This window comes from Hyalangium versicolor (genome assembly GCF_020103695.1).
In the GTDB taxonomy this organism is placed as follows: Bacteria; Myxococcota; Myxococcia; order Myxococcales; family Myxococcaceae; genus Hyalangium; species Hyalangium versicolor.
The window spans coordinates 1-461,373 of record NZ_JAHXBF010000008.1 but is presented as its reverse complement, the minus strand read 5'-3'; the positions used below and the strand labels follow the sequence as shown (position 1 = coordinate 461,373).

Below are 461,373 nucleotides of genomic sequence, written 5' to 3'. Positions count from 1 at the left end.
GCGCTGCCAGTAACGAAAGCCGTAGACCTTGCTGGCCTCGACGCTGAAGGTCGCGGAGTAGACGGAGGAGCCCTTCGAGGTGTTGGCGTCGATCACCCGCAGCCCCTGCAAGCCCTGATGGCTGGCGTCGGGCGACGGCTGGCTCATGCCGTTGTCGTCCGTGCCTTGCGTCCATCCCGCCCAGCCACTCTCGAAGCCAGGGTTGGTGAGGAGGAAGGGAGTGAGCGCATCCACGGTGGTGTTGCCCTGAGCCACGGCGGGAGCCACCGCACCACTGGCTACGTCCTGGCTGGACACCCCGTAGAAGTCATTGCCGGTGAGCTTCACACCCGTGCAATCACTGCTCTCCAGGCGCACGCCCTCGTTGGCCTTCTTGAGGGCGAAGACGTTGCCCGTGATGACGTGATCCCCGCTGTTCTTCCTGGCGGACAAGCCAGCGCCCAGGTCGGCCTGGATGCGGTTGTGCGCGAAGATCCAGCCCCGGTTCATCCCTCCCAACGAGATCCCGACCTCGGGTGACGTCACGTCGCTGTTGTAGACGACGTTGCGCGGACCGTTGGGGCCGTGGTTCGTGTCCTCGGGCGGCGAGGACCACATGCCATTGACATAATTGCCATAACGGTTGAACTCGTTGGTGATCTGTTCGAAGAGGTTCTCGTTCGTCCAGCCGGCGTGCCACTGGGCGTCGCTCTCCAGGAACGTCCCGCGCCTCACCACGTTCCCCGCCGCGGACCACTGGAGCAGCGGCGCGTGACGCATTCCGGTCGTGGTCACTCCATCCATCAAACAGTCGTAGGCGTAATCGAAGCCGACGTACGCGGTGCCGCCTGCTCCCTTGAACCACGCATCGTTGAACACGCTGTCCCGCACCTCGCAGAACTTGGCGGGGCTGAAGTAGAGCGGGAACCGGCCCGCCTTCTTCACCTCCACGTCCTTTGTCCAGCTCCCCCAGGCCCAGGAGAACACGATGCCACTGGTCCAGACGTTGTTCGTCTGCTCCAGAGAGAGCGACTCCACGCCATTGCCCGTCAGCGCGGTGAATTCCAGGAGGTAGCTGCCATCCACCGTGGGGAAATCGATACGCAGGGGCTGGTTGAGCGTGATCGTCCCCCCGTTGACACCGGTGACGCGCGCCTGGTAGCGGCGAAAGTCCTGGATCCCAGTGCAGGCATTGTCCACCTCGGTATTCCAGCGGGGCGTGGCCGGAGCGAAGATCTCCACCATGTCGCCCACCGCCAGCGTGTGTCCGGTGGCGATCGTCACCGTGTTCTGCCCGCGCAGCGCATCCTGGGTCAGGAGGAACGTGCTGCCGGTCTGGCCCGCGCCCACGAAGTTGATGGCGGCCAGGAACTTCGGGCGAGGCATGGCATTGGCGTCGTAGGCGTTGTTGAGCGTGACGGTCAGTGACTGGGTGAGCACCACCCCGTTGGGGTACTCCGCCTCGGCCACGAGCTGTCTGCCGCTGCCATAGCCGGCCTTATCCCCCAGCGTCTTGCCCGTGGCGGACACCGAGAAGGTCGCTCCCCAGGTGTCCGTATTGGAGGCCAGCTTCTCGCTCACGACCACACCATTGGCCTTGAGGGTGAGGCGCTGAAGGTTGGTGGGATCGGCGTGCACCTCCAACCAGTTGTTCTTGGCCAGCGTCGTGGTGTTCGCCCCTGGCGGGAAGTAGAAGGCGACGGTCTGGGCTGGCGGGGCGAACCGGAAGATGAACTTCGTCGAGCTCCGGCTCGCTCCGCGCAGCACCACGTTCGAGCGCTTGATGAAGACGGGCCGGTCCAGGTGGAACGTGCCGGCGGGGATGGAGACGACGCCTCCACCCGCCTGGAAGCACGCCTCCGCCGCTGCCTCGAGGGCCGCGGCGTCATCCAGGTTGTCGTTGGCCACCGCTCCGTAGCTCGTCACCGAGCCACAGGAGGCCAGCTGCGTTGGAATGCCACCGGGCACTCCGGCATAGGTCCAGTCCGGATAGATGATGCCGTCCGGCCCCATCACATCGGCGGCATTCCAGGTCTGCGCGAGCAGGTGCGTGCGCGGTGCGAGCACGAGGACCGCGACCAGAACCTGCATCAGGACGCGGCGAGTACGAGGGTGTGTAGGTGCGAGAAGAAGTGTCATGGCACTCACGGGTACGGGGTTGCGGGCCCACGAAAATGGGCCCTCGGGCCGTATGACAGGCCGCCCCCTGGCCCGTTGCATCACGAAGCGTTTGCCAAGCCAACACCCACAGTGAAGTACCCACGTCCCGGACAGAAAATCCGCGCGGGTAACAAACGCTCACGAGCGCGTTTTTTCAGCGTCCGCCGCGAGAGCCAGCCCCTGAGCAGGCACACCGCAGCGGAGCATCCGCACCCCATCGTGGAGAACACATCGTGAAGCGATCCTTGAAGTTTGGAGCCCTTGCGCTGCTGCTGACCGGCGGCTGCATGGACTCGAGTTCCCAGCAGACCGCGGAGCCCGCGGCCTCGCTGATCACCCCGAAGACCCAGGCCCAGGCCATCGGGTCCGTGACCACGTCGAGCGAGACCGGCTGGACGCGGACGAGCAACCTGGCCTCGGCCCACCTGCAGCAGACCGCCACCCGGCTCCAGGACGGCCGCGTCCTCGTCCTCGGTGGCTACAACTCGACGGCCGAACTCTACGATCCCGCTACCGGGACCTGGAGCAGCACGGGCAACGCCCCCGCCAACTACCGCGGCGCTGCCGCCACGCTCCTGCCCTCGGGACAGGTGCTCGTCACCGGTGGCAACGATCTGGGCATCACCGCGTCGCTCTTCAATCCCGCCTCGGGCACCTGGACGGCGGCCAGCGCGATGTCCACCTCGCGCTACCACCACACCGCCACCCTGCTCCCGAATGGCAAGGTGCTCGTGACGGGCGGCTCGACGGGTGAGTACGGCGGCAACGTGCTGGCCTCGGCCGAGATCTACGATCCCGCCACCGGCACGTGGACGGCCGCCGCGGGCCTGGGCTCACCGCGCACCCAGCACACGGCCACGCTGCTCGGCTCCGGCAAGGTGCTGATCGCCGGAGGCGACAGCGGCACGGGGGCACTGACCTCGGCCGAGATCTACGATTCCTCCACAGGCGCGTGGACGGCCGTGGGCAGCCTGGGCACGCCCCGCTACCGCCACACGGCGACGCTGCTGAACAACGGGCAGGTACTCGTGGCCGGCGGAGCCGCGGACGGCGAGCCCTCCACCCGCGCCGAGCTGTTCGACCCGGCCACGCAGACCTGGTCCTCGACCAGCCCCCTGCACAGCCCCCGCCACAACCACACGGCCACGCTGCTGGCCAACGGCCGCGTGCTCGTCACTGGCGGCTTCGACGACTTCACGGGCATCCAGGCCTCCGCCGAGCTCTATGATCCGGCGCGCGGCGTATGGGACTCCATGCCCACCATGGCGGTGGGGCGCTACCAACACACAGCCACGCTGCTGAACAACGGCCGCGTGCTCGTGTCCGGCGGTCTCAGCAACGCCGACCAGGCCTCCGCGGAGGTGTTCTCCGCGGCCTATGTCCAGGTCGTCCTCGACTCGGGCGACGGCTGGCAGCTCATGAGCGCCAGCGGCGGCAACACGGACAGCGCGACCGGAGCCTTCGACTCGGATCTGTACGTGGTCAGCGATGACCAGGGCATCGCCAACGCGCCCATGCCCGAGGAGGTGCGCGCGGAGCTGGCCCAGGCGTCCGCCACCGAGACGACGATGTTCTTCCTCGACAAGAAGATCCTCGAGGAGATCCGGCGCTCCCAGGCGCAGGGCTCCCTCACGCCCTACCTGCAGTCGGTCGCCCGTTCGTCGGGCATGCGCATGACGGCGGCTGGCTGCGAAGACGAGCCCGCGACGCTGTCCCACACCTTCGACTTCAAGTCGCTGCTCAAGTACGAGAAGGACCTGGACAACGGCTTCACCGGCAAGATCAAGACGAGCGGCGATCTCACGGCGAACGCGACCGGCAAACTGGAGATGCGGGTGAAGCGCTTCGGCCTGTTCGGCGTGTGCATCCCGTACGGCGCCGGGTTCCACTCCTTCTTCATCGAGGGCAACGGCGCGCTCAACTACGGCGCCACGCTGGAGGGCACGCTCGCCTACGGGAACACGTGGGCGTTCCCCGTGGCCAAGCCGAACCTGGTCACCCTTCCGTTCATGGCCGGCCCCGTGCCGGTAGTCGTCGGCATGAACCTGCCGATCACCGTGGGCATCGATCTGTCCGCGAGCACCACCGGCCAGCTCAGCTACACGGCCAACCAGAGCGCCTCGGTGTACTTCAATACGACGTGCACGCTCGATGGGTGCAGCTCCACGTCCAATGCCAGCGCGCCGCCGGCCTCGGGCACGGACGCGATGGGGAGCATCCAGGGCCGCATCGAGCCGTCCGTGTGGGCCCAGGCCGCCGTGCGCCTCTACCTCTATACGGATGAACTCGCCTACGCCCAGGTGGGTGTGCGCCCCTATATCGATGGCGACCTGTGGGGCTACACCGGCTACAACTGCGGCGACGCGGACGGCGACACGGAAGAGGAGTTCGTCCAGGGGGCGTACTTCGATCTCAACTGGCGCATCAACGTCACGGGCGAAGTCGATATGATCTTCTTCAACCCGAAGCAGTGGAACGAGATCTTCTCCACCGGCAAGCGGCCCATCTACTTCAAGAACCTGGTCACGCAGGTACCCGGCGGCTCCACGCCCTTCGAGCCCATGCTCACCGGCTCGGGCAACCCGGGACAGTGGGACAACACCGGGTACACCGTCCGGATGCGCCCCTGCTTCCCGTTCCCCAAGGACAACGCGAAGGCCGTCCCCGAGTCCAGCCAGCAGGACAACGCCATCACCTACGTGATCGACTGGGGTGACGGCAGCAGTTCGGGCGAGTTCACCGGCGCGAAGTTCGACGAGTCGATCCTCAAGCGCCACGCGTGGCTGACGGACGGGGTGAAGACGGTCCGGGTGACCGCGGTGCGGGACAGCCACGGCCGCAACCTGAACTCGACCTTCGAGCGCCGCATCAACGTCTTCCACCAGAACGATCCCTCGCGGCCTCCGGAGTTCTACCGCCAGGTGTTCGTCAACGGCCGGCTGGACATCAAGGAGGACGACATCGTCAACAAGTTCGCGACCGTGTGGATCGATGAGATTGCCCACCTGGATCCGGACAATCCGACGGCCTCGTATCACTACTCGCAGTGCGTGGAGGACGAGACGCGCGCGGAGGTGACCATCACCCTGACCCTGCTCAGTGACAACGTCACCGTGAAGTCCGAGGCGTTCGGCCAGCTTTATGAGGGATGGGAGTGCGACAACAACGACCTGGATGGCGAGGGCACGGCCGTGACGGACGTGGCGCGGGACGCGACCAACCCGCTGTCCCTCTTCGTGAAGACCGGGGAGACTGGCTCGTCCGACTCGCTCACGCTGAATGTCAACGTGGCGAACACCCAGGAGCCTTAACACTCACGGTTCGCACGTAAACACGGGGACGCGCCGAGAGTTCGGGGAGAGCTTCGGCGCGTCCTTGCCTTTTCAGGGCAGCTCTTCGTCGCCCCACCGCTGACGGGCAAGGTCCAAGACGCGGGCATTCTCGGGCACGTGGCGAAGGAAGCGCTCACGCACAGCCACCTCCGGAATGGCCTCGGCGCGTGAGCGAAGACACTGCAGAGCGCTGCGCAGCGCATCCTCACCAGCGGCGATGTCTCCCTGAGAGAAGCAGGCGTCCGCCAGCACCTGCAGCAGTCCCACCTTGGCCGCCCCTTCATCGCCCGTGGCGGCCACGTCTCGCAGCGCCAGTTCCACTCCCTGACGCGCCTCGGCCACGCGTCCCTGGGCCAGCAACAGCGCGGCGAGGAGCCAGCGCGCCATCCCCACGAAGGGCGCGAACGGCTCCAGCACCTCGCAAGCCTTCTGGGCCTGGGACACGGCCTCATCCACCGCTCCCTGAGTCGCGGCCACCCGCGCCAGCACCAGGTACGCGGTGCCCAGGTGGACCCGATTGGGTGTCTGGGTTTCCACCCACTCTCGGACCAGCTCCCGAGCCTCCTGCTGGTACGACGGCTCGGTGCGGGCCGCCAGGATGAGCGCCAGTGTCTGCCGGGCGTGGGTGACGGGAAAGGGCTGCGCCACCCGCTCGGCCATGGCTACGCTCCGGCGGACGCATGCGAGGGCCTCCTCCGGTTGCCCCAGGGCCAGCAGCGCCTGCGAGGCCCAGGTGAGCGCGGCCACCCCATCGCGGTCCGAGCCCACCTCCTCCAAGACCTGCTCGGCCTGCCGTGCCCAATCGAGCGCCCGCCAGGGCCCATCCGTCAGGCAGAGATCCCGGAAACTATAGGAGATGCCCTGCCAGCCACGAACGATGCCGTCCCGGGCGAGAACATCCTGCCCCGTCCGCTCCAGCCGCTCGAAGCAGGCGGCGGACTCGCGGATGGCGCCCACGTACGCGGTCATGCAGCCCATGAAGCAGAGGGCCAGGAAGTAGGAACTCCGCGCTTCCGGCTCCGGCTCCGCATCCAGCAACTGCCGGCACAGGGGAAGCAGATACTCCTTCTGGCCGCCCAGGGCACACCCCAGGCTCAAGCCGCCGACCAGCTTGTTCCACCGGGAGCTGCCCGCCTTCAAGCTCGGCAGCACGGCGCGGCCGAGCTCGCCCAGGGTGACGAAGTCGTCCATCCAGAAGGCGGCCGTGGCCCGGAGCACGCGCAGCCGCATCCGCGCCTCCTCTCCAGGCCCCAACGCCAGCGCCGCCTCCATGCTCCGCTCCATGCCCTGCATGTCGTGGCGATCGAAGTGCTGCTCGGCGGCCAGGACGTAGAAGTGGATGGCGCGCTCGGACTGCTGCCCGAGCCGATAGTGCTCGGCGAGGATCCGCGGATCGCCATCCCCGGACCGCTCCAGCCACTCCCCCATCAGCCGATGACCCGTGGGCTTGTTGCTGTCGGGCACCAGGCCGTAGGCGGCATCCCGCACCAGTGCGTGCCGGAAGCGGTACTCGCTCTCGTGCGGGAAGCGGCTGACCGCCTGGCGCTCCACCCACTCCTGCTCCACCAGCCGCTGCATCCAATGCTCCAGCTCAGGACGGGAGAACTCATCGCCCAGGAGCGGCATCAGCCCTCCCGCACAGAAGGAGCGACTCGAGAAGCTGGCAGCCAACAGCACCTGGCGGGCCTGCGGCTCCAGGCCTCCGATGCGAGCCTGGATCATGGCCAGCACCGTCTGCGGCGCGCTCTCACCTCGACCCTCGGCTTCGGCTCGGATGAGCTCTTCCAGGAACAGGGGACTGCCCGCCGCCTGCTCCACGAGCCGATCGACGGCGGTGTCCGGCACGTTCGCGCCCAACACCTCTCGCACCAGCCGAGCCTCGGCCTTGCGGTTCAGCCCTCGGAGGGGAATCTCCTGCATCCGCTGTGTCCACGGCTCGGAGAGCAGGTGCTCCACTTCCGGTCGAGCCAAGGCCAACACCATGAAGGGCTGCTCGGCCAGCTCGCGCAGCGCCTCATCCAACAGCCGGAGCGTGAGGCGCTCTCCCCAGTGGAGATCCTCCAGGATCAACAGCACGGGCTGGTGGGCGCACTCGGCACGCAGGAAGGCCACCAGCGCCCTGCCCACGTGCGTGCTCAACAACTGCGGGTTGCCGCGTGCGGTGCTCAACCGGGGATGGTGAGTGTCCGGAAAGGGAATGCCGCAGAGTTCTCCCAGAAAGCTCGTCACCTCCTGGGCCTGCGACGCGGACAGGTGCCTCGCGAGCCCCTGCGACAGGCGCTCCCGGCGAACGTCGAGCGGCTCGACTCCCGTGATGCCGCACAGCCGGCGCAAGGCCTGCCCGAGCAAGCCATCCGCCGAACCCGCGCTCATGGGATCACCCCGACCCATCAACACCAGCACCGGCTGCTCCTGGCGCTTGAGGCGGCGAAGGAATTCGTGACGAAGACGGGACTTGCCCATGCCGGCCGGAGCCTTCACCAGCACCGCCTGCGCGGCGGACTCCTGCACACAGGTGTTGAAAGCCAGCTCCAACAGGGCCAGCTCCTGCTCGCGGCCCACGCAGGGAGTGGGCTTGCCCAGCAGCGGCCGGGTCTCATCCGCGCCCAACTGCTCTCCCTGGAGCAGGAAGAGATCCGAATGGGCGCGTGTCAGTTGGAAGCCGGGCCCGAGCAACCCCGCTGTCACCTCATCCAGGAGCACGCGGGAGGAGGTGTCCGCGGGAAGATGCTGCCACTCATGCATCAGCTCGCCGGCGCGATCCATGGCCTCGCCCACGGGCCGGTGCGGATCGAGCCGACCTCGTCCGGTGGTGAGCACCACGGCGGCGTCGGGCGAGCGCTCCTGGAGCAGGAGGGCACAGCGGGCGGCGAGCGCCGCCGGATCCGTGGCGGAACCATGGGTCGCCACCAACGTCACCACCAGCGCGCCATCGGCCAGCAATTCCACCTGGGCGCCATGAGGGGACAGCAGGTGACGCAGCGTCTCGCGCAGTGACTGCCACGTATCCCCCTGCCCGGCAGATGGCGCGGGAGTGCCACGAGGTGCGGCGAGCAGCACGCTGACGAGCTGTTGCTCACCGCCGATCACTCCGCGAGGAGCCGGGCCCGGAGCCGGAGCAGTAGCCTGTGGCTCCTCGAGCCGAACGGCTCTGATGGACTCCAGCGCCGCCACCAGGCTGGGGGCATCGGCGAGACGCCGCTCGGGTTGCCGGGCCAGCATCCGCGACAGTAACTGCTCCAGGGCCACGGGCAGCTCGGGCCGGAGCGAGCGCAGGGGCTCCGGCTCGGTGAACAGGATCTTCGCCAGGGCGGCGACGAAGTGAGGCGCGGCGAAAGGCGGCTTGCCGGTGAGGCACTCGTAGAGCACGCACCCCAGGGAGAAGATGTCGGCGGCCGGCGTCAGGGGGCCCTGGCTGGAGATCTGCTCGGGCGCCATGTAGCCCGGCGTGCCCAGCACCACCTGGCTGCCCGTCATGGCGGTGGAGGGCAGCACGTGCCGCGCCAGCCCGAAGTCCACGAGCACCACATCCTCGGGGCGGCGGTCTCGCAGGAAAAGATTCGAGGGCTTGAGATCGCGGTGGATGATGCCGCGCTGATGGGCGGCGGCCAGGGCCTGCGCGGCGTGACGCAGCAGCGCGAGGGACTCCTCGGCGCTCAAGGGCTGCCGCGCGATCCGCTGAGCCAGATCCTCACCCTCCAGCCACTGCATGGCCAGGAACGGGCGGCCATCCTCGGCCGTGCCATGGGCCACGTAGGAGACGATGCCTGGGTGGTGCAATCCGGCCAGCACCGAGGCCTCTCGGTGGAAGCGCAGCAGGGCCTCGGAGCTCTCGGCGTGGAGCAGCTTGAGCGCCACGCTCTGGCCGGAGAGGGCATCCGCGGCGCGGTAGATGGAACCCATGCCGCCATGGCCCACGAAGGCCAAGAGCGTGAAGCGCCTGGCGATGACGGTGGCTGGCGGCAGGGACGATGGGGCCGCCCCGGATGGACGGACAGGAGGAGACCGGACGGGGGGACGGTCCATGGCGCGCGGAGTCTAGGTCCTGACCTTCAGCCCGCCTAACGCTGCGTGCTCCACCCACGCACTCGCGTGTCCTCGCCACGCGGTCTCCACTTGACGCGGCAAGCAGAACTTCTCCCTCCTCACAGCCATCCTGGATGAATTCATCCCCTCGCTGCGAAGGCGGCTGTTGCACGCACCTCGCGCACGCGGAGCAGGCCGCTGGCACGGTCGATGCTCATGGCTCGGTCGGTGAACCCATCGACCACGGGCATGAACAGCACACCCAGCATCACGACGGAGTATCAGACTGGAAGCGCCGCGTTCGCCGTGCGGTACAGGAATTGGCTCCTGGCACAGGCGAGGAACGTGTGCGGCGATGCGAATGACGCGGAGGATCTGGCGCAGGAAGTCCTGCTGCGCTTCCTCCAGACGTTCGACAAAAGAGAGGCGCCGCCCAATGGGCCTGCCTGTGAGACGTGGCTGAGCACCACCCTCACCCGCCTCTTCTACGACCAATGCCGGAGACGCAAGGTCCGGGCGCACTGGGCCCGGGATCCGCACCTGCGCGGAGAGTTCAGCGCGAGCGCCGAGCCCGTCATGCGTCCCATCTATGATGGGCTCACGGACGAGCAGTTCGCCCAGGCCCTGCGCGGGCTGAGCCCGAAGCTGCGGGCCACCTTCGAGCTGCACGCAGCCGGACAGAAGTACCAGGACATTGCCCAGTCTCTGGGGCTCCAGGTGGGCACGGTGTCCAAGCGCCTGCACGATGCCCGCGCCAGGCTGCACAAGCTCCTTCGTCCACACACCCGCTCGGACATGAACTAAGGCATTCCTTCCGAGACCTGCCCTGGGACCTGTGGTCACATCCCAGGGCGGCTCCCTCCCGGGGGCTCCGTCTGAAAGGAAGGCGATGTCCGAGCACCTCACATCCCTCGTCACGGGGCTGCATGCCGCCCGGCACTTCGAACAAGCCGCGCTCCTCACGCTGCGGGCGCTGCTGCTGATCGCCGAGGAGGCACTGGAGGCCAGCCGCTTCGCCCGCCAGGGAAGGATTCTGCGAGGAGTGGTGCACCTGCGGCCCGCGGACGCCTACCGACGGCTGGCAGCGCTCGAGCGGGAGGCGGCTGAGACCTGTCCACCGGACGAGAAATCGCTGCTGCTGGCGGATGGGCCCCAGGTGGCGCTGCTGGCCTCCGCCTCCGCGTGGCGCGCCGTGGTGGAGCATGGCTGCGCGGTCTCCATCGACGTGGGCCTGGGCACACTTCAGCCTCATCAGGAGTCCGCTCGCCGGCTCGCCTCGTCGCGCTACACCGCCTCCTTCACCCAGGAGAGTCAGCAGCGGCTGCTCAGCCGCGAGGCCACGCACGTCTGCGTCCTGCCGCTGCGCATGGCCGGCGGGCGCATCGACGGGATGATCGCGCTGGAGGCCAACTGCATGGCCGCGCTGGGCCAGGACTTCATCTGGCGTGAGACGAGCCCTCAGTTGCAACTGGCGGTGGATCTGGCGGCGCCCTACCTCACGGGGCTGGCGCCGCACCCGGGCTCCGCGCCGGAGACGGACGACTTCCTGCCCGTGGTCGGCGCCTCCATGGCCAGCCTCGTGGGGGTGCTGCGCATCTTCTCCCAGCAGGAGGAGACGCTGCTGATCAGCGGTCCCACGGGCGCCGGCAAGTCCCGGCTGGCCCGCTGGTGCCATGAGCGCTCGCAGCGCCATCAGGGGCACTTCGAGAGCCTGGATCTGATGATGGTGCCCGAGGAGCTGCAGATGGGAGAGCTCTTCGGCTGGCGCAAGGGAGCCTTCACGGGAGCGGTGCGAGACAACCCGGGCTTCCTCGCGCGGGCGAACGGCGGCACGTTGTTCATCGACGAGATCGACAAGCTGTCGCTCAAGGCGCAGGCCGGTCTGCTGCACGTACTGGAGGAGCGCACCTACCGTACGCTCGGTGATGCCGCGAGCGAGCACCGCGCCAACGTGCGCTTCATCATCGGCACGAACGCGGACCTGACCGAGTCGGTCCGCCGAGGCACGTTCCGCGAGGATCTGTACTACCGCATCAACGTACTTCCTGTGCGGGTGCCTTCACTGGATGAGCGGCGGGACGAAATCGGCGCCTGGGCGCGCTACATGCTGGCGCGGCACCACAAGGAGAAGAACCCGGCAGGCGTGGTGCGGCTGTCGCCCGAGGCCGAGCAGCGGCTGGAGCAGAGCGCGTGGCCCGGCAACCTGCGGCAGCTCGACAACATCATCCGCCGTGCCTACACGCTGGCCCTCGTGCAGCAAGGGGGCGCCACACAGGAGCTGGAGCTGCGAGAGCCCCACATCCAGCAGGCGCTCACCTACGAGGGAGGCAAGCAGAGCTCGCTGGTGGAGGCGATGAGCCAGGCGGCGCGGGCCTTCGTGCTGGAGGCGCAGCGGCGGCGGGCTCCACTGGACATCGACTTCGCCGAGAGCCTGCGAGGCTTCGTGCTGGCCGAGGCCGTCCAACAGGTGGGGCGGGATGAGGCGTTCCGACTGGTGGGGCGCGAGTCGCTGGTGAAGAGCCGCAACCACCTCAAGGCGCTGCGCCAGGAGTTGAAGAAGGCCGAGGCACTGTGCACCGAAGTGGGGCAGCCCGTCCCCACCGCCTTGACGCATGCGGGCAGCAGCGAGGCTTCCTGAAAGCAAACAGGCAGGAAGCGCCACAGCGATGTCTCGCCTACGTGGCGGCTCCTGTGCCTGCTCATGAGCGGAGCCTAGAGTGCGCGGCACATGCTCCTGAATAGAACCGCGCTGCACCTCCCGCTCTCGCGGAACCCGAAACGAGAGAGAGCAGACGGGAATCCGCCAGCACGGCTGCATGTTCTCCGGAGCGAAACTCCGCCGCTGCGGGGAAGTCTCACGCACGGCTGAGCATCGATATGAACAACCCCCTGCCTCCTACTGCCCCGCCGCCGCTCCTGTCCCAGGCGGCTGCGCTTCCCACGGGCACGGTCCTGGCCAGCCGCTTCACCCTCGAGTCACTCGTGGGCCGAGGCGGCATGGGGTCCATCTATCGCGCCCGAGACACACTGTCGGGACAGATCGTGGCGCTCAAGCTGCTCCACGTCGACAGCGCCGAGGCCCTCCAGCGCTTCTCTCGCGAGGCCGCCGTCCTGGCCGAATTGCGCCACCCGGGCATCGTCTCCTACGTGGCCCACGGCACCACCGCGGACGGCAGGCCTTTCATCGCCATGGAGTGGCTGCAGGGTGAGGACCTGGCCCAGCGTCTCTCTCGGCAGCCGTTGAATCTCGAGGAGTCACTGGCCCTGCTCCGCCAGGCGACCCAGGCACTCGCCCTGGCGCACCAGCGCGGCGTCATCCACCGCGATCTCAAGCCCTCCAATCTCTTCCTGCGCCAGGGCCGCCCCGAGGACGTCGTCCTGCTGGACTTCGGCCTGGCCCGGCATCTCGTGCCCTCGGTGGCTCTCACCGCCAGCCAGATGGTGATCGGCACTCCGGGCTACATGGCTCCGGAGCAGGTCTCCGCCCAATCCCAGCTCACGGCCAGCGCGGACATCTTCTCCCTGGGCTGTGTCCTCTACGAGTGTCTGACCGGGACGGCGCCCTTCTCCGCGCCCCACTTCGTCGCGGCGCTGGGCAAGATCCTCTTCTCGGAGCCCGAGCCCCTACGCGCCCTGCGCCCCGAGCTGCCCGAAGCCCTGGAGGAGCTACTCCAGCACATGCTGGTCAAGGCCCCGGAGAAGCGGCTGCCGGACGCCGCGCGCTTGCTGGAGACCGTGTCCCAACTGCGAATGGGGCTGGCGTCGGAACCCTCCGCCCAGCTGTCCGCCAGCATGCCTCCCCTGAGGCTGACGGGCTCCGAGCAGCACCTGGTCAGCGTGCTGGTGGCCGCGCCCCGTGTCACGGAGACGCAGCCCTTGGAGCTCCGGCCGCATGACTCACGTTGGACCCTGCGAGACACGCTGCGCACCCTGCTCATGCCTCATGGCGCCCAGGTAGAGCTGATGGCCAATGGGTCGCTCGTGGCGACGCTCAAGGCCACCCATGGCTCGGCCACGGACCCAGCCACCCTGGCGGCCCGCTGCGCCCTGCTGATCCAGGAGCGCTGGCCCGAATCCACCGTGGTGCTCACCACCGGCCGCGCCCGGCCCGCGCACCTTCCCGTGGGCGAGGCCATGGATCGAGCCGGCCAGCTGCTGCGACAGCACGAGTCCCTGCCCTCGGGCACCTCGGCCTCGGTCCTGCTGGACGAGGTGACCGCGGGGCTGCTGGGGCCCGGCTTCCAGCTCTCCCGGCCGCAGCCCGATCTGTTCCTGTTGCTCGGCGAGAGCCTCGGCGCGGACGCCTCGCGCCCACTGCTGGGCAAGCCCACTCCCTGCGTGGGCCGCGAGCAGGAGCTGACGCTGCTGGAGCTGGCCTTCAACACCTGCGCGCAGGAGTCCATCGCTCAGGCGGTGCTGGTGACGGCTCCGGCGGGGATGGGCAAGTCCCGCCTGCGCCACGAGTTCCTCCGCCGCCTGGAGCACCAGGGCCATCAGGTGCAGGTGCTGCTGGGCCGAGGCGATCCCATGAGCGCGGGCTCGGCGGATGGACTGCTCGGCCACGCCCTGCGCCAACTGTGCGCCATCTCCAGCACCGAGCCCCTCGAGACGCGCCGGGGCAAGCTGGTCCAGCAGCTCAGCAGGCACCTGCCAACAGGTCAGGCGCAGGAGGTGGCCGGCTTCCTCGGCGAGCTGTGCGGCATCCCCTTCCCGGATGAGCACAACCCTCGGCTCCGGGTGGCCCGGGCCGACCCGCAGCTGATGAGCACGCAGGTGGGCCGAGCCCTGGTCGCCTTCTTCCGTGCGGAGTGCGCCCACCACGCCGTGCTGCTGGTGCTGGAGGATCTGCACTGGGGAGACGCGCTCAGCGTCCGGCTCATCGACGAAGTCCTGCGCGAGCTGACCGAGCAGCCCTTCATGGTGCTGGCCATGGCGCGCCCCGAGGTGCAGGAGATCTTCCCGAACCTGTGGGCGCGGCGGCTGCAGGAAGTGCCGCTGCGAGGACTGAGCCGCAAGGCCGGGGCGCGGTTGGTGCGCGAGGTACTCGGAACGGAGGTGCCCGAGGCGCTGATGGAGCGGCTGGTGGAGCAGGCGGCGGGCAACGCCCTGTTCCTGGAGGAGCTCATCCGGGGCGCGGCGGAGGGGCGCGGAGAGGCGGCGATGCAGACCGTACTCGCCATGCTCCAAGCGCGCCTGGGACGGCTCGAACCCCAGGCCCGGCAGGTGCTGTTGGCCGCCAGCCTGCTCGGCCGAACCTTCTGGCGAGGCGGAGTGCAGGCCGTGCTGGGCGGAGAGCTCACCAGCTCCGAGCTGGACCACTGGCTGCAGCACCTGGTGGAGCTCGAGTGGGTGGAGTTGCAGCCCGCCAGCCGCTTCCCGGGAGAGACCGAGTACCGCTTCCGCCATGCGCTGGTGCGAGATGCGGCGTACGGGCTGGTGCCTGACAGCCATCACCCGGGAGGCCACCAGCTGGCAGGCCAGTGGCTGGAGCAACAGGGAGAGACGGATCCCCGGATCCTTGCCGAACATGCACGGCTCGGGCAGCAGCCGGAGCGAGCCATCCGCTTCTACCTCACGGCGGCCGAGCGGCTCTTCGATCACGACGACATGCAAGGCGCGGAGCGGTGCATCGAGACCGCGCTGGCGCTGGGCCCCACGGGAGAGCCCTGGGTGCAGTTGCGCGCGCTGCGGGCGGCCACGGCCTTCTGGCGCAATGACTTCGCGACGCTGAACACAGTGGGCAAAGCCGTGCAGCAGGAGATGAAGGCGGGCACCGTCCGGTGGTGCAAGCTGATCGACGGCCTGACGCTGGGCTGTGGCTACAGCGCACAGAAGGAATACGTGCTCAGCCTGTGCCGGCTTCTGCTGGACACGGAGCCGGAGCCGGAGGCACGGAGCGCGTACTACCTGTCGCTGTGCTTCATGGGCAACATGATGTCCTACCTGGGTTGCCTGCGAGAGACAGAGGCCTGCTTCGAGCACCTGGAGCGCACCGGAAGCGAAGTGATTGCCCGGGATGGCATGGTGCGAGGCTGGCGAGGAGTCGAATACAGCTTCCAGTCGCTGGTCATCCGGGACGAGGCCTGGAAGGCCCTGGTCTGGGCCGAGCAGTCCGTGGGGGGCTTCCGAGAGGTGGGCTCGGAGCGGGGCGAGGTGGTGGTGCTGGCTCGGACGGCCCAGGCCCTACGGGCACTCGGCGACGTGGCAGGAGCGGTGGAGCGAGCGCGTCAAAGTGTGGCCCTGGCACTGCGAGTGTCTCCGCGCTTCGGCGTCAGCTTCGCCGAGCACAACCTGATCCAGGTGCTGGCAGTCAGTGCCGAGCCGACCCATCAGCAGGAGGCTCGGGCGCTGGCGCTCAAGTGGGTGGAGAACCGCAGTGGCAATCGAGTGCAGCTGGGATTGGCTCACCTGGTGCTAGCCAAGATCTCGGCGGCGAGCGAAGAGCTGGCCGAAGCCGAGGTACAGGCCCGGCAGGCATGCGAGATCCTCGCGCCCTTCGCGATCTTCCTGCCCGAAACGCGCTGGAAGCTGAACGAGATCCTGCTGAGACAAGGGCGCGTGGCCGAAGCTCGGGCAGGAGTGGAGCTGGCCCTGAAAGAGCTGGAGCCCCTGGGGACGGACAGAATGGCCCGGGTGGGACTGCTCCGGGTGCTGGCCGAGTCCTGCTTCGCCGAGGGAGACACCGCCTCGGGAGAGCAGGCGCTGCACAGGGCCCTCGAACACCTGCGCTCTCGTGCTGCCGCCATCCCGGACCTGGCCGTCCGCCAGCGCTTCCTGCACCAGGTGCCTGAGAACGCCCGCGTCCTGGAGCTGGCTCGACAGCGCTGGGGCGAGACCGAGTTCCCGTAACCCGGCTCGACGCCTCGCGGCATCAAGGGGCCGAGGGAGCTGGCCCCTGCCGTGCCCAGATTCGCGTGCGAGATGCCATCAACACCCAGAGCAGGTGCCGCTGCTCGTCGGCGAAGTTGCGATCAAGGAGGGCTCGCGTCTCCGGGTCCCAGTCCTCCTTGAGCACCCACTCGTAGGTCTGGTTGGTGATCTGTTCGCCTTCCACCATGACGGTGAGCAATTCCTCGATGCTCATTCCCTCCCGCACGGGAGTGAAGCCATGGCGCTCACAGCTCTCGACGCTTGGACGGGGCGGCTCGCGTTCGCCGCCCAGCCTCTCGATGCGATCATTGAGCTGCTGAACATGGAGCAGGTGATCGGAGCGGAACTCCATCAGCGCCTGCTCGAGCTGGGGAACGGTGATGCGCTTGAGCACTGCGTCGTAGACGGTGATGGCATCGAGATCAATGTGCACCAGGTCCTTGAGGATGGAGAGCAACCGAGGATCCGTTTGCTGAGCCATGTGGCGTGCCTCCGCGAGAGGGCTGGATGTGTTTGCCTTCGCGGGGAAAAGCTCCGCACGGCCGGAGGAGCGGACCACTGCACACGGGCTTGGGAATGATCGGTGGCGCCCTTGCCTGCCCTCAACGCTCCAGGCAGGCACCCACCTGGCCCTGGCCCGGTCGTACGCCCCCTGCGCAGTGTTCTCCAGCCCCGGTGGCTCGCAATCACTCGCCACGAACGTCAATCCGCATAGAACGTGGCGTCGGCTCGGTCCGTGGCGGTGGAGAGCGTCTGAACGGAGAGCAGGTAGTTGTAATGGCGGATGTACCGGCCGACGTAGTTGTACGACTCGAACGACACGCCGGCGCTGTCCGACAGCCCTGCCCGCTTGTAGAACGACGCTTCATTCTTGAACGTCGTGGAGCCGTCATTCTTCTCCAGCCACAGCTCGGAGCTTCGGTCCCGCAGGTAATACCCCGGATAGTTTGCCGACTCGAGCGACACCGTTCCGGAGCCAGCAAGCCCTGTCACGAGCCTGAACTGTGAATCCGCCAGATTGGTGACATTGGTTTCGAGCTTCGCCCGGAACTCCCAGTGCCGGATGAAATAACTCGGGAAGTTGTAGGACTTGAATCGGAAGGGCGTGGCTCCGTCCGCCAGAGGGATCCCGAAGTTGGGCGTCCCATCCGTATTCCAGTAGAGCTTCTGGACACGCGTGTGACGGTTGGGATCGTAGAGCGGATCCCCGGTGATCGTCTTGTAGTTGCGTGCGTGGTACACGAGGATGTCGCTCTGTCCGTCCTCGGAGACGACAAAGGAATTGTGGCCAGGGCCGTACTGACTCGTGTTCACATTGCTGGCAAGCACGGGAGACGGTGACTTCGTCCAGGACGCCGGATTCAGCAGATCACTCGTGGCGGAGGCCGTCAGCAACCCCATGCAATAGCGATCATCCGTCTTGCTCGCGGAGTAGGAGACGAAGATCTTCCCGTTCTTCTTGATGACCGCAGGGCCTTCATTGACGCGGTAGCCCTGGATCTCCCAACTGTACGTGGGTTGGGTCAGAAGAACGGCGGGCAGCACGAGGGTGGTGGGGCTGCTCATCTTCGCGATGTATACGTTGCTGTCCGGGTTGTACTGCGCCCAGAGGAGATATCGCTGGCCGTTGTGCTCGAAGGTGGTGGCATCGAGCGAGAACGACTCCAGGTCCGTGAAGATGCGCCCCTTCTCCGTCCAGGTGCCGCTCAGCGGATTGGCACTGGAGCTCTCGAGCGCATACATGCGGATCCGCCAGATATCGTCCGAGGATCCCGCCGCGAAGTAGAGGTACCACTTGCCGCTGATGAAGTGGATTTCCGGCGCCCAGATGTGCACGGCCATCTCGCCAGACGCGTGCTTCCGCCAGACAACCGTCTCCGACGCGGTGGACAGTCCCTGGATCGTCGTCGCACGTCGCAGGGTGATCCGGTCGTACTCCGGGACGGAGGCCGTGAAGTAGTAGTAGCCATCCGTGTGCTTGTAGATGTGCGGGTCGGCGCGCTGCTGGATCAGCGGATTGGAGAACTGCGGCGGCGCGGCCCCCGCGGTTGAAGCCACCAGCAACAAGGCGAGGGGCACGACGAATCGCGCGGGCGCGCACTTCCAGTTGAATGAAGAAGAAGCCATCTCGATTCCTACCTTTCGTCCGTTCAGTCCGTGCGTCAGGCCTGGCTCAGGGGGTCACTTCCCGGAACGTGGCATCCGACTGCCCGGTCGTGGTCGTGATGGGCTCGATCCGGAGCACGTAGTTGTAGTGCCGGATATAGGAGTCAGGCTGGTTGTACGACTGGTAGGAGAGCCAGGTCGAGTTGGCCAGTCCAGGGACGTCCACGAACGTGGCGTCCTGCTTGAACTGGGTCGTGCCGTCATTCTTCGCCAGGACCAGCGGCGAGCCGTCATGTCTCAGAAAGTAGCCAGGGAAGTTCACCGACTCGAACGAGATGGCGGTGCTGTCGGCCAACCCGGGGACGATGCGGAAGTGCGAGTCCTCCACGGGAGACACATTCGGGTCGATGCGGGCCTGATAGTTGTAATGGCGGGCGTAGTAGGTCTGGAAGTTGAAGGACTGGATCCGTCGGATGTCTCCGGGCTGCCCCGTCTCCTTCAGGATGGTCAGATGCCGGACGAAGCCCGTGAGGCTCGGCAGCTCCTTCTTGGCCGACCAGGAGCCGAAGGCGTTGGTGGAGTCGCTGTAGTAGTACTTCCCAGCGGAGTACCCGTCGAAGAAGATCCGCCATGCGCCACTGTCCAATTGGATCAGGGCCGGACCTTCCACCCAGTTCCCCCACCCTGCCCAGTCTCCGGTGCCCTTGAAGGTATAGGGGCCCGTCAAGCTGGAGGAGGTCGCGTACTCGATGTACTTGGTCGTCTCGTTCTTGGTGAACGCGTGGTAGGTGCTCCCCTGCTTGACGATGAAGGTGTCGATGTAATTGGGCGACAACCCCGCCAGCGGCACGGGCGAGGACCAGGAGGACAGCGCGCTGTTCTGCGCCTTGATGACGTGAGGGGTGAAGTTGGTGGCGCCCACCGTGCGCAGGGACACGATGATGTTGATGCTGCCGTCGCTGTCCTTGAACCACTCCGGCGCCCAGGTGTTCTGCAGGTTCGTGACGGGAAGCGTGACATCGCGCAGGAAGGTCCAGTTCACGCGATCGGAGCTCCTGGCAAAGCCAATCGTGTTGCCCTCCCAGTTGGTGGTGTAGGTGACGTAGTAGTACCCGTCGCTGTGCTTCATGACGCTGGGGTCCCGAATCAGCCCTGAAGGCGGAGTGAACGCCGGCCCCTTCATCAGCCCGTAATGGGTGCCGTTATAGGACTGGTACACATACATGTTCGATTCACTCGAATTCGTGAACGCAGTCATCGTGTACACGCTCGTGGACGCAGCCGCCGCCCCCGGCTGGAGCGCGAGCAGCGCCAGGGCCGCCCACAGCACCGGCAACAACGAGGAGCGAGCCCGCCCGGATTGGAGGCGCCCGGCCCTGAGAGCACCCGAGCATGTGAGCGCTAACATCGCAGCGCCGCCGATGGCCGCTCCCGCACGAATTCGGGTTACAACTGCGGATGTGAGCGCTAACATGACAGCGGGATTGCTCACCACTTTCGCGTGATGCATGGGAGTTCCTCAGGTTTGGGGTGGACGGGACATCGGGGCGGAGCTCTGCGCCTCGAGTTGCGGCAGGGTGAACTGCTTCCTCATTGTCAGTCAAGACGCATTATTCGGTTTATTCCGACAACGCATTGCATCATCCATGCAACGCATTGCGGCAGAGTGAAATCAACACTCCTCGCCCTTGGGTAGGTTGCGCACATGTCCACCTCGTCTCTCCGAACACTCCTTGCCCGCCTCGGCCCGGACGGCGTGCTCGCCTGCACCTGCGGAAGACAGCACCACATCGCGGTGCGGCAGGTCCTCGTCAGCGAGGACGCGCTGCGCGAATCAGCCGGACTCCTCCGGCGTGAGCGGGGAAACAGCCCCGCCCTCTGGGTCCTCAGCGATGAACACACCGAGGCTGCCGCGGGTCAGCAGTGGAAGACTGCTGTCAGTGCAAGCCGGATCGTCTCCCGCATCCTTCCAGGGGAGCCCAGGCCGATCCCGACCCTGGCGCTCGTGGACGAGCTCACCCAGGAGGTGAAGACGCACTCTCCCGATCTCCTGATCAGCGTGGGCAGCGGTGTCATCAGCGATCTGGTGAAGAAGGTGTCCCTGAATACCGGCATCCCCAACTGGTGTGTCGTCACCGCGCCCTCGGTGGATGCCTACAGCTCGATGACGTCGGCGATCCGCATCGCGGGCTATCACCAGGCTGTCCCCGCCCGGCCCTCCGAGGTCATCGTGTGCGATCTGGGAGTGATCGGGCAGGCTCCACGCCCGTTGTTCCTGGCGGGGCTCGGGGATCTGCTGGCCAAGTATCTGGCTCATCTCGACTGGAGCCTCGCTCGGACAGTGACGCGCGAGCTGCTCTGCGACACCATCGCCGGGCTGGCGCTCAGCTCGGCCCGGGAGGCGCTTGCCGCCGCGCGTGCGTGGGAGAGTCATCCCATCGAGGCAGCCCGATCGCTCACCGAGGCAGCGCTCGTGTCGGGGTTCGCGATGCAGGCCCTGGGCAGTTCGCGGCCCGCCGCCTCAGCCGAGCACACCATCGCGCATTTCTGGGAGATGGCGGGTGCCGTGGCCGAGGAGGAGCACGACCTGCACGGACTGCTGGTCGGCGCTGCTTGCCGGCTCGTCCTGCCCGGGTATGTCGACTGGTACAGGAAGCTGGCCGAGGTGGATTTCGACGTCGAGGAGAGACTCGCGGCGCTGGAGCGCGAGCCGCCATGGGATGCGCGGCTGGAAGCAGAGATAGCCCCCTTCCGGCACAAGATGGCGGAGGAGATGCGAGGCCGGGCGTTCGACCGCGCGGCGCTGGGACAACGCCTGGAGGCATTCGCCCAGAACAGAACGCACCTCCAGACGATGGCGGAGCCCCTGCTGAAGGAGCTCTCCGGCGCGATCGAGCTGCTGACAGGTGCAGGCTTCCCCTTCTCGCTCGGCGAGCTGGGAATACACGAGCGATACCGGCTGCTGCCCGTGCGCCATGTCCGGCTGCTTCGAAACCGCTACACGACGTTCGATCTCGCGCACGAGCTGGGCCGAGAAGACTCTCTCGTCGCCACGATCTCGCGCGGCGCTCTCGGCTGACTACCCTCGCGTCCCTCCCCCGCCGGGCCGGCCTCAGCGGCCGTTGGCGGCGGCGGTGCTCTGGCGAAGGATCAGCTGGGTTGGCACCACCACATGCTCCTGGGTCTGGGAGGAGCCCTCGATCTGCTCCAGGAGATGGTGGATGCAACGCCGGCCGACTTCGGCGAAGTCCTGGCGCACCGTGGTCAGCGGCGGAGTGAAATATGCGGCTTCGGGGATGTCGTCGAACCCAACGAGGCTGATCTGCCGTGGAGTCTCCCGCCCGACCTCATTGAGCAAGCGCAAGAGCCCCAGGGCCATCTGATCATTGGCCACGAAGACAGCCGTGACATCGGGCATCTGCACCAACTGCCGCCCGAGCTCGTAGCCTGAACGGGCGCTCCAATCCCCACGCAGGAGCGGAGGTGCCGCCGCGCGAGCCTCCTTCAGTGCCGCTCGCCAGCCGGCGATCCGCTGCTCGGCCTCGATCCAGTCCGCGGGCCCGGCGAGGTGCCAGACAGTGCGGTGCCCCAGGTCGAGCAGGTGCCGTGTCGCGGCCATCGCCCCGCCCAGCTGGTCGACGGCCACCACCGGCACCGAGTTGGAGGGGCCGGCCTCGACAGCAACCAGCGGCACGCCGGGCGGAAGGCGCCGCAGGGCCTCCACCGCCGCCTTCTGGGGGGCAATGACCACGACGCCATCCACCCCCTGGTCGCGAAGACGCTGCACCGCGTCAAGGACCGAGGTCCGATTCAGTGAGCGCAAGCTGGCGATGCTGACGGCATAGCCCGCGTCATGCGCCGCCTCCTCGATGCCGAGCAGGGTCGAGGCTGGGCCGAAGAGCGCCGTATCGAAGCTGACGACGCCGATGGCCATCGAGCGCCCGGTGACCAGGGCCTGCGCCACCGGGTTGGGCCGGTAATCGAGTTGCCGGATGGCCTCGAGGACGCGCTTGCGCGTGTCTCCTCGCACGTTCGGGCTGTCGTGCAGCACGCGAGAGACTGTCTGATGTGAAACACGCGCCAGCTTCGCGACGTCCGCCATCACAGGCGGACGGCTCCCACGGCTACGGCTCTTACGCACCGGCAAAGCTCCACTCCCCATGGCGACAGCCTATCCTCAAGGCCCTGCTCACTCAGGTACCGCATCGAGGCCTTCTCAGGGCGGACAAAGCGTTGCGCAACGCATCATGCATTACCGCGCCGCATCATGCGCCAGGAATGCCACGGGGTCAGCGCGCGTCGCTTGACGCCTCTGATGTGAGCGCTCACAATCCGCCGCCATCGTCAGGCACTGCTGAGCCTGACCGCTCCCCTCAATCAGGTGCATTGGAGGTCCCCGTGAAGCGCGAGGCGTTTGTCATCGGGATTGATTTCGGGACGGACTCCGTCCGCACAGTGGTGGCGGACGCGGCGGACGGCGCCGTGGTGAGCGTGTCGGTTCAGCACTATCCGCGGTGGGCGAAGGGCCTGTACTGCGATCCCCAGGAGAACCGGTTCCGCCATCATCCCCTCGACTATCTGGAGACGATGCAAGCCTCCATCGCCGAAGCACTGGCACAAGCGGGGGAAGGCGTTGCGGCCAGGGTGCGAGGCATCGCGGCAGACACCACGGGTTCGACTCCTGTCCTCACCGACCGGCGCGGCGTGCCGCTCGCCCTCACGTCTGGGTTCAAGGAAAACCCTGACGCCATGTTCATCTTGTGGAAGGACCACACCGCCGTCGCCCAGGCCGAGCGCATCAACCAGACAGCGAGGACCTGGGGCGGAGCCGACTTCACGAAGTACGAGGGCGGCATCTATTCCAGCGAGTGGTTCTGGGCCAAGGTGCTCCGGGTCGTCGAGACCAACCCTGCCGTCACCCAGGCCGCGGTCAGCGTGGTGGAGCTCTGCGACTGGATCCCCGCGGTGCTGACGGGGTGTGAAGACCTCGGAAAGCTCAAGCGCAGCCGCTGCGCGGCGGGGCACAAGGCCATGTGGCACGCCGAGTTCGGTGGATACCCCTCGGACGAGTTCCTGACCCGGCTCCATCCGCGCCTCGTCGAATTCAAGGGCTCCCTCGGGCGCGAGACGTTCACCTCGGACATCCCCTTTGGCACCCTCTCTGGAGAGTGGGCGGCGAAGCTCGGGCTGCCGCGAGACACCGTCGTGGCCGTGGGCGCCTTCGACGCTCACATGGGCGCGGTGGGCGGCAACATCAGGCCCCATCAGCTCCTGAAGATCCTGGGGACGAGCTGCCTGGACATGGTCGTCGAGCCGAGATCGCAGGAGCCGGAGCGCCTGGTCCCAGGCATCTGCGGGCAGGTGGACGGCTCCATCATCCCCGGAATGGTCGGCTACGAGGCCGGACAGTCGGCCTTCGGCGACGTCTATGCCTGGTTCAAGAAGCTCCTCGCCTGGCCTCTGGAAGCGATCCTCCCTGCCCTTCCCGGCTCGGACGCAGCCACGAAGCAGGCGCTGGCCGACACCCTCATGGAGCGGCTCATCCCCGAGCTCGAGCGCGCGGCGAAGGACCTTCCGCTCGACGACAGCTCGCTCCTGGCGCTCGACTGGATGAACGGGCGGAGGACGCCTGACGCGAACCAACGCCTCAAGGGAGCCCTCACGGGCATCACCCTGGGAACGGACGCTCCGCGCATCTACCGCGCCCTGGTGGAGGCAACGGCCTTCGGCTCGCGCGCCATCGTCGAGCGCTTCAAGTCGGCGGGGATTCGCATCGACAGCGTCATCGCCATCGGCGGTGTGGCCCGCAAGAGCCCCTTCGTCATGCAGACCGTGGCCGATGTGATGGACATGGACATCGCGGTCTCCGCGGGAGACCAGGCCGTGGCGTTGGGCGCGGCGATGTTCGCGGCGACCGCAGCCGGCCTCTATCCCCGGGTCGAGGCAGCGCAGGAAGCCATGTCCGCCGGCGCCGAGCGGACCTACCGCCCCGATCCGGCCCGCGCCAGGCGCTACGCGGCCCTCTACCAGCAATACCTCGAGCTCGGCTCCTTCGTGGAGAAGAAGCTGACGCACCCGGACGAGGCCCACTGAGACACAGGAGCAAGGTCATGATCGATCTGAAGAAGCAGGAAGTGTGGTTCCTCACCGGGAGCCAGCATCTCTACGGGGATGCAGCGCTCAAGACGGTCGCCGAGGATTCGCGGAAGATCGCCGAGTCCCTCGACGCATCAGGGAAGCTCCCTGTCCGCGTGGTCTGGAAGCCGACGCTGACCGATCCCGAGGCCATCCTCAACGTCTGCCTCGAGGCCAATAACTCGCCGAATTGCATCGGCGTCATCACCTGGATGCATACCTTCTCGCCCGCGAAGATGTGGATCGCCGGGCTCTCTCGCCTCCAGAAGCCCATGGCCCATCTCCATACCCAGACCGAGCGGGAGCTCCCCTGGGACAAGATCGACATGGACTTCATGAACCTCAACCAGTCCGCCCACGGCGACCGGGAGTTCGGGTTCATTGGCGCCCGCCTGCGCATGGACCGGAAGATCGTCGTGGGCTACTGGAAGGACGAGGACGTCCTGGCCAAGCTCGACGGCTGGGCGAGAGCGGCCTGCGGCCTCGCTGAGTCGCGGCGCCTGAAGATCGTCCGCTTCGGCGGCATGAACATGCGCGAGGTGGCCGTCACGGGAGGCGACCGCGTCGAGGCGCAGATCCAGTTCGGCTGGTCCGTGAACGGCTACGCCGTGGGCGATCTGGTCGGGCGCATCGCCGACGTGAGCGACTCCGCGATCGACACCCTGATCTCCGAATACGAGGACACGTACTCCCTCGTCCCCGCGCTCCGGAAGGGCGGCGAGCGGCGCTCCGGCCTGCGCGACGCCGCACGGCAGGAGATCGGCATGCGGAGCTTCCTCCAGGAAGGCGGCTTCGGTGCCTTCACCACCACGTTCGAGGATCTCCACGGGCTCAAGCAGCTGCCCGGCCTCGCCTGCCAGCGGCTCATGGCGGAGGGCTATGGCTTCGGCGCGGAGGGTGACTGGAAGACGGCCGCCCTCATCCGCGTCATGAAGGTGATCAGCGCGGGGATCCCCGGCGGCGTCTCCTTCATGGAGGACTACACGTACCACCTCGCCAAGGGGAACGAGCTCGTCCTCGGCGCGCACATGCTCGAGGTCTGCCCCTCGATCGCGGCGGGCAAGCCCTCGCTCGAGGTCCACCCGCTCGACATCGGCGGCAAGACAGACCCCTGCCGCCTCGTGTTCTCGGCCGGGGCCGGCCCCGCGCTCAACGCGACGCTGGTCGACATGGGCGGCCGCATGAGGATGATCGTCAACGAGTTGGACGTCGTGAAGCCCGAGAAGCCCATGCCGAACCTGCCCGTGGCCCATGCCGTCTGGAAGCCGCGGCCCGACTTCAAGCGCAGCTGCGAGGCCTGGATCCTCGCCGGTGGCGCCCACCACGCGGGCTTCAGCCGCGCCGTCACCGTCTCCCAGCTCGAGGACTTCGCGGGGATGGTGGGCATCGAGTTCATCCACATCGGGAGCGGAACGGAGCTCTCCGCCCTCAAGAACCAGCTTCGCTGGAACGAGCTCGCGTACCGGCTGGCCCGGTAGGCGAACGCAGCGCTGGCCTGTCACGGCGAGCCTGGCGCCCGTGACTCGGCCCTTCACACACCAGGACAGCACCACAGTGGGAGAGGCGACCTATGAAGAGGGCCGTATTCAACGTAGCGTCCGCAGTCCTTCTCATCCTCGCGTTCACCCCGGGCCTCGCCATGGCCCAGGGCAAGAAGATCGTGCTTGGCTTCTCCCAGGTAGGTGCGGAGAGCGAGTGGCGCACGGCCAATACCCAGTCCATCAAGGACTCCGCCGCCAAGGAGGGCATCACCCTCAAGTTTTCCGACGCCCAACAGAAGCAGGAGAACCAAATCAAGGCCATCCGCTCCTTCATCGCGCAGAAGGTGGACGTGATTGCCTTCTCGCCCGTCGTGGAGACGGGATGGGAGCCCGTCCTCCGGGAGGCGAAGGCCGCCAAGATCCCCGTCATCCTCACCGACCGCTCCGTCGCGGCGAAGGACGACTCGCTGTGGGTCACCTTCATCGGCTCGGACTTCGTGGAGGAGGGTCGCCGGGCCGCCAACTGGCTGATCAACTACCCGCCCATCAAGGAACTGGCCGCCAAGGGTGACGTGAACATCGTCGAACTCCAGGGCACCGTCGGCTCCGCCCCCGCCATCGACCGCAAGAAGGGCTTCGAGGAGATTCTCAAAGGACAACCCAAGTTCAAGATCATCCGCTCGCAGACGGGCGACTTCACCCGCGCCAAGGGCAAGGAGGTCATGGAGGCCTTCCTCAAGGCCGAGGGCAAGAAGATCAACGTCCTCTATGCGCACAACGATGACATGGCCATCGGCGCCATCCAGGCCATCGAGGAGGCAGGCCTGAAGCCCGGCAAGGACATCGTCATCGTGTCCATCGACGCGGTGAAGGGCGCATTCGAGGCCATGATCGCCGGCAAGCTGAACTGCACGGTAGAGTGTAGCCCGCTGCTGGGGCCTCAGCTGATGGGCCTCGTGAAGGACGTGGTGGCCGGCAAGCAGATTCCCAAGCGCATCGTCACGGAAGAGGGCGTGTTCCCGCAGGACGTGGCCGCCAAGGAGTTCCCGAACCGGAAGTACTAACATCGCAGCCGTTGCCAGGAGATGGGGGCCATGAGCGAAGCCATTCCGGTGCTCGAAGTGAAGGGAATCTCCAAGCGCTTCTCCGGTGTCCAGGCGCTCCGTCACGTCGACTTCCGCCTCCTGCCGGGCGAGGTCCACTCGGTGATGGGCCAGAATGGCGCGGGCAAGTCGACGCTGATCAAGATCCTCACCGGCGTCCACCGTCCGGACTCGGGCCGCATCCTGCTCCAGGGCAACGAGATCAAACCCAAGAGCCCCCTCGAGGCTCGAAAGCTGGGAATCAGCACGGTCTACCAGGAGGTGAACCTCTGCCCGAACCTCTCGGTCGCGGAGAACGTTTGCCTCGGGCACGATCCCTCCGAGGCCTTCGCCCTCCGGTGGAAGCAGATGAACCGGAAGGCGGAGGCGCTCCTCGCGGATCTCAACGTCCACATCGATGTCACTGCCCCGCTCTCCTCGTATTCGATTGCGGTGCAGCAGGTGTGCGCCATCGCCCGCGCGCTGAGCACCCAGGCGAAGATCCTCATCCTCGACGAGCCCACGTCGAGCCTCGCCGAGGATGAGGTGAAGATGCTCCTCTCGGTCATGGGGAAGCTCAAGTCCCAGGGGATGGCGATCCTCTTCGTCACCCACTTCCTCGACCAGACCTTCGAGATCTCCGACCGCATCACCATCCTCCGGAACGGAGAGCTCGTCGGCGAGTACCCCGTCGCCAAGCTGTCACGCATGGACCTCATCACCCGGATGGTGGGCCGCGAGATCGCCGAGACAGGGCCGAGCAGGGCCAAGAGCGCACGAGCTCAAGTCCCGGCGGCGGCGGAGCCCTCTCTCGGCGAGGCGCTTGCAACAGCCGAGCAGCCCTTCCTCACCGCGGAGGGGCTCGGCCGGAGAGGCTCGGTGCAGGACGTGCGCCTGAAGGTGGAGCGCGGCAAGGCCCTGGGCATGGGAGGTCTGCTCGGCTCCGGAAGGACGGAGATCGCCCGGCTGCTCTTCGGCATCGATCGTGCCGAGCAGGGCTCGATCGAAATCGAAGGGAAACCGGTGCGGCTCTCCTCGCCCCTGGATGCCATCCAGCACGGCATCGGCTTCTGCCCGGAGGACCGCAAGCACGAGGGAATCGTGGGCGAGCTGTCGATCCGCGAGAACATCATGCTCGCCCTTCAGGCCAAGAAGGGCATCTTCCACAACCTGTCTCGCAAGCAGCAGGAGGAGCTCGCGGAGCGCTACATCCAGGCCCTGGGCATCAAGACCCCTGATGCGGAGAAGCCCATCTCTCAGCTCTCGGGTGGAAACCAGCAGAAGGCGCTCCTGGCTCGCTGGCTGGCCACCTCCCCTCGGATGCTCATCCTCGACGAGCCCACCCGTGGCATCGACGTGGCCGCGAAGGCCGAGATCATGGAGAAGGTGATGGAGCTGTGCGACAAGGGCATGGCCGTCCTCTTCATCTCCTCGGAGATCGACGAGGTGCTCAGCTACTCGGATCGCATCGCGGTCATGCGCGATCGCCGCAAGGTAGGTGAGATAGAAGCCTCCGACGCCGACGAGCGCACCGTGTTCCGGATCATCGCGGGAGGCCAGGCTTGAGTTCCCTACCCGCGCAAGGCCCGGCGGCCGGGGCCCCCGAGTTCCTGCGAGGCCTGGCCAGGAAGCGCGTCTTCTGGCCGCTGCTCACGCTGACCCTGCTCCTGTTGTTCAACCTGGCCGTCAACCCCCACTTCTTCTCGATCACCCTGCAGGACGGTCACCTCTACGGAAGCCTGATCGACATCCTCAACCGCGCCGCGCCCCTGATGATCATCGCCATGGGGCTCACCCTGGTGATCGCGACGCACGGCATCGACATCTCCGTGGGCGCGGTGGTGGCCATCTCGGCGGCGGTGGCGGCGACGATGATCGGCGGCCAGCTCGATTCGAGCGGCGGCGCTCAGGACGTGACCCGCTATCCCCTGCCGGTCGTCATCCTCGTGTCGCTGGCCGTGGCCATGCTCCTCGGGATGTGGAACGGCATGCTGGTCTCCTTCTTCGGCATGCAGCCCATCATCGCCACGCTGATCCTACTGGTGACGGGGCGCGGCGTGGCGCAGCTCATCACCGATGGCCAGATCATCACCATCTACTACACGCCCTACTTCTTCATCGGGAACGGCTTCCTCGCGGGGATCCCTTTCTCGCTCTTCATCGTGAGCGCCGTGCTCGCGGCCCTCCTGCTCCTCACCCGGAAGACGGCGCTGGGCCTCTTCATCGAAGCGGTGGGGCTCAACCCTGTCGCCGCCCGCTTCTCGGGAGTCCGCGCGCGCGCCATCACATTCTGGGTCTACGCCTTCTGCGGCCTGTGCGCCGGGATCGCGGGCCTGATCGTCAGCTCGAACGTCAAGAGCGCGGACGGCAACAACGCGGGCTTGCTCTTCGAGTTGGATGCCATCCTGGCGGTGGTCCTGGGAGGGACTTCCCTGGGTGGCGGCCGGTTCACCCTGGTGGGCGGCGTGCTGGGCGCCCTCATCATCCAGACGCTCACCACGACCATCTACTCCGTCGGCGTGCCCCCCGAGGTGACGCTCGTCGTGAAGGCGGTCGTCGTCTTCTTCGTCAGCATCCTGCAGTCCGACAAGGTGCGGAATCGCATCGCCACGCTGGGCAAGGTCCGGGAGGCACTGTGATGAACAACGGCAATTCGGCCACGTCCGCCACCGCCCCCTCATCCCGTCCGCGTGCCTCCCTGGATCCGCGCCACCTGTCGCTCGTCGTCACGCTCGGGCTCTTCGTGGCGATGTTCGGAGCAGGTTCCTGGGCGTTCGAGGGATTCTTCTCCCTCCAGGTCTTCCTCAACCTCTTCATCGACAACGCCTTCCTCCTGATCGCGGCCATCGGGATGACCTTCGTCATCATCTCCGGAGGCATTGATCTCTCGGTGGGCTCGGTGATTGCGCTGACCACCATGGTCCTGGCGACCCTGCTCGAGAACCACGGTTGGAGCCCCATGGTGGTCATTCCCCTCGTCCTGGTGATGGGTGCCGTCATCGGACTGGTGCAGGGGTTCGTCATCCACTACTTCGAGATCCAGCCCTTCATCGTCACGCTGGCGGGCATGTTCCTGGCCCGGGGGCTCTGCTACCTCATCAGCATCAACTCCATCGCCATCACGGAGTCGTTCTTCAACGAAGTCTCCGCGATCCGCTTCCCTCTGCCGTTCGAGACCTCCATCTCCGTCAATGTCGTCATCGCGCTGGGAATGCTCGGGGTGGCCATCTACCTGGCCCACTACACGCGCTTCGGACGGACCATCTATGCGATTGGCGGGAACGAGCAGTCCGCCCTGCTGATGGGCCTGCCGGTGGCGAGGACCAAGGTCCTCACGTACACGTTCAGCGGGTTCTGCTCCGCCCTGGCGGGCATCGCCTTCACCTTCTACATGCTCTCCGGCTATGGGCTGCACGCGCAGGGCATGGAGATGGACGCCATCGCGGCCGCCGTGGTGGGTGGCACCCTGCTCACCGGAGGCGCCGGCTATGTCGCGGGCACCCTGGTCGGCGTGCTGATCTACGGCACCATCCAGACCCTCATCATGTTCGAGGGCAGCCTCAGCTCCTGGTGGACGAAGATCGTCATCGGCCTGCTGCTGCTCGTCTTCTGTCTGCTGCAGAAGGTCCTGGGACGGAGCCCCCGGCACGCGGCGCCCTCCAGCGCGGCGCCCAGCAGGAGCGGTCAGCCGCACACAGCGGCCGCTCGCACCGAGCAGCCTGCCCAGGCCAGCGGGTAGGCCGCTCGCGGGGAGTGGCTACTTCTGGCCGTAGTAGGCGTTCTTGCCGTGCTTCCGCTCGAAGTGCTTGCGGATGAGGCTGTCGGGGAGCCGCGGGGCCTGGGGGGAGAGGCCTCGGGTGATGAACGCCATCTTCGCGAGCTCCTCCAAGACCGCGGCGTTGTAGACCGCCTTCTCGGCCGTCTCTCCCCAGGCAAAAGGCGCGTGCCCGGCCACCAGGACCATGGGGGTATGCAGCGGGTCCCGGTTCCGGAAGCACTCGAGGATCTGGTGTCCAGTCTCGGTCTCGTAATCGCGCTCCACCGCCTCGTCGCTCATCACCGCCGTGCAGGGCACGTCCTCGGCCAGGTGATCCGCGTGGGTGGTGCCATAGAGCGGAATGGGCATGCGGGCCTGCGCCCAGCCCGTGGCGTAGGTCGAGTGGGTATGGACGATGCCCCCAAGCCCCTTCAGGTTCCGGTACAGGACGGCATGGGTCCTCGTGTCCGAGGAGGGCCGGAGCGAGCCCTCGACGATCTTTCCCTCAAGATCGATCACCACCATGTCATCTACCGCGAGCTTCTCGTAGGCGACACCGCTCGGCTTGATGGCGAAGACGCCCGCTCCGGCATCCAGCGCGGAGACATTTCCGAAGGTGTAGATGGCGAGCCCACGCCGAGGGATCTCCATGTTTGCTGCCCAGGCTCGCTCCTTCAGCCCTTGGTATTTCGATCCCATGACGCCTCGAGGTGGTCCAGGTCCGTGAGCCAGACTGCCAGCCCATTCTCCTTCGCCCGAGCGCCGAGGGGAACGTCGAACTACCGGCTGAAAACCTCCCAGATCCGTCCCGCCACGAAGACGTAGGCATTGCTCCAGGTGTCTTCACGGAAGAAGCGGGTCGGCATGCCAGGAATTCCGATGAAGGGCCGCAGCAACCAGCCCATCTGGATGCCGACGAAGGCATAGATGACCAGCCAGAGCCGCAGCAGCGCGCGGTGCCGGGCATCCCGCGCGATGAGCGGTTGGTAGAGCCTCCGCAGCAGCATCTGGCCGGAGCTGCTGGCCGCCGCGAAGGTCAGCGCGTTGAAGAGAGTGGCCTCCTCGTAGCCCTGATAGCTCACGTACCAGAAGAGAGTGAACGGGGAGAGCGCACACAGCACGACGGTGAGGCAGGCCTGTGTGGCCAACAGGGCCCGCACCGCGACGCCGAGATCCTCACGCAAGCCCAGCAGGGAGTTGATGACGAAGTAGCTGGGCAGGCTCAGGCCGAACGTCGCCAGCAGCAGGAGCGGCACCTTCACGGCTGCGTACAGCATCTGCAGCGGCCGGGCGCCTCCAAACCCCGCGTCACCGCCGTAGCTCCCCATGGCGGCGCCGTAGCCCGCCCCGAAGAGGACGATGAGAGTCAGGAGCAGGCGCACGCCAGGCGCCTCGGAATGCCGCGAGGTGGGCGTTCCGGTCCGCAGCAAATCGTCCGCCTGGAGGAGCAGTCCGCTCATGCCACCGCCTCGAACCTAGAAGAGGCTCTGGAAGGCCCGCCACACGGCTTCGAAGAAGTTGGAGGTGATGGGACGGAACCACTGGAACGGTTGCTCGGGGTCGCCGATGAAGGGGCGGAGGATCCAGGCCATCTGCGCGCCGACGAGGGCGAACACTCCCACCCAGATGCGGAACAAGGTGCGCACGTTGGCTCCGGGCTCGACGGGCAGCGGTCGCGGAGTTCCAGGACTCGCGGCAGGCGCGGGGAGCGCTGGCTCGGAGGGAGGGCTCTCGCGGACCGGCGTGTCCTCGATCGCCACGGAGAGGCGATGGAGCGTGCGGAGCAGGAAGCCTCCTCCCATCATCCCGGCGATGGTGAACACCGCCACGTTCAGCAGCTTCATGAAGGCATAGCTGGTGGTCGTCACCGCGAAGAAGGCGACGATGGGTCCCAGAGAGGCCAGCACGGTCATCATGATGCCGATGGCGGCCACCAGGAGCTTCAGCACCGAGTAGAGCCCCAGCCTGGAGCCCACCAGGGCATCGAACACGTAGAGCGAAGGGAACGTGACGAAGAGGGTCAGGAAGAAGAGCGCCGGCACCTTCAAGGAGCTGGCGATGACCTGCATCGGCGCGAGCGAACCTGACCCGGTCAGGGAGAACGCTCCCATGCAGATGCCGGCGAAGAAGCCCAGCGGGATCGACATGAGGGCAATGCCCCCGGGCGAGATGTCGATGGTCCCTCGGCGAAGCAGTTCCAGCCGGGTCGCCTCTCCGCGCAGCAACTGGTCCAACTGCAAAAGCAATGTCGGCATGCCGCCCCCCTCCAGGGACTGGGGGGGATTCTACCATCACCTGCCGCGCAGACCCGATCGCCTGCGCGAACACGGCCGCGAGAGTCGTGGAATGTAGAATACGGAGCCAGCGGCCGGCGATTGCGTGGGCCTGCGTCTACCTCAGAGGTAGCGCGTCTCCGCTGGGGGGTTCCACCAGTTGTTGTGGCGCCCATCCATGTACCGGATCGGAATGCTAGCGAGTTCCTCGGGGGTGATGTCATCCAGGGCCGCGAGGCTGATCGAGACGTATTCCCCGCCAATCTGCGGCACGTTGCCTCGGCCGAAGGAGCGCACGCCGCAGTGCTTGCAGAACAGGTGGTGTCCCGCCTTGCTCCCGAACTGGTAGTCGGACAGGGCGTCCTCACCCGAGAGCAGGCGGAAGGCCGCCGGCTTGATGATCGCGCCCCAGTTCCGGGTCTTCGTGCAGATGGAGCAGTTGCACCGGCCCGTGCCCTCGCTCAGGTCGATGTCGGCCTCGAAACGAACCTTGCCGCAGTGACAGCTACCGCTGAATTTCCGGGTGCTCATGGGGTCCTCCTCCGTGAAGTGAAAACCGCTGGGAGCCGCGGCCGCCTCACCAACGTTGGCCACGGTCATGTCCCTACTCTTTGCGGCAGCCGTGACAGCCTTCTGTCAGGTATTGTGCCGACGCCTGACGGAGGCTCTTGGGGATTAAGCCCTCGGCCCGCCTGTTGGGCGCCAGACTTTCGTCCTCACAGGGGCTCTCACATTCCTATGCCATTCCCGTTCCGACACTTCCCGGGGGCCGCGCGCGTCCTCCTCACGGCCAGTGCATCCGCGTGGCTCGCCGCGTGCGCCTCCTCCACGCCGGTGGACAAGACGGCCACGGTGACGCAGCAGGCCAAAACCTCCGATGCTCCCCCCGCCTCCTCCGCGAAGCCCACCTTCGGAAGCTTTGGCGTGGACACCGCGGGGATGGACACCTCCGCGGCTCCTGGCGACAACTTCTACCGCTACGTCAACGGCAAGTGGCTCGACACGACCGAGATCCCCGCGGACCGGCCCGCCTACGGCATGTTCTCCCGACTCGCGGAGGAGGCGGCCCGGCGCACGCGCGAGCTCATCGAGCAGACCGCGCGCTCGGACGCTCCCGCCAACAGCGAGGTCCGCAAGCTGGGGGACTTCTTCAACAGCTACATGGATGAGGCGGCCATCGAGGCCAAGGGCCTGGCTCCGCTCACGCCCGAACTCCAGCGCATCAATGCCATCGCCGACCGGAAGGCACTCTCCGCCGCCCTCGGCGAGACGCTGCGTGCCGACGTCGACCCGCTCAACACGGGGAACGTGACCACGGAGCGGCTGTTCGGCCTGTGGGTGTCCGAGGATCTCAACGAGCCGTCGCGCTATGCCGCCTACCTGCTCCAGGGCGGCCTGCTCATGCCGGATCGGGACTACTACCTGTCCGACGACGCGAAGCTGAAGGATGTCCGCCAGAAGTACCAGCAGCACATCGCCGCCATGCTGCGCCTCGCGGGCCTCTCGGATCCCGAGGGACGTGCCCAGCGCATCTTCGAGCTCGAGCGCAACATCGCGCGCGTCCACTGGAACCAGGTGGACACGCAGGACGTGGTCAAGAGCAACAACCCATGGCCTCGGGAGCAGTTCGCCAAGCGTGCGCCGGGGCTCGACTGGGACGCCTACTTCGGAGCCGCGGGACTGGCCGCGCAGCGCGAGTTCATCGTCTGGCAGCCCAGTGCGATCACGGGCATCTCGAAGCTCGTCGGCAGCGAGCCCCTGCAGTCCTGGAAGGACTACCTGACCTTCCACACCCTCGTGCGCGCCGCGCCCGTCCTGCCCAAGGCCTTCTTCGACGAGAGCTTCGCATTCGGCGGCCGGGTGCTCTCGGGAGCCCAGGAGCCTCGGGAGCGCTGGAAGCGAGGCGTGGACGCCACCAGCGAGGCCTTGGGCGAGGCCATCGGCAAGCTCTACGTCGAGAAGTACTTCCCCGCTGAAGCCAAGGCGGAGGCCGACACGATGGTGCGCAACATCGTCGCGGCCCTCGGCCAGCACATCGACGCGCTGGCGTGGATGACTCCGGCGACGAAGGCTCGCGCCAAGGAGAAGCTGACGACGCTCCAGGTCGGCATCGGCCACCCGTCGAAGTGGCGCGACTACTCCGGGCTGGAGGTCATCCGGGGAGACGCCTACGGCAACGCCTGGCGCGCCTCGCGCTTCGAGTACCAGCGCAACCTGAACAAGCTCGGCAAGCCGGTGGACCGCTCCGAGTGGTTCATGGTGCCCCACCTCGTGAACGCGCTGAACTCACCCCAGCAGAACTCCATCATCTTCCCCGCCGCCATCCTCCAGCCGCCCTTCTTCGATTCGAACGCCGATCCAGCGGTGAACTACGGCGGCATCGGCTCGGTCATCGGACATGAGATCGTCCACAGCTTCGACGACGTGGGAGCCCAGTTCGACGCTCGCGGCAAGCTGGCGAACTGGTGGACGAAGGAGGATGCGGACAAGTTCAAGGCGGCGGGCAAGGCGCTCGCGGCGCAGTTCAGCGCCTACCGCGCACTGCCGGACCTGTCGGTGAATGGCGAGCTGACCCTGGGCGAGAACATCGCCGATGTCGCCGGCGTGTCCATCGCCTACGACGCCTACAAGCGGTCGCTGGAAGGAAAGCAGGCGCCTGTACTCGACGGCTTCACCGGAGACCAGCGCTTCTTCCTCGGCTTCGGCCAGGTCTGGCGCAACAAGTACCGCGAGCCCCTCCTCCGCCGGCTCCTGCTCACGGATGGGCACTCTCCCACCGAGTTCCGCGCCACCACCGTGCGCAACCTGGATGCCTGGTACCAAGCCTTCAGCGTCGCGCCCGGGCAGAAGCTCTACCTCACTCCCGAGCAGCGCGTGCGCATCTGGTAGAGGCGCTACTCGGGTGCTCCGTCGATGATCTTCTTCGCGATGGAGAACGAGAAGCCCGCGCGGGCCAGGGCAGCGAGATCCTTCTGACGGTTCTCCTGCCGGGCCTGCGCATCGCGACGGAAGGGGCCCAGCCGCTTCTTCCGCGCCCAGATGCGGGCCGCCGCGTCCTCGGACACCTCCGCAGTGGCCTCCGCCAGCTTCTGCTCGACGACCTCCGCGGCCACGCCCTTCATCCGCAACTTCTGCGCAATCACGCGGGCGCTGCGCCCCGAGGCCCGCAGCGACTGGGCCTTCAGCCCGGCATAGGCCTGGTCATTGATGAGCCCGTTGCGCAGGAGCTTCTCCACGAGCGCGTCCACCCAGCCGAGCGCCTCGGCGCGATCGCCCCCGTGGACCCGGAGCGAACGGTCCGCCTTCCTCACGAGTACGCGCTTGAGCTGGCTCACGGTGGCCGCGTACCGCTTCAGGTAGTGCAGCGCGGCATTCTCCAGGTAGCGCGGTGACACCTTCCGCGGCCGCTTCCGCGCCCCCGGAGCCCTGTCACCCTGTCCACCCTTTGGCTCGTCCATGGAGCGCCGTGTCTACCACTCCGCTCCGACTCACGGCACGCCCCAGAAAGGCTGCTCGCACGCCCCGCGAGCAGCCCTCACTGTCCGCGCTCAGGCTCGCGCAGGCCCCTTCGAGCTGCCCTCGTCCCGGCCATGCACCGACGCTGGCGGGCTGGTGGCCTCCACCGCGGTGAAGGGCTCGAGGATCTTGTACGTGTGGCTCGCGCCGCGAGGAACCAGCCACGAGTCCCCGGGATTGAGGATGAGGACCTGACCCTCCAGGTGGAGTTCAGCGCGGCCCTTCACCACATAGCCCACGGTCTCGTAGTCCCGAGCCATGGGAGGCGCCGGCTCCGAGGGCTGCTCCTCTTCCCACAGCCGCATGGAGACGCGCGTGCCCGAGGCCAGGTACTTCTGGCCCATCTCTCCTCGCGGAGAGTGGCGTGCCTCAACCTTCTTGACGCTGGTGTCGCCCATGCCTCGCTCCTTCCGGTTCGCGGTGTTGTCCGCTGAACGTCTCTGGAAGGAAGGTAAGGTGAGAAGCGGTGGGGAGTGAGTCCGAGGGAGCCCGGCTGCTCCCTCCCGGAGGAAGGGAGCAGGGACTCGACCTCACGCACTGCGTGTCACTTCAGTAACCCTCGAGCGGCGGCTGCGGCCCGGGGATGATGCCGGCGATATCGGGGTCCACGCCCTCTTCGCCAGGCTGGGTGGCGCGCTCCGCCTTCTCCTTCTTGCGCTGCTCTCGGCGGACGTCCTTCTCCTTGTTCTTCTCTTTTCGGGCCAGTTCTTTCTGGCGTTTCGACATTCCCGGGTGTTGTGGCATGTGCCCTCCTAGAGCCTAGAGCGGCCTACATCGCTGACGAGCAAAACAAAAGGCCCAGCCCCTATAAGGGCCAGGCCTCTGTATGGCGAGATGAATGCGCGTCAGCCGACGACGCGAACGTTCTCTGCCTGAAGGCCCTTCGGGCCTCGCTTCACGTCGAACTCCACCCGCTGCCCCTCGGCAAGCGTGCGGAAGCCGTCCGACTGAATGGCGGTGTGGTGGCAGAACACATCCTCCCCACCCTCCTGCGCGATGAAACCGAAGCCCTTGGCGTCGTTGAACCACTTCACAGTACCAGTTGCCATTACTCTTCTTCTTTCTGCAGATGACGGCTGACGCAGTCAGACACGCCCGTGGCCGGAGCGGACATCGCCTCGGCACCGCCCCCTGTATCACCGGGGCGCCGACAATGTAACCCCCTACGTCCGGCGTTGCATTCCTGAGAACGTTCCCGGCCCCTTCACACTTCTTCACGCCAGCCGGGGCATGGCCTTTACACCCGGTTTCTACCTTCTGCTCCACACAACGCGATACCCGAGCGCTCGGTCGCTCGGTTTCTCAAGGAGCAGGACCATGTTTGGATTCGTTTTTGGAACCGCGTGCCTCGCAGGCCTCATCTTCACCGTGCGCCGGGCGCGCTGGCACCGTTACCACGGCCGGGGCGGCGGGCGCTGGAGCTGGCGCGGGCGGATGCGCTGGCTGTTCGAGCGGCTGGACACCTCGCCCGGCCAGGAGAAGGTCTTCGTCAAGGCGGCGGACGAGCTGACCGAGTCCTTCGAGAAGATGCGGGACGAGTTCCGCACCACTCGGGCCGCCATCGCCCAGGCGCTGCGCGCCGAGCAGTTGGACACCGTCGCGCTGAGCCAGTTGCACGAGAAGCATGACGCGCTGCTGGCCAACATGCGCGAGACGCTGCGCACCTCGCTGGCGCAGATCCACGAGTCGCTGGATCCGCGCCAGCGCCGGGAGCTGGCGGACATCATCGAGCACGGCTGGGGCTACGGCTATCGCGGCCACGGCGGCTGGGGCTGGCACGGCGGGCACCGCTACTGCTGATCGGCTCGGGACACGGAAACCACAGGAGACACTGCCATGCACCGTCGCCGCATCCTCATTGCCCTGCTCGCCCTCGGGACCATCGGGGGCTACGCCTCCGGCTTCTCCAGCCTCCGCCACCACTCGCAGTGCCGCCGGGCCTGGATGGAGGAGCGCTTCAACCGGACGTGCGCGCCCTGCCCCAACACCGCCACTCCCGCAGCCCCCAGCGCCGAGGCTCCCGCGCCCTCGGAGCCGCGCTAGAGTCCCGAGCCGTCCATGCCTACCCGCGTCCTCCTCATCGACGATGACACCCGGATGTACGAGCTGCTCGCGCAGTACCTGGGGCAGAACGGCATCACCGTCACCCACGCAGCGGATGGCGGGCGCGGCCTCGCCGCACTGGAGGCCCATGCGTATGACGCGGTGCTCCTCGACGTGATGATGCCGGGCATGGACGGCCTGGAGGTCTGCAAGCGCATCCGAGCCAAGGGGCAGATTCCCATCCTCATGCTCACCGCCCGGGGCGACGAGACGGATCGCGTGGTGGGCCTGGAGCTGGGCGCGGACGACTATCTGGCCAAGCCGTTCAGCCCGCGCGAGTTGCTGGCGCGTCTACGGGCCGTGCTCCGGCGCGCGCAACCGGCCGCGGTGGAGGATCGGCTGGAGAACAGCGGCATCTCCATCGACGTGTCCGGTCGCGAGGTGAAGGTGGGAGGCCGAGCGGTGGAGCTGACGGGGCTCGAGTTCGATCTGCTCGTGGCGCTGATGCGGCGCGCGGGCCGCGTCATTCCCCGGGATGCCCTGCTGGGTGAGGCCGGCCGCAGCGACACCGTGGTGGGCGAGCGCACCGTGGACGTCCACATCTCCCATCTCCGGCAGAAGCTCGGGGACGAGGGCGGCAAGCTCATCAAGACGGTGCGCGGCGTGGGCTATGTCTTCGCCAAAGAGGGCGCATGATTCCCCCCAAGCTCCCGAGAGGCTCCGAGCCGCAAGGCCCTGACTCCCAGGAGCGCGGCACCGAGGACACCGGCCTCAAACCCGACTGGCGCTTCCGCCACGCGCGTCACCACTGGCCTCGCGGTCACTGGCCCCATGGGCAGAAGTACTACGGCCGCCGCTGGCGGATGACGCGCCTGGGCCGCTACATCTTCGCCCACCTGCACCGGCGGATCTTCATCTGGTTCGGGTTCTCCATCCTCGTCACGGGCCTGGTCGTGTTCACGGTGATGAACCTGGTGGGCGGCTCCATGTGGCGCCAGGAGATGGACAAGGCCCGCACGTTCGCCAGCAACCGCTTCGCCGAGGTGTGGGACTTCCCCGACCGGCGAGAGGCGCTCGTGCAGGGCATCTCTCGCGACCTGGACGTCGATCTGGAGCTGCACGATGCGCACGGAGCCCTGCTGTTACGCGCGGGCAAGCCCTGCGAGGATCCGGACCTCACCGTGCCGGTGATGCGTGCGGGAGCCCTGCTGGGCTCGGCCAAGGCTTGCTACTGGCACACCCGGCCTCGGAATCCCATGCGCAGCGTGCTGCCCCTGGTGCTCGTGGGAGCCATGCTGTGGATTCTCTCGGGCGGCATTGCGCGGCGGCTGACGCGCCCCATGGACGAGCTGGCCCGTGCCGCCAGCGCGCTCGGAGAGGGGAAGCTGGAGGCCCGCGTCACCATGCACCCCTGGGATGCCACGGGCGAGCTGGGCCTGCTCGCCGACGCCTTCAACGACATGGCCACTCGCATCCAGAAGCAGATGGCGGACCAGCGCGAGTTGCTCGCCGCCGTGTCCCACGAGCTGCGCACTCCTCTGGCACACCTGCGCGTCCTCACGGAGATCCTCCGCGATGGTGGTGGGGACCCGAAGACGTTGGACAGCGTGGACCGCGAGGTGGTGGAGCTGGATGCGCTGGTGGGCGAGCTGCTGGCCAGCTCGCGGCTGGACTTCGGCCAGGTGACGCCGCGCTCCCTCGAAGCCACGGAGCTGGCGGCCCGAGCGTTGGATCGAACCGGGATGCCCATGGAGCTGCTCTCGGTCGAGGTCGCGGACACGGCTCTGGTGGCTGATGCGACGCTGCTGGGCCGAGCACTCGCCAACCTGCTGGACAACGCGCGCAAGCACGGCCAGGGAGTCGTGGCGCTGAGGATCCTCGATCGCGACGGCCAGCTGGCCTTCTGCGTGGATGACCAGGGTCCAGGACTGCTCCCCGGCGAGGAGACCCGCATCTTCCAACCCTTCTATCGGAAGGATCGGGGTGGAGAGGCTCGCGAGGCGGGCTCGTTGGGGCTGGGACTGGCGCTGGTGCAACGCATTGCCCGAGCCCATGGCGGCGAGACGTTCGCGGAGAACCGGCCAGGCGGAGGCGCCCGGGTGGGCTTCAGCGTTCAGCGGGCAGGTCCACCCGCCGCAGTTGCCCAGCCTCAAGCGTAAGAGGCGGGCAGTACGGCCCCAATTCGTTCCGAGTCCAGTAGGCGCCCGTGGTCCGCCACGTGGCGAGGTCCGTGAAGCGGTAATCGAAGAAGAGCGTGCGCACGAAGCGCGGCGGGGTTTCGGGGAAGGGGTCCTCGCGGAAGAAGCCTCGTACGGTTGGGTCTCCCTGGAGGAGCTTCTGCTGGAGTTGGAGCAGCCAGGGGTTGTCCGCGCAGCGGGAGAGCGAGGCGAACCACATCTGCCAGTCGAGCCGAGGCTGATGGGGTGCCACGAAGCGCGGCGCCTGGTCCACGAGCCCGGGGCGCCAGTGCAGGAGGTACTCGCGCCAGGTCTGCCCGTCAGTGCTGCCTTCGAGGACGATTTCCCGGCGCTCCGTGGTCATCACCGCGAAGAGGCCATAGGTGTTGATGCTGCGCAGGCCCGCGAGCTGGCGCAGCGTCCATCTCACCGGTGCGGGCAGGGACGCGCCACTCAGGCGCTCCACATCCGATGACAACCCGAGGACAGCGTACACGGCCGCGAAGCCCACGAATGCCGCGGCCCACACACGGGGATGGCGTCCCATCGGAGGGAGCTCAGGAGAGAGACGCTGGAAGATCCGCCAGCGCATCAGCACTCCATCATCGAGCGCGGAGAGACACAGCACGATCGTCAGCAGGTTGAAGAACCCGTAGTTCCCCGTGGTGATGATGCCCACTTGCAGGGCCACGAGCGCTCCCGCTCCCACGAGCCGGACCCGTCGCGGCCCGAAGAGGAGGAACGGCGCGAGGAGCTCGATGACGAGCATCACCGCCACGCTCGCGCGGTGGAGCCCTGCGGGGAGATGATCGACGAAGTACGCGATGACGTTGGGCAGTGGCTGGGTCCAGTAGTGGAACTCGAGCGCCGTGAGGTTGCGCCACGTCGGATCCCCACTGAAGAGCTTCACCAGCCCGGACATGACCATCAGCCGGAGCAGCAGGAAGCACACGAGGAGGAGGGCTCCCCGGCGAGGCTCGGGCACGCTCCGGCGCGGGAAAAGATGTCCGGGCGCGAGCGGCAAGGAGACCAGCGCGGCCTCCAGCAGCAGCACATCCCACTGAAAGCTCAGGAAGTCGCCGCCCACGATTGTGAGCGACAGGTAGCAGGCCCACGCGCCCACCAGGGCCCAGCGGGGCGCCACATTGGCTACGAGCAGTGCGCCACACGCCAGCCCGGCAAGCCCGAGCCCCCAGAGGGCTCCGTTGCTCGCACCAAACAGCCACAGGAGCGTCGGCAGGCGCAGGAAGCGCTCAGGCCCCAACTGCGCCCGAGCCCAGTCGAGCCACGCAGCCGCGGGCTCCAGACCGTCCGGCCCCATCAACCCCGAGAGTTGGGGCAGGAGCGAAGCGAAGGCGAGACAGAAGATGAGCCCGAGCCCGCGCAGGTACAGCCAGCGGACCCGGGCCAGTCCCCTGCCCTCCCCTGAGGAGAGCGGCAGGGAGTCAGCGTGAGCGTCCCCCGAGCTCACACGCGTGCAACTAGCCTGCGGTGAACTCGAACGAAGTCTCCGCCGTCTCTCCGTCCTTCACGGTGACCTCGGCCGTCTTCGTGCCGAGAGTCTCATGCCACGCCTCGATCGTGTACGTGCCCGCGGGCAGGCCGGTGATGTTGAAGGCGCCATCCTCGCCCGTGGTGGAGAAGTATGGGTGCTGGCTGACGACCACGAAGGCCTTCATCCACGGGTGCACGTCGCACTTGAGCTGGACAATCTCTGCCTCGGAGGGCGCGGGCTTGGTCACCGGCGGCATGGACGGCGGCTGCGCCACGTTGAAGATGGGCTTGGTGCCCGCCACGGCGCGGACGTTGTGCAACGTCTGGTCGCTGTTCTTCACCTGGATGGGCTGGCCGGCCTGAGCGCCCAGCACTCGCGGGGTGTAGGTGCACTTCAGCTGGTCGACGACGACCGGCGGGCTGGACGCGCTCGCGGCAGGGGCGCCCGCCACGGTGCCCTTCACCCGCACCAACACATTCTGCAGCTTGCCGTCCTTCACCATCACCGGCTGATCCTTCGTCGCCATGCCCTCGCAGGCCGGATCCGAGCTCGGGGCGATATCGGCCGGAGCCGGGGCGGTGCCGGTGAACTTCACCACGCCGTGGATGGTGCTGTTCCCAGCGGGAGCGGGAGGCGCCTTCGCCTCAGCGGTGGGAGTCGTGGGCTTGGCCTCGGCGGTGGGAGTCGTGGGCGCGGCCGGCGCCTCGTCCTTCTTACAGGCCGGCAGGATCACCAATCCCGCGGCCCCCAGCATGGCGAGGCTGAACGTGCGCAGCTTCATGGGAGATCTCTCCTAGTCGAACAGGGGGTCAGGCTTCGGCGGCAGCGGCCCTTCAGCGGCCTGCTAGACATGCATACCGCTGTCGAGCATCAGCGCGGCGAAGAGGCCCGTGAGGTAGAGCAGCGAGAAGAAGAACGTCTGTCGAGCCCAATGCTTCCCCAACTGGCGGAAGAAACCCCACGCTCCCAGCGCCATGAAGCCCAGGCCGAGCAGCGCGGCCACCACCAGGTACCAAGCCCCGGCGATGTGGAGCTGGTACGGCAGCAGCGTCATCGGCACGAGCGCCACCAGGTAGAGGACGATCTGCGCCCGGCTGGACTCGTCCCCGCGCTCCAGCGGCACGGACTTGAGCCCCGCCGCCGCGTACTCCTCTTTGCGGAACAGCGCGATGGCCAGAAAGTGGGGGATTTGCCACAGGAAGAGGATCGAGAAGAGGACAAAGCCCCCGCTGTCCACCTGTCCCGTCACAGCCGTCCACCCCATGAGCGGAGGCAGCGCTCCCGGCACCGCGCCCACCAACATGGCCGCGGACGTGCGCGCCTTCAGCGGCGTGTACACCAGCACGTAGCTCAGGAAGGCCAGCAGGCCCAGGCCGGCGGTGAGCAGGTTGGCTCCCAGCGCCAGCGCGGGCAGCGACACGGCCGCCAGCGACAGGCCGAACCACAGCGCCACGCCCGGCTCCATGCGCCCCGAGGGCAACGGCCGATTGCGCGTGCGCGCCATGAACCGGTCGCTGTGCCGCTCGATGTAGCAGTTGAGCGTGTTGGCGGCCGCCACCGTGCCAGCGGTGGCCAGCATCGTCACCAGGGCTCTCGGCACGGACAGCTCACCCGGCGCCAGCCATACGCCTCCGGCCGTGGTCGCCAGCACCAGGCTGGAGAGCCTCGGCTTGGTGAGGGACACCAGGTCACTTGCGGTGTTGGACAGGGACACGGCGCGCGCGCTCACGCAGACTCCAGGGGTGGGGCTCGACAGGCTTGCTGCCGGCGCGGTGAAACCCGGGTGGGACATACACCCCCTCCCCGAGCGCCCCCTCCCATACAGCCATCCCGGCCCGGCGGCAAGCAGCGCCTATCAGCGCCGCTTGTCGAAGATACCGGCAGCGCTATCCACCGGACGCCAGGCGCTGCAACTCGGGGGCGTGCTCACCCTTGGGCTCGAGCTTCAGGTACTCCTGCGCCAGCATCCGGACCTTGTCGGTCTGCTTGCGGTCCTTGCTGAGCATGGTGGCGTAGAAGTAGTAGGCCGGCCCGTAGCTGCCATCCGATTCGATGGCCTTCTGGAAGTACTCCTCGGCCTTGGTCGCGTCACCCTTGCCCTGGTACACGCGGCCCAGCTCCGTGAGCGCCAGTGCGGCCCGGTCCGGCTGACCGATGAACTCCTGGATGGCCTTCTCGAGCTGATCCTTGGCCTTGTCCCAGTCGGAGCGCTCCCGGTAGATGGCGCCCATGGCCAGACGCGCCTCGGGGTTCTTGGCCTTCGGATCCTTCACCGCGCGCTGATACTGCGTGAGGGCGTCGTCCAGCTTGCCCTGGCGGCGGTAGGCGTTGCCCAGCATCACCACCAGCTTGGGGCTGTCGCCCATCGTCTTGAGGGCGGTGGTCAGCGCCTCGGCGGCCTCCTTCTCGCCGCCCGGCTTGGCCATGAGCGCCTTGGCCAGCTCCACGTAGAACTGGGCTCGGGTGCTGTCCAGCTTGATGGCCTCGCGAATGGCGGTCACGGCCTGGTCGGGCTGTCCCTCGATCATCAGCCGGCGGCCCTTGATGAGGTTCAGCTCGGGGTTGGTCTTGTCCAGCGCGAAGCCATCCTGCTCGGCCTTCTGCATCTGCTGGCGGGCCTTCTCCTTGTCCGTGGGCACGCCCGTGGCTTCGGAGAGCTTGGTCTGGATCTCCGGCTTCTGGTCGGCCATCGCCAGCGAGACGCGGCTGATCAGCAGCGAGCGCGCCACCTGCGCGGCGGCCAACTGCCGAGGCGACGGCGGCGGATCCGTGTCGAGCAGCTTCTTGAGCATCTTGGCCGCCAGCTCATAGAGATCGAAGCTGGGGTTGTCCTGGTCGAGGATGAGCAGCGACTTGCCGAGCACGGACTCGGGGTGGTCCTTCTCGTAGCGCAGCGCGAAGTCGTACTGCTGGAAGGCGGTGCCGTCCTGGCCGAGCCGGCGGTACACGGCGCCCAGGCCGGCGTAGATGCGCGGATCGTCCGGGGCCAGGTTGTGCGCCTTGTCCAGGCTGTCGCGCGCGTGCTCCAGGTCGCCCGCGTTCATCTGGATGAGGCCCAGCGTCAGGTACAGCAGGGAGCTGGCCTTGCCCTGAGCGTCAAAGGCCTTCACGCGCTCCTCGAGCGCGCCCAGGGCCTCCTTGCCCTTGCCACCGTACGTCTTGATGAGGGCCTCGGCGGCATACAGGTGCGAGCTGACCTCGTTGCCCTTCTTGGCTGCCTCCAGGTGCTCCTCGGCCTTGCGGCGCGCATCGTCGCCGCCACCGTGCTCGCCCCAGCGGATGGCCCAGGCGTAGGCCAGGTAGCCGTGAGCGGCGGTGCCGTCCGAGTAGACCTCGAGGGCCAGGTCCGCCTCCTCGCAGGCCTTCTTATAGGAGGCGAACGAGTCGTGCTTGAGCTGCTCGGTAGCCGCGTCCAGGTGCTTCTTGTACTCGCGGTTGAGCTTCTTGGTGTGGCTCGAGTACCACGCGTAGCCGATGGTGGAGCACACCACCACGACGAAGAGCCCGAGCGTGATGAACTTGCTCGACCCGCTCTGCTTGGCGGGCCGGCGGCGCGAGCTGGCCTCGTCGTCATCATCCTCGTCCACCTCTTCGACGACGACGGGGCGGCGGGGAGCGGGACGGGCAGCACCGGGCTGAGTCCCCGTGGGAATCGGACGAACCGGAGCACCTGCCGCGGGGGCGCGGGCTGCGGGGCTCGCGGTGGCGACAGGGGCCGCGACAGCCTGGGGCGCGGCAACGGGCGCCTGAGGTGCGGCCGCGACGGGCGCAACCGCCACCGGTGCGGCGACCGGAGCCACCGGCGCAACGACCACCGGGGCCACGGGCTTGGGCATCTCCACCTTGTACTGCTGCAGCAGGGTGAGCGTCTCCGCGTCGTTCGGATCCGACTCCCATGCCTTGAGGAGATTGGCCTTGCCGGGGTCGGACTCACCGGTCTTCAGTTGCAGCATGCCCACCATGCGCAGCGACGACTTATCGGTGGGCTGGACCTGGAGGGCGCCGAGCGCCTCCTCGAGGGCCTTCTTGTCCTTACCTTGCTGGAGGTAGACGCGCGCAAGCAGGAGGCGGGGGTCGGCCGCATTCGGGTGCGCCTTGACGCCCTTCTTGCAGACGACCATCGCCTCCATGAAGCGGCCCATACCGAGGTATGCCTCGGCGAGCGGCTTGTAAGCGTCGGATGACGGGTCAGCGGCGAACGAGTGCTCCAGCTTCGCGAGCTCGGCCGGGCTCAACGTCTTCATGGGGAGGGTAGACATTCCGGAAGATGCGCCTGGGAAGGAGAGTTTTTATGACACCCGCCATGCTCTGCGTCAAATGGGAGAAGGAGGATTCCTACCTCTCGCTTGACAGCCTCACAGGGGTCCGGTATCTGCCCGTTCCACTTGATCAGCGCCCAAACTGATCGATTTTGAGCAGCAAGCAGGCGGTTACAGGGTGGTATGGGGGTGTAGCTCAGTTGGGAGAGCGTCGCGTTCGCAATGCGAAGGTCACCGGTTCGATCCCGGTCACCTCCACCAAGAAGTGACGAAGGGCCTCACTGGAGACAGTGAGGCCCTTTGCATTTTGGCCACAACCGAATTGCAAAGGCTCCGGGCTTTGTTATCCGGGGCCGATGACCGAGCAGCCATCACTTTCGTTCTTTGCCCGCTTGTGGCTGGCGTTCCTCTGCTTCTGGAGGGTGCTGGTCTCCGGGCCCTTTGCCCAGGCCGTCCACCCGCTGAGCCAGGCCTATGACGCCGGCACGCTGGGGGCGGGTCCCGCCACCCCGGCCCTGCCCAAACCCGAGCCCAAGCCCGAGCCGCCCCCTGCCCTACCTCCCGAGCGGGAACACGCCTCGGCGCTGGCGCTGTTGTCCATGCTGCAGCGGGAGGGCCGGCTCATCGACTTCCTCCAGGAGAATGTGGCGGGGTTCCCGGACGCGGACGTGGGGGCGGCGGCCCGCATCGTCCACGAGGGGTGCCGGAAGGTGGTGCAGCAGTACCTGGCGCTGAAGCCCATCCTGCCGGAGTCCGAGGGGGCGAGCGTCCCCGTGCCCGCCGGCTTCGATGCGCAGCGCATCCGCCTCACCGGCAACGTGGCCGGGCAGCCTCCTTATACGGGCTCGCTCAAGCACCACGGCTGGGTGACGACGGAGGTGAAGTTCCCCACGGTCAGCCCGGCGCTGGATCCGCGCGTGCTGGCCCCTGCTGAGGTCGAGCTCCCCTGAGCTCGGCAAGGAGCTGACGCCGAGTATGGCCCGCTACGCGATCGGCATCGATCTGGGCACCACGCACTGCGCGGTGTCGTACTTCAACCTGGAGGACGGCAAGCCTCGGGGCTCGACGCAGTCCATGCTGCCCATTCCGCAGCTGACGGCGCCGGGCACGCTGGAGGCTCGCACGTTGCTGCCCTCCTTCCTCTATCTGGCCGGCGAGCAGGAGTTCCCTGCCGGGAGCCTGGGGCTGCCGTGGAAGCCGGACGCCACCACGGTGGTGGGCGAGTTTGCTCGCTCCCACGGGGCGAAGGTGCCCACGCGGCTGGTGTCGTCGGCGAAGAGCTGGCTGAGCCACCCGGGAGTGGACCGGCGCTCGGCGATGCTGCCGTGGCAGGCTCCGCCCGAGGTGCAGCGGGTGTCTCCGCTGGAGGCCTCGGCGCGCTACCTGCGCCACATGCGCGAGGCGTGGGACCACACGTTCGCGCGCACGCGTGAGGAGGCCGGCAATGCGCTGGCCCAGCAGGACGTGATCATCACCGTCCCCGCATCCTTTGATGCGGCGGCGCGCGAGCTGACGCTGGAGGCGGCGCAGGCCGCGGGCATTCCGAACCTGACGCTGCTGGAGGAGCCGCAGGCCGCGCTCTACTCGTGGCTGGAGGCGCAGGGCGAGGGCTTCCGGAAGAAGATGAAGCCCGGCGAGGTGATCCTGGTGGTGGACGTGGGCGGTGGCACCTCGGACTTCTCGGTCATCACCGTGCGTGAGCGGGATGGCGAGGTGGAGCTGGTCCGTGTGGCGGTGGGCGACCACATCCTGCTGGGCGGCGACAACATGGACCTGGCGCTGGCGCACACGCTGAACCAGCGGATGACTGCCGAGGGCAAGAAGCTGGATGCGTGGCAGTTCAACGCGCTGACCTATGGGTGTCGGCAGGCGAAGGAGACGCTGTACGGAGATCCGAAGCTGGCGCGGGCGCCCATCTCCATCCCGGGCCGGGGTTCGTCGCTGATTGGAAGCACACTGCGCACGGAGCTGGCCCGAGAGGAGCTGGACAAGCTGCTCACGGACGGCTTCTTCCCGGCCACGCCGGTGACGGAGTTGCCGCGCACGGCGCGCCGCACGGGTCTGGCGCAGATGGCACTGCCGTACGCGCAGGATGCCGGGGTGACGCGGCACCTGGCTGCGTTCCTCACGCGGCAGGCCCAGGCACTGGCTTCCTCGCCGGATGCTCCGGTGGATGTGGGCGGCAAGACCTTCCTCCACCCGACGGCGGTCCTCTTCAATGGTGGCGTCTTCAAGGCGGGTCCACTCAAGGCCCGTGTCATGGAGGTGCTGAACAGCTGGCTCACCGCGGACGGGGGCGCTCCGGCCAAGGAGTTGGAAGGAGCGGACCTGGACCTCTCGGTAGCGCGCGGCGCGGCGTACTACGGATGGGTGCGCCAGGGGCACGGCCTGCGGATTCGCGGCGGCACGGCTCGGGCGTACTACGTGGGCGTGGAGACGGCGATGCCGGCGGTTCCTGGCATGGAGCCTCCGGTGAAGGCGCTGTGCGTGGCTCCCTTCGGCATGGAGGAAGGCACACAGGCCGACGTTCCTCCACAGGAGTTCGGCCTCGTCACGGGCGAGCCCACCCAGTTCCGGTTCTTCGCCTCGTCGGTCCGCCGCGATGACAAGGTGGGCGCCATGATCGATGACGTGGCCGGCCGGGAGGATCTGGAGGAGCTGGCCCCCATCGAGACGACGCTGCCGGGCCAGCCGCAGCCGTATGGAGACCTGACGCCCGTGAACCTCCAGGCAGCGGTCACCGAGGTGGGCACCCTGGAGTTGCGGTGCCTGGAGAAGAACGGCTCGGGCCGCTGGAAGCTGGAGCTCAACGTGCGCATGAAGGAGTAAGAAGCGCCGCGGTACGGGAGGTTTATGCGCATCATCGGAATCGATCTGGGCACCACCCACTGCGCGGTCGCATCCATCGACCCCGCGCGGGGTCCGAGTGCCCCCATCGAGGACTTTCCCATCCCCCAGCTCGTCCGGCAGGGGGAGGTGGCTCCACGCTCGCTGCTGCCCTCGTGCATCTATGTCCCCGCGGGCCACGAGCTGGCCGGCGAATCGCTGAAGCTCCCCTGGGGCGATGCGGGCCCCAACGTGGTGGGCGAATTCGCCCGGTGGCAGGGCGCGCGAGTTCCCGGCCGTCTCGTCGCCTCCGCGAAGAGCTGGCTGTGCCATCCGGGAGTCGATCGCTCTGCTCCCATCCTTCCGTGGGGCGCTCCCGCGGATGTGGCCAAGGTCTCCCCTGTCGAGGCCAGCGCCCTGTTGCTCTCGCATATGGCTCGAGCGTGGGACTTCGCTCACCCGGAGGCCCCTCTCGCCCAGCAGGAGGTCGTCATCACTGTCCCCGCCTCCTTTGATGAGGCGGCACGCGCCCTCACCGTGAGCGCGGCGCGCAAGGCGGGCCTGGAGAAGTTCACCCTTGTCGAGGAACCCCAGGCGGCCTTCTACGACTACACCGCGCGCCACCGCACGGACCTCGCCAAGGTGCTGGCCAACGTGCGGCTGGTGCTCGTGGTGGACGTGGGCGGCGGCACCACGGACTTCACCCTCGTCCACGCGGGCGTCTCGCCGGAAGGCCCCATGCTGCGGCGGCTCGCAGTGGGCGAGCACCTCATGCTCGGTGGCGACAACATGGACGCCGCCCTCGCCCGCCGGGTCGAGGAGAAGCTCTTCTCCGATGGCCGCCGCCTGTCCGCTACCCAGTGGACCCAGGCCATCCAGGCCGCCCGCACCGCGAAGGAGGCCCTGCTCGGTCCCAACCCTCCGGAGCGCTACGGCATTTCTCTCGTATCCGAGGGCAGCCGACTCCTTGGCGGCGCGCTGTCCACAGAGCTGACGCGCGCAGAGGCCGAAGGACTGGTGCTTGACGGCTTCTTCCCCACTTCCGGCCCGGCGGACAGGCCTCGTCGCGCGGCGCGCATGGCCCTCCAGGAGCTGGGCCTGCCCTATGCCCAGGATGCAGCGGTGACTCGCCACCTGGCCGCCTTCCTCGGACAGCACGCGGCAGCCGGCTTCGCGGCGCTCGGGGAGACTCCCCCCTCCGAGGGCGCCCTCCCCCGCCCCGACGCCATCCTCCTCAATGGAGGCGTCTTCAACTCGCCCCGCATCTCCGAGCGGCTGGTGGACGCGATCTCCGCGTGGTGGCCGGGCACGCCGCGCATCCCCCTGCTGCGCCATGACTCGCTCGAGAAGGCCGTGGCTCGCGGGGCCGCCTACTACGGACTGGTCCGGCGCGGGCACGGCCTGCGCATCGGCGGCGGCGCGGCACGCGCCTACTACGTGGGCCTGGAGCGCCCCGCGGACAGCGGCGATCAGCCTGTCCTCTGCCTCATCCCCCGCGGCTTCGAGGAGGGCCAATCGGTAGACCTGGGCGAACGCCCCTTCACCCTCACGCTCGGGCGCCCGGTGCAGTTCACCCTGTACTCGACCACGAGCGACCGCATCGACAAGCCGGGAGACATCGTCCCGCTCGCCGAGGACCTCAAGCCGCTGCCCCCCATCCACACGCTCCTCAAGGGAGCATCGGGGAAGACGGCGGAAGTCCCCGTGCACCTCCACGCCGCGCTCACGGAGATCGGCACCCTGGAGCTGTTCTGCGTCTCCAACGTCGCGGACGAGCGCTGGCGCCTCGAGTTCGAACTCCGCGGCTCGGGCTCGGGCCAGGACATCACCGTCACCGAGTCCATGCCCGCGCGCTTCGCCGAAGCGAAGGAGAACGTCGAGCGCGTCTACGGCAACAAGCCGCTGCCCATCGGCCCCAAGGACGTGAAGCAGCTGTCGAAGACGCTCGAAAAGGTGCTCGGCCCGCGCGAGACGTGGCGCGTGCCCGTGCTGCGCGAGCTGTGGAGCTCCCTGTTCGCGGGTGCCAGCAAGCGCCGCCGCTCGCCGGATCATGAGCGCGTCTTCTACAGCCTCGCCGGCTACACGCTCCGCCCCGGTTTCGGCTACCCGCTGGATCACTGGCGCGCGGAGCAGACGTTCGGTCTCTTCGATCAACTCGTGCAGTTCCACACGGACAAGGCGGTGTGGATCGAGTTCTGGGTCATGTGGCGGCGCATCTCCGGCGGCCTCACCGAAGCGCAGCAGGCCAAGCTCTGGACCTATCTCGAGCCCCATCTGGCCCGCCGCGTTCCTCCGGATGCCCCGCCCGCCGGCAAGCTCAAGGGCATCCAACCCGAGGGCCTGGAGGAGATGGTGCGCGCGGCCGCCTCGCTGGAGCACCTGCCCGCCGCCGAGAAGGCGAAGCTGGGCGGCTGGGTGGCCTCCCGGCTCCGCGCCGAGGCGAAGTCCGGTGGGCCCTGGGCCTGGTCGCTCGGCCGGCTCGGCGCTCGTGTTCCCCTCTATGGCAGCAGCCACAAGGTCGTCGACATCGCCACCGCTGAGGCCTGGCTCACGCTGTTGCTGGAGCTGGACCTGCGCAAGATCGACGGAGCGCCCTTCGCGGCGGCTCAGCTCGCACGGCTCACCGGCGACCGGACGCGCGACATCGATCCCGCGATCAGGGCTCGCACGGCCCAGGCGCTCGTCGCGGCGAAGGCCGCCGAAACCTGGGTGCGCATGGTGAACGAAGTGCTCGCGCTGGAAGCCGCCGATGAGGCCCGCGCACTCGGAGACACGCTCCCGGCAGGCCTCCGGCTCTCGATGTGAACACCCCGGCGGCTCCGCGCCGCAGGGGGTGCCCTCTCGGGTAGATCCCTCCCCGCAGGGGAGAGCGAACTCTCACCTCAGAGGGAATCCGGGCTCGTGAGCGCTCAGCCCTCGGTGGGGGCGGGAGCGGGCTCGGCCTTCGGCTCTTCCTCGGCCACAGCTTCGGCGAGCGCATCATCCGCCAGCGCGGCATCGGCGACGGCGGACTCCGGAAGCTCGGCCTCGGCAGCCATGACCTGGAGCGCGGCAGCCGTCTCCTCAGTCGCGGAAGCGGGAGCCTCGGCGGACTCGACAGCCTCCGCCGTGGCCTCGGCGGCCTTGCCCTTGGGCTTCTTCGTCCCGGCGCCCGAGCGGCACGTCCGGCACCATGGCTGGTTCCGAATGGCTCCATCCGCCATCTTGCGCAGACCGAACTGCGCCAGCGGCTTGAGCGTGCGGCACTTCAGGCACATCAGCGAGATGAGCACCTCGTGCCCGTCCGCATCATAGACCGCCGACTTGCGCTTCTTGCGCGGCTGACCCGGCTCGCGCGCCTTGACCTTCTCAGGCGCTGGAGGCGCCATCATCGGGGTCACCTTGTAAAGCATGTCCATCCCTCCCGAACGACCTGACCGTGCCCTGGTCTCCCAGGCTCGGACAGAACCCTCCGACCGAGCACGGCATGCCCTAGAGTAAGAAGGAAATCGGGTTTTGGAAACTGCTCCCAGGCCGAAAAATCGGCCCCTGGGGCGATTCCACTGAGATCTCGCCGACTTGCGGGCGTCCCCCTCCCCGCGCCCTCCAGGGGCCCTACCTCCCAGGGAGTGCTGTCCTCAGGGGGTTGGGGCCGGGGGGCACTCGCCCGCACTGTCCACGTAGACGATACGTCCCAGGGAGGGGGCGGTGAGCGACGCCTTGCGGCCCTGCCAGTATGCAATCAGCTCATCCCGGAAGGTCCCCGGACGGCTCAGACCGAGATCAATGCGGCCGGGGGGGAGTTTGTCGAGGGCCGGGGCCAGCCCATCCCCACCCCGTGCCAGGAAGTCCGGCATGGCCAGGCGGTAGAGCTTTGCAGGCTCCAACGGCCGGCCATTGGCCAGCGTGACGCCCTGGAAGCGCTCCGGCCCGGGGCACCGGGCGAGCGTCACCTTGACCCCCGAAACCAGGAAGATGCCCTTCTTCGCGCCGTAGGCCGTCTGGAGCAGACGCTTCAGCTCCTCGCCCGACAGGGTGACAATGGCCACGGTGTTGTCGAAGGGAAGCACCTCGTAGACATCGCCAAAGGTGAGCGGACCCGCGTCAATGTCCGCGCGCAGCCCTCCCGGGTTCACCAGCGCCGCGTCCGCGCGAGCCGCCTCCCGCAGCGAGTCCGCGATGAAGTCCCCGAGCACGCTCTCGTTCGCGTAGTCGCGCTTGAGGGCCACCGGAACGGAGACGCCCAGCTCGCGGTGCTGCTCCTGCTCCACTCGAGCGAGCGCCGGGGCGATGAGCGTCTGGATGTCGGCGTCCGGAACCACCGGGGCACCGAGGAAGGTCGCGGGCACGAGCCGCACCTCCGCCTGGTCCTTCAGCTTGCGAGCGTCACACGTGCCACTGGTCGCATCCACCTGGGCGCAGACGGGAATGCCCGCGTGGATGAGGGTGCGATCGGGCAACACCTTGTGGCTCGTCGGATCCACGAAGATCTCGATGTAACCGAACGAGCGCCCCAGTCCGTAGGTCTCGATGACGGGCACGTCGTGGAGGAAGTGGCCCATGGCCTGGTGGGTGTGCCCGGCAATCACCGCGTCCAGCGTGCCCGGGGGCAACGCGTCCAGGGCGGAGTAGATCTCCCCATCCTTCATGTCACAGCTGGACAGGTCCCTCGGGTTCGCCAGGTTCGGGCACCTGCCGCCCGCGTGCATCACGCCGAGGACGATCTCTGCACCCCGCTCGCGCAGGCTCTTCGCGGCCTCGATGGCGGCGGGAGCCAGCGGCTCGAAGCGCAGGGAGGCGACGTTGGTGGGGTTGGTGGTCGTCGGCGTGGACGGAGTGGAGAGCCCGACGATGCCCACCTGCACGCCGTGGACGGCGACGAGGAGCGTGCCGTCATTGCCGAGCCACGCCGGACGCTGGCCACTGGCAGCCTCGCGGATGTTGGCGGACAGGATGGGGAAGCGGGCCTGTTGGATACGGGCCTTGAGCGCGCCCAGTGGATCATCTCCGGGCTTCGCGGGCACCGGGGAGGGGCCCACAGGGCCATAGTCGAACTCGTGGTTGCCCACGGCCGCGGCCGTGACTCCGAGCCGGTTGTACACGTCGACCACAACGGCGCCCTCGGAGAGATTGGACGCAAGCGTTCCCTGGAAGAGGTCTCCACCGTCGAGCCACAGCACGCCGTTCGGGTTGTCGGCACGCAGCCGGGCGACATAGCCCGCGAGGGTGGCAGCGCCCCCCTCCTGAACCTCCACCCCGTTCTTGAGCGAGGTGCGCAGGGGCGCGATCCAACCATGCAGATCATTGGTGCCGACAATCGTGAGCCGGATGGGCTCGGCGGGAGCGGCGGCCACCGGCGGAGCGCTCGAGGCAGTGGAGGATTCCGCGGGCTGCGGAGCGCTGCGGCACGCGGTGGCCGCGAGGGCCACCAGCACGAGGGCGAGTCGGAGTCGGAGCATGAGGGCGGGCACTTCAGCGCGGAGCCCGCCTGGAGGCAACCGGCTTCAGCTCCGGCGCCGCCGGCTCAGCAGCATGAAGCCCACCATCACGAAGAGGAGGGCGCCAGGCACCGAGGCCGTGGAGCAGCCACACCCGCTGTCATCGGGCGTGTACGTCGTCCCCGGGCCCCCAGGCCCGCTGGGCTGGCCTCCATCCTTCCCTCCATCGGTGGTTCCCCCGTCAGAGGTGCCACCATCGGAGGTTCCACCGTCCGCGCCTGCATCCGTCGAAGACTGGAGCGGAGGGGAGAACGCATTGGCCACGGAGGTCCAGGAGACGAGCTTGTCATTCTGGATGGGATCGTTGATCGCGTCATGCACGGCCACGAGCCCGGCGGGGAAACTCGGCCCCAGCGCCCTGGAGGTGGCCTCCACCGTGGTCGGGCCCGTCACGGCGTCGATGCCGCCATCCTGGACGACGGTGAAGGCCCCCACGGTCCGATGGGGCGGCTGGCGCTCGTAGACGACGACCTGGTCCCCACCCGCGCTCGCGGCCAGGAGGTAGCCCTTGTTGCCGGGGAGCGGATAGAGCCCCAGCCCTCCGAGCGGTGTCGTGAGCGGATCCGTGGCGGTCGCGACGCTGGTGCGAGCAGTGCCCGCATCGGGCTCGGCGGAGTAGCGCCAGATGCCCGCGTTCTGCTCGGCGACGAAGAGGTAGCCCTGCGCATCGTCCGCGACAGCACCCGCGACGGGCCCTCCGACGGGGAAGTTTCGCACGGGGAAGGACTGGACTCCGCCGTCCACGGGACGCAGTTCGAGTTGCTGCATGCTGCCCGCGGAGTCGGCCGTGAAGGCGTAGAGCGTGCCAGTCGCCGCGCTCCGGTACAGCGTCACCGTCCGCGGGGAGAAGTTCTGGACGGTCAGTGTCCCTGTGTCCACGCGGCGCAGTTGGAGCGTGACCGGATCCACGATGTAAGCGGTCAGGGCCTGGAGGGAGCCATTGACCGCCACGACGAGAGGCGCGGAGCCACCGAGCACGGAGAAGCTGTCACGCACGTCCACGCCGTAGGCCACGCCGTCCGACAACAGGGCCTGATTCTCGCTCCCATCCAACCGGAAGGAGATGAGTCCGACGACGGAGTCCGCCACGACGACCAGGCCCTGGCCTCCATCGATCGGGCCCCCATCGATCGCCCCTCCATCGAGCAGGGTGTTGGGGTTGACCCAAAGGGCGACGTCCTGGGAGGAACTGCCTCCCCGAGCCACAGTTCGGGTCTCGACGAGAGGCTGGACAGCAACGGGCTGGGCCGCGGCGGGCAACCCGGCCATGACCGCGAACAGAAAGAGAGGAATGTGTACGCGCATGAGGGCCTCCAGGGGTCGACCCTACGTAGCCACCCCTACCGAGGGGCGCAAGGAATCGTCGACACCAAGGGTTGGCGCAAGGCAGAGCGTCGGGTACAACCGCGCGCCTTTCGTCCAGGGAACACCATGAACACCTCACGCTCGCTCACCATCGGCCCCAGGGAACAGGACGGCAGCAGCCGCACGGCGGGGGGGTGGTAGATGCGCATCCTCGTCACGGGAGCGGATGGGTTCGCGGGGCGGCACCTGTGCGCGCTGCTGCGTGCGGCGGGTGATGAGGTGGTGGAGGCACACGGGCCCCGCGCCGAGGGCGTGAACAGCGATGCGTTGAACTTCGACATCGCGGACGAGGCGGCGGTGCGTGCGGCGGTGGAGAGGGCTCGCCCGGAGGGGGTCATCCACCTTGCGGGGTTCGCCTCGGTGGCGCGCAGCCATGGCAACCCGGCTCGAGTCTTCGCGGTGAACGCGCTGGGGACGGTGAACCTGCTGACGGCGGTGCGCGAGAGTGCCTCGGAGGCCCGCGTGCTGCTGATCAGCTCGGGAGAGGTATACGGCCCGATGCCCGAGGGGATGCGCGCCACGGAGGCCGAGCCGCTCTTCCCGCTGAATCCGTATGCCACCTCGAAGATGGCGGCGGAGATGGCGGGCCTGCAGTTCCACCGGAATTATGGGCTCTCGGTGGTGGTGGCGCGGCCCTTCAACCATGTGGGAGCGGGGCAGGATCCGACCTTCGCGGTGCCCTCCTTCGCGGCGCAACTGCGAGCCATCCGGAAGGGCACGGCGGGCGCGGTGCTGCGCACGGGAAATCTGGAGGCGATCCGCGACTTCTCGCATGTCCAGGATGTGGCGGCCGCCTATCGGCTGTTGCTGACGTCCGGGGTGGCGGGGCAGGCGTACAACGTCTGCAGCGGCACGGGCCGGACCATCCGGTCGGTGCTGGAGGAGATGCTGGTGCTCTCGGGGCTGTCGGTACGCATCGAGCTGGATCCGGCGCGGCTGCGGCCCACGGACAACCCGAGTCAGGTCGGAGTGCCGGACAAGCTGCGCGCCCTGGGCTGGGAGCCGAAGCACACGGTGACGGCGGCACTGCGTGAGGTGCTCAGCCTGGGCACGAAGTGAAGCAGGAAGGCTGTCACTTCCTGCTGCCAACGGGCCCAGCCAATGCCGCCTCATACGCGGCGAGAGTCTTCTCCGCGGCGCGCTTCCAGGTGAAGGCCTCGGCCTGGCGCTTGCCCTTCTCCGCCCAGTTGCGCCGCTCCTCGGGTGAGCGCAGCAGCCGGTCGATGATCTCCGCCAACCCCTCCGCATCATCCGGCCCCACGGCAGGTGCCGCGTCTCCGCATACCTCGGGCAGTGAACTCACGTTGGAGACGATGGTGGCGGTCCCCAGCCGCATGGCCTCCAGCGGTGGCAACCCGAACCCCTCGCCTCGCGACGGGAAGACGAACACGGCCGCGCGCCGCATCAGTTCGTAGAACACGGAGGCGGACTGGTACCCCAGCGGGCGGATGTCGAAGCCCTCGGCACGCATCCGCCCCACGCGGGTCTCCACTGCTCCGGAGCCAAACCAGCTCTGCCCCGCCAGCACGAGCGACGCCGTCCGCCCTCGGGCTCGCAAGCGTTCCAAGGCGTCCAGCACAAGCCCCACGTTCTTCCGCACATCGAGCGAGCCTGCGTACAGCACGAAGTCCTTGGGCAGTGCCAGGGCTCGCACGAAGGCCTCGCCGGTCAGATCCAAGCGCTCGGCATCTACATGGTCCACGCCGTTGTGCACCACCTCCGTGCGCCCGGCGGCCTCGGGAAACCGCGCCAGCAATTCGTTCCGCGTGTGCGCACTGACGCAGAGCACCCGGTCCGCGAGCATCAAGCTGCGCGCCAGCCACAGGCGGAACTGCCACCGGAACGCCGTGGACACTGTCTCCCGCATGGTCAACGGGATGAGATCATGCACGGTGAGGACGTACGCCTTGCCGGGGAGATGCGTGAGCGGGAGGTTGAAGTTGCCGAGCGCGTGGAAGAGCCGAGCCTGAGAGCCTCTGAGGTCCCTCGGCAGGCGGGCCAGCGCATAACCTGTGCGGCCCATCCGTCCTCGCGGGTGCTCGCCCGAGACCCGAGCGCCGAAGCGCTCCAGGTGGACACCCTCCCCTTCCAGAGCCGAGGCCAGACAGCGGGTATACAGGCCAATCCCCGTGGTGGGCTCGTCCCAGAGGGTCGCGTCGAAAGCGATGGGGCCGATGGACACGGGGCGCCTCATACCACGGGCGTCAGGCCCCTGCTGGGCGCGTAGCTGCACCGCTCGGATGGAGTGCACTGGAGCGCCAACGCTCAATCAAGCGCTGGCGCACGGCGGGTGAGATCTCGGCGCCATAGGTGCGGTCGAGCAGCCGCAATTTCCACTCGGCGGAACCCGGTTGTAGACCTTCTGCCCCCAGTGAGACCGCCATGAGCGCCCGAGCGGCAGCAAACATGTCTGCTGCCATCCTGAGACGCTCCTCTCCCGAGCGTTTCGAAAGCAAGGTGCGGACGAGTGCCTCCGCACGTGGGAGCGTATCGTTCATCGCTTCGCCCTCTCCAGCAAAGGCTCAATCCCCAGTTCCCGAGCCCAATGGTCCAGGTATGCCTGTGCCAGGCTGCTTCCCACCAACAAGAGAACTTTGAGGTAGTCGTCCACGACCGCAGCATAGCGGTCATGCCCCCACACGGGGCGCCTCATACCACGGGCGTGTGATAGGCAGGGCACCCCATGGCGGTCCATCAGTTGATTCCCAGCTTCGTCGCGGGTGACGCCTCCGGACAGGCCGCACTGCACCTGCAGCTCCTCCTGCGCCGCATGGGCCACTTCGGCGAACTCTACGCCGGCGAGGTCGGTTCTGGCCTGGAGTCCCTGGCCCACCCCGTCTCCGCGCTGCGACCAGCTCCCGAAGATCTGGTCCTCTACCACCACGGTATCGCCTCGCCCCTGAGCAGCCACCTGATGCACCTGCCCTGCCGCCGAGGGCTCGTCTTCCACAACATCAGCCCCGCGCGCTTCTACGCGGGCACCCCGTTGGCCGAAGCGCTCGTCTCCGGACGGGCCCAACTCGCCGCCATGGCCCCCTTCGTGGAGGTGGCTCTCGGCGTCTCGGACTTCAACTCCGCCGAGCTTCGCGCCGCCGGCTACCGCAACGTCCACACCGTCCCTCTCTTCATCGAACCGGAGCGCTTCGCCCAGTCTCACGCCGACCCGACCCTGCTCCGGCGTCTGGAGGGCGGCGCTCCCACGGTCCTCAGCGTCAGCCGGGTGGCGCCCCACAAGCGCTTCGAGGATCTCCTCCTGCTCCATGCGGAGCTCTTGAGAATCCGCCCCGAGGCCCGCCTCCTGCTGGTCGGTGGCTATGAGGCCGGCAGCCGCTACTTCAAGTCCCTCCAGCGCACCGCCAAAGCGCTGCCAGGGGTGCACTTCCTCGGGCGGCTCAACCACGCGGAGCTGGTGGCCGCCTACCGCTCCGCCGACGTCTTCGTCTCCATGAGCGAACACGAGGGCTTCGGAGTCCCGCTCATCGAGGCCATGGCCGCCGAGGTGCCGGTGCTCGCCTTCGCCGCCGCCGCCGTGCCGGAGACACTCGGAGGCGCGGGCATCGCATTCGACCAGAAGCACTTCTCCTTCCTCGCCGAGCTCGTGGTCGAGATCAGCGAGGACCGGGATCTGCGCCAACGGATCCTCCAGGGCCAGGCCCGGCGCCTCGCCCACTTCTCCGCGGAGAACACCCAGCGCGCCCTGGCGAAGGCCCTCGGAGAGAGGTCATCGCCTCGTCCCAAGCCTCCCCCATCCAGGCGAAAGCCCCGGCGCCCGCGCGTGGGAATCGTGGTGCAGCGCTACGGCCAGGTGACCGGAGGCGCCGAGCGCCATGCCCAGCAGCTCGCCGAGCACCTGTCGCCCCACTTCGAACTCACCGTGCTCACCACCTGCGCGAAGAACCACCTCTCCTGGGAGAACGTCTTCCCTCCAGGGCTGGACCGCCAGGACGATCTGCCCGTGCTGCGCTTCCCGGTGAGACGCACGCGCAACATCCGGCCCTTCAACGCCCTGTCGAACTCCGTGTTCAACCGCAGCCTCGAGCGGATGCGCGAGGAGCACTGGGTCGCCGAGCAGGGCCCGCTGAGCCCAGGGCTTCTCGCGCACCTCGAGACAGCTCGCGACACCTACGACGGCTTCATCTTCTTCACGTACCTCTACGCGCCCACCGTGTGGGGACTCCCCATGGTCGCGGACCGGGCGCTGCTCGTCCCCACCGCGCATGACGAACCGCCCATCCGCTTCGGCGTCTACGCGGACGTCTTCGAGCGGCCCCGCGCGCTCATGTGCAACACCCCCGAGGAGATCTCCCTCATCCAGCGCTACTACCCGAACCACGCGCGCACCCGGGTCGTCGGCGTGGGTGTGGACAGGCCCCCCGCCTCGCCCGAGCGCTTCCGCGAGAAGCACAGCATCCACCACCCCTACCTGCTCTACGTCGGCCGCCTGGAGCCGGGAAAGGGCATCCCCGAACTGCTCTCCCACCACCGGGTGCTGAGACAGCGATACGCGGATGCGCCGGAGCTCGTCCTCGCGGGAGAAGCCCACATGGACCTCAGGGGCGATGGCATCCGCTACGTGGGCCGCATCGACGAGCAGGACAAGCACGACGCCCTGGCCGGTGCACTCGCCGTGGTGGTGCCCTCGCGCTTCGAGAGCCTGTCGCTGCTCACGCTGGAGGCCTTCGCCCAATCCACGCCCGTGCTCGTCAATGGACACTCGGACGTGCTGGTAGGTCAGATCGAGCGCAGCGGCGCCGGCCGGGCGTACAAGGATCTCGACTCGTTCATCACCGGCCTGCAAGAGGTGGGCACCGAGCGAGCCGCTCTGGGCAGGAAGGGTCTTGCCTACGCGAAGCGTTACTCATGGCCGAAGGTCGTGGCTGCCTATCAGCAGGAGATGGATCGCATCCTCCAGGAGAAGCGCCGATGAAGCTGTTGGGACGAGACATCCCCGCGCGCGCGTTGCTCGCCCGCATCGAGGAGCGCCTGCGCGTGCGCGGCCTCCCCACCTCCGAGGCCGCCGAGGTTCCCCAGGAAGGCGTCGAGCCCCGGGTGGATCCGCTGTCCTTCAACCTCCAGGCACTCGAGGAGCACAGCGACCCGACCCGGCCGATGCCGCTGCACACGCACCGCGGCGGCGTGGGCCAGCTCGTCGTGGTGGCCAAATGGGCCTTCCGCAAGACGTGTCAGGTGCTCATCAACGAGACGCTCTCCCGCCAGCGCGTCTTCAACGGGCATGTGCGGGACTCCTACGCCCAGCTCTCCGCCGAGGTCATCCGCCTGCGCCGCGAAGTGGAGGAACTCAGGGCCGCGCAGTCGCCCGCCACCCCTCCACCCGAGCCTCCCGTGGTCCCCGTGCGCCCCCGCCGCCCGAAAAGGCTTCCATGACCGCGCCGTCGAAGCAGCCCCGGCTGCTCATCTTCGTCATCGCCTACTACGCCGAGTCCACCCTTCGCTGGGTGCTGGAGCGCATTCCCACCTCGATCTTCCAGACGTACGACTGCGAGGTGCTCGTCGTCGACGACGCCTCCAAGGATCGAACGTTCGAGATCGGCCGCGAGTACCAGGCGAACCATCCAGACATCCGGATGACCGTCCTGCGCAACGAGCACAACCAGGGCTACGGCGGAAACCAGAAGGTGGGCTACGCCTACGCCCTCTCCGAGGGCTTCGACTTCGTCGCCATGGTGCACGGCGACGGCCAGTACGCCCCCGAGGAACTGCCGCGCCTCATGGAGCCTCTCCACTCCGGCCAGGCGGACGCCGTCTTCGGCAGCCGGATGATGAGCCGCTTCGGAGCGCTCAAGGGCGGCATGCCGCTCTACAAGTACGTGGGGAACAAGATCCTCACCACCGTGCAGAACGCGCTGCTGGGCACACGCCTGTCCGAGTTTCACAGCGGCTACCGCATCTACGCGGTGGAGGCGCTGCGGCGCATCCCCTTCCACCTCAACTCCAACGACTTCCACTTCGACACCGAGATCATCCTCCAGTTGCTCAACTCGGGCGGACGCATCCAGGAGCTGCCCATCCCCACCTACTACGGAGACGAGATCTCCCGGGTGAACGGGATGAAGTACGCCAAGGACGTGGTGCTGGCCACGGCGCGCAACGTGCTCCACCGCGCCGGAGTGCTCTACCAGCGCCGCTACGATCCGATCAGCCACGGCAACCAGCACTATGATCTCAAGCTCGGCTACGCGAGCAGCCACTCGTGGGCCCTGGACGCAGTGCCCGCCGGAGCCCGGGTGCTGGACATTGGCGCCGGCCCGGGAGGCATCGCGCGCGAGCTCGCCAACAAGGGCTGCACCACGGCCGTGGTGGACCAGCACCCGCCTACCGAAACGGATCCGCGCATCCAGGTCTTCGTCCAGAACCTGGACGAGCCCCTGCGCTTCAACGTGCGCGACTATGACCACCTGCTCCTGCTGGATGTCATCGAGCACCTCAAGGATCCCGAGCGCTTCCTCGGGGAGCTGCGCCAGCAGTTCGACTACACGCCTCGGAAGCTGGTGCTGACCACGCCCAATGTGGCCTTCGTCGTCCAGCGCCTCATGCTCCTGGCCGGGCAGTTCAACTACGGCAAGGCCGGCATCCTCGACAGGACCCACACCCGCCTGTTCACCTTCCGCAGCCTGCGCCACCTGCTGCGCGACAACGGCTTCCGCATCAAGGAAATCCGCGGCGTGCCCGCGCCCTTCCCGAAGGTGCTCGGCAACGGCGTACTGGGCCAGGCGGCGCTCGGGGCAAACCTCGCCCTCATCCGCCTGAGCAAGACGCTCTTCTCGTACCAGATCTACGTCGAGGCCGAGACCACACCCGATGTGAGCTTCGTCCTCGAGGACTCGAAGGAAAAAGGCGCCCTGCGGGCCCAGCAACTGAGCAAGGCCCAGCCCAAGAAGCGCTCCAAGGCCAAACCGCGCCGCACGGCCTGAGCCCGAGGCCTCACACCCGCGAAGCAGGCTCCTCGGCGGGAGTCCGGGCCGCCACCGCGATGCACAGCGCGCCCAGCACGAAGTAGTAGTAGTTGGTGAAGGCCTGCTTGTTGAGCGCGAAGAACACGCAGTAGACGAACGCCACGGAAGCAGCGAACCCCGCGGGCGTCCGGGGCGCGCGCCAGAGGGCCAGGGCGATGGCCACTCCGGTCCCGGCGAAGGCAATCCACACCGGCGGCTGCGGGTGCCCCTTCGACACCCACCAGGAGAGATAACTCAGCGCGTCAGTCCTGAAGGGCTGGTGGAACTGGAGCTCCGCCACGCTCCACAGGAACGCCTTGGGGTTGAGGGCGATGAGCGGCAGGCTCACCACCACCGCGGTAACGCCCGCACGCCAGAGCCAGTCCCAGAGCTGGCGCCCTCGCAGCGGCGTGAGCAGCGGGATCAACGGCAGGATGAAGACCGTGTACTGCTTCACGGCCACCAGCAGCCCCAGCACATAAGGCAGCGCCCGAGGGTACCGGCACGCGCAGAACACGGTGGCGGCCAGCAGGCCGATGAGCAGGGGTTCGGTCCATGCCATCTCGAGCACGAACAGCGCGCGCGGCGTCAGCAGCAGCAAGGCCGCCGCCCCCGCCGCCAGCCTCCCGCCCCGCGCATAGGCCATGAATCCGGCCGCCAGGGTGATCGCCACCAGCTGGGCGTAGCGCGGATCGCCTCCGAGCACCTTGCCCAGCACCGAGAAGTAGAGGCTCAGCGGCGGGTAGGGGAAGCCGAACATCAGCCGCCCGTTCTGCACGATCCCCTCACCGTAGAAGTGTGCGTGCCCGTAGATGTTGGGGAACGTCATCGCGTACGGGTTGTGCCCGCGCAGGAGTGCCTCCGAGCCCTGTGCCTGGAAGACGAAGACGTCGATGAAGGGCGACGGAGAAGTCCTCAGCAGCCACACTCCCACCGAGAAGCTCACCATCAACAGCAGCGGCACGAGCCACGGCCGCAAGCGGTCCGAACTGGCCAGGAGCGCCCCCACCACGAGCGCCTGCGCGGCCAGCCCCCAGTAGAACGGCGCATAGGGCCAGGGGCCGTTGAGCTGCAGGTAGAAGCCCGGGTGGTTCATGCACCACTGGTGGAGTTCCACCACCAAGCCCCCCGCCAGGAGCAGCGTCAACCCTCCCTCCACCAGTGAATCCCACCGGCCCACACGCGAGACGAGCACCCCCACCCCACACAACGCGAGCGTCATGCTCAGCCCCTCGAGGGCATCCTCCCGAAGCGTCCCATTGGAGAGCTGGAGCGTCACCCCCAGCACCGTGGCCGCCCCCAGGCAGCAGGCGGCCAGGAACCACCCATCGCTGGCAACGGCCCGGGGCTCGGGAACAACGGTGGCGGGGCTCGGGGTAGACCCTGTAGCGGAGGGAGATTCGGTAGGCACGGCGCGCCTTTGTAGCACCCTCGCCCGCCCTGCTGGCCTCCAGGGGGTGAAAGCCAGCGGAATCGTTCCCATCGTCCCATTGAGAGGGGGGGCTCGATGCCCGCTTGCTTTCCTCTCGGTGGACCGCGAAATAGGCATCTTTTGGGGGCCGTTCCCCCAGGTTGCCCCTTACACACCCCGTGATATGCGCGCTTCGACTGCCTTCTCGACAGACTCCGGCCCCTCCCTGACCCTGGGCCTGCCCGGGTTCACCTTCGAGGACCTCTACCGTCCCCGCGGGCTGCGCCAGCTCTCGGAGCGCTTCGACGCCTGGCTCACCGAGCACGAACTGGAACTCTTCCAGGCCTTCGACACCTACCGGAAGTCCGGGGGCTCGAACCTCTCCGGGCCCGCCGAGTCGGACCTGCTCATCCGCGTCTCCCGCCACGTCAGCCGCTTCCTCGGCCGCCTCTTCAACATCGAGAGCGAGATGGAGAGGCTGGCGCGCGGGCTGGCGGGCGAGCTGCCGCTGTTCGACTTCAAGCGCGACTTCATCACCCGCCGCGTCTTCAAGAAGGGCGCCGCGGACCGCCCCACCCTGGCCGAGTTCCCCTCGCTCGATGGCCGGATGCGCCTGCTGCTGCAGCTCGGCTTCCCCGAGGCCTCCGAGAAGGAGGACCTGGAGCGTCGGCTGGCCGAGTCCATCCTCACCTTGATGGACCTGGAGCGGCTCTTCTCCGGCGCCCTGCCCGCGGACCAGCAGTCTCGCGCGGAGGGGCTGCGCACCCGCTGGGCCACGCTGCGCCCCGCCCTGCTGTCCACCCCCGAGGGCCGTGACGCCTTCGGCTCCAGCCTCGTCACCCACGGAGACGATGCCGCCGAGCTTCAGTCCATTCGCGCGCTCCTCTCGCTGGCGGACCGCTGGACCTTCGCCCGCGCGCTCCACCCGGAGCTGAAGGAGCTGTTCCACGCATGGCCGACGCACCGGCTGCCCAAGCCGCTCGTGTTCGACCAGCTCGTGCAGCTGCACCGCCCGGACGCGAACCTGCCGGAGATCACCGAGGGCCCCGAGCACCACCTGCGCTACCGCGAGGGCTTCAAGCTCACGGACCGTCGCGGCACCCCGCGCGACGTGATGAACGAGGTGGACTACTGCGTCATCTGCCACGAGCGCGAGAAGGACTCGTGCTCCAAGGGCTTCAAGGCGAAGGACCCGGCCGTGGAGGGCCACTCCTTCAAGAAGAACCCGCTGGGCATTCCGCTCACCGGGTGCCCGCTGGACGAGCGCATCTCCGAGGCCCACGCCCTCAAGCGCGAGGGCAACTCGGTGGCCGCGCTGGCCATGGTGGTGCTGGACAACCCCATGTGCCCCGGCACCGGCCACCGCATCTGCAACGACTGCATGAAGGCCTGCATCTTCCAGAAGCAGGAGCCGGTGAACATCCCCCTGGCGGAGACGGCCACCCTCACGGACGTGCTGGCGCTGCCCTGGGGCTTCGAGATCTACGGTCTGCTCACCCGGTGGAACCCGCTCAACGTGCGCCGTCCGTACGCGCTGCCGTACCGGGGCCGCAACGTGCTGGTGGTGGGCCTGGGGCCCGCGGGCTACACGCTGGCGCACTACCTGCTCAACGAGGGCTTCGGCGTCACCGGCGTGGATGGCCTGAAGATCGAGTCCTTCGATGACGAGCTGTTGGGCCGCAACGGCAAGGCGCTCAAGCCCATCCGGGACTGGAGCGCCATCACCCGCGAGCTGGACGAGCGCGTGCTCGAGGGCTTCGGCGGCGTGTCCGAGTACGGCATCACCGTGCGCTGGGACAAGAACTTCCTCACGCTCATCCACCTGACGCTGGCGCGCCGGGAGAACCTGCGCATCTACGGCGGCGTGCGCTTCGGTGGCACCCTGACGATCGACGACGCGTGGAAGCTGGGCTTCGACCACATCGCCATCGCCGCGGGCGCCGGCCGTCCGACGATCATCGGGATGAAGAACAACCTCATCCGGGGCATCCGCAAGGCGAGCGACTTCCTCATGGCGCTGCAGCTCACCGGCGCCTTCAAGCGGGACTCGCTGGCCAACCTCCAGGTGCAGTTGCCGGCCATCGTCATCGGCGGCGGCCTCACCGGCATCGACACGGCCACGGAGCTGATGGCCTACTACCCGGTGCAGGTGGAGCGGACGCTGGAGCGCCACGAGCGGCTGGTGGCCGACATCGGCGAGGAGGCCGTGCTCGCCCGGCTGGACGCGGAGGAGCGCGCCACCTATCAGACGTTCCTGGAGCATGGCCGGGCCGTGCGCGCCGAGCGCGAGCGGGCCCGTGCCGAGGGCCGCAACCCCGACCTCATCAAGCTGGTGCGGAGCTGGGGAGGCGTGAGCCTCGTCTACCGCCGCAGCCTCACCGAGTCCCCCGCCTACCGCCTCAACCACGAGGAGGTGGTGAAGGCGCTCGAGGAGGGCATCCGCTTCATCGAGCGCATGAGCCCGGCGGAGGCCCTGCCGGACGCGAGCGGCGCGGTGAAGGGCATCCGCTTCGAGCGGATGGTGACGAAGGACGGCAAGCTCAAGGGCAGCGGCGAGTTCTTCGAGTTGCCCGCGCGCACCGTCTGCGTGGCGGCGGGCACCTCGCCCAACGTCACCTACGAGAAGGAGTACCCGGGCACCTTCCAGCTCGACGAGAACAAGGAGTACTTCCAGGGCTTCGAGTTGGAGGAGCGCGGAGAGTCCTTCGAGCTGAAGCCCGTGCCGGCCAACGAGGATCTGGCGGCCAAGGTGGGCTTCTTCACCTCGTACCAGAAGGAGGGGCACTTCATCTCCTTCTACGGAGACAACCACCCCACCTACGCGGGCAACGTGGTGAAGGCCATGGCCAGCGCCAAGGATGGGTATTCCGAGGTGTCGCACCTCTTCGCCCGGGAGCTGGCGGGGACGGACTTCTCGGACGAGCTGGCCCAGCGCAAGCGGGACGAGAAGCTGGCCTCGCACTTCGGCCAGTTGGATGACGCGTTCAACGCCACCGTGGTGAGCGTCAACCGGCTGACGCCGACCATCGTCGAGGTGGTGGTGAAGGCGCCCTTCGCGGCGAACCACTTCGAGCCCGGCCAGTTCTACCGCCTGCAGAACTTCGAGCGGCTGGCGACCGTGGTGGACGGCACCCGGCTGACGATGGAGGGCCTGGCCCTCACCGGCGCGTGGGTGGACAAGGAGAAGGGGCTCATGGGGACGATCGTCCTCGAGATGGGCGCCTCCTCGCGGCTGTGCGCGGCGCTCAAGCCGGGCGAGCCCGTGGTCCTCATGGGTCCCACCGGCACGCCCACGGAGATCGGCCACAACGAGACGGTGGTACTCGTGGGCGGCGGTCTGGGCAACGCGGTGCTCTTCTCCATCGCCCGTTCGCTCAAGGCGGCGGGCTGCAAGGTCGTCTACTTCGCCGGCTACCGGACCAAGACGGACAGCTTCAAGCAGGACGAGGTGGAGGCCGGCACGGATCAGATCGTCTGGTCCGTGGACGGGGGCGAGCTCATCCAGGCCCGGCGCCCACAGGACTCCGCCTTCCGAGGCAACGTCGTCCAGGCGATGGTGGCCTACGCTCAGGGCACGCTGGGCCCACAGCCCGTCATCTCGTTCAGCCAGGTGGACCGCATCATCGCCATCGGCTCGGACCGGATGATGCGCGCGGTGCAGGAGGCCCGCCACGGCGTGTTGCAGCCCTTCCTCAAGCCCGAGCACGAGGCCATCGGCTCCATCAACTCGCCGATGCAGTGCATGATGAAGGAGATCTGCGCGCAGTGCCTCCAGAAGCACGTGGACCCGCGCACGGGCAAGGAGACGTGGGTCTTCTCCTGCTTCAACCAGGACCAGAAGCTGGACCAGGTGGACTTCGTGAACCTGAACCAGCGTCTGCGCGGCAACACCGTGCTGGAGAAGGTGTCGGACGTGTTCCTCGCGCGGCTGCTCCAGAAGGTGCCCAACCTCAAACGCGTCTGATCGGGTGCCATTGATGGCGGGAGCATGCGCCGGTTAGCGTCCTCTCGGAATGACGCCCGGGCCCGCCGCTAGCTCCCTCATCTTCGGCAAGTACGCCCTGCTGCGGCGGCTCGCGGCCGGAGGAATGGGGGAGATCTATCTCGCGCGCCAGGTCGGCGTGAGTGGCTTCGATCGCCCCGTCATCCTCAAGAGCCTGCTGCCCGAGCTGCTCGAGCAGGAGGGCTCCGTGGACATGTTCCTCGACGAGGCCCGTGTCGCCGGGAGGCTCAACCACCCCAACGTCGTCGCGGTCTACGAGGTCGGCGAGTGGCAGGGCACCTTCTATATCGCCATGGAGTACATCGAGGGCGAGGATCTCGTGAAGCTGGCTCGGGCTGCCCGGCGTAACGGTGCTCCCCTCTCTCCTCGCATCTGCGCCGAGGTCATCCGCGATGCCGCGCTGGGGCTCGACCACGCCCACCATGCGACGGACCCTCGAGGCGCCCCGCTCCAGATCGTCCACCGGGACATCAGCCCGCAGAACATCATGGTGCGACTGGACGGCGTGACGAAGGTCGTGGACTTCGGTGTGGCCAAGGCCGCCAACCGCGTCACGCGCACCGCCACGGGCATGGTCAAGGGCAAGTTCCGGTACATGTCTCCCGAGCAGATCCGCGGCCTGCAGCTCGATGGGCGCAGCGACCAGTTCGCGCTCGGAGCCGTGCTGTGGGAGCTGTGCACGAACCGGCCACTCTTCGAGGGCGAAGCCCCCGTGGACATCATGCGGCGCATCGTGGGGGCACCCGCGCCACGTCCCTCCCAGGTGCTGACCGACGGGCTCCACCCCATGCTGGAGTCCATCATCCTGCGGATGCTGGACCGGAACCGTGACGCGCGCTTCGCTCGCTGCGCGGACATAGCCCGGGCCCTCCAGACCTATCTGGACGAGACGCCCCTGCCCTCCGGAGACAACGTCTCGTCGGTAGTCACCCGGCATGTGGGCGAGAGCGTGCGGGCGCGGTGGACCGAGGCCATGACGGAGCTGGATCCGAACCTGCCCTCGAAGGCGTCGGACTCCACTCTGCGCTGCCCGCGCTGCGGCCTGGTGACGAGCCGGCTCAACCGGTTCTGCCCTCAGTGCGGCAGCGCCTTCGTGGCAACAGGGATTCCGCAGCAGCCCCTGGGCCAGTCTGACACCTCGCCGACCGTGACCCAGGGGATACGGATCGACGTGGAGACGGCGCCCCCCACGCAGTCACCCATGACGGTGCCAGAGCGTCCGCTCGCCCTCGTCCGGGATGCCAGCCGGGCCACGGACGCGCACCCCCTCAAGCGAAAGCTGGCCATCGTCTCGGTGAAGCTCGAGGGCGTGGAGGCCTTGCGGCAACGGCTCGGCGAGGAGGCGGGACTGGAGGCCGTGAGCCGCCTGCTTGAACTTCCGGCTCTCGCCGCGGATCGCCACTCCGCCGAAGTGCTGTTGCTCACGGAGGAGCGCTGGTGCCTCGCTTTCGGGCTCCCCGCGGCCCAACAGGATGATCCCCTGCGCGCCGTCCGCTGCGCACTCGAGCTCCGGCAGGCTGTCGCGGATCTCGGGCTCGAACCCGCGCCCGTCCTCCGGCTCGGTATCGACTTCGGCATCACTCTGGTGAGCGGCGGGCAGGGACGTTCGCCCTGGCGAGCCACGGGAGCCGGGCTCGATCGAGCCACCGCCGTCGCGAACGCGGCAACGCCAGGAGAACTGCTGGCGGGAGCCGCGCTGCGCACACTCCTGGAATCGAAGGTCCAGTTCGGACAGGCCCGCTCCCTGGGAGGAACAGAGGAGTCCGCCTATCGGATCGAGGCGTTGGGGGGAAAGGCGCGTGCCGCACTGCCATGGGTCGGACGGGCGGAAGCGCTGGCCTCGGCGGAGGCGGTGGTGGAGCGGGCTCGGAAGCGGATGGGCGGAGCGAGGCTCTTCCTGGGGACTCCGGGCATGGGCAAGAGCCGGTTGATGGAGGCGGTTGCCGAGCGCGCCGCACGGGCCACACCACTGCGCGTCCTGAGTGCCAGCGGAGAGGAGGCCGCGGCAGCGGGAGTCATGGGGCTGGTGCGCGTGCTGCTGCTTCGCCTGGCACAACTCCTCGGCCCTGCTCCCACGTCGGAGCCACTGGCCCCCCTGGTGAAGCTTGGCTTCTCCTCCGTCGAGATCTCGGCGGCCTGGCGCAGGCTCTCCCAGGGCGGCGCGGCAGGGCAGCTCCAGGCAGGTAACGCGGCCCTGGCCGATATCCTCCACAAGGCCACCCAGCCCACGGGACTGCTGCTCCTGATCGATGACCTGCATCGCGCGGATGCGTCCTCGCTGGAATTCCTGGGCGCGGTGCTGACGGCTCCAGGCTCGCAGGTGGCGCTGGTGGGCACGACAACACCGGATGCCCTGCCCTCCAGACTCGTGGCCCTGCCAGTCACCCACCTGGAGGGGCTCCCGAGAGGGGAGCTGAGATCGCTCCTCACGGTGGCCTTTGGGGGACCTCTCTCCCCGGAGGTGGAATCGTTGCTGGCGGACCGCTCGCGCGGGAATCCCTCCTTCGCCTTGGAGCTGATGCGCTCGCTGGTGGAGGGAGGAGCCCTCCATCTCCTCGGAGGCCAGTGGCAGGCCACGGCGCCTCTGACCCAGACCACCCTCCCGGACAGCCTGGCCCTCGTCTTGAGCGCCCGGCTGGATCGGCTCCTGCTGGAGGCCCAGCGCTTCCTCTCCCGCGCCGCGGTGGAGGGAAAGTCCTTCTCCTCCGCATTGATTGCAGCCTCCTTACGCGAGGACACCGGTGGACCGAGTGTCGTGGAGGCGCTCATCATGGAAGGGTGGCTGGTGCCCGTCGCGGAGGGAACAGACACCCTGCGCTTCGGCCAGGATCTCACCCGCGAGGTGCTGCTCTCGCGTCTGCCTCAGAGCATGTTGCGCTCCTCCCATCAGGCCCTGGCCGAGGCGCTGGAGCGTGACACCTTCGCCAGCGAGCCCGCCCGGCTGGTGCGCATCGCGGACCACCTGCTCGCAGCGGCCTCTCCCCGGGCTGCTGCCGCCTGTGAGAAGGCGGGAGACTGGCTCGCGGCACGTGGAGAGTGGCGCACGGCCACGGAGTACCTCCGCCGAACCCTCGGAGACGCTCCCGGAGCAACGCCACCCGAGCAGCAGCGGCAGTTGGAGGTATTGGCACGCGCCGCCTCCTGCCTGGCTCAAGTGGATCCGGCCGCCATTGACGCGCTCGTGACGCCGTGGCTGGACCGCATCCCCGCCACACGCGCCCCCTCCGCCTGGGCCGAGGTGGTCCGGAGGCAGGCCACGGCGGAGCTCAAGCTGGGACGCATCCCCGATGCGGAGGCTCGTCTGACGGCGGCCCAGGGGCTGGTGTCCGCGGATCCCGAGCTCGAAGGATGGATCCTGGGAGACCTGGCGCGGGTGCGCGAGGCGCGCGGAGACTTCGCGGGGGCTTCGGCGCTCCTGATCCAGGCCTTCCAGCGCATGGGAGGAAAACCCGCACGCAATCCCGACTTCTATTGGGAGCACCTCAATCTTCTGGGCCGGCTGCAACATCGGCTCGGAAAACCGGACCAGGCCCGGGTCTCCTTCACCCGCGCTCACGAGCAGGCCCGAGGCGCCAGCAGTGCCATGGGCCAGGCCAAGGCGCTGTCCAACCTCGCGGGGCTGAAATCCCTCTCGGGAGAGTCCGCGGCGGCACTCGGCGATCTCGAGCGTGCGCTCGCGCTGGCGCAACAGGCGGGAGACGTCCAGGAGGTCGCGCGCATCCACTACAACGCGGGCCGGATCCTCGTCGCCGTGGGGCGAGCCCCCGAGGGACGGGATCGCCTGGAGAAGGCACGGGACCGGGCGCGGCTGGCGGGCTGGCGCGAAGGAGAGGCGCTGGCCATCCAGTCTCTCGACTCGCTCAGCGCCCGTCCTCCCTCTTGAAGCAGGCAACCTCGCAGGTGATATGAGCTGCCCCGATGCCCCAGCCAGGCAAGACAGTCTCGCCCGAGGAGGCCACCGCGGAGGTCGGTCATGCTCTGACGAAGCTGCTCAACGCGCACCGCTTCTACGCGGAGGGGCATGCCAGCCTCGTGGAGTTCCAGCAGAAGCTGCTGGAAGCCATCCAGCAACACCACTCCCTCGTGGGGCCCGTGGTGCTGCACGTCCGGTCGACCACGGTTCTTCTCGGAGAGCTGCCTCTCCTCGAAGCGCAGTCGGCGAAGGACTCCAGCACCCGCCCCCTGTTCCTGGAGGGCGTCCAGCAGATCCTCTTCCAGCAGGGGCTCGAGCTGCCGGAGCTGAGAGACTTCATCTCCCTGTGGAACCGCGCCCTCCAGCGCGCCCTGCCTCCGGAGTATGACTTCTACACCACGTTCTGGGAGCGGGGCTTCGAGGACATCGAGCTCGTGGTGGCGGAGGTGCCCGCCCAGGACAATGGCGAAGAGAGCGCGCTGGACCTCCAGGCCCTGGCGGACCGCGAGGACCAGCTCTTCGAGCAACTGACGAAGAAGCAGGTGGCGGGCGCGGGACGACGGCTTGCCGCCGGGCATGACGAGTTCCTCTCGCGGCTGGAGGCCGAGGTGCTCACCCCGCTCAAGCCGCAGGATCTGGAGCGGCCGCCAACGCCAGCGGGGTTCTCCGGCGTCAGCCCCGAGGAGCTGGCCACGCTGAGGACTTCGCTCGAACGCCCTACCGAGTCGCTCTCCGAACGAAGCCTGATGACCTTCTGGTCGCTGCTCGCAGTCTGCACCCGGGAGGAACAGCCACTGCTGACCGGGTGGATGGAGGAGTTGCTCATCGGCCTCATCTCCCAGGGCCGCTGGGACAGGATCCTCCTGCTCTTGCAGGCAATGACGCGCGATGCACGCTCCGGAGGGACCCGCACCGCGGACCTGTACGCGATCGGCCGCCTGCTGCTCAGCGAGAAAGGGCGATTCGCGCTCGTCGAGGCCTCGACGAAGCCCGAGGAGTTCGTCCACGTCCAGAAGCTTCTGGACACACTGCCACGCGACGCGCTGCTGTCCTGTGTGGACCTCCTGCTCGAAGTGAAGTCGCCCGAGGCCCGAGGCACCCTCGCGAAGCTGCTCTGGCGCCGTGGCGTCCCCCTCCAGTCGCTCGCCACACGTGCGGCGGCTCTGACGAAGGAGGATCTGGACTGGGTCCAGTCCCTGCGCGAGCAGGTGCCCAACATGCAGCCGCTCACGGCGGCCCTGCTCGCCCATCCCCAGCCCGTGGTGCGCCTGGCCATGATGGCCCGGCTCACCGAGCGCGAAGTCTTGCTCTACCGCTCCGTGCTCCTCCAATCGCTGTCGGACGCGGCCTCCACGGTGCGCCAGGGAGCGCTCACCGTCCTGGTCAAGCACCACATCGAGGCCGCGGTGGGCCCCCTGGTGAACCGACTCCAGGTGCCCATGGACACGCAGGAGCTCAAAACGGTGCTCATGGCGCTGGCGGAGCTGGGAGGACCGGCCGCCGCGGCCGCACTCCGCTCCTTCTTCGAGCGCGAGAAGAACACCGACATCAAGGCCCACTGCGCGCGGTGCATCGGAGTCCTGGGAGACCCTCGGGCCCGACCCCTGCTCGAGGCCGAAGCGCGCAGACTGTTTGCCCCTCGATCACTCCGGGATGCCTGCAAGGAGGCACTCTCCCGGCTGGCCCCTGTCGGCTGATCTCCTGGAGGACCCCTTGGACGACACTTCCACTGCCTCGGACGCCAAGCCTCAGATGGGACTGCTGCTGCTGAGCGCCGTAGTGCGGTGTCTCCACGCGGCATCGCTGCACGACGTGGAGAACGCGTCCACCAAGGAGGCGCTCGAAGAGCTGGGCACGCTGCTGGACAGCGAGTTGAAGGGCCAGAAGTCGGTGGAGCTGCAGTGCATGGGTGGCATCCCCTTCATGAGCGGCAAGCGCATCAAGCTGGGGGAGGAGCACCTGGATACCGCCATCTCGCTCCGGCGCTACCTGGAGCCGCTACAGGTCGAGGAGATTGCCTTCGGGTCCGGGCTCAAGCGCCAGGATCTGCGCAGCTTCCTGCTCGCCTTCCAGAAGCACCGGCGCACTCCGACACCCCAGAAGATCCAACAGGAGCCAATGGGGACCATCCGGCTGCGCGCCACGCTGTCCACGACGCAGACGCTCTCTCCGCGAGAGGTGCTGCTGCGGTACTACGCGCGGCTCGTCGTCCTTTTGAACCACGCCATCGAGAGCAAGCACCCGGTGCGCATCGAGCGCTTCCGCCGTGCCCTCCACCGTCTGGCCGAGGCCTCCCAGGGACTGGAGCCACAGCTCATCGGGTTGACGCGGTTCCGCCGGCCGAAGGGCGAAGGAGGCCACCATGGCGCGGCGGTCGCGGTGCTCACCCTGCTGATGGCCCGCCGCCTGGGAGTCTCTCGCTCCCAGCAGATCGAGATGGCGCTGAACGGGCTCTTCCATGACCTCGGGCGGGGCATGGCGGGACAGGCTCCGGAGCAACAGTTCGACCGCACCACTCACGAGCTGATGACCCGGCGCGGCCCTCTCAAATCGGCGATGCGGCTTCTCCAGCAACCGCTCAACCCCAGCCAGCTCGAGCGGGTCGTGACCGCCCACGAGAGCCTCCAGCCCGCCTGGGGCAACCAGGGCCAGCGGTCCGTGGGAGTCGCCGGACGGCTCATCAGCGTCCCGTGCGCCTTCGATCTGTTGACCTTCCCTGCTCCGCCACATCCGGGGCTGCCCGCGGACCAGGCGCTGCGACTCATCATGAGCCAGGCGGACAGCCGGTTCGATCCGCGCGTCGTGAGGCTCTTCACCACCGTGGCGGGCTTCTACCCCGTGGGAACACTGGTGAAGCTCTCGGGAGGGCAGATTGGCGTGGTGATGGATGTCCCCGCCAATCCGGCCCAGGCCACCCGCCCCCGGGTCCGCGTCATCCAGGGCGCCGGCAAGTCGAAAGCCGACTACGTCATCGATCTCGCCGAGCCAGGCCAGCGGGTCATCATCGTCTCGTCCGTGGCGACGACGGAGAACGATCTCAACGCCCCCCACTTCCTCTTCTCATAAGAAGGAGGAGGCCCTACTTCCGGCTGAAGGTGTTCATCATGTCCTGGTAGTTCTTCGTCAGCTCTTCCTCTCGGGTGAGCACCAGGTCCACGTTGGCGTCCCCGAAGGTGCGGCGCACCTCGGTGAGCTTCTGGAGATCCTCGACGCGCTCGCGCATGGCGGCCAATTGCGGCGCCAGCTCCTCCCGCTGCTCGGGCCGCAGCTTCGCCTGCATCTCCTCCAGCTTCTGCAGCTCCTCGTCGAACTTCATCGCCTGGGTCATCTGCCGCTGGCCGATGACGGCCGTCACGACCTCCGCCAGGCCGTTGACGTCCTCCTCGGAGAGCCCGGCCTCCTTGCGCGCCGCCTCCTCCGCCTTCGCCTTTCCCTCGATGAGCTTCATGGTGGCGTTCACCTCCGCCATGCCGTCCCCCCGCCCGGCGTCCCCCTTCGCCCGCGCCAGGTCCTTCAAGAGGCTCTCGTACGCCTCCAGGAGCTTGCGCTGGTAGCCCACATAGGCCTCCAACTTCTCCTTCGTCATGGTGTACGAGTGCGGTCCGAACTCAGCCCCGCCGTCCTCGTCCAGCGCCTGCTCGTCCTCGGGAGAGGCAGCCGAGGGCCGGGGCACCTCCGAGGCCTGCGGCGCGGACGGCGCCTTTTCCTTCTTGCAAGCCGAGAATCCCAGCACCCAGCACAGCACCCACAACGACCGACGCATGCCCACTCCTCATAGGGACGAAACCGGGCAGGCAGTATATTCTGCCGCCTCATGGGATAGGGTTCAGCGCCCCCTCGACAACCTACCGGGGGGGATCCGGCCACTGAACATTCCCCGCATTACCTTTGACCAACCCGGCCACGGTCGTGTACGAACCGCGGTTCGATTGTCGCGAGCGGTGGAGGGACTTTGAGGATTTTCCTGGTAAGGCACGGCGATGCGGACGCGGAGATCCCCGAGGGTCTTGGCGACGAGGCGCGCGCGCTGACCGCGAAGGCCCGTGCGAACACCGCCCAGCACTTCACCTCGCTGGCGGAGCGCATGGGACCGATTGGGCTCATCCTGACGAGCCCACTGGTGCGCACCGTGCAAACGGCGCAAATCCTCTCGTTCGTCACCAAGCACGAGGGGTTGCTGCGCGTTCACCGCTGCCTGCTGCCGGACATGCCTGTGGGCGCGGTGGAGCCCGTCATCAACGAGCACGCGGACCAGAACCTCGTTCTCGTGGGGCACCAACCGTCCATGGGAGCGCTGGCCGCTCACCTGCTGGGCATGCAGTCGTTCCCCAAGCCGGTGAACCCGGGCACCGTCATCGCCCTGGAGCGCACCGAGGGCGAGTCGCCGCAGCTGAAGTTCCTGTTCTACGCGCCTCCCGGGCAGCAGGTGATCGACGTCATCCAGTGAGCGGGCCCCGCCGATGATGGACGAAGGCCGCTACAACCAGCTCGTCGCCAGCATCTTCAAACGGATGCTCGCGGCGGCGGACGCCATCGATCCGGACATCCTCGAGGCCGAGAGCACGGGTGACATGCTCACCCTCACTGCCCGCTCCCGGGAGAAGTGCATCGTCAACACCCAGCGCGCCGTGAGGCAGATCTGGGTGGCCGGCAAGAGCCAGGGCATCCACTTCTCCTACGACGAGGCCTCCGGCACCTGGCGGGACGACAAGGGCAAGGGCCTGGAACTCTTCGCCTTCGTCGCGGACGTGGTGCGAGACATCAGCGGCGCGGACTTCGGCGCCCAGGCCTGACTCAATCCTCGGGAGGTGGCTCCTCTTCGGGGTTCTCCCGCTCGGTGTACTCCACCCGGTCTCCGCCATCGGACTGGGCCCTGCGCAGCGCCTCGCTGGCGTCCTTCATCAGGTTGCCGAAGCTCACCTGCGTCTGGCCGCGCACGGGCGAGGGCTCGAAGACAGAGAGCCCCATGGACACGGACATGTTCGGCAGGCGCGACAACGTCTTCACCCGCTGCCGCAGCCGCTCGGCCACCACCAGAGCGCCCACCTTCGGGGTGTGCGGCAGGAAGGCCACGAACTTGCCCTCGGTGGTGGGGACGATGACGTCGATGTCCCGCACACCGCCGGAGATGAGCCCCAGCGTCTCCGCCAGCAACGTGGTGCGCTGGGCAGCCCCCAACTGCGCCGTGCGCTCGTTGAGGTGGTCCAGTTCCAGCAGCAGCAGGGCAATGGGGTAGCGGTAGCGCCGGCTGCGCTTCACTTCCATGAGCAACAGCCGCTTGAGGAAGTCGAAGTCCGCCGAGCCTGGCCCCTCCAGGCCCAGCTTGCGGGCCGCCAGGTCATCGGCCTCCGCAGCGGGAGGGGGAGGCGGAGGAGGAGGAGGAGGCTTTGACGCGGCGCGTGCCTCATAGAGCTGAAGCAGCAGCGACACGCTGGTGATGACGGTGGTGCGCTTGAGCGGGCCCACGAGGCAGGCATCCGCGCCAGCGGCGGCCGCCCGATCCTCGGGGTTCTCCTCCTCGGGCATGTAGAGCAGGAGCACCGGCAGTTCCGGCGACTCCTGCTTCACCTCCCGGCACAGCTCCTCGCCATCGAGCGAGGGGGACAACGAGGCCACCAGCACCTCGGGGGGGCTGGTGCGGACTTCCCGGAGTGCCTCGGACGCGGTGCTGACGACAATGACCGCGTAGCCTGCGCTCTCGAGGAACTTGCGCAGGGCTGTGGCAACAGGAATGGCGGGCTCGGCGATGAGGGCGGAGCGCATGGCGCCCCATTAAACCCTCAAATCAGACCGACATGACTTCCTTTTCCTTGGCCGCGATGATCTTGTCCACCTCGGCCACCCCGTTGTCGGTCTCCTTCTGCACCTTCTCCTGGAGACGCTTGTTGTCGTCCTCGGTGATCTTCTTGTCCTTCAACTGAGTCTTCAGTGACTCATTGGAGTCCCGGCGGATGTTGCGGATGGCGACCTTGTGCTCCTCGCCCTTGGACTTCACCTGCTTGGCGATCTCCTTGCGGCGCTCCTCGGTCAGCGGAGGGAACGGCAGGCGGATCATCTCGCCGTCGTTCATGGGGTTGAGCCCCAGGTTCGCCTCGCGGATGGCCTTGTCGATCTCCTTCAGGACGCTCTTGTCCCACGGCTTGATGGTGATGAGCCGGGGCTCGGGGGCCTGCACGCTGGCCACGCCCGAGAGCGGCGTGGGGGTGCCGTAGAAGTCCACGCGGATGCCGTCCAGAAGGCTGGTGCTGGCGCGCCCCGTGCGCACCTTGGTCAGCTCCTTCTTGAGGTCATCGAGCGTCTTGTCGATACGGCTCTTCAACTCCTTGACGACATCCTCGTTCGCCATTGTGTGCTCCCAGGAAAGGAGAAGCTCAGGCCCAGACCGTCTCGGCCGCGCCCACCACTGTACCGATATCCCCGTTGCCCAGCACAGCCCGACCGATGTTCCCGCGAGTCGTCAAGTCGAAGACGATGATGGGCAGCTTGTTGTCCATGCACAGCGAGATGGCCGTCGAATCCATCACGTTCAGGTTCTGCTTCAGCACGTCCATGTACGTGAGCGACCGGTAGCGCCGCGCCGTGGTGTCCTTCTTCGGGTCCGCGTTGTACACGCCGTCCACCTTGGTGGCCTTGAGAATCACCTCGGCGTTGATCTCCATGGCACGCAGGGAGGCGGCGGTGTCCGTGGTGAAGTACGGGTTGCCGGTGCCAGCGGCGAAGATGACGACGCGGCCCTTCTCCAGGTGGCGCACCGCGCGGCGGCGGATGTAGGGCTCGGCGATCTGCTCCATCTTGATGGCCGACAGCACCCGGGTGAAGACGCCCTGCTTCTCCAGCGCGTCCTGCATGGCCATGGAGTTGATGCAGGTGGCGAGCATGCCCATGTAATCGGCGCTCGCGCGGTCCATGCCCTCGGTGGCTCCGGCCACGCCGCGGAAGATGTTGCCGCCGCCGATGACGACGGCCAGCTCGATGCCCGCCTGCACCAGCTCCTTCACCTCGCCGGCGATGCGGGTGAGCGTGGGCGGGTGGATGCCGTACTTGCCATCTCCCATGAGGGCCTCGCCCGAGAGCTTGAGGAGGATGCGCTTGTATCGGAGGGTGCGAGTGGGGTCGGACATGCGGCTCCGCTCATATCCCCCACCCCGCCCTCGATCAACGCTGGAGTCGGCCAGCCCGGCTGGAATCGTTGCTGGTGAACCTCCTGGCCCGGACTCCAGGCAGGCCCTGGAAAACACGAAGGGCCGCGGCCCCGGGTCCTTGATGGACCTGGAGCGCGCGGCCCCCTGTCAGCCCCTTGGGGCCGACACGGTGCGGCTAGGCGTTGCTGGTGCCCAGCGTCTTGGCGACCTCGGCGGCCAGGTCATCCTTCTTCTTCTCGATGCCCTCGCCCACCACGTAGCGCGTGAAGCGGCGGATGGAGACCTTCTCGCCAATCTTCGCGGCGCGCTCGGTCACCATCTCACCGACCTTCTTCTTGTCGTCCTTCACCCAGAGCTGGTCCACCAGGCAGACCGTCTCGTAGAACTTCTCGATCTTGCCCACGAGGATCTTCTCCCACATGGCCTCAGGCTTCTTCTGCTCCTTGAGCTGGGCGCGCTGGATCTCCTTCTCCTTCTCCAGCACGTCGGCGGGGATCTCCTCGCGGCGCACGTACTGCGGGCTGGCCGCGGCGATGTGCATGGCCACGTCCTTGGCCAGGGCCTGGAAGTCCTCGTTGCGAGCCACGAAGTCCGTCTCGCAGTTGACCTCCACCAGCACGCCGATGCGGCTGCTGTGGACGTAGGTGGCGACGATGCCCTCGGCCGCGACGCGGCCCTCCTTGCTGCCGGCCTTGGCGATGCCCTTCTTGCGCAGCCACTCCTCGGCCTTGGCGAAGTCGCCGCCGGTCTCGGTGAGCGCCTTCTTACAGTCCATCATGCCCGCGCCCGTCTTCTCGCGGAGGTCCTTCACCATCGTGGCGCTGATCTCAGCCATGTTCTTCTCCATTAGGGGAAATACAAAGGCCGGGCGGTGAGGAGGCCCCACCACCCGGCCGACTTCAGTTTGGATGCGGGAGTGCGGGACTACTCGGCCTGAGCCTCTTCGCCGCCCTCGGCACCCTCAGCCGCCTCACCCTCGGAGGAAGCAGCCGGAGTACCCTTCATCTCCACGAGGGGGCCCCGGCGCTCGCCACCGCGGTCACCGCCACGGCGGTCGCCGCGATCACCGCGGTCGCCACGGCGCGGGCCCCGGCGATCGTCGCGATCCCGGCGGTCATCACGGCCCTCGCGCTCCTCCTGCTCGTCGCGCTCGGCGGCGCCGGAGGCGCGGTAGCGCGCGGCACCCTCGAGGCACGCGTCGGCGATCTTCGAGGTGAAGAGCTTGATGGAGCGGATGGCGTCGTCGTTGCCCGGAATGACGAAGTCGATGCCGTCCGGGTCGCAGTTGGTGTCCACCACGCCGATCACGGGGATGCCCAGACGGGTGGCCTCGTGGATGGCGATGTGCTCCTTCTTCGGGTCGATGACGAACACGCAGCGCGGCAGCTTCGTCATCTCCTTCACGCCGCCCAGGTTCTTCTCCAGCTTCTCGCGCTCACGCTCCAGCGAGGCGACTTCCTTCTTGGGCAGGCGCTCGAACGTGCCGTCCTCGGCCATCTTCTCGAGGGCCTTGAGGCGGTCGATGCCCTGCTTGATGGTCTTGAAGTTGGTCAGCGTGCCACCCAGCCAGCGGCTGGTGACGAAGAACTGACCGGCGCGAGCGGCCTCCTCGCGGATGACGTCCTGGGCCTGCTTCTTGGTGCCCACGAAGAGCACGTGGCCGCCGCGCGAGGTGATGTCCGCCACGAAGCGGAAGGCCGCGCGGGCCATGACCACGGTCTTCTGCAGGTCGATGATGTAGATGCCGTTACGGGCGCCGAAGATGTAGGGCTTCATCTTCGGGTTCCAGCGCTTGGTCTGGTGGCCGAAGTGAACGCCGGCCTCCAGCAGCTGCTTCATCGTGATGCCGCTCGCGGCGGCCATCGCCTGCGCCTGACTCTCCTGCTGCGTATCCGTCGACATGTGTTTGCTTCTCCGGTTGTTCCGCCACGCTCGATGGAAACTCCGGCCGTTTGCCCCACTGGCGTGGAGCACCGGGTGCCGGACACGAGCGTGTGAGTAGTGGTTTGCTGCGTCCTACCGCCCAGGGTGGAACCCAGGGCGGGCGGGTTCCTAACAAAACCCTCCGGGCCTCCGCAAGCTTTCGCCGCAGGCGGAATGCGCACATCTCCACACCTACGGCTGTCCGCTTGGCTCCCAGGCAGGGCTGCGCACGCCGTAGGTGGCGAGACCCTTCTCGAGGAGATCGAACGCGCGGTGGATCTCCTCGGAGATCCTCTCGGGACTCCTGCGCCCACCGTCGGGCCAGCCGGTGACGTCGCAGAAGGCGAGCCGCCCCACCACCCCGAGCAGTCCCGCGACGATGCTGGGGGCGATGTCGTCCGTGGGCTCCTGCGTCTCCTCAGTGATCAGCCGGGCGAGCGTCTCCTCGCGGCTCCGAAGCAGTTCGCGAAACCGGGCCTGCACCGAGGGAGAGCTCTGCATCACCTTGTGGAACGCGACGCGCCGCTCGGGAGGCACGGCACGGATGCGGGCGGCTGTCTCCAGGGTATGCCACCGGACCGCCGCGAGGACGGACTCCCCGGGCGCGCGTTCGCGTACCGTCCGAAGGAGATCCTCCTCGATCTCCTCGCGGTTGCTGAGCACGAGGTCTTCCTTGGTGGGGAAGTAGTTGAAGACGGTCTTCACGGAGACATCGACGGCCGCCGCGATGTCCGCGACCGTCACCGCGTCGAAGCCTCGCTCGGCGAACAGACGCATCGCGGTGGCGGCGAGCGTGCGCCGCATCTCCAGCTTCTTCCTCTCCCTCAGCCCGAGTTCCTGCGTCATGGCTTCGCCTGATAAATCTTTCATTGACTGAAAAAATTCCCTCACTATATCTTCTTCGCGACGGACGGAAGCACTGGGCTCCGCCGAGCGCGCCCACGAACGATAACCCCCATCGCCACGAGCCGCGCTGGCGTTCCCAGCGAGCGGCGGTGCGTGCGGGGGATTGGGAAAGGAACAGACCGTGATCCTCGTGACCGGAGCCACTGGCTCCATCGGGCAGTACCTCGTGCGTCATCTGAAGAACCAGGGGTCGAAGTTCAAGGCGCTCGTGCGCGACGAAGCCAAGGGGCGGGCGCTGGGCTGCGACTACGTCGTCGGGGACTTCGACAAGCCCGACACGCTCCGCGCGGCTTTCGAGGGCATCGATCGGCTCTTCTTGAACGTCGCTCCGAGCGAATCGATGGCGCGGCAGCTGAACACCGCGATCGATGTCGCGAAGGCTGCGGGGGTCTCGCGGGTCGTCCCCGTGTCCTCTCCGGGTGCCAGCACGACGTCGAAGCTCAAGATCGGACGCTGGCACGGAGAGATCGAGGAGCACCTCCAGGCCTCGGGGCTGGGCTGGTCGATCCTGCGTCCGGGCTCCTTCATGCAGAACCTGCTGGGTGCCGCGCCCCTCATCAAGAGCGAGGGGAAGATCATCGGAGGCTACAAGGACGGGCGCGTCGCGTTCATCGACTGTTACGACATCGCCGCGTGCGGCGCGGTGCTGCTGACCGGCAACGACCACGTGGGCAAGACGTTCGTGCTCACGGGCCGAGAGGCACTGAGCTACCCCGAGGTCGCGCAGAAGTTCTCGGCGAAGTTGGGCAAGCCCGTCACCTATGTCGACCTGCCCGTGGAGCAGGTGGTCGCCTCCGCGAAGGCGAAGGGCACGCCCGCCGCCCTCGCCGAGGAGTTCGGGCAGTTCATGACCGTGATCGCGAGTGGTTACGCCGCCCGGACCACCCAGGGGATCAAGGAGATCACTGGCCGGGAACCTCGGACGCTCGATCAGTTCCTGGACGAGAACCTCCAGGCGTTCCGTTGAACCAGCCTGGCCGGGCGGCACCTGGCCTCCCTTGGTCCTACCAGCATACCAGTGGGACCAGACCGGCCCGGCTGCCCCCACCCCTGCCCTTGCGCAACAAAGGCTTCGGAGCCAACCTGTCAGGGTAGGCACTGGAGACAGGACGCGTAGCGTCAGACTGCGGTGCTATGCCCTCCTGCATGGAAACTGGGATGGGCGTCGAGGAATATGGGGAAGCCATGGGAAGGAAACCGGCCACCTACGCGGATCTGGAGGCACTGCCCGACAATGTCATCGGGGAGCTCATCGCCGGGGAGCTGTATGCCAGCCCTCGGCCAGCGGCCCCCCACATCGTGACGGCCTCGCGATTGGGAGGCGAGCTGATGGGGCCGTTCGACCGGGGACGAGAGGGCCCCGGCGGATGGATTCTCCTCTTCGAGCCAGAACTGCACCTCGGTGACGACGTGCTGGTCCCGGACTTCGCCGGTTGGCGCCGAGAGCGAATGCCCCAGCCTCCACGCACTGCTGCCTTCTCCCTGGCGCCAGACTGGGCATGCGAAGTGCTCTCCCCTTCCACGGCGGTCATGGATCGGGCGGCGAAGCTGCCCGTCTACGCACGAGAAGGAGTCCATCACGTCTGGTTGGTGGACCCCGTCCTCCGCACCCTGGAAATCTTCCGACTCCAGGACGGCCGCTACACGCTGCTCGTCACCCACACTGGCAAAGGCCGTGTGCGCGCTGCCCCCTTCGAGGCCATCGAATTGGAGCTGGCTTATCTCTGGGGCGATCAGTAACTCGGAGCCCTGAAACACCACCGGCGCGGCCCTCGCTCCGTGGGGAGGAGAGACCGCGCCGGTCGGTCCAGCCGGGTGAGCGCCCTGCCTAGACGTTCGCCTCGGCGGCACCGTGGCACTTCTTGTACTTGCGGCCGCTGCCGCAGGGGCACGGATCGTTGCGGCCCACGCGCGGCCCATCCGCCTTGGCCGGAGCCCGAGGCGCTGCCGTGGCCTGCTCGATCTTGCCCTCCTCGTTCGCCCGGCCCTCCAGCGCCTGCTTCTGCCGCTGGGCCATCTGCTTCTGGATGCGGGCCGTCTCCTCGGCCGTGTTGCGCGCCTGCACCCGCATCATCTGGCTGACGAACTGCGTCTTGATGGCTCCCAGCATCTGGATGAAGCCGTTGTAGCCTTCCTTCTTGTACTCCTGCTTCGGGTCCTTCTGGCCGTAGCCGCGCAGGCCGATGCCCTGCCGCAGGTGGTCCATCGCCAGCAGGTGGTCCTTCCACAGCTGGTCGATCGTCGCCAGGTACCGGTACTGCAGGAAGCGCAGGAACTCCTCACCGAACTCCTGCTCGCGCTGGAGGGTGATCTTCTCCGAGGCCTTGTAGATGTCCTCTTCGACGGACTCGCGATCGCCCTTGCTCTCGAAGCCCATCTCCAGGTTGAAGACGTCCTTCACGTTGCGCTGGAGCGCCTCCAGATCCCACGTGCCCGGGTTCTTCGTGGGCATGTACGTGTCCGTCAGCGAGACGATCACGTCCTCGAGCGAGTCCAGCACCATCTCCTTGAAGTCCGCCCAGGACACCATCCGCTCGCTGCGGATCTTCGCCTTGGTCTTCGGATCCTCCTCGTACTCCACCAGCGGCAAGCCCGCGCCCGCGGCCAGCACCTGGCGGCGCAGCTTGTAGATGGTGCGCCGCTGCTGGTTCATCACGTCGTCGTACTCGAGGAGGTTCTTGCGGATGTCGAAGTTGTGGCCTTCGACGCGCTTCTGGGCTCCCTCGATGGCACGGCTGAGCCACTTGTGCTCGATGACCTCGCCCTCCTCCATGCCCATGCGCTCCATCAGGGCCTGGATGCGCTCGGTGCCGAAGATGCGCATCAGGTCATCCTCGAGCGACAGGAAGAAGCGGCTGCCACCCGGATCGCCCTGGCGGCCGGCGCGGCCACGCAGCTGGTTGTCGATGCGCCGCGACTCGTGGCGCTCGGTGCCCAGGATGAACAGGCCGCCCAGCTCCATCACCTCGGCGCGCTCGGCCTTCGTCTGCTCCTGGAACTTCGCCAGTGTCTCGTCGTGCTTCTTCTTCCAATCCGCCAGCTGCTGCTCGAAGGCCACCTTGGCCTCCGCCGCCTGCTCCGGCGTCTGGCCCTCCACGGGCTCGGGAGGCTGGGGCTCGGGGCCCACGGACGCCTTTGTCATCACCTCCGCGTTGCCGCCCAGGAGGATATCCGTACCGCGACCGGCCATGTTCGTGGAGATGGTGACCGCGCCCTTGCGGCCCGCCTGCGCGATGATGTCCGCCTCGCGCTGGTGCTGCTTGGCGTTGAGGACGTTGTGCGGCACGCCGTGCTTCTTGAGGAAGTTGGCCACCACCTCGCTCTTGGCGATCGACACGGTGCCCACCAGCACCGGCTGCCCCTTCTTGTTCAGCTCCTCGATCTCCTTGGCCACCGCCTCGAACTTCTCGCGCTCCGTCTTGTAGACCACGTCCTCCTGGTCCTTGCGGACCATCGCGCGGTTGGTCGGGATGACGCGCACGTCCAGGTTGTAGATCTTCGCGAACTCCTCGGCCTCGGTGTCCGCCGTTCCCGTCATGCCCGAGAGCTTCGAGTACATGCGGAAGTAGTTCTGGAACGAGATCGTCGCCAGCGTCTGGTTCTCGTTCTCGATCTTCACGCCCTCCTTGGCCTCGACGGCCTGGTGGAGGCCATCCGACCAACGGCGGCCGGGCATGAGGCGACCGGTGAACTCGTCGACGATCATCACCTCGCCGTCCTTCACCACGTAGTCCTTGTCGCGCTTGTACAGCGTGTGCGCGCGCAGGGCCTGCTCCACGTGGTGCAGGGTCTCGATCTCGCCCGGATCGTACAGGTTGCCCACACCCAGCCGCTTCTGCAGCTTGTCGATGCCCTCGTCCGTCAGCGACACCGAGCGCGCCTTCTCGTCCAGGGTGTAGTCCTGGTCCGGCACCATGCCCGGGATGACCTGGTCGACGCGGTAGTACTTGTCCGTGCTGTCCTCGGTGGGGCCCGAGATGATGAGCGGCGTACGCGCCTCGTCGATGAGGATGGAGTCCACCTCGTCCACGATGGCGTAGTTGAGCTCGCGCTGGACGTAGTCCTGCAGACGGAACTTCATGTTGTCGCGCAGGTAGTCGAAGCCGAACTCGTTGTTCTGCCCGTAGGTGATGTCCGACCGGTACGCATCCTGGCGCTGCTTGTCCGTCAGCTCGTGGAGGATGCAGCCCGTGGTCATCCCCAGGAAGCGATAGACGCGGCCCATCCACTCGGCGTCACGGCGGGCCAGGTAGTCGTTCACCGTCACCACGTGCACGCCGCGCCCGGACAGCGCGTTGAGGTACGTGGGCAACGTCGCCGTCAGCGTCTTGCCCTCGCCGGTGCGCATCTCGGCGATGTTCCCCTCGTGCAGGAACATGCCGCCGATCAGCTGCACATCGTAGTGGCGCTGGCCAATCACCCGGCGGGCCGCCTCGCGCGTCAGGGCAAAGGCCTCGAACAGCTGGTCGTCCAGCGACTTGCCGTTGGCAACCTCCTGCTTCATCCGGGCCGTGGCGGTAGCGAAGTCCTCATCCTTGAGCTCCCGCATCCGGCTCTCGAGCTCGTTGACGCGGGTCACCTTCATCCGGGCCTTCTTGAGCTCACGCTCGTTCTTGGTCCCGATGAGCTTCTTTAAAGTCCATTCGATCATTCGTTCGGCTCTCTCGCGGCCGGGAGAATCCCCGAAGGGAGGCGGCGAGTGAAGGGAAATCCCAGGAGATGTAAGAGGGAGTCTCGGGAAAACCACGCGCGCCCCCGAGGCATTCCTCTTGCCTGTCTGCCCTGCGCGCGGTCAGGACAGAGTAAAGCGGAACCGAGTCCACGCAATGTCGAGACGCCGAAATCCCCAGAACCGTCGCCCTGCTCACCCTTCGGGGCGGCACCCGCCGCGCGCCCCTGGCCGACCTTCCGAGCGAGCTGCTCCCGCCTCGCCCGGCCTCCGAGTCCCACTCCGGGTGCGGATGCCCCCCATGCCCCCACAGACTCTGGAGGCTCGCCCGGGACGCTGGCTGTGGACGTGCCGCGCGGGCTTCGAGCCCCACCTCTTCGAAGAGCTGGCCTGGGCCTCGGCCGAGCCTCGACTGCTGGGCGAAGCGCTGGTGGAGAGCGAGGGCCAGCAGGAGCTCGCTCCTGCTTTCGCTCGTCAGGGCAGCCGCGTGGTGGCCAGCTTCTCGGACGAGGAACCGGAGGCGCTCGCCACAGCGGTGGCCCAGGCCGTGGCCGCCCTGCCGCCTCCCGCGCCCCTGGTGCTCCAGGCGTTCACTCCGGACACGCCTCAAGGCAATGCGCTCGCGGCCCAGGCGGAGGCACTGCGCGATGCGGTGCGCGGGCTCCTTCCGGCCAGCCGTCTGCTCGAGGACGCGGAGCGGGCCAGGGAAGCGGGGGCTCGGCTCGTCACGCTGTGTGTGGCTCCGGGCGTCACCTTCGTGGGCGTGGTGCATGCACGAGAGGCGCTGTCCCTGGCTCCCGGTGGCCGGCGGCGGATGCGGCGCGCGGGCGAGTCTCCCTCCCGGGCGGCGATGAAGCTGGAGGAGGCGCTCGATGGCCTGCCCTTCGAGCCGGGCCGGGGGGATGTCTGCGTGGATCTCGGCGCCGCGCCCGGGGGGTGGACCCAGCGGCTGGTGACGCGGGGCGCGAAGGTGATCGCCGTGGATCCCGCGCGGCTCATGCCCGAGCTGGCCTCGAATCCCCGCGTGCGGCACGTGCAGGAGAGCGCCTTCGCCTTCGCTCCCGAGGAACCCGCGGACTGGCTCTTCTGCGACATGGCCTGGCGCCCGCTCGAGGTGGCGCAGCTGCTCGCCAAGTGGGGGCGGCGCGGCTGGGCCTCGCACCTGGTGGCCAACATCAAGCTGCCGATGAAGGACAAGAACCCCATCCTGCTGCGAGTGCGCCACACGCTCACCGAGGACGGAGGCTGGAAGGGCTTGACCGTGCGCCAGCTCTACCATGACCGAGACGAGGTGACGGTGACGGCCCACCGGCGCTGAGCCTCGGGCCTGCGCGAGTGCCGCCTCCGCGATACAAGAGCGGCGATGCCCTACGCCATCGACGACGCCACCGCCACCGCCCTCATCGCCCTGCACCCCTGGGCTGTTGCCCGCAGTCCCCAGCCCGTCCAGCTCGCCGTGGAGACCCTGCTCGAGGCAGAGCGCGCTCGCCGGGGGCAGCCGGACAAGCTGGGCGCGCTACAGGCCCTCGCGCTCACCCAGGGCAGCCTGCTCAAGGAGGAGTTCGATCTCTCCACCCACGCCCACCACGATGGATGGAAGGTGGGCGCCGTCATCACGGACGTGCAGGGGATGATCAACGTCAACGCGCGCTTCGGCTTCGGCGTGGGAGACGCCGTGCTCAAGGCCACCGTGGAGTCACTGGCCGCTCAGTACCCGGGAGCCAAGGTGGTGCGCATCCACCCGGATGCCTTCGCCGCGCTGCTCACGCCCACCTCCCAGCTCACCGTCCAGCCCGAGCAGAAGGAGGCCACGCGCACCCGGCTCGCCGAGGACGTGGCAAAGGTGCTCCCCACGGGCACCGCAACGCAGGACGTGCCTCAGCACACGGTGGCGCTGCTGGAGCTGACTGTGGATCAGCCTTCTCACTGGCAGGTTCTGGGGCCACTGCTGTGGGCCGAGTTGGAGCGGGCCCACGTCCTGGAGCGCCAGGAGCGCACGACCGAGGTCGTCCAGCGCCGGCGCATCCGCCTCGACGGCTTCGTCCCCGGGACGCCTACTCCTCAAGGATGAACTTCCGCGGGTTCTGCGCGATGCCGTTCACGCGGACTTCGTAGTGCAGGTGCGGACCGGTGGAGCGGCCCGTGTTGCCCACCGCAGCGATCAGCGCGCCGCGCTTCACGCGCTCTCCCGACTTCACCATCAGCCGGGACAGGTGCCCGTAGCGCGTCTTGATGCCGTACCCATGGTCGATGACGATCACGTTGCCGTAACCGCCCTCGAGCCCCGCGAACACCACCGTGCCGTCCGACGGCGCGAACACTTCCTTGCCGTGCGGGGCCGCGATGTCCAGGCCCTGGTGCATCACCCGGTCCGCCGTGTACGGATCCAGCCGCTGGCCGAAGTCGCTCGTCACCCAGCCGCGCGCCGGCCAGATGGACGGCGTCGAAGCCAACAGCGACTTCTGATCCTGGAAGTACGCCTGCAGTTCCTGCAGGCTCTGCTCCTGCCGCGTCGCCTCGGCCGAGAGCTTGTCCAGCCGCCCGGTCAACGCATTCAGCGCGTTGGGCGAGTCGCTGGTGGTCAGCTGGGTGAACTGGGTGTCCGTCGTCGCCGGAGCCGCGGTGCCGGGCTCCGTCTCCGTGGGGCCCATGGCCAGGTTGCGCTGCGGATCAGACAGCAAGGTGATGGCGCGCAGCTTCTGATCGAACCGCTCCACCCGGTCCAGCGTGGTGCCGATGTGCTCGATGCGCTCACGCACTGACTTCAGCTGCCCGCGCAGGGTGAGGTTCTCGTCCCTCAGGATGCGGTTCTCCGCGGCATCCTGCGCCACGCGGAAATAATGGACCGTCGCGCCCAGCGCCATCCCCGCCAACAGCACCACCCCCACACCCAACTGCACGAGGAAGGACTTCTGGATGTGGAAGCGCTGGACGGGAGCGTTGTGGTCCGAGACCACAATCAGGGTGTAGGACTTTTTCGCCACGCAACAACTCCCTAAGTGCTCACGCTGTGGGCTCTACGGCGCGCAAACCTAAGGCCTCGGCCTGCTCGCCACACCTACCGCCTTCGCCACGCCCCTCGGAGTCCGTCAGTCAGCGGCATTTCGCCAGAACTGGAACAGTTTGCGCAGCTATCATCGCCGTTTCCAAGGTGTCAAGGTGAACAAAACACTCGACACACCTGGAAGGTCCTGCTCCCCGCACAGGATCCATCAAGCCTGCATTTGTACAACAATGACGGTGATGTTGTCGTCACCGCCCCGCTCGTTGGCCATGTCAATGAGGCGCTTGGGTACGTCCTGGAAGTTGGGCGTGTTGAGCACCAACTCCTGGATCTCCCGGTCCTCGAGCATGTTGGCCAGACCGTCGGAACACAGGAGGAACACGTCCTTGGGCTCGGAGATGACGCCCATGACGTCCACCTGGACTTCCTCTTCGAACCCGACCGAGCGGGTGATGATGTTCTTGTAGCGGGAGTGCTTGGCCTCTTCGGGCGTGATCATCCCCGCTTTGATCTGCTCGTTGACGAGCGAGTGGTCCTCGCTGATCTGCTGGATGAGCTCACCGCGGATCAGATAGGCGCGACTGTCGCCCACGTGGGCGAAGAAGACCTGGTCATCTCTCACCACGAGGGAGATGACCGTGGTGCCCATGCCGGAGAGGCGTGGGTCCTCCTGGGCCGCGGTGTAGATGGCCAGGCAGGCCTTCTCCACGGCGGTGCGGAGCGCCTCGGGGATGAGGGCGTCCTGGAGGTTGGGCGTGGAGATGAAGGGATTGTCCCGGCTGTCCCGGGCCCGTCGCATCTCCTTGTCGATCGTCTCGACAGCGATGCGGGAGGCCGTGCCACCACCAGCGTGGCCACCCATGCCATCCGCCACGACGTAGAGCTGAAGCTCGTCGTCGATGAGGAAGCTGTCTTCGTTGTGGTTGCGCTTCCGACCGACGTCGGTGAGGCCCGCCGAGACGACCTTCATCTGAGGTGCCGCGCTTTGTCCTGCGGTTTTGGACACGGCGCCGATGCTATGTGGAGACTTGGAGCGGGGCAAGGACGCGGATCTTCTGTCCGTGCTCAAGCGCTTTGCCGAAGGCGCCCCCGGGCCCCTCCCCCGGGTGCCGGCTCGCGTCTCGGCCGGGGGGCCACCCCCAGGGCCCGGTGGGCCGAACGCACCAGGGCCTCGGCCGCCCCCAGGGCCTCCCGCGTGACCTCCACGCCGGAGAGCATCCGAGCCAGTTCCTGCGTCCGCTCCGTCCCGGCCGCCAGGGGGACGACTTCCGAGAGGGTGCGCCCTCCCTTGATCCCCTTGCGGATGAGCAGGTGAGCGTCCGCATAGGCGGCCACCTGGGGAAGATGCGTGATGCAGAGCACCTGGCGGTGACCGCTGACCTCCTTGATCATCCGTCCCACCACGTCCGCGATGGCCCCACTCACCCCCGAGTCCGCCTCGTCCAGTACGTAACAGCCGCACCCGTCGCTATCGGCCAGGGCCCGCTTGAGGGCCAGCAGGAGCCGGCTGGCCTCACCGCCCGAGGCCACCTTGGCCAGGGGACGCGGCGGCTCGCCGGGGTTGGCGCTGAAGAAGAACTCCACCTCGTCCGTGCCCTCGGACCGCAGCGGGCCGCCGGGCGTCACCCGCACCTCGAAGGCCGCCTTGCCCAGGGCCAACCCCGCCAGCCCCTCCCTCACCTGGAGCGAGAACTCCCCCGCACAGGCAGCACGGGCCCGCGACAGGCCTGTAGCACTCTCTCTCGCCCGCGCCTCGGCCTTCTGACGCTCCTGGGCCAGCCCCTCGAGGATCTCCTGCCGGTTCTCCAGGGTGGACAGCTCCGTCTCCAGCTCACTGCGCTTCTGGAGAACTCCCTCCAGCGCGGCGCCGTGCTTGCGGCACAGACGCTTGATGGCGTCCAGGCGCTCCTCGACCTCTCCCAACCGGGACGGATCGGACTCCAGCCCCTCCGAGTAGCGGTTCAGCCGGCGCTGCGCCTCCTCCAACTCGGCCATGGCCGTGCTCATCGACTGGACGATGGGCCCGAGTGTCGCGTCGCACCGCACCGCGTCGTTGAGCAGCCCCAACGCCCGCCCCACCGTCTCCAGGGCGGAGCTCTCGTCTCCGGAGATGAGCACTTCGGCCTCGGACGCCTGGCGCCGCAGCTTCTCCGCTCCGGCCAGCCGACGCCGCTCCGCATCCAGCTTCGCGTCCTCTCCAGCCGCCGGGTCCAGGCGATTGATCTCGTCCAATTGGAAGCGCAAGAACTCGGCGCGCTCTCGCACGCGGGCCTCATCTCCGCCCAGCGACTCCATCCGCGCCTCCACCTCGCGCAGGGCGGCGTAGTGCTGTCCGTAGACCTGAAGCGCCTCGGTGAGGTTGCCGTACCGATCCAGCAGCGTGCAGTGCAGGCTGGAGTCGAACAGGCTCACGTGCTCGTGCTGGCCGGCGATGTCCACCAGCCCTCGGGTGAGCCGCGCCAGGACGCCCACCGTCACCAACGAGCCGTTCACGTATGCCTTGCCACGTCCGTTGCGCCCCACCACCCGGCGCACCAGGACCTCCTCGCCCAGATCCGGAATCCCCAACTCCTCCAGACGCTCGGCCATCGCGGGGGTGCGCGCGAAGACACCTTCCACGGAAGCATCCTCCCGCCCCGCCCGGATGACGTCCGCATCCGCCCGGCCGCCGAGCAGCAGCCCGAGCGCATCCACGAGGATGGACTTGCCCGCCCCGGTCTCGCCGGTGAGCACCGTCAATCCGGGCCCGAACCCCACCTCCACCTCTTCAATCACCGCCACGTTCGAAATCCGAAGTCCCAGCAGCACACGCCCTCCGATATCCGCTTTGGAGCCCTGGTACTGAACACCCTAGCAGGTAACGAAGGCACTGCACAGACGTTCCGTGCAGGCGCGTGCCTGCCGGTGGGGTGGGAGAGTGGGCGACGTCCGGAAGTCAGCTCTCGGTGAACAGGTCCGCGATGTCCTGTTCTGTCAGCAACCGACCGAAGTCTCCCTCGGTCCCGAGCACCCCGGCGGCCAGGTCCTTCTTCCGCCGCTGGAGTGAGAGGATCTTCTCCTCCACGGTGCCTCGGGTAATGAGCTTGTAGCTGATGACGGCCCGAGTCTGCCCGATGCGGTGGGTTCGGTCCGTGGCCTGGTCCTCCACGGCCGGGTTCCACCACGGATCGTAGTGGATGACGTAGTCCGCGGCCGTGAGGTTGAGGCCCGTGCCGCCCGCCTTGAGGCTGATGAAGAACAGCGGCGGGCCATCCGGCCGGTTGAAGTCATCCACCTTGGACATGCGGTCCTTGGTACGACCGTCCAGGTAGAGGTACTGCAGGCCGCGCTTGTCGGCCTCGCTCTTGAGCAGTTCCAGCATCTCCGTGAACTGGCTGAAGACGAGGGCGCGGTGTCCCTCGGCCACCAGATCGTCCACGAGCTGGCCGAAGCGCTCCAGCTTGGCGCTCGAGGGCAGGAGCGTGTTGGGCGGCAGCTTGAGCAGGCGCGGATCACAACACACCTGCCGCAGCCGCATCAGCGCCGCCAGGATGGACACGCGGCTGCGCTTGAAGCCGACCTTCTCGATGCTCTCGCTCACCTTGCGGCGGCTCTCCTCGAGCACCTCGCGGTAGAGCGCCGCCTGGCCGGGCTCCATCTCGCACCACGCCACGCTCTCCGTCTTCGGAGGCAGATCGCTGGCCACCTCCGTCTTCAGGCGTCGCAGGATGAAGGGCTGGATGCGGCGGCGCAGTCTGTCGCGCGCCGTGGCGTCGTTGGCCACCTGGATGGGCTGCTCGTAGCGATCGCTGAAGCCCTCCGCGCTGCCCAGGAAGCCCGGCATGAGGAAGTCGAAGAGGCTCCACAGCTCGCTGAGCCGGTTCTCCAGTGGCGTGCCCGTGAGGGCCAGGCGCGTGTCGCTCGGCAGCGACTTGCAGGCCTGGGCCGTGGCGCTGTCCGCGTTCTTGATGTTCTGCGCCTCGTCGAGGATGACGTAGCGGAAGCCTACCTGCGAGAGCTGCTCGAGATCCCTCCGCACCAGGGCGTACGAGGTGAGCACCAGATCCACGTCCTTGAGATCTTCGGCGCGCTCCTTGCGGTCCTGGCCGTGCCACACCATCGTCTTCAGGGCCGGAGTGAAGCGCTCGGCCTCGCGCTCCCAGTTGGCGAGCACGCTGGTGGGTGCCACCACGAGCGACGGCTTGTGGCCCTCCTCGTTGTTCACCTTCTGCAGCAGGCTCAGGGACTGGATCGTCTTTCCCAGACCCATGTCGTCCGCGAGGATGCCGGACAGGCCGTGCCGGTGCAGGAACCAGAGCCACGCCAGGCCCGTCTCCTGGTAGTGGCGCAACGTGGCCTGGAGCCCCTCGGGCATGGCCACCTTGGGCACACCGGCCGTGTCGCGCAGCTCCATCATCGCCTGGCGGGCCTTGGCCTCCACCTCGGTGAACTCGCCCAGGTCCGCGAGCAGATCCAGCGCCACGGCCTGATGCAGCGGCAGCCGCGTGCGCGTGCGGCCCGGCATCGCGCCGGCCTCCTCCAGGATGTCCGCCACGCGCTTGAGCTCGGCCGGATCCGCCTCCGCGAAGGTGCCATCCTTGAGCGGCACGAAGCGCCGACCGGACTCCAGCCACATGCGCACCGCGCCCAGGTCCACCGCCTGATCATCGGTGATGAACTCGGCGTCGAGATCGAACCAGTTCACCCCGCTCATGCCCACGCGGATGCGCGGCCGGAGCTTCGGGCGCAGCCGCACCTTGGGCGCCTGCACGCCGAAGCGCTCCCAGTTCTCTGGCAGCGCGCCGAGCCCGCGCGCCCAGAACTCGAGCGCCGCGTCCCCGCTGGCCTCGTAGACGTGGGACTGCCCCTCAAAGCGCAGGCCCATCTCCGTCAACTGCTTGCCCGCCGCGCGCTCCAGCTCCTCGCGGCGCCGGTAGAGCTTGCGGCTCTCGTTGCCCACGCCGCTCGCGTAGCCCAGATGCGTGGCGGTGGGAGACACCGGGACCGTGGTCTGCCCGTACCGCGCCGCGAGCATCACCTTCACCTTGTCCGGAGTGCCCTCCAAGGTGAGCACGAAGCGCGGCTCGATGGACTCGTCCACGTCCAGGTTGTCCGCCTTGAGCACCATGCGGAAGCGCGGCAGGTGCGCGGCGAAGAACGTCAGCACGCGATCCAGCTGCGGAGCCGGGAACGACATGGTCGGCTCCAGCAGCCACTTGCGCAGCAGCCGGGGCGGGAAGTCCGGCTCCACTGGCAACAGCGACTGGGCCTGGATGACGTACGTGCGCCGGCCTGCAAGGAGGATGACGTCCTTGAGCGAATAGCTCACTCCATCCGGGAAGAGCAGTTCGATGCGCGCGGTGGCTCCATCGGGACGGGACTCCAGATGGATCTGCGGACGCACCGGCACTTCCGAGAACATCAGCTGCGTGCCGCGGTAGATGACTCGGCGCTGGCGCAGCAGGTCGAGGATCTCCGAGAGGTCCTCGTCCGACATCACGATGCGCGAGTCATACCGGTGCTCGTGCTTGGCGAGCACGAGGAACACGCGCTCGTCCGCCGGGGAGATGCGCGTGCCCGCCTGGAGCAGCCGCTTGACGTGCACGGGACCCTTCATCTGGGCGTCCTGGCGGCGCACGTCGATGACCCAGTGCCGGCCGCTGGGGCCCGTGTTGGAGGGCGTCAGCCGGTACAGGAACTCATAATCCGGCTGCGAGGAGAGCCCCAGCCAGCTCTCCACCTTGGCCAGCGCCGGCAGGCTCACCGGATCGGCCGCGGGAGGGAGATCCGGAACGGCGATCTCCTCGTCGGACTCCGCCCCGGACTCGGGCTCGAACTCGGGGCCCTGCGGAGCCACCTTCTCCCTGGGGGCCTCACGGGGCGGCTCACGGGGCGCCTCGCGAGCAGCCGTGGGCGGCGGAGGGGGCCGGAACCGCGCTGCATAGATGAGCGCCGCGGCCACCACGTGCTTGCAGTGGGGGCCGTAGGTATTCCAGGACTGGCAGGAGCAGGTGGAGGAGACCTTGCCGTCCTTGGGCTCCAGCACCACTTCGTAGCGCTCGCCGGACGAGCCGGCGACCTGGGCGGTGATGCGGTCCCCTTCGCGTTGCAGACCGAAGACGCGGCGGGTCTCCGCGTACTCGCGGCCCTTCTTGAAGGTGGTGGGCTGGACTTCGGCCTTCAGTGCACGCAGCCACTGGCCGTCCTGCGGTGGAAGAGACTCTCGGGTGTCGACGGTCGATTGCACGGGTCGCTTAGGCCCCTGGCGCGGGGAACCACCTCGCATACCACAGAGAGGGCCCACCGCGTGGACGGGAATGATGGACTCGTTCAGCCCGGAGCAGACCGCGCCCCAGACAGCACGCGGCTGTGAGAGCATGAACGCCTGCCATGGCGCCTCCCGTCCGCCCCCGTGTCCTCGTCACCCGCCAGCTCCCTGGAGAGGCCCTCGGCCGACTGGGCAGCCATGTGGAACTTCGTGTGTGGGAGGAGGAGCTGCCCCCGCCTCGGGAGACGCTCCTGGAGCTCGTACGCGGGGTGGATGGGCTCATCTCCCTCCTGACCGATCGGGTAGATGGGCCCCTGCTGGCCGCCGCGCCCTCCTTGCGGGCTGTCAGCAATGTGGCGGTGGGGTACGACAACATTGATGTATCCGCATGTACGGCACGCCGGATCCCTGTGGGGAACACGCCGGGCGTCTTGACGGAGACCTCCGCCGACTTCGCCTTTGCCCTGCTCATGGGGTTGGCGCGGCGGGTGGCCGAGGCGGATGCGTATGTGCGGGCGGGCCAGTGGCGCACGTGGTCCCCTACCCTGCTGCTGGGCTCGGACATCCATGGGGCGACCTTGGGGCTCGTGGGGCTGGGGCAGATTGGCACTGCGGTGGCCCGGCGCGCCCGCGGGTTCGGCATGCGCGTGCTGTACGTGAGCCGCCATGCTCGCCCGGAATTGGAGGCGGAACTGGGCCTGCGGCGCGTGGACAAGGCCACGTTGCTCGCCGAGTCGGACTTCATCAGCCTGCATGTGCCGCTGAATGCGGAGACCCGGCACTGGTTGGGACGCGCCGAGTTGGCCGCGATGAAGCCCGGCGCCATGGTCATCAATACCGCTCGCGGGCCCGTGGTGGATCAGGCCGCGCTGGTCGAGGCGCTCTCCCAGGGGAAGCTGGGAGGTGCGGCGCTCGACGTCACGGATCCCGAGCCCCTGCCCGTGGATAGCCCGCTGCTGAAGCTGCCCAATGTCCTCATCGCGCCGCACATCGCGAGCGCCAGCCACGCCACCCGGGGCCGCATGGCCTCGATGGCGGTGGACAACCTGCTCGCCGCGCTCGAGGGCCGGCGGCCTCCTCACTGCGTCAACCCGGAGCTCTTCGCATGACCACCGATCTCACCCTGGCCGACGACGTCAAGGCACGCATGCGCGACGTCAAGGACTTCCCCCGCCCGGGCATCGTCTTCAAGGACATCACCCCGCTGCTGGCCGATCCGGTCCTCTTCGGCCGCGTCATCAACGGGATGGCCGCGCCCTTCCGAGGCCAGCACGTCACCAAGGTCATCGGCGTGGAGGCCCGTGGCTTCATCCTCGGTGCGCCCGTGGCGCTGGCGCTCAACGCGGGCTTCGTCCCCGCGCGCAAGCCCGGGAAGCTGCCCCACCACACCATCGTCGAGCGCTACGCGCTGGAGTACGGCACGGATGGGCTGGAGATCCACCAGGACGCCATCCTCAAGGGCGAGCGCGTCGTCATCGTGGATGACGTGCTGGCCACCGGTGGCACCGCCGAGGCCACCATGAAGCTCACTGCGCAGCTCGGCGGCGATTTGGTGGGCTTCAGCTTCCTCATGGCGCTGGGCTTCCTCGATGGCGTGAAGCGTCTGGGCGCCGACCGCGTGCGCAGCATCATCACCCTGTAGGCCCTCTGCTCCATGGCAAGGACGTTGACACCCGTGCCGTGCCTGTTTATAAATTGGTCATACAACCAATAAACAGGAACCACCGTGGGCCGTCCATCGAATACCGAAGAGCGTCGCCAGCAGATCGTCGCCGGGCTGCTGAAGGTCATGGCCGAGCGCGGTTACGAGCGCGCCTCGGTGGCGGAGATCGCCAAGGCCGCGGGCCTGAGTTCCGGGCTGGTGCACTACCACTTCCAGGACAAGCAGGAGATCCTCCTGACGCTGGTGGAACAGCTCTCCGCGCGAGTGCGTGAACGCGTGGCATCTCGGCTGGCGCGGGTGAAGGGAGACGATCCGCGAGCCCGGGTGGATGCATTCCTGGATGCGTTCCTGGCCACGGGGGCGGATGCGGATCCCGCCTCGGTGGCGAGCTGGGTCACCATCAGCGCGGAGGCCATCCAGCAGCCCGAGGTGCGCGCCATCTACGAGAAGGTGGTCCGTGCGGATCTCGAACAGTTGGAGGGACTGGTCGCCGCTGTGGCGGGGAAACGGCGGGCGCGCACGGTGGCGGCGGGGCTCTTCGCGGCCATCCAGGGCTATTTCGTACTCGCCTCGTCCGTTCCCGGGCTGGTTCCGCCCGGGTCGGCGGCGAGTACCGTGAAGCGCATGGCCGCAGGGCTGCTCGACGGTGCTCAGCCTTCGGAGGAGTCATGAAGACCTCGACGAAGATTGGCCTGCTGTCGAGCCTCTACCTGTCCCAGGGGCTCCCCTACGGCTTCTTCACCCAGGCCCTGCCCGCGCTGCTGCGCAAGCAGGGTATGTCGCTGCCCGATATCGGCCTGACGCACCTGCTGGCGCTGCCGTGGGCGCTGAAGTTCCTGTGGTCGCCGCTGATGGACCGGTACGGGTCGGAGCGACTCGGACGGCGGCGCGGATACATCCTGCCGCTGCAATTGCTCTCGGCGGGAGTTCTGCTGCTGCTCGCACTGCCCTCGGGCGGCGTGAGCACTCCGCTCCTCATGGCCATGGTGCTGGGCGTAAACCTTTTGGCGGCCACCCAGGATGTGGCCACGGATGGGATGGCGGTGAACCTGCTCTCGGAGCGGGAGATGGGGCTCGGCAACGGAGTGCAGGTGGCCGGCTACCGGGTGGGGATGATCCTCGGCGGCGGGTTGATGCTCATCGTGTTCGACGCGGCAGGCTGGCGGCCCACCCTGCTGAGCCTCGGAGCCATCCTGCTGTTGGCCACCGTTCCCATCGCCCTATACCGCGAGCCGCCCTCCGCGCCTCCGGCTCCCGAGAGCGTGGGCCTGAGCTGGTGGATCCGGCGTCCCGGGTCGGCCGGCTGGCTCCTGCTGCTGGTCATCTACAAGGCCGGGGAGTCGCTCGCGACGGGCATGCTGCGCACCTTCCTTGTGGACGCGGGGCTCAGCCTCACCGACCTGGGGTGGATGCTCGGAGGCGTCGGCTTCACCACGGGGCTCGTGGGGGCGCTGGTGGGTGGAGCACTCGTGAACAGGCTCGGACACCGGCGCGCGCTGATCCTCTTCGGAATCACCCAGGCGGGAGCCGTGCTGCTCTACGCGCTCGCCGCACGTGGCGCGACCTTGCCCATGCTCGCGCTCGTCTGTGGCGTCGAGCACATGACCAGCGGGATGGCCACCGCGACCCTCTTCACCGTCATGATGGCCAAGAGCCGCCCCGAATACGCCGGCACCGACTACACCGTGCAGGCATCCCTCGTCGTCATCGCGACGGGCTCGGCGGCGGCCGTCAGCGGCTATACCGCGCAGGCGCTTGGGTACGCGGGACACTTCCTGCTGGCCGCCGCGCTGTGTGCCGTGGGTGTGGTCTTCGTGCTGCTCACCTTCCACCCGCCCCGGACGCTCTCGCTTCCGGGGACTCCCGAGGTGTCGTCATGACCATCGCCGTATATGCCGGCAGCTTCGACCCTGTCACCGCGGGCCACCTCTCCGTCGTGCGCCAGGCCGCACGCCTCTTCGGCCATGTCGTGGTGGTGGTCGCCGTCAACCCGAACAAGCGCACATTGCTCAGCGCGGCCGAGCGAATGGAACTGCTGCACGAGGCCGTGGCGCTCCACCCCAACGTCAGCGTGTCGAGCACGGAGGGGCTCGTGGTCGAATACGCACGGGCCATCGGCGCCAGCGTCCTGCTGCGCGGGGTGCGCGGCGCCACGGATGCCCAGTTCGAAACGGAGCTGGCGCAGACAAATCGGGCCCTGGCGCCGGACCTCTCCACCCTCTTCCTTCCGGCCGAGGCCCACCTCGCGGAGGTGAGCAGCAGCGCCCTCAAGGAGCGGCTGGCTCGCGGAGAGGACATATCTACTTTCTGCCCGGCGCCCGTTGCCGCGAAGCTTCGCCAGCGTCTCCTCGAACCTCGGAGCCAGCCATGAGCCTCTCGTTCCTCACCCTCGGAGTCGGTGATGCCTTCTCCGCGCTGAACTACTCCTCCTGCCTCGCCGTAGAGGCCGAGGACCAGGTGCTGCTCATCGACTGTCCGCACCCCATCCGGAAGATGATGCGCGAGGCCTCCGCGTCCTCCGGCGTCCCGATGGACGTAGATCGCGTGGCCGGTGTCGCCCTCACCCACCTGCACGCGGACCACAGCTCGGGCCTGGAGGGGCTCGGCTACTTCTCCTTCTTCCTGCTGCACCGGAAGATGCCCCTGCTCGCCCACCCGGAGGTGGCCCACCGCCTGTGGGAAGGACACCTCGCGGCCGGCATGGAGTGCCTTATCGAAAAGCACGGCGCGGACCCCTCGCCCAAGCACTTCGAGGACTACTTCACCCACTCGCCGCTCTCCACCGAGTCGTCCGTCCGCTTCGGCCCCTTCTCCATCGAGTGCCGCCGAACCTACCACCACCTGCCCACCACCGCCCTGCGCATCCGGGCCGGTGGCAGGTGCCTGGGCTACAGCGCGGACACCGCCTTCGACGAGGGCCTCATCGCCTGGCTGGCCGAGGCGGACCTCATCGTCCACGAGACGAACTACGGCGTCCACACCCCCTACGCGAAGCTCGCCGCGCTCCCCGGCGAGCTCCGCGCCAGGATGCGGCTCATCCACTACCCGGATGATTTCGATCTTCCGGGCAGTGTCATCGAGCCGCTCTCCCAGGGGCGCCGCTACACGGTGTGAGCCCCTACGGCGCTAGGTATTCGATGCTCACGCCCTGCGCGCTGAGCGGACGGTTGGAGCCGTCGCTCGTGAGAGAAACGCGCAACCGCAGATCGCTCGCGGGCACATCGAAGGACTGGAGCGGGTCTCCGGGAGTGAACGCCTTCCAGTTGGTGCCACCGTTGGCGCTCATCTCGTAGGTGATGGTACCTCCGCGGGTGTCCTGGACGCTCGAGATGACACGCGCCTTGGTGATGGCGCCTGAAACGTTGTCGAGGGTGAGCGTCTGGGCTCGCACCGCGCTCGACGCGGAAACGCCCGCCGTATGTGTAGGCGTTGTCGTGTCGCCTGAATGCAGGCTCACGGCATCGAGGCGGATCCGCCCAACACCGCCCGTACCACCACCCGAGGAGGAACCACCTTTAGCCGTCACGTGGTTCTGTCCCACATTCATGGTGTTGGCGCGCAAGTAGACGGAGCCCCCTGCCGACCCACCCGAGGCAGTGCCATCAGAACCATCAGCACCGATGCGCCCACTCACTCCCAGCGTATCGGCCCAGGCGACAATGATTCCTCCCCCCACTCCCGCAGCGTTGCTCGCATACCGCCCTCCGCCCGAGCCCATGAACCAGCGCGACAACAAGGCATCCCCGTAGGTGAAACCGGCAGTCATCGATGCCCCGCCCTTCAAACCCGCAGTGCCATAACTCCCCCCTCCCGAGTAGATACAGCCACCGACCCCACCTCCCGGCCCCCCCCCTCCATTGTTCGCATTGCAGCCGCCGCCCGCCACACTGGGCCCTGAATAGCTCTCCCCCGTCACATAGTTGGTTAGCGCCGCCGAGTCCGAGCGGTAGCCACGCGCATCCATCGAGATGCCTCCACCGGAGATCACCACCAGCGAGCCACTTGCCTTGATGAACAGGATGCCACCCAGGGCTCCATCCCATGGATTGGCGATGAGCGTCCCGCTCACCGTGACGTTCCGGTAGTGTGGGATGCGCTGAACGATGATCTTCTGCCCCGTCAGCGTCGCGTTGCTGGTCGTGGCTCCGTAGATCTTCAGGATGGGACTGGCGAAGGTGAGCTGATTCGTCCCGAAGTTGACGCTCTTGATGGTGAGGATCTCGTAGGTGCCCACGTTGCCCGTGTCGCCCACGCCGGCGGAGACCGTTCCTGTCGGCGAGGGGTAGCCACTTCCCCCCTGCAGGTTGATCAACACCACCTCATCCCCCACCGCGAGCCCCGCCGGGAAATCCGCCAGCGTCACCGCGGTGTTGTCCGTGGCAAACGCCGTTACCTTGTAAGCCACCGCGTCCGCGAAGGTGCGCGCGGGGTTGGCGGGGTTGGACTGGGTATTGATGTTGAACGTCCCCGAGGCCACGTAGAGATCTCCGTCCTCTCCCTTCCCGAGCCCCGCGACGAGCGGGAACGCGGCCTCCGCGCGCTCCACATCCCAGTTGGCCGTCGTACCGGTACCGTCCTTGGCGCTCGTCCGCGAGAAGTCCTCCGCCACCTGCAGGTTGGTCCCCGAGGTCACCAACTGGAAGGACACCGTTCCCTTGCAATTGGACGCGGTCAGCGTCGTCGCAGTCACCGTCGCGGTCTGCCCCGCGTTCGCTCCCGGGCCCGTCTTCACCACGAAATCGATCTTCCCGTTGACGCTGGCCACCTGCGTGCCCGCCGTCGCGGAGTCGAGATCCGCCGCGAGCACTCCGCTCGTGTTGTTCGACGCAGCCACCGTGAACAGCGTCCCATCCGGAACCGGCACACCGGAGCTGTCGGTGATCACGTCCGAGCTGACCAGCAGCGTCGAGTTGTTGTCCGCCGGCAGCGTGGTGCTGGACACCTTCAGCGTGAACGGCTTGCACGCGGCGCCCGCGCAGGCTCCGTTGCCACACGTCGTCGTGCAGGACTGCTGGTAGGTGTACCCCGTCCCATCCGGCTTGCACTCCTCGACGTCCGTACCATTACAGCGCAGCCGGCCCGGCACGCAGATGACGCCGCCAGATGTCTGGCAAGCGCCCGCCACGCACACCTTGCCCTGGGCCGCGCAGTCCACGGACGTGCTCCCCGTCCCGGTCGCATTGCAGATGGCCGCCGTTGTGCCATTGGAGCAGGTCGCGCTCCCAGGGGCACACACCACGTCCTGGCAAGCCCCCGAGACACATGCCTTGTTCGCGCCACACCCGGAGGCCGCGTAACCCGTCCCCGTGCTGTTGCACGTGCCCAGCGTGGCCACATCCAGGCACACCTTGTTCCCGCTGGTGCAGACCTGTGCCTTGCAGCTCCCCGTGGCCGCATCACACGCCGTCCCGGCACCGCAGCTCACCAAGTTGTAGCGCGTGCCGCTCGGATCACACACCTCGCTGCTCGAAGCGCTCGCGCAGCGGCTCGAGCCCGGAGAGCAGATGATCGCCTCGCAGGCACTGCCCAGACACGTCTGATCAGAGCCGCACGTGGCGTAGTCGTAGCCCGAGCCTTGCGCGTTGCACGTGGCGAGGGTGAGCGCATCCACGCACCGCTTGCTGCCCGCCGTGCACGAGTTGTTGCTGCTGTTGGGCACGCACACGCCCGCCTGGCAGCTCGTGCCCGCCTTGCAGGGCACATCCACGTAGCCCGTCCCGTTGGGAGTGCACACCTGGCTCGTCCCACTGTTCTTGCACTGGGTGCTCAGCGGCGCGCAGACGATGGTGCTACACGTGCCTCCCGCGCACACCTGGTTCGAGGCACACGACAAGGCATTGAAGCCCGTACCCGACGCGCTGCAGACACCCGCCGTCACCGAGTCCAGGCACCGCGTCTGCCCGGGAGTGCACACCGTGGGGACGCAGCGCCCGCTCACGCAGGCCTCCGAGGACGTGCAGGGAGCGCTGGTCAGCGCCGTCCCCGTGGCGTTGCACACCTCGTGCACTCCGCTCACCGGATTGCAGCGCTCCGAGAAGGGCACGCACGCGGGCGCCTTGCACGCCTTCGACGCCGAGTCGCATCCCGTGGAGCAGAACTGCAGGAAGGCCCACGCGCTCCCCGTCGGAGTGCAGGCCTCGAGCGCCTCGTTGTTGCACTGCTTGTCCCCCGGGATGCAGACGGACCCGTTCGACGTGGAGCACGTCCCGCTGGCACAGCCGAGATCGCAGGTCTGCACGACTTCGTAGCCGGAGCCATCCGCCGCACAGGCCTCCACCGTCTTGTGGTCATCCTGGCACCGCGTGGTGTTGGGCGTGCAAGCCTGGACCACGCACGCCCCATTGCTGCACCGCCCCGCACAGCGATCCTTGAACTCGTAGCCGCGCCCATCGGTGCCGCAGCTCTCCACATCGCCGCCGTTACAGCGGGTCTCGCCCGGGGTGCACTCCTTTGCGCTCCCCAAGGCCGCGCACTTGCCGTCCATACACAGCAGGTCCTTCCCGCAGTTGGCGTTGAAGGAACAGTCGCCCCCCGCTGGCACGCTCCCTGGCTCGGGCTCACTCTTTCCACACGCCGCGAGCCACAAACCCAGGCTCAACAGCGTCACTGCACTCCATCTCTTGCGAAGCTCCATGGTCTTCCCTCGTGCCTGTGGCCGCGTAGGGCCAGACAAGCGCTCCGTGCTTCGCAGTGCCGGGTGGTTCTCACTTGCGGATGCGAAACGGGGCGGAAGCATGCGGAACAAGACATTGGGCACGCTGTACTCCGCCGGAGGTATCACGCTATGAGAAGGCTCTGGGAGTCCTCCCCGTGTCCCCCTCGCCCAGCTCCACTCCTTCCTCTCCCGCGCTCGCCATCGAGGTGCGCGGACTCGTCAAACGCTTCGAGGACGTGGTCGCCGTCGCTGGCACCGACTTCGAAGTCCCCGTGGGCCAGTGTGTCGGCCTGCTCGGCCCCAACGGCGCCGGCAAGACGACGACCGTGGAGATCCTCGAAGGTCTTCAGCAACCCACCTCCGGAGAGGTACGGCTGCTCGGCCGAAACTGGCTCCACGAAGCCGGCGAACTCCGCGAGCGCATCGGCATCGCGCTCCAGGAGACACACTTCCACCCGCGCCTCAGCGTCGAGGAGACCGTGCGTCTCTTCCGCTCCTTCTACAAGCGAGGGCTGTCGGTCGAAGAAGCCATCGCCCTCGTCAAGCTGGAGGAGAAGCGCTCGGCCCACGTCTCGAAGCTGTCCGGAGGCCAGAAGCAGCGGTTGGCGCTCGCGGTAGCGCTGGCCTCGGATCCAGAGATCCTCTTCCTCGACGAGCCCACCACGAGCCTCGATCCCCAGTCTCGCCGCGCCCTCTGGGACGTCATCGAGGGTCTCAAGGGCAAGGGCCGCACCGTCGTCCTGACGACCCACTATATGGAAGAAGCCCAGGTGCTCTGCGACCAGGTCATCATCATGGACCACGGCCGCATCGTCGCCCGAGGCTCGCCGGCCCAGCTCATCGCCGCCACGGGCGCCGAGCAGGTCATCGAGTTCGCCACCACGCCCCATCTCCCAGCCGACGCCTTCGCCGAGGTACCCACGCTCGTTGCATCCCGACCTCGCGTCGAAGGCCACACCCTCTCCGTGAAGGAACTGCACCGGGCATTACCGGGAGTGCTCTCGATCGTCTCGGCGCGCGGCGCGACCCTGGCGCACCTCTCCACCCGCCAGGCCACGCTCGATGACGTGTTCCTGGCCTTCACCGGCCGCAGCCTGCGCGAGGATGCCCAGCCATGAACTCCCAGCATCCGCTGTGGCAGCTCGTGCTCTTCCGCATGCGCGGGTTCCTGCGAGAGCCCGCCGCCCTCTTCTGGGTCTTCGCATTCCCGCTGCTCACCTCCCTGGCACTCGGGTTGGCCTTCCGCAACCGCGCCCTCCCAGAGCTGGCCGTGGCTGTGGTGGAAAGCCCGGACGCGGACCGGCTCGTCCCCGCCCTGGAGGCCGTGGACGGACTGACAGCAAGGCAGATGTCCGAGGCCGAGGGGCGCGATGCACTGCGCCGAGGCCGCGTGGCCCTGGTCCTCATCCCCAGCTCTCAGCCCGAGCTGATCACCGATCCCATGCAGTCGGACGGGCGCACCGCGCGGCTCATGGTCGTGGATGCACTCGAGCGGCTGAACGGACGCGCGGACCATGTCTCGGTGCGCAACCAGCAGGTGACTGCACCGGGCTCGCGCTACATCGACTTCCTCATCCCCGGGCTGCTCGGCTTCGCGCTCATGAGCTCCAGCCTGTGGGGGCTCGGCTTCGCGCTGGTGGAGATGCGCACCGGCAAGCTCCTCAAGCGGCTCGTCGCCACGCCCATGAAGCGCACCCAGTTCCTGCTCTCCTTCATGATCGGCCGGAGCATGCTCGCCGTGGCGGAGATCCTCTTCTTCGTCGTCTTCTCGCGAGTGTTCTTCGACGTGCGGATGTTCGGCAACCTGCTGTCGTTCATCGTCCTGGGGCTCTGGGGCGCCATGTCCTTCGCGGGCTTCTCCCTCTTCATCTGCAGCCGGGCCACCACCTCCCAGACGGCCAGCGGGCTGATGAACCTCACCTCCATGCCCATGACGGTGCTGTCCGGGGTGTTCTTCTCCGCGTCCAACTTCCCGGACTGGTTCCAACCCGTCATCCAGTTCCTGCCGCTCACCGCCCTGAACGACGGGCTGCGCGCCATCATGCTGGATGGAACTTCCCTGCTCGCCCTCTGGCCCCAGGTGCTGATACTGGGGGTGTGGGGCCTGATCCCCTTCGTGATCGCGGTACGCTACTTCAAGTGGATGTAGCGCGGTCCCAGGGAGGGTAAGGTCCGCGTCCCTTGGAGGTGACATCCTTGAACGCCGTGCGCCGCCCTCTCTCCCGCTGGTCGTCGCGAGTGCTGGCCCTCAGCTTCTGCCTCGGGCTCGGCTGCCTCTCGGTCACGAAGCCCGTGGCGCCCCCGGAGACTGTCCGCATCACCCTGCTCCAGCTCAATGACGTGTATCAGTTCGCCCCGCTGGAAGGGGGCCGCGTGGGTGGGCTCGCCCGCGTTGCCACATTGCGCAAGCAGATCCTCGCGGAGAACCAGCAGAAGAACACGCTGACGCTCTTCGCCGGGGACACCCTGGCCCCCTCCGTTGAGTCCATCAGCCAGATCGGTGGCAAGCCGCTGCAGGGCCAGCAGATGATCGACGCATGGAACGCCCTCGGCGTGGACTACGCCGTGCCCGGCAACCATGACTTCGACTTCGGCGATGAGGTGCTGCGCGAGCGCATCAAGGCCTCGCGCTTCCCGTGGCTCGCGGCGAACATCTTCGACAACCACTCGGGCCGCCCCTTCGAGGGGCTCCACCCCTACATGATGGTGCAGTTGGACGGCGTGAAGGTGGGCCTCTTCGGCCTGCTGCTCCCGGAGACCGAGGTGTCCTCGAGCGTGTCCCAGGACACGAACATCCGCGACATCTGCTCCACGGCCAAGCCTGTCATCTCCCGGCTGCGCGCCCAGGGCGCCACCGTCATCATCGCGCTCACCCACCTGGAGGTTGACGACGATCAGGAGCTGGCGCGCTGCGCTCCGGTGGACGTCATCATCGGAGGGCACGATCACATCCGGATCGAGGATCGCTCCACGGGCGTCCCCATCTTCAAGGTGGCCGCGGATGCCGTGGAGCTGGGCCGCGTCACGCTGGAGGTGGACGGCAAGAGCGGCAAGGTGAAGAAGGTCGACTGGAAGGTGTACCCGGTGACGGACGCCATCCCGGACGATCCCACCTTCGTCGAGGCCCTGCAGAAGTACGCCCCGCTGGTCGCCGAGCTGTCACAGCGCGTCGGCAGTACGCCGGTTCCGCTCGACGCGCGCAAGACGGTGGTCCGCACGCAGGAGACGAACCTGGGCTCGCTGATCGCGGATGCGCTGCGGCAGGCCGCCGGTACCGACGTGGCCCTGGTCAACGGCGGCGCCATCCGTGGCGACACCATCTTCCCCGCCGGAGAGCTCACCCGGCGCGAGATGCTCTCCATCTTCCCGTACCGGGATCAGTTGGTGAAGCTCCAGGTAACGGGGGACATCCTCCACGCAGCGCTGGAGAACGCTGTCAGCAAGATCGAAGAGGTGGCTGATCCGCCCGGGCGTTTCCTCCAGGTCTCCGGCCTGCGCTTCGCCTTCGATCCGAGCCGCCCCAAGGGCCAACGGGTCCTCTGCGTCACGGTGGGCGGCAAGCCGCTGTCCCCGAAGGCGTCATATACCCTGGCCACACTCAGCTTCCTCGCGGGAGGCAAGGACGGCTACGAGATGTTCCGCACCCTCTCGCCCACGCCCGCGCTCCAGGAGGGCCGCACCCCGCGAGACGTGCTGAGCGATGCCCTGCGCGGCGGCAAGCCCGCGCCCATGCCGACAGGAGACGGCCGCATCCAGCGTCTCCAGGGTGGCAGCCTCCAGGGCGGAGAGTGCGCACCGGCGGCCGCGACGCGCTGACGCGGAGCTCGGCAAGTTCACTGAGCGGCTTCAGCAAGGAGGGCGAGCAATCCCATCACCGGCGTCCCCACTTCTGCGCAATGAGCTGCGTGAGCCTGTCCAGGAGCGACCCATCCATCCCCGCTGGGAGATCGCCGGTGTGTACAGGCCAGACCGTCCATGACAGCCGCTTCCAACGTGCCGAACGCCTCCCAATTGCGCTTCTTCAAGGTGCTCTCTACTACCGTCAATAGTCATTGCTCCTCCTGCCTGCCTGGCTGCGACAAGGAGAACGCTCGTGCCGGTGACCCCCAGCGTCAAAGGAGCGGTGATGGGCCTGTCCGCCGCAGCCCTCTTCGGGCTCAGCGCGCCGATGGCCAAGCTGCTCCTGCCGTCCAGCACGCCCCTGGTGCTGGCCTCGCTCCTCTACCTGGGCGGCGGGCTGGGGCTGACCTGTCTCGAAGCACTGCGACGGATGAGCCCGACAGGTGGCTCCCAGCGTGAAGCACGCCTCGGGAGCAAGGACGTGCCCCTGCTGCTCGGAGTGATCCTCTGCGGAGGCATCCTGGGCCCGGTGTTGATGCTGACGGGACTGGCGCGGCTCACCGGCGTGACGGCCTCCTTGATGCTCAACCTGGAGGGTCCGTTCACCATCCTCCTGGCACTGCTCGTCTTCGGAGAGCACTTGGGGCGCGCGGGTGCCTTGTCCGCCGTCTCCATCATGACGGGCGCCATGGTCCTGGGCCTCCAGGAGGGGGAGCTGCGCGGGGATGTGCTCGGCGTGCTGGCGCTGGCCGGCGCGTGCCTCTCGTGGGCCGTGGACAACAACCTCACCCAGCGGCTGTCCCTGAAGGACCCGCTCTCCCTGGTGCGAATCAAGGCGCTGGGCTCCGGTGCGTGCACGCTGGTGCTGGCCTGGCTCACCGGGCAGCCCTTCCCATCTCCCCGAGTGCTGGCGGCTACCCTGGTGCTCGGCTTCGCCAGCTACGGCCTGTCCATCGTCCTGGACGCGTATGCCCTGCGCCTGCTGGGCGCGGCACGCGAGGCGGCCTACTTCGCCACGGCCCCATTCGTGGGAGCCCTGGCGGCGGTGCCCCTGCTCGGCGAGCGGTTGAGGCCCCTGGATCTGCTGGCGGGAGCGTTGATGGCCGTAGGAGTCGTGCTGCTGCTACGCGAACGGCATGGCCATACGCACACGCATGAGGCGCTGACTCACGAACATCTGCACGTCCACGATGCTCACCACGAGCACGCGCACCCGCTTGGCACGGACACCACCGAGCCCCACAGCCATCCCCACCAACATGCCCCGATCACCCACGACCATCCGCACGTTTCCGATCTCCATCATCGGCATAAGCACTGATCTGGGCAGCCGGCAGGTGTTCCAGTTCCAGGTCGATATGCTTCGCTTCGGGGATGGCGGTGCGCACCTCGGCCTCGATGGCGTCGATCTCCTCGCTGAGGACCCGAATGAGGTGCTGGGCTGCTTCCTGGAACATCCGCTCGCGCGCCTCGCCCGTGTGAGCCAGCCTCTCTGAAGGGAGCGCCTCGGCCAGCTTCGCCGCCACGAAGGTCGCGCTGAAGCGAATCTCGGCCTTGAAGGTGAAGGTCTCCGGAGTGAGCTGCCGCGTCTTCACGTCATGGATGTCCGCGATGCTGGACCGAGCGCGGATGACGTCCACGAAGCGCTGCCCCACCTCGTCCGGTACGGCCTGGCCCAGCAGCAGGTCGCGGTTCTCCACCACCAGGAAGATGGCGATGAGCCCCAGCAACAGGCCGACGATGATGGACGCCAGCGAGTCGAAGAGTGCATTGCCCGTAAGGTAGGCCAGGAGGATACCCGCTGCGGCGAGGAACAGGCCCAGCACCGCCGCGCCGTCCTCCAGCAAGATGGCCAACGTGGCGGGATCGGCTTTTTCGCGAACGTAGCGGAAGAAAGGCGCTCCCTGAGCCTGCTTCAGCACGCCGCGCACGGCATAGAGGAGGACACCGCCCTCGATAAGGAAGGAGACGCCCAACACCGCGAAGGTGCTGGGGCCGATCTCCGGCTGGTGCGGATGCAGGAGCGACGTGATGCCGTGGTAGACGGTGACGCCACAGCCCACGAAGAAGATGCCTGAGGCCGAGAGGATCCCAAAGATGAAGCGCTCTCCGCCATAGCCGTAGTGGAACTCCTCGTCTCGCTCACGGCTTGCGCGCTTGAGGCCCAGGAAGAGCAGCACCTGGTTGCCCGTGTCCGCGGCCGAGTGGATGGCCTCCGAGAGCATGGCTCCCGAACCGGACATGAAGAACGCCACGAACTTGATCAGGGTGACGAGGACATTGCCAGACAGCGCGGCGATGACGGCTTTGATGGATGAAGCGGGGGCTGCCAAGGATTGCTCCAGAACGGATTGGAACACTCTTGTACCACGGCATCGCCTACTCGTTCGTCCAGCCGCGTATCCGATACACCCACCGTCCGGCCAGCTCGCGCAGCGCATCCGAGCTGACGCTCAGGTGATAGGACCTGGGCAACCAGCTCGGCGGCCGCTTCCCGGGAGGAGACCGGACATCCGCCAAGAAGGTGTCCGGCCGGATCCCCAGGGCCGCGAAACACCCATACGCCCGGGGCATGTGCGCCGCGCTCGTCACCAACAGCAGCGACTTCCATCCCTGCTCGCGGATGATCTTCTCCGAGCCCAGCGCGTTCTCCCGCGTGTTGCGGCTCTTGCCCTCGGTGAAGATGCGCCCGGGTTCGATGCCCCACTGCTGGAGTTGCTTGGAGAGCACCCCTGCCTCGACGACGGCCTCCGGCCTCGGATCCAGCGAGCCTCCGGAGATCAACGCGTAGCGGGCATGCCCCTCTTTCAGCAGCTCGAAGCCGCGCATGATGCGATCGCCCGCCCCATTGTACTCAGGCCGGCCCGACGTCTCCGTCGCATCGGGGTCCAGCCCTCCACCCAGGACGATGACCGCGTCGTAGACGACGTCATCTCGGTACGTCTCCTTCACCCCGCGCTCCGTCCACCGCAGGAGCATCCCGGCCGTGGGCTCGATGGAGAAGATGTAGAGCACCGCCAGCCCGAACACCTGCAGCCCGATGGACAGCCGCGCCCTTCGACGCAGGACCAACCCGGCCACGATGAACAGCACCGCCCAGGTCAGCGGGCCGAGGAACAAATCCAGGATCTTGGAGAGAGCGAGGAACATGACGGCGACAGAGCTTGGGAGCGTTGGCTCGGGAGCTACTTGCCCCCCTGGCGGCGCTGCTCCCGGATATAGGCCCGAGCCTCCCCGGCCCCATCACCCCGAGGATCAAGCTCCAGGAAACGCCCGTAGTACTCCAGGGCCTCCTCTTTGTTCCCGAGCCGCGCGGAGACCTCTCCCAGCCGGCGGAAACAACGAGCCGCCTTGGGATCGTTCGCGAGACACTCCCAGAACGATTCCTTGGCACTGACGAGCTGCCCCCTGGCCAACTGCTTCAACCCCTGCTTGTACTTCGCGGTGGCAGCCTCCTGGGAGGGCTTGGACGCGGCGGTGATCTTCAGCCCAGGCGTGGGTGGGCGCGTTGTGGGCTTGGGCCGCACGGGATCCTTGGTGGGCTCGGGGGGCGGCTCTGGAGCAGCGGCCACAGGGGGTGGGGGCGGCTGCTGCAATTCCTCCAGCTCCACCTCCACCTTCTTGTCGAGCGCACCGGGCTCGAACACCTGCTCCCATCGCTTCCAGCCCAGGAGGATCAGCTCCACGGTATGGGGCTGGCTCCGCGCGACGTCCTCCACCACCAGGGGCGTCACGCCCCGGATCTCTCCATCGAGGCGCACCTGAGCCCCCGGCGGCTCGGAGTGGATCTCCAGAGGCGGGGGACCGTGCACCACCAGGAACACCAGCAGGAGCGCACCTGCCACCGCCGCAGCCCCGAGTACCCACCGCGGGCGACGCCCTCGCCGGTTGGAGCCCGCTTGGGTCGTGGCCGCTTCACGGGTCTCCTGGGTCAGGACATCCGTCTCCCGTTCCGCATCCTCGTCGGGAGCCGCCCCCAACCCCTGCTGATCCCGCGAAGGGCCCACCGCCTCGGAGAGCTGCACTGTTCTCGCCTTGCCCAAGCCCTCCTTGCGCCCCTCGGCCGTGCCCTGCCCGTCTCGCCACAACGCGAGGTGGTCCTGGAACTCCTGCGGGAGAATGGACGACTGCCCCAGCGCCTTCAGCTCCTCGCCGTAGAGCCACCCCATCAGGTACTTCAAGGTGTTGCCCGTGAAGAGCGGCGCCCGTGTGGCGACCCAGCGCGTGAGCGCAAGCTGCAGCTCCTCCGCGCTCTGGAACCGGGCTCCGCGCGACGTGGCCAGCGCACGCATGACGATCCGGGCCAGCATGCCGTCCAGTTCCGGGTTGACCTCGAGCGCGGGAGGGATGTCGCCCTTGACGATGCGATCCATGACCTCGACGTCCTGCCCCTCCACGGGCAGGCGGCCACAGAGCATGCGGTAGAGCACCACCCCCACGGCGTACACATCCGAGCGGGCATCCAGATCGCCCTGCCCCTGCGCCTGTTCTGGCGAGAGGTAGAGGTACTTCCCCTTCACCATCCCCGCGGCGGTGATGGGTCGCCCCGCCATCTGCACCTTGGCGATGCCGAAGTCGGTGATCTTCACGTCTCCGTCGTAGCTGATGAGGATGTTGTCCGGAGAAACGTCCCGATGCACGAGCCCCAGCGGGCGCCGCTGCTCATCCGTGCGCGTATGGGCGTGGTGGAGCCCCTTGCACAGGTCGATGGCGATGCTCGCTGCCAGCGGCTGCGGCATCCGCGAGAGCCCCTGCGTCTGGGCCCGCTTGAGCACTCGGGACAGGGGCTGGCCCTCGACCAGCTCCATGGCCAGGTAGTACTCGCCGTTGACCTGACCGAAGTCGAACACCTGGACGATGTTGCCGTGACTCAGCCCCACGGAGATGCGCGCCTCGTGGATGAACAGCTCCACGAAGGAAGGAGTCTCCGCGAGCTCGCTCAGCACCCGCTTGATGACCACCAGCTTGGTGACACCAGGCGCGGCCATGTAGCGCGCGCGGTAAACGGTCGCCATTCCCCCGACGCCGAGGCGTTCGAGAAGCTCGTACTTACCGAAGGGAGTGCCTTTGTCCTCGCGCACGGGGCGTGAACCCTATCAGCACCGGCGAGGTATCGGCACGGGCCTGCTCAGCGTTCGCCCCAGTGGAGCTTCTGCCGGAGGATGGTGAAGTAGGCCATGTGCGGGTTTCGCACCAGGTTCACCCGGTTGGGCGAGCGCACCACCTCGATGCAGTCATTGCCCTGCAGCGAGTGGCCCGTCTGTCCGTCCAGGGTGAGGTAGGTGTCCGCCGTCTCGCGGCGCAGGGTGACGCGGATCGTCCGATCCGCGGGCACGACGATGGAGCGCTGCGTGAGCGCGTGCGAACAGATGGGCGATAAGATGGTGCAGTCCACCGAGGGGTGGACAACGGGCCCCCCGGCCGACAGCGAGTACGCCGTCGAGCCCGTGGGAGTGGCCAGGATGACGCCATCCGCCTTGTAGATGGTGATGGGCACCCCGTCGATGGACGTCTCGTGGTCCGCGATGCGCGCCAGGGCGCCCTTGTTGATGACCACGTCGTTGAGGACCTCGTCCTCCACCACCACCTTGCCCTCGCGCACCAGCCGGCAGGTGAGCTTCATGCGCGAGTCCATCTTGAAGCGGCCGGCGAGCACCTCGTCCAGCGAGGTGAAGAGTTCGTCCACCGGCACCTCGGTCATGAAGCCCAGGCTGCCCAGGTTCACTCCGAGGATGGGGACACCCCGCCCGCCCAGCAGCCGCGCCGTGTAGATGAGGGTGCCGTCTCCGCCGAGGACCACCACCAGGTCAGCCCGCTGGGCCAATTCCCGGTCCTCCACGCGGGGCCAACCCAGGGCGTGCGCCAGGTTGCGCTCACCCAACACGGTGAGCTGGGGGTAGCGCTCGCGGATCCGTCCCGCCAGCGCGAAGGCTTCCTGTTTGTCCCGCTTCGCAACGATCGCCAGAGTCTGCACTGTGGCGGATGGTTCTAATCCAGGCGGGCAACGCGTGCTGGAGGAAATGGAGCCAAGCGATAGGTTCCTGCCATATGGACCTCTTCGAACACGCGGGCCAGAAGGATCAGCAGGCCCAGGCGCCCCTGGCCGAGCGCATGCGGCCCACCACCCTGGCGGACTTCGTGGGGCAGGAGCACCTCACGGGCGAGGGCCGCTTCCTCCGCCGGGCCATCGAGCAGGATCAGGTGCCCTCGCTCATCCTCTGGGGGCCCCCGGGCACGGGGAAGACGACCCTGGCGCGAGTCATCGCCCAGGCCACCGGCGCCTCTTTCGAGTCCCTGTCCGCCGTGCTCTCCGGCGTGAAGGACATCCGCGAGACGGTGGCCCGAGCCCAGGACCGCTGGAAGATGAACCGCCAGCGCACCCTGCTCTTCATCGACGAGATCCACCGCTTCAACAAGTCCCAGCAGGACGCGCTGCTGCCCCACGTGGAGAAGGGCACGGTGACGCTGATCGGCGCCACCACGGAGAACCCGTCCTTCGAGGTGAACGCCGCGCTCCTGTCCCGCAGCCGCGTCATCACCCTGCGCGGGCTCGAGGAGGAGGAGCTGCTCACGGTGATGCGCAAGGCCCTGGAGTCCCCCAAGGGCCTGGGCGGCAAGGTGCAGGTGGACGACGAAGCGCTCCAGTTCATCGCCGAGGCCGCGGGTGGAGACGCGCGCCGAGCCCTCACCGCGCTGGAAGTCGCGGCCTCATATGGCGGCGCGCACGTGGACAAGAAGGCCGCCGAGGAGGCGCTCCAGCAGAAGATGCTGCTCTACGACAAGGGCGGCGAGGAGCACTACAACGTCGTCAGCGCGTTCATCAAATCCATGCGCGGCTCGGACGTGGACGCGGCGCTCTACTGGATGACGCGGATGCTGGAGGCCGGAGAGGATCCCGTCTTCGTCTTCCGCCGAATGGTCATCTTCGCCTCGGAGGACATCGGCAACGCGGACCCACGGGCCTTGTCCGTCGCGGTGGATTCGCTCCAGGCCTTCCAGTTCGTCGGCATGCCGGAGGGGGTGCTGCCCCTCACCCAGGCGGTGACGTACCTGGCGCTGGCGCCCAAGTCGAACGCCGTGCTCACCGCCTACGGCGCGGCACGGGCCGCGGTGACGCAGGAGGGTGCGCTGCCGGTGCCCATGCACCTGCGCAACGCGCCCACGAAGCTGATGAAGAACCTGGGCTATGGCGGCGGCTACAAGTACCCCCACAACTTCGAGGGCAACTACGTCCCGGAGGACTACCTACCGGAGGCGCTCAAGGCCCGGCGCTTCTACAAGCCCTCGACGAACGGGCTGGAGCGCGAGTTGACCGAGCGCTACGAGTCCATCCAGCGCCAGCTCGCGGAGAAGCCCCGCGAGCCGGGCGATGACGGGTGAACCGCGCTAGGCAACCTCTAATGGCGAGTCGCTGTCGCTGCCGTTCTTGCGCTGCTTCATGGTGCGGCCCGCCACCTCGTACTGCTTGAGCAGCCGGCGGAAGTTGGAGCGATCCACCCCGGCGGCGCGCGCGGCGCTGGAGACGTTGTTGTTGTTCTTCTCCAACAGCGCGGTGAGGTAGCGGCGCTCGAAGGCGCGCATCGCCAGGCGCTTGGCCTGGGCGTACGGCAGGTGCGCCAGGCTGAACACCTCCACCGGCGAGCCCGCCTGCGGAGACTCCTGGAAGCCCGGCGGCAAGTCCTCCACGTCCAGCAAGTCGTTGGAGGTGAGCACCACCGCGCGCTCGATGACGTTCTCCAGCTCGCGCACGTTGCCCGTCCACCGGTTCACCGTGAGCGCCTCCATGGCCCGCGGCGTGAAGCCCGTCACCTTCTTGCTCAGCTTCGCCGTGTACATCTTCAGGAAGTGGTGCGCCAACAGCGGCACGTCCTCCGGCCTGTCCCGCAGCGGCGGCAAGTCGATGGTGATGACGTTCAGGCGGTAGAAGAGGTCCTCGCGGAACTTGCCCTCGGACTTGGCGCGGGACAGGTCCACGTGCGTGGCGGCAATCACGCGCACGTCCACCTTCACCGGATCGTTGGCGCCCACGCGCTTGACTTCACCCTCTTGCAGCACGCGCAGCAGGCGGACCTGGGTGGCCTGCGGCACGTCGCCGATCTCGTCCAGGAAGATGGTGCCGCCGTCGGCCGCCTCGAAGAGGCCCTTCTTGTTGTTGGTGGCGCCCGTGAACGCCCCCTTCATGTGGCCGAACAGCTCGCTCTCCAGCAGCGTCTCGGTCAGCGCCGAGCAGTTCACCGCCACGAAGGGCTTGTCCTTGCGCTGGCTGCGGTAGTGGATGGCGCGCGCCACCAGCTCCTTGCCCGTGCCGCTCTCCCCTTGAATCAGCACGGTCGCCGTGGAGTGGCTCACCGTCTCCACCAGCTTGAACACCGCCCGCATCTGCGAGGACTGGCCAATGAGGTCCTCGAACTGGCTGCGGACCGTGAGCGCCTCCTCCAGCGCCCGGGTGCGATCCTTGAGCGCCTTGCGCTCGGCCGCCTTGCCCACCGTGAGGCTCAAGTCGTCGATGTTCTCGAACGGCTTGGTCAGGTAGTCATACGCGCCGGCCTTCACCGCCTCCACGGCCGTCTCCACCGTGGCGTAGGCCGTCATCATGATGACCTCCACGTCCGGCCGCTCGGCCTTGATGGCCTTGAGCAGGTCCATGCCGGACAGGTGGGGCATGTTGATGTCCAGCACCGCGACATCGATGGACGGGTCCTTGGCCGCCGCCAGTCCCTCCACCGCGTCGTCGATGGCGACCACCGGGTAGCCCTCGCGCTGGAGAATCTGGTTCACGGCCTTGAGGACGACGGTGTCATCATCCACCACGAGGATCTTGGCGCGCTTGGGTTGAGTCACGGCAACCTCTCGAGCTGCAGGGGAACGGGGAGATAGACGGTGAAGCGAGAGCCCTGGCCGACCTTGGTGTCGACCTGGAAGACGCCACCGTGGTCCTGAACGATGCGGTAGGCGATGGACAGGCCGAGCCCCGTCCCCTCGCCAGGCGCCTTGGTGGTGAAGGACGGCTCGAAGATGCGGTTGATGTACCGCTCCTCGATGCCAGAGCCCGTGTCGGAGACGGCGAAGAAGCACCGATCGCCCTCGCGCCCCGTGTCCACCTTCAGCATGCCTTCCAGCTCGTTCTCCACGTGCGGCAACGCCTGAAGGCCGTTCTGCAGCAGGTTGAGCACCACCTGCGACAGCTGGGCCGGATCTCCGAACAGCTTGGGCAGCCCGTTGGCCAGGTTCATCTCCAGCTTCACCTTGGGGTTGGCCTTGAGCTGCGCCTTGAACAGCACCGCCGAATCTTCCACGCACTTGGACAAGTCGAAGTGGCGGCGGTCATCCGGCTTGCTGTGCCGGCTGAACTTCAAAAGGCTCTCGACGATGCGCTTGCACCGCAGCGCGCTCTCCTCGATGAGATCGAGGGACTCCTTGTCCGCCTCGTTGCGGCCCGAGTCGCGCTTCATCAGCTGCGCGAAGGCGAGGATGCCGCCCAGCGGGTTGTTGATCTCGTGCGCCACGCCGCCCGCCAACTGCCCCACCGCCGCCATCTTCTCCGTCTCGATGAGGCGCTTGGTGAGCGCGTACTCCTCGGTGACGTCCCGGTAGCTGCACACCACGCGCTTGTCCCCGGGCATGGGGAAGGCCGTCACCACGTAGGTGCGCCCCTTCTGGTTGATCTCGCCGCGCGCGCTCTTGCCGCTCTCGAGCGCCGCCGGCAGCGGACAGCCCTGACAGGGCGTGTCCCGCCCGAACAGGTACTGGTAGCACGTGGCCGCGGACGCGTTGGCGCCCTCTCCGGCCGAGGCGACCTTCAGGTACGCCAGGTTCGCCCGGCGCACCATGTAGTCCGACTGCATCACCGCCAACGGGGACTCGATGCAGTCGAACGTCTGCTCCCAGTCCCGCTTGGCCTGGCTGAGCATGAGCGTGCGCGACTCGACGCGCGCCTCGAGCTCCGTGTTGAGCTTCTTGAGCTCCGCGTTCTGCTCCGTCGTCACCCGCATCAGCCGCTGGTTCTCGGCCACCAGCGAGTACTGCTCGAAGGCGCTCTTGACGGTGAGCACCAGGTGGCTGTCGTTCCACGGCTTGGAGATGAAGCGGAAGATCTCCGAGCGGTTGATGGCCTCTTCGATGGCGAGCTGATCCGCCTGGCCGGTGAGCATGATGCGCTGAGCCAGCGGCACCTGCTCCTTCACGCGGGTGAGGAAGTCCACCCCGTTCATCCCCGGCATCCTGAAATCCGAGATGACCACCTGTGGCGCGAACTGCTCGAGCCGCCGAAGGCCCTCCTCGGCGTCCGTGGCGGTCTCGATGTCCCAATCTCCGCGGCGCAACACGCGCCGGATGGACTTGAGGATGTTCTCCTCGTCGTCCACGAGCAGCAGTCGCCCTCGGGATGCCGCCTCTTGTGTGTGCGCAAGCCCCACTCTCAGCCCTCACCTATCTTTCCCCGTCAAACATTTGCAATGCTGTGGCCATCGGCCTAAGGGGAAACCGTCATTCCAACCTGTTGATTCTTCTGACTTTTCCGTTTCGTCACGTTCTCAAACGGGTGTCATTCTATACCCATCTGGTGACAAAGGGTCAATTATGACCCCACTTTGAAAGATATGACCCGGGTCATTTCTCATCGGCCACAAATCCCGCTGGATTTTTTCAACCCTGCTGGGAACCGGCCGCATGAGGAACCAACGAGTGCAGGCAGATCCGGTTCCTGCCTTCTCGCTTGGCCCGGTAGAGCGCCTCGTCAGCGGTAAGGAGCAGCTGATCGGCTGAAAGCACGGTCCGGTGGGGGAAGCCGGAGATGCCCAGCGAGGCGGTGACCTGCAGGGTGCCCTCCGGCCCCACGCGCAGCAGACCCAGCTCCTTCCAGATGCGCTCGGCCACGGTGATGGCACCCGTGAGGGGGGTGCGAGGCAGGAGCACGGCGAACTCCTCGCCGCCGTAGCGGGCGACGATGTCCGTCTCGCGGACACACTGCTGGAGGCCGCGCGCCACCTTGCGCAGCACGTCATCTCCCACGGGGTGGCCGTGGCGATCGTTGATCTCCTTGAAGTGGTCCAGGTCCACCAGGATGAGGGTGAGGGCGTCGTCGTAGCGCTGGGCGACGCGGAACTCCTCGCGCAGCCGCTCCTGGAAGTAGCGGTGGTTGTGGAGCAGCGTGAGGCCGTCCAGGACGGAGAGCTTCTGCAGCTCGGACACCTGGGAGGCCAACGTGACGAGGACCTGGTGGGCGGAGAAGGCGCGCAGCATGCGGGCCTGCAGCTCCTCGTCGTCCCAAGGAGCGGCCACCACCTCCACGCCCAGGCGGAGCGCGGACAGGCGCAGCTCGCGGGCCTCGGCGGGCGCGACCACGAGCACGGGCGCTCCCCGGCCCGGACCCTCCACATCCATCAAGCGCCGCAACAGCGTGAGCTCCACATCCACGGTGGGCTCGAGGCACAGCAGGACGAGATCCACCTCGGTGGCCAACCGGGGAACATCGGGGCTGGCCGGCACCACGCGCGGCGAATACGCCGCGGAACCGAGGGCCCTGGCCAACTTCTCCGCCGTCGATCGGGAGTCATCCACCAGCAGCAGAACGAAGGGCTTCTCTCCCACAGTGTCCCCAGTGTCCCCGTCGACGGTCGGAGCAGCAAGGTAGCATGGGGCTTCCACTGGGAGCGACCCCGACGATTGCGTGGGGCCACGCCCTCTGGTAGCCACCCTCTCCCGTCACACCCGCTCCGAGGACCCTCCGTGGCCAACTATCCGAGCATCAGCCTCTTCTTCCCCGCCTGGAACGAGGAGGACTACGTCGAGCGCGCCGTCGCGCGCGCCCTGGACGTGCTGCCGCGGCTCACGGACGACTTCGAGATCATCATCGTCAACGACGCGTCCACGGATCGCACCAAGGAGATCAGCGATGAGCTGGCCTCGCGCATTCCCCAGTTGCGCGTCATCCACCACACCACGAACCTGAAGCTGGGCGGAGCGATGCGCACGGGGCTGTCGGCGTCCACCAAGGACATCGTCGTCTACTCGGACATCGATCTGCCGTGGGACTTGCGGGAGCTGGAGCGGGCGCTGCACCTGATGGACTACCTGGAGGCGGACATGATCTGCGCCTTCCGGTTCGACCGCACGAGCGAGGGGCCCAAGCGCATCATCTACTCGTTCGTCTACAACATGCTCATCCGCACGTTGTTCGACATCAACATCAAGGACGTGAACTTCAGCTTCAAGGTCATGCACCGGCGCGTGCTGGAGGCCGTGGAGCTCAGGAGCCTGGGCTCGTTCATCGACGCGGAGTTGGTGGTGAAGGCCATCCGCAAGGGCTTCCGCGTCTTCCAGATGGGCGTGGACTACTTCCCGCGCACCCGCGGCGTGTCCACGCTGGCCTCGCCCTCGGTCATCATGAAGATGATCCGCGAGCTGGCGCAGCTCTACCCCGAGACGCGCGCGCCCTCGCCGCCGCAGAAGCCGGTGCGGCTGCCTCCCGACGTGGCGCCGCTGCACTCCGCCGCGGCCAAGCGCCGGCAGCACGGGTAGGCGGGATTGGCCGTGAGCAGCGGCGGCAAGCGCCTCATCGTCAATGCCGATGATCTCGGGCTGCACCCCTCGCTGGATGCCGGCATCCTCCGCGCGCACCGCGAGGGCATCGTCACCAGCGCCACGCTGCTCGTGATGGGTCCCAGCGCACCCGAGGCGATCTCTCGCGCCCGAGCACAGGGGCTGGCGCTCGGCGTGCACCTAGCGCTCTCGTCGTGGCTTCCGTGCGCGGCGCTCCCGGGAGAGGTGCCCACGGTGGCCCCGGGTGGGCGGCTCCGAGCGAGCTGGGCGGCGTTCGCGCGTGCGTGGCTCACGGGCCGGGTGCGCCGCTCGGAGGTAGAGCGGGAGCTGGAGGCCCAACTGGCCCGGGCCCGCTCGCTGGGCGCCGAGGTGGATCACCTGGACGCGCACCAGCATCTTCACGTGCTGCCGGGGATCCGCCCGTTGGTGGAGACACTTGCTCAGCGCGAGGGCCTGCCGGTGCGCTGGCCGGATCGGCTCCCGCGTGCCTCGTGGCGCCGGGCTCCCGGGCCCGCGCTGAAGACGTTGATTCTCTCGGTGCTGGCTCGAACGGCTCCGCACGCTCCTGCCGGAGTGAAGCGAGTCAGCGCGGGAGGCATCTTCGAGGCTGGACGACTCGATGAGGCCGCGCTGCTGGCCTTGCTGGACACGCTGCCCGAGGGAGATTTCGAAGTGGGCTGCCACCCCGGAGAGGGCGCTCCTCACGTTCCCGAGGATCCGGCGTGGACCTATGGCTGGCAAGCGGAGCTGGATGCGCTGACGAGCCCCCGGGTGAAGGCGCGGCTCCAGGAGCGCGGTATCACCCTGGCAACCTACGGGAGTCTCCGCTCGACAGGAGGATGACACACGGGCTCGCGAAGGTTTGACAGCCTCCCGATGCGGCTGCCAAACAAGCGTCCCGCCTTCCCAGGCGACAAGGAGAAGCCATGAGCGAACCCCAGCCCTCCGCTCCTTCGCGCAAGCCCCTGTTCGCGGCCATTGCCGTCATCCTCGTGGCCGCCGCGGGTATCGGCGTGTACGTCATGAGGAGCAAGCAGGAGGTTCCTCCCGCAGCCTCTGCGCCCACGCCTGCTCCTCCCGTGGCCACAGCTCCCACGCCTCCCGCGGCCGAGACCGACGAGCCACCGGAGCCGGGCGCCCCGCCGCTCCCGAAACTGGAGCAGAGCGATTCCACGGTGCGGGACCTGCTGCTCCTGCTGTCCAACGATCCCGAACTGCAGAAGTGGCTCGCCACGGAGGGGCTCGTCCGGCGCTTCACGGCGGCCACCTTCAACATCTCCGAGGGTGAGAGCCCCCGCGCCGTGCTGCCGTTCCTGGCGCCCCAGGGAACGTTCCAGGTCGTCGAGCGCGATGGCCACACCTTCATTGCTCCCGAAAGCTTCGCTCGCTACGACACCGTGACGCGGGTGCTCACCTCGCTGGACACGAAGGCCGCCGCGCGCACGTACAGGATCCTGAAGCCGCTCTTCAGACAGGCCTTCGGGGAGATCGGCCCTCCGGGCCAGACCTTCGATCAGACGCTCGCGCGGGCCCTCCAGCGGCTGATCGACACGCCCGTGCCCGAGGGAGACCTCGAGGTGGTGGACACGCCGGGCGTCAACTACGCCTACGCCGCTCCGGAGTTGGAGCAGCTCAGCGCCGCCCAGAAGCACCTGCTGCGCATGGGCCCCGCCAACGCTCGCGCCCTCCAGGGGAAGCTCCGCGAACTCCGGCAAGCGCTCGGGCTGCCCACCACGAGCCGCTGAGCCTCACCGCGTGCAGTGCACCTGAGCCCGCGCGGGACGCGGGCCCCCCTTCCTGGTAGAGCTACGTGCCATGCGATTGATCCTCAATATCCTCTGGATCGTACTCGGAGGCGGCTTCGTCATCTGGCTCGAGTACCTGATCGGCGGCCTGTTGCTGTGCCTGACCGTCGTCGGCATCCCCTTCGGCGTGCAGTGCTTCAAGATCGCCGGCGTGGGGCTGCTCCCGTTCGGCAAGGACATCCTCGATGCGCCGGGGGGCAGCGCCATCGGCTGCTTCCTGAACGTCCTCTGGATCATCGTCGCTGGTATCTGGATCTTCTTGACGCACATCGGGCTCGCCCTGAGCCTGGCCGTGACAATCATCGGTATCCCCTTCGCCATCCAGCACCTGAAGCTTGCGATGCTGGCCCTGGCACCGTTCGGTAAGCTCGTCCGCGAGACGCCCTAAAGGAGCCCCTGTGTCCACGCTCGAAGGAAAAGTCCTGTTCATCACCGGTGCCAGCCGCGGCATCGGCAAGGCCATCGCGCTGCGCGCCGCCCGCGACGGAGCCCGCATCGTCATCGCGGCGAAGACGGCCGCGCCCCACCCCAAGCTCCCCGGCACCATCTACACCGCCGCCGAGGAGATTGAAGCCGCTGGCGGCAAGGCACTCCCGCTCATCGTGGACGTCCGCTCGGAGGAGCAGATCGCCCAGGCGGTGGCACAGACGGTGGAGACGTTCGGCGGCATCGACATCTGCGTGAACAACGCCAGCGCCATCAGCCTCACGGGGACGATCGAGACGCCACTCAAGCGCTTCGACCTGATGCACACCATCAATACGCGAGGCACCTACGCCACCTCGCAGGCGTGCATCCCCCACCTGCTGAAGGCGAAGAACCCGCACATCCTCAACCTGTCGCCCCCGCTCAACATGCACCCGAAGTGGTTCCAGGGACATGTGGCCTACACCATGGCGAAGTACGGGATGAGCATGTGCGTGCTCGGCATGGCCGCCGAGTTCAAGGACGAGGGCATCGCCGTCAACGCGCTCTGGCCTCGGACGACGATCGCCACCGCGGCCGTGGACATGCTCGGCGGCGAGGACATGATGCGCCAGAGCCGCAAGCCGGAGATCATGGCGGACGCGGCCCACGCCATCCTCACCAGTGACAGCCGCTCCTGCACCGGCAACTTCTTCATCGACGAGGATCTGCTGCGCTCGCGCGGTGTCACCGACCTCGATCAGTACGCCATGGAGAAGGGCGCGGAGCTGCTGCCGGACTATTTCCTGGACTGAGAGACGCCTCCGCCCCGCACTGCCTACGTGGCCTCGGCCACATAGAGGATGTGCGGGGTGGTGTAGCCCGTATCCAGTTCCACCGTCTCGCTCACCTTGAAGCCCGCGTCCCGCAGCAGGGACTCCACGGTGCCCCGAGGTTCGAGCACCAGCCCACCACCGGCCTTGGTACGGCCGATCATCTTCACCATCACCCACTCCTGCGCGAGGCACTTGTAGTGCTTCCAGGAGCCATCTCCCTCCGCCTCCTTCAAGAGGAACCGGCCTCCGGGGCGCAGCAGGCGCCTCACAGTGAGGAGGAACTCCGGCCAGCGCTCCCGAGGAAGCAGGTAGAGCACGTCACACACCACTGCGGAATCGAACGCGGCCGGACGCCGCTCGGCGAGGCTCTCCACGGTGCCCTGCTCGAAATGGACCCGTGGCAGCCGTCCCGGGCCCTGCGAGGCCCACAGGATCTTCCGTGGATCCGGATCCACTCCGTACACAGTGCGGCTGGGATCCTCCAGGGCCACGAGCGCGGAGAGCAATCCGTGGCCACACCCCACGTCAGCGACGGTGCCACCAGCAGGCACGCGCCAGGCGACGGCCTCCAGCGGCGCGGAGAAGGCACGGGCGCGCACGTGGAAACGCTCGGCGGGAGGGAGCTCCGAGAACAGGGACACGGCCTTGTCGACCAATGCGCTCATGAGACGTACAGATCCCGGCCGAAGGCCCATGAGAGGAGAACGATGCCCACCGCACTCACGCCGATGAGAGCATGGCGCAGGCGCGGGCGCTCGCGCAGCAGCAAGGCGAGCGTGAGGAAGAGCGGGAAGGCCGAGATGAGGTAGCGCCCCGATCCCATGAAGTCCTTGGTCCCCACCGCTTGCAACCCGACGAGGGCGAGGATGAAGAGGCCATACCCCCATCCCAGCAGGCGCACGGTAGGCTTCACCAGCACGAGTCCCAGCACGGTCAGCAGCGCGTGGGTGACGTAGCGCAGGATGACCTCCGCGTTGTTGCCCTCCAGGAAGACGACGTGGAACCAGTGCACCTTGAGCCACGTGTTCCAACCGGGCGCCTGATCCCAACCTGGGGAGCCCTGAGTCTCAACGAAGGCGAAGGGCTCACCGAACGTCTGGCGCAGGTAGAGCACATAGCTGAGGAAGCCGAGCGCCGAGAACACGGGGAGGAAGTCCCAGACATTCCACCGCTCGCCCCGAGCACGCTTCCACTCGAGCCGGCGCGCCACCAACCCCACCACCACTGCGGGAGCCACGGGCCGCGCCGCTGTTGCAATGGCGCCCAGGAGCACCGCAGGGACCAGATGCCCCTTCTCCAGGAGGAGGAAGGCACTCACCACGAGGAGGATGAAGAGCGCGTCCGAATACATGACGCCGTAGAGATAGAAGGAGAAGGGATAGAGCCCTATCAACAGTCCGGCCTGGAGCGCGGTGCGCTCATCCGTGAGGGTCCGGGCCCAGAGCGTGAAGAGCACCACGGCCAGGGGGCCACAGAGCAGCGTGACGAGAATGCCGCCGCCATAGACGGAGAGGCCCAGGTTCATGAAGGCCCGGACAGCCATCGGGTACAGCGGGAAGAACGCCACCGAGCTCTGGATGCCCGGGGTGTACGAGTAGCCCTCCTCGGCGATGCGCTTGTACCAGGCGGAATCCCAGCCCACCCACCCCATGGAGAGGTAGTCCCCGACTTCCAACGCAGGCGCCCCCGGCGTCTTGTGGTGGAGGCGCCAGGCCCCGGTGGCGGCGGCCGCGCCACAGGCAACGGTGGCCACGAGCACGACCAGGGCAACGACACGGGGGGCGGAGCGATTCATGGCGGTGGGACTTCGTCCAGAACCGCTCCAGGGTCAAGTCAGCTCAACGCGACGCCCGCGAGTGTCCCCCTGCCGGGCGAGACCGGAGCCCACTGGTATGCTGGTCCTACCAATTCGCCACGCGTGCGGCCGACAGGGGTACCCACGTTCAGATCAGCGCGTAGGCATAGCGGATGGCTCTCCCCCACCCTTCAAACGCGCCGCCGTCGTGGGTGCCGTCCTTCTTGCGGCCATAGTGATCGACGTAGCCGCTCGAGGCGTACACGGCATGCTTGGAGGAAGCGGCGACCACCGCGGTGTACGAATCGAGGTTGCGCGGGTTGATCTTCCGAATGTGGTCCTTGAGGCCCAGCCAGCGCGCGCCCTCGAGGTAGCTCTCGCCATCGTTCAGGCTCTGGCACGCGCGCTCGAAGGACATGTTCTTGCGGCCGTCGTTGCCTTCGAGCTGGGCGCGATTGGCCATGGCCGCGTACAGCAGGTTGGCCTTGCGCAGCAGCGCGGGATCCTTCCCCGAGAAGCGCGAGAGGCGGGTGGCGGTGGACAGCTCCGCATCGCTGACGCGCACCTTCACCCCGTCACGCATGGTGACGTCGTAGCCGCTGCCGTTTCGCGCCACGCTCTTGAAGACTCCGTCCGGCCCAAACTTCGCCATCGCGGCCTTGATGGCGGCGACGCTCACGCAGTTGCCCGCCTTCCCTTGCTTGAATGCCGAGAAATAGACGTCAGGCTTCACCACGCGCGTTCCCTGCGAGGTGGCCGTTCCGTGCTGGGGCTGGCGAGTGGAGGTGGAGGGGGTGGTCCGCTCCGAGGCAGGAGCAGGGCGGGTGGCGAGGGACATAGGAAGCTCTTGCCCCGGGAGCAGAGGGCCGGGGCGACCACGACGTCTTCATTCTCGGGAATCCTCGCGAAATGTTTCCGCGTCGATCTATACCCTGGGCCCTCACCTCCTCCGACTCCCCAGGAGCGCCCACGTGGCCGGATCCAGCCTGCTTGCCCTTCTCGACGACATTGTCACCATCCTCGACGACGTCTCGGTGATGACGAAGGTGGCGGCGAAGAAGACCGCCGGCGTGCTGGGCGATGACCTGGCGCTCAATGCCCAGCAAGTCGCGGGCGTCAACGCCGACCGGGAACTGCCGGTGGTGTGGGCCGTGGCCAAGGGCTCGATGGTGAACAAGGCCATCCTGGTGCCCGCAGCCCTGGCCATCAGCGCCTTCCTTCCCTGGGCGGTGACGCCCCTGCTGATGATCGGCGGCCTCTACCTGTGCTTCGAGGGTGTCGAAAAGCTGGCACACAAGTTCCTACACAGCGAGGCCGAGGATGAGGCCCACCACGCCGAGCTGACCCAGGCCCTGGTCGATCCCAAGGTGGACCTCGTGGCGCTCGAGAAGGAGAAGATCAAGGGCGCGGTGCGCACCGACTTCATCCTCTCGGCGGAGATCATCGCGATTGCCCTGGGAGTGGTGGCCACGGCGCCTTTCGCGAATCGGGTGCTGGTCCTGACCGGCGTGGCCCTGTTGATGACCGTGGGCGTCTACGGATTCGTGGCGGCGATCGTCAAACTCGACGACGCGGGGCTCGCCCTCACCCGGCGAACGGGCACCAGCGGTGGGGATCGGTTCCTGCGAGGCCTGGGGGCAGGCATCCTGAAAGCGGCCCCCTGGCTCATGCGAGGCCTCTCGGTGGCTGGCACCGCGGCCATGTTCCTGGTCGGCGGAGGCATTCTCACGCACGGCATCCCCCCGCTGCACCACGCCATCGAGGGCCTGGCCCATGGCGCCGGAGAGGTGGCCGGCTTCCTGGGAGGAATCACCTCTTCGGTGGCGGATGCCGTGGTGGGGATCATCGCCGGGGCAGTGGCGCTCGGCGTGGTGCTTGCCAGCAAGAAGGTGCTGGGCAAGGCCAAGAGCTGAGCACCGGGGCTGGAGCTGTTCCTGAGGTGAGACTCCCTCGGAACCGCTCCAGAAGCCGCTCCACTCAGCGCGAGTGGAACGTCTTGCCCTCCTTCACCACGTCCACCAGGAAGGGGGCCGGGGTGAAACGCTCGCCGTACTTGTCGTGGTAGTGCTCCAGGCGCTTGAGCAGCACCGGAGGCGTCAGGCTGTCCGCGTACCGGAACGGCCCGCCCAGGAACGGTGGGAAGCCCAGGCCGAAGATGGCGCCCACGTCTCCATCCCTCGGGCTGCGGAGGATGCCCTCGCCCAGGCAGCGGATGGCCTCGTTCACCATCTGCAGGGCGCACCGCTCGGCCATCTCGGCCCGATCGAAGCGCTTGCGCTCGGGCCCGCTGGGCAGCAGCGCGTAGACGGAGGCATCCACCTCCTTCTTCTTCCCACTGTACGTGTAGAAGCCCTTCTGGTTCTTCCGGCCCAGGCGCCCGTCCTCGATGATCTTCTCGAGCGTCTTGGGCGCCGCCAGCCGCTTGCCGAACGCCGCCTCCATGATGGGACCGACCTTGTGGGCCACGTCGATGCCCACCTCGTCCAGCAGGGTGATGGGGCCCACCGGGAAGCCGAACTCCACCAGCGCCTTGTCGAGCTCGGCGATGTCCGCGCCCTCGGCCAGCAGGTACGCCGCCTCGTTCATGTACGGGGCGAGGATGCGCGAGGTGTAGAAGCCCACCCCGTCATTGACGACGATGACCGTCTTGCCCTGCTTGCGGCCCACCTCCACGCAGGTAGCCGTCACCCAGTCCGCAGTGCCCTTATGGGTGATGATCTCCAGCAGCGGCATCTTGTGCACCGGGCTGAAGTAGTGCATCCCGATCACCTGCTCGGGCCGCTTGCTGCCCTTGGCCAGCTCGGTGATCGGCAGGCTGGAGGTGTTGGACGCGAAGATGCAGTCGTCGCGGGTGACGGCCTCCGTCTCGGCGATGACGCGGTGCTTGAGCTTCAGGTCCTCGAACACGGCCTCGATGACGAGGTCCACGCTCTTGAAGCCGCTGTAGTCCGTGCCCGCGGTCACCAGCGCCTGCTTCGCCGCCGCCTCGCGCCACGTCATCGAGCGACGCTTCACCCGCTCATCCAGGACGCTCTGCACCTGCTTGAGCGCGCGGCCCACGCCCGCGTCGTCCTTGTCCTTCACGCGCACCGGTACGCCCTGGAGCACCGTGGACACGTAGGCGATGCCTCCGCCCATCAGCCCGCCGCCGAGCACGCCGATCTTCTTCACCTCCCGCGCCTTCACGTCCGGGTTGGAGGTACCGTTCTCCTTCTTGAGCGCCGTGGTGGCGAAGAAGATCTCCACCAGCCGCTTGGAGACGTCCGACACGACCAGCTCGCCGAAGAGCCGGGCCTCGGCCTCGAGCCCCGCCTTGCGGCCGGACTCCACGCCCACGCGAATGGCCTCCAGGGCCTTCTCCGGCGCGGGGTACTTGCCGCGCGTCTTCCTCAGGAGCTGCTTGCGCGCCTGATCGAAGAGGATCTTCCGACCCAGGGGGTTGGCCTCGAGCGCCACCTCGGCCCACAGATCCTTGTTGGCCAGGCTCTGGAGCATGCCCGCCAGGCCCTTCTTGGACTGCTCCGCCACGGCCTTGAGCCGCTGGCCGTGCGGGCGCTCCAACTTCAGGGTCCCCGCGGCCAGCTCCTGGGCACGCTGGAGCGCCACCTTGCGGAGGATGGGCACTGGCACCACCTCATCCACCAGGCCCAAGCGCTTCGCCTTGGAGGGCTTCAGCGTCTTGCCGGCGAGGATGAGATCCAACGCCGCCTGGACGCCGATGAGCGCTGGGAGCCGCTGGGTGCCGCCCGCTCCGGGTAGCAGCCCTAACTGCACCTCGGGCAAGCCGAGAGATGTCTTCGGGCTGTCAGTGGCCACGCGGTAGTCACATGCCAGCGCCCACTCCAGGCCGCCACCGAGGCACGCGCCGTGGATGGCCGCGACCACCGGCTTGGGGAATGCGTCCAGCCGATCGAAGCCCTCCTGGCCCTTGCGGGAAAACTCGGTGGCCTGCGCCGCTGTCTGGATGGACTGAAGGAAGTCGATCTTCGCCCCGGCCACGAAATTGTCCTTCTTGCCGGAGATGAAGATCACGGCCTTGACGGCGGGATCCTTCTCCGCGCGACCAAGCAGCTCGGTGAACGCCTCTCCCGACTCGGGGGAAAGCGTATTCACCGACTCGCCCTGCTGATCGATGGTGAGGACCGCGACTCCCTCCTCGACCTGGTAGGTGAAGCCCTGCTTCGCCTCGAGCTCTTCCAGTTTGATGGCCATCACGCACGCTCCAGGACCACGGCGGCTCCCAGGCCACCAGCGGCGCAGACGGTGCACAGCACCGTGTTCTTGTTCCGACGCTTCAGCTCGTTGAGGGCCTGGGTGACGATGCGCGCCCCCGTGGCCCCGAAAGGATGGCCGATGGAGATGGAGCCACCATTCACGTTGAGCCGCTCCCGATCCACCTCACCCACCGGAGCGCTCCAACCGGCCTTCTTCGCGAAGGCGGGCGAGGCGAGCGCCTGGAGGTTGCTGGCCACCTGGGCGGCGAACGCCTCGTGCATCTCCACCAGGTCGATGTCCGCCAGCTTCATGCCCGCGCGCTGAAGGGCCACAGGCGCCGCGTAGGCGGGCCCTTGGAGGAGCTGATCGCCAGGATCCGTGGCGGCATAGGCATGGGCGCGCAGGAAGCCGAGCGGCTCGTACCCGAGCGCCCTCGCCTTCTCCTCGCTCATGAGCAGCAGGGCGGCGGCGCCATCCGTCAGCGGCGAGGAGTTGCCCGCGGTGATGCTGCCGTACTTGCGGTCGAACACCGGCTTGAGCTGGCCGAGCGCATCCAGGCTGGTGTCCTCGCGGACGATGTTGTCCTTGGCGGCCACGTCCTCGTACTTGGGCGGAACGACGACGTGCATCACCTCGCCATCGAAGCGGCCTTCCTTCCAGGCGCGGGCGGCGTTCTGATGCGAGGCCAGGGCGATGCGATCCTGCTCCTCGCGGGAGATGCCGTTCTCCTTGGCCATCTTCTCCGCGCTCTCGCCCATCGTCTGGCCGGTGGAGTACTCGGCGATGGCGGGGGGAACCGGCAGCAGATCCTTGGCCTTGAGCTTCTGGAAGGGCTTGAGCTTGTCCGGGAGGGTGCGGGCCTTGGAGGCCGCCACCAGCGCCTGGGCCAGGGGACGGCTGGTAAAGATGGGGGCGTCCGACATGCACTCGGTGCCGCCCGCGATGATGACATCCGCCTCACCCACGGCGATGGCGTTGGCCGCCGTCGTCATGGCCTGGATGGAGGTGGCGCAGGCGCGCGCCACGGTGAAGGCCTCGATCTTGCGCGGCAGTCCGGCGGCCAGGACGACTTCCCGGGCGATGGAGGGAGCCGTGAGTGTGGGGATGACCTGCCCGAAGACGACCTGGTTGATCTCGTTCGGGTCGAGCTCCGCACGCTGCACCAGTTCCTGGACCACCATCCTGCCGAGATCCAGGGCGGTGAGCCCGCTGAAGACGCTGCCCGCCTTCACGAATGGAGTCCGCAACCCGCGGACGATGGCCACCCGGCGGTGACCGTTGTTCTGTGCCATGTGCCTCACCCTCCTGACTGCGAGTGGGAGGCATGTAACGAGCGTTGATGCGGCGCGTCAACGAGAATTGATTCTAGAGTCAACCGGCGGACTTCAAGCGGAGTCGCCCGCGTGCTGGGCCTGGAAGCTGCCAAGCAGGAAGCGTTCCAGGGGCTGAAGGACCGGGAGCTTCCAGAGAGGCGCCAGGCGGGTGCGAGAGAGGCGCTGGATGAGGGCTTTCGGGAAGGGCTTGCCGGCCTGGGTGAAGAGCTCCGAGAGCACCCGGGTGGGCTCATACCGGGCGACGATGCGCTGCTCGAAGGAAGGGGGCGTGGGCAGGAGCGAGCGCAGCACCTGTTCGTCCTGAAAGAGCAGCACGGTGACTTCGGGAGTCACCAGGATGCTCTCCCACTCCTCTCGAGCACCACCCCCGCCCAGGATCCACTCCACGTGGTAGCGCAGCTCTGCGATGGCCCGAGGGTGAATGGTCTTCGTGTCCATGATCGCGGCGACGGGCTCGTGATGCAGGATCATTATGGTGCGGCCTCTGGAAGCTGGGTTCCCAGCCTCTACGACCCGGATCTTCCGACGCCGGAGCACCGGGTGGTCCCGCACGAGGCGCTTCATCATGGCCTGCTCGATGAGCCCTTCGGTCGCGATATGTGCCATCACCATTAGTTGGAACGCCCTCAGGACAAGGTACTCCAGAGCCCTGCCCGGAGGCCAACCTGGAAGGTTGTCTCCCGAACGGAGGACCTGCCACATCCTACGCAGTCCTCGCGCGCCAAGTCGAGCCATCCGGCTCTGGTACTCCGCGTCCTTCCCTCTTCCTGGCTCTGACACTTCGAGCAGGACGAGGCAGGTCGGGTGCCGCTATCGCGTGGGCGTCGAGCCCTGGCGCAGCGCGATGCCGTGCCGGTGCACCGCCTCCACCATGAACTTCGCTGCCTCGGGGTCCGTCGGCGGGAGGATGCCGTGGCCCAGGTTGAAGATGTGCCCCACAGGCCCGGCGCGGTTCAGGATGTCCACCACCCGCCCCTCCAGCTCCTCGCGCGGCAGGAACAGGTGCAGCGGATCCAGGTTGCCCTGCACCGCCACGTCCGGGCCCAGCACGCGACGGGCATCATCCATCTGGATGCGCCAGTCCTGGCCGATGACGTCCGCCCCCGTGCGCTTGAGCAGCGGCAGGTGCGTGGACATGCCCGTGCCGAAGAGGATCACCGGTACCCCGGTGGCCTGCAGTTCCTTCACCATCCGTGTGAGGTACGGCAGGCTGAACCGCTCGAAGTCGTACGGGCCCAGCTCTCCGCCCCACGAGTCGAAGATCTGGACGATCTTCGCCCCCGCCTCCACCTGCATCTTCAAGTAGGGGATGAGCGTGTCCGTGAGCTTCTGGAACAGCGTGTGCGCCAGCTTCGGCTGCTCGAAGAGCAGGCGCTTGATGAGGATGTAGCTCTTGGAGCCGCCGCCCTCGACCATGTACGCGGCCAGGGTGAACGGCGCGCCCGCGAACCCGATCACCGGCACCGAGTCGTTCAGCGCCTTGCGCGTGCGGCGGATGGCCTCGGCCACGAAGCCCGTGCTCTGCACCGGGTCCGGCACCCCGAGCTTCTCGATGTCCGCCGCCGTGCGCACGGGGTTGGGGAAATGCGGCCCCTTGTCTCCCAGCTCCAGGGCAATGCCCATGGCCTCCACCGGGATGAGGATGTCCGAGAAGATGATGGCCGCGTCCACTCCCAGCCGTGTCACTGGCTGCACCGTCACCTCGGCGGCCAGGTCCGGGTGCTTGCACAGATCGAGGAACGCGATGTTGCCGCGGATGGCGCGGTACTCGGGCAGGTAGCGGCCGGCCTGACGCATGAGCCACACCGGAGTGGTGTCCGTGGGCTGGCGGCGTGCCGCCTTCAGCAGTCTGTCGTTCATGGAGGAGCCCTCCGGCGCCGCCGGGCGCCGTCACTCCGCCCATACCGGACTTCGACTCGGAAGTCCTGCCTGTCGCGCCGCGCCTTCCCGCAAATGAACGGGGCCGGACCCGCTCCCTGGGAGCAAGCCCGGCCCCTGGGCTCCAAGACAGCGGCCTGAGCCACCACCTCCGAGCCTGTCAGCCCTTCCCTACTTCGCGATCAGCAGCAGCAGGCCGCGGCCGCACACGCCGTAGTTGGCGAACTCGGCGCCAACGTCCGCCTCGGAGCCGGGGCTGGCCACCTGGTTGGGGCCCTCCGCCCAGGTGCAGGTGTCCGTCACCCGGTACCACCTCTTGCCATTGCCCGGCCACGGCAGCACGAAGTTCACCGAGCCGGACCAGCCGTTGTACGCCACGTAGATGGCGCTGGCCGTGTCACCGAACTCGGTGCCATCCACGCGGAAGGCGATGGCGTGGTTGTCGCCATTCTCGAAGTACGCCGAGTCCGGCACGTTGCCGTCGGGCTTGAACCAGCGGTGCTGCTCCATCACGTTCCCGTTGGTATCGGTGGCCACGTAGAAGTTCAAGGGCCGCAGCGCCGGGTGCGCCTTGCGGAACGCGATCAGCCGCTGGGTGAACGTCTTGAAGTTCGTCTGGTCCGCATCCAGCGTGTAGTTCAGCCAGTTCTTGTCCGAGTCCAGGTTGTACGCGTTGTTGTTGCAGTACTGGGTGCGCAGGAACTCGTCGCCGCCGGTGAGCATGGGCGTGCCCGCGCTGACCATCAGGAAGGCCATCCCGTTGCGAGCCGCCTTGCGCTGATCCGCCGCCACGCCGCCCTGGTCCCAGCTGTTGTTGTTGTCCTCGCCACCGTCGGACGGACCGTAGGGCCACGACAGGCCGTTGTTCTTGCTGTTGCAGGTGTAGACGTCCTTCAGGGTGAGGCCGTCGTGCGCCACCATGAAGTTGATGGAGTGCTGCGGCTTGCGCCCATCATCCTGGTACTTGTCCGACGAACCCGCGAAGCGCGTGGCCAGATCCGACGGCTTGATCGTCACCGAGCCCATCTTGTTCTGATCCTCGCGGAACACGTCGCGGTAGAGACCGTTCCACTCGGCCCAGGTGCTCGGGAAGTTGCCCACCTGGTACGAGTTGCCGCCAATGGCCCAGGGCTCGGCGATGAAGTCCGTGCCCGTTCCCCCAGCGGGGGCGCGAGGCGACAGATCGCGCATGATGCGGTTGAGCGCGGTCCCGGAGTTCGTCTTGTCGTAGTTGAAGCAGCCGTTCAGGCAGGTATTGCCGAGCACCGAGGCCAGATCGAACCGGAAGCCGTCCACGCCCAGCGTGTCCTTCCAGTACGCCAGCGAGTGGATGATCAGATCCTGGGCCACCGGGTTGTAGGTGTTGTAGTTGCCGCCCACTCCGGTGTTGTCCCAGTTGAACTTCAAGTCGGAGGTAAGGCTGTAGTACGTGGGGTTGTCCAGGCCACGGAACGACAAGAGGTTGAAGGTGTTCGGGTCGGTGCTGTTCCACGCCCCGCCCTCCCCCGTGTGGTTGTAGACCACGTCGATGAAGACCTTGATGCCGTTGTCGTGGAAGGCCTTCACCATCTCCTTGAACTCGCGCGTGGGGCCACCCGCTGCCTTGTCGTACGCGTAGCGCCGATCCGGAGCGAAGTAGTTCAGCGTCATGTAGCCCCAGTAGTTGTCCCCCGCCGTGCTGGCCACGTTGTCGTTGGCGTCGTTGTCCGTCTCCTGCACCGGCAGGAACTCCACGGCGGTGACGCCCAGCGCCGCGAGCGAGGCGGCCTTCAGGCCCGCGCCCTTGTACGTGCCGCGGTAGGCCGCGGTGACACTCGTGTCTCCCTTGGTGAGCCCGCGCACGTGCACCTCGTAGATGACCTCATCCTTCAGCGAGCGCGTGGGCTTGGTGCCAATGGACTGGGTGTCTCCGCCCAGCACCACACCCTTGGGCGCCTTGGGGCCGCTGTCCAGGTTGCGGTAATCGGGGCCCGAGGCGAACACATTCCCGCTGGTGTTGTTGATGTTCGTCGGGTCGTGGCTGATCTCCAGCGCATAGGGATCCAACAGCAGCTTGTTGGGGTTGAAGCGGTTGCCGGCGTCGTCCACGTCCTTGGAGAAGCCGACTCCCGTCCCCTTGGTCCAGGAGGAGCTGTACGTCCAGTTGGGGCCCCACGCGCGGTAGCCGTAGTACACGGGGCCGGTGATCTTATAGGTACCCACCAGGGTGGAGACTGGGACCGTCTTCGACCAGATCTTCGTGTCCTTGTCCTGGGTCATCAGGTAGCTCACCACCTCCTGGGCATCGTACGCGGCACTGTAGATGTAGAGCTCGATGCGCGTGGCACTCAAGGAGTAGACGCGGAAGTTGATGTTGGCCTTGGTCGAGTCGTAGCTGGCCCCCAGCGTCCAGCTCACCGCGGCTTGTTGTTGGACTCCGGTCGCCGCCAGCTCATCGGCGAGCAGCGTGGCGTTGGGGTCCGAGGAACCACAGGCGACCAGGAGGGCGGAGAGGCAGGTGGCAAACAGGGGGCGCCACCGGAGGAGCCCGAAGGCTCCCCGGGGGGGTTCAGTGGCAGGTGTCATGGAGTCAGCTCCGGCGCGGCTCAGTCAGCGCTGCGGGCGGGCCCGCGCTTGCCCGCCGAGCAGACTTCCGCACCGCTTTGACAGCGAAGTCAACGCGGCCGGGCAGGTGCTCGAGGAAGTGTCCGTCAGAGGCACGAACGGTCGCCCGGGACCCAGGGGAGGTGACGCAGCGCGTGGGAATGATCGAGCCTCGAAAAACGTACGCTTGACAGGGGCGGAGGCCATCGATACAAGGCCGCCTCGTTGCAGCGGCGGACGCCGACGGGCGGATAGCTCAGCGGTAGAGCGTCGCCCTTACAAGGCGAGGGTCACAGGTTCAATCCCTGTTCCGCCCATAGTTTGTGGGGAGTTAGTTCAGTTGGTTAGAACGCCGGCCTGTCACGCCGGAGGCCACGGGTTCAAGTCCCGTACTCCTCGCCATGGAGAGCCCAGCAATCCTCAGGGGTTGCTGGGCTTTTCTTTTTCCTCCGTCCGCATGGTCCCCGGGCACACCGTGAGGGTGTCGTGCGCGCGGCCCGTGGAAACGCTGTGTTACGAATGACGACGGGCAGTGCGCTGTCGGTCGCAGAGGCTTGACCGTGCTCCGCGCGCAGACCTTCACGGCCGCCCCAGGCAGATGGTGCCGAGGAGCTCAGTCGATCAAACCCAACAGCGCGGCCTTGTCGATCTGCTGCTGCACCGGATCATAAAGCTTCTGCGAGTACTGCGTCGTGCCCAGGATGAGAAGTTGGATCTCGCTCTTGGGTTTCTTGGCATCGAAGAGGCCCGGATTGATCGTGACGATCCGCGTCCCGTCCGTGGAGCCCTTCGCCGCAAGACCGGAAGGCCGATCCTTGTTCGGGCTGCGCGGCAGATAGGCCGGCGCGGACCGCTCCGCGGGCGAGAGCGAAGCAAGCTCCGCCTCCAGTTCCTTCTGCCGGGCCTCGAAGGGACGCATGAAGCGCTGTCGCGGAGAGCCGCTCTTCAGGTCTTCTATCTCCTGCAACTGCTTCTTCTCTTTCGCGTCGAACTTCGCGCGCTCGGCGGCAACACGATCAGGCCATTTCGGCGCCATCACGGCCCACCGCTGCTCCTGCTCGGCGCGGGCCGCCTTCAGCCCAGCTGTCCGCCCGTCGATCTCCCGCTTGTTGGCCGCCGGGTCTTCGGGCACGTCCTTGAATCGTGCGCCCAGGTCCTTCAGTTCCAGACGGGACTTCTCGATGAGCCTGTTGAGATAGCGCTCCTGCGTCACGGGCGTGAAGACCGGCTGGCCCCGCTTGCTCAGGACGACGAATTGTCCAGCGAAGACCGGGAACCCACCCAGTTCGCCGACGGGGCGGGGTTCCGGCGCGAAGCGGGCTTCCTGATCCACCGTGTAGAGCCCCCCCAGGATGATTTCCGGATCGTTGACGTGAATGGCAAAATGCGGCCCCTCCTCAGAGGAGATGGGTTTGCCGGAGCGTGGATCCTTGAAGTACGCAAAGGGAATGTAGGTGACGCTCGCGACAACGGGGCGTCCAGGCTCGGGAGCGTCCTTGACGATGGTGAACGTCTCCCAGTCGTGACCGCGCAGGTTGCTCAGCGTCGGGGTCGCGACGATGAGATCACGGATCTGACGAAGCTTGCCCGAGAGCCGCTTTGACTCGGCGGGAGGGAGAGGCTTCGCCGTCTGAACGGTGTCATGGTGAGGCCTCTTCTCATGCCCCACGATGTTGCTGAAGTCCGCAGCGCCCGGGGTCTGGCCCTCCGCAGGCAACGAGAGCAGCGGCGCGCCAAACACTCCCATCAGGAGAATGAAGCGAATCACAGGTTACCCTCCACCAGGACGCGCCCCGGCCGCCGCCTGGCGTTGGAAGAGAGCTGATTCTCGGGGCCCCATGGGAAAAAGAGGGCCGGCGTCCATTTGACGGATAGTGTGAGAAGCCCCACCCTCCGAGTATACTGTTTCTATGTCTTTGGAAAGCCTGATTCGAAGACTCAACACGGGGGAATCCGGCCAGGCGGCTGTCGAGTCGGCCATCATCCTCCCCCTGTTTGTCTTCCTGCTGCTAGGCATTCTCCAGCTGGGCCTGATGCACCAGGCCCGGTTGATGACGAAGTACGCCGCGTACAAGGCAGTGCGCGCTGGGGCGATCCACAACGCCAAGAAGGACGCCATGGAGTACGCCGCGCTGGCGGTGATGCTGCCCCTCGTCAGCGAAGGGCGCAGTGGCAGCGAATATATCCAGCCTATCAATAATGCCTCCGACTTCCGGACGAAGTGGAACCAGCCGGGAGTGCTGGGCAACCGGATGGCAGACACGGGCCTCCCGTATGTGGAGATCGTGACGTGTGGCCCCACCACCGCGGAGGCCAACAGCGGTTCGGCGCAGGAAATGGACTTCGATGATCCGCAGGTGGCCGCCGCCGCGGACTGGCGTGGCAACAACCGCACCAAGCTGCGCATCCAGGTGACGTTCAACTACCGGATGCCCATTCCCTTCGCCAACTGGGTCATCTTCCAGGCCGCGCTGAACAAGGAGATTCCCATGCTCATGCGCATGGGCAAGCCGAAGGGAGCGGCCTCCGCTTTCTTCGCCAAGTACGAGTCCGCCGCATCCCGGGGCGCCTACGTTTTGCCCATCCGGGCCGCCTACACCATGCGGATGCAGTCCAATATCTACGTCTCGCAGCTCCCGAGCAGCAACTCATGCCTGACCACCAACAAATTCTGAAGCGCTCCTCGCGGGGGCAGGCGCTCGTGCTGGCCGCGCTGTCCCTGTTCCTGCTGGCACTGATGGTGGCGCTGAGCTTCAACCTCAGCCACGCCCTGCGCCAGAAGACGCGCCTGCAGCAGCACAGCGACTCCATGGCGTACTCCATGGCGGTGCTCCAGGCGCGTACGCTCAACTACTTCGCCATGAGCAACCGCGCCATCGCCGCCACCTTCGTGGCGATGAACACGGTGCACGGCTACATGTCCGCCGCCAGCGTCACGGCGGAGATGATGCGCTCGGCGGAGACGAACTTCTACATGGTCGCTGGCGTCGAGTTCGTCCTCTGCATCCCCTGCCCGTGGACGGGCTCGGCCTGCAAGCACTGCGTGGACGGCATCCAGGCGCTGCGCATCGCACGCAAGTTCAACCGTGAGGCCCGCGACTACGACAACAGGATCAAGGGCCTGGAGTCGAACTTCAACAACGCGGTGCAGGCGCTGGACCTCATGATAGACACCATCCACGCCTCCCAGAAGCAGGTGGCCGTCGACCTGGCGAAGGCGCTCAAGGACGGCAGCTCGAGCGGGCTGGATCAGTTGCGGCAGATCAACGCGCCAGAGGCCAGCACCCTGGTCGGCGCCGTGGGGGGCATGAACGCCGCAGAGTTCAGCTGCGCCATCGACGGCATGCCGTGCGCCCTGCCCGGCAAGCCGGGCAATGCCTCCAACAACACCCGTGGAATCGAGATGACCGAGGTAGCCAACTCGTCCCGCCCGAGTTGGACGGCCAGCCGCGGCTACCCCACCTACCTGAATCCCCAGTTCCTGACCGACCTGATGTTCAACATCCAGGGCTCGGGCGTGACACTCATCACCAGCCACAATGGCTCGGCGAAGACGGTGAACGGCCGGGGAGACAGCGCGATCCACAACACCAACGCCAGCAACAACGGCACGATGTCCGGCGCCCACGACCACGGTGGCACCTTCAGCTACTGGAGGCACGGCATTGGCGGCTCGTCCTACAAGTCGGAGATCTACTCGGACGCGAACAGCGGCTATCACACGAACAGGAAGAGCCACCAGGGACAGCACGACAAGTTCCAGGGCAGCAGTTCGAAGGATCTGCTCTCGTGCACCATGCAGGGCAACTGCTTCATGAAGTTCCGCGCGGACGCCGACAGGAACGACGACTACGGGCAACCCCGCGTGTACAGCTACGTCACCATGCGGCTGCGCGCGGGCAACGTGGCCCAGGCGCCCTGGCAGCTCAACAACTCGGCCACCGTGAGCTTCCAGCACAAAGACATGGGCACGGGCACCATCCAGCTGGCAGCGAATGAGGGCGCGGGGCTCTCCAAGGCACTCGTCTACTACCACCGACTCGGCAGTTGGAAGGAGCAACCCAACATGTTCGCTCCCTTCTGGCGCGCCAAGTTGCACCCGTTCACCGCTCAAGAGGCCGCCGCAGTCCTGAACGCCGCCGGCCAATCGGATGCGGCGCAGCTCGCCGCCACTCCCAAGTTGTCGCTTTAGAGCCAGCCCACCGGAGCCTTCTCATGCTTCGCTCCTTCCAGCAGCAGCGTGGTTCCGCCACCGTGGAGACGGCGATCAGCATGATCGTCATCATCCCCGTCTTCATGTACGCGCTCTTCCTGGACGATCTGCTGCGCTATGCGGCCGACCTCCAGGAGGCGGTGACATCCACGCCTTGGGACTTCACCATCCAAGACTACAACCAGCCAGGCAAGCTGGGGCTCTCGCCCGCTTCTGGCTCGGCCCCCGTGGCCGGCGGCACGGCGGTGCAGGGCAATGCGCGCCTGATGTTCTGCGACCACGAGTCCAGTGGTGACAGCTACGACCAGGCCCAGGACTGCGACAAACTGGACCACCATGAGGGCAGGGCGCTGAGCGGCCACGTGTGCTGGCTCAATGGCAACGCCCACCAGATTGCCTGCGAGCCGCCGAGGACGAACGTGGGCGATCTCAACGGCCTCGGAGGGTACAAGGGCGCCTTCGGAAACAACGGCGGCCTGTTCGAGTGCCACGGACGCGAGATCGTCGAGAACTACCTGATGCCCAAGACGTTCCTGCAGGAGTTCTCCAAGGAGGACTTGAGCAAGAAGAACTGGAAGGGCGCGGGTGACATCCACGCCAACGCCGTGTCGGGTGATGACAGCACCGCGTACTACCTGGAGCAGGTCAACTTCTCCATCGTGGCGGATCCGTGGGCGCTCAACGACAGGAACCTGCAACAGCCCGCAGGCAGCACGAGCGGCCCCATCTATAACCGGGTGAACAACATCTACAATGGCAATGTCGCCGCGACGGCCGCCATCAACCTGGCCCGGGTCTTCATGCTCAACACCGTCTCCCAGAGGCTGGTGCTGAACATCACCAACGATGACCCGAGCAAGCCCCACATCTCGTTTCCGGCGCCCAATGCGCACAGTGTGAACGTGCCCCAGGACACCGGCTCGCAGGCCTACTTCTCCGAGCCCTGGCGTGACAGGCCGTACCAGGACACGTACCGAAACCGTGGTGACTTCTACATGGGGTGCCAGAACCCCGCGGGTTGCTGATGGCTCGTGAGCCCTCGCCTCTCGCGCGAGCGGGTTTATTGCTGTTCTCGGTTGCAGCGGTGGGCGCGCTGATCGGCACCGGCCTGGAGTCGGGCTTCTCCGAGGACGAAGAGACTCCCCTGGTGGAGCTGCCCACGGGGGCGGGGGACGAGATTCCGTCCTCGCCCAAGTGGTACTCGGGCCCCTCACCTGAGGAGCGGGCCATCACCCTGCGGGCCACCGCCGGACTGCCGCCCTATAAGAATGCGGTGCCCGAGGCGCTCGCGGCGGACTTCTTGGATCCCAACTCGCGGATCGCCGCTGCGTACTTCACCACGCCCGACAGGCCGGACGAAGTGCTCAACTACTACCAGGGTGCGCTGCTGGATGCGGGCCTCCCCATCGTCCAGCACCGCTACAACGAGAACTCCGGCTACGTGGGCTACATGACGCCGCACACGAAGGAGATGCACATGGTGTCGGCGCTCGCCCAGGGTGGGGAGACGACGGTGTTCGTCTCCTCGGGACAGGTGGTCTCGTTCGTGGAGAACCAGGGACAGCAGGTGCCCCAGGGCTTGCCCCTTCCGCCAGGCGCGAGCAAGCCCGTGGTGCTCACCTTCCACCAGGAGGGACGGATTCGCTACTCGGTGATGGCGGAGATGCAGGCGGGGAAGGTGCAGGAGGTAGCGGCCTTCTACCGCAGAGCCTTCGAGGCACAGGGTTGGAAGATCGAAAGCATGTCGGACCAGAACCCCCTTCAACAGGATCTGATGGCGAGCCGGGGTGGCAGTCGAGCCACCGCCATGGCGAGCCAGCAGGGAGCAGGGGTCCGGCTATACGTTACTCTCGACCAGCAGGAATAGGCTGGAGCAGAACAGGACGCGGAGAACACCGATGAAATACGCATGGAATCGAATCTTCATGGTGACGCTCGGGGCCGGTTTGCTCTGGGGCGGGCTGGCCTTGGCCAAGAGCCCCCAGCAGAAGGAGCGCGAGAACACGCACGATAGCTGTCTGGGGGCGTGCAAGGAGGACGTGAACACCTGCTCCACCGCCTGTAAGAAGCACGCGCGCGAAGGGGCCAGTCTGTGCATCAAGGCGTGCAAGGATCTGCAGAACGAGTGTGAGCAGGACTGCAAGGCTCCCGGAGGCAAGTGATGAGCCTCGCGCTGCGAAAGCCCTGGCCGCGCGTCCGGCGCTCAGGACAGGCGATGGTGGAGTACGTCACCATCACCGCCGCGTTCCTGGGCTTCACCGTGCTGAGCTGGCCCTTCCTGGTGCAGATGATCAACGCGCTGAGCCGCTACTTCAGCTCGCTCTACTACATCATCCAGTCGCCTCTGCCCTGACGGGTGGGCCCCCCATCCCACCCCGGCTGATGCGCCTCTGGGACGTGGGCTACCGCTTGTCCTTCGGCGGGTGGGGGTCGTTCCCGTAGCTGTTCTTCTCGCTGATGACGCCAGTCTTGTTTGGGCAAGGGTTGACGGAAGAGCCCCCGTGACGCCATAACCTGGCGAATGAAGAATTTAAAGCTTAGCCTGACATCCTCGCTATTCCTGTGCGTAGTGATGTTCGCGGGGAGCGCCTCCGCCGCCAGCCTGGCCTCGGCCTCCTCCACGGCCTTCGCCGTGCCCAATGGGACGTTCGAGGCGCCCGCCCTGCCAGCCTCACCCGGTTACCAGTATGCCCCCACGGGCGCGGGCTGGAGCTTCACCGGCGGCGCGGGCCTCTCCCGGAATGGCACTGCGTTCACGTCCGGAAACCCGAACGCTCCCGAGGGCGCCCAGGTGCTCCTCCTCCAGGGTGCGAGCTCAGCCTCGCGCAGCCTCACCTTCACCGCGGGCTACTACGTCTTCTCCTTCCTCACGGCGGAGCGCGGAAACCTCGCGAGCACCCAGCGCGTGGAGCTGCGCATCGACGGGGCCTCTCTCGTTGCTGTCACCCCCGCGGGCGCCTCCTATCAAGGCGTCACCACCGCCCCCGTGCTGCTGTCCTCGGGCGTCCACTCGCTGGAGCTGCGCGGGCTCAACCCCCAGGGCGGAGACAACACGGCCTTCGTGGATGATCTCCGAGCCACGCGCTTGAGGGATGTGAGCCTCAGCGGCTTCGAGTCCCCGGCCGTCCCCACCTCTCCGGGCTACGCCTACGCGCCGGCGGGCGGGCCGTGGAGCTTCACCGCCGGGGCCGGGCTCAGCCGCAACGCCAGCGGATTCACCATCTCGAACCCCGCCGCGCCCGAGGGCGCTCAGGTGCTCTTCCTCCAGGGCGACGCCTCGGCCTCCCTGCCGCTCTCCATCCCCCGCGGCGGCTTCTACCGCTTCCGCCTCAAGGCCGCCCTGCGCGGGAATGATCCCACCCAGCCCCCGGCCAAGAATGTCCGCATCACCGTCGGCGCCACCCAGGTGGGCGAGTTCCGTCTGGGCAGCACCCAGTACGTGGAGCAGGTCTCCACCGCGCTCTACCTGGACGCGGGCTCCACCACGGTGACGCTGAAGGGCGTGGACACGGCCGCAGGAGACCACACGGGCCTGGTGGACGATCTGCGCATGGAGCTGCTCCACGATTGGCAGGATCCGTCCGTCTGGGGTGGCGCGGCGCCCGGTGCGGGAGACGACGCCACCGTGCCCGCCGGCAGCGCCGTGTGCCTCCAGGGGACGCTCTCACCCCGGAGCATCACCGTGAGCGGTGAGCTGGTCAGCGCGCAGAACCGCAACCTCTCCGTGACGACGAAGTACGTGATGGTGATGGGCAGCGGCTCGCGGCTCGAGGTGGGCCAGGAGCTGACGCCGTACCCGGCCTCGGCCACCTTCACCCTCAACGCCACGACGGCGGACCCGGACGTCATGGGCATGGGTAACAAGTTCATCGGCGCCATGGGCACCGGCACCCTCCACCTGCACGGCAAGGAGCGCGTGAGCTGGACGCAGCTCGGCGCGAACGTGGCCGCCGGCAGCTCCACCGTGGTGCTCAAGGAGCCCGTGGACTGGCAAGCGGGGGACACCCTCGTCATCGTCTCGAGCCACAAGAACTGGAACGAGGCCGAGCAGCGCACCATCGCCTCCGTGCCCTCGAGCACCACGCTCACGCTGGCCAGCCCCCTCACCTACTCGCACACCGGCGTGGTGAAGAGCTACACGGATGGCTCTCGCACCTGGACGGCGGACCTGCGCGCCCAAGTGGGCCTGCTCACGCACAACATCCTCGTGCAGGGGGACGCGGCCAGCGCCAGCGCGGGCGGGTTCGGCGGCCACATCATGATCATGGACAGCTCCGTGGCGTACGTGAGCGGCGTGGAGCTCTTCAACATGGGCCAGAAGGCGCGCCTGGGGCGCTACCCGTTCCACTGGCACATGCTGGGCAGCGTGGGCTCGGGCCAGTACTTCAAGAACTCGAGCATCCACCAGTCCTACAACCGCGCCATCACCATCCACGGCACCGAGAGCACGCTGGTGGAGAACAACTTCTTCTATGACCACATCGGCCACGGCGTGTTCCTCGAGGACGGCAGCGAGCGCTTCAACGTCATCAAGAAGAACGTGACGCTGCTCACGCGGCGCCCCGCCCCAGGCGAGGAAGTCACTCCGTCCGACAACCAGTTCGACCAGGTGCAGAACCGCTCCCCGTCCAGCTACTGGATCACCAACCCGCAGAATACGTTCGAGGACAACGTGGCGGCCGGCACCGAGGGCACCGGCTTCTGGTTCGCGCTCCCAGACAAGCCGCTCGGGCTGTCCGCGACGGACGCGCGCTTCTCGTCCCTGCGCCCCAACGCGCTGCCGATGATCTCGTTCAAGGGCAACAGCGCCCACAGCACCATGACGGGGTTCGACATCTTCGACGGCCTGGACGCCAACCACTCCATCCAACCGAACCTGGGCTGGTCCGACACCGCGACGCACCTCATCGAGAACAGCACGTGGTACGCGAATGAGCTCGGCATCTACACGGGCATCGGCGCGGGGGGGCCTTCCGACAACCTCATCTTCCGCAACAACGTGCTCGTGGAGAACACGGTGGCGGACATGATGGCCAGCTACAGCATCGTGGATCAGAGCGTGTTCGTGGCGAACTCGGGCGAGAGCCTCGCCAGCGGCACGCGCTACGCCTACCGCGTGTATGACGGCGCGGGCCAGGTGCGGAACTCGTACTTCGTGGGGTGGGACGCGGCCAACGCCAACTTCCTCATCAACACGGGCGCGGCCACCAAGCACCCCAATCACTTCTTCACCAACAACCTCGTGTCTCCGGCCAGCCCGCCGCGCACGAGCCTCGAGGACTTCGACGTCCGCCCCGTCCCTGGCACGCACGCCAACCACCCCGGGCACCCGCGCTACTGGTCCATCGTGCTGCGGGACACCACCGGCGGCATCAGCGGCAAGGCGAACACCTCCATCATCTCCAACCACCCGTTCATGCGCGTGGGGGACGAGTACGCACCGCCGGCCTGGACTCGCGCGTACCGGAGCGATCACCGCTTCGCCCTGTCCCGGCTCACCTACAACGTGCCGTTCGAGCAGACGCCCCACATCACCTGCCGGCGCGAGAAGGCGGGCACGGCGCCCGTCACCGTCTTCTATGTGGACAATGACGGCTACCGCGAGTGGCACCAGCTCCCCGTCATCGTCAGCGAGGGCTTCGAGTACACCTATACGTACGAGTCCCTGCCGAGCGTGAAGTCCGTGACGATGAACATGGAGGACGCCTCCGTGGGCGACAGCTACGTGGCGCACTTCAAGGACTTCGGGAAGCTGGGAGGCGTGACGCTCGCGTCGAGCCAGGGCAGCTTCCCGGCGTACTCCTCGCTCGCGAGCCTGCGCGGCGCCGCGTCCTCGGGCTACTACCTGGAGCCTGGCGGGGATCTCCACATCAAGGCGGTCGCCACGGCCAAGTTCCAGGCGTTCGCCATCTCCTGGAGCACGAACTTCGCGGTGCCCGTGCTCGATACGGATGGAGACCAGATGCCGGACTCCGCGGAGATCAGCGCGAACCGGCACCCGTTCGACGCGGCCGATCTCGGCGCCGAGTTCGCCACCGCCGGTGGGTTCGAGGGCTGGACAGGCTTCACCAACATCACCGGGCAGGCGGTGGCCAGCGGGGTGCTCACCGGCACCTCGTCCAACAACGGAGACGCGCAGTTCGTCAACAGCACCTACAACTTCAGCGCGAGCCGCGTCCCGCAGATCCAGATACGGATGAGGGCCTCGCAAAACACGGGCGTGCAGCTCTTCTTCGCCACGGGGACACAGCCCGGCTTCTCGGCCTCGCGGGTGGCCAGCGCCAGCTACACGGGCAATGGGGCGTACCAGACGCTCACGTTCGACATGGCCAGCCTGGGGGACTGGACGGGGACGATCACGGATCTCCGGCTGGATCCGGTATCGGGGCTGGGCATCCAGTTCGACATCGACTCGATTCGCGGGACGGGCCCCGTGTCCACCGGGGCGGCGGGCGCGCTGCCGTGAGCGCGCGCAGGTAGCCCCCCATGACCCCCAGCTCCGACACCTTCCCCCCTCGCGCGGTGAGAGGACCGTTTCCAGATGTAACCCCTCAAGTCACGGAACAGGCCCTCTTTGTAGCGGTTCGCGTCACAGGACCTCACGCTCCCGCAGGCACTTGAGAGGAGCGTTTCCCGTGGCATGAGCATCGCAATGGCGGCGGGCCGCCATCGCCTGAAACGGCGCATGGCGGTCCCCCCCTTCATCCAGAGAGTGCGTCTTGAACGGTCGAAACCTGGCTCTTGCCGTCATCCCCTCCATTACCTTGTTCCTCGGCGCCCTGGCGCCCACGTCCGCTGAGGCGGCGTGTAGCTGCAGCGTCAGCTGCAACAACGGCTCGAGCTGCAAGGCGAGCAGCGCCGATGGAAACAGCTGCAGTTGCTCCTGTAACTGGTTCTCGGGCAACGCCCGGTGCAGGGGCGACAATGTGATGGGCATCACCAAGCAGCAGCTGAAGGAGATCCTGCGCTGGGACAAGGCCATCGCCATGTCCGAGCGGGTGGGGGGCGCGCTGGGGGGCACGGCCACGGCCCGGGTGATTCAGGGCGCCATCTACGACGCCTCGGCGGCGATGGAGAAGGACGAGAGTGCCTTCGATGCGGCGGTGGACGCGCTCGACGAGGCGGTCCTCACCCTCAGCGCGGAGGACCAGCGGAAAGTCCAGGAGATTGCCCTCAGCCTCGTCTCCGAATAGCGCTCCGCCTCGAGCGAGAAGGTGCTCACCGGCCCTTGCCTGCGCACCGGCAAGGGCCTGGTTTTGAGCGGGTCAGTCATGCGGCGTGGTGTTGAGGCTTCTTACCTGCTCCAGGCCCTGAGCATCGTCCATCCGCCGTCAGCCACGCCGTGACCGCCACTCCAGGTCCAGTTCTGGAGAGTACCGTTGGGGTTGAACTGGGTGGCGTAGTGGGTCCCGTCAGTGCCGTGCGTGTAGTAAATGGCGCGCCCCGTCCCAAACAGATCTCCGAGGCTCCAGCTTGCGTTGCCCAAACCATGGCCACCACCCCAGGTCCAGTTCTGGAGAGAACCGTTGGCGTTGAGCTGGGTAGCGTAGTGCATCCCGTTGGTGCTGTGCGTGTAGTAGACGGCGCGGCCCGTGCCAAATAGATCCCCAACACTCCAGCCCGCGTCGCCCAGGCCATGGCCACCTCGCCACATCCAGTTTTGGAGAGAGCCGTCGGCGTTGAGCTGGGTGGCGTAGTGAGTGCCGTCGGTACTGTGCGTGTAATAGACAGCACGTCCCGTCCCAAACAGATCCACGAGGGTCCAACCCGCGTTGCCCACGCCGTGCCCCCCTTGCCACATCCAGTTTCGGAGAGAGCCGTCTGCGTTGAGCTGGGTGGCGTAGTGGGTGCCGTCGGTGCTGTGTGTGTAGTAAACGGGGTGCCCTGTTCCAAACAAATCCCCGACGCTCCAGCCTGCGTTACCCAGGCCATGCCCACCAGCCCAGCCCCAGTTTTGGAGAGTGCCGTTGGAGTTGAGCTGGGTGGCGTAGTGGGTGCCGTCGGTGCTGTGCGTGTAATAGATGGCGCGCCCCGTCCCGAATAGATCCACGAGACTCCAGCCTGCGCTGCCCAGGCCATGCCCACCGGCCCAGCTCCAGTTTTGGAGAGTGCCGTTGGAGTTGAGCTGGGTGGCGTAGTGGAGGCCGTTGGTGCTGTGCGTGTAGTAGACAGCGCGGCCCGTGCCGAACAGATCTCCAACGCCCCAGCCCGCATTGCCCAGACCATGCCCACCAGCCCAGACCCAGCTTTGAAGAGAACCGTTGGGGTTGAGCTGGGTAGTGTAGTGGGTGCCATTCGTGCTGTGCGTGTAGTAGAGATCGAATGGAAGCGAGACGGGGGCTCCATAGAGCGCTGCCGCACCATCCTTGTCCTGTTGGGTCAGGACGAGATCCCCCATATTGGTGCCACGACACTGGGGGTAATGCATGACTGAAGCTGAGTCGTAGGGGGTCAGCGCACGCCAGTTGTTGTCCTCGAAGCACACGCCCGCCTCTGGCCGCGTGTGCTCATGACGGAAGCCGAGGGTGTGGCCAAGCTCGTGCCGCAGGATGCCAGCCAGCGTGTACGAGCCGAGCGAACCGAACGAACTTGAGTCAATCAGGATGTTGCGGTTTGCACGGCTGTAATTGGGGAAGAAGGCACGAGCCAGATAGGGCTGTGCGCTGGTAGGGCTGACGTCGAATACGACGTTGGCATTGGCCGCAGTACAGGAAAAATCCTGATCACTTCGGTAAACAAACTGGATGTTGGCCGCACGCTGCCAGGCTTGTGCCGCCACTTTCATGGCCGACACCACTGTGTTGTAATTGCCGCCAAAATTCATGCTGACGCAATAGGTCAAGTTCTGCTTCTGTGTGTCCGACCACCGATCGTCAACACCACTCCACTGGTTGACGATGAGCGCCCCATTGCGCACGGAGTGCTCGTAGAACGTCTCAAGCTGCTTGCGGTCTTCAAGCGCTGTATCGCCGTTGACGATATACACGCCGGTGGCGGGTTCTTGATAGACGGTGGCCTCGAACTCCTCGAAGCTCATGAAGGTGCTGCCCGTGAGGCCGTCTGGCTCGGGACTACTGCTTTCGAGGGCACAACCGGTGACGGTGAAGGCGGCCGCCACGAACAAACGGCGGCAAAGCGACGGAATATTCATACAGCAGACCCTTTCAAGGAAGTCAGCTCGATAACGCTGGCGCAGTGTTGGGATTTGTCTGTATTGAACAAAGACTGGATCGGGGTACGCAGACAATCCTGATTCTTCGTATTGCGCCTGATTGGTCTTTTGCACAAGCCGTCGGACTGTCTCAGGCCCGAGCTGGTAAACAGTTGCAGCGCTCAACAATGTTGTAGAGCCCTTTCGGCGGAGGCCGGCGTTCGACCAAAAACAATCAGGTGCCCAGTGCGAACGGGTTCGCACTCACGAATAGTGTTGCGTGCTGCTTCCGCGCGCACGGTCCCAGGCGCTCACGGACCTGGACGGAGAAGGCGTCGCAGACTCGCGGTCAAGAGGGGTTGAACTTGCCTGGCTGATTCGAGTTGGACCCATCCGGGTAAGCGGCGACCGCATTGATCCGGACGGGCCCCTCGCTCGACGGTCCCAGCGATGTCAGCAATACTGAGGCTGCAACCCGCTCACGACTCGAGGAAGGCCATGGCCGTAGCCAAGAAGCAAACCGCGAAGAAGAAGTCGGCCAGCAAGAAGGCGACGACCAAGAAGGCAGCGGCGAAGAAGACTGCAGCCAAGCGCACCAGCTCCGAGAAAGCGCTCTTCTGCAAGCATGGAAACATCGCGAGCGCCTGCCTGAGGTGCAAATAGACGCGACGTGTCCGTAGGACTCGCGAGGCCCTGCCGCTTCAACCTTCGCCATGACAGCCTTCCGCAGCCTTCCCCTTCTTCTGCTCCTCGCCCTGCTGGGCGCGAGCGTCACCCACTGCTCGAACGCAACGCCCCACGATGGCGACGCGGGCCCGCCCACGGCCTGGGACGGGGGCAGTGACGCCGGACAGGATGCAGGCCCGAAGGGAGACGGTGGGGACGCGGGCGGCCCTCCAGATGGAGGCACCAGCACGGACGCGGGGGACGCGGGGGACGCGGGCGGCACCGGGGACGGCGGAGTGGAGGATGCGGGGCCAGGAGACGCGGGCAGCACCGGGGATGGCGGCGCCGAGGACGCGGGGCCGGGGGATGCGGGCTCAGCGGAGGACGGCGGCACCGAGGACGGAGGCAGCACCTGCATCTGCGAGCCCGAGGACAACGCGGAGGTGGCCTGCGTCCTGTCCACCTGCGAGTCGAGCTGCCTCGGGAGCTACAGCCGCTGCGGGGACACCTGCGTCACCGAGTCGATCACACAGTGCGGCCCCTCGTGCCAGCAGTGCTACGCCCCCACCAATGCCACCGCCGCGTGCATGCAGGGCTCCTGCACCTATACGTGCGCCGACGGCTACCACGCCTGTGAAGAAGGCTGCTGCCGCTTCCAGTTGGAGAAGGTCGATCCGCGGACCTTCGGAGGCGTGAACGCATCCATCGCGGCCGGCTCGGATGGGACGCTGCACCTGACGTACTTCGAGATCGGCGAGCACCGACTCATGCATGCCACGTATGCGCAGGGCCACTGGAGCTTCGAACCCATCCGCCGCTGGTACAATACCTTCGGCTCCTTCCAGGCCCTGGCCATGGGCCCCGGCAACACCCCGTGGGTGCTGTATGCCCGGGGCTCCGACCCTGGCCTGGACTTCGTGCGCCGCACGCCCTCGGGTTGGGTGTCCGAGAAGGTCCTCGAGCACACTCCCACGGGGACGGACTTCGCGACCGACGCCTTCGGTCACGCGCACCTGTGCTTCACCCGGGAGGACGGAGGCCTGGCCCATGGCGTCCGCCGGGGAGACCGGTGGTTCTTCCAGGACGTGGACACGAACCCGAACGCCGGCACCGCGTGCGCCATCGCGGTGGACGGGCGCGGGCGGCCCCACATCGCGTACTACCAGAAGGACTCGGGCGACCTGCGCTATGCCGCCTGGGACGGCACCGCCTTCCAGCTCACCACGGTGGACACGGGGGGCACCGCTGACGTGGGCTCCTCGCTCGCGCTCGCGCTCGACACCCGGGGCCAGCCTCGCATCGCCTACTACGACGCCACCGCGAGGGACCTGAAGTACGCCGTCGCCACCTCGGGAGGTTGGACGGTGAAGGCAGTCCTCACCGCCGGCAATGTGGGGCGGAACCCAGCGCTCACTCTGGACGCGCAGGGCCGCGCCTTCATCTCCTTCTGGAGCGAGAGCGCCTACCGCGTCCGCTACGCCCGGGAGGGCGACGCGGGCTGGACGATCGGCGCCTTCGATGCCCAGGACAGTGCCACGCGCGAGGAGACCTCCGTGGCCGCCAACGCGCAGGGCCACCTCTTCGCGGTGATGGGCGGCTACCGGGACATCCTCGTGGCTCGCAATCTGTCGGGCGACTGGGAGACGGAGCAGGTGGATGCGCAGTTCGGGGCGGGGAACCGGGTGACGATGGCGCTGCGCGGCGGCCAGCCCATCGGAGCCTGGCTGGAGAACGACGGCACCACCTCCTTCGACTTCAACATCAAAATCGGCGAGCGCACCGGCCCGGATACCTGGAAGGTGACCCGGCTCGAGGGGGAGCGCGCCACGGGCGTGTCCTTCGCGCTGGACGCCCAGGGCAACCCCCACCTCGCCTGGACCGACGCCCGCGACTACGATTTGCGCTACGCACGGCGCGTGGACGGCGTCTGGCAGAAACAGACCATCGACACCGAGGGCTACACGGGCTTCTCCCCGAGCCTCGCCCTCGACTCGCTCGGCCGGCCCCACATCGCCTACTCCGGGCCGGTCAACACGAACACCTCGCTGAAGTACGCGCAGTGGGACGGCACGCAGTGGCTCATCTCGGCGGTGGAGAGCCCCTCTCCCGCGACGGATATCGTGCTGCGCCTGGACGCACAGGACGTGCCGCACCTGCTCTGGTACACCGGCTACGGCACCCAGGACCTGCGCTACGCGACGCGCAACCTCGACGGCTGGCAGGTGGTGACGGTAGAGGCCACCGGCAACGCGGGCGAGTACCACGCGCTCACCCTCGACGCGAGCGGTGTCCCGAACGCCTGCTACACGCTCACGAACGGCAGCACCACCACCCTGCGCCTCGCCACGCGTGGCCCTACAGGGTGGACGGCTACCACCGTCCCCACCCCCAACGTGAGGCCCAACGGCGCCTGCGCCCTGGCCTTCAACGCCAGCGGCTCACCCTCCATCCTCTTCGGAACCCTGTACGGCGCGGGGCTGGGGGCCATGTACCTGGGCACACGCACGGGCAGTTCGTGGACGTCCACCTTCATCGAGGATGACTTCTACGTCTTCGCCTCGGCGCTCGCCTTCGACAGCGATGGGCACCCGCACTTCCTCTACTACGGACAGCCCTACGACGGCTCCGGCCAGAACCCCGAGCGGCTGCGCTACGGCACGCGCTGAGCCCCCCTGGAGCTAGGGCGGTTCGCCAGGGGGCTGTTCGCACGCGCGAAAGGCCACCTTGCGGCATCGGTGGAGCGCCTGGCTGCAGCACTCAGCGGAGACCTGCGGGGACCTTTACCTTGGGTCTCGCCGCATGTCCCCTCACCCCGGATCCACCATGACCGTCCCGTGCACCCGCTCTGGCCCTCGCGCCAGCGCCGCGATCAATCCCCTCGTAACCCTGGCCAGCGCGTTCCTGCTGGCGTGCGAAGCGCCTCCCACACCGTCAGAGGGCTCCGGGTTCCAGGACACGCTGGCCACGAGGACGGACTCCCTCTTCGTCCGGCAGGGAGTCTCTCTCTGGAACTCCCTCTCGAACACCCTTCCGGTCTGCTGGGCCACCACCGGGGCCGAGGCGCAAAAAGCGGTGGTGCGAAACGCACTCGCCAATACCTGGGAGCGTTACGCCAATGTCCACTTCACCGAATTCACCCCCTGCACGAACAATCTCTTCTCCTGGAAGGTGAGGGCTCGGCTGGACCTGGACTCGCAACAACCGACGAGCGGGGGCGGTGGTTCGGCCGCCGAGGGACTTGCCGCCCTCCACTTTCCCAACCAGGGAGACAGCTGGGGAATCATCATCGGGACCCAGGCCAGCCAGGGACGGCTCGAGTACCTGGCCGTCCATGAGTTCGGCCATACGCTGGGCTTCGGCCACGAGATGGACCGCAACGACAACCCCGAGCGGCTGCCAGATGGCACCGCGTGCGGCTCGGGCGCTCCCGAGCCCGGGGGAACGATGCTGAGCGCGTATGACCGGGACTCGATCATGCATTATTGCAACCTCACGGGGAACGGTTCGGGCCGACTCAGCGCGGGCGACATCTACGGTGCGCAGTACGCCTATGGACCGTCCCAGTGGTTCGGCGGGATGAAGCAGCGGCTCCTCCCCCTCATCAACTTCAACGCGGATGGGATCCAGGATGCCGTCTACCTTCGAGACCTCTCGGGCAACCTGGGCCTTAGCGTCAACACGGCGCTCACCACGACTTCGAGCCCCTTGACCAACAACACCCCACAGGCAGGTTCGGGCGCCATCGCCTGGCTGACGGGAAACGCGAACAACGACTTGCGGGATGATCTCTTCCAGCTCTGGAACAACAATGGACAGCTCGCGCTCATCGTCTGGAACGCCACCACCACGAGCAACGTCTTCCAGGCGAATCCCTCGCAGGCGCTGCTGGGCGATCTCTCATCGACGTTCAAGTTCCTGCCAGTGAATGTGGACAACGACTTCCGCACGGACATCCTCGCCCTGTCTTCTCTGAGCAATGGCCAGCTGAGCATGGCCATCCATCGGTCCACAGGGAGCAACATCTACCAGACGACCTGGAGTTCAGCGATGGATGCCGGAGCCGGCGCCGTCGAGTGGCTGACGGGCAATCTCGATCTCGATGGGCGCACGGACGTCCTCCAGATCTGGAACAACAACGGCACCATCGGCGTGATCGGCTACCGCTCCAACGGCACGGGCTATGAGAATGCCTGGATGGATGGCTCCGGTATCCAGGGTGGCTTTGACGGGGTGTCTCGGTTCTTCGCCATGGACGTGGACAGGGACAGCCTCACGGATGTGGTGCAAGCCTATAGCTTCAATGGGTATCTGGGATTCAGGGTCATCAAGAACATCGGAGGCACCCAGTTCGCCACGACGTGGGACAGCACATTCGCACCCGCAGGCTGGGCCGCGGTGGACTGGCAGGTGGGCGACATCAACACCGACGGCTATCCGGATCTGCTTCAGCTCTGGAATGACGCAGGAAGGCTGCGGGTCACCGTGTGGCAGGGAAACGGGACGGGCTTCGTGAACGCGGGCGTCAACTCGACGGGCATCACAGCCCCGAGCGTGGCCCTGAGCTTCCGCGCCGGAGACATGAACGGGGATGGCAGGACGGACATCGTCCAGCTCCGGGACGACTCTCGCGGCTCGGCCTTCGTGAGCGTCCACCTGTACAACCCCTCGACAAACAGCTTCACCTCACTTTCGAGCGCCGCAAGCCTCGGAGGGCTCTGAGTTCATCCCTGGGAAAATGCCTGGAGGCGGCGACGCTCGATTGCCTGAGCCCCGAGGAACAGCAACAGTACGAGGTGGATCGAACCATGAAGATACTGACCTGGAACGTCCTCCACCGCGTGCATGCCGAGAACTACGGCGAGCTGGCCATTCAGCGCTGGCGCGATGAGCCCGAGCGTGTGCGTCGCGTCGTCGAGCTTGTGTCGAAGGCCTTGAGCAGCGACGGCTTCGAGGCCGTGCTGCTGCAGGAGGTGAGCGGCGACGTGCTGGAGTCGCTGCGTCACCAACTGCCGACGTGGGCCGTGCTCGACCACCAGTACCCGCGCATGCCGAGGCTGAAGCGGCCCGGGGCGTCGATGCGCGACCTGAGCGAGCACCTGGTGGTTGTCGCCCCCAAAGGCTCGACGGTGCTTCGCGCGCAGACCTTCGCGGACGCCCCGGGCAAGGGCGTGCTCGCGGTCACTCTCCCCTCGGGATGGGTCGTCGCCAGCGCGCACGTGAGCTGGGGCCCGCAGGGTGAAGCGCAGCTCGCCACGCTCCGGGAGCTGTTCCATGCGTCGAGCGCGCCCATGTGCCTCGGAGGTGACTTCAACACCGAGCGTGAGGTGCTGGTACGCGCGCTCGGCACGGAGGTGGTGGTAGGCGAACTTCCTCCCGGCTCACCGCACACACGTCCCGCGGATGAAAAAACGGGCGGCCTCAATATCGACCACCTGCTGGTCTGCCGCGCAGAACTCCGTGACTTGCACGTGCTCGACCACAACGATCTGTCGGACCACCGCCCTGTCGCCGGTAGCGTGACGTGAACCCCCATCCGACAGCTCGTTCACTTTGACATAGGGCATGGCCCTGGTGCCGCTCAAGCAGCGTGGCACACTGTGCTCATGACGCGACAGCTCACCCAGCTCCAGGAATGTCCCATCTGTGGCTCGAAGGAATGGAGGCCCGTGCTCTGGGTCAAGCGGAGCGGCGCACCTCATGGAGACAAGGACCACCAAGTGAGTTTCACCACGTTGGGCATGGATCTCTGCCAGACGTGTGGCCATGGCGTGCTCGAGTCCTACTCGCACGACTGCTGGAGCAATGACGAGGATTGGGACATGTACTGGTGGTATGTGCTCACTCCCTCTGAGCTGGCCAGACTGCAGTCCTCGCTTGCAGCCTGCCCGACGCCGCTGAGCCCGGCCTGTCCATGTCCCTTGCACGCCTCGCTGCGCGAGAGCGGCGAGCAGTTGTACGGAGGAGTCCGCAGCCGGCCCTTCGTCAGCCCCAAGGTGCCCTATGCCTGGGTCCGCATGGAGCTGAGCGAGGGTTCCCTTCGCTTCAAATCGCTCAGCTGACCCTTCAGGGAATGAGGAAGTACGCATCCTGCCGAGGCACGAAGAACTTCCAGCCCTCGTCGGACAGCCAGGCCGGATCCTCTTCCATCACCTGCACCTTCTGCCCTCCCCACTCTGGCACTTCCGACGTCGTGCTCAACTCGATGGCCATGTACGAGCCCTTGCGAAGCCGGGGCGGAGGCTCGCGGCGGGCCGTCCCCTCGTCGATACCTGCTCCCATTCCGTGTCCATGGTTGCCCAGCGGATGGCTGTAGAGCCGGGCCTGGATGCCCTGCCCTTCCATCTCCGCCATCGCCGCGTCGTACACCTCGGCCACCGTCCGCTCCGGCCTCGAGGCACGCAACATCACCGCATCCTGGAACGTCTGCGTGCGCGCCAGCGCCTGCTTCAGCCCCGCCGGCGCGTCCTCCTCCCCCTCGCGCAGCACGTACGCCATCCGCTGCCAGTCGCTGCTCAGGCCCATGTAGCTCAGCCCGAAGTCCAGGTGGAGCAGATCTCCCCTCTGCAAAACCGTGTCATCCTTCGCGGTGGCGATCAGGATGCCGAAGCTCGAAGGCAGAGCCACCCCCTGCCGCTGCACCCGCACATCCGGCTCGAACCACATGCCCAGCCCCAACGCTCCCGCGCGATCGTAGAGAAAGCGGCGAATGTCTCCCACGGTCGTCTTCCCCGGAGTGATCACCTCCGCCGAGAACGCCTGCCTTGCCACCTTCGCCGTGACGGCCACCAACGTGGTGTAGTGCGAGAACTCCTCGGGCAGCCGCGTGTCCAGGTACTCCTCGATGAGCGGCTCCGCGCTCACGAAGCGACGCTCCGCCTCGGGACCCATGGCGTCCACGAGGAACGCATGGCTGGCCCGCGTCAGGCTGCGGCTGATTCCCCGCTGGCCCCCCATGCTCAAACCGATGGCCCGCGGCTGGTACTGAAGAAACAGCTCGGACAGCGCGAGGCCCTGGTCCAAGAGCGTCGGCGAAACCTCGAAGAAGCGGGCCACCTGCTCCTCCGGTTGAAAGGGCAAACCCACCTTCTTGAGCCCCTGCTCCCCCGCGTCGATGAAGACGAAGATATCCCTCTTGCTGGCATAGGGGCGCGGTGGCGCAACAAACTGGGTAAGCGGATCGTCATGGAACTCTTCGTTGACGATGATCCACATGTCCACGCCGTGGCGCCGCATCATGGGCAACAGCAGTTCGTGGCGCCGGGCCAGCCATCCCTCCCGCACCTCGATCTGCTTCGACCATGACAGCAACCGGGACTCGGGCGGCGGCTCGGTCGAGCCCGAGCGGCAACCCCACGCCCCTACGCACCACAGGCAGAGCAAGCATCCCCACTTCATCCTGGCCTCCCTTCTCCGAACACGGTGCCAAATCCGAATAAATAAACAAAGCAGGAATCCGTTCAGGCGGACCACATCGTCCTTCCGTGGCCCGCTCCGCAAGGGAGGCCGGGCACGGAGGACCTCTCTGCCAACGAGGTATCCATGCGACGGGAACGAAGTGTCACGGTGGGAAGAGTCATGGCGGCGCTGCTGGGCGTGCTGCTGCTCGCGGGCTGTGGCCCGCAGGAGGCCGCCAGTGAAGCAGGGCTGATGCAGGCCTCCCAGGCCCTGGTCACCCAGGCTTCCGCGGCAGGAGGACTGCAACACACCGTGATGCTGCGCGGCGATGGCACGGTGTGGACCTGGGGCGACAACGCCTATGGGCAACTGGGAGACGGGACGCTCACCTTCCGCACCACGCCCGGGCTCGTACCGGGCCTGACCGGCGTGAAGAGCGTGGCCGCGGGCGACATTCACTCGCTGGCCGTGAAGTCCGATGGCTCCGTCTGGGCCTGGGGAGACAGTTCCTTCTACAAGCTCGGGGACACCTTCCTCTCGGATCACACCCAGCCCGTGCAGGTGCCAGGGATCACCGATGTGGTGTCCGTCGCGGCCGGCACGGATCACTCGCTGGCCCTGAAGTCCGACGGCACGGTCTGGGCCTGGGGAGACAACGTCGAAAACCAGTTGGGCAATTCCACGAGTTCGCGCAGCGCCATCCCCGTCCAGGTTCAGAACCTCCCACCGGTCGTGGCCATCGCGGCGTCCGGTCACCGCTCCGTGGCCCTGGCCGCCAATGGCACGGTCTGGTCCTGGGGTTACACCTATGCGAACGCTGGGGACGGGTCGACGGTGCGCAACAGCGCCACGCCCCGCCAGGCCACGGGGCTGACTCAAGTGGTCGCCATCGCGGTGAATTCCCACACCCTGGCCCTGAAGTCCGACGGTACGGTCTGGGCCTGGGGCGTCAACTCCCAGGGACAGTTGGGAGATGGATCGCTCACCCAACGGCTCACACCCGTGCAGGTCTCCGGCCTCGCGAATGTCACCTCCATCGCCGCAGGCACCACCTTCTCGCTCGCCACTCGCTCGGACGGGACGGTGTGGGCCTGGGGCAACAACGCGTATGGCCCGCTGGGCTCGAGCAGCGTGGCCTTCTCTTCGACGCCGCTGCAGGTGAGTGGCCTGTCCGGAGCCGCCAGGGTTGCCGCCGGGCTGCTCCATTGCTTCGCCCTGCACGCGGACGGCACGCTCCACGCCTGGGGCAACAATGGCTCGGGGCAGCTTGGGGATGGGACGGGGCCGCGAGCATTGCCCGGCCAGGTGGCTGGCTTCACGAGCACCGGAACCGTTGCCGCGGGCTGGCACCACTCCGTGGCGGTGCGCAGCGACGGCACCGTCCATGCCTGGGGAGCCAATGACGTCTCCCAACTGGGACAGAGCACCCCGGCGCGGCGCGGGACTCCCGCCCCCGTCCCGGGACTCGGCTCGGTCAGCAAGGTGCACGCCATGGTGGACACCACCCTGGCGCTGGGCTCCGACGGCACGATCTGGGGCTGGGGATGGAACGAGACGGGGGAGCTCGGAGATGGGACGCTCGTGACACGGACCACGCCTGTCCAGGCGGCCGGGCTCACGGGCATGGTCTCCGTCCAGATTGGCGCGTACCACTCCCTGGGCCTGCGCAACGATGGCACCGTCTGGGCCTGGGGCATCAACAACTACGGCGAGCTCGGGCGTCCGGTGTCGACCTCGCAGTACTTCTACCCCACGCCCGCGCAGGTGCCGGGGCTCACCGGTGTCACCTCCATTGCCGCGCTCTCCACCGCCTCCGCGGCGCTCCGCAATGACGGCACCGTCTGGGTCTGGGGGGAGGCCAAGGGCAAGGTCCTCGGGGACGGGTGGAACTACAACCACCCGGATCCGAAGCAGGTGCTGAGCCTCACGGGCGTGGTGCAACTCCAGGCCACGGGGAAGCACTTCCTGGCCCGAAAGTCCGATGGCACCGTCTGGGCCTGGGGGGATAACTCGGAAGGCCAGCTGGGAGATGGCACGACGAAGCTCCGCACCTCCCCGGTTCAGGTGAAAGGGCTCACGAATGTCGTGGACCTGGCGTCGGGCGGCCTGCACTCCATGGCGCTGCGCGCCGATGGCTCCCTCTGGGCCTGGGGTGAGAACAGCAGCGGCCAGTTGGGGGATGGGACGACCACCCAACGCCTCACGCCGGTGCAGGTGCCGCTCACCCAGGTCAAGTCCGTGGTGACCGGTCTCGGGCACACGCTGGCGGTGCGCATGGATGGCTCGCTGTGGAGCTGGGGCCTCAACACCGATGGCCAGCTCGGCGTGGAGTCCATTCGCACCAGCCCCGTCTCCATCCCGCTCCCCTGACACGGGCGGCTCGAGGCCGCGCCTGGCTCGCGCACCCGGACGAGGGCTCCAGGAAAGCTAGGGCGGCACGAGCGGTACGAAGCGAGACACGCCCTCGGCGGTGTCGACCCGGATGACCTCCTCCCGAGCGAACGCGTCCGCCAGGGAGACGGAGGGCGTGCACAGCAACACCTGGGAGTGCGCGGACGCCGCGCGGGCGGATTGAACGCGCGCTTCCAGCTCCTCTGCGGGCAGGTCCAGGCCGGGCTCCTCCAGGAAGAGGAAGGAGCCCGGCGCCGCCGCCTCGAAGGCGCCCGCCGGCTGGATGCGGAAGCCTCTCAGGAACTGGCGGACGCTCCACAGGCATCCGGACATGGCTTCACCCAGGAACCGGCCCTCCGCATCAACGCTGTCCTCGCCGACGGGAGGCGTGGAATCGAGCACCGGGGCCTCCTGAGCGGAGAGCACGGACTCCTCCCGAGGCGGATGCCGCTCGGGGTCGATGAGCAGGAGATCCAACCCCTGCCAGTAGTCGTACTCCTCCCGAACGATGCGCCAACGCCCATCGGGAAAGCACCGCAGCTCCACCTTGTAGGGACTGTCATCCACCTCCACCGTCAGGCGCACGAACTCTCCGTCCAGCACCTCCTGCCGTGACAGGTGCTGCTGGAGCCGTCCCTCGGCCAGCTCCTTCAGCAGCGTGAAGAGCGCGACGAGCTCCCGCGTCGCAGTGCCTCCCGCATCCAGGATGACGGCCAGCTTGCGCCAGCTCAGCAGCACGCCGCTCAACGAGCGGAACCCCTCGACTTCCAGTTGCGTCAGCCGGGTCAGCATGGAGGGCTGCATCATCCATGAATGCTGCCGGCCTGCACCAGCCGCCCTCTAAACCCTGTGCATATCCTGCGAGTCGGGATCGGGCAGGCCGAGCTGCTCCTGGGCTTCGCGCATCCGCTGCTCTCGCAGGGCGTCATCGGCTTCGGCGTCCGCGCCGCTCTGCCTCATGCCCACGTCCTCCGCAAGGCCGCTGCCGCGCCAGCTCTCCATGGGCACGGACGAGACGTCCATGCCGATGACGTCGCTGCGCTGCTTCGTGCCCAGCCCCCTCACGGCCAGGGCATCCGCGACCGTGAGGCCCGCAGCCGTGAGGCCCACCGCGAGCTTCCAGGCCCAGGGCACCTCCGTCCGGCGCAACGTGACGCCCAGCACGCAGAGATCAAACGCATCCCCGGCGAGGCGCCCCCACAGCCAGGGACGTGGATCGCGCTGCGTCAGCAGGCCCAGTCCCTTGAGGACCTCTCGAAGGCCGTGCGCACGCACCAGCCCCAGCCGGCCCCGAAATCCCAGCCGCTGGCAGAATTGCTCCGCGAACGTGAGCTCGGCCAGACCGAGTCCCACGCTCCACCACCCCAGTCCTCGGGAGAGTCGGCTGGCATCCATGCGCGATGGACCTCCTCCTGAGGAGACTGGGGCTGCCGGGAGGAAACGCCAAGAAGAGCCGCTCCCCTGCCCGGTGGGTGGGCGAGGGTTGGCAGGTCCCCCCTCAGCGCGCCTTCTTCGCCGGAGGCGGGGCCGTCACCGCCGCGAGGATGTACTGGGGCAGGAACTCCTCGCGGAACTTCCGCCACACGGAAACCTGGTTGTAGTTGCCGCCCGCGAACATCACGGTCAGGTCCAGCTCCGGCACCACCATCACCAATTGCCCTCCGTTCCCTCCCGCCTCGTACTCGGCATAGACGCGGTCGCCCACCTTCAGCTCCTGGCGCCACCACGCGTAGCCGTACGTCCGCCCCGGCTCCATCGTCACGTGGAGCGCAGTGGAGCGCTCCACCCAGTCCTTGCTGATGACCCGCTTGCCATTCCACACGCCGCCCTGCAGGAACAGTTGGCCCACCTTGAGTGCATCGCGAGGCCGGAGAAAGAGGCCGCCCCCTCCGTACATCTCGCCCGTCGGCGAGAGGTTGAGGTGATAGCGCTGCATCTGCAGCGGCCGGGCGAGCCCGCTCTCGAAGAGCTCGGGCAGCCAGACGTGCAGGGTATTGCGGACCACGCCGGAGAGCAGGTTGATCCCCGCGGAGCAGTACACGGGCTTCTCGCCCGGCACTCGCGCCATGGGCAGCCCCAGCGTGTACGCGTACCAGTCCCCCGGCTCCGACTGCATCCGGTCCTCGTTGCCCGGTGAGTTCTCGTCATCGTCATCGCAGGCGAAGCCCGAGGACATCGTCAGCAGGTGCTCCACCGTGAGCTGTTCCTTGCGCGGATCCGGGTTGGGCAACGCGCGATACTCCGGGAACAAGGGGTAGACCTTCGACTCAACCGTGAAGGGCGCCTTCCGATCGAGCGCGAGCCCCACCAGCACCGAGGTGATGCTCTTCCCCGCCGAGCGCATGTCGTGTGGACGCTCGCGCTCGAAGCCGTAGAAGTACTCCTCGAGCACCAGCTTTCCGTGCCGCGCAATCAGCAGGCCCTGGACGATCGGCACGGGTGAGGTGCTGGGCTCGACGTCGAGGATGCGTTGCACCAGCGCGGTGATGGGCTTGGGATCCATCCCCACATCCGCGAGCGACGCGGTGGCCCAGCCATCATCGTCACCCAGCGGCGCGCGGTACGTGTACGGGCCCGCAGCTGGAGTGCGCGGGTAGAGCCCGACCGCCTGGTCCCGCGTCTTGCGGGTGAACTCGAACGGCCCCAGGAAGGCAATCGACAGCGTCAGCCGTCCAGACGCGTCGTCATAGGTGCCTTCGAACGACATGTTGGGCTGCCGGGTGTTGGCGAAGCGCACGGCCTTGCCCTCGAGCGACACCTGGAAGGCAAAGCGCGCCCCGAAGTGCCGCTCCGGGTTCCGCATGAACGCGGTCACGCTCCCATCCGGTTGCTGCTGAACCACGAGGTACAGCGTGAAGCGGTCATCCCAGGGAGTGACGTCACCAGTCCAGGCGTCCTTGCCCAGGGCTCGGAAGGCGATCGGCGTGGCATACCGGGCGTCGCCCACCACGGTCTGCGGCTGGATCCACTGACCGCGAAGGCTCTTCCCATCCGCGTCCAGCTTCGCGCGCAGCTCGCCCTGGCCTCCCGGAAAAACGAGCGAGAGCGCCCCCTTCTCCGCCCTTCCGGACACCTCGAAGCCCCCCAGCCGCGCCACCCACTGGTCCCCGCTCCGGGTGAGCAACAGCGTCCCCTGGACCTCCGGCCCGAAGTGGCGCTCCGCTCCCCAGATACCCACGAGCCGGGCCGCGGAGCTCGCCACGCCCGCGTCTCCCGCGGAGGGCTGGGCAAACGAGGCAGGTGCGACGAGCAGGGCCAGCAGCACAACGAAGAAGAAGAATCCGCGCGTGTTCGTCATCCCGGGCCGTATGCCTCGACGGACGGCCGATTGCCACCTTCGGGTTTCCCCGAGGTGCCAGACGCCGGAGCCTACCGCTCCCCCGCCCGGAAGATGCTGCTCAGGGCCAGACCCAGCTGACTCCGGACGATGCTGATGATGCTCTCGGCCTCGCCCCGCCCGATGCTGAGCCGCTGCGTGAGCAACAGGTGCGTGCCTCTCAACAGCGCCTCCCGGCCGCGCGACACCCAGCGCGCCACCGTGGCCCGGTGCACCCCGTACACCGTGGCGATCCGCTCCGTGCTCAGCCCATCCAGGAAGTGCAGTCGCAGCACGTTGCGCTCATCGGCATCGAGCCCCGCCAACGCGTCCTTCAACGCCTGATGGACCTCCTCCCGGTAATGCGACTTGAGGAAGTCCAGCTCCGGATCCGACGTGTGGGGCTCGCGCTGCTCCTCCACCGGGGCTCCTGTGACGAGCGGATCGCTCTTCTTCTGCTCCAGGAAGTTCAGCGCCGCGCGGACCGCCGCCACCCGCACCCACCCGCCCAGCGGCCCCCGGCCCGAGTAATCCCCGATCTTCGCCGGAATGCCCCGCTGCCCCACGAGCAGCTTCTCCCAGAAGGCCTGCATCAGCTCGTCGCGCTCGTCCGGCGACACGTTCCGGCTGCGCAGCGCTGCATCCACCGTGCCCCTGTAGGTCGACTGGAACGCGGCCACCGCGCCCGCCACCCTTTCCTTGCAGGCACAGGCCAGGAACAGATCCGCGCCATGCAACGCCGCGAGGTGGCTCTCCGGCTCCCCCCGCTCAGGGAGGTGACGCGAGACGTGTTGCGAAAACAACGGGAGCGCCAACGCCAGCGCCGGCCACGCGGCTTGTCCCTGCTCGAAGAGCCGAACCACCCCGCTCTCCAGCACGTCTCGCCCACCCGCCATGGCCGCTTCCCGGTGAGCGTGGTTCGAGAGAACTCCATCATTCATGGGGCCCGACTCCCTGAGCCCCAGGATAACACCCTCAGTGTGGGAGGGGGTGCTCGACCAGCCACTTTTCCAGCTCGGCCGCTTGCTGGACCAGCTCTTCGCTGCCTCCCCGCGTGAGCTCGATCGCTTCCTTCACCAGGGTGCGCGCTCGCTGGTGATCACGCCCCAGGGCCCAGAGGCTGTTGGCCAGGGCTCTCCGGGTCGCCACCTGCATGTCGGGTCCCGTGGGAGACTCGGCGGCAAGGGGGCGTGACTCAGCGATGGACAGCGCCCGCTCCAGCAGGGGCAGGGCGCGAGCCGGATCTCCCAGCCTCTCGTGCGCCTCCCCCATCAACTGGTACGACTGCCCCACCTCCGGAGCGTTCGGACCCAGGAACTTCTCCTCGAGCGCCAGCGCCTGCCGCGCATATTCGAGCTGCTCCTTGTAGTGGTGGAGCAACCCGTGATTGCCCGCAAGGTTCTTCACGATGAAGACCGTGTCGGGATCATCCATGTTCTTGGACTTCTGCTGGACCGCCAGGGCCCGCTCGAGCAGCGGGATGGCGTCCGCCGCATCCGTCTGGACGTTCGACAGGACGATCAGCGACTTCACGATGGCCGGGTGGTCCGCGCCGAAGGTGCGCTCGTCGTTGGCCAGCGCCCGCTCCGCGTAAGGCACGGCCTCGGGAAGCTTTCCGGAGATGGCCAGGGCGAACGCGACCGAATGCAGCGACGGCTGACACAGCGGGTGCTCGGGCCCCACCAGCTTCTCCAGGATGGAGAGCGCGCGCTGAGCATGAGCGAGCGAGTCCGAAGTCCGTCCCAGCGCCCCGACGGCGAAGGCGAGCCGTCCCAGCGTCCTCGCGACATTGAGGTGCTCGGGGCCGAGGATCTTCTCCTGAAGCGCGAGCGCCTCTTCGAGCACCGGGACGGCCTCTTGCGGCTTCCCCTCATCGCTCAGGAGGTTGCCCAGGACGAACAGCCGCTCGGCCGCGATCGCGGGCGCGGAACCAAGCCGCCCCAACACCGCCGCGCAGAAGTCCAGCCAGAAGTGCCCCTGCTCGTGTTTGCGCAGGTGCATCCCATGAACCATGGCGAGCATGGAGGCTGTCTTCGCGGCGACCTCCAGGTGCCCGCCTGCTTCCGCGGCCACCAGAGCTTGGGAGAACGTCTTTTGCGCCTGGGGGGTGTCCTCCAGGCTCACGTAGGCCAGGCCCAGGGCATGGAGCACCTCGGCCTCGAGCGGCTTGTAGGACACGGCCTTCGAAGCCTCGAGGACCTCCTGGAGGAGCGCACGGCTGGCCTCGTACCGCCCCGCCGCATGCAGGGCCCTGGCATCCGCGAGCTGTGCGCGAACCTTGTCGATGCGCGCTCGGGCCGCCGCGTCCTGGGGCAGCCGCAGTTGCGCCGTGAGGGCCTCCGTCGAGGCGCAGCCCTCGAGCGAAGGGAGCTGCGCCGCCGCTTGCACCGCCTTCTCCACGATGCCCTTGTCCGAGGAGATCAACACCTGGGAGAGCGCGCGCAGGGCCTCGCGGCGCTGCGCGAGGCACGACATCCGCAAGTCGAGCAGTTCGCCGGACTGCTCGCCTCGCATGTGGGTGGCCTCGCACGCGTCGGTGCGCATCTGGACCCACGCGTCCGCGTAGCGATCCACGAGGCGTTCCGTCCCCGTCCAGGCGGCCGGGGCCAGGGGAGAGCCCGTCTTGAGCAAGGCCGCATGCACCTCCGCCTTCCGCGCCTCGTCCCATGCACCCGCGAGCCGCTCCCGGGAACCCGCGCACACGTCCCGGGACTTCACGTGCCAGCCGAAGAACCCGAAACCCACCGCGGCCAGCCCCACCGCTCCGAGCACAGCCCCCACCGTGAGGCGCCGCTTGCGGCGCGAGGCCTGCTTGCTCTCGAGCGCATCGAGCAGCGCGGCCATGGAAGGAAAACGCTCTTCGGGCTTCGCGGACAGGCCCCGGGCGAGGAGGAGCCGCCACTGAGGGGGGATGCGACTGGCGCCCGACAGCCCTCCGGGCCCCTGCGTTCCCTCGGCGAGCTGATCCACCGTGAAGGGGCGCTCGCCCTGAAGCGCCTCGTAGAAGGCCACGCAGAAGGCGAACTGATCACTGCGCGCGTCCGCCGGAGCGCCCCGCCACAGCTCCGGCGCCATGTACAACGGCGTCCCGAGCCTCATCCCCGTCTGGGTCCTCGCCTCCGCGCCCGCGGGCAGCGCTCGCGGCAACGCCGCTCCGGCCCCGAGCGCCGGCTCCCCCGAGACGATGAGCCGCGCCAGGCCGAAGTCCGTCACCCGCACCCGCCCATCCCTGGCCACCAGCACGTTGTCCGGCTTGAAGTCGCGGTGCACCAACCCCGCCTCGTGAGCGGCTGCCAGCCCCCGGCCCGCTTCGAGGAACATCTCCAGCACCGCTTCCGCCGGGCGCTCCTCCGCGCGCAGCCACTGCCCCAGCGTGCCGCCTTCGATGAACTCCATGGCCAGGAACACCTGGCCATCGAACCGGCCACCGTCGAAGACGGTAATCACATGGGGGTGGGAGAGCCGGGCCAGCGCCTGGGCCTCCCGGAGCAACCGAGCGGCCGCCTCCTCCCGAGAGTCCGCCGGAAGGGCCTCGTCGTGCACCAGCTTCAACGCGATGCGCCGATCGAGCTCCGGATCATACGCCGCGTAGACGACGCCCATGCCTCCGGCTCCCACCACGTGCAACACGGTGTAGCGGCCCACTCGATCACCGGAGGTGAGACGAGGCCTCACCTCCTGCGGAGCGCTGGCGGAGTCCCTGGGCGGCGTGGCCACGCCAGGGGTGCTCACGGCCTGCCCCAGCGCGGCCAGGAGCTGACGGCAGCTCTCGCACGCGTCGAGGTGGCGCGCGGCGGCCGCACGCTCCTCGGGGGAAAGGTGCCCCCGGCTCAGTCCATCCAGGGTGTTCTCACCGAGACAACGACCCTCGACTTCGTCCATCGGATCCCCCATGGGACTCCAGTCCTACGATGGATCGCCCCGGCAGATAAAGACGGGGGGATTTTCCAGCCACCGCCAGAAGAGACGTTGTGACTGAAAGTGATGCAGGAAATCTGCTTACAAGTGTCCTCTCGGGCATCTGTCGACCCAACCCGCGAGGTGACACCTGCTCTCACAAGGGCTCGCGAGAATCCTGAGAAGCACGGTGGCAAGGTCTAGGAGAGTTATTGCAGAATCCTGCCACGTCCGCTCTTGAGAGGATTCAGAGAGTCCAGGCGGGGGGCGGTGACGCATTGGATACATCCACTCGCATAGACGCGCCCGAAGCGCCTCCCGAGGAGAGTGCCGAGGAACTCTACGAGCATGCGCCGTGCGGCCACCTCTCCACCCTTCCCAACGGCACCATCGTCCGTGTCAACCAGACCTTCCTGGATTGGACGGGCTACTCGCGGGAAGAGCTGTTGGCAGGAATGCGCTTTCAAGATCTGCTGAACATCGGCGGGAAGATGTTCCACGAGACGCACTACGCGCCCCTGCTGCGGATGCAAGGCTTCGTCCGCGAGATCAACTTCGAGCTGGTAGGCAAGCAAGGTGGCGCGCTGCCCGCGCTGATCAACACCGTGCAGAAGAAGGACGCCGCGGGCAAGCCAGTCCTCCATCGCACCACGGTCTTCGGCTTCGCCGAACGCAAGAGCTACGAGCGGGAATTGCTGCTGGCTCGGAAGAAGGCCGAGCAGGCCGAGCAGCTCGCCCGCTCCAGGACCGAGCTGCTCTCGACGATCAGCCATGAGATCCGCACCCCGATGAACGCCATCCTCGGGCTGTCGGGGCTGCTGCAACACACCCCGCTCTCCTCCGAGCAGGCCCGGTATGTCGCCCTGCTCCAGGCCTCCTCCGAGAACCTGCTGGGCTTGCTCAACCACATCCTCGATTTCAGCAAGATCGAAGCGGGAAAGGTGACGCTGGAGGAGCGGCGCTTCCATCTCCGCCAGCTCGTGAATGGCATCCTCTATGGCCTCCGCGTCAAGGCCGAGGAGAAGGACCTGGCAATCCATGTGGAGCTCGATGAGCGGGTGCCCGCCTGGCTCATGGGAGATCCTGTCAAGATCAGCCAGGTGCTCACCAACCTGCTGGCCAATGCCATCAAGTTCACCGAGCAGGGCTCCGTCACACTGTCAGTCCAGCTCCAGGACACCTTCGCGGAGCGTGTCTCGGTCAGCTTTCGCGTCACCGATACTGGCATTGGCATTCCCGAAGAACGCCAATCGCAGATCTTCGAGGAGTTCACTCAGGCCAGCTATGACATCCACCTGAAGTATGGGGGCAGCGGGCTGGGGCTGGCCATCTGTCAGCGGCTGCTGGCGTTGTATGGCTGCAAGCTCGGCATGGAGAGCAGGCTGGGACAGGGCTCGTCTTTCTCCTTCGCCCTGAGCCTGAAAGTGGCTCCGGACACGCCCGAATCAGCGCTCCCCGCCGCCGCGAAGAGCCCCATTGCCACCTGCAACATCGACGGCGTCCAGGTGCTGGTGGCGGATGACAACACCGTCAACGTCTTCGTCATCACCCAGTACCTGCGCAAGTGGGGCGCCCGCTTCGATGTGGTGGAGAACGGGCGCCTGGCCGTCGAGCAGGCCCAGCAGATCCACTATGATATGGTGTTGATGGACCTGCAGATGCCGGAGCTGGATGGCTATGACGCCACTCGACTCATCCGGAAGCTGCCCGCGGAGCGATTCCGCAAGCTGCCCATCGTTGCCCTGACGGCCTCGGATCGGATCGGGCTGGAGGAGCGGATCGCGGCCGCGGGATTCACAGACTTTGTCTGCAAGCCTTTCACGCCCGAGGAGCTCCACTCGAAGATTGCCTTCTGCTGTGGCCGCACCCAGGCTGCTTTCACGAGCCCGGTTGAAGCCGACAAGACGCCCAGAAGCCCTGAAGCGCCGGGAGCGGAGGCCTCCACGCCGCGCTTCAGCCTGGAGGGGCTCCACCGCCTGGCCGAGGGGGACCCGGAGGCTCTCGCGGAGTTCATCACCATCACCATCGCCAGCGCCGAGAAGCACAAACACGCCTTCCAGGAGGCGCTCGAGCAGGGCAACCTGGATGAGTTCGCGTTCCAGGCGCACCAGATCAAGATGACCGTGGAGCTGTTACAGGCCCACGTCCTGCGGACAGCCCTTCAGCAAGGAAAAGCTCTGCTGACCGGGAAGGAGAGCGACCCGGCCCGCATCCGTTCCGCCGTGCAAGCCATCCACACGGAGCTGGACTCCATCATCCACGCCCTGCAGTCCGCCACGGCCGATAGCACTTCGCCCGGCGGCGATCCTTGCGTCACGCCCCCGCAGCAGGCGGAACCCGCGGCAGCCGGATAGTGAAGGTACTCCCCTTCCCGAGCTGGCTCTCCACCTGGACGCGCCCCCCGTGGGCCGAGACGATCCCGTGGACCACGGCCAGCCCCATGCCCGTCCCCTCTCCCAAGGGCCGGGTGGAGAAGAAGGGCTGGAAGAGCTTGCCCTGTACCTCGGGCGTCATGCCCTCTCCGGTGTCCCGCACCACGAGCACCACCTCCTCGCCCTCCTGACGGGTGGAGAGGAAGACCTGCCCCCACTTCGTCATCGCCTGGGCCGCGTTGAGCAGGAGGTTGATCACCACCTGGGTGATCTGCCGAGGCCTGCCTGTCACCCTCGGAAGCGCGCCGAGCTCCAGCTCCAACCGGCACACCGGAGCGAGCCGGCTCTGGGTGATGCGCACGGCCGTCTCCACCTCCGTGTTGAGATCGTACTCGGCGATGGGCTCGGGATCCCCACGCGCGAAGCGGCGCAGATCCGAGACGATGGTGGCGATCCGCTGGATGCCGTCCAGCGTGGCCGGGAGCACCTCCGTGACGTACTCGGCCATCTCCGGGGAGAGATCCCTCCGGTCCTTCAGGTCCCGGTACAGGGCGGTCACGTTGCTCTTCACGTAGGCGAGCGGGTTGTTGATCTCATGGGCCAGCCCCGCCGCCAGCATTCCCACACTGGAGAGCCGATCCTGCTCCTGGCCTCGCTGGTAGGCCGTCGTGAGCTCCTGGTTCCGCTGCGCGAGCCGCTCCGCCGCCCGGCGCAGCAGCTCCATGCGAACGCTCGAGATGGCATGGGCGAGCGCCGAGAGCAGGATGAAGAAGAGCGGTACCACCGGTGGGCACCCCTCCAACACGGCCACGATTCCCACCACCAGGAACAACCCGAACATCAGGTAGCTTGCCCGGGGCATGAGGTGGGTATCGGCCCAGATGCCGTCCAGCGGCAGGTAGATCCAGACGGGGAGCGCCCAGTCCGTGAAGTGGCCATAGAGGATGACGGCCGCCGTGTTGGTGCACAACCGGAGGGTCTCCGAGAAGCGCGTGTGCACGGAGAAGACGGGCCGGGCGCGGATCATGTTGAAGCCGGCCACGAAGAAGAAGACCGCCGTGATGATGGCGATGGTCCTCCACTGGCCCCACACCGCGATGATCAGCAACAGGTGAGTCGCCACCACCCCGGTGAGGATGAGGCGCATCAACCGCGCGTGGACCTTGTGGGACTCAGAGTCCAGCTCCGGCTCGGATGTGTCCATACCTCCCCCTGAGTCCCTCTGGCCCGAGCCGGTGCGCCTCGAGACCGCGCGGCAGCCTCCGCCACCCCTTGTATACAGTTTCGATGTATCATCTGCCGGGAGAAAGTGTCCCCCCGCCGCACGAAGTGTTCACCTGGGGTGCACGAGAACAGGAAGGCGCTCGCCCCGCTGGATACAGGGGCGCATGGCCTGCCCCATGCCCATCGTGAGGACTTGACCTCTCAGAGATTGCGGAGCACGCGCGCGTTCTTGAAGTCGGCCGTAGCGGGGTGCCCGATCCCTGGGAACGGATGTGGGACTTTCAACCCATCGGCCAGATCCTCGAACAACGCACGGGCGAGCTGGACCCGCTCCGCATGCGAGAAGACCTGTCCCCATGCAAGGTGGCGAAGCGCCTCCGCGCCCGTCTTCGCCTCCGTGTACCGCCGGGTGTGCGGATCGCTCGGATCACAGAGGAAGCGGAGGTAGTGCTTCGGATGACGGTCACGTCCTGGAATCGCCCAGGACTTCCTCTCCGGGCTCTGTTGGTGCGGCACGTTCGGGTGGTGAAGGTAGTCCGGGTCGTCCGTCACGAACGCCTCCAGATCGATGGCGGACGCATCCACGCACGACGGCCGGGTGGCACCGGCGCGAACGAGCGCGGCGGGCTCGGCGAAGAAGTAGGCCTCGATCATGGGAGCGAGCAGGTGAAAGGAGCACTTCTCGCGGACGCGCTGGAGCACCTTCTCTCGAGCTGCCTCCGAAGTCCCGGGGTAGCTCCGCAAGTGAGCCTGAACGGCATCCCTCACGCGAGCTGCCACCAGCGCGGGATGAGGCGCATTGACGAGCTCAAGGTCGTCAATGGCCACCACGAGATCGAGTGGGCCATCCGTCCTTCCAGGCGCCACCTCCGCCACGATGCGCGCCGCGAACTTCTGCAACGTGGTGGGCACTGGCGACACCGGCAACTGCCGGATATCGGCGCTCGTGAATGAGTCCATCGGCTGCTTGCCCAGGGCTTCGAACCGAGCCTCCGGGAAGATCCGCTGCAGTGACTCAGCGAGGCCACGATGCTCACACTTCCCCGTGACGATGAGACCGACCCGTGCACTCACGCCTCGTCGACTCCCGTAGGCGCGCCGTACTCGAGGTGCTCGTAGAGGTCTCCCAGGGAGAAGTGCGCCAGCCAGTCACGCCCCTTGATGCGTTCGAGCGAGACAGGCAGCACCTCGTGCCCCGGCTCCATCACGAACACCTTGTCGGGCAGTTCCTTGAAGGTGTCGAGGATGACGGGAGAGTGGGTGGCCAGCAGCACCGTCACGCCATGCTTATCCGACCACTCACGCGAGGCATCCATCAACCGCCGGATGGCGAACGGGTGGAGCGCGTTCTCCGGCTCATCGATGGCGATGGTGCCGCCAGGTGGGGTGGAGGCGATGGCGCAAAGGTGGAGGAGCATGACGAGGAATCCATCGGGCAGAAGCGATGGAATGAGCGTGGTGTCGCTCGAGGAATGGACCTCGCAGGCCACGATGTTGGCGGCGATGGGGAAGGAGAAGTCCGCGAAGAGCCCGGGGAAGCATTGCTTCAACGCGCGGGTCACGAAGTCGAGCCGATCCTTGTGATCGCGCCGGTTGCGCCAGTTCATCAGGACGGTGAACAGATTGCCGCCATCGCCTGTCAACCGCAGGTCCCCCCCCAGGCGCGACCCCTCACGGCGAAGGTTGGGCAACACGTAGTGGCGGTAGTGCCGGTACCCGGAGATGACCTCCTTCAACGGCTCCAACTGCTTTTCCCAGGCGAGATTGAAAGAGAGCGACGGGCTATCCAGGTGCAGCTTCTCCGCAGGCCCCCACAGACTCTCGGACTCGCTGCGACTGTTACCATCGGACAGTCTCTCGTGGACGATCAGTTGTGCCCCCCCAGGGCCCATCGAGAGCCGGGGACTGAACTCCCAGGCCACCTTCCCCACCAGGAGTTGGAACATCACGGGTTCACTCTCCGGGACCCCGAAGGTTCGCAATCCGTAGGCCCCCCCGTGCTCCTCGATGGCCTTCGGGAATCCCTGGGCTCGCGTGTCCTGGAGGATCTGGAGCGCATCAATGAGCGTCGTCTTTCCGCTCCCGTTGGGTCCTACGAGCGCACAAACGCCCGAGGGGCTCCACTCGACGTGGCGAAGCCCACGAAAGTTCCGAACGGTCAGCGTAAACGCCATCTCCCCTCCTGCACGAGAGCCCGACTCCCAGGTGTCATGATGGCCTCCTGTCGGACAGGGTGCCACTCCTGGATGGCCGACGCGTTCAGGTTCTTACCGCACCGGGGACGCCAGGGCTGGGCCCCATGCCTCAAACCGGGAGGCGGCGTCCCGTCAGCTCGACCTTCGACAGGGTGAGCCGGAAGGGCTCGCCTCTCTGGGCCAGCGTCCCAAGCGCCACCGAGTTCTCCACGAGGATGCCCTCCAGCCCCGAGTCCTCCGAGAGCTTGGAGGCGATGTTGACCGGGTTGCCCGCGATCTCGCGCCCGCCGTTGGCGAGCGGGAAGAGGTAGACTTCTCCATGAGCCAACCCGACATGGGCCTTGAAGCCCAGCCTCCGGTGCTCCTCGATGAGCTCGCGCGCGAAGTCGACCGCCGGCGGGCCCTCGGGGAACAGCAGGATCGCCAGCGAACCATTGGACTTCACCACGTCCGCCCCGTGCAACGCCGCGAGGCGCCGGATCGCCAGGTTGCTCAACGACATGTCCGTGAACGAGTCCAGCAGGAACTCGTGCGGCCCGTGCTCCACCTTCACGAACGCTACCGTCCCCCTGTTGCGGTACTCGGGAAACTCCTCCGTCCCCAGCGCGTCCAGCGAGGCCGAGCGCAGCCGCCCGAGGAAGGCCGCATCGAAGGGCGTCGGATAGTCCGGACTGCCACCATCCATCACCTCCAGGGCTCCGGAGAAGTTCATCAGCGACCAGAACGCGCCCGCCTCCTCGAGATCCGCGCGAACCCGCGAGGCCGCCCGGACCGAGCCCGCGAGACGCAGGAAGATCGACTCCGAGAGGACGATCTCCCCACCCGAGGTGTCATCCTCCGCGATGGCCTCGATGAACTCCGCGCCCTCACCGAACAGCCCGCCGCCCACCCTGTAGCACTCGCAGAGGTGCATGCCGATGCCAACCTGGACCTGCAGGGACTTGACCCGGGCCTGCACCGCGAGCATCTGCGCGACGACTCGCGAGGGATCGATCTCCTCGGGGAAGAACATCTGCGAGTTGTCCGCCGCCCAGATGCCAATGGCCTCGCCGCCAATCGCCGTCCCGTAGGAGTGGATCACCTCCTTGGGCTCGGACACGAGCTTCATCACCTGGGCCAGCGAGTAGCGCTGGGTCAACCGGGACAGGCCCGTCGAATCCGTGGACACAATCGTCCCCCGGACCCGATAGGGCGCCAGCAGCTGGGCATGCCGGGCCGCCGTCTTCTCCATCCCGTTCCAGCCCAGGACGAGCTCCGCGGGGATGGCTCCCGCGATGTCCTGTCGAAGATCCGCCAGAGAGATGTTGTAGGTCGCCATGGATTTTCCCTTGTCAGCGGCCCGAGGGCCTGTGTCCGCCGGCCTCTTCAACTTCCACGCCAGACGCGCACTCGTGCGGAGCCCCTGGGGCACCTGGCCCTCGGGACCAGCTGACACGTCAGAAATGACGTGTCAGCTCGGATGACGCACGAGGACGCAGCCCACCCCACGGGGGTATAAGGTCCTCGCCCGGCCCTGCCCCTCCCCGAGTCCCACCATGCGCAAGCTCATCATCGTGGCCGCTGCCCTGCTGGGTGCCGGGCTCGTGCTCCTGCTCCTCTGGTTCTCGGGAGGAGCCGACACCGATACGGGCCGTGACGAGAGCCCCCAGGAGCGCGCCTCGGCGAAACGGGCCGACACGCGTACCTACCGTGAACGCCCGGAGGATGTGGGCGTGCGCGGCAACGCGGATGCGGGCAGCACTCCCTCCCTGGTGGAGCCTCCCTCCGAGGCAGAGGGGGTGCTGGAGCTGGAGGTACTCGCAGGCGGGAACCCCGTGCCTGGCGCCAGCGCGCGGCTGTACTGGCGAGGCCCTCGAGATCCGAACCTCAACGAGGTGTCCTGGCGGCTGGCGAGCACCGGCGTCACGAATGAACAGGGGCGTGCGCGGCTGGCCGCGAGGCCTGGGAGCTATCTGGTGGCGGTGCGCGCCGCGGGCTACGCCCCCTTACTGCGAGACGTGACGCGCCCCCATGGAGAGGCGAACACCCTGCTGCGCCTCACGCTCGAGCGCGGCCAGGCCCTCGTGGGGCGCACCGTGGTGCAGGGCTCGAAGGAGCCCGTGCCGCTGGTGGAGCTCTCCCTCACGCTGTACGGCAGCCCCGCCGAGAGAGGGCTGCTCGCCGAAGCCCCCGCCGAGGAGCGAATCAACGCCTCGAGCAACCCCCGGGGAGACTTCCGCGTGGAGGGGCTCACCCCCGGGGACTACCAGTTGGAGGCCCGAGCACCGGGGTACACCCGGGCGATCCTCCGCCGCGTGAAGGTGCCCTCGGCCAGCCCTCTGATGGTGGAACTGCAAGCGGCGGGAGTCATCGAGGGCTTCGTCGTGGATGCCCAGGGCCAGCCCGCGGCGGGCGCCGAGGTGCTCGTGAGCGGGCGGGTGCCCGAGGTGACGACGACGGGCTCGGGCGGTGGCTTCTCCGTGGAAGTGGAAGCTGGCTCCCACACCGTGTCCGCCCGGCGCGGCAACGAGGCTGGCGCCCTGGACAAGCCCCTCGTCATCAGCCCGGGAAAGACGGTGCGCGAGGTGCGCATCCAGCTCGGCCAGAGCGCGGTGCTGCGGGGGAAGGTGCTGGCTCGCGGCACGGGCTCGCCCGTCCCAGGGGCTCGCGTGGATGTGAGCCCCTACGGGAGCAGCGGAGACTGTGGCCGGGCCGTGACGGATGACGCGGGTCTCTTCTCCGTCGAGGGCCTGGCACCGGGCAGTTACGATCTGGTCGTCAGCGCCTCGGGCTTCGCCACCCTCAGCCGGCGCGCGCTCACCGTGTCCTCGGGCGATCAGTTCCCCGTGGAGCTCCAGCTCGCGGGCACCGGCGCGGTGGAGGGCTCCGTGAGGGATTCTACCGGTCAGCCCGTGGCGCGGGCCCAGGTGGTGAGCAACTCCCGCTGGGGCGACGCGATCGACAGCGAGGCCCGCACCGATGCCGAGGGGCACTACCGGCTCGAGGAGCTCCCCGCCGGCTCCCTGAGCATCACCGTCCGCCGGGAAGGAGATTCGCTCGGCAAGAGCCAGCTGGTGGAGGTGGTGGGGGGCGACACCGCGCAGCTGGACTTCAGTCTGGAGGACACAGGCACCGTGGAGGGCGTGGTACGCACGGGCCAGGGCTCCCTGCCCGAGGAAGCACTCGTGGTGCTGGCCTATCCCCGCAACAAGGGCTTCCTCCCCACGGACTTCCGTCCCGTCGAGGTGGATGCCACGGGTGCCTTCCGGATGACGCTCCAGCCCGGCTCCTACGAGCTGCGCGCCAGGCTCCTGGACCAGTGGTCCTTCGGCAACGGAGAGGCCACGCCGGTGGAAGTCCTCGCCGGGCAGACCGTGCGCGTCGAGCTCGCCTGGAACGGCGATGCGCGCGAGACGGACAGGCTCCAGGGTGTCGTCCTCGAACCGGATGGCATGCCCTCTCCCGAGGCCTTCGTCATGGTCTCCCCCCCGGACCAGGCCCTGGGCTCACGCGCCTCGGCGAGCGCGGACGCGCAAGGCCGCTTCTCGATGGCCCTCCCCTCTCGAGTGGCCACCAGCCCGAGCCGCCTGAAGCTCGTCGCGCGCAATGGAGGACGCACCGGTGAGCTCCTGGACGTGCGGCCCGGAGAGCAGCAGGTGGTGGTACGGCTGCGGCCCGCAGCCTCGTTGCGCGGCCGGGTGGTGCGTGCCGGCGGAGGCGCTCCCGTGAAGGGCTTCAGCCTCACCCTCCAGTCCCAGAACCTGCAGGACTTCCCCCTGGGCAACGGCACCTGGGAGTTCCCCGGCGAGCGCTTCGAATTGCGAGACGTGTCGGCCGAGCCCATGCGCCTGTTGGTCCGCACCACGGACGGCCAGGGAGGAGAGGCTCTCGTCTCTCCGAGTGCGGGAGCCGAGACCGAGGTGGAGATTCGCTTGAAGGGCACCGCCCGCGTGCGTGGCCGGGTGGTGGATGCCGTCACGCAGGAGCCGATCGCCGGGGCTCTCGTCCTCATCGTGGAGGACCGTCCCCTGGATCCCGACAAAGCCACGGGGACCGATGGGCGCTTCCTGCTCGAGGGAGTGGCGACCGGCCAACGCCTCCTGCTCGTCATCAGCGGCAAGGACTCCGAGCGCATGCCGGTATCACTCGAAGAGGGGCAGGACCTGGACGTGGGAGATGTCCGGCTCGGCCCCAGAAGCCCTCAACCGGAAAATCCAGAAATAGAGTAGATTCCAGCTCCCCTGAAGAGGCGGGTGAGGCGCACCTCTCACGCACTGTTCACTGTCCTGTCACCCGGTGGTGCTAGCTCTCCGCCGCCTCAGGCCCCACCCCTCTTCACACCCAAGGAGCTCCCTTGCATCCCCAGTCTGCCTTCCGCGCCTCACTTCGACGCTTCCTGCACCTGTCCGCCGTGCTACCCCTGGCGGCGGGCTGCGCCATCACCCTGAGTGCCTGCAGCGATGACGAGAAGGAGGATCCCCTGCCGGGCGACGAGTCCGTTCCCGCCCTCGCCGAGAAGCGCCTCGTGGTGGGCCACCGCGGCGCCAGCGCCCTGCGGCCCGAGCACACCCTGGCCAGCTACCAGAAGGCCATCGAGGACGGCGCGGACGTGATCGAGCCGGACCTGGTCGCCACCAAGGACGGCTTCCTCGTCTGCCGGCACGAGAACGAGATCTCCGGAACCACCAACGTGAAGGACGTGGCGAAGTTCGCCGACCGCAAGACGACGAAGATCGTCGACGGCGTCTCGCTCGAGGGCTGGTTCACCGAGGACTTCACGCTGGCCGAGATCAAGGAGCTCAAGGCCCGTGAGCGCATTCCCCAGACGCGCCCGGACAACACGAAATACAACGACCAGTTCGAGATCCCCACGCTCGCCGAGGTGATCGCCCTGGCCAAGAGCATGTCCGCGTCCACCGGCCGGACGATCCACATCTACCCGGAGACCAAGCACCCCACCTACTTCCAGTCCGTGGGCCTGCCGCTGGAGGACCGGCTGATCACCGCGCTCAAGTCGGACCCGTTCACCGCCAGCCAGGCCACCGTCTTCATCCAATCCTTCGAGGTGGCCAACCTGAAGGCCATCCGCGCGACGATTGGCAAGACGCAGGCGAACTGGAAGCTGGTGCAGCTGATGGATGCGGTGGACAAGAAGCCCTACGACTTCGTCGTGGCCAATGATCCGCGCACCTACGGCGACATGGCCTCCGCCGATCAGATGAAGGAGATCGCCACCTACGCGGATGGCGTGGGCCCCTACAAGCTCAACATCATCAATGTGGACAGCGCGGGCAACTTCCAGAAGCCGTCCGAGCTCGTGCCCAACGCCCACGCCGCCAAGCTGCTGGTGCACCCCTTCACCTTCCGCCCGGAGAATGCCTTCCTCACCGCGCCACTCAAGACGACGGGCACGGACAGCACGCGCAACCCGGCCGGGCTCGTCACCGAGCTCCAGACGTACCTGAAGGCCGGCATCGATGGCTTCTTCACGGATGACCCGGCCGTGGGCCGCCAGGCCGTGGATACCTACAAGCCCTGATCCATCCCCCGGCTTTGTCCGGACGCGCCTCCATCGTCCAGGGTACGATGGAGGCGTGGGATGGGCTGGATGACACGTCGATGGGATCAGGGCTGGAGCCCCCGCCTCGGGGCCTGGGTGGGCCTCGTGCTGCTCGGCCTGCTACTGGCGCCTCTGGGCCAGGGGGCCGCCTCAGAGTCCTCCCGCAAGCGCCCGCCCATCGTCTTCGGCGGCAACGTCGTGCTCATCGACGAGGTGTATCTCGCCGTGTTGGATCTGCCGCCCGACTTCCCGGCGGACAAGGCCGGCGCGGCGCAGGTGCGCTCGCGGATCCTCTCCTTCCTGCGCCGCTCGGGCTATGAGCTGGCGCGCGTGGAGACGGCGGTGGAGGACGGCCGCATCGTCGTGGACATCGACGAGGGCCGCGTCGAGAAGGTCATCCTCCGAGGCCAGGGCTCGCTGCGCACCGTGCAGGTGCTGCTCAACCTGAGCCTGCCTCACAACGTCTTCAACCGCCCCGCCCTCGAGCGGCAACTCGCGGTGCTGAAGGCCCAGAATGGCGTGGAGGTGGAGCGCTTCGAGCTCGTCCCCACGAACGAGGTGAAGCACGTCGGGCCCCAGGTCGAGGATCTCGGCCCCATCGTCGACGACATTGGCCGGTTCGTGGGCCACCCGCTCATCCCTCCGCAGGCCGACTATGAGCTGCAAATCCTCTTCCGCCGCCGCGATTGGTCCCCGGGCCCTGGCGTCGTCGCCGGACTGAGCGGGGTGGATGGCTTCCGGCTCGGGCTGGAGTACCGCGGCGCGAGCTCGTGGGTGCCCAAGGATCGCTGGTCCGCCAACGCTCAGGTGGGAGCGAAGATCCGCTCGCGCATCTCCGATGATCACGCGTACCTGGCCCTCACCCGGGCTCAGCTCGAGGCGCAGTGGTACACGCCACCCATGCCCCTGGGGCTGCGGCCCGTGCTGGCCGCGCGAGCCGAGCTCATCAGCCGCCAGCGTCCGGACATCGGCCTGGAGAGCTTCTTCGCCACCCGGCTGCAGCTCACCATGGGGTTGAGCTACGAGTTCTTCCAGGGCACCTGGGTCGCGCTCGGACTGGGGGCCGAGAAGCTCGATGTCTTCGGACTCAAGCCCGTGGAGGGACAAGGCGTGGCCGGCGGTGTGGGCCCCAGCTCGACACTCCAGCCCTATGTCCACGGCACGGCTCTCATCACCTTCGACACGGATGACATCCGCCGAGATCGGCACACGGAACTCGAACTGGCGGCGCGGCACTACCCCGGGGAGTCTGGAAAGGGCTACGGCGTCACCACCTACCGCTACCAGCAGGTGACCGAGGTCGGCTGGCATGACCTGTGGCTCACCAGCCGGGGCGCCTGGCTCTGGGGCCAGGTGCCTTTCATGGAGGAACAGCCGGTGGGCGGGCTCCACGTCCGAGGCGTCTTCGGTGAGCGCTTCCATGCCCGGCACGTCCTGAGCGGAGGGGCCGAGGTGCGCTTCTCGCTGAGTCGCGACATCTACAAGGTGGGAGGCTTCGTGGACGTCGCGGTGTTCGGGAACATCGACCGGAGTACGGGCCTCGCGCGAGCCAAGGTGGTGGGCAGCACCGGCCCGAGCTTCCACGTGCTCGTGGCCGACGTGTTCCAGGTGGACCTCTATTATGCCCTGGGCTTCGCTGGCAACGGAGAGGCCGAGCGCGGCTTCACGCTCGCGCTCAAGCAGGCCTTCTGATCAGGGAGTCCCCGGCGAGGGCGGAGGCGGCGGAGGGGGCGACAGCGGCGGAGGCGCAGACGGGAGGATGGGCTCCGCGGGCTGCTCGTACTGCTGCTGCTGCTCCTGTGGAGGCGGCTGCACGCCGCTCAAGGGCTCCAATTCGTAGTGGTGCTCGGGCTTGTAGCCCATGACCCACAGGAACGGGATGAGCACGAACGCCCCGCCGATGCAGGGGCCGAGTTGGAACTCCTCGTTGCGCACGATGACGGCCTCGAAGTCCTCGTACCCCTCCTTCTTGAGCTTCACCCGCGTGGTGGAGCTGACGGTCTTCGTGTCCTCGTGGACATAGGGCGTCTTCCCCACCCGGCTGCCATCGATATAGACAGTCGCCCCCGAGGGGTCGCTGCGAATCACTGTCGAGCTGACGCACCCGGTGAACAGGGTGAGCAGGGTGGAAGCCGCGAGGAGACGGCGGTACACGCGGGAGTGTCTGGACATGGCCGGCGGGATAATGTGATGCCCCCATGCTGTCAATCCTGAGCACCCTCTCCCTGTTGACGCTCGCGGTGCCCCCGCCTCCCTTCGGGAGCGCGCGCCATCCCGTCACGCGGGAGGTGCAGCGGCCTGTGTCTCTCCATGCCACGCCCGCTCCGCGCGGCGACTTCCTGGGGGTGGCTTTCGGCTTCTACCAGACAGTCGTCACGCCCATGGACGGGCCGCGCTGCCAGCACCGGCCGACGTGCTCGCTCTATGCCCGGCAGGCCATGGCGCGGCACGGACTGGTGGGGCTGTGGCTGGCGTATGACCGACTGCTCCGGGATGCCCGCTCGTCCGCGATCCGCCGGCTGCCCACGGCGCTCGAGCACGGACGGCTGGTGTACCTGGACCCTCTCGAGGAGAGCACGTTCTGGTTTCCCTGACCCTGCTGGCCCTGGTGCTCGCGGCCTCGCCTGAGGCGGACTCGCAGTTGGGCTTCGCCCACGCGCTGCGCGCCGAGGGCGACTACTACCGCGCGATCAGCGAGTACAAGCGCTTCCTCTACCTGTACCCGGACTCGCCCGCGGCGGACGAGGCCCGGCTGGGCATCGGCCGTGCCTACGTGTTGGGCGGACAGGCCGATTTCGCCGAGGAGTACCTGCACTCGCTGGAGGCGCTGTCTCCCGAGTGGCGCACCCGCGCGCGGCTGGAGATCGGCTGGGCGCGCTACACGGGTGGGCACCCCGAGAGGGCCATCCTCTCGCTGCGAGCCTTCCTGCGTGAGCAGGGCTCCCAACAGGGCGCGGACGTGGACCGTGCGCGCTACCTGCTGGGCTGGGCCCTGCTCAGTGAGGGGGACGGAGAGCAGGCAGCGCAGGCCTTCGCCTCCATCACGCCCTTCCCCGCGCAGGGCCGGCTCACCGAGGCGGCCCGGAGTTGGGGCGCCCTGCCGCGCAAGTCCCCCGCGCTCGCGGGAGTCCTGTCCATCATCCCTGGCGCGGGGCATGTCTACATCGGTGAGCCCGTGGTGGGGCTGGCCGCCCTGGCCTGGAATGGCCTCTTCTCCTATGCGCTCTATGAGTCCATCCGGGGTGGCCAGGTGGGCTTCACCGTGCTCCTGGGCGCGCTGGAATTGCTGTGGTACTCGGGCACCATCTTTGGAGCCGTCAACGGCGCGCAGAAGTACAACCGCGACGCGCGACAGGAAGCGCTCGATGGGCTCAAGGCTCGGTACGACGATCACCCCGAGGCATGGCCTCCTCCCTCCGTGCCCAGCCCGTAACGCCCATTCGCCCGAGTAGACGGCGCCAAAGCCTGCTAAGAGAGGGCGCGTTCCTACTCACCCGAGGACGCCGCCTTCATGTCACACGTCGATCCGAACCTGCGCCGGGAACTCTTCGGCTGGTACAGCCACCGGCTGGGCATGGACATGCCCATCGTCCGCTACGGCCACTGGGGCCCCGCGATGCTGCTCTTCCCCACCGCCGGGGGAGACTTCCTCGAGGCCGAGCGCATGGGGCTCATCCGGTCCGTCGCGCACCACCTGTTCGCGGGCCGGTTCCAGATCTTCAGCATCAACAGCATCAACCCCTGGGCGTGGATGAACCACCACATCCCCATGCACGTGAAGGCCCACAACCAGGCGCGCTACTCGGAGTACGTGGAAGAGGAGGTCGTCCCGCACATCCGCAACTGCCTGCAGAACGGGCACGCCCGCATCGGCGCGGCGGGAGCCAGCTTCGGGGCCTTCCACGCCGCCAACGCCTTCTTCCGGCGCCCGGATCTGTTCGAGGTGCTGGTCGGCATGGGCGGCTTCTATGATCTCCAGGAGGACTTCCTCCACGGCTATTGGAGCGACGAGGTCTACTTCAACAACCCCGTCTCCTATGTGCCCAACCTGCCCGAGGGTCCGCAGATGGACCTGCTCCGGTACCACAGCCGCATCCACCTGCTGACGAGCCGCGGCGCGTGGGAGTACCCCGGGTATTCGCAGCACTTCAGCTACCTGCTGCACCAGCGCGGCATTCCCCACAACCTGGACATCTGGGGCCACGACATGCCCCACGATTGGACGACCTGGTTCCGGCAGCTCGATCACTACGTGGGAGAGCGGCTCGGGTACTGAGCGAGCCACCCTGGACGCGGGAGGCTCGGGCTCGGGCCCGGGCCTTCACCGGGCGGCTCGGGGCATGAAGGCCTGGAGCCCCATGCTCAGGGCAACGACCAGCATGCAGCCGATGACGTTGTACCAGAGGTAGCCAATCGAGCTGAGCAGGAAGAGGGCCACCACGGTGGATTGCGAGAGAACGGCGGCGAGGAAGACGGCATTGCCCCGGACGAACTTGAAGAAGAACGCCACCAGGAAGATGCCCAGGACGGTTCCGTAGAAGATGGAACCGAGGATGTTGACGGCCTGGATGAGGTTGTCGAGCAGTGACGCGAAGTTCGCGAAGGCGATGGCCACCACGCCCCAGAAGACCGTGAACAGCTTCGAGGCGACCAGGACCTGGCGATCCGCAGCATCCTGGCGAATGACGCGCCGGTAGAAGTCGACCGTGGTCGTCGCGCCCAGCGCGTTCAACTCGCTGGCGATCGAGCTCATGGCCGCCGCCAGGATGACGGAGATGAGCAGCCCGAAGAGCCCGCTGGGCAGCCAGTTCTTCACGAAGGTGATGAAGATGTAGTCCGAGTCCTTGGTCTCGGCCTTCGGCAGGGCCCGGGAGACCACGGCCTTGGCGTCCTTCCGAATCGCCTCGGTCGTCCGGGCCGCCTCCTTCAGACGCTCGCGCGCGCTGGCCTCGGCGGCGCTGTCTCCGGATTCGCGGGCCGTCAGGTAGCGCTCCACCTCGGCCTGCTTCGCGGCGTGCGCCTGCGTCCACTTCGACTCGATCGCCGCGAACTCCCCTGCCTGCTCCGTCGCCTGGACGCGCGTGCGCAGCGACTCGTTGAAGAGCAGCGGCGGAGTGGTGAACTGGTAGAACACGAAGACCAGGATCCCCACGAAGAGGATCAGGAACTGCATCGGGATCTTCAGCACCCCGTTGAAGAGCAACCCGAGCCGGCTCTCGGAGATCGATCGGCCCGACAGGTAGCGGCCCACCTGCGACTGATCCGTCCCGAAGTACGACAGCGACAGGAACAGGCCACCGGTGATGCCGGACCAGAAGTTGTAGCGATCCTGGAAGTTGAAATCGAAGCTGACCACGTTCAGCCGGCCGAACGCGCCCGCCACGTCCACGGCGCGGCCGAAGGACACGTGCTCGGGCAGCCGCCAGAGGATGACGAGAGCCGCCACGACCATGCCGCCGAGCATCACCACCATCTGCTGCTTCTGCGTCTGCGCGACGGCCTTGGCGCCGCCCGACACCGTGTAGAGGATGACCAGACCGCCCATGGCCACGATGGTCGGCTCGAGCGGCCAGCCCAGCAGCGTGGAGAGGATGATGGCGGGAGCATAGAGGGTGATGCCCGAGGCCAGCCCGCGCTGGATGAGAAAGAGGAAGGCCCCCAGCAGGCGCGTCTTCAGATCGAAACGCGACTCCAGGTACTCGTAGGCGGTGAGGACCTTCAGCCGATAGTAGATGGGGATGAAGACCGCGCTGATGATCACCATCGCGAGCGGCAGTCCGAAGTAGAACTGCACGAAGCGCATCCCATCCTCGTACGCCTGCCCGGGGACGGAGAGGAAGGTGATGGCGCTGGCCTGCGTGGCCATGACGGCCAGGCCGATGGTGGTCCAGCGCATCTCGTAGCCGCCGCGCAGGTACTCATCGGAGGTACGCGCGCCGCGCGTCTTCCAGATGCCCCACACCACGATGAAGGCCGTGGTCCCGAGGAGGACGAACCAGTCGAGCAGTGTCACGCGTAGGCCCGGGTGAGCGCCCAGAACAGGGCGACGAGCAGGGCCAGGGTGCCCAGCACGAAGAGGTAGATGTTGCGCCAGGAGCCCAACACGGGCGGCGCATCGTCCATCTCCGGACGCGGCGCGGGGGCCACTCCCGCTTCAGGAGGCTTGGGCTCGGTGCTCATTGGGCCAGGAGGTTCGCCATCAGGCGGTAGGCCCCGGGGACACCCGAGGGGAGCTGACGGAAGAAGGCGATGCCCGTGTACACGAAGGCCCCCTTGCCGTGCCGGGCAACCAGCAGTCCTCCGCGCAGCGGCGGCTCGCCAGAGTCATTCATGGAGAACACGGGCCGATAGTGCTCGTCCCACTTCGAGGCGAAGTAGAGGCCTCGCTCCTGGACCCAGCCCTCGAAGTCGGCGGGCGTGAGGCGGTTGGGCGTGCGCAGCAGCGGCTCGTCTGGGGTGAGGGGCGTCATTTCCGCCTTCTCATCCGTCACGCGATCCCGGCCGATCTCCAGCGGGTACGGGCCCACAAAGGTGGGCAGCGGCCCCACCCGGCTGTTGGTGTTGTACTGGACGATGAGCCGCCCACCCTTCTCCACGTACTCCAGGAGCCGCTCGCGGTGCACCCCCAGGCGCGGGTTGGCGTTGAAGGCACGCACGCCAACCACGATCGCCTCGAAGCGCTGGAGCTGCTCACGGTCCAAGCGTTCCTCGGGGAGGATCGTCACCTCATACCCCACGGCGGCGAGGCTCTCGGCCACGCGATCGCCCGGCCCGGGGATGTAGCCAATGCGCTTCACCTTCGTGGCGAGCGTGACAGGGACCAGCGCCGCCTCGGAGGCCTGGCGCACCGTCTGTGGAGGGATGTGCTCATGGCTCACCGTGCGCACGCGCCAGGACTCCGAGCGGCCCCCGCTCTCGACGAGGACGCGCAGCCGGCTCCGCTCACTCGCCCCCTTGGCAGGGGTGAGCTTGAACTGCACCGTGCGCTCATCCCCGCGCGCGGCGAGTTGGAAGGGCACCTCGGCGGGCTCGGACCGCCAGCCAGCGGGCAGCTCGAGCCGGACCTTGCCCGTGGCCTCCGCCCGGCCCGCGGCCAGCACCACCGAGACGGTCTGGGGCTCGCCGTTGGGGAACATGATGACCTCACGATCCAGCGTCGCGGTGACAACGGGAGCGATCTCGAAGTCGCGATAGAGCTCTCCGCGCACGGGATCCGTCCACACGTAGACCACCGGCCGCTTCACCGTGAAGCGCTTGCCGCCCACCTCGCAGAGGAACGCGACCTCCAGCGCGGGATCGCCCTCCGGCCGGCCGATAAGCGCGCGGTCCGGCACCTCGTAGAGCCCACCGGTGGGGCGCTGGCGCAGCCAGTAGGGCGTCGAGATGGATGCCTGCTCCGGGAGCATCACCGGCTGGGAGAGCTTGAACGGCGTGTGCTCGGCCAGATCCTTGCCCACCGCGGTGGACGCGCCGCCCGGCAGCGTCACGCTCACCAACCGGATCGCCGCGGGCGAGCGATTCAAGGCCATGAGGTCCACCGTCACCTGGCCGCCCGGCACGCCCGTCGTCTCAGGCGCACGCGCCTCGAGGAACAGGCCCGCGCACCCGGCTACGAGCGCCTCCGTCTCGCGCAGTTTGATCGCCTTCCACGGGTTGTCCTCGGGCAGGGCCGAGATCGCCTCGTGGACGCGCAGGAGCGCCGGGATGCTGAGGTGGGGCGCGCTGGGATCAAACCCCTTCGAGGCCGCTTCGACCGCCTGGATGATCTTCTCGGTGCCCTGCCACCGCCGCCACGAGAACTCGAGCCCTTGGAACAGGTCCGCCTGGGGGCGCGTCCCGGCAAGGGGATTGAAGTACTCCGGTTGCGGGCCACGCTCTGCCGGCACGCCAAAGCCCTGGCTCTTGTGCTGGCTGCGGCTCTCCGCGGCGACTTCCCCCCACGAACGCCCCAACAGCGGATTGAAGCCGCCCGCGTCGAGCTTCAAGTACCCGGACAGGTCGGCGTCCGGCTTCAGGCCCCACGTCGAGACGTTGTTCAGCAGCCGGTCGGCCTTCCACGGCTTGAGCGTCCCCAGTTGCTCAGGGAAGCGCTTGGGGTCAGCCGCGGCCGCGAAGGCCTCCTCGGCCAGCAAGGCCGAGGCCGTGTGGTGGCCGTGGTTCGGCGGCAGCGTGGTGAAGCGCGTGACGATCACGTCCGGCTGGAAGCGGCGAATGGCGAGCACCACGTCGGACAGCACTTCCTCCCGCCCCCAGATCCGCAGCGTCTCCTCGGCACTCTTCGAGTAACCGAAGTCGCGCGCGCGCGTGAACATCTGCTCGGCGCCATCGATGTGCCGCGCCGCGAGCAGTTCGTGGGTGCGAATGAGCCCCAACAGCTCGTCCTGCTCGGTCCCGATGAGATTCTGTCCGCCGTCTCCGCGCGTCATCGAGAGGTAGCCCGCGCGCAGGCCGCGCCCACCGACGAGCCAGGCCAACAGCCGGGTGTTCTCGTCGTCGGGGTGAGCGGCGACATAGAGCACGCTCCCCACGACTCCCAAGCGCTTGATCCCCGCCGCCAGCTCGCCCGCGTGAGGTTGGTGAGCAGGTTGTGCAGCGGCTGTCGACCAGACTGCGAGGCTCATGGCCAGCATCATCCCGAGAATGCTCAGGTTCCTCATTCAGGCGGACCCTAATCACAAGGCCGCCTGGGCGCGCGAAATTCTTTCCCGCGTCGGCAGGATCCGCCGATCCGCACTCTCCGTGCTCTTCAGGCCATTCGCCTTCGCCCCAGCTGCGGGGACCTGCTATCACCGCCGCGTGACGTCCTCTTTCTCGGCCGACTGGCTCCGCGGCGATCCGCGCGCACTTCGCTTCCTTCCCGATCGTTTCCGTCACCGCATGGCCCGCGCTGAAGCCGTGGCCGCCGCCTCCTCCCGCGTCGTGGCACCCGCGCTTCACGAGGCGCTCGTGGCCCGAAACGCGCGGCTTCCCTCCAGCCCCGCCCGTGAGCGAAACCTGGAACTGCTCACCCGCCCCGGCACCGTGGCCGTGGTCACCGGCCAGCAGGTGGGCCTCTTCCTCGGGCCGCTCTTCACCCTCTACAAGGCCGCCTCCGCCATCCTCGCTGCCCGCGCACTCGCCGAGGAGACAGAGCGCCCGTGTGTCCCTGTCTTCTGGCTGCAGACCGAAGACCACGATCTCCCCGAGATCGATCACTGCTTCGTTCCGCGTGGCACCGGCGCGCCCCTGCGTCTGTCGCTCCAACACGCGGATGCGGCCACCTCTCGTGCCCCCGTCGCCCACCGCCGGTTGGGCGAGGGTGCGCCCGTGGCGCTCGCGGCGCTGCGCGCCGAGCTGGGCGGCCAGCCCCATGCAGGGGAGTTCCTGGGGCTGATGGAGCGCGCCTACCGCCCCGAGGCGACGATGGCGGACGCCTTCGCCGAGGTCCTCGCGACGCTCTTCGCCGACGAGGGACTGGTGTTCCTCGATCCGCGCGATCCGCGCCTCGGGCCGCTCGCCGCGCCGGTTCATCGCCGGGCCATCGAGGAGGCCTCGGCCATCTCCACCGCGCTCGGCGCCCAGGGCAGTGCCCTCGAGGAGGCAGGCTTCTCCGAGCAGGTCCACATCCGCCCTGGCGCACCGCTGGGCTTCTTCTCTCCCGACGGAGTCGAGGGAGCCCGCTATCGCCTGGACCCGGGCGACGTTCCGGGGATGTGGAAACTCGTGGGGCACCCGGAGAACGCTGCCGTGTCGACGGCCGAGCTCCTCTCCTGGCTGGAGCGCGAGCCCCTGCGCTTCACCACCTCCGCCCTGCTGCGCCCGATCCTTCAGGATACCTGGCTGCCCACGGCGGCGTACGTCGGTGGGCCGGGAGAGATCGCCTACTTCGCGCAGCTCGCGCCGCTCTATTCGCACGTGGGACTGCCCATGCCGCTTATCCTGCCGCGCTCCCGCTTCCGCGTGCTCGATGACCGCGTACGGGGCCTGCTCGACAAGCTCGGCCTCTCGCCGGACGAGGTGGCCACGCCGCGAGACGAGCTGCTGACCCGGCTGGCCACCCATGGCGCGGGAGAGGGCTTCGACCCACCCGAGGCTGTCGAGGCCCGGCTCATGGGCACCCTGGCGCCTGAACTCGCCCGCCTCGGCGAGCGCATGGCCACCCTGGACCCGAGCTTCGCTCACGCCATCGAGCGCACCGAGGAGAGCGTCCGCCTGGCCCTCTCCCGCCTCGTGGCCAAGTACAGCCGCGCCCTGGCCCAACGCGATCAGGTGACCGCCGAGCGCCTGGACAGGCTTCGCACCTATCTGCTCCCGGACGGAGCGCCGCAAGAGCGCATCTACAGCCTGCCCTACTACGCGTGTCGCTTCGGAGCCCGCGCCTTCACGCGCCAGGTGCTCGAGTCCTGCGCGCCGTTCTCGGGGGCGCTCGAGGACCTGAAGCCATGACGCCCTCCCCGGCCCATGGACTCGAGGTGCTCGCCTTCGGTCCCCACCCCGATGATGTCGAGCTGTTCTGCGGCGGGCTCATGGCGCGCATGGCCAGCCTGGGCTACCGCACCGGCATCATCGATATGACGCGCGGGGAGAAGAGCTCCCGCGGTACCCCAGAGACACGCGCCGCCGAGACCGAGGCAGCCTCCCGCGTGCTGGGGCTCACCGTCCGCGAGAACCTGGGCCTGCCCGATGCCTGGATCCACCCGTGGGCCGGCTTCGACGCGCCCGAGGCGGAGCGAGCGAAGGCCGCTCCCGTGACGCGCGTCGTCGAGGTGCTGCGCCGCCTGCGGCCCGAGCTCGTCGTCGTCCCGTGGGAACATGAGCGCCATCCGGACCACGAGGCCACCAGCGCGCTGGTGACGCGCGCGCTGTTCTTCGCCGCCGTCCGCCGCTTCGAGACGGAGTCTGACCTGGAGCCCTTCACCCCCCGGCAGGTCCTCTATTACCCGCTGCGTCATCTGGCGGAGCCGAGCGTCATCGTCGACGTGACGGAGTCCTACGAGCGCAAGCGAGAGGCCATCCACTGCTACGCCAGCCAGGTGCAGCCGCGGCCGGATGCGCCCCAGACGCTGGTCGGCTCGCCCCTCTCGGTGTCCTCGCTCGAGGCCCGAGACCGCTTCTACGGCGCCCACATCGGCGTGGCCTACGGCGAACCCTACGTGCTGCGCGAGACGCCAGGCCTGGCCGATCCCGTGGATCACTTTCGTCGGAATACCTTTGCCCGGCCGCTGTTCTTCCCGCCGCGCCGATGACAGACCGTCGCCTCAACCTGGCCATCACCTGCTTCTCCACTTTCGGCGGCAGCGGAATGATCGCCACCGAGATTGGCCTGGCGATGGCGGAGCGTGGCCACCGCGTGCACTTCATCGCGCGAGAGCTGCCCGTGCATCTCCACGGCACCCGCCACCCGGTGCTCTTCCACGAGGTGACGGAGAGCACCTACCCAGCGCTCCAGAACTCGGGGACGTACCCGCTGGCGCTCGCCTCCAAGATGATCGAGGTCTGCCAGAAGGAGCGCCTGGACATCCTCCACGTGCACTACGCGGTGCCCCATGCCACGGCCGCGTGGATGGCACGTGAGGTGCTGGGGCCCCGGGCTCCGCGCATCGTGACGACGCTCCATGGGACGGACACCACGCTGGTAGGTATCGAGCCCAGCTACCTGCCCATCACCCGCTTCTCACTCCTGCGCAGCGACGCGGTGACGACGCCCTCGGCGTTCCTCCGGCGCGCCACCTGGGAGGGCTTCCATCTCTCGCCGGAGACGGTCCCCATCGAGGTCATCTTCAACTTCGTTGACACGGTGCGCCATACGCCCCGCCGCAATCGCGCGGGGCTGCGACGGCTCTTCCCGGAGCTCGGAGATGGCGAGCCGGTGCTCATCCACGTGTCGAACTTCCGCCCCGTCAAGCGCATCCAGGACGTGTGCACCATCTTCGCCGAGGTCAACCGCCGATTGCCGTGCCGGCTGGTGATGATCGGTGACGGCCCCGAGCGCGAGGGCGCCGAGCGCCGCCTGGGCGAGCTGGGCCTGGAGGAGCGCGTGGCCTTCCTGGGCAACCAGGAGGACTTCGTCGAGCTGCTGGCTGCCTGCGACGCCTTCCTGCTGCCCAGCGAGAAGGAGAGCTTCGGCCTGGCCGCGCTCGAGGCGCTGAGCTGCGGCGTCCCCGTGGTCGCCAGCGACATTGGTGGCGTTCCGGAGCTGGTGAGCCATGGAGAGACGGGCTACCTGGCGCCCGTGGGGGACGTGAGCGCCATGGCCGCCCGCGTCCTCACGCTGCTGCGAGACGCAGCCCTCTGGAAGGCCTGCTCGCACCGCGCGCGCGAGCAGGTCCTCGCGCGATTCCAGCGGGCGCCCGCCATCGACCGCTACGAGGCCCTCTACCAGCGGCTCGTAGCGGCGGCCCACCGCTGACTACTTCTTGTCCTTCCAGTCCGCGAGGGCCTTGGCCACCGCGTCCTTGTAGAAGAAGTTGGGCGACTTCTGGCCCAGGTCCCAGGCCACCTGCGCGTGCTTGCGAGCCTCCGCGTAGTTGCCCTTCTTGGCCAGCAGCTCCGCCTTGACCCAGTTGTTCTGCCAGTTCGAGTCGATGGAGATGGAGGTGTCCACGTACTTCAGCGCCGTGTCGACGTCCTTGAGGTTCTCGGCGACATAGCTGGCCGCGCTCATATGCGGGCGCCACGCATTGTCCAGCGCGCTCTTGATGTTGGCCTGGGCCTGCCCCACCGTGTCCACCTGGATGGGCACCGAGATACGCAGCTTCTCCCACTCCAGATCGAGCGAGGTGCCCGTATCGGTCGTGTTGGAGAAGAGGAACGTCAAGCGCTCGCGATTCGGGATGGGAGCGGTCGTCGCGCTCACTCGCACCACGTCATCGGCGGCGTCGTACGACTTGCCCTGCCACAGGCCGAGCTCCTTGTTCAGCGCGATCGACCAGCCCTTCTGCGAGGGGAAGGAGACAATGGCGTAGGTGCCCGCGGGAACGGGCTTGCCGCCGAACGTCACATCCCGGCTGAAGGTGATCTTGGTGGACGCGTTGGCACCGGAGCGCCAGGGCGCGTCCCAGGGCACCAGGGCGCCCCAGATCTTGCGGCCCTTCACTCCGGGGCTGGAGTACTCGAGCGAGATGTCGGTGAGGCCCACCTGCTGCATCACCTTGGCTGCGGGGCTGGGAGCCGGCAGTTGGAGTTGGGCCGACACGGGCAGCGCGATCAGCGCCACCAGAATCACGAACACACTCTTGAACGCAGTGTTCTTCATTGTCCTCAAGGGTCCCTTCCCGAAGAGGAAGGGGGGGAAATGGGTCGCCGCCTCTATAGACCGGTCCCTCCAGGAGACCAAGGGCAGGCTTTGATGGGAAGGACGCCCTCCCCCCAAGGCACTCCTCATCCCCGGAGGGAGTGTCTAAATCCCCCATGAATGCCAGGTGCCCCCATCGTGCCTGGAGGGGAAACATGGAGCCAAGCGCACGACAGGAACTGGAACAGCGGATCCACGACTGCTGCAAGCGCGGCGATACGGGGAGCGCCGTGCAGGTCGCGCTGGAAGGCTATGGGCCCGAGTTCATGCGGCTGCTGGGGTCCATCCTTCATGATCGGGAGCAGACGCGGGATGCCTACAGCATCCTCACCGAAAACCTGCTGAGGGACCTCCCGACGTTCCGTTGGGAATGCTCCTTCCGGACGTGGGCCTATCAGGTAGCCCGCCACATCGCCTACCGCATGGCCAGCTCACAGGCCGCACGGGAGGAGCCGGTCAGCCTGGGGGCTCTCCGTGACGAGGCCCAGCCAGAACGGAGCCTGGCGAAACCCTGGCTCCAAAGCAACGTCAAGGCCCGCTTCCGGGAGCTACGCGAACAGCTCTCCCCGCATGAACAGACCATCCTCCTGCTGCGAGTGGATCAGCGGCTGTCCTGGTACGACGTGGCCCGCTCGATGAGCAATCCAGAGGAGGTCCTGTCTCAGGAGGCGCTCGAGCGCAAAGCCGCTGTGCTGCGACAGCAGTTCCAGAGGATCAAGGCGCGGCTGAGAGAACTCGCACGGCAAGCGGAGATGCTCTCGTCCGGCGAGAATGCTTCCCTCTAGCGAGGAGCACGCGCGGTACGAGGGCTCCTGGCCTCGTGCCTTCCTGGAGGGCGCTGCGCTCCTCCGGCTCGTCCTGGAGCCGTCCGGCAAACGGCCGGAGCGTTTCTATACCTTCCTGTCCACCCACAACCTGTTGTCCGAGCACAGCCTGTTCATGAACCTGGGGTACTGGGCTGATCCCAGGGTGCGAACACTCGACGAGGCCAGCCGTGCACTCGCGGAGTTGCTGGGACGAACAGCCCGGCTGGGCCCCCGGGACGAGGTGTTGGATGTGGGGTTCGGCTTCGGGGATCAGCTCCTCTACTGGACGGGGAGCTTCCATCCCCAGCGGCTCACGGGCATCGATCTCACGCCGCTGCATGTCGACATCGCTCGAGAGCGGATGGCGCGCGTCGGCCTGGCGAGCCGAGTCCTGCTCCAGGTGGGCTCGGCCACCCGGCTGCCCTTTCCCGCCAGGCGCTTCGACAAGGTGGTGTCGCTCGAGTCCGCCTTCCACTTCGACACGCGCGAGGACTTCTTCGCCGAGGCATGGCGGGTGCTGAGGCCCGGAGGGAGGCTCGCCCTGACAGACATCCTCCCACTGCCCGGACACCGGTTCAGTCGCCCGTTCCAGGCCGTGTGGCAGATTCCCAGGGAGAACCTCTACAGTCGCGAGGAGTACCCCTCGCGGTTGATGGCGGCGCACTTCGAAGGCGTAGAGGTCCACTCCATCCGTGAACATGTCTACGAGCCCCTGCTGCTGTTCCTCGGCCGACGGCTGGAGGCTCCGGAGCTCGTACACCGGATGAACCCACTGCTCCGGCTGGCCAGCAACCCCTGGTGGTACGCACGGCGGGTGCGGAGCACCTTCGACTATGTCCTCGCCACCGGCGTGAAGCCCTTGAGATGAAGGCCGTGGGCCTCTGGGCCCTATCGAGCCAGACTGGGCCCGAGCGCCAGAGCAAGCTCACGCAGGACCACAGCCGGCGTGGGGTTGGGTGCATTCGGCGCTGCCAGCCCCTTCAAGAGAGTGAAGAGCCGTTCCAGCGTGGTCAGCCCGGTATTCAGGACCGCAATGCCTCCATACACCCCGACCAGCATGACGTGCTGGGTGAGCTCCTCGGGGCTCATGCCCATCATCAACCCACAGTAGAGATGGATGCCCAGGAAGACTCCCTGGCCGCGGGAGAAGACCAGGAAGAGTGTGATGAGCTGGCTTTCGCGCCGGGCTGCGAACTGCTTGTATTCCTCGGTGACTGGGAGCTTCGCCTTCGAGTAGAACTGGTCAAGGATGCCGTCGACGAACCACTTCGAATCCGGCAGCTTCTTCCCGAGCACCCTCGCCATGTCGCACAGCACTGCCTCATCGAAGTGATCTCGCAGCTTCTGGAGTTCACGGCTGCCGAGAATCTCCGTGAGGGGGACTGGCTCGACGGAGTCATCTCTTCCCCTGAGCTCGAGTTGACGCGAAATCATGCTTTCAAACATCGTGCTCTCCTGTGATTGATGGGTTCAACCACCCCATTCATACCGTCAACATCCCTGGCCATGCCTTTTCTTCAGGAGGACGCGCGTAGCTTTTCCCAATCATTGACAAACTGATTGAGGGTTTCATTGAAGACGCTGTCATTCCTTGCGTGACAAATGATTTCATCCGCTCTGTGGAAGGCGGTGGCCTGCCGCAGGGGATCCTCGGACGGTGACTTGTGGAAGGACCGGGTGCTCACCAGGGATCCCAGTTCGCCGTTCGCATGGAGCAGCCCGTTGCCACTGGAGATCAGATCCAGCAACCGCTCCACGGGGTTGAGCACCTTCAAGACGCGCCCCAAGTCTCCCGGGATGAGCTGGTGATAGGGCCGGGACTGAGCCGGGTAGCAATTGCAGGAGAACGTCAGATCCGCCCCCAGGTGCGGGAGCCATAGCGCGGGGAGATTGTGCGCGGCGGCACCGTCCACGAAGTGGCGGCATGGCTTCAAGAGCGTGGGCCCCCACAAGCCCGGAGCCGAGCTGCTGGCCCGTGTCGCCAGCGCGAGTGGCCCTCGAGTGAAGACCGTTGCCTCGCCGGTGCTGAGATTCATCGCGACCGGGTGAACGCGAGTGGACAACTGATCGAGCTGGGCATCACCCAGATCCTCCTTGAACACATCCTCCAGCAGCGCGGTGGAGATCATGCTCAGCCAGGTGTACATGCTGATCTCCCCCCTTGTGCACCGGTCGCGGAAGCATTCCAACCCACCCAATCCGCGCACGCCGTAGTACGCCCCCATCACCGCACCAATGCTGCTGCCGGTGATGACATCAATGGGGACCTTCCTGCGCGTCAGCTCTTCCAGGAGCACATAGTGGTAGAAGCCCCAGGCACCGCCTCCACTCAGGGAAATGCCCACCTGGCGATCGGTGATCACCCGCGCGCACCGGGAGAGATGCTGCTTCGTTCGTTCATCCAGCTTTTCGAGCCCGGTGTGCGCCCCCGATAAAAGTTCGTCCGGAAGTTCGATCCAGCACCCTCGCTGGAGCAGGGGCAGTTTCCGTGGGTCGACCGCTCCTTCCAGCTCACCGTCTACCGGGCTGGACGACACGGGCATCAGCAGGATGAAGCGCGTGTCTTGCTCCCACTGCGTCTCAGCCAGCGGTAGCTCTCGGGTGAATTGGAGGGTGGTGTGCTGGAGCGCGGGATGGTGCGCGAGCAACCTGGAGGCTGCCTCGTCGGCGAAGATGCAGTCGAACGCCTCGGGCGCGAAGGGAAGGTTGCCATCCATGACCGAGGCCTGGAACAAGCGGGGGTGCAGGGGCTCGCTGGGGACAAGGGCCGGACTCTTTCCCTTGCGCACGACGACCACCTTGTCCTCGAAGTCATGGACGATGGTCCTCGCGAGGAGCTCCGTCAGGGCATCCAGGTTCAGCGGCGCATGGCTCTGCAGATGGAATACCTTGGTATCCGCAGGGGAGTTGGGCGGAGCCTGAAGGGTCCACGAAAGCGAGCCGCGGGCGTTGTGACTCTCGACGAAGAGCAACCACGCTCCATCCGGTTCGCCCGCACGGAGGTCCACGGGCACCGTGTCCCCCGTTGGGCTCTGCTGCATGATGTAGACGGAGCTCCATCCCAGAGTGGAGAGGAGTTTCTTCCTCTGGCCCCAAAGCCCCACCGAACCGTCCAGCACAACCCAGAGGCCGGGCGTCTCCACCCGGATCCACTCCCCTGGCGGATATCGCCTGGACTGGCCCGTTCGGAACATCCGCAAGAGCCGCGAGGGTCCGAGTCCACACAACTGCGAGCGGCTGAGTGCGGCCAGCGCGTGCCCCTGCTCCACCAAGGGCTCGTTTGCTCTCTTCGTCTCGTGATACCTCCGGGTGCGGCCGGGTGGTTTCACATCGTGTTTCAACGCCATATCCTCCTCCAGGGTGTCTCAATCAGGGGGCGGAGGCGTTGGCTTTTGTGAACGCGCGCGTGCGCGTGAAGGTGAGACGCTCCCTCGCACGTCCCAGAGACCATGGAAGTGCGGGCCGGTCTCTCGGGCACTCCTCCACCCGGCCCCAGCTGTTGATACATGAAAAGAGTCACTGCTGACCGGGGGACCACTGATGGCTGGACAGGCCTGGACGCCAGAGCAATCCGTGTCCTTCTCTGGGAATGAGCGCTCGGGGTTCGCTTCCCTTCCCGAAGTGAGCCGGCGTTATCTGCCCCTGATGCTCCTGGGCCGCGGTGGGTTCGGAACGGTCTACCTCGCCAGGGATCGGCTCGACGGCCTGGTCGCCATCAAACAGCTTGCCTCGGGCCGCTACAGTGCCCGCGTGAGTGCGCTCCTCGAGCGCAGCGGACTCCGTCGCAAAGGGAGGGACTATCAATCGGTCCTGGAGCTGGCGCACGAGTTCGAGATCCTCGCCTCGCTGCGCCACCCGAGCATCATCAGCGTTCTCGACCATGGATTCGATACGCGGCAGCGGCCCTATCTGGTGCTCGAATTCCTCGAGGGCGCGCAGACGCTGACCGAAGCGGGGTGGGAAGAACCCCGGGCTGTGCAGGTGGCGCTGCTGCTCCAGATGCTCCAGGCGCTCGTCTACCTGCACCGGCGTGGAATCATCCACCGCGACCTCAAGCCAGCCAACGTCCTGGTGGTGGATGGGCACGTCAAGCTGCTGGACTTCGGCCTGGCGGTCAGCATGGAACAACGGGCCCAGGCCCTTCGCTCGGGAACACGGGGCTATCTCGCGCCAGAGGTGCTTCGGGGAGAGCCCCCCTCCGAGCTCTCCGATCTCTATTCCGTGGGTGTGATTGCCCATGAGCTCTTCGTGGGCAGGCGTCCGCTCGAACCGCGCTCGCCTCGCCCCTCTCCGGACGAGGACAGCCCGGCAGACAGCCTGGAGGCGGATCTCATCTGGTTCGCCAGCCAATGGTTCACCTCGGCCTTCAAGGAAACCGAAGCGCGGGTCACCCGTGAGCCCGTGGAGATTCCCGAGACGCTCGAGCCGAGGCTCGCCCGCTTCCTTCGCGGACTGCTCACACTGGAACCTCGAGAGCGATTCCCGAATGCCGAGGCGGTGATCGCCGCGCTCTGCGAGGCGATGCATCAACCCCTGCCGGCCGAGACCGTGGCGGCTCGCGAGAGCTTCCTACAGGGGGCTCGTTTCGTCGGACGGCAGAGGGAGATGGCTCGGCTGAACCTTGCGCTCAACGAGGCCGAGGAGGAGACACGAGGGAGCGCCTGGCTCGTGGGAGGAGAAAGTGGCGTGGGCAAGTCGCGCCTGTTGGCCGAGTTCCGCATCGTGGCGATGGTGCGGAGCGCGGTGGTGCTGCGGGGGCAGTCCATCACGAGCGGCGGCAGTGCCTATCATGCGTGGCGACAGGTGCTCCGAAGCCTGGTCCTCCTCACCTCGCTCGAGGCCCGAGAGGCGGCCATCTTCAGACCGCTCGTGCCAGACATCGCGGAGTTGCTCCAGCGCGACATTCCCCAGCCCGAATCGCTCGGCCCGGAGGCAACCCACCTGCGCCTGATGGCCACGGTCGAGGACGTCTTCCTACGGTTGTCCCAGCCCACGGTGGTCATTCTGGAGGATCTCCAGTGGGCCGACAGCGCCACCTTGTCGCTGCTGGAGAGGCTCGCAAAGAGCGTGTCGAAGGCACGGCTGCTGCTGCTGGGCAGCTACCGGGATGACGAGTGCCCCAAGCTGCCGGGGAAGGTGCCCTCGCTTCAGGTGCTGAAGCTGCCACGGCTCGAGCCTACGGAGATCGCCGCGCTGAGCGAGTCGATGATGGGCGCTGGCGGCCGGGAGCCGCGTGTCGTCTCTCTGCTCGAGCATGAGACGGAGGGAAATCCCTTCTTCCTCGTCGAGGTGCTCCGCGCCCTGGCCGAGCAGAACGGGCGGTTGGACCGGATCGGCCGGGGGCAGCTGCCCGACACGGCTTTTGTCGGGGGAATGCGGTCCATCATCCAGCGCAGACTGGAGAAGGTCCCGCCGAGGGCGCGAGAGCCGCTGCGGCTCGCGGCGATCATTGGCCGAGACATCCATGAAGAGCTTTTGCGGGCGGCGGATCCCTCCCTGGAGGTGCGGAGCTGGTTGGTGGAGTGCTCCGACGCCGCGGTGCTCGAGGTTGCCGGCAATCGCTGGCGCTTCGCCCATGACAAGCTGCGTGAGGGCTTGCTGGGCAGTCTGGCTCCAAAGGAGACCCAAGCCCTGCATCAGCGGGCGGCGGAGGCGATCGAGTCGGTGTACCCGAACGCGGCGGAGTGGATGGCCGCGCTCGCCCACCACTGGGGCCAGGTGGGCGATGAGGCCCGGGAGGGGTACTACTCCGAGAAGGCGGGCGACCAGGCCATGTCCGTCTATGCGTGCAGCGTGGCCATCCCCTACTTCAAACGAGCCCTGGCCATCGCGGAATCAAAGGAGGAAGGCGCCCGGCGGCTGGGACTGCTCGAGGCGCATCTGGCAGAGACGTACTACCTCTCGGGAAACATGCCGGAATGTCACGCCCATGCCAAACGAGCCCTGGCATGTCTCGGCTGGGCGCTCCCGCGCGGCAAATGGGGCTGGCGTTTGGGGATTCCACTCCAGGCGATGGAGCGGCTCCTGCAGTCCGCCGTCCCCTGGGCCTTCGTGGAAAAGTCACCCGAAACCCGGGAGCTGCGCCTCGAGGCAGGACGGCTGCTGGTCCGCTTGTGCGAGGTCCTCTTCTACCTCCAGGACGCCACCCGGCTCCTCTGGTCGGGCCTCCGACTGATCAACGTGATGGAGCCCGGCGGCCCTTCACAGTGCCTGGCACGTGGATACATCGTCATGGCCACGGTGCTGAGCAGCATCCCCAAGCTGCGCCCCCTGGTCGAGTCCTGGAGTACGCGCGCGGTCGAGATGGCCGAGCGCGTGGGGACTCCCGGAGACGTCGTCTACACGTTGGTGCGGTGTGTCGTCTGCGGTATCGGCTATGCCCGCTGGAAGGATGTGGAGGCCTGGTCCGAGCGCGCCCGGAGACTCGCGGATGCCACACGGGATTTCCGACAGTCGGAGGAGAGCCGTGCCGTCAGAGCGCTCTCGTTGCAGTACCAGGGGCTCTACTCGCGAGGGATCGAGGTAGCGAACGAGCTGGAAGAGCGCGCACGCCAGCGGGACGCCGAGCAGACGCGGCACTGGGGTGCGCTATGCCGCGCTGGCTCGATGGTGCGCCTGGGCCGTACGGAGCAGGCCCTTCGAGAGCTGGAAGAGGAGCTTCCCTGGTTCGAGGCTCACGCGGGCGCATCAGAGACAGTCGTCATCCAGGGAGCCCTGGCCTTGTCTCTGCTGCGACAGGGCCAGGAGGCCCGAGCGCTCGACGTGGCGGGCCGGGGGCTGGCGCTGCTGCGACACATGAAGCCCGTCGCTTACTGGCTGCACACCGGAGTCACCCAGGTGGCCGAGGTGTACCTGACGCTCTGGGAGCAGCGCATGGGGGCGACGCTCCCCGGCCGGCCACCTCCCGTTCGCGAGTCACATGAAGCGTGCAAGGCCCTGAGGGCCTTCGGCCATGCCTTCGCCTTTGGGGCACCGTTCTCCCTCCTATGCGATGGGCTCGAGGCCTGGCTGTCCGGGCGAGTCCGGACCGCTTGCCGGGCCTGGCGGCGCTGTATCGAGCGCTCCAAGCAGTTGGAGATGCCCTACGAAGAGGGCCGTGCGCGGCTCGAATGGGGGCGCCATCTGGCCCTGGCAGACCCCGCCAGGCGTCCCCAACTGGTGCGCGCGCGGGAGCTCTTCGCGGAGCTGGGCGCCGTGGACGACCTGAGGCGCGCCGAAGCGGAGCTGGCCCGGGAAGGAATGAGATGACACTCGCTGATACCGCGCTGCTGGCGTGCCCCGACTGCAGGGAGGCGGTGACCTGGGATGGAAGGATGCGGGGGGAATGGCTCGAGGAGGGCTGGCTCCACTGCGGAGGCTGCCGCGCGTCCTGGCCCGTGGTGGACGAATTGCCCCGGTTGTTCCGGGAGCAGGAAGTCCGCGGGAAGGATCGCCTGCTGCGCGTCATCTACGACGGGCTACCGTTCCTGCATGATCCGCTCACCGCCCTGCTGACACCGGTGCTGCAAGGCGTCTCGGAGGCGGAGTTGCGCGAGGGCTATGTGTCGCGGCTCGAACTGGGCGCCCTGGCTCCACATCCGGGAGGGCCGCCGCTGCGCATCCTGGAAGTGGGCATCGGAGCCGGCGCCAATCTTCCGCTCATCGCACGGGAGCTGCCTCCGGGGCTCGAGGTCGAAGTGTGGGGCGTGGATCTCAGCGAGGGCATGCTTGGCTGTTGCCGCGAGCGTCTGAGACGGGAGGGCCACCGCGGCGTACGCCTGCTCATGGGGGACGCCCATGCCCTGCCATTCCCGGACCATGTCTTCGACCGCGTGTTCGAGATTGGAGGGATCAACGGCTACCGGCAGCCAGGGCGTGCGCTCGCGGAGATGGTGCGGGTGGCCCGGCCTGGCACCCCATTGGTGGTGGTGGACGAGCAACTCGACGCATGTGCGCACACCCTTCGGGACCGTCTGGCGTTCCGGTTGCTCACCTTCTACACTCGGGAAGCGCGCAGCCCCCGCGCGCTGCTCCCATCCGAAGTCGTGGACATTCTCGAGGAGCAGATCAGCCGCTTCTACTTCTGCCTGTCCTTCCGGACACCGCCAGTCGAGCCTGTCAGCCCCATTCCATAGAAGAGGTGCTCGTGCACAAAGGATCCTGCCTCTGCGGAGCTGTGCGTTTCGAGGTCTCCGGAGCCCTGCCTCCCCCCGATGCCTGCCATTGCTCGCAATGCCGGAAGCAATCGGGTCACTTCTTCGTGTCCACCGACGTCCCCCGCTCCGCCTTGACGATCCACGGCTCGGACAAGCTCACCTGGTACCGCTCCTCCGAGAAGGTGCAACGAGGCTTCTGCTCCATCTGCGGCTCGTCCCTCTTCTGGGACCCCATCTACAAGGACTGGACCGGCATCGCCATGGGCGCTTTTGATCAGCCCACGGACACTCGAATCCGGATCCACATCCACGTGGCCGACAAGGGCGACTACTACGACATCGCCGACGGCTTGCCCCAGAATCAGCATTGAGGCCGGGGAGCAGTGCGCTCCCCGACTCAGCGAGCCGTGTCGCTGGCCCTGCGCGACAGGAACACGAGGAGCATCAAGCCGAACAGAAGAGGCAGCCCCGCTCCTCCCTCGGAGGAACAACTGCAGCCAATCGGCGAGATGCGCTCACCTCCGTCAACGCCGGCATCATTGCTGATCCCGCCGTCGGCGCCTGGGCCTGCGTCGGCGCCGGCATCCATGCCTGCGTCGGCGCCCGCATCAGGACCTGCATCGGCGCCCGCATCAGGGCCTGCATCGGCACCGGCATCCATGCCCGCATCAAGGCCTGCATCTGCCCCAGCGTCCGGCCCCGCATCCGCACCAGCGTCCGGGCCCGCATCCACACCAGCGTCCGGGCCCGCGTCGGGAGGGCCTGCATCCGCACCAGCGTCCGGGCCTGCGTCCGTGCCGCCATCCATACCCGCGTCGGGAGTCCCAGTGCTCCTGATCAACACGCCGTCCGAAACCTTCGTGGAGGCAATCCCATAAGGAGTCTGGGCCCGGACACTGACGAAGTACGTGGTGCCCACTTGAAGACTCAGTCCGGTCCTGCCTTGGGCCGTCGCGACATCGACAGAGGTAAAGGGCTGTACCGCTTCCGGCGCGGCCGCTGTCCCAATGGCCCACGCGTACCTGAGCGTCGAGCCGTGAGTGAATGAGTTCCAGTTCGCGTAGATCCGGTCATTGAAGTCCAGCACATCGATGTCCACGTTGATGTTATCGATGCCTGAGCGATCATTGACGACGCCGCCCACGATTGGGCTCATGTCCGCCAGGTTCAAGACCGCGAGATACCCATCCGACCCGCCGTTCAGCGTCGTGTCCCCTGCACTGGTGAGGGGGGGCGGCAGCCCGCTGGTCGAGGCAGTCTGCATGGCCAGCAGGATCCGAGAAGAGGGGGTGTAGAGGAACATCGCCCCGACACTGTCCACGAGATCGCCTCCGAAGAAGGAGACCCAGCCCGGTCCCTCCGTGGAAGGGAACACGGCCATGAAGCCCTCGCGCAAGCCGCTCCCGCCTTCGATTGTTGTGTCCAACGCGGGGCCGGAGGTCACCGGCAGATCCGAGGAGGCTGTCGTCCCAGCGATGTAGACATGGTCGTAGCCGTCGAGCGCGACACTCACCGCCTCGTCATCGGAGCCTCCCCCCAGCACCCGGGTCTTGATCTGGGCCCCCGTGGGCCCCAGCCACACAGCGAAGGCGTTCTTTCCTCCGGGAGGGACGGGCCCCAGGAGATTCGAAGTGGAGCTGCCCGCGATGACACTCTGGTGGGTCGTCGGGTTCACGGTGATGGCATTGCCCTCATCGAGCAGCGTGCCCCCCACATAGGTGAACCAGTCGATGCTCCCCGAGACGGGATCCATCTTCGCAACGAATGCATCCGCGTCGCCGTGGAACCCCACCACGGGAGTGGGGATGTTGGTGATGGAACTGGAGCGAGTCGTTCCCACCAACAGGAGCTTGTTCACATCCAACGTGATGCCGGAGAGCAGGTCCTGTCCCGAGCCGCCAATGGTCCGGAAGGGCTTGGTGGTCCATGGGAAGCGCAGGGTGGAGTCGGCGATCTGCGACGGATCCACCTTGACCACGAAGGCATCTTCAGCCCCGCTGCCAGGCACCGGGTAACCGAGGAAATTGGTGGTGGAGGTCGTGTACCCCGTGACGTAGACGAAGCCGCCTGTGGCGAGGACTCCCGTGGCCGCCTCCGTTCCAGACCCGGACAGGTACAGGAACCATTCAGGGAACCCGTCCGCGGACGAGACCTTGGCCAGGAAGCCCTCTTGTCCGCCTCGCGAACCATCATAGAGCGTGCCCGAGTCCGTCACGTTCGAGTTGTCGGTGGAGCCGACGATGAAGAGCTCGTCGGTGGGCGTGACAGCAATGGCTGTGACCCTGTCCGTGGACGTGTTGGCTCCATACACATGCGACCAGCGGCGCACGGTGCCATCGGCGCTGAAACGCGCGATGAAGTAGTTGTCGACCGTGTCGACCGTCCCACCCGCGGGCTCGTTGATGTTGGTCGAGGTGCCGTTTCCGACGACCACGATGTCTCCGTTGCTGAGCCGCGCGACATCCTCGAGACGATCGGCGCCAGGCCCCCCGACATAGGATCTCCACTGCAGGCTCGTAGCGGTCTGCGCGTCCGCCGACAGCGACAGGGTGAGCGCGACCAGTGACAGCAGCAGGGCGACGGCGTGTCTGGCTGCGAGCGGAACATGAATGACCACGGTGATGATCCCCCTCACAAGAGGTCGAAGCCCGCTCCCGCGGAGCCGCTCAGGACGAAGGAGCGGTACTTGGAAGAGTCCTGGACCTTGAGGTACTCGGCCCCCACGTCCACCAGGAAGGTGAGCCGCTTCATGGGGCTCAGGCGCAACCCCGCCACCGCACCACCACCATAGGCATGTGCCCCTGGAACCGCCGTGCCTCGCAGCGCCAGACGCGGCCGCACCGAGCCGCTACCCACCAACACCCCCACCTCCCCACCAAAACCCGGCTCGGTGCCCGTCAGCGCGCGCGCATTCACCTCCCACCCGCCGAGCCCCAGCGTGAGGGCGAAACCCATGCCGATGGAACCCTTCCCCAGGGGGTCCAGAAAGCCGAAGACTTCCGGGCTCAATCGCACGGACTTCGGCTCCTGCACGGCAGGAGGCTCCGGCGGAGGGGGCTTCGGCCGGGCTGCCGCTTGCTCCTGAGCCAGGCGCTCCGCCTCCTGACGCTGGCGCTCCGCTTCTCGAATCTGACGCTGGCGCTCCGCGTCCTGGGCCTGACGCTCCTCCTCCTTGCGCCTGGCCTCGACCGCCTGGCGCTGCGCCTCCACGTTCTTCCGGGCCTGCTCGGCCAGCGCCACGAAGGCAGGAGGAAAGAGGATGGGGTCCACCTGAAGGGAGGGAGCCGTCAGCGCCAGCTCTTCGAGTTGGCTCCGGGCGGCATCCTGCGCGCCCGAGGCGTGCAACGCCGCCGCGAGGTACAGCCGCGCCTTGACACGCTCCTCCTTGGAGAGTTTGGCGGAGCGAAGATCGTCCTCGAGCGCCTTACGAGCGCGCACATAGTCGCCGCGTTCGTAGAGCGTGACGCCCCGCAGTTCCGCGTCCGCTGGCAGCGCACCGAGCAACACCCACGCCATACACAGCAGGAAGGTCGTTCTCATGGGCCCTCGGTAACTGTGAGAGGCGCGAGTTCTCCCCCCCTGGGAATGAACTCACCTCATGACATGGCACAGCTCGGCCCCTCTGCGTACCCGACCCCAGGGCATGGAGAGAGTGACGCTGCAAACTCCTGAAGCGCACAGGCCGTACGGGTACGGGCGCTGGCATGCCTCATGCTCAGTGCTGCGGGCACCGGACCTGAAGTCCTTCACTGCCGCACTGACACCTCGAGAAAGAGACCATCACCGTGAAGAGAACACTCGCCAGCCAGGTGGAGAAACCCGCGCGGAGCATGCCAGGGACCGGGCCATGTCAGCGGCAGCCAGCGTGTCAGCGGGTGTGTCAGCTGACGTGTCAGGGCCAGGCTCTGTAGAGCAGCGCGGGCATGAGTGCCCGGAGATCCAAGGCTTCAGCAGCAGAACAAGTGTGCAACAAGCCCGGGAAGATGGCGGGCTCGGTCGGGATTTGACTCGCAGTTTGGGAAGGTAAAGCAATGTCTGACACCGTGACGTCCAGGCTCGCAGGGTTCCACAAGCTGCCCATGGAGGAGCGGCTCGCGCAGCTCGCCCGGATGTTCCGCCTCGAAGAAAGCGAGCTGGAGATGCTGCGCGGCGTGGGCGCCCTGCGCCCTGTGCTCGCCAACCAGATGATCGAGAACGCCGTGGGCACGTTCTCGCTCCCGCTGGGCCTGGGGCTCAACATGCTGGTCAACGGGCGCGACTACATCGTGCCCATGGCCGTCGAGGAGCCCTCGGTGGTGGCCGCCGTGTCCTTCGCCGCCAAGATCGTCCGCGAGGCTGGTGGCTTCACTGCCGAGGCCGACACCTCGATGATGATCGGCCAGGTGCAGGTGACGCGCTTCGGGGATCCTACCGAGGCCTCGGAGAAGATCCTGGACGCCAGGGAGCAGATCCTCGCGCTGGCCAACAGCTTCCACCCGGCCATGGTGGCCCGAGGCGGCGGGGCCAAGGATGTGGAGGTCCGCGTGCTGCCGCCCCCCGAGGGCCCGCGCGGTGAGCCGCTGCTCATCGTCCACTTGATCATCGACACGCAGGAGGCCATGGGGGCCAACCTCATCAACACCATGGCCGAGGGCGTGGCGCCGCTCATCGAGCAGCTCACCGGCGGCAAGGTGTACCTGCGCATCCTGTCGAACCTGGCGGACAAGCGGCTGTCGCGGGCCATGTGCCGCATCCCGGTGCCACTGCTGGCGGACTTCGAGATGCCGGGCGAGGACATCGCCGAGGGCATTGCTCAGGCCAGCCGCTTCGCCCAGGCGGACCCGTACCGGGCAGCCACGCACAACAAGGGCGTGATGAATGGCATCGACGCGGTGGCGATCGCCACGGGGCAGGACTGGCGGGCCATCGAAGCGGGGGCGCATGCCTTCGCGTGCCGCAAGGGACAGTACCGGCCGCTGTCCACCTGGTACCTAGAGGAAGGGCACCTGGTGGGGCGCATCGAGCTGCCCATGGCGCTGGGCACGGTGGGCGGGCCCATCAAGGTCCATCCGGGCGTGCAGGTGGCGCTCAAGCTGATGCGAGTGAACTCGGCTCGCGAGCTGTCCATGGTGATCGCGGCGGTGGGGCTGGCGCAGAACTTCGCGGCGCTGCGCGCGCTGGGCAGCGTGGGCATCCAGAAGGGGCACATGGCCATGCATGCACGGTGCGTGGCGGTGACGGCGGGGGCTCGCGGGGACTGGGTGGAGCGCATCGCCAACGAACTGGTCAAGGTCGGGCACGTGAAGGTGGAGAAGGCCCGGGAGATCATCGCCGCGCTGACGGCGGACGAGGCCGCTCAGGCCACGGCCCCCAACCAGGCGTAGCTCGACGGCTCGCTACTCCATGGAGGTCCGGCCGATCCATACGTATGGACTGAGCGCGTATGGATCCATACGTATGGATCCATACGCGCGATGCGGCGAAACTGTCATTTTCTACACCCGTCTCCGCGGATAGACGGTCAGTCTCTGTTCGTGGACTCCTGCGCTGGGCGCCGCAGGCCTCCTTCTGGGTAAGTGCCTGTTTTTTCTCCATTTCAGGCGTTGGTCTGTCCTCTGCAATGCGAGCGGCCGGTTCGTCATCCCGATGAACTGCCGCTCTTGGCGGAGTGGCTCTTCCCTATGGAGAAAATCCGCTATGTCGCAGACCACTGAAACCCTGAATCCCTACAAAGGCTTGAGCCTCGCGCAGGTCCTCACCACGATGCTGGCACTCGTGGCGAACGAGACGCTCAACCACTTCCGCATGGGGTTGCTCTACATCTACGTGGTGGACAGCAACCTGCTGGAGGGCACGCAGTACAAGAACCCCCTGGACTTCTTCAGCAGCAACATCCAGGAGGTGTCGCGCTCGGCGCTCGCCATGTATGGCGCCGTGGCGCGCGCCTTCACCGAAGAGGTGACCAAGCAGTTCGGCATGTGGCGGCTGAACCTGCTGCTCACCTACAAGAAGGCGGCCAAGATCGAGCTGAATGCCGAAGCTCCGGGCAACACGTTCATCCTCGTGCCGGACGCGCAGGGCGAGGTGGAGCCCAAGCTCTTCGCGGACTGCAGCGTGGAGGACATGCGCAAGGCGGTGGCGAACCTGCGCTCGCCCACTCCGAGCCAGCCGATCCCCGCCGAGCACCGGGTGCTCTATGACGGGTACCTGCAGGCGGTGACGAGCCGCTTCCCCAAGGGTGCGCCGGTGCGGGTGCGGATGCGCACCCAGGAGGGCAAGACGCTCATCACCTTCGACGTGCCGATCGACGAGGTGGACAAGCTGTCGGAGGCGCTGGCGGAGCAGCTCAACGACATGGACGAGTTGTCCGCGGCGGGCGCGGTGGAGGCGGGCATCGGTGCCGCACCTGCCGTGAGCACGGTCTAGCGGCTGCCCTTCTTCGAGCGGGCCTTCTTCCCGCCGTCGTCCGTCACTCCGGCGGGCAGAAGGATGCGCTTCTTGCCACCCTTGTCCGCCTTGGAGCTCTGACTCCCACCGGTGTCCGTGGCGCCGCTGGGCAGCAGGATGCGCGAGGGGCTCTTCTTCTTCGCCGCAGCCTTCTTCGCCGGGCTCTTCTTCTGGGTCTTGGAGCGAGTCGCCATGGTGCCGAGGATGATACCCACCGCGTTCATTCTCGGGAACCCAGTCAGTGCTTTGTGCAGCACCCTCGTTCCGGCGTGCACACGGTTGCACAACTGCGAGCGGTGCTGCACGAAGCCTCTTCAAGGAAGCCCGAAGTCACGCGGACTTCCGAATGGCCCCTGAGGTGCACTGCCTCGGGGGCATGGGCCGAGACTGCACTGCTTCCCTGGTTGATGACCTCCGCGCCTCCGCGCCCACCGAGCACTCCCGGTGGCTGACCGAGCTGGAGGAGCCCGCCTTCCGCGAGCTGCTTCACGCGCGCTACGGCGACACCTATTCCTATCCCATGCTCTATGAGCCTGGGGGAGCCTCGCGACTCTGGCGATCCGGACGGCTGCTGAGCCTGGGAGAGCTGAACGCGCAGGGAGCCGTCGTCTCGCACACGGGGCTGTGGACCGCGCCAGGGAGGGACTCCGTGGATTCGGGTCTCTCCCTCACCCACCCCTCCCAACGCACGGCCATGGATCGGGACGAGCACACGCGCATGTGGCGCCATCTGCTCGGCAGGCTGCGAACCCACGTGGGCTTCGTGCACCAGAACACCTCCACGCTTCACCTGATGGCCCAGCGCTATGCCTCGCGCATCATGGGCGCCGTTCCCGTGGGTCTGGTCGTCAACTACACGCAAGGCGAGCAGCTCATCGGCGTGGAGGGCTCCGGCATCCCCATGCAGGCGCTGGCCATGACCACCGTGCTCTCGCCGCTGCCGCCCCGCACGCGCTACCTGCCCTCGGGACATTGGGGCGAGTGGCTGCTGTCCATCCTGGCGGGACTGGATGTCTCGAAGACCGCCGTCCTGGTGCCCACCGAAGGAGGCGCCCATACGAAGCGCTACATCTTGCGCCCCATCGACTGGAATGAGTCCCTGCTCATCGAGCGGAGAGAACTCACCGGACTCTCCGACTCCGAGGCGGGCGAGCCTGAACTCCGGTCCCCTCGGGCTCGCGTGGACCTCGTCCACCTCTCGATGGGGGACCCACAGCAGGTCGCGGTGGGAACGCCTGTCCTCCTTGCCGCAGGCTACCGCCCCTCCGGGGTCCGGCTGCACCGGGACTCTCCGGACGAGATCGTCTTCCAGCACGTGAGGGACGTGTCTGCCGCCTGTGTGGCCCTGAGCCGCGCCCGGCTTGCGGGCAGGGACTCTCAGGCTCTCTTTGCTGGCTGGGTCGAGCGATGCGCGCGAACTTCGTAGACACGCTGATGGCTCGCCTCGATGGAGAGGTGGCTACCATCTGGGCCACGGTGCTGCTGCGCCTCGACGAGCGCCCCGATGCCTCCCACCTGCGCCGGGGACTGCGCGCCCTGGTGCGCGAGAACCCTCGCCTCAACGTGGGCTGGAACGATGCCCTGTGCGAGTGGCTCCCAGTACCTCGTACCGATGCAGAAGCGGACGCAGCCCTGCTCGAAGGCACCGTGCCTCTGGACGAACACGAGGCCGTGTCTCAAGTCATCAACGCGCGAATGGACCTCTCGCGGGAACTGCCGCTGCGGCTGCACCTGCTCCCCATGGAGGACAGTGCCCAGGGCCCATGGATGCTCGCCATCCAGCTCCACCACGCCATCGGTGACGCCAAGGCGCTCGGGCACCTGCTCGAACGGCTCTGGGCGCTCTGCTCGGGACGCGCGGCGGAGGGCCCACCCCTGGCCGCGTCGACGCTCACGGATGGCAAGGTGCTCCAGGCGGCCCTCCGCCGGCCCGGGCAGAGTCTCGGAGTCGCGAGCCCTCGCCGTCGGCTGCTCGCCCTGCGAGGGCTGGGGCTGCGCCGCAGCGGGGATGTCGTGGGACGCTCGATCATGGCCACAGCGCGGTTCCGGCTTCCTCCGGAGCGGCCGGAGCTCTCCGCGTCCGATGTCTTCTTTGCCTCCCTTCTCGCGAGCGCCGCCCTGCGCGAACCTCCCAGGGACGGAGTCATCCGCCTGCGCATGCCCGTGGATCTGCGGCGGGAGCTGGGGCTCGGGCGCACACTGGGCAACGGCTGCTCGGCCGTCCCCATCGAGCTGCCCTTCCAGGAGGTACATGCGCGGCTGGAGGATCCCCCCCGGCTCGTCGAACTCGTGCGCTCGGAGATCCAGAGGGTGCTCGAAACCGGCGTCCACTGGGCCACGGCGCTCGAGTGCATGGCAGTGGCCCGCGTCGCGCCCCGCCGGGTGCTTCGCCAGAACGCGCGCCCCGGACTCATCGCCGAGCCACGCACCAACACGCTGGTGACGACCTACATGGGACGACTGGACCGGCACTTCGCCGGAGCCCCGCTGCGCATCCGTTCCGTGCGAAGCCACACGCCCACGTGGGGAGCCACCGGCTTCACCTTCCAGGAGACGCTCTGCATCAACCCCGCCACCTTCGAGGGACTCTGGAGCCCCAGCGAGCTGCGCGAGTTCACCCAGCGGCTCGCGGACTGGGTCTCCTCGTCCTTCGATCTGCCAGCGGAGGTGGTCGGCCCATGAAGATGCTCGCCGAGGCGCCCGGGCTCTACCTGGGCTTCATCTCGCTCCACCTGGTGCTGGGTCACCTGGGCTCCAGCCTCCTCTACCGCCTGCGCTTCGGACGAAGCCCTCTGGCCTATCGGAGCGGGGCGGCCGACACTTCTCACACCCGCACCACACGGCTCATCAGCGGTGTCTCGCTGCTTTGGGCTGTCTCCGTCGCCGCGGCGGCACTCTGGCCCGCCTGGTCCTCGTTTCCCTGGGGGCGGTCTCTCTTCTCCGTGCCCCCCGTCATCGGCTGGGTGCTTGGGGGCATGGGGCTCGTCGGAATGCTGTCCGCCCAGTACGGCATGGGCGAGGCATTCCGGATCGGCGTGGACGCAGGCGAGCACACACCCACCCTGCATGAGCGGGGGCTCCACCGGTACTCGCGCAACCCCATCTACGTGTTCTCCCTCCTGTACCTCGTGGGCGCCTCGCTCTGGGCTCCCTCGCTCCTCACCCTCGCGTCCCTGGCCAGCCTCGGAGCGCTCTTCCATGCGCTGGTGCTCCAGGAGGAGCGCTACCTCGCGACCCGCCTCGGGGCTGACTACACGCGCTACCTCCAGCGCGTCCCCCGCTACCTCTGATGCGCCATGACTGACGCTCTCATCCCCCTCCCCGCCCCCGCCACCTCGCCGCTCCATGGCTTCGGCCTGTCGCGTGCCGAGCTCGTGGAGCTGCTCCGAATCCGTCCTGCTCGAGCCCTGGGCATGAGCACCCTCCACCTGGGCGTCTGGCTCACAGCGGCCGTGGCGCTCACCCGAGTGGACAGCCTGTGGGCGAAGCTTCCGCTGTGGCTGCTGGCGGGCAGCGCGGTGATGGGGCTCATCCAGCTCGACCACGATGCGTGGCACGAGAATCTCTTCCCGCGGCCCTGGCAGAACCGCCTCTTCGGCAACGCGCTCAGCCTGCTGGTGGGCATTGCCTACGAGCCCATGCGGCATGATCACCTGGCGCACCACCGGTGGAACCGCACCGAAAAGGATCCGGATGCCTACAACGCGGGGCGCCGCTCGCTCGGGCTCAGCGCGCTCTACTACGCCACCGTCTTCCTCGGTATCCCGCTCAGCCTCATCTACTTCAACGTTCTCTATCCCCTGCAGCACTTCGAGCGCTCCCGCCTGCGCCGCCATGTGCTCGTGTTGCTGGGATACGTAGCCTTCTACGCAGCCCTCTTCTCGTTCCTCTCCACCCACGGGTGGCTCCGCGCGGCGGTGGAGTGCTGGCTCCTGCCGGTGCTCTTCGCCAGTCCGCTCAACGGGCTCAAGTCGATCGCCGACCACTACGACAACGTCTGGCGCGGAGACCGGTTCCACACCGCCACCACCGTGCGCAGCACCCGGCTCGTCACCTTCCTCTGGAACGGGCTCAACCACCACCTGGACCATCACCTCTTCCCTCGTGTGCCGGGCTACAACCTCGACCGGCTCCACGCGCGCATCCGCCCGGCCCTGCTGGCCCAGGGCGCCTGCGTCTTCGACAGCTACCTCCAGGTCATGTGGCGAGCCCTCCGCGCCGGCCCCTCCCTCGTGGACGAAGACGTCCGCCTGGTCACTCTGGAGCGCAAGAGCCCATGAACACCCTCCGCCGCCTGTACACGGACATCCGCTACGAAGACGGCCGCTGGCCGCTCTCCCGCTGGGATCTCAACCTCCGTTACATCACCAAGAGCCTGCTCCATGTGCCAGAGCCACGGCGGGTCGGCGATGTCGAGCACTTCGCCCGCGTCTCCCGCCACCTGGCCTCGGACACCTGGAAGCACGCAGGACCTCGCACGCTCTCGCTGTGCGCGGTGGGAGACGTGATGTGGATCCGCAGTGGCTACCGCCATGCGCTCTCGCCTGGCGTCCGGGCCGCACTGGCGGACTGCGACGTAGCGTTCGCCAATCTGGAGACGCCCGTGGATCCCACGCAACCCGTGCCTCGGTGGGTCTACGAGACGCTCCACTACAACGCTCCACCCGAGTACCTCGATGCGTGGGAGGGCACAGCACACCACCGGGTCTTCTCCCTGTGCAACAACCACGCGCTCGACCAGGGCCCCAGCGGGCTCGCACAGACCCGCCGCCATGTCCTGGCACGGTCGGAGCACCGCTGCGTCGGAGGCCCGGAGCCCACGGATGCCGTGGCCTCGCTCGAGGTATCCGGCGTGCGCATCGGCATCGCCGCCGTGACGTATGACATCAACCACCTCTCGGGAGCTCCTCCTGCGGGAATCCCGGTCGCGCGGCTCGGCAGCCCTCGACATGCACCCGACTGGCAGCGGCTGGGAGCCCTCATCGACGCCGCGCGCGCCGCCGGACCGGACCTCGTGGTGTTCATGCCCCACTGGGGCTTCGAGTACGAGTACTGGCCCGAGCCCCTCCAGCGCCAGCACGCCTATCAGCTCATCGAGCGCGGCGTGGACATCGTCCTGGGCACCTCGCCCCACGTTCTCCAGCCCGTCGAACTCGTCTCCATCAATGGCGCCGACCCCTCCTGCCCCACGCAGCTCCGCCGGGAGGGAGCACCTCGCCTCGGGCTCATCGCGTACTCGCTCGGGAACTTCCTCAGCATCATGCCTACGCGGGCCTGTCAGACCGGCGCCGTGCTCCAGCTCGCACTGGCTCGCGACGAACAAGGACAGCTCCAACCGATGGAGCTGCGCGCGGTGCCCACCGCCTGCGGACGCGGACTCGTGGGCGAGGCCTTCCTGGATGCGGGAGTGGTGACGCTGGACGAGTTGGAAACAGAGCGGGCCGAGCCTCACCGGGCCCATGCCCGCCGAACCCTGGAACCGTTGTTGAGCCCTGGCCGGAGGAAGTGAGCATGTCCCCCATGATGGATGCACTGGAGGAAGTGACCGCCGTGATGGCACGGCAGGTCCAGAGCTGGCTGCCCGCTGTGACACCCGAGCGATACGTGGCCTTCCTGGACATGATGTATCACTACACGCTTCGGAGTGGAGACCGGCTGCGGCTCGCGGCCGAGCGCGCCACGCACCCCGAACTCAAGTCCTTCTTCGCCGAGCTCGCCCGCGAGGAGCAGGAGCACTACCGCCTGGCCAAGGCGGACCTCGCAGCGTTCGGGCGCTCACCTTCTCCCAGCTCTCCTCAAGAGGTGTCCGCCTTCCATGCCTTCTGGGAAGCCATCCCCGCGGAGCGCCAGCTCGCATACCTGGGTGCGCTCATCGTCCTGGAGGGTGTGGCCCACCATCTCCAGAGCGAAGCCCACACGGCGCTGGGCCGACTGGGCCTGCAGCGAGGCCAGGCGCGCTTCCTGCTCGTCCACCTCGACGCCGACCTCGAACATGGCGCCCGCGCCCGCGCGCTCTGCGAGCGCATTGCCGGCGGCGAGCCCGAGCCCCTCTTCGATGGCGCGCGCAAGGCTGCCGACTTCTGGGTGGCTCTGCACCGCAAGGCGCTCGTGGAGGCCTGAGTCCCTACACGGGCGCTCATTCTGCGTCCGCGTCTCCGGTTCCCGCGCGTCGCGGCCCATGAGAGACTCCGCCGCCTCCGTGGACGGGACACGGAGCCCCAGGTGAGCCGCTGCATGAGTGAACAGGCCAACGAAGGTGAGGATGTCTCGAGACGGCCCTCGAAGCGCGACATCCTCGAACGTGCCTGGTCCAAGTACTGGTACTTCGCGCAAGAGGCACTGCCCGCGCGAGTGGAGGAGCTGCTGCGGCTGCTGCCCGCCGCGCGCACCTACGGCATCTCCGCGCCCCTGGAGAACTTCCTCCGGCGCCACACCGGCGAAGTCATCTCCATCAACATCGACGCCTCCGCGGTGAGCCCGGACCGGCGCGCGGACTCGCTGCGCTGGACACAGAAGCTCATCTCCGCGTGCACGCCGGATCCTCGCGGAGGAGAGCAGTTCTGCATCCCCGCGCTCCCGCAGCCCTTCATGAGCTGGCTTCAAGGCAGCTCGCTGCTCCGAGGCTTCTCCTCCTCATGGGAGGGCTCGCTCTATGGCGCATGGCTGAACCAGTACCTGGATGATCCGTTCGCCTCGCTCGGCTTCACCCGGGCCCGAGCGCTCCTGGAGAAGCTGCAGCCGCGGCCGGTGCGCCCACCGGACTTCTCTCGAGCGCTGCGCCGCTTCCGGGCCTACCTGCGCCTCACCCTGCCCAAGGGCAGCCTCCTCCCCACCGCCACCCAGCTCGAACGCTTCGCGGACGAGCATCTGGAGCCTCGCTTCGAGCAATACCGAGAATTCCTGATGCCCATCGCCGAGCGAGACAGCGGCGTGTTTACCTGGGAGTCCAAGTACGGGTAGCAAACCTGCTGGGTAGGCATGTGACTCTCAGTCCCTCCAAGGGAGCAACCCTTGAATTCCCGAAGGGTGCATGCTGGAGTGCCGCGCCGGAATCGGTTGTCCACCACTACAGCAAACGGGGGTCACATCATGGCGAGTCGGGAGGAACTCAAGGATTACCAGATCCTGGGCGCGTGCGTTCAGTCGATCCTCGACGGGTTCGGCCACTTCACCCTTCTCGCAAGCAAGATCCTCCTGGAGTCAGGGCTGGGCACGGTCGACAAGCAGGGGGACGGGCTGGCGGAGTTGGATCCCGCCACCTGGTATCCGCTGGACCGATTCCTGGCGGCCTTCTCGCGCGTGGGTGCCGAGTTCGGAGACATCACCCTGCGGCAGGTGGGGATTCAGATCCCCAAGAAGGCGGTGCTCCCGCCCGAGTTCCACGCGGACATCCACACGGCCTTCAAGACAATGGACATGGGCTACCACCTGAACCACGCCAGGAAGGGGGTTCAGATGGGCAACACGATGACCAACGAGATGCTGGAGGGCATCGGCCACTTCCACACCAAGCCGGTGGCCGGGAAGAAGCAGATCATCGTCGAGGTCGACACGCCCTACCCCTGCGCGTTCGATGAAGGCATCGTCCTGGGACTGGCGCAGCGCCTGGAGCCAACCGCTACGTCGGTGCATGATCGCAAGACGTGCCGCAAGCGCGGCGACGACATCTGCTACCACATCGTCAGCTGGAAGTAGGCCACCCGGCGCTCAGCCCCCACGAGGGCGCTGGTTCTGGCGCTGCAGCCACGTGTTCAAGAAGGACTTCACCGCGGGGTGCTCCGAGCGGCGGAAGTCCTCGGGCAAGCCGGCCTGAACGACGCGGCCTTCGTGCATGAGGGCCAGGGTGTCTCCCACGCGGAAGCCCGAGGCCACATCCGGGGTGATGACGAGCGAGGTGGCGCCCAGTTGCTGCTTGCCCGTGAAGATGACTTCGTTGACGGAGGCCGTGGTGAGCGGATCCAGGCCGGCCGTCGGATCGTCATAGAGGAGGATGCTCGGCTGGAGGATGGCTGCGCGCGCGAAGCCCACGCGCTTCTGCATGCCGCCGGACAGCTCGCCCGGGTACTTGTGCGCCGCGTGCGTCAGCCCCACCACGTCCAGGGACTTCTGCACCGCCGCCTGGATCTCCGGCTCCGACATCTTCGTGCGCTCGCGCAGCGGGAAGGCCACGTTGTCGAACACGGTGAACGAGTCGAACAGCGCGTTGGCCTGGAAGAGGATGCCCAGCTTGCGGCGCAGCTTGTCCAGGCCCGCCTCGTCCAACTGGGAGAGGTCCTCGCCGTCGATGCGCACCGTGCCCCGGTCCGGCTGCAGCAGGCCGACCAGGTGCTTCATCAGCACCGTCTTGCCCGAACCGGACACCCCCATCAGCACGCAGGTGGTGCCCTCCTCCACCACCAGGTCCACGCCCCGGAGGATCTCCTGTTCGCCGAAGGACTTGTAGAGGCCCTTCACCTCAATCATCGGCCTGCGCGCCCGCTGAGGGGTCGAGTCACTCATCGCCGCGGCAGCATGACATGTCCCGTCCGCCAAGGCAGCCACGCAACGCCTGCCTGCCGGAAGAGCGACGAGCCCTGGACGGCGGCGAGGCTCAGGGCAGCCAGGGCAGCCGCTCCTTCAGTAAGGGGAGACGGATGCGCTCGTCCTTCATCCGCTGGTCGAACACGAAGTCCTCCGTGGACTCCACCTTCCACCGGTTCTTGTGCCGGACGTTCAGCGCGCGGACGATCTCGTAGAAGGTCCACCGCTCGTTCGCATCCAACTGGTAGAGCCCCGGCGCGGAGTTTGAGAGCGTGTGCAGGGCCTGCACCGTGTCGTCCAGGATCGCGGAGGCCGGGTACCAGCGCGTGCTCGCGCGCACCACGCCCTCCTGGCGCATCTTCTCTTCCAGGAAGGCCACCATGTTGTTGCCCGTGGTCTGCTCGCCAATCTGCCAGCCCAGCCGCGCCACCCTCGCCTCGGGGTTCTGGTAGAACACCCGCTCCTCGGCCCGGCGCTTCTCGTAGCCGTAGCCCTCGGTGGCGTCCGGCTGCGAGTCCAGCGTGAAGGGCCCGTGCGCGTGGTTGGAGAACACCGTCACGGTGCTGGTGAACACGAAGCGGATGCCCAGGATGCGGGTGATCCACGCCAGCTCGCTGGCCCACTCGTAGTTGACGAGCCAGGACTCTCCAGGCCGCCCCGTGGGCTGCGAGGCCGTGGCCAGGTGGAATACCACCTCGGGAGCGGACTCGCGCACGAAGCGCTCCATGGCCGCGTAGTTGTCCACCGGAACGATGCCCCTGTTCCAGGGAATGACGTCGCAGCCTTGCTGCCGCAGGAAACTGGCGAGACGTGAACCCACCGTCCCGTTCGCTCCGGTGATGATCGCTCGACGAGCCATGACTCGACCTCCGGCGGAAGAGAGGGATTACCGCAGGCGCCACACGGCACTGGAGTATGCGGGCAGAGACACCTTCCAGGTGCCCTTTTTACCCGGCTCTGCCATCACGCTCACATCTGGATCCAAGAAGAGGGGCTCCATGGGAGCGGCAGGGAGCGACTGGCTCATGCTGGCCGGCGCGGCGCCCAGATTGTGGACCACGAGCACCCGCTCTCCCTCCGCTTCACGGAGGAAGGCCACCACCGAGGGGGCCTCGCTGCTCCGAGCCAGGGGCCGGAGCGTACCGAGCCGGAGCGCGGGCGAGGCGCGGCGCACGTGGATGAGCATCCGGTAACGGTGCAGCAACGAATGTGTGTCGGCCAGTTGCACGGCCACGTTCTGCTTCTGCCAGCCCTCGACGAACGGCTCCCACGGCTTGCCTGTTGTGAAGCCCCCCTTTTCCGAGCCATCCCACGGCAGCGGGCGGCGCTTGCCGGGATCGCCCTCCTCCTTCGGGCCATTGGGCAAACCGATCTCCTCGCCATAATAGAGGAAGGGCGTACCGGGCAGCGTCAGCAGCAGCGCGGGGGCGACACGAATCCGTGCCTCCTGCCCCTCGAGCTGGGCAGCCACCCGGAACTGATCGTGGTTGGCGAGGAACGGCGCAACCAGCACCCCACGAGGGTAGGCGGTGCTCAGCTCCGTGAGCTGCGTGGACAACTTCGCTCCGTCTCCGGACTTGAGCGAGCCGAGCAGGGCCTCCGCGGTGGGGAAGTTGAAGAGCATGGGCAGCTCATCCCCGCCGGGCAGCCGCGCCGTCGCGCCGTAGTAGGGGACGATGTGCTTCGTATCGCTCCACACCTCGCCCACCAGAAGCGCATCCGGGCGGACACTGCGCACATGCGCGGAGAACTCCTTCCAGAAGGCGTGCGTCTCCGAGGTGTCGTCCTGCTGATCGCCCGGGCCCTGCTCCACCAGGTGACGGGCCGCATCCAGCCGGAAACCATCCACCCCGCGCGAGAGCCACAGCGAGGCCAGCCGCTTCACCTCCGCGCGCACCTCGGGGTTGCGGAAGTTGAGGTCCGGCATCCCGTCCCAGAAGACGCCGTAGTAGTAGGCGCCCCCGCGCTCGTGCCACACGGGATCCTTGCCTCCCCACGGCTGTGTCCAGCCCGGGTTGTCCTGCCGCCACACGTACCAGTTGCGCTTGGGCGAGTCCGGCGAGGACGCGGACTCCACGAACCATGGGTGCTTCGCGCTGGAGTGGTTGATGACGAAGTCCACGATGATGCGGATGCCTCGCCGGTGGGCCTCGCGCAGCAACCGCTCGAAGTCCTCCTGCGTGCCGTACTCCGAGTCCACCTTCTCGTAATCCACGGTGTCGTAGCCGTGATAGCTGGGCGACTCGAAGACAGGCATGAGCCAGAGGCCTTCCACGCCCAGGTCCCTCAGGTAGTCCAGCTTCGCGGTGAGCCCGTTGAAGTCTCCCACCCCGTCGCCGTTCGAGTCCGCGAAGCTGCGGACGAACACCTCATAGAAGACGGCGCCGCGCGCCCACTCCAATTGCCATCCCGGAGGCGCCGCCGCGGCTGGACGCGCAGGCTCAGCCGCATGGGCAACGAGAGATCCACACACCAGGGCCAGGGCACAGAGAGCGGGAGTCCGGTTCATGGCCGCGAACCTTACACCCGGGACTCAGGGCTTCTTACCGTTCCGGATCCACTCCTCGCGGCGTTTGTCCTGAAGTGCCTTGCGCTCGAGCGCTTCTTGCGTCCGGCGCGACACTTCCTTGAGCCGGTCCTGGTGCATCCGGATGCTCAAATCAATGAGCCCCTTGTCGTTCTCCGGGAGCTTGTCGCCGTAGTCGGCGACCATCTGGTTCGCCAGGGTGATGTAGTCCTCCGAGAGCTTCCGCCGGTAGTCGAAGTAGCGGTGGATCTCCTCCTCCGTGGCATCCCCGGATTGGATCTTCCCAAAAACTTCATTCCACTTCCGCTTCGCCTCGGCGCGCTTCTGGAGCTCCGCGGGATCCTGCGTGGGAGCGGTGGTTTCCCAGTACAGGTTGTCCGGCAGCTTCTTGCGCAGCTCGTCGAACTTCACCGGGTAGTCGGCGGGGGGCGCGCTGGCGGACTCGTCCTCCGGATTCGCCATGAGGAATCGATCCAGCGAAGGGGCCTGACTCGCCTGCGCGGTGGCAGCAGGAGGCGCGGGGACGGGCGCTGCGGCCGGAGCGGGAGCAGGAGCTGTCGCCTCGCGCGGAGGCGCCTCCACCGAAGGCTCACTTCCCAACACCCCAAAGAGGATCGCGAGCAGCACCGCAACCACACCCACTACCAGTGGGAGCTTCCATCGCGCCTTTGTCATGGTGCGTCAGATATCCCGAGCTTTCGTGGGTTAACAAGACCCCTGGACTTCAGGTTCACGGCGGGTGTACTAGGCAACTCCCCAAAAACCGGAGGAACCTGAATGAAGCGCCTGCTTTTGCCGGGCCTGTTGGCCCTCATGCTGTCGCCCTCAGTGTCTCGCGCGGAAGTCCTGCTGCCCGCCATCATCGACGTGTTGGTGGACGGAGGTAACAACTACGCCTGGCAGAAGGTGGCACTACCCGGCACCGTCTGTGGCAACGGTTCCCAATACAAGTTCTGGATTCGCAAGACGAGCTCGCCCAACCTCCTGGTCCTCTTCGAGGGTGGCGGCGCGTGCTGGGATTACGACACCTGTAGCGGCCGCGCCGGAGTGCTGGGCGCCGCCAACCCCAACGGCATCGCCGACGACTACATCACCCAGTTCACGGCGAAGTACGTGTCGCCCATCGTGAACGGGGCGGACCCGGGCCTGCCGTTCCGCAGCAAGACGGACCTGGTCACCAAGGACTGGAACATCGTCTACATGCCGTACTGCACCGGTGACGTGCACATCGGCAACAACACCGCCACCTACGTGGACTCCACGGGCGCCAACCCGCCGCTCGTGTGGCACCACAACGGTTATGGCAACACCATTGCCATGGCCAACTACGCCAAGACGCAGTTCCCCAACGTGCAGAAGCTGCTGGTGACGGGCTACAGCGCGGGCGGCACGGCCACCTCGTCCTCGTACTACTTCGTGCGCAAGGCCATCAACCCGGCCCGCGGCTACCTGCTGAACGACTCGGGCCCCATCTTCCTGGCGCCCAACACCACGGACCTGTCGCGCGCGCTGCACGACAAGATCCGCCAGTCGTGGAACCTCAACTCGGTGTTCTCGCTGCTGCCCGCGTCGTTCAACATGAACAACTTCGGCAGCATCAACCGCATGGTTGCCACCGAGTTCCCCAATGATCAGCTGGCCTACACGGGCTACACGCGCGACTACAACTACTCGCGCTTCTCGTACGAGCGCTTCCGCACGCCGAACGACGAGGAGTCCATCCACGGCTACTGGAAGGTGGACCAGGACAAGCTGGTGGCGGAGCTGAACCTGTACAACAACTTCAGCTACTTCATCCCCTACCACCGCCCCATCAACGCCAGCCACTGCAGCACCGTCATCACCTTCATCGGCTCGCACGCCTGCCAGCGCATGGAGAAGAAGCACAACTGGTGGGAGTACATCGACTCTCCCTGGCAGAGCTACAAGTGCTACAGCGAGTTCGTCGGCATGGATGCGTTCCTGTCCCGCTGGATCAACGGCAACGAGCGCTTCCGCATCTACGAGCCGGCCAACAACTACAACAACGAGGATCCGGGCATGAGCGCCATCGCGACGCTGGTCGACGCGGCGCTCGGCGACTGATCCGCGCCCCGCGGTGAGTTCGAGCCCCTGGAGCTGGCCCGGTGCCAGTCCAGGGGCTCTGTCATTTCAGGGGCCCGTGTGGAGGACGATGTTCCGCGCCGTGGGGGCTCGTGCGAATCTGCTCGCCCCATGAGCGTCCAGGTCGAGAAGAGCGGTCCCATCACCACCGTCATCCTCCACCGCCCCGAGGTGCGCAACGCGGTGGATGGCACCACGGCGCAGGAGCTGGCGGATGCCTTCCGCGCCTTCGACGCGGATCCGGATGCAAAGGTGGGAGTCCTCTTCGGCGAGGGCGGCACCTTCTGCGCGGGTGCGGACCTCCAGGCCGTAGCCGAGGGGCGGATGCCTCGGCTCTCTCCCGAGGGAGACGGCCCCATGGGCCCCTCGCGCATGGTGCTCGGCAAACCGGTGGTGGCCGCCATCTCCGGGCATGCCGTGGCGGGCGGGCTGGAGCTGGCGCTCTGGTGCGATCTCCGGGTGGCCGAGGAGGACGCGGTGCTGGGCGTCTTCTGCCGGCGCTGGGGCGTGCCGCTCATCGACGGAGGGACGGTGCGGCTGCCGCGCCTGATCGGCCTGTCACGCGCGTTGGATCTGATCCTCACCGGGCGGCCGGTACCCGCGCAGGAGGCACTGGGCATGGGGCTCGTCAACCGCGTGGTGCCACGGGGCCAGGCCCGGCAGGCCGCCGAGGCGCTGGCGCGGGAGCTCGCCGCCTTCCCCCAGGCCTGCATGAACGCGGATCGCCGCTCCGCCTACGAGCAGGCCGCCCTGCCGCTGGAGGCCGCGCTCCGCCAGGAGTTCACCGGCGGCATCCAGGTCCTCCAGTCCGAGTCCGTGCCAGGAGCCCAACGCTTCGCCCAGGGAGCGGGCAGGCACGGAAAGTTCGAGTAGCAGGCGCGACTTTCGGGCCAGGCCCCCCTTGAAAGCTTGGAACGCCACATTTATTATATATGCCGTAGACCTTCGGTCCTTATAAAAATAAGGTCTCCGGCGACATGGACAGCCTCGATTACCGCATAGTGGACATGCTGCAGCGCGACGGGCGGGCGACCCAGCTGGAGATCTCCCGTGAGATCGGCCTGTCGCAGCCAGCGGTGGCCGAGCGCATCCGCAAGCTGGAGGAGCGCGGTGTCATCACCGGCTACACGGCGCGGGTGGACGCGGGGAAGCTCGGCAAGGACATCACCGCCTTCATCGGGGTGAACATCGAGCACCCGAAATATTTCGAGGGCTTCGCCAAGAAGGTCATGGCAATGCCCGAGGTGCTCGAGGCGCACCGCGTCGCGGGGCAGGACTCGTACATCCTCAAGGTGAGGACGGCGAACACGAAGTCGCTCGATCAGCTCCTCGTGGAGACGCTGAGGACCATCTCCGGCGTCACGCGCACTCACACCACCATCGTTCTGACATCCATCAAGGAGGAGACGCACGTCCAGGTCTCCCCCGAGCTGTTGAAAGGAGATTGACTGTGACTCTGTCCGCCAGCACGCACCTCGCCCCCTCCACCGTCTCCCTTCCTCTGGCTCAACGCATGTCGCGGATGAAGACGTCCGCCGTGCGAGAGATCCTCAAGGTAGCCGAGCGTCCGGAGATCCTCTCGTTCGCGGGCGGCCTGCCGGCGCCCGAGCTGTTCCCCGTGGAGGCCATCGCCCAGGCGCACGCCGAGGTGTTCGCCCACGAGGGCCCGGCTGCCATGCAGTACAGCACCACGGAGGGCTACGGCCCGCTGCGTGAGTGGATCTGCGGGCATCTGGCCCAGCGCGGGCTGACGGCCACGACGGAGCAGGTGATCATCACCTCCGGCTCGCAGCAGGGCATCGATCTGGTGGCCAAGGTGATGCTGGATCCGGGGGATGTGGTGGTGGTGGAGAACCCCAGCTACCTGGCGGCGCTGCAGAACTTCGACGGGTACCAGGCCCGCATCGAGTACGTGGGCAGCGACCACGAGGGCATGCGCGTGGAGGAGTTGGAGGCGCTGGTGGCGCGGGTGGGCAAGCCCAAGCTCATCTACATCGTCCCCAACTTCCACAACCCGAAGGGCACCACGCTCTCGCTGGAACGGCGGCATGCGCTGGTGCGGTTCGCCCAGCGGCACCGCGTGCTGATCCTCGAGGACAACCCGTACGGCGAGCTGCGCTTCCGGGGCGAGGCGCTGCCGTCCATTGCCTCGCTGGATGACATGGGCGTGGTGGTGCAGCTGGGTACGTTCTCCAAGACGCTGGCGCCGGGGCTGCGCATCGCCTGGGCGGCGGGCTCCAAGGAGCTCATGCGCAGCCTCACCATCGTGAAGCAGTCCACGGACCTGCACACCGCCACGCTGTCCCAGCGGGCCACGGCGCGGCTGCTCACGAAGTTCGACTACGACGCGCACGTGACGAAGCTGCGCGCGGTGTACGGGGAGCGGTGCCAGGCGATGCTGGACTCGCTGGAGCTGCACATGCCCGAGGGCACGCAGTGGACGCACCCGGACGGCGGCATGTTCCTTTGGGTGGAGCTGCCTCGGGGCCTGCGGGGTGAGGACATCCTCCCGCGCGCCATCGAGCAGCGCGTGGCCTTCGTGCCGGGCAGCCCGTTCTTCGCGGCCAACCCGCGGCCGGAGTGCATCCGCCTGAACTACTCCAACCGCCCGCCCGAGCTGATTGAGGAGGGCATGCGGCGGCTGGCCTCGGTGCTGGCCGCGCAGTAGGCAGGCGCCTAGCCGCTCAGTGCATGGTGGCTTGCCCGAACCCGAGAAAGGCTCGGGTCCGCTCGTGCCTCGGCCTGGCGAGCACCTCGCCGGGAGCGCCCTCTTCGATGATGTGCCCGCCGTGCAGCACGAGCACCCGCGAGGCCAGTGCCTGCGCGAAGCGCATCTCGTGCGTCACCGTCACCATCGTCAGGCCCTCGGAGCGCAGGCGCTCCAGCAGGGCCACCAGGTCCCCCACCCGCTCCGGATCCAGCGCGCTGGTGGGCTCGTCCATGAGCAGCACCTCGGGCTCCATCGCCAGCGCCCGAGCAATGGCCACGCGCTGCTGCTCACCTCCGGACATCTCCGAGGGGTAGGCCCCCTCGCGGTGTGACATGCCCACCTTGGCCAGCAGCGCCTTCGCCCGCTCGGTGGCCTCCTTCACGCTCTGGCCCTTCACGTGGACGGGAGCTTCGATGACATTGCCCAGCGCCGTGCGGTGCGCGAACAGGTTCCACTGCTGGAAGACGAAGCCCACCCGCCGCCGAATGTTCCATAGCTGGGCGGACTGCCCCCTCCCAAGCCCGGGTTCGAGGGCGCAGTCCCCTACCCGCACCGAGCCAGCGTCGAAGGACTCGAGCCCATTGAGGCACCGCAGCAGCGTGCTCTTGCCGCCTCCCGAGGGCCCCAGCAACGCAACCACCTCGCCCCTGGCGAAGGTGGCGCTGATGCCATCCAGCACCGTCCGGTCCGCGTAGCGCTTGGTCAGCTCTCGTACCTCGATCATGCCCGCTCCAGCTTCGCCTCGAGCCTTCGCGCGAGACGGGACAAGGGGTAGCTCATCGCCAGGTACAGCGCCGCGCACAGCGCCCCTGGCACCATCCAACTGCGTACATCCACGGCGGTGATCGTCATGCGCTTGGTGAGCTCCACCACCGAGATCACCGACACCAGCGAGCTGTCCTTCAGCAACGCGATGAAGTCATTGGTCACTCCCGGCAGCGCCACTCGGAAGGCCTGGGGGATCACCACCCGCCTGAGCGCAAGCCGGGTCGGCATGCCCAGCGCCAGCGCCGCCTCCATCTGCCCTCGAGGCACCGCGAGGATGCCGGCGCGGTACACCTCCGCCTCGTAGGCCGCGTAATTGAGCCCCAGGCCGAGGATGGCGGCGCTCAGCGCATCCAGCCGCAGCACGGCCGCCAGCCCGTAGTAGAGGACGTAGAGCTGCAGCAGCACGGGCGTGCCGCGAAGCAGCTCCACATAGCCCGTGGTGAATCCGCCCAGCCACTTCGGCCCGTAGAGCCGCACCAGCGCCAGCGACATCCCCAGAGGGATGGCCAGGAGCATGGCCCCCACGGACACCAGCAGCGTCACCGCTGAGGACTGAAGGAAGAGCAGCACCTGGCTCCACCCCAGGTGAGCCGTGGACGTCTGCGAGAGCACCTCGCGCGTCTGCGCCTCCGTCCAGTCGACCATCCGCTGCTCGGCGGCATTGTCGATGCCCCACCGGCGGAAGATCTCCCGCAGCTCCCCCGAGCGGGCAATCCGGCCCAGCGCATCATCCAGCGCCTGGCGCAGCCCGTCCTCTCCGGGGCGCACGGAGATGGCGTAATAGCCCTCACCCACATCTCCCACCACGCGCAGCCCCGGGCGGGTCATGCCGTAGCGCTGAGCGATGATGTCGTCCATCAGCACCGCGTCCAGCCGGCCCTGCTCCAGATCGATGTAGGGCTCCTGGACACCCTCGTAGGGCACGGCCTGGGCACCGCTGTGCAGCAGCAGCTCCCACGCCTGGGAATTGGAGAGCGTGCCCACCCGGCGTCCGCGTAGGGCCTCCAGGCCGGTGATGGCCGTGTCCTCCTTGCGCGCCATCAGCCGGAGGTTGAAGAGGTAATAGGGGCGCGTGAAGAGCACCCGTCCGGAGCGAGCCGGGGTGATCTCCATGCCGTTCATCGCCACGTCGAACGAGCCGCCCCGCTCCAACGTGGGAATGAGGCTGGACCAGTCGTTCTGGACCATCTCGGCGCGCACCCCCAACTCGCGGGCCAGGGCGTCCGCCAGCTCCACCTCGAAGCCACGGTACTGGCCGGGATGGTCGGGATCCTCCATGGCGTAGGGCTCGCCGCCCTGCGCATCCGCCCCCCATCGGAGCACGCCCGCGCGCTGGACGCGTTCGAGCCCCGAACCCTCCTTCTGGCCGCAGGCCGTCCACAGCAACACCCCCAGCGCCATGCAGGCACGGGGGAACCAGGAAGCACGTCGCGGTCGGGGAGGAGGTTCGTCTGTCATGTCATGCAGGGGTCGAGCGGCATCACCCATAAAGCAAATCGCCCCGGGGTTCCAGAGGTGCCCCCCTTGGAGAAAAAAATAGGGCGGGTGACACTTGGGAGGGGGCTCGGTTTTCCATTCGCCACGCCGGAGTGGCCGGCATGAATTTCGGGAGTCGACCGATGGAATTCGTGAATCGCGGACGTTGGGCAGGACTGCCGCTGCTGGTGGTGCTGATGGCGGGCTGTGGCTGGAAGGACCTGGTCGGCAGCGGCAACCTCATCGAGGAGGAGCGGACGACGCCTGACTTCGTGGCGCTCGAGGTGGAGGATGGCCTCACCACCACCACCGTGGTGGACCCGACAAAACCGAAGACCGTGCGCGTGCTGGGGGATGACAACCTGGTGGGGCGAGTACACACCAACGTCACCGGCGGAACGCTCCGGGTTTTCTTCGAGAACGATGGCATCGATGGTGGGTGGAGTTCGCACAACCCCCTGCGTCTGGAGGTGACGGTGCCGACGCTGGAGTCCTTCAAGTGCTCGGGGGGATGCACAGGGGAGCTGAGCGGCACCGTGTCCTCCTCCTCCTTCGCAATCGAATCCAGCGGGGGCGCCAAGGTGAAGGCGACAGGGCTGGCCGTGGACACGCTCTCCCTGGAAGCCAGCGGCGGTGGCGAGCTGTTCCTGGAGGGCCAGGCCACCCGGGTGACGAGTGAAATCTCGGGAGCGAGCACCCTCAAGGGGCGCGGACTGGCCACCCGAGAGGCCACTCTCGAATCCAGTGGCGGCGGCTCCACGGAGCTTCGGGTGTCGGACACCCTGAGCGTGAAGGCGTCGGGTGGCGCGACGCTGAACATCATCGGCCATCCCACGGTCCTCTCGAAGGATCTCAGCGGCGACTCCTCGTTGACCTTCGAGTAGTCCCCGCCCTCGCGAGGGTGCGGCATGAGCCGCGCCCGGGTGTGTGTTAGGAGAGGAGCGGATACCATGGCCACGCTCGCTCGCTACCCCCACCCCTTCCTGCCCATGACTCGCGCCGACATGAAGGCCCGAGGCTGGGAACAGCTCGACATCATCATCGTGAGCGGCGACGCGTACGTGGATCACCCCGCGTTCGGGCCCGTGCTCGTCGCCCGCTTCCTGGAGGGGCGAGGGTTCAAGGTAGGCATCATCCCCCAGCCGGACTGGCACTCGGCCGAGCCCTTCAAGGCGCTGGGCCCGCCGCGGCTCTTCTTCGGGGTGGCGGCCGGCAACCTGGACTCGATGCTCAACCGGCTCACGGCGCAGAAGAAGAACCGCTCGGAGGACCAGTACAGCCCGGGTGGGCGCACCAACTGCCGGCCGGACCGGGCCACCATCGTCTACGCCCAGCGCTGCCGTGAGGCCTACCCGGAGGTGCCTATCGTCCTGGGCGGGATTGAAGCGTCGCTGCGGCGCATCGCCCACTATGACTACTGGAGCGACAAGGTGCGCCGCTCCATCCTCTTCGACGCCAAGGCGGACCTGCTCATCTTCGGGATGGGCGAGCGCCCGGTGTGGGAGGTAGCGGACCGGATGCGTCGGGGCGAGCGCATCGAGCAGCTCCGGGACGTGCGCGGTACGGCGTACCTCATCAACGACGCGGAGATGAAGGCGCACGAGGCGGACCCGGCGCGGCGGGCGGCGGATCGGAAGACGGTGGTGCTGCCCTCGTACGAGGAGGTGGTGGCGGACAAGCACGCGTTCGCGGTGATGTCTCGGGACTTCCAGATGGAGACGAACCCGGGGAACGCGCGGCCGTTGGCGCAGCGCCACGGCAACCGGGCCATCTACATGAACCCGCCGGCGAAGCCGCTGGAGGACGGGGCGGGAGCGGTGGACTCGGACGCCACGGTGGCGATGGACGAGATGTACGACTTGCCGTTCAACCGGGTACCGCACCCCATGTACAAGGAGCGCATCCCGGCCTACGAGACGGTGAAGCACTCCATCGTGCTGATGCGGGGTTGCTTCGGCGGGTGCACGTTCTGCTCCATCACCGAGCACGAGGGCCGAGTCATCCAGAGCCGCTCGGCGGAGAGCGTGCTGCGCGAGGTGCGAGAGCTGCGGCGGATGGGAGACTTCCGGGGGACGATCACGGACCTGGGTGGTCCCACGGCCAACATGTACAAGCTCAAGTGCAAGAGCGAGGCGATCGAGAACAAGTGCCGCAAGCTGAGCTGCGTGCACCCGGGGGTGTGCGAGAACCTGCAGACGGACCACGGGCCGCTGATCGACTTGATGCGGGAGGTGCGTGAGGAGCCGGGGGTGAAGCACGTCTTCATCGCGAGCGGAGTGCGGTACGACCTGGCGGAGCGCTCACCGGAGTACGTGAAGGAGCTGGCGGCGCACCACGTGGGAGGGCAGCTGTCCGTGGCGCCGGAGCACGTGTCTCCGCGGGTGCTGGAGAAGATGAAGAAGCCGGGCATCGAGAGCTTCGAGCGCTTCCAGCAGATGTTCGCCTGCGCGAGCGAGGAGGCGGGCAAGGAGCAGTACGACATTCCGTACTTCATCAGCGGGCACCCGGGCTCGACGCTGGAAGACATGGTGGATCTGGCGCTGTGGCTGAAGAAGAACGGCAAGCGGCCGCGCCAGGTGCAGGACTTCATCCCCACGCCGATGGCCCTGGCCACGGCCATGTATTACACGGGGTTGGATCCGCTGAAGATGGAGCCGGTGTACACGGCTCGGGGATTGAGGGAGAAGCGGCTGCAGAAGGCGCTACTGCTCTACTGGAACCCGGAGCACTGGCCGCTGGCGCGCGAGGCGCTGGAGCAGGCCGGCCGCAAGGATCTGATCGGCCGGGGCCCGAACGCGCTGGTGCCGCCCGAGACACCCGCCGAGGCGGAGCGGCGCCGCAGGGCCGACGAGCGACGAGCACAGTGAGCCCCTGAGTAAATATTTGGGTGTCAGCCTGGGTCCCTAGATTGCTCCCCTCACTCTGGAGCAGGGAGGGAAGTAACCCCCGTGGAAACCAGGCCCGACGCACATCCCCTCATCACGATCAATCACACCCGCGCCACCCGCTTCTCCGCCGATCTCGACACCACCGTCCATCAGTCGCACGTGATCAAGCTGCTCGTCGGCCTCGACTCCGAAGTGACCGTACGTGAAACCACCGGTCGCCTGGTCCGTGCCCCAGCGGTGGTGATTCCCAGCGACCTCCCCTCGAGCGTGGTGAGCCAGGGCCCGGCGATCTCGGTCCTGATCGATCCCGAGCACCACCGCGCGCCCAACGCGCACACCCAACCCCTCGGAGGCGCAGCGCCCATCGATCCGGCCACGGCACTCTGGCTGCGCGACGCGGTCTGGTCGACGCGGAGCCACCTCGAGAACCCGTCCCACCTGAGCGAGCTCGGTGAAGCGCTGCAGGCAATCGCGTTTCCCAACACCCGGCTCCGCGTGAACTTCGATGCACGCGTCGAGCGCGCCCTCGAACAACTGCGCACCCAGCTCGAGGATCCCGACGGCGAGGACCTCGAGCTGAGCGCGCACCTGGGCGTAACGTTGCAACACTTCCGAGCGCTGTTCCTGCGCGACATTGGCATCTCGCCGCGAGCCTGGATGTTGTGGAATCGTCTCGTCCGCGCTCTTCGCATCACGCTGACGGGTGTCTCGCTCACCACCGGTGCCTTGGCGGCGGGCTTCTCAGACCAGGCTCACTTCTCGCGCACGTGCCGTCGGCTGCTCGGCTACACGCCCAGGGACATCGTTGACTGCGAGGCGCCAGCCATCAGCGACCCTATTCGGCCGCCTTGGGCTTGACGCCGTTGAACTCGAACGCCAGGGCCACCTTCTTGGTCTTCGAGTTATAGAACTGGCAGAAGATGCGCTTGCCCACGGTCTCCCGGTAGGCGATGTCGCCGGGCAGATCGGGGTTGCGAATGGAGATCGAGTAGATCTCCTGCTTCTTCTTCTTCAGCTTCGCCTCGAGCACCTCGCGGCGCTCGCTGTTCGAGCCGTCGTGGCACTCGTACTTCTCGTCACTGCCGCACTTGAGAAGGAGGTCCGGGGGATTGGCGACTCCCGTCGCGGGCAGCGAGTCGTAGGAGAGCGCCTTCTCGGGGTTGTCGGACTCGACGCACTGGAACTTCATGTTCCCCTCGTCGAAGATCGGAGCCTTCTCTGGATACGTCAGCATCAGCACATCCCCGGCCTCGAGGATGGGCAGCGAGCACTTGTCCTGGAGCTTGATCTTCTCTCGCTTGAGGAAGCCCGTGTACTCCTTGCTCTCGAGGCCATCCTTCACCTTGTACTTGCCGTACTGGCCCTTCCAGATTTCGACAGGAGCCGGGCCCTCGCAGGTATAGGTCGGCTTGGCGAACGAGGCTCCCGCACTGAACAGCACCACGGCACAACACCACTGTCTCAGCATTCGATGTTTCCTCTCGCAGACGTCCTGGGACACGTGAACTGGGAGCGGCGGCGGCTCGGGGCCCGCGCTCGCGTCGTTCAACGATGGTGCGACAGTAACTGGGACACCGGAGCTGGGACTTGAACGAAACGCAGATTCCGACGTGTGAGGCGCTATCGTGAGATGGAAGCACCTCCTGAGGTTCACGCAGTGCCTTGCTCCGGCCGGTGGATATTGAGGCAGGAGATGCCGACGATCGCCGCGGCAAAGCCCGAGGCGGCGCCGACACCGAGCGCCCAGCGCGGACCGAAACGATCAGCGACCCACCCGACGATGGGTGCACCGATGGGCGTGCCGCCCATGGCAATGGCGAGGAGGATGGCGACCACCCGCCCACGCATGATGGGCTCGGTGGAGAGTTGCACCAGGCTGTTCGTCGAGGTGGTGAAGGTCTGAGCGGCGATGCCGATGACGACGAGCGCGGCGCCAAAGAGCGCGTAGCTGGGCATGAGCGCGGCGAGCAAACAGCCGAAGCCGAAGACCGCGGCGCCGGCGAACAAGAGCATGGCGTGGGGCTTCTCCCGCCGGGCGGCCAGCAGCGCGCCCGCGACCGAGCCGATCGCCATGATGGAAGTCAGGAGCCCGAACGCCCCCGCTCGAGCGTGAAAGACGGACACCGACATGGTTGAGATGAAGATCGGGAAGTTGAGTCCGAAGGTGCCGACCAGGAAGAGCATGAGCAGGATGGCTTTCAGGTCGGGGCGCTTCCAGACATAACGAAATCCCTCGACCAGCCCTCCACGGCTTCGGAGCGCTCGACTCCGCGGATGAAGCTCCTCGACGCGAAGGAAACCCAGCGCGCCGATGACGCCCACGAAAGAGGCGGCGTTGATCAGGAACACCCACCCGGAGCCCACCGTGGCAATGAGGCCTCCGGCGATGGCCGGTCCAATCATCCGTGCGGCGTTGAAGGAAGTGGAGTTCAGCGCCACCGCGTTCGACAGGTCCGCTTCGCCCACCAGCTCCGAGACAAACGTCTGACGCGCGGGCGCGTCGAAGGCGGTGACACATCCCAGCAGGAACGCGCACACGTACACGTGCCACAACTGAACGGCCCCCGTGACGGTGAGGAGGCCCAGTGCCAGTGCCAGTGCACCCAGGGCCGCCTGCGTGGCGAACAAGAGCTTGCGCAGGTCGAAATGATCGGCCGCGAACCCCGTCAGGGGCAGCAAGAGCATCTGGGGCCCGAACTGGAGCGCCATGACCACACCGACAGCGGTCGCCTGGTGCTGCGTCAGTTGGGTGAGGACGATCCAATCCTGGGCGGTGCGCTGCATCCAGGTGCCCACGTTGGACACGATCGCGCCACTCGCCCAGACGCGGTAGTTGAAGCGATTCAGTGAGCGGAAGGTGCCTTTCATGGTCGAGGTTCGTTTCCCCCATGAAAGCGTCCAAACCTCCGGGCCAGCCACAAGGACCCGGCCACGGCTGGAAGTCCCGCGATGGCGACATGCGCCAGGTTGCGCGGCTCGAAGGCCCCCACCTGAAATAAGAGGAGGTAGCCGGCCGCGGCATTGAACGCGCCCCAGAGGACGTTGACCGTCGACGACGACAGCCCGACACCCCGAGGCCTGGCGAACGGGGATTGAAAGGGCCGGCCCATCACCCCACTGACCCAGTGTGGAACTGAATTCGCGAGGAACAACCCGCCCCAGAAGAAGGAAACGCCCTGATACCAAACCATTTCAAGGCCCCTTTCGTGCCGAGGAGCACACATCCAGGGCACACGCATTCCATCAGTGGACAGGTCCATGATGGACGGGTCCATCAATCGATGGACACTTCATAGACAGGTCCATGATTTCCGTCAAGTCGACCACCGGCGAGGTGTTGCGCGAGCATCTCTCATGGACTACTCCTTCGAGCATGGCCCGAAGCGACCCTGACACCTTCTTCGAGAGCTTCACTGCCCTGGCGCGGTGCTTGAGGGCGATGGCCGCGCGGGAGTACGCGACCTTCGAGGTGGGCAGCACGCAGGCCAGGTTCCTGCGCCACATCGGGCGGAACGGCCGCACCTCCCAGGCCGATCTCGCGCGCGCGACAGGGACCGACCCAACGCTCACCGGACGCGCGCTCGAGACGCTGATTGAGCGGGGATGGGTTCGCAGGGAGCGCAGCGAAGCAGATCGCCGTCAATATGCCCTGGAGTTGACGGAGTCCGGGCACCGCACGCGCAAACGGGTGGAGGACGCGCGCAAGCGTCTCATCGAGCGCGTCGTCGCGGAGCTCGACGAGCGCGATCTCCACGACTTCGAGCGGATCTCGAAAAAGCTTCTGACCGCGTTCGAAGGCACCCTTGACGAGAGCACGGAGCCCTAGTCCGGAACTCATGAATTATTGGACTTGAATGACAAAACGGTCCAACGCAGGATGCCGGCCATGAAACCGACGACCCTGGCGCTGGCGCCGCTGCTGCTGATCACGACGGTCCATTGCGGAGATGGGACCGCATCACTCCCGAGCACCAGCGACAGCGCGGCGGGGACTCATGAGCAAGCGCTCGCGTCGGCGTGCGTGCCTGGCACCTCGGGCAATCCGTTCGTGAGCGGCTGGTACGCCGATCCGGACATGAAGCTCTACAACGGCGTGTACTGGGTCTACCCCACGTACTCCGCGCCGTATGACGAGCAGACCTATCTGGACGCCTTCTCGTCCACGGATCTCATCCACTGGACGAAGCATTCCAAGGTGCTGGACAAGGTGAACGTGTCCTGGGCCACCCGGGCAATCTGGGCGCCGTCACCCATCTTTCGCAACAACACCTACTATCTCTACTTCGGGGCCAACGACATCCAGAACGACAGCCAGCTGGGAGGCATCGGGGTGGCGAAGTCCAGCAACCCCGGAGGGCCCTACGTCGACGCGATCGGCCGCCCGCTGATTGGCAAATACATCAACGGTGCGCAGCCGATTGATCAGAACATCTTCATCGACGATGACGGTCAGGCCTATCTCTATTACGGGGGCCACGGGCACTGTAACGTCGTCAAGATCAACAGTGACATGATCAGCCTGGACAGCGCGTCCTTCAAGGAGATCACCCCGTCGGGCTACGTCGAGGGCGCGCTGATGTTCAAGCGCAACGGCAAGTACTACCTGATGTGGTCCGAGGGCGGGTGGACGGGGCCGGACTACCGCGTGTCCTATGCCATCGCCAGCTCGCCGCTGGGACCCTTCCCCAAGGTGGGGACGATCCTCGGCCAGAACTCAGCCATTGGCACCGGCGCGGGCCACAACACGGTGCTCAACGTGCCCGGGACGGATGACTGGTACATCTTCTATCACCGTCATCCGCTCGGGGATACGGACGGGAATCACCGCGTGCTCTCCTTCGATCGCCTCGTCTTCAACAGTGACGGGACGATCAAGCCGGTGGAGATGAGCACCCAGGACACCTTCTGCGATGACAACGCTCTGGGCTGGGCCACCTACGGTGCGACGTGGACCGTGTCGAGCGGCCGGTATGTCACCGCACAGGCGCCCGATGCCAAGGCTTTGCTGAACACGAACTATTCCGTGCTGTCCTACGAGGCGGATGTCACGCCGGGCGCGTCCGGGGACGCGGGGTTGATCTTCCGGGTGAGCAGCCCGGGAGCCGGGCTCGACGCCTACAAGGGTTATTACGCCGGCATCGCCGCGGGCAGCGACAGGGTGGTGTTGGGCAAGGCGGGCGGAGGCACCTGGACCGAACTCACGAGCGCCGCTGCGACGATCGACGCGAACGTCACCTATCACCTCGCGGTCGTGGCCAACGGCAGCCGCCTCTCGGTCTATCTGAACAACGCGACGACCCCCATCCTCACGGCCACCGACTCCACGTATGCCTCGGGAGCGGTGGGGCTCCGGTCCCATGACAGCACGGCCGCGTTCGACAACGTGAAGGCCTCGAAGCCCGCTGGAGCCATCTTCTACGCGGACGGCTCGTACGGCGGCCTTGGCATCTCTCTGGGCGCCGGGAACTACACGCTCTCGCAGCTCAACGCGGCGGGCATCCCCAACGACTGGATGAGCTCGCTCCAGGTCCCCGCCGGCTGGAAGGTTCAGGTCTATTCGGACAACGACTTCGCCGGGACGATGTGGACGTTCACGGCGGACACGTCGCTGGTCCCAGCGGATGCCAACGACAAGATGTCGTCGGTGAAGATCCTCGCGCAGTAGCCTCTCCCCTCGTGACGACCCACAAGCTTGTCATCCTGGGAGGAGGCGTCTCGGGGCTCTCGTGTGGAATCCGGCTGCTGGAGGCCGGGCACAGCGTGGAGCTCTGGGCACGCGAGCTGACGCCGCATACCACCTCGGATGTGGCGGCCGCCGTCTGGTACCCGTACCGGGCCTTTCCCCAGGAGCGGGTGACGGGTTGGGCTCGGCGCACCTTCGACGTGCTGCGCGAGCTGTCGGCGCACTCCGAGGCAGGTATCCAGATGGTGCGTGGGGTGGAGCTCTTCACGGAAGCCCCGCCCGAGCCCTGGTGGGCCTCATGCGTCCCGAGCCTGCGCGCGGCGACCGCGGAGGAACTGGTACCGGGGTACTCGTACGGCTACTCATTCGAGGCCCCCATCATCGAGATGCCGCGCTACCTGCCCTTCCTCATGGCCCGCTTCCGGGAGCTGGGAGGGCGCTTGCAGCAGCACGAGGTGCACTCGCTCGACGAGGCGTGGCGTGAAGCGGCCGTGGTCGTGAACTGCACGGGCCTGGGAGCACGCACTCTGGTGGGAGACACGTCGCTGTTCCCCATCCGAGGCGAGGTGCTGCGAGTGGCACCACCGCCCGTGTCGCGCTTCCTCTTTGACGAGAGCGAGGAGCGAGGCATCGCCTACGTCATCCCCCGCTCCACCGACTGCATCCTGGGAGGGACGGCCGAGGACGGGAACGCCTCGCTCGCGCCTGACTCCGCCAAGGCCGAGGGAATCCTTGCCCGTTGCCGGCGAGTCCTCCCTCCAGAGGTGCAGTTTCAGGTCCTGGAACACAAAGTGGGCCTCAGGCCAGGACGTCCCACTGTGCGCCTCGAGGAAGAGCGCGCCGGGAATCATCGGGTCATCCACAACTACGGCCACGGAGGTGCGGGCGTCACCCTGTCCTGGGGTTGCGCGGAGGAAGTCGCTGCACTCGTGGCTTCAGAGGCTCCTCAGGGTGGAACCCCGACCGCTGGAGCCTCAGTTGATGCTGACCACGCCTCCGGCGATGTCGACGGTTCCGCCTGAGACTTTCACCGACCCACCCGCCGCCGTCACTCCCGCACCGCCACACTCCACGGCGCCTCCACCGCCCGCGAGCGTCGCAGTGCCGGCCTGCACGGTGGCGGTGCCCGGGGCATCCATGGTGGCGGTGCCGGCGCCGTGCACCTTCGCGTTCCCGTCCAGGAGCACCTGGCTGCCTCCGGACGAGACCATGTTCGCGTTCGCGTCGAAGAGCACCTGGGCCCCGCCGCTGGCGTGAACGAGTGCGTTGGCGTCCAGCAGCACGTTGCTCCCTCCCGACGACTGGGTCAGTGCGTTCGCGTCGAGGAAGACCTTGCTGGCGGCGGCGCTCTGCATGAGCGCGTTGGCGTCCAGGACGAGCTGGGCGCTGCCTCCGGCCATGAGGGTGATCTTCCCCGGCTCGATCAGGATGGAGCTGCCGCCGCACGTCAGCTTGATGTGAGTAGGCGCCTGCACATCGATGGTGTTCGAGGCGTCGAGCTTGTAATCGCCGGTGATATTGAGCTTGCTGCCGCTGATGCCGTCGTTCCCCTGGCCGCCGTCGACCGTCACACTCTGGCTGCCCTTGATGTGCACCGTGCGGTTCTTGTCGACCACCATCGTCTGATTGCCCGTCACGCTCTCGGACTGATCGCCGCCAACGCTCTGGGTCTGGTTGGCGCTGACCTCGTTCACCTGGTTGTTGCTCACGGTCGTCTTGTGATTGTTGAGGACGAACTCGTTCAGGTCCTTCTGGGCGTGCAGGAAGATCTCCTCCTGCCCGGCGGCATCTTCGAAGCGAAGCTCGTTGAACCCGTTACCCCCCGGAGTGCTCAAGCTCATCAGCGTGCTGCGCGTCTTGTGGCTGGGCAGCGCGTAGGGCGGCACGTTGTAGCCGTTGTAGACACAGCCGATGACGAGCGGCCGGTCCGGGTTGCCCTCCAGGAAGTCGACGACGACCTCCATGCCCACGCGAGGGATGAACAGGGTGCCAAAGCCCACCCCCGCCCAGACCTGCGCCACGCGCACCCAGCAGGAGGCGCGATCATCCCGTTGGCCCTTCCTGTCCCAATGGAACAGGACCTTGATGCGGCCATGCTCGTCGGTGTGGATCTCCTCGCCGGAGGGGCCCACCACCGTCGCCGTCTGAAGCCCCGGCATCCGGCGGCGCGGAGCAGGTGCCTCCGGCCGGAAGGGCACGGACAGGGGTATGCACTCGAAGCGGTTCGAGTACCGGTCCTTCCGCGCCTCACCCGGCGCGTCGAGCATCTTCTCTTCCGGAGCCTCTCCCACGTGCTCGACGCGGACGATGAGGTACTCCTGGTCCAGGTCCTGCCGCTCATGGCCTTGGAGCGTGAAGGTCTGCCCTGGGGTGAAGCCTGTGACGTTGCCCCGGCCTCGCCCGAGCCGCCGGCCCACCTCCTGCGCTTCCCGGAACAGGCGCGCTCGCGCGTCCCCGTCATCCTCGGTGTAGCGCCGCTCGCCCTGGTTGTACGCGCTGAGGGTCAACTCCGACGGATAGAGGTACTGCTCGCGCCCTTCTTCTTCCTGCCCCTCCACCTTGTGCGTCAGATCCAACGGAGGCCGCGTCCAGTCGAAATCCCGCGTCACCGCGCTCGTGGGGCGCATCTGGGTGGACCACTCGAGCCCCTTGACGCTCTCCGACTTCGAGAAGCTGCCCGCCGCGCCGCTGACAGGCACCGCGCCGCCGTCCAGGGTCTGGCAGGGCTGGAAGGCGTCGTTGGAGTCCACCAGGACAAGTTCCTCCGTCTCGCCATCGTGGCTGAAGTAGAAGGCAATCCCCTCCTCCTTCATCAGCCGCAGGACGAAGTCGAGATCGCTCTCGCCGTACTGCACGCAGTATTCCCGCACGGGGTAGGTCCGCTGGAGCGAGAGGTTCACCCCGCGGTTGAACCGCTGGAGCCCCTCTTCGAGGACGTCCTGGAGGATCTCGGGGACCGTCATCTCCTGGAAGATCCACGAGTCGATGCGCTGCGAGAACGCCCACAGCGCCGGGACGACGTGGACCCGCACCAGCGCCTTCTCGGCCAGACTTCCGAGGTATTCGACGCGGTGGGCAATGCCCAACACGGTGCGGACCGCGGAGCCGCGCTCAAGGCGCAGAGTGCAGGAGGAACCGAGCAGGACGTCGGTCTCGACAGTGCGCTCGTCGAGCGTCAGATCGATGGTGGCCGTGTAGAGCTCGGAGAGCCCCTCGACGACGTGAGCCCGCAGCACGTGCCACTGAACATCCGCGGCCTCGGAGGAGCTGAAGTCGAAGCGCACCTCTGGCAGGGGAGCGCCCCCAGTCAGGTGGGAAGCGACCGCGGATGCGGCCCCCTCCACATCGCCCCGCCCGATGGCCTGGGTGAGCTGGGTCACCTCCTGCGCCACCTGGCTTGCCTCCGAGGCGGCGTCCGTGACTTGCCGGACAACCTGACTCGCGCGGCCAGCGAGAGCACGGGCCCGTTCATCGATGTCGGACATGTTCATCCTCGGGATCGGCGAGCGTTCAGGATCAGGGAGTGTACCGCCGGAGGGGTGAGCCTGGTTAGCCCTGCCCCCTATTGGTTTGGCGGGACGGTTCGTTCAGACTCCGGATCAGGCACTCGTGGAGGGAGAAGATTCCATGCAAGCCATCTCGGACGCTCTGAATCGTCTCCTCGAGGATGGCGCGTGGTTCGTGCGCGCACACGAGTTTCAACTGCTTGTCGTGCGGGTGGGGGGGGAGCTGCGCAAGACGGCGCTCCAGATCCTCTCGGGCCTGGAGTTCCTACCGGACAACAAGAGCGCCTTCCTCGTGCTGGAAGATGCGCACTCGGCGGCGGACGACGGTTGGCTGGTGCGCGCCGAGCGCGTGCGTGCGAACTGGGAGGATCGCCGCAAGGCATTCCTGGAGCGCGAGGGACTCGAGGTTCCATCCGCCGCGCCAGCAGCAAGCCGGCCGAAGGGGGAGCGCGGGACGGCCTCGCTCGTGGCGTTCAGCGAAGCGGCGGTCTCCGTACAACGCGTCATGCCGCCTCCCATGAATGGGCAGGTGTTCGTGCTCGCGCCGACGATCATCGAGAGCCCCCAGGCTTTCGGTGCTGAGCTCGAAGCGTTGATGAAGGTTCCTTCGCTCGCGGCGTGTCGCTGGGTATGGGTGCTCGAGGCGAGCGTGCCGTGGCCCAAGCTCGCTGACCCGTCGAATCCGCGCTGCCTGCGCTCCGAGTGCATTCCAGATCTCCAACAGCAGTCCAAGGACTTGAAGGCGATGGTGTCGGCACCACCTGCCCAGTTCGGACGGGCAGGCCCACGCGGCGTCAAGCCGCCCCCACGCGTGACCGATCCGCCGCCCATCGATCCGGCGATCCGTGATCGGAAGCTGCGCGAAGCCGGAATGGATCCCGCCTATCTCGAGCAGGCACCGGAGCTGCGCAGCCTGATCCTCGGTGCCGCGATTGCGATGAAGGAGGGCAAGGGCGCGGAGGCGGTACGCATGCAGCGCTCGGCCCAGAACCTGGCGCTGGAGCTGAAGCTCACCCAGGTCGCCGTCATCTGCCAGATCGCGCTCGCCAGCTATCTCTCGGGCCTCGATCAGCGGCCGGCCGCGGTCAAGGAGCTTACGGCGGCGATCGAACTCGCCGCGCGGCATGAACTCGGGATGCAGGAGGCCCAGGCGAGGCTGGCGCTCGCGTTGTTGCACGCGCTCGACCGGCGCTTCCCGGAGGCTGCCCGCGAGTATGGCGCGTGCGCGCGCTGCGCCGAAGCGGCGGGCGTTCCGCTCCTTGCGATCGAGGCGTGGCGGCTCGCCGGGCAGCTCGCGCTTTCCCTGAAGGCGGAGCAGCAGGCGGTAGCGGCCTTCCGGGAGGCCATCCGAGTCGCGGAGGGGACGGAGCGCTCTGCAGTGGAGAACTCGAGCGCGCCGGAAGCCGCTCGCAAGCTGGCATCCCTCTGCGTGGAGCGAGGACTTCGCTCACAGGCGGACTCGCTCTTCGAGCAAGCCGACGCGATGGAGCGAGGTGAAGTGGGCCTGGTTTCCACCCCAGGGGAGGCCTGAGCGCTATGAGCGGGGCGAGCAGCTTCCTCGATCCGATGTTGGGCATCGACGTGCACTGGGAATTCATCCCGATGCCAGCGCCTGTGCCCACACCGATCCCCAACCCTTTCACGGGGATCGTGTTCGACCCCATCGGCCTCGCCGCCGGCCTTATCATCAGCAATGTGATTGGCGCGGCGATGGGAGCGCCAGTCAAGGGCCCGGTGCTCTACTGGAGCGCGTTCCCAGCCACCAACACCGGCACCGAGGGCAAGCACGTGCCCGGGCACATCCTCATCCCGCCCGGCACGGGCTGGGCGCCCATCCCCCGGACGCCGCGTCCGGTGATTCGCCCGAAGGACAAGCCCAAGCCACCCAAACCGATCACCCCCGACAACGACGCGGTGATGATCTTCGGGTCGCAGACCGTGAAGGTGATGGGCAGCAATGCGTGCCGGCTCGGCGACATCGCGCTGAGCTGCTCGGAACCGGTCCGGCTCCCGTCGACCGTCGTGCTCGCGGTCCCCAAAGGAGCCCCGATCCTGATCGGCGGGCCGATGTCGCTCGACCTGATGGCCGCCGTGCTCGCATCGCTCCGCACGCGTTTCATCGGCGACTCGCTGCAGGCGCTGATCAGCCGGTTGCCGATCGGCGCTCGGGGACGCGCTATCCTGAGCTGGATCTCGTGCAAGCTCACGGGCCACCCGGTCGACGTCGCGACCGGAAAGATGATGACGCGGTGCCTGGATGCCGAGCTCCCGGGTCCCCTGCCGCTGCGGATCGAGCGGTTCTACCTGTCGAACTTCGCGGCCCGGCAGGGGCCGCTCGGCCACGGCTGGAGTTCCTCGCTGGACCAGGCGGTGTGGGAAGAACGAGGCAAGGCCGTCTGCCTGCTTGAGGATGGCCGCGAGATCGAGTTCGACACGTTCGATCGTCCAGAGCATCGCTTGTCCCCGGGCGAGGAGGTGGAACACCCGTTTGACGGGTTCACGCTCCGGCGCGGCGACAAGGGAACGTGGATACTGATCGCTCGGGATGGCGAACGCCGCGACTTCGCTCCGGTCCCCGGTGGCGATCCCGCGAGGGCGCGGATCCAGCGAGTGAGTTCACGCTGCGGCAACCACGAGATCACCTTCAGCTACGACCGGCGCGGACGGCTCGAGTACGTGCGAGACGCCTTGGGGCGCGTCGTGCGCATCGAGTGCGACGAGAAGGATCGCTTCGTCGCGCTGAAGCTCCCGCTCCCGCACGAGAGCGGCTGGTACGTTCACCGGCGCTTCGAATACGACGACGAGGGCGACCTCGTGCGCGTCGTCGACAGCAAGCGCGCGCAGTGGTCGTTCGAGTACGTGACGCACCTGATGGTCCGGGAAACAGACCGCAACGGGCTCAGCTTCTACTTCGAGTACGACGGGCTTGGCTCCGACGCCTGGTGCACGCGGACATGGGGCGATGGCGGCATCTACGACCACGTCCTCAAGTACGACAAGAAGAACCGCGTCACGTACGTGACGAACTCACGGGGCCATACCACGCAATACTTCCTGAACCCCGCGGGCCTCGTCCTCAAGGAGGTCGATCCGCTGACCGGCGTACGCGAGTACGAGTACGACGATCGGCTGCGATGCGTGGCGGAGAAGGATCCCCTCGGCGGGACCACGAAGCGCACCTGGACGCCGGAAGGCGACCTCACCCGCGTTGAACGGCCTGATGGAATCGTGCTCCACGCGGAGTACCGCGCGGAGGATCACTCGGTCACCCGCCTCCGCGATGCGATGGGTGGAGTCTGGGAGTGGGAGCGTGACAGCTTCGGCCGTGTGACGGAGGAGCGCGCGCCGACTGGCGAGCACGAACGCTTCGGCTGGGCGAAGGGGCGGCTGGCGTGGGCGGAATCACAGGCTGGAGCCCGTACGAGTTGCACGCACGGCGCGGACGGCCGAACGCTCGACGTGCGAGGACCGAACACCGGCGACGTGCGCATCGAGTACGACGGGCTGGGGCGCATCGCGACGATGCAGTTCGACGGGGGACCCCGCCGCAAGCTGGTATGGGATACGGAGGGACTTCTCCGCGCCCTCCGTATCGGCACGTCAACCGTGATCGAGCGCGACTACGACGCCGAAGGCCAGATGACCGCGGAGCGGACCGCACGCGGAGAGACACGGTACGTGAACCGCGGCTTCCGGCGGCTCGTGGAGAAGCACGTCGGCGGCAAGGCGCACCGCTACCACTACGACACCGAGGGTCTGCTCACGGGCCTCGAAGGGCCGAACGGAGAGACGTGGCTCTTCGAGCGCGATGCGTGCGGGCGCGTCAGCCGCGAGGTGGACCCACATGGCGCGTGGCGGATCTACCAGCGCGATGTCGCGGGACGCGTGACGGGCGTGACCACCCTCGGAGGCCGGCGCACGCAGATCAAATATGACGCCCTGGGGCACGTGACAGAGTTCCTCCACAGCGACGGGACGTTCGCGAAGCTGGAATATCGCGCCGACGGGATGGTCAGCCGCGCGGAGAACGAGTCCGGCGTCGTGGAGTTTGAGCGAGACCTGATTGGCCGCACGGTGCGCGAGACCGCCGGCGGCCACGAGGTGCGCTCACGCTACGATGGACGGGGCCTGCGCTCGCTGGTCGAGACGAGCCTCGGCTGGCGCGGCGTGGTCAACTTCGACGACGCGGGGCTGCCGGTGGAGCAGTTCTTCTCGAGCACGGCGGGACATCGCGGGCTCGTGCCGGACATCGTCTACGAGCGATCGGAGAGCGGTCGGGAGACGGGCCGACGGTATCGCGACGCGCTGCGAATCGACTGGCAGCGCGACGCCGAGGGAAACCCGATCGATCAGCGCGTCTCGGTGGCCCGTCCCGGGCAATGGGAGACATTGGCGGAGCGGAAACTGGGCTGGGATGGGTTCGGCACACTCACCTCGGTGCTCGACGCCATCTCCGGACTGCGCGAACTCGAGTTTGATGCGGGCGGGCGATTGGTTCGTGACAGGTGGGCGAAGCGCACGCTGGAGCGGCGGGTTGGAGAAGGCGGCCAGCCGAGCACTGCGCGCGACGGCACGCCGGTCTCCTGCGACGCGTCGGCGCGGGTCCGAACAGTCAGGGACAGTTCCTACGAGTACGACGCGGATGGCTATCGCATCGCGAAGCGCCTCCCGAACGGAGCCATCGAGCGCTACGAGTGGAACGGTCATGGCGCGTTGAAGGCCGTCACGCGGCCCGACGGCGCGCGAGTGGAGTTCGAGTACGATCTCTTCGCGCGTCGCATGGCCAAGCGAGTCCTCGCCAAGGACGGCGCGACGGTCCGCAGCCAGACCCGCTACCTCTGGGATGGAAACCAGCTCCTGCACGAGCTCGCCGACAGCGGGCCGGCACGGACCTGGTGCTGGGCACCGGACAGCCTGAATCTCGTCGGCGTCGAGGTGGGCGACGAGCACTACTTCCTCGCCGAGGACCCGAGCGGAACGTACCGCACCGTGCACCAGACGGACGGAGAACTCCGCGGCGAGCAGGCGGTCGATGCGCTCGGCGGTGAACTCAGCGCTCGCGGATTCGAACTCCCGTGGCGGTTGACGGGGCAATACTTCGACGACGAGACGGGCCTGACGTACTCGCGCTTCCGTTACTACGATTCGGAGCTCGGGACGTTCATCAGTCCGGATCCGCTGGGGATCGGCGGCGGCGTGATCCCTTACGCCCACACGCCGAACCCGCTGCTCGATCCCGACCCGTTCGGCCTCAGCGAGGGCGGCTACCGGCCGTGGCAGATTCACTCGCCGGGCTACGGCGACGTCGTGCAGAAGGGCCTGCACTTCTACGGGCCGGGCGGGGTGGAGCTCGCGGTACGCCCCAACCACACGGGAGGAATCACGTTCACGAACGCCATTCCGGGCGATGCGGCGAACCCCCGCCTCGCTCGCGCGATCCGCGAGGCGACGGAGCACTTCAACACGAGCGAGGCCTTCCGCCGGGACATCTTGACCAAGGCCCGCGAGGCCATCCCCGGGATGATTGAACATGCCCGCGGCCTCACGGATTCGCTGAGAGACCTCGCGAACGGCCGGTCGCGCGAGATGAGGGACATCGTGCGCAATATCGATGAGCACAAAGCGGGCGGAGGCTGCTCGTCATGACCGAGGGATGGAGTCCAGGCCGTGTATACGAACTCCGCGAAGTGCTCGACGCGCAATCGCTCGGTGGGCTGCGCGTGGGGGACCCCGAGGAGCGCATCGAATCGCTGCTCGGAGCCCCCGAGGGGCCTCGCGCACGTCTCGGCCGGAAATCGAAGATCTGGGCGCGCCAGTACGGCAACGTCAGCATCCTGACCGAGGAGGGGCGCGTCATCGCGGTGAACATGGACTTCGAGGGTCAACGCGAGCCGATGGTCGTCGCGGGTGAACTCGAACGTTGGAGGCTTCCGGACTGGGAGGCTTTCGCGCGCGGGCGCGGCTGGGAAGTGAGATCCATCTCCGGCGTGTCCTCACTTCGGGGGCCGGGAGTGACGATCGGCATCGATCCCGAGGGCGCGCTGCACACCGTGGGCCTCGTGGAGACGAGGGACGCGCCCTGACCTCCACGAGAACCCATCTCACCTATTACGGGCGCACGAAGACCGGGTCCACCCAGTAGTTCGTATTGCTATCGACCTGCGACGGGAAGCAGCCATTGGCGCAGGAGCTGAAGACCCCGTTACCGCCGACGGCGGAGCCGGCCGGCGCATGCAGCGGAGCGCTGTCCACACCGGAGCTCGCGAAGAATCCCGGGTCGCCGGACACCTGGCCGGAGCTCGCGAAATACGACGCGACATACACCGTGTTCGCGGCAATCGACACCGGCGTCGCCAGCTTGATCTCCGTCCACCCCGGCGTGTCCGGCCCATCCGTCCCGCGGCCCGTTCCCAGCAGCGTTCCTATCGACGACCACAGATGCACCGTGTAGCCGCCCGGATTGATGGCCTTCCGGTAGAAGCGGATCGCGGTCACCGTGCCCGCCACGTCGGACTTGAACCGGACTCCCACCTCGATGGGCAGCGTGTCGCGGTCCGCATCTGCGACCGCCTGAGCCGACGCGGGCCACAGACTGTTGCCCACGGCCACCGCTGGCGGGCTGGCGTTGGACACGAGCACGGTCGTGCGCCCTGAGTTGTTCCTGAGGCCGGCGGCATCGACGCCAATCAACTGGAGATCGTGCCGGCCATTGGGAACCAACGCCGAGTTCCACGACAGCGTGAAGGGCGCCGTCGTGCTGCTCGCGACAAAGCTGTTGTCGACGTACAGCTCGACCGCCTGCATGCCGCCCAGATCATACGCGTACGTGCTCACCGAGACAGTGCCCGTCACCACCGAGCCGCCCGTGGGCGAGGAGATCGACACCTGCGGAGTCGACTCGTCCAGATAGGGCTGGACGAAGAGCGGGATCGACGTGCGCCCCGCGGGGGTGATGTTGAAGGCCTGGAGCTGATCGCTCTGCTTGCGGACGCGGTTGCCCGGGACGACATTCGCATCGAACAGGACATCATTCGTCGTAGCGAAGGTGCAGAGCTCGAGATCCAGCCAGGTTCCCCGCTCTCCCACGCCGAAGTGCAAGGAGTTCGTGGCGTTGCGGAAGAGGGAGTTGCGAATGATGGTGGCGTCACCAACGCCGTCCGCGTTGTGATCGTCCGAGAGGATCAGGTCTGGCGACTGTCCACCGCCGTCGAAGATGAGGTTGTCGAAGCGCAGGCGCAGGTGGCCGAACTCATCCACGCCGGGCGAGACGGCCTTCATATGCAGCGCGGTCTTGCCGTTGCCGTAGAGCTTGGAGCTCTCGTAGTGATAGCCGTTGGAGTAGGCGCCGTGATCAATCCCCGCCTCCCCATTGTGATAACCCACGAAGTTGGAGATCACGTGGGGCTGGTGGTCGTTCTGCCAGGCAAAGATGCCATCGATCTTGTTGTTGTGCGCGATGTTGCCCCGGGAGAAGTTCCAGAACCCGTCGCCGTTGATCCCATCACCCTCGGGCCAGCTGAAACCCGAGGAATCGATGTTGCCCTGGACGCCCACGGCCACGGAGTCGCGGACCAGGTTGCGAAGGCCCTGGTTCATCATGAAGCCCGTCAGGTTGTAGCCCCGATATTCGGGGTCCACCCGGACGATGGCCGCCACGCACCGATCGTAGACCGTGTCATGGCTCTCATCGCCCGGATCCCACCAGTACGCCTCGTCGAAGGTGTTGTAGCTGATGGTGTCCTGGAGCGTGATGCCATGGCTCATGTGCGCGGCGAAGGCATGGGCCCCCGCATCCCGAACAACCGTTCCGCGCACCACGGAGCCCCTGCTGCCCTCCATCGAGTGGTGGAAGTGGAGGGCATAGCGGCCGAGGATGGTCTCCGTCGCGTTGGCTTCGACGGCACGGCGCGGCCCCATGTACCGGATGGAGACGTAGTTCACGGTCTGCGGCTTGTTGGAACGGATCCAGATGTGAGCGCGGTGGTTCGTGCTCGGACTCGCGCTCCCGTCACCGGTGCCTTCGATGCGAACGTTCCGAGTCAGGTTGAGCACCTCGGCTCTCCATTGGTTGTCCACCATGGGGTGCGCACGGCTCGTCGCGCGATTCAACGCGACGGTGGCGTTCGAGACGCTCACAATCGTTCCGAGATCGAAGCCGTTCCAGCTCGGGTCTCCCACCGAGGGCGCTTCCGTGGGAACGATGCTGAGCTCGTCTCCCGCGCCCCAGCCCACGGGCGACGCTTCCAGCGTGAGGGAGCTCGCCGAGGCGCCAATCCCGCCTGCCAGCCGCGTCCAAGCCGTCTTGGGCGTACCCTGGAGATCGAGCTGGCCGTCCCGCACCCACAGTCCGACTTCCGCAGGCACCACCTCCATGCCTCCGCCCACATAGGTGGCTTCGTTCACGTTGAGGAACGCCACCACGTGAACGATGGAGCGCGAGGAGGGCTTCATCGTCAGGGTGCCCCGCACCACCACGCTGCCCGTCGAGCGAAGTGTCGCCGACGCGTTCGGGTCGAACGTCAACGCCGCTCCGGTTTCGACCGTCACCCCTGCGAGTTGGGGTGAGTCCACTTGGAAGACCACGGTATGGCCGGCCGAGATCGTCACGGTGTCACCCGTGGCGGGCACATGCCCGGCGTTCCAGACCGTCGCATCCGACCAGTTGCCAGACCGGATACTGGAGAGAGCTTCACCTGCTGCAGACGCCTCGAGAGCTGCGAGAGATACGACCAAACAGAGGAGAGTTCGAGCCATCCTGATGTCTCCGACACACACAGACGGGTTGTGAGCGCGCGCGTGTCGACCCATACCATCGGTGAAACAGATTACACAAGGAGATCTGGTATTGCTCGATTTTTATGCCTTGGGGCTATCTCAGGCTTCGCCGCTGCCTAAAGCCTCACATGTGGCGCATGAAGACATGCATCATTGGCCCTGGGTCCGAAGTGACAGCGCTTGCCTATGAAACATGCGACGCGACGCGCCAACCCCCTGAAAAGTTGATTTCCCTACCCCCAATTATTTCGGAGAAGTGAAAGCGCTTGCGATAAATTGAATAAGTAGATAGGTGAGCGATTCCTTGGAACCTAGGAAAGCCGGACGTCAAAGCGATCCGCTTTTTCCCCCAACAGGAAGGTCGCCATGCCAACCCCCCTCACTTCAAGCTTCAAACCCGCTTCGGCGGGATGGAAGGCCCTGTGGTGCGCGAGCGCCGCGGGCTTGTTGCTGACCACTGGCGTCGCTTGCGACAGCAGGCCGGAGGACACCGAGCCCGTGGAGCTGGAGAGCGCCACGCAGGCGGCGATCATCGGCAGCCGGATCCAGGCGGAGAACTGGTCCTCCAGCGGCACCACCTCCGGAGGCGTTTTCAACGAGGGTGGAGGTGAGGGGCAATCCGTCGGTGGCTTCCAGGTCAACGAGCAGATCCACTACCCCTCGGTGAACTTCGGCGGCGCCAATCAGATGCAGTTCCGCATCGCGGCGCCCTACGGCGGTGGCAAGGCGGAGATCTGGGTGGACGCGGTGGGCTCGGGGACGAAGGTCGGCACGGTGGCGCTCACCGCCGCCACGGGCTCGGACTGGAACGCCTTCATCACGCAGACGGTCTCCATCACCAAGACGAGCGGCACCCACTCGCTGTACCTCAAGGGCGTCGCCACCGGCGGAGACTGGCTCTTCAAGCTCGACTGGTTCGAGCTGTATGACACGGGCAGCACCACCCCGCCGCCGACGAATCCCACGGGGACGATCCCGGTGAAGGTGATCAACAGTTGCCCGTTCAGCCTCAACGTGGCGCTGACGGGCGTGGGCAACGTGGGGCTCGAGCGCGACTCGTCGGGCAACAACATCTACCGCGCGCTGTCCGCGGGCCAGAGCTACACCTACTTCACGCCGGAGAACTACCCCAGCGGCCGCGTGAGCGCGTACAAGGTCCTGCCCTCGCCCACCTCGCCTCGTGAGCTGGAGAAGGCTGAGTTCACGCTCGAGAAGCCGAGCGGCGGCTCGCAGCTGCTCCACTACAACCTCACCTACGTGGACCACGTGGGTCTGCCCATGCGCATCACCGGCACGGGCTCGGGCTCCAGCTGCGTGCAGGTGCAGTGCAACAAGACCGCGAGCGCCATGCAGTCGGCCATCGACACGGGTTGCCCGGACGGCCTGCGCTACTCCATGGGCGGCGGCACCATCTGCCTGGCCCCGCGCTCCTTCTGCCTCGATGGGGAATATGCGAGCGACTCGCGCCGGGGCACCATCTGTACCCGCCTGGACAGCGAGATTGCCCGCTGTGCCAGCAAGTACCCGGGCCAGTGCAACCCCGGCACGGCGAAGTCGGCGCAGGTCTACGCGTGCTCGCCGCCGTTCTTCGATCAGAGCGCCAAGTGGTGCGCCGCGCTGAACCGCGGAATGCTGGACGCGCCGGACAGCACCACGGTCTCGCAGTACTACAACACCGGCAAGCCCTACAACCTGTACGCCAAGTGGGTCCATCAGCAGTGCGGTTCCGTCTACGCCTTCGCGTATGACGACTACCCGATGGCGGCCAACGAGGCGGGTTTCTTCACCTGCACCGGCGGCACCCAGCTCACCGTGACGTTCTGCCCCGCGGGCTGAGCCGCTCCCCAAGTCACCCAACCTCTTCCGACACAGGTATGAATATGAAGACACGCAACCTGATCTCCAAGGCGCTGGCCCTCTGCTGTGCCACGACGCTCTTTGGCTGTGGAAACGAGAACGCGGCTCCCGTCGAGGAGACGCCCCTCGCGCAGCAGCAATCCGAGCTGGACTACTCGCCCGGCTCTGGCTGGAACCTGGCCTGGTCCGACGAGTTCGACGGCTCCAGCCTCAACACCGGCAACTGGACGGCGCTGACGAGCAATTACGATCCCGTCACGGGCAACTGCAACTTCGGCACGGGCGAGCTGGAGTACCCGCGCGCGCAGAACGTCACCGTGAGCGGCGGCAAGCTGGTCCTCACCGCCGAGCGCACGGGCGACAACCCGGTGGACTCGCGCTGCACCGGCTACGGGGCGCGCTCGTTCTACTCGGGCCGCATCCACAGCAAGGGCAAGGTGGAGAAGCGGTACGGGAAGATCGTCGCCAGCATCAAGGTGCCCTCGGGCTACGGCATGTGGCCGGCGTTCTGGACGCTGGGCGGGAACATCTCCTCGGTGGGCTGGCCGGCCTGCGGTGAGGTGGACATCCTCGAGTGGACGTCCAACGAGCCCTCGTGGATGAAGTCCGCGGTGCACTGGTACACCACGGGCCAGGCGGACTGGGGCACGGGCGCCAACCGCGGCTACAGCCTCGCGGATGCGTTCCACACCTACGAGGTGGAGTGGAACTCCACCAGCATGGTGTTCCGCCTGGACGGCAGCATCGTCGGCACCACGTTCTACAGCACCGAGTCCGAGTTCCAGCAGAACCACTACATCATCCTGAACCTCGCGCTGGGCGGGAACTGGTACGGCAACCCGAGCGCCTCCAGCATCGATCTGGCCTCCGGCGTGAAGAAGACGATGGAGGTGGAGTGGGTGCGTTGGTACCAGCAGGGCACCACCCCGCCGCCGAGCAGCTCCGTCACCAACCCGGGCTTCGAGAACGGGATGACGGGCTGGAACACCTGGAGCCCGAACGGCACGGAGGCCGCGGACTTCAACGAGACGTACAACGGCGGCCACGGCGGCTCGTACCACCTGACGCACTGGACCAACGGCACACCGCACGAGGTGTGGACGTACCAGACGGTCTCGGGGCTGGCCTCGGGCAACTACAAGGTCCGCGCGTGGATCCGCAAGGGCGGCGCCTACGACTTCTCCCGCATCCAGGCGAAGACGTGCGCCTCGTGCAACCCCGTCTACACGGACCTGGGCACGTACGGGAGCTGGACGCTGGTGGAGACGCCCGCCATCTCCGTCACGGGCGGCTACCTGGAGTTCGGCTTCCACACGAAGCTGAGCGCGGGTAACTCCGCCAACTTCGTCCACATGGACGACGTGGAGCTCATCAAGCTCTGAGCCCCCTCACCGGGCTCATCGGTCCTGAAGCTCCTGGAGCCTCTGTCGCAGCGACTCCAGGAGCTCCGGGGGATCCCCCTGACGGAAACGGGCGATCCCCTCCTCGAAGTCGGCGCGCGCTCCGGCGGTGTCTCCTCGCCGGGCGCGCAGTAATCCCCTGTCTCGCAGCAGCTCCGGATCCACCGAGTCCTCCGCCTCCGAGGCGAGCGCATCGGTGAGATCCTGGAGGGCCTCTTCCAGTCGGCCCAGCGCCTCGCGCGCACGGGCTCGCTGGTGGAGCAGCCACGGGTTGCCAGGATCCTCCTCCAACGCCCGGGACCAGTCGCGCTCTGCTTCGGCGTGACGGCCAAGCGCTCGCAGTGACTCGGCGCGCTTCGTATAGAGGATGAGCAGCTTGCGGTGCCCCACGGACTCCACGGTGTTGAAGTCCTCCACCGCCTCCGAGTGCCGGCCCAGCCGAGCCAGGGTGAGCGCCCGGTGGAGCCGCGTGGTGAGGTGTCCCGGCGCCATCTCCAGGACTCGATCGAACCAGGGCAGGGCTTCCTCGGGCACTCGTCCCCAGATGGCCAGCGTCAGCCCCACCTCGAGCAGCACCTTCAGCTGCGTGGGGTGGGCCTCGGCAAGCTGTCGAATCTGGGCGAGTGCCTGCTCGTAGCGTCCGCTGCGCCGCAGGCGATCCACCTCGCGCAGCGGCGCGCCCAGCTCCGGCAGCCACTTCGCGCGTCCCTTGTGCTCCATCCCTCGCGTCCTCCGTCGGCGGCATCCTGTCGGTTCAAGGCCCCGAGTGGTAGGCGGGAACGCCAGGAAGTCGCCATGCCGCCCCGCGTTGGTATCCTGTCCCCCCTGCCCGGGCCTCGTGCGGAGGCTGCATTCCAGAGGGAAGAGCATGTCTGCGTGCCCATGCTGCCTGGAGGTCCTGAAGCCCGCCCTCCTGGGGCTCGGGGGCCGCCGCCTCGCGGGAAACTGCGATGTCTGCGGGAATGCCGCATGCCAGGCGTGCCTGCACTCGGGCTCACCGGCCGTGGAAGCCCTCTTCCGGCGCCGGGTACTCGAAGGATCTCCCGGGCCGCGAGGCGCTCGGGGACAGGTTTGTGGCAACTGCCTGTGGGAGTCGTTCGAGACACGCGGTGAACAGTCGCCCTTCCCCGAGCCTCCAGGTCGGCGCAGGCGGGCGACGCAGGCAGCCTGCACGCACGCCCAGGCTGTGCGGTGGATGCAGTGCTGCCCCACCTGTGGCGCACGAATGAGCTGGGAGGCCGAGCACGACAACCCGATGTGCGACGCGTGTGGCGCGCCCTCGCACGCGGCCTTCAACTGCTGCTGGGCCTGCGGCGAGTCCTTCGAGGAGGACAACGAACCCGAGGAAGTGGCCAAGGGCTACGAGCTCGCCTTCGACTGCAACTCGCCCCGGTGCGAGGGACGGGTGGCGTGGCTCATGCCGTACTGCCCCTGGTGCGCAACGGAGCAGCACTGGGAGCCGTCCGAGGAGCCGGATGCCCCGATGTGCACCGGATGCGAGGCAACGCTCGATCCCACCTGGGCCTTCTGTGCATCCTGCGGAGAAGAAGCACCGTTGCCCGAGGACTGCTTCGAGTGCGGAGCCTCACTGGAGCGGGCGGAATGCGCCGCGCGCTGCGAGCACTGCCGACGGATGGTGTGCGGCGATTGCTTCGGCGACTACTCGCTGCGAGAGGGCACTCGCGTCCAGGAACTGCTGCTGTGCGTAACGTGTGCGGAGGAGCTCGGAGCCTCACCGCTCTCGGAGGAAGAGACCCCGGCGGAAGAAGCCCCAAAGAAAGAGCCCCCGGCGGAAGAACCCTCGGAGGAAGACTCTTCCGATCCAGAGCCCCCGGCGGAAGAGGCCCAGGAGGAGCAAGCCAGACCCGCCTCGGAGCAGCGTGCGCCTCCCAGCAGCCCGTGGGACGTGCTCGGAGTGGCTCCAGGAACGCCCCTCTCCGAGGTGAAACGGGCCTACCTCGCCCTCATCACCCAGTACCACCCGGACAAGGTGGCGCAGTTGGGGCCCAAGCTCCAGGCGCTGGCGGCGGAGGAGACGCGGCGGCTCAACCAGGCCTGGAGCGAGCTGCGCCAGCGGGGCAGCCGCGCTCCCTGACGAGCTATCAGAGCGCGAAGATCAGGCCCAGCGAGGCGGTCGGGTAGACCGAGCGCAGGCTCAGCGTGCCGCCGTCGAAGGAGTGATCCGGCGTGCCCGAGGAAGTGAAACCCGGGCCCACGCGGCCAATCAGGCCAAAGTGCCCAGCCCCCGGCCGATACGTAAGGCCCACCGCAGGCTCCACGAAGAAATCAGGGCTGTACCGGGACCCGTTGCCATCCAGCTTGGAGCGGACCTCGAACTGCTCCACGCCGCCCGTCACGCCGATGAAGGGGCTCAGGGCGCCGTCCGCGAAGGTCGCCAGCGCGTAGCGGGCCTCCACACCCACGGCGAAGTGCAGCCGAGCCGCACCCACGTCCGTTCCGCTGAAGCGCGCCTGCATGCCGAGATTCCGGCGCCAGCTCCCCACGCGCCGCATCACGCCGAAGGTGAGGGGGATCTTCTCGGAGGGCGTGCCCTCGGCGCGAATCCCGTAGACGGAGCCATCCGGCGAGGGAGGCTGGATCTCCAACTGGAACGCGGAGTGGGGCCGGCGCTGCTCGGGAGCGGCCAACAGACTGGCCTGATCCGCCCACACCGGCGTGGACAGCAGCGCGGCCATCGTGAAGGCCACCTTCAAACCCTGGGAGCGGCTCGTCGTCGGGATGCTCATCGTCTTCTCTCTCGCGTTCTGGGTCGTTCGACCGTTTTTAGTTACACGACTAACTAAGACCGATGACGCGAGATGTCAAGCCGCGCTCGCAACGTTGCTCCACCCTTGCTGGACGAGGGGTGCTGCCCTATGGGGAGAGGGATGAGCCCTCCCCACCGCAGAGCGCGAGGTGCGACCCCACCGGAACCCGACGCTCGTGAGCGCCTGATCACAGCGGGCTACCGCGTACTGGCTGAGCGCGGGTACGAGGCCACGACGGTGAAGGAGGTGGCGCGCGAGGCCGGGGTGAACCAGGGCCTGGTGCACTACTACTTCGGGAGCAAGGACGCGCTGCTGCTCGCCGTCACGGCGGAGGCCCGCAGGCAGCACGAGGAGGAGCTGCAGCGGCTCCGAGAGGAGATGTCACCGGAGCGCCTCGCCACCGCGAGCTTCGCATGGGGTGAGCGGCTGCTGAAGGGCGCGCCTGCCGAGGTGCGCCTGCGCACGGAGCTGTTCGCCCTGGGGCTGCGCAACACGGAGCTGCAGCCCGCGGTGGCGGAGCTGTTGCGCCGTAGCAACGAGGGGATTGCCCAAACGGTGGCGCGCGTGCGCGGCGGCGCGGATGCACAGCCTGAAGCGGTGGATCACCAGTACGCCGCCATCATCCGGAGCTGCTTCGACGGGCTGGCCCTGCAACACCTCCTCGACGAGCAGTTCGACCCGGCTCCCGCCTTCGCGCTGCTGCGCCGCATCGTGCTGGCCAGCGTGCAAGAGCCGGAGGGCACGAAGCCTACGGCTCGCAAAGCCAAAGCCAAGGCCCAGGCCCGGAGAGCGGCGGGCGCGGTGCCACGCCGCAGGACTCCGAACCCCAGGCGACGGTAGAGCCCCTGCTCCACCGCCTCAGCGAGAGGTGGGATCGCTCGAGTCCTTCTTGCTGTCGCGGATCCAGGACATCATCTCGCGCAGGCGGCGGCCCACGTCCTCGATGGGGTGCTGGCGGCCCTGCTCACGCAGCTTGTCGAACATGGGGCGCCCGGCCTGGTTCTCGAGGATCCACTCCCGAGCGAAGGCGCCCGTCTGGATCTCCTTGAGCACCTTCTTCATCTCCGCGCGCACCTGCTCGTTGATGAGGCGCGGTCCGCGCGTGTAGTCGCCGTACTCGGCGGTGTCGCTGATGGAGTGGCGCATCCAGCCCATGCCGCCCTCGTACATCATGTCCACGATGAGCTTGAGCTCGTGCAGGCACTCGAAATAAGCGCTCTCGGGCTGATAGCCAGCATCCACCAGGGTGTCGAAGCCCGCCTGGACGAGCGCCGTGACACCGCCGCAGAGCACCGCCTGCTCACCGAAGAGATCCGTCTCGGTCTCCTCCTTGAACGTGGTCTCCAGCAGACCTGCGCGCGTCACGCCGAGCGCCCGCGCATAGGACATGCCCACGGCCTTGGCTTGACCGGTGGCATCCTGGTGGATCGCGATCAGCGCCGGAGTCCCCTTCCCGTCCTGGTAGAGGCGGCGAACCAGGTGGCCGGGAGACTTGGGAGCGATGAGCAGTACGTCCACGTCCGAGGGAGGGCGGATCTGCCCGTAGTGGATGTTGAAGCCGTGCGCGAAGAACAGGGCCTTGCCCTTGGTGAGGTGGGGCGAGATGTCCGCATCGTAGATCTGCTTCTGCGTCTGATCGGGCGCCAGGATCATGATGGTATCGGCCCACTGCGCGGCGTCGGAGACCGAGAGCACCTTGAGCCCGGCCCCTTCAGCCTTGGCCTTCGAGCGGCTGGAGGCATGGAGCCCCACGCGAACGTCCACGCCGGACTCCTTGAGGTTGAGGGCGTGGGCATGGCCCTGGCTGCCATAGCCGATGATCGCGACCTTGCGGGCGCGGATGGTCTCGATGGAGGCGTCTTTGTCGTAATAGATGGTCGTCATGTGAAGAATCCTTGTGGGGGTGAAGGGGTTACGAAGAAGGGGGCTACTTTCGAGGCAGGTAGGTCAACCACTCGGAGGAGCGAGGCAGTTCGCCGCGCACGGCCGACTGATAGGCCTGTTGAAGCTTCCGGGTGATGGGGCCCGTACGACCGGTGCCGATGGTGCGGAAGTCGATCTCGCGGAAGCCAACGATCTCGGCGGCGGTTCCAGTGACGAAGACCTCATCCGCCATGTAGAGCTGGTCTCGCGACAAGGGCTGAGCGCTCACCTCGAGGCCCATCTCGCGCGCCAGGATCATCACCGTGTCGCGGGTGATGCCCTCGAGGACCTGCGCCTCGGGAGGCGTCAGCAGCCGCTGGCCCTTGACGATGAAGATGTTGGCGCCGGTGCACTCGGCCACCAGACCCTGGGCATCCATCATGATGGCCTCGTCGAAGCCCAGGCGCACCGACTCCGTCTTGGCCAGAAACGAGTTGGGATAGTTGCCGGCGATCTTCGCCTTGGTCATCACCACGTTGGGGTGGTGGCGCGTGTACGAGGAGACGTTGGCCCTCACGCCGCGCTCGGCGGCCTCCGGCCCGAGGTACGCGTTCCAGGGCCACACGGAGATCCCCACGTGGGCCTGGCCCGCGTCGACATTGAGGTTCCAGCCTCCTCCAGCCAGGTAGACGAGCGGGCGCAGGTAGCACTCTTCGAGCCCGTTGGCCTGGACCGTCTCCAGACAGGCTTCGATGAGCTGGCCCACGGAGAAGGGCAGCTCCCGCCAGCCCAGCACCGTCGCGGACTTGTAGAGCCGCTCGATGTGCTCGCGCAGGCGGAAGATCGCGGGGCCATTCGCGGCACGGTAGCAGCGGATGCCCTCGAACACCGCCATGCCATAGTGCACCGCGGGAGTCATGAAGGGCATCTGTACCTCGGCCCCCGCCATGATCTTCCCGTTCAGCCAGATGTATTTGCAGTCCATGTATGTGGTCTCTCTTCGAACGACGCGCTCAGGCGGCCCGCTCGGGCGGGGGCTCCGTCTTCGCATCCAGCAGCTCAGTGAGTGCGGACTGGGCTCCGCGGGCCATGGCGATCGAGCCGGTGCGCACCATCTCGATGATTCCGTGGGGGCGCAGCACCTCGATGAGCCCGTCGATCTTGTCCGAGGTACCCGTGAGCTCCACCATCAGCGAGGACGGCGTCACGTCGATGGCGCGCGCCCGGAACACCTCGCAGAGCTGGAGCACCTTGGCGCGGGACTCCTCGTCAGCCCGGACCTTGATGAGGGCCAGCTCGCGAGCCACCGTGCTCTGATCCGAGATGTGCTCCACGTAAAGCACGTTGATGAGCTTGTAGAGGTTGGCCTCGAGCAGGCGCGCTTCCCGGTCATCCGCCATCACCACCAGGGTGATGCGGGAGATGTTGGGGCGCTCGGTGCGAGCCACCGTGAGCGAGTCGATGTTGTAGGCCCGGCGCCGGAACAGCGAGATGACGCGGTTGAGGACGCCAGGGCGGTCCTCGACGTGGGCGATGAAGGTGCGGGGACGGGGTGTGTTCATGGCGGGTTCCTCAGACGGCTCCACTGGTCCACGGCGAAGTTCCGGTCGCCACGCTCTCCGACGAGGGCCGGCGGATCATGTCGTCGAGATCCGCGCCCGAGGGGACCATGGGGTAGACGGCGTCCTCCTTCTCCACCCGGAAGTCGATGACGGTGCTGCCAGCCTGGGCACGCGCTTGAGCCACCGCCTCGGCGATCTCCTCGCGGCGGGTGACTCGCAGACCGTTCAGCCCGTGCGCCTCGGCGAGCTTCACGAAGTCGGGGTTGCGCAGGGCCGTGGCGCTGTAGCGGTTCTCGTAGAAGAACTGCTGCCACTGCCGGACCATGCCCAGGTAGCCGTTGTTGATGATGGCCACGTGGATCTTCAAGCCCTCCTGAGCGCAGGTGGTCAGCTCGGCCGCCGTCATCTGGAAGCCGCCGTCGCCCACCACCACCCAGACTTCATCGTCCGGCCGGGCGAACCGCGCTCCAATCGCGGCGGGCAGCGCGAAGCCCATGGTGCCCAATCCACCCGAGGTGATGAGCTGCCGTGGGCGATCGTGCCGGTAGTACTGCGCCTCCCACATCTGGTGCTGGCCCACGTCGGTGACCATGAGCGCCTTGCCCTGGGTCAGCCACCACAGGTCATGGATGACGTGCGCGGCATGGAGCCGGCCGTTGTGGGGCATGTATTGGATGTCGCGCACCGCCGAGTCGCCCTTGAGCGCGCGGATGCGATCCATCCACGGCGTACAGGTGCGGTTCTTGATGCGCGGGAGCAGCCGGGTGAGCGTCTGGCGGAGATCTCCCACGAGGCCCACGTCCACCTTGACGTTCTTGTTGATCTCCGAAGGGTCGATCTCGACGTGGATCTTCCGGGCCTTGCGCGCGAACGTCTTCAGGTTGCCGGTGACGCGGTCATCGAAGCGCATCCCCAGGGCGATGATGAGATCGGACTCCTGGATGGAGGTGTTGACCCAGGCCTCTCCGTGCATGCCCATCATCCCGAGGCTGAGCGGGTGGGTGGCGGGGAAGCCGCCCAGGCCGAGCAGGGTGCTGGCCACGGGGATGCCCGTCTTCTCCACCAGCTCCATCAGCAGCCCGGAGGCCTCGGCCTTGAGGATGCCGTGGCCGGCGAAGATGAGGGGGCGCTCGGCGGAGGCGATGAGTTCGACGGCGCGGTCCAGCTCCTCCGTCGAGGGCTGGTGCTCGGGGCGGTAGCCCTGCAACCGCACCGGCCGGGACTGCCAGTCGTCATCGCAGGAGCCCTGCTGCGCATCCTTGGTGATGTCCACGAGCACGGGACCGGGCCGGCCCGAACGGGCGATGAAGAACGCCTCGCGAAGGGTGGGCGCGATGTCCTCCACGCGGGTGACGAGATAGTTGTGCTTGGTGATGGGCAGGGTGACGCCAGTGATGTCCGTCTCCTGGAAGGCGTCACTGCCAAGGAGCGTGGAGGTGACCTGGCCGGTGATGCAGACGATGGGCGAAGAGTCCAGCATCGCGGTGGCGATGCCCGTCACCAGGTTGGTGGCTCCCGGTCCCGAGGTGGCCAGGCACACGCCCACCTTGCCCGAGGCCCGCGCGTAGCCATCCGCCATGTGTGCCGCGGCCTGTTCGTGGCGCACGAGCACGTGCCGGACCGAGCGCTGATGCATGGCATCGTAGATGGGCATGATGGCCCCACCGGGATAGCCAAAGACGACATCCACGCCCTCGCTGGCGAGGACGTCCCAGACGATCTCGGCACCGGTACGTTTTGCCGCGCCGAGGGGCCGCTCCGGTGCAGGCGCACCGGAGGGAACCTCGGGTTCCATGTTCGACAGTGCAGCCTTGGTTCCAGCTCCAGGTTTCGTCATCTGCGCCTCCACGGCGAACCACTTGGAATTCAGGAGGCCGAAAAACGAAAACCCCGCCACCGTTTCCGGGGCGGGGTCTCGCGTTTCGGCCTGGTAGGGGACTTCAAACCAGTCTCAAAACGGCGGCCCGCTCCCGTAGGAAATGGATACGGATACCAGCGCTACGCGAACGATGCCCTGCACTAGGGAACGCGCGCCCCGGCCCGTCGCCGTGCGTAGGTTCCGCGTGATGCAGGAGGAGAGGTTCGTCATCGCCAGTTGAATCCCATCATGCTCCAAGTGCGTACGGACAGCAAATCACTTTGGAAATCCGAGCGGCGCGGGCAGCGCGGATGCATGGGATTCCCTATTCCGTGCCCGGTACGCCCGGTCTTTCATCGGCCCATGAATGACTCCTGAACGTCCGTTACGCGTCTCCTTCCCGTCCCGCCACTCGCTCGGTGCGCGACTGGGACTGGCGTTCGCTCTGCTCGTGATGTTGCTGGGAAGCCTCGGTGCCTATTCCCTGGGCGAGCTGACCCGGGTGAACGATTCCCTGGAGGAGTTCATCGACCAGCGCTACCACATCATCGATCTCGTCAACGAGGCCAGCGACCTCCACGACGAGAACGCGCAGCTCGCCCTGCAGTTGTTCCTCATGAACACGATTGGGAGCGAGCCGGGGAGCACGGGCACTCTCACCGCGGCCATGGGCCGGAACAGTGCGGAGCTCACCCAGTTACTGAAGGAACTCTCCGGGAGGATGCGCTCCGAGCAGGAGCGCGCCCTCTTCGCCGCGGTGGATGCGAACCGGACGCCGTACATCACGAGCCGCGCGCAGGTGAGGCGCCTCTTCGATGAGGGCAAATCCCGCGAGGCCGTGGCCCTGCTGAACCGGGAGACCATGCCGCGCCTCGCGGAGTACCGGCGCTCCTGGAAGGCGCTCATCGCGCTCGAGCGAGCACGGATGCAAGCCACGGCGCTGGAGAGTTCGAAGAGACATGCCCAGGTCGAAGAGACCATTCTCGGGGTCATCGGGCTCGCCATGCTGATGGCTGTTGGAGTGGCGCTGCTCACCACCTGGGCTGTGACGCGCCCCATCACGCGAGTAGCCCAGCACGCCCAGCGGATCGCCGGGGGGCAGCTGCGTGAGCGCATCCCCGTCACCCATGGCGCTGAGATTGGCAAGCTCCAGCAGGCCATGGGAGACATGACGGAGCGGCTGTCCCATGTGCTCGGAGAAGTGCGCGCGGGAGCGGAGATGCTCTCGGGGAGCAGTGAGCAGGTCTCCTCGGCCTCGCGGACGCTGTCGCAGGGAACCGCGGAGCAGGCCTCATCGGTGGAGGAGACGAGCGCGAGCCTCGAGCAGATGAACGCCACCATCCGCATCAACGCGGAGCTCAGCGGGCAGACCGAGCAGGTGGTGCTCCAGGCCGCGGACGAGGTGAAGCAGGTGGAGCAGGCGGTGCAGGAGAGCGTCCTGGCGTTGAGGCGCATCGTCGAGCACATCTCCATCGTCGAGGAGCTGGCCTACCAGACGAACCTGCTCGCGCTGAACGCCGCCATCGAAGCGGCGCGAGCCGGTGACCATGGCCGGGGCTTCTCGGTGGTGGCCGCCGAGGTGCGCAGGTTGGCCGAGCGCTCCCAGAGCGCCGCCCGGGAGATCGAAACGGAGGCAGGCAACAGCATCCAGGTGGCGGAGCGCTCGAACCGGGTCCTCGCGGCGCTGCGGCCTTCCATCCAGCAGGCCGTCGAGCTCATCCAGCAGGTGAGTGCCTCGTCCCGGGAGCAGGCAACGGGAGTGGCCTACATCACCGTGGCAATGACGAGCGTGGACTCCGTCACCCAGCGCAACGCCCGGGGCGCCGAGATGCTGGCCACCACGGCCGAGGAAATGACCCGGCAGGCCGATACGCTCCGACGCCTGCTCACCTTCTTCACCCTGCGGAGCTAACGGCGCTTGAGGGCGATGAAGGTGTCGTACTCGGTGCCTTCGAGGATCCGCGGCTCGATCCGCGCCTCGAGCCCCACCTCCGCGAAGAGGCGCAGCCAGGTGGCCCGGGGAAACAGGCCATCGCGGTGCACGTCATGAACGGAGCGGACACTCCCATCCCGCTCCCGCAGCAGCAGCGCGAAGTGGACGGCGTTGAAGGTCTCTCCCGGGTCCGGGGGCAACGTCCACATCAGGTAGCGCAGCGATCGCGAGCGCCCATCCGGGCCTAGCGGTTCGTCTCCGCCGCCCAGCTCCTCACCTGGTGCGAAGGTCTCCCGCGTGGCATCCGGAGCGACCAGGGCAACTCCACCGGGCCGCAGGTGGATGGTGACCGTCTCCAGCGCCGCGCGCAGGTCCGCCTCGGTGGTCATGTACATGACCGCGTCGTGCACGAACACGGCATCGAACAGGCGGCCGAGGCGAACAGAGCGCATGTCGCCAGGGAGGTGCTCGCACTCGGGGTTGAGGGCGCGGCTGACTTCGCGCATCCGCTCGGAGGGCTCGACCAGGGTGAGCGAGAATTCCTTCTTGAGGAAGCTGGCGTTGTTGCCACCACCACTGCCCAGCTCGAGCACCTCCTTCAGGGGTCCGGATGCGGCGGACCGGAAGAGCCGGAGGTATTCGCTGGCCTCTTCGCTGTACTCGGCCGGAGCAGAGACCAACGGCCACCAATCGGCGAGTTCTTCGTAGAGTTTCATGATGGGTGGCTGGGAGGATGCTTCACCGCCGGGGCGGCAGCAACGGGGCGAGCCCGGCGATGATCACCCGCAGACCTTGCTCGAAGCGTTCATCGAAGCCGGTGAACATCTCCTTGCCGGCCGCCAGGGCCAGCGGGAACTTCTCCGCGTCGATCCGACTGGCACGCTGGGCCTCATCATATTGCGAGTCACGCTCGCCCGGCCGGGGGTGCACCGCCTGCTCCTCGATCGTGAAGCCGATCGTGTAGCTGTAGGTGATGTTGTAGCCTTGCACCGCATCCCGGAGTGAGAAGCCCGCGCCCGTGAGCTTCCTCAACACGAACTCCAGGGCTTCGTAGAGCGTGCTGTCGGTGAGGTGCGTGCCGCTGAACACCTTGGCCCCATCCCGGTAGCCCAGCAGCATCTGATGCAGGTTGCGCCCCAGGTCCATCATCCACTCGTCCCAGGGCTGCTTCGGATCCGGCTGGCCCGTGGCCGTGACGAAATCTCGCAGCATGGTGGTGGCCATCTCGTCGAGCAGGTCCTGCTTGCTCTTGAAGTGCCAGTAGAGCGCTGGCGCCTGCACGTCGAGCTCCTTGGCGATCCGCCGCAGCGAGAGCCCCTCCAATCCCACCTCGTTGAGCAGCTGCAGTGCCGTGCGCACCACCAGCTCGGTGTCCAGTCGCATCGTCCCCTTTTCTGTCAGGCCCACTTGACTCCTTAACACTGTTCAGGGCACCTTAACGACGTTAAATTAACGCTGTTAAGGAGCTGGGCTGGCAGGTCTCCGTGGGGGACACCTCCGCCCGCTCGCAAAGAGGAGCGCGCTGTGAAGACACTGCTGAATCCTCAGGTGCTGATTGTGGGAGCCGGACCTACCGGACTGACGCTGGCCTGTGAGCTCGCCCGGCGGGGAGTGGAGCATCGGATCATCGAGAAGAGCCCTGAGCCCTTCGTGGGCTCACGCGGCAAGGGACTGCAGCCGCGCACCCTGGAGATCTTCGAGACCATGGGCGTGGTCGATGCAATGCTGGCCGCGGGAGGGCCCTACCCGCCCCTTCGCGCCTACGCTGGGACTCGGGTGGCCTGGGAAGGGTACATGCACGAGCCCAGCCCGCCGGTACCGGAGGTGCCCTACCCCAACGGGCTGATGCTTCCGCAGTGGCGCACGGAGGAGCTGCTGCGTGCCCGGCATGCCGCGTCCGGAGGCCGCGTGGAGTTCGGCACCGAGCTGGCGGGCTTCGAGCAGGATGCCGAGGGCGTCACGGTCACCCTGATCCAGGCGGGCCAAACGGAGCAGGTGCGAGCGCGCTACGTGGTGGGCGCCGACGGCGGCCGCAGCTTCGTCCGCAAGCACCTGGGCGTGAGCTTCGAGGGCGAGACGCACGAGACCGAGCGGATGCTGATCGGCGATGTCCAGGCCAACGGGCTGGACCGGGAGCACTGGCACATGTGGGGCAATCTCGAGACCCGGACGCTCCGGGCCGGGCTGTGCCCCCTGCCTGGCACGAACGTCTTCCAGTTCACGGCGCCCCTCGCCGCGGACGAGGAGCCCGAGCTGTCATTGGAGGCCATGCAGCGGATGTTCGACGCCGCCTCGGGCCGCTCGGACGTCCGCCTGCACAACATGCGCTGGGTGTCGCTGTACCGGGTCAACATCCGCATGGTGGACCGCTACCGGGTGGGCCGGATCTTCCTGGCTGGAGACGCCGCGCATGTGCACTCCCCCACGGGCGCCCAGGGCCTCAACACCGGAGTCCAGGACGCCTTCAACCTGGGCTGGAAGCTCGCGCAGGTGCTGGCGGGTGCCCCCGAGGCGCTGCTGGACACCTATGAGGAGGAGCGGCTGCCGGTGGCCGCGGGCGTGCTCGGCCTCAGCACCCGGCTGCTTCGCAAGAGCCTCCAAGGCGATCCCGATGCCTACCGACGAGGCCCGGAGCTCAATCAACTGGGACTCCACTATCGTGGCAGCTCCATCGTGCGGGATGCACGCCCCGCCCCCTCAGGACTCCAGGCGGGAGACCGGGCTCCCGATGCGCCCTGCCACGATGGCTCCGGCGCTCCGAAGCGGCTGTTCGAGCTCTTCCGCGGAACGCACTCCACCCTGCTGGCCTTCGGCGCGGCTCAAGCCGACCTGCTCAGCCAGCTCGACGCCCGGTACGGACCCGACGTTCGCGCGCACCTCGTGGTCCGGCCGGGAGACTCCGCCAGCAAGCTCTCGGTCATCGACTCCCAGGGCCATGCCTTCCGCGCCTACAGTATCGACAGCGACATGCTCGTGCTGGTCCGCCCCGATGGCTACGTGGGATGCGTCACCCCGCCCTCCTCGGTCGACGTGCTCGACGACCATCTCCGGCTCGTGTCGGCTCAGCCGATCCGCCGCCCCAGGAAGTCATAGGCCTCGAGCTGAAGCTGGCTCGCGGGAGTCCGCGGATACTCGGAGTCCAGCAGGGTGAAGCACAGCAGATCCGCCCGCGTGTGGTGGGGAGCGAGTTGCCGGTCGCGCAGCCGCCCCTCGAACGTGAACCCCAGTCGGCGAGCCATCGCCGCGCTCCGCTCGTTCTCTGGGAGGCACATCAGGTCCAGGCGCTTCACCTTGTCGAACTCGAAGGCCGTCTTGACCATGGCCGAGGCCATCTCCGTGGCAAGGCCCCGGCCCACCGCGTCGCGGCGGAACCAGTAGGAAATCTCGAGCGCGCCGAGGCCAGCCCGCTTGAGCAGCCCCGTCTCCCCCAGCATCCGCCCTGTCTCCAGCTCGAAGGTGCCGTATCCCCGGTCCTGGTCCAGATCGAAGCTCCCGCGCATCTTCCGGACATGGGCGGCATGGACTTCCAGCGGGATCCCCTCCGGGGTGCGAGGGAACATTTCGTCCAGGTGCTCCCCGCTGGAGTCGACCGCCTCCTTTCGCTGCGAGGCATCGGCCGGCTCCAAGCAGCGCACCACGAGGCGTGCCGTTCGCAACACGTAGGGAGGCGTCAGGCCAGCAGGGGCAAACGTGCTCATGCGCGGGTTCTACCGGAAAAGGCCGGGGCAGAGGCGGCTGGGCTCGGAACCCCCGGAGGATGAGCCTTCCGATCCCGAGGCAACACAAACTTTTGCTGCGGCAAGACCTCCCACGGCCCGCGGCGGGGCCCAGCCTCCACCTTTCACCTCTCTGGGACTCCCGTTCAGAGAGGGCCGCGTATACTCTGCGCCCCATCTGGAGCCCCGCCCCCCCTTAGGAGCCCCGCCCTTCCATGAGTCAGTCGAAGCCTCCGGTCAAATCCTCAGGCGCCGCGGAACGGCCGTCCGCCTATGCGCGGTTCCTGTCCCTGCCCACTCCTTCGGACACCGTGCGGGGGCTGTTCATCAACGGCGTGCTGGGCGTGGTGAAGAGCCATGGGGGGGAGGCAGCCCTACGCGAGGTCTACCAGTTGCTGGCTGACAAGCGCTTCGAGCGCAGCTTCATCAGCTTCTCCAGCTACCCGACAGCGGACTTCGTGAAGGTGCTGGTCGCCGCCTCGCAGGTCCTGGCGCCCCAGTTCGGCAGCCCGGATGCCACGGCCCGCCACCTGGGCGCCTCCACGGTGCGCGACTTCCTGGACTCCATGGCGGGCAGGACGTTGATGCTGCTGTCCGGCAACTCGGCGCAGAAGATGCTGAGCAACATCCCCTCGGCCTACCGGGCCGCGTCGAGCTTTGGCGAGCGGACAGTGGCGGCCACGGGCGAGAAGAGCGCCGTGGTCACCTTCCGCCATGACTTCATGCCGCTGGCCCACACCGAGGGCGTCCTGCTGGCGGTGCTGCAGGCCTCGGACGTGAAGAATCCGCAGGTTCGCTCGCGCTCCCTGGGGACGCTGGACAGCGAATACGACGTGTCCTGGGACTAGCGCTCCCAAGCAAGCGAGGCCCCTGTACGACAACGGGCCTCAGCCCTGCCGCTTCATGGGGCCGAGCACCGTACGGAGCCGGCGCACGGCGTCCGGCATGTCCGAGGCGCTCGTGCCGCCAAAGCCCAGGACGAGCCCCTGGCGCGAGGCCTCGCCCAGGTAGCAGCTCGACAGCGGCATGACCCACAGGCGTTCCTGCGCGGCGCGGACGGAGAGCTGCCGGTCTCCCATGCCTGGGGGCAAGGTCGCGACGAGGTGCATGCCCGCCTGCGCGCCGATCACCCGCAGCGCCGGACCGAACTCCTTGCCGAGAGCCTCCACGAGGGCGCTGCGCCGTTCGCGGTAGAGGGCTCGCATCCTCCGGAGATGACGGGCGAAGTGCCCCTCTCCGATGAAGTCCGCCAACACGGGTGGGTACAGGGTGGGCGGGAACAGATCCATCGCATCCCGGGCGCGCGCGAAGCGGGGGACGAGATCCGCGGGGATGACCAGATAGCCGACCCGCAGCGCCGGGAAGAGGACCTTGCTGAAGCTCCCGATGTAGATGACGCGCGCATCCCGATCGAGCCCCTGCAGCGCCGGGACGGGGAGGCTCTCGTACCGGAATTCGCTGTCGTAATCGTCCTCGATGATCCAGGCACCGCTGCGCTGAGCCCACTCCAGGAGTTGGAGCCGGCGCGACGCGCTCATGGTCACCCCCAGCGGGTACTGGTGAGAGGGGGTGACGTAGACGGCGCGTGCCTTCGGGCTCCGAGCCATTCCGGTGGCGACCTCCAGGCCCTCGTCATCGACAGGGACAGGCACGAGCCGGGCACCGGCCTGGGCCAGCAATTGCCTCGCTCCGGCGTAGCCGGGGTCCTCGACCCACACGGGGCTACCGGGATCGAGCAACACACGAGCCGACAGTTCCAGGGCCTGCTGCGAGCCGCTGACCACCATGATCTGCTCGGCTTCACAGCGGAGTCCCCTCACAGTCCGGAGATAGGAGGCCAGGGTCTCGCGGAAGGGCTTGTAGCCCATGGGATCGCCGTAGTTGAGCAGGCTGCGCGGAGAGCGCCGGCAGTGGCGGCTGACCAGGCGGGCCCAGACCTGGATGGGAAAGCGCTCGACGGCGGGCTGGCTCACGCGAAAAGCCCCCCAACCCTCGAGCCAGGGTTCCACTTCCGCCTGGACGGGCTCCGCAGCACGCCGGGAGACAACCCGCCGCCCGGGCTGCGCGAGGGTGCTCGATGCCGGAGTACGCCGCTCCCGCGCCGGAGCCTCACCCGGGAGGGAACTCGCCACGAAAGTCCCCGCGCCGACACGGCTCTCCAGATAGCCCTCGGCCAGGAGTTGCTCGAATGCGTTCAGGACAGGGATGCGGGAGATCCGGAGTTCGTTGGCGAGACTCCGTGTCGAGGGGAGCTTCTGGCCCGCGCGCAACCGGCGGTCGATGATCGCCTCGCGATAGCCCTCATACAGCTGCCGGTACAGCGGCTTCGCCGAGCCCCGCTCGATGGCGATGATGGTGTGAATGCCCGTGGGAGCTCGGCTCATGCCCCCAGGATAGTGGTCATCTCGAGAAGAGAGAAAGCGTTCGAGGGCCGATGACCACTCGAGCAGGGGCGTCGGCATGGAGCGGTTCACCCTGCTCACGGGTGCCAGGCGAATCCGCTCCCTTCTCTTCCTTCTCGTGCTCCTGCTCCAGAGCATCGTCGAGCTTCTTGGCGAGCCGGAGCAGCCCGTCGAAAGACATGAGCAAGAGGTCATCGATGAGCAGCATGGTCAGCTCCTTTCTGCCATGCATACTCTCACGCGCCCCTGACAAAACCGGTTCGCCCAAAGGGGGTCACGGACTCGCGGAGTCCCCGTACTCCACGAGCGGAACCTCGGCCCGAGCGCGACGCAGCAGCACTTGCTCCATCAGGCACTGCTCGGGGGCCTTGTCGGGCCGCCAGCGCAGAAACTGCGTGCCGTGCCGGAAACGCCCCTGGCTGAAATGGTCGTACCCCACCTCCATCACGAGCCGCGTCTGAAGAGGTTCCCAGGCCCCATCCCGCTTGCTCCAGCGGCTCGGGCCTCCGGGGGCCTTGCCCGTGAACCCGGGCCCGCCGCGAATCGATTCGAGCGTCTCGACCAGCTCCTTCTTCTCCTTGGCGGAGAAGCTCGAGCAGTACCCCACGTGATGCAGCAGCCCGTCCTCGTCATAGAGCCCGAGCAGCAGCGAGCCCACCCCACTCTTCCGGTTCTCCGCCCAGCGGAAGCCGCCCACCACGCAGTCCGCGGTGCGCTGCGGCTTCACCTTCACCATCCCCGTGCGCTCACCCGACTCGTACCTGGCGGTGAGCCGCTTGGCGATCACCCCGTCCATCCCTGGCGACCCCAGCCACGCCCGAGCCACCTTCTCCGAGCAAGTCGCGGGAGACAGCCGGATCTGCCCCTTCGCGTCCAGGTAGCGCGAGGCAAAGTCCTCCAGCTTCTCTCGCCTCTGGAGCAGCGGCTTCTCCGTGAGCCTCTGCCCCCGCGTGTCCACGAGCATGTCGAACACGTAGAACCGCGATGGGCTCTGCTTCGCGAGCATGGCCACACGGCTGGCCGCCGGGTGGATGCGCATCAACAGCGCATCGAACGAGAGCCCACCGTCCTCCGGGATGACGATCTCCCCGTCGATCACGAAGCGCTTGGGCGACAGCTCGCGCACCGCGGCCACGAGCTCCGGAAAGTACCGGCCCAGTGGCTGCCCAGCCTTGGACTGCAACTCCACATGCTCCCCATCCCGGTAGGCCACGCACCGGAAGCCATCCCACTTGGGCTCGTACTGCCAGGTGTCCCCTTCGGGAATCTCCCGCACCAGCTCCGCCTCCATGGGCGGGTATGGCGGAGTGAGCGGCAGCTCCAGTGTGGTCCAGGTCGCGGGCGCGGCGGTGCGAGGCGGTCTCATAGGAACCTCTCCAGCTCGACCCTCCCCTTGGAGGCCAGGAGCGGCTTCCAGAGGTCGCCCTGGCGCTCGATGCGCGCGGGCACGTTCTTCAGGGTGAAGTCCTCAATGCGCGCGCCAGCCTCCAGTTCCTCCCAGGTGACAGGAGTGGACACGCTGGCATGGGCCGTAGGGCGCACCGAGTAGATGGACGCCAACGTGCGCCCCCACGCGTTCTGGTTGTAGTCCACGAGCACGCGTCCCCGTGGACGCCTGGCAATCCGGTACTCGGAGGTGATGAGCTCCGGGTACTTACCGGCCAGTTCCTGCGCCAGCGCCTTGGCGATCGTCCATACCTGCTTCTGCGTCGGGCCGCGGCGGATGGGCACATAGACGTGCAGCCCCTTCGAGCCAGAGGTCTTCACCAGCGTCGGCATCTTCAGGCCCTCGAGCACCTGCCGCAGGACCAGCCCCGTCTCCACCACCTGCTCCCAGGTGGCCTGAAAGGGGTCCAGATCGAAGTGCAGGTAGTCGGGCCGCTGCACGTCATCGCAGCGCGCGTACCAGGGATTCAGATCGATGCAGCCCAGGTTCACCGTCCACAGCAGTGCCGCCAGGTCATCCACCACCGGGAAGTCGATGACGTTCCCCGAGGAGTGCGTCACGGAGCACGTGCGCAGCCAGGCCGGGCGCGGCTCGGGAGCGCGCTTCATGAAGAAGAACGGCCCGAAAGCCCCATTCGGATAGCGCTTCATCACCATGGCGCGATCGCTCAGGTGGGGCAGCAACACCGGCGCCACCTGGGCGTAGTAGCGCAGCAGATCTCCCTTGGTGATGCCCAACTGGGGCCAGAACGGCTTCTCCAGATGGGTCAGCCGCAGCTCCCGGTCTCCGATCGTCAGATGGCATTCCCCGCTCGTGCCTTCATCGAGGATGGCCAGTGCCTCGGCGTTCATGCCCTCAAGGTAGGATCGCGATCACCGGCGCGGCACAGCCGCGGACGAGGCTCCGTCCAGCAGGCGGGCGGACGAACGCGCGTGCTGGAAGGCGATCTTCAGCCCTTGTTTGAGAGCGAAGGCCAACCCCGCAGGGAAAGTTTGTGCACCTCACCTACAAAGTGGGATGAGACTCCCCGCTCCCTCTCTCCCGTCGAGGCCAAGTTCTATTCTTCCGCCAGGGCCTCGGAGATAGAGTCCCCCCACCTTGGGCGAGTCCTATGACGCAGTCGTGATTGGAGCAGGCCCCAACGGCCTGGCGGCGGCCATCACCCTGGCCCAGGCGGGGCGCTCGGTGCTGGTGCGCGAGGCCAATGCCACCGTGGGCGGCTCGTGCCGTTCGGCGGAGCTGACGCTGCCGGGGTTCATCCACGACATCTGCTCCACCGTGCAGGCGCTGGCGCTCGCCTCTCCGTTCCTGCGCGGCCAGCCGCTGGCCGAACATGGGCTGGAGCTCGTCCATCCCCAGGCCTCCTTCGCCCATCCGCAGGATGACGGACACGCGGGCGTCGCCTATCGCTCGGTGGACCAGACAGCAGAGACGCTGGGGCGCGACGGCGTGGCCTGGAAGAAGCTGTTCGGCCCGCTCGTGCGGGACTGGGAGAAGCTGGCCCCTGCCCTGCTGGGACCGCTGCCTCCCGCGCCCAAACATCCCTTCGCACTGGCGAACTTCGGGCTGAAGGCCCTCCGGTCCGCCCGGAGCCTCGCGGAGGGGTGGTTCGAGGGAGAACATGCCAAGGGCCTGTTCGCGGGTGTGGCGGCACATTCGATCGCGCCGCTCGAGTGGACGGGGACCAGCGCCTTCGGGCTGGTGCTCGGCACCAGCGCCCATGCAGGAGGCTGGCCCGTGGCCCGAGGAGGCTCACAGAAGCTGGCGGACGCGCTGGTGTCGATCCTGCGCTCGCTCGGGGGCCGGATCGAAACCCAGGCGCGCGTGGACAACATCGACGAGCTGCCCCCCTCGAAGGTCATCCTCTGCGACGTCACCGCCCGGCAGTTGGCGAAGCTCGCCGGCCACAAGCTGCCCGCGCGTTACACGAAGCGCCTGCAGTCGTTCCGCTACGGCCCCGGCGTGCACAAGGTGGACTGGGCGCTCTCGGAGCCGATCCCGTGGAAGGCGGCGGGATGCCGGGATGCCGGGACGATCCACCTGGGAGGCACCTTCGACGAGCTCTCCAGCGCCGAGCGGGATCCCTGGGAGGGCCGCTTCGCCGAGAAGCCCTACGTGCTGCTGGTGCAGTACCCGTTCGAGCCGAGCCGCGCACCGGCTGGCAAGCACACCGCGTGGGCCTACTGCCACGTCCCCCACGGAGGAGACCTGGACGTCACCGACCGCATCGAGCGCCAGGTGGAGCGCTTCGCTCCCGGCTTCAAGGACACCATCATCGCGCGCAGCGTGATGACGCCGTCCGAGATGGAGCGCCACAACGCGAACCTCATCGGCGGAGACATCACCGGCGGGGCGAACATGTTCTCGCAGATCCTCGCCCGGCCAGTGCTGGGGCTGAACCCCTACAAGACGCCCCTGAAGGGGCTCTACCTGTGCTCGTCCTCCACCCCGCCGGGTGGAGGTGTCCACGGCATGTGCGGCCACAACGCGGCGCGCATCGCGCTGCGCAACGAGCTGAAGTGAGGCTCAGTACACGTTGTATTTGACGCGCAGGGCCTCGTGCTCCTCGGCGTTGCGCGACGGGTGGAGCTTCTTCTCGGAGTCGTGCAGGTAGTACCAGTAGTCGCTCGCCTTGGGGTGGAGCGCGGCGAGCAGCGAGTCCACCGTCGGAGCACCAATGGGCCCCGGAGGCAGCCCCGGACGCGTGCGGGTGTTGTACGGATCCGTGCTGTCGCGCAGCCGCTTGAGGAACTCCTTGCGCTCGTTCCAGTCCGCCAGCTCGTAGCGGCTGGTGGCGTCGACGCCCAGCGGGAAGCCCTTGTCGATGCGCTTCCAGAGGATGCCCGCGACGAGCGGCCGCTGCGAAGGCTCGGGCTCTTCACGCTCCAGCATGGAGGCCATCACGACGATGTCATGCAAGCTCCGGCCGCCCTTCCCGATCTCGTCCTTGTGGGCCTCGTAGAAGCGCAGGGCGAACGTGTCGAGCTGCCGCTGGATGAAGGCCTCCACGTCGAACCCATCAGGGACGACGGCGTAGGTCTCCGGATAGAGGTAGCCCTCCAGCGTGCGCGTGGGGAGCGGGAAGGCGGCCTTGAAGCGATCGGGGCGGCTGGCCGCGGCAATGTACTCGCCCGGCTTGATGAGCCCCTTGGCGGCGAGCGCCGCATCGGTGTCCCGCAGGCGCCACCCTTCGATCATGGCGAAGGGGACATCCTCGGGCAGCGGCGGGCCCTCGAGCGTCGTGGCGATCTGAGCGATGGACATGGAGGCGCGCAGCTTGAAGCGGCCGGCCTTCGCCGACAGCCCGCCTCGCCGCCAGAGGTGATAGCGCCAGAACCGCGCATCCTCGATGAGCCCCTGCGACACGAGCTCCGGGCCCAGTGCACGCGCGGACGTCCCCTTCTTCACGACGAAGACAACCTCGGGGGCCTCCCCCGAGACCTTGGGGGTCGACGCACCTTTCTCCGCCCACAGGAACGCCCCTGCGGCGGCACCGCCACCCAGGACGGCCAATGCAAGCACCACGATGAAAAGCTTCTTCATGGGCTTACGCTACCAAAGCTTTGGCGCTCGGGCGGGGAAGTCGCGCTTCAGTGCCCGCCCGGCAACGGAACAGGCTGGGGAGTGCCCTCCCGGACAGAGGAAGTGTCCACGGTCTCTCTGGCCGCCCGCTAGGGATGCTCCGAGCGCAGCCAGCGCGCCGAGACATCTCTCTCCGGCACGGCTCCCAGCGACTGCGAGGAGCCCGTCCTCCGCTGTTTGAGCGTCCAGTAGTGCTGCTGCAGGGAGACCCGGAGCGGGTTGGCCCGCAGCGCCCGCTCGTACTCCAGCAACGCCAGGTCGGTCCGGCCCTGGGAGGCCCAAGCGGTGGCGGTATGGGCGTGGATCTGCTCGGCGGCCGCCGCGCCTGGGTGCTCCTCGAGGAAGCGGGCCTGCAACGCTTCGATCTCGCTCACGGAGATACCGCTCGAGATGCAGCGGGCCACCCCCATGAAGTTGCTCCGCCACGCGTCGTGCTCGATGCGCTGGCGCGCATGGCCGAGCACGTCCGCGGCCTTCTCCACCCGCGAGCGCATCTCTTCGACATCCCTCTGCTGCCGGGCCGACAAAGGCCGGTGGGCGAGGTCCTCCAGGGAACGGAACGTGGAGCGCGCATGCTTGCGGACGTCCTCGAAGGAGGCATCCAGCGGCACACAGAGCAGCGCATAGGGATCGGTCCGCACGCGCCGGAACATCAGGTCCAGCGTCAACTCCGCCTGGGAGTCGTTCGGTGTCTCCTTGGGAGCATCGAGCCTCGGGGCCTTGCCTTTCGCCATGCCCGCCAGCTGCTCGCGAGCCTCCTCGGACAACTCCTGGAATTGGACGGCGAAGCCGGGGCTCCGCTTCCAACCGAGGGCCTGAGCCGGGCTGACGTGGTGGACGACCTCGGCCACGCAGGGTAGCTCCTGTCCCTGCATCTCCAGGACGAGCGACAACCGGGAGCGCAGCGGCGGCGGCGTCTGCTCGGTGCACAGAAAGGCGCCGCCGTGGGCCACGTCCACGCAGGCCAGACTGACGGGGGGACTCCCCGGCTGGAGGTTGACGCGCGCGGACAACCCTCCGGGCACGGGAGCCGGAGAGGAAACCGGCGCGATCGGAACCTCCTCCGAGATGCCCGTGGAGGGCGGGGCGATGCTCTGAAACGCCTGCTCCAAGGCCTCCCGCATCTCGGCCGCGGTGCTGTAGCGATCCTCCGGGCGCTTGGCCATGGCACGCATGATGACGTCCGACAGCGCCACCGGCACCTCGGGCCTCACTTCATGGGGCGCCGGCGGGCTCTCCATGAGGTGGGCGTGCAGCAGGCTCCCCAGCCCGCCCTTGGAGAAGGCTGCTCTGCCGACGAGCAATTCGTAGGCGATGAGCCCCAGCGCGTACAGATCCGTCCGCCCATCCACGGCATGGCCGTACCACTGCTCGGGAGCCATGTACTCGGGAGTGCCGAGCAGCGTCCCCGCCGAGGTCTGCTCCTGCGGCACATTGTCCGTGAGCTTGGCGATGCCGAAGTCCAGCACCTTGACGAAGTGCTGCATGCGATCGCGCCGCACCAGGAAGATATTCTCCGGCTTGAGATCGCGGTGGACCACGCCGCAGAAGTGCGCTGCCTGGAGCGCATCGCAGACCTGGGTAAGGATGGGCACGGCCACCGAGGGCTCCACCGGCGCGCCCGTCAACACCGTGAGCGGACTGCCCTCCAGGTACTCCATGACCAGGTAGTGCCGCCGGGGCGGCAGCACGTTCGTGTCGAAGATGTTGATGATGTTCTCGTGGCCGATGAGGTTGACGATGCGCGCCTCGGCCATGCAGCGCTGGATCAGCGTCTCGTTGGAGGCGAAGTGCTCATGGAGGAACTTCACCGCCACCTTGCTGCCGATGAGGGTGTGCTCGGCCAGGTAGACCGTCCCCATGCCGCCGCCACCCAGCTTGCGCACGATCCGGAAGCTGCCGAGCTCCAGTCCCACGAGCGGATCGTCCGAGCTGGCCATCGGAACCAGCGTCTTGGGCAGGGTTCCACTCGAAGCCTGGGGAGATGCCCACCACTGCTCCGAAGTCGGCTCCCATCCCTCGGGGCGCACCCGCGTGGGGCACAGCGCCTCCCGCTCCGTCGAGGCAGGGCTCTTCGCGTCATCTGGAATCATCGGAGAACCTCCACTGAGGGGCCTTCGTCCGTGATCGCCTCACGGAGCGCAAGGAACGGCGGTGCAAGGCCTGTGCTCAGGTGGAAACACTGGAAAGGACTCAACTTTCCTTCACGGGAGGGCGTTGCAAGACACCACAGCGCACATCCACGATGAGGGATCGCGCCTCACTTGTGATGAAATCGTTCGCGCGCTCCCGCGTAGCTCCAGAGCCTGGAGCCCTGACGCCCAGCGCACGAGGAACAACGCAATGGAACCGACCGAAGCGATCACGGTGGTGCTCATCGTGGGAATGACTTGCGGTATCCCCCTGCTGGGACTGACCCTCCGCTTCTCGCTCAAACCGCTGGTGGAGGCCTTCATCCGCCTCCGAGAGGCGCAGCTCGGCGCTTCCCAGGTGCAGCAGCTCCAGGCCCGGGTGGACTACCTCGAGCGGCAGTTGGAGCTGCGGGGGCTGATGGACCGCGCGCCCTCCACCTCCCTGCAGCAGCTCGCGCCGGAGCACCTCCCCATCGTGACGAAGGACCGGGAGCGCATCTAGCCCCGGCAACCTCCTGGCTCCCTCAAGGTTGGGGAGCCAGCGAGAGCAGCACCCCGAGCAATGGGTCGGCATGCGCGCTCTTGCGCCAGGCCGCGTAGATGGGGAACTCGCGGACCGACTGGGTGAGCGGCTGCGCGATGACTCCCGGCACCCGAGGCCCCTTCGGTAACAGCGAGGCCAGCAGCGAGTAGCCCAACCCGGCGGCGACGAAGCCGAGGATCGTCTCCGAGGAGTCCGCCGCATGGAGCCGCCGTGGCCTCACGCCATGCTGCGCGAGCGCCGTGAGCTGGAGCTCCCGCAGCTGGAGGTCCGCGCTGTAGGCGATGAAGGGCTCATCCCCGAGTTGCCGGGGATCCACCGGGCCCTTCCGGGCGAGCGCGTGGTTGGAGGGGAACACGAGGAAGGGGCGCGTGCTGCCCACCTTGCGTGTCTCGAGATCCCTGGGGAGTTCGGACAGGTGGTCCACCAGCAGGTCCGCATCTCCCGAGCGCACGAGCTCCACCGCGGGGACCTTGGCCTCGAAGAGCTCCACCTCGATATCGAGCCGCTGGCTGTGCAACCGCCGCAGCCACGGGGGCAGCAGGTAGCGGAGCACATGGCCCGAGGCATGGATGCGCAAGCGCCCACCCACCTCGCCCGAGCGCAGCGAGCGCTCCACGACGGGCAGTCCCTCCAGGAAGGGCGCGACGTAGGAGTAGAGCGCGCGGCCCTCGGACGTGAGGACGACGCGGTCCTTCCCCACCCGCTCGAAGAGCCGCACGCCCATCTCGGTCTCCAGCCGCTTCACCTGCTGGTGCACGCCGGGCTGGGTGATGGGGTACGGAAACGAACGGGCGGCGCGTGCATAGCCCTCGCACTTCGCCACCCAGTAGAAGCCTTCGAGCCGCTGGAGCTGAATCATTCACCCCACGTTATCGAATGGCCATGGATTAGTTCCATGCAGTTGGCGAAGAAAAGGGGCACTCTTCTTCCCGTCAACGCAACCGAACCCCGGAGGAATCCCATGAGCCGCGCCCCCAATACCCAAGCCATCCAGCCCGCCCACAGCAACGCCTGGGTCGTCCAGACCTGGGTCTCCTGGATCCTCGCCGTGGGCGTGACGGCCATGGGGGTCTGGTTCCTCCCGGTGGATGGCTGGATGAAGTCTTTCCTGGGCATGGGGATGCTCTTCACCGTGGGCTCCACCTTCAGCCTGGCCAAGACGGTGCGCGACGTGCACGAGCAGCAGCGCATCGTGTCCCGCATCGACGAGGCGCGGATGACCAAGCTGCTGGCCGAGGTCGACCCGCTCTCCCCCAAGCTGTAGTCCCCGCCGCGGCGCTCAGGCTCCCACGGGAGCCAGAAAGGGCCGCAGGAAGTCGTCGGCCTCGGCGGTGATGCGCCCGAGCGAGGCCACCAGCTCGTGGCCGTCATCCACTTCCACGAGCCGCACGTGCCGCTTGCCTCGCGCCCACTGCCGAGAGGCGTGGATGTCGACCGTGTCATCCTGACGCCCGTGGAGAATGAGCGTGGGAACCCGGACATCGGGCCACCCGCCGGACCGTGCGTCGATGGCCTTCAGATCCGGGACGAAGCCGAAGTCCACCCGGACCATCCGCTTCTCGGCGTAGTCCTGTGTCTCCATCCAGCCCGTCTGCTCCCAGCGGCGCATGCCAGCCTCGCCCGCGCGGCGCCTCAATTGCTCCATGGCCCGAAGTGCCGGAGCCAAGAGCACCAGCGCACACACCCGCGCGTCCTCCTCCGCCACCCGGCACGCCGTCAGCCCTCCCAGGCTCGAGCCAAAGAGGATGGCCCGATCCCGCTCTCCGCCGATGGCTTCACGAACCGTGCGCATCATCGCGCTCAGGCGCAGGTGCTCCAGCGAGGGCTGGCGCAGGTTCAGCCGCTCCAGGGGGATGCCGTACCGGGCGTAGTGCGCCGAGAGCGCCACACCCTTGGCGGACTCGGGGCCCGAGGCGAAGCCGTGGAGGTAGAGCCAGCGAGGGCCCGGCGGCGAGACATGCTCGACATTCATGGGCGGCAATGTAGTTCCTGAGCTGGTACGACCAGCATACCAGTTGGCAGTGGTCTCGCCCGACAGGGGTCAGGCGCGCAGCAGCGCCAGGGCCCGCTGAAAGTCCTCGGGCAGGGGGGCTTCCACCTGGATGAGTTCTCCCGAGGCGGGACGTGGCAGGGCGAGCCGCAGCGCGTGCAGGGCCTGGCGTCCCAGTTCTCTCGCAGCCGCGTGTGCGCGTGTCTCCGCGGGGCCATAGATGGCATCACCGAGGACGGGGTAGCCCGCCTCGGAGAGCTGGACGCGGATCTGGTGCGTACGTCCGGTCTCCAGCTTCACCTCCAGCAGCGTCGCACCGTGGAGCCGCTCCCGCACCTCATAGGACAACACGGCCCGGCGCGCGGACGGAACGCGTGTGGTGAACTTGCGAGGATCCTTCGGGTCGCGACCATAGGGGCCCTCCAGCCGCCCCTTCTCGGGAGCCTCTCCCAGCACGAGTGTCCAGTAGCGCTTGTCCACCCGCTTCTCCTGGAACGCGCGATCGAGCGCCGCCACGGCCTCATCGGTGCGCGCGAGCACGAGACAGCCACTCGTCTCCCGATCCAGCCGGTGCACGACGCCGGGCTGCGCCACGCCCTCGACATCGAAGGGCGGCAACCTCGCCGCCACCAACTCCACCACCGAGGGCTCCGAGCCCCCTGGCTCCACCACGAGCCCCGGAGGCTTGTTGATGATGACCATGGTCTCGTCGTCATGGAGCACGGGGAGCTCCGGCCCCTCCACATGACGCCTGGGAGGCGCCCTTGGAGGTGGCTGGTCGAGTTCGATCTCCTCGCCTCCCCAGAGCTTGCGCGTGGGCTGGCATTTCTTCCCGCGAATGCGCACCTGCCCCTGCGCAATCAGCGTGCGAGCCCGCTCCAGCGAGAGGCCCGGCACATGTTTCGACAGGTGCTTGTCCAGCCGCTCTCCGGCAGCCTCTCGGGGGACGGTGATCTTCCGCGACGCCATGCTCTCCCTCTCGGGGGCCCAGGACTCCCCTGGGTCGCCGGGGCGGACTCAACAGGCGCGGGCGTGCAGATGCAAGCGGCTCTCGCGAGAACCGCGGTTAGACTGCCCAGCCGTGAGAAGACTCCTCCCCGGCCCGGCGGCGGTGCTGGCACTCCTGGTGACGGTGCCCATCGCCCTGTCGCCCCTCAAGAACTATGATCTGTTCTTCCACCTCGCCGGGGCCCGGTGGATCCTCGCACATGGCTTCTCCCGCCTGGACCCGTTCAGCGTCACCGGCACGGCCGGCTGGGTGCCTCATGAGTGGGGCTTCGGCATCCTCGCCGAGCTCTCCCTGCGCATCTTCGGCGCCGCCGGTCCCGAGCTGCTTGTCGCCACCCTCGTTGCCACCTTCGTGGTGCTCGCCTGGAGTGCCATCCGTTCCGTCGCCTCCTCACCCGGACTCGTCGAGCTGGGAGTGCTGGCCCTGGCGCTCGTGGCGCAGGCCTTCACCTGGTACCAGGAACGGCCCTACCACCTGGGCCATGTCCTCTTTGCCCTCGCCGTCCTGCTGACGCAGGCGTGGCGACGGGGCAGCGAACGCGCGCCCTGGCTGCTCATCCCGCTGTGTGTCCTCTGGGCCAACCTGCACGGCAGCTGGCTCCTGGGCCCTGCCCTGCTGGGCTCCACCGCGGTCGGCGCGCTGATCGATGGCGGAGACACCACGCACCGCCGCCGCTGTGCCCTGGCCCTGGGAGCCACTGGGCTCGCGTACCTCGCCTCGGCGCTCTCTCCCAGCGGCCCGAGCATCTACCTCTATCCCATCCTCCACTCGGCCCTCGCCTCCACCCAGACCCTGGAGGAATGGCAGCCGCTGGACCTCACCCTGCGCTGGGCGCGGTACCATCTGGCCCTCGCCTTCCTCGCGACCTTCGTCTGCGGCGGCGCCCGCCCTCGCGCCTGGGCCATCCTCCTGCCCACGCTCGGGCTCACAGTGGCCTCCCTCGGCGCCCAGCGGCACGCTCCCTTCGCCGCGCTGCTCCTGGCCGTCTTCATCGCCGAGCACCACCACCGCCTCGCGCCCTCGGCACTCCCTGAAGCCTTCCGCGCCGCCTGGAGAACTCTGGATGGATGGAGCACTGCCTGGATCCAACGAGCGGGTGGAACCGCGTGGCCTTTCCTGGTGCTCGCCGTCCTGGCGCTCTCCGCCGCGCTCCACCCAGCCACGGTCCGCGAGCGGATCTACCCCGGCCGCTTCCCGCTGGCCTGCTTCGACACGCTGAAGACGCTGCCTCCCGGCAAGGTCCTCAACCGCTTCATCATGGGTGGAGCCCTCTCCTACTTCGCCGGCCCCGAGTACAAGGTCTTCATCGACAGCCGAAATGATCCCTTCCCCCAGTCCATCCACGATGACTACGACAAGTTCGTGTACGGGCTGCCGGGCTGGCGGGACGCCCTGGCGCGCTATTCGCCCGACTACGTGCTGTGGAATCGGACGGGACCGGGCAGCGTCCTGCCAGATGCGCTGCAACACGAGGGTGGCTGGACCCAGGTCCTGGAGCCCGAGGGCGAAGATTGCATCCTGCTCAAGCGAGCGACCCCATGAGCCGCCTGCGCTGGGCCGCCTTCCCCGTGGCCGTGTTCCTCTTCACCCGCGCCGCCATCCTCGCCCTCACGAGCTGGTCGCTGCGAATGGATCCGAGGCTCCACTTCGACGGCCCCAAGCTCCTCGAGGTGCCCTCGCTCGGGGGCCTCTGCCGTTGGGACTGCCTTTACTACACACACATCGCGCTCGACGGGTACCGGGAGCCCTTCTGGACCAACTTCTTCCCGCTCTTCCCCCTGCTGGGCAAAGGGCTCTCGTGGCTCACGGGCCTCTCCGTGCCCATCAGTCTCGTGTTGCTGGCAAACCTGGCCGGCCTGGGCGCTCTGCTCGCCGTGTACCGAGTCTTCCTGGAGGCCGAGGGTGAACAGGTGGCTCGCGCCGGCCTGAGCCTCTTCGCAGCCTTCCCCTTCGCCTTCTTCCAGGCCGCCGGCTACCCCGAGTCGCTCATGGTGCTCACCAGCGCGCTGGCCGTGCTCCTCGCCCTGCGCGGGAGACACGTGGTGGCGGGCGGTGTCCTGGGGCTTGGAGTCCTCGCTCGGCACCTCACCATCGTCGCCGGGCTGTCCCTGCTCACCGCGCAGCTTCGGGAGCGCGGCTTCCACCCCCGGCGCTTCCTGCTGCACCCGGCCTTCCTCGGGCTCCTCCTGCCCTTCGGCTGCGCCTCGCTCTACATGCTCTACCTCGGAGCCACCCGCGGCGAGCCGTTCGCCTGGTGGACGCACCGCAAGGAGGGCTGGGGAGAGCTGGCCTGGTTCGGACTCGGAGACCTGCTCCGAGGCAACGCGCTGCCCCTGGAGATCTACCTCTACGTCCTCTTCTCCCTGGTCCCTGGCATCGGCGCGGTGCTGCTGCTTCGGGAGCCCCGATGGCGCGTGTTCGCGGCCTTCGCGGTGGGGCTCATGCTGACCCTCTGGACGGTGGGGCTCGCCGGACTGGGCCGCTACAGCGCATCCTGCTGGCCCGCCTTCCTCCCGCTCGGCGTTTGGATGACGCGCCGCCCTTCCCTCCTGTCGCCCTGCATCTGCGCAGGCGCGCTCCTCCAGGGCATGTTCCTCTACCTCTTCGCGCACTGGTACAACATCAACTGAGCCCCAGCGCGCCGCCCCTCAGCCGCACAGGCGCTCAACGAATTTCCGCAGGCTCTCGCGCTCGAAGGGCTTCTGCAGCAAATCGATCGATCGAGTCTCGATGAACTCTCGGGCCTGTGGATTGAACACGCCGCCGGTGATGAGGCCGGTGTGCCGCGCCAGCTCCGGCGAGCGGCGCTCCAGTTCCTGGAAGAACTGCACCCCGTTCATCTCCTGCATCATCACGTCGCAGACGATGGCGTCATAGCGCTCGCCGCTGGCGATCCGCTGGAGCGCCTCGCGCGCATCCTGGAGCACTTCCACCTCGTGCGCATCCCTCAGCAGGCGCCGTACCGACTTGCCCACCGCGAGTTCATCGTCGATGAGCAGCACTCGTCTCCGAGGCCCCTGGGCCTGGATCTTCATGCCCACCTTCGGCTGCACCGTGCCCTTGACGCCATCGCCCTTCGCATCGAAGGACGGGAGCACCAACCGGAAGACGCTCCCCCATCCCGGCTTGCTCTGGACCTCGATCCAGCCGCCCATGATCTGGATGAGGTTGTTGCAGATGGACAGCCCCAGCCCCGTGCCCACCCCTTGCGGCTTGGTGGTGAAGAAGGGCTCGAAGATGCGCTGCTGAATCTCCGGCGTCATCCCCTGCCCGTTGTCCTCCACCTCGATATGGACCCACTCGCCCTGGCAGCGCGTCGACAGGGTGATGCGGTTCTGATCCGCGGGGCGATCCGCCGGGAAGGCCTGCAACGCATTCACCAGGAGGTTGACGACCACCTGGCCCAGCCGCGCCTCATTGCCCCGGACAGCGGGGACGATCTCGAGCGACCGCACGAGCCGAGCCCGGTGCTGGAACTCGTTGCGCATCAGCCGCAGCGCGCCCTGGATGACTCGCTGCACGTCCACCTGCCCCTGGGTGTCGTCATCCGCACGCGAGAAGGACTTCAAGTCCTGGATGATGACGCGCAGCCGCCCAGCACCCTCCAGCGACTCCAGCACGGCATCCCGCAGCTCCGTGCGCTGCTCGGGCGTCAGCGCCTCTTGCGAGAGGTTCTCGGCGACGAAGGTCAGATTGGAGGAGAGATAGGCCAACGGGTTGTTGATCTCGTGCGCCACGCCCGCCGCCAGCATCCCCACGGAAGCCATCCGGTCCGCCAACCGCAACTGCATCTCCATCCGGCGCGACTCGGTGATGTCCCGAAGCACTCCGACGAGGAACGGCTCGCCATCCGCGCCCGTGAAGGGGGCCTTCTTCGTGATGAAGATGCGCGCATTGCCAGCGCTGTCCGAGTGGGTCTCCTCACTCTCGCTCGGCTTGCCGGAGACGAAGACCTCCTCATCCCTCTTCCACAGCAGGTCCGCCTCGCGCGCCGGGGCGAGATCGTAATCGGACGTACCGCGCAGCTCCTCTTCCGTGCGCCCGAGGAGCCGGCACAGCGCGCTGTTCATCGCGACAAGCCGGTGCGCGCGGTCCTTGACGAAGACGGGATCCGGCAGCGCGTTGAGGGTGTTGTGGAGGAAGTCCCGCGTGTGCTCCAGCTCGGACTGCACGTGGATGCGAGCCAGCTCCGCGCCAGCGCGAGCTCCCAAGGCGCCCAGGAGCGCGTAGTCGATGAACCCGGCCTCCAGCGGCTCCTTGTGCGCCACGGCCAGCACTCCGATGGGACGCTGCCGGGGATCCTTCAGCACCACGCCCAGGTAGCCCTCGGCCTCGAACCGCTGGAGGTTCGCATCCCCTGGGAACCGCTCCCGGACGCCGTGCGTATAGTGGGCGCTGCCGTGCATCACCACCTGCTGGTGAGGCGAGCCCCGCAGCGGCCAGGTCAGGCTCTTGCCCTGCCCCTCCTCCGACCAGATCGCCAACGTCTGCAATTGCTCCTGCTCGGCGACGAGCGCCCCCACCATGGCCACCGAGACCCGGAACGCCGAGGCAAGCTGCGCCACCAGCAACTGGAAGAAGTCATGGCCGATATCCGCCGAGGTGCTCGAGAGCAGCACGTACAGCGCCTCCCGAGGGCTCAGCCGCGGCTGCTCCATTCGCGCCAGCTCGGGAGCCTGGATGCTCTCCGGCTGCAGGCGCCGGCGCAGCGCGAGGAGCCGCACGCCCCAGCCCTCGCCAGGTGGCGCGAGGCACTCGTCCGCCCCCACCTGGGCCAGCGCTTCCTGCTCGGCGGCCTCGCGGCGCGTCAGCACCGTCAGCCACGTCTGCGCGGGAGACCGGCGGGCATCGACATAGCGACACAACTCGATGAGCTCCTCGAGCGGGCCTCCCGCATCTCCCAGCACCAACAGCCCGGGAGGCATGGAGCCAGAGAGCTCCTCCAGCCGCTCGACGCGGCGGAGTTGCACCTCATGGCTGCCCTCCCGTGCGAGGCGAGACGCCAGCTCATCACCCTGCTGCGGAGGCACCTTCAAGAGTAGGACTTGCACGAAGCCACTCCTCAAGAGAACTCGCCCAGGAGCACCCGGGCGCGACCATCCATGGGCAAGCTGTGTTCCTGCACCACGGGGAACCCGCGCTCACGCGCCAGTTCCGCGAGGTGCCGCATCCAAGGATTGTACGGCATGCTGTTGTCGGAACAGCACGGAACCACCGCGAACGGCAGCCGGTGGGTCGCGGCGTATTCAATGATGATCCGCGTCGCACCGTCCGGGTGCATCCCCACGAGCAGATCCGCCTCGCAGGGTTCCTCCAGAGTGAAGGCCCTCTGGGCGAATCGCACAGGTAGGTGTTTGTGGCGCAGATCAAACGTGGTGACGCTCCGTCCCAAACGGCTCAGCGCATCGTTGAGCCGGCCCTGACCGCCAGCAATGTCGAAGATGCGAGGGGCGACGAAGCGTTCCACGATGAACTGAGCGAAGAGATCGAACCGGCGCTTGTCGGCCATGTCCCTCTTCTCTACCTCACCTGGGACGTTGCTGTCCGGCCAACGCCTCCCAGATGAGCCGGGCCTCAGGCGAGTCCACGGTCCCATGCACGCTGGCCAGCACCTGCCCGTGCTCATCCAGGGCCAGCACGTAGGGCTGCCGGCTCGTGGCCAGACCGAGCACGTGGGCCATCTTCGCGTCCTTGTCGGCCCAGGTGTCATGCCAGAACTGGGGAGGTACCTGCTCCTTGGCTCGGCCGCGAACCATGCCGGTGCTCACGTAGAAAGGCAGGCTCAACGAAATAATGGAGGCTCGGTGCACTTCGTCGGGGATGTGCTGCGCTGCGGTATCGAACCACCGGCGCATCTCGTCCCCGCCGTGTTGTTCGGTAATGACCACGAGCAGGGTGGGCTGCCCCTGCCACTCGCGGCTCTCATGGGGCTGGCCGAGCAGATCCTTCGCGGAGAACGGGGGCACGGACTCCCCCGTCTCGGGCAGCGCCGTGACGGGGAGTGCGAGAAGGAGCACTACCAGCCCGCAAAGCGAGCAGAGGGCCCTGGCACTCCAAGTCCTCCGGCTCCTCCCGTGCTCTAGCGGCCTCCGCATGGACACCTCCCGTCACGGGAGACGGTGCGCATCCGGCGGTACTGGCTCCAGGAACGTCCCCCAAGCGAGCAAGCCCCCGAGTGCCTCCCACTATACCGTCCGAGAGAAGCGCGGCTTTGCGCCCTGCGTCAGGTAGGCATCGAAGACCATGGCCACGTTGCGCACGAAGAGCCGCCCCAGAGGCGTCAGCTCCAGCTGTGTCCCCTGGCGCACCAGCAATCCGTCCTCCTCGAAGGCCCGCAGCCGCTCCAACTCGGGGGCGAAGTAGCGAGTGCCCTCCTCGCCCAAATCGACCCAGAAGTTGCACATGATCTGGGTGATGACCGCGCGGCGGCGCTGATCGTCCGCGCTCATGCGGATGCCGCGCTCGGTGGCGAAGCGGCCCTGCGTCACGTTCTCGGCGTAGCGCGGCAGCTGGCGGACGTTCTGGAAGTAGGCCCCCGCCACATCACTGATACCGGTGCTGCCCAGCGCCACCACGTCCGTGGCCCACTTCACGGTGTAGCCCTGGAAGTTGCGTCCGAGAGTCCGCCGCTCCTGGGCTCGGGCCAGTTCGTCCTCCGGCACGGCGAAGTGATCCATGCCGATGGGCCGATAGCCCGCGCCCACGAACGAGGCGTAGGCCGCGCGGAACAATTCCAGCTTCTCGCGTCCGGTGGGGACGGCCTCTGCGGGCATCCGGTTCTGGTGCTTGAGCACCTTGGGCATGAAGGCGAACGAGTAGACCGCGAGCCTGTCCGGACGCAGCTCCAGCACCTGCTCCAGCGTCCGAGCCCAGCCCTCGGGCTCCTGGTACGGCAGTCCATAGATGAGATCGAAGTTCACTCCGGTGAAGCCCAGCGACCGCGAGTGCTCCAGCAGGGATGCGGTCTGCTCGAAGGACTGGATGCGGTGGGTCACCTCCTGGACCTTCGGGTTGAAGTCCTGAAGCCCCATGGAGATCCGGTTGAAGCCGAGCTGCCGCAACAGGGAGAGCTGCCCGGGCGTCGTCACGGCCGGATGGACCTCGATGGCCACTTCGGCATCTGGCTGGAGGGTGAAGCGCCGGGAGATCTCGGACCACAGGCGCTCGATCTGATGCTCGGAGAGAAACGTGGGCGTGCCGCCGCCCCAGTGCACCTGCGCCAGCGACCGCCTGTTCCCCAGCCGCTCGGCCACGAGATCCAGCTCAAGGACCAGGTGATCGATGTACTGGTCCGCCAAGCCGCGATCCTGCGAGATGAAGACGTTGCACCCGCAGTACCAGCACAGGCTCCAACAGAACGGCAGGTGGACGTAGAGCGAGAGGGGATTGGCCGCGCCTGCTGCTCCCGCGGCCTCGAGCCGCTCGGCGAAGTCGTCGGCGCCCAGGTCGTGCCGCCACTCGGGCGCGGTGGGGTAACTGGTGTAGCGAGGGCCCGAGACATCGTACCGGCGCAGGAGCTCTTCCGAGGGTGTCGGAACTTCCAGAGGAGCGAACATGACCGTTCCTCAATCCAAGGTCCGTGCCAACCCTTCTCCGAGGAAACGCCTCTGCACGCGCTGCGTTCCAGGCTCCGGAGCCGCAAACCTTGCGCGGCTCGTGGGAATGGAGCTCAGGGGCCTGGAGGCCCGAGGAAACGGCCCTCGAGACGCTTCACCTCGCCCGAGGCCTGGTCCACCACCTCCAACGTGAAGGTGAAAGGGAGCGGGTGCTTCCCGCGCTCCAGGGAGATGAAGAGGGGAACCCGGAAGCTCTCCAACGAGCCGAGCCGGAGTTCCTTCTGAGGCAACACCACGACCGCGGACTGCGGAGCCTCGACCGAGAGGCGGAAGGTGGCATCGCCCGGGTTCTTGTTCACGAGGTGGAGTTCGAACTGGTTGCGCACGGAGCCCTGCTCCAGCAGGTACGGAGCGCCCTGCATGCGCAGCAGGTTCGCCTCGAAGGGCGTGCGCCGCGCCAGACTCACTCCGAGCGCGATGAGGGAAGCCAGCAGCAGCCCCCCATACGCCAGCAACCGGGGCCGGAGCACACGCCGCGCCAGCCCTGCCAATCCATTCAGCGAGCCATATCGAACGAGACCGCGCGGCTTGCCGATCCGGTCCATCACCTCGTCGCACGCGTCCACGCACTGAGCGCAGGCGACGCACTCCAACTGCAGCCCGTTGCGGATATCGATCCCCGTGGGGCACACCATCACGCAGCGGCGGCAGTCGACGCAGTCTCCCCGAGGAGCCAGCACGGGGCCCTTCTGGAGGGGCCCTCTCGGCTCTCCCCTCCGGGTGTCGTAGCCGATGATGAGCGAGTCCCGATCATGCATGGCGGACTGGAGCCGCCCATAGGGGCACAGCACCACGCAGAGCTGTTCCCGGAACCAAGCGAAGTTGAAGTACAGCGCGCCCGTGACGGCCATGGACCAGGCGAAGGCCGTGCCGTGCCCCGCCGGGCCCTCGCGCACCATGGAGGCCAGTTCCTTCGCGGAGACGAAGAGGCTCAGCGCCACATGGGACAGCAGTAGAGACACCGCCACATACGCCCCATGCTTGAGCACCGCGCGGGCAACGCGGACCGCCGTCCACGGCTCGGAGGAGACCCGGAGGCGCCGCTCCCGAGGACCGTCGATCCAACGCTCGATGGTCCGGTACACCCCCTCCAGAAACACCGTCTGAGGGCAGGCCCAACCGCACCAGACGCGCCCCAGCGCGGCCGTGGCGAACAGCAACGAGAAACCCGCCGTGGTGAGCAGGAAGAGGACGAGCCAGAAGTCCTGGGCGTTGTAGGTGTCTCCGAACAGGTAGAAGCGACGGGCCTCCACGTCGAGGTGCACCGCCGGATGCCCGCCGACGTGCACCAGCGGGAGCGCCACGTAGATGGCGATCAGCACGGCGAAGCCGATGCGGCGGCGGTTGATGAACCGGCCCTTCACGTCCGCCGGGTGGATGGCCAGACGCGAGCCATCCGCCTTCATGGAGGTGAGCTGATCGACCCGAGGGCCTTCGCTGCGTGCCATCTCCGTCTCCTACTGCTCGGGCTCGCCCTGCGGAGGCTTGCCGGGAAGGTTGCGCCCCTTGAGCGTCAGCACGTATGCCGTGAGCGTGCGCACGCGCGTGGGCCCCAGCGTCCGCTCCCAGGCGGGCATGCCCTTGGCCACGGCGCCCTCGGAGATCGTCTTGTGGATCTCCACCGGCTTGCCGCCATGGAGCCACGCGTTGTCGGTGAGGTTGGGGCCGATGAGCCCCTGCCCCTCCGCCCCGTGGCAGGACGCGCAGTTCTGCTGGAAGAGCTGCCGGCCGCTGGCGGTCGCCTGATCATCCTTCACCATGGCGAGCAGCGTCTCGTCCGAGAGTGGCTTGCTGTCAGCGACTTTGCTGGCAGCCTCGGCGGACTCCTGCTGGTACTCGCCGAGCTGCCCCGGCCCCATCTCCGCCACGTGGTAGTAGAACCAGTAGCCGAAACTGAAGACGAGCGTCGTCCAGAGGATGCCCAGCCACCAGTTGGGCAGCACGTTGTCGTGCTCTTCGATGCCGTCATAGACGTGGTGGACGGCGGACTTGTCACTCATGGCCAGTGCCTCCGGAGTCCTGCCGCGACGGGCCCTGATCGAGCAGCGGGAGCAGGGCCGCCGCCTCGAAGTCCTGGCTGCGCCGCGCGAGGAAGAGCCACGCGACGACGCCCAGGAACACCGCGAGGAAGAACAGCAGCGCGAACAGCGGCAGGTGGGTCCAATCCATGCCTTGGTAGAATTGGCGATACATCAGGGAGTCCCTCCCACGACAGCGGCGGTCTTCGGGCCGGCGGGCTCGGCCGGCTTCACATCCTGCGGACCCCGCCCGAGCCGCTGCAGGTAGGAGATGATGGCCACCATCTCCGAGTCCCAGGCCACCTGGATGCCCTGTGCGGCCAGGTCCGCGGTGATCGTCTCCGCCTGGGCCTTCTGCCGGGCCTCGGAGCCCTCGATGTCTGAGTTGGTATAGGGCACGCCCAGCTTCTGCATCAGCGCCAGCTTCTTGGGCGCCAGCTTCGTCTCGATGCGGTTGGACGCCAGCCACGTGTACGGGGGCATGTTGGAACCCGGGCTGGTGGCGCGCGGATCCATCAGGTGGGTGTAGTGCCAGAGGTTCGGGTACTTGCCGCCCACGCGGTGCAGATCCGGCCCGGTGCGCTTGCTGCCCCACTGGAACGGATGGTCGTAGATGAACTCCTCAGCGCGGGAGATCTCCCCGTACCGCTGCGTCTCCGAGAGGAACGGGCGGATCATCTGCGAGTGGCACGTGTAGCAACCCTCGCGCACGTAGAGATCCCTCCCCTGAAGCTCCAGCGGCGAGTACGGAAGCTGGGCCTGGCCATGCGCGGGCACCGCCTGCTGGATCATGATGGTGGGCAGCAACTCCGCCACGCCGCCGATGAGGACGGCGAGCAGCGTGAGGATGGTGAAGGCCAGCGGGCGGCCCTCGATGAGGGCGAACCACGAGGGCTTGCCCGCCTCGCGATCCCGCCGCGTGACGATCCAGGCGAACTCGCCCAGGGCCACGATGGCGCCGATGAGCACCAGCGCGCGCACAGGTTTTGCCCAGCCGAGGAAGAGGCTGACGCCGAGGATGGCCACCGCGAACACCAGCGGCCGGCCAGTGACAACGTGCACCCAGCCTGGAGCCTGCACGGGCGCCGGAGCAGGCTGCGGATCCTCCACCACGACCGTCGTCTCACCATCCACCGCCTTGCCCGCGCTCGCCGTCTTCCAGAGGTTCCATGCCATGACGATGAAGCCGGCGAGGTAGAGCGAGCCGCCCAGGAAGCGGACGATGTACATGGGCCGGATGGCGATCAGGGTCTCGACGAACGAGGGGTAGAGCAGCGTGCCGTCGGGATTGGTGGCCTTCCACATGAGGCCCTGGTTGATGCCCGAGGCCCACATCGCGACGATGTAGAGGAGGATGCCTACCGTCCCCGTCCAGAAGTGGAAATCGGCGGCCTTCACCGAGTGCAGCTTCGTGCCGTACAGCCTCGGCACCAGCCAGTAGAACATGCCGGCCGCCATGAAGCCGTTCCAGCCCAGCGCGCCGCCGTGGACGTGGCCGATGATCCAGTCCGTGTAGTGCGCCAGGGCGCTCACGGACTTGATGGAGAGCAACGGGCCCTCGAAGGTGGCCATGCCGTAGAAGGTGACGCCCGCGACGAGGAACTTGAGGACGGGATCCTCGCGCAGCTTGTGCCAGGCGCCCTTGAGGGTGAGCAGGCCGTTGAGCATGCCGCCCCAGGAGGGAGCCCACAGCATCACGCTGAACACCATGCCCAGCGACTGCGCCCAGTCCGGCAGCGCCGTGTAGAGCAGGTGGTGCGGGCCGGCCCAGATGTAGATGAAGACCAGGGCCCAGAAGTGCACGATGGAGAGCCGGTACGAGTAGACGGGCCGCTCCGCCGCCTTCGGCAGGAAGTAGTACATGATGCCGAGGATGGGCGTGGTGAGGAAGAAGGCCACGGCGTTGTGGCCGTACCACCACTGCACCAGCGCATCCTGCACGCCCGCGTAGACGGAGTAGCTCTTCAGCGGGCTGAGCGGCAGCGCCAGGCTGTTGACGATGTGGAGCACCGCCACGGTGACGATGGTGGCGATGTAGAACCAGATCGCGACGTAGAGGTTCTTCTCGTTGCGCTTGGCCAGCGTCCAGAAGAAGTTGATGGCGAAGGCGACCCACACCACCGCGATGGCGAGATCGATGGGCCACTCCAGTTCCGCGTACTCCTTGGAGGTGGTGTACCCGAGCGGCAGGCTGATAGCCGCGGCGACGATGATGAGCTGCCACCCCCAGAAGTGGACCTTCGAGAGGAAGTCGGACGCCATGCGCGCCTTCAGCAGGCGCTGGGCGGAGTAGTAGACGCCCGCGAACATCATGTTGCCCACGAAGGCGAAGATGACGGCGTTCGTGTGCAGCGGGCGCAGGCGGGAGAAGGTGGTGTAGGGGATGCCCAGGTTCGCCTGCCACCAGGCGAGCTGCGCGGCGACCAGTGCCCCTACGCCCATGCCCACGATGCCGAACAGCACCGCCGCGAAGATGAAGCGGCGCACCGTGGTGTCGTCATAGATGATTCGTTGCTGTTGCACGGCGTCACCTCGTCGAGTCGTGCGGTGAGGGCTCGGAGTCCTTCGGCGCCGATGGGGCACCGTCGTCCTCGAGCGGGAAGAGCGCGAGCCGATCCGCGTGCTCGTGGTCCCGGTAGCGGATGCTGACCGCGAAGAGCAGCACCGAGCCGGCGACGAGCATCAGGCTCACGAAGACCTGGAGAAGAATGACGTTCAAGCGGGGACCTCACGGAGCGAGGGGACTCGAGCCGATGCAGGCCGGCGCGAGGGAGACAGGCTGTAGAGCGTGAAGAGCAGCAGCGAGAGCGAGCTCAGCGGCATGGCCACCGTCGCGCGCAGCGGCGTCATCGCACCGGCCAGGCACACGGCCACCGCGATGACGTTGTATACGAGCGCCACCGCGAGCACGCGGCGCACCACCTGGCGCAAGCGGTGGGATAGGCGGAGCGCCTCGCGGATGGAGCCGATCCCCTCGCCGAGCAGGAAGAAGTCGGACTTGCCGGGCATCACCGGCCGATCGATGGCGGGCGTTCCCGCGCACAGGGCGCGCTCGAAGGCGAGGCTGTCATTCACGCCATCTCCCAGGTACAGCGTGTCCGAGCGGTCCAGCGCCGCCACCCTGGCCGCCTTGTCCTCGGGCTTCTGTCCGCCGAGCGCCTGCTGCGGAGAGACTCCGAGCCGCTCCGCCATCTCATGGACGCGCTGGGGGGCGTCTCCGGAGAGAAGCCACACGTCGACGCCCTCCTCGCGCAGGGCAGCGATCTCCCGCTTCGCATCCGGGCGGACGGAGTCACGCATGGGAAAGGCGGCCACGAGCCCACCGTCCCGAGCCAGCACCACACCCTGTGTCCCCTGGGCCTCGGGAGCAGCCCACGAGGCAGCCCCCAGGCGCCAGCGAGTCCCGTCTCGCATCAGCTCGAGCCCCTGTCCGGGGTGCTCCTCCACATGGAGCCCCGGCGTGAAGCGGGCACCTGCCTGGGACAGCGCTGCGGCAAGGCACCGGCTCACCGGGTGGTTGCTGCGCGCGGACAGGTTGAAGGCCACATCGCGAAGCCCGGGCTCAAGCTGCTCGAGGGCGGCACGATCGGCCAGCTCGAGCCGGCCCAACGTGAGCGTGCCCGTCTTGTCGAAGAGCACCTTGCGAACAAGCGGGAGCCGGTCGAGGAGATCCGCGGAGCGGATGAAGAAGCCCTCGCGGCGCAGCCGGGCCTGGACCAGCTCGTAGGCGAGCGGCACGGAGATGCCGATGGCACACGGGCACGTCACCACGAGCAAGGCCACCGCCACCTGAAGCGCCTTGTCAGGCCCCGCGGGCCACCACACCGCCAGGCCTAGGGCCGCGATGGAGAGCACCGAGATCACCCACCGGCGCGACACGCGGCTCCAGAAACGGGCGTGCGCGGGCAATCGCTCGGGGGCACCGGGCGCCTGACGGAGCAGGGAGACGAGCGGGGACTCCTGGAAGTCCGTCCGGGCTCGCACGTGCACGGCCACCTGCGCGGCGTTGAAGGCGCCCGCGGGAATCACCTCACCCTCGCGAACGGTTCGCACATCCGCCTCGCCGGTGATCCAGTCCGTGGAGAAGCTCGCCTGGGCATCGAGGAGCTCGGCATCCACGGGGACGAGGTCCCCCGGAGTGATGACCAGCGTGTCCCCGGCGCGCAGCTCCGGCGCGCGAACGGTGTCCAACCGGTCCCCCTGCTGGCGACGGACGAGGATGCCGTCCGCACCATCATCCTCCAGCAGGAAGCGGCGGTTGCGGTCGAGCACGCGCTGCTGGAGCCAGCGCCCGACGAGCATCAGCGTCATGAAGGTATTGAGGGACTCGAAGTAGGCCAGGTCCCCGCGCCCGCTCCGGGCCTGCGCGAGCGACGTGCCATAGACGAGCAGGATGCCCAGGGCGATGGGCAGGTCCAGGTGGAGCACCCCACTGCGCAGCCCCTGCCACGCCGAGCGGAAGAAGGGCCAGCCACCCACGAGCACCGCCACCGTGGACAGCCCCAGGCTCAGACGGGAGAAGAGGGAGAAGATCTCCCCATCCTCGGGAGTAAGGCCCACGTAGAAGCTCCAAGAAAAGAGCATCACGTTCATCGCGATGGCGGCGCAGATGCCGAGCCTCACGGGCAGATCCAATGAGGCAGCTTCGGGAGCCTTGCGACTGGGTCCAAAGAGGTAGCCGAATGCCTCCACCGAGTTCAGGAAGCCCGTCACGTCGAACTGGCCCCGCCGCCACCTCAGGTTCACCTTCCCGAGCGCCGGGTTGATCGTGATGGCGGCGCCGCCGGGCTGACGGCGGAACAGCTCGTTCATCAACCAGACACAGGCGGCGCAATGGATGCCCTGCACATCCAGCTCGAGCGAGCACAGCTCTCCGCCCGAGGACTCACTGCGCGCCACCAGCGGATCCAGCCACGCATGGCTCCGGCCCGGCTTGGGCTCGGGAGCAGGAGCCACCTTCCCATCCGCCAGGGCGTAGTAGCGCGTGAGCCCCTGATCCACGAGCAGACCATGCACGGCCTCGCAGCCCGAGCAGCAGAACCCACCCTGCGCACCCACGGGGACTGGGCTTCCACAGTGGAGGCACGAAGTCGCAGGCAGCTTTTGCGCGGAAGTGGACATGCCCAGGCCGGTATTGCGAACGGCATGCCTGTTGCCTTGAGCAGCGAACATGACGGCACTCGAGGCCCCAGCGTTGCTGCTTGCTCAGATGATCTCCCCTTCTCCGGCGGTGCTGACCGGAGCGCTGGGAGCCTTCACCGTGGGCCTCACGGGGAGCGTCCATTGCCTGATGATGTGCGGGCCGCTCGCCTGCGCGGCCCTTCCCTCGGTGCCAGGGCCGCAGCGGCGCAAAGCCGTGCTCGCCTATCAAGGAGGCCGGATCACAGCCTATGCCGCGTTGGGAGGAGCGCTGGGGGCGCTCGGGAGCGGCGTGGCGCGGACGCTGGATGTCTCCGTGCACCCTGCCCTGCCCTGGCTGATGGCGGCGGCGCTCGTCGCGTCCGCGCTGGAGCTGGGAAAGCGGCTGCGTCCCCTGCCCGGCCTGTCCCACCTGGTGGGTGCCCTCTCACGGGTGAGCGCAAAGTTTTCGTTTACGGGGAGAGCCGGTGCAATGGGTGCACTCACCCCCTTGCTGCCCTGCGGACTCCTCTATGGAGTCTTCGCGGCGGCGCTGGCGAGCGGCTCATTCACGGGAGGAGCCCTGCTGCTCGGAGCCTTCGCTCTGGGAGGATTGCCCGCGTTACTGGGAGCCCAGTTGCAAACCGGGCTGTGGCGCCACCGGCCCGTACTGGCCACGTTCCTCCTTCAGCGGGCGCTGCCCCTGGCGGCGGCGACGGTGCTCGTCTTCCGCGCCTTGGGAACTCCGGACAAGCCCAGCTGCCACTGACAGAACTCACTCCGTCCCCTCATGAGCGGACCGCCTGGGTGTTCTTCCATGGAGCCCCGAGTAGATTCGTTCTCCTATGGGACCCAAGCCAGACTTGCCTCCGATCGACAGTGCCGCACTGGCGGCCTCCTTCCTTCAGGACGCCCTACGTCAAGGCGCGCGGCAGCCAAGTACGCTCTCCGGAGTGCGAGTCACGCTCACCGCCGAGCAGTTCCGCGGGCTGGCGCGAAAGCGATTCTTCATCGCGCTCGGCACCTTCCCGATCTTCCTGGGAGCGGGGGGAGGAGTGCTCTTCCTCTCTCCTAATCTCGCGCTCATAGCGGTGATCTGCGGTTTCTTCGCGTACGCCTGCCTCTCGGTCGCGGCTCAAATGCGCGCCGCCGCCCGAGACGCGGTCGACGTCGAAGTCACCCTGAGCGGCGATCAACTTCAGGTCGCGGGGCAAGAGCCGCGAACGATCTTCAGGGCGCTTGATCGCTCCGGCTACCTCCGACTCATCTTGAAGGATTCCCGCGTCGTCGAGCTCTGGCTCGTCAACCGCCGCGAGCCCTCCGCGAGCTTCGATCTTCCCACTTCTCCGCAGAGCCGACTCGAGCTGTGCGCAGCCCTGCGGGCCGCCGGGGTCACGGTCCGGCGCGAAAGCTTCACGCGGAGGCTCCTTGTCCTGGCAGGGAGCGTCGCCGTTGGCCTGCTCGCGCTCGTGCTCGTGCGTATGGCCGCAGGGCTGGCGGCACTCGCGATCATCACCTCGCCGCTGACCTGGGCCTTCCTGGGCTTGATCGGGGTCGGTGTATGGTGGTTGTGGCGACGGCAGGATTGAGCGCCTCAACCCCACTCCGAGGAGGCCAACGATGGCCAACAAGAACACGATCTGTCTCTGGTACAACGGCACCGCGCTGGAGGCGGCGCAGTTCTACGCAAAGACATTTCCTGACAGCGCCGTGCAGGCCGTGCATCACGCGCCCGGCGACTTTCCCTCCGGCAAGCAAGGCGATGTGTTGACCGTGCAGTTCACGGTGATCGGCATCCCGTGCCTCGGCCTGAACGGCGGCCCCGGGTTCACACCCAACGAGTCCTTTTCATTCCAGGTGGCGACCGACGACCAGGCTGAAACGGATCGGCTGTGGAACGCGATCGTGGGCAACGGCGGCCAGGAAAGCGCATGTGGCTGGTGCAAGGACAAGTGGGGCTTGTCGTGGCAGATCACACCAAGGGCCCTCACTGACGCGATCACCGATCCCAATCCCGCCGTGGCCAAGCGCGCGTTCGAAGCGATGATGACGATGAAGAAGATCGACATCGCGAAGATCGAGGCGGCGCGGCGGGGCTGAATGAACCCGCGGGAAATCGCACGGCTTCGGGTGTCCCGCCACGCGGGATACCAACGCTCCTGCTCTCAGAGTGCATCCACTCGCCTGCGATTCCGCACTGCCCGCAGTAGCTGAACTACGGGTCTGCCCCTGCCGCGCAGGCCATGGGCTTCCCAGCTCCTGCTCGCGACCCTGAGTTGCTGACGCGAGCGAAGCCAGGGTCGGCGCGTGCCTCAGAACATTCTTATTGGCAGTTCGACAACAGCCTATTGACGCTACGCCAATAAGGTCCTACCTTACTTGTCGCGGCTGCCATGGATGTCCGCTTTAGCCTCTTTCTCAGCTCTAGCTCGTGTGGTGTCAGCCTCGAAGTGGGCTCCGCTTGGTCTCTGCCGCGCAGCGTCACCAGCAAATCGGGAACACGCAGCACACGAGGAAGACCCCATGAGCGTAGGCAAGAGGTCAGCACCATCGAGCAGGAACGTTGTCCCTTTCATTCGAACGTGGCTTACAGCGGGAACCCTGGCGATCTCCAGCGTCGCCGCGGCCGGCGATCTGCTCGGCAGCAGTCGAGGCGGCTCGGCACAGTGGGAGTTCTGTTACGGCAAGCCGGACAGCGCCGTCCTGCCGGCGGACCCACGAACCCTGGTGCAGCCCGGCCTGAGCGATGGCCGGGCGGTGCACTTCAATGCCTTCTGGAAGAACTGCCATGTCGACCCGGTGGCGGTGCAGGAAGAAGGCCCGGCGCAGACCTGCGGCCAACTGCGTGTGCGCTTCAATCGCGGCGCGGGGCTGCTGACGAACGGCCATCCGGGCGCGGGGGCGCTGTTCACCGGCACTGACTTCACAACCCTCGAGGCAGGGTTCGGCATCGCCACCTTCACCGCGGCGCAGTACAACGCGCTGTGGACGACGTGGCCCGGCTTCGTCTTCCGTCCCAACAACTTCGATGAGTTGGTGTCCCAACGCTACGGCTCGGGGCTGAGCACCCAGCGAAATCCCTATCCGCTGCCTTGGGAGAACCCCAACCTCACCAACGGCGGGAGCGGCCAACTGCCGCAGATGCTCACGCAACTGCGCAACCCGGACGGATCCTGGAGCGGACGTCTCGGAGTCACCTGCCATGCCTGCCACAGCGGCGCGGTAGGCACGCCCTCGGAGGGTCCAGGCCTTGGGGTGGTGCAGGGCGGCGGCAGCAGCCTGGCGGATCTGGACCTGTTCCTGAGCGACCTGCTGCCCCTGGGCTATCCGGCGTCGCTGGCCACGTTCCTGAACCTCAACCGCACCCGAGGCACCAACAACGCCAGCGACATCAACCTCGCCTTCCTGTTTCCGGACGAGGAGTTGCTGACGCCCGCCGAGGTGTTGGGCGTCATCAACTCGGGCTCGACAGCCGGAATGGATACGCCTGCCTGGTGGAACATGGGGCACCGGCCGGTGAAGTTCGTCGATGGTGTGTTCCCCATGGATGCGCCACGCGTGGACATGGTGTTCTACACGCCGTTCATTGGCCTGTTCGGCGGGCTCGGCGGGCCGGTGAGCGAAGCAGGCCAGGACTGGATGCGCGCCAACGGTCCAGCCCTCAACACCTGGGTCGAAGCGCTCAAGGCACCGCCCTACCCGTTTTCGATCAACCAGGCGCTGGCCGAGCAAGGGTCGGTGCTGTTCCACACGCTCGACATGTGGGCGCCCGGGCGCAACAACCCCGTGCCGCGGCCCCAGGGCAACGGCTCCTGCGCGAGTTGCCACGGCGCTTACGCGGCTCGCTACGTCAATGATCCCGCGTTCCTCGCGACCCCAGCGCTGGAGGGCATGGCGAGCTACATCGTGCCCATGAACATCATCGGCACCGACCCGGTCCGGTTGAACACCAACAACGCAGCGGTGCAGGCCGCCGGCGCCAAGAACTTCTTCGGTTATCCGTCGACGCGGGGCACCGCCAACGACTGCGGCCCACAGAACCAGTCGCACATTCGCGGCAACCGGGAGCTCGGCTACCTCGCGCCGCCGCTGCACGGCGTCTGGGCTACCGCGCCGTACTTCCACAACGGCTCGGTCCCCAATATCTGGGAGGTGCTCAAGCCCTCTGACCGCAGGCCCATCTGGCGCCGCGTCTCCGCTCCCAAGCGATGGGACCAGCCGCTCGCCCTCATGGGCTTCGACACGAACCTGCAACGCGCCTACGACTCCACCAGGCTCGGCTGGAAGTACGACTCCATCGCCTGCCAGTTTCGCACGCCGGTGAACCCGTCGGTGTCGCCGTACATCAACTGCGATCCGGGCGACGAGTTCCGCACGCCCCTCGCGCAACAAATCGAGAATCTGCTCTTCAGCAACCTGATCGCCACGTGGAACATCCTCTATCCGCCGACGCGCACGCCGCAGCAGCTCGAGGATCGGAAGATCTACAACACCCACGCGTTCGGCCAGGGCAACGGTGGACATGAGTTCAACACCGTGCTCACCGACCCGGAGCGACTGGCACTGATCGAGTACCTCAAGACGCTGTAGAGCCAGAGCCCGGTTCCGCCAGGCCTCGGCGGAATCGGGGCATCCAATGCAGTATGTCCAGAAAGGGCAACTGCTGGGATAACACGGTGGTGGAGAGCTTCTTCAGTAGCCTGAAGATGGAGCTGGTCTACCTCACCGACTTCACCACCCGGCGCCAAGCTCGCTCGGCCCTCTTCGAGTACATCGAGGTCTTCTACAACCGGAAGCGTCGGCACTCGAGCCTGGGCTACTTGAGTCCATGGGAGTATGAAAAAGGCCGCCCTACCTGCTAAGTTGGCAGCATAATCCCTGTGTCCACGAAACTGGGGCAAGCCCGCTCCGTCCTGTCTCTTCTCGCTCAATTCCCGCTAAAGGGTCACACTGGGGGCACATGCGATTCTGCCCCCGTCCCACCGACGGTCCTGGCAGACTCAGGAGAGTACAGCGCCAGGAGAATCTCAGATCTTCCATTGTCGTGCTCGGTAGCGCCTACAGAGAGGCAAGGCCAGCGCCAGCAAGATCCAGGCGACAGGGAGGGTCGGAGCGGTAGTGCAACTCCAACCGTAATGACTCTTCTGGAAGGCAAACCGGTGCTTGGATGGCTCGCTGGCATTACCTGCCTTGTCTGTGGCGATGGCGGAGACAGAGTGCTCCCCGAGTTCCAGCGTTGTGCGCGTGATGAAGCGCCAGTCTCCCGCCGCGCCCACATTGAACGTTTCGGCCTTCGTCTCATCATCGTCCAGCCACGCCTTGACCGTGCTGCCGAGTTCCGCCGTACCAGCAATGACCGGCTTCGGGGTGTTGACGAAATCCCCAGGCTCCGCCACCGCAGGTGCTGCTGGCGGCACGGTGTCAACCGTGAAGCTGTGTCCCTCGAAATCAATGCTGACGTTGCCCGCCTCGTCCGTAGCAACAGCCACGACCCGATGGACTCCATCACCCAGTTCGGTGACCGGGGTGAAGCTCCATTGCCCCTGCGAGTTGGTGCTGGTTGTTCCTTCCACCGCTCCATCCAGCCACACCTGCACTGAGCAACCGGGTTCCGTCGTACCAGCAATGACCGGCTTCGGGGTGTTGACGAAATCCCCAGGCTCCGCCACCACAGGTGCTGCTGGCGGCACGGTGTCAACCTTGAAGCTGTGTCCCTCGGAATCAGGGCTGCTGTTCCCCCCTTCGTCCGTAGCAACAGCTACAACCCGATGGACTCCATCACCCAGTATCGGAGTAAAGTTCCATTGCCCCTGCGCGTTGGTGCTGGTTGTTCCTTCCACGGCTCCATCCAGCCGCACCTGCACTGAGCAATCGGGTTCCGCCGTACCAGCAATGACCGGCTTCGGGGTGTTGACGAGATCCCCAGGCTCCGCCACCACAGGTGCTGCTGGCGGCACGGTGTCAACCTTGAAGCTGTGTCCCTCGGAATCAAGGCTGACGTTGCCCCCCTCGTCCGTAGCAACAGCCACGACCCGATGGACCCCATCACCCAGTTCGGTGATTGGGGTGAAGCTCCATTGCCCCTGCGCGGTGGTGCTGGTTGTTCCTTCCACGGCTCCATCCAGCCACACGATCACCAAGAGCCCCGGTTCTGCCGTACCAGCAACGACCGGCTTCGGGGTGTTGACGAAGTCCTTTGGCGAGGTGATGAAGGGCACTGTCAGAGGAGGCCCGGTGACGAACAGCATCTGCCCGCCATGGATGGCATTGGCCATCACAGAAAGGATGTAATAGCCGTCCGGCACGACCGGCATTCGTACAGTCACTCCCGTATCGGAGAACGAACCCTGGGACGCGATGCGTGTCAGCGCTCCTCCTTCTAATGCCAACAGGCTGACCAGGGGGAAGTTCGTGGCGGAACTCCTGGCGTTACCGCTGCTTGCCTCCGATAGACCTCGCAAGTGGCTCCCAGCGACGCGGAGAATCTGACCCCGTTGTTGCTTGGCGAGTGGAGGGATGACGGGGCGCCATTCCTGGCGCGTGCCCGTGTCTTCGTACACCTCCGTGCTGGTGAGGAGATTGAAGCTTGGGTCCCAACCGCCAGTGACCAGCACCTCGCCTGAGGGCAACAGCGTCGCCGTGTGGCTGGAGCGGGCTTCGACCAGTGGGCTTGTGGGGCTCCAGGCCCCCGTAGCCGGGTCGTACACCTCTGCGCTGGCGAGGGAGCCATTGGGTCTATGGCCTCCAGTGATCAGCACCTTGCCTGAGGGCAACAGCGTCGCCGTATGGCTGGAACGAGCCGTGGCCAGCGGACCCGTGTTTTTCCAGGCCCCCGTGGCTGGCTCATACACCTCCGCGCTGGCGAGCGGGTCGCCGCTTGGACCCAGGCCTCCGGCGATCAGCACCTTGCCTGAGGGCAACAGCGTCGCCGTATGGCTGAAACGAGCCATGGCCAGCGGGCCCGTGTTTTTCCAGGCCCCCGTGGCCGGCTCATACATCTCCGCGCTGGCGAGCGGATCGCCACTTGGGCCATGGCCCCCAGCGACCAGCACCTTGCCTGAGGGCAACAGCGTCGCCGTGTGGCTGGAACGAGCCATGGCCAGCGGACCCGTGGGGCTCCAAGTCGCCGGAGCCGGAGCGTACACCTCCGCGCTCGCGAGCGGGGCGCTGCTTGGGCCATGGCCTCCAGCGACCAGCACCTTGCCTGAGGGCAACAGCGTCGCCGTGTGGCCTGAACGTGGCGTGGCCAGCGGGCCTGTGGGGCTCCAGGCTCCCTTGGCCGGGGCGTATACCTCCGCGCTGGCGAGGCGTTCCGAGTCTGAGCCCCAACCTCCGACGGCCAGTACCTCGCCTGAGGGCAACAGCGTCGCCGTGTGGCCTGAACGTGGCGTGGCCAGCAGGCTCGTGGGGCTCCAGGCTCCCTTGGCCGGGGCGTATACCTCCGCGCTGGCGAGGCGTTCTGAGTCTGAGCCCCAACCTCCGACGGCCAGCACCTCGCCTGAGGGCAACAGCGTCGCCGTGTGGCCTGAGCGTGATGTGGCCAGCGGGCTCGTGGGGCTCCAGGTCCCCTTGGCCGGGGCGTATACCTCCGCGCTGGCGAGGTAGCCGCTTGGGCCAAATCCTCCGGAGACCAGCACCTTGCCTGAGGGCAACAACGCGGCCGTGTGGTCATAGCGAGCCATGGCCAGCAGGCCTGTGGGGCTCCAGGCCCCAGTAACTGGGTCGTACACCTCCGCGCTGGCGAGGGGGCCACTTGGGCCAAACCCTCCGGCAACCAGCACCTCGCCTGAGGGCAACAACGCGGCCGTGTGGTCATAATGTGCCATTGCCAGCGGGTTCGTGGAGTTCCAGGCCCCCGTGGCCGGGTTGTACACCTCCGCGCTGGCGAGAGGGCCGCTTGGGCCAAATCCTCCGGAGACCAGCACCTCGCCTGAGGGCAGTAGCGTTGCCGTGTGGCTGGAGCGAGCCGTGGCCAGCAAGCTCGTGGAGTTCCAGGCCCCTGTGTCCGGGTCGTACACCTCCACGCTGGCGAGGTAGCCGCCTGGGCCAAATCCTCCGGCAACCAGCACCTCGCCTGAGGGCAACAGCGTTGCCGTATGGCCGACACGAGCCATAGCCAGCAAGCTCGTGGAGTTCCAGGCCCCTGTGTCCGGGTCGTACACCTCCACGCTGGCGAGGCGACCGCTTGGGCCAACGCCTCCAGCGACCAGCACCTTGCCTGAAGGCAGTAGCGTCGCCGTGTGGCTGGAGCGAGCCGTGGCCAGCGGGCCCGTGGGGTTCCAGATCCCCGTGGCCGGGTCGTACACCTCCGCGCTGGCGAGGGAGCCACTTGTGCCCCAACCTCCGGCGACCAGCACCTTGCCAGAGGGCAGCAGTGTCGCCGTGTGGCTGGAGCGAGCCGTGGCCAGCAAGCGCATGGGGCTCCAAGTCCCCACAGCCGGATCATACACCTCCGCGCTGGCGAGGCGACCGCTTGGGCCAACACCTCCGACGATCAGCACCTTGCCTGAGGGCAACAGCGTCACCGTGTGGCTGGAGCGGACTTCGACCAGCGGGCCTGTGGGGCTCCAGTCCCCCGTAGCTGGGTCGTACACCTCCGCGCTGACAAGAGAGCCACTTGAGCCCCAACCTCCGGCGACCAGCACCTTGCCTGAGGGCAACGGCGTCGCCGTGTGGCTGGAGCGAGCCGTGGCCAGCGGGCTCGTAGGGCTCCAGGTCCCCGTGGCCGGGTCGTACACTTCCGCGCTGGCGAGGCGTTCCGAGTCTGAGCCCCAACCTCCGGCGACCAGCACCTCGCCTGAGAGCAGCAACGCCGCCGTGTGGATGGAACGAGCCGTGGCCAGCGGGCCTGTAGGGCTCCAGGCCCCCGTGGCCGGGTCGTACACCTCCGCGCTGGAGAGGGAACCATGGGTTCCATGGCCCCCAGTGACCAGCACCTTGCCTGAGGGCAACAGCGTCGCCGTGTGGCTGGAACGAGCCGTGGCCAGTGGCCCCGTAGGACTCCAGGCCCCAGTAGCCGGGTCATACACCTCTGCGGTGTTTAAACGGCCGCTTGGACTCAGGCCTCCAGCGATCAGCACCTTGCCTGAGGGCAACAGCGTCGCCGTGTGGTTGGAACGAGCCATGGCCAGGGGGGCCGTGGGGCTCCAGGTCGCCGTAGCCGGCTCATAGACCTCCGCGCTGGCGAGCGGGTCGCCGCTTGGACCCAGGCCTCCAGCGATCAGCACCTTGCCTGAGGGCAACAGCGTCGCTGTGTGGCTGAAACGAATTGTGGCCAGCGGGCTCGTGTTTTTCCAGGCCACCGTGGCCGGGTCGTACACCTCCGCACTGTTGAGGGGGCCATTTGCCCCCTGACCTCCAGCGACCAGCACCTTGCCTGAGGGCAACAGCGTCGCCGTGTGGCCTGAACGTAGCGTGGCCAGAGGGCCCGTGGGGTTCCAAGCTCCCGTGGCCGGGGCGTATACCTCCGCGCTGGCGAGGCGTTCCGAATCTGAGCCCCAACCTCCGACGGCCAGCACCTCGCCTGAAGTCAACAGCGTTGCTGTATGGCCTGAACGTGGCGTAGCCAGAGAGCCGGTGAAGTGCCACTGCTCACCAGACGTGGCCGGGAGAATCTGGGTCTTGAGGCTCTCGCGGGACAACGCTCCGTCCACGTCGTGGGGCCCCTTGCCGCAAGCAAGCAACAGAAGGGCTGAGGCCATAGCAAGCCGCGCAATAACAGCATCCAACTCAATGCGTGACTCCAGTGAAGAAGGGAGGTGCCGCCTGTCTACCGAGCGTTCTCCTCGACTCCGGGTGCACGAATGGCACTGAGCGAACGAGGGGGCTACCGCACGGGGGGCGAGTGGGGGGGACAAGGAAATGGCAGAGGGGAGCATATGGGGGCGCACTCAATAGAGACAGAGTGCGTTGCCGGCAGGTCTTGCAAAGGATGGACCTGGAACTGTCTCCGCCTCTTCGAGCCGAGACGGGTATGGCGCCCAAAGACGGGGTGACGCGTCAATTGACGCGCAAGCACGCGCGGCTGACACGTCCGCTTCTGCGTAAGACTTCGCCGTGCCCCATCTGGACACGGCGAAGGAATTCTGCCGAGTGGAGAACTGGGAGGTGCGTCAGTCCTGGCTCTGGGGAGAGTGACGGTCCCAGGGTTTTCGATGGCGGCGAGCGCAGCGCGGCGCAGGTAGTGCCATGGGTCCTCCCCCCGTAGACCTGCCGTCTCGATGACAGAGTCGCATGGTTCACGCCAAAGATAAGGATTGGGCTGATGAAATACCTCGTTGCCTTTGCGCTGATCACTATGAGATCCCGGCAAATGCCAGAAAGCTTCCACTCGTGTTCTGGCACGGCCATGGCCAGTCCGCGAGGACGTGGGAGAGCACGCCGGACGGCCGAGAGGGATTCCAGAGCATTTTCCTGCGCCGTCGCTTTCCGGTGTATTTGATTGATCAACCACGACGCGGCCGCGCAGCACGCAGCACTCAGCCCATCACGATTACGGCTGCGCCTGACGAACAGCTCTGGTTCGGCGTCTTCCGCCTGGGCCTGTGGCCGGACCTCTCCCCAGGCGTGCAGTTCTCGCGCGAGCCGGAGGCGCTCAACCAGTTCTTCCGGCAAATGGTGCCCAACACGGGCCCCTACGACCCGGAAGTCAATACCAACGCGGCTTCCGCACTCTTCGACCGGATCGGGCCCGGCATTCTTGTCACGCACTCACAGAGCGGTGGACTCGGCTGGAGCACGGCGATCAAAAACAGAAATGTTCGAGCCATCGTTTCCTATGAGCCGGGTGGTGGCTTCGTCTTCCCGCTGGGCGAAGCACCTGAGCCGATGACGTACGCCGGAGGCACTGCAAGAGGCGTCGAGGTACCGCTGTCGAACTTCATGCAGCTCACAAAGAGCCCGATCGTCATGTACTACGGCGACTCCATTGCCGAAACTCCAACCACGAATCCGGGCCAGGACCAGTGGCGCGTCACGCTCGCCATGGCAAAGCAGTTCCGCGATGTGGTGAACCGCCACGGCGGTGACGTGACTGTCGTGCACCTGCCCGAGCTTGGGATTCGTGGCAACACGCACTTCCCCATGTCGGATCTCAACAATGTCCAGATCGCTGACCTTCTGTCGCAGTTTCTCACCCAGAAGGGGCTGGATTGACCCTCCAGGAGGAACTCCCATGAACGTGTTCGCGGTGGCCGTCCTCTCCCTGTTTCTCGCCGCTTCCGCGTCCGCTCAAACCATCACCATCGCTCGGCGCGGCACGCAGCCGGCGCGGCAGGGGCCGACCGACAACTTCACCGGCTCCGTTCGCGTCGACCCGCTGTTTCAGACCAGCGAGCCGGCGCGGGCGTCTTCCGCCAGGTCTCGGCGGAATCGGGACCGCCTGGAGCAGAACCGGCCAACGATCCGATCCATTGACGGGGTCTTGACACGTGCCTACCCGCCCACGCCAAACTCAAAACGGTTCGCATGGCGCCTCCCTTCGATATGTGCCGATGGGCACCGCGGCTCGAGGTCTTCCGAGGCTGAGTCGACATGGGCGATCCCATGGAGGGTGGGGAATACTGGCTCGCGAAGGAGCCGCCCTCCCTGCCGCCGCGGGAGGCGTGGCCGAAGGACAGGGGCTCTCTGCTCGCGGCGCTGTGCTCCCTCACACGGGAGGAGTGGCAGAGCCTGCTGAGCACCCTGGGGCTCGGCTCATGGAGCCTGGGTGAGTGGCACGAGCAGACCCTCGCTGGCGGTGTGGTCGAGATCATGCCCCGTGTCGACTCGGTCACGTTGAGGCTTGCCGGAGCCCATCGCGCCCCCCTTCCCTCACCGAGGCGGATTACGCGCATGCCCAACGGGTGGAGCCGCTGCTCCAGCCCTACTGGCATCGGGTCGTTGATCCCCCCTGGACAGCCCGTTGTGTCTCTGTCCCAGGTACCACCTCGATCTCTGGGACTGGCCACCCCATGCCCCGACCCTCGCGGCGCTCACCGCAGAGGACAGGCACCTCGTGAACGAGGTGCGCCTCACGCGGACGGTGATCACTGACGTGACCCAGCAGCTCGAGGCGCTCTACACGAATGGCTCGCCAGAGTCCCGGCGCCGACTGGAAGCGCTGCTCGGCTTCATCCGGGACATCGTCGACGAGACGCGGCTGGTCAGCACGGATACCCCCCAGGGGTACGCTCACCTGCGGACGCGGAGCGACTTCAACTCTTGGGGCTCACGGTACTTCTCGCCGCCAGTCCTGCCGCCTCGCCAGGCGACCCCGCCCTTCCCGGTCCACTCGGCGGAGCCCCCTCCTGCCAGGGCTCAGCCCCAAGAGCGTGTCCAGGAGCACCCATATCCCCAGCGACTGGGACCCCATCCGGAGACGGTGAGCCGAGGAACCCGGGCCCTGAGTCAAGGCCTGGCGGTCAGCTTCGCCATGCAGTCCGCCAGCTGCGCCTGGGTGGCTTCGAGTTCGCTCTCGAGTTCGCCGATGCGCGTCAGGTGCTGCAGGATGGCCTCGTTGAGTCTCGCCTCGTTCTGCTCACTCTGGGAGATGACCCGTGACAGCTCACTCTCCAATGGAGAACATCGAGGCCCATGTCACCCAACTCCCAATAACAAGCAGTGCAAGCAGCCGTAGCCCACGGGGGGCACGGGCTACATACCCCTCGGGGCACGAAGACTGTTGCCACTCACCCACGGCGGCGCAGCTCGGATCATCACTGGTGGAAAGTGGTCGGCCTGGCCCAGCCCCGCCCTGGCGGACATTGTTTCCACATCGGCGTTCAGTGACCCTGCGCCTATTCGAGGCACGCTGTACCCCACGGGGGAGGTGCTCGTCGTCTCGAGGCGTCAGGGGGCAAACATGTGCATCGCACTGAGAAGCATTGGCTCACTCCAAGCATGGTGGTTGGGAAGCACCCTCTTGGTTCTCGCCGCATGCGCACCTCCATGGGAGGAGGAGCAGGAGGACTCCCTGGCTGTCCACCGGGACGCCGTGGTGGTGAGTTCCACCATCGTTCCCGAGCGGGAGCTCTTCATCAATGACGTCAGCGTCGTGGACGATGCCCTGTACACCACGTGGGATCCGAAGAAGTCCGGCACTGCTCCCGAGGGGAGCTGGTCCTTCGGGCGGCTCATCGACAACATGGTGCCCGACGGGATGCGCAGCCCCCGGGCGCGCTCGCAGTTCATCCTGGCCTGGCTGAAGACGTGGGAGCAGGATCAGACAGTGAACGGGCTGGTGATCCCCGCGCGCCCGCTGATCCGCTCGCTGATCATCGATCCCTGGCGCGCGGCCAGCGGCTGCACGGGCAGCGATGATGCCTGCACGCTGGATCTCGGCAAGGCGCCCTTCCGGCTGCTGGCCATCGTGAACCGCCCGGATCTGCGCCGGCTGCCCACGGCAACGGATCCCGGCTGCGCGGGGCAGGGGCGCTTCGTCTTCGGCGTGCTGGGTCCCCTGGGCCAGCGCCTGCCCTTCACCGTCATCTTCGAATACCAGCTCCCCATCTCGCACAAGCTGGACATGCTCGCGTGGGCGGATCGCTGGCATGCCCTGGGCGCCATCCCCTTCGGCAAGTGCTACAACGCGGAGTTGCACGACGTGACGCGCGAGTTCACCCGGAGGAAGGCCGCTCGAGGTCGGGTGAACGGCAGCGCACTCCTCCAGATCCGCACCGACGAGGTGGCGCTCTCACCCGTGGAGCCGAAGCTCTGGGAGATGCGCGAGTTCGTCCTCGGGAGCCAGGGGTTCCTGCGGCCTGCCACGGTGAAGCAGGAGGTGGATGCGTCGCTCAACGGTTCGGCCCTGCTCGGCGCCTGGGCGGCCCAGAACGCGCAGGCCATCCTCGCTGGACAGCACGAGGTGCCGCCCAGATGGGGAGGAAGTCCGTTCCTTGCGGCTTCCGCGCCGGTGCCCTCGGCCCTGGACTGGCAGGTGCCGGGCGTCAACGAAGCGGTGCGCAGTGCCTTTGCCGCGGCCACGTGCAGCGGGTGCCACCGGTCCGAGACCGGGACGAACTTCCTCCACGTGCGCACGCGCGAGCCGGGCACTTCCTCATCCATCTCCGCCTTCCTGGCGGAGCAATTGAGCCCCGGCGGCCCGCGCGTGGCGGACTTCGTCGACCTGCTCAACACCTCGGACATGGAGCAGATGGAGAACGGAAGAGGGAGTGATCACCTGGAGCACCCCAGCAACGAGGACTGAGCCGGGGCCCTGCCGCTGGCCACCCGCCCCAGCCCACCCACAGCGTATAGGAGGGACAGGGGCGCTGTTGGGTGAGAGAGAGGGGCATGGAGCGGCAGAAATGTCTGCCGTCCCGCCCTGTCAGCGCGAGCACTCGCGCGGTTCCAGCGCCCCTGGGTTGAATGCCACGGCCTTCAGTCCCCCTCGATGACCACCACATATCCGTCGAGGTCCCTCAGCCAGATCTCTCGATGTCCCGAATTGGGATTCACGTGGGGCTCTTCCAGCACCTTCGCCTTGAGCCTCCTCGCTCGCTCCACTGCCGCGTCGAAGTCTCCGACACTGAACCAGAGGACTACACCGTTTCCGTAGGGCTTCACCTTCGGATCGCCGATGTGGGCGTGCTCGTGCACGTCCCAGGCGTGGAGCTGGAGGATGAGCTCCTTGCCCGACATCAGCCTCTCGTACTCATCTCCACCGTGTCCGCTCTCGCATTCCAGGAGCGCCTGATACCAGGCGCTGCTCCGGGCGACATCGCGAACCGCGATCAGTGTTCCTGATTGGACCGCCATTTTTCTCGCCGTTCGGGCCATGGTTGATCGGGGGAGAGCAACACCTCGCCCATCGGTGCACCCGATGGGTTTGGGCGGAGAGCCTGCCCATGTAGCATGAGCCCTCAAGCCGTCTCAGTGTTATTCAAGAGCACACACTGTGGGGGACAAAGCCGCCTCCCCCAGGCGAAAAACCCAGCGCGCAGAGGGAGAGAGGACTGGGGCGTTGCTTCCGCCCTGCTGTAGTGGACAGCCACCGCGTCCGTGAGACCGTCCACTGGCAGCAGCAGCGCAGGCTCCCCCGGCTGCAGGGGGATCCACTGCCACACCGTGCCGTCCGCGCGCACCGCATAGGAGGGGCGGACCCGCTTGTGGGCCCGCCCCTTTTTCATGCGCGGAGACGGCCTGTCAGAACGCGGTTCCGTTGACGCGCTTGCCGCCCGAGGAGCTCAGGGTGGACAGCGTCGTGTGCAGCACGAAGGTGCCGGTGGCGCTGGCGTCCGGGCTGCGGTTCATCGAGACGCCATCCGTGCCGGACAGCGAGCTGCTGTAGGTGAGCGAGTCGATCGTCGTCGAGCCGTTCTTCACGATGACGGTGGCGCCGCTGTTGCCCAGGACGAGGCTGCCCGTCGAGGCCGCCACCGCGTTGGTGAGCCCGGCGGGGATGGCGCTCGCGCCCGCGTACACGACAATGGCCTTGCCCGCCGCCAGCGTGGTGCCCGAGGCGAAGGTGTGGCGCAGCGTGGTGCCCACGGTGATCGTCCAGCCCGCGATGCTGATGGAGGTGCCGCCCGCGTTCACCAATTCCACGAACTCGCCGGTGGTGTCGGAGCCGGGCTCGTTGGCGAGGAGCTCGTTGAGGATGACCTTCGCCGGGCTGCCGGCGGCGGAGGTGGTGGCCGAGGCCGTGTTGCTCGCCGCCGAGGCGTTGTTCGCCGCGTCGTTGGCCTTCACTTGATACCAGGAGGTGGTGCTGGCCGCGAGAGCGGTGTCCGAGTGGCTCGTGCTGGTGGTGCTCGCCACGACGGAGAAGTTGGAGCCGTCCGTGCTGCGGAACACGTCGTAGTCCACCACGCCCACGTTGTCCGTGGAGGCCGTCCACGACAGGTTGATCTGGCTCGAGGAGACCGCCGTCGCGGAGAGGTTGCTCGGGGCGCTCGGAGGCGTGGTGTCCCCACCGCCACCGCCGCCACCGCCAGCCGCCAGCCAGGCCACCGCGTTCAGGTGGATGCGCGCGTCGTCGTAGAGGCTGCTGGTCCAACCGTCATAGGTGGTGTGGCCGCAGCCGTTGGTGGCATCCTCGGAGGGCGACGAGTCTCCGATGACGGCGATGCGGCCCGTGCCATCCGTCGAGGTGGCGAAGGTGACCTGCGAGTTGCTGCCCGCCGTCGCGGTGGTCATCCACACGTGGCCCTTCACCGTGGCGTTCTGCGACGGGTTCAGCGTCATCGACGTGGAGCCGAACAGGCCCAGGCCCTTGCCACGCGTGGCCGAGCCGTAGGGGCCCGTGTAGATGATGGGCGAGCTGGTGTCGGTGGTGAAGTTGGAGTTCGGGGCGTCATCGAACCAATTGTTCGCCTCGGTGCCCGTCTGGAGGTGGATGCCCCACGTCGTAGAGGCCATCAGATCATTGCCGACCACGGTCGAGTCCTTGCCGTCATTGTTCCGATCCGAGCCAGCGTGATCGACGATCAGGAACAGGCCTCCGCCGTTGCGGACAAACGCGATGATGGCGGACTTCTCGGTGGCCGTGAGCAGCACGTTCGGCTCGGGGAGGATGAACACCTTGTAGTTGGAGAGATCCTGCGCGTTGGTGGAGTCTCCATAGGAGATGCGTCCACCCTTCGGCAGGCTCTCGACCTGGAAGTTCTTCTTCACCAGATCCACGCCGAATGCGGAGTAGGCGCCGCCCCAGTACGTCTCTGGCGTGGAGGCCGTGATGCCGCTCGAGGATGGCGTCGGGTAGCGCTGGGCGGTGCCACAGGTGTCTTCATCCAGCACCCAGTCGGCGTTGCCCGCCGTCTGCGCGTGCAGACTGTCGAACAGCACCTTGGGGCCTGTCTGCGACCACGCGGGGGCCGCCACAGCCAATATGAGGAGGGGAAGCAGGGATCGTACGTGCATGGGGGAACCTCGGGGGGATGCTGCGAGGGGGACTGCGACTTCGACGGCTAGGACTTCCGAGGCGGGCTGCTGGCCACACCCCGAGAAAGAGAGGGAACGGGCAAGGCCCGGTTGGACCTTGCCTGCGGATGAGAGGATTTTCAGGAACTCAGAACGCGGCCCCGCTGGCGCGCTTACCGCCCGAGGAACTCAAGGACGAGAGGCTGGTGTGGAGCACGAAGGTGCCCGTGGCCGTGGCATCCGGGCTGCGATTCATGGACACACCATCCGTGCTGGCCAACGAGCTGCTGTAGGTGAACGAGTCGATCGTCGTCGAGCCGTTCTTCACTGTGACGGTGGCGCTGCTGTTGAGCAGGCTCAGTCCGCCGCTCGAGGCCGCCACGGCGTTGGTGAGTCCGGTGGGGATGGCGCTCGCGCCCGCGTAGACGACGATGGCCTTGCCCGCCGCCAGAGTGGTGCCCGTTGCGAAGGTGTGACGCATGGTGCCGCCCACGGTGATTGTCCAGCCGGCGATGGAGATGGAAGTGCCGCCTGCGTTCACCAGCTCCACGAACTCGCCGGAGGTGGAAGAGCCGGGCTCGTTGGCGAGGATCTCGTTGAGGATGACCTTCGCCGGGCTGGAGGCGGTGATGGTGAAGACGGCGTTGCTGGTGTCCGTGGGCGTGCCGTTCTGCGCGTCCGTGATGCGCACGCGCGCCTGCGTCGAGGCGGAGCTGGGCACCGTCCACGTGTAGCTGCCCGTGGAGGCCGCCGCGCTGCTGGCGATCACCGTCCACGAGGTGCCGTTGTCGAGCGTGTACTCGAGCTTCACGTTCGACACGTTGGACGACGTCCAGGTGACGGCGTGGCTGCTGCCGCCGCTCCAGCTCTCTCCGCCGTTGGGAGCGGTGATGGCGAGACTGCGCACCTGGGCCCCAGTGGTCGCGGAGACGGTGGCGCTCACGAAGGACTCGTTGCCCGCGGCGTCGGTGGCTGTCACCCGGTACCAGTAGGTGGTGCTGCCTAAGAGCCCCAGATCCGAAAAGCCCGTGGTGGTGGAGCTGCCCGCGAGCGAGAACGTGGTGCCGTTGGTGCTGCGATACACGTTGTAGCCCGTGACGCCCACGTCGTCCGTGGAGGCACTCCAGGACAGATCGATCTCCGAGGCGGACGCGGCGGTAGCCACCAGCGAGCCCGGCGCGGTGGGCGGCTGCGTGTCCACACTCTGGCCCTTGGAGGCGTACGTGGTGGAGGTGGAGCCCTGCGTCACGGTGAAGCTGGCGCCGGAGGCGCTCGTGAGCTCGATGTGGCCGAGCTTCGTGTTGAGGCTGGGATCTTCCGTCTGCCACACCTCCGAGCCCACGTTGGCCAGCCGGGCGAGGCACTCGGAGGTGGGGTGCCCGTACGTGTTGCCCACGCCCACCGAGATGAACGAGACGATCGGCTTGATGGCGCCGAGGAACGTGGCGTTGGACGAGGTCCGCGAGCCGTGGTGGTGGACCTTGTAGAGCTCGATCTCGCCCACGGTCGAGGCGATGCCGGACTCAAGGTCCGGCGTGGTGCCCGTGAGATCGCCGCCCACGAGCGCGTCGAAGGCGCCATAGGAGATCTTCACCACCACCGAGTTGGCGTTCTCGTCGCTGTTGCCCTCGCCCGAGTGGAGCACCGACAGAGTCACCTGGTTGCAGAGCGAGAAGCTCTGTCCGACGACGGCGGTGTTGCGCTTGCCGGCGAAGTGGGTGGAGTACTCGGTATAGGCGCTGGAGGAGTAGGTGCCGCCGTTGTCGTAGACGGCGTCGATGGGCACCGCGTCCGTGCCCACGTCCACCTCGTCGATGCCGCCCATGTGGTCGGCGTGGAGATGCGAGACGAAGGCCATCTGCAGGTGCGTGACGCCGATCGACTTCAGGTACGCCTTGATCGTGGGGCCCGAGCCCGTCGGGCCTCCATCGAACAGCACCGCGCAGCCTCCGGGCGCCACGAGCACCGCGGAGTCTCCCTGGCCGATGTCCATGCTCGTGAAGCGCAGGCTCTGTGAGAGCGCCACGCCTGGGAGGAGCAGCGAAAACACAACGGCCAGTTGAGCCACGACAGGCAGACGCAGGCGCATACGCTCGACTCCTCGGCTGGGGGATGCTCCCGTTGTAAGGGGCCGCGTTTCAGAGCGTCAATTTCGCATTCTCAATTTATCAGAGACAAGGATCTCATTTCCTTCAGGTGAAGACAGACATCCGGTGAATTCGCATGGATTCGTGGGGCAAAGTGCCCCGGATGGCCGTGAGAACCTGAGGCCTGGGCTAGCGTCCGGCAACCATGGAAGTGGCTGAGTTCATCGAGACGCGGCGCCCCCGATGGGAGAAGTTACGTATAGGAGAGACAGGGGCGATGTTGGGTGAGAGGGAGGGGCATGGAGCGGCAGAGGAGAGGACTGACGGGCCCCCCAAGCCGTGCCCCAACTCGCTCGCCTCCGCTAACAGCGTGGCGAGGTTGTCCCTCACTGCCTCATACAGGGTCTGTCTTTGAATTCCATGTCGATGAGTACGATGTACGCCGCATGTTTCGCGTTCGTGATGGCCTGTGGACCAGGTGAGCTCACGGGAACGGAAGTCTCGGAGCCTGCGCCGAAGGTTGACCTCGCGGCTCTCCAGCAACCGCTCGCGGGAGACTGCACCTCCACGTATTCGCTCACCAAGGACGTCGCCCAAACCAACCTCTCGAGTGCCCAGGGTACCTGGTCCTGCATCTACAAATTGGCCGTCCCGAGCGGTGTGGCGGGGCTGACGTTCAAGTCGACAGGCGGCACGGGGGATGCGGATCTGTACGTCCGCTATGCCCTGGCGCCGGACGCGGCCTCGTACGACTGTCGCTCGATGGGGACGACCAACGAGGAGCAATGCACCGGCACGTATTACGTCAAGCTCTACGGCACCTCCGCGAGCACCGGGGCCCAGCTCCTGGTGAACATGGATCGCCCCTATACCGCGCCCGTCCTCGCTCGCGGACAGCCCTTCATCGACGTCTCCATGGCTGTGGGTGAGCAGCGCCGGTTCGAGATCGACATGCCGTGGGGAAAGAACGACGTCCAGTTCTTCACCTCCGGCGGCACCGGGTACGCGAATCTGTATGTGAAGTTCGGGCAGCCGCCCACGCCCTACAACTACGACTGCACGGAAAACGGAATCTCCACCAATACCAGCTGCTCGATGGGCTGGGGCAAGACGGGCCGCTACTACGTCCTCGTCGAGGCGAAGCACACGCCCATCACCGGCATGCGCATCGGCGTGAACTACACCGACTATTACAACTAACCATTCGGGGGCCCGACGAACATGTCGGGCCTCCCCTCGGCCTCGGGTACGGGCGAGTTGAGAGCTGTCCTGAAGCGGGGGCACCGTCCGTGACCGTGGACACACCGTCCACGCACGCGGACGGTCCAGGGGGGAAGCTGTCCGCGCAAATGCTCATTTTTACAGCAAGCCAGAGGTTGGCCCGCCGCGTGCTCTTGGCCCCTCCAGCCGCGCAGTCAATCGGCCGGGACGCATTCAGCGTCTCTCAGGAGGAAATCTCATGAGCTTGTTCGTGAACATCCGTTCGTGGCTTACCTGGGTTGTGGGAGTCGTCGTCGTCCTGGCCTTCGTGCCAGCACACGCGTCTGACGAGAGTGCACAGACAGACGCCATCAACGTCGCCGCCCACACGACGGCCAGGGAATATGTCGACGTCTCCGCCTACCTGACGTCCGAGGCGGACATCGAGGCCTGGTACCAGCTCGTGTCCGGCCTCAAGCAGAACTTCGACGACATCTGTGGAGATACGTTCTGCGAGGGCGACTTCAGCAACATCCAGGCGCTTCGCTTCCGCTGCTCGGTCGATCGCCTGACGGGCACGTTGGGGCAGTGCGTGTGGGTCTTCGCCGCCAGCAACGAGGAGATCGACCCGGCCACCGGCAAGATCGGGGTGGACCCACAAACCTGGCGCTGCAAGAGCCCGCTCGCCAGGGGAACCCGTATCAGTGACTTCCTGGCCGCGCTCGCGGGGCCCTCGCCTCTCACCGCGACGTTGCCGGGAACCCAGAGGTCCATCTACGACGGATTGATGGATTGCCTCTGAGGATGGGGGGCGAATGAAGGGTGCCGCGCCGCGGAGGATGTGGCGCGCACCCGGTGCTGAGACTGGGTGCGCGCCGAGTCACTCACAGCCTGGGGCTCTGCTCCGCGCCGGTGATCAACTGGGCCTCGTGGCGCGCCTCGGACATATCGAAGTAGGGGATCTTCGGCTCCAGCCCCAGGCTGCGCGCATATTGCGCCAGGGCGCCCCGGTGGTGCGCCGTGTGGTCGATCATCATCTCGAAGACAGCAGCCACCGTGAAGCCCGGGGGAAAGAGGGGGTTGCGGTCCAGCTCCCCTCGCGTGAGCTCCTCCATACTCCTGGCGCCGAAGATCGCCATGGCGGAATCGATCGTCCGGTCGAAGAGCTCCACTGCCTTCTTGAGCGAACCTTGGGCCTCCAGCACCTCGGCAGAGTCGCCCCGATCGTCAGGGCCCACGTTGGACCTCTCCGTCCACGACATATCCACGAAGCCCTTGGAGCGCTTCGACTGCGGAGACCAGCCCTCGAATGGGCCGAACAGTCCCGAGACGAAGAACTCGATGGCTCCCGCCGCGTGCAGGACCTGGCCGGAAACAGTCATGGCTCCAGGACACAACCGGAAGCTGGCGTCCTCCTCCCTGAAACATGACAGGGTGCGGTGGAAGAACTGCCGATGCATGCGGAGCTTCCTCACGAAGGGGTGGAGCTGCTCCGGGTTCTCGCCAGCCTGCGGATTCGCCATGGTCTTCCTCCTGGTTCAGAGTTCGTTCAAAACAACCCTTCTGGACTACAGCGCGTAGCCTTTGGCTCCCACCAAGATCGAACGGCTCAGCAGGGAGTGAAACTCGGAGCGATTGCTCCCGTGGTTGAGGACGCCCACAGCGAAGAGCGCCAGCCGACTCAAGACATTCCATTCGACGTAGGCGGACGCCTGCCCGCTGCCGTCCATCAGGTTGAGGGAATAGCGAAGCTGCCAAGTGGGCCCGCTATCGGTCTGGTTGTTCTGAACTTGCAGGAACAGGTAGTGGCGCCCCTGCAGCGCGAGGCCGTTGTTCAGCGCGGCCCCCAGCGTCTGGAAGGCGAGAGGCGAGTCGGCGGATGCGGAGGCCAGGAGCTCGGAAGCACTCGTGGCGATGTTGAAGTACCGCGCATGATCCGCCCAGTGGTAGCCCTCGGAGTTGTTCAGGTACTCCAGATAGATCGTGTGGCCGGAGTCCAGCGTGTAACCGCCCCCCAGGAGGGCGGAATAGAAGAGCTGGCGATCCTGGGCATGGCGAGGCACGAAGCCCCCACCCACGGGCGTGGGCAGCACCTCCGGGTACAGCGCGGAGGTTCCCTGACGCAGCCCCGCCTCGCCGTAGACGAGCAGCGCCTCGTTGACGGTGGCCTGAGCGAATGCGCCAAAGCGAGGACGCTCGGCGGCCCATCGCTTCGATGCGTTCACGCTCGCCACGTAGACATCGGCGGTGTAGTCCACCTTCACGAGCGACAGTGCCTGGAAGCCCTCGTCCTTCTCCCACTGCCAGTCCCCACGCCCGTCACCGAAGGAGTGCATCAGCGACAGGGACAGCTCCGGCGTGGGCGAGTAGTTCACCTGCGCCACGTCCACCCCTCTCAGCTCGCGGAGGGGGTTGTTCCGGCCGTTCTCGAAGTAGATGGGGTTGCTGGGTGAGCGGAAGTTGGAGGGCCCCCAGGTCAGGATGTCCCTGCCCACCGACACGGCTAGCTCGGGGATCGGGAAGGCCGTCACGGAGCCCTGGTTCACCCAGGCATCGAGCCGGGTCTTCGCGTCCTCCACTCCCGAGCGTCTCCACTCGAAGCGGGCCCGGGGCTTCAGGCTCAGCACCACGGCATCCGTGGTGAGCTTCAGATCGAGCCGGGTCTCCACCTCCGTCTGTCCCCCCGGGAGCCGCGCGACGAGGTTCCCGGGATTGAGGAGGCTGTTCTGTCGCAGGCCCTGCTCGGTGTCATAGGCCAGGACCTGGAGGCTGGCCGAGCCCTGATCCAGCAGCTTCTGGACGACGCTGTCGCCCTCAGCGAGCGCTTCCCCTCCCCACACCAGGAGGCCTACGAGAAGCGTCAGACCGGGTGTGGAAGAGGTTGCCATTCGCCGTGGTCCCCCGCTCAGTTCCCAAGACGGTTGACGTCGAACTCCGCCCGGGCCAGCTCTGTCACCTGCACATCGGAGTACACCAACGTCGTCTCAGCAGGCGTGAGCGCGTCCTTGATGGTCATCTTGCTCACGAACGGGAACGTCTTCTTCTCGTGGGTGATCTGGTTGCCGTACTCGAAGGTGGCGGACTTCAACAGCTTCCCGGAGAGGGAGAAGAAGTCCGCCTTCACCCCCACCAGCCGCTGCTTGGACACCCAGTAGGTGATGCGATCGTACGTGCAGAACTTGTTGATGGCCGTCAGCTCCAGCACGTAGGTGGGCTCGCCGTTGACTTCCTCCTCGCGAAGCAACTTGCCCTGGTAGTCGACGGCGTAGTTGGTGGAGGCAATGTCGCCCTGCGCGGCCTGCCCCGAGAGCTTCTGTCGCGGCGAGATGGGGATGGGCTTCTTGAGGCCCGGACGGCTCATCCACATGTTCCGGTCGATCTGCAGCAGCTTCGAGCCCTTGAAACGCACGGGTTCGCGCGTCTCCGCGAGGCTCGCGGTGGCATTGGCCTTCAGGGTGAGCAGCCGCTCGGGCTCCGAGTCCCCGCCCTGGCTGGGCACGATGCGGACCGTCCAGCGGATGCCGGGGATCCCTCCGCCCCGCGAGCGATCCGAGGATTGGAGGATCTCCGCCGCATCCGGGTCGGCGGCCTGCGCGGAGCCAGCGAGCAGCAGCAGCCCGGTGATGAGAGAGAGTGCATTTTTCATGGGAGTGTCTCCTGGGCTGTCAGACGTGGCCGAGCGAGTCGATGATCGGCTTGCGGGCGGCGGCGCGCGCCGGGAAGAGGGCCGCGGCGATGCCCAGCACCGAGAGCATGACGCACGCCCTCACCATCCGGGGCACGTCGAGATCGACCAGGAGCTTGACCACGTTGGACGAGTTGGGCGGCGTGTAGGTGATGCCGGCGCTGTTGACGGCAAAGCGCACCAGCAGCGTGAAGACCAGTCCCCCGGCGCAGCCCATCGCCACGAGGATGAAAGCCTCCGTGGCGAAGAGCCGCACGATGCCGAAGCGGCGCAGGCCCATGGACCGCAGGGTGCCTATCTCGCGAGTCCGCTCCACCACCGTCATGCTCATGGAGTTCACGATGCTCATGACCACCACGATGAAGACGTTGCTGAAGATGAAGGCGAAGATCATGTCGAACAGCCGCTTCACCTGCGTGTAGAAGCTCGAGAGTTCCAGCCAGGTCTTGAGCTCCACGTCGAACCCCGCCTGCTTGAGCTGGGCCGTGAGCTCCGTCCGGGCCTGCTCCGTGAACTCCTTGTCATCGAGCAGCACGATGAGCCGCTCGGCGCCGTCAATGTCATAGAGCGACTTCGCCAGCTCGAAGGGCAGGTAGATGAACTTGTCATTGGTGCCGACGTTGCCCGTGTTGAACGAGTCCACGATGTCCACGTCCAGCGCATTGGCCTGTCCCGTCACCGTGCTGACCAGCAGAGCGGCCGAGTCCCCGGCCTTCAGGTGGAGGATCTTCCCGAGATCCTCCGCCGTCGCCACGCCGATGGGGTTGTCCGCTTTCAAGTCGCCGGCGAGCTTTCGCGTGAAGTCTCCCTGGAGCTTCTTCACGTCCGCGGGGACCACTCCCTCGCCAACGAAGATGGTGGACGCAGTGCCGTTGGACACCATGCCGCTGATGGACATGCGCGGCGTCACGAGTTCCGTGTGCGGATACTGCTGGAGAATGGGGACGACCCGATCCAGATCCGCCTTCGAGAACATGTACTGGGCCGGATGGAGCTTGCCCTCGGTGCGCAGACCGCTCTTCATGACGGTCAGGTGCCCCAGCAGCTCTCCCTGGATGGCCTGACGGGCCAACCCACCGTAGACGTTCTTGATGTAGCCCGCGAAGAGGCTGATGGAGGCGAAGCCAAAGCCCACCGAGATGAGCGTGACGATGCTCCGGCGGCGGTTCTTCAGGATGTTTCGAAAGCCAATGGCGAAGTAGTTCATCGAACTGTCTCGTCCGTGTGGAGCAGGCCGTCCTTGAGCAGGATCTTGCGGTCGACCATCTCCAGGAGCCGCGGGTCGTGGGTGGTGAAGATGAAGGTGACGCGCTTGGAGCGGTTGAGCTCACGCATGAGCTTGACCACCATATAGCTGTTCTCGGAGTCCAGGTTGGCCGTGGGCTCGTCCGCCACGACGATGGATGGCGCGGTGACGAGCGCACGGGCAATCGCCACGCGCTGGCGCTGGCCTCCGCTCATCTTGTCCGGCCGGGCGTGCTGCTGGTTCTCCAGGTCCACTTCCTTGAGCGCCTGACTGGCTCGCTCGCGCGCCTGGGCAGCGCCCACCCCCTGGATCTGCAGGGGCACCATGACGTTCTCCAGGGCGCTGAGCACGGGAACGAGGTTGAAGCTCTGGAAGACGAAGCCGACCTTGCGGCTGCGCAGGTCCGTCAGCGCATCGTCCGAGAGCTGCGCGATGGGAGTCCCCTCCAGCATCACCTCTCCAGAGGTCGGCGCGTCCACCAGCCCCAGGATGTTCATCAGGCTGGACTTGCCGCTGCCCGATGGCCCCCAGATCGCCACGAACTCACCTCGGTTGATGCGCAGCGTGACGCCTTTGAGGGCGTCGACCGTCGCTTCCCCCAGCACGTAGCGACGGGTGATCTCGCGCAGAGACAGGAGCACTTCTTCTCCGGCCGCGCCTGCCGCCGCCCCTGGCGTGCTGTCCGCGGTCCGCGCCGTATTGGCCATTCCCGTAGTCAAGACTCGTGTCCTCCCTCTGCTTCATCCCCGACGAGGGGCGCATGCTACCCCATACCCCAGTATCAGATCGCTCGAACCAAAGCCGCGCCGGCATTGCCACCGAACGAGTATGAGTTTGCCAGGGCCGCGCGGACGGGCCTGTGTCCCTGTGGCTGCCGCACCAGGTTGAGCTGGAACTCCGGCTGCTCGGTGCCGGCCTGGAGGGGCAGTCCTCCGCCCCGGACGGCGCCAATGCACGCAAGGAGATTGAACATGTCGCTCGCGGACTCCGCCTCGCCTGTGAGGGCCTTGATGCTGCTGAGCGGGACGGTGTCCGCTGCGGCTCCCAGCACCGTCCGGAGGGCTGCCACTTCCGCTCGATCCAGTGACTGCGTGGAGTTGCTCGCGGCGGCGATGTAGTCCACCTCTCCGGGAGAGAGCTCCGCGCCTCGGAGCGCCTGGCTCATGGCGAGGGCGAGCCCCCGCCCCTCGGGGTGGTGTGTGGCAAAGCCGTGCCCGTCATGAGCCACACCCAGCCCCGCGAGCTCCGCCAGGATGGTGGCACCCCGAGCCCGCGCGGAGGCGAGTGTCTCGAGCACCACCACCGCCGCGCCCTCGCCCATGATGAAGCCATCCCGCCGCGTGTCGAAGGGACGGCTGACGTTGGAGTCGCTCAGCACGCCAATGTCATTCATGTCGTAGTGGGTGGCGGCAGTGAAGAGATCGAACGTGCCCGCGATGATGGCGTCGGCCCTGCCGCTGCGCAGCGCGTGCAGCGCCAGGGAGAGCACCTGGAACCCGCAGGAGTTCCCCGCGCTGATGGCGTAGTTGGTGCCTCGCCAGCCCCAGCGGATGCTCAGGGCGCTGGCCACCGCGTTGGTCACCGTCTCCTGGAACAGGAGCGGCTGGACGAAGCGTGGCTCGCTCGTGATGATCCGGTGCCAGATGTCCTGACTGACCTCGGCCATGGCTCGGTACGTGCCCAGGAACACCCCCACACGCTCCGAGTTCCACGTGGAGGGTCCATGGCCCGCCGCCTGGAGCGCCTCCTCCGTGGCGAGCATCGTGTACTGCGTGGCCCGAGGCGCACGCTTGAGATTGTTGGAGCCCGTCAACGCCGCCAGGCTCCCCTGAGGGACTCGCGCTCCGTGCGTGCAGGTGCACCCGGATGCATCGAAGTCCTCGATGGAGCGGATCGCGCTGCGTCCTTCGGCGAGCGCGCTCAGCAGGGCCGGCGCACCTGCCCCGTAGGGAGACACCGCTCCCATGCCCGTGATGACTACCCGCCTGTTCTCTTCGCCCGTCATCCGCGTGGAGCCAGCCATGTTCTTCCCCTCTCCCTCTCTGGAATCGCTCTCTCGAGACACCTCAGGCCTCCCAGCGCCGGAAGACCATCGCGGCGTTGTTGCCCCCGAAGCCAAAGGCATTGGCGAGGACGGCCTCCAGCTGTGCCGGTCGGCTGCGGTGGGGCACGTAGTCCAGGTCACACTCGGGATCGGGCGTGTCCAGGTTGAGGGTGGGCGGCAGGAAGCCCTCGTTCAGCGCCACCACCGCCGCCGCCGCCTCCACGGCCCCGCTCGAACCGAGACTGTGGCCGACCATCGCCTTGATGGAGCTGACCGGAACCTGACACCGCTCGCCGAAGACGTGCTTGAGCGCTCGTGTCTCGATGACGTCATTGGCCGGTGTGCCCGTTCCGTGCGCTTTGACGTAGCCAATCTGCTCGGGCCTCACGCCGGCATCCGCCAGCGCCGCGTGCATGGCTCGCGCGGGGCCTCGTCCCGTCTCGTCCGGACGGGTCATGTGGTAGGCGTCCGTGGAGCCACCATATCCGGCGAGCTCCGCCAGGATGCGAGCGCCGCGCCGTGTGGCATGCGCCTCGCTCTCCAGCACCCAGAGCGAGGCGGACTCTCCCAGGAGCGTGCCATCGCGATCCTTGCTGAAGGGCCGCAGCTTCGCGCTCGCCAGGGAGCGCAGGACGCCGAAGCCGGCCTGAGGCATCTCGCTGAGCGGATCCACTCCGCCCGCGAGCATCACCTCCGTCTGGCCCGAGCGAATCGCATCCATCGCCACGCCCAGAGCGTGCAGGCCCGCACTGCACGCGGTGGACATGACCAGGCTGAGGCCCGACAGGCCATATTGGCAGGCCACCTGGTCGCTCATGGCGCAGATAAAGCTCTCGAGCACCAAGGCGCGCCAGGGCTCATTCGGCTGCGCGCGGCCTCGCCGGTAGGGATGGTGAAGCGCGGCGTAGCCATCCTTGGCCGCCGGCATCCCGCCCAGGTTGGTCCCGAGCACCACCCCGATCCGGGACCGATCTTCGACGGTTAGATCCAGTCCCGAGGCCGCCAGCCCTTGAGCCGCCGCCACACGAATCATCTGGCTGCCACGGCTGAGGTACGGCAACTCCTCCGCGCTGAAGTGAGCCGAGAAGTCGATGTTCTTCAGCTCCCCGGCGAACTGGCAGCGATGCTTGCTCGCGTCGAAGCGGGTGACCGGGGCAATGCCATCACGCCCCGCACGCAGGCCCTCGGAGAACTCCTTCAGGTTGTTGCCGATAGGCGTGAGAACGCCAATTCCGGTGACGACGACCCTGTTGCTCATCCTGCACCTCTCCGCCGTGGCTGCGCGGTCCTTGGAAGATGCTCCTGGCCTCGGCCAGGGGCGCGCTACATCACCAATCCACCATTCACGAGCAGCACGCCCCCAACCACGTAGGCGCTCTCCGGCGAAGCCAGGAAGAGCGTGGCACTGGCCACGTCCTCCACCGTCCCGAGCCTTCGGATGGGCGTGGCCTGGATGACCCCCTCGCGGACACCTGGGCGACTCATCAGCCCCGACACCATGTCCGTCTCCACGAAGCCCGGCGCCACGCAGTTCACCCGGATACCGTGCGGCCCGAGCTCCCCCGCCAGTGCCTTGGTCAACCCGATCAAGGCGCCCTTGGTGGCGGCATAGGGCACCTGGCCCGCGCGGCCCCGGATTCCGGCCGAGGAGGACATGTTGATAATGGCGCCGCGGCCCTGCTGCTTCATGCTGGGGATGACCGCCTGACAGCAGGCGATGGATCCATAGAGGTTGACGTCCAATGTCTCGCGCCAGCCCGCGACCGGCATCATCATCATGTGCCCATCCCGGCTGATGCCGGCGTTGTTCACGAGCACGTCGATCCGTCCGAAGCTCGAGAGCGCCGCCTCTCTCAACTGTCCGGGCAGATCGGGGTTCGCGACGGAGCCGGGCACCAGCACGCAGCGCCGCCCCTTCGCCTCCACCTCCGCGGCGGCCTGACGCGCGGCCTCCGTGTTGGTCCCATAGTTGAGGACGATGTCCGCGCCTTCGGAGGCGAACGCGAGAGCGATCGCCCTGCCGATGCCACGCGAGGCGCCGGTAATGATGACCGCCTGCTTCTCGAAACGCTGGCGCACTGCCTGAGAGCTGCTCACCACAGACCTCCGGTCGCGGACAGGCGCTGGCCCGTCATGAGATTCGCCGCGCTCGAGACCAGGAAGAGAGCGGCCTCCGCAATCTCCTCCGGGTTCCCGAGCCGTCCCAGCGGGCCGAGCTCACCTTCGAGCCGCTCGCGCTGCGGGGCAGGAAGCTGCTCGGCCTCCTCGGGCAGAAGGTGCACCGCGAGGGTGTTCACGGAGATGCCTTGCCGCGACACCTCGTTCGCCAGCGCGCGCGTCATGGCGGCGATCCCCTCGGCGGCCACCTTGCCAGGCCCCCCAGAGGCGCTGTCCAGGAGGTTGAGGATCCGTCCCGAGCGCTTGCGCATCATCGGGCGGATGACCTCCTTGCAGAAGAAGGCCGTGCCGCTGAGCTGGCGCTCGACCACCGACTTCACCTGCTCGGCGGACACCTCGCTCAGCTTGCCGGGCACTCGGCTCAGGTGGGCATTGACGAGCACGTCCACCCCTCCAAGCTCCGTGGTGACGCGGCGGACCAGCGCGCTCACCGCTTGCGGATCCGACAACTCGCAGGCCGTGGCCAGCTCCGCGCCGAGGCTCTTTGCAAGCTCCGTCGCCGCCGCCTCGTGCTCCGGAAGGAAGCTCAAGACCAGGCGCGCACCAGCCTTGGCATAGCGCCGTGCGATGGCGCTGGCGATCGGTTGCCCCGCGCCGGTCACGATCACCACCTTCGGGTGAAGCAACCCTTCTACGAACGGCGTGACTGTCTCCGAGCTAGCCATTTCGCCCTGAACCTCCCTGAGAGAGCACCATGAAACCGCTGACGGCGAGCACCGAGTCGCTCCAGGCTTTGACCTCGACCCGAGCAGTGGTCCGCCACGTCTTGAGGACACGCGCTTCCATCCGCAGGGCGCTGCCAGCCGGGACGGACGCGTGGAACGTCATCGCCTCGATGCCACCGAGGTACCAGACCGAAGCGCCCGCGGAGTCCTTCCCGCCCAGGAGCATGATGGCGACCTGCCCCAGCGCATCCACCAGCAGGGGCGAGGGCAGGCTGGGCGGTGCGTCTCCGAAGCGCTCGAACAACACCTCGTTGATGGAGACCAGCTTGAGCGCCCTGCCATATCCCGGCGAGAGCTCCTCCACGGAGTCCACCAGGAGCATGGGGAACCGGTGAGGCGTCCCTCCATAGATGGGGGCCATGGGGTGGTCGCTCATGATCGGCACCCGCGCAGCACCACGGCGAGGGCAGTGCCCTCCCCTCCCAGGGCGGTGATCAGCACCCACTCGGGCGCGAGCCGCTGCGCCACACCGGAAACGAGGTTGAGCGGACGCTCGGAGGAAGAACGAGCCTCTCCCGGCGTGCCTGGAACCCAGCCCGTTTCGAGCGCGAGCGCGCCCAGCAGGACAGCCAACGTACCCGCGGCGCTGAAGGTCTCTCCGAAGACGGCCTTGGGGCAGGTGACCGGCACCCGCGACGCGTGAGTACCGAGCGCGTCCCTCAACCCGCTGTACTCCCAACCGTCGAAGTCCCGTCGGCCGTTCGCGCCAGAGAAGACCGCCCCCAACTGCTCGGGCTCGATCCGCGCGGCGTGGACCGCATCCTTTACCGCGCGCGCCAGGGTGCGAGCCTGCTCCGAGGGCGGACCTCCGCGGTGCCCGGTGCCGACAACCTCCGCGTAGAGGCGTGCGCCGCGCTTGCGGGCCTGCGTCAGCTCCTCCAGCACGAGGGTGCACGCCGCCTCACTCACGCGCGTGCCCTCCGATTCCTCGGAGAAGGGGTGTGCTGTCCCTTGGGGGCTGAGCCACCCCTGGAGCGACAATCCCTCGAGCAGCCTCGGGCTGAGCGTGTCCGCACTGCCCACCACCATCCGCTCGGCCAAACCCTCTTCGAGCTGCTGACAGCCGAAGTGGATCGCCTCCAAGCCAGCAGCCCACCCAGAGCACAAGGTCGCACTGGGACCGCGAAGGTTGTGCACCACGGAGATGGCGCCTGTGGCCGCATTGGTGACCGTGTTCTGGAACACCACCGGGTTTCCGTAGCGGGAGCCCCGCTCCAGGATTCCCTCCAGATACTCCTCGTTGGTGGGCAGGCAGCCGTAGCCCGAGCCCATCGCGATACCCGTCTGGAGTGGATCCACGGCAGCGGTCCCCAGCCCCGCGTCTTCGATCGCGAGCGTGGTCGCAGCGAGCAGGATCCTCCCGAAGCAGTCCATGTGTCGCGGCTGTGGGGGCAGCAGCGCGAACAATGTCTCCGGGATCCGTTCCACCTCAGGAGGGATGGCGCCGCGAGTGCTCGTGGGCGCGGGCCCCTCTCGCGGAAAGAGATCCCAGAGCGCCGCACGACCGGCAGCTCGCGGGCACATCGCTCCGAGTCCACTGATGACGATGCCCTGGCTCATCGGGCCCCCCTCCCGGCCTCGGGAAGGCGCCGGGCGACGAGGGCGACGTTCGCCCCGCCGAAAGCGGACTTGGTGCTCATCAGGACATCCATTCGGTGCGAGCGCCCCTCGCCTCGCACCACGTCGACGTTGCACTTCGGATCCAGCTCCTCGCAGTGAAGCGTCGGAGGGATGAAGTCGCGCTCCATGCCCACCAGTGAGCCAATGAGCTCCAACACGCCCGAGGCGCCCAACGTGTGGCCGAAGTAGGGCTTGAGAGAGTTGACGGGGAGCGACGCGGTGCGCTCGCCGAAGACGCAGCGCAGGGCATGGCACTCCGCCGGATCATTGGCCGGCGTGCCGGTACCGTGAAGGTTGACGAAGTCGATCTGCTCCGTTGTCAGACCCGACTGCCGCAGCGCGCGCGTCATCGCCTGCTGCAGGCCGCGACCCTCCGGATGGGGGCTGGTGGAGTGGTGCGCATCACCCGCAGTACCCCAGCCGCACAGCTCCGCGTGGATCCTCGCGCCCCGCCGGATCGCATGCTGAAGCTCCTCCAGGACGAGGACTCCCGCTCCTTCTCCGAGGACCATCCCATTGCGGCGGTGATCGAAAGGACGGCAGACCGTGGGCGTCATGGCCCGCAGTACGGAAAAGCCACTGAAGCTGAGCTGGGTCAGGGCGTCCGCGCCGCCTGCCAGCATCACCGAAGCCCGGCCTCGGCGGATCTCATCCAGGGCCCGGCCGATGGCGAGGCTGCTGGAGACACAGGCCATCGTCACGGTGGATTGGACGCCGCACAGTCCGAATCGGGCCGCGACGTTGCGAGCGATAGACGCGAAGGGGAGCTCCGCGAAGAGCTCTCGGCGCGCCTCCGCTCTCGCGGATCGCATGAAGCGCTCGAGCGAGAGCGCCGGCCCGCGGCTCGTGCCAAGCATCACCCCCGCCTCTTCACGCCAGCTCCCGAGAGGCTCGAGACCACTGTCCCGGAGCGCCTGCTCGGCGGCGTGGAGGGCCAGCTGCGACACCCGATCCTGTCCCTCGAGAGGGACCCCGGGCAGCTCCACCTCACCCGCTGAGCGAGCCCGGCCGTCGATGCCGAAGGCGTCGGTCTCTCGGATCCCGCTGCGGCGCTCCACCAGCGCTTGCGCAAGCTCCCCCGCCGACAGTGCATTGGCCGCGGTCACTCCGAGCCCAGTGATGACAACCCGGTGCGTGCTCAAGGGGTCCCCCCTATGGGCATGGGGGCTTCAGCGTCCACCAGACCGTCATGGCCCGGGATGATGTGGCGGTACTCGTTCAGGAGCTTTCTGCGCGTGTGGCCGTAGAGCTCGACGTCCTGTGCAAGCTGCAGCTCTCTCTCGCCATTCTCCACCAGGGTCTTGCGCGTGAAGAGCGCATCCCCCGCGACGAGTATCTTCTTCGGTGTGTCCTCGCTCTCGGTCTGAGCGCTGTGCGCGACAACCGAGATGTGGCCGTGGGTATGCCCGGGGGTCGGGAGCACCTCAACCTCCTCGGTGAGCCAATGGCTGCCTTCGACGGGGACGAAGCGCGAGTCGCGATCGAGCACGCGGTTGTAGAACTCGATGTTGCGAGTCACCTCGCGCACGATGGAGCGGACATAGAAGTCCTTCACCGTCTGGTAGTGCTCGCGCAGCAGCGCTGCGGTCGCCGCCTTACCGGGAGTGCCATCCTGGTGATAGGCCTCGATGAACCGGGCGTTCTCGATGTAGTCCTTGGCCCCGACGATGAAGCGGGCGTTGCGGAACATCAGATGGTTGCCGCAATGGTCGTAGTGCAGGTGGGTGGCGACGACCACGTCCACATCATCCGGGGTCAGCCCCCGCTCCTGGAGTGCGAGCACCAGCCGACTCGCATCGTCGCTCAGTCCGCTATCCACCAGGATGTTCCGGCCCTGGGACTGGAGAAGCGTCACGGTAGAGCGCAGCCGCGGGAAGCCACTTCCCTGGATCAAGACATTCAAGAGCATGGGACCCGATTTCCTTGCGTTCAGGAGCCGAGCATCAGCTCGCCGTCAGCGACGAGCTCTTCGCCCACCAGCGCTTCGACCTTGACCTGATGAATGGTGCCCAGGCTCTTGAGGTGCGTGGCGCGCACGCGCAGCTGATCCCCCGGGACCACCGGACGCCGGAAGCGCATCCGCTGGATGCTCGCCATGACCCCCGGACGCGCCTGCTTCGGAGCGGCCTGCTCTGGGGACTCCGCGCCCGGAGTGCTCCGAGTGCGGAGCATGACTCCCGCGACCTGCGCCATGGACTCGACGATCAGCACGCCCGGCATGATGGGGTGCTCGGGGAAGTGGCCCTGGAAGAAGGGCTCGTTCGCCGTGACACACTTGACACCCTCGGCGAACACGCCGGGATCCAAGGTGTTGATCCGGTCGACCATGAGCATCGGGTAGCGATGCGGAAGGAGCTTGAAGAGCTCCTGGATGCCGAGCTGGGACGGCTGCGTCTGCGCGCTATGCACTGGCGGTCTTCTTTCCGCTCTCGGCGAGCAGCCGGATGACCAGCTTTGCGAGCGTGTCGATGGAGTGGAACTCCTTGGCGACGCTGTCGTCCGCGATGACGACGCCCCACTTCTCCTCGATGCCGACAACGATCTCGAGCGCCTCGACGCTGTCGAGCCCCAGGCTCGTTCCCTCACCGTTGCCACTGCCAAACAGAGGCGCTCCGTCCTGGATGCTCGCGGGCTCAATGGGCAGCCGCAGGCGCTCCACGATCATGGACTTCAGGCCATCCTTCAGTTGCCGCTCGTCAGTAGGTGTCTGCATCGCCCCTCCTCGTGTTGAGGATTCAACGTACAGATCCCGTCTGACATCACGGCATGTGCGAGGGAGATCCGCCGAAGCCCGGCGTGCGGAAACAACGCGTTGAGTAGGGTTCTGGCTACCCTTCAAGCCAAACGATCTGTACACCTGCTCGCAAGCCTGACCTTCTGACCCGCGGAGAGAATCGTGAAGCCCCGAACTGTGCTCATGACTGGCTGCACCAGCGGCATCGGACGTGCTACGGCGCTGCATCTGGCGGCTCAAGGCCACCGGGTGTTCGCAACAGGGCGAAACCTGAAGGCGCTCGAGGAGCTCGCGCGAGAAGCCAAGGGAGCCCTCCACCCCATCGAACTCGACGTGACGTCCTCAGCCTCCGTGGAGACCGCGCGAGCCCTGGTGGAGCAGCAGACGCAGGGCGCAGGCATCGATGTCCTCATCAACAATGCGGGCTTCTCCCTGGTCTGCCCTATCGAGTTGGTCGATGACGCGGCGCTCCGGAGCGTCTTCGAGACCAACGTCTTCGGCCTGGTGCGCGTGACTCGAGCGTTCGTCCCCGCCATGCGGGCACGCCGCTCTGGGCTCATCATCAACATGAGCTGCATTACAGGCCGCATCACCTTTCCCTTCGAGGGGGTCTACACGGCGTCGAAACATGCCCTCGAGTCCATCAGCGACGCATTGCGTCTTGAGCTTGCCCCGTTCGGTATCCGGGTGACCATCCTGGAGCCTGGCGCCGTCTCGACCTCCTTCGAGGCGACCTCGTCCAAGACGCTCGAGCTCTCGGGACAGCAGCGTGACTACGCCAGCATGATGGAGGCCGCGGGGCAGAGCCGAAGCGAGGCCTTCCAGATGGTGCCCGGACCTGCATTCGTCGCCGCGGCCATCGGCCGCATTGTCGCCGCCAGGAGGCCGCCCATTCGGGTCGTCACTCCTCTCTCGACGTCATTCTTGCTTCGGGTCCTCCTCTCCTTGCCCGACCGCTGGCGAGACGCTGTCGTCGCGAAGATCTTCGGAGGACTGAAGGCTCCGCCAGCGGCCTCGCCCCCCGGCCAAGCCTAGGATCGGCGGCTTCGATGATGCATTCTTCGCACGCGTCGTCGACCGCGTACTCCTGCCACTCTTGAAACCGCAACGGAGGCAAAGGTGACACGAACCATTCCTGGCAGCCGTTTCCTCGAGGAGTACGCGAAGCACTTCATGCTCAACCTCGGGCAAGCGGTGCAAGGCATTCGCTATCTCTCTTCTCACCCCGATATCGACGAGGTGGCACCGCGACGCACGCTCCGGCACGCAGCCCTCTCCGTGCGTCTTCGGTCGAAGCGAATTGCGAACGACCTGTTCTTTGCCGTGATCCCTCCGCATTGGCACCACACGCGCGAGGAGCTTGCCGCCATGACGAGCATCCCCGCCTCGAGGTGGTTCCAGTATGGGTACTGCGCCTGGCGGTTCACGGACTCAGGTGCCCCCAAGGACCCGCTCCCACCCGACATCGACAAGCGCTGGGATCCCAGATGCAAGGCTCCGCATCCCTGACCTGGCTACGCACTCCATGTGACGGAAATTCGGCCGTTCCCTCTGCCCTGTGTCAGGGGTGATGCGCACGGCTCACCGCAAGCCTGCGCGTCCGCGTTTGGTGCTCCCTTTTTCTTCCTGAGCCTCAAACCCGTGCCGTATTGCCGCTTCAAGGACATCAATGTGAATGTCTTTGAGGGCCTTGAACCTGATGCAGTACCCGGTCACGCTTGCCTTGCCCAGCCTCTTTCCAAACGCTTTGGCCAGGTATGTCTTGTCCTTGATACCAAGGATGTAGACAGAGATTCCGGTCTTGTTTGCACTCATGCCGACTCGGAAGGAATCTTTCGTTGTTCCATCAGCGTATGTGATTGTGTGAAATCCATACCCGATCGTGGGGTTGCTGACAGTTTTACCCTTGCTGTCTTTGCCGTCGGAGAACCACAATTTACGTGCCGGCAACGCCCGGAGTATGAGCCGGTGCAGCTCCTGCATGTCGCTGCGCTTGGGTTCAGGCTGGCCGGCAAGATGCTCTTTGATTTGTCCTTGTACGTTCATCACCGGGATTTCCCATTTGATTCTCGGCCACGACCGCAGTGGGCCCTGGATGGTGAGTGTAGCGTATAGACGGGATAGAGGCGAGGTGGAGAGTGAGGGCTGGAGCGGAGGTGCCTAGTGGAGTGTCCGACAAGTCCTTGGACATAGTCCCAGGGGATGAATAGCTCTGGTGGATACGGAACTGCCAGAGCACGTAGACGACTACATCCTGCGGGCTGCCACGTACACCGCGCAGGAGGTCGAGGAGCTGACGGAGGACGTGTTCCCCCCGCTGCGCTCCATCCTCCGAACGTTGCTCCAGCGGCGCCCCGAAGATCGCTACCCGTCAGCGGCAGTGCTAGAGGATGAGCTCCGCAAGGGGTTGGCCGCGTTGGGTACTCCCTACGGAGCCGCCGAAGCCATCGCGGAGGTGCGGCGCATCTCGTCGGCCGCCCGCATGCACAAAAACGTAGGCGGCCCCATTGCGCAGGATTCCGCGTCCATCACGCGCAAGCTATCCGCTGATTACGTCAGCACGTCGCCGGGTAGCTCCGCGTAGCGCCCCACTCTCGTCCATGGAATGGCAGGCACGCTTTCCGGCTACACTCCCGCCCCATGCGACCTGACCGCGCTCATGCAACCCCCTCCTTGCTGGCAGCGCTCTTCCTCCTCGGAGCCACGGCCGGCTGTGGCGACGACATCCTGCTCCAGACGAGCTATTCCGCGAAGGACACGGCTGGTGGCGGCTTCGGCAATGGCACGGGCGGCGGCGGCCAGGGCTATGAGACCGCTCCGCAGTGGCCGGTGAAGATCCCCGTCTCCGTCTTCGCGGCGAAGAACAGCCAGCAGGAGACGCCCATCATCTCCATCACCACCCTGGCGCTCACCCCGCCGCAAGGGTCGGCCTGCACCGTGGGCACGCCTCCAAGCTGCTCGTTGACCTGCGCCTTCGAGCTGACCATGAGCGGACCCGGCCCGTGCGTCGTCCAGATGGATGCGGACACAGACAAGGGGAAGGTGTCGCAGTGCTTCTCCTACGTGCTGACCCCTTCCGATCAATTCGCTTCGGCCTCGAGCACCGCGAACACGCTCTGCGGCTTCTAGTCCTTCCAAGCCAGGGTTCGGGATCCCCATGCGACTGCCGCTCCTCCTCTGGGTCCTGGTGTCAGCTCCGGTGACGCATGCGCAGACCGACGCCCCTTCTCCGACCGAGACGTCCGCGCCTCCTCTCGTCCCCGCCGCTCCCAGCCCCCGGCCGGCGCATGAAGCCGCCCGAGCGGAGCTCCCGCTCGTCCTCGAACCGGGCGACACGCTGATCCTCCGTCTGTCCGAGGGCCCGAGCTACTCCGGCAAGCTCCTGGGCCTGGTGCCCGAAGGGCTCTCCTTGCAGCTGCGCACCCGCCAGGTGGTGAACGTGCCGCTGGCCAACGTGGAGCGGCTGGACCTGGAGAAGCGCTGGTTGCTCCGGGGCGGGCTCGTGGGCGGCGGAGTCGGTGGCCTGCTCGGGGCACTGGGGGCGGGCTCCGTCTGCCTGCTGAGCTCCACGGAAGGGGCTGTCGACGTCGCGGGCTGCACCGGCACGGGCTTCCTCGTCGGCGGAGCGATCGGCGCGGCTCTGGGCCTGGTGGCGGGACTGGCGAACATCCACTGGGACACCGTGTACGAGCGTGACAAGCAAGGTCCCCTCTCGTTGCGGCTGGAGGAGCCCGGCGTCATCGGCCGCTGGTTCGCCCAGACGGGCCATCGCGGCGAGTTCGGGCTGCTGCTGGGCAATGCGATGGCTCTGGGCAGATCCCGGGTGACTGTGGGCTACGGAGGACGGATTCACGCGCTCTTGCTGCTCGGCCCCCACTTCGCGCTCGGCCCGGAGCTCGCCGTGTACAACAACGTGGGCGACCGCACGGTCGTGGAGGGCAACGGCTCATCGTTCCACGAAGACCACTCCCTCGAGCAGCTCGGGGGCGTGATGCGCGGCACCGTGTCGCTGGGCCCCACCCGGGCTTCGCTGCTGGTAGGGCTGGGACACCATGGCAACATCACTGCTCACTTTGGAGGTTCGGTGGGGGCGGAGGTGGAGGTTCGCCCCTGGGAGCAGATCCCCCCGCTGGCCTTCGAGGCGCGCTACCTGCTCCAGCTCGCCGACAGCGGGAGCGCATCTCGGGAGCAGTTCCTGACGCTCGGCCTGGGTACCCGCGTGCGGTGGTGAGGGGCCTCCCGCAGAAGCACTCCCTCGCCTCCCCGCTTCAACGCTGCGTCCCGCCCCCCGGAGACACATCCTCAGAGACATCGTCAGGAGGTACGGGTGAGTCCTGGCCCGGAAGCGCGGATGGAGGCAAAAGATGCGCTCCCACCTCCGCCTGCTCTCACAGGGCGCAAGCGCTGGGGCTGGGTGCCCGGGATCCTCCTGCTCGCGGGATTCCTCATCTTCGTCCTCGCTCGCTATGCCGAGGAGCAGGAGCTGGCCCGCCTCTTCCTCCAGGCCCGCCCCGGCTGGCTCCTCGCCGCGGCAGGGCTCCAGGCGTGCACCTACCTGTGTGCCGCAGCCCTCTGGAAGCGCGTCCTGCTGCGCACCGGAGTCCACGCTCCCGTGCTCGCCCTCGCCCGCCTGTCCCTCATGAAGCTCTCCTTCGATCAGATCTTCCCCAGCGCGGGACTCGGAGGCTCGCTCGTCGTCGCCCGAGGACTCCGGCGACAGGGCGCCTCCCCGGGCGCGGCCGCCGCCTCCGTGCTCATCACCAACCTGTGTCTCTACATCTCCCAGGCCCTCACGCTCGGCGGCAGCGTCCTGTTCCTCTGGGCCCGGCACCAGCTCATCCCCCTGGTGACGTGGCTGGCCGGAACGTTCTCCATCCTGTTCGCCATCGTGCCCGTCACCATCCTCTGGCTCACCCGCCACCAGGGCTGGGCTCCTCCCCGATGGTCTCGACGCGTGCCCGGCCTCGAACGTCTGCTGAGCGCCATCTCCCAGGTGCCTCCCGGGCTGGTGCGCAACCCCCCGCTGCTCTTCGAGAGCACCCTGCTCTACCTCTCCATCTTCCTGCTCGACGCAGCCACCCTCGGCGCCGCGCTCCGAGCCCTGGGCCACACCGCTCCGCTGAGCACCGTGCTCGTCAGCTTCATGCTCGCGTCCGTCGCCGAGACAGTGGGCATCATCCCCGGCGGCGTCGGCACTTTCGAGGCCGCCTGCGTCGGCCTGCTCAACCTGCTCGGAGTCCCGCTCGAAACAGCGCTCGCCGGCACCCTGCTGCTGCGCGGCTTCACCCTCTGGCTCCCACTGCCGGCGGGCCTCTATCTCCTCAAATGGAGCACCTCCGAGGAGAAGCCCGATGGGTGAGCGATCCGCCACACGCTCGGCTCCCGCTCGCGAGCCCCCAGCGTGGAGCGGACCCGCCGAGGCGCTCCTGACGAGGCTCGGGAGCAGCCCCTCGGGACTGTCGAGCCAAGAGGCCACCTCCCGCCTCGAGCGCCATGGCCCCAACACCCCGGAGCAGCACGGCCGCCACTCTCCCATCCTGGACTTCCTGCGGCGCTTCCGGGATCCGCTCGTGCTCGTGCTGCTGGTGGCCTGCATCGTGTCCGCGCTCACGGGAGACCTGACCAGCGCCTCCATCATCGCCACCGTGCTGCTGCTCAGCGTGACGCTGGACTTCCTCCAGGAGCACCGCGCCGGAGACGCAGCGGAGCGGCTGCGGCGCTCGGTGGCTCCCCGCGCCCGTGTCCTGCGAGATGGGAAGGAACAGGACGTGCCCTCCGCCACGCTCGTGCCCGGAGACATCGTGCTGCTGGAGGCCGGCAGCCTGGTGCCCGCGGACGCGCGGCTGCTCGTGGCCAAGGATCTCTACGTGAACCAGGCGCTGCTCACGGGCGAGCCCTACCCGGTGGAGAAGAACCCCGGAGAGGCCGCTCCCGGCGCCAGCCCCGCCGAGGCCACCAACGCCGTCTTCATGGGCACCTCCGTCATCAGCGGGACAGCGAAGGTGCTCGTGTTCGGCACAGGCTCGACGACGGCGATGGGCTCCATCGCCCACGCACTGACGCAGCGCGCGCCCGCCACGGCCTTCGAGCTGGAGACGCGCCACTTCGGGCTGATGCTGATGCGGCTCACGGTGCTGCTGGTGCTCTTCGTGCTGCTCATGCACCTGCACGCGCACCGGCCGCTGCTGGAGTCCTTCCTCTTTGCCGTGGCGCTGGCGGTGGGCCTCACCCCGGAGCTGCTGCCCATGGTCGTCTCCGTGACGCTGTCTCGCGGAGCGCTGCGCATGGCAGCCCGGCACGTCATCGTCAAGCGGCTGAGCGCCGTGCACGACCTGGGCAGCATGGACGTGCTGTGCACGGACAAGACGGGCACGCTCACCGAGGCGCGCATCCACCTGGAGCGTCACGAGGACGCCCTGGGCCAGGAGCGCACTCGCGTGCTGGAGCTTGCATGGCTCAACAGCCACTTCGAGTCCGGCCTGCGCAGCCCCATGGATGAGGCCATCCTCGCGCACGAAGAGGTGAAGGCGGACGGCTGGCGCAAGGTGGACGAGGTGCCCTTCGACTTCGAGCGCCGCCGCGTCTCCTTGCTGCTGGAGCGCGAGGGCCGTCGTCTGCTGGTGGTGAAGGGCGCTCCCGAGCAGCTCCTCCCGCGCTGTACCCAGTACGAGGAGGACGAGGGCCGTACCCTGCGCCCTCTCAGCAGAGGGAGCCTGACCCGAGTCCAGGCGCGCTTCGCCAAGCTGGGTGAGGAGGGCTTCCGCGTGCTTGCGGTGGCCTGGCGCGATGAGCCTCCGGACGTGCAGGTGGCACGCACCGGAGACGAGGTGGAGCTCACCTTCGCCGGCTTCGCCGCCTTCCTGGATCCACCGAAGCAGAGCGCCCGTCCCGCGCTGGAGGCACTCGTGCGCGGCGGCGTCCGGGTGAAGGTGGTGACAGGAGATGACGAGCGCGTGGCCCTCCACGTCTGCCGGGAGCTGGGCCTCCAGGTGGACGAGGTGCTCACCGGCAAGGAGATGGAGGCGCTGGACGAGCAGGCGCTCCAGGTGCGCGCGGAGCGCGCCTCGCTCTTCGCCCGTGTGTCCCCGGTACAGAAGAGCCGCATCATCCGCTCGCTGCGCCACGGCGGGCACGTGGTGGGCTACATGGGCGACGGCATCAACGACGCGCCCTCGCTCCACGCCGCGGACGTGGGCATCTCCGTGGACGGCGCGGTGGACGTGGCCCGCGAGGCCGCGGATCTGCTGTTGCTCAAGCAGGACCTGGCCGTGCTCGAGATCGGCGTGCGGGAGGGCCGGCGCACCTACGGCAACGTCATGAAGTACATCCGCATGGGAACCAGCTCCAACTTCGGCAACATGCTGAGCATGGCGGGCGCCTCGGTGCTGCTGCCCTTCCTGCCCATGCGGCCCCTCCAGATCCTCTTGAACAACCTGCTCTATGACGTGTCGGAGCTGGCCATTCCCCTGGACGAGGTGGACTCGGAACAGCTCGCGAAGCCCACCCGGTGGGACCTGCGCCGCATGCAGCGCTTCATGGCGGTGTTCGGTGTGCTCAGCTCGCTCTTCGACGCGGCCACCTTCGCCGCGCTGCTGCTGCTCTTCCAGGCGCACGAGGCGCTGTTCCAGACGGCGTGGTTCATGGAGTCGCTCACCACGCAGGTGTTCGTCATCTTCATCATCCGCACCCGGCGCAACCCGCTGCGCAGCCGGCCCTCGCCCTGGCTGGTGCTGTCCTCGCTGGGCGCCATCGCCGTGGCCAACCTGCTGCCCTTCACGCCCCTGGGCGCATGGTTCGGCTTCGTGGCTCCGCCGGTCCTGCTCGTGCTCGCGCTGGCGGGGCTGGTCGTCCTCTACCTGCTGTCAGCCACCTTGCTGAACCGCGCGTTCTCCCGCCGCTACGACTTTTTGTGAACGGCTCGGCCGAGCTGCCGGCCCGTGGGCTGGCGACGATGGCCCTGGCTGGACTGCCGCTGTACATTCCGCGAGCGCGGCACTATTGGTCCAGCGGCGCATAGCGAATGGTCTTTATTGAAATCGTCAATGGCCTCTCGGCCAGCATCGTGAGTGAACGGCGAGGCATAAGATTGTCGTGCCGCAGGAGTCTCCTGGCTCCAGCCTCATGCGCGGCAACGAGTTGAGAACACCTGAAGGATGAGAGAGGCGGTGGAGTGGGAACTCGCTCTCTTCGAGGGGCCGAGCGCCCCGAACATGGGGGGGCCATGTTGGAAGAGAGGCCAGGGGCGACACACATCCAGCAAGTGCTCGGCAGGTGGGTGCCGGTCACGAGCACGCTTGCCATCCTGGTGGCCTGTCTCGACCTCCTTGGCTGGTGGTGGGGTTTGGTGGGGATTGTCCGTGTCATCCCCCTGCCGAGCTCCGGCATCATGATGCCGAACACGGCCGTGGGCCTTCTCTTGAGCGGTGCCTCACTCTGGCTGAATCGCGCGCAGCCGCTGAATTCCCAGCGTCGAAGGCTCAGTCATGCGCTGGCGATGGGGGTCGTGCTGTTGGGAGGGCTGAACCTCGTCGAGTACATCTTCGCGGTCGATCTCGGGATCGATCTCCTTCTCTTCAAGGAGACGGTCCAGAGCGTCGTACCCCATCTGCCAGGACGACCCGCTCCAATAACGGCGCTCTGCTTCTGCCTGCTCGGGCTGGCTCTTCGGCTCCTGGATGTTGAAACGCGTCGAGGGCATCGTCCTGCCCAGTTCTTCGCGCTCATTGCTGGAGGCTTTGCTTCATTGGCCTTGCTCGGATACGCGTACCTGGTAGAGGCGCTGTTCACTTCAGAGAGATTGATCTCCTCTCTCCCGTTCTTCACTCCCATTGCGGTTCACACCGCATTCGCCTTCCTGATGCTGTCGCTGGGGATCCTCTTTGCCCGGCCTGACAGAGGGGTGATGCGGTGGGTCACCGGAGATGACGCGGGAAGCTTCATGGCTCGACGGCTGCTTCCTGCGGCCATTCTTGTCCCCGCGGTGGGTGGAGGGCTACGGATTCTGGGTGAGAGGCTGGGGCTGTATGGGACTGCGGTCGGGGTCGCGATCTTCGTGGTCATCACCACGCTGAGCCTGTTGCTCCTCATCGTCTGGAATGCGGCGGCCCTGCAGCGCATCGATGTGAGGAGGCGTGAGCTGGAGCAGGGATACCGTCTCTCGGAGGCGCGCCTCTCTGCCATCGTCTCCAGCGCCGCCGACGCGATCATCTCCGTCGACGAGCAGCAGCGGATCACTCTCTTCAATGAAGGAGCGGAGAGAATCTTCGGTTACTCCACTCGCGAAATCCTCGGACAGCCGCTGGAGATCCTTCTTCCCGCGCGGCTGCGAGAGATCCACGGGCAGCACATCCGCAATTTCGCGGCAGGTCCACAAACGGCTCGGCAGATGGGCGAGCGGCTCCCGATCTCCTGCCTGAGGAGAAGCGGCAAGGAGTTTCCCGCTGAGGCCAGCATCTCGAAGATCGCGGTGGGAGGGAGGCAACTCTTTACCATCATCCTCCGAGACAACACGGAGAACAGGCGCGCAGGGGAGGTGCTCCGAGAGAGTGAGGAGCGATTTCGTACCGCGTATGAGAACGCTCCTATCGGGATGGCCTTGGTGGGCGTGGACGGCCTTTTCCTGAATGTGAACCGGTCCCTGTGTGAGATCGTCGGCTATTCGGAGGAGGAAATTCTCTCCAAGACCTTCCAGGACATTACCTACACCGAGGATCTGGAGGAGGATCTGGCGAACGTACGTCGGCTCCTTCAAGGGGACATCCGCTCCTATCAGCTCGAGAAGCGCTATATCCATAAGAAGGGACATCTCGTCACGTGCTTGCTGACGGTCTCCCTGGTCCACGACTCCCGAGGCCAGCCGCTCTACTTCATCTCGCAGGTTCAGGACATCTCCGAGCGCAAGCGGCTGGAACAGGATTGGCGCTTCCTGGCCGACGTCGGCCCTCAGCTCGCAGTCTCCCTCGATCCGCAGGCCACGCTGGCCACCGTGGCACGGCTGGTTGTGCCGGCCTTGGCGGACTGGTGTGTCATCGATCTCCTGGATGACGAAGGGCGGGTGGCGGCGGTTGAAGGCGCGGCCGCGAGTGTCGAGAAGCAACGCATCTTGCAGGAGATGCTCACCCGGTACTCCCACGATCCGGCTCGGCATGGCCACATCGTGGCGAAGGTGCTTCGGACACGCGAGTCAGCGCTCCTTCCGGAGTTCCCTCAGACAGTGCTCAATGAGGCGGCGGAGGATGAAGGTCACCTGGTGCTACTTCGCCAGCTCCAGCCGGTCTCTTGCATGGTCGTGCCTCTCCTGGCGCGCGGGCACACCCTGGGCGCGCTCATCCTCGCGACCTCCGAGTCAGGCCGACGCTACGACGCCAGGAGCCTCATGCTGGCTGAGGAACTGGCACGCCGCGCAGCGCTTGCCGTTGAAAATGCCCGCCTCTTCAAGATGTCCGAGCAGGCCACGCGGACTCGCGACGAGGTGCTCCGGATCGTCGCCCATGATCTCCGCACACCTCTCCAAGCCATCTCCCTGAGCGCCCAGACGCTTCTGAGGCGTCTACCGGCAGAGAGCCTCACCGACACCCGACCGCTCGATACGATCCAAAAAGCGGTCTCGCGCTCCACCCGCCTCATCCAGGATCTGCTGGACGTCGCTCGCATGGAGGCGGGTCGCATCTCCGTGGAGAGTCATCCCGAGAAAGCCGCTCCGCTCATCAAGGAGGTGCTCGAACTGCACCGCGCGCTCGCGGAGGCGAAGTCCATCCAGCTCACGGGTTCTGCTCCAGAGGAGGGAGCATTGATCCTTGCCGATAGGGATCGCTTGATCCAGATCCTCTCGAATCTGGTGGGCAATGCACTCAAATTCACGCCCGAAGGAGGACAGGTTACCCTCAGAGTCGAGCGAGTGGGAGACACCATGCGCTTCTCGGTTGGTGACACCGGGCCGGGAATCCCCGCAGAGAGCCTGCCTCACATTTTCGAGCCTTTCTGGCAGGCCCGAGCGAGCAGGAAGGAGGGGGCAGGACTGGGATTGGCCATCGTGAAAGGGCTGGTCGAGTCCCATGACGGACAGGTCTGGGTCGAGAGCAAGCCAGGAGTGGGAAGCACGTTCTTCTTTACGCTTCCCATCGTGTCGACAGCGAAGGAGCATGCCGCACGTCCTGGATGAAGCGGCAGCGCGCTCTCAACGAACGCGCCACCATCTGGGCCTCGAGGCAAGAGCGCACCGTTTGCCGCCGCCTCCGAGCCGGGGGAGCGGCTACAGTCCACGCCATGGAGACAAACGAGCCAGTTCCTTGCACCGTGAAGGAGTTCCAACCGCAGCGCGGCTTCGGGACGCTCATCCTGGAGGACGGCCGGGAGCTGCCGTTCGACATCTCTGTGTCCTGGAAGCGCGAACTCCCCGCTGGGACACGGTGCCTGGCCACGCTAGCTGTCCGGCCCACGGGGCTCCGGGTGGTGCTGCTCCAGCCCGAGCCGCCCCCCGGCATCACGCTGGAGGAAGGCATCGCGCAGTTCCACGCCTGGGGGCTGCTCACCGAATGGGACGCACGGATGTGCCGCGAGCGACTGCCCTCGCTGCCCCTGCGCAGCACCACGGAGCTCACCGGCGGCAGGCCACGGCCTGCAGGGCCTCCGCCTACGGAGCTGAGCCCCGACGACGCGGCGGTGCTGCTGCTCGACTACTACGGAGAGGGCCTGTCGGCGCGAGCCCGAGCGGACCGCTCCTTTTTCATGCCCTCAGCCGACACCCACTCTCGCTATGCCAAGGCGCTGGGCGAGGGGCTGCTCGTCCTCATCGGTGAGCCCGGCTTCCTCACCCTCAAGCTCAAGAGCGCGCACACCGGCGTCATCGTAGACCGCTCGGGGCAGAAGCACGACGTGCGGGTGGGGCACGGCGACACCGTCGTCCTCGTCGTCAACCGGCTGCTGGAGGCCGCAGGCTCCCCGGGCCGCCTCTACCAGAAGAAGCTCTTCGGGACGCCGTGGCTCACGTTCCGCGAGGAGTCACGGCAGCCCACCGGAGTCGTCGCCGCGCTCCTCACGTGAGGCGGCTCTACTCGTAGCGCTGGGGTCGACGAGGCATGAGCTCAAGGGATTGAGGCCAGGCCATCGTCGATGGCGGCGAGCCACTGCTCCTGCTTGTGGGTCAGAGCGCCTAACGAGCGAGAGGCCCCGCTGCTGCCAGTTCCCAAGAAGAAGAAGCTTGGGCGCGGTCGACCACGGGCCAGCGACCGTGCCGCCTTGGAGGCCATTATCTTCGTGCTCAGAACCGGTATCCTCTGGGAGATGCTCCTGGCCAGACAGTTCGGTCTGTCGGGGATGACGGCTTGGCGGCGCCGCGTGTTGCTCTCGTCGACAGAAAGGGCCTGCCCCTGGCCGAGAGCCTGACGGGAGCCAACGTCCACGACACCCACGAATTGTTCCCCCCCTGTTGGATGCGGTGACGTGAAGCAGCCCCGTGGTGGTTCCCGACACCGGCCCGGCAAGCTGCATGCGGGCGTGGCTCCACCAGCGGCGGTGCCTGCGCGTGCGGGATGAACGTCGGGACGATGTCCACTTCGCCCTCCTCGTGCTTGGTAACTGCTTGATACTCTTCCGAGGCCTTCAAACCTGATTTTTGTTAGGAGCACTTAAGAATGTGGTCCCAAGATACTTTCACTCGCGCTCTGAACTTTGCGGCCAGGGCGCACGGCAATCAAAGAATGCTGGGAAGCGATCTGCCCTATGTCGTACACCTCTCTTGCGTTGCGGTGGAGGTGCTCGCGGCGTGCACCGTGGATCCGGAGGCGGACGCGGACCTCGCCGCCGCCTGCGCGCTGCTCCATGACTGCATTGAGGACGCAGGCGTCACGTACGAGGAAGTGAAGGCTCTTTTCGGCGAGCGCGTAGCAGATGGGGTGCTCGCTCTAACGAAAGACGAGTCCCTACCCAAGGCAGTGCGCATGGAGGACTCACTGGCACGCATCCGCAATCAACCACGGGAGATTTCGATGGTGAAGCTTGCGGATCGCGTCACGAACTTGGAGCCTCCACTTCCTCCAGGGACTCTAGAGGAGCGCGGCGCCTATTTGGCGGAGTCTCGCCAGATCCAGGAGTGCTTGCGTGGAACAAGCCCGCTTCTGGAACGGCGCCTCGAAGAGAAGATCGCAGCCTATGGAGTGCACTGCCATGTCTGAGAAAGTGTTGAGCCGGAGTGAGCAGACTCCAGACGTAGGGGTCCCCAGCAATCGTCCCAGCACAAGAGGGCTGCACTCAGCCGACTGGGATGTGGTGGAGACTTCGGATGAGGTGAAAATTCTGGAAGCCCCCTACAAGCCCCGCGGACGCATCACACCTTCTCCGCGATGATCTCCATCACCAGCGGCAGGATCATCAACGCGTCAGGCGCCTGGAGCCAGTTCGCCGCGGCGCGGCGCATGGCTTGGGCGTCATCTCGTGTGATGACGCCCAGCTCAGCCATGCGCGCGGTGTTGTTTTCGATGAAGGAGAGCGGCCAGTTGGAGGCAAAGTCGCTGGGGCGGCAGACGTCGATGAGCGGCGTCATGCTGCGAATGCGGAAGCCGTGGCGCGGCATGGCTTGCGCGAGCGGCACGGCGATGTTGGGCTCTCCACCGGTGGCGCGCCAGCTTGCAATCACGGCTTCGACGAAGCGGTCGAGCACTTCGTGGCCCGGGAAGCAGCGCCAGGTGCCGTAGTCGGCGTATTCGTGGATGACGAGCGGCGCGCCGGGCTTGAGCGCCGCGCCGATGCGCGCGAGCAGCGTGGAGGGCTCGGAGAGAAACGCGAACACCCAGCGCACCCACGCGGCGTCAGCTTCCGGCAGACGTGCCGCTTGCGCGAGATCCATGTCGTGGATTTCGATCTGCGTGACGTTGCGCGCTTCCTTGCTGGCGCGGAGTGCGGCGAGGAAGTTCGGCGCGCGCTCGAGCGCGATCACGCTGCCGTCGCGCCCCACCACGTCAGCGAGATCGAACGTCGCATAGCCGGGGCCAGAGCCGACATCCAGGATGCGCATGCCGCGCGTGAAGCCGGCACGGCGCCATGCGTCAAGCGCACGTGGGCGCCACACCGCGTGCTGCAGCCCGAGCCGCTCCAACTCCGCCTGATGCACGCCAAGGACGTAATCACGCTCCGCCATGAGGTGGGCCTCCTGTTTCGTGGCGCCATAGCAGATGCCATACCTCCACGCTCGTCGAAGTCACAGATGACTCCTTAACCCGTGCTGCTGCGCTTCCTATGCTGGGTGCACAGGCAGCATCCATATCGGGCTGGAGCACGTCTTGAGCGCAACCCCCAAGGACTCTTCCAGGGTCTTCCCGCAGTCTTCAGGTCAGCAGGCGCTCTGGCATCTGCATCAGCTCGATTCCGAAAGCACGGCCTACCACATCCCCTTCGCGGTGCGGCTCATGGGGCCGCTCATCCACGAGCACTTCCGGAGTGCCTGGCAGCTGATCGTCGACCGGCACGAGGTGCTGCGCACCACCTACGATGAGCGGGAAGAGCTTCCCGTTCAGCAGATTCACGAGGCGACGTCCGTCTCCTTCACGCCGCACGAGGCCAGCGGCGTCCCCGAGCAGGAGCTGCTGGCCCAGGTGGAGGCTGAGGCGGCCCGCCCGTTCGATCTGCGCACCGGGCCTGTCATCCGTGTCTCTCTGTGGAGATGTGCCCCCGAGCAGCATGTGCTCCTCGTCGTGGTGCACCACATCGCCGCTGATCTCGGGTCCATCATGGTGATGATGGATGAGTTCATCACGGCGTACCGTGCCCTGCGACGCGGCACGGTGCCCGAGCTCCCGCCACTCCAGAGCCGCTACGTGGACTTTGTGCGGGAGCAGGAGACGTGGCTCTCCTCTCCGGAGGCCGAGCAGCAGGCGTCCTACTGGACTGACGCCCTCGCGGGCATTGGCCCCGTGGAGCTTCCGCTGGATCATGCACGTCCTCCGGTGACAAAGCGCCACGGAGGGCAGGTGTTCCTCACCCTCGAGCCCGCCTTGACGACAGCCCTGCATGCCCTGGCGCGGCGAGAAGGTGTCACGCTGTTCAGGCTGCTGCTCGCCGCCTTCCAGGTGCTCCTGCACCGCATGACGGGGCAGAACGATATCTCCGTGGGTGCGCCGACCTCGGGACGACGGACACGGCAGTCCCTCCACGTCGTGGGCTACTTCGTCAATCCCGTTGTCCTTCGGGCCCAGCTCGCCGGCACTCCCACGTTCCGGGAGCTGCTCTCGGCCACGGGCGTGAGCGTCAGCCAGGGACTCGCGCGCCGGGCGTATCCCTTCCCGCTGCTCGTGAAGCGACTGCGCGCCGATCGCGATGCCAGCCGCTCTCCTCTCTTCCAGATCACCTTCGCCCTGAGCAAGGCCCACGGGTTCGAGGCGGCTGCGCCCTTCATCCTCGGACCGGGGGGTGGGCAGACCCTGATAGATGACGATGTCCAGGCCTCTCCGATCGCGCTGCGGCACCGCAATGTTCGCTTCGATCTCGAGCTGAATGTCGCGGAGGCGAACGGAGAGCTGCGCTGCGCCGTGGATTACGATCGCGCCCTCTTCGAGCCAGAGAGCATCCGCCGGCTGACCCACCATTTCCGGACGCTGCTTCAAGGAATCGTGGAGGATCCCACACGGCGTATCGGGGAGCTGCCCTGGCTGACGCCTACGGAGCGACAGCAGCTCCTCATCGAGTGGAACCAAACCCGGGCGCCCTTCGATGAGGGGGTCTGCCTTCATGAGCTCCTGGCCCGGCAGGCCGCGCGAGCGCCCGAGGTGCCCGCCGTGGTGGATGCCGGGACGGTGCTTCGCTACGGCGAGCTCGAGAGACGGTCGAATCAGCTCGCCCACCAACTGCGCGCCCTCGGGGTACGCCTTGGGACACCCGTGGCCATGTGCCTGGAACGCTCGCCGGAGGCGATCGTCGCGATCTACGGCATCCTCAAGGCGGGAGGAGCCTATGTCCCTCTGGATCCAGCGAATCCCCCCGAGCGGCTGTCGTTCATCCTGTCCGAGACCCAGGCGCCCGTCATCGTGACCGTGGAGCCACTCTCCCGGCGGCTGCCGGAGACCCGGACGGCCCGCGTGTGCCTCGATACGAGCGCTGAGTCACTCGTGGCCTGTCCCACGAATGCTCCCGAGGCGCCTGTCCCGCCGGAGACCATGGCGTACATCCTCTACACCTCGGGCACCACCGGAACCCCGAAGGGTATCGCCTGCGCGCATCGCGGCGTCGTGAACCTGATCACCGACTTCGATGGTCGGGCACCGATTCGTCCCGCTGGCCGCGCGACCCTCTATTCGAGCTTGAGCTTCGATGTCTCGGTCCTCGAAATCTTCGCCGCACTGAGCTTCGGCTCCACGCTGCACATCGTCCCGGAGCAGCTCCGCCCGAACGCTCCCGGGTTCATCTCCTGGCTCCAGGAGCATGGCATCGAGAGCACCTACGTGCCCGCCTTCGCCCTCCCGGAACTCCGGAGCCAGCGAGAGGACGCGGCAGGGAGCAGCCCTCTGCGGCGAATCCTCATTGGGGTGGAACCCATCCCAGAGGAGCTCCTCACCGCCATCCTCCGGACGACACCCGGGCTCTCGATCATCAACGGCTACGGGCCCACGGAGACGACAGTCTGCGCGACGTTCCACGAGGTGGAGCCCCACAGCAGCGCTTCCGGCCCGACTCCCATCGGACGCCCGGTGCGGAACCTCACGGCTTACGTCCTCGATCGCTACCTGGAGCCCGTGCCGATTGGAATCCCCGGCGAGCTGTACGTGGGGGGTGTCGGCCTCGCCCTCGGATACTTCCGGAGGCCCGAGCTCACGGCCGAGCGATTCATCCCCCATCCTTTCGGTCCTCCGGGAGAGCGCCTCTACCGCACGGGAGACATCGTCCGGCGTCTTCCCTCGGGCGATCTCCAGTTCATCGGGCGGACCGATCACCAGATCAAGCTACGAGGCTTCCGCATCGAGCTGGGAGAGATCGAAGCAGCGCTCCTTCAACACCCGGCCGTCCGCGAGGCCGCGGTCGTCGCTCCGCACGACGCGCGGGGCGACAGGCAGCTCATCGCGTACGTGGTCACGGCCGAGGGAGCGGGCGAGGCCCGTGGCCCGCTCCAGGAACACCTGCGCGCACGGCTCCCCGGCTACATGATCCCCTCCATCGTCGTCCAACGCGAGGCGCTGCCGCGGACCGTGAGCGGCAAGATCGATCGCGGAGCGCTCGAGTCCCGGGGCTCGCCTGTCCCAAGGGCCGATGGTCGAGCCCCCTGGGCTCCCCGGGACCGAAGCGAGCAGGTGCTCAGCGACATCTGGCGCGACGTGCTCGGCGTCGAGGCCATCCATCCTCAGGACAACTTCTTCGAGCTGGGCGGTCACTCGCTGCTCGTAGCACGGGTCTTGTCACGCCTGCGCAATGCCTTGGGCGTGGAGCTTCCGCTTCGCGCGATGTTCGAGGCTCCTACAGTGGAGGAGCTCGCGCAGCGACTCCGTACGGCGGCGGTACCCTCCGGCGCGGCCCCCCTCGCTCCCGTGCCGCGCGGGCGTCCGCTGCCTCTGTCATTCGCCCAGGAACGGCTGTGGTTCCTGGAGGCTCTGCATCCGGGCTCTCCCTCCTACAACATGGGGCACGCGGTACGTCTGAAGGGGCCCCTCGATACCCAGATCCTGGCCAGGAGTCTTGCCGGGGTGCTCGCCCGGCACGAGACCCTTCGGACCACGATTGCCTCGGGCGCGGAGGGCCCCCGCCAGATCATCCATCCACCCGGCCCCATCAATCTGCCCGTGGATGAACTCGAAGGGCTCTCCGCCAGCGAGCGCCTGGAGCGAGCGCGCCGCGTCGCCGCCGAGGAAGTGGGCCGCCTCTTCGATCTGGAGCGGGGACCGCTCTGGCGGAGCCGCCTCATGCGACTCGACAGCGAAGACCACGTGCTCGTGCTGGCCCTCCACCACATCATCGCTGACGGCTGGTCACTGCAGGTCCTCGTGGGAGAGCTCATTGCCCTCTACGAGGCCGAGGCCCAAGGGCGCTCGAGCCCGCTGCCCGATCTCCCCATCCAGTACGCCGATCACGCGACCTGGCAGCGGCAGCGCTTCGAGCGAGGAGCGCTGGCACCGAGCCTGGACTATTGGAAACGCCAGCTCGCGGAGCCTCCGGCTCCCCTCGATCTGCCCGTGGACGGGCCCTATTCCGAGGAGGGAGAAGCCTCTGGGAGCGTCGTCTCGGCCAGGCTCTCCGTGGAGCTGACCTCAGCACTCCAGGGTCTGGCCCGGAAGCACAAGGCGACCCTGTTCACGGTGCTCGTGGCAGGACTGGGAACCTTGCTGCACCGGCTCACCGGGCAGGAAGACCTGATCATCGGCTCACCGATCGCCGGGCGTGAGCGCCTGGAGACAGAGGGCCTGATCGGCCTCTTCCTGAATACGCTGGCGCTGCGCGTCCGATGCTCCGCCGAAACCTCGTTCGCTGCGCTCCTGGATTCGGTGCACGAGGTGGTGATCGGCGCGGAGAGCCACTCGGAGCTCCCGTTCGAGAAGCTCGTCGCCGAGCTACAACCGGAGCGGGGCCTGAGGCGCAGCCCGCTGTTCGACGTGCTGCTCAATCTCGTCGCCCTTCCGGACATCGGGCGGCCGGCGGCGAAGCTGTCCCTCGAGCGCTTCGATCTGGAGGTGACCTGGCCCAAGGTGACGCTGGAGTTCTACGCCCACGAGGCGCAAGGACAGCTCGAACTCTGGCTCGTTCATCGGCGGGATCGCATCCACGTGGCACGCGCCGAGGCACTGTTGGAGCAACTCGAGCACCTCCTCTCGCAACTGGTGTCGAAGCCCGAGGCACCCATCCGCGAGCACTCCCTGGTCACGCCCCGGAGTCGAGAGCGGCTCCCCGATCCCGCGGCTTCGCTGGAGGCCGCGCCGCTCGGCTCCGTGCCCGAGCTCCTGGCGGAACGAGCACTCCAGGATGGCATGAGGGTGGCGCTCAGGCACCGCGGCCGGACGTGGACCTACGCCGAGCTTGGCACTGCGATCCGGCAGATCGCCGGGCACCTTGCCGCTCGAGGTCTGAAGCCGCATGACGTGGTTGCCGTGACAGGGGCACGGAGCTTCGGGCTCGTCGCCGCCATGGCAGCCGTCTGGGCGGCTCGGGGGATCCTGCTCACCCTGGATCCGGCCCTGCCGGTGGCCCGGCGGCGCTTGATGCTGCGAGAGGCTGGTGCGCGGGCAGTGCTCTCCGTAGGCCTGGCTCCCGAGGAGGTTGCTCAGCTCGACGGCGAAAGTCCCTGGATCCTGGAGTTCTCCGAGGACGGCAAGCCCTCAGGGGAGACGCCGCACGAAGGCATCAACGGGTCCCTCCCCTCACCCGAGGATCCCGCGTACCTCTTCTTCACCTCGGGCACGACGGGCACACCCAAGGCAGTCCTGGGCTGGCACGGGGCACTCCGCCACTTCATCGACTGGCAGCGGGAGACGTTCGCCGTGGGCACGGCGGATCGGGCTGCTCAGCTCACGGCGCTCTCGTTCGATGTCGTGCTGCGCGACGTGTTCACGCCCCTCTGCGCGGGGGCCACGCTCTGCCTGCCGGATGAGTCCGACTTGCGCCCGGAGGTCATCCTGCCCTGGCTGGCCCGCGAGCAGATCACGATCCTCCATACCGTGCCGACGCTCGCGCGGTGGTGGCTCCAGGGAGCGCCCGTGACGCGGGTGCCCCTGCGCTGGACCTTCTTCGCCGGAGAGCCCCTGGGCGATGCGCTCGTGCGCGGCTGGCGCGCGGCCTTCCCATCCACGGCCATCGCCAACTTGTATGGGCCCACGGAGACGACGCTCGCGAAGTGTTGCCACGTGGTTCCCACCGAGCCCGCGTTCGGCATCCAGCCCGTGGGCCGACCGCTCCCGGCGACGCAGGCCCTCGTGCTCAACGCGCGGGGTGCCCTGTGTGGTGTCGGAGAGGCGGGCGAGATCGTCATTCGCACTCCCATGCGCTCGCGCGGCTACAGGAACGACGCGGCGGAGACGGCGAAGCGGTTCTTCCCCAACCCATTCCGTGCGGATCCGAACGACCTGCTCTACCGCACGGGGGATCTGGGCCGGTACCACCCGGATGGCTTGCTGGAGATCCGTGGGCGTGTGGACGATCAGGTCAAGATCGCGGGTGTCCGGGTGGAGCCCGCGGAAGTCTCGGTCGTCCTATCGCGGCACGAGGCCGTCAGCGCCTGCACGGTCGTCCCTCACCGGGATCCCACCGGGGCCTGGGCGCTCATCGCCTACTTCGTTCCTCGAGAAGCGGACGATGGTCTCTCCGAGAGACTCTCCCGCTTCGCAGCGGCGGAGCTGCCGTCACCGTTGGTGCCCCGCCTCTTCATCTCGGTGGAACGCCTTCCACGAACGGCGAATGGCAAGGTGGACCGACGCGCTCTGCCTGCTCCTGACTGGGAGCAGCCTCGCCGGACGTCGGCCCAGGCGCCGCGCACTCCCACGGAGACGCTGCTCCTGAGCCTCTGGACCGAGCTGCTGGGGCGCGGGCAGTTCGGCACCCAGGACAGCTGGTTCATGCTCGGAGGGCACTCGTTGCTGGCCATGCAGCTCGTGGCACGGCTCCGCGAGCGGCTGGGAGTCGAGCTCCCCGTCCGGACGATCTTCGAGGCGCCGACGATCGCTGAGCTGGCCAGGGTCATTGATGCTCAAGCGCCCTCACGGGAGCAACGGGAGGATCCCCCTCGACTGGTCCCCCATCCCGCCGAGCGTTTCCTGCCCTTCCCGCTCACCGATATCCAGGCAGCCTTCTGGGCGGGGCGGGGCGGTGAACAGGCGCTCGGCGACGCGGCGACCCAGGGTTATGTGGAGCTCGAGCTGCGAGCGCTGGACGTCGAGCGTCTCGGTGCCGCGCTCCACAGGGTCATCGCGCGGCATGAGATGCTTCGCGCCATCGTCCTGCCCGACGGGCAGCAGCAGGTGCTCTCCGAAGTGCCGCCCTACACCCTCGAACTCCTGGATCTCCGAGGCAGGCCCACCCACGAGGTGGAGGCACGGCTCGAGGCACTCCGGGAGCGGATGTCGCGGCAGGCCCGTCCCAGCGATCGCTGGCCGTTGTTCGAGATCCGGGTGTCCCTGCTCGACGACCACCGCACGCGGGTGCACGTCTCGGTGGACGCCATCATCATGGATCTCTGGAGTTCACGCCTCTGGGCCCGGGAGCTCCTGGCGCTGTATCAGAACCCTGCGCGAGAGCTCGAACCGCTCGAACTCTCCTTCCGGGACTACGTGCTCGCGGAGCTGGCGGAGCGCGGAGGTGAGGCCTGGCGGCGCGATCAAGAGTACTGGCTGCGGAGGCTCGACACACTCCCTCCCGCGCCTGATCTCCCGCTCGTTCGCGAGCCTCCGGCGGGTACGCCCCGCTTCGCCCGGCACCGGGCTGTACTGGCCCCCGCCGAGTGGGAGGCCGTGAAGCGACAAGCAGGTGAGCAGGGGCTCACGCCCTCCGGGGTGCTCCTCGCGGCGTATGCCGAGGTGCTCGCGCTGTGGAGTCGGACACCGCGCTTCACGCTGAACGTCACGCAGCTCAACCGCCGTCCGCTCCACCCGCAGGTCGGCCAGCTCATCGGGAACTTCAGCGCGCTCACGCTCCTCGAGGTGGAGTGGGATCCCCGCCTGTCCTTCGTCGATCGTGCGCGGCGAATCCAGCGGCAGCTCTGGGCCGATCTGGAGCACCTACGTTTCAGCGGCGTGCAGGTGATGAGGGAGCTCGTCCGGAGAGGTAACGCCTCCGTCTCGGCGGTGATGCCCATCGTCTTCACAAGCGCGCTTGGAATGCCCGCAACGGCGGGTGGGCTCGAGCAGGAGCTTCCTCCCATCCTGCATGGCGTCACCCAGGGCTCCCAGGTGTACCTCAACCATGGCGTATCCGAGGTGGGTGGCGCGCTCGAGCTCCGCTGGGACGCCTTGGAAGGGCGCTTCCAGCCGAAGGTCATCGAGGAGATGTTCACGGCGTTCACGCGGCTGGTGTCGGCCCTGGCGGCTGACGGCTCGGTCTGGCAGGCCTGCGACGCGGGAAGACGCCACGCGGGGATCGCCGCGTTGGAGCCGCCAGCGGATAAGGCGGGAGTTCCGGCACAGCTGCTCCAGGCCCTCTTCGCCGAGCAGGCCGCGCGCCGCCCGGAGCAGGTGGCCGTCATCTCCTCACGCCGCTCCATGAGCTACGAAGAACAACAGCGACGCGCCTGGGCGCTCGGCGGGCGGCTGCGCGCGGCGGGGGTGCGGCCCAACCAGCTCGTCGCCGTTGTGATGGAGAAAGGGTGGGAGCAGATCACCGCCGTCCTCGCGATCCTCGAGGCGGGAGCCGCGTACCTGCCCATCGCTCCTTCCCTGCCCGAATCGCGGATCCACTACCTCCTCCATAATGGAGAGGTCCGGTTCGCCCTCACCCAGCCCTGGCTCACCGAGCGCGGCTTCTGGCCGGACGGCGTCGCGGTCTGGCCCGTCGAGCCACAACCGCCCGCGACCGCCGAGCCTCTCCCGGCCATCCAGACGCCCGCGGACCTCGCCTATGTCATCTACACCTCCGGCTCCACCGTCGAGCCGAAGGGCGTGATGATCGATCACCGCGGCGCGGTGAACACCGTGCTCGACGTGAACGAGCGGTTCCGGGTGGGCCCAGGCGATCGCGTCCTCGCCCTCTCCTCCCTGAGCTTCGACCTCTCCGTGTGGGATGTCTTTGGAACACTCGCCGCCGGCGGAACGATTGTCATGCCTGACGCCGCTGGCGCGAAGGATCCGGAGCACTGGGCCCACTGCATCGCCGAGCATGGCGTGACGATCTGGAACTCCGTCCCGGCCCTGATGGAGATGCTCATCGAGCACGCATCTCATCGTGGCGACGTGGCCCTGGGCTCGTTGCGGCTGGCGCTCCTCTCGGGAGACTGGATCCCCACCACCCTGCCCGATCGCATCCGAGCGCAGGTGCCTGGCATCAAGCTCATCAGCCTGGGAGGCGCAACCGAGGCCTCCATCTGGTCCATCCTCTTCCCGATCGACCGCGTCGATCCGTCCTGGAAGAGCATCCCCTATGGCCGGGGCATGCTCCGGCAGCAGGTGCATGTACTCTCCGCGGATCTGGAGCCGCGTCCCCGCTGGGTCATCGACGAGCTCTACATCAGTGGAGTGGGAGTTGCGCAGGGGTACTGGCGCGATGCCCAGAAGACAGCGGCGCGATTCCTGTCACATCCGGTGCTCGGGCGCATCTACCGCACCGGCGATCTCGGACGCCTGCTCCCGGACGGGAACATCGAGTTCCTGGGACGAGAGGACTCCCAGGTCAAGCTCCGAGGCCACCGCATCGAGCTCGGAGAGATCGAGGCGGCGCTGACTCAGCACCCGGAGGTCCACCAGTCGGCCGCCGTCATCCGCGACGATAGGGGCGAGCGGCGGCTCATCGCCTACGTCGTCCCACGTGAGTCCTCGCGGCCGGACCTGGAGGCGCTGCGTGTCCATCTGGAGGCCCGGCTGCCGGAGTACATGCTCCCCGCCGCCATCGTGCCCCTCACCGAGCTGCCGCTCAGCGCGAATGGCAAGGTGGATCGAGCACGTCTGCCAGCTCCGGAGCGCACGGAGCCTGGCGCTTCGGCCACGGAGGAGCCTCGCACGAAGCTCGAGGCCCTCCTCCAGCGGATCATGGGAGAGGTGCTGGGCCTGCCGCAGGTGGGGCTGGAGGACAACTTCTTCGAGCTGGGGGGCGACTCCGTCCTGGGCATCCAGCTCCTGGGCCATGCCGCGCGCGCGGGGATGCGGCTCAACGCCCGGCAGCTCTTCGCACACCCCACTGTCGCGGAGCTGGCTCGAGTCGCCGTCCCGATCGAGCAAGGTCTCCCGGAGCAAACCGGCGCGGAGGGCGAGACGCCGCTCTCACCCGTGCAGCGCTGGTTCTTCGAGCAGGAGTTCGCGCAACCGCACCATTGGAACCAGGCGGTCATCGTCGCACTCCGGAGGGAGGTGGAGCCACGTCACCTGGAACAAGCGCTCGGCCGGCTCGTGGAACGCCATGGCGCGCTCAGGTCTCGCTTCGAGCGGCTCGAGAGAGGCTGGGTGCAGCGGGTGGTGCCAGGGACCGGCGCCACGGTCCTGGATGTCGTGGATCTGCGTGGGTTGAGTGAGAACCAAGCCCGCGCTCGAAGGTTGGAGTTCACCGAGGAGCGCCAAGCCAGCCTCTCGCTGGAGCACGGTCCCCTGGTCCGCGTGACGCTCTTCCAGCACGCTCCCCCCGCGCCCTCTCTGGTTCTCTTCGTCATCCACCACCTGGTCGTGGATGGGATCTCCTGGCGTGTGTTGCTGGAGGAGTTGGAGCTGCTCCTTTCGGCCGAGGTGGAACCGGGCCCCCCCAGCGTCCCCTTCCGCCGTGCCACCGAGCGGCTCCAGGCCCATGCTCGCTCCGAAGCGGCCCTCGCCGCCGCGGATTGGTGGCTCCAGCTCCCGTGGTCCCAGGTCTCGCCGCTCCCCGTGGACATGCCGGGAGGCCGCAACACCGTCGCCTCCGCCCGGCGGCTCGTGGTGACGCTGAGCACGGAGGAGACAGAGGCACTCCTGCGACAGGTTCCCGAGGCGTCCGGCGCGAACGTGGAGGAGCTGCTCCTCGCGGCGTTGGTGCACACCCTCACGGAGTGGACGCAGAACTCCGCGGTGCTCATCGACCGGGAGACCCATGGTCGCGAACTCATCTTCGAAGACCTGGACGTGAGCCGCACTGTGGGATGGTTCACCGCGATCCACCCCGTGGTGCTGACACGAGACAGGTCCAGCGGTTGGGGTGAAGCGCTGGCCTCCATCCAGGAACAGCTCCGGCTCGTGCCGATGCACGGGCTGGCCTACGGGTTGCTGCGCTACCTTCGGGGCGACGACGCGCTGGCCTCACGGCTGGCCGCGCTACCCCAGGCGCAGGTGAGCTTCGACTATCTGGGCCAGGTCGACGGTGTGGTGCGCGGCTCGCGATGGTTCCAATGGTCCCATGAGTCCACGGGGACGACACGGAGTCCACAGGGGGACCGCCGGGATCTGCTCGAAGTGCTCGGCATCGTCGCGGACGGGCAGCTGCGCCTCCTGTGGATCTACAGCGAGGCCGTCCACCGCTCGGAGACCCTGGAGCGCCTGGCCGCAACCTTCTTGGAGGCACTCAGGGCTCTCATCTCCCATCTGCTCGAGGGGCGGCCACCGCCTCCCAAAGAATGAGCGCTCCCTCCTTCGAGATCACCACGTCCCGGAATCCCGCCTCCGCCAGCTCGGAGGCGAAGGTGTCCGCCGCCAGGGGAAAGTCGGGATTCGGGCGCGTCGAGTGGCGCCGATCATAGCCGTCGAACAACCCCAGGGCCGGAGCGGCTCCCAGACAGAGGCCTCCAGGCCGGAGGGCGCGTCGCAGTGCCTGGAGAGCGAGTCCCCGGTCGGGGATGAACTGCAAACCCAGGCTGCACAGGGCGACATCCGCGGCGCTCTCGGCCAGGGGGAGTGCGAGGAGATCCCCTCTCACCAGGAGCAACGGACGCATCCGCAAGCGGCGCTCAGCGCGCTGCAACATGGGAAGCGCAAGGTCGACTCCCACGTATGCGCGGAGTCCCGCCTGGGGCAACAAGGGTGCGGTGAACACAGCCGTCCCCGAGGGCACGTCGAGGAGGAGCCCCCCTCGTGCGGCCTCCACCGCGCGCGCATGGAGCCGATCCAGGATCTGGCGCCTCACCGCGAAGCGGCGGGGAAGCAGGAATCGAGGGAGCAACAGATCATAGGTCCGTGCCACCCACCCCTCAAAGGCATGCGTCCCGGGTCCGGGGGCAAAGTCGAGGACACCGCCGCGCCACCGAGCCGCGTGACCGCAGCGGGTGCACGACGCCACCCCCGGCGAGCTCGCGTGCTCCAGGGGTGCTCCATCCACGGGACAGCGCAGGAGCGTCAGGAGTTCCTGCGAGAGCGATGGGGATGCTGCCGGATCCGTGCGAATGACCGAGATGATAACCCTCCCCCTCACTTGATCGTGACAAACTCGAGAGCAACCTCGAGCGGATGTAGACGCCCACCGTCGGCATCCGCCGCTGGCTCGGAGGAGTTCAGGCCGGCAGCGGCTTGCTGAGGGGAGGCAGTCCTGGCGATCCACTCCGAGGCCACGTCCACCCTGGCGCTGAGACCGAACCGCCTGCACTGGCCGTCGCCGGCCGCGATGACCCCCACGATCTCCCACTTGCCGTCTTTGTAATCGAGTACGGGCCCCCCGGAGTCACCGTGGCACGTGTCATGCCCAAGAGTGTTGTTCTCGAAGGTGAAGTCGTTGACCCGGCTGATGTAGAGCCGCAGGCATCGCTTAATGCCCGCGCCCGTTTTCGCCACGCCATCGGCGTCTCCGAACCCAACGAAGGTCAGCCGGCCTCGGAAATAAACTGGCAGCGAGGCCTTCCGGTAGGGCAGCGGCGTGACGCCGGGCACGGGTGCGCGAAGATGGAGAACAGCGAGATCGTAGGAACCGAGCTTGCTCTTCGCGTACCTCGGGTGGGGGCTCGCGCTTGCAACGGGGAAGTAGGGGGCCGTCGGTTCCTCCCCCATCCTGAAGGAGAGCTCTGCAAGGTCTTCATCTTCGATGCAGTGGGCCGCGGTGAGAACTGTGTCCTCCGCGATCAGGGTTGCCGAGCAGAAAACCTTATGGTCCCGCCGAACCAGAGCACCCACCGCCTCGAGCCCCGGGGCGGTGCCACACGAGACTCCCCCGGTGATACCCACCACCATCTCCTTCTCGTACTGAAGTGCCTGGCTAGGGGCTGAACAGGAACTCAGTACGGGGATGGAGAGACACAGGGCGAATCGCGCGAGCTGCCGGAGGGTGGTGCCCATGCCGTCTCCCGAGAGTCACGAACTGGCTCGAGGATAGCACGACGGGAGCACGACCTGGCTTGACCGGGTCGAAGCTTTCTCGCCGGGACGATCGGCCGCGCATCATGTCTTCGAGCCACCAGGGATTGATGCCAGGCCATCATTGACGGCGGCGAGCCACTGCTCCTGCTCGTGGGTCAGGCGGGAGGCCGCCGCGAGCTCGAGGAGGAGGACGCGGGCGCGTTCGAGTAGCGGGCGCGCTTCGGAGGGTCCACTGACTCGAGCGAGCTTCAAGCACGACAGGGCGATGTCCTGTGGCTCGGCAAAGCTCTCGGCGATAGGCAGCATGGCCTTGAAGGAGCGCAGGGCTCCCTCGGTGTCGCCTTGCGTGAGCAGGATGTCCCCAGCCTGCTCATGGCAGACGAAGAGGTCACGCTGCCACTCGGAATTGTCCGGGTCCAGTTGGGCAAGATGCTGGGCAATGAGCAGCGAGGCCTGGAAGCAGCGCAGGGCGCCCTCCCTGTCGCCCTGCTCGAGCAGGACCTCACCGACCTGGTCATGGCTCAAGGAGAGGTCACGCTGCCATTGGGTGTTGCGTGGATCTCGTTGGGTCAGGCGCTCGGCAATCGACAACGCGGCCTGGAAGCAACGGAGGGCTCCCTCCGTGTCGCCCTGCTCGAACAGGACCTCACCGACCCGGTCATGGCTGAGGCTGAGATCACGCTGCCACTGGGTGTTGTCTGGGACCTGCTGAGCAAGGCTCTCGGCGATCGCCAGTGAGACCCGGAAGCAGCGCAGGGATCCCTCCGTGTCGCCCGCCAAGAGCAGGACGCCTCCCACCTTTCTCTGGCTGACGCAGAGGTCGTGCTGCCACTGGGAATTGCCCGGGTCCTGCTGGTTCAGGCGCTCGGCAATCGACAACGCGGCCTGGAAGCAACGCAGAGCGCCCTCCGTGTCGCCCCGGGAGCGTAGGACATTCCCCACCTTGTCGTGGCTCAGGAGGAGGTCGCGCTGCCACTCGGAATGACTCGGGTCTTGCTGGACAAGGCGCTCGGCGATCGCCAGCGCTGCGCGGAACGCTGTGAGCGACGCGCCGCTCCCCCTCTGCAACCGAACCACAGCGTGGCGAGCGAGGATGACCTCCCAACCGTTCGTGGCCGCCACGGCCTCCCGGACGATTTCGGCCACTTCCCTCGGGTCCACGCGCTTGCCCGAGATGTGCGGTCTGGCCCCGTACTCCCGCGCAAGCTGCATTCGTTCCGCCGCGGTCCCCGCGCGCGCGAGGATGCACGCATAAACCTCGCACGAGCGGCCAAAGACCTCGAACTTCGACCCATCGCCGTCGTCTCCGAAGCGACGGAAGAGGAGGTCAAGGGCCGCCTCGTAGACGAGGGCATCCGCGAAGGCAGCCTTCTCGACGAGATAGCGCGGGAGTACGTAGATTCGGCAGTCGTCCGTGTAGACGACCGGGCCTATAAAGCTGAACTCGCCGAGCGGCTCCGCGCCCACGCTCACGAGGTAGCGGTTCGCAAGAACCCAGGCTTCGGTGTGGAAGTGGCAATCCCACAAAAGCTGCTCGATGTTCTCACCGTCGACGAAGACCACGGACTGCTCGAGGGCCGACAGCACTTCCTCCTGCTCCTCTCGAGGGAACCAGCCGCGCACCATCGGCTCGATCTTTTGCCGCGCGAGCGTCGCGGTCTCCTCGCGCGGGAGCGACCGAGGCGCGCGATGTCCGGCGCGGCTGCGCACCTCGCGGATGAGAGGTGCTCGTAGGCCTTCGTGAGAGCGCTGATGGCTCTTTCCGTAGTCCCCCCCCTCCCACACCTCGCAGTTGCTGTCATAGCAACCGGTGCGGAGATACCGTTCAATCTCCGCCGCGATGGTAGGGAGCGGGCCGGTCACGCCGAGCAAGAGGAGCGGAGTCCTGGCTCGAGCACGCCAATCATGTGACCCTCGAGGAGGCATATCGGTGCCCGAGTGTCCCTCCCGCCGCACCAGGTGATACTCCAACTGCTGATCAAGGATCTCGGAGCGGCAACCGCCCACGAACGCATCCAACAGGGCGGAGAGGTCTTCGTCCGCACCCCGCCGGGAGAGCGCCCGAACTGCTTCCTCGGCTTCAGCAAAGACGGCGCGAGCATCGTCAGAAAAATAGGCAGAGGCGCTGGCGAGCACCTTCATGAACAGGGGCCTGCTGGCTTCCCCATCCAACATGCCGAGCCAACGAAGTGCCTCGGCGCGCACCCATCGGTTGGGGCCTTCGAGGGCCATCTGCCGGAGCGGCGCCAGCCACTCGCTTCGGCCCTGCTGAACGAGACCCGCGAGCGCTCGGAGGCGGACCGTGGGATCACTCGCGCTGGACAAAGAGATGAGCCGGTCGTACCAGCCCGCACCGGATTCGCCGAGTTCGAGCAACCCCAAGAGGGCGAGGCCCTGCGCCTCCTCATCCGAGCCTCTCAGCGCGACCAGGCAGAGGGAACGGTCTTCAGGCGACGGCGAGCGGGACGAGACATACCGGAGGACGATGCGGACGAGCGACGCGTTGTCGGGAGAATTCGCCGCGACGAGTGCCCAGCGGACGGCGGCAGCACGATCGTGGTCGCAGAGTCTTTCGAGCAGTTTGCCACGAACCTCCAGCGCCACCTCGACATCGCCAAGGAGCTGATACAACAGCCGCCGGGCCCCTTCCCATTCACAGAGCAAGTCCACGGCCGAACGGAAGGCCGGGGGATGATTCAGGATGCCATGGGGCAAGGTGCAGTCGGCGCTCTTTGCCCGCACGACACGGTCGAGGCGGCGCAGCAGCCCGTCCTCGCCGAAGTGGGCCAGCAACTCTCGCAGGGGCAGCAGGAGCCCTTCGGCGGCTCGATGGTGAAGTGCGGGAGAGGCGCTTGCGAGCCGCGCCAGTTCATCGCGGAACGGTCTCCCTTCACGGTGAAAGACCTGCCCCAGTTCCTCGGCGGTCATCTCCCGGGTCCACTCGGTGACGAGGTCCCAGGCCCCCGGCCGCTCACAGTGGGCGAGCGCCACTTGGAGGTTGCGGAGGTGGCGATCGGACTCGTACCAGCGCGCGTACAGCCACTCCATGAGCTCCGGGGGTTGAGGTGCAAGGCCAGTGGCGGTGAGGATGCCAGCCAGGTCGCCAGGGGACATCCGAAGGAGCACCTCCTCCATGGCCGCTCCGAAGTCCTCGAGCCTCGCGCAGGTGAGGAGGTATTCCAGTGAGGAGCCAGGGTCGAAGAGATGGGGGCGCCTTTGGCTGAGCTGAACGAGCTCCTGACTCGAGAGCCGCAGGCCGTACTTCGACAGGACGAGCAGCACTGTCTCTCGGAGGCTGTAGCCCGTTCGCGGGTCGAAGAGCAGGGCCCGTAGGAAGGGAAGCAGCTCGGCGCCTCCGAAGATGCCGAGCAACCAGACGATTCGACACCTCAAGACGATCTGCGCTGGAGGTGTCGCGTTCAGGAGGGAGAGCAACTGCGCGCGGATGCTCTCGCGCGAGGACCACACCAGAGGTGGAAGCGAAGACACTGGAGAGGCCGAGTTGGGACCGGCTGGCGAGACCGACTGCGAGAACGCAGGAAGTGCGACTCACAGTAATGGAGGCGCAGCCCGCGCGCAACTGCACACCCTGGCCCTTACTTCTGGACGTGGGACGGGTCCATCCACATCACTTCCCAGTGGTGCCCGTCGACGTCGAAGAAGCTCCAGCCGTACATGAAGCCGTGGTCCATGGGGTCGGCCGCGGGCTTCCCTCCAGCGGCGAGCGCGGTCTTCACCAGCTCGTCCACCTCGGCGCGGCTGCTGGCGGACAGCGCGAAGATGCCCTCGGTCTGCGAGTTGGCGTCACTGATCGGCTTCTTGGCGAAGTCCTTGAAGCGGTCCTCGACGAGGAGCATCACGAACGCCTGCTCACTGATGATCATGCAGGTCGCCTTGTCATCGGTGAACTGCGGGTTGAACTTGAAGCCGAGCCGGGTGAAGAACTCGACGGACCGCTTCAGGTTCTTGACGGGGAGGTTGACGAACAACATCCGGGAGCCGCTGGCTGACACGTGTGCCTCCATGGGTTGAGTGCTGCGGCCCTACTAACGCCAATGGGGCACCGAACTCATCGGTCACGTGTAGAAAAAAATGACTCCTTCTCCCGGAGTGTGCGTGACCTCATACTCGCGCGTGAACCGTTCACTGGGAGATGTGACGATGCGCATGAGCTGGCCGACGCTGTGGCTGTTGGGCTGTGGAACCCTCCTGTCCTGCGGAGGGCCGGCGCCGGAAGAGCCGCAGCGGGAGACGCCGCTCACCGCGCGTCGGGACGGCCTGTCCCAGATCTTCACCCAGCAGACGGACTTCACCACCGCGACCGGCGCCGCGCTGGTGACGTTCCCGGGGTCCGCGTACGAGGCGTACCCGGACCATCCATCCGGCGCGGCTTCGAGCTGCACCCGGGGGCCGTCGGGAATCGACCTGCCGTGGGGAGCCAGCGCGCCCACGCTCAACCTCCAGGCGTCGAGCGTCGCCACCACCCAGTGGTTCTGCTTCATCGGGCCAGGATGGAATCACAACAACACCCATCCCTCCCCGGTGAAGCCCACCATCACCGTTAGCGGCGAGGACGACTTCGAGCTGGCTTTCTTGCATCCCGTCTCCGCCGTGGGCCTCGAGCTGCTCACCAACCAGTGGGCGCAACACAAGGTGACCCTCACGTTCACGGATGGCACCCAGGAAGTCCTCGACGACACGCTCCTGGACACGGCGCCCAACGCCTTCGAGTTCGTCGGCATCCAGGCGTCCAAGCGCATCCGGTCCGTGGTCGTCGACACGACGGGGGGCGCCAGGGAGAACGAGGGCATCGCCGGAATCTGGGTCGCTCCGTAGCGAGGTGACTGACCTCTGGCCGTAAGGAGACCTGCCCGGGCGCGTTCACGACTTCCAGTGCGGGTGCCGGTGGTGCAGGTTGGAAACGTGGGGGTGATCATGCGTTAACGGCACGTGGAGGTGTGGATCGCGCACCGAGCAATACCCTGTCGACTCCGCGCCCGGGCTATGCCCGCTGCGCGGGCTGCCTCCATCTGTTCCTCAGCACCATGCTGCGGCCCGCGTCCACTCAGCTCGCGTGCCCGTGGTGTCTGGAGAAGCGACCGGGGACTCCTCACGGAATCGTCGACGCCACTTCCTGTGAGTGTCGGTTCCTGGTTCACTGAGCGTGGGCAAGCGCTGGGCGATCCGGTCGGCGCGAGCCGCTCGCTGGAGCCCGGCGAGCAGCTCTGGGAGAAGCCAGGCCAAGCGGCTGAGCCCCCTGTGCAGGCACGGGCGATGGTAGCGTGCTCAATCCAGGAGGTCACGCACCTTTGTCCCAACCTGATAGATTGGCCCTTGCGCTCCTGCTCCTTGTGAGCACCGTCGCGCGAGGAGAGACGGAAGTGAGTCGGGCGAAGCGAGAACGGGCGGTCACAGTCGCCGGCTCACCTGCCGAGCCTCTGCCCGAGCTCCACGTCGCACCGGACACGCTCACGTTCCTGTGGTTCCCCACGCTGATCCTCAAGAAAACTCTCTCGGTCGATGAATCCCGGATTCGGGTTCTGGACGTGGGCGAGCGCTCGATCGTGGTTCAAGCCACGGAGGACTACCAAGCCGGCGAGCGGCACGAGCTCGAGGTCTTCTTCGCGGATGGAAAGGCGCCCGCTCGGGCTGCGTTCGTGCTCGTCATGGACCCGGCCGCGGTGGACACGCGGATCGACGTGGCGCGACCCGAGCTGCCACACGCGCCCTGCCCGGCCGAAGTGCAGCGCACTGCCCCCTTGCCGGAAGATTTTGTGCTGAAGGAGTACGTGAACAAGCGCGGCGTTCAGACCGCATCCATTGAACACGCAGTGGACAGTGGACAGGGGCTGGAAATGAAAGAGGGCGTCTCCTATCGCGGCAACGGGTGGGTGCTCTTCGACGTGACGATCCGCAATGCTCCCGGCCACCCGCTCTTTTCGCCACTTGACGCGACGTTGAGCGGCAAGAATGGAGTCACGCTGCAGGCACGTGTCGTAACCGTTCAAGAAGAGCCGAGTGCCCCCGGGGATCGACTGCGGGTTCTCGTCGTCGCAGACGAGCCGCCCCCAAGCGCAGGACTTGTCTTCTCGCTGAAAGTGCGCGGGGCTGATGGGCGGAGCCTGGTGATTCCGCGTGCGAACCTTCCCAGGCCCGTAGCGGAGGACAAGCCATGAAGACTCTTCTCAGGCTGCCTTCCGGCAGCGTGATTGATGGTTGGCACGTCCTGCGGGAACTCGGCAATGGAGGCTTCGCGGTCGTCTACCTCACGCAGAAGGATGGGCAACTCCGAGCGCTCAAGGTAGCGCGGCACCGCGATGCCAGCGGCGACGAAAGGCAGACTCATGCGCGGGCGATGCGTGAATTGACGGCCCTGCTGCTGTTGATGGAGCCGGGCCATCCGAACATCATCAAGGCGCTCGGGTATGGCTATGCGGAAGCTGGCAATGTGTATGTCGCGCTGGAGTACGTGGATGGCTGGACGCTCGGCGAGTGGTTGGAGAAGAAGCACCCCACATTCCACGAAGTTCTGCGCGTGTTCGTGAAGCTTGCCTCCGCCCTGACGTACATGCACCGCAAGGGCATCCTTCACCGGGATTTGAAGCTCGTGAACGTCCTGATCCGAAAGAGCGACGGCGAGCCGATCATCATTGATTTTACCTGTGCTACCTACACACAAGCGGCGGATCTGACCGAGAGCGGTCTGCCCCCTGGAACGGACCGTTTCCGCGCGCCTGAGCAATTCACATTCCTGCGCGAGCACAGAGACGAGCACCGGGCCCGGTACGCCTTCCAGGTGGCCGACGAGATCTTCGCCTTCGGCGCGATGCTCTACGAATTGCTGACGGATCCGCGGCCAACAGAAGCGCGCCCGCGCGAGACGCTGAACAGCCCCCTCGACCCGCCTGCCCCCGCGCGAAGCCTGAACGCTCGCGTTCCCGCAGCGCTGAGCGACCTCGTCGAGAGCCTGCTGTCACGCGACCCCGAGAGGCGCCCGGTGGATACCGAGGTGCTTGAACGCGAGTTGGCGGAACTCGTGGCACACCCGGGAGCGGACTACATGGCGCCCGCCCATCCTCCCTCAGAGCAGCGCCAGCCCGAGCTACCCGCAGGTAGGGGACAGGCGGGTAGGAAGCCCAGCTCGAGCAAGCTGCGGGCATGGCCCGGCAAGGTGTTTGCTCGCGTCAGCCACTCGGGGAAGGTGCTCGCAGCGGGCGCGGCTGCCGCCGCCGTACTCACTGCTGTCGTGGCTCTCTGGGACCATCCCCATGCGGTTGAGCCGCCCGCCACGCCGATCGCCGCCGGTACGCCGAGCGCCTCAGGTGTCGACCCATCCGTGGCGCCCGCCCCTGATATGTCACCCCTCGCCCCCGCGCCTGTGGTGGGCACCTTGCCAACACCCGCCCCCGTACCGGAGGAAGGTTCAACCGTGAAGACTCAGCCACCCGAAGATCCGAAGCAATCACGTCGGCAGAAGGCCTCCCCCGGCTCGGACCTGCGCAAAGTCGTGCCGATCGCGTGTGCCCTCGCCACCGGGTGCACCGGAGCCCAGGTCAGGCCCGAGCCATTCACCTGCCCAGAGGGCGCAGTCGCAACGCGCAAGCGTCTCCGCTGGGGAGAATCTCAGCGCTTTAGCGTTGTGCTCGATGACCGGTACGGCGATTGGGGGGACCACTGGTATCGCGCGGGCGACACCGTTGTTGGGGTTGTCCCCGACGGCCTCGATCCGACGCAGGCCAAAAAGATCTCTTCAGGTACGCGGTTCCTTGGCGGGAAGGTCTACATCTCCCCCGAGAAGCGGGAGAGCGGCAGGCCGGGCCGAATCTTCGTAAAGTATGAGCGGGTCAAGCTGCCGCAGCAGGACGAGCTACCCGTTTGCTTTATCGTCGCAACCGAGGCCGACGAGCTGAAAGACGGTGCCGCGAGAGCACCCAATGAGGCTGTTGGATATGTCGTGGACTGGTGGCCCTGAGCGGAGCCCCATCCAACCTGGCACGACGTTCACCACTGACCCCATCTCTTGGGTAAGATGGACTTGTCTCGCGCTGGCATGGTGCCCGCGTGAGCGACAGGAGGAGCCAGCATGGCGGCCATCGAGTTCAAGCTTCCCAAGGGGGCGATTCTGTTCTCCGACGGGGATGGGGTTTCCTACGAGTTCCGCGAAGACCTGGGCGAGGCGCATCACGGCCTGAGCCTGTTTGTAGCGCGTCGTCGCTCGCCAGAAGGGCACCCTGAAGGGAAGGTGCTCCTCAAGGCGGTGGGGCTGGGCAACGACCCAGAGTGGATACGAGTCGCCAAGGCGCGGGCCAAGCTCGAAGAGCAAGTGCGGCTCGCGACCTACCTTCAGCACCCCGGCATCCTCCGTGTTCACGGGCTGCACAAGACCGAAGCAGCCTGGTACGTCGTCACCGACCATCCCACAGGGCAGGATCTGGCTGAGCTGCTCGGGATCGTTCAGCAGTGCGACCGCTGGTTCTCGCCCTTCTTCGCGGTGTATGTCGGCGCCGCAGTGGCGAGCGCCCTGGAGCACGCGCACTCAGCGAAGAACGAGAAGGGGCACCCGCTTGGCATCGTCCACCGGGCGATCGATCTGAGTCACTTCTTCGTGGATTGGGAAGGCCGGGTTCAGGTCTCCGACTTCGGGCTGGCACTCTCCACGCTGCCGGGCCGCGTCGTCTCCACCGTCCGTCGTCCGAAGGGGGATACCTACTTCGCATCGCCGGAGATGCTTCTCGGCGGTCGGGTGGACGCACGCTCGGATCTCTTCGCGCTCGGGCTCGTCATGCTCGAAATGGCCACGGGAAAGAACCTGCTCGATACCGATATGGGGGTCTCCGACGCGGCGAAGGCAGCCCTGTCCAAGCGGCAGGTCGACCGCGTGAAGCGTGCGATCAAGCGCGCCCGGCTAGCCGGTTGTGGCGCCGCGGTCGAGCAGACGATCTGGCGTGCGGCGACCTACACGCCAGAAGACGTGGAGGCGGTCATGGCGGGCCTGCCCGAGATGCTGCGCACGCCCCTGAGCAAGCTCCTTCAGCGCTCGAAAGCCGCGCGCTACCAGACGGCAGGAGAGTTGGAGACGGACCTGCGCCGTTGGCTCGGGGGACAATTCGGCAAGAGCGAGGCAGCGGCCGAGCTGAAGCGTCTGAAGACCCAGGCGGGCGAAGCCCTGATCGAGCAGGGCTTGAGGCGTTCTCGTCGTCGCGGGCAGAGCATGCGGCACCAGCCAAGCTGGTAACATGCCCACCACGTCCACCCAACCGAGGCAGGCTCACGCATGAAGATCGACATGTTCTGCGAGATGATCAAGCCGAAGCAGTTCTTCGGCGAAGGCCAGGAGCACACGCTGATCCTCGAGACACTCGCCCAGGCGCAGCTCGCGGACGAACTCGGCTACGGTTGCTGGTGGCAAGTCGAGCACCACGCCGCGCCCCAGTTCAGCTACAGCTCGGCTCCGGAGCTGATGCTCACCGCGATCGCGCGTTCGACGCGCCAGATGCGTGTCGGGCACTCGGCCGTGCTCGCGCCCATCCGGATCAACCACCCGCTCCGGATCGCCGAGCGCGCGGCGTTTCTCGATCACCTCAGCGAAGGCCGGCTCGAGCTGGGCCTCGCGCGCGCGTCCGTCCCCGAGTGGCGCGTGTTCGGCATCGAGGCCGACGACGCCCGCCGGCAACTGCAACAGGCCTTCGAGATGATCCCGAAGATGTGGACGCAGGAGCGCTTCTCGTGGAACAGCCCTGACTTCACGATCAAGGACGCCACGGTGGTCCCCAAGCCGCTGCAGAAGCCCCACCCGCGGCTGTGGCAGGCGGCCGTCACGCCCAGCGGGTTCGAGCAGGCCGGACGCAACGGCGTGGGCGTGCTGCTCACCACGATAGCGACGCCCATCCAAGCGATCGTGGAGATGCTCGGGGTGTATCGCGCCGAAATCCAACGCTGCAAACCGGTGGGCGAGACCGTCAACAATCAGGTCGCGCTGTTCACGTTCGTGCACTGCGCGGAGACCGAGCGCGAGGCCATCGAGCACGGCGCCGCGGCGGCGGCGGCCTGGTACATCAATATGATCTTCACGTTCTTCGAGGCACGCGAGATCATGACGCGCACGATCGACGAGATGGCAGCGGCGGTCGGGCGAGACCCGGGCAGCCCACTCGCCGCGTATGCGCGGCTCGCCGCGCAGAAGGCCGCCCTGCCCAAGAGCCCCCTGACACTGATGCTCGATCGAATGATGGCGGGCGAGCCAGTCTCGAATGAGGAGGTGTACGAGACCCTCAGCGCCGACGCCTCGGTGATCATCGGCGACGTCGCGTCGTGCCGTAAGAAGATGCAGCGTTACCAGGACATCGGTATCGACCGCCTGATGTGCTTCCAACAACTTGGCCACCTGCCCCACGAGCACATCATGAAGAGCATCCGGCTTGTCGGAGAGCACCTGATCCCAGTGTTCGATCCGAAGTGAAAGGCCGCAGAGGAATGAAGCAGCACTGATGGCCCGGAAGAGCGAACCGGCACCAGGGAACCCCGAACCGCTCAGCCCGGGGTTTGCTCCGGCCCCGAGAATCCGCTACTGAACCTTGTCCGTGTGTGAAGAGAGCCCACGGCTCGCTCGGGAGGATTGACGCATGCAGCCATCGTCTCGCGTCCCTCCTCAACCCTCCCTGTCTCTGCCAGAGTTCCGGACAGGCGCTCCAGGCACGGGCATGGGCTTCTTCGATCGTCTCTTCGGCTGGCACAAGGTGTCCGGGCCCCCGCGTCGCGTGAGCCCGTTGAGCCTTCAGCTCCTGTTCCCCAGCAAGCTGCGGCTGGATGCCCAGGCACTGACGGAGGCACTTCGAGGCTTCCACCCCTCACTGTCCCAGGCCCGCTTCGAGCCGGACTCCCGGGCGAGCACCGCCATGGGAGCCGAGGTCGGCGTGGCTCGCTGGGAGAAGCATGCGGTGCAGGTGGTGCTCTTCGGAGTGCGCATGCCCACCCCGACGCTCGAGCAATGCGTTGCGCCGGCCCACTACTCGGCGGAGCTGAAAACCCAGGCCCGGGCCCACACCGCGCACGCTCTGCTCTTCTACGTGGGAGAGGAGCAGGACCCCCTGGAGCAGTACGTGGCGCTGGCGCTGGTGGCCGTGGCGCTGGCGAAGCAGGGGGCGATCCTCGTGCTGAATGAGAGCGCTCACACCTCGTTCCCGACGCACCCGCTCCTCCCAGACAAGGACGAGGATCTGCTGGACCTGCTGCGGACGATGCCCCTCACCGCCCTCTATGTGGGCTTCGTGAAGCTGCAGGTGCCTGGAGTGGAGGGCGTGTGGCTGCGGACCTATGGCGCCCCGAGGATGGGGCTGCCGGATCTGGCGTGGCACGCCCGGAACGAGACCGAGGCGTACGACACCTTCGAGCTGTTCTCCGGCCTGCTGGAATACCTGAGGAAGACCGGGGCCCGCTTCGCCAAGGGCCACACCGCGGAGTGGCAACGGCGCCACGTGAAGATCCGGGGGCCCCGCTGGAGAGAACGGAAGTTCCTCGACAGCCCGGGGACGTTGTTCGTGCTGGAGCCACGGGAGTTCCCAGGCTCGGAGCGGTAAAGGGGCGGCCTACAGCGGCTCGCCGGGAGCCAGGATTCCTCCCGCGACGAAGCACACGGCGACGGTGCCGAGCATGGCCCAGGCATTGTCGAACCGGCGACCCACCACGACACCCAGGCCGAACGCAATCAGCGGCATGAAGAGCAGCACCAGCGCTCGCGCGAGCGCCACGAGCAACCGGAGCCACAGCACGGGCCCCGTCCCCTGCTCCTCCGCCACCGGCAGGGACTCCCGAGCCGGCAGCTCGCGCTCCGCGAGGAAGTGCTCCCGTGAGAGCCTCATCGCACCGCCCTCACCACGAAGGTCTCTTCGATGTGCCGCGCCTTCAAGGCGTAGGAGACGTTGAACACGTAGCGCCCGGGATCGGCAATCCGCACGCGCAGGGGCTCGGCCTCCTTGCCCGTGGGGGCGGTGAACTGGTGCAGACACCGCTCGCCCTCGCAGCTCACGAGCTGCACCGTGGGCATGTGCGCGGAGTGTTGGTGGAAGTTCAGCTCGGCCGGCGTCTCCAGCATCACCTGGGCCGTGCCCTCGGGGTGCCGCGCCAGTGTCCACGGCAAGGCCACCCATCCCCCACCCTCGGGGAGCTCGAAGGCGAGCTCCCGCTGGGGGAGGGACTCCCGCACCGCGTGCGTCGTGTTACAGGCGCCCGACCCATCCATGCCCACGGTCACCAGCATGCACGCCAGCGCAGCCCCCATCACCCAGAGGCCTCGGTGGGAGCGTCCTCGATGCTCCGGTGCCTTCACGGGCTGAGCAGGTTGGAGCCTCCTCCGGGCTTCCGCCGCCTGAAGTGCCGCGTGGATGGACGCCTGATGATGAGGCGAAGGATGTTCCGTGCGGAACGCCGAGATGGCGAAGCGGGCAGCCTCCGGCAGGGGTGGAAGGTTATTGTCGTCGCGCGAGCTCACGGACTTCCTCCTCTGCACGCTCCTCGTGCGGTGCTGGAACCTGAAAGGACTTGAAGGCGGCGCTCAGCTGGGAGCGTCCTCGAAAGTGGCGGCTCTTCACCGTCCCCACCGGCACGCCCAGGATCGAAGACACTTCTTCGTATCCCAGCTCCTCGACGTCACACAAAAGCACCACCAGTCGGAACTTCTCGGGCAATGCGTGCAGACACCGGAGCAGCAACGCCGCCTGCTCGGAGTGTCCCAGTTGGACCTCCGGATCCGGCTGCTCGGCGCCCCCCGTGAAGAGCGAGCCGAGCACCGAGGAAGCCCCCGTGAGCACCGTCTCCAACAAGGAGCGGCGCCGGGCCACCGCGCGCCGGTTCTCGACGAATTGATTGCGGATGATGCCGCATAACCAGCCCAGGAGGGACCCCCTTCCTTGGAAGGAATCTCGATGCAGATAGGCACGCACCAGCGCGTCCTGGAGCAGATCCTCCGCCTCCTGTCTCTCGCGACACAGCGTCAGGCAGAGCCGGTGGAGTTGGGGCATGAGCGGCGCCACTTCGTCCTCGAAGTGCGCCCGGCCCTCGTTCCCTCGTGACTGCTTGCCTGGGTCTGTGTCTGAAGAGCCGTCCTCCGCGATGGCGTTACGAGCTCGCATCGCGACCCTCTAGCCTCTGCATCACTGCTCCTCCTCTTGATGGAACGAGATTCAATCCGGTTCCCTCGTTTTTTCTTTCAGCGGCCGGCTCCGTTCGGCTGCCCGCTCGAACGTTGAATAAGCAGCAAATCCTCCGGGAACCCGAAAAAGTTTCGTTACGTCCTCCTTGCGTCCCCCTGAGCGGGCGCGCCGCTGTCTGACATTCGCGTCTGCTCTCCTATGTGTGGAGGTAGAGAAGTCATGCAGTCACCGACTGATTCCGCGACCCGGGCCAGCTCCGCGGCACCCGCGTGGAAGAGCGACATCGTCTCCGGGTTCCTGGTCTTCCTCATCGCCATGCCCCTCTGCCTGGGAATCGCGATGGCCAGCGGCTTCCCACCGGTGGCAGGCATCCTCACCGCCGTAGTGGGTGGCATCCTCTGCACCTGGCTGGGCAGTGCAAGGTTGACGATCAAAGGACCTGCGGCGGGACTGATCGCCATCGCCATCGGCGCGGTTCAGGAGTTGGGCGGGGGCGATATGCAGCTGGGCTACCGGCGTGCACTGGCCACCATCACCCTGGCCGCAGTGGTGCAGATCCTCTTCGCGGTGCTGCGCTCGGGGAAGCTGGGGGACTTCTTTCCCTCCTCCGTGGTGCACGGGATGCTCGCGGCCATCGGAGTGATCATCTTCTCCAAGCAGGCGCACACGCTGCTGGGCGTCACGCCCCAGAGCAAGACGCCCTTCGCGCTGCTGGCGGAGATCCCCCACAGCGTGGCGAAGATGAACCCGGAGATTGGCCTCATCGGGATCGTCAGCCTGGTGCTGATCTTCGGCCACCTGGCGCTCAGCCAGCGCATCCCGGCCCTCAAGCGCGTCCCGGCGCCGCTGCTGGTGCTGCTGGCCGCCATTCCCATGGGGCTGATCTTCGATCTCGACCATGAGCACACCTTCACCTGGTCCCAGAGCGCCTACACCGTGGGGCCCAGCTTCCTGGTCAATCTCCCAGGCAACCTGCTTTCTGCCATCACCTTCCCGGACTTCTCGAGTGTCCTCTCGGGTACTTCCCTCAAGTACGTGGCCATGTTCGCCCTGGTGGGCAGCATCGAGTCGCTGCTGAGCGCCAAGGCCGTGGACATGTTGGATCCCCAGAAGCGCCGTTCGGACCTGGACAAGGACCTACTGGCCACCGGCGTGGGCAACCTCCTCTGCGGGCTGCTGGGCGGCCTGCCGATGATCTCCGAGATCGTCCGCAGCTCGGCCAACATCAACGCGGGCGCGAAGAGCCGGCTGTCCAACTTCTTCCACGGCCTGTTCCTGCTGCTCTTCGTGGCGTTCGCGCCCATGCTCATCCACCGCATCCCGCTGGCCGCGCTGGCCGCCATGCTGATCTTCACGGGCGTGCGGCTGGCCTCTCCGAGCGAGTTCGTGAAGACGTTCCGCATCGGTGCCGAGCAGCTGGTCATCTTCTCCTTCACGCTGGTGGTGACGCTGGCCACGGACCTGCTGGTGGGCGTGGCCTCGGGCATCGCGCTGAAGACGGTGGTGCACCTGTTCAACGGCGCGCCGCTGCGCAGCCTGTTCCGGCCGGAGATCGAGACGCACCACGCCGAGGACCGCGTGATGCTGCGCGTGCGGCACGCGGCCGTCTTCACCAATTACCTCACCATCAAGAAGCACCTGCTGCAGCAGAGCAGCGCCCGGCATGTGGAGCTGGATCTGTCCCACGCGCGGCTGGTGGACCACACGACGATGGAACGGCTGCACGAGCTGGAGCACGAGTTCTCCCAGCAGGGCCGCCACTTCCGCATCCTCGGGCTGGAGAAGCACCGCAGCCTCTCCGGACACCCGCTGTCCGCGAAGAAGAAGACGGCGGACGCGAACCTCGGCCTCACCTCTTGAGCCTCACGCCATGAGTCAACCGCATCACGTTGCCGATCACGTTCCCGCCGGAGAGCGCGGAGAGCGGCTGGGACAGGTGTTGGCCCACGCGGCCCACCTGCTCCCGATCCAGGGCCCCATTGGGGTGTTCGTGCACCACAACACGCTGCACGCCTTCCAGCACCTGCCCTTCCACGAGGCCCTGGCCGCCGCGAGCGCGACCTTTGGCACGGAGTCCTACCTGCCCGAGTCCCGCTATCGCGAGCTCTACCAGCAGGGGCGCATCACCGACGCGGACCTGGATGCGGCCCTGGCCGAGCGGGATGCGAGCGAGTCCGTGGTGGAGCTGGCCCCGGGCCCCATCGAGCGCGGGGAGTTGGAGCGGCTGGCGATGCTCTATCCGCTGCCCGTGGAGACCGCGGCCTCGCTGCGCTGGCGCATGGCCGAGCTGGCCGCCTCGCAGCGGCTTCGCGAGGATGTGCCCGAAACCACGCGGGTGCGGTTCCTCCAGCGCTCCACCGAAGGGCTGCGCGCGTGGATGGAGCGCGTGGGCCGGGACTGGACGCTGGCTGATCTGGCGAAGGCCCTGCTGGGACCTTCGCTGGAGGCAAGCACCGATGCCGCACAGGCACTGGCGGCGGCCTTTGGCGGTGACGGCACCCTGCCCTCCTTGAAGGAGAGGCTGCGCCGCAATCCCGAAGCCTTCGCAGTCAGCGCGCTGTGGGCGGCGTGCCGCACCCCGCTGCTCCAGACGAAGCCCCAGGCAGCGGAAGAGCAAGCGGAGCCGGTGCGCAGCCACCGCGAGGTGCTACGGGAGGTGACGGGCGAGGACGTGGCGGACCTGGTGCACCCGCACCTCATCCGGGCGTGCTCGGCCTTCCTCGATCAAGGTGTGGCGCACTGGAGCATGCCCGACCGCGATCGCGGGCTCTATTTCGCCTGGCGCGCCATGAAACTGCGGGGCAGCGGTGTGCTGCCGCCGTGGCTCGCGGGACTGGAGCAGGAGCTCGCCCAGTCCGAGGCCCGGAACCTGTCTGCTCGGGATGTGGTGCTGGCAGCGCTCGATGAGCTGGGCATCCCCGACGCTCACTGGGAGCATGCCCTCACTCGCGTGCTGCTCGCGCTGCCTGGCTGGGCCGGGATGATGAGCCGGCTGGAGACCCACCCTGGGGATCGGCCCGCGGGCGCACCTCCGGCTTCGCTGATGGACTTCCTGGCCGTGCGTCTCACCTTGGAGCTCTTCGCCCTGCGCGATGTGGCGCGGCGGCGAATGGGCTACACCGGCCCGCTGGCGGGGCTGATGGAGCAGGCCCGGCGTCTGGCGCCCCCGCCTTCTTCCCAGCTCGATCGACCGGCGGAGGCGGGCAGCTGGCGCCTCTTCCAGTTCGCGCAACTGGCGGGCATGACGGCCCTGGAGGTGACGGACTTCCCACTGCCCCGGCGCCAGGCACTGCTCGCCTGGCTCGACGCCTTCGACGCTACCGAACGCCGCCGGGTGTGGCAGGAGGCCTACGAGCACCACTACCGGATGCAGGTGCTCCAGGGCGTGGCACAGAACCGCCGCCGCCCGGAGGCGCTGCGCAAGGTGCGGGATCCGCACTTCCAGGTGCTCTTCTGCATAGACGATCGCGAGGAGGCGATCCGCCGTCACTTCGAGGAGCTCAGCCCCCGGCACGAGACGTTCGGCGTGGCGGGCTTCTTCGGCGTCGCGATGGACTTCCGAGGCCTGGACGATGCCGCCAGCGCCGCCCTGTGCCCGGTGGTCGTCACGCCTCGGCACCAGGTAATGGAGCGCCCGCACCCGGACCACGGGCATCTGGCCCAGGCTCGCGCGAGGCTGCGCGCCCTGTGGGCCCGGTTCGATCACGGGCTGCACATGGGCTCACACTCGCTGGAGCTGGGCTGGCTGCTGACGCCGCTGCTGGGTCTGCTCTCCGCGCTGCTGCTGCCGCTGCACCTGTTCTTCCCGCGCACGGTGGATCGCATGCGCCGCGCCCTGTCCCGGAAGATGCTGCCCGCTCCGCGAACGGTGCTGACGGGTCATCGCACGGACGACACGCCCCCGGCTGCGGACATCAAGCCCACGGGCTTCACGGTGACCGAGCAGGCGGATCGCGTGGCCGCCACGCTGCAGAACGTGGGGCTGGTGAAGAACTTCGCCCCGCTGGTGGTGCTGTTGGGCCACGGCGCGATCAGCGTCAACAACCCGCACCAGTCCGCGTACGACTGCGGCGCCTGCGGCGGTCAGCACGGAGGCCCCAACGCTCGCCTCTTCGCGGAGATGGCCAACCGACCCGAGGTGCGGGCGGTGCTCCGCACGCGCGGCATCGACATTCCCGACACCACCGCCTTCGTCGGCGGGCTCCACAACACCACCACGGACGAGGTGGTGCTCTCCGACACGGAGCTGCTCCCCGCGTCGCTTCGTGAAGAGCTGGTAGTGTTCCGGAAGATGATGGACCGGGCGCGGACGCTCTCCGCGCACGAGCGCTGCCGCCGCTTCGCGTCCGCCCCCCTCTCGCTCTCGCCCTCCGCGGCGCTGCGGCACGTGGAGGAGCGCGCGGCGGACCTGAGCCAGGCCCGGCCGGAGCTGGGTCACGTCACGAACGCGGCCTGCGTCGTGGGCCGCCGCGCGCTGACGCGGGGGCTGTTCCTGGATCGCCGCTCCTTCCTCGTCTCGTACGACCCGACCATCGACGCCACGGGCTCCATCCTGGAGCGCATCCTGGCGGCGGTCGGGCCCGTGGGAGCCGGCATCAACCTGGAGTACTACTTCTCCTGCGTCGACAACGACCGCTATGGGTGTGGCACCAAGCTGCCCCACAACCTCACCGGCCTGCTCGGGGTGATGGACGGGGTGGAGAGCGATCTGCGCACGGGGCTGCCTCGGCAGATGATCGAGATCCACGAGCCAGTGCGCCTGCTCATCATCGTGGAGGCAAGCCCGGCGGTGCTCGGGGGCATCTACGAGCGCCAGCCCGAGGTGCGTGAGCTCGTTGGCAACGGCTGGGTGCAGTTGGTGAGCGTGGACCCCGAGACGGGCGTCATGCAGCGCTTCACGCCCCGAGGCTTCCAGCCCGTCACCCCGCCCGAGGCACCGCTGCCGGTGGTCTCCGCTTCGCCCGAGTGGTACCGCGGGCAGCGGGACTTCCTACCGCCTGCGTTGATCGACACCACGTTGGAGTCCCCCGTGAAACGGCGCCGGGCTCCCTCTCACCATGTTGGGGATTCCGTCCATGCAGCTCAGTGATTTCGAGGTGGGGCTGCTCGCTGCCTCAGTGCCCCTCTGGCCCGCGCTGGCCCTCCTGCTGCTGGGTTGCACCCTGCTGCTGTCCCGCGCTCCGCGGGAGCGGGCTGTGTCGGCCTGGGTGCTCCGCTCGCTGTGGTTGTCGCTGGTGAGCTCGGCGGCGACGGCGATCATCCTGCTGACGCGCCACCAGGATGTGCTGGTGCTGAACCTGGGGCCGTGGTTCTCCGCCGGCGAGTACAGCTTCGAGGTGTCCTTCCTCTTCGATCGCCTGTCGCTGACGATGATGGTGCTGGTCAGCGCCATCACCCTGCTCATCGGCCGGTTCTCGGTGAACTACCTGCACCGTGAGCAGGGCTTCGCGCGCTTCTTCCTGCTGCTGGCGCTCTTCGCCACGGGCATGCTGCTGCTGGTGGAGGCGGGGAGCGCGGATCTGCTCTTCGCGGGCTGGGAGATGGTGGGCCTGTCGTCGGTGATGCTGATCGCCTTCTTCCAGGAGCGGACGACTCCGGTGCGCTCCGGGCTGAGGGCCTTCACCATCTACCGGCTGTGCGACATGGGCCTGCTGGTGGGCGCGGTGCTGCTGCACCACTGGCTGGGGACGGCCGAGTGGACAGAGGCGCTCGGAGCGAAGCCGTGGCCGGGTCCAGCCGTGGCGGCGGGCGAGGTACAGATGACGGTGCTGGGGCTCTGCCTGGTGGTGGCGGCCATGGGCAAGTCGGCCCAGTTCCCCTTCAGCAGTTGGCTGCCCCGGGCGATGGAGGGGCCGACGCCCTCGAGCGCCCTCTTCTATGGAGCGCTCTCGGTGCATGCGGGCGTGTACCTGCTGCTGAGGGCCGCGCCGCTGCTGGCGTCCTCTCCTGTGGTGTCCATCGCGCTGGTGGGGGTGGGACTGGTGACGGCCGTGCACGCCACGCTCGCCTGGCGCGTGCAGACGGATGTGAAGAGCGCGCTGGCGTACGGAGTGCTCACCCAGGTGGGATTGATCTTCGCCGAGGTGGGTCTGGGGCTGTACCAGTTGGCGCTGGTGCACCTGGTGGCGCATGCGTGCCTCCGGTGCTTGCAGTTGCTACGGGCCCCTTCGGCGCTGCGCGAGGTGCAGGCCCGCCGGTCAGCGCTCCAGGCGGCGCAGGCTCCGGCCGTGGCGGTGGTGCACCGCGCGCTCCCCCAGGGACTGGTGCGGCGCCTCTACCGGCTGGCGCTGGAACGCTTCGCCCTGGAGGTGCTGCACGAGAGCTGGGCGATGCGTCCGCTGCTCCGCCTGGGACAGTGGATCGATCAGGTCGAGAGGTATTGGGTGGGTGCGCTGAGCGGCTGGACCTCGAAGCCCGCGCCTCGCACCACGCCTGAGACCGAGGTGCTGACAGCCGATCGTTCATCGAACGGCGAGTCGACAGGAGCTGTGTGATGCAGGCGACGTCCCTTCCTCTTCTCTCGATGCTCGTGGCGGTGCCGGCCCTGGGGGCCGCGACGCTCGCGTGGATCCGTCAGCCTGCACGCGCGCGCCAGCTGGCCATCGGCGTGTCGGCCGTCACCCTGGCCCTCGCGGGCGTAGCGATCGGGCTGTTCCGGAGCGGCCAGCCAGGTCCGCAGCTCGTGGACGCGTGGGGCCGGGTGCCGCTGCTGGGCGTACTGCTCCAGTTGGGCGTGGATGGCGCCAGTGTCGTGGCGATGTCGCTCACCGCGCTGCTCACCCTGGGCCTGGTGGCGGCGGGCCCCCGGCAGATGCTGGATCGGCACACGCTGGCGGTGCTGCTGCTCACCGAGAGCGCGACACTGGGCTTCTTCTGCACGCAGGATCTGGCGCTGCTGTCGGCCTTCTGGGTGGCCACGCTGGTGCCGGCCTGGGTGCTCGTCTCCCGGAGCGCACGAGCGCGACCGGAGTCCCGGGCCCTGCTGACCTTCCGGACCTACATGCTCGCAGGGACCTTGCCGCTGCTGCTGGTGACGGTGCTGCTGGGCGTGCTCGGCTTGCGCGCGGGTATCGAGAATCCGTTCGAGCTGACGGGGCTGGCGGCTCGCGGCGTTCCGGGCTCGTGGCAGCCGGTGCTCTTCGGGCTGCTGCTACTGGCGGCGTGTGTGCGGATGGCGGTAGTGCCCTTCCACTCGTGGCTGCCGGTGCTCATGGCGCGAGGGCCGTTCGGGCTGAGCCTGCTGCTGGTAAACGTGCACGCGGGGCTGTTCCTGCTGGTGCGAGGGGTGATCCCCCTGATGCCGGTGGAGTGGGCCGCCGGAGGAACGTTGCTCGCGGCGGTGGGCCTGTTCAGCGGGCTCTACGGTGCGGTGCTGGCGCTGGCGCAGGTGGATCTGCGCCGCACGGTGGGCTTCCTCATGGTGAGCCAGTCCGGGCTGATGCTGGCGGGGCTGGCGACGATGAACACGCAGAGCGTGGCCGGGGTGCTGCTTCAGAGCGTGGCGACCGGCGTGGCGCTGACAGGGCTGAAGCTGGTGGTGCAAGTGCTCGGGGCACGGACGGGGACCACGGATATGACGCGGCTGGGGGGACTGGTGCGCAAGGCGCCCCGGATGGCCGCCTTCTTCTTCCTGCTGAGCTTCGCGAGCCTGGGATTCCCGGGAACTCTGAGTTTCGTGGGTGAGGATCTGCTGCTCCACGGTGTGTTGGAGGCCCACCCGCTGGTGTCACTGCCCATGTTGCTCACGACGGCGCTCTGCGCCATCACCCTCTTCCGGGCCTTCCAGAAGACCTTCCTGGGAGGGGTGGGCGAGGAGCAGAAGTTGCTGCTCGAGACAGTGGAGGATCTGCTGCCGCGCGAGCGCATCGCGGCCCTGGGATTGTTTGCCCTGGTCTTCGTGGGAGGAGTGATCCCGGGTCCCCTCCTCCGAGTGCGCGAGCATGCGGTGGAGACCCTGGTGGAGCGCGTGTCCTCCGCGCGGGGCGGGGCCGCCACGACCCACGAGCGGCCCTAGCCCGAAACCAACAGCCGGATTCCGTAGACCACCAGCACCAGCGCGAGCACCCGGCGGATGATCGGCTCCCGGCGGGAGTACGCCCGCCGGACATGCCCGGTGGACAGGCCCCAGGCCAGCGTCCCGTACCACGCCATGGCGATGGTCACGATGCTCGCGGCGGCTACCACGCGCACCCACAGGGGAATCTCCGGCGCCGCTGTGGGAGCGAGAATACTCAGATAGAACGGCATCGTGTTCGGGTTGGACAGGCTGGCGAACAGCCCACTGCGAAACGGCCGGTCTTCCTCACCCGCCAGCGCCCGCTCCACGGGAGCCATCTCTGGAGCCATGGCCGAAGCCATGGCCGGAGCCTCTGAGGAAGCCACTGGGGCCTTGAGGGCGGAGCGCAGCCCCTTCACGCCCAGATAGACGAGATACACCCCACCCACATAGCGCACGGCGCGCATCCCACCCGGGATCTGCTGAAGGAGTACGGCCACCCCGCCCAGGATGACGCAGAGCCACGCCGCGTTCCCCAGAGCGATTCCCAGCACGGCCCAGGCCGCGTGCCGGCGCGAGGCGGACAGTGCCAAACGCGTCACGATGAACGTGTTCGGCCCGGGGGTGATCACCGCCAGCAGGTAGAGGCCACAGATGGAGGCGATCAGGGTTCCGGGCGCGGTCATGACTGCGACTCGTCTATCACCCGACACTCTCCGACAGGAGAGAAGCGCGCTGATCCACCTCACCACTCCGAGAACGCGCTCGCGCGACTTTCTTCACTTTGGGTCTTCCCCCAGCTTGAAGGATCTTGAATTTTTTTATTCACCGTTGATAATGGCTTCTCCCGATTTCCTAAATTTTGCGACCTTTCCCCACAATCAGGCAGCGTGACATGGAAAGCAATTGGTACCATTTCAACGAGCACTGGGAGATTCCTGGCTTCACCCCCGGCGAGGTGTGGCAGGTGGTGGTGGACGCGACAAAGCTCCCCGAGTGGTGGTCCGGGGTCTATCAAGAGGTGTCGCTCGTTGATCCGGGAGAGGACTCGTGGTCGGGCGCCTGTGTGAGGGCGCGCGCCCGGGGGCTTCTGCCGTACCAGCTGCACTTCACGCTCGAGCCCATGGTGCTGGAGCCGGGGCGGGAGATCGAGATCCGCACGCACGGGGACTTCGAGGGCATCTGGCGGGCGACCTTCAGCTCCACGGAAGACGGGACGTGGATCGACATCCAGTGGAGCGTCTCGGTCTCCAAGCCGCTGATCCGTTACACGAGCTGGCTGCTCAAGCCCATCTTCGCCTGGAATCACCGGTGGACGATGCCGCGGGGAGAGGCCGGCCTGCGGGCCTACCTGGCCGCCCAGCGCGCCTCGAGCGAAGCCGGTGAGCTGGATGCGAGTTTCGCATAGCGTCTTCATCCGCCGTCCCGTGGAGCAGGTGTTTGCGTACGTCACCAACTTGACCAACGAGCTGCGCTGGCAGCCGGAGATCAAGGAGGTGCGCATCACCTCTCCCGGACCGCTGGGAAAGGGCTCGACGTTCATCGAAGTGCGCCAGTCCTTCGGCCGGAAGTGGGTGTGGTACTTCGACATCGAGGAGTTCGAGTTCCCTCGGAGCATCCGCGTGCGCAGCACCGCGGGCTCGACGATGCCCTATGTCGGCACCCGGTCGTTCGAGCCGGCCCCCGGAGGCACCCTGGTCACCGAGTCCGGTGAGCTGACATTGCCGGGCCCGTTGCGGCTGTTCGACGGGCTCTTCTCGTATTTGTCACGCCGGCCGCTCGCGTTGGCGTACGGCAATCTCAAGGCCTTGCTGGAGGCTGATACATGAGATGATATCAGCACTTGTAGACGCGTCCTGATGTGGAGTTGCCCGCGAAGTCAAAACACCAGAGTCACAGCCCATGAACCTCGGCACGATCAATACCTTTCATCCGTTCATCCCTCCGCTTCGCGACAATCCGCATCCGTTCTTCACCCAGGCCCGGACCGCGCAACCCGTCTTCTTCAGCGACATCCTCCAGGCCTGGGTCGTGACGCGCTACGAGGACCTCTATACCGTCCTCCAGGATCCGAAGCGCTTCTCCTCAGCGAACAACCTCGCAGTGAATCGCGAGGCGCTCGTGCCAGAGGTGCAGGCGCTGCTCCGGGACAGCCACTACCGGGATCCGCCGCTCGTGAACGAGGACGCCCCCATCCACACGCGCCGGCGCGCCCACTTCAAGAAGGTCTTCTCCCAGGAGGCCATCCGCTCCCTCGCGCCCCATATCCTCGCGACGACGAACCGGCTCGTGGATGGCTTCATCAATGATGGGCGGGCCAACATGGTGGAGCAGTTCACCTTCCCCCTGCCCATGAGCATCATCCTGTCGTGGATGGATATTCCCCAGTCCATGCTGCACACCTTCCGCAAGTGGGGTGATGCATGGGTGTTGCTGCTCTTCGCGTCGATGCCGCCCGAGCAGCAGCGGGACTGCGCGAGCCAGGTGGTGGAGCTGCAGCGCTATGTGGCCGACTGCATCCGGGAGCGCCAGGGCAAGGGCCGGGACGACGCCATGAGCCAACTCGTCACCAACCTGCTCAGCCAGGAGGAGCTCACCACCGAGGAGCTGGCGGGAATGATCTCCGGCGCGGTGATCGCTGGGCGGGCGACGCTGACGAGCTCGCTGGGCATCGCGACCCGGGTGCTGTTGCAGCAGCCCGGGCTCTGGAAGCGCCTGGCTGCGGAGCCGGCGCTCATTCCCCAGGCCGTCGACGAGGCCCTGCGGCTGGAATCCCCCTTCTGGGGGCTGCACCGGACGACGACCGAGGCAGTGAACGTCGGCGGGGTGGATATCCCCGCGGGAGCCCGGGTGATGATCGCCTTCATCTCCGCCAACCGGGATGAGGGGCGCTTCGCCAACCCGGACAGCTTCCAGCTCGAGCGCTCCAACGCGGCCCATCACGTGGCCTTCGGCAAGGGCACGCACGTGTGCGTGGGCTCGGGCCTCGCCAAGCAGGAGCTCCACACCGCCATGGAGGTCCTGACGCAGCGGCTGCCCGATGCCCGGCTGGTGGATCAGGAGTTCGCCTTCGTTCCAGGCCTGCTGCGGCAGCACGCGTATCTGAATCTGGAGTGGACCCCCACTCGCAACTGAGAGCGCTGCAACCGTCAGCTGTGAGCACCGCTCCTCGCCTCGGGCTTCGCGCTACAGTCCCGGGCCGGAACGAGGTCGAGGAGCGAGCCCATGCCCACCACCCACTATCGCAGCTGCACCCTCTGCGAGGCGACCTGCGGCGTCGCGATCGAGGTCGAGGGCGATCAGGTCGTCTCGATCCGGGGTGACGACGCGGATCCGTTCTCGCGCGGCTACATCTGCCCCAAGGCCACCGCGCTCGCGGACCTGCACTACGACCCGGATCGCCTGCGCCGACCGATGCTGCGGGAGGGCTCCAACTGGCGTGAGATTCCGTGGGACGAGGCGTTCGATCTCACCATCGAGCGCCTGCGCGCGGTGCGCGACGCCTACGGGATCGACGCCATCGCGACGTACCAGGGCAACCCCACCGCCCACAGCCTGGGCCTGATGCTCCACGGCCAGCTCTTCCTGCGCCGCCTGGGCACCCGTAACGCCTCCTCGGCGACCTCGATCGATCAGCTCCCCCACATGCTCGCCGCGCTGATGATGTTCGGCGACCAGCTGCTCATGCCGGTGCCGGACCTCGACCGGACCGAGCACATGATCGTCCTTGGCGGCAACCCGCTGGTGTCCAACGGCAGCGTCATGACCGCGCCCAACGTCAAGCAGCGGCTCAAGGATATGCGCGCTCGGGGTGGGCGCCTCGTCGTCATTGATCCGCGCCGCACCGAGACCGCTGGGGTCGCTGATCGCCACCTCTTCATCCGGCCCGGCACCGACGCCGCCTTCCTGCTCTCGTTCCTGCACGTGCTCTACGCTGAAGGCCGTGTCCGCCTCGGGCGCCTCGCTGACTTCACCGAGGGCATCGAGGAGCTCGGCCGCATCGCAGCGCGCTACCCTCCCGAGGCGACCGCCGCCGCCACCGGTATCGCGCCCGATGATGTTCGCGAGGTGGCACGCGGGTTCGCCGACGCGCCTCGCGCCGTGCTCTATGGCCGTGTCGGCATCTGCACCCAGGAGTTGGGCGGGCTCGCCGCCTGGCTGTGCTACGCGATCAACGTGGTGACCGGCCACCTCGACTCCCCCGGCGGCATGATGTTCACCACGCCGGCGATCGACATCGTGCCGTTCGCACGATTCCTCGGCTACGACGGCGGCCACGCGCGCTGGACCAGCCGCGTCAGCAAGCTCCCAGAGTTCGGCGGTGAGCTTCCCATCGTCACGCTCGCCGAGGAGATCGAGACCCCTGGTCCCGGTCAGGTCCGCGCCCTGATCACCAGCGCTGGCAACCCGGTGCTGTCATCGCCGGGCGGCCCTCGCCTCGAGAAGCTCCTGCCCACGCTCGACTTCATGGTCTCGGTGGATCCGTACCTCAACGAGACGACACGCTTCGCCCACCTCATCCTGCCGCCAACCTCTCCGCTCGAACGGGCGCACTACGACGCCGCGCTCGCCGCCTTCTCGGTGCGCAATGTCGCCAAGTACTCGCCGCCCCTGTTCGAGCGCGGCCCTGATCAGCGGCATGACTGGGAGATCTACGCCGAGCTGAGTGCTCGCTGGATGGCGCCACGTGGCCCACTCGGGGCGATGGCCACCCGTGCACTGCGAAGCACCCTCCTCGGGAGCACGCCCGAGACCCTCCTCGCGCTCGGCCTTCGCACCGGCCCTCATGGCCTGCTCAAGGGCAGCGCCGGGCTGTCACTCGACAAGCTGCGCGCCTCACCCCACGGAATCGACCTCGGCGCACTCGAGCCGCGCCTGCCGGGGCGGCTCAACACGCGAGGCAAGCGCATCCACCTGGTGCCCGCGACCTATGTCGCCGACCTGCCCCGCCTCGATGAGCGGCTCGCCTCATGGACCGCGCACGGCGCTGGAGGTGGCCTCGTCCTCGTCGGGCGCCGCCACCTGCGCAGCAACAACTCGTGGCTCCACAACAGCTTCCGCATGGTGAAGGGCAAGCCACGCTGCACCCTGCTGGTGAACCCGCGCGACGCGGCTGCCCGAGGCATCACTCACGGCGACAAGGTCCGCCTCGCCTCGCGCACCGGCGCGGTGGTGGTGCCGGTCGAGATCAGTGACGAGATGATGCCGGGCGTGGTCAGCCTGCCCCACGGCTGGGGACACGGCCGTCCCGGCACTCGCACCCGGGTGGCCAACGCCCACGCCGGGGTATCCGCCAACGACATCACCGAGCCGGCATTCGTCGATCAGCTCTCGGGGACTGCGGCGCTCACCGGCGTCGAGGTCACCATCGAGCGCGTCGCCACCGAGGCAACACAGGCCGCTCCGGTTGAACTGTTGGAGCAGCCAGCGCAGCCCGTGGAACCCTGAGCGTTCAGGCCCCGCCACGGGCGGAACTTGGTGCGACGCCAGGGCGAAGCGTCGAGAGCTACTCGGCGCGGACCCAGTGTTGGGTGCGCCCGAGGAGGGACAGGCCGATATAGCCGCGGACCTTCAGCTTCTTGCCCCCGTCCTCGATAGAGAGCTTGACCTTGTAGGTCTTGCCGTTGTTCGGGTCGAGAATCGTTCCACCGGACCACTCATCATCGTCCTTCTTGAGGTCGCGCATGATGACCATGCCGATGATGGGCTGGTCCTTGAGCGCCCCCTCGCACTTCTTGCAGACCGGGTTCTGCTCCTCGTTGGGCTCGGGGAAGATCTTCTCGATCTTCCCGAACAGCTTGCCGCCCTCCTCGTAGATGGCGATGACGGACTTGGGCTTCTTGGTCTCGTCATCGATGGTGGTCCAACGCCCCACCGGACTCGCGGCCTGGGCGAAGGCGCTCGAGGCGAACAGCACGGTCAGCGTGGCCAGTCCCAACCAACGGTTTGCAGTCATTCTGAGTTCCTCCGGCAGCAGGGGCACATCTCGGGAGGAGCCATGCGCCGTGGTGACATCCCCCCATGTCCATCCTTACTCCGCACGGGAGCCTATCCCAGAGCGGGGTCCTTCACAGAAGCGTGTGCCCTGGAACATCGCTTCACCCGCCGGACTGTCGCTGAAAATCGATATCCCTCCCCACGAGTCGTGAGGTAACCCTCTGGGCGTGGAGGAGCCTCAACACATGGCGGACTTTGGCATCGACGTCGACCCGAAGGAGGTCGGCCTGGACGCGCGGCGGCTGCAGCGCATCGACACGCACTTCCGCCGGTACGTCGACGACGGGCGGCTCGCGGGCTGGCAGGTGATGGTCTCTCGCCGTGGCAAGGTCGCGCACCTGACGTCCTACGGGCTCGCCGACAAGGAAGCCGGACGCCCCGTCGAGACGAACACGCTCTGGCGCATCTACTCCATGACGAAGCCCCTCACGTCCGTCGCGGCGATGATGCTGTGGGAGGAGGGAGCCTTCGAGCTCACGGATCCCGTCAGCCGGTGGCTGCCCGAGTTCTCCCAGCCGCGCGTCTACGTCGGAGGGCCGGCGACCAAACCGGCCACCGTGCCCGCGACGGAGCCCATCCGGGTGTGGCACCTGCTCACGCACACCGCCGGGCTGACGTACGGCTTCCTCAGGACCCACGTCACCGATGAGATCTACCGAGTCCGGGGGTTCGATATCGGCGCGCCCGAGGGTTTCGATCTCGCCGCCTGCGTCCGCGGGTGGGCGGAGCTCCCGCTGGCGTTCCAGCCCGGCGCGGAGTGGAACTACTCGGTGGCGACGGATGTCCTCGGCCGGCTCGTGGAAGTCATCTCCGGACAATCGCTCGACGCGTTCTTCGCCGAGCGCATCCTGGGCCCGCTCGGGATGACGGAGACCACGTTCGGGTGCCCTACGGACAAACTGCACCGGCTGGCCGCGCTGTACAGGATGGGGCCTGGCCTCACCGAGCCGGTCCGCTCCGACGGCCTCGGCCGGAGCCCCATGCCTCCGCCCTGGCTATCGGGGGGCGGCGGGCTGGTGTCGACGACGCGCGACTACACCCGCTTCACCTGGATGCTGCTGAACGGCGGTGAGCTGGACGGCACGCGGCTGCTCTCCCCACGAACCCTCAGCTACATGACGCGCAACCACCTGCCCGGAGGCGTGGACCTCACTGTCTACGGGCGGCCGCTGTTCGCCGAGACGCGGTACGACGGCGTGGGGTTCGGATTGGGCTTCGCCGTGGTCATCGATCCGGTCGCCTACCGCACGCTCACGAGCGTGGGCGAGTACCACTGGGGCGGCATGGCGAGCACCGCGTTCTGGGTCGACCCCGCCGAGGAGTTGACCGTGGTCTTCATGACCCAGCTCCTCCCCTCGAGCACCTACCCGCTCCGCCCGCAGCTGCGCCAGCTCGTCTACCAATCCCTCACCGACTGAGCGCCCTTCGGTTGTTACGCCCTTCTCGATTCCGCCACCCGGTGCACCGTCGGGATCGTGAAGAAGAAGGTACTCCCCTGCCCTGGCGTGCTCTCCACCCAAATCCGACCGTGGTGGGCCTCGACGATGCCTTTGACGATCGGCAGGCCCAGACCCGCTCCGCGCCGCTCGGTTTTCCGGGCTTGCCAGAAGCGTTCGAACAAGTGCGGTACTTCCTCGGCGGAGATCCCATTGCCCGTATCGGCGACCCAGAACCGCACCTCGCCCTCCGCCGGTACAGCTCCGACGGTGATACGGCCGCCCGGCTTCGTGAACTTGAGCGCGTTGCCGATCAGGTTCTCGAAAATCTGGGTGAGCCGGTCGTGATCGGCCCAGACGTCAGGGAGGTTCGGCGCGACCTCGAGCCGAAGCTCGAGCGAAGCGGATGTGGCGAGCGGCTTCTGGGTCTCGACCGCATCGGACACAACCTGTTGTGAGGAGACCCGTGCCTGTTCGACGGACAGGTGGCCCGCATCCATGCACGACACGTCCAGGAGATCCTGGATGAGGCGGCTCATCCGGATGGCCGAACGCTCGATGGCCTCGACCGCCTTTTGAGAGCGCCCCCCCGTGTCCTCCCGGCAGCTCCGGAGAATGTGCGTATGCATGAGGATGCTGTTGAGGGGGTTGCGCAGATCATGCGCCACCACCCCCAGAGCGTCATCCCGGGCGTGCGTGGCACGGCAGGCCGCGCGATACAGTCGCGCGTTCTCGATGGACAGCGACGCCCGTTGTGCAAGCTCCTCAGCCAATCGGAGATCGGCGGGCCCGTACACGGTGGAGCCCCTCGAAGCCCCCCAGGCGATCGCCCCCAAGAGCCTCCCACGCGCCACGAGCGGCACCGCGACCAGGGAGCCGATCTCCGCCTCTTGAAGGGCACGATGGTACTCCTCGCTCCGAGACAGCGACGCGATCAGCTCCACCGACGCGTGCTGCATGAGAACAGGCCGCCGCGTCTCCAGAATCGACTGCAGCAGGTGCGGGTGATGCCGATCATGCGGAGGCTGTGAGAGCCGCTCGCAGAGACAGGCCCTGGAGGAGTCCCGACAGGTGACCTTGATCCGCCGGGCCTCCTCGCTGGTCTCGACAAGCTCCACGATGCAGAGGTCCGCGACATCCTGCACCACCAGATCGGCGATCCGCGTCAGCGTCTCCTCATAGTCGAGGGTGTTGGCCAGGGCCAGGCCGACCTCCGACAGGAACCTCTGCTCCTTCTCGAAGCGCTTCCGCTCGGTGATGTCCTCGATCTGGGCGACATAGAAGCGAGGCGCGCCATCGTGGCCGCGCAGGAGCGAGACACTGAGCATGACTTCGACGATCGTCCCGTCCTTGCGGATGTATCTCTTCCCACGCTGGTATCGAGGGATCTCCCCCCGGGAGAGCAGTCCCGCCAGCGAGCGATCCACTCCGACATCCTCGGGATGGGTGATGGCCGCGAAGGTGAGTCCCATCAACTCCTCCTCCGTGTAACCGACGATCTCGCAGAGCACGCGGTTGACGCGGGCGAAGCGTCCCCCAGGTGCGACCAGGGCCATCCCGATGGGCGCCTCGTCGATGGTGAGCCTGAACCGCTCCTCGGACTCCTGGAGCGCCAGCTGGGCTCGCTTGATCTCCGAGACGTCCGTGACGAGGACGTAGAAGCCACGCACCACCCCGTCCACGATGTCGGGGATGTAGTTCGCGAGGCTGTAGCGAGGGGGACCGCCAACGGGATTGGGAATCTCTCGCTCGAATTCCTGCGGCTCGCCGCGCAGCGCTCCCTGGATGTATGGCAGGTTGAGCGCATACAACGGTCCCAACAACTCGCTGAGGTGCTTGCCTATCAGTGCCTCGGGAGAAACTCCGAACCATCGCTCGTAAGCGCGGTTGGCGAACCGGCACCGGAGCGAGGAATCCCAGTAAGCGAGCATCGCGGTGATCTTGTCGGCGAGCGCGCGCAACACCTCGCCCTCGGGACGCACGGGTTCCAGATCGTTGCTCGACACAAACACCCCCCGTTGCACCCCATTCAGAGTGCACTACAGGAGTTTTCTACCAGAACTCCTTATCAAGATCCGCCGTGCCCGACCCAAGCACCCCCGCCACCGGCCGAGAGACGAGCCCACGTCGCGCCCCATGAGTGCACGTCCGCCCACCGCCGTTTCGCCTCGCGGCCAGGGTGGGGAGAAGCGCCCCCACTCCAGGTACCTCCCAAGCCTCGACCTGGGGTGTAGAGACCCCAAATGTCCCTGTGTTTTCGCGGGCTTGGAGGTGGCCGTCCGCTTGCTCTTCCTGAGGGAACAAGGAGGACGAGATGCAAATCGAGAGCGCGGGACTCACTCACATCGGGCGGCGGTCCCAGAACGAGGATGCGTATTGCGTGCGGCCGGAGCTGGGCTTGTTCGTCGTGGCGGATGGAGTCGGTGGCCAGGAAGGAGGAGAGGTCGCCAGCCAATGCGTGGTGGAAGCCTTCACGACGTTCAAGGAGCGTCTGGTACGCGACGCCGAGGCCACCTGGCCGCACAAGCCGGATCGGCGGCTCAGCGCGGAGGAGAATCTGCTGGAGGCCTGCACGGCGCTGGCACAGCGCGCGGTGGTCTCCCGGCGCGTGGGGCCCTTGAAGGAGATGGGCTCCACCGTGGTAGCCCTGGCCGTAGGAAGGCAGGGCGCGGCGGTGGCTCACGTGGGAGACAGCCGGCTGTACCGGCTGCGCGGCGGGCAGCTCGAAGCGCTCACGCGAGACCACTCGGTGATGGAGGAGATGCGCGCGGCCGGCCTTGAGCCGCCCCCCCGAAAGCAGAGCGCCTTCGGTCACATCATCACGCGCGCGCTGGGCACCGAGCGTGCGGACCCGGCGGTGCAGGCACTGGAGTTGCGACCGGGAGACGTGTACCTGCTGTGCTCGGACGGACTGTATGAGCCACTCGGCATGGAGGGGCTCATCGCTCGACTGTCTTCAGGCACTGTCTCCGAGGCTTGCGAAGCCCTCGTCTCTGGCGCCTATGAGGCCGGGGGCAGCGACAACATCACCGCGGTGGTGTTGCGCGTCGCTTGAAACAGGGGAAGGGTGAAGCGGAAGGTGGAGCCGAGGCTCAGCTCGCTCTCCACCCAGATGCGGCCTCCATGGCGGCCGACGATGTCCCGGCAGATGTAGAGCCCCAGGCCCAGCCCTCCAAACCCCGAGATGGGCGCGTTGCGCGCCCGGAAGAAGCGCTCGAAGAGATGCACCTGCTGATCCGCCGGGATACCGATTCCGGCGTCCGAGACGGAGATGAGCGCCTCGGCCCCATCCCGAGTGAGCGCCACGCGGATGGGGCCGCCCAGGGGGCTATACTTGAGGGCGTTGTCCAGCAGGTTCGTCAGCACCTGGGAGATCCGTCCCCGGTCCCCCTCGATGATCAGCTCTTCCGGGCTCTCCTCGTACTCGAGCGTATGGTGGGTGCAAGCGGGCCGGAAGTCCGCCAGCACCTCGCGTACGAGCTCCCGGAGGGGCAAGGGCTCGCGCCACACCGCGAGCTGTCCCACCTCCACCTGCGAGGCATCCAGCAGATCGGAGATCAGCCCCGAGAGCCGGGCCACCTGGGAGAGCGCCTTGTCCGCGAGGTGGGGTGGAATGGGCTGCCCGGAGTCGCACCGCTGCTTGAGCATCTGCAGGTGGAGCTTGAGGGGCGTGAGGGGAGTCTTCAGCTCGTGCGAAGCGATGGAGAGGAAGTCGTCCCGGATCCGAATGGCCTCATGGGCCTCGTGCAATAGCCGCTCACGCTCCTGCTGCGCGCGGCGCTCCGCCGTCACCTCGACCACCACGGCGCCCACGCCCACGAGCCCGTCGAGCGGGGTCCGGATGGGGTAGTAGCTGACACGCCAGGAGCGCACCAGTCCCGGTGTCGCCGGTACCTCTACCGTCAGTTCCAGTCCGATGAGCGGCTCGCTCGTTTCCAGGACCCGACGCATGAGTGGCTCAACGGAGAGCGCCACGGAGGGCGCTACCTCGCGGAGCGTCCGGCCCAGCTCCTGCTCACGGGTATGGCCATGGAGCGAGGCCAGTGCGTCGTTGATCCGGATGTAGCGCAGATCCCGGTCCAGGAAGCCCATGCCGATGGGCGTGTTGTTCAGGAAGGTATCGAGCAGGGCGAGGGACTCCGCCATTTGCGCTCGCGCTCGCTGCTCGGCCTCCAGCAACCGCTCCTGCGCTTCCTTGGCGCGGCGCTCCTCCGTCACGTCCCGGTAGCTCCACACACGGCCGATGATGGTGTCTCCCATCCGTTGGGGCAGCGACGTGCGCTCGAGAATGCATCCGTCGCGGAACTCGACCGTGTCGACATACTCCTGGTCGGAGATCAGGAACATCTCCTGGAGCCGCGCGACGAACTGCGCCGGGTTCTTCACCCGGGGAGCGGCGGCGACGACCGCCTGCATGGCGTCCACGCCCGTCAGCAGCACGTCGTCGGGCAGCCCCCAGAGCTGCTGGAATCGCTTGTTGTAGGCGCTGATCCGCCGCTCCACGTCCACCGCCACCACGCCGTCCGCGGTGGAGTCGAACGTGGCGCGGAGCAAAGAGACTGTCTGCTCCAGCTTCTCCCGGGCCCGGCGCTCCGCCGTGACGTCGCGATAGCTCCAGATGCGGCCGACGATGATGCCCCCCACCCGTTGGGGCCACGTGTTGCGCTCCAGGAGGATTCCATTGTGGAGTTCGACGAGGTCGACCCCTTCCTGCTCGGGATCCGCATACATCTCGCGAATCCGTGCGGTGAAGCGCTCGGGATCCTTGACGAGGCCGATCGCGCACACGAGGGTCTTCTGGGCGTCCACCCCCTCCTGCAGGAACTCCTCAGGCAGCCTCCAGAGCTGCTGGAACTTCTTGTTGAAGGCGGTGATCCGCATGTTCCTGCCCACCACGAGCACGCCATCCGTGCTCGTGTCGAACGTGGAGCGCAGCATCGCGACGCTGCGCTCCAGCTCCACGCACCGCTGGTGGGTCCGGGCGAGCTCCAGGGCCAGATCCTCACGGGCAGCAGGCGCGGCGTTCGAGTCCTCGGCCGCGCTCATGCAGGCACAGGCCCCCAGGATCCGGCCCTCTGCTCCGAAGACGGGAAGGATGAGGGCCTTCACCCCATCCATCGAGCCTACTGCCGGTCTGCCAGTGAGAGCGATGTCGAGTGCCTCCTGGAGCCAGGGGAGCGTACCGAGCACCTCCTTGGTGGAGCGTCCTTCGACGGCCTTGCCCTCCCAATCGCTGGCGAGCCTCAACGTCTCATCCACCCGGGCGATGCGCTTGCGGTGATCAATGATCAACGCGGCGTGGAGGCTGGAGCCCACCTGCAGGAGGATCTCGGGAAAGGGGGGAATGACCGTATGAGCGGTCTCCGCAGGAGGGGGGGCATCTTGCAGTGCCTCACTTCCATGCATATCAGCGGTCGCCATGCGTGCCTCACCCCGTGGCCCAGCCCTTCCTGCCGCGTAACCATGACGAAGGTGAAACACCCCCGTGGGGTCATAAAGTCAGGGGTGCTCGCGCACGGGGTGCAACCCAGGGCAGGGAGGCAGTTGAGCGCCGCAGTCCCGGCTTCACCCCGGGGCGGCGGAAGCCCTGGGCCTGAGGCGTGACCGCACCCATCCCCTGGCGGAATGGCCCCAGCGCAGCATGTCTCTCACCGCCGCATCCTGGCTGGCCAGGTGAAGGAGGTAACGCCACCGTTGCGGGACTCCCCGGCGGTTCAGCAGCGCCCAGGCGAAATCCACCGCGTGTTGATCAACATGGCGCGGGACGTTCTCGAACCACCTGGCGCTGAGGCGTGCCGCGCTCTGCAGCGAAGTCAGCGCGGTGCGCCGTTCCTGCTCATACTCCACGAGCGCCGCGGGGAGGCTCGCCGCGGCGCACAGCTTCCTGGCCAGTCCGATCGCATCCTGGATGGCCAGCTTCGTCCCCGAGCCGATCGAGAAGTGGGTGGTGTGGGCGGCATCGCCCATCAGCACGACATTGCCATGGCTCCATCGCGCGTTGGTGACGCGCTTGAAGTTGAGCCACTGCGTCGTGCCGTCACCCCGCTTCTGGATCATCAGTGAATGGCCCTCCAGGTGGCGCTTGAAGATGCCCTCCAGGCACCGGAGCGTCTCATCAGGCCCCAACTGGCCGAAGCCCAGCCCCTCCCAGGTCTCCGGCGGGCACTCGACGATGCAGGTGCTGGCCTCGTCGTTGAAGCGGTAGGCATGGAACCAGATCCAGCCCGCCGGGGTCTCCTCGAAGGCGAACGTGAACTTGTTGAACACCTTGTCGGTGCCCAGCCAGATGTAGCGGGCCTTCCCCTGCTCCACGTGGGTGTGGAAGGGATTGCCGTGGAGCTGGCGGATCCGGCTGTTGGCCCCATCGCAGGCGACGATCAGCGATGAGCCCGAGAACTCGGACAGATCCTCGACCTTGCGTTGGAACTGGACGTTCACCCCGAGGCTCTTCGCCCGATCGAGCAGGATGTCCAGCAGACGCTCGCGCCCCATGCTGAACGCATAGCGGCCCACATGGGCCACCTGCTGGCCTCGAAGGTGGATCTCCTGCGTATCCCAGCCGGCGGCCGCTCTCTCGATGGCCCGCGCGCTCTCCGGATCGCTCCGGTAGAGATCGTCCAGGAGATCCTCCCAGAACACGACTCCCCACCCGTACGTCACTCCCGGGGGATTGCGCTCCACCACGATGACTTCGTGGTTCCTGTTCGACAGCTTCGCCAGGATCGAGAAATACAGACCGGCGGGGCCCGCACCAACACAGACAATTCTCATGAGAGCACGGAAGGTTGACCTCCGAACGCTGAAGTTCAACCTGCCTCAGGGATCGGGGGCTCCGTGATCCGCGAGACACCCCTCACACAATGGCTTGTGCCCTCTCGCGTGCCCCGTAAGAGTTTCCACCCGGGCCGGTGGCCAATGCCTCCTTCCAGGACGGTCGTCATGGTGGACTCCTGTCGCGGAAGCAATCGTCGTACTCGCAGGGAAGCGCTCACATTCCTCTCGCTCCTTGCGGGAGCGGCGTGTGTCCCTCGTTCCCTGTCGGATGAGACGCCGCTGCTCCCGCCCACGCCTCCCGGGCTCCGCTCCGTTTACGACTGGGAGATGCTCTTCCTGGGCAACTGGGACGATGAGCACAGGATGAGCTTCCTGCCCATGAGCACCTCGCTCGACAGCGCGCAGTTCTACACCCTCGCGTACGGCATCGATGGCAACACCGCCATGTACCGGGCCACGGGGAAGGTTCAGTACCTCGACCGAGCGCTGCTCTACGTCACCCACCTCGTCAACTCGGCCCGGGACTCCTGGTCTCTCCCCGACAGCCAGTTCAAGGACACGTACCGGGGCTGGGCCTCCGAGAACCCGGACACGCCAGGGCAGGAGGTGGCGCTCAACGAGAGCTATTGCTGGCGCTACGTGAGCCGCCTGCTGCGCGTCATCCGCGAGACGCCCGCGCTCTACGAAGGCAAGTATCGCGGGCAGTACCACCGGCTGCTGGAGTTCTCGGAGAAGGACATCTTCGAGAAATGGTATGTGCGCGGGGCGAACAGCTACGTCTACCGGGCCAACACGCACATGGCCTCGCACTGGGCCGCGATCGCGATGAACCTGCACCTCATCACGCCGGATGCGAACCGCAGGGCCTGGTACCTGGAGGTCTTCAACAACATCAACCGGAGCCTGCCGAACGTCGATTCCTCCCTGCGGGCCCAGGTGGTCACCAGCCCCGTCAACGCGGGGGCCGCCTTCTGGAATGACAGGTGGGGTTCCCACTCCCGGCCGGGCCAGGACGTGGCCCACGGCAACGGCGTGGTCGGCTTCATCATCGAGGCGCGGGATGCGGGAATGGAGTGGACGGATGACGACGTGCGCGCCCTCACCGTGACGCTCGACTCCGTCATCTGGCCGGCCGCCGACCAGTACGCCCAGTACGTGGACGGCTCGGGCGAGGGAGATGGCTGGTTCAACGACGGCTTCATGAAGCTCGGCCGCTACGACGCCGAGCTCCAGCACCGGTTGGACTTCCACCCCGTCGGGAACAACACCCAGTTCTTCGGGAATGCCGCACTCAACGTGCGGCTGCTGTCCGAAGCGGCGGCCCGCTGAAGTCCGGGTCGCCGCCGTTGGAGAGCCCCGCTCCTGCTGCCTACCGCCGGCGCTTCCGGGCCAGCAGCGCCGAGAGCACCGCCAGCCCCATCATCGCCAGCGACGACGGGTTGCCGCCCGTGGAGGCGCAGCCCACACCGTTGCCCAGCAGCGCCCAGTCCGGAGGCGGAGGCGGAGGCGGCTGGTAGTTCCACGTCGCCGTGGCGGGAGTCGGGTCCGCGTTGCCCGCGCCGTCCCGGGCACGCACCTGGAGGGTGTGGCTGCCCTCCGAGACGTCCTGGAACGTGACGGGGTCCGAGCACGGCGTGAAGGCCGCTCCGTCGAGGCTGCACTCGTAGGTCACCCCGGTCTCGGGCGAGCTGAAGTCGAACGTGGCGTCCGGGTCCTCGGTCTGCGCCGCGGGTCCGGAGTCGATGCGAGTGTCCGGCGGAGTGATGTCGACGATGAAGTGGTCCTCATTGGAGGGGCCGCTGGTGTTGCCCGCGTCATCCGTGGCCGTGGCGACCGCGATGTAGGCACCATCCTGCAGCGGAGTCGTAGGCACGAGCGACCAGTTGCCCGCCGCGTCCGTGGTGGCAGTCCCCACCTCTGTGCCGTTGAGGCTCACCGTCACCGTGCTCCCGGGCTCCGCGGTGCCGGAGATGGTCGGCGTGTTGTCATTGGTCACCGAGTTGTTGGCGGGGTTCGTCACCACCGGAGCGGCCGGCGCCACGGTGTCGACGATGAAGGCGTTGACGTTGGAACGCCCGCTCAGGTTGCCCACGGCATTGGCGGCCACCGCATAGGCCTCGTAGGTGCCGTCCGCCAGCGGCGTGGTCGGCGTGAGGGTCCAGTTCCCGCTCGCATCCGCCTGGACGGTGCCGAGCTCGTCGGTGCCCAGGTAGACCGTCACGGTGTTGTTGGCCTCAGCGGTGCCAGTGATGGGCGGCGTCCTGTTGTTGGTCACCGAGCCGTTCGCCGGGGTGACGACCACGGGCGCCGGAGGAATCGTGGCGTCCACCGTGAAGCTGTTGGTGTTGGACGGGAGGCTGGTGTTGCCCACCGCGTCCTTGGCCGTGGCCTCCACCGTGTGCAGACCGTTGGACAGGCCCACCGCGGGCGTGTAGCTCCAGTTGCCCAAGGCATCCGCCGGAACGGTGCCCACCGCCGTGCCGTCCACGATCACCGTGACGGTGCTGCCCGGCTCGGCCGTGCCGCTATAGGTCGGCGTGTTGTCGCCGGTCGTCGAGCCATCCACCGGCGTCACGACGACGGGCGCGGCCGGAGCCGTGGTGTCCACCGTGAAGCTATTGGTGTTGGACTCGGGGCTGGTGTTGCCCGCCGCGTCCGTGGCCCGGGCCTTCACCATGTGGAGGCCATCCGTCAGGACCGTGGCCGGCGTGAGGCTCCAGGCCCCCGAGGCATCCGCCGTCGTGGTTCCCAGCGGCGTGCCATCCACGCTCACCGTGACGGTGCTGCCCGGCTCGGCCGTGCCGCTGTAGGTCGGCGTGTTGTCGGCCGTCGTCGAGCCATTGGCCGGCGCCGTCACCACCGGTGCGGCCGGAGCCGTGGTGTCCACCGTGAAGCTGTTGGTGTTGGACTCCGGACTGGTGTTGCCCACCGCGTCCTTGGCCGTGGCCTTCACCGCGTGCACGCCGTCCGCCAGCGCCGTGGCCGGCGTGTAGCTCCAGTTGCCCGAGGCATCCGCCGGGAGAGTGCTCACCGCCGTGCCATCCACGAACACCGTGACGATGCTGCCCGGCTCGGCCGTGCCGCTGTAGGTCGGCGTGTTGTCGCTGGTGATCGAGCCGTTGGCCGGCGTGAGCACCACCGGCGCATCCGGAACATCGGTGTCGACCGTAAAGGAGTTGGTGTTGGACTCGGGGCCGGTGTTGCCCGCCGCGTCCGTGGCCGTGGCCTTCACCGTATGCAGACCGTTGGGCAGACCTGCCGTGGACGTGAAGCTCCAGGCCCCCGAGGCATCCGCCGTCGTGGTGCCCACCGGAGTTCCATCGACGATCACCGTGACGGTGCTGTTGGCCTCGGCCGTGCCGGCATAGGTCGGCGTGTTGTCGCCCGTCGTCGAGCCATTGGCCGGCGCCGTCACCACCGGTGCAGCCGGAGCCGTGGTGTCCACCGTGAAGCTGTTGGTGTTGGACTCGGGGCCCGTGTTGCCCGCCGCGTCCGTGGCCTTGGCCTTCACCGAGTGTACGCCATCCGCCAGGGCGGTGATCGGCGTGAAGCTCCAGGCCCCCGAGGCGTTGGCGGTGGTGGTGCCCACCGGCGTCCCATCCACGATGACGGTGACGGTGCTGTTGGCCTCGGCCGTGCCTGCGTAGGCCGGCGTGTTGTCGTTGGTCGTCGAGCCGTTGGCCGGAGCCGTCACGACCGGAGCCGCCGGAGCCGTGGTGTCCACCGTGAACGTGTTGGTGTTGGACTCAGGGCTGGTGTGGCCCACCACGTCCACGGCCGTGGCCTTCACCGTGTGGACTCCATCCGCCAGCGGCGTGGTCGGCGTGAAGGACCAGGTCCCCGTGGAGAGGCTGACCCCCGCGGTGCCCACGGCCGTGCCATCCACGATCACCGTGACGATGTTTCCACCTTCTCCCGTACCGCTGTAGGTCGGCGTGTTCTCGCTGGTCGTCGAGCCGTTGGCCGGAGTGAGCACCACCGGAGCGGGAGGCGGTGTGGTGTCCACCGTGAACGTGTTGGTGTTCGAGTCCGGACCCGTATTGCCCTGCGCGTCCGTGGCGCGCGCCTTCACGTTGTGCTGGCCATCTGGCAGCGCCGTGGTCTGCGTGTACGTCCAGTTGCCCGAGGCATTCGCCGTGGTGGTCCCCACCGCCGTGCCATCCACGAACACCGTAACGGTGCTGCCCGGCTCGGCCGTGCCGGTATAGGTCGGCGTGTTGTCACTCGTCGTCGCACCATTGGGCGGCGCGGTCACCACCGCGGCGGACGGGGCCGTGGTGTCCACCGTGAACGTGTTGGTATTGGAGTCCGTGCTCGTGTTGCCCGTGGCGTCCGTGGCCCGGGCCCTCACCGTGTGCGAGCCATCCGCCAGCGGCGTGGTCGGTGTGTAGTTCCAGTTGCCCGAGGCATCCGCCGTGGTGGTCCCCACCGAAGTGCCATCCACGAACACCGTGACGGTGCTGCCCGGCTCGGCCGTGCCGCTGTAGGTCGGCGTGGTGTCGCTCGTCGTCGAGCCGTTGGCTGGAGTGACGACCACTGGAGCCGCCGGCGGCGTCGTGTCCACCGTGAACGTGTTGGTGTTCGAGTCCGGGCCCGTATTGCCCTGTGCGTCCGTGGCGCGCGCCTTCACCGTGTGCGAGCCATCCGCCAGCGGCGTGGTCGGCGTGTAGCTCCAGGCCCCAGAAGCGTTGGCCGTGGTGGTGCCCACCGTCGTGCCATCCACAATGACCGTGACGGTGCTGTTGGCCTCCGCCGTGCCGCTGTAGGTCGGCGTGTTGTCGTTGGTCGTCGAGCCGTTGGCCGGAGTGATAACCACCGGAGCCGCCGGCGGCGTGGTGTCCACCGTGAACGTATTGGTGTTCGAGTCCGTGCTCGTGTTGCCCACCGCATCCGTAGCCCGCGCTCGCACGGAGTGGACTCCATCCGTCAGCGAAGTTGTTGGCGTGAAGCTCCAGTTGCCCGAGGCATCCGCCGTCGCAGTACCCACCGAAGTGCCATCCACGAACACCGTGACCGTGCTGTTGGCCTCCGCCGTGCCGCTGTAGGTCGGCGTGTTGTCGCTGGTCGTCGAACCGTTGGCCGGAGTGACGACCACCGGAGCCGCCGGCGGCGTGGTGTCTACCGTGAACGTATTGGTGTTCGAGTCCACGCTCGTGTTCCCCGCCACATCCGTGGCGCGGGCTTTCACGGTATGAGAGCCGTCCGCCAGCGGCGTGGTCGGCGTGTAGCTCCAGTTGCCCGAGGCATCCGCCGTCGCAGTGCCCACCGCCGTGCCATCCACGAACACCGCAACGGTGCTGCCCGGCTCGGCCGTGCCGCTGTAGGTCGGCGTGCTGTCATTGGTCCTCGAGCCGTTGGCCGGAGTGACCACCACTGGCGCGACTGGCGGCGTGGTGTCCACCGTGAACGTGTTCGTGTTCGAATCCGGACCGGTGTTGCCCTGCGCGTCCGTGGCGCGGGCCTTCACCGTGTGCGCGCCATCCGCCAGCGGCGTGGCCGGCGTGTAGCTCCAGTTACCCGAGGCATCCGCCGTCGCAGTGCCCACCGCCGTTCCATCCACGAACACCGTGACGGTGCTGCCCGGCTCGGCCGTACCGCTGTAGGTCGGCGTGTTGTCACTGGTCGTCGAGCCATTGGCCGGCGCGACCACCACGGGAGCGGCCGGCGGCGTGGTGTCCACCGTGAACGTGTTCGTGTTCGAGTCCACGCTCGTGTTGCCCGCCACATCCGTGGCACGGGCCTTCACCGTGTGCGCGCCATCCGCCAGCGGCGTGGCCGGCGTGTAGCTCCAGTTGCCCGAGGCATCCGCCGTCGCAGTGCCCACCGCCGTGCCATCCACGAATACCGTGACGGTGCTATTGGCCTCCGCCGTCCCGCTGTAGGTCGGCGTGTTGTCGCTGGTCCTCGAGCCGTTGGCTGGAGTAACAACCACCGGAGCCGCCGGAGGCGTGGTGTCCACCGTGAACGTGTTCGTGTTCGAGTCCGGGCCCGTATTGCCCTGCGCGTCCGTGGCGCGCGCCTTCACCGTATGGGAGCCATCCGCCAGCGGCGTGGCCGGCGTGTAGCTCCAGTTACCCGAGGCATTGGCCGTCACGGTCCCCACCGTCGTGCCATCCACGATCACGGTGACCGTGCTGTTGGCCTCCGCCGTACCGCTGTAGGTCGGCGTGTTGTCGTTGGTCGTCGAACCGTTGGCTGGCGCGATCACCACGGGAGCGGCTGGCGGCGTGGTGTCCACCGTGAACGTGTTCGTGTTCGAGTCCGTGCTCGTGTTCCCCGCCACATCCGTGGCGCGGGCCTTCACCGTATGGGAGCCGTCCGCCAGCGGCGTGGTCGGCGTGTAGCTCCAGTTGCCCGAGGCATCCGCCGTCGCAGTGCCCACCGCCGTGCCATCCACGAACACCGTGACCGTGCTGTTGGCCTCCGCAGTGCCGCTGTAGGTCGGCGTGCTGTCACTGGTCGTCGAACCGTTGGCTGGCGCGATCACCACCGGCGCGGGAGGAGGAGTGGTGTCCACCGTGAACGTATTGGTGTTCGAGTCCACGCTCGTGTTCCCCGCCACATCCGTGGCACGGGCCTTCACCGAGTGCGCGCCATCCGCCAGCGGCGTGGTCGGCGTGTAGCTCCAGTTGCCCGAAGCATCCGCCGTCACGGTCCCCACCGAAGCGCCATCCACGAACACCGTGACGGTGCTGTTGGCCTCCGCCGTGCCGCTGTAGGTCGGCGTGTTGTCATTGGTCCTCGAGCCGTTGGCCGGAGTGACCACCACCGGAGCGACCGGCGGCGTGGTGTCCACCGTGAACGTGTTCGTGTTCGACTGCGGGCTCACGTTGCCTACGGCATCCGCCGCCGTGGCGCTGACCGAGTGCACTCCATCCGCCAGAGCCGTGGCCGGCGTGTAGCTCCAGTTGCCCGACGCATTGGCCGTGGTCGTTCCCACCGGCGTCCCGTCCACGATCACCGTGACCGTGGTCCCAGGCTCCGCCGTACCGCTGTAGGTAGGCGTATTGTCATTGGTCCTCGAGCCGTTGGCCGGAGTGATGACCACCGGGGCCGCGGGAGGAACCGTATCCACCGTGAACGTGTTCGTGTTCGAGTCCGAGCCCGTGTTGCCCGCCGAATCCGTGGCCCTCGCCTTCACGGTGTGCGGGCCATCGGCCAGCGGCGTGGTCGGCGTAAAGGTCCAGTTGCCCGAAGCATTGGCCGTGGTGGTGCCCACCACGACCCCATCCACGATCACGGTGACCGTGCTGTTCGGCTCGGCCGTGCCCGTGTAGTCCGGCGTACTGTCCTTGGTCGTCGAACCGTTCGCGGGAGCCGTGACCACCGGAGCCGGCGGAGGCGTGCTGTCCACCGAGAAGAAGTTCGTGCTGCTCGGGGAGCTCTGGAGGTTCTGCGCCGTGTTGATCGCGACGGCGTTGACGTTGTGGGTCCCCTCCGCCAGGCTCGTGGGCTGCGTGAACGACCAGTTGCCGGAGGAATCCGGAGTCACGCGCGTCAGCTCGACGCCATCCACGTAGATGATCACCTCGGTGCCCGCTGGATAGGGCAGGGCCAGCGTGCCGGTGTACGTGGGCGTGTTGTCATTGGTGCTGGAGCCGTTCGCCGGCGTCACCACGACCGGCGCGGTCAGCGGCGAGTAGCAGTCCGCGAGCAGCGTATAGGCGCCGTTCCCGCCCGCCGTCGCACCGTACGGATCTCCCCCCGCGGCCGTCTGCACGCCCGAGAACCCACCGATGACATTGGCGGTCCCCAGCGGGCAGAGCGGAGCGCCACCACACGCCTGGAACACCACCCGGCCACCACCACCGCCGCCGCCCGGACCTGCAGTCTGGTTCGTGCTGCCACCCTGGCCTCCGAACGCATGGACCTTGGAGGGAGTGCAGCTCGCCGTCCCCGAGAAGCGCATGTGGATGGTGCCACCACCGCCACCACCGCCACCACCGTCCTGGGTGCTGTCCTGCGAGAAGAAGCCGTCGGCCAGGATGCTGCCCGAGATGGCAGTGAGGTTCTTGGCGCGAATGAAGATGACGCCTCCACCCTGGCCGCCTGCCGCGGTCGCAGTGCTCGTGATGTGAGAAGGCCCACCGCCTCCTCCCAGCGTCAGGCGGGTGGCCGCGGGATAGGTCAACAACGCGCCGCCCTGCCCTCCCACGGCCCGCGGTCCATCCGCGCTGTTGCCTCCATCACCTCCCACGCCTCCGTTACCACCGCCTCCGCCGCCCGACTTGAAGCACACACCACCACCTGCTCCGTTGGCCACCCGGCCTCGGCCTGTCTGCGCCGGCCCATAGCGGGAGGCGGCAATGCCTTCGCCCTTCTGCGCCCCCTTGGGAGCGGCCTCATCCAACGCCGAGCAGTTGTTCGCAGCCGACGTGTCCTGGGCGAACTGGCCTCCGCGGAAGCCTCGGCTCGTGACGCTGATGGTGCCGTTGACGGTCACCGTGCCCGTGGCCAGGAAGGCCAGGATGCCGCCCGTGCTCCCGTCCCATGAGCGAGCGATGAGGCTCCCCGAGCCGACCGTCACGTCGGTGTACTCCGGCACCCTCACCACCTGGGTGAAGGTCGCCGCGTAGGAATAGAGCAGCGGCTGGGTCATGGTCATCGTCGTCCCCGCCACCCCAGACAACCGCGCCAGCTCGAAGCGCCCCACCAGATCACTGCTGAGGTCGATGCTCGTCGGCCCCCCCGAGGCCGGCTCAGGGACGATGCCCGTGGTCTGGATGATCATCACCACGTCATTGACCCCGAAGCCGCTGGTCGTGGAGACCGTGAGGGTCGTGGCCCCAGGAGCCAGCGGGGCAGTCACCCGGGCATAGGCATTGATGATGGTGTTGTTCGTACTCACATTGAGTGCGCCGTTGTGCCCATTGCCCACGCCGTAGATGTCCTCTCCGGCCAGGGCAGGCAGCGCGCACACGAGCACCGCCAGCAGCGCGGTGCGGATGAGGTTCCTCGAAGATGAGTTCTTCATGTGTCTCGTCCCCCGCGGTCAGTGCTGCGCGCCCTCGCGGGGCGTGGTGAGGAATTCGACCCGGCGGTTGGCCGCCCGGCCCTGCTCGGTGGTGTTCGGCGCCACGGGCAGGCTGCGGCCCATGCCCTTCGCCTCCAGACGCTTCGGCGACACACCCTTCTTGATCAGGTAGTCGCGCACCGCCTCCGCGCGGCGCTGCGACAGCTCGCTGTTGTAGTCGTTGCTGCCGCGCTCGTCCGTGTGGCCCTCGATCCAGACCTTCTCCAGCTCCGGGTGCTCGAGGACGACCTTCGCCACCTGATCCAGCAGCTTGAAGCTGCGCGACTGGATCTTCGCGTTGTCGGAGTCGAAGTAGACGCGCTCCTTGATCTGCAACCGATCCTTCTCGATCGCGACGACCTGCTTCTCCTGCACCGGGCAACCCTGGTTGTCCACCGGGCCCGGCTCCGTCGGGCAGTTGTCGCGGTGATCCGGCAGCGTGTCGCCGTCCGTGTCCTTGGCCGGGCAGCCCTTCAGCTCGGGGATGCCGGGCTCGGTCGGGCAGGCGTCCACCGCATCCTCGATGCCGTCCTTGTCCGTATCCGGGCAGCCCTGGAACTGCGCCAAGCCCGGCACCATCGGGCACTTGTCCGCCGAGTCCTCGATGCCGTCCTTGTCCGTGTCCGGGCAGCCCTGGAACTGCGCCAGGCCCGGCACCGTCGGGCACTTGTCCGCCGAGTCCTCGATGCCGTCCTTGTCCGTGTCCGGGCAGCCCTGGAACTGCGCCAGGCCCGGCACCGTCGGGCACTTGTCGTCCGGATCCATGATGCCGTCGCCATCCGAGTCCTTCACCGGGCAGCCGTGAGCATCCACGCGGCCCGTCTGGCCCTCGCACGTGTCGTCGGCGTTCTTCACCCCGTCGTTGTCGTCATCCAGATCCGGGCACTGCTCCGGCGTGTGCTTGCCACCCGCCACGCACCGGAAGGGCTTGTGTCCATACGCCACGCCCAGCAGCGCGCGGAACGTAGGCGTGCCGGGCGCATCCCCCGTGGCCACGCCCGCCAACGCATAGGCCTCCACCGGGCCCAGAGGAAGCCGGCCGCCCGCCAGCACCTCGAGCGCGGCGCCCTCTCGGGCGAGCGGCACGGTGCCGATGAGGTTCACCTCGCCGCGGAGCCCATCGCCCGTGGTGGACAGCGCACCACCCAGGCGCAGCTCGGAGCCCACCTCGTCCTGGATGTTCCCATCCTCGACGAGCACCTGCTTCGAGCGCACCGACAGGCCCGCATCCAGGCCCACGCGCAGCGTGCCGAACAGCCGGCCCACCATGAGGCTGGGGATGAGGCGCGGCGATCCGTCCTTCGCCAGCGCCGAGGCACTGCCCACGGGCAGCCCCACCAGAACCCCCAGGGCCAGATCCACGGGACGATCGTCCTCCAAGGACAGCAGCCCCAGACGCACGCCCAGGTACGGAGTCCCCAGCCCCCCTCCCGTCGAGGGCTGCTCCAGGCCGTACTGCGTCAGGTCATCGCTGCTCTGCGTGAGCAGCAGGGGCACCTGCGCCGAGACTTCCAACCAGTTGAAGATGCCGTACGCCGCCGCCAGGTGACCGGTGATCCGGCCCTTCACCAGCGAGCCCACCTTTTCGCCATCGCGATACAGGGCGAGCGGATCATGCTGGTAGTGCCCGGTGAGGGAGACGCGGTAGCCGCCCCGGGTGAGCACCTCGCCGGTGCCCAGCACCAGCGAGCCCGCGCCGTTGGGGTTGAGCGTGAGGCGCTCGAGTTCCAGCTCGGGTAAACCCTGGGGCTGCGCAAGCGCGGGGGCGCTGATCAACAAAGAGGCGAGCACCAGCAGCGGCGCCAACGCGAGCGGGGATCGCGATCGATCCGCGCATCGGGAGGCAGCGACCAGCATGCTGGCGAGCGGTGTGGCATCGGTCATGTCGTCTTCTTCCTGCGGTGGCACAAAGCGGGGCTGGTGAGGCCCGAACGGATCCGGGCCGAAGCACTCTCTGACTCGACTGAGGGTGGCAGGCGCCACGCTCCAGCTTGCCACGACTCATTGCCCCGCCAACAATTCCCAGTGAGCCCACCGGGGGTGTTGCCCCGATGTGTCACCGGGTCCGACCCCTCACGTCGGATCAGCAACCAGGACCCTCCGGTAGGGTGCTGCGTCCTGCGCGAATGTGCGCTCGGGAAATCACCTTTTTCCCGGTGCCCTTGCTGGGTGCAATCCGACTCAGGCCCGAGGCAGCGGCTCCACTACACTGGAGGTGTCTGGCCCCCATGTCCCCCGTGCAGCCCATGCTCGGCAAGAGCGCACGCCGCACGCAGGACCATCGAGATGAGTGATTCCCCGAAGCAGGCGACTCCGGACCCGGGCGCGGAGGAGCTCGCCACCACGGTGCGGCGGCCGCACAGCCCTCCCCTCCCCGAAGCGGGCGAGGCTCCTACCTGGCCCTCGGCGCCACCGGACACGCCTCCTACGGTCCTGGCGCCTGGCCGCCTCCTCGCGGATCGCTACACCGTGCTGGACTTCCTGGGCCAGGGCGGCATGGGAATGGTGCTGGCGGCCTATGACTCGCGGCTGGATCGCCGTGTGGCCCTCAAGCTGCTGCGCCACCGGGGCGCCGGCTCCACCGGCGGCGGAGAGGAGCGGGCCCGGCTGGTGCGCGAGGCGCAGTCCATGGCTCGGCTCAACCATCCCCACGTGGTGGCCGTCTAGCCCAGGAGTATTGGAGAGACCTCGGCCACGCACCCCACCTCGCCCGTGCGAACCAATGGCTGGCCGCACACCCGAGCCCTTGAGCCAGCCCACGGGCAGGTGGCTCAAGTGTGGTGGTGCAAGCTCTCCATGAGGTACGGATCGCCCTCCGGAACCAGCGGCACCGACTGCACGGCCCTCGTCACCGACACCACGAACAGCCCCGCCAGGCCGAGGAATCCAGCCGCCTCGTACAGCCCCACGCTCGCGTTCTCGGGCATGTTGGACGGGGCCACCATCAGGTAGAGGTCCAGCCAACGGCCCACGAGCAGCAGGCTCGCCACTCGGAGCAGGTGCGCCTCGCTGCGCTTGGCCGAGCGCGGCAGCAGCAGCAAGAACGGCAGCGCCCAGTTGATGGCGAGGTTCGCGTAGAAGGGCACCGTCCAGCCGCCGTGCATGCGCGCCACGTAGTACACCGTCTCCTCCGGCAGGTTCGCGTACCAGATGAGCAGGAACTGGGAGAACCACAGGTAGGCCCACAGCGTGGCGAAGCCGAACATCAGCTTGCCCAGGTCATGCAGGTGGCTCGTGTTGATGGCCGGCATCGCCCCGGAGCGCTTCAGCAGGATGGCCGCCATCGTGAGCGCGCAGACGCTCGAGGAGAGCAGCCCCGCGATGTTGTAGAGCCCGAAGATCGTACTGAACCAGTGCGGCTCCAGGCTCATCAGCCAGTCGAAGGCCGCCAGGCAGAACGTGAGCCCGAAGAGGCACAGGAAGAGCGCGGAGACCTTCACGTTGCGCCGCGTCCCTTCCGCGTTCCGCTCCTGATCCTGCCGCAGCGAGTTGCGCCGCAGGACCCAGGCGAAGGCGCTCCACAGGCCCAGCATCACCACCATCCGCACCGCGAAGGAGGGCACGTTGAGGAAGGCCGCCTTCGCGTGCAGCAGGTGGTCCTTCTCCATCACCCCCGGCCGGGCCCAGAGGTACAGCGAGGAGACCCCCGGCAGCAGCAGCAGCAGGCTCGCCGCGCCCACGGGGACATAGGAGGCGAACGCCTCGGGGATGCGCTTGAAGACGGTGAACCAGCCCGCGTTCGCCACGTACATCAGCGCGAGGAATACCGCCCCGCCCAGCCCGAGGCACAGAAAGAAGAAGCCATTGGTGAGCAGGCTGGCCAGCGCGCGCGTGGACTCCAGCGCCATGCCCACCGCCAACCCTCCGAGCCCCACCGCGGCCGCGATCCAGGCTCCCCGGCGGACCGCCGGACTGACGACAAATCCCGAGGCGCTCATGGCTTCTCCTTCACCGCCGTCTGAGGCGGGTTCTGCATCGACCGGACGAAGTGGACGATCTTCCACCGGTCCTCCGGGAGCACCTGCGAACCATGGGCCGGCATCAGCCCCTGGCCGTAGGTGATGATGTGGAAGATCTGCCCGTCCGGCAGCCCCTTGGCGTGGTCCCCCAGGAGCGACGGCGGGATGGGGAAACGCGCGGTGACGAGCCCGTCTCCGAGCCCCCCCGTACCGTGGCAGGGCGAGCAGTAGCGCGTGAAGGCCACGTGCCCGCGCGCGAGAACCTCCGGAGAGGCCGCGTACGGATTCGTCAGCTCACGCCCGGCCCGCGCCGCCTCCTCGGTCCCAGCGGTGAGATGCAGGGGCTTGTAGCCTCGCGGGACCGTGCCCTTGGCGGGAGAGAGCAGCGTCTTGCCGTCCTTCGTGTTCGGGTTGGGCGCGAAGCTGTCGTACGGGACGGAGCTCACCATGTCCGGCGTGTACTCGTAGTTGGGCTTCGACTCGTCCTGCTCGCAGCCCGCGGCCAGCAGCAGCACCACACAGCCAGTCATGGCGCGCTTCATGACGGCACCTCCTTCCAGGACATCTCCACCGCCCCATGCCGACGCAGCATTCCCTCCGCGGCCTCGTGCCCCTGCTGTCCCTCCCGCGCTCCGAGCACCAGCGCGAACCGGTCATCCGTCACGCCCGGCAGCGTCAGCCGCTGGCTGCCCGGGAACAGCCGACTGCGCGCGAGGAAGGCCGCCACGGTGATGAGCCCCGCGAAGAGCACCGTCAGCTCGAACGCCACGGGAATGAACGCGGGCAGGGAGTTGAACGGCTTGCCGCCCACGTTGAGCGGCCAGCTCACCACGGACGTGTACAGCTCCAGCGACAGCGCCAGCGTGCAGCCCAGCAGCCCGGCTCCGAAGCACACGTACGTAATCCGCGAGGGCTTCAGGCCCATCGCCTCGTCCATGCCATGCACCGCATACGGCGTGTACACGTCATGCACCGCGTAGCCCGCCTGGCGCGCGGCCCGGGTGGCGTCGAGGATCTTCTCCTCGGTGTCGAAGTAGCCGATGAGGACGGGGGGGCTCATACGAGCACATCCTTTCGGGAGGCCATGTTCGCCATCGCGGGCTGCGGCACCGCGGCGGGAACAGACTCGGGAGTCTCATGCCGGACCGGAGCGATGTGCTCGGAGGGGGCATGCTCGTGGCCCGTGCCCCGAGCGAAGCCCAGCACGCTCTTCACCTCGCCGATGGAGATGATGGGCAGCACCCGGGTGAAGAGCAGGAACAGCGTGAAGAAGAGGCCGAACGTGCCGATGAACGTCCCCACCTCAATGACCGTGGGCTTGTACATGGACCAGCTCGACGGCAGGAAGTCCCGGTGGAGCGACGTCACGATAATGACGAAGCGCTCGAACCACATGCCCACGTTGATCACCAACGACATCACGAAGATGGCCACCGGAGAGGTGCGGATCTTCTTGAACCAGAACAGGTGCGGCGACACCACGTTGCACGTCACCATCGTCCAGTAGGCCCACGCGTAAGGACCGAAGGCGCGGTTCATGAACGTGAAGCGCTCGTACTCGCTGCCCGAGTACCAGGCGATGAAGAACTCCGTCGCGTAGGCCAGCGACACCAGGCCGCCCGTGACGATGATGATCTTCGTCATGTTCTCCAGGTGGCGGATGGTGATGAGGTGCTCGTAGCCCAGCACCTTGCGGGTGATGATCATCAGCGTCAGCACCATCGCGAAGCCGGAGAACACCGCGCCCGCCACGAAGTACGGCGGGAAGATCGTCGTGTGCCACCCGGGGATGACCGAGGTGGCGAAGTCCATGGACACGATGGTGTGCACCGACAGCACCAGCGGCGTCGCCAGGCCCGCGAGCAGCAGGTACACCGTCTCGTAGCGCGACCACGTGCGGTGCGAGCCCGTCCACCCCAGCGAGAGCACCCGGAAGAGCTTCTTGCGCAGCCCCTTCGCCCTGTCCCGCACCGTGGCCAGGTCCGGGATGAGGCCCACGTACCAGAACACCAGCGAGATGGTGAAGTACGTGCTGATGGCGAACACGTCCCACAAGAGGGGCGAGCGGAAGTTCACCCACAGGCTGCCGCGCGAGTTCGGGTACGGCAGCACCCAGAAGGCCAGCCACGGCCGCCCCATGTGGATGACGGGAAAGAGCGCCGCGCACATCACCGCGAACAGCGTCATCGCCTCGGCGGCGCGGTTGATGCTCGTGCGCCACTTCTGCCGGAACAGGAAGAGGATGGCGGAGATCAGCGTGCCCGCGTGGCCGATGCCCACCCAGAACACGAAGTTGGTGATGTCGAACGCCCACCCCACCGTCTTGTTCAGGCCCCAGACGCCGATGCCCGTGGCGATCTCGTAGGACACCATCCCCGCCCCCACCAGGAGGATGGAGAAGGAGATGGCGAAGGCCACCCACCAGGCCCGCGTGGGCCGGCGCTCCATGGGAGCGCAGATCTCCTGCGTTATCTGTCCGAGGCTGCGCTCCTCGGAGACGAGGGGAACGCGCAGCGGAGACACGTGCTGATTACTCATGGCCGCTCCCGGACCCGGTATTCCGGATCTTGGTGAGGTAGGTGATGACGGGGTTGATGTTCAGCTCGTCCAGCAGCCGGTATGCGCGCCCGTCCTTCGCGAGCCGCGCCACGTCGCTCTCCGGATCATTCAAGTCTCCGAAGTGGATGGCCTGCGCCGGGCAGCTCTGCTGGCACGCGGTGCGGATCTCCCCGTCCTTCAGCTCGCGCCCCTCGCGCTTCGCCGCCGCCTTGCCCTCCTGGATGCGCTGCACGCACAGGGAGCACTTCTCCATGACGCCGCGGCTGCGCACCACCACGTCCGGGTTGAGCACCATCCGCTCCAGCGGCTCCTCGTGCTTGTAGTCGAACCAGTTGAAGCGGCGGACCTTGGTGGGGCAGTTGTTGGCGCAGTACCGCGTGCCCACGCACCGGTTGTAGACCTGCTGGTTGAGACCCTCGGAGGAGTGCACCGTCGCGAGCACCGGACACACCGTCTCGCACGGGGCGTTCTCGCAGTGCTGGCACATGATGGGCTGGTGCACCACCTGGGGCGCATCCGGCTCGCCCGCGTAGTAACGGTCGATGCGCAGCCAGTGCATCTCCCGGCCGCGCAGCACCTCGTCCTGGCCCACGATGGAAACGTTGTTCTCCGCCTGGCAGGACACCACGCACGCCGAGCAGCCCGTGCATGCGCTCAGGTCCACCGCCATGCCCCAACGGTGCCCCTTGTACTCGTGGCCCGACCAGAGCGAGAGCTTGTGCGCCCCACCCTTCTCCTCGTGCTCCTCGTTGCCCGCGCGCGGGTTGGTCAGGAAGGCCGCCAGCTCCGCCTCTCGCACGTGCGGGCGCCCCTCGAGCGAGCTGTGCGTCTGCGTGAGCGCCAGCGGCCGATGGTCCGTGGTCACCGTCAGCTTCACCCCGCTCACCGTGCGCCGCACCCGCCCGCCGTCCACCGCCGCGAGGACGAAGGCATTGGAGCCCACGCCGTCCGCCACGCGTCCCGCCTTCGTGCGGCCGTAGCCCACCGCCACGCCCAGCACATCCGGGTGAGTGCCCGGCTGGATGAGCGCAGGCGCGGCCAGCACCTTCTCGCCAACCTTCACCTGCACCACCGTCCCATCCTGGATGCCGAGCTTCTCCGCGCGGGACGGCGCGATGCACACGTAGTTGCCCCACGTGGCCTTGCTGATGGGATCCGGCAACTCCTGCAACCAGCCGTTGTTGGCCAGGGAGCCGTCCTTCACCGCCACCTTCGCGTAGAGCGCCAGCTCGAAGTCTCCGCCCGGTGCCGGGTGCTTCTCCAGGCCTTGGGCCAGTTGCTCCTTCCGGAAGGCCGGCGCGGACTCCGGCGCCTGGCCCTCGATCGTCACCACACCCCGGCGCACCGCATCGTCCCAGAAGTCCTGGAAGCTGCCCTTCGCGGAGACACTCGGGAAGACCTCGGACTCCCAGCGGGCTCGCAGGAAGTCGTAGTGGCTCTGAGGAGCCCCCGCCCACACGAGCAGCGACTCCACCGCGCTGCGCGTGTCATGCAGCGGAGCCACCGCGGGCTGGCGCAGGCTCAGCACCCCGCGCCGAGGCTCAGCGTCTCCCCAGGACTCCAGCGGGTTGTTGTCCGGCGCGTGGTAGCCCACCAGCGAGGCCGTCTCGTCGAGCCGATCGCTCGTCGCCACCGTCAGCGCCACGCCCTTCAGCAGCCCCGCGAGCTCGCCTCCACGAGGGTGGCTGTACGCCGGGTTGACGCCGTGGAAGATCACCGCGCCCACCGCGCCTGCCTTCAGCTCGTCCAGGAAGGTGCCAAAGGACTGGGCCGCCTCATCGAGCGCCACGCCCTCCATCAGCGACACGGTGGAGCCCTCATTGCCGAGCAGCACGTTGGCCACGCTGGCGAGCACCTGCGCGGTCACGTCGTCGCTCCCGCAGACCACGAGGCCCTTGCCGCGCGCGGCCCAGAGCGCATCCGCGAGCTCGTCGAGCTGCTCCGCCGCCACCTTGGGAGCCGGCAACGTCCCGAACTCGGGGAACGCCTGTCCCGCCTTGGCCGCGAGCCGGCGCATCAGCCCCCACAGCGCAGGCACAAGATCCGACGGCGCCACGGGCACGCGGCGATCGGCGCTCGCTCCGGTGAGCGTCATCAGCGGCTCGAACTGCCAGTGCCGCGCCATCTCGCGCTTGCCGGCCGCGTTCCGCGCCTGCGTGTACTGGCGCGTGAAGGCCACCGGAGCCACCCACGTCCCCAGGAAGTCCGCGCCGAAGCTCGCGATGACCTTCGCCTGATCGAAGCGATAGGCGGGCACGCGCCGGACACCGTGCGTGATGCGCCAGCCCTCGGCGATGGCCTCCAGGTCCCCGAGCGCGTCGTAGCGCACCACCCGCGCCGCCGGGTACGCAGACAGGAAGCGCTTCACCGCGGCCTCGGCGGTGGGCCCCAGCACCCACGGCACCACCAGCCGGATGCCCTTGCCCTCCTCCGCCGCCTTCTGGAGCGCTCCCGTCACCGCCGTATCGATCGCGGACCAGGAAGCGCCCGTCCCCGAGACCGAGGGCCCCCGAGCCCGGCTGGCGTCGTACAGCGACAGCACCGAGGCCTGTCCCGTGGCGCAGACGCCGCCTCGGGAGAGCGGGTGCTCCTCGTTGCCCTCGATCTTGATGGGGCGGCCATCGCGCGTCTTGAGCAGCAGCCCGCAGCTCCCGCTGCACCCGGCGCACGTGGACGCGTACCAGAGCGCCAGGCCCGGCGTCACCTCGTCTGGGCGGGCGACGAAGGGAATCACCTTCTGCACCGGAGCGCGCGTGCACGCGGTCATTGCCGCCGCGGCGCTCAGGCCCATCACCTTGAAGAAGTCCCGGCGGCTGCTCCTGTCGGGAGGCAGCGCGGCGGTCCCTACGGGCAGCTCCTCGGCGAACTCGTCTCGGGACTTCTCGAGGAGCCCAGGATCTCCGGCTCGCTGGGCCAGGCTCTGCCAGTACTGCTTGCTCGTATCGGACATGGAAGGGTTCCTCAGCGGTGGCAGGCGGAGCAATCGGTCGGCGGCGAGAGGATCCGCTGCGGCTTCGCGGGCGCGGGCTCCACCTCCGTCGCGGGCGAGGCCATGCTGACGGCGAGCAGCTCACCCGCGCGGGGCGCTCCGGAGGGAGCCACGGACACCTGCTCCGCGGCCGTCTTGCGGTGGCACTCGAGGCACCAGCCCATCGTCATGGGCTCCACCTGCTCCACCCGCACCATCTGCTCCACCGGGCCGTGGCACGTCTGGCACTTCAGGCCCGCGGTGACGTGGTTGGCGTGGCTGAAGAAGGCGTGGTCCGGCAGCCGGTGCACGCGCACCCACTCGATGGGCTTGCCCTGCTGCACCGCCGCCGCCACCTTCTGGATCTCGGGCGAGTCCGTCTTCACGCGCGAGTGGCAGTTCATGCACACGCTGCTGGCGGGCACTCCCGCGTGGCGGCTGCGCTCCGCCCCCACGTGGCAGTACTGGCAGTCGATCTCATAGTGGCCCGCGTGGATGGCGTGGGAGAACGCGATGGGCTGCTCGGGCATGTAGCCCTGCTGGTTGCTCACCGGTCCGCTGCACGAGCCCAGGAGCGCGAGCGCGGCCAACAGGTAGAACGGGCGACAGTTCATGATCATGGCTCCGCCCGAGGGGCGGTCTCCTGCCGGCGGGAGACGAGGACGGATGCATCCGGCACGGACGGCACCGCCACCCGCTCGGCGGCACGCCGCGCCTGGATGAAGGGGGCGAGGGCAATCAGCACGAACCCCAGCAGCACGTGCACCCGGACCCCAAGCGGGGCCTGCGCCACCAGCGTCACGTCTGGGTGCAGCGTCAGCAGCGAGCACAGGTACGGCACCGTGATGTCCAGGGACCACAGCGCGCCCCACCGCGTCCCCACGGCCATGGCCAGCCCTCCCACCACCTGAAGCAGCAACAGGGCATACAGCCCTCGCAGGCTCCACGAGGCCTCACGCACCTTTTGCGCAATCACCTGGACCAACCCCCAGGCCAGGAGCAGGCCGCCGATGAGGCTCACTGCCTCGAAGGTGAACAGCCGCGCCGGTGACGCCAGGAAGGCCCGCATCGGCTCTCGGAGCAGCAGCCCCGCCAAGTGGTTCAGCGCGACGATGCCCGCGCCCGCGATGAGGATCAGCCCCCCCACGCTCAAGGGTCGCGGCTCGGAGGCCCGAGCGCTCGGCCGAGGCTGTTGGAGCCTTCGCACCACCCCCACGCCACACGCGAGCAGGGCCGCATAGGGCAGATAGCCATACAGGACGATGTCGCTCACGGAGCACCTCGCGAGGTGCCGCCCGCCGGCGGGACGTCCTTGCGCCCGCCTCGGACGACCCCGATGAAGCCCAGCGTGGCGAACAGCCCCACCACGCCCAGGTAGAAGAAGTCGCGGTCCGGACGCTGCTTCGCCCCATTCCGGGAGAGCTGCGCCAGGAACGCCTTGAGCGCGTACTGCTCCGCATCCGTGAGCGGCGCCTGGACGTACAGCTCGCGCATCATCGGCAGGTCCATGCTCGCGAGCACCGGCGCCATGCCCCGGTCTCCCAGGCGCGCGAAGGAGAACGTCAGGTCCTTCGCCAGCGTCCCGCCCCCCGCCGGCCCGAGCCCGCGCGCATCATGGCACCCCACGCACGCGGTGCCTCCGTTCGCCAGCCGCTCAGTGCCCTCGAAGAGCCGCCGGCCCTGATCGATCTCCTCGTCCGTCGCGTCGCTGGCCAGCTTGGCCGACAGCGGCGTCTTGCACACGCCCAGCTTCGTGCACTCGCGGAAGTACGCGAAGAGCTGCTGGCGCTGCTCGTCCGTGAGCTGCTGATCCGGCATCCTCACGCCGTTGAACTTCTGAAGCAGCCCCCCCGCCACCGGATCCCCCCCGTCGATCAGCGCGCCGGGGCTCTGCAGGAAGCGGGTGATCCACGCCTCCTCGCGCCGCTCCAGCACGCCGACGAGATCCGGCCCCACCTTGTCGCCCTCTCCCAGCGTGTGACACGTCGCACAACGCCGGGTGAACAGCACCGCAGCGGGCGAAGGCTGCGCCGCGCCCACCGGCAACGACAGGAGCACCCCTCCCAAGGCCACCAGGGAAGCGAGTCTCGCGGGTCCCCACCGCTCTTCGCCTGGAACATGTCCTCGCATCACCGCGTGCCCCTCCGTGCCGGAGAACCCGGGCAGCTCGCCCGTGCACGCGCCCTGTCTGCAACCGAGGGGCCATGGAGCCATTGCCTCGTGCGCCTGTGAACACTCCGCGGATCCACCTCCAGAGCCGCGCAGCATTTGCGCTCCGAAGGCCGGCCGAACGCAGCGTTTGCCGCACCTCCCCTTTTGGACACCGCGCGCAGCAGTGCGGCCCTCGCGGCGCAGCGCGGATCATCCTTTGCAGAAGCAGTGCTTCATGAAGGACTCCCTCATGCCAGCCCCCGAAGCCACGCAAGCCTCCGAGCCCCTGGTGAAGGACATCCTCCAGGTGCTCCTGGAGGGCCACGAGCGCATCCGGCGCTTCACGGCGCTCGCGGTGCAACTCGCGCATGCCCAGGACGTGTCACCCGCCGAGCTGTCCGAGACGGCCGCGCGGGTGCTGCACTACTTCACCGTCGAGCTGCCGCAGCACCTCGAGGAAGAGGAGCAATGCCTCGTGCCGCGCCTCTTCGCCGAGCCCCTGCCCGTGGAGCTCGTCGACCAGCTCTGGGCGATGGAGACCCAGCATGACGCGTGCGAGCAGTTGCTGGCTCGGCTCGTTCCGCTGTGGACGAGGGTGAGAGACACGCCCAGGAGGTATCCCGAGCTGGCGGAGCGCCTGGCCCGGGAGAGCCACCAGCTCATGACGGCCATGGAGGAGCACGTCACGATGGAAGAGCGGATCCTCTTCCCTTTCGTCCGGACCTGCTTCTCCCAGGCCACCCTCGTGAGGCTGGCCGAGGAGAACCTCCTGCGGAGGCTCAACACGTGGGGAGAGCCCCTTCCCCGGCAGGACCGGACCCTCGACGAGGCGGGCCCGGCCAGCCCGCTCAACCCATGAAGGCCGTGTGGGAGAACACGCCTCGGCCGATGGCCATGATGCCGCCGACGATGAGCAGCAGGGCCACCGCCACGGCGATCAGCGGCAGCAGGTAGCCGGGATTGGGGCGCTTGCGGTTGATGACCAGCAGCGCGTGGGTCTCGCCGACGGCGATCACCATCAGCACGATGTGGCCGATGAGCTGCGGGTAGAAGCGGCCCATGACCACCATGAGGAGGCCCAGGAGGAACTGCAGATCGAGCAGCCCGACGAAGCTGGAGCCCAGGATGCGCACGCCCTTGCCCACGGGGCGCTTCGTGGCGAGGCCGGACGCGAAGTACACCAGCGCGATGAGGCCTACGATCAGCACCAGGTAGCGGAGCCCGGAGTGGGCCTGGAACAGGATGTTCATGGCCCGCTCTTACTACCAGCAGGCGTGGCACGCACGACCCTTCACGTGGGATCGGGTCTGGGTGTCTGGTTCGTGCTCTGAGGCAGCTTCGGCGGGGTGATGTCCCGCCGCGGCAGCTCTCCCGTGAGGCTGTGGAGGAAGGCCACCACCGCCTCCACCTGGGCGTCCGTGAGCGTCTTGCCCAGCTGGTGCTTCGCCATCAGCCGCACCATGCCCGGCAGATTCTCCACCGAGCCATCATGGAGGTAGGGGGCCGTCTTCTCCACGTTGCGCAGCGTGGGGACGCGGAACTTCATCCGGTCCTCCTCGTCCCGCGTCACCTCGTACCGGCCCTGATCCTTCGACCGCGGGTAGGCCTCCACAAGCCCCAGCTTCTGGAGCGAGGTGCCCCCCACCGCCGGGCCGGCGTGGCAGGTGGTGCACCCGGAGGAGACGAAGAGCTCCAGCCCCTGCCGCTCCTGCTCGGTGAGCGCGGCGTCGTCTCCCGCGAGGAACCGATCGAAGCGCGAGGGCGTGGTGAGCTGGCGCTCGAAGGCGGCGATCGCCCGCGTCACGTTGCCCAGCGTCACCGGCCGCTTCTCTCGGGGAAAGGCCTTCTGGAAGAGCTTCACGTACTCCGGCATGGAGGTGAGCGTCGCCAGCACGCGCTTGTCATCCGGCATGGCCATCTCATCCGGATCGAAGAGCGGGCCCTCCGCCTGGACCTCCAACGTGGGCGCGCGGCCGTCCCAGAACTGCGCCACGAAGCCGCCGATGTTGTACACGGTGGGCGAGTTGCGCCGCCCCTTGCGCCCATGGTGGCCCGTGGAGACGGGGACGTGATCCACTCCGTAGGCGGCCAGGTTGTGGCAGGTGTTGCAGGAGATGTCGTGGTTCTTCGAGAGCCGCGCGTCGAAGAAGAGCAGCTTCCCCAGCGCGATCCGGGCCTGGGTGTCACCGGGGCGCGGTGAGGTGCTCGCGGTGGGAGGCGAACGGAAGGGCGCCACCAGCTTCTCGGGCGGAGAGGCCATGGCCCGCAACGCGAGCACGCCCGACAGCACGGCCACGGCACTCGCGAGGCGGAGCTGGAGTCGCGCTGGTGCCTTCATCCATGGGCCTCCCGAGAGCCTCACGACGCGCTCTGGAGAGTATCAAGAGAGCGCGCACCGCCGTGATCACCCACACCGGCAGTCCGTGTGCGACTGATTGATCAGGTGTTTTCAGGACGGCGCCCCTCTGAGCACATATGCTGCCGCGCGCTTGCAACTCTCGAGCTCCTTCAGCCTGCGCCCCCCTCGCCATCCCGCGCTCGACGCCGCGCGCGGTTTCGCCGTGTTGGCGATGGTGCTGGGCCATGCGCTGGATGCGCTGCTGTCTCCCGCGGCCCGCGCCCACTCCTGGGTCCAGCGCTACTGGGAGCTGCGCGGCATCACCGCTCCCCTCTTCCTGCTGGTGAGCGGATGGGCACTCGTGGCCGCGCTGGATCAGCGGCCCGGCGCGGCTCGGGCGATGTATGGCCGCCGCGTCCGGCGCGCGGCCCTGCTGGTGTTCCTCGGGTACCTGCTGCACTGGCCGGGCTGGGCGATGGTGAAGTGGCTGGGCTGGAGTGAGGCGCTGGAGGCTCGCCTCTTCGAGTTCGATGCGCTCCAGTGCATCGGCTTCAGCCTGCTGGCGGGCGCCACGGTCCTGGTGATCGCGCCGGGGAATCGCTCGCGGGCGCTGATGCTCGCGGTGCTGGCCGCGGGCGTGCCCCTGGTGAGCGGTGCTGTGTGGAAGCTCGGGCCCTCCCTGCCCATCGCGGTACGGCAGGCGCTGGGCTCCGAGGGCAGCCACTTCCCGCTGTTCCCGTGGGCGGGGTTCTTCTTCGCGGGGGCGCTGGCGGCACAGTTGTTCCGGCTGCTGCGCCCGGGCTGGCCTCAGGGGCTGGCGCTCGTGGTGCTGGGCGCGGGGGTGATTGGCGTCACCCAGCAGATTTCCCCGGACTGGAGTCCGACGAGTCCGTGGCTTGTGGCGTTCCGCGTGGGTGAGGGTCTGCTCGTGCTGGGCGTGGTGAGCTTCGCTCCGGTGGTGCTGTCTCGGCGGCTGGCTCCGCTGGGGCGGCTGTCGCTCTGGGTCTACGTGCTGCACCTGCCGGTGGTGTACGGGTGGGCGGACATCCCGGGGCTGGCGAGCCGCGTGGGCCCGACACTGGAGTTCGGCCCGGCGCTGCTCGTGGGAGTGGGGCTGCTCGGGGCCAGCTACTTCGCCGCGAGGATTGGCCGAGCGCTGCGCCGGCTCATCCGCCCGTGGCGGCAGCCTGCGACGAGCTTGAACATCTCGTTCAGCGACAGTCAGCGCGTGTGAGCGGCGGCGGCTGGGGCTCTGCCTTGAAGAGGCTCAGGCGCTCTGCTGCATGTCTGGGGGATTCTCGGCCAGGCCTCGGCGGATCAGCTCCTGGACGACGGCCTCCAGCGCCTGGATGCGCCGGCCCGCGCGCCCCGGCGCCCAGAGCGCGGGAGCCTCAATGCCCAGGAGCGGCACGGCCTGCTCCACTCCTCCCGCCTTTCCCTTGAGGGCTCGGGCTGCGGCGAGGCGGATGTTGGCCGCGGCCCTGCGGGTGACGCCGTCACGCCAGAGCAGGTCCAGGGCATAGGTGGTCCACACGGCGAGGACGTCATCGGGGCGCAGGAACGCTTCGAAGCGGCCCAGGGCCGAGTCCCTTTCCTCCCCCGCGCGGAGGAGGTCCTCCGGCAGCTCCGTGTGGAGCGGGGTGCTGCGCGCGAGGGGCTGGCGAGGGGCCAGGATGGCCTCGAAGCGCTCACCGGTGAAGGGGCGGCACGCGACGAGGTGAACGAGCTCGGGCGGGATGCCCTCTTCGGCGGGGTGGGCATTGGCCTCGGCGTACAGGAGGACGAGCCGGGGCAGATCCTCCGCCAGCGAGCGCAACTCCAGGGGCGGGCGCCAGGGCCCCTTGTAGATGCGGCGGCGAGGAGGATCGTTGCGGTGGGCGCGGCTCTCGATCTGCGTGTCCACCATGAACTCGAAGGGGCTGAGCATGGCGTCGAAGCGCGTCGGGTCCCCGCCCTCGAGCGCTCCGAGCACCTCCACGACGGCCTCGATGGTGGAGACGCAGTGGTCCGCGGGCTCGGAGCGGATGCGGTAGTTGCTGGGGCGGCGCGGGGTGAAGCCGATGCGCGGCAGGCCCGCGAGGAGCGGGTTGGACTTCACGACCTTCTTGGCGAGGGGCCAGGTTCCATCGACGACGATGAGCGTCTCGGGGGGCTGGGTGGCGGCCTGCTCCAGCGGCATGGCCCCCGGGCCCGGGAAGAGCACGGCCACGCGCTCCGGGTTGGCCGCGAGGGTCTCGATCCGGGAGTGGCCGGTGAAATCGACTCCCAGGTGGATCTCGGAGTTGGGCAGGCAGAGGTGCGCCATGCGCGCGGTGCCGATGGCGACGCGGCGCTCGCGAGGGTGCTGGAGGAAGACGATGCGGGTACGGGTCTCCAGACTCGGCAGGCGCGCGCAGTAGCACGTGCTCTCGGGACGACGGCAGCGCAGGCAGAGGGGACGCACGCCCCCGCTTTACGGCAGCCCGCCGAGCCCGGCAAGCAGGCATCCGGGGAGGCGGCCGGCGTGCAGCCGTGATGGCTCATGAACACCCCTACGCTCGAAACTAGTTGCACCTCAAATCATTAATCATCATAGGTATGCGCGTGACTGGCTCCGATCTTCCACAAGGGGTCCAGCGCTTCCTCAGGGTGCACATCGACTCCATCGAGAAGCTGGAGGTCCTCCTCCTGCTTCGGAATCGGGCGGAGCGGCCGTGGACGGCATCGGAGGTGGCACTGGAGCTCCGCATCACCGAGGTCTCCTCGACCGCGCGGCTGGAGGACCTCGCCTCCAGTGAGCTGCTCGTCCGCAACGGCGAGACGCCCGTGGAGTACCGCTTCAGCCCGGCCCGCTCGGACGACGTGCGCGCCATCTCGGAGCTGGCGCTGACGTACTCCGAGCGCCGGGTGAGCATCATCACCTTCATCTTCTCGAAGCCCACGGAGCGAGTGCAGGGCTTCGCGGACGCCTTCCTCCTCCGGAAGAAACGAGACGACGATCCAGGTTGAAGCCGCCTCCATCGGAGACGCGGTGGCTCACTCCTTGGACCTGGAGACCACCACGTTTCCACCGGGCCGGCCTCCCACCGTCGCGGGCACCCCGAGCAGCAGCGTGGGCTCGCCCGGCAGTTGGTGGCTCGCCTCGGCACGCACCAGGGGCAGACCGTGAGGCTGACGCTGCAGCCAGGCGATGAGCTTCTCTCGCACCAGGCACCGCAGATCGAACGCCTTGCCCGCATCCGAGGCGCTCACCAACGCCCTCAGCAGCATGGTGCGCTCGGAGCAGCCCGTCACCTGGAGCCCCTGGACCTTGCCGTCCCAGAGCCCCGCGGACTCCTGCTCGAGGATGCGCCGGAGCTCTGCGCGCACGGCGGCCACGTCCGTCCGGAAGTCCACGTACAGCTCGGCCGTGCCCAGGATCTCCGGCGACACCTTGCTCCAGTTCTGGAAGGGCTTGTCCAGGAAGTGGCTCATCGGCACCACCAGCCTCCGCAAGTCCCAGACCTTCACCACCACGTAGGTCAGGGTGATCTCCTCGATCCAGCCCCACTCGTTCTCGACGATGACCGTGTCGCCGATGCGCACCGGCTGGGTGATGGACAGCTGGATGCCCGCAAGCAGCGTGGAGATGGACTTCTGCGCCGCAAGACCGATGACCAGGCCCGCGAGGCCTGCCGAGGCCAACAGCGACACGCCGACGTTCCGCACCGCCTCGAACTGGAGCAGCAGCAACGAGGCCGCCACCAGCACCACCGTCACCTCCGTGATGCGCCGGAGCACCTCGACCTGCGTGCGCAAGCCCCGAGCCCGGCCGACGTCCTCGATTCCTCCCTCGCGGGCCACCTTCTGCTCCACGAAGCGCGCGACCAGCCTCACGAAGCGCAGGAGGAACCATGCCAGGGTCGCGATCACCACCGAGCGCGCCGCGAGATCCACCACGTGCTGCGCGGGAAGCGGAAAGGCCAACAGCCGCCCCCCGGCAGCCACCAGCAGCGCGAACAATACGTAGCGCAAGGGTCCCCGCCCCGCCGACACGAGCTGCTCATCCCAGCCCGCCTTCGTCAGCGCGGTGGCACGCCCGGCCATGCGCAGCGCAAACGCCTCCAGGAAGCGCCCCGCCAGTGTGCTCAGCACGAGGGCCAGCGCCAGGCCCGCCCATTGCCACAACGCCAGCACCCAGAAGGGCCGCGCCAGGAGGAAGGGAGGCAGCACCGCCTCCAGACGAACTCCCTGCCCTTCCTCGAGGGCGAACGCAGGCAGGGAGGACAGCCACAATACGAGCGTGAGGGGTCTGCGCATGGTCTCGGGGGCCGGCATGAAGGCGCGCGACTCCCCAGCGGCTCTCGAGGTTGCTGCCTCGAACCGGAAGGATTGCGACGCGTGGGCTTTTATTTTGAACTCAAACTATATAGATTTCGTGCCCATGTCCAGTCCCCTCTCCACGGCGAAGCAGGTGCAGGAGGAGCTCCCTGGAGCAAAACCCGCGCACGAAGAGTTGCTGGCTCGGTATCTGAGCCGACTCCACACGGATCCCGCGCTGCTCGCGGCCGCCTCTCAAGCAGGGAGGGAGCAGACCCTGCAGTGGGCCGCCGACGAGCTGAAGCACACCGCGGCCACGCTGGGCCATATACCCCTGGCGGATGCCGAGTACGAGTTGGAACGCGTGCTTCAGGAAGTCATGGAGCGCCTGGACGTGGCGTAGCCGCCAGGACCGGCCTTGACTGACGCGCGAGCACGAACAGGCCAATGAGTACCAGTGTCACCGGCCCGCCGGGAGCGCCCTGCCCTCCCCCGTGCGCGGCACAGCCTCCCTCGGAGGCCGTGGCCTCGAGGTAGGGAGTGATGAATCCCTCCAGGAAGACATCGGCTCGCGTGCCGTACGCCATGGCCGTGGGCGTACAGTCCACGCTCCCCGTGGTGATGATCCCCGCGAGAAACTCCTCTCCCTCGATGGACAGCAGGATGGCGCCTCCCGAGTCCCGGAAGCAGGGAATGGACGGACCCGCAGCCACCGACAGCCGCGTGTCTTGCAACCCGGCTAGCACCGCGGAGCCCGTGTGCTTCATCGGCGTCCCCTCGTCCTCACGCGAGATCTTCCCGAAGCCGATGATGCGCAGCGGCTTCCCCTCCCAGGAGTCTTCCAGGGAGATGACGCTCCAACGCGGAGCATCCGCGACGGCCCGCTCCAACCTCACGAGCGCAATGTCGTTCTCCAGCGTTGCGGGGACATAGGTCGGATGCAGGTGGACCTCGGTGACGGGGATGACCTCCCCCGCCGGCCCGCTGCCCACCAGCACCGAGAGGTTGCGTGTCACCGCCACACAGTGCGCCGCCGTCATCACCACGTCCGGGGCCATGAGGACGCCTGAGCAGAACACCTCCTCGCCCGTTCGCAGCGCCACCACCCCCGAATCCCCCTCCGTGAAGGTGCCTCCAATGATGCCGGAGCCGACCAGGTCCGCGGAGGCCGGGGACGCATGAGCCGCCACGCTCATCACGAGCGTGGCCATGCACAGAAATCGTCGCATGATGCCCTCTCACCCGTGCTCGGCCCCGAGGGCCATGCGGGGTTGTCGAGCGTGCTCAGCAGCCGCAGAGCTGCGCAGAGCGGAGAAGGCAGTCATTGGCTGCCGGGTAGCCATATTCCCACCACCCGGGCTTCACCATACAGGCATAAGTGCCCCCCGCCTGGCAGATCAGATCGCAGTAAGGGGCGGGCTCCATGCTCGGCACCCTCAGGGGCTCGACCCGCCCGTTGACCACGCCGAACGGGCGGAAGCTGCTGGCGGGATCTGCTTCACCCGTCGTGAGCACCAGCGCTACGACGAGGGAGACCTCACCACGAGGGCCGCGCTGGAACACCAGGTGGGCCTGCTCGTTGCCCCGGGCAAACGGGATGCCCAGCAGTGACTGCTCCCCGTTCACCACATCCTGCGAAGCTTCGAGCTGCATCACATACCCCTGCCCCTCCAGGAAGGGACGAAGCTGCTGGGCATCGGCGTTCTCGTGGACGAGCCGCTTCGCCATCGCCGGTGCGGTATCGAGCCCCGGCTCGGTGGCGCATCCTCCGAGGACCAGGAGGGACCCGAGGCACAGCGCGGCGATCAGACGGCCCTGCATTTTCTGCTCCATGGCTTGCTTCTCCTTGTGGAACTGCACGGTGGTGGGCGCGGATTCGAGCCTCACGCGAGTGACAGTCCTCACCGTTGGACGTCGCAAAAAAGGGGGCCCCCCGCCTGTCGGCACGTGATGGGTCAAACCCAGGAACAGGTATGCTCCGGCGTGAATGGAGAGCGGGGAAACCCCAACCTCTGAGCTGTGGCTCGAGATCGACCTGACCCAGGTGGGGACCGAAGTCGCCGTCACAGCTCGGGGCGGCCTGCAGATGGAGTCCTCGGAGCCATCCTCGTTCTCGATGGAGGTGGCTCGTCAGTTCGCTGCCTGGGTGAAGAGGGCTGCCAAGACCGGCACCGCGCTCTCCGGGCCCACCGCGAAGGAGAGCGCGCCTCCGACGCCCGCCCAGCAACTGCAGGAAGCCCTCTTCCGCCCGGGCGTACGCGAGGTGCTGCACAAGCTCCAAGGCGCGGCGCACGATAGACGCCTGCTGCTGAAGGTAAACCCCCGGAGCCCGGAGCTGAAAGCCATCCCCTGGGAGGCGCTCCTCCTGCCAGGCTCAGCTTCGGAGTTCCTGGGAACCTCGCCCGAACTGCTTCTGGCGCGGGGGGTCTCGTCCATCCTGGCCTGGCAGAAACGCGAGGTGAGGGGCGCCGTCCGGCTGCTCGCCATCTCCCCAGAGGATCCCGACGCTCCGGGCCGGCTCAAGAGCCTGTTGAGCGAGAGCCTCGCGTCCGGGGAACTCGAATGGCTGGAGCCGCTCGTTGGCTCGAAGGCCAGCAAGGCCGCGGTCGAGAATCGGCTGCGGCAGGAGCCCGTGCCCCACATCCTCCACTTCATCGGGCATGGAAGCATGGAGAACGGCAGCCCCACCTTGCAGATGGCGACCGGGAGTGAGCAGGAGCCCGGCTACCGGGTGAACCTGCTCGCCGGTGAGCTGAGGAACCTCTTCCGGCATCAGCTGCGCCTGATCGTCCTGGAGTCCTGTCAGGGCGCCCAGCCAGGAGCGCTGCTCAGCGCGGCAGAGGAGCTGGCCCAGGGCGCCGCAGGCGCGGTCATCGCGCATCTGTGGGAGGTCAAGGCGGATGTGGCTCGGCGCTGCTCGGCGGCCTTCTACCGGACGCTCACCGGCAGGTCCGAGCACGCCGGAGACGTGGCGCACAGCCTGCACGACGCGCGGCGCTCCATCTTGAATGCGCTCGAGGGCAGCGCCGAGGCCTTCTCGCCGGTGCTCTACCTGCGAGGGCGGCAGCCCGTCCTGTTCGACTTCAGCCACCGTAAGGTGGTGCCCCCTCGACCGCTCCCTTCCTCCCTGTCCGCGGTCCCCGAGGATCCCGCCGTGCGCCCGCTGCTGGAGCTGATCCAGAAGCCCTTCTCGCTGGTACTCGGAGATCACCTCCTGGACGATGCGTGGACGACCGCCGAGGAGGACTTCCGCAAGCAGCTGCACGGAGAACTCAGGCCGCCCCCCAGGGCAGCGCCCGAGCACCTGCCCGTGAGCGCGTTGGCCCAGCGCTATGCACTGCAGTTCAGCGCCGACCAGCTCCGGGACGCTTTCCAGGATCTGACGAGGAGCCCCCTGCCCGAGGTGCCCCTCGTGGAGAAGCTGGCGCGGCGGCTCTCGCCGGGATTCCACCTCACCCTGTTGCGGTTGCCCGCGCTGGAGCAGGCGCTCACGAAGCACCGGCCTGAGCTCGTGCTCTACGTCATCTGGCCGTTACCCGGGGACCCCGAAACCCCCACCATCCTCCGCTACGCCCGAGGCCAGGACTGGAGAAGACTCCCCGAGCTTCCGCTGTCGTTCGATCCCAGCCGGGATGTGGCGCTGCTGCGGCTCTACCGTGGACACAAGCCGAACGCGGACCTGCACGAGCCGCTGTTGACCGAGGACGACCACCTGCTCGGAGTGAGGGATCTGCGAGACATGCTCCCTTCGGATCTCGCGGCGAAAATCCAGAGCCAGTTGAAGAACCAGCCCGCGGTGCTGGTCGGCATGTCGCTCGAGTCCTGGGAACACCGGCACGTGCTCCACAGCCTGTTCGATCGGGACTCGCTCCCCGCAGGCAGCAGGGTCGTGGTGGAGCCCGGGGCGGCCGAGGTCGGCTGGTGGAAGAAAGGGCGAGCGCTGCCAGGAGACAGGCGTGAGCGAGGCGTCTCGGTGGTCCCCGTGAAGTGCGCGGAGCTGGCGCGGCGTCTCGACGCCCCCGAGCCCGAGGGAGCGCGATGACCAGGGAGCGCAACCTCTTCAACCCCTTCCTGGGCCCTCAGCCCTACCGGTCCAAGGACAAGGAGCGCTTCTTTGGGAGGGGGACAGCCACCCGGCTGCTGGCGGACCACATCCTGGCGTACCCGTGCGTCACGCTGTACGGCCCCTCGGGCGCGGGGAAGTCGTCGCTGATACAGGCCGGGGTGAGCCCGTTGCTGGAGAGTGCGCGGGAGTGCCGGGTCGTCCATATCGAGGGCTGGCTCCGGGAGGAGGTACCGGTGGAGCGGCTGGCGCGAGCCCTGGTCCTTCAGCTGAAACTGGAGGAGCCGCCCGCGGGACTCACTCCTTCCGAGCGGCTCGATCTGGCCTTGGAGCTGGCGGAGCAACAGTCGAGCCGCCCACTGCTCATCTATCTGGATCAGCTCGAGCAGCTCTTCCAGCAGGGGCGCGAGCAAGCACGGACGGAGGAGCTGCTCAAGAGCTTGCGAGAGCTGGTGCGCAGTTCCTGGCCAGGGCTGCATCTGGTGATGGCGCTGCGCGAAGACTACCTGGGGATCTTCCGGGATCGGACTCGCGGCCGGCGGGAATTGATGGAGCACGGGTTTCGGCTGGGGCCGCTCACGGTCGGACAGATGGTGGAGGTGGCGTGCGAGCTGGCCCGACAGGGGGAGCCTGCACAGACGTGGGACTCCGCGGTGCTGTCCCAGCTCATGCTGCAGGTGAGGGTGGCGGGGCAGGACCCGACAGAGGAGGCCGAGGTCCAGACCGCCTTCGCCCAGATTGTGTGCCGGTCGCTGTGGGAGGAGCGGGCTCGGGATGGGGAAGGGCAATTGGAGGCCGAGCCGATTCTGCACCGGTACCTCGAAGCGACGCTGGAGGAGTTGGGCCCGCTGAAGCTCCCAGCGCGCGATCTGCTGGAGCGGCACCTCGTTACCCGGGACGGGAGCCGGGCGTTGCTGATGGAACGGCAGGCGCTTGGGGGAATGAAGGGGCTCTCGGAGGCGGAGGCTCGCGAGGTACTGAGCCGCCTGGAGAGCCACGCGGTGCTGCGAGCGGAAGAGCACGAGGGCAGCCGGTATTTCGAGCTGGGGCATGACTGGCTGGCGAGCAAGGTGCTGAAGCAACGGGAGGAGCGGGAGCAGAAGGAGCGGGCGCGAAAGGAGCGGGAGGAGCAGGAGCGAAGGCTCCAGCAGGAACGTGCCGCGAGGCGGAGGCTGGCGTTGGTGGCGGGGGGAGCGGTGGTGGTGGCGGTGCTGATGGGCCTGGTGATGCTCTGGGCGCTGCTGCAGCGGCGGAAAGCGGAGGAGGCGAGGATGGCGGCGGAAGAGGCGGGGATTCGGGCGAGAGAGCATGCGCTGATGGCGGCGGCACGAGAGCAGGAAGAACGCGGCAGCCCGGACCTGGCCGCCCATTTCCTGCTGGAGTTGAGACGCCCCGATCAGGCCCGCGGGTGGGAGCAATTCGCCCTGGATGTTCTCCTCAAGGGGGTTCCGAAGGTCACCCTGCGGTGTCATGGATTCGCCCGCGTGGTCTCATTCAGTCCGGATGGGATGCGTGTGGCTGTAGGGTGTGCGGATGGAACTGCGTGGGTATGGCCTGTGGATGGCAAGGCTGCGCCGGTGGTCCTGCGCGGCCATGAAGGCCCTGTCCGATGGGTGAGCTTCAGCCCAGACGGCCTGCGCGTGGCGACCGCCTCGGAGGACCAGACGGCCCGCGTGTGGCCTGTGGATGGCAAGGCTGCGCCGGTAGTCCTGCGCGGCCATGCAGGCCCTGTCTGGTTGGCGAGATTCAGCCCGGACGGCCTGCGCGTGGTCACCACCTCGGCTGACCAGACGGCCCGGGTCTGGCCTGTGGATGGCAAGGCTGCACCGGTGGTCCTGCGCGGCCATGAGGGCAATGTCTGGAGGGCGAGCTTCAGCCCGGATGGCCAGCGCGTGGTGACCTCCTCATTTGACCAGACGGCCCGCGTGTGGCCTGTGGATGGGATGACTGCACCGGTGGTCCTGCGCGGCCATGAGGGCCCTGTCCTATGGGTGAGCTTCAGCCCGGACGGCCTGCGCGTGGCGACCTCCTCGGAGGACCAGACGGCCCGCGTATGGCCTGTGGATGGCAAGGCTGCGCCGGTAGTCCTGCGCGGCCACGAAGGCCCTGTCTGGTTGGCGAGCTTCAGCCCGGACGGCCTGCGCGTGGTGACCTCCTCGTCTGACCAGACGGCTCGGGTGTGGCCCGTGGATGGGATGACTGCACCGGTGGTCCTGCGCGGCCATGAGGGCAATGTCTGGTGGGCGAGTTTCAGCCCGGACGGCCTGCGCGTGGTGACCACCTCGGAGGACCAGACGGCCCGCGTGTGGCCTGTGGATGGGAAGACTGCACCGGTGGTCCTGCGCGGCCATGAAGGCCCTGTCTGGTGGGCGAGTTTCAGCCCGGACGGCCTGCGCGTGGCGACCGCCTCGTCTGACCAGACGGCTCGGGTGTGGCCCGTGGATGGCAAAGCCGCGCCAGTGGTCCTGCGCGGACATGAAGGCTATGTCAATTCAGCGAGCTTCAGCCCCGACGGCCGACGCGTAGTCACCGCCTCGTTTGACCAGACGGCCCGCGTGTGGCCTGTGGATGGGATGACTGCACCGGTGGTCCTGCGAGGCCATGAGGGCTATGTCCGATCGGCGAGCTTCAGCCCGGATGGCCAGCACGTGGTGACCGCCTCGGAGGACTGGACAACCCGCGTATGGCCTGTGGATGGGAAGACTGAGCCGGTGGTCTTGCGCGGCCATGAAGACTATGTCTGGTCGGCGAGCTTCAGCCCGGACGGCCTACGCGTGGTTACCGCCTCAGAGGACCAGACGGCCCGCGTGTGGTCCGTGGATGGGAAGACTGAGCCGGTAGTCTTGCGCGGCCATGAAGGCCCTGTCCTATGGGCGAGTTTCAGTCCGGACGGCCTGCGCGTGGTGACCGCCTCAGAGGACCAGACGGCCCGCGTGTGGCCTGTGGGTGGAAAGGCTGCGCCGATGGTCCTGCACGGCCATGAGGGCCCTATCCTCTCGGCAAACTTCAGCCCGGATGGTCGGCGCGTGGTGACCGCCTCAGAGGACCAGACGGCCCGCGTGTGGCCTGTGGATGGCAAGGCTGCGCCGGTGGTCCTGCGCGGCCATGAGGGCCCTATCCTCTCGGCGAGCTTCAGCCCGGATGGCCAGCGCGTGGTCACCACCTCGCAGGACCAGACGGCCCGCGTGTGGCCTGTGGATGGGAAGACTGCACCGGTGGTCCTGCGCGGCCATGAGGGCAGTGTCTGGAGGGCGAGTTTCAGCCCGGATGGCCGGCGCGTGGTCACCGCATCCTCTGATCAAACGGCCCGGGTCTGGCCTGTAGATGGGAAGACTGCGCCGGTGGTCCTGCACGGCCATGAGGGTCATGTCTGGTCGGCGAGTTTCAGCCCGGACGGCCAGCGCGTGGTCACCGCATCGTCTGACCAGACAGCCCGCGTGTGGCCTGTAACCATTCCTGAACTCCAGCGCTTGCTGCGTGAGGCCAACATCGACTGTCTCCCTCCCGAAACACGCCGGCTCTACCTGGACGAGCGTGAAGCCCAGGCACAGGAGCGATACGAGGCTTGTGAGCGCTCTTACGGGCGCGCCCCCTTCTTCACGGCGACCGAAGCGCCTTCCCCGGAGCCCACGCCATGAGTTCTTCGAAGCCCACCCTTCCGTCCCTGGCAGAAGCCGGACTCCAGCTCCTCCTCGCCCGAGCGGAGGACCACCTGCCCGTGCTCGATCAGGGGCTGGAGGTGGAGGCCCTCCAGGCTACTCCCAGGCCCACGCCGCTTCCGGGACGCGTCGAGGTGCCGACGTGGCAGAGCGCCGACGCGGGCCGGAACGATCTCACGGCGCAGCGCTGGGGAGTCATCGCCCCGGAGGGGGACGTGGGAGACGCGATCCTGCGAGCCATCGCTCCGCTCATCGCGCACCGCGAGAAAGAGCAAGGTGCCCCGGCGAAGGTCTACCGCGTCCCCGCGGATATGGACGCGGCCCGGGCGGTGGCGTGGAAGGACTCGGTGCTCCAGGCCGAGGACGTGCCCGAGGAGGAGCGCCCGTGGTACCTGCTGATCCTCGGAGATCTGCACCACGTCTCCCTCGAACTCCAGCAGGTGCTCGCGCAGGGAGCGTGCGTGGGACGGCTCCATGTAGGACGGCCGAACGGTGAGCCGGACCTCGAAGGCTGCGCGGCATATGTGACGAAGCTCCTCGCCAGGGAGCTGCGTACCGAGGTGAAAGAGGCCCCGAATGTGCTGATCTACACGGCGCGGGATGGCACGCTCGCCACGACGCAAGGGCACCAGGTGTTGATGGAGCCCTGCCGCGAGGCGATCGGAACCCGGTGGAAGGCGAAGTGGCCCGCGCTGGAGCTCGTGGACATCCCCTATGACGGCTCGAGCCCGGAGGAGCTGCTGCGCGCGGTAGGCCAGGCTCAAGCGGGGGTGATGCTCTCGATGGCTCATGGGCTCGGAAGGCCGACGCAGGGGTGGGTCTCGGCCGAGGAGCAGCGTGCCCGCCAGGGGGCCCTCTCCGTGGGGCGGGCGCAGGCGCTCACGGGAGAGCTGATGCGCCACACTCCGTTCCTGCCCGGAGGCATGTGGTTCAACGTGTCCTGCTTCGGTGCGGCGACTCCGGCGAAGAGTACCTTCCACGCCTGGGTGAGCCGACTCGCACAGGAGGGAGCCTGGTCGAGCCCGGCTACGTCAGTGCTGGCGAGCCTGCCCGGTGCGGGAGAGCGGCCGTTCCTGGCGGCACTTCCGCAGGCGCTGCTGGCGAACGAGCAGGGCCCGCTGGCGATCATCGGCCACAGCGATTTGGCCTGGACGCTGTCCTTCACGGACGTGGAGAACGCGTCAAGCAGCCGGGCCTCCCGCATCCTCGCGGTGCTGGAGGTGCTGGCGAAAGGCAGCCGCGCGGGCGTGGCCCACGCCGCGCTGATGCGCCACTACCAGGAGGACAACGACCGCCTGATGGCGAACTATCAGGCGCGAGCGGACGCGCAGCTGTATGGGCATCCGGACCCGACCGATCCCGTGCGGCACGGACTGCTGTGGATGCGGCGCCAGGATCTGCGCGGCTATCTGCTGCTGGGAGATCCAGCGGCAAGACTGGCGGTGAAGCGCGGAGCGCCGTAGCGGTCCCATCCCCGCGACTCACGGCACCCTGTCATGGAGCCCCCTTCACTGAGGAGCCGCCGCAGGCTGCCGACCGGTCAGCAGCGAAGGCAGGTAACAGGCCCCGTTCCAGGCGTATGCGTTCTCTCCGCACGGTGGTCGAGCATCACCCATGCGGTACCAACACCCGCCGCGCAACTCCTCCTCCCCTGGCTGTTTGCACGGCGGCTTGCGCTGGTTGGGGAGGGGTTTCTCGGGAAACTGCGTCACGACTGGAGCGGTGCGATCCTCTGGAGGCCCGGGCGCGAGAGGCTCAGCGAAGGCCACTGCCGCCGTATCCGCCACCGCTGCCGACTGATCTCCTTGGGACTCCTTCTGGTATGCCAGTCATACCAGCTCGCTTCATTGCCGCCACCAGCGCGGAGGTCGCTTCAAGCACCTCGCCATTCACCTAAGAAGTGCGAGAAGTCTCGGATTTCCACGTGCACGTTGAGTGGCTGGAGGCTCAATCCAGAAAGCGCCGTTCCCAGCGCCGGGTCTCCTCCATAGACTGGAGCACGAGCCTGTTGGGTTCCTCGAAGCGCCAGGGTTCGAGCACCTTGGCCAGTTCGCGATAGGCCGGGAGCGTGTCACCTCGCTCGGTATCACCGGCCTCGGGCCAGGGCCCCAGGGTGATGAGGACCTTGTCCTCTTCTATCGCCTGGACCGTGGTGCTTGGAGTGTGGAGCCGTGAGCGCAGTCCCTCCCATCCACCCAACTCTTCCAGCACGGGCGGCCCCAGGAACGTGAGCCAGTGAGGCGCTCTCACCCGAGTGCCCACCTCCCAGGAGTAGTCACACGGCGAGTCGTAGACATCGATACCTGGATGGCGAAACCAATATTGCGACAGCACCCTCCGTACGCCTGGAACGTCATACTCCGCATTGAAGGACAGCCCTCCGTGCCCGGAACAGAGCGGGAGAGGGGCCGCCAGCTCCATGGCCAGTGCCCGCACCCGCTCCGGTCCTTGCTCCTCCAAAACCTCCGTAGGCAGCCAGAACGTTGCCGAGCACACGGCGTTCGCTTTGTTCCTCCCCAGGGAAGATTCGAGATCCTTGCCCCAATATTCGAAGCGGTAGCGATCCTCGGCTCTGGAGGCGTCCATCAGTTGCGCGCTGCGCAGCCTGTCTCCCAAGAGCTCACGCCGCGTCCATTCCCAACCGCGCTCATCGAGTGGGTGCAATTCACCTTCCTCATCGGCGTACCAGCCGAGGGAGCCTGGGCCAATGAAGCGCAGATACGTCTCCAGCGCGCTCAACACCCGATGCGCCACTTCGGAGTGCGAGCGGCGCATGTAGAAGGTGAAGCTCAGTCCCTCACGGATCAGGAGGCTGCCGTTATCACCGGGATGGCGAATCCGGGGATAGTGCTCAGTCATCGAACGACTCCCACATGAGGCTGAACACGTGCAGGCGTTCCACCCAAGGCCCTCGCGTACACCTGCCCCTGATTGCTGTCTTCGTAAGGGTGCCCAGTCGGGTATCGCCGCCACGGAGACACCTTGCCCGTGTTCACGCATGGGAACTTGAAGTCGTAGACGTCCTGGACCTCATGCGGCTTCCCCTGTTGGTGAATGACGATGTCCGGCTCGATCGTCCCTCGCAGCTCCGCATGCCGTCCCTGCTGGAGCAACACCTGCACCTCCTCTTGAGGAATGTATTCTGCTCCAGCCGACTGCGGATTGACGCGGTAGCGAGGCATGAGGCTGAAGCCCCCTGGCTTCAACCGCTTGAGCTTCTCCTCGGCACACTTGAGCGCCACATGGTGCTGCTCCTCTCCCAGTCGCATCGCTCGCGTGACAGGCCGCCCCTGGCTGTCCGTGCCCACTTGCTCCGCGCACTCTTCCTGCGTCGGCCCTCGATTCCCGAAGTACCTTGCCATCACCTCCAACCGGGCTTGCGGGGCGCATTCGGCCAACGCCGTGTCGATGTTCGCTTGCAGTTCCGCATCCAACGCGCCACTGGCCTTGATCACCCCGGCGCCCATCACCGCCGTCGCTACCGAGGACACGCCCATGCTTGGTGGAGGCAGCGGTTCCGGTGGCGGGACGAGCCTCAGGTGGGGCACAACTGCCACCTTCTCCCCCGGCCCAGGTGCGCACAACTCAGGTGCCTGACGACAGGCGCTCGTCGCCGAATCCGTGGTCTGGGCGTATTGCTGCCCCTGCTGGAGGCGAACCGCACCGCAAGCCATCCACATCACGCTGGCACTCAGGGCCAGCATGCGCCTCGGAAGAAACCGGTCGTTACACCACAAGCCGCCTCCCATGCATGCCGTGGGCACATGCATCGTGACATCGCCCACGGCCCGTCAGAAGACCGGAGCATCGCATAGGAACTCCCGGCAGTGGCCTCCCTCGGCGTCGACCGCGTGGTGCTCGTCAGCGCTGCACACGTGGGGAAGAACTACTTCGGCTCCATGGTCCTCACACCCGACTTCACCCAGGAACTGCTCCTCCAAGGACTCAAACAGACCCGCGATACACGACTCCCCGTCTCACAGGGCCCCGTTGACGGAGAACCACCGCGGGCTCCTACTTGAGCCTCTTCCACTCCGCAGCACCCCTCTCAGCAGACAGACGCACAGCTTCCGGAGAACGCGGGTGCGACCGTTGCCCACGCTGCCAGGCAAACATCCTCTTGGGATGAAGCGATCCTTCGCAGTCCTCAGTTTCACCACCCACTTGCCCTTCCTCGACAAGCCCCAGTGGTAGGTGAATCCCAACAGGTGTTACCGAGCAGGCTCATTAGTGGACGAGCGAGCGGGCAAATTGATGGCCATCATCGACCGAGAGGTGCGTCATTCACATCCATGATGGCCATTGGGTTACGCTCAGCGGCCGGCAGTAGCCCGCCGGGTGAAGAGCGGTCTGGAGGCGTTGACCTGGCGGGGCGCGATGCGGTAGCGCCGCAGGGTAGAGACGAACCACAGGAAGCGCGGGATTTCGCTCGCAGCGACGAGAACGCCAGCTACTTGAACACTCCACCAAGGAGGTCGAGATTTCCGCCAATCGCTACGGTTCCCGCCCAGCATGGCACGTCGACTTTCGTGTTATCGTCCCGCACGTCTGAGATGTTTCCGAGAGTCACACCACCGAGGATGGAGAAGTATGCGTTGGGGCTGTACCCCAAGCCGAAGGCTACGACCGACGAGAATTGCCGCTCCGCTTGTCCTGCGTCCTTCACTGTGGAACGGACATCGTAGGCGATCGGCTTGCCGACCCAGACTCCAACTTTCGTCGAGCCGCAACGCCCCTTCAGCGAGGGGTTCCAGTCCTGGGCAGCGAGCCATTGGATGATTTCGTTACGCTTATTCGATTTCGCCGTTTGATCGCTTGTGGTCGACGAGTCCCAGTCGCGAATGGCCGCGACCACTTCTTGGGCGCTATAGACCTTCCTTGTTGTGTTGTCTCTGGTAACCTCGATTGCCTTGTCACCCAGAAGTTGGGTCGCAATGGCGGCATCGTCCTTTTGATCAGCGTGGATGGCGGATACGACAGCGTCAAAGAGCAACTCCGCGCGCTCCTTTGCGATCGCCATCGCCGCCCGCTGGGCTGTGCTCTCACTGCCGCTGCCCCAAGTGGAGGCACAGTAAACCCGCACCGCTTCAGGTTTGGCGAAATATGCCGGCAGCATTAGCACGTATGGCATAGCGACTGCCTTCGACGATTGCTGGCCCGTCGAGTTGACGGTTCCAAGCGGGGTTTGAACGGCCAGAGCGAGACCGCCGGTGAGTCCCGAGCTGATGAGTTTGCCGCTCTTCAGCGTATCGAAGTCCTCCTTCGCCGCTGTGGCCTCCTCTTTCGCGGCCTTCGCCTCGATTTGTGCCGATTGCACTTTGAGCGCAGACGACTCGTTCGCCACAGCCGCTCCGTCGAGTTGGGCGCCCTTGTTGGCAGAGGCAGCCTCCGCCTCAGAAGCATGCGGGATGTCAGCGGTCTGTGCATGGGCAGAACGGACGACTCCGAGAAAAGAGACTACAACGATGATTATGAACGAACCGTGCATGTAGACCTCATAGGCGATAGGACGAAGAACCTCGGAGTCTGATCGTTCCCTATGAACCGGAAAGATCACTCTTGATTATTAAAGGAGGAAAACACAGGCCGACTCAAGAAAGAGAGGAAATCGCCTCATCGCTCCAAGACAAGTGCCGCCTCCTCTTTCGGGCAGCCCCTGCTTCAGATTCCCATCGTCCAATCCCAATAAAGCGGCTGGCATGAGAAGGGCCCGTCCTCCCAACTGCGGCTGCAGTGATAGCCCTCACCACACACATCCGAGCCCTGAGGGTCGCAGGCTGGTAGGCAGTGCCATCCATCGCAGACCTTCCCGGTGCCACAGGGGGGTAAGCCCTCGCCACACTTCTCGACGCACTCCATCCAGACCTTGTCTGGATGCGATGGCTCATAGATCACTTCGCACTTCCGGCCATCAGCACAAGGGGTCTGCTGGCACTGGGGGCCATACACCTGTGCGCACATGGAAGCGCCTTCGCTGAAGGGGACGCACTGCTGCCCCGTGGGGCAGCCGCGCTTCTCACACGTGGGCAGGCATAGAGGTTGAGGCTCGGTATCAGCGAAGAAGAAGCCTGCGGGACAGCCTGGTGCGCGGCCTGGACGGCATGAATGGGCGCACCAACCCTCGACACGACCACCGCATACCAATCCAGGAGCGCAGGAGTTTGCTTTGTTCCGTGGAAGCCTGACACATCCCTCCCCCTCCTGGCGCGGGCCAATGGGGACGCAGACGCGCACCTGCGGCCCACCTCCCCAGGTGGCTAGCGTCTGGCATGACTGGCCTTCCTGGCATTGTGCATCCGTCATGCACTGGCTATCCGTGCAGGTCGACCGTGGGTACCGGGCGTCGAACAAGCATCCCAACGGCGGCTCACATTTCGCGTCCGGCCCACAGTGCCGACCGTACGTCACCAAACTCATGCGCTGCTCCTGGTTGAGCATGGGGCTGACACGCCCACCTGGAGGTGCATCCACTGGCACCTCCGGCTTCAACAGTGCCCACAACAGCAGCACGAGCGGCAATGGCAGCAGCACGCCGCTAAAGGCCACCACGACTTTGCGCCAACTCGACCTCCGCACCTACGGGCCCCCGCACTTACGACACTCGTCCAAGTGCTCCCTACCTGGCGCGCAGACCTGCGCCAACACATCGGTCCCTCCCGTGAAGGCCTCTCGAAGCTACCAGCGCCGAGCACGCAACGTCACGTAACGGAGAGTTCCATCACCGTTCTCGGCTTGCAGCTCCTCCGCTCCCAAGGCATGGAGTCCTCCCGTGAACCTGCTCCTGCTCTTCGACGAGGACTTCCTCCCTGACGGCACCGCACGCCTCACCGGCCGCCGCGCGCAGCACGCTCGCGAAGTGCTGCGCGCAGAGACCGGTGAAACCCTCCGCGTGGGAAGGCTCGGTGGTCTCGTCGGCACCGGCGAAGTGCTGGAGAACACCCCAGGCGCCCTCCACCTCCGCGTCTCCCTCACCGACTCACCTCCGGCCCGCGCCGCCGTGGACCTGCTGCTCGCCATCCCCCGGCCCAAGGCGCTCAAGAAGGTGCTCCCCGCCGTGGCCTCTCTCGGCGTCGACCGCGTGGTGCTCGTCAACGCCGCCCGCGTCGAGAAGAGCTACTTCGACTCCAAGGTCCTCGCCCCCGACTTCATCCAGGAACTCCTCCTCCAAGGCCTCGAACAGGCCCGCGATACCCGCCTCCCCGAAGTCCTCATCCGCGAGCGCTTCCGCCCCTTCGTCGAAGACGAACTCGACACCGTCTTCGGCCGCGAACCCCTCCGCCTCCTCCCCCACCCTCCGGCCCGCCAGTCACTCACCACCGTGGGAATCCCTACGGCACCCCGCGTGGTGCTCGCCATCGGCCCAGACGGCGGCTGGGTCCCCTTTGAGGCGGAATTGCTTGAAGCCCACGGCTTCCACCCCTTCACCCTCGGCCCCCGCATCCTCCGGGTGGAGACGGCTGTCCCCGTCCTCCTCGGGCAGGTAGCCCTTCTCCGGGAGAACATCTCCCCCCATTCCGCCCCCTGAGGGCTTGATGCCCGCCGGGCGGTTGTTCAAGAGTGGCACCCCATGACGACCCAGTCCGAAGCCGCCCAGGCCGCCTCCGAGACCGCTGCCCAGCCCTCCGCCGCCCAGCCCGTCACCTCCGAGCCCCAGGCCGCTCCCGCCAAGCCCGCAAGCCACGACACCGTCCCGCCCCCCGCGCTCCTCGACTTCATGATGAAGCGCTGGAAGCCCGCCAGCCGCAAGCTCCCTCCCAAGCTCAAGTTCGCCGACGCCTACCGCGCCCGCCGCAAGGCCCTCTCCCAGCTCTTCCCAGGTGAGACGCTCGTCATCCCCACCGGCCACGAGAAGGTCCGCGCCAACGACACCTACTACCGCTTCCGCCCAGGCACCGACTTCTACTACCTCACCGGCAACACCGAGCCCGACTCCGTCCTCGTCCTCCAGCCCAAGGAAGGCGGCGGTCACACCGACATCCTCTTCGTCGAGCCCAACCCCGGCCGCAGCGACGCCACCTTCTTCACCGATCGAGTCAAGGGCGAGCTCTGGGTCGGCCCCCGGCTCGGCGTGAAGGAGAGCCAGGCCCGCTTCGCCGTGGATGAGGCCCGCGGCCTCCCCGAGCTCAAGGCCTTCCTCGAAGGCCTCCACGGCGCCGTCTCCCGCCCCACCCGCGTGCTGCGCGGCTTCTCCGGCAAGGTGGACGACGTCATCCCCGCCCAGGCTGAGCGCGACAAGGCCCTCGCCCAAGCGCTCTCCGAGATGCGCCTCATCAAGGACGCCCAGGAGATCCGCGAGCTCCAGGCCGCCATCGACTCCACGCAGCGCGGCTTCGAGGACGTCATCGCCAACCTCAAGAGCACGAAGACCGAGCGCACCGTCGAGGGCGTCTTCGGCCTGCGCGCCCGCGTCGAGGGCAATGACGTCGGCTACGGCACCATCGCCGCCGCCGGCTCGCACGCCTGCGTCCTCCACTGGACGCGCAACGACGGCCCCGTGAAGAAGGGAGAGTTGCTGCTCCTGGACGCCGGCGTCGAGGGCCACAACCTCTACACCGCAGACATCACCCGCACCCTCCCCGTCTCCGGCAAGTTCTCCAAGGAGCAACGGGAGATCTACGAGCTGGTCTTCGAGGCCCAGGAGAAGTCCATCGCCGCCGTGAAGCCGGGCAACGACTTCATGGAGCCCAACCGCGTCGCCATGCGCGTGCTCGCCTCGGGCCTCGAGCGCCTGGGCATCCTCGAGGACGCCGAGGAGGCCCTCAAGGACGAACACCAGTTCTACAAGCGCTACTCGCTCCACAACGTCAGCCACATGCTCGGACTCGACGTGCACGACTGCGCCCAGGCCCGTCAGGAGGCCTACAAGTACGGCAAGCTCAAGGCCGGCATGGTGCTCACCGTGGAGCCCGGCCTCTACTTCCAGACGGACGATCTCACCGTGCCGGCGCGCTACCGCGGCATCGGCGTGCGCATCGAGGACGACGTCGTCGTCACCGCGCGCGGCTGCAAGGTGCTCTCCGGCGGCATCCCGCGCACGGCCAAGGACGTCGAGGCCTGGATCAAGCGCGTGTGGGCCAAGGCCAAGAAGTGAGGCGCCTACGCTCGCCGCCTACTACGTCTTCCTTGGGCTGATCGGCGCCGAGCGCCTGTACGAGCTCGCCCTCTCGCGGCGCAACGCGAAGAGGGCGCTCGAGCAGGGCGGCCGCGAGGTGGGCCAGGGCCACTTCCGCGTCATGGTCCTGTTCCACACCGCCTTCCTGTTCGCCTGCGCCATCGAGCCGCTCGCGCTCCACCGCCCCTTCCCGGGGCTGCTCGGCTACGTCTCGCTGGCGGGCGCCATCGCCGCCCAGGCCCTGCGCTACTGGGCCATCTCCACGCTCGGCGAGCGCTGGAACACCCGCATCATCTTCGTCCCGGGCGCCACGCCCGTGACGGCCGGCCCCTACCGCTACATCCGCCACCCCAACTACGTGGCCGTCATCCTCGAGTTCATCTTCCTGCCGCTCATCCACGGCGGTTACCTGACGGCCGTGGCCTTCTCCCTGGGCAACGCGGCCCTGCTGTACGTGCGCATCCGCGCCGAGGAACAGGCGCTCGGCGCCGAGTACCAACAGGCCTTCTCCCAGCGCCCCCGCTTCCTCCCGAAGAGCAACTCCGAGACTCCGGGCCTGCCTCCCCCGTGAGGACGATCGACGTCGCCATCGTCGGAGGAGGACCCGCGGGGCTCGCGGTGGCCATCCACGCCGCGCGCAGAGGGCTCTCCACCGTCGTCTTCGATCGCCAGGCCCTGCCCGCGGACAAGGCCTGCGGCGAGGGCCTCGCGCCTCCGGGCCTGAGGGAACTCGAGGCGCTCGGCGCCCGTCAGTACCTCACTCCCGCGGACTGCGCTCCCATCGTGGGCGTCCGCTACATCCAGGAGGACGGCACGAACGTCTCTGGCCGCTTCAACCCCACGCCGGGGCTCGGCATCCGCCGCACGGCCCTGGCCGCAGCGCTCACGCGAACGGCTCAAGAGGCAGGAGTCACCCTGCAGGATCGCTGCGGCGTGGCCAACGTGCTCCGCACTCCCGAGCGCGTCCTCCTGACGACCGCGACAGGAGAAGAGGTGGAGGCCCGGCTGCTGGTGGCTGCGGACGGACTCGCCTCGCCGCTGCGTCATGCCCAGGGGCTGGAGGAGCCCGTGAAGGCACACGAGCCCCGGCGCTTCGGCCTGCGCCAGCACTTCCACCTGCCCCCCTGGTCCGAGTTCGTCGAGATCCACCTCGCGCGAGGCCTGGAGGCCTACGTCACCCCCGCGGGCAGCGATCGCGTCGGCGTGGCCTTCCTCTGGGAGGACGGCAACGTCGAGGGCCCCATCTCCTTCCCGAACCTCCTGCACCGCTTCCCTGCCCTCCGCGAGCGACTCGAAGGCGCCGCGCCGGACTCCAGCGCGCGAGGAGCCGGACCATTCCTGCGCAAGGTCCGCACGCGGATCCTCGATCGCTTCGTCCTCGTTGGAGACGCAGCCGGCTACGTGGACGCCATCACCGGCGAGGGCCTCACGCTGGCGCTCCGAGGCGCGAGCACCCTGGGTCAGCTCCTGCCCGACATCCTCGCCCGAGGTGCCTCCCGAGCTTCCCTGCTGCCCTACGAGCGCGCGATCGCCCGGCATTACTGGCGCTACGCACTCTCCGTGCGGCTGATGCTGATGATCGCACGCTACCCAGCACTGCGCGTCCGTGTCCTCCATGCCCTGGCGCGTCATCCGGCGCTCTTCGAATCGCTCGTCAACTTCGTCGCGGGCTGAGCTCCGCCACGAGACACGGAGTTGTCCCGGGGTGGGCTTGTAGAGAACCGCCCGAATCCTCTATGAGGCACCCGGCTCCACAGGTAGGAGCCACATAGGGGACCCACCATGCTCAAGAAGATCCTCCTCGGCCTTGTCGCTGTGCTCGTCGTGCTGGCCGGGGTCATCGCCACCCGTCCGGCCGAATTCACCGTGCAGCGCTCGGCCACCATCCAGGCGGCGCCGGAGTTCGCCTTCGCGCAGGTGAACGACTTCCACAACTGGGGCGCGTGGTCTCCGTGGGACAAGCTGGATCCGGATATGAAGCGCACCTTCGACGGCGCCTCGGGCCCAGGCGCCATCTACTCCTGGACCGGCAACGACCAGGTGGGCGAGGGCCGGATGACCATCGAGGACAGCAAGGCCAGCGAGTTCGTCCGCATCAAGCTCGAGTTCATCAAGCCCTTCCCCGCCACCAGCACCACCACCTTCACCTTCACGCCGGCCAGCGAGGGCACTCAGGTGACGTGGAAGATGGAGGGCCATAACGACTTCATGGGCAAGGCATTCTCGATGTTCATGAACATGGACAAGATGGTGGGCGGGGACTTCGAGAAGGGCCTGGCCTCCATGAAGACGGCCGCCGAGCTCGACTCGAAGAAGCGCGCCGAAGCCAAGGCCCTGGCCGAGAAGGCGGCAGCCGAGGCGGCGGCCGCTGCCCAGGCGGCTGCTCCTGCCACCGACGCCCCACCCGCGCAGGGGACCGCCGCCGCTCCCGTGCCTTGACCCCTGGCGCCTCGAAGGAGGGGCCCCCCTAACGATCCTCCCCACGCTCGCCATAGAATCGCCGGACTTGGGACGGCGGCCATGACGAGCGGGTTGAAGACAGGACTGGTGCTGGCGGGCGGCGCGGCGCGAGGGGCCTACGAGGCCGGAGTGCTCTCCTACCTCCGCGAGGAGTTCGAGCCGCACTTCGGCCGCGAGCTGAAGCTGGACATCCTCGCCGGCACCTCCGTGGGAGCCATCCACGCGTGCTACCTGGCGGCGACCAGCCACGAGCCCCTGCAGCAAGCCCGCGGGCTCGTCGCGCACTGGCACGCCATGAAGGTGGAGGAGGTGCTCCGCTGCAGCTACGGAGACATCTTCCGCATCATCCGCGAGGCCCTCAGCAAGCCCACGGACCATACCCGGGACATCCAGTACGGCGGGCTGGTGGATCCGCGCGGGCTGCGCGCCCTGGTGGGCCAAGGCATCCGCTGGCTGCAGATCGGCCGGAACCTGCGCAAGGGCCACCTGGACTCGCTGGCCATCAGCGCCACGCACGTGGGCACGGGCAACGCCATCGTCTTCGTCCAGCGAGGCGACAACACCCATCCCAAGTGGAGCGATGATCCCGACTACAGCGCGGTGGCCACCCGCATCGGCCCCAACCACGCGCTGGCCTCAGCGGCCATCCCCGTCGTCTTCCCGGCGGTCCGCGTGCGGGGACAGCTCCACATCGACGGAGGCCTGCGGCTCAACGTCCCCATCAGCCCGGCCCTGCGCCTGGGCGCCCAGCGCGTCATCGTCATCTCCATGCGGCCCCAGCTCCAGGTGGAGAAGGAGAAGACGGCCACGCCCGCCAGCCAGAAGGAGCGCGAGGACGCCGTCGCGAGCGCCCCCTTCCTCGTGGGCAAGATGCTCAACATGCTGATGGTGGACCGCACGGACCAGGACCTGGGCCGGCTGCGGCGGCTCAACGCCATCCTCGAGGCCGGCACGGCGGCGTACGGCCCAGGCTTCGCGGACGTGCTCAGCACGGCGGTGCACCCCCACCGCAGCCAGCCGGTGCGCTACGTGCGGGAATTGCTGGTGCGGCCCTCGAGAGACCTGGGCGAGCTGGCCGCCGAGTACGTCCGCACGGCCGAGTTCCGCAAGAGCAGCAGCGGGCTGGCCCACCGCGCCATCCTGCGCCTGGTGGAGCGCGAGGCCCCGCGCGAGGCGGACATGGCCTCCTACCTGCTCTTCGATGGAGGCTTCGCGGACATCCTCATCGAACTGGGCCGGCAGGACGCACGCGCCATGCGCCCTCAGTGGGAGCGCTTCTGGTCCAACGAGCCCCAGAGCGTGGCCGAGGCCGCGCTGCTGAAGGGCACCGAGCCCGCCAGCGCCGCCTGAGCCGCGCCTCGAGCGCTACTTCTTCTCCGCGACGACCTCCGGCTTCTTGTCCGGGTCGTGCATGAAGACTTCGAACTGGCGGGCCTCGGTGCTCGTGTCCTCCTCCACGGAGAAGGACAGGCGGCTGATCTCGTGACCGTCCTCCGTCTCCACCACCGCGCGCCAGTCACCGGGCTTGGGGTTGGAGGTATAGGCGAAGGTCCGGTAGCCGCGCTCGATTCCCTTGTTGTTGATGGTGAGCGGCACGGTGCTGACGTTCGTCCAGCCCTTCTGGGGATGGTCGTAGTAGTAGCGAACGTTGACCTTGTACGTGGCGAAGCCCTTGGGCGCGAAGATGCTGAAGAAGTAGTACGCCTTGTCCCCCGGGCGCGCGCTGAAGTCCTGGTCTCCCTTGTGCCAGAACTTCCACCACTTCGGCTGGTACGAGAGCGCGTACGCGGAGCCCTGCTTCTCCACCGCGTGGTAGATGCCGCTGAACTGCACCGCCAGCGGCACCGGCGGCAGCACGCGCACCAGGTAGAGGAACAGCAGCGCCGCCAGCATGCTGAAGCCCGGCAGGGCGATCTGCCGCAGCACCTGGAGCTGATCCAGGATGTTCCACCGGCGCAGCAGCTTCATCACCCCGAAGACGCACCCTCCCGCGAGCACCTGCGCAAGCAGGAACACCCAGAAGTTCGCCCTGCCGATGAGGATGGGCAGCAAGTACGCGAAGTACATGCCCGTGCACGTGCTGAAGAGCGCCACGCGCACCACGGGGCCGATCTGCCGGAAGTTCGGCAGCTCGTTGGCCACCATGAGCCCGAACATGGCCACCAGGAACAGGAACGCGGTGAGCCCGGACGCGCTCTTGAAGAAGAACAGCGTGTAGGAACTCAGCAGGCTGCCGTAGAAGAAGTGGATGGCGTCCTCGCGCCACTTCCACACCTTGGCCAGCGCCTTGGGCGGCTCGGCCCCCTCCGGGTAGCGCTGCTCCAGCACCAGCAGCGAGGCCAGCACGCCCAGGTACAGGAACTGCTGCACCAAGGTGAACGTGTCGTCGATACGGCTCAGCGTGAGCACGTCGTAGACGAAGCCGACGAAGAAGAACGCGCCGGTCTCCAGCAGCTCGTTCTTCTTGCGCCAATCCTGCACGCGCTCCATCAACGTGCCCGTCTTCTCCGTGGGGATCGAATCCTCCGGATCGGCGGGCTTCGCGTCGACGGCAACGGCGTTCGCGAGGGTGTTCGGCGGAGGAGCAGCGACCGGCGTTGGCTCAGCAGAGCCGGTCGGCTCACCAGGGGCAGGAGGTGTCACGGTAGCCACAGCTGCCCATTTTACGCCCGAAGGTGAGAGCCGGGACAAGACCCCCGGCCATCACCCCCTGTGCGAGAGGGCTCAGCTCTCGGACTTCTTGCCGGCCACCAGGTCGGCCAGCTCGCCGCGATCGGCCAGCTCCATGAGGATGTCCGAGCCGCCCACGAATTCCCCGTTGATGAAGATCTGGGGGATGGTGGGCCAGTTCGTGTAGTCCTTGATGCCCTGGCGGACCTCGGGATCGGCCAGCACGTCCACCGTGTGCACCTGGCCGTGGGGCTGCAGCAACTGCAGCGCCCGAGCGGAGAAGCCGCACTGCGGGAACAGGGCATTGCCCTTCATGAACAGGACGATCTTGTGGGAGCGAATCTCTTCGTCGAAGCGAGCCTTGAGTTCAGGCGTCATGAGTCAGGTCCTTCCTCAGCGAGTCCCGAGCTTCTTCCATTGCTCGGGGGTATACGTTTTTAGCGCCAGCGCGTGCAGTTCGCCCGTCTGAAGCCAGTCCTGGACGGCGGCATAGACGAGCTTGTGCTGCTGCACCATGGGCTTGCCGGTGAAGGCCGGACTGGCCACCGTGGCCTCGAAGTGGTCACCCGTGCCCGTGGTGTCCTGGACGTTGACCTCCGAGCCCGGCAGGGCCCCGAGAATTCGCTCGCGGATGTGTTCCGGGTCCAGCATCAGTGCAGCCCCTTTCCCACCATGAGCATGGCGGGGTCAAACCCCATCCCCCGCACCGTCTCGTCCCAGAGCTGGGAGGGGTTGCTCTCGAGAATGGCCTTGGCCGTCGCCTCGGCGAACAGCCAGGAACCCGTCTTCATCTCCGCCTCCAGCTGCTTGGGCCCCCACCCCGCATAGCCCAGGCAGAAGCGCACGTGCGGCTCGGGGTTCTCCAACAGCGGGCCCAGCGCGTCCAGCGTCACGCTCAGGAACAGGCCGGGCAGCACCGTGTGCTTCTCGGGGATGGACTCGTCGTCGTGGAGGATGAAGCCGCGGTGAGGCTCCACCGGGCCTCCAACGAAGACGGGCTGCGCGGTGCGCTCGGCGGAGATCTTCATGTTCTGCCCCCTCGCCAGCTCTCCGAGCGTCAGGGGGGCCCCTCGGTTGATGACGAGCCCCATGGAGCCCCCATCCCCGTGCTCGATCATCAGCACGACCGAGCGGTGGAAGTTGGGATCCCCCAGCTGGGGCATCGCCAGAAGCAACCCAGGAGCGAGCGTCTGCACGGGGTCAGCATCGACCTTCCAGGTAGGGGCGCGCAACCCATTATCTCGCGCCCGGGCCCCCTGGAAGCTGTGAAGCCCCACTGGAAGACGGTGGGGGTGGGACTCAGTGCCAGCTGGTGTGCTTGGACTGGAGCGCCTGGGCCAACTTCTCCGGGAGCACGGGCTTGCCGATGAAGAGGTCCGCGCCCAGCCCCTTGCACTTGCGGGCCATGGCGGCATCGCTCATCGCGCTCACGCCGATGAGGACGGCCTGGGGGAAGCGCTCGCGCAGGCGGGACATCAGCGTGGCGCCGCTGCGGCCGGGGAGGAAGACGTCCACGATGGCCGCGTCCATGCGCTTGTTGCGCACGGCGAACTCCGCCTCTTCGGCGCTGCCCACGGGGAGCGGCTCGTAGCCCCACTGGGTGAGCAGCTCCACGAGCAGTTCGCGGTTGGCGGGATCGTCCTCGACGACGAGCACCGCGCCGCGGACTGGGTCGAGCTTCAGCTCGTCGTCACGCCGCTCAGGGCTTGCCTGCTCGGAGCTGGTGGCAAGGGAGAGATCGTCGGTCGGAAGGGACATGGCTCGGCTCGGTTGGACAAGAGTTGTGTGCGTTGGGGGAACCCACCCACGCACACGGGGAATTCCTCGCGGAGAGAGCTTAAAACCGAGGCAGCCCGAGGGGTTGGGCAACTCAGGCCCGACGGGGGCGTGTGGCGAGCGCCTGGGAGGCGAGCGAGGCGCCGAGCACCAGCAGCACGAGGAGCAGCCAGGCAGGGATGACGACGCGGCTGCCGCCTTCGTAGATGAGGGCGGCGTAGCTGGTGCCCAGGTAGCGGCCGAGCGACATGGGCTCCATGCGGGCGATGCCGAAGAAGCTGACGGTGGACTCGGCGAGGATGGCGGCGGGCAGGCGGCTAAGGAAGACAGCGAGCACGAAGGGGCGCAGCGCGGGCCACAGGTGGACGCGGAGCACGTGGGCCCGGGTGGCGCCTAGGGCGCGCGAGGCGGCGATGAACTCCTGGCTCTCGAGGGTGTCCAGGCGGTTGCGGAACATGCGGGCCGGGCCTGCCCAGCCGACGAGCGCCAGGGATACGACCATGAGGCCGAAGGGGCCCAGGCCGGCGCCGCTGCCTGCATCCACGAGGGACTGGCCGGCGAGCTGGAGCACCATGACCACGAGCACATCGGGGAGGGCGAAGAAGGCGTCGGCCAGGCGCATCACCCAGCGCTCGAGGTTGCCTCCGGCCAGCCGGGCCACGGCCGCCACGAACAGGCCGATGCCGGTGGACAGTGCTCCGGCGGCGAGCCCGATGGCGAGGGAGATCCACAGGCCGCCGAATGCCAGCTCGCACACGGTGCGATCGGGATGGGTCGGATCATTGCCGAGGGGACAGGTGCCCGCGAGCACGTGGGGGAAGACACGGCCGGCAAGGAGGCTCAGCACGCCGAGCCCTCCCAGCAGAGTCAACCCCACCCAGGCCTGAACAGGAACGCGCCTCATGCTCGTGTTGGCGGCGTACAACAACCGCCAGGGGCAGTCCATCGAGACTGCCTCGAACCTCTTCGTTCATCCAGGAAGGCGCACAAGCGCACAGACCATTCTCAAGCGAACCGTCCTCCAGCAAAAGGAGCCCCGGTGCTCCAGCCAATGGCATGGACACACCGGGGCTCACGCTCCCACGGAATTCAGCGCTCGCCCGGCCCGCTCAGGGGACGATGGCGAACTGCCGCGTGTAGGGACACTGGCCGTAGATGACCTGATCGAACTTGTAGTCAGCCGTCGTATCGCCGAAACGGGAGGTGCAGAGCGTGGAGGCCGTCCGCACGCACATAGCCCCATTGCTCACGATGTAGGGAATGCCTTTCGTACTGCCATCGCCAGGCCCATCCCATTCACTCACAATGCGGTCGAAGCCCTTGCCGACGCCCTCGTGACCTCCAAGGAACGCATCCACCACACAGCCGGACATGGGCAGGCAGGTATCGTCCGTGAACGAGCCGCACTCCTTGTTCCAGAAGCCACCCGAGACGTGGTGATCGAAGTAGTTGGAACTCGTCGTCCTCTCCAGTGAGGAGATGTTCTGTCCCAGCCAGTTGTAAAGCAGCGTCCCCGAGCCAAGCGGCCCAAGATTGCCCGTGTAATAGGACAAGGGATGGGCGCACTTACTCCAGCTGGCCGTCTCGATGCAGTAGGACTTGGCCGTCTCCAGTTCCTGCTTGCCCCAGTTGCAGTTGGCCGACGCACCCGCGGCGTACCCATAGGTCTGGATCAACTGGCACCGCTGCTCCCGCTCGAGATCAAGGGTGTTCCAGCGGCGCAGTTGCTCGGCAGGCACGCGGTAGTCGGCGAAGAGCTGGAAGTAATCGTAGTTGTAGAACTGAGGCGGCTGGACGTAGTGGCTCATGGACTGCTCGACTGCGGCGGAGTTGCTGACCGACACGCTGTTGACGAACTCCTGGAACTTCGTGGCGAAGTTCGCGCCCGTCAGCGCGATCGACTCGATCTCCTTGTCCCCACCCACGGTGTAGGCCTTGATGGTGACCTTGAGCTGCTCCAAGTAGAGCCGGGTCTCCTCGGAGACAGTGCTGGAGCCATTGGCGTTCAGCACCTCCTTGATCTTGGCCACCACCCCCGCCGCCTTCTGCGCCCGCTCGGTCAGGCTATAGCTCTTGGTATCAAAGCGGAAGACCATGTACAGCTTCGCCCCCCGGACCACGGCATAGACATATTTGTCGCCACAGAACTCGCGGAAGGCCCGCTGGGCATTCACGTTACCGGGGACGATCATCTGCGAGACGATGGCGGGCTTCATGGGATCCACGGACGTGTCCAGGGTCCAGTGATCGATCTGCTGCTCCCAGCGGACAACCACCCACTCCTGGTAGCTGTCACCAACCTGCTCGGAGTAACGCTTCTTGCTGCCGCTCAGATCGACGGAGTAGCCATCCACCCCCAGCGAGAAGCCTCCCGACATGTTCACGTCGAGCAGCTGGCTCAGTTGACTGACGCTGGCGGCGCGCTCGACGCTGATGGAGCGGTAGTTCACCGGGTTGGAGAGGATCTGGAACCCGGGGCGATTCGTGTCGATGCAGTTCTGGGCGTAATCGTCCTTGAGTACGTTATAGCCCTGCCCCAGGTAGAACTGGCCATCCACCACCGGCAACGGATTGAGGCGGACATCCGAGCGCGTCTGCGCGGACGATGAGGATTGGAAACCAGTCCTGAAGCCCTGGGAGCTGGCGGCGTACTGGGTGTTCTCCTGATCTACATCGTGCAAGAAGGGATAGTCCGCATAGACATCCGTGACTGGGGGCAGGTTCACGACCAGGGCCGAGCCCGTGGTGTAGCCACTGCACCCCACCGAGTTGCATGCCCGGACGCGGTATTTATAGACATTCGAGGCCCGTCCACTCATGGTGCTGGAGAGACTGGAGGTGCTGGAGAGCTGTTGCCAGACGCCGGTGCTGATCTGCTCCTCCAACTGATACGTCACGGGAAGGCCGTAGCCGGTGCTGGAGCCCCAGCTCACCAGGTACGAAGGCCGGGTGAGGTACGACGGATACGAGAGCGATCCGGGGATGGACGGCCGCTGCGCGGGGGGAGGCGGCGGCGTACAGGTGCCATCGACTCGCTGCAGGTCGATCGGGCAGGGAGGACAGGCGACGCTCTGGGTGGGATCAATCGGCGCGGGACAAAGTGGCGTCGCCTGAATCTGCTGGGTGGCGACGGACGGCTCGGCTTGTGTCAATGCCTCCTCCGTCTCTGGGCTCCACTCATTCGAGCATGCCCCCAGACAGGGAATCAGCACGTGCAGCAGCAGCGAGACAAATCTCTTTCCTTTTCGCATGGAGCCTTTTCGAGAACCTAGGAGTGGTTTGGCATTGCCGGGCGCCGAGCAAGCCACCCGGAGAGCGCTACAAACAGCCACTCGCCAAGAATGAATTCCTAGTCATCCTCCATGAGCAAAAGAGAACCTCAGCGGAGGCTCGGTCGCATGCTCAGCCCAGGGATGCGCGAGCCGCAGCCTTGGCGCAGAGCTTCTCGCTCAGCGTCCACGGGCCGGCCGCGAGCTTCGGGGCCCTCCAGAGAGACGACGGCGCTCGTAGGTTCGGGCGAGCGCGGCGATGAGCAACGAAGCGATGAGCAGTCCGGCGAGGATAGGCCACGCATCGGTCTGAAGCCTCCCCGACGCATCGAACATCTCGCCGCCGAGGTAGCTCACGAGGAGCAGCGGCGGCACGTAGCCGACGAGCGAACCCCAGAAGTGGGTCCAGAACCCCACCTTCGAGACGCCGAAGAAAGAATGAAGCACCTGCGGCATCCAGAAAATCAGGCGCAGGACGACGACGGTCTGGAATGCGTTCCGCGCGAGTGACTCGTCGTACTTGCGGAGCCGTGCGGGAATGCGAGCCGAGATCCAGTCCTTCGCCACGAAGCGCGCGAACGAGAAGCCGACGACGCTCGCGCACATCGTCCCGATCATCGAGAGCGCAAAGGCCGTCTGCCATGGCCAGATCAGCGGTGCCGCGACGACGAAGATCGTCCCCGGGACGCCGAACGGCTGCAGCACTGTGTACGCGAGGATGAATGCGAGGTAGCCCCACGCTCCCATCTCGACGAGCGTCTCGGCCAGGGCCTTCGGTTCGGCGACCCGCGCGAAGATCCCGAAGTGGTAGGCCCCAGCGAGCGTGAGGAGCACCAGGACGACGACGCCGATCCTGGCACCGCGCAGCGTGCGCGCCATCGGACTCATGCTCCGACTCGGTTGATGTCGGCCGACTCGAGGATGAACCGATCGGCCCGCCCTTCGACGACGCGAAGCATCGCTCGGCCGAGACTCTCGGAGGTGGTGCCCAGGGACGGAAAGACCCGCGCGAGGAGCGAGACGAGAGGGAAGATCGGCTTCAGCAGGACAAGGCCCACCTGATAGAGGCGCGTGCGGCTGCGAATGCCCGGGCCAGGCCGGATGAAGCCAGGGCGGACGGCGCCGGCATGTCGGAACGGCATCGACTTCAGCGTGCCCTCGACGCGCTGCCGGACGCGTGCCCACATCGAATTGCCTCCGGCACCAGCCGCGGAGCAGTAGCAGAAGGAGAGCCCCGGGTTCAGCCGGAGGAGAGCGCGCGCCCAGACGAGCGTCAACTCCTCGGTCACCCGGGAGTAAGCGGCCTCATCGAGGCCCACGGAGCTGATGCCCACCGCCCAGATGCAGGCGTCGTAGCCGACGAGTTGGTTCTCGACGGCGGCGAAGTCGAAGAGATCGGGCAGCAGGAGTTCACGCAGCTTCGGATGGTCGACGCCGCATGGCTGTCGTCCGATGCTGAGCACCGATCCGACTTCGGGCGCGTTGAGCGCTTCGCGCAGGGCCCCAGCGCCGACCATGCCGGTCGCGCCGAAGACAATGACTCTCAGCGGAGAACCTCCGTGGGTGCTCATTTCCGCTTCCCTTTCTCTTTCATGGGGGGGACGAAGCGAGCCGCGAGAATCCGCGCTCGTTGCTCCAGCACCTCCGTCGTGGGCACATCCGCCAGGAGGCCGTCCAAGGCGAGGAGGAAGACTTCCGCGCTCGCCTCATCCCCCAGGATCGAGGACACGCATTGCAGCAAGAGCTGGCGGTGCTGCGCTTCGACGTCGGGATCGATCCGCTCGCAGGTGTCGAAGAACTCACGCCCCATGGGCGCGCCGACCATCTCTGCCCAAGGGTCGAGCACCATCAGGCGGCAGACATTGAGCAAGCGTTCGTACAGGCTGCCTGGCGCGGCCGCCGCCTGTTTCGCCGCGGGATGCTGCGAGACCAGCCAGTCCACGAAGACGGCCTTGAAGATGTCTTCCTTGTCCTTGAAGACCCGGTACAGCAGCGTGCGCGAGAGGTTCGCGCGTTTGGCGATGTCCTCGAACGACGTCTTCGCCAGGCCGAAGTTGAGGAAGCACCACCGCGCGGCGAGCAGGATCTTCGAGCGGCGCGCGGCGGCCTCGTCCTCATTCAGGGCTGCTGACATATAGGCACTTTGACATTCAGCGCACTATTTGTCAACTCGTTCCCGGGACGAGGCTTGCGATGAACCTACCGTTTGGAAGGCGCTGCGGCCGGGGGAGCGCTGCTCGGGATGGGGGTGCCTCGAGCCGACGCAGCGCCTCCACGAGGGCGGTTCGCAGCTGCGAGCCGTGCAGGTGTGCCAGCTCCGCCAGGGTGCGCGTGCGCGCCAGCTCGCGAGCTACTTGATAGCCGACGAAGTACCCGCTCCGGGCAGGGATGTCCTGCCGAGGCGCGTTCGCCAGGAAGAAGGCCGCGTACTCCTCGGGAGCCTGCGAGTCGAGCTTCGCGCGCAGCTCCGCGGCCAGCTTCGGCAGCAAGGGACGCGCCCGGGTTGGCATGTCCTCGGGGAGCCCGAAGAGGATGCGCTCGGAGACGTTGGGGTTGAGGGCCTGGGCGACGTACGTGGCCAGTCCTTCGCGCCACAGGGCGGCGGCCAGGGTGTCCTCGGCGCCGGGGTCCATGAACTGCTTGTGGTAGATGTGGAAGAGTTCGTGGTCGAAGAAGGGCTCCACGTCTGCTGTCGGGCCGTAGATGGCAGCGATCATCTCCACCCCAAAGAGCAGCGCCGTCTTGCCCTTCACCTCTCGGGTCGCTCCGTCGAACGCTCCCAGCGAGTTGAGGAAATAGACTTCACCCGTGTAGCTCATGTCTGGGAACTCGTGGCGGAAGCGGGCCTCGTAGAGAGGAAGCTTCTGTTGCAGCTCCTTGGAGAGCCGGCTCATCGTGTCGAAGTGGGGGGACACGAATTGGAAATACTTCGGGTAGCGCTTCGCGAGCTCCTCACGAAGGGGGCGCTTCTCGTCGAGGCCCAGCACCCTGGCGGTGTAGAGGTCGGGATAGGCCGCCACTACCTGCTCGAGGAAGAGCCGCACCTGCTCCGCCTGATCGAGTTCCCGCGCGTGCTCCCAGTAGCGCCAGAAGGCTGGCGTCGCATCCACGACGCGGTAGGTGGCGGGCGGAGCTTCCGCTCGGGCAGCGGCAGGCAGCAGACAGATGAGCCAGCCCACGGTGGCGAGTCGCGAGAGGAGACGGAGAACCGTGAGCGGTGTGGGCATGCCCGACCCTAGCACGCGAAGGGCTGGGCGCAGGGGGAGTGAGGGCTGGTGCCAAGTTCCCCCGGCGGGGTGCTTGGGAACCTCTTCCCGTGGCGTGGACGCTGCGGCCTACCCACTGATAGCGTCAACAATCGTTCGTGGAGGCTCGCATGAGGTGGCTCCCAATGGGAGTGGTCGTCCTTTCAGTCACGGCAACAACCGGCTGCCCCTCTGAATTCGGCAAGAGCGGTCGCGTGTCCAAGGCCGTCCACAACGATTCGCAGGAGAACCTGCTGGAACTCACACACTGCTCGGATGCGTGGAAAGCGGAAGTGTGCGGCAATGGCCCCAATAGCAATCGCTATGAGTGTGAGAAGTGCGGCGGCCCATGAACTGGCGAGTGGTCCTCGGCGTCTTCGCGGGCGTGCTCCTGCCGCTGCCGCTCTGGCTGCTGCTGGGGATACTCCTTCGTCCAATACTCGAACCCGCAGAGTCAGGAGTCGCGCGAATCACCCCGATGCTCGACAGCGAGCAACGCGCTCGGCTGCCAACATACAAACGGCGTTGCCTGTCAGGTGCTGAGTGCGACCCACCACTGAGCTGCTTGTATCAGTCCCGGTACAGGCACGCGTTCTGCACCGACAGCCAGTGTGCCACTGATGCGCAGTGCCCGGACGGACAGGTCTGCCGCGAACTCGCTGCGAGGAGGAATGGACCGCTCGTGCGACTCTGCATCCCCGTGGGCATCCGCCAGGAGGGGGAGAACTGTGATCCAGCGCCAGCAGATCAGCAGCGCGCCTGTGTGGACGGACTTGTATGCGCCGGGAGGGACGGTTGGTGCAGTCGCCCATGCCACCTGGGCACCGAGGCGGAATGCCCCAAGGGCTTCTTCTGCGCGGACACTGAGCCGCAGCCCACATGCCTGCCGACCTGTGAGAAGCAAGGATGTCCCTCAGACCAGCAGTGCATCCGGTTCCTTGAGGGCTCCTCCCAGTGTGTTCACGTCTACGGGCCCAACTGCCAGCAGTCGCCTTGTCCCGACGGCCGACAATGCCAGGCGATGCCTCATCCACGGCAACCCGGCAAAGCGTGGCTCTGGTGTGTCCAGTGGTGCCGCAAGGATGATCCTCCCTGTCCAGCGGGCAAGGTCTGCAGCGAGTATGAATGCGTCCCGGCTTGCGACCCGCAGGGCCCCGCCGTATGCGCCGAGGGGTATCAGTGTCGCCAGCCCTGGCCGGATTCACCCTTTGGGTGCCATCCCGATTGGTAGCACCGTTACGGGAACGTCACCCCAGGGACAAGAAGCCGGACACCCGTTCCGGAGCACGCAGATAGCAGAGTCTCAGCGCGTCACAACACGCGGGCCGCGCGGGCCTCCTCCAGCGAGTACTCCCGCCCAGCGGTGGTGAAGGGGCCAGTCTTCTGGATGAGCCACGAGCAGGAGCCCGGAGGCAGGTAGAAGTCTTCCTCAAAGGAAGCCAGCCCCAGGTGGCGCAGGTAGTCCTTGAGCATCTCAAAGGTGAAGCGGTCCCTCAGCCGGCGTGCCTGGTACTTCTCCACCTGCTCAAAGGGGAAGGGCTCACCCGACTGCTCGAAGACCCAGCGGCCCCCATCATTGGCAGCGGCCAGGGCACGCACAGTGTTGCTGATCTTCCCCGGCTGCTCCGGGCCGTATACCCCCAGCATCACCGATCCGTAGCGGCCTTGGTCCCCGCGCAGCGTATGGGGCACGGCAACCACCCGCAGGCACCGGATGCTCAGCCTCCGAGCCATGTAGCGCAAGGGGCTGGCGGCATCCGTCCCGGTCCACCCGTTCTCGACATAGGCTGTCCAGGGGCTGCGCGTCGGAATGAACAGGTGCCGCTGTGTCTCCCCACTGGTGAGGGGCAGCAGCCTGGAGAGGGCTTGCTCCAGGGTGCCCGAGACGGGAAGTACCTCCACGGAGATGCCACGGGGCGTCATCAGCTCGCCATGCCACGTGGCGAAGGCTCGCGCCGCCTGCTCCGCTCCCAGTTCCAGAAAGCCCATCTCTGAAGTGACAGGCGCCCAGCGGTCCTCCAGCAGCAGTCCCTTCATCTCTTGCGTCATGGAGTCACGTCTCTTGGCTCAGGGATGATAATCCGGATGATGGTGGCTTCCGGATCGTTGGCGGTGAGGCGCGCCTGGTGGCCAGGGCCTCGGCCCGAAGAAGGTGAGTCGTACTCCACAGAGTAGCGCCGACCGTTGTAATCGAATTGCAGGTCCGGCCGATTGATTCCCACGCGTTGGCCGTTCCTGAGCGTCAGTTGCTGCTGGTTCACCCGAATGTTCGTGGCGCCTCGCTCTTCTAGAAACTTGATGTCCCTCTGGAGTTGCGCGTTCTGGCTGGGGCTGGGGCTGGGGCTGATGGGACGGTCCGTGTTGAGTCGATACCCAGGCACAGGCCGCGTGGCGTTCATCAACTTGCCAGCGACCACGCCAGTCGCCAGCGCGATGAAGAACTCCTGGGCCGCGCCGAGCCTGGCCCCCCCCCGAGCGGTGAACAGTTCCGGCCGCTCCTGCGGCGCTGGCGGCTCCTCCTCTTCCGAGGCACGGACGCGGGGAGTGTTGGCGCAGTCCGTCAGCCCCACCCAGGTTCTTCAATTCTGGGATGCGCTGGCAGCGTCCCGCTGCGTCCTGAATCATCTCTTGAGCTTCGCCGCACGCACTGGAGCTGCCAAGTTCTCGTGCCCCTGCGAGGTGTGAGCGCCCCAACGGGGGTGATTTTTGGGAGGTGTAAGGTCTACCGAAGCCAGCTCTCAACGCACCCATTTTCCTGTGCGTAGCGACCCCGTTCTATTGGTTGCAGAAATCACAGGAGTCGTAGCTGAAGGAACAGTAGTAAGCTGGATCAAGGGTGTAACAGTTCGGGATGCAAATCTTTCCGGGGCCACAATTTGGATGAACCGGGTCGCATGGTGTTGCACAAATGTTCGCGCACTTGATGCAGACCTGTCCAACGACCTTACAGTAGGGATCGTTGTTGAAGTCGCATTGTTGGATCTCTTGGGTGATGCTTTTCATCTCCTCGGCTTCGGCTCCCTCTGAAGCAGCGCCACAGCCAGTGATGGCCGCCATCCACAGAGCAGCAACGATGCTCAATGTTCGTACTCCCAGCACCCTCATGGTGACTCCTTGGCGAGTTAGGCCCGTTGAACTCACGGATTGCCCACAGGGTCGCAGATTCGTTCGCCGCGCATACAGGAGAACTAAAGACAGTGTTGGCTAATAGGCTATCTTGGTAGGAAGTAGAACCAAGATCACGCTCGGCGCCTGCAGCCACGACCGTCGGCCAGCAGCGCACGGAACGTGCTGGCGCTGCGCCCGCAGACTTGTCCTTTCCACGTGCCGTGGCGTGGACGTTGCGGGAGCGGCGCAGGTAGGCTCGTGCGTCTTTGGGCAGGTCTGCAGCGAGTACGAATGCGTTCCGGCTTGCGACCCGCAGGGCCCCGCCGTCTGCGCCGAGGGGTATCAGTGTCGCCAGCCCTGGCCGGATTCACCCTTTGGGTGCCATCCCGATTGGTAACCCCGTTACGGGAACGCCACGCCGGGGCCTATGATGCTCCAGGTCTCCTCCGCGTGCTACACCGCAGCGTGGACGCGGCGAGAGCCGTGCTGGTAGCGTCGAGAAGTGCCCATGGAGGCTCGCATGCGGTGGCTCACAGCGGGAGTGGTCGTCCTTTCAGCCATGGTGATGCCCGGTTGCCCCTCTGAGTTCGGCAAGGACGGCCGCATCTCCAGGGCTGTCCGCAAGGACGCACAGGAAAACCTCATCATCAAGAGCTGCTCGGATACGTATAGAGACGAGGTATGTAACGGCCCCAATAGGAATCCCAAGAAATGTGAAGAGTGCGGCGGATGAACTGGCGCATGCTCCTCAGCATCTGCGCGGGCGTGTTCCTGGCTCTGCCGCTCGTGCTGCTCCTGGGCGCATTCTTCCAATCAGAGGTGGCGATTGACGCCCTACCCGGGATGCGCATCAGCCCGATGCTAGACATTGAACAGCGCATGCGGCTCATCACGTACGGAAGGCCCTGCCGCGCCAGTGCCGAGTGCGAGCCACCGCTGGGCTGCTTGCATCAGTCCCGCTACAAGCAGGCGCTCTGCACCGACAGCCGATGCACCACGGACGCGCAGTGCCCGGAAGGTCAGGTCTGCCGCAACCTTGCCACGGAGGAACATGGGCCGCTGGTACGCTTCTGCGTCCCCTTGGGCCCGCGCCAAGAGGGTGAGAACTGTTCCCCAGTGCCAGATGACCAGCAGAGCGCCTGCGCGTCCGGGCTTCTGTGCGGGGGTACCAATGGTTGGTGCGCCCGCCCATGTCACCTGGGAGTGGAGGCGGAGTGTCCCGAGGGCTTCTTCTGCGCAGACGCCACTCCCGAGCCCATGTGTCTACCCACATGCGCGAAGCGAGGATGCCCCGCAGACCAGGAGTGCATCCACTACGACGATGGCACCTCTCAATGCGCGCACGTGTATGGCGCTAACTGCCAGCAGTCGCCTTGTCCTGAGAGCCAGTGGTGCCATGTGCTCCCTCACCCCAAGCACCCCGGGAAGGCATGGAACTGGTGTGTCGAAGAGTGTGGCAAAGACTCTCCGCCCTGCTCCGCTGGGAAGGTCTGCGACGGCTGGAAATGCATACCGGCGTGCGATCCACAGGGCTCCGCCGTGTGCGCCGAGGGGTTCCGATGCCGACAGCCCTCACCAGACAAACCCTTTGGGTGCCATCCGGATTGGTAGCCGCATGAGGGTGGCGCCCCAGGAGGAAGGCGCCGGGGTCGCTCCTGGATCTGCTACTCTGGGGAGATGCTTTCCCGCGCCCACATCCCCATCGTTTTCTGCGGCACGGTCCTCGGGTCTCTGCCCGCGCTCGCATGTGGCAACTCGATGGACGCCGGCATCTCCCTGCCCATCGGGGTCGACCTGGTCTCCTGGACCGTGGGGGCAGTGTTCTTGAATCGCGTCGTCCTCAAGAACGTGATCGGCCCGTTCGACGAGGAAGAAGAACCGTCACAGTTCCGCCGGAGCTTCTTCCTGCTGGTGGGCGTCGCCCTCATCCTGCTGTTGGTAACGATCACGGCCGGTGTGCCCATCCTCTCCCTGAGCGGTGACGCAGTGGCCAGGTGCTCGATGAGTACCCTCCTGCTGCTCGCGCTGGTGGCCAGCCCTCTCGTCCTCTTCCTCCTGCAGGCCGAACTCTTCCAGCGGTTGAACACACGAGGATTCAGCAGCAAGAGCAGCCTCACCCTGATTGCCCTGGTGATCACCTCTCTCTTTCTGGCGGGAGTGGTTGGCAAGACCCGCGACGGGCTGATCCTCCCCAACCTCTGCTCCCAGGAGTCGGGAATCACCTTCATGGGAGTGGATGAATACAACGAGCAGAACCAGTACTGAGCAGCCGCCTGGAGCCCCATCGTGTCCACGCGCTCCCTTCTGTCCTCCTACCTGGCTGGCATCGCGCTCCTGCTGGTGACAGCCGGCGTCGGCTTCGTGCTGGTCCGCGACTCCGATGTGCTGGCGCTCCGCCTGCGGACTCGCAACCTGGCTCCCACGAGGCAGTCGCTCGAAACACCGCGGGACGCAGTGGAACATTTCCAGTGCAATCGATGCCACGTGGTGCCCGGCATCGAGCCGGCCTCGGCACGACTGAGCGAGAACTGTGTAACGTGTCACCAGGCCATCACCGCCGGGCGGCTCGACCTCTGGTACGAGACGGAGGACGTCGCTCGGTGGAAAGAGAACCTCACGCACTTGATGCGGACTCCGGATCTGGGCTCGCTGGGGAAGCGCGTCAAGCGCAGTTGGCTCACCGCCTGGCTCCAGGCGCCACACGTGGTGAGGCCGCTGTACGGGGCCACCATGCCCAAGCTGAAGATCGGCCCGCGGGAAGCCGGGCTCATCGCCGACTTCTTCGCGGTGAGCGAGGAGGACTCAGGGGAGCCCACGCGAGGTGACGCGGCCGCGGGCCGAGCGCTCTACGAGAAGAGCCAGTGCGCGCGCTGCCACTACCGCGGAGATTCTCCGCTCGCCTCGCTGCGCTACGGTGCGCCGGAGTTCCGCAGCCCCTCGGCACGGAGGCGAGCCCCAGACCTGCGATACGTGCGCAGCCGCATGTCGCTCTCGCAACTGCGGAATTGGCTGACCGATCCGCAGCGCGTCCTCCCCGACACCGAGATGCCCTCCTTCCCGTTCACCGCGAAGGAAGTCGAGGATCTGGCGGCCTTCCTCTCCGAACCGCTGCCGGAGATGGCAGCAGCGCCGCGGCCCGCGTACAAGCCTCGGCTGCTCGAGCACGAGGTGCATTACCCGGAGGTCGCACAGAAGCTCTCGCGCCACCTGTGCTTTCACTGCCACTCCGCCACGAACCGGCCTGGAGATCGAGGGCCTGGAAACTCCGGTGGGTTCGGCTACGAGGGCGTCTCGCTCGATCTGGCCACCCGGGCGGGCATCCTCCGCGGAATCAAGAGAGACGGCCAGTTCCGCGGGCTCCCGGATCGGCAGGAGGATGGCACGCCCAGGCTGGTCGCCAGCCTTCTGGCCCGCCACACCGAGCTGGACGGGCACTACGATGCGGCGCTGATGGGCATGCCCCTGGGTTTCCCGCCCATTCCGGATGAGGAGATCGATCTCATCTACACCTGGATCGAACAAGGCGCGCCCGAGTAAGACTCTCGTCATGTCGTGAGGTCACCATGAATACAACTGGCAACGATGAGACCGAAACCTACCTGGCTGACATCGCAAAGGCGATGGAAGGGGAAACCTGGTCAGGACCGCAATACCACAAGCTCATGCGAGGCCTGACCGTAAAGCTCTCGACGGGTGCCTTCACAGGCTCCGGAGTCGTTTACCGTGTCGAGGGCCAGCGTGTGTTCATCCGGACGGCAGCGCACAACATCCAGATCCAGACCGGGAGAAATGACGACAAAATCACGTTCGAGATGGTCAAGACGTTCCGTGCCAACGTTCGAGTAGTCCTGACGCCTCCCGGCAAGGAGCCCATCTCTGTCTCGATCAACGGTGTGTCTTACAGCACCGCCACCGCGACAGGCTGGGATGCCTGCAGCCTCATGGTCAGCAACCTCGCCTTTGCTGGTGCAGTGACAAAAATCCTGGCCGATTACAAAGGGCTCCTGCAGAAGGGCAAGGCGCCGCCTTGGAAGAAGAAGAACCAGTCTCCTTGGGAATCGCTCTCCCTCGCAAACCTCAAGAAGCTGATCAAGTCCCAGGACCCCATGAAGGGGTACACACTCTTGCAGGCGGGCTATGGAAAGACAACCAAAGCATCCATCAGTTCGGGAGGACCGCTCCAGTTCCGCAAGACGAAAGCCAAGGCCGCGGATCCCGATGCCAGTTATCTCGCCTCGACAAGTGAGGAGTTCCAACAGGTGCTCTTGCTCGATGCCAGCGACACCAATACGACGCTGCCGGGTGACTCGGGAGGCCCCCTGTTCGCCGTCCACCCGAAACTCGAACAGGTGTTCCTCCTCGGGGTCACGCTCGGTGCCAACTTCTATGCCGGCGATGAATCGGACGACGGCCCTGTCGTGAACAATGCAGTCACTTTCTGGGAGAAAGATCAGGATGTTCGCTGATTAGAAACGATGGGTAGCTGCTTCACGGGAACGTCACACCTGTGACGATGACGCTCCGGGTCCCCTCCGCATCCCACAGTTTGAGCGTGAAGGTGCCCCGGCTCTCTGCCTCCGTGGCGTCCGCCTCGATCACCACGCGCTGGCTCTGCACGCCTTCGCTGAGAGGCTCTGCTTGCCAGGGTGGGGACACTCGCAGCGGGCGGCGTCCTGGCCCCACCAGTTCGGCTCTTGCCGCTTGCCAGGGCTGCATTCCCTTGGTGCCCCCCAGCCACACCACGACAGCCACCGTACGGTTGGAGCGATAGCTGTAGGCCCGAGCCACCTCGGCGGCGTTCCCAGGGTGCATCCCGATGCTTGAGGTGATCTTCTTTCGAGGGATCCCCTCCTCAATCATGAGCCCGGTGGCGACCAGACCCGTGAGTCGCCCGGGACTCGCCTTCTCGGCGAGCAGGCTCCTGTTGTCCTCCTGGCACTGGTGGAGCTGGGTGTCCTTCTCATGCACCTCCTGCTGGTAGGACTCCAAGGTGCGCTTCTCGCGGTACACTTCCACGAGGGGCTCCACCTGTCCGGGGGACACCACCAGCCAGAAAGCCGCGCTCGCCGGGGCCTCTCCCTCCTTGAAGCGGACCGTCAGCCGGAGCCTCTCTCCCGGCATGACACGTCCCGAGGGCACCAGCCGGAGCATGGTGTTGCTCACCTCCACCAACGTGAAGCGCTCCCGACCTTCCACGGCTACTCCATTGCCGAGGAGCTCCGCGCCGTAGAAGAGGAGCGCGGTGGACAGCTCTGGACCGATGCACAGCTCGGGCACTTCTCCGGTGGGCTCCGTCTTCAGCTCGATACGCCGTGTCCCCGTTTCACAGGGGACGGCTCGGGGCTGCGCAGTGGCAGTGGCGCCCACGAAAAGCGCCAGCGCCAGAGGTGCGGTAGGGAACGAGTCGAACACGAAACAGAACCTCCTGAGTGGGGACGTGGCGTAACGTCCTGGGAGGTCGCCTCTACCACGCCTTCCCGCTCAAGAGCGCTGCTCGCTCCGGGGCTTCGCCCGGGTCAGCCTCACTGGAAGTGCTCCACCGCTACCACCCTTCCAGAGTTCTCCACCATCGCGGTGTCGGCCGTCGAGCCACTCTCCATCAGCATTCCACGATCGTGGTCGGAATCTGCCAACTCGAAGCAGACAGGCCAGGTGCGGGTCCCATCCCTCTCTTGTGCCAACGTAAACCGCCCGTAGACGCGCTCCGTCCCAAAGATGAGCCGCCCCTTCAGGAAGGCCTGCGGGCCCAAGGGCTTGAATGGCCTCCCGAGGAACTGCATGCGGAGCCCCCCCCCCTCCCTCACGGGCATGATCCGACCCACCGGTCCAGGGGTGAGCACCGCATCCCCTTCGTCGCCGATGTTGATGCCCAGCTCGGCCATGGTCTTGAGAGCGCCGGGAGGACATGGCTCGGAGGGAGGCTCGGGGCGCACCTGGGGCCCAGTGCAGGCCGCTGAGATGCATGCCCCCGTGGCGATGGCCTTGCCCATGGGACCGAGGCCCTTCTGCTGCTTCTGCTGCTTCTGCTGCTTCTGCTGCGGATTTTTCATGGAAGCCTCTCCCTTCTCGCTCCACGTGGAGGGCTCCACGAGAGCTGCCTCCTCGGTGACGAGGAAGTCGGGGCCGGTAGCTTCCGGCGGCTTCCAGGGCGGCGCCACTTTCCTGCCTACCTCCCAGGTCACTTCCGGGGTGGCATCGAGGGGCCAGACGCGCGGCTCTCCGTCAGTCCCAGCGGCGAACGGTGGCGGGCTGGCGGTACGGGACGAGGCCGCCCAGAACCAGACCCCGCCTCCCCCCACCACCCCCGTGAGGATCAGCCCCACCACCAGCCATGGGACGCGCCTGGCCCGAGATGCTGGCTGCCGCTCCCTGGCGCTCGCAGGTGACGGCGGAACTGGATCGGGCGCCGAGACCGGGGCCACGGGCGCAGGCGGTACGGCCTCGACGGAGAGGACAACAGGGGCCTCAGGTGGAGCGGCAAGGGCCAGTGCCGCCATGGCTGGCATGGGAGGGCTCGCGGCGGGAGAAGAGACAGGAAGGGCGCGAGGAGGTGCGGCGTCTTCAACTGCTGCGGGAGCTTCACCCTCCACCACCACAAGAGGGCGCACGCCTCGCCGGGGCCGCGCTTCGGCCTCTCGCGACGCCTTCAGGTAGTGCGCCACCTCGTCTGCCCCGGGGCCCAGGCGCGTGGTGAGGGTGTGCACGCTGAAGACTTCACACAGCGGCGCCTCCCAGATTGCCTCCTGTCGTTCCAGCACCGCCGAAAGTGCCTCGCACAGCTCCTGCGCATCCGCGGGGCGCTCCTCGGGCTTCTTCGCCAAGAGCCGCAGGCACAGCTCGCTCAGCTCCACGGGGACCCGATGGTTGAGGAGGTGGGGAGGCGTGGGCGCCTCGATCAGGACGGGGTCCACGTCCTTCTTCTTCCTCACGTAGAAGGGCCTGCGGTTCGTCAGCAGCCAGTAGAGCACCACCCCCAGCGCGTACAGGTCATCCGAGGGCATGGAGCGGTAGTGCGCGCCCGGTACGCCCTTGTTCTCCCGCTCGAAGCGCCAGGCCTCGGGGCTGCGATAGTCCGGCGTCCCTGGCGGCAGCAAACCACCGGTCCGCCACCCGGCTTCCTCGTCGCCCCCCACACCGAGGTCCACCAGCACCACCTCGCCGGAGGAATCGCGCACCAGGATGTTGGCTTCCTTCACATCCCGGTGGACCACCTTGGCCCCATGGAGGGCCACCAGCGCCCGCGCTACGCCCAGCACCTTGCGCACCGCCTCGCGCGCCGAGGGGTTCTCCGTGCTCACCCACACGTCCAGGCGCCGGCCCGGCACGTACTCCATGATGATGACGAAGTACCGGGGGGCCTTGTCCGGCCACTGGCCGTGTCCCAGCAGGCGCACCACGTGGGGGTGCCGAACCTTCGCCAGGTTGAGCAGCTCCCGCACGGCCCACTCCCCCACCTCCTCCAACGGCAGCAGCTTCAACGCGTAGAGCTCACCTCCCCGCCGCGCAAGGAACACGGTGCCGAACCCTCCCTCGCCGAGCTGGGCCTCCACCACGTAGCCCCCCACGTCCGTTCCGGGTGACACCTCCGGCCCCCCCTCCTCCTCGCGCCCGCTCATGGGCGGACTCCCGCCGGCCCCTCGCTCAGGAGCGGCGGCGCAACCGGAGTGATGGGAGCAACCTCGCGCATGGACTCAACCTCCTGGGTAGTGCGCGACGCTACCAGAACAGCCCGCGGAATCATCCTGGGGGTGTGCCTCTCATGCGGATGACAGGCAGTGGAGCGACGGGCCAGGACCGACGCATTGGGTCTACTCGCCCGTCAACCCTTGGAGTATAGAGCCCCGCAGCCGCCTGGGCGCGGTGCTCAGCCCCTCTTCCACCGAGGTTCATCCATGCCGGAACTCTTCGCCGCTGCATTCGGAAAGGCCGTGCGCGCCGCGCGCCAGCGAGCGCAGCTCACGCCGGAGCAGGTCGCCCGCGCCATCGAGCTGCCACCCGTGGCCTACGGCCGCCTGGAGCGAGGGCTGCTGCTGCCCAGCGTCCAGACGCTGGTGCACCTGTCCCAGCTCCTCCGCACCCCCACCGACGTGCTCATGGGCCATGTGCTCCCGGAGCCGTCCCAGCCCGCGTCCACGCCATGAGCGAGCTGCTGGCCAAGTCGGTAGGACAGGCGGCCCGCGGCGCACGCGAGCGGCTGGGGCTCACGCAGGCCCAGGTGGCCGAGATGGTGGGCATTGCTCACATGGTCTACAACCGCCTGGAGAACGCGAAGATGTTGCCCAGCGTCCCCACCCTGGTGCGGCTATGTGATGCGCTGCGCACCACCTCGGATGAGCTGCTCGGGCGAGCCCGGCCCCCACGCGGTGGCAAGGCCCGGCGCTCGGAGGAGGATCCACCGTCGGTGCATCAGCTCCTCTCTCTGGCTCGCAAGCTGGACGAGTCCAAGCGCCAGGCGCTCCTCACGATGGCACGCGCCCTGCTGCGTTGACGGGGTGAGGGCGCGCTACACGCGGCGCGCATCGCTCCCGGGCACCCGCTCGTGCGCGTCCAGGCCTGCCGGGTAGATGCCACCCTCCACCAGCTCGGCGACATCCCGCCGGGTGCTGGCCTCGGCGAACAGCCGCGCCACCTCCTCAGCCGCCTCCTTCCGTCCATAGCCGGGAGCCAGCGCGACGAGCTGGGCATGCAGCTCGCTGCGCATCTCCCCGGCCGTCGCGTACCGATCAGCGGGGGACCGTGCCAGGGCACGGCGGAGAATGGCCTGGAGCCCTTCCGGCAGATCCGCCACCGCGCGCTCCACATCCTGCGCGGTGTACTGCTCCGCCAGGGTGATCATCCGGACCAGGGGCAGGGAGGGTGTCTCGTCCGCTGTCGCGGAGCCCTTCGTCGCGCTCTCGGACACGGGCTGCGAGTCCTCCACGTTGAACAGGTTCCTGTTCGTCAGCGCCTCCAGCAGCACAAGCCCCAGGGAGAAGATGTCCGAGCGCGCATCCATCTCGGCGCCCAGTAGGTACTCGGGCGAGGCGTAGAGCAGATCGCCCTTGAGCAGCCGCCCGGGCGTCTCCTCCCGCCCTACCCGCTTGGAGAAGGCCGCACCGAAATCCGTCAGCTTCACCGCCCCGGTCTTCTTGTCCACGCGGATGTTCCGTGGACTCACGTCCCGGTGGATGAGTCCCAGCGGACGGCCCCCCTCCTCCTCCGTCAGCGTGTGCGCATAGTGCAGCGCATCAGCCACCTCGGAAGCGAGATAGAGGACGAAGGGCACAGGCAACGCACGGTCCAGCATGGCCGCCGCGCTGATCAGCGAGTCGAGCCTCGGCCCGTCCACGTGCTCCATGATGACGTAGGGCACCTTCTCCAACACCCGGAGGTGATGCACCTGGGCGATGACGGGGTGGTGGAGCCGAAAGGCGAGCTGCACCTCTTCGACAAGGCGCTGCCGCAGCTCGAAGCGCACCGGGTCTTGCAGGCGCTTGACCACCACGTGCCCGGCGAGCCCATGACGGAGACGGCGAGCGGCCAGCAGCACCTGCTCTCCGTTGCTGCGCTCTTCCAGCACCCGGAGGATCTCGAAGTTCACGCGCCCCACCGAGAAGGAGTCGTAGGGCATCTCCTCAAGCATCCGGCTGAGCGTGGCCAGGTCCCGCCCCAGCCGCTTCAAGACCTTCTGGAATGGATCCTTCTTGCTCTCTGGGGAGAGCCCGGGGAGGGCTCCGTCCTTCAACGGCTGCTCGGACTCATTCGGCTTGCGCAGGGTCTTCTCGTTCATGGTGGACTCCATTAAACCCAACAGGTTTTAAACCCATGGAGTATCACAAGCGCAGGCCGGAAGAGAAGATGGCTGGCCCAGCTCCGCGCCTCCGCGAGATACCTCGGAACCCACCGAGCAAGGCTCCCCCGGCTGGCCGAGTTCCCTCTGGGCCCCGTCACGTGGTCACCGATAGGTGCCGGACATTGGATTCCCACCATCGAGAGCCTCATCCTGTCCCCCAGCGGCAAGCGCTTCGTGCTGATCGGGCGCCTGGGCGATGGAAACATGCGCGACCCCACCGAAGCCCACTTCGTCGCTCCTCCCCCAAGAGCAAAGCCGCCCGCTGAATCATGAGCCCGCTGGCTTGGATCGCTCTCGCCCTCGCGCAGGCGCCGCTGTTCTCGCAAGGCCACGGCCCCGTGCGCACCGGGAAGCCCGCCGCTGAGCTCTCCGCCAGGGAGTGCCAGCCGTGCCACGAGCGCACCTACGAGGAGTGGTCACGCTCTCGCCACGCGCTGGCCTGGTCCAACTCCCTCTTCACCCAGTCCTTTCGCGACACCGGCTCCTCATGGTGCGTGCACTGCCACGCGCCGCTGGCAGAGCAGCGCGCCCAGGCACTCACCCGGCAGGGGCCGGAGCCCGCGCTCCTCTCCGAGGGCGTCAACTGCGCCACCTGCCACATCCGCGGAGGAGAGCTCCTCACGGGCCGGGCTCCCTCGAAGGATGCGCTCGAGGCCCACCCCATCCGCCAGGAGCCTCGGCTGGGCTCCTCCGAGTTCTGCGGCGGCTGCCACGAGTTCTTCATGCCGGAGTTCCACATGCCGGGACGTCCGGACAGCTCGCTGCCCATGCAGAAGACGCTCACGGAGTGGCACCGGATCGCGCGCCCACGTACTGGATGCTCGACATCCTCTACGCGGAGCCCAGGCTCGAAGCCCGTCTACCGCCTTCCGACTCTCGAGCCATCGTCACCGGCGGCGCGCTCCCGGCTCGCCAGGTGGATCCGGAGCACGGCCTCTGACGTGTCCTCACCGGACGAACCCGGGCTGCGTGCTCACATTCTCCGCATCCGGCTCCACAGCAGCTGCAGGAAGAAGTTCTGGATCGACCGGAGCTGGCGATCCCACCACCCCAACTTCGCGGGTATCCGCTGGATTGTGCGCTCGAAGGGCTTGTCCTGCCACTTCAAGCAGTGATGGCAGTAGAGCGCCATCTTGCGAATCGCCTTCGCGCAATGCATGCATGACTTCCAGCCTTTGAATCGGGCGGGAGGCGCTTCGACCGGGGCGTCGGTGATTTTCAGCTCGCACGCCGGGCATCCAACCGGCTCACGTGCGTGCGGTGCTCGGTGAGTGAACTCGGACATGCGGTGTCGTTCGACCGAGTCAGGAAGGGGCGTCGCGCAGTAGATGCAGTGGACGTAACACCCATCCTCAGTGACAAAGGGCTTTTCCATCGAAGCAGGGGCACTACACAGGGGGGAAGCCCAGGCGCAATGACAGACATCGAAGAGCGTCAGGGCGTTTTCGACAGAAGAGCGGATGTCTCAGGACTTCGCAAGGAGTATGAGCGTTATTTACCGCGAGAAAAATGCGCCATGGTGGCAATGCCGCAGCGCGGTGGAGCAGGCCGCTGGCGTGCGTCCGGTGAGCCCGGCACGAGCGAGCCCCTTTCCTCCGTCCAGCCAGAGGAAGCTTCAAAGCCAACGGCACCGCGCCCCTGTGTCCAGAGCGCGGTGCCGCCGTTCCTGCATCAGCTCCTCCACTGGAGGCTCTTACTGCGGCGCCTTGAGCGCAGCGCCCCCATCCGCCGTCAGCGCCTCCACCAGCTGGGCCAGCTTCGACAGCGGGATGCCCTGGATGTCGAGCACCGCCTCGCCCTGGTGATTACGCAGCTGCACCTTCACCGGATCGCCCTTCTGGAACCGGCTCACCACCGCCTTGCCCACCTGATCCGCCAGCGCCACATCCTCGGCCGTCAGCGGCTTGCTCGACGTGGGCTTGCGCTTGGCTCGGATCGCCTGGCGCATCTCCTCCACGCTGCACGCCGAGAAGGGCTTGGCCGTCAACACCCCCTTCGCGTCCGGCACCTCGATGAGGGCCTCGCCCGGCGCCTCATGGTCCACCTTCAGCCCCGCCATCTCCTTGTAGGTCAGCAACAACGTCAGGCACGTCACGCCGTAGCGCCAGGCGACCTCCTCGCTGAACTTCCGCGCCACCGTGCCGTACGAGCTCAACGTGGTCTGCGACAAGTCCTTCAGGTTCTGGAGGAAGTAGTCGCGCGCATCCTTGAAGCCGGCCAGCTCCGCAAGCTTCTTGTCCACCACGTAGTTGTACAGCTCCCCCATCCGGTAATGGTTGCGGCTCTCCTCCCCCATCAGCTGGATCAGGGCCACGCGCACCTGCTCCAGCGTCATGTCCTGCGAGAGTGCCTGCCGCACGGAGTTGCTCATGTCCTTCGACTTCGTCTGAAACAACTGGAACATCTGTTTATCCCCCTCGGAGAGACACCATGTCTCTCCCCAGCCGCTCGCTTTCCGCGGCGGCCGTGCTCAAGCCTTCAGCACGGAACGGGCCAACGCCTGTCTCCTCCGCAACACAGGCACTTGCGCGACAGGGCCCCACGAAAACCGTCTCAACCGTGAGACACCTGTCCAGTCCGTGAGACGGTTGCGAATTGCCCTGGAATCTTCGGGCCTTGCGAGGCAGCGCACGCACCGGAAAGACCGGCGGGAAGGGCAACCCCTTGGATTCCCAGCGGAGTACACCTGCACCTCACGGGAGCCACGATCTCATCCGTGAGACGGTGCTCCTCTCTCAGGAGGGCATGCCGGTACCGACCAGTCGGTACCGGTGGCCTCTCCGTGTTGAAGTAGTCAGCCCCCAAAGTCAGGATGTCGCGCTTCCCAATCTCCCTGCGGGAGAGCGTCGAGGCCGAGGTCGGCAAGATGCTGAACCCAGCGGCGCTCAAGGCCGTGATGACCTCGGCCGCTCTGGCCCTGTTCCTCACCATCACCCTGCCCGAGCCGGCGCGAAGGCCGAGGCTGGATTCCAGCTTGGGACGGCCCTGAATGGTGGCGTGACCTCCATCGCGCTGCCCGCGGCTGGAGTGCTCAATGTCGCTGCACCGCGCTCTCCCGCGCCTCGGGCGAGCAGTGCTCGGCCGCGGCTCCCCGAGCTCGCCCTCGCCGCGCTGGCCGGGCTCCGGGTGGGAGAAAGGGAGAGAGTGCCCCCATCACTCCAACCCCTGACCCGTCAAATCGGGCAAGGCCGGCCGGCCGTGCGCCTCGACGCATCATTCCAGCGCCAGCTGGATGGGCCGGGAGGGCCCGACCACGGCGTTCCGCGCGACGACGCGGATGGCCGGGTCGCCGTGGAGGCGGAAGCGGGCGGCGCGGACCAGCGTGGCCAGCACGACTCGCATCTCAAATGCGGCGAAGGCCGCCCCGAGGCAGCGCCGGGCGCCGCCGCCAAACGGGAGGAACTCGAAGGGGCTGAAGGTCCGATCGAGGAACCGCTCGGGGCGGAAGCGCTCCGGGTCGGGATAGGCCTCCTCGCGCCGGTGGGCGAGGTAGATGGACGCCGACACCG

The 461,373-nt window shown here is 67.2% G+C and carries 356 protein-coding genes, 3 tRNA genes and 2 pseudogenes (1 of these 361 only partly in view); 178 read left to right on the top strand and 183 right to left on the bottom strand.

The annotated features are described in order from the left end of the window. Positions 1–2,070, bottom strand: partial view of a carbohydrate binding domain-containing protein gene (locus tag KY501_RS19530; protein ID WP_224364706.1) — the 5' portion only. It extends 1,167 nt beyond the left edge of the window; the window shows 2,070 of its 3,237 coding nt (coding positions 1–2,070); the start codon lies at positions 2,068–2,070; its stop codon lies beyond the left edge, outside the window. Positions 2,071–2,372: 302 nt separating this feature from the next. On the opposite strand from KY501_RS19530, the gene KY501_RS19525 reads away from it, so the two are divergent. Continuing rightward, the gene (locus tag KY501_RS19525) at positions 2,373–5,450 is read left to right on the top strand and encodes a Kelch repeat-containing protein (RefSeq protein WP_224364705.1); all 3,078 of its coding nucleotides are present in this window, start codon (positions 2,373–2,375) and stop codon (positions 5,448–5,450) included. 72 nt (positions 5,451–5,522) lie between these two features. On the opposite strand, the gene KY501_RS19520 is transcribed toward KY501_RS19525, so the two are convergent. After that, a complete protein-coding gene (locus tag KY501_RS19520) occupies positions 5,523–9,497 on the bottom strand; it encodes a serine/threonine-protein kinase (protein ID WP_224364704.1) in 3,975 nt (1,324 codons plus the stop codon). Between the two features lie 216 nt (positions 9,498–9,713). Here KY501_RS19520 and KY501_RS19515 point away from each other — a divergent pair, with 216 nt between their 5' ends. The 3 genes from KY501_RS19515 (at position 9,714) to KY501_RS19505 (ending at position 16,346) form a co-directional block, all read left to right on the top strand. Continuing rightward, positions 9,714–10,301: an RNA polymerase sigma factor gene (locus tag KY501_RS19515; RefSeq protein WP_224364703.1), complete on the top strand. Its 588-nt coding sequence runs from the start codon at positions 9,714–9,716 to the stop codon at positions 10,299–10,301. Between the two features lie 85 nt (positions 10,302–10,386). After that, complete coding sequence (locus KY501_RS19510; protein ID WP_224364702.1) at positions 10,387–12,135, top strand: sigma-54-dependent transcriptional regulator; 1,749 nt, start codon at positions 10,387–10,389, stop codon at positions 12,133–12,135. A 239-nt stretch (positions 12,136–12,374) separates the two neighbouring features. Then, complete coding sequence (locus KY501_RS19505) at positions 12,375–16,346, top strand: serine/threonine-protein kinase (protein ID WP_224364701.1); 3,972 nt, start codon at positions 12,375–12,377, stop codon at positions 16,344–16,346. Between the two features lie 22 nt (positions 16,347–16,368). Here KY501_RS19505 and KY501_RS19500 read toward each other — a convergent pair whose 3' ends face one another. The 3 genes from KY501_RS19500 to KY501_RS19490 form a co-directional block, all read right to left on the bottom strand. Continuing rightward, a complete protein-coding gene (locus KY501_RS19500; RefSeq protein WP_224364700.1) occupies positions 16,369–16,848 on the bottom strand; it encodes a ferritin-like domain-containing protein in 480 nt (159 codons plus the stop codon). A 221-nt stretch (positions 16,849–17,069) separates the two neighbouring features. Then, the gene (locus tag KY501_RS19495) at positions 17,070–18,494 is read right to left on the bottom strand and encodes a family 43 glycosylhydrolase (RefSeq protein WP_224364699.1); all 1,425 of its coding nucleotides are present in this window, start codon (positions 18,492–18,494) and stop codon (positions 17,070–17,072) included. A 46-nt stretch (positions 18,495–18,540) separates the two neighbouring features. After that, positions 18,541–19,803, bottom strand: a complete 1,263-nt coding sequence (locus tag KY501_RS19490) for a glycoside hydrolase family 43 protein (RefSeq protein ID WP_224364698.1) — start codon at positions 19,801–19,803, stop codon at positions 18,541–18,543. A gap of 375 nt (positions 19,804–20,178) precedes the next feature. On the opposite strand from KY501_RS19490, the gene KY501_RS19485 reads away from it, so the two are divergent. Beyond that, the gene (locus KY501_RS19485) at positions 20,179–21,552 is read left to right on the top strand and encodes an iron-containing alcohol dehydrogenase (protein WP_224364697.1); all 1,374 of its coding nucleotides are present in this window, start codon (positions 20,179–20,181) and stop codon (positions 21,550–21,552) included. Positions 21,553–21,585: 33 nt separating this feature from the next. Here KY501_RS19485 and KY501_RS19480 read toward each other — a convergent pair whose 3' ends face one another. Beyond that, complete coding sequence (locus tag KY501_RS19480) at positions 21,586–22,575, bottom strand: LacI family DNA-binding transcriptional regulator (protein ID WP_224364696.1); 990 nt, start codon at positions 22,573–22,575, stop codon at positions 21,586–21,588. A gap of 296 nt (positions 22,576–22,871) precedes the next feature. Here KY501_RS19480 and KY501_RS19475 point away from each other — a divergent pair, with 296 nt between their 5' ends. The 6 genes from KY501_RS19475 to yjfF all read left to right on the top strand — a co-directional run bounded on the left by KY501_RS19475 (position 22,872) and on the right by yjfF (position 30,910). Continuing rightward, on the top strand, positions 22,872–24,566 hold the full coding sequence (locus KY501_RS19475) for a ribulokinase (protein WP_224364695.1): 1,695 nt from the start codon (positions 22,872–22,874) through the stop codon (positions 24,564–24,566). Between the two features lie 17 nt (positions 24,567–24,583). Further along, positions 24,584–26,086: an L-arabinose isomerase gene (gene araA / locus KY501_RS19470; RefSeq protein ID WP_224364694.1), complete on the top strand. Its 1,503-nt coding sequence runs from the start codon at positions 24,584–24,586 to the stop codon at positions 26,084–26,086. A gap of 92 nt (positions 26,087–26,178) precedes the next feature. Next, positions 26,179–27,153, top strand: a complete 975-nt coding sequence (locus KY501_RS19465) for an ABC transporter substrate-binding protein (RefSeq protein WP_224364693.1) — start codon at positions 26,179–26,181, stop codon at positions 27,151–27,153. A gap of 30 nt (positions 27,154–27,183) precedes the next feature. Continuing rightward, positions 27,184–28,737, top strand: a complete 1,554-nt coding sequence (locus KY501_RS19460) for a sugar ABC transporter ATP-binding protein (protein WP_224364692.1) — start codon at positions 27,184–27,186, stop codon at positions 28,735–28,737. Next, a complete protein-coding gene (locus tag KY501_RS19455) occupies positions 28,734–29,810 on the top strand; it encodes an ABC transporter permease (protein WP_224364690.1) in 1,077 nt (358 codons plus the stop codon). Before KY501_RS19460 ends, KY501_RS19455 begins: the two co-directional genes overlap by 4 nt. Further along, entirely contained in the window at positions 29,810–30,910 is a 1,101-nt protein-coding gene (yjfF, locus tag KY501_RS19450) for a galactofuranose ABC transporter, permease protein YjfF (protein ID WP_224364689.1), read from the top strand. The genes KY501_RS19455 and yjfF overlap by 1 nt, the downstream gene beginning before the upstream one ends. A gap of 18 nt (positions 30,911–30,928) precedes the next feature. Here the strand turns inward: yjfF and KY501_RS19445 are convergent, their stop codons facing one another. The 4 genes from KY501_RS19445 to KY501_RS19430 all read right to left on the bottom strand — a co-directional run bounded on the left by KY501_RS19445 (position 30,929) and on the right by KY501_RS19430 (position 33,732). After that, complete coding sequence (locus KY501_RS19445; protein ID WP_224364688.1) at positions 30,929–31,627, bottom strand: L-ribulose-5-phosphate 4-epimerase; 699 nt, start codon at positions 31,625–31,627, stop codon at positions 30,929–30,931. Between the two features lie 80 nt (positions 31,628–31,707). Further along, a complete protein-coding gene (locus tag KY501_RS19440; protein WP_224364687.1) occupies positions 31,708–32,388 on the bottom strand; it encodes a hypothetical protein in 681 nt (226 codons plus the stop codon). A gap of 15 nt (positions 32,389–32,403) precedes the next feature. Further along, the gene (locus KY501_RS19435; RefSeq protein ID WP_224364686.1) at positions 32,404–33,183 is read right to left on the bottom strand and encodes a hypothetical protein; all 780 of its coding nucleotides are present in this window, start codon (positions 33,181–33,183) and stop codon (positions 32,404–32,406) included. Positions 33,184–33,324: 141 nt separating this feature from the next. Further along, entirely contained in the window at positions 33,325–33,732 is a 408-nt protein-coding gene (locus KY501_RS19430; RefSeq protein ID WP_224364685.1) for a GFA family protein, read from the bottom strand. Positions 33,733–33,939: 207 nt separating this feature from the next. Between KY501_RS19430 and KY501_RS19425 the strand changes: the two genes are divergently transcribed. Beyond that, positions 33,940–36,090: a M13 family metallopeptidase gene (locus tag KY501_RS19425; protein ID WP_224364684.1), complete on the top strand. Its 2,151-nt coding sequence runs from the start codon at positions 33,940–33,942 to the stop codon at positions 36,088–36,090. Positions 36,091–36,095: 5 nt separating this feature from the next. Here the strand turns inward: KY501_RS19425 and KY501_RS19420 are convergent, their stop codons facing one another. The 4 genes from KY501_RS19420 to KY501_RS19405 form a co-directional block, all read right to left on the bottom strand. Continuing rightward, on the bottom strand, positions 36,096–36,659 hold the full coding sequence (locus KY501_RS19420) for a regulatory protein RecX (RefSeq protein WP_224364683.1): 564 nt from the start codon (positions 36,657–36,659) through the stop codon (positions 36,096–36,098). A 90-nt stretch (positions 36,660–36,749) separates the two neighbouring features. Continuing rightward, on the bottom strand, positions 36,750–37,115 hold the full coding sequence (locus KY501_RS19415; protein WP_224364682.1) for a cupin domain-containing protein: 366 nt from the start codon (positions 37,113–37,115) through the stop codon (positions 36,750–36,752). 151 nt (positions 37,116–37,266) lie between these two features. Next, positions 37,267–37,461 (bottom strand): hypothetical protein, encoded by a 195-nt coding sequence (locus KY501_RS19410; RefSeq protein WP_224364680.1) that lies wholly within the window; start codon positions 37,459–37,461, stop codon positions 37,267–37,269. 101 nt (positions 37,462–37,562) lie between these two features. Then, positions 37,563–37,766 carry a cold-shock protein gene (locus tag KY501_RS19405; protein WP_044181630.1) on the bottom strand — a complete coding sequence of 68 codons (204 nt, stop codon included), beginning with the start codon at positions 37,764–37,766 and terminating at the stop codon, positions 37,563–37,565. A 268-nt stretch (positions 37,767–38,034) separates the two neighbouring features. Between KY501_RS19405 and KY501_RS19400 the strand changes: the two genes are divergently transcribed. From KY501_RS19400 to KY501_RS19385, 4 genes are read left to right on the top strand one after another with little or no spacing between them, the layout of a single operon-like run. After that, positions 38,035–38,517 (top strand): periplasmic heavy metal sensor, encoded by a 483-nt coding sequence (locus KY501_RS19400; RefSeq protein ID WP_224364679.1) that lies wholly within the window; start codon positions 38,035–38,037, stop codon positions 38,515–38,517. 36 nt (positions 38,518–38,553) lie between these two features. Further along, positions 38,554–38,760 (top strand): hypothetical protein, encoded by a 207-nt coding sequence (locus tag KY501_RS19395; RefSeq protein WP_224364678.1) that lies wholly within the window; start codon positions 38,554–38,556, stop codon positions 38,758–38,760. Positions 38,761–38,775: 15 nt separating this feature from the next. Next, positions 38,776–39,456 carry a response regulator transcription factor gene (locus KY501_RS19390; RefSeq protein ID WP_224364677.1) on the top strand — a complete coding sequence of 227 codons (681 nt, stop codon included), beginning with the start codon at positions 38,776–38,778 and terminating at the stop codon, positions 39,454–39,456. After that, positions 39,453–40,919, top strand: a complete 1,467-nt coding sequence (locus tag KY501_RS19385) for a sensor histidine kinase (RefSeq protein ID WP_304608624.1) — start codon at positions 39,453–39,455, stop codon at positions 40,917–40,919. The genes KY501_RS19390 and KY501_RS19385 overlap by 4 nt, the downstream gene beginning before the upstream one ends. Here KY501_RS19385 and KY501_RS19380 read toward each other — a convergent pair. The 4 genes from KY501_RS19380 to KY501_RS19365 all read right to left on the bottom strand — a co-directional run bounded on the left by KY501_RS19380 (position 40,867) and on the right by KY501_RS19365 (position 46,691). After that, positions 40,867–42,408, bottom strand: coding sequence for a lipase maturation factor family protein (locus KY501_RS19380; RefSeq protein ID WP_224364676.1), 1,542 nt, complete (start codon positions 42,406–42,408; stop codon positions 40,867–40,869). The two genes, KY501_RS19385 and KY501_RS19380, sit on opposite strands and share 53 nt — an antisense overlap. A 10-nt stretch (positions 42,409–42,418) precedes the next feature. Beyond that, the gene (locus tag KY501_RS19375) at positions 42,419–43,213 is read right to left on the bottom strand and encodes a carboxypeptidase regulatory-like domain-containing protein (RefSeq protein WP_224364675.1); all 795 of its coding nucleotides are present in this window, start codon (positions 43,211–43,213) and stop codon (positions 42,419–42,421) included. Between the two features lie 63 nt (positions 43,214–43,276). Continuing rightward, positions 43,277–44,161: a heme o synthase gene (gene cyoE / locus KY501_RS19370; RefSeq protein ID WP_224364722.1), complete on the bottom strand. Its 885-nt coding sequence runs from the start codon at positions 44,159–44,161 to the stop codon at positions 43,277–43,279. A 157-nt stretch (positions 44,162–44,318) separates the two neighbouring features. Further along, positions 44,319–46,691 carry a tetratricopeptide repeat protein gene (locus KY501_RS19365; RefSeq protein WP_224364674.1) on the bottom strand — a complete coding sequence of 791 codons (2,373 nt, stop codon included), beginning with the start codon at positions 46,689–46,691 and terminating at the stop codon, positions 44,319–44,321. Positions 46,692–46,876: 185 nt separating this feature from the next. Here KY501_RS19365 and KY501_RS19360 point away from each other — a divergent pair. The 4 genes from KY501_RS19360 (at position 46,877) to KY501_RS19345 (ending at position 52,322) form a co-directional block, all read left to right on the top strand. Next, a tRNA-Ala gene (locus KY501_RS19360) sits at positions 46,877–46,952 on the top strand. 95 nt (positions 46,953–47,047) lie between these two features. Further along, positions 47,048–47,641: a DUF2760 domain-containing protein gene (locus KY501_RS19355; RefSeq protein ID WP_224364673.1), complete on the top strand. Its 594-nt coding sequence runs from the start codon at positions 47,048–47,050 to the stop codon at positions 47,639–47,641. Between the two features lie 25 nt (positions 47,642–47,666). After that, positions 47,667–49,520, top strand: coding sequence for an Hsp70 family protein (locus tag KY501_RS19350; RefSeq protein WP_224364672.1), 1,854 nt, complete (start codon positions 47,667–47,669; stop codon positions 49,518–49,520). Between the two features lie 24 nt (positions 49,521–49,544). After that, positions 49,545–52,322, top strand: a complete 2,778-nt coding sequence (locus KY501_RS19345) for an Hsp70 family protein (RefSeq protein ID WP_224364671.1) — start codon at positions 49,545–49,547, stop codon at positions 52,320–52,322. A gap of 104 nt (positions 52,323–52,426) precedes the next feature. Here the strand turns inward: KY501_RS19345 and KY501_RS19340 are convergent, their stop codons facing one another. From KY501_RS19340 to KY501_RS19330, 3 genes are all read right to left on the bottom strand, one after another. Next, positions 52,427–52,909, bottom strand: coding sequence for a hypothetical protein (locus KY501_RS19340; protein WP_224364670.1), 483 nt, complete (start codon positions 52,907–52,909; stop codon positions 52,427–52,429). Between the two features lie 225 nt (positions 52,910–53,134). Then, on the bottom strand, positions 53,135–54,955 hold the full coding sequence (locus KY501_RS19335) for a bifunctional metallophosphatase/5'-nucleotidase (protein WP_224364669.1): 1,821 nt from the start codon (positions 54,953–54,955) through the stop codon (positions 53,135–53,137). A 45-nt stretch (positions 54,956–55,000) separates the two neighbouring features. Beyond that, complete coding sequence (locus KY501_RS19330; RefSeq protein ID WP_224364667.1) at positions 55,001–56,299, bottom strand: myxosortase-dependent phytase-like phosphatase; 1,299 nt, start codon at positions 56,297–56,299, stop codon at positions 55,001–55,003. A 201-nt stretch (positions 56,300–56,500) separates the two neighbouring features. Between KY501_RS19330 and KY501_RS19325 the strand changes: the two genes are divergently transcribed. Next, the gene (locus KY501_RS19325; protein ID WP_224364666.1) at positions 56,501–57,418 is read left to right on the top strand and encodes a GDP-mannose 4,6-dehydratase; all 918 of its coding nucleotides are present in this window, start codon (positions 56,501–56,503) and stop codon (positions 57,416–57,418) included. Between the two features lie 13 nt (positions 57,419–57,431). On the opposite strand, the gene KY501_RS19320 is transcribed toward KY501_RS19325, so the two are convergent. Continuing rightward, positions 57,432–58,541 (bottom strand): glycosyltransferase family 4 protein, encoded by a 1,110-nt coding sequence (locus KY501_RS19320; RefSeq protein ID WP_224364665.1) that lies wholly within the window; start codon positions 58,539–58,541, stop codon positions 57,432–57,434. Positions 58,542–59,042: 501 nt separating this feature from the next. On the opposite strand from KY501_RS19320, the gene KY501_RS19315 reads away from it, so the two are divergent. Genes KY501_RS19315 through KY501_RS19305 form a run of 3 tightly spaced genes read left to right on the top strand, consistent with a single transcriptional unit; the run spans position 59,043 to position 63,291 of the window. Further along, entirely contained in the window at positions 59,043–61,286 is a 2,244-nt protein-coding gene (locus KY501_RS19315) for a glycosyltransferase family 4 protein (RefSeq protein ID WP_224364663.1), read from the top strand. Then, positions 61,283–61,744: a hypothetical protein gene (locus KY501_RS19310; RefSeq protein WP_224364662.1), complete on the top strand. Its 462-nt coding sequence runs from the start codon at positions 61,283–61,285 to the stop codon at positions 61,742–61,744. The genes KY501_RS19315 and KY501_RS19310 overlap by 4 nt, the downstream gene beginning before the upstream one ends. Further along, positions 61,741–63,291, top strand: coding sequence for a bifunctional glycosyltransferase/class I SAM-dependent methyltransferase (locus KY501_RS19305; RefSeq protein ID WP_224364661.1), 1,551 nt, complete (start codon positions 61,741–61,743; stop codon positions 63,289–63,291). Before KY501_RS19310 ends, KY501_RS19305 begins: the two co-directional genes overlap by 4 nt. A 10-nt stretch (positions 63,292–63,301) precedes the next feature. On the opposite strand, the gene KY501_RS19300 is transcribed toward KY501_RS19305, so the two are convergent. Continuing rightward, positions 63,302–64,723 carry a hypothetical protein gene (locus KY501_RS19300; RefSeq protein ID WP_224364660.1) on the bottom strand — a complete coding sequence of 474 codons (1,422 nt, stop codon included), beginning with the start codon at positions 64,721–64,723 and terminating at the stop codon, positions 63,302–63,304. 184 nt (positions 64,724–64,907) lie between these two features. On the opposite strand from KY501_RS19300, the gene KY501_RS19295 reads away from it, so the two are divergent. The 4 genes from KY501_RS19295 to KY501_RS19280 are packed head-to-tail and all read left to right on the top strand — an operon-like array spanning position 64,908 to position 75,705. Beyond that, complete coding sequence (locus KY501_RS19295; protein ID WP_224364659.1) at positions 64,908–68,687, top strand: FAD-dependent oxidoreductase; 3,780 nt, start codon at positions 64,908–64,910, stop codon at positions 68,685–68,687. Between the two features lie 49 nt (positions 68,688–68,736). Continuing rightward, positions 68,737–72,609 (top strand): serine/threonine-protein kinase, encoded by a 3,873-nt coding sequence (locus KY501_RS19290; protein WP_224364658.1) that lies wholly within the window; start codon positions 68,737–68,739, stop codon positions 72,607–72,609. A 35-nt stretch (positions 72,610–72,644) separates the two neighbouring features. Beyond that, positions 72,645–74,336: a HEAT repeat domain-containing protein gene (locus KY501_RS19285; RefSeq protein ID WP_224364657.1), complete on the top strand. Its 1,692-nt coding sequence runs from the start codon at positions 72,645–72,647 to the stop codon at positions 74,334–74,336. Between the two features lie 16 nt (positions 74,337–74,352). Further along, the gene (locus KY501_RS19280; protein ID WP_224364656.1) at positions 74,353–75,705 is read left to right on the top strand and encodes an HD-GYP domain-containing protein; all 1,353 of its coding nucleotides are present in this window, start codon (positions 74,353–74,355) and stop codon (positions 75,703–75,705) included. Positions 75,706–75,718: 13 nt separating this feature from the next. Here KY501_RS19280 and KY501_RS19275 read toward each other — a convergent pair whose 3' ends face one another. Next, a complete protein-coding gene (locus KY501_RS19275) occupies positions 75,719–76,402 on the bottom strand; it encodes a hypothetical protein (protein ID WP_224364655.1) in 684 nt (227 codons plus the stop codon). 189 nt (positions 76,403–76,591) lie between these two features. Between KY501_RS19275 and KY501_RS19270 the strand changes: the two genes are divergently transcribed. Together KY501_RS19270 and cyaY are read left to right on the top strand one after the other, a co-directional pair. Beyond that, the gene (locus KY501_RS19270) at positions 76,592–77,086 is read left to right on the top strand and encodes a SixA phosphatase family protein (protein ID WP_224364654.1); all 495 of its coding nucleotides are present in this window, start codon (positions 76,592–76,594) and stop codon (positions 77,084–77,086) included. Positions 77,087–77,099: 13 nt separating this feature from the next. Then, positions 77,100–77,432, top strand: coding sequence for an iron donor protein CyaY (cyaY, locus tag KY501_RS19265; RefSeq protein WP_224364653.1), 333 nt, complete (start codon positions 77,100–77,102; stop codon positions 77,430–77,432). 1 nt (position 77,433) lies between these two features. On the opposite strand, the gene KY501_RS19260 is transcribed toward cyaY, so the two are convergent. From KY501_RS19260 to KY501_RS19235, 6 genes are all read right to left on the bottom strand, one after another. Then, positions 77,434–78,402, bottom strand: coding sequence for a diguanylate cyclase (locus KY501_RS19260; protein ID WP_224364652.1), 969 nt, complete (start codon positions 78,400–78,402; stop codon positions 77,434–77,436). A gap of 22 nt (positions 78,403–78,424) precedes the next feature. Then, positions 78,425–78,985, bottom strand: coding sequence for a ribosome recycling factor (frr, locus tag KY501_RS19255; RefSeq protein WP_224364651.1), 561 nt, complete (start codon positions 78,983–78,985; stop codon positions 78,425–78,427). 25 nt (positions 78,986–79,010) lie between these two features. Continuing rightward, on the bottom strand, positions 79,011–79,760 hold the full coding sequence (gene pyrH, locus KY501_RS19250) for a UMP kinase (RefSeq protein ID WP_224364650.1): 750 nt from the start codon (positions 79,758–79,760) through the stop codon (positions 79,011–79,013). Positions 79,761–79,956: 196 nt separating this feature from the next. Continuing rightward, on the bottom strand, positions 79,957–80,616 hold the full coding sequence (gene tsf, locus KY501_RS19245; RefSeq protein WP_224364649.1) for a translation elongation factor Ts: 660 nt from the start codon (positions 80,614–80,616) through the stop codon (positions 79,957–79,959). A gap of 89 nt (positions 80,617–80,705) precedes the next feature. Continuing rightward, entirely contained in the window at positions 80,706–81,683 is a 978-nt protein-coding gene (gene rpsB / locus KY501_RS19240; protein ID WP_224364648.1) for a 30S ribosomal protein S2, read from the bottom strand. 213 nt (positions 81,684–81,896) lie between these two features. Further along, the gene (locus tag KY501_RS19235) at positions 81,897–82,550 is read right to left on the bottom strand and encodes a TetR/AcrR family transcriptional regulator (RefSeq protein WP_224364647.1); all 654 of its coding nucleotides are present in this window, start codon (positions 82,548–82,550) and stop codon (positions 81,897–81,899) included. 181 nt (positions 82,551–82,731) lie between these two features. Between KY501_RS19235 and KY501_RS19230 the strand changes: the two genes are divergently transcribed. Both KY501_RS19230 and KY501_RS19225 read left to right on the top strand, forming a co-directional pair. Beyond that, positions 82,732–83,577 (top strand): SDR family oxidoreductase, encoded by an 846-nt coding sequence (locus KY501_RS19230; RefSeq protein ID WP_224364646.1) that lies wholly within the window; start codon positions 82,732–82,734, stop codon positions 83,575–83,577. A 218-nt stretch (positions 83,578–83,795) separates the two neighbouring features. Continuing rightward, complete coding sequence (locus KY501_RS19225; protein ID WP_224364645.1) at positions 83,796–84,350, top strand: Uma2 family endonuclease; 555 nt, start codon at positions 83,796–83,798, stop codon at positions 84,348–84,350. A gap of 88 nt (positions 84,351–84,438) precedes the next feature. On the opposite strand, the gene secA is transcribed toward KY501_RS19225, so the two are convergent. Continuing rightward, a complete protein-coding gene (gene secA, locus KY501_RS19220; RefSeq protein ID WP_224364644.1) occupies positions 84,439–87,261 on the bottom strand; it encodes a preprotein translocase subunit SecA in 2,823 nt (940 codons plus the stop codon). A gap of 319 nt (positions 87,262–87,580) precedes the next feature. Between secA and rlmM the strand changes: the two genes are divergently transcribed. Together rlmM and KY501_RS19210 are read left to right on the top strand one after the other, a co-directional pair. Further along, positions 87,581–88,597: a 23S rRNA (cytidine(2498)-2'-O)-methyltransferase RlmM gene (gene rlmM, locus KY501_RS19215; protein ID WP_224364643.1), complete on the top strand. Its 1,017-nt coding sequence runs from the start codon at positions 87,581–87,583 to the stop codon at positions 88,595–88,597. 45 nt (positions 88,598–88,642) lie between these two features. Beyond that, positions 88,643–89,350 carry a diguanylate cyclase domain-containing protein gene (locus KY501_RS19210; protein ID WP_224364642.1) on the top strand — a complete coding sequence of 236 codons (708 nt, stop codon included), beginning with the start codon at positions 88,643–88,645 and terminating at the stop codon, positions 89,348–89,350. Here KY501_RS19210 and KY501_RS19205 read toward each other — a convergent pair. The 4 genes from KY501_RS19205 to KY501_RS19190 form a co-directional block, all read right to left on the bottom strand. Next, complete coding sequence (locus KY501_RS19205) at positions 89,334–90,263, bottom strand: M23 family metallopeptidase (RefSeq protein WP_224364641.1); 930 nt, start codon at positions 90,261–90,263, stop codon at positions 89,334–89,336. The two genes, KY501_RS19210 and KY501_RS19205, sit on opposite strands and share 17 nt — an antisense overlap. Positions 90,264–90,491: 228 nt before the next feature. Beyond that, positions 90,492–91,253 carry a Stp1/IreP family PP2C-type Ser/Thr phosphatase gene (locus KY501_RS19200; RefSeq protein WP_224364640.1) on the bottom strand — a complete coding sequence of 254 codons (762 nt, stop codon included), beginning with the start codon at positions 91,251–91,253 and terminating at the stop codon, positions 90,492–90,494. Between the two features lie 95 nt (positions 91,254–91,348). Continuing rightward, positions 91,349–93,091, bottom strand: a complete 1,743-nt coding sequence (gene recN, locus KY501_RS19195) for a DNA repair protein RecN (RefSeq protein WP_224364639.1) — start codon at positions 93,089–93,091, stop codon at positions 91,349–91,351. A 127-nt stretch (positions 93,092–93,218) separates the two neighbouring features. After that, positions 93,219–96,509, bottom strand: a complete 3,291-nt coding sequence (locus KY501_RS19190) for a DEAD/DEAH box helicase (RefSeq protein WP_224364638.1) — start codon at positions 96,507–96,509, stop codon at positions 93,219–93,221. A 143-nt stretch (positions 96,510–96,652) separates the two neighbouring features. On the opposite strand from KY501_RS19190, the gene KY501_RS19185 reads away from it, so the two are divergent. The 6 genes from KY501_RS19185 to KY501_RS19160 all read left to right on the top strand — a co-directional run bounded on the left by KY501_RS19185 (position 96,653) and on the right by KY501_RS19160 (position 101,307). Then, positions 96,653–97,639 carry a 2-hydroxyacid dehydrogenase gene (locus KY501_RS19185; RefSeq protein ID WP_224364637.1) on the top strand — a complete coding sequence of 329 codons (987 nt, stop codon included), beginning with the start codon at positions 96,653–96,655 and terminating at the stop codon, positions 97,637–97,639. Continuing rightward, the gene (locus tag KY501_RS19180; protein WP_224364636.1) at positions 97,636–98,172 is read left to right on the top strand and encodes an adenine phosphoribosyltransferase; all 537 of its coding nucleotides are present in this window, start codon (positions 97,636–97,638) and stop codon (positions 98,170–98,172) included. Before KY501_RS19185 ends, KY501_RS19180 begins: the two co-directional genes overlap by 4 nt. An 84-nt stretch (positions 98,173–98,256) precedes the next feature. Next, a complete protein-coding gene (locus KY501_RS19175) occupies positions 98,257–98,865 on the top strand; it encodes a TetR/AcrR family transcriptional regulator (protein ID WP_224364635.1) in 609 nt (202 codons plus the stop codon). Next, complete coding sequence (locus KY501_RS19170; protein WP_224364634.1) at positions 98,862–100,073, top strand: MFS transporter; 1,212 nt, start codon at positions 98,862–98,864, stop codon at positions 100,071–100,073. Before KY501_RS19175 ends, KY501_RS19170 begins: the two co-directional genes overlap by 4 nt. After that, on the top strand, positions 100,070–100,564 hold the full coding sequence (gene coaD, locus KY501_RS19165) for a pantetheine-phosphate adenylyltransferase (RefSeq protein WP_224364633.1): 495 nt from the start codon (positions 100,070–100,072) through the stop codon (positions 100,562–100,564). The genes KY501_RS19170 and coaD overlap by 4 nt, the downstream gene beginning before the upstream one ends. Continuing rightward, positions 100,561–101,307, top strand: a complete 747-nt coding sequence (locus KY501_RS19160; RefSeq protein ID WP_224364632.1) for an MBL fold metallo-hydrolase — start codon at positions 100,561–100,563, stop codon at positions 101,305–101,307. The genes coaD and KY501_RS19160 overlap by 4 nt, the downstream gene beginning before the upstream one ends. A 4-nt stretch (positions 101,308–101,311) precedes the next feature. Here KY501_RS19160 and KY501_RS19155 read toward each other — a convergent pair whose 3' ends face one another. Continuing rightward, the gene (locus KY501_RS19155) at positions 101,312–104,827 is read right to left on the bottom strand and encodes a hypothetical protein (protein ID WP_224364631.1); all 3,516 of its coding nucleotides are present in this window, start codon (positions 104,825–104,827) and stop codon (positions 101,312–101,314) included. A 176-nt stretch (positions 104,828–105,003) separates the two neighbouring features. Here KY501_RS19155 and KY501_RS19150 point away from each other — a divergent pair, with 176 nt between their 5' ends. From KY501_RS19150 to KY501_RS19135, 4 genes are all read left to right on the top strand, one after another. After that, the gene (locus KY501_RS19150) at positions 105,004–105,966 is read left to right on the top strand and encodes an ABC transporter ATP-binding protein (RefSeq protein WP_224364630.1); all 963 of its coding nucleotides are present in this window, start codon (positions 105,004–105,006) and stop codon (positions 105,964–105,966) included. Beyond that, positions 105,963–106,997 carry an ABC transporter permease gene (locus KY501_RS19145; RefSeq protein ID WP_224364629.1) on the top strand — a complete coding sequence of 345 codons (1,035 nt, stop codon included), beginning with the start codon at positions 105,963–105,965 and terminating at the stop codon, positions 106,995–106,997. Before KY501_RS19150 ends, KY501_RS19145 begins: the two co-directional genes overlap by 4 nt. A 56-nt stretch (positions 106,998–107,053) precedes the next feature. Further along, positions 107,054–108,664: a bifunctional metallophosphatase/5'-nucleotidase gene (locus tag KY501_RS19140; protein ID WP_224364721.1), complete on the top strand. Its 1,611-nt coding sequence runs from the start codon at positions 107,054–107,056 to the stop codon at positions 108,662–108,664. 277 nt (positions 108,665–108,941) lie between these two features. Then, positions 108,942–110,009 (top strand): DMT family transporter, encoded by a 1,068-nt coding sequence (locus KY501_RS19135; protein WP_224364628.1) that lies wholly within the window; start codon positions 108,942–108,944, stop codon positions 110,007–110,009. Here the strand turns inward: KY501_RS19135 and KY501_RS19130 are convergent. The 4 genes from KY501_RS19130 to KY501_RS19115 are packed head-to-tail and all read right to left on the bottom strand — an operon-like array spanning position 109,957 to position 114,662. Continuing rightward, complete coding sequence (locus KY501_RS19130; protein ID WP_224364627.1) at positions 109,957–111,021, bottom strand: cation diffusion facilitator family transporter; 1,065 nt, start codon at positions 111,019–111,021, stop codon at positions 109,957–109,959. The two genes, KY501_RS19135 and KY501_RS19130, sit on opposite strands and share 53 nt — an antisense overlap. A 46-nt stretch (positions 111,022–111,067) precedes the next feature. Next, complete coding sequence (locus KY501_RS19125; protein WP_224364626.1) at positions 111,068–111,838, bottom strand: YdcF family protein; 771 nt, start codon at positions 111,836–111,838, stop codon at positions 111,068–111,070. Between the two features lie 35 nt (positions 111,839–111,873). Further along, a complete protein-coding gene (locus KY501_RS53940) occupies positions 111,874–113,769 on the bottom strand; it encodes a protein kinase domain-containing protein (RefSeq protein WP_224364625.1) in 1,896 nt (631 codons plus the stop codon). 47 nt (positions 113,770–113,816) lie between these two features. Next, complete coding sequence (locus KY501_RS19115; RefSeq protein ID WP_224364624.1) at positions 113,817–114,662, bottom strand: NAD(+)/NADH kinase; 846 nt, start codon at positions 114,660–114,662, stop codon at positions 113,817–113,819. 74 nt (positions 114,663–114,736) lie between these two features. On the opposite strand from KY501_RS19115, the gene KY501_RS19110 reads away from it, so the two are divergent. Next, the gene (locus tag KY501_RS19110) at positions 114,737–116,068 is read left to right on the top strand and encodes a replication-associated recombination protein A (RefSeq protein WP_224364623.1); all 1,332 of its coding nucleotides are present in this window, start codon (positions 114,737–114,739) and stop codon (positions 116,066–116,068) included. A 6-nt stretch (positions 116,069–116,074) separates the two neighbouring features. Here KY501_RS19110 and KY501_RS19105 read toward each other — a convergent pair whose 3' ends face one another. The 3 genes from KY501_RS19105 to KY501_RS19095 form a co-directional block, all read right to left on the bottom strand. Continuing rightward, entirely contained in the window at positions 116,075–117,529 is a 1,455-nt protein-coding gene (locus KY501_RS19105; protein ID WP_224364622.1) for a sigma-54-dependent transcriptional regulator, read from the bottom strand. Continuing rightward, a complete protein-coding gene (locus KY501_RS19100; protein ID WP_224364621.1) occupies positions 117,526–119,103 on the bottom strand; it encodes an ATP-binding protein in 1,578 nt (525 codons plus the stop codon). Before KY501_RS19100 ends, KY501_RS19105 begins: the two co-directional genes overlap by 4 nt. Positions 119,104–119,332: 229 nt before the next feature. Further along, on the bottom strand, positions 119,333–120,277 hold the full coding sequence (locus tag KY501_RS19095; protein WP_224364620.1) for a diguanylate cyclase: 945 nt from the start codon (positions 120,275–120,277) through the stop codon (positions 119,333–119,335). Positions 120,278–120,415: 138 nt separating this feature from the next. On the opposite strand from KY501_RS19095, the gene KY501_RS19090 reads away from it, so the two are divergent. From KY501_RS19090 to KY501_RS19070, 5 genes are all read left to right on the top strand, one after another. Beyond that, positions 120,416–121,207 (top strand): glycosyltransferase family 2 protein, encoded by a 792-nt coding sequence (locus KY501_RS19090; protein WP_224364619.1) that lies wholly within the window; start codon positions 120,416–120,418, stop codon positions 121,205–121,207. Positions 121,208–121,219: 12 nt separating this feature from the next. After that, positions 121,220–122,071, top strand: coding sequence for a carbohydrate deacetylase (locus KY501_RS19085; RefSeq protein ID WP_224364618.1), 852 nt, complete (start codon positions 121,220–121,222; stop codon positions 122,069–122,071). An 83-nt stretch (positions 122,072–122,154) separates the two neighbouring features. Next, positions 122,155–122,973, top strand: a complete 819-nt coding sequence (locus KY501_RS19080; RefSeq protein ID WP_224364617.1) for a DUF3014 domain-containing protein — start codon at positions 122,155–122,157, stop codon at positions 122,971–122,973. A 70-nt stretch (positions 122,974–123,043) separates the two neighbouring features. After that, positions 123,044–123,421 carry a YccF domain-containing protein gene (locus KY501_RS19075; protein WP_224364616.1) on the top strand — a complete coding sequence of 126 codons (378 nt, stop codon included), beginning with the start codon at positions 123,044–123,046 and terminating at the stop codon, positions 123,419–123,421. 10 nt (positions 123,422–123,431) lie between these two features. Beyond that, positions 123,432–124,253 (top strand): SDR family oxidoreductase, encoded by an 822-nt coding sequence (locus tag KY501_RS19070; protein WP_224364615.1) that lies wholly within the window; start codon positions 123,432–123,434, stop codon positions 124,251–124,253. A 23-nt stretch (positions 124,254–124,276) separates the two neighbouring features. On the opposite strand, the gene KY501_RS19065 is transcribed toward KY501_RS19070, so the two are convergent. The 3 genes from KY501_RS19065 to KY501_RS19055 form a co-directional block, all read right to left on the bottom strand. Next, complete coding sequence (locus KY501_RS19065; protein ID WP_224364614.1) at positions 124,277–124,939, bottom strand: class I SAM-dependent methyltransferase; 663 nt, start codon at positions 124,937–124,939, stop codon at positions 124,277–124,279. After that, positions 124,936–126,069 carry a mannosyltransferase family protein gene (locus tag KY501_RS19060; RefSeq protein ID WP_224364613.1) on the bottom strand — a complete coding sequence of 378 codons (1,134 nt, stop codon included), beginning with the start codon at positions 126,067–126,069 and terminating at the stop codon, positions 124,936–124,938. Before KY501_RS19060 ends, KY501_RS19065 begins: the two co-directional genes overlap by 4 nt. 148 nt (positions 126,070–126,217) lie before the next feature. Beyond that, positions 126,218–126,907: a hypothetical protein gene (locus tag KY501_RS19055; RefSeq protein ID WP_224364612.1), complete on the bottom strand. Its 690-nt coding sequence runs from the start codon at positions 126,905–126,907 to the stop codon at positions 126,218–126,220. Positions 126,908–127,040: 133 nt separating this feature from the next. On the opposite strand from KY501_RS19055, the gene KY501_RS19050 reads away from it, so the two are divergent. Beyond that, positions 127,041–127,982 (top strand): DUF808 domain-containing protein, encoded by a 942-nt coding sequence (locus tag KY501_RS19050; RefSeq protein ID WP_224364611.1) that lies wholly within the window; start codon positions 127,041–127,043, stop codon positions 127,980–127,982. A 64-nt stretch (positions 127,983–128,046) separates the two neighbouring features. On the opposite strand, the gene fadJ is transcribed toward KY501_RS19050, so the two are convergent. The 5 genes from fadJ to KY501_RS19025 form a co-directional block, all read right to left on the bottom strand. After that, a complete protein-coding gene (gene fadJ, locus KY501_RS19045) occupies positions 128,047–130,281 on the bottom strand; it encodes a fatty acid oxidation complex subunit alpha FadJ (RefSeq protein WP_224364610.1) in 2,235 nt (744 codons plus the stop codon). Beyond that, on the bottom strand, positions 130,281–131,576 hold the full coding sequence (gene fadI / locus KY501_RS19040) for an acetyl-CoA C-acyltransferase FadI (protein WP_224364609.1): 1,296 nt from the start codon (positions 131,574–131,576) through the stop codon (positions 130,281–130,283). Before fadI ends, fadJ begins: the two co-directional genes overlap by 1 nt. 93 nt (positions 131,577–131,669) lie before the next feature. Further along, a complete protein-coding gene (locus KY501_RS19035; protein WP_224364608.1) occupies positions 131,670–132,089 on the bottom strand; it encodes a hypothetical protein in 420 nt (139 codons plus the stop codon). A 339-nt stretch (positions 132,090–132,428) separates the two neighbouring features. Then, a complete protein-coding gene (gene hemE / locus KY501_RS19030) occupies positions 132,429–133,478 on the bottom strand; it encodes a uroporphyrinogen decarboxylase (protein WP_224364607.1) in 1,050 nt (349 codons plus the stop codon). 189 nt (positions 133,479–133,667) lie between these two features. Next, the gene (locus KY501_RS19025) at positions 133,668–136,061 is read right to left on the bottom strand and encodes an isoamylase (protein WP_224364606.1); all 2,394 of its coding nucleotides are present in this window, start codon (positions 136,059–136,061) and stop codon (positions 133,668–133,670) included. Between the two features lie 263 nt (positions 136,062–136,324). Here KY501_RS19025 and KY501_RS19020 point away from each other — a divergent pair. Both KY501_RS19020 and KY501_RS19015 read left to right on the top strand, forming a co-directional pair. After that, positions 136,325–136,396, top strand: a tRNA-Val gene (locus KY501_RS19020). An 8-nt stretch (positions 136,397–136,404) separates the two neighbouring features. Then, positions 136,405–136,481: transfer RNA gene (locus tag KY501_RS19015), tRNA-Asp, on the top strand. A gap of 211 nt (positions 136,482–136,692) precedes the next feature. On the opposite strand, the gene KY501_RS19010 is transcribed toward KY501_RS19015, so the two are convergent. Beyond that, on the bottom strand, positions 136,693–137,847 hold the full coding sequence (locus KY501_RS19010; protein ID WP_224364605.1) for a hypothetical protein: 1,155 nt from the start codon (positions 137,845–137,847) through the stop codon (positions 136,693–136,695). Between the two features lie 142 nt (positions 137,848–137,989). On the opposite strand from KY501_RS19010, the gene KY501_RS19005 reads away from it, so the two are divergent. The 8 genes from KY501_RS19005 to KY501_RS18970 all read left to right on the top strand — a co-directional run bounded on the left by KY501_RS19005 (position 137,990) and on the right by KY501_RS18970 (position 147,485). Next, complete coding sequence (locus tag KY501_RS19005; protein ID WP_224364604.1) at positions 137,990–138,754, top strand: TadE/TadG family type IV pilus assembly protein; 765 nt, start codon at positions 137,990–137,992, stop codon at positions 138,752–138,754. Further along, positions 138,730–140,271 (top strand): pilus assembly protein TadG-related protein, encoded by a 1,542-nt coding sequence (locus KY501_RS19000; RefSeq protein ID WP_224364603.1) that lies wholly within the window; start codon positions 138,730–138,732, stop codon positions 140,269–140,271. Before KY501_RS19005 ends, KY501_RS19000 begins: the two co-directional genes overlap by 25 nt. Before the next feature lie 23 nt (positions 140,272–140,294). Further along, positions 140,295–141,317, top strand: a complete 1,023-nt coding sequence (locus tag KY501_RS18995) for a hypothetical protein (RefSeq protein ID WP_224364602.1) — start codon at positions 140,295–140,297, stop codon at positions 141,315–141,317. 38 nt (positions 141,318–141,355) lie between these two features. Next, positions 141,356–142,159 carry a hypothetical protein gene (locus KY501_RS18990; protein ID WP_224364601.1) on the top strand — a complete coding sequence of 268 codons (804 nt, stop codon included), beginning with the start codon at positions 141,356–141,358 and terminating at the stop codon, positions 142,157–142,159. A gap of 31 nt (positions 142,160–142,190) precedes the next feature. After that, a complete protein-coding gene (locus KY501_RS18985; RefSeq protein WP_224364600.1) occupies positions 142,191–142,454 on the top strand; it encodes a hypothetical protein in 264 nt (87 codons plus the stop codon). Further along, entirely contained in the window at positions 142,454–142,645 is a 192-nt protein-coding gene (locus KY501_RS18980; RefSeq protein ID WP_224364599.1) for a hypothetical protein, read from the top strand. Before KY501_RS18985 ends, KY501_RS18980 begins: the two co-directional genes overlap by 1 nt. Before the next feature lie 219 nt (positions 142,646–142,864). Beyond that, on the top strand, positions 142,865–146,758 hold the full coding sequence (locus KY501_RS18975; RefSeq protein WP_224364598.1) for a G8 domain-containing protein: 3,894 nt from the start codon (positions 142,865–142,867) through the stop codon (positions 146,756–146,758). Between the two features lie 253 nt (positions 146,759–147,011). After that, positions 147,012–147,485 carry a hypothetical protein gene (locus tag KY501_RS18970; RefSeq protein WP_224364597.1) on the top strand — a complete coding sequence of 158 codons (474 nt, stop codon included), beginning with the start codon at positions 147,012–147,014 and terminating at the stop codon, positions 147,483–147,485. Positions 147,486–147,586: 101 nt separating this feature from the next. On the opposite strand, the gene KY501_RS18965 is transcribed toward KY501_RS18970, so the two are convergent. Next, positions 147,587–149,578, bottom strand: a complete 1,992-nt coding sequence (locus KY501_RS18965; RefSeq protein WP_224364596.1) for a matrixin family metalloprotease — start codon at positions 149,576–149,578, stop codon at positions 147,587–147,589. Between the two features lie 363 nt (positions 149,579–149,941). On the opposite strand from KY501_RS18965, the gene KY501_RS18960 reads away from it, so the two are divergent. The 5 genes from KY501_RS18960 (at position 149,942) to KY501_RS18940 (ending at position 156,168) form a co-directional block, all read left to right on the top strand. Beyond that, entirely contained in the window at positions 149,942–150,106 is a 165-nt protein-coding gene (locus tag KY501_RS18960) for a hypothetical protein (RefSeq protein WP_224364595.1), read from the top strand. Between the two features lie 50 nt (positions 150,107–150,156). Further along, positions 150,157–152,775: a hypothetical protein gene (locus KY501_RS18955; RefSeq protein ID WP_224364594.1), complete on the top strand. Its 2,619-nt coding sequence runs from the start codon at positions 150,157–150,159 to the stop codon at positions 152,773–152,775. A 157-nt stretch (positions 152,776–152,932) separates the two neighbouring features. Beyond that, complete coding sequence (locus tag KY501_RS18950; RefSeq protein WP_224364593.1) at positions 152,933–154,828, top strand: M57 family metalloprotease; 1,896 nt, start codon at positions 152,933–152,935, stop codon at positions 154,826–154,828. An 86-nt stretch (positions 154,829–154,914) separates the two neighbouring features. Beyond that, positions 154,915–155,634, top strand: coding sequence for an endonuclease/exonuclease/phosphatase family protein (locus tag KY501_RS18945; protein WP_224364592.1), 720 nt, complete (start codon positions 154,915–154,917; stop codon positions 155,632–155,634). 78 nt (positions 155,635–155,712) lie between these two features. Beyond that, the gene (locus KY501_RS18940; RefSeq protein ID WP_224364591.1) at positions 155,713–156,168 is read left to right on the top strand and encodes a hypothetical protein; all 456 of its coding nucleotides are present in this window, start codon (positions 155,713–155,715) and stop codon (positions 156,166–156,168) included. 4 nt (positions 156,169–156,172) lie between these two features. On the opposite strand, the gene KY501_RS18935 is transcribed toward KY501_RS18940, so the two are convergent. Continuing rightward, positions 156,173–157,504: a M24 family metallopeptidase gene (locus KY501_RS18935; RefSeq protein ID WP_224364590.1), complete on the bottom strand. Its 1,332-nt coding sequence runs from the start codon at positions 157,502–157,504 to the stop codon at positions 156,173–156,175. Between the two features lie 144 nt (positions 157,505–157,648). Between KY501_RS18935 and KY501_RS18930 the strand changes: the two genes are divergently transcribed. After that, positions 157,649–159,874: an RCC1 domain-containing protein gene (locus KY501_RS18930; protein WP_224364589.1), complete on the top strand. Its 2,226-nt coding sequence runs from the start codon at positions 157,649–157,651 to the stop codon at positions 159,872–159,874. Positions 159,875–159,931: 57 nt separating this feature from the next. Here KY501_RS18930 and KY501_RS18925 read toward each other — a convergent pair whose 3' ends face one another. The 5 genes from KY501_RS18925 to KY501_RS18905 form a co-directional block, all read right to left on the bottom strand. After that, positions 159,932–160,702, bottom strand: coding sequence for a hypothetical protein (locus KY501_RS18925; protein WP_224364588.1), 771 nt, complete (start codon positions 160,700–160,702; stop codon positions 159,932–159,934). Between the two features lie 33 nt (positions 160,703–160,735). Next, positions 160,736–161,290, bottom strand: coding sequence for a hypothetical protein (locus KY501_RS18920; protein ID WP_224364587.1), 555 nt, complete (start codon positions 161,288–161,290; stop codon positions 160,736–160,738). 103 nt (positions 161,291–161,393) lie between these two features. Continuing rightward, the gene (locus KY501_RS18915; protein WP_224364586.1) at positions 161,394–163,193 is read right to left on the bottom strand and encodes a serine hydrolase domain-containing protein; all 1,800 of its coding nucleotides are present in this window, start codon (positions 163,191–163,193) and stop codon (positions 161,394–161,396) included. Positions 163,194–163,264: 71 nt separating this feature from the next. Beyond that, positions 163,265–164,152, bottom strand: a complete 888-nt coding sequence (locus KY501_RS18910; protein WP_224364585.1) for a sigma-70 family RNA polymerase sigma factor — start codon at positions 164,150–164,152, stop codon at positions 163,265–163,267. A gap of 34 nt (positions 164,153–164,186) precedes the next feature. Then, on the bottom strand, positions 164,187–167,093 hold the full coding sequence (locus KY501_RS18905; protein ID WP_224364584.1) for a serine/threonine-protein kinase: 2,907 nt from the start codon (positions 167,091–167,093) through the stop codon (positions 164,187–164,189). A 293-nt stretch (positions 167,094–167,386) separates the two neighbouring features. Here KY501_RS18905 and KY501_RS18900 point away from each other — a divergent pair, with 293 nt between their 5' ends. Continuing rightward, positions 167,387–169,462 carry a PAS domain-containing hybrid sensor histidine kinase/response regulator gene (locus tag KY501_RS18900; protein ID WP_224364583.1) on the top strand — a complete coding sequence of 692 codons (2,076 nt, stop codon included), beginning with the start codon at positions 167,387–167,389 and terminating at the stop codon, positions 169,460–169,462. On the opposite strand, the gene KY501_RS18895 is transcribed toward KY501_RS18900, so the two are convergent. The 4 genes from KY501_RS18895 to KY501_RS18880 all read right to left on the bottom strand — a co-directional run bounded on the left by KY501_RS18895 (position 169,422) and on the right by KY501_RS18880 (position 174,217). Then, on the bottom strand, positions 169,422–170,684 hold the full coding sequence (locus tag KY501_RS18895; protein ID WP_224364582.1) for a sensor histidine kinase: 1,263 nt from the start codon (positions 170,682–170,684) through the stop codon (positions 169,422–169,424). The two genes, KY501_RS18900 and KY501_RS18895, sit on opposite strands and share 41 nt — an antisense overlap. Positions 170,685–170,905: 221 nt before the next feature. Beyond that, positions 170,906–171,778: a hypothetical protein gene (locus tag KY501_RS18890; protein ID WP_224364581.1), complete on the bottom strand. Its 873-nt coding sequence runs from the start codon at positions 171,776–171,778 to the stop codon at positions 170,906–170,908. Then, on the bottom strand, positions 171,775–172,878 hold the full coding sequence (locus tag KY501_RS18885) for an AAA family ATPase (protein ID WP_224364580.1): 1,104 nt from the start codon (positions 172,876–172,878) through the stop codon (positions 171,775–171,777). Before KY501_RS18885 ends, KY501_RS18890 begins: the two co-directional genes overlap by 4 nt. 130 nt (positions 172,879–173,008) lie before the next feature. Continuing rightward, a complete protein-coding gene (locus KY501_RS18880; RefSeq protein ID WP_224364579.1) occupies positions 173,009–174,217 on the bottom strand; it encodes a nucleotidyl cyclase domain-containing protein in 1,209 nt (402 codons plus the stop codon). Between the two features lie 217 nt (positions 174,218–174,434). Between KY501_RS18880 and KY501_RS18875 the strand changes: the two genes are divergently transcribed. The 3 genes from KY501_RS18875 to KY501_RS18865 all read left to right on the top strand — a co-directional run bounded on the left by KY501_RS18875 (position 174,435) and on the right by KY501_RS18865 (position 180,130). Further along, entirely contained in the window at positions 174,435–177,107 is a 2,673-nt protein-coding gene (locus tag KY501_RS18875; protein ID WP_224364578.1) for a carboxypeptidase regulatory-like domain-containing protein, read from the top strand. Positions 177,108–177,232: 125 nt separating this feature from the next. Then, positions 177,233–178,417, top strand: coding sequence for a glycerophosphodiester phosphodiesterase (locus tag KY501_RS18870; RefSeq protein ID WP_224364577.1), 1,185 nt, complete (start codon positions 177,233–177,235; stop codon positions 178,415–178,417). Positions 178,418–178,486: 69 nt separating this feature from the next. Beyond that, positions 178,487–180,130, top strand: a complete 1,644-nt coding sequence (locus tag KY501_RS18865; RefSeq protein ID WP_224364576.1) for a BamA/TamA family outer membrane protein — start codon at positions 178,487–178,489, stop codon at positions 180,128–180,130. Here KY501_RS18865 and KY501_RS18860 read toward each other — a convergent pair whose 3' ends face one another. After that, complete coding sequence (locus KY501_RS18860) at positions 180,131–180,610, bottom strand: PEGA domain-containing protein (RefSeq protein WP_224364575.1); 480 nt, start codon at positions 180,608–180,610, stop codon at positions 180,131–180,133. 26 nt (positions 180,611–180,636) lie between these two features. Between KY501_RS18860 and yidD the strand changes: the two genes are divergently transcribed. From yidD to KY501_RS18845, 3 genes are all read left to right on the top strand, one after another. After that, positions 180,637–181,032, top strand: a complete 396-nt coding sequence (gene yidD / locus KY501_RS18855) for a membrane protein insertion efficiency factor YidD (protein ID WP_224364574.1) — start codon at positions 180,637–180,639, stop codon at positions 181,030–181,032. 14 nt (positions 181,033–181,046) lie between these two features. After that, the gene (locus KY501_RS18850; RefSeq protein WP_224364573.1) at positions 181,047–181,871 is read left to right on the top strand and encodes a tetratricopeptide repeat protein; all 825 of its coding nucleotides are present in this window, start codon (positions 181,047–181,049) and stop codon (positions 181,869–181,871) included. A 78-nt stretch (positions 181,872–181,949) separates the two neighbouring features. Continuing rightward, the gene (locus KY501_RS18845; protein WP_224364572.1) at positions 181,950–182,714 is read left to right on the top strand and encodes an esterase family protein; all 765 of its coding nucleotides are present in this window, start codon (positions 181,950–181,952) and stop codon (positions 182,712–182,714) included. A 45-nt stretch (positions 182,715–182,759) separates the two neighbouring features. On the opposite strand, the gene KY501_RS18840 is transcribed toward KY501_RS18845, so the two are convergent. The 3 genes from KY501_RS18840 to KY501_RS18830 are packed head-to-tail and all read right to left on the bottom strand — an operon-like array spanning position 182,760 to position 187,095. Further along, positions 182,760–184,451 carry a sodium:solute symporter family protein gene (locus KY501_RS18840; protein WP_224364571.1) on the bottom strand — a complete coding sequence of 564 codons (1,692 nt, stop codon included), beginning with the start codon at positions 184,449–184,451 and terminating at the stop codon, positions 182,760–182,762. Then, on the bottom strand, positions 184,448–184,618 hold the full coding sequence (locus KY501_RS18835) for a hypothetical protein (RefSeq protein ID WP_224364570.1): 171 nt from the start codon (positions 184,616–184,618) through the stop codon (positions 184,448–184,450). The genes KY501_RS18840 and KY501_RS18835 overlap by 4 nt, the downstream gene beginning before the upstream one ends. Beyond that, positions 184,615–187,095, bottom strand: coding sequence for a PIG-L family deacetylase (locus tag KY501_RS18830; RefSeq protein ID WP_373691621.1), 2,481 nt, complete (start codon positions 187,093–187,095; stop codon positions 184,615–184,617). The genes KY501_RS18835 and KY501_RS18830 overlap by 4 nt, the downstream gene beginning before the upstream one ends. A 139-nt stretch (positions 187,096–187,234) precedes the next feature. Here KY501_RS18830 and bshC point away from each other — a divergent pair, with 139 nt between their 5' ends. From bshC to bshA, 3 genes are read left to right on the top strand one after another with little or no spacing between them, the layout of a single operon-like run. Beyond that, on the top strand, positions 187,235–188,863 hold the full coding sequence (bshC, locus tag KY501_RS18825; protein ID WP_224364568.1) for a bacillithiol biosynthesis cysteine-adding enzyme BshC: 1,629 nt from the start codon (positions 187,235–187,237) through the stop codon (positions 188,861–188,863). Beyond that, positions 188,860–189,663, top strand: a complete 804-nt coding sequence (gene bshB1 / locus KY501_RS18820) for a bacillithiol biosynthesis deacetylase BshB1 (RefSeq protein WP_224364567.1) — start codon at positions 188,860–188,862, stop codon at positions 189,661–189,663. Before bshC ends, bshB1 begins: the two co-directional genes overlap by 4 nt. Then, positions 189,660–190,826 carry an N-acetyl-alpha-D-glucosaminyl L-malate synthase BshA gene (gene bshA, locus KY501_RS18815; protein ID WP_224364566.1) on the top strand — a complete coding sequence of 389 codons (1,167 nt, stop codon included), beginning with the start codon at positions 189,660–189,662 and terminating at the stop codon, positions 190,824–190,826. The genes bshB1 and bshA overlap by 4 nt, the downstream gene beginning before the upstream one ends. Here the strand turns inward: bshA and KY501_RS18810 are convergent, their stop codons facing one another. Then, complete coding sequence (locus tag KY501_RS18810; RefSeq protein ID WP_224364565.1) at positions 190,827–191,672, bottom strand: DUF2911 domain-containing protein; 846 nt, start codon at positions 191,670–191,672, stop codon at positions 190,827–190,829. Positions 191,673–191,866: 194 nt separating this feature from the next. Here KY501_RS18810 and KY501_RS18805 point away from each other — a divergent pair, with 194 nt between their 5' ends. Beyond that, positions 191,867–192,496, top strand: a complete 630-nt coding sequence (locus tag KY501_RS18805) for an RNA polymerase sigma factor (protein WP_224364564.1) — start codon at positions 191,867–191,869, stop codon at positions 192,494–192,496. Further along, complete coding sequence (locus tag KY501_RS18800) at positions 192,483–193,385, top strand: SAM-dependent methyltransferase (RefSeq protein ID WP_224364563.1); 903 nt, start codon at positions 192,483–192,485, stop codon at positions 193,383–193,385. Before KY501_RS18805 ends, KY501_RS18800 begins: the two co-directional genes overlap by 14 nt. Before the next feature lie 20 nt (positions 193,386–193,405). Here KY501_RS18800 and KY501_RS18795 read toward each other — a convergent pair whose 3' ends face one another. Next, positions 193,406–193,951, bottom strand: a complete 546-nt coding sequence (locus KY501_RS18795) for a carboxymuconolactone decarboxylase family protein (protein WP_224364562.1) — start codon at positions 193,949–193,951, stop codon at positions 193,406–193,408. Positions 193,952–194,034: 83 nt separating this feature from the next. After that, positions 194,035–195,558, bottom strand: a complete 1,524-nt coding sequence (locus KY501_RS18790; protein WP_224364561.1) for a patatin-like phospholipase family protein — start codon at positions 195,556–195,558, stop codon at positions 194,035–194,037. A 532-nt stretch (positions 195,559–196,090) separates the two neighbouring features. Between KY501_RS18790 and KY501_RS18785 the strand changes: the two genes are divergently transcribed. From KY501_RS18785 to KY501_RS18775, 3 genes are read left to right on the top strand one after another with little or no spacing between them, the layout of a single operon-like run. After that, entirely contained in the window at positions 196,091–199,765 is a 3,675-nt protein-coding gene (locus KY501_RS18785) for an ATP-binding protein (RefSeq protein WP_224364560.1), read from the top strand. Next, complete coding sequence (locus KY501_RS18780; protein ID WP_224364559.1) at positions 199,762–200,631, top strand: methyltransferase domain-containing protein; 870 nt, start codon at positions 199,762–199,764, stop codon at positions 200,629–200,631. The genes KY501_RS18785 and KY501_RS18780 overlap by 4 nt, the downstream gene beginning before the upstream one ends. Before the next feature lie 5 nt (positions 200,632–200,636). Next, complete coding sequence (locus KY501_RS18775; protein ID WP_224364558.1) at positions 200,637–201,023, top strand: GFA family protein; 387 nt, start codon at positions 200,637–200,639, stop codon at positions 201,021–201,023. A 26-nt stretch (positions 201,024–201,049) separates the two neighbouring features. On the opposite strand, the gene KY501_RS18770 is transcribed toward KY501_RS18775, so the two are convergent. After that, positions 201,050–203,269, bottom strand: coding sequence for a hypothetical protein (locus tag KY501_RS18770; RefSeq protein WP_224364557.1), 2,220 nt, complete (start codon positions 203,267–203,269; stop codon positions 201,050–201,052). A 14-nt stretch (positions 203,270–203,283) separates the two neighbouring features. Continuing rightward, positions 203,284–204,192, bottom strand: a complete 909-nt coding sequence (locus KY501_RS18765; protein WP_224364556.1) for a hypothetical protein — start codon at positions 204,190–204,192, stop codon at positions 203,284–203,286. A 491-nt stretch (positions 204,193–204,683) separates the two neighbouring features. Between KY501_RS18765 and KY501_RS18760 the strand changes: the two genes are divergently transcribed. Both KY501_RS18760 and KY501_RS18755 read left to right on the top strand, forming a co-directional pair. Next, positions 204,684–206,015 (top strand): hydroxymethylglutaryl-CoA reductase, degradative, encoded by a 1,332-nt coding sequence (locus tag KY501_RS18760; RefSeq protein ID WP_224364555.1) that lies wholly within the window; start codon positions 204,684–204,686, stop codon positions 206,013–206,015. 313 nt (positions 206,016–206,328) lie between these two features. After that, positions 206,329–207,057: a hypothetical protein gene (locus KY501_RS18755; RefSeq protein WP_224364554.1), complete on the top strand. Its 729-nt coding sequence runs from the start codon at positions 206,329–206,331 to the stop codon at positions 207,055–207,057. On the opposite strand, the gene KY501_RS18750 is transcribed toward KY501_RS18755, so the two are convergent. Beyond that, positions 207,054–207,302 (bottom strand): hypothetical protein, encoded by a 249-nt coding sequence (locus KY501_RS18750; RefSeq protein WP_224364553.1) that lies wholly within the window; start codon positions 207,300–207,302, stop codon positions 207,054–207,056. The genes KY501_RS18755 and KY501_RS18750 overlap by 4 nt on opposite strands. Positions 207,303–207,454: 152 nt before the next feature. Between KY501_RS18750 and KY501_RS18745 the strand changes: the two genes are divergently transcribed. The 8 genes from KY501_RS18745 to KY501_RS18710 all read left to right on the top strand — a co-directional run bounded on the left by KY501_RS18745 (position 207,455) and on the right by KY501_RS18710 (position 214,773). Further along, a complete protein-coding gene (locus tag KY501_RS18745; RefSeq protein WP_224364552.1) occupies positions 207,455–208,504 on the top strand; it encodes a hypothetical protein in 1,050 nt (349 codons plus the stop codon). After that, the gene (locus tag KY501_RS18740; RefSeq protein ID WP_224364551.1) at positions 208,486–209,760 is read left to right on the top strand and encodes a condensation domain-containing protein; all 1,275 of its coding nucleotides are present in this window, start codon (positions 208,486–208,488) and stop codon (positions 209,758–209,760) included. The genes KY501_RS18745 and KY501_RS18740 overlap by 19 nt, the downstream gene beginning before the upstream one ends. After that, the gene (locus KY501_RS18735) at positions 209,757–210,368 is read left to right on the top strand and encodes a methyltransferase family protein (protein WP_224364550.1); all 612 of its coding nucleotides are present in this window, start codon (positions 209,757–209,759) and stop codon (positions 210,366–210,368) included. Before KY501_RS18740 ends, KY501_RS18735 begins: the two co-directional genes overlap by 4 nt. Positions 210,369–210,374: 6 nt before the next feature. After that, entirely contained in the window at positions 210,375–211,358 is a 984-nt protein-coding gene (locus KY501_RS18730; RefSeq protein ID WP_224364549.1) for a fatty acid desaturase family protein, read from the top strand. Further along, positions 211,355–212,587 carry a CapA family protein gene (locus KY501_RS18725; RefSeq protein WP_224364548.1) on the top strand — a complete coding sequence of 411 codons (1,233 nt, stop codon included), beginning with the start codon at positions 211,355–211,357 and terminating at the stop codon, positions 212,585–212,587. Before KY501_RS18730 ends, KY501_RS18725 begins: the two co-directional genes overlap by 4 nt. A gap of 2 nt (positions 212,588–212,589) precedes the next feature. Further along, complete coding sequence (locus KY501_RS18720) at positions 212,590–213,198, top strand: iron-containing redox enzyme family protein (RefSeq protein ID WP_224364547.1); 609 nt, start codon at positions 212,590–212,592, stop codon at positions 213,196–213,198. A gap of 114 nt (positions 213,199–213,312) precedes the next feature. Beyond that, entirely contained in the window at positions 213,313–214,038 is a 726-nt protein-coding gene (locus tag KY501_RS18715; protein ID WP_224364546.1) for a hypothetical protein, read from the top strand. Positions 214,039–214,167: 129 nt separating this feature from the next. Then, positions 214,168–214,773 carry a hypothetical protein gene (locus KY501_RS18710; RefSeq protein WP_224364545.1) on the top strand — a complete coding sequence of 202 codons (606 nt, stop codon included), beginning with the start codon at positions 214,168–214,170 and terminating at the stop codon, positions 214,771–214,773. 12 nt (positions 214,774–214,785) lie between these two features. Here KY501_RS18710 and KY501_RS18705 read toward each other — a convergent pair whose 3' ends face one another. The 4 genes from KY501_RS18705 to KY501_RS18690 all read right to left on the bottom strand — a co-directional run bounded on the left by KY501_RS18705 (position 214,786) and on the right by KY501_RS18690 (position 218,800). After that, positions 214,786–215,577 (bottom strand): ABC transporter ATP-binding protein, encoded by a 792-nt coding sequence (locus tag KY501_RS18705; protein ID WP_224364544.1) that lies wholly within the window; start codon positions 215,575–215,577, stop codon positions 214,786–214,788. Positions 215,578–215,668: 91 nt separating this feature from the next. Further along, the gene (locus tag KY501_RS18700) at positions 215,669–216,457 is read right to left on the bottom strand and encodes a sugar nucleotide-binding protein (protein ID WP_224364543.1); all 789 of its coding nucleotides are present in this window, start codon (positions 216,455–216,457) and stop codon (positions 215,669–215,671) included. A gap of 27 nt (positions 216,458–216,484) precedes the next feature. Next, entirely contained in the window at positions 216,485–218,107 is a 1,623-nt protein-coding gene (locus KY501_RS18695; protein WP_224364542.1) for an alpha-amylase family glycosyl hydrolase, read from the bottom strand. Between the two features lie 24 nt (positions 218,108–218,131). Further along, the gene (locus KY501_RS18690; protein ID WP_224364541.1) at positions 218,132–218,800 is read right to left on the bottom strand and encodes a hypothetical protein; all 669 of its coding nucleotides are present in this window, start codon (positions 218,798–218,800) and stop codon (positions 218,132–218,134) included. 102 nt (positions 218,801–218,902) lie between these two features. Here KY501_RS18690 and KY501_RS18685 point away from each other — a divergent pair, with 102 nt between their 5' ends. The 4 genes from KY501_RS18685 (at position 218,903) to KY501_RS18670 (ending at position 222,896) form a co-directional block, all read left to right on the top strand. After that, positions 218,903–220,210 carry a pectin acetylesterase-family hydrolase gene (locus KY501_RS18685; RefSeq protein ID WP_224364540.1) on the top strand — a complete coding sequence of 436 codons (1,308 nt, stop codon included), beginning with the start codon at positions 218,903–218,905 and terminating at the stop codon, positions 220,208–220,210. Between the two features lie 129 nt (positions 220,211–220,339). Beyond that, entirely contained in the window at positions 220,340–221,101 is a 762-nt protein-coding gene (locus KY501_RS18680; protein ID WP_224364539.1) for a crotonase/enoyl-CoA hydratase family protein, read from the top strand. Between the two features lie 104 nt (positions 221,102–221,205). Then, positions 221,206–221,676 (top strand): Lrp/AsnC family transcriptional regulator, encoded by a 471-nt coding sequence (locus tag KY501_RS18675; RefSeq protein ID WP_224364538.1) that lies wholly within the window; start codon positions 221,206–221,208, stop codon positions 221,674–221,676. A 65-nt stretch (positions 221,677–221,741) separates the two neighbouring features. Then, a complete protein-coding gene (locus tag KY501_RS18670; RefSeq protein WP_224364720.1) occupies positions 221,742–222,896 on the top strand; it encodes an aminotransferase-like domain-containing protein in 1,155 nt (384 codons plus the stop codon). Positions 222,897–222,912: 16 nt separating this feature from the next. Here the strand turns inward: KY501_RS18670 and KY501_RS18665 are convergent, their stop codons facing one another. Both KY501_RS18665 and KY501_RS18660 read right to left on the bottom strand, forming a co-directional pair. Beyond that, positions 222,913–223,662 carry an amino acid ABC transporter ATP-binding protein gene (locus tag KY501_RS18665; RefSeq protein ID WP_224364537.1) on the bottom strand — a complete coding sequence of 250 codons (750 nt, stop codon included), beginning with the start codon at positions 223,660–223,662 and terminating at the stop codon, positions 222,913–222,915. Then, complete coding sequence (locus KY501_RS18660) at positions 223,659–225,107, bottom strand: ABC transporter substrate-binding protein/permease (RefSeq protein ID WP_224364536.1); 1,449 nt, start codon at positions 225,105–225,107, stop codon at positions 223,659–223,661. Before KY501_RS18660 ends, KY501_RS18665 begins: the two co-directional genes overlap by 4 nt. Positions 225,108–225,325: 218 nt before the next feature. Here KY501_RS18660 and KY501_RS18655 point away from each other — a divergent pair, with 218 nt between their 5' ends. The 3 genes from KY501_RS18655 (at position 225,326) to KY501_RS53935 (ending at position 228,928) form a co-directional block, all read left to right on the top strand. Further along, complete coding sequence (locus KY501_RS18655) at positions 225,326–226,066, top strand: head GIN domain-containing protein (protein WP_224364535.1); 741 nt, start codon at positions 225,326–225,328, stop codon at positions 226,064–226,066. A 66-nt stretch (positions 226,067–226,132) separates the two neighbouring features. After that, the gene (locus KY501_RS18650) at positions 226,133–228,049 is read left to right on the top strand and encodes a YgiQ family radical SAM protein (RefSeq protein ID WP_224364534.1); all 1,917 of its coding nucleotides are present in this window, start codon (positions 226,133–226,135) and stop codon (positions 228,047–228,049) included. Between the two features lie 81 nt (positions 228,050–228,130). After that, the gene (locus KY501_RS53935) at positions 228,131–228,928 is read left to right on the top strand and encodes a helix-turn-helix transcriptional regulator (RefSeq protein ID WP_224364533.1); all 798 of its coding nucleotides are present in this window, start codon (positions 228,131–228,133) and stop codon (positions 228,926–228,928) included. Here the strand turns inward: KY501_RS53935 and KY501_RS18640 are convergent. Beyond that, positions 228,906–229,538, bottom strand: coding sequence for a hypothetical protein (locus tag KY501_RS18640; RefSeq protein WP_224364532.1), 633 nt, complete (start codon positions 229,536–229,538; stop codon positions 228,906–228,908). The genes KY501_RS53935 and KY501_RS18640 overlap by 23 nt on opposite strands. Before the next feature lie 182 nt (positions 229,539–229,720). Further along, on the bottom strand, positions 229,721–230,938 hold the full coding sequence (locus KY501_RS18635; protein WP_224364531.1) for an MFS transporter: 1,218 nt from the start codon (positions 230,936–230,938) through the stop codon (positions 229,721–229,723). Positions 230,939–231,374: 436 nt separating this feature from the next. Here KY501_RS18635 and KY501_RS18630 point away from each other — a divergent pair, with 436 nt between their 5' ends. The 3 genes from KY501_RS18630 to KY501_RS18620 are packed head-to-tail and all read left to right on the top strand — an operon-like array spanning position 231,375 to position 234,775. Further along, positions 231,375–231,896 carry a MarR family winged helix-turn-helix transcriptional regulator gene (locus KY501_RS18630; protein ID WP_224364530.1) on the top strand — a complete coding sequence of 174 codons (522 nt, stop codon included), beginning with the start codon at positions 231,375–231,377 and terminating at the stop codon, positions 231,894–231,896. 60 nt (positions 231,897–231,956) lie between these two features. After that, a complete protein-coding gene (locus KY501_RS18625; protein WP_224364529.1) occupies positions 231,957–233,735 on the top strand; it encodes a family 43 glycosylhydrolase in 1,779 nt (592 codons plus the stop codon). Between the two features lie 11 nt (positions 233,736–233,746). After that, the gene (locus KY501_RS18620) at positions 233,747–234,775 is read left to right on the top strand and encodes an FAD-dependent oxidoreductase (protein ID WP_224364528.1); all 1,029 of its coding nucleotides are present in this window, start codon (positions 233,747–233,749) and stop codon (positions 234,773–234,775) included. On the opposite strand, the gene KY501_RS18615 is transcribed toward KY501_RS18620, so the two are convergent. Beyond that, positions 234,728–237,238, bottom strand: coding sequence for a type VI secretion system Vgr family protein (locus tag KY501_RS18615; RefSeq protein ID WP_224364527.1), 2,511 nt, complete (start codon positions 237,236–237,238; stop codon positions 234,728–234,730). The two genes, KY501_RS18620 and KY501_RS18615, sit on opposite strands and share 48 nt — an antisense overlap. A 142-nt stretch (positions 237,239–237,380) precedes the next feature. Between KY501_RS18615 and KY501_RS18610 the strand changes: the two genes are divergently transcribed. The 3 genes from KY501_RS18610 to KY501_RS18600 are packed head-to-tail and all read left to right on the top strand — an operon-like array spanning position 237,381 to position 243,342. Beyond that, positions 237,381–238,790: a hypothetical protein gene (locus tag KY501_RS18610; RefSeq protein ID WP_224364526.1), complete on the top strand. Its 1,410-nt coding sequence runs from the start codon at positions 237,381–237,383 to the stop codon at positions 238,788–238,790. A gap of 5 nt (positions 238,791–238,795) precedes the next feature. Next, on the top strand, positions 238,796–242,905 hold the full coding sequence (locus KY501_RS18605; RefSeq protein ID WP_224364525.1) for a DUF6531 domain-containing protein: 4,110 nt from the start codon (positions 238,796–238,798) through the stop codon (positions 242,903–242,905). Beyond that, the gene (locus KY501_RS18600; RefSeq protein ID WP_224364524.1) at positions 242,902–243,342 is read left to right on the top strand and encodes a hypothetical protein; all 441 of its coding nucleotides are present in this window, start codon (positions 242,902–242,904) and stop codon (positions 243,340–243,342) included. Before KY501_RS18605 ends, KY501_RS18600 begins: the two co-directional genes overlap by 4 nt. 25 nt (positions 243,343–243,367) lie before the next feature. Here the strand turns inward: KY501_RS18600 and KY501_RS18595 are convergent, their stop codons facing one another. Further along, positions 243,368–246,013, bottom strand: a complete 2,646-nt coding sequence (locus KY501_RS18595; RefSeq protein ID WP_224364523.1) for a DUF4082 domain-containing protein — start codon at positions 246,011–246,013, stop codon at positions 243,368–243,370. Between the two features lie 387 nt (positions 246,014–246,400). On the opposite strand from KY501_RS18595, the gene KY501_RS18590 reads away from it, so the two are divergent. Both KY501_RS18590 and KY501_RS18585 read left to right on the top strand, forming a co-directional pair. After that, positions 246,401–247,870, top strand: a complete 1,470-nt coding sequence (locus KY501_RS18590) for a carbohydrate-binding protein (protein ID WP_224364522.1) — start codon at positions 246,401–246,403, stop codon at positions 247,868–247,870. A 44-nt stretch (positions 247,871–247,914) separates the two neighbouring features. Further along, on the top strand, positions 247,915–249,273 hold the full coding sequence (locus KY501_RS18585; RefSeq protein ID WP_224364521.1) for a glycoside hydrolase family 16 protein: 1,359 nt from the start codon (positions 247,915–247,917) through the stop codon (positions 249,271–249,273). A gap of 15 nt (positions 249,274–249,288) precedes the next feature. On the opposite strand, the gene KY501_RS18580 is transcribed toward KY501_RS18585, so the two are convergent. After that, on the bottom strand, positions 249,289–250,011 hold the full coding sequence (locus tag KY501_RS18580; protein WP_224364520.1) for a tetratricopeptide repeat protein: 723 nt from the start codon (positions 250,009–250,011) through the stop codon (positions 249,289–249,291). Between the two features lie 505 nt (positions 250,012–250,516). Between KY501_RS18580 and KY501_RS18575 the strand changes: the two genes are divergently transcribed. Then, on the top strand, positions 250,517–251,386 hold the full coding sequence (locus tag KY501_RS18575; protein WP_224364519.1) for a J domain-containing protein: 870 nt from the start codon (positions 250,517–250,519) through the stop codon (positions 251,384–251,386). Between the two features lie 7 nt (positions 251,387–251,393). On the opposite strand, the gene KY501_RS18570 is transcribed toward KY501_RS18575, so the two are convergent. Continuing rightward, positions 251,394–252,038: a hypothetical protein gene (locus KY501_RS18570; protein ID WP_224364518.1), complete on the bottom strand. Its 645-nt coding sequence runs from the start codon at positions 252,036–252,038 to the stop codon at positions 251,394–251,396. Positions 252,039–252,179: 141 nt separating this feature from the next. On the opposite strand from KY501_RS18570, the gene KY501_RS18565 reads away from it, so the two are divergent. Continuing rightward, the gene (locus KY501_RS18565; RefSeq protein ID WP_224364517.1) at positions 252,180–252,899 is read left to right on the top strand and encodes a TetR/AcrR family transcriptional regulator; all 720 of its coding nucleotides are present in this window, start codon (positions 252,180–252,182) and stop codon (positions 252,897–252,899) included. An 18-nt stretch (positions 252,900–252,917) separates the two neighbouring features. On the opposite strand, the gene ilvC is transcribed toward KY501_RS18565, so the two are convergent. From ilvC to ilvB, 4 genes are read right to left on the bottom strand one after another with little or no spacing between them, the layout of a single operon-like run. After that, positions 252,918–253,943 carry a ketol-acid reductoisomerase gene (gene ilvC / locus KY501_RS18560; RefSeq protein ID WP_224364516.1) on the bottom strand — a complete coding sequence of 342 codons (1,026 nt, stop codon included), beginning with the start codon at positions 253,941–253,943 and terminating at the stop codon, positions 252,918–252,920. Between the two features lie 43 nt (positions 253,944–253,986). Beyond that, a complete protein-coding gene (locus KY501_RS18555) occupies positions 253,987–254,907 on the bottom strand; it encodes a branched-chain amino acid transaminase (protein ID WP_224364515.1) in 921 nt (306 codons plus the stop codon). A gap of 28 nt (positions 254,908–254,935) precedes the next feature. Then, the gene (gene ilvN, locus KY501_RS18550; protein WP_224364514.1) at positions 254,936–255,484 is read right to left on the bottom strand and encodes an acetolactate synthase small subunit; all 549 of its coding nucleotides are present in this window, start codon (positions 255,482–255,484) and stop codon (positions 254,936–254,938) included. Between the two features lie 10 nt (positions 255,485–255,494). Further along, positions 255,495–257,321: a biosynthetic-type acetolactate synthase large subunit gene (gene ilvB, locus KY501_RS18545; protein ID WP_224364513.1), complete on the bottom strand. Its 1,827-nt coding sequence runs from the start codon at positions 257,319–257,321 to the stop codon at positions 255,495–255,497. 388 nt (positions 257,322–257,709) lie between these two features. Here ilvB and KY501_RS18540 point away from each other — a divergent pair, with 388 nt between their 5' ends. Next, on the top strand, positions 257,710–259,254 hold the full coding sequence (locus KY501_RS18540; RefSeq protein WP_224364512.1) for a methyl-accepting chemotaxis protein: 1,545 nt from the start codon (positions 257,710–257,712) through the stop codon (positions 259,252–259,254). On the opposite strand, the gene KY501_RS18535 is transcribed toward KY501_RS18540, so the two are convergent. Together KY501_RS18535 and KY501_RS18530 are read right to left on the bottom strand one after the other, a co-directional pair. Beyond that, the gene (locus KY501_RS18535) at positions 259,251–259,991 is read right to left on the bottom strand and encodes a class I SAM-dependent methyltransferase (RefSeq protein WP_224364511.1); all 741 of its coding nucleotides are present in this window, start codon (positions 259,989–259,991) and stop codon (positions 259,251–259,253) included. The genes KY501_RS18540 and KY501_RS18535 overlap by 4 nt on opposite strands. A gap of 22 nt (positions 259,992–260,013) precedes the next feature. Beyond that, positions 260,014–260,658, bottom strand: a complete 645-nt coding sequence (locus KY501_RS18530; protein ID WP_224364510.1) for a TetR/AcrR family transcriptional regulator C-terminal domain-containing protein — start codon at positions 260,656–260,658, stop codon at positions 260,014–260,016. A 141-nt stretch (positions 260,659–260,799) separates the two neighbouring features. On the opposite strand from KY501_RS18530, the gene KY501_RS18525 reads away from it, so the two are divergent. Then, positions 260,800–262,368: an FAD-dependent oxidoreductase gene (locus KY501_RS18525; protein ID WP_224364509.1), complete on the top strand. Its 1,569-nt coding sequence runs from the start codon at positions 260,800–260,802 to the stop codon at positions 262,366–262,368. On the opposite strand, the gene KY501_RS18520 is transcribed toward KY501_RS18525, so the two are convergent. Beyond that, complete coding sequence (locus tag KY501_RS18520; RefSeq protein WP_224364508.1) at positions 262,338–262,973, bottom strand: GNAT family N-acetyltransferase; 636 nt, start codon at positions 262,971–262,973, stop codon at positions 262,338–262,340. The two genes, KY501_RS18525 and KY501_RS18520, sit on opposite strands and share 31 nt — an antisense overlap. 233 nt (positions 262,974–263,206) lie before the next feature. Here KY501_RS18520 and KY501_RS18515 point away from each other — a divergent pair, with 233 nt between their 5' ends. Beyond that, positions 263,207–263,839: a DUF2378 family protein gene (locus KY501_RS18515; RefSeq protein ID WP_224364507.1), complete on the top strand. Its 633-nt coding sequence runs from the start codon at positions 263,207–263,209 to the stop codon at positions 263,837–263,839. A gap of 39 nt (positions 263,840–263,878) precedes the next feature. Here the strand turns inward: KY501_RS18515 and pdxR are convergent, their stop codons facing one another. The 4 genes from pdxR to ligD form a co-directional block, all read right to left on the bottom strand. Beyond that, a complete protein-coding gene (gene pdxR / locus KY501_RS18510) occupies positions 263,879–265,375 on the bottom strand; it encodes a MocR-like pyridoxine biosynthesis transcription factor PdxR (RefSeq protein ID WP_224364506.1) in 1,497 nt (498 codons plus the stop codon). A gap of 16 nt (positions 265,376–265,391) precedes the next feature. Then, positions 265,392–265,601: a hypothetical protein gene (locus tag KY501_RS18505; RefSeq protein ID WP_224364505.1), complete on the bottom strand. Its 210-nt coding sequence runs from the start codon at positions 265,599–265,601 to the stop codon at positions 265,392–265,394. Between the two features lie 66 nt (positions 265,602–265,667). Beyond that, positions 265,668–266,759 (bottom strand): ATP-dependent DNA ligase, encoded by a 1,092-nt coding sequence (locus KY501_RS18500; protein ID WP_224364504.1) that lies wholly within the window; start codon positions 266,757–266,759, stop codon positions 265,668–265,670. Further along, a complete protein-coding gene (ligD, locus tag KY501_RS18495; protein ID WP_224364503.1) occupies positions 266,756–267,691 on the bottom strand; it encodes a non-homologous end-joining DNA ligase in 936 nt (311 codons plus the stop codon). The genes KY501_RS18500 and ligD overlap by 4 nt, the downstream gene beginning before the upstream one ends. 247 nt (positions 267,692–267,938) lie before the next feature. Here ligD and KY501_RS18490 point away from each other — a divergent pair, with 247 nt between their 5' ends. Then, positions 267,939–269,363: a phytoene desaturase family protein gene (locus KY501_RS18490; protein ID WP_224364502.1), complete on the top strand. Its 1,425-nt coding sequence runs from the start codon at positions 267,939–267,941 to the stop codon at positions 269,361–269,363. Positions 269,364–269,366: 3 nt separating this feature from the next. On the opposite strand, the gene mltG is transcribed toward KY501_RS18490, so the two are convergent. Further along, the gene (mltG, locus tag KY501_RS18485) at positions 269,367–270,383 is read right to left on the bottom strand and encodes an endolytic transglycosylase MltG (protein WP_224364501.1); all 1,017 of its coding nucleotides are present in this window, start codon (positions 270,381–270,383) and stop codon (positions 269,367–269,369) included. Between the two features lie 128 nt (positions 270,384–270,511). Further along, positions 270,512–272,515 (bottom strand): serine/threonine-protein kinase, encoded by a 2,004-nt coding sequence (locus KY501_RS18480; protein WP_224364500.1) that lies wholly within the window; start codon positions 272,513–272,515, stop codon positions 270,512–270,514. 250 nt (positions 272,516–272,765) lie between these two features. Here KY501_RS18480 and KY501_RS18475 point away from each other — a divergent pair, with 250 nt between their 5' ends. Then, positions 272,766–273,056 carry a hypothetical protein gene (locus KY501_RS18475; protein ID WP_224364499.1) on the top strand — a complete coding sequence of 97 codons (291 nt, stop codon included), beginning with the start codon at positions 272,766–272,768 and terminating at the stop codon, positions 273,054–273,056. A 22-nt stretch (positions 273,057–273,078) separates the two neighbouring features. Here the strand turns inward: KY501_RS18475 and KY501_RS18470 are convergent, their stop codons facing one another. Beyond that, on the bottom strand, positions 273,079–273,957 hold the full coding sequence (locus KY501_RS18470; RefSeq protein ID WP_224364498.1) for a LysR family transcriptional regulator: 879 nt from the start codon (positions 273,955–273,957) through the stop codon (positions 273,079–273,081). 102 nt (positions 273,958–274,059) lie between these two features. Between KY501_RS18470 and KY501_RS18465 the strand changes: the two genes are divergently transcribed. Next, positions 274,060–274,362: a YiaA/YiaB family inner membrane protein gene (locus KY501_RS18465; protein ID WP_224364497.1), complete on the top strand. Its 303-nt coding sequence runs from the start codon at positions 274,060–274,062 to the stop codon at positions 274,360–274,362. Between the two features lie 15 nt (positions 274,363–274,377). Here KY501_RS18465 and KY501_RS18460 read toward each other — a convergent pair whose 3' ends face one another. After that, entirely contained in the window at positions 274,378–275,070 is a 693-nt protein-coding gene (locus KY501_RS18460; RefSeq protein WP_224364496.1) for a YqiA/YcfP family alpha/beta fold hydrolase, read from the bottom strand. A 69-nt stretch (positions 275,071–275,139) separates the two neighbouring features. After that, on the bottom strand, positions 275,140–276,057 hold the full coding sequence (locus tag KY501_RS18455; protein WP_224364495.1) for an RluA family pseudouridine synthase: 918 nt from the start codon (positions 276,055–276,057) through the stop codon (positions 275,140–275,142). A gap of 112 nt (positions 276,058–276,169) precedes the next feature. Here KY501_RS18455 and KY501_RS18450 point away from each other — a divergent pair, with 112 nt between their 5' ends. Both KY501_RS18450 and KY501_RS18445 read left to right on the top strand, forming a co-directional pair. Beyond that, entirely contained in the window at positions 276,170–277,639 is a 1,470-nt protein-coding gene (locus tag KY501_RS18450) for a hypothetical protein (protein ID WP_224364494.1), read from the top strand. After that, positions 277,636–278,727 carry a putative hexosyltransferase gene (locus KY501_RS18445; protein WP_224364493.1) on the top strand — a complete coding sequence of 364 codons (1,092 nt, stop codon included), beginning with the start codon at positions 277,636–277,638 and terminating at the stop codon, positions 278,725–278,727. Before KY501_RS18450 ends, KY501_RS18445 begins: the two co-directional genes overlap by 4 nt. An 18-nt stretch (positions 278,728–278,745) precedes the next feature. On the opposite strand, the gene KY501_RS18440 is transcribed toward KY501_RS18445, so the two are convergent. The 10 genes from KY501_RS18440 to KY501_RS18395 form a co-directional block, all read right to left on the bottom strand. Next, the gene (locus tag KY501_RS18440; protein WP_224364492.1) at positions 278,746–281,148 is read right to left on the bottom strand and encodes an ATP-binding protein; all 2,403 of its coding nucleotides are present in this window, start codon (positions 281,146–281,148) and stop codon (positions 278,746–278,748) included. A gap of 11 nt (positions 281,149–281,159) precedes the next feature. Continuing rightward, a complete protein-coding gene (locus tag KY501_RS18435) occupies positions 281,160–281,606 on the bottom strand; it encodes a hypothetical protein (protein WP_224364491.1) in 447 nt (148 codons plus the stop codon). Positions 281,607–281,622: 16 nt separating this feature from the next. Further along, a complete protein-coding gene (locus tag KY501_RS18430; protein ID WP_224364490.1) occupies positions 281,623–282,114 on the bottom strand; it encodes a hypothetical protein in 492 nt (163 codons plus the stop codon). Positions 282,115–282,282: 168 nt separating this feature from the next. Next, positions 282,283–283,653: an oxygen-independent coproporphyrinogen III oxidase gene (hemN, locus tag KY501_RS18425; protein WP_224364489.1), complete on the bottom strand. Its 1,371-nt coding sequence runs from the start codon at positions 283,651–283,653 to the stop codon at positions 282,283–282,285. A 113-nt stretch (positions 283,654–283,766) separates the two neighbouring features. Then, positions 283,767–285,161 (bottom strand): cytochrome c oxidase accessory protein CcoG, encoded by a 1,395-nt coding sequence (gene ccoG / locus KY501_RS18420; RefSeq protein ID WP_224364488.1) that lies wholly within the window; start codon positions 285,159–285,161, stop codon positions 283,767–283,769. A 9-nt stretch (positions 285,162–285,170) separates the two neighbouring features. Beyond that, positions 285,171–285,713 (bottom strand): cbb3-type cytochrome c oxidase N-terminal domain-containing protein, encoded by a 543-nt coding sequence (locus tag KY501_RS18415; RefSeq protein ID WP_224364487.1) that lies wholly within the window; start codon positions 285,711–285,713, stop codon positions 285,171–285,173. Beyond that, positions 285,706–285,906 carry a CcoQ/FixQ family Cbb3-type cytochrome c oxidase assembly chaperone gene (locus tag KY501_RS18410; RefSeq protein ID WP_224364486.1) on the bottom strand — a complete coding sequence of 67 codons (201 nt, stop codon included), beginning with the start codon at positions 285,904–285,906 and terminating at the stop codon, positions 285,706–285,708. Before KY501_RS18410 ends, KY501_RS18415 begins: the two co-directional genes overlap by 8 nt. After that, entirely contained in the window at positions 285,906–288,254 is a 2,349-nt protein-coding gene (gene ccoN / locus KY501_RS18405) for a cytochrome-c oxidase, cbb3-type subunit I (RefSeq protein ID WP_224364485.1), read from the bottom strand. The genes KY501_RS18410 and ccoN overlap by 1 nt, the downstream gene beginning before the upstream one ends. A gap of 4 nt (positions 288,255–288,258) precedes the next feature. Further along, positions 288,259–288,450: a cytochrome oxidase gene (locus tag KY501_RS18400; RefSeq protein ID WP_224364484.1), complete on the bottom strand. Its 192-nt coding sequence runs from the start codon at positions 288,448–288,450 to the stop codon at positions 288,259–288,261. Next, a complete protein-coding gene (locus tag KY501_RS18395) occupies positions 288,447–290,852 on the bottom strand; it encodes a heavy metal translocating P-type ATPase (protein ID WP_224364719.1) in 2,406 nt (801 codons plus the stop codon). The genes KY501_RS18400 and KY501_RS18395 overlap by 4 nt, the downstream gene beginning before the upstream one ends. 49 nt (positions 290,853–290,901) lie before the next feature. On the opposite strand from KY501_RS18395, the gene KY501_RS18390 reads away from it, so the two are divergent. The 6 genes and pseudogenes from KY501_RS18390 to KY501_RS18365 form a co-directional block, all read left to right on the top strand. Beyond that, entirely contained in the window at positions 290,902–291,618 is a 717-nt protein-coding gene (locus KY501_RS18390; protein ID WP_224364483.1) for a sulfite exporter TauE/SafE family protein, read from the top strand. A gap of 94 nt (positions 291,619–291,712) precedes the next feature. After that, the gene (locus KY501_RS18385) at positions 291,713–292,438 is read left to right on the top strand and encodes a hypothetical protein (protein ID WP_224364482.1); all 726 of its coding nucleotides are present in this window, start codon (positions 291,713–291,715) and stop codon (positions 292,436–292,438) included. A 31-nt stretch (positions 292,439–292,469) separates the two neighbouring features. Further along, on the top strand, positions 292,470–292,949 hold the full coding sequence (locus KY501_RS18380; RefSeq protein ID WP_224364481.1) for a VOC family protein: 480 nt from the start codon (positions 292,470–292,472) through the stop codon (positions 292,947–292,949). 110 nt (positions 292,950–293,059) lie between these two features. After that, the gene (locus KY501_RS18375; protein WP_224364718.1) at positions 293,060–293,215 is read left to right on the top strand and encodes a DUF5953 family protein; all 156 of its coding nucleotides are present in this window, start codon (positions 293,060–293,062) and stop codon (positions 293,213–293,215) included. A gap of 157 nt (positions 293,216–293,372) precedes the next feature. Further along, positions 293,373–295,439 carry a rubber dioxygenase RoxB gene (roxB, locus tag KY501_RS18370; RefSeq protein ID WP_224364480.1) on the top strand — a complete coding sequence of 689 codons (2,067 nt, stop codon included), beginning with the start codon at positions 293,373–293,375 and terminating at the stop codon, positions 295,437–295,439. A gap of 38 nt (positions 295,440–295,477) precedes the next feature. After that, positions 295,478–295,711, top strand: a pseudogene (locus KY501_RS18365) (integrase core domain-containing protein); the annotation flags it as partial. 165 nt (positions 295,712–295,876) lie between these two features. Here the strand turns inward: KY501_RS18365 and KY501_RS18360 are convergent. Next, the gene (locus tag KY501_RS18360; protein ID WP_224364479.1) at positions 295,877–300,550 is read right to left on the bottom strand and encodes a Kelch repeat-containing protein; all 4,674 of its coding nucleotides are present in this window, start codon (positions 300,548–300,550) and stop codon (positions 295,877–295,879) included. Positions 300,551–301,082: 532 nt separating this feature from the next. Here KY501_RS18360 and KY501_RS18355 point away from each other — a divergent pair. Then, positions 301,083–302,003 (top strand): alpha/beta hydrolase, encoded by a 921-nt coding sequence (locus tag KY501_RS18355; protein ID WP_224364478.1) that lies wholly within the window; start codon positions 301,083–301,085, stop codon positions 302,001–302,003. 1,233 nt (positions 302,004–303,236) lie between these two features. Here the strand turns inward: KY501_RS18355 and KY501_RS18350 are convergent. Further along, on the bottom strand, positions 303,237–303,404 hold the full coding sequence (locus KY501_RS18350) for a hypothetical protein (RefSeq protein ID WP_224364477.1): 168 nt from the start codon (positions 303,402–303,404) through the stop codon (positions 303,237–303,239). Positions 303,405–303,750: 346 nt separating this feature from the next. On the opposite strand from KY501_RS18350, the gene KY501_RS18345 reads away from it, so the two are divergent. Next, a complete protein-coding gene (locus tag KY501_RS18345; protein ID WP_224364476.1) occupies positions 303,751–305,034 on the top strand; it encodes a hypothetical protein in 1,284 nt (427 codons plus the stop codon). A 173-nt stretch (positions 305,035–305,207) separates the two neighbouring features. On the opposite strand, the gene KY501_RS18340 is transcribed toward KY501_RS18345, so the two are convergent. The 3 genes from KY501_RS18340 to KY501_RS18330 form a co-directional block, all read right to left on the bottom strand. Then, entirely contained in the window at positions 305,208–305,585 is a 378-nt protein-coding gene (locus KY501_RS18340; protein WP_224364475.1) for a VOC family protein, read from the bottom strand. Between the two features lie 387 nt (positions 305,586–305,972). Beyond that, positions 305,973–307,688 carry a lamin tail domain-containing protein gene (locus KY501_RS18335; RefSeq protein ID WP_224364474.1) on the bottom strand — a complete coding sequence of 572 codons (1,716 nt, stop codon included), beginning with the start codon at positions 307,686–307,688 and terminating at the stop codon, positions 305,973–305,975. 148 nt (positions 307,689–307,836) lie between these two features. Further along, a complete protein-coding gene (locus KY501_RS18330; RefSeq protein ID WP_224364473.1) occupies positions 307,837–309,777 on the bottom strand; it encodes a lamin tail domain-containing protein in 1,941 nt (646 codons plus the stop codon). A gap of 433 nt (positions 309,778–310,210) precedes the next feature. On the opposite strand from KY501_RS18330, the gene KY501_RS53155 reads away from it, so the two are divergent. Next, positions 310,211–310,975, top strand: coding sequence for a PPC domain-containing protein (locus tag KY501_RS53155; RefSeq protein WP_304608623.1), 765 nt, complete (start codon positions 310,211–310,213; stop codon positions 310,973–310,975). A gap of 259 nt (positions 310,976–311,234) precedes the next feature. After that, positions 311,235–311,777 carry a hypothetical protein gene (locus KY501_RS18320; protein WP_224364472.1) on the top strand — a complete coding sequence of 181 codons (543 nt, stop codon included), beginning with the start codon at positions 311,235–311,237 and terminating at the stop codon, positions 311,775–311,777. Positions 311,778–311,859: 82 nt separating this feature from the next. Here KY501_RS18320 and KY501_RS18315 read toward each other — a convergent pair whose 3' ends face one another. From KY501_RS18315 to KY501_RS18245, 15 genes are all read right to left on the bottom strand, one after another. Then, a complete protein-coding gene (locus KY501_RS18315; protein WP_224364471.1) occupies positions 311,860–312,498 on the bottom strand; it encodes a DinB family protein in 639 nt (212 codons plus the stop codon). A 45-nt stretch (positions 312,499–312,543) separates the two neighbouring features. Further along, the gene (locus KY501_RS18310) at positions 312,544–313,863 is read right to left on the bottom strand and encodes a hypothetical protein (RefSeq protein WP_224364470.1); all 1,320 of its coding nucleotides are present in this window, start codon (positions 313,861–313,863) and stop codon (positions 312,544–312,546) included. 17 nt (positions 313,864–313,880) lie between these two features. After that, positions 313,881–314,621 (bottom strand): outer membrane lipoprotein-sorting protein, encoded by a 741-nt coding sequence (locus KY501_RS18305; RefSeq protein WP_224364469.1) that lies wholly within the window; start codon positions 314,619–314,621, stop codon positions 313,881–313,883. 19 nt (positions 314,622–314,640) lie between these two features. Next, a complete protein-coding gene (locus KY501_RS18300) occupies positions 314,641–315,867 on the bottom strand; it encodes an ABC transporter permease (RefSeq protein WP_224364468.1) in 1,227 nt (408 codons plus the stop codon). Further along, positions 315,864–316,613: an ABC transporter ATP-binding protein gene (locus tag KY501_RS18295; protein WP_373691622.1), complete on the bottom strand. Its 750-nt coding sequence runs from the start codon at positions 316,611–316,613 to the stop codon at positions 315,864–315,866. The genes KY501_RS18300 and KY501_RS18295 overlap by 4 nt, the downstream gene beginning before the upstream one ends. Positions 316,614–316,687: 74 nt before the next feature. Continuing rightward, the gene (locus KY501_RS18290; RefSeq protein ID WP_224364466.1) at positions 316,688–317,929 is read right to left on the bottom strand and encodes a beta-ketoacyl-[acyl-carrier-protein] synthase family protein; all 1,242 of its coding nucleotides are present in this window, start codon (positions 317,927–317,929) and stop codon (positions 316,688–316,690) included. A 43-nt stretch (positions 317,930–317,972) separates the two neighbouring features. Beyond that, positions 317,973–319,208 (bottom strand): beta-ketoacyl-[acyl-carrier-protein] synthase family protein, encoded by a 1,236-nt coding sequence (locus KY501_RS18285; protein ID WP_224364465.1) that lies wholly within the window; start codon positions 319,206–319,208, stop codon positions 317,973–317,975. 65 nt (positions 319,209–319,273) lie between these two features. Next, a complete protein-coding gene (locus tag KY501_RS18280; protein WP_224364464.1) occupies positions 319,274–320,047 on the bottom strand; it encodes an SDR family NAD(P)-dependent oxidoreductase in 774 nt (257 codons plus the stop codon). After that, the gene (locus KY501_RS18275) at positions 320,044–320,793 is read right to left on the bottom strand and encodes an SDR family oxidoreductase (RefSeq protein WP_224364463.1); all 750 of its coding nucleotides are present in this window, start codon (positions 320,791–320,793) and stop codon (positions 320,044–320,046) included. Before KY501_RS18275 ends, KY501_RS18280 begins: the two co-directional genes overlap by 4 nt. Next, positions 320,786–321,229, bottom strand: coding sequence for a 3-hydroxyacyl-ACP dehydratase FabZ family protein (locus tag KY501_RS18270; RefSeq protein WP_224364462.1), 444 nt, complete (start codon positions 321,227–321,229; stop codon positions 320,786–320,788). The genes KY501_RS18275 and KY501_RS18270 overlap by 8 nt, the downstream gene beginning before the upstream one ends. Further along, on the bottom strand, positions 321,226–322,413 hold the full coding sequence (locus KY501_RS18265) for a beta-ketoacyl synthase N-terminal-like domain-containing protein (protein WP_224364461.1): 1,188 nt from the start codon (positions 322,411–322,413) through the stop codon (positions 321,226–321,228). The genes KY501_RS18270 and KY501_RS18265 overlap by 4 nt, the downstream gene beginning before the upstream one ends. Continuing rightward, positions 322,410–323,615 carry a beta-ketoacyl-[acyl-carrier-protein] synthase family protein gene (locus tag KY501_RS18260; RefSeq protein ID WP_224364460.1) on the bottom strand — a complete coding sequence of 402 codons (1,206 nt, stop codon included), beginning with the start codon at positions 323,613–323,615 and terminating at the stop codon, positions 322,410–322,412. Before KY501_RS18260 ends, KY501_RS18265 begins: the two co-directional genes overlap by 4 nt. Beyond that, positions 323,612–324,382 (bottom strand): MBL fold metallo-hydrolase, encoded by a 771-nt coding sequence (locus KY501_RS18255; protein WP_224364459.1) that lies wholly within the window; start codon positions 324,380–324,382, stop codon positions 323,612–323,614. The genes KY501_RS18260 and KY501_RS18255 overlap by 4 nt, the downstream gene beginning before the upstream one ends. A 20-nt stretch (positions 324,383–324,402) precedes the next feature. Then, on the bottom strand, positions 324,403–324,882 hold the full coding sequence (gene fabZ, locus KY501_RS18250; protein WP_224364458.1) for a 3-hydroxyacyl-ACP dehydratase FabZ: 480 nt from the start codon (positions 324,880–324,882) through the stop codon (positions 324,403–324,405). Further along, positions 324,875–325,186: an acyl carrier protein gene (locus tag KY501_RS18245; protein ID WP_224364457.1), complete on the bottom strand. Its 312-nt coding sequence runs from the start codon at positions 325,184–325,186 to the stop codon at positions 324,875–324,877. The genes fabZ and KY501_RS18245 overlap by 8 nt, the downstream gene beginning before the upstream one ends. A gap of 183 nt (positions 325,187–325,369) precedes the next feature. Here KY501_RS18245 and KY501_RS18240 point away from each other — a divergent pair, with 183 nt between their 5' ends. Further along, positions 325,370–326,242, top strand: a complete 873-nt coding sequence (locus tag KY501_RS18240; protein WP_224364456.1) for an SDR family oxidoreductase — start codon at positions 325,370–325,372, stop codon at positions 326,240–326,242. An 84-nt stretch (positions 326,243–326,326) separates the two neighbouring features. After that, positions 326,327–326,716: a hypothetical protein gene (locus KY501_RS18235; RefSeq protein WP_224364455.1), complete on the top strand. Its 390-nt coding sequence runs from the start codon at positions 326,327–326,329 to the stop codon at positions 326,714–326,716. Positions 326,717–326,788: 72 nt separating this feature from the next. On the opposite strand, the gene KY501_RS18230 is transcribed toward KY501_RS18235, so the two are convergent. Next, positions 326,789–327,253 (bottom strand): DUF1801 domain-containing protein, encoded by a 465-nt coding sequence (locus KY501_RS18230; protein WP_224364454.1) that lies wholly within the window; start codon positions 327,251–327,253, stop codon positions 326,789–326,791. Between the two features lie 169 nt (positions 327,254–327,422). Between KY501_RS18230 and KY501_RS18225 the strand changes: the two genes are divergently transcribed. From KY501_RS18225 to mgtA, 5 genes are all read left to right on the top strand, one after another. Further along, positions 327,423–327,791, top strand: coding sequence for a serine/threonine-protein kinase (locus tag KY501_RS18225; protein WP_224364453.1), 369 nt, complete (start codon positions 327,423–327,425; stop codon positions 327,789–327,791). Positions 327,792–327,880: 89 nt separating this feature from the next. Next, the gene (locus KY501_RS18220; protein ID WP_224364452.1) at positions 327,881–328,336 is read left to right on the top strand and encodes a hypothetical protein; all 456 of its coding nucleotides are present in this window, start codon (positions 327,881–327,883) and stop codon (positions 328,334–328,336) included. A 28-nt stretch (positions 328,337–328,364) separates the two neighbouring features. Continuing rightward, on the top strand, positions 328,365–329,438 hold the full coding sequence (locus KY501_RS18215) for a hypothetical protein (protein ID WP_224364451.1): 1,074 nt from the start codon (positions 328,365–328,367) through the stop codon (positions 329,436–329,438). Between the two features lie 96 nt (positions 329,439–329,534). Further along, on the top strand, positions 329,535–330,566 hold the full coding sequence (locus KY501_RS18210) for a lysylphosphatidylglycerol synthase transmembrane domain-containing protein (protein WP_224364450.1): 1,032 nt from the start codon (positions 329,535–329,537) through the stop codon (positions 330,564–330,566). After that, the gene (mgtA, locus tag KY501_RS18205) at positions 330,559–333,120 is read left to right on the top strand and encodes a magnesium-translocating P-type ATPase (RefSeq protein ID WP_224364449.1); all 2,562 of its coding nucleotides are present in this window, start codon (positions 330,559–330,561) and stop codon (positions 333,118–333,120) included. Before KY501_RS18210 ends, mgtA begins: the two co-directional genes overlap by 8 nt. Positions 333,121–333,635: 515 nt before the next feature. Here the strand turns inward: mgtA and KY501_RS18200 are convergent. Further along, the gene (locus KY501_RS18200; protein WP_224364448.1) at positions 333,636–333,905 is read right to left on the bottom strand and encodes a hypothetical protein; all 270 of its coding nucleotides are present in this window, start codon (positions 333,903–333,905) and stop codon (positions 333,636–333,638) included. 45 nt (positions 333,906–333,950) lie between these two features. On the opposite strand from KY501_RS18200, the gene KY501_RS18195 reads away from it, so the two are divergent. From KY501_RS18195 to KY501_RS18180, 4 genes are all read left to right on the top strand, one after another. Then, positions 333,951–336,368 (top strand): PAS domain-containing sensor histidine kinase, encoded by a 2,418-nt coding sequence (locus KY501_RS18195; RefSeq protein WP_224364447.1) that lies wholly within the window; start codon positions 333,951–333,953, stop codon positions 336,366–336,368. 134 nt (positions 336,369–336,502) lie between these two features. Next, the gene (locus KY501_RS18190) at positions 336,503–337,249 is read left to right on the top strand and encodes a hypothetical protein (RefSeq protein WP_224364446.1); all 747 of its coding nucleotides are present in this window, start codon (positions 336,503–336,505) and stop codon (positions 337,247–337,249) included. Positions 337,250–337,318: 69 nt separating this feature from the next. After that, positions 337,319–337,591, top strand: a complete 273-nt coding sequence (locus KY501_RS54315) for a transposase (protein ID WP_373691619.1) — start codon at positions 337,319–337,321, stop codon at positions 337,589–337,591. Positions 337,592–337,839: 248 nt separating this feature from the next. Beyond that, a complete protein-coding gene (locus tag KY501_RS18180; protein WP_224364445.1) occupies positions 337,840–338,379 on the top strand; it encodes an HD domain-containing protein in 540 nt (179 codons plus the stop codon). 152 nt (positions 338,380–338,531) lie between these two features. On the opposite strand, the gene KY501_RS18175 is transcribed toward KY501_RS18180, so the two are convergent. Next, complete coding sequence (locus KY501_RS18175; protein WP_224364444.1) at positions 338,532–339,341, bottom strand: class I SAM-dependent methyltransferase; 810 nt, start codon at positions 339,339–339,341, stop codon at positions 338,532–338,534. Between the two features lie 142 nt (positions 339,342–339,483). On the opposite strand from KY501_RS18175, the gene KY501_RS18170 reads away from it, so the two are divergent. Beyond that, complete coding sequence (locus tag KY501_RS18170) at positions 339,484–350,391, top strand: non-ribosomal peptide synthetase (protein WP_224364443.1); 10,908 nt, start codon at positions 339,484–339,486, stop codon at positions 350,389–350,391. Here the strand turns inward: KY501_RS18170 and KY501_RS18165 are convergent. From KY501_RS18165 to KY501_RS18150, 4 genes are all read right to left on the bottom strand, one after another. After that, positions 350,345–350,950: a class I SAM-dependent methyltransferase gene (locus KY501_RS18165; RefSeq protein ID WP_224364442.1), complete on the bottom strand. Its 606-nt coding sequence runs from the start codon at positions 350,948–350,950 to the stop codon at positions 350,345–350,347. The genes KY501_RS18170 and KY501_RS18165 overlap by 47 nt on opposite strands. A 224-nt stretch (positions 350,951–351,174) precedes the next feature. Further along, the gene (locus KY501_RS18160) at positions 351,175–352,032 is read right to left on the bottom strand and encodes a S1 family peptidase (protein ID WP_224364441.1); all 858 of its coding nucleotides are present in this window, start codon (positions 352,030–352,032) and stop codon (positions 351,175–351,177) included. A 102-nt stretch (positions 352,033–352,134) separates the two neighbouring features. Next, the gene (locus tag KY501_RS18155) at positions 352,135–355,446 is read right to left on the bottom strand and encodes a HEAT repeat domain-containing protein (RefSeq protein WP_224364440.1); all 3,312 of its coding nucleotides are present in this window, start codon (positions 355,444–355,446) and stop codon (positions 352,135–352,137) included. Positions 355,447–355,649: 203 nt separating this feature from the next. Continuing rightward, positions 355,650–356,066, bottom strand: coding sequence for a VOC family protein (locus KY501_RS18150; protein ID WP_309242973.1), 417 nt, complete (start codon positions 356,064–356,066; stop codon positions 355,650–355,652). Between the two features lie 103 nt (positions 356,067–356,169). Here KY501_RS18150 and KY501_RS18145 point away from each other — a divergent pair, with 103 nt between their 5' ends. From KY501_RS18145 to KY501_RS18120, 6 genes are all read left to right on the top strand, one after another. Then, entirely contained in the window at positions 356,170–356,889 is a 720-nt protein-coding gene (locus KY501_RS18145) for a hypothetical protein (protein WP_224364439.1), read from the top strand. Between the two features lie 446 nt (positions 356,890–357,335). Next, a complete protein-coding gene (locus tag KY501_RS18140) occupies positions 357,336–358,229 on the top strand; it encodes a DUF2381 family protein (protein WP_309242972.1) in 894 nt (297 codons plus the stop codon). Next, complete coding sequence (locus tag KY501_RS18135) at positions 358,226–360,025, top strand: serine/threonine protein kinase (RefSeq protein ID WP_224364438.1); 1,800 nt, start codon at positions 358,226–358,228, stop codon at positions 360,023–360,025. Before KY501_RS18140 ends, KY501_RS18135 begins: the two co-directional genes overlap by 4 nt. A gap of 111 nt (positions 360,026–360,136) precedes the next feature. After that, complete coding sequence (locus KY501_RS18130; RefSeq protein ID WP_224364437.1) at positions 360,137–361,288, top strand: serine/threonine protein kinase; 1,152 nt, start codon at positions 360,137–360,139, stop codon at positions 361,286–361,288. 39 nt (positions 361,289–361,327) lie between these two features. Continuing rightward, positions 361,328–362,512, top strand: coding sequence for an LLM class flavin-dependent oxidoreductase (locus KY501_RS18125; RefSeq protein ID WP_224364436.1), 1,185 nt, complete (start codon positions 361,328–361,330; stop codon positions 362,510–362,512). A gap of 163 nt (positions 362,513–362,675) precedes the next feature. Continuing rightward, the gene (locus tag KY501_RS18120) at positions 362,676–363,629 is read left to right on the top strand and encodes a hypothetical protein (protein ID WP_224364435.1); all 954 of its coding nucleotides are present in this window, start codon (positions 362,676–362,678) and stop codon (positions 363,627–363,629) included. Positions 363,630–363,638: 9 nt separating this feature from the next. Here the strand turns inward: KY501_RS18120 and KY501_RS18115 are convergent, their stop codons facing one another. From KY501_RS18115 to KY501_RS18105, 3 genes are read right to left on the bottom strand one after another with little or no spacing between them, the layout of a single operon-like run. Next, positions 363,639–363,911, bottom strand: a complete 273-nt coding sequence (locus tag KY501_RS18115; protein ID WP_224364434.1) for a hypothetical protein — start codon at positions 363,909–363,911, stop codon at positions 363,639–363,641. Next, positions 363,908–364,540: a hypothetical protein gene (locus tag KY501_RS18110; protein WP_224364433.1), complete on the bottom strand. Its 633-nt coding sequence runs from the start codon at positions 364,538–364,540 to the stop codon at positions 363,908–363,910. Before KY501_RS18110 ends, KY501_RS18115 begins: the two co-directional genes overlap by 4 nt. Further along, positions 364,518–365,180, bottom strand: a complete 663-nt coding sequence (locus tag KY501_RS18105; protein WP_224364432.1) for an RNA polymerase sigma factor — start codon at positions 365,178–365,180, stop codon at positions 364,518–364,520. Before KY501_RS18105 ends, KY501_RS18110 begins: the two co-directional genes overlap by 23 nt. A gap of 240 nt (positions 365,181–365,420) precedes the next feature. Here KY501_RS18105 and KY501_RS18100 point away from each other — a divergent pair, with 240 nt between their 5' ends. The 4 genes from KY501_RS18100 to KY501_RS18085 are packed head-to-tail and all read left to right on the top strand — an operon-like array spanning position 365,421 to position 373,215. Further along, on the top strand, positions 365,421–367,061 hold the full coding sequence (locus tag KY501_RS18100; RefSeq protein WP_224364431.1) for a SulP family inorganic anion transporter: 1,641 nt from the start codon (positions 365,421–365,423) through the stop codon (positions 367,059–367,061). Between the two features lie 10 nt (positions 367,062–367,071). Continuing rightward, positions 367,072–370,290: a YbcC family protein gene (locus KY501_RS18095; RefSeq protein WP_224364430.1), complete on the top strand. Its 3,219-nt coding sequence runs from the start codon at positions 367,072–367,074 to the stop codon at positions 370,288–370,290. Continuing rightward, positions 370,277–371,695, top strand: a complete 1,419-nt coding sequence (locus KY501_RS18090; RefSeq protein ID WP_224364429.1) for a proton-conducting transporter transmembrane domain-containing protein — start codon at positions 370,277–370,279, stop codon at positions 371,693–371,695. Before KY501_RS18095 ends, KY501_RS18090 begins: the two co-directional genes overlap by 14 nt. Further along, positions 371,695–373,215 carry a complex I subunit 4 family protein gene (locus KY501_RS18085; protein ID WP_224364428.1) on the top strand — a complete coding sequence of 507 codons (1,521 nt, stop codon included), beginning with the start codon at positions 371,695–371,697 and terminating at the stop codon, positions 373,213–373,215. Before KY501_RS18090 ends, KY501_RS18085 begins: the two co-directional genes overlap by 1 nt. On the opposite strand, the gene KY501_RS18080 is transcribed toward KY501_RS18085, so the two are convergent. Continuing rightward, positions 373,212–373,883, bottom strand: a complete 672-nt coding sequence (locus tag KY501_RS18080) for a LysE family translocator (protein ID WP_224364427.1) — start codon at positions 373,881–373,883, stop codon at positions 373,212–373,214. The genes KY501_RS18085 and KY501_RS18080 overlap by 4 nt on opposite strands. Before the next feature lie 209 nt (positions 373,884–374,092). Between KY501_RS18080 and KY501_RS18075 the strand changes: the two genes are divergently transcribed. The 4 genes from KY501_RS18075 to KY501_RS18060 all read left to right on the top strand — a co-directional run bounded on the left by KY501_RS18075 (position 374,093) and on the right by KY501_RS18060 (position 378,645). After that, positions 374,093–374,605 carry an SRPBCC family protein gene (locus KY501_RS18075; RefSeq protein WP_224364426.1) on the top strand — a complete coding sequence of 171 codons (513 nt, stop codon included), beginning with the start codon at positions 374,093–374,095 and terminating at the stop codon, positions 374,603–374,605. After that, the gene (locus KY501_RS18070; RefSeq protein WP_224364425.1) at positions 374,589–375,026 is read left to right on the top strand and encodes an SRPBCC family protein; all 438 of its coding nucleotides are present in this window, start codon (positions 374,589–374,591) and stop codon (positions 375,024–375,026) included. The genes KY501_RS18075 and KY501_RS18070 overlap by 17 nt, the downstream gene beginning before the upstream one ends. Before the next feature lie 73 nt (positions 375,027–375,099). Continuing rightward, on the top strand, positions 375,100–376,332 hold the full coding sequence (locus KY501_RS18065; RefSeq protein ID WP_224364424.1) for a cytochrome P450: 1,233 nt from the start codon (positions 375,100–375,102) through the stop codon (positions 376,330–376,332). Positions 376,333–376,422: 90 nt separating this feature from the next. Next, positions 376,423–378,645 (top strand): molybdopterin oxidoreductase family protein, encoded by a 2,223-nt coding sequence (locus tag KY501_RS18060; protein ID WP_224364423.1) that lies wholly within the window; start codon positions 376,423–376,425, stop codon positions 378,643–378,645. A gap of 58 nt (positions 378,646–378,703) precedes the next feature. Here KY501_RS18060 and KY501_RS18055 read toward each other — a convergent pair whose 3' ends face one another. Then, positions 378,704–379,153: a DUF2147 domain-containing protein gene (locus KY501_RS18055; RefSeq protein WP_224364422.1), complete on the bottom strand. Its 450-nt coding sequence runs from the start codon at positions 379,151–379,153 to the stop codon at positions 378,704–378,706. 226 nt (positions 379,154–379,379) lie between these two features. Here KY501_RS18055 and KY501_RS18050 point away from each other — a divergent pair, with 226 nt between their 5' ends. Further along, positions 379,380–380,612, top strand: coding sequence for a serine hydrolase domain-containing protein (locus tag KY501_RS18050; protein WP_224364421.1), 1,233 nt, complete (start codon positions 379,380–379,382; stop codon positions 380,610–380,612). Positions 380,613–380,626: 14 nt separating this feature from the next. Here KY501_RS18050 and KY501_RS18045 read toward each other — a convergent pair whose 3' ends face one another. After that, on the bottom strand, positions 380,627–382,636 hold the full coding sequence (locus KY501_RS18045) for a PAS domain-containing sensor histidine kinase (protein ID WP_224364420.1): 2,010 nt from the start codon (positions 382,634–382,636) through the stop codon (positions 380,627–380,629). Positions 382,637–382,944: 308 nt separating this feature from the next. Between KY501_RS18045 and KY501_RS18040 the strand changes: the two genes are divergently transcribed. Continuing rightward, positions 382,945–383,685 carry a PP2C family protein-serine/threonine phosphatase gene (locus KY501_RS18040; RefSeq protein ID WP_224364419.1) on the top strand — a complete coding sequence of 247 codons (741 nt, stop codon included), beginning with the start codon at positions 382,945–382,947 and terminating at the stop codon, positions 383,683–383,685. On the opposite strand, the gene KY501_RS18035 is transcribed toward KY501_RS18040, so the two are convergent. Both KY501_RS18035 and KY501_RS18030 read right to left on the bottom strand, forming a co-directional pair. Further along, on the bottom strand, positions 383,631–386,051 hold the full coding sequence (locus tag KY501_RS18035) for a PAS domain-containing sensor histidine kinase (protein WP_224364418.1): 2,421 nt from the start codon (positions 386,049–386,051) through the stop codon (positions 383,631–383,633). The genes KY501_RS18040 and KY501_RS18035 overlap by 55 nt on opposite strands. A gap of 144 nt (positions 386,052–386,195) precedes the next feature. Beyond that, a complete protein-coding gene (locus KY501_RS18030; protein ID WP_224364417.1) occupies positions 386,196–387,401 on the bottom strand; it encodes an FAD-dependent monooxygenase in 1,206 nt (401 codons plus the stop codon). 168 nt (positions 387,402–387,569) lie between these two features. Here KY501_RS18030 and KY501_RS18025 point away from each other — a divergent pair, with 168 nt between their 5' ends. Next, positions 387,570–388,733 (top strand): hypothetical protein, encoded by a 1,164-nt coding sequence (locus KY501_RS18025; protein WP_224364416.1) that lies wholly within the window; start codon positions 387,570–387,572, stop codon positions 388,731–388,733. Positions 388,734–388,773: 40 nt separating this feature from the next. Here KY501_RS18025 and agmC read toward each other — a convergent pair whose 3' ends face one another. Together agmC and KY501_RS18015 are read right to left on the bottom strand one after the other, a co-directional pair. Next, the gene (gene agmC / locus KY501_RS18020) at positions 388,774–396,378 is read right to left on the bottom strand and encodes an adventurous gliding motility protein AgmC (RefSeq protein ID WP_224364415.1); all 7,605 of its coding nucleotides are present in this window, start codon (positions 396,376–396,378) and stop codon (positions 388,774–388,776) included. 18 nt (positions 396,379–396,396) lie between these two features. Then, on the bottom strand, positions 396,397–398,301 hold the full coding sequence (locus KY501_RS18015; RefSeq protein WP_224364414.1) for an OmpA family protein: 1,905 nt from the start codon (positions 398,299–398,301) through the stop codon (positions 396,397–396,399). Positions 398,302–398,703: 402 nt separating this feature from the next. Between KY501_RS18015 and KY501_RS54310 the strand changes: the two genes are divergently transcribed. After that, positions 398,704–399,084 (top strand): protein kinase family protein, encoded by a 381-nt coding sequence (locus KY501_RS54310; RefSeq protein WP_224364413.1) that lies wholly within the window; start codon positions 398,704–398,706, stop codon positions 399,082–399,084. Positions 399,085–399,188: 104 nt separating this feature from the next. Here the strand turns inward: KY501_RS54310 and KY501_RS18005 are convergent, their stop codons facing one another. The 8 genes from KY501_RS18005 to KY501_RS17970 are packed head-to-tail and all read right to left on the bottom strand — an operon-like array spanning position 399,189 to position 408,117. Then, the gene (locus KY501_RS18005) at positions 399,189–400,355 is read right to left on the bottom strand and encodes a P-loop NTPase family protein (protein WP_224364412.1); all 1,167 of its coding nucleotides are present in this window, start codon (positions 400,353–400,355) and stop codon (positions 399,189–399,191) included. After that, positions 400,352–400,918: a c-type cytochrome gene (locus tag KY501_RS18000; protein ID WP_224364411.1), complete on the bottom strand. Its 567-nt coding sequence runs from the start codon at positions 400,916–400,918 to the stop codon at positions 400,352–400,354. The genes KY501_RS18005 and KY501_RS18000 overlap by 4 nt, the downstream gene beginning before the upstream one ends. Beyond that, the gene (locus tag KY501_RS17995; RefSeq protein ID WP_224364410.1) at positions 400,915–401,436 is read right to left on the bottom strand and encodes a DUF3341 domain-containing protein; all 522 of its coding nucleotides are present in this window, start codon (positions 401,434–401,436) and stop codon (positions 400,915–400,917) included. The genes KY501_RS18000 and KY501_RS17995 overlap by 4 nt, the downstream gene beginning before the upstream one ends. Beyond that, entirely contained in the window at positions 401,433–402,914 is a 1,482-nt protein-coding gene (gene nrfD, locus KY501_RS17990) for an NrfD/PsrC family molybdoenzyme membrane anchor subunit (RefSeq protein ID WP_224364409.1), read from the bottom strand. The genes KY501_RS17995 and nrfD overlap by 4 nt, the downstream gene beginning before the upstream one ends. Continuing rightward, positions 402,907–405,885, bottom strand: a complete 2,979-nt coding sequence (locus KY501_RS17985) for a TAT-variant-translocated molybdopterin oxidoreductase (protein ID WP_224364408.1) — start codon at positions 405,883–405,885, stop codon at positions 402,907–402,909. The genes nrfD and KY501_RS17985 overlap by 8 nt, the downstream gene beginning before the upstream one ends. A gap of 11 nt (positions 405,886–405,896) precedes the next feature. After that, complete coding sequence (locus KY501_RS17980) at positions 405,897–406,517, bottom strand: cytochrome c3 family protein (RefSeq protein WP_224364407.1); 621 nt, start codon at positions 406,515–406,517, stop codon at positions 405,897–405,899. 2 nt (positions 406,518–406,519) lie between these two features. Beyond that, entirely contained in the window at positions 406,520–407,176 is a 657-nt protein-coding gene (locus tag KY501_RS17975) for a respiratory nitrate reductase subunit gamma (protein ID WP_224364406.1), read from the bottom strand. Further along, entirely contained in the window at positions 407,173–408,117 is a 945-nt protein-coding gene (locus tag KY501_RS17970) for a c-type cytochrome (RefSeq protein ID WP_224364405.1), read from the bottom strand. Before KY501_RS17970 ends, KY501_RS17975 begins: the two co-directional genes overlap by 4 nt. Before the next feature lie 172 nt (positions 408,118–408,289). Here KY501_RS17970 and KY501_RS17965 point away from each other — a divergent pair, with 172 nt between their 5' ends. Beyond that, positions 408,290–408,913 carry a hemerythrin domain-containing protein gene (locus KY501_RS17965; RefSeq protein WP_224364404.1) on the top strand — a complete coding sequence of 208 codons (624 nt, stop codon included), beginning with the start codon at positions 408,290–408,292 and terminating at the stop codon, positions 408,911–408,913. Here KY501_RS17965 and KY501_RS17960 read toward each other — a convergent pair. Continuing rightward, complete coding sequence (locus KY501_RS17960; protein ID WP_224364403.1) at positions 408,903–409,304, bottom strand: hypothetical protein; 402 nt, start codon at positions 409,302–409,304, stop codon at positions 408,903–408,905. The genes KY501_RS17965 and KY501_RS17960 overlap by 11 nt on opposite strands. A gap of 41 nt (positions 409,305–409,345) precedes the next feature. Then, on the bottom strand, positions 409,346–410,392 hold the full coding sequence (locus KY501_RS17955) for a cytochrome-c peroxidase (protein WP_224364402.1): 1,047 nt from the start codon (positions 410,390–410,392) through the stop codon (positions 409,346–409,348). A gap of 151 nt (positions 410,393–410,543) precedes the next feature. Here KY501_RS17955 and KY501_RS17950 point away from each other — a divergent pair, with 151 nt between their 5' ends. Further along, the gene (locus KY501_RS17950; RefSeq protein ID WP_224364401.1) at positions 410,544–411,626 is read left to right on the top strand and encodes an acyltransferase family protein; all 1,083 of its coding nucleotides are present in this window, start codon (positions 410,544–410,546) and stop codon (positions 411,624–411,626) included. 33 nt (positions 411,627–411,659) lie between these two features. Here KY501_RS17950 and KY501_RS17945 read toward each other — a convergent pair whose 3' ends face one another. Next, positions 411,660–412,835: a DTW domain-containing protein gene (locus tag KY501_RS17945; protein WP_224364400.1), complete on the bottom strand. Its 1,176-nt coding sequence runs from the start codon at positions 412,833–412,835 to the stop codon at positions 411,660–411,662. Between the two features lie 140 nt (positions 412,836–412,975). On the opposite strand from KY501_RS17945, the gene KY501_RS17940 reads away from it, so the two are divergent. After that, entirely contained in the window at positions 412,976–413,380 is a 405-nt protein-coding gene (locus KY501_RS17940; RefSeq protein WP_224364399.1) for a hypothetical protein, read from the top strand. A gap of 27 nt (positions 413,381–413,407) precedes the next feature. Here KY501_RS17940 and KY501_RS17935 read toward each other — a convergent pair whose 3' ends face one another. Continuing rightward, positions 413,408–414,670: a mechanosensitive ion channel family protein gene (locus tag KY501_RS17935; protein ID WP_224364398.1), complete on the bottom strand. Its 1,263-nt coding sequence runs from the start codon at positions 414,668–414,670 to the stop codon at positions 413,408–413,410. A gap of 124 nt (positions 414,671–414,794) precedes the next feature. Here KY501_RS17935 and KY501_RS17930 point away from each other — a divergent pair, with 124 nt between their 5' ends. Further along, a complete protein-coding gene (locus tag KY501_RS17930; protein ID WP_224364397.1) occupies positions 414,795–415,073 on the top strand; it encodes a hypothetical protein in 279 nt (92 codons plus the stop codon). Here the strand turns inward: KY501_RS17930 and KY501_RS17925 are convergent. Both KY501_RS17925 and KY501_RS17920 read right to left on the bottom strand, forming a co-directional pair. Then, complete coding sequence (locus tag KY501_RS17925) at positions 415,048–415,899, bottom strand: S1 family peptidase (RefSeq protein ID WP_224364396.1); 852 nt, start codon at positions 415,897–415,899, stop codon at positions 415,048–415,050. The two genes, KY501_RS17930 and KY501_RS17925, sit on opposite strands and share 26 nt — an antisense overlap. A 55-nt stretch (positions 415,900–415,954) precedes the next feature. Beyond that, positions 415,955–416,557 (bottom strand): hypothetical protein, encoded by a 603-nt coding sequence (locus KY501_RS17920; RefSeq protein ID WP_224364395.1) that lies wholly within the window; start codon positions 416,555–416,557, stop codon positions 415,955–415,957. Positions 416,558–416,657: 100 nt separating this feature from the next. Here KY501_RS17920 and KY501_RS17915 point away from each other — a divergent pair, with 100 nt between their 5' ends. From KY501_RS17915 to KY501_RS17905, 3 genes are read left to right on the top strand one after another with little or no spacing between them, the layout of a single operon-like run. After that, positions 416,658–418,712, top strand: a complete 2,055-nt coding sequence (locus KY501_RS17915) for a CHAT domain-containing protein (RefSeq protein WP_224364394.1) — start codon at positions 416,658–416,660, stop codon at positions 418,710–418,712. After that, positions 418,709–422,371, top strand: a complete 3,663-nt coding sequence (locus KY501_RS53645) for a WD40 repeat domain-containing protein (RefSeq protein ID WP_304608622.1) — start codon at positions 418,709–418,711, stop codon at positions 422,369–422,371. Before KY501_RS17915 ends, KY501_RS53645 begins: the two co-directional genes overlap by 4 nt. Further along, positions 422,368–423,855 (top strand): hypothetical protein, encoded by a 1,488-nt coding sequence (locus KY501_RS17905; RefSeq protein ID WP_224364393.1) that lies wholly within the window; start codon positions 422,368–422,370, stop codon positions 423,853–423,855. The genes KY501_RS53645 and KY501_RS17905 overlap by 4 nt, the downstream gene beginning before the upstream one ends. A 484-nt stretch (positions 423,856–424,339) precedes the next feature. Here KY501_RS17905 and KY501_RS17900 read toward each other — a convergent pair whose 3' ends face one another. From KY501_RS17900 to KY501_RS17890, 3 genes are all read right to left on the bottom strand, one after another. After that, positions 424,340–425,251 carry a DUF3396 domain-containing protein gene (locus tag KY501_RS17900; RefSeq protein WP_224364392.1) on the bottom strand — a complete coding sequence of 304 codons (912 nt, stop codon included), beginning with the start codon at positions 425,249–425,251 and terminating at the stop codon, positions 424,340–424,342. After that, positions 425,248–425,949 carry a hypothetical protein gene (locus KY501_RS17895; RefSeq protein ID WP_224364391.1) on the bottom strand — a complete coding sequence of 234 codons (702 nt, stop codon included), beginning with the start codon at positions 425,947–425,949 and terminating at the stop codon, positions 425,248–425,250. Before KY501_RS17895 ends, KY501_RS17900 begins: the two co-directional genes overlap by 4 nt. An 893-nt stretch (positions 425,950–426,842) precedes the next feature. Next, complete coding sequence (locus tag KY501_RS17890) at positions 426,843–427,880, bottom strand: hypothetical protein (RefSeq protein ID WP_224364390.1); 1,038 nt, start codon at positions 427,878–427,880, stop codon at positions 426,843–426,845. Between the two features lie 1,281 nt (positions 427,881–429,161). Here KY501_RS17890 and KY501_RS17885 point away from each other — a divergent pair. From KY501_RS17885 to KY501_RS17860, 6 genes are all read left to right on the top strand, one after another. Further along, entirely contained in the window at positions 429,162–429,917 is a 756-nt protein-coding gene (locus tag KY501_RS17885) for a 16S rRNA (uracil(1498)-N(3))-methyltransferase (RefSeq protein WP_224364389.1), read from the top strand. A 42-nt stretch (positions 429,918–429,959) separates the two neighbouring features. Then, positions 429,960–431,483, top strand: a complete 1,524-nt coding sequence (locus KY501_RS17880) for an aminopeptidase P family protein (protein WP_224364388.1) — start codon at positions 429,960–429,962, stop codon at positions 431,481–431,483. Between the two features lie 118 nt (positions 431,484–431,601). Continuing rightward, positions 431,602–432,075, top strand: coding sequence for an isoprenylcysteine carboxyl methyltransferase family protein (locus tag KY501_RS17875; RefSeq protein WP_309242971.1), 474 nt, complete (start codon positions 431,602–431,604; stop codon positions 432,073–432,075). After that, positions 432,072–433,178: an NAD(P)/FAD-dependent oxidoreductase gene (locus KY501_RS17870; protein ID WP_224364387.1), complete on the top strand. Its 1,107-nt coding sequence runs from the start codon at positions 432,072–432,074 to the stop codon at positions 433,176–433,178. Before KY501_RS17875 ends, KY501_RS17870 begins: the two co-directional genes overlap by 4 nt. A 108-nt stretch (positions 433,179–433,286) precedes the next feature. Next, positions 433,287–433,943 (top strand): SRPBCC family protein, encoded by a 657-nt coding sequence (locus KY501_RS17865; RefSeq protein WP_224364386.1) that lies wholly within the window; start codon positions 433,287–433,289, stop codon positions 433,941–433,943. Positions 433,944–434,024: 81 nt separating this feature from the next. Next, positions 434,025–435,314 (top strand): patatin-like phospholipase family protein, encoded by a 1,290-nt coding sequence (locus KY501_RS17860; protein ID WP_224364385.1) that lies wholly within the window; start codon positions 434,025–434,027, stop codon positions 435,312–435,314. Between the two features lie 15 nt (positions 435,315–435,329). Here KY501_RS17860 and KY501_RS17855 read toward each other — a convergent pair whose 3' ends face one another. From KY501_RS17855 to KY501_RS17795, 13 genes are all read right to left on the bottom strand, one after another. Continuing rightward, a complete protein-coding gene (locus KY501_RS17855) occupies positions 435,330–436,607 on the bottom strand; it encodes a DUF2914 domain-containing protein (RefSeq protein WP_224364384.1) in 1,278 nt (425 codons plus the stop codon). 81 nt (positions 436,608–436,688) lie between these two features. Continuing rightward, positions 436,689–437,012, bottom strand: a complete 324-nt coding sequence (grxD, locus tag KY501_RS17850) for a Grx4 family monothiol glutaredoxin (RefSeq protein ID WP_224364383.1) — start codon at positions 437,010–437,012, stop codon at positions 436,689–436,691. Positions 437,013–437,027: 15 nt separating this feature from the next. Further along, positions 437,028–437,285: a BolA family protein gene (locus KY501_RS17845; RefSeq protein ID WP_224364382.1), complete on the bottom strand. Its 258-nt coding sequence runs from the start codon at positions 437,283–437,285 to the stop codon at positions 437,028–437,030. After that, complete coding sequence (locus tag KY501_RS17840; protein WP_224364381.1) at positions 437,285–437,830, bottom strand: YqgE/AlgH family protein; 546 nt, start codon at positions 437,828–437,830, stop codon at positions 437,285–437,287. Before KY501_RS17840 ends, KY501_RS17845 begins: the two co-directional genes overlap by 1 nt. Positions 437,831–437,933: 103 nt before the next feature. Next, positions 437,934–438,392, bottom strand: a complete 459-nt coding sequence (locus KY501_RS17835) for a response regulator (RefSeq protein WP_224364380.1) — start codon at positions 438,390–438,392, stop codon at positions 437,934–437,936. 112 nt (positions 438,393–438,504) lie between these two features. Next, positions 438,505–439,314, bottom strand: a complete 810-nt coding sequence (locus KY501_RS17830; RefSeq protein WP_224364713.1) for an ABC transporter permease — start codon at positions 439,312–439,314, stop codon at positions 438,505–438,507. Positions 439,315–439,519: 205 nt separating this feature from the next. Continuing rightward, positions 439,520–441,562, bottom strand: a complete 2,043-nt coding sequence (locus tag KY501_RS17825) for a hypothetical protein (RefSeq protein ID WP_224364379.1) — start codon at positions 441,560–441,562, stop codon at positions 439,520–439,522. Positions 441,563–441,859: 297 nt separating this feature from the next. Continuing rightward, positions 441,860–442,558: a TVP38/TMEM64 family protein gene (locus KY501_RS17820; protein ID WP_224364378.1), complete on the bottom strand. Its 699-nt coding sequence runs from the start codon at positions 442,556–442,558 to the stop codon at positions 441,860–441,862. Positions 442,559–442,563: 5 nt separating this feature from the next. Next, complete coding sequence (locus KY501_RS17815; RefSeq protein WP_224364377.1) at positions 442,564–443,250, bottom strand: Rossmann-fold NAD(P)-binding domain-containing protein; 687 nt, start codon at positions 443,248–443,250, stop codon at positions 442,564–442,566. Continuing rightward, positions 443,247–443,813, bottom strand: a complete 567-nt coding sequence (locus KY501_RS17810; RefSeq protein ID WP_224364376.1) for a TetR/AcrR family transcriptional regulator — start codon at positions 443,811–443,813, stop codon at positions 443,247–443,249. The genes KY501_RS17815 and KY501_RS17810 overlap by 4 nt, the downstream gene beginning before the upstream one ends. Positions 443,814–443,844: 31 nt before the next feature. Further along, the gene (locus KY501_RS17805; protein ID WP_224364375.1) at positions 443,845–444,906 is read right to left on the bottom strand and encodes a DUF2268 domain-containing putative Zn-dependent protease; all 1,062 of its coding nucleotides are present in this window, start codon (positions 444,904–444,906) and stop codon (positions 443,845–443,847) included. A gap of 1,329 nt (positions 444,907–446,235) precedes the next feature. Continuing rightward, on the bottom strand, positions 446,236–446,973 hold the full coding sequence (locus KY501_RS17800) for a hypothetical protein (RefSeq protein WP_224364374.1): 738 nt from the start codon (positions 446,971–446,973) through the stop codon (positions 446,236–446,238). Next, on the bottom strand, positions 446,970–447,494 hold the full coding sequence (locus tag KY501_RS17795; RefSeq protein WP_224364373.1) for a hypothetical protein: 525 nt from the start codon (positions 447,492–447,494) through the stop codon (positions 446,970–446,972). Before KY501_RS17795 ends, KY501_RS17800 begins: the two co-directional genes overlap by 4 nt. 1,058 nt (positions 447,495–448,552) lie before the next feature. On the opposite strand from KY501_RS17795, the gene KY501_RS17790 reads away from it, so the two are divergent. From KY501_RS17790 to KY501_RS17775, 4 genes are all read left to right on the top strand, one after another. Continuing rightward, positions 448,553–448,765 (top strand): hypothetical protein, encoded by a 213-nt coding sequence (locus tag KY501_RS17790; protein WP_224364372.1) that lies wholly within the window; start codon positions 448,553–448,555, stop codon positions 448,763–448,765. A gap of 944 nt (positions 448,766–449,709) precedes the next feature. Further along, positions 449,710–450,297 (top strand): hypothetical protein, encoded by a 588-nt coding sequence (locus KY501_RS17785; protein WP_224364371.1) that lies wholly within the window; start codon positions 449,710–449,712, stop codon positions 450,295–450,297. A 21-nt stretch (positions 450,298–450,318) separates the two neighbouring features. Continuing rightward, a complete protein-coding gene (locus KY501_RS17780) occupies positions 450,319–451,569 on the top strand; it encodes a c-type cytochrome (protein ID WP_224364370.1) in 1,251 nt (416 codons plus the stop codon). 26 nt (positions 451,570–451,595) lie between these two features. Beyond that, the gene (locus KY501_RS17775; protein WP_224364369.1) at positions 451,596–452,498 is read left to right on the top strand and encodes a hypothetical protein; all 903 of its coding nucleotides are present in this window, start codon (positions 451,596–451,598) and stop codon (positions 452,496–452,498) included. Between the two features lie 22 nt (positions 452,499–452,520). Here the strand turns inward: KY501_RS17775 and KY501_RS17770 are convergent, their stop codons facing one another. After that, the gene (locus KY501_RS17770) at positions 452,521–453,444 is read right to left on the bottom strand and encodes a DUF2381 family protein (RefSeq protein ID WP_224364368.1); all 924 of its coding nucleotides are present in this window, start codon (positions 453,442–453,444) and stop codon (positions 452,521–452,523) included. Between the two features lie 110 nt (positions 453,445–453,554). Further along, positions 453,555–455,648, bottom strand: coding sequence for a serine/threonine protein kinase (locus tag KY501_RS17765; RefSeq protein WP_224364367.1), 2,094 nt, complete (start codon positions 455,646–455,648; stop codon positions 453,555–453,557). A gap of 276 nt (positions 455,649–455,924) precedes the next feature. On the opposite strand from KY501_RS17765, the gene KY501_RS17760 reads away from it, so the two are divergent. Both KY501_RS17760 and KY501_RS17755 read left to right on the top strand, forming a co-directional pair. Continuing rightward, positions 455,925–456,173: a helix-turn-helix domain-containing protein gene (locus KY501_RS17760; RefSeq protein WP_224364366.1), complete on the top strand. Its 249-nt coding sequence runs from the start codon at positions 455,925–455,927 to the stop codon at positions 456,171–456,173. After that, positions 456,170–456,520, top strand: a complete 351-nt coding sequence (locus tag KY501_RS17755) for a helix-turn-helix domain-containing protein (protein ID WP_224364365.1) — start codon at positions 456,170–456,172, stop codon at positions 456,518–456,520. Before KY501_RS17760 ends, KY501_RS17755 begins: the two co-directional genes overlap by 4 nt. Before the next feature lie 15 nt (positions 456,521–456,535). Here the strand turns inward: KY501_RS17755 and KY501_RS17750 are convergent, their stop codons facing one another. Further along, positions 456,536–457,801 (bottom strand): serine/threonine-protein kinase, encoded by a 1,266-nt coding sequence (locus KY501_RS17750; RefSeq protein WP_224364364.1) that lies wholly within the window; start codon positions 457,799–457,801, stop codon positions 456,536–456,538. Positions 457,802–458,133: 332 nt separating this feature from the next. Between KY501_RS17750 and KY501_RS17745 the strand changes: the two genes are divergently transcribed. Beyond that, a complete protein-coding gene (locus KY501_RS17745) occupies positions 458,134–458,979 on the top strand; it encodes a multiheme c-type cytochrome (RefSeq protein WP_224364363.1) in 846 nt (281 codons plus the stop codon). Positions 458,980–459,557: 578 nt separating this feature from the next. Here the strand turns inward: KY501_RS17745 and KY501_RS17740 are convergent. Continuing rightward, positions 459,558–460,268 carry a hypothetical protein gene (locus KY501_RS17740; RefSeq protein ID WP_224364362.1) on the bottom strand — a complete coding sequence of 237 codons (711 nt, stop codon included), beginning with the start codon at positions 460,266–460,268 and terminating at the stop codon, positions 459,558–459,560. Between the two features lie 435 nt (positions 460,269–460,703). Between KY501_RS17740 and KY501_RS54565 the strand changes: the two are divergent. Next, positions 460,704–460,957: pseudogene (locus KY501_RS54565) on the top strand (hypothetical protein); the annotation flags it as partial. A 120-nt stretch (positions 460,958–461,077) separates the two neighbouring features. Here KY501_RS54565 and KY501_RS17730 read toward each other — a convergent pair. Continuing rightward, a partial coding sequence (locus KY501_RS17730) for a cytochrome P450 (protein WP_224364361.1) occupies positions 461,078–461,373 on the bottom strand: 296 nt, incomplete at its 5' end.

Excerpts from the sequence above, each read along its gene's own strand:
- KY501_RS18715 (WP_224364546.1), top strand. The coding sequence starts at position 213,313 with ATGAGTGAACAGGCCAACGAAGGTGAGGATGTCTCGAGACGGCCCTCG.
- KY501_RS18175 (WP_224364444.1), bottom strand. The coding sequence starts at position 339,341 with ATGGCGGAGCGTGATTACGTCCTTGGCGTGCATCAGGCGGAGTTGGAG.
- ligD (WP_224364503.1), bottom strand. The coding sequence starts at position 267,691 with ATGAACGCCGAGGCACTGGCCATCCTCGATGAAGGCACGAGCGGGGAA.
- yidD (WP_224364574.1), top strand. The coding sequence starts at position 180,637 with ATGCTGTCAATCCTGAGCACCCTCTCCCTGTTGACGCTCGCGGTGCCC.
- KY501_RS18765 (WP_224364556.1), bottom strand. The coding sequence starts at position 204,192 with ATGAGAACGACCTTCCTGCTGTGTATGGCGTGGGTGTTGCTCGGTGCG.
- KY501_RS19310 (WP_224364662.1), top strand. The coding sequence starts at position 61,283 with ATGAAGCTGTTGGGACGAGACATCCCCGCGCGCGCGTTGCTCGCCCGC.
- KY501_RS18640 (WP_224364532.1), bottom strand. The coding sequence starts at position 229,538 with ATGCTGAGACAGTGGTGTTGTGCCGTGGTGCTGTTCAGTGCGGGAGCC.
- KY501_RS18115 (WP_224364434.1), bottom strand. The coding sequence starts at position 363,911 with ATGAGGCTCTCACGGGAGCACTTCCTCGCGGAGCGCGAGCTGCCGGCT.
- KY501_RS18515 (WP_224364507.1), top strand. The coding sequence starts at position 263,207 with ATGAGTCAGTCGAAGCCTCCGGTCAAATCCTCAGGCGCCGCGGAACGG.
- KY501_RS17745 (WP_224364363.1), top strand. The coding sequence starts at position 458,134 with ATGAGCCCGCTGGCTTGGATCGCTCTCGCCCTCGCGCAGGCGCCGCTG.
- KY501_RS18810 (WP_224364565.1), bottom strand. The coding sequence starts at position 191,672 with ATGAAGAACACTGCGTTCAAGAGTGTGTTCGTGATTCTGGTGGCGCTG.
- KY501_RS18445 (WP_224364493.1), top strand. The coding sequence starts at position 277,636 with ATGAGCCGCCTGCGCTGGGCCGCCTTCCCCGTGGCCGTGTTCCTCTTC.
- KY501_RS18650 (WP_224364534.1), top strand. The coding sequence starts at position 226,133 with ATGGCCACGCTCGCTCGCTACCCCCACCCCTTCCTGCCCATGACTCGC.
- KY501_RS18835 (WP_224364570.1), bottom strand. The coding sequence starts at position 184,618 with ATGAGCACCGAGCCCAAGCCTCCTGAAGCGGGAGTGGCCCCCGCGCCG.
- KY501_RS18095 (WP_224364430.1), top strand. The coding sequence starts at position 367,072 with ATGAGTCAACCGCATCACGTTGCCGATCACGTTCCCGCCGGAGAGCGC.
- KY501_RS18930 (WP_224364589.1), top strand. The coding sequence starts at position 157,649 with ATGCGACGGGAACGAAGTGTCACGGTGGGAAGAGTCATGGCGGCGCTG.
- KY501_RS17965 (WP_224364404.1), top strand. The coding sequence starts at position 408,290 with ATGAAGGACTCCCTCATGCCAGCCCCCGAAGCCACGCAAGCCTCCGAG.
- KY501_RS17925 (WP_224364396.1), bottom strand. The coding sequence starts at position 415,899 with ATGCGACGATTTCTGTGCATGGCCACGCTCGTGATGAGCGTGGCGGCT.
- KY501_RS18720 (WP_224364547.1), top strand. The coding sequence starts at position 212,590 with ATGTCCCCCATGATGGATGCACTGGAGGAAGTGACCGCCGTGATGGCA.
- KY501_RS18710 (WP_224364545.1), top strand. The coding sequence starts at position 214,168 with ATGGCGAGTCGGGAGGAACTCAAGGATTACCAGATCCTGGGCGCGTGC.
- KY501_RS19390 (WP_224364677.1), top strand. The coding sequence starts at position 38,776 with ATGCCTACCCGCGTCCTCCTCATCGACGATGACACCCGGATGTACGAG.
- KY501_RS19435 (WP_224364686.1), bottom strand. The coding sequence starts at position 33,183 with ATGCCGACATTGCTTTTGCAGTTGGACCAGTTGCTGCGCGGAGAGGCG.
- KY501_RS18035 (WP_224364418.1), bottom strand. The coding sequence starts at position 386,051 with ATGGCGACCGCTGATATGCATGGAAGTGAGGCACTGCAAGATGCCCCC.
- KY501_RS18735 (WP_224364550.1), top strand. The coding sequence starts at position 209,757 with ATGAAGATGCTCGCCGAGGCGCCCGGGCTCTACCTGGGCTTCATCTCG.
- KY501_RS19445 (WP_224364688.1), bottom strand. The coding sequence starts at position 31,627 with ATGGGATCGAAATACCAAGGGCTGAAGGAGCGAGCCTGGGCAGCAAAC.
- KY501_RS18880 (WP_224364579.1), bottom strand. The coding sequence starts at position 174,217 with ATGGCGACCTACAACATCTCTCTGGCGGATCTTCGACAGGACATCGCG.
- KY501_RS18805 (WP_224364564.1), top strand. The coding sequence starts at position 191,867 with ATGGAGCCAAGCGCACGACAGGAACTGGAACAGCGGATCCACGACTGC.
- KY501_RS17820 (WP_224364378.1), bottom strand. The coding sequence starts at position 442,558 with ATGGCGCGCACGCTGCGCGGTGCCAGGATCGGCGTCGTCGTCCTGGTG.
- KY501_RS19385 (WP_304608624.1), top strand. The coding sequence starts at position 39,453 with ATGATTCCCCCCAAGCTCCCGAGAGGCTCCGAGCCGCAAGGCCCTGAC.
- KY501_RS19170 (WP_224364634.1), top strand. The coding sequence starts at position 98,862 with ATGAAGACCTCGACGAAGATTGGCCTGCTGTCGAGCCTCTACCTGTCC.
- KY501_RS18610 (WP_224364526.1), top strand. The coding sequence starts at position 237,381 with ATGCAAGCCATCTCGGACGCTCTGAATCGTCTCCTCGAGGATGGCGCG.
- KY501_RS18310 (WP_224364470.1), bottom strand. The coding sequence starts at position 313,863 with ATGGCAACCTCTTCCACACCCGGTCTGACGCTTCTCGTAGGCCTCCTG.
- KY501_RS17930 (WP_224364397.1), top strand. The coding sequence starts at position 414,795 with ATGTCCAGTCCCCTCTCCACGGCGAAGCAGGTGCAGGAGGAGCTCCCT.
- KY501_RS18910 (WP_224364585.1), bottom strand. The coding sequence starts at position 164,152 with ATGAATGATGGAGTTCTCTCGAACCACGCTCACCGGGAAGCGGCCATG.
- KY501_RS17800 (WP_224364374.1), bottom strand. The coding sequence starts at position 446,973 with ATGACGCAAGAGATGAAGGGACTGCTGCTGGAGGACCGCTGGGCGCCT.
- KY501_RS18580 (WP_224364520.1), bottom strand. The coding sequence starts at position 250,011 with ATGGAGCACAAGGGACGCGCGAAGTGGCTGCCGGAGCTGGGCGCGCCG.
- KY501_RS18360 (WP_224364479.1), bottom strand. The coding sequence starts at position 300,550 with ATGGCCTCAGCCCTTCTGTTGCTTGCTTGCGGCAAGGGGCCCCACGAC.
- KY501_RS17845 (WP_224364382.1), bottom strand. The coding sequence starts at position 437,285 with ATGCTGGACCCGGAACACATCCGCGAGCGAATTCTCGGGGCCCTGCCG.
- hemN (WP_224364489.1), bottom strand. The coding sequence starts at position 283,653 with ATGTTCGCTCCTCTGGAAGTTCCGACACCCTCGGAAGAGCTCCTGCGC.
- KY501_RS18275 (WP_224364463.1), bottom strand. The coding sequence starts at position 320,793 with ATGGCTAGCTCGGAGACAGTCACGCCGTTCGTAGAAGGGTTGCTTCAC.
- KY501_RS18120 (WP_224364435.1), top strand. The coding sequence starts at position 362,676 with ATGCAGCCATCGTCTCGCGTCCCTCCTCAACCCTCCCTGTCTCTGCCA.
- rpsB (WP_224364648.1), bottom strand. The coding sequence starts at position 81,683 with ATGTCGACGGATACGCAGCAGGAGAGTCAGGCGCAGGCGATGGCCGCC.
- KY501_RS19025 (WP_224364606.1), bottom strand. The coding sequence starts at position 136,061 with ATGACACCTGCCACTGAACCCCCCCGGGGAGCCTTCGGGCTCCTCCGG.
- KY501_RS18540 (WP_224364512.1), top strand. The coding sequence starts at position 257,710 with ATGACTCCTGAACGTCCGTTACGCGTCTCCTTCCCGTCCCGCCACTCG.
- KY501_RS19420 (WP_224364683.1), bottom strand. The coding sequence starts at position 36,659 with ATGGACGAGCCAAAGGGTGGACAGGGTGACAGGGCTCCGGGGGCGCGG.
- KY501_RS18600 (WP_224364524.1), top strand. The coding sequence starts at position 242,902 with ATGACCGAGGGATGGAGTCCAGGCCGTGTATACGAACTCCGCGAAGTG.
- KY501_RS17915 (WP_224364394.1), top strand. The coding sequence starts at position 416,658 with ATGGAGAGCGGGGAAACCCCAACCTCTGAGCTGTGGCTCGAGATCGAC.
- roxB (WP_224364480.1), top strand. The coding sequence starts at position 293,373 with ATGAGCGTAGGCAAGAGGTCAGCACCATCGAGCAGGAACGTTGTCCCT.
- KY501_RS18015 (WP_224364414.1), bottom strand. The coding sequence starts at position 398,301 with ATGACCGATGCCACACCGCTCGCCAGCATGCTGGTCGCTGCCTCCCGA.
- KY501_RS18625 (WP_224364529.1), top strand. The coding sequence starts at position 231,957 with ATGAAACCGACGACCCTGGCGCTGGCGCCGCTGCTGCTGATCACGACG.
- KY501_RS18065 (WP_224364424.1), top strand. The coding sequence starts at position 375,100 with ATGAACCTCGGCACGATCAATACCTTTCATCCGTTCATCCCTCCGCTT.
- KY501_RS18605 (WP_224364525.1), top strand. The coding sequence starts at position 238,796 with ATGAGCGGGGCGAGCAGCTTCCTCGATCCGATGTTGGGCATCGACGTG.
- KY501_RS17835 (WP_224364380.1), bottom strand. The coding sequence starts at position 438,392 with ATGTCCCTTCCGACCGACGATCTCTCCCTTGCCACCAGCTCCGAGCAG.
- KY501_RS18025 (WP_224364416.1), top strand. The coding sequence starts at position 387,570 with ATGGTGGACTCCTGTCGCGGAAGCAATCGTCGTACTCGCAGGGAAGCG.
- KY501_RS19500 (WP_224364700.1), bottom strand. The coding sequence starts at position 16,848 with ATGGCTCAGCAAACGGATCCTCGGTTGCTCTCCATCCTCAAGGACCTG.
- KY501_RS19415 (WP_224364682.1), bottom strand. The coding sequence starts at position 37,115 with ATGGGCGACACCAGCGTCAAGAAGGTTGAGGCACGCCACTCTCCGCGA.
- KY501_RS17890 (WP_224364390.1), bottom strand. The coding sequence starts at position 427,880 with ATGCACGGTTCGTTCATAATCATCGTTGTAGTCTCTTTTCTCGGAGTC.
- KY501_RS18745 (WP_224364552.1), top strand. The coding sequence starts at position 207,455 with ATGGGCCGAGACTGCACTGCTTCCCTGGTTGATGACCTCCGCGCCTCC.
- KY501_RS19060 (WP_224364613.1), bottom strand. The coding sequence starts at position 126,069 with ATGAATCGCTCCGCCCCCCGTGTCGTTGCCCTGGTCGTGCTCGTGGCC.
- KY501_RS18575 (WP_224364519.1), top strand. The coding sequence starts at position 250,517 with ATGAGCTGGGAGGCCGAGCACGACAACCCGATGTGCGACGCGTGTGGC.
- KY501_RS18100 (WP_224364431.1), top strand. The coding sequence starts at position 365,421 with ATGCAGTCACCGACTGATTCCGCGACCCGGGCCAGCTCCGCGGCACCC.
- fadJ (WP_224364610.1), bottom strand. The coding sequence starts at position 130,281 with ATGGCCATCAAACTGGAAGAGCTCGAGGCGAAGCAGGGCTTCACCTAC.
- KY501_RS17815 (WP_224364377.1), bottom strand. The coding sequence starts at position 443,250 with ATGAGCACCCACGGAGGTTCTCCGCTGAGAGTCATTGTCTTCGGCGCG.
- KY501_RS54315 (WP_373691619.1), top strand. The coding sequence starts at position 337,319 with ATGGCGGCGAGCCACTGCTCCTGCTTGTGGGTCAGAGCGCCTAACGAG.
- KY501_RS18920 (WP_224364587.1), bottom strand. The coding sequence starts at position 161,290 with ATGGATGCCAGCCGACTCTCCCGAGGACTGGGGTGGTGGAGCGTGGGA.
- KY501_RS19340 (WP_224364670.1), bottom strand. The coding sequence starts at position 52,909 with ATGCTTTACAAGGTGACCCCGATGATGGCGCCTCCAGCGCCTGAGAAG.
- ilvB (WP_224364513.1), bottom strand. The coding sequence starts at position 257,321 with ATGACGAAACCTGGAGCTGGAACCAAGGCTGCACTGTCGAACATGGAA.
- KY501_RS19080 (WP_224364617.1), top strand. The coding sequence starts at position 122,155 with ATGAGCGAACCCCAGCCCTCCGCTCCTTCGCGCAAGCCCCTGTTCGCG.
- KY501_RS17980 (WP_224364407.1), bottom strand. The coding sequence starts at position 406,517 with ATGAACTGTCGCCCGTTCTACCTGTTGGCCGCGCTCGCGCTCCTGGGC.
- KY501_RS18125 (WP_224364436.1), top strand. The coding sequence starts at position 361,328 with ATGAAGATCGACATGTTCTGCGAGATGATCAAGCCGAAGCAGTTCTTC.
- KY501_RS18290 (WP_224364466.1), bottom strand. The coding sequence starts at position 317,929 with ATGGCTGGCTCCACGCGGATGACGGGCGAAGAGAACAGGCGGGTAGTC.
- KY501_RS19200 (WP_224364640.1), bottom strand. The coding sequence starts at position 91,253 with ATGAAGGTCGTCTCGGCGGGCCTCACCGACGTCGGTCGGAAGCGCAAC.
- KY501_RS18875 (WP_224364578.1), top strand. The coding sequence starts at position 174,435 with ATGCGCAAGCTCATCATCGTGGCCGCTGCCCTGCTGGGTGCCGGGCTC.
- KY501_RS18410 (WP_224364486.1), bottom strand. The coding sequence starts at position 285,906 with ATGTATCGCCAATTCTACCAAGGCATGGATTGGACCCACCTGCCGCTG.
- KY501_RS19440 (WP_224364687.1), bottom strand. The coding sequence starts at position 32,388 with ATGAGCGGACTGCTCCTCCAGGCGGACGATTTGCTGCGGACCGGAACG.
- KY501_RS19430 (WP_224364685.1), bottom strand. The coding sequence starts at position 33,732 with ATGAGCACCCGGAAATTCAGCGGTAGCTGTCACTGCGGCAAGGTTCGT.
- KY501_RS18160 (WP_224364441.1), bottom strand. The coding sequence starts at position 352,032 with ATGGGCACCACCCTCCGGCAGCTCGCGCGATTCGCCCTGTGTCTCTCC.
- cyaY (WP_224364653.1), top strand. The coding sequence starts at position 77,100 with ATGATGGACGAAGGCCGCTACAACCAGCTCGTCGCCAGCATCTTCAAA.
- KY501_RS19355 (WP_224364673.1), top strand. The coding sequence starts at position 47,048 with ATGACCGAGCAGCCATCACTTTCGTTCTTTGCCCGCTTGTGGCTGGCG.
- KY501_RS18505 (WP_224364505.1), bottom strand. The coding sequence starts at position 265,601 with ATGCTGCTCATCGATGACCTCTTGCTCATGTCTTTCGACGGGCTGCTC.
- coaD (WP_224364633.1), top strand. The coding sequence starts at position 100,070 with ATGACCATCGCCGTATATGCCGGCAGCTTCGACCCTGTCACCGCGGGC.
- KY501_RS19000 (WP_224364603.1), top strand. The coding sequence starts at position 138,730 with ATGCCTGACCACCAACAAATTCTGAAGCGCTCCTCGCGGGGGCAGGCG.
- KY501_RS17905 (WP_224364393.1), top strand. The coding sequence starts at position 422,368 with ATGAGTTCTTCGAAGCCCACCCTTCCGTCCCTGGCAGAAGCCGGACTC.
- KY501_RS18700 (WP_224364543.1), bottom strand. The coding sequence starts at position 216,457 with ATGGCTCGTCGAGCGATCATCACCGGAGCGAACGGGACGGTGGGTTCA.
- KY501_RS18635 (WP_224364531.1), bottom strand. The coding sequence starts at position 230,938 with ATGAAAGGCACCTTCCGCTCACTGAATCGCTTCAACTACCGCGTCTGG.
- KY501_RS17785 (WP_224364371.1), top strand. The coding sequence starts at position 449,710 with ATGCTTTCCCGCGCCCACATCCCCATCGTTTTCTGCGGCACGGTCCTC.
- KY501_RS19495 (WP_224364699.1), bottom strand. The coding sequence starts at position 18,494 with ATGGCTTCTTCTTCATTCAACTGGAAGTGCGCGCCCGCGCGATTCGTC.
- KY501_RS18595 (WP_224364523.1), bottom strand. The coding sequence starts at position 246,013 with ATGGCTCGAACTCTCCTCTGTTTGGTCGTATCTCTCGCAGCTCTCGAG.
- KY501_RS19065 (WP_224364614.1), bottom strand. The coding sequence starts at position 124,939 with ATGAGCGCATTGGTCGACAAGGCCGTGTCCCTGTTCTCGGAGCTCCCT.
- KY501_RS18800 (WP_224364563.1), top strand. The coding sequence starts at position 192,483 with ATGCTTCCCTCTAGCGAGGAGCACGCGCGGTACGAGGGCTCCTGGCCT.
- KY501_RS17750 (WP_224364364.1), bottom strand. The coding sequence starts at position 457,801 with ATGAACGAGAAGACCCTGCGCAAGCCGAATGAGTCCGAGCAGCCGTTG.
- KY501_RS18200 (WP_224364448.1), bottom strand. The coding sequence starts at position 333,905 with ATGCCCTCGACGCGTTTCAACATCCAGGAGCCGAAGAGCCAGCCCGAG.
- KY501_RS18465 (WP_224364497.1), top strand. The coding sequence starts at position 274,060 with ATGAGCCGCGCCCCCAATACCCAAGCCATCCAGCCCGCCCACAGCAAC.
- KY501_RS18315 (WP_224364471.1), bottom strand. The coding sequence starts at position 312,498 with ATGGCGAATCCGCAGGCTGGCGAGAACCCGGAGCAGCTCCACCCCTTC.
- KY501_RS18285 (WP_224364465.1), bottom strand. The coding sequence starts at position 319,208 with ATGAGCAACAGGGTCGTCGTCACCGGAATTGGCGTTCTCACGCCTATC.
- KY501_RS18795 (WP_224364562.1), bottom strand. The coding sequence starts at position 193,951 with ATGATTTCGCGTCAACTCGAGCTCAGGGGAAGAGATGACTCCGTCGAG.
- fadI (WP_224364609.1), bottom strand. The coding sequence starts at position 131,576 with ATGGCACAGAACAACGGTCACCGCCGGGTGGCCATCGTCCGCGGGTTG.
- araA (WP_224364694.1), top strand. The coding sequence starts at position 24,584 with ATGATCGATCTGAAGAAGCAGGAAGTGTGGTTCCTCACCGGGAGCCAG.
- KY501_RS19160 (WP_224364632.1), top strand. The coding sequence starts at position 100,561 with ATGAGCCTCTCGTTCCTCACCCTCGGAGTCGGTGATGCCTTCTCCGCG.
- KY501_RS18935 (WP_224364590.1), bottom strand. The coding sequence starts at position 157,504 with ATGAAGTGGGGATGCTTGCTCTGCCTGTGGTGCGTAGGGGCGTGGGGT.
- KY501_RS19035 (WP_224364608.1), bottom strand. The coding sequence starts at position 132,089 with ATGATCCTGCATCACGAGCCCGTCGCCGCGATCATGGACACGAAGACC.
- KY501_RS18630 (WP_224364530.1), top strand. The coding sequence starts at position 231,375 with ATGATTTCCGTCAAGTCGACCACCGGCGAGGTGTTGCGCGAGCATCTC.
- KY501_RS19365 (WP_224364674.1), bottom strand. The coding sequence starts at position 46,691 with ATGTCTACCCTCCCCATGAAGACGTTGAGCCCGGCCGAGCTCGCGAAG.
- KY501_RS18300 (WP_224364468.1), bottom strand. The coding sequence starts at position 315,867 with ATGAACTACTTCGCCATTGGCTTTCGAAACATCCTGAAGAACCGCCGC.
- KY501_RS18555 (WP_224364515.1), bottom strand. The coding sequence starts at position 254,907 with ATGGACTGCAAATACATCTGGCTGAACGGGAAGATCATGGCGGGGGCC.
- KY501_RS19295 (WP_224364659.1), top strand. The coding sequence starts at position 64,908 with ATGCGCGCTTCGACTGCCTTCTCGACAGACTCCGGCCCCTCCCTGACC.
- KY501_RS19520 (WP_224364704.1), bottom strand. The coding sequence starts at position 9,497 with ATGGACCGTCCCCCCGTCCGGTCTCCTCCTGTCCGTCCATCCGGGGCG.
- KY501_RS18455 (WP_224364495.1), bottom strand. The coding sequence starts at position 276,057 with ATGGCGTCGCGGAAGATCACCGTCCCCCGAGAGGCTGCCGGAGAGCGG.
- KY501_RS19395 (WP_224364678.1), top strand. The coding sequence starts at position 38,554 with ATGCACCGTCGCCGCATCCTCATTGCCCTGCTCGCCCTCGGGACCATC.
- KY501_RS18925 (WP_224364588.1), bottom strand. The coding sequence starts at position 160,702 with ATGATGCAGCCCTCCATGCTGACCCGGCTGACGCAACTGGAAGTCGAG.
- KY501_RS18180 (WP_224364445.1), top strand. The coding sequence starts at position 337,840 with ATGTGGTCCCAAGATACTTTCACTCGCGCTCTGAACTTTGCGGCCAGG.
- KY501_RS18845 (WP_224364572.1), top strand. The coding sequence starts at position 181,950 with ATGTCACACGTCGATCCGAACCTGCGCCGGGAACTCTTCGGCTGGTAC.
- grxD (WP_224364383.1), bottom strand. The coding sequence starts at position 437,012 with ATGACGCCTGAACTCAAGGCTCGCTTCGACGAAGAGATTCGCTCCCAC.
- KY501_RS18955 (WP_224364594.1), top strand. The coding sequence starts at position 150,157 with ATGACAGCCTTCCGCAGCCTTCCCCTTCTTCTGCTCCTCGCCCTGCTG.
- KY501_RS18790 (WP_224364561.1), bottom strand. The coding sequence starts at position 195,558 with ATGCAGCAGAGCCCAACGGGGGACACGGTGCCCGTGGACCTCCGTGCG.
- KY501_RS18105 (WP_224364432.1), bottom strand. The coding sequence starts at position 365,180 with ATGCGAGCTCGTAACGCCATCGCGGAGGACGGCTCTTCAGACACAGAC.
- KY501_RS17790 (WP_224364372.1), top strand. The coding sequence starts at position 448,553 with ATGCGGTGGCTCACAGCGGGAGTGGTCGTCCTTTCAGCCATGGTGATG.
- KY501_RS18390 (WP_224364483.1), top strand. The coding sequence starts at position 290,902 with ATGACGGCACTCGAGGCCCCAGCGTTGCTGCTTGCTCAGATGATCTCC.
- KY501_RS17810 (WP_224364376.1), bottom strand. The coding sequence starts at position 443,813 with ATGTCAGCAGCCCTGAATGAGGACGAGGCCGCCGCGCGCCGCTCGAAG.
- ccoG (WP_224364488.1), bottom strand. The coding sequence starts at position 285,161 with ATGGCACGCAGCGAAGGCCCTCGGGTCGATCAGCTCACCTCCATGAAG.
- KY501_RS18475 (WP_224364499.1), top strand. The coding sequence starts at position 272,766 with ATGGAACCGACCGAAGCGATCACGGTGGTGCTCATCGTGGGAATGACT.
- KY501_RS19225 (WP_224364645.1), top strand. The coding sequence starts at position 83,796 with ATGGGAAGGAAACCGGCCACCTACGCGGATCTGGAGGCACTGCCCGAC.
- KY501_RS18985 (WP_224364600.1), top strand. The coding sequence starts at position 142,191 with ATGAAATACGCATGGAATCGAATCTTCATGGTGACGCTCGGGGCCGGT.
- KY501_RS17760 (WP_224364366.1), top strand. The coding sequence starts at position 455,925 with ATGCCGGAACTCTTCGCCGCTGCATTCGGAAAGGCCGTGCGCGCCGCG.
- KY501_RS17775 (WP_224364369.1), top strand. The coding sequence starts at position 451,596 with ATGAATACAACTGGCAACGATGAGACCGAAACCTACCTGGCTGACATC.
- KY501_RS18500 (WP_224364504.1), bottom strand. The coding sequence starts at position 266,759 with ATGAGACCGCCTCGCACCGCCGCGCCCGCGACCTGGACCACACTGGAG.
- KY501_RS18080 (WP_224364427.1), bottom strand. The coding sequence starts at position 373,883 with ATGACCGCGCCCGGAACCCTGATCGCCTCCATCTGTGGCCTCTACCTG.
- KY501_RS18050 (WP_224364421.1), top strand. The coding sequence starts at position 379,380 with ATGGCGGACTTTGGCATCGACGTCGACCCGAAGGAGGTCGGCCTGGAC.
- KY501_RS17740 (WP_224364362.1), bottom strand. The coding sequence starts at position 460,268 with ATGTTCCAGTTGTTTCAGACGAAGTCGAAGGACATGAGCAACTCCGTG.
- KY501_RS17765 (WP_224364367.1), bottom strand. The coding sequence starts at position 455,648 with ATGAGCGGGCGCGAGGAGGAGGGGGGGCCGGAGGTGTCACCCGGAACG.
- KY501_RS18255 (WP_224364459.1), bottom strand. The coding sequence starts at position 324,382 with ATGCTCTTGAATGTCTTGATCCAGGGAAGTGGCTTCCCGCGGCTGCGC.
- hemE (WP_224364607.1), bottom strand. The coding sequence starts at position 133,478 with ATGAACGACAGACTGCTGAAGGCGGCACGCCGCCAGCCCACGGACACC.
- KY501_RS18565 (WP_224364517.1), top strand. The coding sequence starts at position 252,180 with ATGAGCCCTCCCCACCGCAGAGCGCGAGGTGCGACCCCACCGGAACCC.
- pyrH (WP_224364650.1), bottom strand. The coding sequence starts at position 79,760 with ATGTCCGACCCCACTCGCACCCTCCGATACAAGCGCATCCTCCTCAAG.
- ilvN (WP_224364514.1), bottom strand. The coding sequence starts at position 255,484 with ATGAACACACCCCGTCCCCGCACCTTCATCGCCCACGTCGAGGACCGC.
- KY501_RS19400 (WP_224364679.1), top strand. The coding sequence starts at position 38,035 with ATGTTTGGATTCGTTTTTGGAACCGCGTGCCTCGCAGGCCTCATCTTC.
- bshA (WP_224364566.1), top strand. The coding sequence starts at position 189,660 with ATGACAGACCGTCGCCTCAACCTGGCCATCACCTGCTTCTCCACTTTC.
- KY501_RS18905 (WP_224364584.1), bottom strand. The coding sequence starts at position 167,093 with ATGGACGAAGTCGAGGGTCGTTGTCTCGGTGAGAACACCCTGGATGGA.
- KY501_RS18975 (WP_224364598.1), top strand. The coding sequence starts at position 142,865 with ATGTTCGCGGGGAGCGCCTCCGCCGCCAGCCTGGCCTCGGCCTCCTCC.
- KY501_RS19375 (WP_224364675.1), bottom strand. The coding sequence starts at position 43,213 with ATGAAGCTGCGCACGTTCAGCCTCGCCATGCTGGGGGCCGCGGGATTG.
- KY501_RS19485 (WP_224364697.1), top strand. The coding sequence starts at position 20,179 with ATGTCCACCTCGTCTCTCCGAACACTCCTTGCCCGCCTCGGCCCGGAC.
- KY501_RS19425 (WP_224364684.1), top strand. The coding sequence starts at position 33,940 with ATGCCATTCCCGTTCCGACACTTCCCGGGGGCCGCGCGCGTCCTCCTC.
- KY501_RS53155 (WP_304608623.1), top strand. The coding sequence starts at position 310,211 with ATGTACGCCGCATGTTTCGCGTTCGTGATGGCCTGTGGACCAGGTGAG.
- KY501_RS18460 (WP_224364496.1), bottom strand. The coding sequence starts at position 275,070 with ATGAATGTCGAGCATGTCTCGCCGCCGGGCCCTCGCTGGCTCTACCTC.
- mgtA (WP_224364449.1), top strand. The coding sequence starts at position 330,559 with ATGGGTGAGCGATCCGCCACACGCTCGGCTCCCGCTCGCGAGCCCCCA.
- KY501_RS18070 (WP_224364425.1), top strand. The coding sequence starts at position 374,589 with ATGCGAGTTTCGCATAGCGTCTTCATCCGCCGTCCCGTGGAGCAGGTG.
- KY501_RS18780 (WP_224364559.1), top strand. The coding sequence starts at position 199,762 with ATGACACTCGCTGATACCGCGCTGCTGGCGTGCCCCGACTGCAGGGAG.
- KY501_RS18940 (WP_224364591.1), top strand. The coding sequence starts at position 155,713 with ATGACGCGACAGCTCACCCAGCTCCAGGAATGTCCCATCTGTGGCTCG.
- KY501_RS19125 (WP_224364626.1), bottom strand. The coding sequence starts at position 111,838 with ATGTTCCTCGCTCTCTCCAAGATCCTGGATTTGTTCCTCGGCCCGCTG.
- KY501_RS18265 (WP_224364461.1), bottom strand. The coding sequence starts at position 322,413 with ATGAGCCAGGGCATCGTCATCAGTGGACTCGGAGCGATGTGCCCGCGA.
- KY501_RS18295 (WP_373691622.1), bottom strand. The coding sequence starts at position 316,613 with ATGGCCAATACGGCGCGGACCGCGGACAGCACGCCAGGGGCGGCGGCA.
- KY501_RS18685 (WP_224364540.1), top strand. The coding sequence starts at position 218,903 with ATGAAGCGCCTGCTTTTGCCGGGCCTGTTGGCCCTCATGCTGTCGCCC.
- KY501_RS18055 (WP_224364422.1), bottom strand. The coding sequence starts at position 379,153 with ATGACTGCAAACCGTTGGTTGGGACTGGCCACGCTGACCGTGCTGTTC.
- KY501_RS19345 (WP_224364671.1), top strand. The coding sequence starts at position 49,545 with ATGCGCATCATCGGAATCGATCTGGGCACCACCCACTGCGCGGTCGCA.
- ilvC (WP_224364516.1), bottom strand. The coding sequence starts at position 253,943 with ATGACGACCATCTATTACGACAAAGACGCCTCCATCGAGACCATCCGC.
- KY501_RS18615 (WP_224364527.1), bottom strand. The coding sequence starts at position 237,238 with ATGTCCGACATCGATGAACGGGCCCGTGCTCTCGCTGGCCGCGCGAGT.
- frr (WP_224364651.1), bottom strand. The coding sequence starts at position 78,985 with ATGGCGAACGAGGATGTCGTCAAGGAGTTGAAGAGCCGTATCGACAAG.
- KY501_RS17900 (WP_224364392.1), bottom strand. The coding sequence starts at position 425,251 with ATGACTGAGCACTATCCCCGGATTCGCCATCCCGGTGATAACGGCAGC.
- KY501_RS18750 (WP_224364553.1), bottom strand. The coding sequence starts at position 207,302 with ATGAACGCGGTGGGTATCATCCTCGGCACCATGGCGACTCGCTCCAAG.
- KY501_RS18135 (WP_224364438.1), top strand. The coding sequence starts at position 358,226 with ATGAAGACTCTTCTCAGGCTGCCTTCCGGCAGCGTGATTGATGGTTGG.
- KY501_RS18480 (WP_224364500.1), bottom strand. The coding sequence starts at position 272,515 with ATGATTCCAGATGACGCGAAGAGCCCTGCCTCGACGGAGCGGGAGGCG.
- KY501_RS19285 (WP_224364657.1), top strand. The coding sequence starts at position 72,645 with ATGCCCCAGCCAGGCAAGACAGTCTCGCCCGAGGAGGCCACCGCGGAG.
- KY501_RS19305 (WP_224364661.1), top strand. The coding sequence starts at position 61,741 with ATGACCGCGCCGTCGAAGCAGCCCCGGCTGCTCATCTTCGTCATCGCC.
- KY501_RS18060 (WP_224364423.1), top strand. The coding sequence starts at position 376,423 with ATGCCCACCACCCACTATCGCAGCTGCACCCTCTGCGAGGCGACCTGC.
- KY501_RS19330 (WP_224364667.1), bottom strand. The coding sequence starts at position 56,299 with ATGCGCGTACACATTCCTCTCTTTCTGTTCGCGGTCATGGCCGGGTTG.
- pdxR (WP_224364506.1), bottom strand. The coding sequence starts at position 265,375 with ATGAGCCGAGCTCCCACGGGCATTCACACCATCATCGCCATCGAGCGG.
- KY501_RS18305 (WP_224364469.1), bottom strand. The coding sequence starts at position 314,621 with ATGAAAAATGCACTCTCTCTCATCACCGGGCTGCTGCTGCTCGCTGGC.
- mltG (WP_224364501.1), bottom strand. The coding sequence starts at position 270,383 with ATGAAGAAGCTTTTCATCGTGGTGCTTGCATTGGCCGTCCTGGGTGGC.
- KY501_RS18740 (WP_224364551.1), top strand. The coding sequence starts at position 208,486 with ATGCGCGCGAACTTCGTAGACACGCTGATGGCTCGCCTCGATGGAGAG.
- KY501_RS19260 (WP_224364652.1), bottom strand. The coding sequence starts at position 78,402 with ATGCGCTCCGCCCTCATCGCCGAGCCCGCCATTCCTGTTGCCACAGCC.
- KY501_RS19515 (WP_224364703.1), top strand. The coding sequence starts at position 9,714 with ATGGCTCGGTCGGTGAACCCATCGACCACGGGCATGAACAGCACACCC.
- KY501_RS17865 (WP_224364386.1), top strand. The coding sequence starts at position 433,287 with ATGCTCAAGAAGATCCTCCTCGGCCTTGTCGCTGTGCTCGTCGTGCTG.
- KY501_RS19505 (WP_224364701.1), top strand. The coding sequence starts at position 12,375 with ATGAACAACCCCCTGCCTCCTACTGCCCCGCCGCCGCTCCTGTCCCAG.
- KY501_RS18530 (WP_224364510.1), bottom strand. The coding sequence starts at position 260,658 with ATGCGACTGGACACCGAGCTGGTGGTGCGCACGGCACTGCAGCTGCTC.
- KY501_RS19110 (WP_224364623.1), top strand. The coding sequence starts at position 114,737 with ATGGACCTCTTCGAACACGCGGGCCAGAAGGATCAGCAGGCCCAGGCG.
- KY501_RS18755 (WP_224364554.1), top strand. The coding sequence starts at position 206,329 with ATGTCGCAGACCACTGAAACCCTGAATCCCTACAAAGGCTTGAGCCTC.
- KY501_RS19210 (WP_224364642.1), top strand. The coding sequence starts at position 88,643 with ATGCCCTACGCCATCGACGACGCCACCGCCACCGCCCTCATCGCCCTG.
- KY501_RS18945 (WP_224364592.1), top strand. The coding sequence starts at position 154,915 with ATGAAGATACTGACCTGGAACGTCCTCCACCGCGTGCATGCCGAGAAC.
- KY501_RS18760 (WP_224364555.1), top strand. The coding sequence starts at position 204,684 with ATGTCTGACACCGTGACGTCCAGGCTCGCAGGGTTCCACAAGCTGCCC.
- KY501_RS18030 (WP_224364417.1), bottom strand. The coding sequence starts at position 387,401 with ATGAGAATTGTCTGTGTTGGTGCGGGCCCCGCCGGTCTGTATTTCTCG.
- KY501_RS18895 (WP_224364582.1), bottom strand. The coding sequence starts at position 170,684 with ATGGACACATCCGAGCCGGAGCTGGACTCTGAGTCCCACAAGGTCCAC.
- KY501_RS17830 (WP_224364713.1), bottom strand. The coding sequence starts at position 439,314 with ATGAGGCGCGTTCCTGTTCAGGCCTGGGTGGGGTTGACTCTGCTGGGA.
- KY501_RS19290 (WP_224364658.1), top strand. The coding sequence starts at position 68,737 with ATGACGCCCGGGCCCGCCGCTAGCTCCCTCATCTTCGGCAAGTACGCC.
- KY501_RS17995 (WP_224364410.1), bottom strand. The coding sequence starts at position 401,436 with ATGAGCCCCCCCGTCCTCATCGGCTACTTCGACACCGAGGAGAAGATC.
- KY501_RS18885 (WP_224364580.1), bottom strand. The coding sequence starts at position 172,878 with ATGGCGTTTACGCTGACCGTTCGGAACTTTCGTGGGCTTCGCCACGTC.
- KY501_RS18915 (WP_224364586.1), bottom strand. The coding sequence starts at position 163,193 with ATGACGAACACGCGCGGATTCTTCTTCTTCGTTGTGCTGCTGGCCCTG.
- KY501_RS17970 (WP_224364405.1), bottom strand. The coding sequence starts at position 408,117 with ATGGCTCCATGGCCCCTCGGTTGCAGACAGGGCGCGTGCACGGGCGAG.
- KY501_RS19055 (WP_224364612.1), bottom strand. The coding sequence starts at position 126,907 with ATGTCCCTCGCCACCCGCCCTGCTCCTGCCTCGGAGCGGACCACCCCC.
- KY501_RS18695 (WP_224364542.1), bottom strand. The coding sequence starts at position 218,107 with ATGAACCGGACTCCCGCTCTCTGTGCCCTGGCCCTGGTGTGTGGATCT.
- KY501_RS18330 (WP_224364473.1), bottom strand. The coding sequence starts at position 309,777 with ATGCGCCTGCGTCTGCCTGTCGTGGCTCAACTGGCCGTTGTGTTTTCG.
- KY501_RS18655 (WP_224364535.1), top strand. The coding sequence starts at position 225,326 with ATGGAATTCGTGAATCGCGGACGTTGGGCAGGACTGCCGCTGCTGGTG.
- rlmM (WP_224364643.1), top strand. The coding sequence starts at position 87,581 with ATGCCCCCACAGACTCTGGAGGCTCGCCCGGGACGCTGGCTGTGGACG.
- KY501_RS19185 (WP_224364637.1), top strand. The coding sequence starts at position 96,653 with ATGGCGCCTCCCGTCCGCCCCCGTGTCCTCGTCACCCGCCAGCTCCCT.
- KY501_RS18590 (WP_224364522.1), top strand. The coding sequence starts at position 246,401 with ATGCCAACCCCCCTCACTTCAAGCTTCAAACCCGCTTCGGCGGGATGG.
- KY501_RS18130 (WP_224364437.1), top strand. The coding sequence starts at position 360,137 with ATGGCGGCCATCGAGTTCAAGCTTCCCAAGGGGGCGATTCTGTTCTCC.
- KY501_RS54310 (WP_224364413.1), top strand. The coding sequence starts at position 398,704 with ATGAGTGATTCCCCGAAGCAGGCGACTCCGGACCCGGGCGCGGAGGAG.
- KY501_RS19180 (WP_224364636.1), top strand. The coding sequence starts at position 97,636 with ATGACCACCGATCTCACCCTGGCCGACGACGTCAAGGCACGCATGCGC.
- KY501_RS19460 (WP_224364692.1), top strand. The coding sequence starts at position 27,184 with ATGAGCGAAGCCATTCCGGTGCTCGAAGTGAAGGGAATCTCCAAGCGC.
- KY501_RS18395 (WP_224364719.1), bottom strand. The coding sequence starts at position 290,852 with ATGTCCACTTCCGCGCAAAAGCTGCCTGCGACTTCGTGCCTCCACTGT.
- KY501_RS18585 (WP_224364521.1), top strand. The coding sequence starts at position 247,915 with ATGAAGACACGCAACCTGATCTCCAAGGCGCTGGCCCTCTGCTGTGCC.
- KY501_RS19145 (WP_224364629.1), top strand. The coding sequence starts at position 105,963 with ATGAACTCCCAGCATCCGCTGTGGCAGCTCGTGCTCTTCCGCATGCGC.
- KY501_RS18980 (WP_224364599.1), top strand. The coding sequence starts at position 142,454 with ATGAGCCTCGCGCTGCGAAAGCCCTGGCCGCGCGTCCGGCGCTCAGGA.
- nrfD (WP_224364409.1), bottom strand. The coding sequence starts at position 402,914 with ATGAGTAATCAGCACGTGTCTCCGCTGCGCGTTCCCCTCGTCTCCGAG.
- KY501_RS18705 (WP_224364544.1), bottom strand. The coding sequence starts at position 215,577 with ATGAGTGACTCGACCCCTCAGCGGGCGCGCAGGCCGATGATTGAGGTG.
- KY501_RS17880 (WP_224364388.1), top strand. The coding sequence starts at position 429,960 with ATGACGACCCAGTCCGAAGCCGCCCAGGCCGCCTCCGAGACCGCTGCC.
- KY501_RS17985 (WP_224364408.1), bottom strand. The coding sequence starts at position 405,885 with ATGTCCGATACGAGCAAGCAGTACTGGCAGAGCCTGGCCCAGCGAGCC.
- KY501_RS18000 (WP_224364411.1), bottom strand. The coding sequence starts at position 400,918 with ATGAAGCGCGCCATGACTGGCTGTGTGGTGCTGCTGCTGGCCGCGGGC.
- KY501_RS19405 (WP_044181630.1), bottom strand. The coding sequence starts at position 37,766 with ATGGCAACTGGTACTGTGAAGTGGTTCAACGACGCCAAGGGCTTCGGT.
- KY501_RS18830 (WP_373691621.1), bottom strand. The coding sequence starts at position 187,095 with ATGAGGAACCTGAGCATTCTCGGGATGATGCTGGCCATGAGCCTCGCA.
- KY501_RS18215 (WP_224364451.1), top strand. The coding sequence starts at position 328,365 with ATGCGACTGCCGCTCCTCCTCTGGGTCCTGGTGTCAGCTCCGGTGACG.
- KY501_RS19005 (WP_224364604.1), top strand. The coding sequence starts at position 137,990 with ATGTCTTTGGAAAGCCTGATTCGAAGACTCAACACGGGGGAATCCGGC.
- KY501_RS18660 (WP_224364536.1), bottom strand. The coding sequence starts at position 225,107 with ATGGCGCTGGGGGTGTTGCTGTGGACGGCCTGCGGCCAGAAGGAGGGT.
- KY501_RS19315 (WP_224364663.1), top strand. The coding sequence starts at position 59,043 with ATGGCGGTCCATCAGTTGATTCCCAGCTTCGTCGCGGGTGACGCCTCC.
- KY501_RS18335 (WP_224364474.1), bottom strand. The coding sequence starts at position 307,688 with ATGCACGTACGATCCCTGCTTCCCCTCCTCATATTGGCTGTGGCGGCC.
- KY501_RS19350 (WP_224364672.1), top strand. The coding sequence starts at position 47,667 with ATGGCCCGCTACGCGATCGGCATCGATCTGGGCACCACGCACTGCGCG.
- KY501_RS17755 (WP_224364365.1), top strand. The coding sequence starts at position 456,170 with ATGAGCGAGCTGCTGGCCAAGTCGGTAGGACAGGCGGCCCGCGGCGCA.
- KY501_RS18950 (WP_224364593.1), top strand. The coding sequence starts at position 152,933 with ATGACCGTCCCGTGCACCCGCTCTGGCCCTCGCGCCAGCGCCGCGATC.
- KY501_RS18730 (WP_224364549.1), top strand. The coding sequence starts at position 210,375 with ATGACTGACGCTCTCATCCCCCTCCCCGCCCCCGCCACCTCGCCGCTC.
- KY501_RS19325 (WP_224364666.1), top strand. The coding sequence starts at position 56,501 with ATGCGCATCCTCGTCACGGGAGCGGATGGGTTCGCGGGGCGGCACCTG.
- KY501_RS18535 (WP_224364511.1), bottom strand. The coding sequence starts at position 259,991 with ATGAAACTCTACGAAGAACTCGCCGATTGGTGGCCGTTGGTCTCTGCT.
- KY501_RS18245 (WP_224364457.1), bottom strand. The coding sequence starts at position 325,186 with ATGCAGACACCTACTGACGAGCGGCAACTGAAGGATGGCCTGAAGTCC.
- KY501_RS18320 (WP_224364472.1), top strand. The coding sequence starts at position 311,235 with ATGAGCTTGTTCGTGAACATCCGTTCGTGGCTTACCTGGGTTGTGGGA.
- KY501_RS18665 (WP_224364537.1), bottom strand. The coding sequence starts at position 223,662 with ATGATCGAGGTACGAGAGCTGACCAAGCGCTACGCGGACCGGACGGTG.
- KY501_RS53645 (WP_304608622.1), top strand. The coding sequence starts at position 418,709 with ATGACCAGGGAGCGCAACCTCTTCAACCCCTTCCTGGGCCCTCAGCCC.
- KY501_RS18040 (WP_224364419.1), top strand. The coding sequence starts at position 382,945 with ATGCAAATCGAGAGCGCGGGACTCACTCACATCGGGCGGCGGTCCCAG.
- KY501_RS18520 (WP_224364508.1), bottom strand. The coding sequence starts at position 262,973 with ATGAGCACGTTTGCCCCTGCTGGCCTGACGCCTCCCTACGTGTTGCGA.
- KY501_RS18995 (WP_224364602.1), top strand. The coding sequence starts at position 140,295 with ATGCTTCGCTCCTTCCAGCAGCAGCGTGGTTCCGCCACCGTGGAGACG.
- tsf (WP_224364649.1), bottom strand. The coding sequence starts at position 80,616 with ATGGCTGAGATCAGCGCCACGATGGTGAAGGACCTCCGCGAGAAGACG.
- KY501_RS19275 (WP_224364655.1), bottom strand. The coding sequence starts at position 76,402 with ATGCGTCGGTCGTTGTGGGTGCTGTGCTGGGTGCTGGGATTCTCGGCT.
- agmC (WP_224364415.1), bottom strand. The coding sequence starts at position 396,378 with ATGAAGAACTCATCTTCGAGGAACCTCATCCGCACCGCGCTGCTGGCG.
- KY501_RS17935 (WP_224364398.1), bottom strand. The coding sequence starts at position 414,670 with ATGCGCAGACCCCTCACGCTCGTATTGTGGCTGTCCTCCCTGCCTGCG.
- KY501_RS18075 (WP_224364426.1), top strand. The coding sequence starts at position 374,093 with ATGGAAAGCAATTGGTACCATTTCAACGAGCACTGGGAGATTCCTGGC.
- KY501_RS18865 (WP_224364576.1), top strand. The coding sequence starts at position 178,487 with ATGACACGTCGATGGGATCAGGGCTGGAGCCCCCGCCTCGGGGCCTGG.
- KY501_RS19410 (WP_224364680.1), bottom strand. The coding sequence starts at position 37,461 with ATGCCACAACACCCGGGAATGTCGAAACGCCAGAAAGAACTGGCCCGA.
- KY501_RS18415 (WP_224364487.1), bottom strand. The coding sequence starts at position 285,713 with ATGAGTGACAAGTCCGCCGTCCACCACGTCTATGACGGCATCGAAGAG.
- KY501_RS19480 (WP_224364696.1), bottom strand. The coding sequence starts at position 22,575 with ATGGCGGACGTCGCGAAGCTGGCGCGTGTTTCACATCAGACAGTCTCT.
- KY501_RS18725 (WP_224364548.1), top strand. The coding sequence starts at position 211,355 with ATGAACACCCTCCGCCGCCTGTACACGGACATCCGCTACGAAGACGGC.
- KY501_RS18355 (WP_224364478.1), top strand. The coding sequence starts at position 301,083 with ATGGTTCACGCCAAAGATAAGGATTGGGCTGATGAAATACCTCGTTGC.
- secA (WP_224364644.1), bottom strand. The coding sequence starts at position 87,261 with ATGATCGAATGGACTTTAAAGAAGCTCATCGGGACCAAGAACGAGCGT.
- KY501_RS18270 (WP_224364462.1), bottom strand. The coding sequence starts at position 321,229 with ATGAGCGACCACCCCATGGCCCCCATCTATGGAGGGACGCCTCACCGG.
- KY501_RS18230 (WP_224364454.1), bottom strand. The coding sequence starts at position 327,253 with ATGAACGTACAAGGACAAATCAAAGAGCATCTTGCCGGCCAGCCTGAA.
- KY501_RS18435 (WP_224364491.1), bottom strand. The coding sequence starts at position 281,606 with ATGGCCGACAAGCGCCGGTTCGATCTCTTCGCTCAGTTCATCGTGGAA.
- KY501_RS19510 (WP_224364702.1), top strand. The coding sequence starts at position 10,387 with ATGTCCGAGCACCTCACATCCCTCGTCACGGGGCTGCATGCCGCCCGG.
- KY501_RS19335 (WP_224364669.1), bottom strand. The coding sequence starts at position 54,955 with ATGCTCCGACTCCGACTCGCCCTCGTGCTGGTGGCCCTCGCGGCCACC.
- KY501_RS18090 (WP_224364429.1), top strand. The coding sequence starts at position 370,277 with ATGCAGCTCAGTGATTTCGAGGTGGGGCTGCTCGCTGCCTCAGTGCCC.
- KY501_RS19075 (WP_224364616.1), top strand. The coding sequence starts at position 123,044 with ATGCGATTGATCCTCAATATCCTCTGGATCGTACTCGGAGGCGGCTTC.
- KY501_RS19155 (WP_224364631.1), bottom strand. The coding sequence starts at position 104,827 with ATGGAGCTTCGCAAGAGATGGAGTGCAGTGACGCTGTTGAGCCTGGGT.
- KY501_RS17955 (WP_224364402.1), bottom strand. The coding sequence starts at position 410,392 with ATGAAGGCACCAGCGCGACTCCAGCTCCGCCTCGCGAGTGCCGTGGCC.
- KY501_RS18340 (WP_224364475.1), bottom strand. The coding sequence starts at position 305,585 with ATGGCGGTCCAATCAGGAACACTGATCGCGGTTCGCGATGTCGCCCGG.
- bshB1 (WP_224364567.1), top strand. The coding sequence starts at position 188,860 with ATGACGCCCTCCCCGGCCCATGGACTCGAGGTGCTCGCCTTCGGTCCC.
- KY501_RS19235 (WP_224364647.1), bottom strand. The coding sequence starts at position 82,550 with ATGACGCAGGAACTCGGGCTGAGGGAGAGGAAGAAGCTGGAGATGCGG.
- KY501_RS18960 (WP_224364595.1), top strand. The coding sequence starts at position 149,942 with ATGGCCGTAGCCAAGAAGCAAACCGCGAAGAAGAAGTCGGCCAGCAAG.
- KY501_RS18005 (WP_224364412.1), bottom strand. The coding sequence starts at position 400,355 with ATGAGCGCCTCGGGATTTGTCGTCAGTCCGGCGGTCCGCCGGGGAGCC.
- KY501_RS17860 (WP_224364385.1), top strand. The coding sequence starts at position 434,025 with ATGACGAGCGGGTTGAAGACAGGACTGGTGCTGGCGGGCGGCGCGGCG.
- KY501_RS17805 (WP_224364375.1), bottom strand. The coding sequence starts at position 444,906 with ATGCCCACACCGCTCACGGTTCTCCGTCTCCTCTCGCGACTCGCCACC.
- KY501_RS18860 (WP_224364575.1), bottom strand. The coding sequence starts at position 180,610 with ATGTCCAGACACTCCCGCGTGTACCGCCGTCTCCTCGCGGCTTCCACC.
- KY501_RS18690 (WP_224364541.1), bottom strand. The coding sequence starts at position 218,800 with ATGACAAAGGCGCGATGGAAGCTCCCACTGGTAGTGGGTGTGGTTGCG.
- KY501_RS18675 (WP_224364538.1), top strand. The coding sequence starts at position 221,206 with ATGGACAGCCTCGATTACCGCATAGTGGACATGCTGCAGCGCGACGGG.
- KY501_RS19465 (WP_224364693.1), top strand. The coding sequence starts at position 26,179 with ATGAAGAGGGCCGTATTCAACGTAGCGTCCGCAGTCCTTCTCATCCTC.
- KY501_RS17960 (WP_224364403.1), bottom strand. The coding sequence starts at position 409,304 with ATGAACATCCTGTTCCAGGCCCACTCCGGGCTCCGCTACCTGGTGCTG.
- KY501_RS18680 (WP_224364539.1), top strand. The coding sequence starts at position 220,340 with ATGAGCGTCCAGGTCGAGAAGAGCGGTCCCATCACCACCGTCATCCTC.
- KY501_RS18470 (WP_224364498.1), bottom strand. The coding sequence starts at position 273,957 with ATGATTCAGCTCCAGCGGCTCGAAGGCTTCTACTGGGTGGCGAAGTGC.
- KY501_RS18570 (WP_224364518.1), bottom strand. The coding sequence starts at position 252,038 with ATGAGCATCCCGACGACGAGCCGCTCCCAGGGTTTGAAGGTGGCCTTC.
- KY501_RS18380 (WP_224364481.1), top strand. The coding sequence starts at position 292,470 with ATGGCCAACAAGAACACGATCTGTCTCTGGTACAACGGCACCGCGCTG.
- KY501_RS18085 (WP_224364428.1), top strand. The coding sequence starts at position 371,695 with ATGCAGGCGACGTCCCTTCCTCTTCTCTCGATGCTCGTGGCGGTGCCG.
- yjfF (WP_224364689.1), top strand. The coding sequence starts at position 29,810 with ATGAACAACGGCAATTCGGCCACGTCCGCCACCGCCCCCTCATCCCGT.
- KY501_RS18670 (WP_224364720.1), top strand. The coding sequence starts at position 221,742 with ATGTCGCGGATGAAGACGTCCGCCGTGCGAGAGATCCTCAAGGTAGCC.